This is a genomic window from Pseudomonas sp. TNT2022 ID642, assembly GCF_028656995.1.
Lineage (GTDB): Bacteria > Pseudomonadota > Gammaproteobacteria > Pseudomonadales > Pseudomonadaceae > Aquipseudomonas.
Genome location: NZ_JAMDGW010000007.1, coordinates 57,672 through 519,044, shown reverse-complemented (window position 1 = coordinate 519,044; position 461,373 = coordinate 57,672). Strand labels below are relative to the sequence as shown.

Below are 461,373 nucleotides of genomic sequence, written 5' to 3'. Positions count from 1 at the left end.
TCTCGCGCTGGCGCGCCATGCTGGTGGAAATCCGCGCGGCAAGCGGCACGGACTACGCCATGTATGCCGTGGCCAACCGTGAACTGCTGGACCTGGCGTTGAGCGGGCAAGCGGTAGTGCCTGCGGCTGCTGCGAATGCCGAGCTTGAACTGGCGTAAGTAGTGGTTGAATGAAAAAGCCCCGGTGTCGTGAGATGCCGGGGCTTTTTTCTGTCTGAGGGTTTTGTGTTGTCAGGTCTGGCCCCTTCGCGAGCAGGCTCGCTCCCACAGGGGTAATGCATTTCAAATGTGGGAGCGAGCCTGCTCGCGAAAGGGCCCTTACATTCAATACAACTTCTGACCTTGTTTACCATCCAGCATCGACACTTTATCTGCAGGTCTGGCGACTAAATTGTTGAGCGACTGGTCAAACTTCTGCAACGCCCGAACTTGCACATCCTGCTGCTGATTAATATCCGCCACAATCTCTTCCGACCGCTTGAAGTCCGCCCACACCGGCGTCAATTCTCTCGCCTCGGAGCCTTTCGCCGTACCGATATAGTTCAACCGCGCATCATAAAAATCGGCACTGACATCAGCTTTGATGTCGGAACTGCGCGAAGTAATCAACTGGCTATGAGTATCGACGATTGCCACCACATCCGGCCGGGCCGCACGCATGCTCTGCATGTCCGGATACACCGTCACTGAGCCAAACTGGCGTTGCAGCGAGGCATTGACCCATTCCACCGCCATGTCCGGTTTCGAGCTGGCGACGTAGGCGTCGTGGATTGGTTGCACCAGCAGGCTCTGGCCGAAACCGGTGCCGGCGTTGGCTTGGTAGTCGCGCAGGTATTCGCGGTTGGTCTGGGTGCTTGGGCTGTAGATCACGCCCAAGGACACGCCGGGACCGCTTTTCACTTGCGTGGCGTTGCTGCGGCCGGTGGGATGGGGGAGCAGGGTGTCCAGTGAGGAAACTGCTTGAGGCGCGGTGGGTACCGAACAGGCTGACAGAGCTAAAACCGATATTGCCAGTGCACTGGTGAACGCAAGTTTCATGGTGTTTCTCCCGTGAAACAACATCAGTCGGAAAGTTTGAAATGTCGTCGGTGACGACAGTTAATTCAGACTAAACCCGCCAAGCTGACAATTTGCTGTAATAAAACATAAGCAATAGTTTGATTGGCTTTAACCCGTAGCAGCTAATTACGCAGGGAAATAAAAAGGCGCCAATCGTCGATTTGCGCCCGTTTAGTTATGGCTGTTTAACCAGCCATCAGTTTTTCAGCGGGATCAACACTTGTTCATCCGGGGCCAGGACCATGAAGACCAGCAACTTCGCAGGTTTGCTTTGGCTGGCATTTTTCGACACCAGATGCTCGGAGCCGGCCGGTTCGTACCAGTACTGGCCCTTTTTGTAGGTGATCGGTTGTTCACCTTTGACCTGGGAAATCACTTCACCTTCGAGCACGTAGGCCATCGCGGTGCCGTCGTGTTTGTGGGCAACGGAGGACTGGCCGGGTTTGTAGTCGACCTCGATCATCATGGCTTTTTTGCCCGGGGCGTTTTTCAGCATCTGGTCTTGCAGGACGGTGATTTTTTCCGACGGGTCGTGGGCGAAAGCGGCTGGCGTGCAGAGGCTGAAGGTGAGCGCAGCGGCGAGAAAGGGCAGGGCTTTCATGGCGGGTTACCTGTGATGGCTGGGGGGGCAATCACAGTAGTCCGCAGGGTGGCGCATTCAAATGGCCAATATTCGGGAAGATCAGGTGACCAATTCAGATGCCCCAAAAATCAAAAGATCGCAGCCTTCGGCAGCTCCTACAGGGGGCGGTGTAGGAGCTGCCGAAGGCTGCGATCTTTTGATCTTGCTTTTAAACAATAGGAAAGCTGTTGAAATCCACGCTATTGGCCAGCCGACTATCGATCAGGTCAATAAACCCCTGCGCCTCGGGCCGGTTGAAATGCGCCTGCATCGCCGCTTCCGATTGCCAGCGGGCACTGACCGTCCAGCGGTGGCTGTCCTCGGGGCAGCGGTCGACCAGGTAAGAATCGCAGCCCGGGGTTTCGCGCAGGGTTTCGACGATTTTCTGCAGTTGCCTGCCCAGTTCATCCGAGCGGCCGGCGGCAGCCTGCACCTGCACCGTATTGATCACTTCGTTGGACATTGCTCACACTCCTGAATCAGGCCGGACGAATCCTGCTCATTGAGGGATAACGCCTGTGCAGAATAGGCCTGCACCCCCCGAACACCAATAACCAATCGGCGGTTAAATCTTTAGGCCAATCATTCAGGCAACTTGTTGCAGGATGTCGCGCAAGCGATCCAGGGCGATATCAATGTCCAGTGTTTCGATGGCACCGAAGCCGAAGTACAGACCGTTTTTCGCCGGTTGCTGATGATAAAAACCATTGATCGAGTACAGGCCGACTTCGACCTTTTTTGCCAGTTCGATCACCAGCGGCAGGTCGATCGGCACCTTGCAGAACACCGCCATATGGAAACCGGCGCTCGCCGGCACCGCTTCCAGCCAGGGCGCCAGATCGCTGGCCATGCGCACCAGAATCCGCTCGCGGCGTTGGGCGTAGATCGCGTGGCAGCGGCGGATATGCTTGAGCAGGCAGCCCTCGGCGATGAACTTGGCCAACGCCCATTGCGGCAGGGTCGAGGCGTGCAGATCGGTGAGCTGCTTGGCGCGGATCACCGCCTCAAGGATCGCCGGCGGCAGAATCGCATAGCCCAGACGCAACTCCGGCAGCAGGGTTTTCGAGAACGTGCCGACGTAAGCGACGATGCCGCGCTGGTCGAGATTGAACAGCGAATCGGTAGGCCGGCCTTCGTAGCGAAACTCACTGTCATAGTCGTCCTCGATGATGATCGCGCCCAGCTCATGGGCGCGAGCCAGCAAGGCTTCACGGCGCGCCTGACTCATCGGCATGCCCAGCGGGAACTGGTGTGACGGCGTGACATAAATGAGGCGCGTGCCATCGGGAATGTGTTCGACCTGAATGCCCTCGGCATCCACCGGAATCCCGACCACCTCGGCGCCGTGGGTGCCGAACAGCAGGCGTGCCGGCGGATAACCGGGATCTTCCATCGCCACCAGGCTGCCGGGGCTGATCAGTACGCGAGTGATCAGGTCCAGCGCCTGTTGCGCGCCGTTGCACACGACGATGTCTTCATCCTGACAGTTGATCCCGCGGGAAAACGCGATGTGCCGCGCAATCGCATTGCGCAGCGCCGGCAGGCCTTCGGCGACACTGTAGAAGCCCTTGGACTGGCCCATCTGACGCATCGCATGGGCGACGCAACGGCGCCAGTCATCCTGCGGAAACTGGCCCTTGCTGGTGGCGCCACCGATAAAGTCATAACGCAGCGAGCCTTCCAGCGTCGGATGGCGCAGAAACACCGGCAGATTGCGCCAGCTCTCGATCACTTCGGCGCTCGCCAGTTCGCTGTGGCTTTGCTTGCGCCGGACCTGTGCCGGGCGGGCGTTGACGTAAGTACCTTTGCCGATGACCCCGGTGAGGAAGTTTTCGTAGGTCAATTGCGCGTAGGTGTCGGAAATGGTCTTGCGCGAGATGCCCAGTTGCTCGGCCAGCAGGCGGCTGGGCGGCAACTGCGTGCCAGCGGCCAGACGCCCGGATTCAATGGCGCCGCGCAGTTGCTGGTACAACTGACCGGCAAGATCCTTGCGGCCGTTGATCACGACGTGAAGTTCCATACCGACGAGGCTCCCGAGGCTATTTGGCGTGCCCGCCAGATTACCGCTGTTGCGGGATCGGCAATAGTTGCCTACCCGAAAAACCCGAAATTGGCCCCAATCCCTGTAGGAGCTGCCGAAGGCTGCGATCTTTTGATTGATCGTTCCCACGCTCTGCGTGGTAACGCATCCCGTGACGCTCTGCGTCACAGTGGACGCGGAGCGTCCATGGCTGCATTCCCACGCGGAGCGTGGGAACGATCAGCGCGTAAAGGCAGGGGGCAGTGGTGTAGCGGTTTTCCGTGCAATTGGGGCTGTAATGCATCGCTGTCGGCGTTTACGGTGAACTCATTATTCCGTCTACCGAGAACCGCCATGTCCCCGCGCCTGGATTACTACAACGCTTCGCCCAAAGCGATGAAAGCGATGATTGCCATGGAGGCGCTGACCGCCAACCTCAGTATCGAACAACCGATACTGCAATTGATCCGGATCCGCGCCTCGCAGCTTAATGGCTGTGCGTTCTGCACCGATATGCACTCGGTGGATGCGCGGAGGGCCGGGGAGAGTGATCGGCGTTTGTATGCGATCGCGGTGTGGCGCGACAGCAACTTCTTCAACCCGCGTGAGCGTGCGGCGCTGGCCTGGGCCGAGGCGGTGACGTTGTTAGCCGAGAGTCGTGTGCCTGATGACGTTTATGAGCAGGCGCGCGAGCAATTCAGCGAAGGCGAACTGGTTGACCTGACCATGGCCGTCACGACCATCAACAGCTGGAACCGCCTCGCGGTGAGCTTCCGCCAAACCCCAAGCGATTGAGCTCGCAATGATCGTTCCCACGCTCTGCGTGGGAATGCAGCCCGGGACGCTCCGCGTCCCCTCCAAAGCCGAACGCGGAGCGCCCGTTGAGGCATTCCCACGCGGAGCGTGGGAACGATCGGTGGGGTGTCATTGCGGCGGACGTTGCGGTTTCACCGACGTGCCAAAGGTATTGCCCATCCGCGTGCTGGTTGCGGCTGGGGTCGCGAGGCCAACCTGATTCGGCGGCCGCTTATTCACCGGCACATTCATCGCCTCTTGATTCTTCTGCGCCGCCGCAGCGCCTTCCGGGTTGTTGCCCATCTGCTGGCTCAAACAGTCGTAATTCGGCGCCTTGTAACCGCCGACCGTCACCTCGACACAGCCCAACGGCTGCTCGGCATAAGCGCTCGACAGCGCCATCAACAACAGCCCGCCAAGGCTCAATCGCCACAGTGTGTTCATGCTCGCCTCCTGGCCGGCCCGACGGGGCCGCGCTATGGCTTGAGTCTAGTGCAAGCCTTGCGCAATTCCCGTGATGGTTTTTTTGCACCGCCCGTCACACCAGATTCATAAACAGCCCTCAGGATGACGATTTCCAAGGATTCGTCAGCCGTGCAGCGAGGCAATTCCACGGACGGTTTTCAGCGTTCAACGAGGCTTGTGCGCCGGATGTGTCTGGGGTGGCTGCTTGGCTGTGCGGCGGGCCACGCCATGGCCGACGCGGTGCCGGCGGACTTGCGCATGACGCTGCACATTCCGGCACAGGATCTGGCGCACGCGCTGGACCAGTACAGCCACGCCACGGGCGTTGCGGTGCTGGTCGACAGCCAGTTGAGTCGCGGTCGTCGCTCGCTGGCGGTGGACGGTGAATACACCGCCGCCGATGCCCTGCGTCGCTTGCTCGGCGGTAGTGGGTTGATGGCGCGGTATGCCCGGGACGATGCGTTTACGTTGCAAGTGGCGCAGGTCGAAGACGTGCCGGCGCCGCCGCAAAAACAGACGCCGGAAAGCGTCGCGGTCAACCGCAGTTACGCGACGGCGGTGCAAGCGGCGATCGAGCGCAACCTGTGCCGCTCGCCGCTGACCCGTCCGGGCAGTTATCGCGCGGTGTTGCAGGTCTGGGTTGGCCGTGACGGCTTGGTGCAGCACAACCGGTTGGTCACTTCGACCGGTGATGTACGGCGCGACAACGCGCTGGTGGAAAGCTTTCGCAACCTCAAAATCGATCGGCCGACGCCCAGCGCCTTGCGTCAGCCGGTCACGTTGCTGTTGTTACCGGAGTCGTCAGGGAAACGCATGGAATGCACCAAATGGGAAGGAGTTTCCGGGGGATGAAAGACACCGGACAAGGTTCGATGGTCCAACTGTTCCTGACGTCCTACGAGGACTTTCGGGTGCGCCTGCGCCGGCGTCTCGGCTCGGAAGATCTGGCCAACGACGTGCTGCACGAAACCTACCTGCGCGTTGATCGCATGGAGACGCCGCCGAACGTCCTGCGGCCCAATGCCTATCTCTATCGCATGGCCCTGAACATCGCCGCCGACCGCCGTCAGGCCGACGCGCGCCTGCTTACTGGCGAGGAAGTCGAAGAGCTGCTGCAAATCGGCGACGAAGCGCTGGACCCGGCGCGGGTAGTGGGCGGGCAGAAGGAGATCCAGTCGCTGCTCAGTGCGTTGTACGAGCTGCCTGCACGGCGCCGGAAGATCTTCATCGCGGCGCGTCTGGAAGAGGCGCCGCATCTGGAAATCTCGCAGCGTTTCGGCATTTCCACGCGCATGGTCGAGAAGGAAATCAAAGCCGCGTTGGGCTTCTGCGCCGCGAAACTGGAAAGAAAAGTGTTTCAGCGGTTCGGTCGCGGGGCCGGAAAACCGTCTTCTGAATAGTGCCCGATCAATTCGTTGAGAATCTGCGCGTTTGAACATCTTTCGACTGACACCTGCCGAGCCATCGGCGGCCGACCCTCTGCACAGCGAAGCCCGCGACTGGCTGGTCCTGCTGACCTCCGGCCGCGCCACCGTTGCTGACGCCCGCGCATTGCGCGAATGGTGCGCGCAGAGCGCCGAGCATGCCCGCGCGTTCGAAGAGGCCAAGCGGTTGTGGCAGCAGCTGCAACCGGCCGTGGAGCAAATGCAGGCGCCACGAGGGTTTGGTCGACGTGCTTTTCTCGGTGGGGCGATTGCTGCTTCGGCGGCGTTTTTGCTGGTGCGCGGGACGATTCCTGGTGGCTTCGAAGGGTTGGGCGCTGACTACATCACTGAAGTTGGCCAGCAGCGGCGTTTCGAACCGGTGCAGGGTGTGAGCCTGGAGCTGAATACTCAGACGCGGATCAATCAGCGTGCAGTGTCTGAGGGTGTGCAGGGTTTTGAGCTGGTCAGTGGTGAAGTTGAAGTGCAGACCGCGCGGTTGCCGTTGGCGATGCAGGCTGGGGGAGGGTGGTTGCGTGCCAGTCAGGGGCGTTTCAACTTGCGTAATACCGATCAGCAAGTCTGTGTGACTTGCCTTGATGGTGCGGTTGAAGTGGATGTTGAGGGGCGTAGTCTGCGTCTTGAACCGGGGCAGCAGGTGACCTATGACGCGCGGCAGGTTGGCAGTGTGCAGAGTGTCGACACGGCAGCGGTGATGAATTGGCGTCAGCAAGTGTTGGTGTTTAACGGCGCTACGCTGAGCCAGATGATTGATGAGATCAATCGGTATCGGCCGGGGATGTTGTTGTTGCTCAACCGCGAACTTGGCCAACGCCGCGTCCAAGCGCGCTTCAGCCTCGACCAACTTGCTGGCGTCGCACTGCTGATTCGTGATGCTTACGGCGTCAAATGCACCGAACTCCCTGGCGGAGTAGTCGTTTTGAGCTAGTGGGGTTGATCGTGTACATATCCGTTGCTGCGGTAACGGCGGCTTAGGGTTCCGCCCTTACGGCGGGTCACCTTTTCCAAACGCCGAAAAGGTAACCCAAAAGGCTTGCTCCTACGTGCGGCCCGCTCGCTGGGGCTCGGGGTTCCTTCGCTGCGGGATCGATCCGGGCGCAGCGCCTACGGTTTGCTTCGCTGCACCTCCTCTCGCTGTGTTTGGCTGCGCCAAACGGTCGCTGCGCTCCCACCCCCGGATCAATCCCTCCACTCAGCCTTCCGACGTCGCCCGTGGATCAAGATCAAGATCAAGAGCTGCAGCCGAGCTAACGCTCATCCTGTTGAGTGGGGCGGCTTTGCCGCTTGGGTTGTACGCACATTAAAAACTGTGGGAGCGAGCTTGCTCGCGAAGGCGGCCTGCCAGCCAACCTATCCCCAACTGACTCCACCCATTCCCACTGTGGGAGCGAGCCTGCTCGCGAAGGCGGCCTGCCAACCAACCAATCCCCCACTGACCTCACCCAATCCCTGTAGGAGCGAGCCTGCTCGCGATGACGGCCTAACAGCTAACCAATCCCCAACTGCCTGCCCCGAATACCTGCGGGAGCTGGCTTGCCAGCGATGGCGGCCAGCCAGCCAGCCCATCTCTCTTGGGGGCTGTCGTCATTCAGCGTGATGGACGCGGCCTTCGATAATCTGGTCAGGAGGACAGGTTAGCCCGAAACAGATCTACCAGCTCTCGAAGACCTGGCGGCATTTGTCGACGTCCAGGGTAGTAAATATAAAATGCGGGTTCGATGGGAGCCCAGTCCGGGAGCACAATTTGTAGCTCGCCGCGAGCGAGGTAAGCACTGACACGTTCTTCGAGGCAGTAGGTGATGCCTCGATCGGCTAGTGCCATCTCAATTCCGAAAGTGGTTTCGTTCACGCATAGCTGTCCAGGAACATCGACGGCCTGATGGTCGCCATCCTTTGCAAAATCCCACCGGTAGATGACACCGTTACCCGTTCGAATCTGGATGCAGTTGTGGTTCTTCAAGTCCTCGGGAATCACGATACGAGCATTAGCGTTCAGGTATCTAGGCGAGGCCACCGCTACCCATCGCAACTCTTCGCTAAGTCGCACGGCAATGTAGTCTTCGGGAATCGTGTTGCCGAAACGGATGCCGGCGTCGAAGCCTGCCGAAACGATGTCCACCATCCTGTCGTCAACTGCGACTTCTACTGAGACCTCAGGATAGGCCTCCAGAAATAACGGAAGAAACTTCGTGAACAGTAGGCGTGCGCCGTCAGCCAAGACGTTGAGCCGAAGTCGGCCGGAAGGTCTGTCTCTGTGGCGATCCAGCGCTGCCAGAGCGCCGCTTATCTCGGTAAAACCCACGGTCAATCGCTTTGCAAGCGCGGCTCCTGCGTCGGTTGGAGACACCGTCCTGCTCGTCCGATTCAGCAGCCGAACGCCGAGCCGACTTTCCAGATTGCGGATGGCATGACTCAGCGCTGAGGTCGTGATACCGAGTTCGACCGCCGCATGGGTAAAGCTTCGCATCCTTTCAACGGCGAGAAAGGAATTCAGATCGGCGAGGTCTGCACGAGAAAGCCGTGCGGTAGGCAGTACAGGCATGACGTATCCATGGTTGAGCTGAATTCAAAGGCTGATGCAATCTCGCTAATCAATTGCGCGATTCATCTCGGTTACTATTAATTTCACTCAACGATCGCTTCGTCAACCCTAAGGGTGGTGTCCGTACTGTGTTCCATATCTACCTGACCGTTGCTTACCTCTATGTTCTTTGGCGCTTCATCGTCCCGCTACCTGTCGGTCGTGGTTGGCGTGCGCTGTTGGCGGTAGGGCTGCTCATCATTTCGAAGTACCACCTTATTCTCATCGCCGTTTACGGAACGATGTTTTCCCCTGAGGTGCCTCGTGCAGCGGTCTTGGTTGCAGGCTGGCTGTTCTGTGCGTTTGTACTGGTGATGGTGCTGACGCTGGTCACCGATTTGATCTGTGCAGCCCTTGCGATCAGGCGCACGGTGGTTATGAAAGACGTGTTTGATGGACGACTCCGTTCCGCAATCGCACTAGCAGCGCTGCTGCTTTCAGCCGTGGGTGTTTATCAAGCAGTGCAGGTGCCTGGCGTTCATCGCGTTGAAGTAACGGTGCAGCACCTGCCTCGATCACTGGATGGCTTACGGATCGTCCAGTTGACTGACTTGCACATCAGCCGCCTGTTCCAGGCTGATTGGGTTGAAGGAGTCGTGTCTCGCGCCAATGCACTGAATGCCGATGCCATTCTGATCACCGGTGATCTCATAGACGGCACCGTCGAAGCTCGTAAGAACGACGTCGCACCGCTGAGCAAGCTCACTGCTCCACTGGGTGTAATTGCCATTCCTGGCAACCACGAATACTACTTCGACGCAGACCAATGGATCGCGGAGTTCAAGCGTTTGGGCATGCAGGTTCTGGTGAATGAGCACGTCATCCTGCGTAAAGGCGCAGACCAGTTAATCGTCGCAGGCGTAACTGACGAGGCTGCTCCAGCTTATGGCCATAAAGGCCCGGACTTGGCTGAAGCCCTCGCCGGCGCTCCAAAAGATGTGCCCACGATTCTTCTAAAACATCGCCCCCAAGGTGCACCGGATTCGGCGGCTGCTAGCGTCGGTTTGCAACTGTCCGGACACACCCATGGGGGCATGATCACCGGCTTGGACTTGGTAGCCGGATATGCCAATCAGGGTTTTATCTCCGGCCATTATGACGTCGGCAAGATGAGGCTTTACGTCAGCAATGGCACTGCCTTGTGGAACGGTTTTCCAATCCGCCTCGGTGTGCCTGCCGAAATTACTGAGATTGTCCTGCGGGCCAGTCCGACGCTTAACGAACATCCAGTCAGGAGAACATTCTTGTGAATCATCCAGCCATTCGTAGCGGTGCCGTTGCGGTCATTACCGGGGCTGCAGTTGGCATTGGTTACGCCATTGCGCGGCGGGTTGCCAGCGAGGGAATGAACGTCGTTCTTTTTGATCGCGATGCGTCTGCATTGGACGTTGCGATCAAGACATTACGCAATCAATTTCCTGACGTGAACCTGCTGTTGATCAAGGGCGATGTCACGTCCGAAAGCGATCTTCACCATCTCTACGAAAGGTCATGTGAATTCGGTGAAGTATCCCTACTGGTGAATAACGCAGCCATCAACACGGGGGCGAGGCCATGGGAAGGCCTGGCCCAATGGCGAACGTTGATGGAAATCAATTTCTGGAGTGTGTTGACGCTACAGCAGCTTTTCGTAGATACGATGTTTTCCCAAAGCGGCGCAGCCGCCATCGTCAACCTTGGCTCGAAGGAAGGCATCACTACTCGTCCTGGAAACGCGGCGTACTCGCTTTCAAAAGCTGCGGTCAAAGTCCTTACCGAGCAGTTAGCCCATGAGCTACGCGAGAAGGTGGGTGACCGTGTAACCGCTCACCTTCTGATACCTGGATACACGTTCACACCTATGAATTTCCCAGGTATGACCCGTGATACGAAAAAGCCGGACAGTCCATGGACAGCCGATCAAGTCGCAGATCGCATGGTCGAGAAAATGGCTGAGGGCGACTTCTATATTTTCTGTGAAGACAACGAAGCCAGCTGGGAACTGCATCAGTGCCGCATGCAGTGGGCAGCAGATGACATGATCCAGAACCGTCCAGCGCTTTCTCGCTGGCACGAAGATTACGCAGATGAATTCACCGATTACATCGCGGATATCGTCCACAAGTAGGCCGGCGACTACGACCCGGTAAGCCCATTCTTGGCACCTCATCCAGACAGGTGCCACTGCGTTGCATTTTTAAAGCGTGCCTTCGGTATCGCTTCATCGGAGGCATTGTTCATGACAAGTCAATCCAGTATCGATACGAGCACTTCACAATCCCGTCCGGCCATTGACGTCCCACACGGCACAGGCACGGCCATCGCCATACTTGGCCTCGGCGGCCTATTCATCGGTACGGGTGAGTTTGCGTCCATGAGTTTGCTTCCCGGTCTGGCGTCGAGCACGCACGTTTCCATACCGGTTGCAGGCGGTTACATCACGGCCTACGCCCTTGGCGTTGTGGTCGGCGCGCCGCTCATTGCGATCCTCGCCGCACGCTGCCCTCGCAAGGCTCTATTGATCGCATTACTTGCGCTTTTTGCGATTGGATATGGGGCAAGCGCCGTCGCCTGGAATCATGCAACTTTGCTAGGTGCGCGTTTCCTGGCCGGTCTGCCGCATGGCGCTTACTACGGTGTCGCCTGCCTGGTTGCCGCGACCATGGTCGCTGAAAATCGAAAAGCTCAAGCTGCCGGCTATGTTATGGCGGGATTGGCGGCGGCCAATGTCGTAGGTGTTCCAACTGCCACGTGGATCGGTCAGCTCTTCGGATGGCGGGGCGCGTTTGCGCTGCTCGCTGCGGGTGGAGCCATTGCCATCGTTCTGTTTTGGATATTTATCCCGACCCTCCCCCGCGACGAGTCTGCGAGTCCGAAATCCGAACTCGCTGGTCTCAAAAAGCCTCAGCTTTGGCTAACGCTGGCTACAGCTTCAATCGGTTTCGGCGGGATGTTTTCGGTGTATAGCTACATTACCCCGACCTTGACTGAAGTGACTGGTTTTACATCCGGCCAGGTGCCAATGGTCTTGGCGGTCTGGGGCATAGGCATGATTGTTGGCAACCTGATTGGCGGCTGGCTGGCTGACCGCGCGCTGGTTCCTGCGATCTTCTACATCATGATCTGGAACGCGGTGTTCCTGGCGGGCTTCTCCGTTTTCGCATCCTCTGGGATCGGCACTCTGGCTGTACTGTTTTTAATCGGATGCGGCTTCGCACTGGTACCCGCACTCCAGGTACGTCTGATGAATGTTGCCGGTGAAGCTCAAACACTTGCCGCGGCCCTCAACCACAGCGCATTCAACATATCCAACGCGGTCGGTGCCTCGCTTGGTGGCCTCGCCATTGCCGGCGGACTCGGCTGGGCATCAACGGGCTGGGTTGGCGCAGGCCTGGCCGTTCTCGGCATCATGTTTTTCGCTGTTTCGATTGGTGTTGAAAAGCGTTCCATGGCGACCAGAGCTGCAACATCGTCAACGTGAAGGCCGGATCTTATGCGGTGAGTCCATTGCGTCGAGCCATCGTCCGAACAGGAGATTGATTCACGGTAAAGCCACAGATGACCATTCAACTATCTGACGCACAGCGAACTGGTTTACCAGCGATGGCGGCCTGACAGCCGGGCAGTTTGTCCTGATGAGCACAGACCTCGTTGAAGTTGCCGTAGGCGGAACGGCTCAATTAAGTGGGCCAATCACCTGCCGATATTTCTCCACCCCCTGTGGCGTCTGCCGAGTCAACCGAATCTCCAGCCCTTGTGGATCCTCCTGCCGGTTGCCGCTCAGTTGTCGCCAGCCTTTATCGATTTCCCAAACGCGTACTTGCGCATCGCTGACTTCGTTCAACACCGCCACCCCAGCCGTTGGCGCAGGCAGTGGATATCGACTGCGCGCCGGGGCCACCGCGCGGTACAAGGTGTCGCCCTTGACCCACCACCGCACCCGCTGCAAAGCCCCCGGCTGATCCGCCGCCGTACGAATGATGTCCAGACGAAAACCCTTACTGTCGCTACTGCGCACAGTCAAAGCGGGCGGGGCGGTCGGCGGCTCATCATCCACCCCAACCTTCTTCGGCTCAGTCAACTCAATCCCCGCGCGCATCTCCACATCTCGCTGCAACTGATTCAGCGCCCGCAACAAACCGTCACTCTGCTCACTGCTCGCCTGCAAATGACTGTCCGCCCGCGTCACACTGTCCAGCCCCCGCCAGGCAATTAGACTCACCACCGCCATCAACAAAATCGCGACCATCACCTCAATCAACGTAAACCCTTGCTGGCGCTTCATTGCAGGCTGATCCTTCCACTGCCATCACGCAGCACACTCAAGCGATTCAACCCATCCGACAACGTCAATTGCAGCGGCGGATTGATCCACTCAGCGTTCAGCACAACCCTCTGTTTCGGCTCCACCCGCACCTCCATCTTCGGACTCTGCCAGGCACGCGGCCGCAACTGCGGATCCTGCGCGAAATGATCAAACCCCTTGCCACTGTCACTGCGCCGACTAAACCGAAAGCCCTTGGCATCACTCACCCACACAATCGGCCGGCCATCCGCGCGGGCCTCGGCCTGCGTAACCTGCAGCAACTGCGCCACACGCTCGGCGTCCTTGCGCAGCAACTGCAACGGATCGGGCTTGATACTCAGGCTGATCGCCGCACTGGCGATGCCGATGATCACCAGCACCACCATCAACTCGATCAGCGTAAAACCCTGTTGCCTGTTCATCGCGCGCGCTCCTTTGCGTCCTGCGCCATCGTGCACGGCCAACATGTAAGGCGTGTGAAATAAAACGGAGAGAATCGCCGCGTAGGCTGACAGCAAGGATAAAAAGGAGATTCAACCCATGACCTTCACCGCACGCGTTTCCCCACCCCAAATGGTCCAGGCCCTCGCACTGCTCGCAGCGCTGACCGACCCTGAGTGATGACGACCGCTCGTCGAAAAAGCACTGCTACCTGTCAGATCTGACAGGTGTGCATTTGCGTTTTTCAGCGTTGAATTACTCCGTTCCATTTATCTCACTATCGGAGTGTTCACCATGTCGACATCCCAACCTAATGCAATTGCACCCACTATCACTTCGGTCAAAGGAGCCAACGGCGTTGAAATTGCGAATGGCGCTAAAACCACCGAGACCAGCGTGACACTTGCCGGTAACGCGCAACCAGCGCAGCAAGTTGAAGTGTTTGACGGCGCGATCGTCAAAGGTGCAGCCGCTGTTGATCCAACGGGGAAATGGACCTTTTCCTTGACTGGATTGGCCTTGGGTTCGCACATCATTACAGCCAAAGAATACGGTGCTGGAGACGCGTCCCTGCCCCGCACTTTCACTGTGGTTCCAAACAAGTAGGCTTAAAAAAACTGGCTCCTGGCCTGGTCCTCTTCTTGGACTAGGCTCAGGAGCTTTATGGGCGGCTCAGCAGGGTTCCGAGTGTGGCCAACGGGAGCGCCTCCTGACTACGCTCAAACACATGTACGCCAACCTTGAGAAACCGCCGATTCTCTGCAGCGCCAATAACCCGTTCGTAGCGCAACAACCGCCTAACCTGGCCATGCGGACTCCGCAATCAGGGCCATCGAGCGCTCATTGCTCCTCGTCTCAAACCAGCCCCGGAGATGATCACCCGCACCACCATCAACTCGATCAGCGTAAAACCCTCTTGCCTGTTCATCGCGCGCGCTCCTTTGCGTCCTGCGCCATCCTGCACGGCCAACCTGTAAGGCGTGTGAAATAAAACGGAGAGAATTGCCGCGTAGGCTGACAGCAGGGATAAAAAGGAGATTCAACCCATGACCTTCACCGCACGCGTTTCCCCACCCCAAATGGTCCAGGCCCTCGCGCTGCTCGCCGCGCTGGTCGGCGTGGCGACATGGTCGTCGCTGCTGCTGACCTCCGCCGAATCACACACCCCGGCAGCGGCCCCGCAGTTGCTCGCGGCGCGAAGTGATAGCCCGGCGTTGCAGTGGTTTTCCAATCAAACGGCGCCGATGGATATCAAGGTGAGCGGGGTGATGGCGGGGAGTCGGGGGGCGGTGGCGATATTGAGCCTGAACGATGGGCCGCCAAGGAGTTTTTTGCAGGGGGAGAAGGTTGGGCCTGGGGTGAGGTTGGTGGCGGTGGAGGGGGATGGGGTGGTGATTGAGCAGGGTGGGGAGAGGGTGCGGTTGGGGGTGGAGAGGTTGGGGGAGGGGGTGGTGTTGCCGAGACTTACTCGGCCCTGAATTGCGAAGGAGTGCACTCTTTCTTTCTGATCGGATTGGGCCAATCTCAGTGCATTTCAAATGATAATAGTTATGTCGGGAATGCTCGTGATCTCTTTGAGAGATGGGGCGATTTCAGCCACGTACAGTTCCCGGCCAAATGCTGCTCTTGGCAAGGTAAATTGGCTCGGTCAAACGACCTCGACCATACGAACTGGTTTTTTTGTGTTAATCCGCATTGCAGAGTAAATGATGCTTTTTTGTTGATTTCAAAGTGCTATCGTTGTCGATGTGACCTATGACATTGGGCGAAGACGAGGAAAGGCATTTGCAAGATCATGAGTATTCGGTGATAGGCCACCGTAGGAGCACCATCGGTCGCTACTTAGGCATGTTGGCAACCATTCTGGTTTCCCTACTCCCCGCAGTTGGGATTGGGTTATCTGATCTGATGGCCAAAATTGGGGTTCCGGAGTGGGGCAAGTACTTCATTGTAATTCCTATTACCGCTAGTTTGACGTACACCGCCCTTCACTGGTTTTTCAATAAATACGGCTGGAGGCCCCTAAGCTTTTTCGCTCAAATTCCTAACGTCGCAGGAGAGTGGCTGTGTGTCGGTCAGACAATCAACGATGACGGAAGTGTTGCTCAAGACTGGGAAGGAGAGTTAACAATTTCTCAGACTTGGGAAAAAATTCGTGTCCGACTGGAGACCAAATCGTCCGTATCACACAGTCTTTCGGTAGCACTAATTCCTGAGCCTGATGGTTGCTGGATGCTTATGTATAGCTACGTGAATAAACCTAAGGTCGGTAATATTCATCTCAATTCTCATCAAGGCTACAGCGAGATGAGATTTATCCAAAGCTTGAAAATCGCTCAAGGCGAATATTTCACAGCTAAAGGTCGTGGCACTGCTGGAACTATGACGTTTACTTGGAGGAAAAAAGATGAGTAAGGATGTTAGTAGAAGGTTGACCGATCTAAAATCTCGGCGTCGGGGCAACCAATATACCGCTCAAGATAGTATTTTTGCTAATGCCAGATCAATTTCCGAAAAGTTTGAAACTCGTTCGACTGGTCAATGGGCTAAGTATGCTTTAGGGATCATGCAGGAGGTAGACCCCACCTACACACAGAACTCCGTAGCCGAAGGTGAAAGGGTAAAAAGCCAAATCACAAATCGTATCACCACAGATGTACGCTTCGAATATCAAGGATCTGTGCCACTGAATGTCCATATCCGCGGTGTAAGCGATATTGATATATTGGTACTCTTAGATCGCTACGTGACTATTGACCTAACTGGCTCTCGGGCAAATACGTCAGACTACACCAATTGGGTCGGGCCAAGCGGAGTTGCTCTGCTCGCAACACTCCGTGGTGAGCTGGAAACAGCGCTGAAAGCAGCATATCCTGCGGCCAACGTTGATATTACGGGAGACAAAGCAATTGGGCTGTCGGGTGGGAGTCTGTCGAGAAAAGTCGATGTCGTTCCCTCGCATTGGCATGATTCAGCGCAGTATCAAATTAGCAAAAATAAGAAAGACAGAGAGGTTAAGATTTTTCAAAAGTATACTTTTACAAGCTTTCTGAATCGTCCTTTTCTTCACATTGATAAAATCAACGAAAAAGAAAGGCGTACGGGCGGTGGTGCAAAAAAAATAATCCGTATGCTGAAAAATTTGAAAGCCGATAGTGATAACCCTTCTGCAATTTTAGTAAATAGTTATGAGATCGCAGGGCTTGTATATCACTTTGAGGAACCTACAATTTCTGTGCCGGGATATAACGAACTGGCTTTGGTTGCTGCAACAATCCAACAGCTTTCTCGATTCATCGACAATAAACTTTGGACAATGGGGCTAACCACTCCAGATGGCATACGAAAAATCGTTGACTCTGAAGCGAAGTTCAACAGCCTAAAATTGCTTCGGGACGAAGTTAATGAGCTGGCCAAGAATTTGGCCGTTGAACTTACCTCGCGTTACTGGATCGACGAGCGCGAGACGCTAAAAGCGTTGCAAGAGTCGTATGTGTCAGAGTATTGACATGGATACGGCAAAGTCTACTGTTGAATCGCTCCTAATTTCGCAGGTACGCCGAATGTCCGCTCCTGCTTGAAGCGGACATTCTGAGTTGACTAGGACACGAAGAGCGATTCAGTCATAGTTTTTCGCCTGGCTCAGATTGTCTTAGGTTATTAAGCTGCCTTTTTTCTCCGAGTTTCCAGATCCTCTCTCCATACCTTGAGTAACTCAATATCCGCTTTTAGCTCTGGTTCTTCCGGCGGCTTAGCGGGCATTTCTGTGGATTGGCTGTGCTCATAGCAACTGTACTTCGTCATAAGATCGTCAATTCGATTGAGTTCCTCCCGAGTTATTCCAAGCAATGCTGGCAGCCGGCCGTCGGTTGAAATTCCTCTACGATGGCGAACTACAATCTTTTGAAGCAAGTCATCTTCGACGGAGCGCTCGATGAGTTTGCGAAAGTCACTGCAGATGCCTTGGGCTAGCGCATAATATGTCGCGGCTCCGTTTGCTTCTCCCGCTTTTTTTGCGTCTCTCAGACGATCCAATAGGATATTGTTGGCTGTCTTTGTGGGATTGTTCCACACTGCTTGATCAGCAGGATGGCCTGATACTCCACCGAACGATTCGATACACATAGGTCGATAGTTGGCCTTCTTCCACGCCTCGCCTATTTTCTTAGCGACTTCATCCATTGCCCCATACAAGGATAGCCGATGGGTGAAAATGAGTACTTGGCGCTCTTTAGCCAATTCAGCTAGACGGCAAGCGACATTCCATTCGAAATCATGATCTAGAGAAGATATCGGGTCATCAAAAATGAAGGGGGCAATCCCAGGCTTATCCGTCACGTCTGCCAAAAATGCTGCGAGCGATATTATTCTTCGCTCCCCCTCACTCAGAACCTTTTCAGGTAAGTTATCACCATTCTTGACGCCCTTTAGCTTCAATTGGTGAAGTACTTTCGCACGAGCTGTTCTGGTCTTTACCAGCTCAACTTGAATACGTGTCGCGCCAAGCGCGCGGAGCTCATCATTGAAACGGCCAACATACGCTTCAGTAACGACACTTTCCGATATCTCCGTTGCTTTAGTGGAAATGCGTCGAGAGCTAGCTAAGGTCTTCCATGATTCGAAGGTTTTTATTGTTTTGAGTCGTTGCAACTCTTGACGGACAGCTTCATTTTGCTGGCTAATCCATTGCCTTGCTTCGAACATAAGTTTTTCGGCGTCTGCCTTAGCTCTATCAAATTGAAGTGCGTCCTGTTCGAACTGAGATGCCTCTGATTCAAGCCTATCGCGGTAAGACTCCAATATTGCGAGATTCGCACTGAAATTACTTATTGGGGTGGCCGCAGCCTCTACTTCATGACTCTGTAGGGATGTTCGGATTTGGTCAGCAGTGCTCCAAAAAGTCCAAAGTGCTTCTTTCCAAGCGATATCGGTTAGCCCAGCAGCTGTAGATTGAGTCTGTAATTGAGCTTCTGTTAAAGGTATCGGAAGGTTATGCAATATTTCACTGTAATTTTTCTCGGCTTCTTTAGCATCGGCTTCTAATTTCCCCTGCACAAATCTCTCAAAATCGTTCAATCGTTGCTGAGCTTCGACTGACAGATCTTGTTGGCACAGGACGCAACGTGCCCCTTCAGTTGCGGGAAACGGTACCTGCGGGTAGGGAGTGGAAGAGTATGCCCGCGCTGCCTCCCACAAAGCACGCCATGTTGGGGTGCCGACGCCCTCTAGCAACGCAGACTGGACTCGGACTCCCTCCATAGCAATTCGCCGCTTTTCTACTGCTGTGGCCCGTAAGTCTCGGATAATATCGAGTTGTTGAGCTCCAAATGATGTTACTGCCAGCTTAACGTTTTCAATTATTTGGATTGCTTGGGCTTTCGTAGCCCGCTTCTGTTTGGCGAGAGCTGCGGGGTCTGCAATTTTAAGTCTTTCGCTCAACGTTTCTAAGTTTTGCGCATCTTCTGGGGTCCAGAGCAGCAAATGCTCAACCGCGGGAGCTGTAAGCGAACTGAGCATCCGATAAGATCGGCCGCCAATAGTTTCATGATATGCGGGGGGAATGACAGGTAATGAACTGACAAGCTTATCCTGTGCTAACTGCAAGGACTCTTTTATGCTATCCGTTGCAGCAGCGAGCTTCTCAAAAAGGCCCATTATTGGCGGGCTATAAGTAGCGGTGCTTTCACTTTTTAGATAATGCAGAGCCTCTTCACTATCAAAAATATCGATCTCACGAAGGGACTCAATAGGCCGGTGATTGGTATGCCACTCTATGTCCTGTATCGCGTGATCTAATTCAAACTTGATCGTGCACTGGCTTGTTGCTGGAGCATCTTGAAAAACGTTCGGTCTCAGATCAGTTGCGCGGATTTGTCCGGAAGCCTTTTTGAGAATTCGTGTATAGCACGACTTTCCAGAGCCATTGTGTCCATAAATTACTGTCAGATTACCTGAGCCAAAATCTAACGGTGCTCGAGGTCCGAGGCTTTCTATACCTGTCACTTTTTCAATGCCAAGCAAACGCAGCGTCGATCCTACAGGCGCATGCGTCAGCTCCTCAAAGTTGCGAAACTTGGAAATGGCCTGGCCTTCGGGTGTTTTTATTCGTGCCTCTAACTCAGATATGTCTACCTGAGAGAGCAAGCCTTGCTTGAGTAGTCTATCAGCGGCCTCTTGTAGCCAGTCCTGCTGCTCCAGTAACCATGCGCGAACCTGTCCTTGGACGTCCATAAGCTTCTCTGTCAACTTGGTGAGTGAGCAAAAGCCAGCAAATGCTTTCGGAGGTGAATCGCCCCTAGCTTAGTAGACGTTTCGAATGTCTGCTTTTGGCCGAAAGTAGCCTTTTGCGACCGGCGGCTATTGGCCTAAAGCGGCGGTCACTATTGGTGGTAGAAAGTAGCTCAACGCAGGCAAATGAGGCGCGCTTTGGTGAGTGGCCATCTGCTGCCATACAACCATCTTCCCTCACCAGTTATCCTGCGCGCCCCGCGAATGACAGGAATCAGCCGTTTGGGCACAGCTTTTTAGGCTTTGTCCTACAGCCAGCACTTGGGCTTTTCGATAGCGTCGGACTGTCGGAACCTCAAGTCGGGATTCCCGAAGTGAACAAGGATGATGCATGAGTGAATATGGAAACGTACCAAAGCCCGCACTACCTAACCCGCCAAGAAAACAGGTCTACCGTGGCGTAGAACCGACTGATCTGCACGCCAAGCACTGGGCAGAATACCCTGAGGCTCCCGCAGAGAAACCGGCTGTTGCGAAGCCAGCAGCGGAACCCGGTTTTTACATCGTTCAGCAAGTTATGCCGCGCTCTGCGTTAGAAGCCGCATTGTTCGATAAACCGGATGGTGCAACGCTTGAGAAGTTCACGCGCCTCAACCCTCACGTCACCGGGTACGCCAAGCCCGGGCAGCTCATCGTGTTGAGTGATCCCAACAATCCTCAGTGCACACGTGAAGAAGCGTTGCTCATGGAAGCGGCGCAGAAAGTGGACGCGGCGCTCAAACCCATGACCGACGAAGAAGCGAGCTTCATGGTTCGCTACCAGAGCCAGATAGAGTCCATTCTTTCGCAAGGCTCAACATCAATCGGTGTGGGTGAATCGATCTTCGCCAAGAACCTGGAAGACGTGAAAACTTCGCTGAAGGAAATCGAAACGTTGCACCAGAAAAGTTTTCAGCGAGACGGTCACTTGCGTAGCTCAGAGTTTTTTGATGAGCGTGCACGACTGTTTGCCAAGCTTGATAGACAGCTCACCGGGTTAACCAGAAAGGGCATCGGTTTCCCTGATCACCCAAGTCTGAAATCAGCCCTCGGCATCTCAAGCAAAAGCTTGGTGCATCACTGGACCCTGGCCGGTGCACCGGGGCAGATTCCCGGTTATGCCACTCATTCAGACGGTGTCGCCAGAGCGGCCAAGGTTGTGAAGTATGGTGGCTGGATTGGCACTGCCGTAGGTGGTGGGGCGTCTTACATGAAGGTTCAAGAAGTCTGTGCGGCTGGCAACAAGGATGCCTGCGAAAAGATCAAATATACCGAGGGTGGTAACTTCGTCGGAGGAGTGGCCGGCGGTGCTGCCACCGGTGCGGTTTTGACTGGTTCCACAGCGGGGATTATCTGTGTTGGCTTGGGTGTACCCACAGGCGGCATGGCAACCTTGGCATGTGGTGTCATCGTCGTAGCGGCGGGCTCATACGCTGGTGGAGCTCTTGGTGGGGCTACAGGCGAATGGGCCGGTGAGAAGATCTATGAGGCAAGTAAATGAGTTTGAACGTCGTTGATAAGGTACTTCTGTCCATTGCCATTGTTGATCTGGCAGGGCTAATTCTTTGGATAGGCGTCTGTTTGCACCTGGCCTATACGAAGATGGATTTGATGTTGGAGCACCTGAAGAATTGCTCAGCGATCATGACTCGGGCTCCGCTTCGACATGGTGGGCCTTGGGGAAAGCTTCTGCTCGTAGGTGGTATTTCGGGAATTGTGACCTTTCCTAAGTTTTATTTGAAAAGGGGTGAGCTGAGCTCTGAAGATTTGGCCAGTTTCCCAGCTCCCCTCAAACGGAAGCTAGTAGTGCTGCAATGGAGCGTCATTTCTCTGTTGTTGGTCATGATCTGCTTTGGGATCGCTGTTAAGTCAGGTTTTGTTTAGCGCATTGTGCAATGCGCGGTTCCCACGCTTAAGCACAGCGAAGCTTCGATAAGCGCCGCTGCTCACAAAAAGGGGGCGCCACTAGTGAGCCGGCAGGCGAAACGATTGACGAGGTTATTAAGTGAATTCCGCTGAGCTAATAGTCGGAGGGTTGTGTGGTGTAGTGATTATTTTGATGATCACCTGGATCGGGATAGCCCTCTACATTGCATGCATCAAGATGGACCTGATCCTTGAACACCTCAAAAACAGCTCTGCCGGCACTAGGTTGGCTGCCCTGAAGCACGGAGGTGCTTGGGGCAGATTGCTTTTAGTAGGGGGTGCATCTGGTCTCGTTACGTTTGCGAGTTTCTACGTCAGGCGCGGCACGCTTAGCACCGAAGACGTAAAGAGCTTTCCTTCCTCACTCAAGCGGAAACTTGTATGGATGCAATGGAGCGCAATAGCGTTGCTTTCGGCGATGACTGTCCTGGCGGCGGTGGGTAAATCAGGAATACTCAAATAACCTCGTTATTACTGTGTTCAGCGTCGTTTGAGCGCTTGGAGGGGCTACAGACGAAAGAGCTTCCATCAACGGGGCCGTAAGAATGAAAAAGCTTTTAATCGCGGCAATCCTCGTCGTGGTGGCCATGCTCTATGTCGGCTACTACAAGGCCGTTGAGGATGGCGACATCGAGACGATTGTCTTCATCAAGAAGCACCCCACGTTTCAGATGAAGTTCTACAACATCCACGCCAATGATGGAGAGATCAGGAAGGTAGAGCGCCTGACGGCGGAGGAGCGGGGGTGGATTATTGATTACTGCTGGTACCGGTTGGGCATCGCTACAGACCTGAGCACTCAGGATGACGTCGATATGTGCTGGAAGAAATAGCACTGTTTATATGGCCGAGGTTGTCAGTTACGACTGGCAATCTCGGCCATTTTCTTTCGTCTGTTGGGATAGGGGGACGGATCTGTTGTGGGATCCGAGACGCAATGAAGGTCCCGATAAACGCCAATGTTTAAAAAGACATCTCCAGACACTCTCTCAGGCTACACACCCTTGCGCCTTTGCCTACAGCTACGCCAGAATCCGCCGGCTTGTGCGCTTTGTACCTGGTCTTTATCGTCTACGTGTCGCTGGCAACCCAGCGACCGGGTTTAGCGACCTGACCAGGTATAAGTACAACGACGCTCCAGTTTGTCGCAGACGTTTGCGACGACGATATGGTGGCTGTGCGTGGGAGACCTTCGGGTCTGCCGGGTCTTATACCTCTCGGTTCGCTAACCCGCGTACAGCTGCCACCCTTACTTGTTTAGCGACAGGTGTTGGTGGTTCCACCAGGTATAAATTTGGAGCTTCACCATGATCAAACCAACACCCAACCCGCCCGAAACCGCCTCGGTTTCCCCCTACGAATCCATCGACTCCAAAAAACTCCACGAAGCCGCCGACCGCGCGCTCGATCATTACCTCTGTCCGCCCGGTTCCACGCCGCCGCCACGTAAAAACCGTGGGATGTACGCTGTGACGGCGGACAACAAAACCGAAGAACTGCTGGTCGATGCCAGTGCAACACTCGCTTCGGCCAAAACCATCGCCCAGAACGTCTCCAGCCTGTTGCCGGCATCGCAACGCCATGCGCTGGCGGGGATTGCGCAGTTGATCATGCTCGGGGAGTTGGCGGTGAATCGGGCGTTGGATAACTTGCAGTTGCCGGAGTGATGCGGGTGCCGGGATCACCTGGTGATTGATCGGGTGTTCATTCTGGCGTCTTCGCGAGCAGGCTCGCTCCCACAGGGTTTTATGCTGATTGCAGGTGTTGTGTACGATGCTGAAACCTGTGGGAGCAGTCGATTATTACCGTGTCGTCTTTGCGTGATTATTGAGGTGTTTCAGGACATTCACGTGTCCAACCTGTCACGCTCATGTCATTGAATTGTTCACCGATGGTATCGACGCGTAGGCAACTTCCTTTCTTTGCGTAGTACAAGATGCAGCGCGAGCTATCAAACGAGCAGGTGTCGAGTTCGAAGAACTTGTGCGCAGCCAGTTCCTTCTCCACGCCACTGTATTCATAGCCGTCGTTGGTATGCATCCGCGTCGGCTTCCAGCCTTGTTTGAGTAGCTTGGACTTGGCCGCAGCCAAACGCTCACCGACGACGATGTCTGCTGGCCCTCGCTGGTCGTTTGGCGCCTGTGAGGCATCGGCAAACGCTGCGCTGATACCCGTGCAATAAAGTGCGAAAAATACGAGGGTCGAGGCCTTCAATTACAGTTCCTATAGCCGATTTTAGCTCGACAAAAACTCCGGATCCTCGGTATGAGGTTGCGGAGGATGGTGATTCTTGGTGCCAGCCCTTCGGGACGTGCTGCCTCCCTTGTTGCTGCTTTCGGCCTAGCGCCGAGCCTAGTGAAAGTAACCTGGGTTATTGCCTGCTTTTATTTAGTCGTTCCTGTGATTCTTCTTCCGGTGCAATGAATGGCTGCCACCAAAAAATCCTTGAGCGACCACGCCCAAAGACCCAGAAGCATGCAGATCACCAAAAAAGTGAAATATTGATGAAAGTCCGTACGGGGCACTTTTTGGCTGGTTATTCCAACCAGCCCGAGACTTATCAGGCTGACGCAAAAAAAACTCAGACATCGTAAGGCGAGATAGCAAAGGTCTCTGAAGTTAATCGTGGGTACCCAGCTTTTTGCAGATTCAGAAAATAAAGCCGACCACACCAGATGAAACAGACTTGCGTAGATAAAGCTCAGGCTTAGGCGTTCTGCTACGTCAGCGCCGGAACCGAGGAAAATTTGTGAGTAGAAATGGTCGAGAAAAACACCTACGGGACGCATGAGGTCGAGGAAAGGAAACAGGGCGACCCCACCTGCGAGATAAATGGCTAAAAAAGCGATGATTTTCATCTCGCACTCCGTTGCTTTATTTGCCAGGTCGATTTGATGTCAGATCGGTGTTTTGCGTTCTATGTATCAACCTCGGTATTGGCATTGCCTGACTATTTTTTCAGCTAGGTAAGTCAACAGCATAGTCATCCTGACCACTTACGGTAACTCAGTCGCTGGACGTCAGAAGGGTTGAGGGCCAGACGGCAGAGAAGCACGGTTTTGCGGCGAGCGGGGTTTCGATGGGCTGCGAGGTTGAGCATTTCACTAGGGATGTGGACGGATCTTTTCCGAGAGGTGTTACGGGATTCGTTTCCGATAAACACCAACGTTTAAAAAGACATCTCCAAACACTCTCCCAGGCTACACATCCTTGCGCCATTGCCTACAGCTACGCCAGAATCCGCCGGCTTGTGCGCCTTGGGGGCGGGTTCTATTGTGGTGCGGTCGCTGACGAATCAGTGATCGGATTTGACCGTCCGCCCAATATCAAGGCGCGCCAGTGTTCTGCACGTGTTCAGGCATTGTCTGAAATCATGTCGCGGTGGCTGTGCGTGGGACACCTTCGGGTGTGCCGGATTCCTTGATGTCCGGTCGGTCAACCCGCGTACAGCTGCCACCCAGTTTGTTTGACCGCGAACGGTGGCGGCTCCAGTCATCAAGGAGCTTTACCATGATCAAACCAACACCCAACCCGCCCGAATCCAACTGCACGTCCCCCTACGAATCCATCGATTCCAAAAAACTCCACGAAGCCGCCGACCGCGCGCTCGACCATTACCTCTGTCCGCCCGGTTCCGCGCCGCCGCCACGTAGAATCCGTGGGATGTATGCCGTAACTGCGGACAACAAAAACGAAGAATTGCTGATCGATGCCAGCGAAACACTTGCTTCGGCCAAAACCATTGCCCAGAACTGCGCCAGTCTGTTGCCGGCGTCGCAGCGTCGGGCGTTGTTGGGAATTGCGCAGTTGATCATGCTGGGGGAGTTGGCGGTGAATCGGGCGCTGGATAATTTGCAATTACCGGAGTGATGCGGGTGTCGGGATCACCTGCTAATCGGGTGTTCATTCTGGCGCCTTCGCGAGCAGGCTCGCTCTCACCTTTGAGTGTGTTCCAAGGTGGGAGTGTGCTGGCTCTTCAGCCGCGATAAATGTCGAGAGACCTACGAGTTTCTGTACCTGCGATTGGGGGGCTTTCTTTGCATCAATCGACTGCCAGGTTGTCCCGAGCCCACTGTTCAGCCGTAGTGACCTGAATCGACTGCTGTTCGTTGAACGTCCCCGCTTTCGGCCACGACACGCCTCTGCCTTGGGCAAATACGGCGCGGTATTTTTTGATGTGGTGAGTGGGGTCTTTTTCCAGTTCCTGCATCAGGTACGGAATCGTCCAGACGTTACGCTTGAACGGCCGCCCCAGCACACGTTCAAGCAGGCTCGCCACCTGCCCATACGTCACCGTGTCGCCAGACAGGTACACGATCTCGTTGCGAAAGCGCGGTTCGAAGAAAACGATGTCCGCTGTCAGCTTGCCGATGTCCTCGGGTGTCGTGAGCGTCACGCTGGTTTCCAGGCTGCCCAAGGCGTTGACGGTGTCGCTCTCAAAATCGACGACCTCAAAGACCGGCTCGAACAGAAAACTGGTGAACATGCCGGTCGAGATGATCACCCATTCGGTTTGATCCTGGGCGCGGAGCAACTCGCGTACGTCGAGTTGCGCATCGAACAAATCCTGCGGGCTACCCCGGCCAATCACTTCGAAATCGACGCCAAACTGCCAGGGGAAATAGCGCTTCACGCCGGACCTGAGCGCGGCTGTCGCCAGTTTCATCGGTGTTTCACGCCCCGCGACCATGCCTGCGCAGCCTATGACGGTGTCGAATGCTGCGAACACTTCGGCCAGTTGATCGATGGAATCGTTAACCAGGTCTGCAGCGACTAGCTGGATGCCCAGACTGCGCAGTTCATCGACTTCCAGTTTTTTCTCGGGGGCTTGCGTGTTGATGGTCGAATCCCTGAGCAGAACGCTGATGGTGCTGCCGGGCGAGCGCTCGGCTACCCGCGCAAGATTGCGCAGCACCGGCAGGCCGAGTTCGCCGGCGCCGAGTACGAGAATGGATTGTGGGGAAGGGTGGGTCGCTGCGGTCATGATGTCTCCTGAGATCCGTCGTCTGTATGATTTGGCGATGCTGGCACGATTGCGCAGCGCTCAGAAGAAGGCACACGCGTGATACCAGGGGGACATATGACCGATGAGGAAACCCTTAGCCAGGCAGAAGCGATCTGCCAGACGCTAAGACGAGACGATGATGGCGTGCGGCGCGAAGTCCTGGCGCACGCCGGTAGCCGCTGGTCACTGGGTATCCTGCATGCCCTGGGTGTGTACGGCACGATGCGTCATGCCGAGATCAAACGGCAAATGACGGGCGTGACTCAGCGCATGTTGACCAAGACGCTGCGTGCGCTGGAACGCGATGGTCTGTTGATACGGCGGGAGTTGGATCAAGTGCCGCCCCATGTCGAGTATGAGCTGACGGCGTTGGGTATGGAGTTGTTGGTTCGCATGTCGCCGATTTGGACTTGGGTTGTGGAGCACGTCGATGATTTTCGCGAGGCGCGTCGTGCGTTTGATGGTCAGAGTGGGAAAAAGCCTTCGTGGCAGGTTCCGGTGGTGGGGCTGGTTGATTTGGATGGGGCCGATTGATTGGTTGCTTTGGTTCAGGCCATTGCGCAGAACGTGGCGAGTCTGTTGTCGGGTTTGGGGGCTTGCGATTAGAAGCGGCCCTCACCCCAGCCCTCTCCCGGAGGGAGAGGGGGCCGACCGAGGTGTCTTGCGGGGTACGTCGACCTGGAAGATTTTGGCGATTATGGTTTTGGTGAAAGGGCCTTGGGGATTATGGCTTTGGTGATTCTGGGGTTGCGAGTAGAAGCGGCCCTCACCCCAGCCCTCTCCCGGAGGGAGAGGGGGCCGACCGAGTTGTCTTGCGGGGTACGTCGACCTGGAAGATTTTGGTGATTATGGTTTTGGAGAAGGGCCTTGGGGATTATGGCTTTGGTGATTCTGGGGGTAGCGAGTAGAAGCGGCCCTCACCCCAGCCCTCTCCCGGAGGGAGAGGGGGCCGACCGAGGTGTCTTGCGGGGTACATCGACCTGAAAGATTTTGGCGATTGTGGCTTTGGTGAAAGACTCCAGCGGTGATGCCTTCGGGGAAGGATCTTCGATTTCGTTTGGTGAGCTTTGGCCATTTTGGATTCAATGAAAGACGTTCAAGTCGGTGTAGCTCTCGAATTTCCCCGAATCGGTCCCCTCTACCTCTGGGAGAGGGCTAGGGTGAGGGGCTTTCGGTTCGGGACATCAAAGTTTCCAGCCTGGCCAACGGCGGCGCATCCTGGTTGCGGTCGAATACCTGGATACCAATCTTGAGTAAGCGGCCGTTTTCGGCTGCACTAATCAGCTGTTCACAGCGCAGCAACAACCGCCCCTGATCACATTCCTGCGCTTTCATTCCCATCGGCAACTTGCCTTCCAGCCGCAACTCCGCCATCCGACTCTGCGCCGCAATCATCGCCACCGACCGATCCCTTAAAACCCCGCTGCTCTGCGTCATCAACCCCGCCACCCGCACAGCCGCCGACATCGCCACGGCAATAATCGCCAGCGCCACCAGCACCTCAATCAACGTGAAACCCGCTTCCCGCAAACGCGCACACATAAACGGCCCAAAGCCAAAACCCAGCCCTCGACGCTAACCCCCGTCCTTGACGGCTTGACGACGAAAACACCCGAGGATTTTCAACATCCCTGACATATCTTCTTGCAACACTGCGCGTCGAATCGAATCAAGCCAGGGTATGTCGAGATGGATATCGCACCTTTCAAATCGCTTCAGCAACCGTTGCGCGCGCCGCGTGGGCAGCAGGGTTTTACCCTGATCGAGATCATGGTGGTCGTGGTGATTCTGGGGATTTTGGCGGCGATGGTGGTGCCCAAGGTGCTTGACCGGCCGGATCAGGCGCGGGCGACGGCGGCGAAGCAGGATATTGGTGGGTTGATGCAGGCGTTGAAGTTGTATCGCCTTGATCACGGCACTTACCCGAGCATGAACCAGGGGCTGAAGGTGTTGGTGGAGAGGCCGGCGGATGCGAAGAACAGCAATTGGCGCTCGTACCTGGAGCGCTTGCCGAACGATCCGTGGGGGCGTCCTTATCAGTACCTCAACCCCGGCGCCAATGGCGAGATCGACATCTTTTCCCTCGGTGCCGACGGTCAGCCGGACGGCGACGGCGTGAATGCCGATATCGGTTCCTGGCAGTTGTAAGGCCGGCCATGAACAGCCGCTCGCCTGAGGGGGCGAAGCAACAGGGCATGGCGATTATCAGCGCGTTGTTGATTGCGGCCGTGGTGGCGGTGATTGCGGCGGGCATGTTGACGCGTCAGAGCGTGTCGACCCGTGCGCTGGAGGCGGATCAGCAGCGTGTGCAGGGGCGTTGGCTGGTGCTGGGTGGGTTGGAGATCAGTCGTCAATTGTTGTGGGACGCACGTCAGCGCGATCCGTTGACCCGGCTCGATCAGCCGTGGGCGCAGCGTCTCTCCGCGCAAGGTTTTGAGGGGCGGCTGGAGGATGAGCAGGGCAAGTTCAACCTGCGCAATTTGGTGGCCAATGAGCGGGTGGATGAGGCGCAGGTCGCGGCGTTTCAGCGCTTGTGTGAGTTGATCGGGGTCAGCGCCGGGTTGAGTCAGCGCATCAGTCAGCGGGTGATTGCCTCGTACCCGCGACTGCTGAATCCGCAGATGGCCGAGGCGCCGAAAAGTGGTTTCGACAGTGGTCGCGCGACCTCGCCCAACGCTTCACACAAACCGCAGAAGCCGACGTTGCCGATGCTGCGCAGCATCGATGATTTGCGCAGTGTCGACGGCGTTAATGAGGCGGTGATGAGCAAACTGGCGCCGTATCTGACGGTGATCCCGGCGACGACTTGGCTCAACGGCAACACGGCCACCGCACCGGTTTTAGCCGCTTATGTGCCGGGGTTGTCGCTGGAGCGCGCGAATGCGCTGATCGCCGAGCGTGATGCCGGGCGCTGGTTTATCAACCGTGGCGATTTCGTTAACCGCTTGCGCATGCCGCAACTGGAGCTGACCAGCGTCAAGGTCGGCATCACCAGTGACTGGTTTCGCCTGCGCGGTGAGGCGCGGCGCGATCAGCGGCGGGTCAGTCTTGAGGCGTTGTTGCATCGCAGCCAGGACCGCTTGCCGCAGGTGATCTGGTCGCGGGTGGGCGTATGAGCCAGTTGAAAGTGGCGTTGCCGCCCTTGGCGGAATTGGATCTGCACAGTCAATTGCACTGTGCTTGGCTGGATCGTCAGGGCCAGGTCACGCGGGAAGAACGCCACAGTCTGAGCCAGTTGAGCCAGCAGTCGAAACTGCCGCCGCTGGTGTGTTTTCTGCACCCGGCTGACAGCCTGTTGGCGAGTCTCGATTTGCCGCCGCTGCCTGCGAACAAGATTGTCGCGGCGGTGCAGTGTGCGGCGCAGGCCTTGATGCTGGGCGACAGCAGCGAGATGCACATTGCACACAGTTCGCGGGACGAGGCCGGGCAGGTGCAGATCGCTTGGGCGCCTCGGCAACAGTTGTTGGGTTTTGGTCAGTTGCTGAAAAGTGCAGGGCTGAACCTGCGCGGACTCTACCCGGCGCCGTATCGTTTGCCGGTGTTGCCGGGGACCGTTGCTTGCGTGCAGGACGGGCATTTGTTGCTGCGCGATAGCGTACAAGCGGCGCGGGTGCAGCCGTTGTTCGATGACGGCCTCGACGGTGTTGTGTGGGAACCGGGCAGCACGTTGCACTGGATCGGGGATCAACCACCGTCGGGTGCTGAACTGCCGATGGCGGATGCGCAGCGCTGGACCGGGCCGCTACCGGGGTGGGGACTGCATGGCGCGATCCAGCAGCAAAATACCGAGCATCGCGGTTGGGGCAGGGCGATCGCCCTGTCAGCGTTGGCCGTGGCGGTGTGGGTGATCGGTTTGAACCTGTATGCCGCTCGCGAGGCCGGGCAGGGTCAGCAGCTGAAAAGCCAGATGAACCTGCGGGTAAAGCAGGCCTTCCCTGAGTTGCCGGTAATTCTCAACCCGTTGCAGCAAGCGCGTCAGCAACTGGCGGCGCGGCAGAAAGGTGCGGCGGATGATCCGGCGCAGACTTTTAATCGTCTGGTGTTGCAGGCGGGCAGCGGCATGCCGTCGATGGCCGGCAGTGTCGAGCGGTTGGCGTTTGTCGACGGCGCCTTGCAGCTGAGTCTGCTGAGTGAAGCCCGTCGCGGCGGCAATGATCAGGAGTGGCAAAGCACCTTGGCCCAGGCCGGTATCAGTGTGACGGCAGATGACGAAGGCTGGACCTTGCGTCCGGCCACTGAAGCCACCCCAAGCGAGAGCGATGACAGCGGCGGAGCAGAAGAAGATGAATAAGGCTTCGTTCGCGGTTTACCGCGCCAAGTGGCAACGCTTTAACGCTAAGGTGCAGGCGCGTTGGCAACCGTTGGCCCTGCGTGAAAAACGCATGGTTGCCGGCATGGCCATTGCGCTGATCGGCCTGCTGCTCTGGGTCGCGCTGATCCAGCCACCGTTGAAGAAAATCACCTATTGGCAAACCGAGACGCCAAAGCTGCGCGCCCAGATCGAGGCGCTGGAAGTGCTGCTGCGCGAAGTCAGCGTGCGCCCGGACGGGCAAAGCGTGGCGCAGTCGCTGGAGCAGACCCTGCAGGCCAGCGGCCTGGCGGGGCATTACCAATTACAGGAGGCACAGGGCGCCTGGCAGTTGACCTTCGACGCGGCGCCGGCCGACGCCGTGCTCGACTGGCTGTTGAGCAACCCGGCACAACTTTCTCTGCAAGTGGTCGAGGCCCGTTTGCAACGCGCAGACAACCCCTCGACCGAAGTCACCGCCGGCACTTTGTCAGGCACCGTTCGCATGGATCAGGCGCTGGGCGCTAAGGAAGCTTCATGAAGGGGTCAGGATCCAAACCGGCACGTCTGGCGTTGCCGATGCTGCTGATGGCGTTGAGCGCGTGCAGCAACACCACCACACCACAGAATCAACCGCCGTTGCTGGTCGACAGTGAACTTGGTCGACCGCTGGCCAACACCCAGCGCAGCGGCGACGCGGTGCTCGACCGCGAACGCGCACAGGCTCAGGCGCGACCTGTGCCGAAGCCATTGCACAACATCAGCAAGAGTGCGCGCAGTGGTGCGGCGGCGTCGGGCATTGCGTTGCCGAGTAATCCGTTGGGCGATCAGCCGGTGACGCTGAATTTTGTCGACGCCGATATTCAAGCGGTGGTGCGGGCGCTGTCGCGTTCGACCGGGCAGCAGTTTCTGGTCGACCCTCGGGTGAAGGGCACGTTGACCCTGGTCTCGGAAGGTCAGGTGCCGGCGCGGCAGGCTTACGACATGTTGCTGGCGGCGTTGCGCATGCAGGGTTTCAGTGTGGTCGATGTTGGCGGTGTGGCGCAGGTGGTGCCGGAGGCGGATGCGAAGTTGCTCGGCGGGCCGATTTACAGTGCCGACAAACCGGCGGGCAATGGCATGCTCACGCGCACGTTTCGTTTGCAATATGAGAACGCGGTGAACCTGATTCCGGTGCTGCGGCCGATTGTGTCGCCGAATAACCCGATCAACGCCTATCCGGGCAACAACACCATCGTTATCACCGATTACGCCGAGAACCTGACCCGCGTTGCCCAGTTGATCGCGAGCATTGATTCGCCGAGCGCGATTGACACCGATGTGGTGCAGATTCAGAACGGCATCGCCGCTGACATCGCGCCGATGGTCGCTGATTTGCTCGATGCGCCGGGCAATGATCCGACGCAGAAAATCGCGGTGATTGGTGATCCGCGTTCCAACACCATCATCATTCGCGCTGGTAGCCCAGAGCGCACGGAGCTGGCGCGTAATCTGATCTACAAACTCGACAACGCGCAGAGCAATCCGAGCAATCTGCATGTGGTTTATCTGCGTAACGCGCAAGCGGCGAAACTGGCGCAGGCGTTGCGCGGTTTGCTCACAGGTGAGAGTGATAGCGGCACCAGTGACAGTGCGCGGTCGGTGCTCAGCTCTATGGGTGCTAGCACTGGCGGCAATGCTGGGCAGAGCGGCCAGAGCGGCACGCAAAGCAGCGGCAGCACGTCGACCACTAACAGCAGCGGCAGCACGGGCGGCAGTTACGCGCAGGGCAGCAGTGGCAGCACAACCGGTAGCGGCGGCGCGCAAAGCAGCGAGCAGAACGTCGCCTTCAGTGCCGGCGGCGTGACCATTCAGGCTGACGCGACCACCAACACCTTGCTGATTTCTGCGCCGGAGCCGTTGTACCGCAACCTGCGCGAAGTCATCGATCTGCTCGACCAGCGCCGCGCGCAAGTGGTGATCGAAAGCCTGATCGTCGAAGTCGGCGAGGACGATGCTAGCGAGTTCGGTGTGCAATGGCAGACCGGCAACCTCGGCGGCAACGGCGTGATCGGCGGGGCGAATCTGGGCGGCTCGGGGATCAACACCAACGGCAAAACCAGCATCGACGTACTGCCGCAGGGTTTGAACCTGGGTTACGTCAACGGCACTGTCGACATCCCCGGCATCGGCAAGATTCTCGACCTGAAGGTGCTGGCCCGGGCCTTGAAAAGTAAGGGTGGCACCAACGTGCTGTCGACGCCGAACCTGCTGACCCTCGACAACGAAGCGGCGAGCATTTTTGTCGGCCAGACCATTCCGTTTGTCAGCGGTAGTTATGTGACTGGCGGTGGCGGCACCAGCAATAACCCGTTCCAGACCGTGACTCGCGAAGAGGTGGGTTTGAAGCTCAACGTACGCCCGCAGATTTCCGAGGGCGGCACGGTGAAGCTCGATATCTATCAGGAAGTCAGCAGCATCGACGAACGCGCTTCCAACAGCGCGACATCGACGGGCATCGTCACCAACAAACGTGCAATCGACACCAGTATTTTGCTCGACGACGGCCAGATCATGGTCCTTGGCGGGTTGCTGCAGGACGGTTACAGCCAGAGCAATGACGCGGTGCCGTGGTTGGGCAGCCTGCCGGGGATTGGCGCGCTGTTTCGCAACGAACGCCGGGCGATCACCAAGACCAACCTGATGGTCTTTCTGCGGCCTTACATTATTCGCGACAGCGAAGCGGGGCGCAGCATCACCCTCAACCGCTACGACTTCATGCGTCGCGCGCAGGGTGGTTTGCAGCCGGAACGCAGTTGGGCGATGCCGGACATGCAGGCGCCGCAGTTGCCGACGGCGGCGCAGGGTGTGCCGGCGGTGTTACCTGGGTCGGGTCCGCGCGCAACCATCAAAGCGGTACCGATCCAATGACGCCGACATCGCCCCTTGATCTGGAAAACGGACCTGTAGGAGCTGCCGAAGGCTGCGATCTTTTGATCTTGCTCTTCGACGGACCCAAACGACCAAAGATCAAAAGATCGCAGCCTTCGGCAGCTCCTACAGGGATTGGGGAGGGCTTGAGATGAGCGCGCTGCCTTACGCCTGGGCCAAGGCGCAGCGCATTCTGTTGTGTGATGGCGTGTTGACGGTGTGCCCGTCGACGCCGGGCTGGTCGATCAGCGAGGCGCGGCGGCAGTTCGGCGCGACCACGATTCAGCGGGTGCGCGATGATGAACTCGATGGCTTGCTCGCCGCTGCCTATGCGGATACAGGCAGTGCAGCGGCGGTGGTCGGCGCGGCAGAAAACGAAGTCGACCTTGATCGTCTGATGCAGGACATGCCGGAAATCACCGACCTGCTCGACACCCAGGACGGTGCGCCGGTGATTCGCATGATCAACGCCTTGCTCACGCAAGCGGCGCGCGATGAGGCCAGCGACATTCACATCGAGCCGTTTGAAACCCATTCCGTGGTGCGCTACCGCGTTGACGGCACGCTGCGTGACGTGGTCTCGCCGCGCAAGGCCTTGCACGGTGCGCTGGTGTCGCGGATCAAGATCATGGCCCAGCTCGACATCGCCGAAAAGCGCCTGCCGCAGGACGGTCGTATCGCCTTGCGCGTAGCCGGGCGGCCGATTGATATTCGTGTTTCAACGGTGCCGACCGGGCATGGCGAAAGGGTGGTGATGCGTCTGCTCGACAAACAGGCCGGGCGTCTGCATCTGGAAACCTTGGGCATGGACGCGCAGGTATTGGCCAAACTCGATCACCTGATCCGTCAGCCTCACGGCATCGTGCTGGTCACCGGCCCCACCGGCAGCGGCAAGACCACCAGCCTCTACGCCGCACTGGCGCGGCTCGATGCGAGCACCAGCAACATCCTCACCGTCGAAGACCCGGTGGAATACGACTTGCCGGGGATCAGTCAGATTCAGGTGAATGCCAAAATCGACATGACCTTCGCTTTGGCACTGCGAGCGATCCTGCGGCAAGACCCGGACATCATCATGATCGGCGAGATCCGCGATCTGGAAACCGCGCAAATCGCCGTGCAGGCTTCGTTGACCGGTCACCTGGTGCTGGCAACCTTGCACACCAACGACGCGGTGTCGGCGGTCAACCGCTTGATCGACATGGGCGTCGAGCCGTTTCTGCTGGCGTCGTCAATGCTCGGCGTGCTCGCACAACGCTTGGTGCGGCGCCTGTGCAATCAATGCAAGCAGGAAGACCCGGCAGCCCCCGGCACCTGGCGCCCGGTCGGTTGCGCAAACTGCAATCAAACCGGCTACAGCGGCCGCACCGGCATTCACGAATTGTTCTGCATCGACGACGACATCCGCACGCTGATCCACCAAGGGGCAGGGGAGCAGGCCTTGCGCGCATCAGCCGCGAAAGCCGGGATGTTCAGCCTGCGCGAGGACGGTGAGCGCTGGATCCGCAGTGGCGCCACCGCAACTGAAGAAATCTTGCGTGTGACACGGGACGCCTGATGAATCGCTATCGTTTTGAAGCTGCCGACGCGACCGGCAAGATCGAATCCGGGCACCTTGAGGCGGACAGCCAAAGCGCCGCTTTCACAACATTACGCGGGCGCGGTTTGACCGCGCTGTCGGTGCACAAGGAAAGCAATGTCGCCCAGCATGGTGGCGGTGGACTGTTCAGCGCCAAGCTCTCGGACAACGACCTAGCCTGGGCCACGCGGCAATTGGCGAGTCTGTTGGGCGCGAGTCTACCGTTGGAAGCGGCGCTGAGTGCCACGGTCGAACAGGCCGAAAAAAAGCACATCGCCCATACGCTCAGTGCCGTTCGTGCGGATGTGCGCAGTGGCATGCGTCTGGCGGAATCGCTGGCCGCGCGACCGAGAGACTTTCCCGAGATCTACCGCGCGTTGATTGCGGCGGGGGAGGAGTCCGGCGATCTGGCGCAGGTGATGGAACGGCTGGCCGACTACATCGAGGAGCGCAACAACCTGCGTGGCAAGATTCTCACTGCGTTCATCTATCCGGGCGTGGTTGGTCTGGTGTCGATCGGCATCGTGATTTTCCTGCTCAGTTATGTGGTGCCGCAGGTGGTCAGTGCGTTTTCTCAGGCGCGGCAGGACTTGCCGGGGCTGACGTTGGCGATGCTCAACGCGAGTGATTTCATCCGCAGTTGGGGCTGGCTGTGTGCTGGGATCATGGCCGGGGCGTTTTGGAGCTGGCGCTTGTATCTGCGCAATCCGGCGGCGCGTTTGAGTTGGCATCATCGCGTGCTGAAGTTGCCGTTGTTCGGGCGTTTCATCCTTGGGCTAAACACCGCGCGTTTTGCCTCGACCCTGGCGATTCTCGGCGGCGCCGGGGTGCCGTTGTTGCGCGCGCTGGAGGCGGCGCGGCAGACCTTGTCCAATGATCGTTTGAGTTTGAGCGTCACTGAGGCCACGGCCAAGGTGCGTGAGGGTGTGAACCTGGCGGCGGCGTTGCGGGTGGAGAATGTGTTTCCTCCGGTGCTGATTCACCTGATCGCCAGCGGCGAAAAAACCGGGTCGTTGCCACCGATGCTCGAGCGCGCAGCGCAAACTCTGTCGCGTGACATCGAACGGCGGGCGATGGGCATGACGGCGCTGCTGGAGCCGCTGATGATTGTGGTGATGGGCGGGGTGGTGTTGGTGATTGTGATGGCGGTGTTGTTGCCGATCATTGAGATCAATCAACTGGTCCAGTAGCCGGTTTTGATGGTGTCTGATCGGGCCCCTTCGCGAGCAGGCTCGCTCCCACAGTGTTCTGTGTTGTGAAGTCAATTGCATTCGATCATTGAGAGCACTGAGTTGATCCAGTAGTGGTGTGTCAGATGTTTTTAGGGTGTCTGACCTGGCCCCTTCGCTGGCAAGCCAGCTCCCACAGGTTCTTGTGTTGTGTCGCAGATCGCATTGACAACATGGCTCCTTGTGGGAGCTGGCTTGCCAGCGATGGGGCCAGTCAGGGCAACAAATAATCCAATCTTTTTTCCAGGACTTCAGCATCACCCGACCCTCAAAAGAACCATCCTCGGGTTCTCCTTTCTGTCATCTGCAACCACCCGCCACTGCCTCCAGCCCGATTCCGCCAAACCGCTGATCCAGACCCTGCGCTGCACCCGGCAAACACCCGAGAAAATCCCTTCAGAAACAGCTCGCACCTCCCGAGGTTTTTTCCTTTATCTGTCACCGGAAGCTGCGAATTTCTCAGTGCGACTTAACCAAGGCCAACGCTAGCGAGGGCCCCGGTGAGTCCTCCCAGTGTCATGCAAGTCACCCGAAAACCTGTGTTCCCAAACCTAGTTGAAAAGGAGATTCTTCATGTTCAAGCGCACTCTGATCGCAGCCTCATTGACCGTCGCCGCTCTGGCATCCGCCCAAGCCATGGCCGTAACCGGTGGTGGCGCCTCACTGCCTGCCGCTCTGTACAAAGGTTCTGCCAACAGCATCCTGCCTGCCAACTTCAGCTACGCCGTGACCGGTAGCGGCATCGGCAAAAGTGCTTTCCTGACCAACACCGCCGCACAGTTCAGCACCACTGGCACTGTGCACTTCGCCGGCAGCGACTCGATCCTCAGCGCTTCGGAAATCAGCACCTACAACACCAACTTCGGCGCTTCGTTTGGTCCGCTGATCCAACTGCCATCTGTCGCCACTTCGGTTGCCATCCCTTACAAAAAGGCCGGCAACACCACCCTTAACCTGACCAGCGCTCAACTGTGTGATGCCTTGTCGGGCACCAAGACTACCTGGGGCGCGCTGTTGGGTACCTCCGACACTACCGCGATCCGCGTTGTTTATCGCACCGCTTCGAGCGGCACCACCGAAATCCTCAGCCGTCACCTGAACTCGATCTGCCCGACCAAGTTCGCGGTCAACACCACCTTCACCAACGCACGTCTGCCAGCAGGTTCCGCTGTGCCGTCGAACTGGGTAGGCGTGGCCAATACCGCTGACGTAGCCCCGGCAGTCAACGCGGTTGACGGTTCCATCGGTTATGTCGGTCCGGACGGTGTCAACGCTGCGAGCAACGCTGTTGTTGCGCGTATCAATGGCGTTCAGCCAACCAGCGCCAACGTCAACACGGCTCTGGCTTCGGCTCCACTGCCAACCAACGCGGCCAACCCGGCGCAGTGGTCCCCAGTGGTTGCCAACCCGTCCAGCGGTTATGCAATGGCGGCTTACACCAACTTCATCTTCGGCCAGTGCTACAAGGACGCAGCCGTGGCTGCTGATGTCAAAGCGTTCCTGACCCAGCACTACAGCACTCCGGGCAACGCCGTGGCCACTGCCGCTCACGGTTTCATTCCGGTTCCAACCAACTGGAAAACCGCTGTAACTGCCAACTTCGTCACCAACTCCACCGGCAACAACCTGGACATCAACAACGCCAGCGTCTGCAACGCTGTGGGTCGTCCTTTGTAATACACGCCTCAAGCGTCAGGAAATGGCAGCAGCCTTCGGGTTGCTGCCATTTTTTTTGCTCGATTTACACCTCAATCATGAAGTTTGTGTGACATCCGTTCGGTCGCGCCCCTCGCCAACTGCCTATGTCGTAACAGCAGGTTTTAGCTGGCCTGCAGCTATGTGTGGCAATCAAAAAGGATCTCGTAGTGATGCTCGCTCGCCCATCCCGTCGCAGTACCCGTGCCCCGATGCTCAAGCGTGAGGTCGCCGATCCGGCGCTGTGGCTGCTCAAGCCACTGGCGCACGCGGTGGCGTTGTGTCTGGTGGCGGGGAGTGCGCAGGCGCAAACGGCGTTCAGTTCCAACTGGTTCGCCGCCAAGGGCGCCGCACAACAAGCGGCGGCAGCGCGGCCGAGTGTTGGCGGGTTGCCGGGGATGACGCCACCATTGGCCCAGCAGCAACGAGCCAATCAGCAATTGCAGCGCTCGTTGCAGACGCTCAACAACACCGTGGCGGCAATTGCCGCACAGCAGGCGGCTCAGGCGGCCGGGCGTGCGGTGGCGTTGGGCAGTGTGCAAAACGTGCCGGATGGATTGGGCGAGGGCGGCTTGAAGGTCGATAACAGCCTCACCCAGGGTTGGCTGAACGCCAAGGGGCCGCAGCAGACTCTGGCTGACGGCAAGACCACGGTGAAGATCGAGCAGACCGCCGACAAGGCGATTCTCAACTGGGAAACCTTCAACGTCGGCCGCAACACCACGGTCGAATTCGCTCAGCAATCCAACTGGGCAGTCCTCAACCGGGTCAACGACCCAAGTGCGCGTGCGAGCCAGATCCAAGGCCAGATCAAGGGCGACGGCACGGTGATGCTGATCAACCGCAACGGCATCGTGTTCAGCGGCAGCAGCCAGGTCAATGTACGCAATCTGGTAGCCGCCGCAGCCAACATCACCGATATCCAGTTCCGCGACCGGGGCCTGTACTTCGACAGCACCGCCACCCAGCCGACCTTCACTGACGCAGCCGGCAAGGTGCTGGTGGAGCTTGGCGCCAGTATCCAGACTCATGCGCCCAAGGCGTCGACGGACGCTGGGGGCTACGCCTTGCTGTTGGGCAACGAGGTGCAGAACGATGGCAACATCAGCACCCCCAAAGGCCAGACGCTGCTCGGTGCAGGCGATCGCTTTTACATCCGTAAGGGTTCAGGTACCGATGGCAACGCCGTGTCCACGACCTTCGGCAACGAAGTCACGCCGGGCTTCAAGACCGGCGCCGTGGCCGGCAAGGTCAGCAACAATGGCTTGATCCAGGCCGCCACCGGCGACATCACGCTGACCGGCCATGAGGTGCTGCAAAACGGTGTGTTGCTGGCGAGCACGTCAGTGGCCACGCGCGGCACTGTGCACTTGCTCAACCCGGTGACTGACAACGCTGGCAGCGTCACGCTCGCTCAGGGCAGCGTCACCGCGATCATGCTCGATAGCAGCGATCTCACCGCGCTCGACAGTCAGCGTGAGGCATCGCTACAGGCCGTCAGTGCCAACAACCGCATCCGTGGTGATCAGTCGCGCATCGACATCGGCAGTGGCGGCAGCGTCGAGTTTCAGAACGGTTCGATCAACCTCGCCACCGGTGGCCAGGTCGCTGTATCGGCGGGGCGTCGCAGCCTGGTGCGCGACGGCGCGTTGATTGATGTGTCCGGCGCTGTCGGGGTGAAGGTGGCGATGGAAGCCAATAACATCAAGATCAACGTGCAGGGCAACGAGCAACGCGATGCGCCGGTCAACCGCGAGGGCGGCGCGCTCAACAGCAACGACATCTGGGTCGATGTGCGTGAGTTGGTGTACGTGCCGGCCGGCACCAACGGTTACGCTACAGATCGTTGGTACACGGCCGGAGGTCTGCTGGAAGTCGGTGGCTATCTCGGCACTCAGGGCCACGGCATCGGTGAATGGATGGCGCAGGGCGGTTCCGTGAATTTTGCCGGCAACGATGTGGTCACCGAGAAAGGTTCGCTGATCAACTTGTCGGGCGGCACCCTCGACGTGCAGAGCGGCGAGATCCGGCAGAGCTGGTTGCGAGGCGCCGACGGGCATTTATATGAAGTCTCACGGGCGCCGGGGGATCTGCTTTATACCGGGTTGTACAAAGGCTATGAAGACAGCAGCGAGCGCTGGGGCCAGACGCAGTTTTTCTACAACCCGCTGATTGCACCGGGCTCGCGTCAGGAATCGGGCTACACCGTCGGCCGCGATGCCGGTCAATTGGTGATTGCCACCCGCAACGCGCTGGTCGATGGCCAGATTCTCGGCGAAGTGTTCCAGGGCGAGCGCCAGACACAAGCACCCCGCGCGGTGCTTGATGGCTATGAGCAGAGTCAGATTGCACGGGCTCGCCGGGCGCAATTGATCGTGGGTCAATACGATCCGGCCTGGTCGGCGACCGCCGGTGGCCTGCAGTACCTGCTCGATCCGCGACTGGACCAGGTGCAGATCGGCGGCACTCACGCAGCGGCGCTCACAGCGCCCGGCCTGACGGATGCCGTGGCGCAGGAGCGGGTCGGCAAGTTGTTTCTCGACAGCGATATGCTCAACGGCTTTCAGCTCGGTGCGTTGAAGGTCTCTGCCGCGAAAACCATTGTTGTCGATCAGGCGCTGGCCGTTGATTCCGGTGGTGACATCACCTTGTTCGGCCCACAAGTGCAGGTCAATGCGAACCTGACTGCGCGTGGCGGCAGTTTGACTGTGGGGGATATCCTGACCGGCAACTCCGCGTTGCCGGCACCGGCCGGGACGGCTGTCGGTGTCACGGTGGCCAAAGGCGTGCAGCTCGATGCCCGCGGACTGTGGAGCAATCTGCGTACCGATCCGGACGACGTGAACAGTCTGGCCTACCTCAATGGCGGCGTGGTGTCTGTGCGCAGTACCGGCAGCGTCAATCTGGGCAGTGGCAGTCTGCTTGACGTGTCGTCCGGCGGGGCGCTGTTGGCCAATGGCAAGACGCGCGGCGGCAAGGGCGGCGACATTACGCTGGAGTCGAGTCCGCTGACCCGTTCGGCGTCGTCACAATTGATGCTTGATGGCGACGTGCGTGGCTACGGTGTCACCGGTGGCGGCAGTCTGACGATTCAGTCCGGCAACGTTGTGATCGGTGGAACCGGCGCCGCACACGGCAACAATACGCTGCAACTGGCATCGAGTCTGTTCAGCACAGGTTTTGCCAATTACAGCGTCATCGGCCTGACCGGACTGAAAGTCGCTGATGGTGCGCAGATCGATGTGGTGATGCCGGTCTACCGTTTCGGCGATGCGGCGCTGAACCAGTCCAGCGGCGCCGATCCGCGCACGGCCCTCGAATTGTGGACCCCCACGCTGTTTCAGGAGAACCCGGCCAAAGGCGTTCTGACCCAGCGTGGCGGCGCCAGTCTGGCGCTCCAGGCCGGCTCCAGTGAGTTGGCGCTGATTGACCCGGCGAGCAGTCCGCTGTCCATCGGCCACGGTGCACGTATCAGCGTCGACCCGGGGCAGCGCATCAAACTGCGCGGTGCCGGACAGATTACGGTCGACGGGCAATTGAACGCCTGGGGCGGCACCCTCGATATTCGTCAGCAACAGTTTGGCTCGCTGGACGTGGCGACCATGCCGCAGAACGCCGACCCGCAGGCCCACAACCGTTCAATCTGGATCGGCGAAGACGCGGTGCTGGATGTTGCCGGTCGCGCCTACACTGCCGTGGATGCGTTGGGTCGGGTTTACGGCCAGATCGGCAAAGGCGGCAGCATTATTCTCGGCGGCGAGATTGATTCGAAGAAAATCACCGCGACGTCGGCCGATGCTTACGTGATTGTGCGCCACGGTGCACGCCTGGACGCCTCCGGTACGCACGCGGTTCTGGATGTCGCCGGGAGCGGGCCGACCGACGTCGCCACCGATGGCGGGCGCATTGCCTTGAGTTCTTACAATGGCGTGTTCCTCGACGGTCAGTTGCAGGCTGCAGCGGGTGGCGTCGGCGCGTCGGGTGGACATCTGGAGATTGTTCAGGACGCGCCGCTCTACCAGATGAATCTGGCGAGTAACGAAGTGCGTGCGCCCCGCGAAATGATCATCAGCCAAGGCTCGGATGGCTCGCTGCTGCCGGCGCATCTGCAGGCCGGCGAAGGCGCGGCGCAGTTGCGTTACGGTCAGACCCGCTTGAGCGCGGAGCGTTTGATGTCGGGTGGTTTCGATCACCTGAGCCTGTTGAGTAACGGCTTGCTCACATTCGCCGGCGACGTCGACCTGCGCATGAATCAAAGCCTGAATCTGTACACTGGCTCGATCTCGCTGGCGCAGGCCGCCAGCGACTCGACGCGGATCAATCTGGCCGCGCCATACATGCGCTTGTCGGGGCTGGGGCTCTACGTGCCTTCGGATGTCAGCATGCGTCCACGGGTGCTGGCCAACGCGACCACTGAGCTGTCGAACGCCCGCTTCACCGCCACCGCTGGCCTGCTCGATCTGAGCAACACCTTGTCGTTCGGCACCGAAGGGACGATCGCGCAGCTCGACGCGCCGGCCGCTGCCGTCAGCCGTCGTGGCTTCGATCAGGTCACCCTCGACAGTCGTGGCGACATGCGTTTTCTCGCGCCGAACGATAAAGAACGCAGCTCGCGGTTGTGGACACCCGGTGATCTCGACTTGCGCGCTGCGCAGATTTATCCGGCCACGGGTGTTTCGGCCGATGTCCGTGTCGGTTATCAGGGCTATACGGCTGTCCCGGAACTGGCGCGCACCTTGCGTATCAGCGGCCATGGCGAGGCACCGCAGGCCTTGCCGTATTCCGCGTTCGGCAACTTGCTGCTGGTTGCCGGCAAGATCGAGCAGGGCGGCGTTATCCGCGCCCCATTGGGGTTGATCAGATTGGGCGAGAACTCGCTGGGCAAAACCCAGGAACTGCGCCTGTTGCCCGGCAGTGTCACGTCGGTCAGCGGCGCTGGTCTGGTCATGCCGTATGGCGGTACCACCGACGGTATCGACTATCGCTACGACGGCAAATCCGTGGTGTTGCACGGGATCGCCAGTGCCCTGGATGGCGTGATCCTTACCGGGCAGTATGTCGATGTGCAGGGCGGCGCGTTGATTGACTTGTCGGGCGGCGGCGATCTGCGTGGCGCCGGTTTTGTCTCCGGGCGCGGCGGCTCTACCGATGCCCGATTCAATCCGTTGGTGCGCAACGCTGCCGATGGCACGTTCAGTTTGCCGGGCCTGAGCAGTAACCCGGTGTACGCCATTGTGCCAGGCAACCAGAGCGCCTTTGCACCGGCACTCGCCGAGGCCGGTGCAAGCGATCCGCGCATTGGCCAGCAAATTACCGTCGGCGCCGGTGTTCCTGGCCTAGCCGCCGGCACCTACACCTTGCTGCCTTCAACCTTTGCCTTGTTGCCCGGCGCGTTCCGGGTCGAGGTCAACGGCCAGGCGACGCCGGGCATGACCAGCGGCGCGTTGAAAATGCGCAATGGTTCGTGGTCCAGTGCCGGGCTGATGTCGATTGCCAACAGCGGTGTGCGCGACAGTCTGCCGAGCCAGGTGATCCTGACGTCGGCCGATGTTCTGCGCCGCTATTCGCAGTACAACGAAACCAGCTTCACCCAGTTCATCGAAAGCGATGCGGCCCGTCGAGGTGTGCCACGTGCGTTGGCGCCAATGGATGCGAAATCGCTCAACGTGCAATTGGTGGCCGGGGGCACGCACGACATCGACATGAACTTTCAGGGCCAGGCCCTGTTTGCCCCGAGCAAAGGCGGCGTGGCCGGGAGCGCTGTCGTGTTGGCCCAGGACCTGGAGGTACTCGGTGAAGGCCGTTCGCGCACGCCGGGGTTTAGCGGGATTTCGCTATACGCCGGCAGCCTTGACCGGCTCGAAGCCGGACGGCTGAGCCTTGGCGCCACGCCGACGGTTGAATACGGCTCGGCGGGTAACTTCATTCGCTTTGAGGGTTCGGCTGCCAACATCACTCTGCGTGAAGGCGCAGTGTTATCGGCACCGGAAGTGCTGTTGCGCACTGACAAAGTCGACGGTGGCATCACGCTGGAAGCGGGCGCCGGTATCAACACCCTCGGCCGCGGTGATGCGCCTTATGACTCGACCGACGGCTTCATTTATCAGCCGGGTTCCGCCAGTCTGTTGGTCGTGTCCAACGGTTGGACCAGCACGCTCGCACCGACCGTCGCCACCTATTCGGAAGGCCCGGGCAGCATCCGCATCGGTACGTGCGCTGCGCAGCCATGCGCTCAGCCAACGTTGCTCTATTCCAATGGCAGCATTACCGCTGCCACCGATAACCAGTTCGAACTGAACGAATCCGTGCGCTTCGGCACCCGTCACCTGGCGCTGGCCGTCGGCGCGGTCAATGCCGGTAGCGCCGAGGCGCTGGCCGCGGCAGGTCGCGTACCCAGTGGCCTGACCTTGAACCAGAACGTGCTCGATCGCCTGCTGCGCGGCGATACGCAGTTCGGTGCTCCGGCACTGGAAACCCTGAGTCTGACCACTCGCGACGCGTTCAACTTCTTCGGCAACGTCAGCCTCGATACGCTTGACCCGCAGACCGGCGTCAGTCGCTTGCAGAACCTTTTATTGGCCACGCCCGCCGTCTATGGCTGGGGCGAGGCTGGCGATGTGGCGACCATTCGCACCGCCAACCTGATCTGGAACGGTGCAACCCAGGCGCCGGGCGCGGTGGCCAGTGGTGGCGCCGGGACTGGAAGCGGCACACTGGACATTCAGGCGCAACGCATCGAGTTCGGTTATGGCCCGAACCCGCAACCCAACGGCCTGGATCAGAACAACCGATTGGCGTTGGGTTTCGCCAACGTCAACCTCAACGCCAGCGAGCGCATCACCGCCAACCACAAAGGCAATCTTGCGGTGTATCTGGCGCAAGGGGCTTACGACCCGATTTCCGGCTACGTCTACAGTGGCGGCAACCTCAATCTGCGCACGCCGTTGCTCACTGGTGAAGCGGCCTCGGTCAACCTGTTCAAGGCGGGCGGCAATCTGACGGTGAGTGGCGTTGCGAATGCTGCGGTGGCCGATGCCTTGGGTGCGGAGTTGACGCTTGAAGGGCGCAATGTGCTGCTCGACGGTCGCATTGCACTGGCCAGCGGCAAACTGGTGGTCAAGTCCGAGAACGATCTGACCCTGACCAACGCCGCGCACCTGGACCTGGCCGGGCGTACCTTGCCGTTCAATGACGTCAGCAAATACAGCTGGGGCGGCGAGGTGGCGCTGTACAGCAGCCACGGCAATATCCGCCAGGCAGCCGGTTCACGTATCGATCTGTCGGCGCACAACAACCAGGCCGGCAATCTCAGCGCGATGGCGCTGGCAGCGGATGCCGGGGTGGTCGATCTGCAAGGCGAGATCCTCGGTGCCAGCAGCGGTTACTACGATGCCGGTGGCACGCTGGTGCCGTACAAGGCCGGTGGCGTGGACATTCGCGCACAACGGCTGGGCGACGATTTGAACCAGGACTTCGCTGCGTTGAACCAGCGCTTGAACGCCGGGCAGGTGTTCGGCAGCCGCAGCTTCCAGCTCAAGCAGGGCAGCCTAGTGCTCGGCGACGGGCTCAAGGCCGGTGAAGTCAATGTCTCGGTGGACAACGGCAGTCTGACCGTGGCCGGCCTGATCGACGCCAGTGGTGAGCGGGTCGGCAGCATTCGTCTGTCCGCCAATAACGGTCTGACTCTGACTGGCAATGCCGTGCTCGATGCCCATGGTCGCGTGCTGCGTGTCGACAGCTACGGCAAGATCATCGATGCCCCCAACCGCGCCATGGTCGAACTCGATTCCGGCAATGGTTTGCTGACGCTGGCGTCAGGCGCACGGATCGATTTGCGCCACGGCACCGACGCGCCGCCGGGCAGCGCAGCCGGTCACAACGATGGTCTGCCGCGCGGCACGCTGGAGCTCAATGCACCGCGTATCGGCGGCGGCGACATCGCCATCGATGCCAGCGGTGTGCTGAACATTCAGGGCGCGCGTTCCATCGGCCTGAACGCCATGCGCCGCTACACCGATGCAGTCGACGGCACCGATGCTGCCGTCAGCGGGCGCCCGTATCAGGTGATCGATCAGGCTTATCTGGACGGTATCCATGGCGACAGCACGGCGTTCATCGATGCGGCGCTGGCCAACGGCGATTTGCTGCAACGCAAACTGGCCGGATTGAATAACGCGGCTTATAGCGATGCGTTCCACCTACGCCCGGGCGTCGAGCTCGCCAGCAAAACCGCCGACGGCGATCTGGTGGTGCAGGGCGATCTGGACCTGTCCGCTTACCGTTACGCCAGTCTGAATCCGCACACGCAAAAAACCGCTGTTTATGGTTCGGGCGAATCCGGCAGCCTGCTGATCCGCGCCGGCGGCAATCTGGATATTTACGGCAGCATCAACGACGGCTTCGCGCCGCCGCCGGAAACCGTTGACGACGCCGGGTGGAAACTGGTGCCGGGCATCCAGCCTTTTGGTGGTGACCTGATCGTGCCGGGCGCCGGGGTGACGCTGGCAGAAGGCACCTCGTTCCCGGTCGGCACGACGCTCAATTACGACTTGCCGATACAGAGTGCGACGCTGGCCAGCGGCACGCTGCTGCCAACCCAGGGCATCCTCGCCGGGCCTTACACGCTGACGGCCGGTACAGTCCTGGCCGGTGCGGTGCATGACGCCGCCGGCAACCTGCTGTACGCCGCCGGTACCTTGCTCAGCGACAACGTGACCTTGCCGGCGGGCAGCCGCCTCGGGGCCGGGACGCGGTTGAACGCGGCCACCGACATGCAGGCGATGCTCTGGCCCAAGGGCGTGCCATTGCCTGGCACGTTTGCCGACAACAAAATCGTTGGCGTGAAATTAAGCGGTGCATTGGCGTTGTTGCGCGGCTCGCTGATTCCGTCGATGACCGACGTGGTGCTGGCCGACGGCACAGCGTTCATCGATTTGCGTCCGTTGAACGGCACGCAGCAGGGACGCAACTGGGCCCTGGCGAGCATGCTGCCGTCGGGCAGCACCTCGTGGTCGATGCGCGTAGTGGCGGGGGCGGATCTTGATGCTGCCGACAGTCGCACCGTGAAACCGCTCACCAGCGAAGGTCACTTGCGACTGGCGGATACGCATTACGGCATGGTCGTCACTACGAAAAAACTCGACACCACTTGGGCGGTTGATAATGCGCTGGGGTTCCCGGCCGGAGAGGTCGTAAAGGAAGATGAAATGTTCTGGTGCGATTACATTCCTGGTGTCTGTGTCGCGCCCGCCAAGTTCCTCTGGACGGACGGCAATCCGATGGGCGCACCGGCCGGGTCGCCGGTCAGCGAAGACGATCTGTTCTGGTGTGATATTGACCCTGCTTATTGCGCCGCTAACGTAGGCGGTACCACGGTCTCCACTCATTCGCAGATGTTCAGCGTTTTGCGAACCGGCGCCGCTGATCTGGACGTGATGGCCGCTGGCAATCTGAGCATGGAATCACCTTTCGGGGTGTACACCGCGGGTACCCAATCCAGCGATGTTGACGCGCGTTACAACCAGCCACGCGGTCGTTTGTCGGACGATGGTTCGGTGCTGGGCAGCGCGGGCAGTGATAACGAAAAATGGGTAGATGGTGGTAGCGACAGTCTGTATCAGGCCTGGTATCCGCAACTGGGTGGTAACCTCACGATTGGCGCCGGCGGTTCTGTTTCCGGCGATGTCGTCGGGCGACGTGCGACCAGTATCACGATGGAAACCCGAGAGCAGGTGCCAAGCGTTGCCGTTGGAAACTGGCTGTGGCGTCAGGGTACGGGGAACGACGAAATACCGACCGCCTGGTGGATCAACTTCGGCAGCTATGCCAGTCAGCCGTTGGCGGATTCGAGCAGGAGTACCGCGCCGTATCTGGTGGGTTTTACGGGTTTCGGCACGCTTGGCGGCGGTAACATCAGCCTGCGCGCTGGCGCAGACGGTGGCATGCTTGACCCGGTCGGTGATGGCCGCAGTAATCTTTATCCGCGTGGCCAGGGCCTGATCGTCGCTGTGGGCAGCACCGGGCGAGTGGGCAGCGATGGCAGCCTGCAACTGACCGGTGGTGGCGATATCGACATGCATCTCGGCGGTTCGCTCAACCCCTCGCTGCAAGCCCGGGCGGGAGAAACCGGAACGCAAGCGCCGCGCCATGATCTGCAAGGCGCGGTGATCAACTTGCGTGGCGCTGCGCAAATCAATGCCAGTGCCGTGGGCGGCGTCAATCTGCAGTACGGTGCGTTTTCCCTGGATCAGGATTCGCGCGAAGTCCGTGCATACGATCCGTTCAAATCGACCCTGGGCAGTGCCTCCGGCGGTCTGGTACTGATTCCGGGAGATTCGGGGATGCGCCTGAGCACTCGTGGCGACCTGGTGTTGGGCGGTGCAGCAGATCCGGGACGCGTGCGCTTGCAAAACTCCACAGCCTTTACTGACGCCAGTGGGGTGGGCCATGCAGGCGGTGGATTGACCGGTTTCTCGCTGTGGACCGATCACACTGCGATCGATCTGTTCTCGGCGGGGGGCAACCTCACACCCAGCACGCAGTTGGCCGAATCGGACAATTTGTTGGTTTCCACATCCAATACATCACCCACTGACGGTCGCTTCGTCTATCCGTCGATCCTGCGTGCCGTGGCTGCCAAAGGCTCGATTTACGCGGGATCCTCGGCCGCTTATGGCACGGGCAATGTTCCGCCGGCCGAGGGCTACTCGTTGCTGTTGGCACCGTCTACCTCCGGTCAGCTGGAAATGCTGGCAGGCGATTCGATCTATGCCGGCGGTTATGCGATCAATCAGTCAGGCGCCAGTCCAGCGGCGATTACTTCGCCATTTGCGCCGTCCTTCAATGGGTTCGTCAGCAACAGCGCGGACAGGCCGCTCATGACCAATAACAGCGTTGACGGCGTGGCGACGCAACGCAACGCGCGCTACCCATTATTTGCGTTTGGTGCCAATAGCTATTCCGGGTTGAGTGGCGTGCAAGGGCCCGCACGGTTTTACGCGTTGACCGGAGATCTGGTCGGAGTCCGTAGTGGCGAGACGCTGACATTCTTTAGGTCCGGCGTACAGCAGCGCACCTGGTACGAAGCGGCAGGGCCTGTCTGGATGCTCGCCGGGCGCGACCTCGTCGCCTCGGGCACTTATCTGGGCCAGCCAACAGCCGTACCGAATGAAGTACTGAGCTACAACGGCGACGAGATCAGATCCACCGGCAACCTGTTCATTCACAACCGGCCCAACGATGTGTCGCGGGTGGCGGCCGGGCGCGACATTCTCTACAGCAGCTTCGATATCGCCGGCCCAGGTGTGCTTGACGTCAGCGCAGGGCGCAACCTCCTGATGGAGGACCGTGCCAGCATCACCAGCATCGGGCCGGTGCTGGCAGGCGATAGCCGACCGGGTGCCAGTGTGGTGCTGCAGGCCGGTGTTGGTGCGCAAGGGCTGGATTACTCACGGTTCATCGCGCGCTACCTGAACCCGCAGAACCTTGCTGATTCGCAGGTCTCTCTCAACGGCCAACCGGGCAAAGTGGTCAAGACGTACCTGGACGAACTGCAGAGCTGGCTGACCCTCGGCTATGGCTTCAGCGGCAACGCGGAGCAGGCGCAAGCGTTCTACGCCGCACTGCCGAGTGCCGAGCAGGCGATCTTCGCGCGGCAGGTGTACTTCGCCGAGTTGCGTGCCGGTGGCCTGGAATACAACGATGTCGATGGCCCGCGTACTGGCAGTTATCTGCGCGGTCGCAACGCCATTGCGGCACTGTTCCCGACCACTGATGTGGCGGGCAATCCGATCCGTTACGACGGCGACATCACGCTGTACGGCGGCGCCGGGGTCAAGACCCTGTTCGGCGGCGACATCCAGATGCTCACGCCGGGCGGCGGTCAGGTGTTCGGCATCGAAGGCGCGGCGCCGCCCTCCACGGCGGGGATCATCACCCAGGGTTCGGGCAACATTCAGCTCTATTCGCAGGGCAGTATCTTGCTCGGCCAGAGCCGGATCATGACTACGTTTGGCGGCTCGATTCTCGGCTGGTCCGCCGAGGGCGACATCAACGCCGGTCGCGGCTCGAAAACCACTGTGGTCTACACCCCGCCGAAACGGGTTTACGACACTTGGGGCAACGTGACCCTGTCGCCGTCGGTGCCAAGCACCGGCGCCGGTATCGCCACGCTCAACCCGATTGCCGAAGTGGCGCCGGGCGATATCGACCTGATCGCGCCGCTGGGTACCATCGATGCGGGCGAGGCGGGGATTCGTGTGTCGGGCAACGTCAACATCGCCGCGCTGACGGTGGTCAACGCCGCGAACATCTCGGTGCAGGGCAAGGCGACGGGTGTGCCGGTGGTGTCGGCGGTGAATACCGGGGCGATCACTTCGGCCAGTTCGGCAGCATCGTCGGCCACGCAGGCGGCGGAAGATGTTGCACGTCAGCAGCAAGCGGCTGCGCGGCAGAATCAGGCGTCGGTGTTCACCGTGCAGGTGTTGAGCTTCGGCAACGAACAACTCGCACCTTCACGTGATGGTGCCAGCCGTGCACCGACCCCGGGTTACAACCCGAACAGCCCGGTGCAGGTGTTGGGTGCCGGGGCGCTGGATGAACAGGCGAAACAGCAGTTGACCGAGGAGGAACGTGGGCAACTGACGCTGTAAAAGACTCTCGTGTAGTACGTTTGGGCGGCCTGTTGGTCGCCCTTTTTTTATGTTGATGAAGTTGAAGGGTATTTTTGCCGGGCGTGAAGCACCCCCAGTATTCTGATGCGCCCATTCACTCGATAGACCAGCAGATAGTTCGGATGAATCACCATCTCACGAGTACCAGGCACTCGGCCAGGTCGGTAACCGTAAGGTATTGATGAAAGCCGTTGTGCTGCCGCACCAACCTTGTGTCTTAGCGAAATTGAGGCGTTGGTGTTGTGTTGCTCGATGTATTTGAAGATGTCAGCCAGTTGACGCGAGGACTTGCTGCTCCATTCAAGCAGCAGAGCGGCGCTTCCTGCGCATCTCTTCCAGCATCTGGTCGAGCATCGCCATAGCCTCATCATGGGGAATACCAGGACTAGGATCATCGAGTGCATGCTGTACCTCTCCACGAAACCAGCGATCGTAGCTCTCGGCCTCTTCTTCGGATTCGAAGTCAGAGTAAAACGGGGAAAGTAATATGCTCATAGTGATCTCCGTGATCAATCTCGGCAGTTTAAGGGGGGACATGGCCCATTGTCGTCACTGGCAGACGATGCACCCCATGAGCCCTTGAGGATCCATGGGATAACGGATCCCAGTATCTGCAAGCGCACCCTTTAAATCTGCCAGACGTTTCCCCCCCGTTGTCCGGTAATCTCGACCGCCGCTGTAGGCGTATTCCACCCATGCGTTTTTCGGGTTTTCAGGCTACAAATCCAGGTGCGCTTTCCTACAAATGCACTCAGAACGCATAGGGAATACTCACCTTCGCCCACAACATTTCCCCCTCCGGCCGGTTCTCCACATCAAATTCCTTGGCCCAGCGAATCTCCGCACTGGCGTACTTGAGAAAGGTGAAGTGCAGCGCCGGGCCGATGGCGAACACCTTGCCACGCACGCCGTCATCGACGTCCTGCCCGGCGAACTGCACGGTGTGGCCGAACTGTTTGTCGTCGGTGGTCTGCTTGAGGTAGTAGCCGTTGATGCCGAGCATCAGGTCGTCGGTGATCTTGTAGCTGGCCGAGTAATCGAAGTGGAAGATCTGCCCGGATTTGTAGTCAGTGTCCTTGTTCTTCTCGTTGAAGCTGTAGGTGGTCTTCATCGAGACTTCGGTCTTGTCGGTCGGCAGCCAGGTGAAGGAGAACAGCGGTTTGTAGGTGTAGAAATTGTTGCTGGTGTTGGCCAGCCGATCGACGCTGTATTCGCCGGTCGGCACGGTGATTTCCAGCGCGGCGCCAAGGGTCAGATTCTTGCCCATGTCCCACAGAATGATCGGCGCGATGGTGGTATCGCCCATGCCTTCGCGGGTGTCGCTCAAGCCGAATACCGAGACTTCTTGCTTCAGCCATGGCTGGGCGATGTAACCGGCCAGACGCCCGCCGAACACGCGCACCGGGCTTAAATAATCGAGGCGCGGAATCACCGCAGTCGATTCGATTTCGACCTGCGGCACCTTGCCGCCCAGCGAACTGATGTTGAGTTTTCGCGCCTTGTAATGATTGTAGTAGAGGTTGAACGCGACCATGTTCTCCGGAAGGCTGTCGACTTCCAGCGGCAGCATGAAAAAGCCGTCGGTGCCGGTGCCGATGTTGTCGACCCCGGCTTCGGTGGCCAGCGCCGGTAAGGTCACGCCGCAGCCCAGCAAGGAAAGGGCCAGGCGCAGGGGCAATGTCGCGCGGTTCGGGTGCATATCCGTCCTCATTATTATTGTGTTTTGGGCGCAACGCCGGCACGCAGTACGCCCGGCACTATAGAAATAAGCGCTTGGTGCCCAGCGGGGCAGGGTATTGGCGGACAGTTAGGGGGACTTCTGCGGACAGTCCGCTAACCCTGTGCTAACTTCCATCGACATAACCGGTTACAAAAATAACAATCAAGCGTGATCCGGAATGTCAGCCCCCATGAACGTAAAAGTCCAAGACCCGACCTTTGAATTGGCGCTGGTTTCGCCATTTCTTTTGCAAACCCTCGCCGAAGTTGCGCAGAACAAAGGCATCGATCCCCAGAGCCTGTGCCGTGGGCTGGGTTTTACCCTTGAGGATCTGCAGGATCCGGCGCAGCGGATTTCTTATCGTCAGGCGGTGGCGATGATTCAGCGCGCACTTAAAGTGCTGCCCAATCAGGGGCTGGGGCTGTGGGTTGGTGCGCAGAACGTCCTCGGTACTTTGGGTTTGCTCGGGCATGTGTTGTCGCTGTGCAAGACCTTGCGTGATGCCTTTGCGCTGGGGATTCGTCACCAACACACCTCGGGTGGAATTGTGGTGTCCAGCGTCGATGTGGTTGGCGGGCAGGTGCATCTCGATGCTGAATGTCGTCTGCCATTTGCTGATGTGCAGGTGTTTGCGGTCGAGGAGTTTTTCGCCAGTTTGCTGGTGTATGGCCGCGCGCTGGTCGGGCCTGAGTTCAAGGCGATTGCCGTGGAATTTGTGCATGCCGCGCCGGATTACCTCAGCGAATACCAGCGCCTGCTCGGGCCGGAGGTGCGCTTCGGTTGCCTGCACAATCGCATGCTGATCGATGCGCAGTGGCTGGATGTGAACCTGCCCAATCATCATTCGCTGGCGCTGCGTCAGGCCATTGCATTGCTGGAGCTGGAAGCGGCGCAGGTGCATCAGAAACTTGATTTGATTCAGGCCGTGGAGCGGGCGATTGCCCGGGACCTGAGTCGCGGCAGTCACATCGAAAAGATTGCCGGTGATTTGAACATGAGCAGCCGTACGTTGCGGCGGCGGTTGACTGAGCATGCGTTGACGTTTGAGGCGTTGCTGGAACAGGTGCGTCAGGCGCGGACGATGAGTTTGCTGGCCAATCCCGATATGCCGATCGAGCGGATTACCGAGGAAGTCGGGTACAGCGATGTGCGCAGTTTTCGCCGGGCGTTCAAGCGCTGGACGGGGTTGAGTCCGAGTGCCTGGCGTAACGACGCTAACCCTCACCCCAGCCCTCTCCCGGAGGGAGAGGGGGCCGACCGCAGTGTCTTGCGTCATGCATCGACCTGAAAGATTGTGTCGATTACGGACTTGAGAGAATGATGGCCGACCGCAGTTGTCTTGAGTCATGCACTGACCTGAAATTATGGATTCACTGATGCACGTTCAGGTCGGTGTAGATTTCGAATATCCCCGAATCAGTTCCCTCTCCCCCCGGGAGAGGGCTAGGGTGAGGGGCTTTTGACTTCCATCCAAACCCACACAAATCCTCCGGCCACAGGTAAACTCCCGCGCACTTTCCCAAGGAGTTCACATGAGTTACTACCAGCCGGGCATTCTCGCCACCCCAGTTCCTGCGCAAGCACGTCACCTGTTTTTCGCCCTTGAGTCGGTTGAAGCCCTGCCGCAGGCGATCGACAACCTGATCAATCAGGTGGACGGCAAGTCGGCGGTGGTCGGTTTCGGCGAATCCCTGGCCAAGGCCCTCAACGTGCAAATCGACGGCCTGCGCAGCTTCCCGGCGCTGACCGGTGTCGGCGTCGAGAACCCGTCGACCCAGCACGCGCTGTGGGTCTGGCTGCACGGCGTCGACCGTGGTGAACTGCTCAATCGCTGCAACGCCCTCGAAGCCGCGCTGGCCCCGGCCCTGCGTCTGGTCGATATGCAGGAAGCCTTCCGCCACAAGGACGGCCACGACCTGACCGGCTACGAAGACGGCACCGAAAACCCGCACGACGAAGCCGCCATCGCCGCCGCTCTGCAAAGCGCAGGCACTGACGGCATGGTCGGCGGCAGCTTCGCCGCGATTCAGCAATGGCAGCACGATCTCAAGGGTTTCCACAAACTCTCGGCCGACGACAAAGACAACATCATGGGCCGTCGCCTCAGCGACAACGAAGAGATCGACGACGCGCCAATCTCCGCCCACGTCAAACGCACCGCGCAGGAAAGCTTCGCTCCCGAAGCGTTCGTCGTGCGCCGCTCGATGCCGTGGATCGAAGGCGATCGCGCCGGCCTGATGTTCCTCGCTTTTGGCTTCTCGCTGGATGCCTTCGAAGCGCAACTGCGCCGTATGAGTGGACTGGAAGATGGCATCACCGATGGCTTGTACCGCATCAGTCGGCCGATCACTGGCGGCTACTACTGGTGCCCGCCGCTGAAGGATGGTCACCTCGATCTGCGCGCCTTGCGCATTGGCTAAAGGAAGAGACATGAACGTGGTGCGCTGGGGCATGATCGGTTGTGGCAGCGTCGCTGAACGCAAGAGCGGGCCGGCCTTCTACAAGGCGCCCGGTTCGGCGCTGGTGGCGGTGATGGGCCGACGCCTCGAAGCGGTGACCGACTATGCCGCGCGCCACGGCATCGCCCGCGTTTACACCGACGTCGATGCGCTGATCAACGATCCCGAGGTGGACGCGGTGTACATCGCCACGCCACCCGACAGCCACCATGCCTACAGCCTCAAAGTCGCCGCTGCCGGCAAGCATTGCTGCGTCGAAAAACCGATGGCGCTGAATGCCGGACAAAGTCGTGAGATGCAGCAGGTGTTTGCCGAAGCCGGATTGCACTTGTTTGTGTCCTACTATCGCCGTTCGTTGCCGCGTTTTGCGCAGGTGCGGCAGTGGCTGGAGGAGGGACGCATTGGTGAGGTGCGGCACTTGAGCTGGACGCTGACCAAAGCACCGTCGCCGGTGGATCTGGACGGTCGCGACAATTGGCGCACGGATCCGGCGGTGGCTGGTGGCGGTTACTTTGCCGACCTGGCCAGCCATGGTTTTGATCTGTTCCAGTACCTACTCGGCGACATTGTCGAGGTCGCCGGATTCACCGCGCATCAGGCCGGGTTGTATGCGGCCGAAGACGCGGTCAGCGCCAGTTGGCGGTTCGCCTCCGGGGCGTTGGGCATGGGCTGCTGGAGCTTTGTCGCGGATCGGCGCGAGGATCGCGTCGAGATCATCGGCAGTCTCGGGCGGATCATTTTTTCCGTGTTCGATGAACATCCCGTGCAGTTGCATGCCGATGAAAGTATCAGCTTGGAAATCCCCCATCACGAACACATTCAGTGGCATCACGTGCTGGGCATGAATGCGCATATTCGTGGTGATTCCAGACATCCCGCCGTCGCCGAGCAAGCCCTCAAGACCGATTGGGTCATGGATCAGATCCTCAAACGTTAAGATCAAAAGATCGCAGCCTTCGGCAGCTCCTACAGGGAATCGGGGTCTTATGTAGGAGCTGCCGAAGGCTGCGATCTTTTGATTTTCAACACCGAATCTAAGGTTATGCCCAAACAATATTTCTAACCTTGTCATAACAACTCTAAGATCACGTCATAACTCGTTATAACAAGTGATCCCGCGATGACCGATAACGTTCTCTCCCTTAGCAGCGTCCCGCTGCACACCCAACTGCGCGACGTCCTCCGTGCGCGGATCCTCGACGGTGAATACCCGCAAGACAGCCAGATGCCCTCCGAAAGCGAACTCGGTGCGCTGTTCAAAGTCAGCCGCATCACCGTGCGCCAGGCCTTGGGCGATCTGCAAAAGGAAGGGCTGATCTTCAAGATCCACGGCAAAGGCACTTTCGTCGCCAAGCCGAAAACCTTTCAGAACGTCAGCAGCCTGCAAGGCCTCGCCGAGTCCATGACCGGCCGTGGCTACGAGGTGATCAACCGCCTGCGCAGCTTCAAATTCATCCCGGCTGACAAACGTGTCGCCGAACGTTTGCAGGTCGCCGAGGGCGAGATCGTCGCGCAGATCAAACGCGTGCGACTGATCAACCGTGAGCCGATCTCGCTGGAAATCACCTACCTGCCCAAAGCCGTCGGCGAGCGCCTGGAGAAGGCTGATCTGGTCACCCGCGACATCTTCCTGATCCTCGAAAACGACTGCGGTATCGCCCTCGGCCACGCTGATCTGGCCATCGACGCGGTACTCGCCGACAGCGACCTGACCCAGGCGCTGAACGTCGAGGCCGGCTCACCGATCATGCGCATCGAGCGTCTGACCCACGACGCGCAAGGCCAGCCGCTGGACTTCGAACACCTTTACTACCGTGGCGATGCGTTCCAGTACCGTCTGCGGATCGACCGGCAAAAAGGGGAGCAGGCATGACCCGCAACGTGCTCGAACAGGAATACGACATCGTCGTCATCGGCGGCGGCACCGCCGGGCCGATGGCCGCCATCAAGGCCAAGGAAAACAACCGCGATCTGCGCGTGTTGCTGGTCGACAAGGCCAACGTCAAACGCAGCGGCGCGATCAGCATGGGCATGGACGGCCTGAACAACGCGATCATCCCCGGCCACTCGACGCCCGAGCAGTACACCAAGGAAATCACCATCGCCAACGACGGCATCGTCAATCAGGCCGCCGTTTACGCCTATGCAACGCACAGTTTTGAAACCATCGAGCAGCTTGATCGCTGGGGCGTGAAGTTCGAGAAGGACGAAACCGGCGATTACGCGGTGAAAAAAGTCCACCACATGGGCGCCTACGTGCTGCCGATGCCGGAAGGGCACGACATCAAAAAAGTCCTCTATCGCCAGCTGAAACGTGCGCGGGTGAGCATCACCAATCGTCTCGTCTGCACGCGTTTGCTGACCGACGCGGAGGGCACCGTCAACGGTGTGATGGGATTCGACTGCCGCACCGCCGACTTTCATGTGATCAAGGCCAAAGCGGTGATCCTCGCCTGTGGCGCTGCCGGGCGTCTCGGTCTGCCGTCGTCGGGCTACCTGATGGGCACCTACGAAAACCCGACCAATGCTGGTGACGGCTACGCGATGGCCTATCACGCGGGTGCCGAGCTGGCCAACCTCGAGTGCTTCCAGATCAACCCGCTGATCAAGGATTACAACGGCCCGGCCTGCGCTTATGTCACCGGCCCGCTGGGCGGCTACACCGCCAACAACAAGGGCGAACGCTTCATCGAGTGCGACTACTGGAGCGGGCAGATGATGTGGGAGTTCCACCAGGAACTGGAGAGCGGCAACGGCCCGGTGTTCCTCAAGCTCGATCACTTGGCCGAGGAAACCATCCAGAACATCGAGGAAATCCTGCACAGCAACGAGCGGCCGAGTCGCGGTCAGTTTCACGCCAATCGTGGCACCGATTACCGCACGCAGATGGTCGAAATGCACATCTCCGAAATCGGCTTTTGCAGCGGTCATTCGGCGTCCGGCGTGTGGGTCAACGAACGCGCCGAGACCTCGGTGAAAGGCTTGTACTCGGCGGGTGACATGGCCGCCGTGCCGCACAATTACATGCTCGGTGCCTTCACTTACGGCTGGTTCGCCGGGCACAACGCGGCGGATTTTGTCGCCGGTCGCGAGTTTTCTGCGCTGGATAACGAGCAGATAGAGAAGGAGAAGGCCCGGGTCTACGCACCACTGGATCGCGAACACGGTCTGCCGCCGGCCCAGGTCGAGTACAAGCTGCGGCGCTTCGTCAACGATTACCTGCAACCGCCGAAAGTGACCAAGAAGATGCAGATCGGCCTGCAACGCTTCAGCGATATCGAGCGCGACCTCGATCAGATGAAAGCCAACAACGCCCACGAACTGATGCGCGCGATGGAAACCAGCGTGATTCGCGATTGCGCCGAAATGGCCGCGCGTGCTTCGTTGTTCCGCGCCGAAAGCCGCTGGGGGCTGTACCACTATCGCGTCGACCACCCGCAGCGCAACGACAGCGAATGGTTCTGTCATTGCCACCTGAAGAAGGGCGAGGACGGCCAGATGACCAGTTTCAAGAAAGCCGTCGAGCCTTACATCATCCCGCTCGATGCTGAAGAAATGCAGGCCTACGACCGTTTGCGGGTCGGCGCATTTGCCGCTTGATACATCAATAAATCAAAGAGTCCGAACCATGGCCTATCAAGCTCAGGAAATCTTCTTCCGCTCCAACGCCCCCGTCACTGTGGACGAGGATAAATGCATCGCTGAAAAGGGCTGCACCGTGTGTGTCGACGTCTGCCCGATGGACTTGCTGGCGATCAACCCGGCGACGCAAAAGGCTTATATGGCGTTCGATGAGTGCTGGTACTGCATGCCGTGCGAGAAGGATTGTCCGACGGGTGCCGTCAAAGTCGATATCCCCTATCTCCTGCGTTGAAACGCTTTCCCCTGTAGGAGTGAGCCTGCTCGCGATAGCGGTGGGTCAGATGTAGATGTGTTAGCTGACACACCGCTATCGCGAGCAGGCTCACTCCTACATTTGGAACTGTGACAAACCAAAGCCATCCGGTGAACCCCGGACGCTGGATTCACCGAAAACCCCTCGTTTCCCACCGCGCCCCGATCGCGGCGGAGACGAACTCAAATAAATGATTCGAGGGGAAACACTCATGTTGCGTGCAGCAATCGCCGGTCTGGTACTGGCTTCGTTCACCGTGTCGGCCTCGGCCGAAACCATCCGCATCGCCATCGGCACCCAGGACACCACCATCAACTGCGCCGCCGGCGGCTTGTTGATTCGTGAGCTTGGCCTGCTCGACAAATATTTGCCCCACGACGGCGCCTACAAAGACGCCAAGTACGACGTGCAGTGGAAAAACTTCACCAGCGGCGCACCGCTGACCAACGAGATGGTCGCCGGCAAACTCGACTTCGGCGCCATGGCCGATTTCCCCGGTGCGTTCAACGGTGTCGCCTTCGAAACCGCCGGCAAGCACAGCCTGTTCATCAGCGTGTTGTCGGGGAGCATCAAGGGCAGCGGCAACGGCATCGTCGTGCCGAGTGCATCCGGTGTGCAGTCGCTGAGCGAGCTCAAGGGCAAGACGATTTCCGTGCCGTTCGCCTCCACCGCCCATGGCATGTTGTTGCGTGCGGTGGCGGAGCAGGGCTGGGATCCGCTCAAGGACGTCAACATCATCGCCCAGCCGCCAGAGGTCGCCGGCTCCGCGTTGCAGGCCGGCAAGATCGACGCCCACGCCGATTTCGTGCCGTTCGCCGAGCTGTTCCCGAGCAGGGGGTTCGCCCGCAAGATTTATGACGGCGCACAGGCTAATGCGCCGACGTTTCACGGTGCGCTGGTGGATCAGGCTTACGCGAAGAAGTACCCGGAGATTGTTGTCGCTTATCTGCGAGCGAGCATTGAGGCCAATCAACTGCTCGCCGCCGAGCCTGAGAAGTACAGCGAGCTGATCGCCAAAGTCACCGGCGTCGATGCCGAAGTGAATTACCTGTTCCACGGCCCGCTCGGTGTGCAGACCCGCGACCTCAGCTGGAAGCCTGAATATCGCCAGGCGGTTGGCATGGCCATCGATACGTTGAAGCTGCTGAAGAAGGCTGATCGCGGGCTCGATCTGAATACCTTTGTCGACGATCAGTACATTCGTGCGGCGTTCAAGGCGTCGGGTCTGGATTACACGGCGCAGTTGGCCAATTACGCGCAGACGCCGCTGAAGGCTACGGATGCGGCGACGGGTAAAGCGATTACTGACTTCAGCCACGTTGCGGAAATCTGGGTGCGCGGTGAGGACAAAGTGCGCCGCTATGCCTCCGCCGAGTCCGCTTTCACTGCGTTGGCGGCGTTGAAGCAGGAAGGTAAAAACATCCGTGCGGTGTATGCGCAGGCCAGTGACAGCGGGATCAAGTTGTTGGCTGAGCAGGCGTGGTTTGCCAGTGATGCGAAGGGGCGTCTGAGTGCGTTTTTGCTCAAGGGTCAGGCGCAGCAATATGCCTCGGCGCAGGGTGGCAAGGTTTTCGACTTCACTGATGCCACTACCCAAGCGGTTGCTGCTCGCTGATTGAAGATCAAAAGCCCCTCACCCTAGCCCTCTCCCAGAGGGAGAGGGGATTGACCGAGGTGTTTTGGCAAGGTACGCCGACCTGAAATACCGAGTCGAACTCAGGTTTGAAAGGCATGAAGATCGGCTCCCTTTCCCCCTCGCACCCCAGAGGGAGAAGGGACTGACCGAGGTGTTTTGGCAAGGTACGCCGACCTGAAATACCGAGTCGAACTCAGGCTTGAAAGGCATGAAGATCGGCTCCCTTTCCCCCTCGCACCCCAGAGGGAGAGGGGACTGACCGAGGTGTTTTGGCAAGGTACGCCGACCTGAGATACCGAGTCGAACTCAGGTTTTGAAAAGCATGAAGATCGGTTCTATATCGAGCCGAACCCAGGTTTGAAAACCATGAAGATCAGCTCCCTTTCAAGCTGAACGCAGGTTTTGAAAAGCTCGGAGATCGGCTCCCTTTCCCCCTCGCCCCCCTTGGGGGGAGAGGGCTGGGGTGAGGGGGGTAAATCTCAGCCACAACACAGCTCCACAACCGGAAACCCGATCAATGAATTCACCCACCCTACGCTGGACATCAAGAGCCACATCCTTGCTGCTCTGCCTGCTGTTCTGGCAACTCGCCGCCAGCCACCACTGGAACCTCGGCCTGGTCACCTTCGCCAACGTGCCAACACCCATCGCGGTGATCGAAGCAGCGCTGGGCCTGGGCGATTCCGGCAAGCTTCTACAACACCTGAGCGCCAGCCTCAGCCGCGTGTTCGCCGGTTACCTCGCGGCACTGCTGATCGGCATCGCCCTCGGTCTGGCCATCGGCCGTTCGAAATGGGCCGAAGACCTGCTGCTGCCACCGCTGGAAGTCCTGCGCCCGATCCCCGCCGTCGCATGGATCCCGCTGGCGATCCTGATGTTCCCGTCCTCGGAACTTTCGATGGTCTTCATCACCTTCACCGGCGCACTGTTCCCGATCCTGCTCAATACCGTGCATGGCGTCGAGGGCGTAGACCCACGGCTGATCGCCTCAGCGAAAAGCCTCGGGGCAGGGCGCCGCGCAATCCTGCTTGAAGTGATCCTGCCCGGCGCTGCGCCCAGCATCATCACTGGCCTGGCGATCGGCATGGGTACGTCGTGGTTCTGTCTGGTCACGGCAGAAATGATCTCCGGCCAGTTCGGCATCGGTTACTACACCTGGGAGTCCTACACGATCCAGAACTACGCCGACATCGTCGTCGGCATGCTGCTGATCGGCGTGTTGGGCATGGGCAGCAGTCTGCTGATCAAACGCCTGGGCGGGTTGTTCACGCCTTGGCATCGACCGCGAGGAAAAGCCTGATGAGCGCGATGCAAACCCCGGAAGGGCGGATCGACATCCGCCAGTTGTCCATCGTTCTCGGCGCAGGTCGGGAAGCGTTCGAAGCCGTGCGGGAACTCGATTGCCAGATCGAACCGGGCCAGTTCGTCTGCATTCTCGGCCCGTCCGGTTGCGGCAAGTCGACCCTGCTCGGCGCTCTGGCCGGGCACCTGAGCGCTCATGCCGGCAGCCTGAAAGTCGATGGCGGCGAAGTGTCCGGTCCGTCACCGCAGCGCGGCATGGTGTTCCAGCACCACACCCTGTTTCCGTGGCGCACGGTGCGCGACAACGTCGCTTTTGGCCTGAAGATGCGCGGCATCGGCAAGACTGAGCGTCATCGCGCCGCCGACGATATCCTCAAACTGGTCGGCCTCGAAGGCTTCGCCGAACGCTGGCCCGATCAACTGTCCGGCGGCATGCAGCAACGGGTGGAAATCGCCCGAGTGCTGGTCAACCGTCCGCGTCTGCTGTTGATGGACGAACCGTTCGGCGCGCTGGATGCGCTGACACGGCTGAACATGCAGGAACTGCTGCTGGACATCTGGACGCGCATCCGCACCACGGTGGTGTTCGTCACCCACGACATCGACGAGGCGCTGTTCCTTGCCGACCGCTTGCTGGTGATGAGCGCACGGCCAGGGCGAATCATTGAAGACCTGCGTCTGGATTTCGCCCGACCCCGCACCAGCGAACTGGTCACCAGCCCCGAGTTCTCGCGCCTCAAGCGCCACTGCCTCGACCTGCTGCGCCACGACAACGACCGACCGCTGCCGCGCCTCAATCCGCTCGGCCTGCCGCCCGAAAACCCTTTGCCGCGATTTGCCCTATGACCTCTATATTTGCTGTGACCGATAACGATGAAATCCTCGCCTTGCAACCGCGCCTCACTGCCGAGGACGCCGGCGTGCGCCGTATTGCTCTGATTGATCTGGCGGATCTGGAAGAGCCGGATGGCTTGCTCTGGCTGGTCGACCGCCTCGGCCAAGATCCCGTCGAAGAAGTCCGCGCCGAAGCCGCACGATTGCTGGAGGCCTGGGAGGATGAAGACGTTGTGCAAGCGTTGTGCGAGGCGCTGACCGACCCGTCGCCCGCCGTGCAATCCGCTGCCGCGCAGAGCTTGAGTCTGCTCAAGACTGAAGCGGCGGGGCGGGGGATTTTGCCGTGGACTGATCACGCCGACGTCAGCGTGCGCATCGCCGTGTTTCGCGCCCTGCGAGAACTGCGTTTTGCCGACGCCGCACCGGCTGCCGTCGCGGCATTGAATGATGCCGACGCTAATGTCCGTCGCGAAGCCGTCGGCGTGCTCGGCTGGCTCAAACAACTCGACGCACTGCCAGCCCTGGCGCGATTGGCCAGCGATGATCCGGACACCGAGGTGCGCCGCGCCGCCACCGGTGCTCTCGGTTTGGCCTCCAGTGCTGAAGTCCTGCCAGCCCTGCGCCAGGCCTTGCAGGACCACGCCTGGCAAGTGCGTGAAGAGGCCGCAACGACATTGGGCAAAGTCGGCCACCAAGACGCCGGCCCGGCCTTGGTCGAAGCGCTGAGCGATGACTACTGGCAAGTGCGCCTGCGCGCCACCCGCAGCCTCGGTCGCCTGCGTTTCTCCCCGGCGCTGGACGCCTTGATCGACACCCTCGGCCACCGCATCAGCAACCTGCGCAAGGAAGCCGCGCTGGCCTTGGGCGAACTGAATGATCGCGGCGCCGTGGCCGCCTTGCAGGCCGCGCAGGACGACGGCGACCCGGAAGTGCGCAAAGCCGTGCGCATCGCCTTGAGTCAGTTGCAATGAATCCGCTGTCGGTGGGTAATTCGCAGATCGAACAGATCCTGCGCTTGAGCTGGCCGGACGGCCGCAAGCAGCAACTCAACCACGCCGACCTGCGCCGCCAGTGCCCATGCTCGCAATGCCGCGCGTTTCACCTCAAAGGCCTGACGCCGCTGGTGGATGAGCGCGTGCGCTTGATTGAACTCAACCCCCAGGGCTACGGCGTGCAACTGGTGTTCAGCGATGGCCATCAACGCGGTATTTACCCGTGGGCCTATCTGGCAAACCTCACCCCCTGAGAGCACCATTTACCCTGTGGGAGCTGGCTTGCCAGCGATGGCGGCTTGTCAGTCAACACAGATGCAAGATGTGCCGGCCTTATCGCTGGCAAGCCAGCTCCCACAGGGATCTTCAGTGTTTGGTTAATTCGCTGCCGTCATCGATGGCCGGCACCCATGAAAAATATCCAGCCCCGGCTGATACACCGAGGTCTTCACCTCAAACAACCCCAGCACCGAATGAAACAGGTTGTCGTGGCTCAAGTCCGCCTGCCCGGTCTTGCCTTGCAGACACCCACGATCAATCCCTTCACTCGCCAGCGTGCCGTCGCCAAACCACATCACCATCGGCACATGCGTCTGCGCTTCCGGCGCCAGCGCATAAGGCGCCGCGTGCAGGTACAGCCCGTTTTCGCCCAGCGATTCGCCGTGATCGGAGACGTACAGCATCGAGGTATCCAGGGTGGCTTGATTGCGTTTGAGCAGCTCTATGACCTTGGCGAGGAAATGGTCGGTGTACAAAATCGTGTTGTCGTACACGTTGACCAGTTCATCGCGGCTGCAACTGCCCAACTGGTTGGTGTGGCAGATCGGCTTGAAGCGCTCCATGTCTTTCGGATAGCGCTCGTAATACTCGGGGCCATGACTACCGTCGGCGTGCAGGACGATGATCGCGTGGCCCTTGAGGCTGTCGATGTAGCTTTGCAGATCCGCCAGCAGCGCTTCGTCGAGGCAGTTGTTGCCATCGCAGAACGGCCCCGGCTGATGCTTGGAAATATCGCGATGGGGCACGCGCAGGCAGGTGCCTTTGCAGTCGCTGTTGTTGTCCAGCCACAGCACCTGCACGCCGGCGCGCTGGAGAATGTCGAGCAGGCCCTCGTAGGTTTTGCCTTTCTTGTCGCTGTAATCCTCGCGCGGGAACATCGAGAACATGCACGGCACCGACACCGCCGTCGACGTGCCGCAGGAGTGCACCTGGTTGAAGTTGAGGATATCGAGTTTGCTCAGCTCGGGATTGGTCTCGCGCGCATAACCGTTCAGCGAGAAGTGATCGGCCCGCGCGGTTTCACCGACCACGAATACCATCAGCGATTTCTTCTCGCGGCTGGCCGTCTTGGCGCTCATCACCGCGTCTTCGCCAATGGCCTGCACCACAAAGTGCTTTTTGATGCCCAGGCGTTGCTTGGTGTACTTACCGATCGCGTAGATGTAGTTGGTCGGGTTGATGAAGTGGGTGAGCTTGTCTTCTTCGCGAAAGATCGGCGCGTAGGTCGAATAGAACGCGCCCACCGACGCAGCGATCACCAGCACGCAGGCGATGATCACCAACACCTTGTTGAGCAAGCCGCGAAAGAATGGCCGATAACTCACCGGCCAACGCCAGATCAATGCCGCTGGCAACACACCGAGCAGCAGCACGTAAGCCAGCAGCTTGCCGTTGAACAGCGCGGTGGCTTCGGCGGGGTTGGTTTCGAAGACGTTCTGGATCATCACCGTGTCGATGGTGATGCCGTATTCGTTCATGAAATACGCGGCGCACGCCGAGAGCAGGGCGACCACGGTAAGCAGCGGTTTCAGTGTCCAGCGAAACGACACCAGGGTCAGCAGCAGAGTGATCGCGGCCCAAAGAAACAGCCCGAACGAAGCAAAGAACGCTACTTTGTGCGCGCCTTGCAGGGTGATCAGCGTACCCAACGCCTTCCAGGTCGCCAGGTTGTACAACGCCACCAGCGCCAGGGAAAACAGCAGCACCAGTCGGGTAGGAGTGATGGACGGTAAACGCAGTCCGTTGCCCAAAGCCATTCGCATTTTTCCTCTACTCGAATAGAAAACACACACGGTTGCGCGTGTAACAGTAGAAGAACAATAGTAAAAATTCCGTAAACATCCTGTAACAAGTCGAACGCAAACTCTGTAGGAGCTGCCGCAGGCTGCGATCTTTTGATGTTGTTTTTAAGGGTAAAGATCAAAAGATCGCAGCCTTCGGCAGCTCCTACAGAGGGATTTCGGTGGGTCAGAAGGATTTGCTGACGCTGGCGACGACGGTCGCAGTGCATACGTCTTTGAAACCCCAATTGCTCAGACATTGGGTTTGTGAGAGATCAGTGTCGATGTAGCTCAACCCCAACACCACCCCGGCCAGATTGTGGGTGACTTTGACTTCCCATTCGCGATAACTGTCCTCAGCCTGCCCGGACGCCGAATACAGATGCGGATCCTTGAAATCCATATTGCCGTAACGCAACTTCAAGCCTGAGTCGAACGGCAACTCGGTTTCATAGCTGAGATAGCTGTACAGCGAACTCTGCTTGCTATCGATCCCCGGCGCATCGCTGGAGTAATACGCCGCCAGTTTCACCCCATAAACCCCGAGAATCCCGTAGACCTCGCTCTGGTTGAACTGGCTTTCCTTGGGGTAGGCGTACTTGATGTAGCCCAGATCGAGGCTGACCTCCTCGGTCGCCTGCCAGAGCCAACCGCCGTAGTAATCGACTTCCTGACGGGTTTTCAGGCCGCCGCCGAAATCGACGTTGGAACTCCACGCGCCAAGGTACAGACCGCTGCTATGGCCGAGGGTCAGGCCGGCCTGTACGGCGGGGTCATTCTGGGTTTGCGAGATGCCACGGGTGCGGTAATCGCTGGCTAAAGTGAGATCCACCAACAGCGCAAAATCATCGTTCAAGGGGATCGCAAAGCTGCTCAAGGGCAGCACGCTCAAGAAACTCAGGGCGAACAGGGGCAAGGCTTTCATGTGAAGTCCCGATGTTGTGATTGTTATGGGGGCAGGAGGTAAACCTGTAGGAGCTGCCGAAGGCTGCGATCTTTTGATCTTGGTTTTTTAAAATCAAAGTCAAAAGATCGCAGCCTGCGGCAGCTCCTACAGGGGGAACAGTGTTGTTATTTTGTGGCGGTATAGACCTGACGGCCGCCGAACCAGGTTTGCAGCACCTGGGTGTCATGCAGCGCCTTGTTGTCGACACTGAACACGTCACGATCGAGCACGATAAAGTCAGCCTGCTTGCCCGGCGTCAGCGAGCCGATCTGCTTCTCCAGGCCAATCGTGCGCGCGGCGTTGATCGTGTAGGCATAGAACATCGTGTCGCGGTCCAGACGTTCCTCGGCGTTGAGCACACCCAACGGTCCGACGCGAGTAATCGCCTGCGCCATGGCGTTGAACGGGTTTGGCGAAGACACCGGCCAGTCACTGGCGCCGGCAATCGTCGCGCCTTGTTTCAGCAGCGAATGCGCCGGGTACTGGTAGCGAAAGGCGAGGGCGCTGACGTAGGGCTTGATCATGTCGGTGGTGTAATCGTCGGCGCTGGCCCACAGCAATTGCATCGAGGCGATCACGTTGAGCGGTTTGAAGCGGGCGAACTCTTTCGGGTTGACCATTTGCAGGTGAGTGATCGAGTGGGTCACGCCGCTCTGGCGATCCTTGCGTGCTTGAGCGATGCCGTTCAGCGCTTCACGCACCGCGCGGTCGCCGATCGCGTGGATGTGCACCAGCCAGCCGCGCTGGTCGATGGCGCTGACCAGTTCGCCGAAATGCTGCGGATCGATCAGCAGTTCACCCTGTTTGTGCGAGTTGCTGTACGGGTCGATCATCGCCGCGCTCTGTGCCGGGAATTCGATCACGCCGTCGGCGAAGATCTTGATCCCGGGCAGGGTCAGGTTGGGAATGCCCTGGAATTGCTGGCGCACCTTGTCCAGCGTGTCGAGGTCAGCCGGCACGCTTTTCGGGTTGGCCACCAGCAGCGCCGCGACGTGCACGTTCATGTCGCCGCTTTCCGACAGGGCTTTATAGGCCGGCAGCACGCCGACGGTTTTCTCAGTGGGTTTGAGCGCGAACACCGCTTCGCCCGGTGCAGCGTTAGCGGCCGGGTCCATCCACGCGGTGATGCCGAGGCTGTTGTTGTAGCGCACCGCAGATTTCGCCGCATTCAACATGTCGGCAGGGCTCGGCACTGGCATTTTCGAGGCGACCCGGTCCCAACCGGCGTCGACCACAAAACCGTTTGGCTCACCGTTGGGCAGTTTGCCGATGGTGTCTTTTTCCGCGTCTGGCAGGGTTTTCAGCAGGGCCGAATCAATCCCGGCGCGCTTGAGCATCACATTGTTGGCCCACGCGGTGTGGTGGTCGCTGCCGATGAATACCACCGGCACATTGGCCCATTCGCCGCTGTTGAAGGTGTTGCCCAAGGCCTCGGCCTGCGCCCAATAAACCGAACTCATGCCGGCAATGCTCAGCACATCGCCGTGTTTGGCCTTGCCGTCTGCACGCCAGTCGCGCAGGCGTTTTTGCAGTTCGTCGAGGTCGACGACTTCGTCTTCCATGTTCGCCGAGACCATTTCCAGTCCGCCGAAAATCGCGTGGGAATGGCTGTCGATCAGGCCGGGCATCAGTGCTTTGCCCTTGAGGTTGATCACTTGGGTGCCGGGTTCGATCAAGGCTTTGATCTGCGTGTCGCTGCCGACTTTCAGCACTTTGCCGTTCTCCACGGCCAGTGCTTGCACCTTGGGTTGCGCGCGGTCGGCGGTAAAAATCTTGCCGTTGAGCAGCACCAGATCGGCGGCGGCCATGGCTTCCATCGAGGCAAAACTTACAGCGGCTGCCAACAGACTCGGGATGAATCTTTTCATTGAAGATTTCCTTGTTATTGCGTCTGATGGCCAGATTAGTGGCTGGCAACGGCTGACAGAACGCCTCCCTCACGAAAAACGTTTTTGCCTGAATGGAAAAAGCATGGACAAGTTGGGTGCATTGAAAATGTTCGTGGTCACCGCGCAGCTCGGCAGTTTCAGCCGCGCCGCCGAGCAGTTGGGCAAGACCCCGTCGGCACTGACGAAAGCGGTCAATCATCTGGAATCGGAGCTGGGTGCGCGTCTGTTCGAGCGCAGCACGCGACGGATTCTGCTCACTGAAATCGGCCGGGTGTACCTGGAAACCGCGCGGCTGGTGTTGCAGCGGCTGGACGAGGCCGGCGAAGAAATCGAGCAGTTGCAGCACGGCTTGCGCGGCAGCCTGAAAATCACCGCACCGCTGGCGTATGGGCGGGCGTTTCTCGATCAGGTGTGTGACGGCTTTTTGCAGCAATACCCGCAGATCAGTTTGCAAGTGGATCTGTGCGATGCCTTCGTCAATCTGCTGGAAAGCGGTTATGACCTGGCGTTGCGCGAGGGCCACGATGATTTGCCGGGGCTGATTGCGCGGGTGGTCGGGAGCAATCGTCTGGCGTTGTGCGGCAGCCCGGAATATCTGGCGCGCAAGGGCTTGCCGGTGAATCCGCAAACCCTCGAACAGCATGAATGGTTGCTCTATCAGCACCCGTTACTCAGCCGCGAATTCTGGTGGGCCGAGCGCGACGGGCAGCGTTTGAGTCTGGCGCAACCGACGGCGCCGCTGTTACGCAGTGACAATTATGATTTGTTGCTGGCCAGTGCCCTGGCCGGGCGCGGTTTGCTGCACACGCCGCTGTGGAGCGCCGCGCCGTACATTGCCGACGGGCGACTGGTGCGTGTCATGGCCGACTATGAGATCGACCCGGATACCTTTGGCCCGCATATTCTGGCGGTGTACCCGAGCCATCGGCGGGCCACGGCGAAGGTCGTCGCCTTCATCGATTACATCGCCGAATTCCTCGCCGAACGCGGCCTGAGCTAACACCCCCGCACTGATCGTACTGATCGTTCCCACGCTCTGCGTGGGAATGCCTCTAGGGACGCTCTGCGTCCAGTGACGCGGAGCGTCACGGGCTGCATTCCCACGCGGAGCGTGGGAACGATCAACGTGGGGTGGGCCGACCTGTGGCGCTTGTCAGGAAAATCCTACAGGAGTACAAATGTACTCCATGACGAACCTGACTCCCCGCCGTACCGCCATCCTGACCTTTATCCGCGATCGCATCGCCGAACACGGTCAGCCCCCAAGCCTCGCTGAAATCAGCGAGGCTTTTGGTTTTGCCTCGCGCAGCGTGGCGCGCAAGCACGTGCTCGCGCTCACCGAAGCCGGTTTTATCGAGGTCAATCCGCATCAGGCCCGCGGCATTCGCCTGCTCGGGCAACCGCCGCGCCCGGAGCTGCTCGACATCCCCGTGCTCGGCCGCGTCGCTGCCGGTGCACCGATTGGCGCCGATGCCGACATTCATAGCCGCTTGCTGCTCGACCCGGCGCTGTTCTCGCGCCCACCCGATTATATGCTGCGGGTGCAGGGCGATTCGATGATCGAGGACGGCATCCTCGATGGCGATCTGGTCGGCGTGAAGCGCAATCCCGAGGCGCTCAACGGCCAGATCGTGGTGGCGCGGCTCGACGGTGAAGTCACCATCAAACGTTTCGAACGGCTCGGCGATGAAGTGCGGTTGTTGCCGCGCAACCCGGCGTACCAGCCGATTGTCGTGCGCGACGATCAGGATCTGGCCATCGAAGGCGTGTTCTGTGGTCTGGTGAGGCAAGGCTGATGGGCGCCGTCGTTGCGTTGGACACGCTGTTCAATGGCGGCCAGGTCTGGAAGGGCCGGCCTGCGCCACCCGCTGCCAGCCCGCAACCGACCGGGCACGCTGCGCTGGACGCAGCATTGCCCAGCGGTGGCTGGCCGGAAGCGGCGCTGAGCGAAATCCTGTTGGCCGGCCCCGGTGTCGGCGAGCTGCAACTGGTCTGGCCGACGCTGGCGCGGTTGTCAGCGGCAGGCGAGCGCATTGTGCTGGTGGCGCCACCCTTCGTGCCGTACCCGCAGGCATGGGCAAATGCTGGGGTCGATTTGCGCCAGTTGTCGGTGATTCAGGCCAGCGAGCGCGATGCCTTGTGGGCGGCGGAACAATGCCTGCGTTCAGGCAGCTGCGGCGCGGTGCTGTGCTGGCCGCACAAGGCCGATGACCGTGCGTTGCGGCGTTTGCAGGTGGCGGCGGAAACCGGCCAGACCCTGGCATTTGCATGGCGCCCATTGAGCGAAGCGGTCAACCCGTCGCCAGCCGCATTGCGCATTGCCATCGACGCCAAACCTGCACAACTGCGCGTCCTCAAGTGCCGTGGCGGATTGGCGCGTACGGCGCCGATTGCCTTTGCCGTGGGTCACTGAGGTCGCCATGCGCTGGGTGTGTATTCTGTTCCCGCAATTGGCCCTCGACGCCGTGCTGCGTCAGCGCCCCGATCCCGATGAGCCGTTGGTGCTGCTCAACGGCCCGGCCCAGCGCCGCGTGCTGCAAGCGGTCAACCCGGCGGCACGCAAACTCGGTTTGCGTCCCGGCCAGTCGATGACCGCTGCGCAGGCCATGAGCAAGGGTTTTGCCACCGCCGATTACGAGGCCGCCGAGGTCGAGCACTGGCAGCAGTTTCTCGCCGCGTGGGCCTACCGTTTCAGCGCGCAGGTCAGCGTGCATTACCCGCGCACCGTGGTGTTCGAGATCGAATCCAGCCTGGGTCTGTTCGGTTCGTGGGCGCAGTTTGAAGCACGACTGCGCCAGGAACTGACCGATCTGGGTTTTCGTCATCGCATCGTTGCCGCACCGAACCCGGTGGCGGCGCGGGTGTTGGCTAACGCCTATGACGGCTTGGTGGTGCCGGACGGCGAGGCCTTGCAGCATCACCTCGGTCAGTTACCGGTCGACCGCGTCGGCCTGGAGCCAAGCGTGGCCACGGCGTTGTCGCGCATGGGCCTGCGCAATCTCAGTCAGGTGCAGAGCCTGCCGCGTCAGGCACTGGCCCGACGTTTCGAGGCGCAGATGCTCAAACACCTCGACACTCTGTTCGGTGCGCGGCCATTGGCGCTTGAGTTTTACCTGCCGCCGGATCGTTTCGACGTACGCATCGAACTGAATTTCGACGTGCAATCCCATCAGGCCTTGTTGTTCCCGTTACGGCGTTTGACCGGCGATCTGTCGGCGTTCCTTTGCGGGCGTGACAGCGGCGTGCAGCGTTTCGACCTGCATCTGGAACACGCCGGGCTGCCGGACAGCGTAATCAAAGTCGGTTTGCTCAGCGCCGAACGTGATCCGGCGATGCTGTTTGAACTGGCGCGCGGGCGGCTGGAACAGGTGCAGGTCGAGGCGCCCGTGCGTGGCTTTCGTTTGCGCGCCGAGGACCTGCCGAGCTTCGTGCCGCAGTTTCAGGAGCTGTTCGATGACCGTCCGCAACAGACCTTGCCGTGGGAGCAATTGCGCGAACGCCTGCGTGCACGCTTGGGTGATGACGCCGTGCAGGGGCTGCGTTTTCAGGCCGATCATCGTCCGGAGTGCGCGTGGCAGCATGGCGTCGACAAACAACGCTGCGCAGCTTTGCCCAGCGTGCATCGCCCGGGCTGGTTGCTCGGCGAACCGCAAAGCGTGGCGCAAGGTTCAGCGCGGATTCTCATGGGCCCGGAGCGTATCGAGTCCGGCTGGTGGGACGGTGACGATGTGCGCCGCGATTATTACCTGATCCAGAACCGCGCCGGTCAGCAGGGCTGGGCTTATCGGGCGGTGGGCGAGGGCGGTCCGTTGTGGCTGCAGGGCTGGTTTGCATGAGCGACGGTTATGCCGAACTGCACTGCCTGTCGAACTTCAGTTTTCAGCGCGGTGCGTCCAGTGCGCTGGAGCTGTTTCAACGCGCAAAAAAGCACGGTTATCAGGCACTGGCGATCACCGATGAATGCACGCTGGCCGGGATCGTCCGCGCCTGGCAAGCGGCGAAATCCGTTGAGCTGCCGCTGATCATCGGCAGTGAAGTGCGCATTGAAAATGGCCCGAAACTGGTGCTGCTGGTGGAGAACCTCGCGGGCTATCAGGCGCTGTGCGGCTTGATCACCCGTGCACGACGGCGCACGCAAAAAGGCCAGTATCAGGTGTTGCGCGAGGACTTCGACGAAGCGCTGAACGGGTTGCTGGTGTTGTGGGTGCCGGACTCGCTTGATCAGGTGGAAGAGGGCCGTTGGTTGCAGCAGACCTTCGGCCAACGCCTGTGGCTGGCGGTGCAATTGCATCGTGGGCAGGACGATCAGCAGCGGCTGGCGGCGTTGTTGCGTCTGGCCGCCGAGTTGCAGATTCCGGCGGTGGCCAGTGGCGATGTGCATATGCACGCCCGTGGTCGCCGCGCCTTGCAGGACACCATGACCGCAATCCGTCATCACGTGCCGGTAGCCGAGGCGGGGCTGCGTTTGCACCCCAATGGCGAGCGGCATTTGCGCAGCGTCGAGGTGTTGCGTGAGTTGTATCCGCAGGCCTTGCTGGATGAGTCGGTGAGACTGGCCCGGCGTTGCACGTTTGATCTGGGCGAGTTGCGTTATCAATACCCCAAAGAGTTGGTGCCCGAGGGGCACAGCGCCAGTTCCTGGCTGCGTCATCTGACCGAAGAAGGCATTGCCTGGCGCTGGCCCAAAGGCCCGCAAGCCAAAGTGCTCAAGCAGATCGACGATGAGCTGAAGCTGATCGCCGAACTCGGCTACGAAAGCTACTTCCTCACCGTACACGACGTGGTGCGTTTTGCTCGTGAGCAGAAAATCCTCTGTCAGGGCCGTGGCTCGGCGGCCAACTCGGCGGTGTGTTTTGCCTTGGGCATCACCGAGATCGATCCTGACCGCACCACACTGCTGTTCGAGCGCTTCATGTCCAAAGAGCGTAACGAGCCGCCGGACATCGACGTCGACTTCGAGCACGAACGCCGCGAAGAAGTCCTGCAATATGTGTTTCGCCGTTACGGCCGTGGTCGCGCGGCGCTGACGGCGGTGGTCAGCACCTACCACGCTGCCGGCGCCGTACGCGATGTGGCCAAGGCTCTGGGCCTGCCGCCGGATCAGATCAACGCACTGGCCGATTGTTGCGGCCACTGGAGCGATGAAACGCCGCCGCTCGAGCGCCTGCTCGAAGGCGGCTTCGACCCGGAAAGCCCGGTGTTGCGCCGGGTGCTGAGCCTGACCGGGCAACTGATCGGTTTCCCCCGGCACTTGTCGCAACATCCCGGCGGTTTCGTGATTTCCGAACAGCCGCTGGACACCTTGGTGCCGGTCGAGAACGCTGCCATGGCCGATCGTACGATCATTCAGTGGGACAAGGACGACCTCGACGCGGTCGGCCTGCTCAAGGTGGATATCCTCGCCCTCGGCATGCTCAGTGCAATCCGCCGCTGCTTCGACTTGCTGCGACGTCACCGTAATCTGGACTTGAGTCTGGCGACGATTCCGCCTGAAGACAAACCGACCTACGACATGATCAGCCGCGCCGACACCATCGGCGTGTTTCAGATCGAATCCCGCGCACAGATGTCGATGCTGCCACGTCTGAAACCGGCGAAGTTCTACGATTTGGTGATCGAGGTGGCCATCGTCCGCCCGGGGCCGATTCAGGGCGGGATGGTCCATCCGTATCTGCGCCGGCGCAATAAAGAAGAAGAGGAAACCTATCCGTCACCGGAGCTGGAAGTGGTGCTCAAACGCACCCTCGGCGTGCCGCTGTTTCAGGAACAGGTCATGCAGATCGCCATCGTCGCCGCCGACTACAGCCCCGGCGAGGCCGATCAATTACGTCGTTCGATGGCCGCGTGGAAACGCCACGGTGGATTGGAGCCGCACAAGGCACGCCTCGCCGCCGGCATGAAGAAGAATGGCTACACGCCGGAGTTCGCCGCGCAGATTTTCGAGCAGATCAAAGGTTTCGGCAGCTACGGTTTCCCCGAATCCCACGCCGCCAGTTTTGCCCTGCTGACCTACGCCAGTTGCTGGCTCAAGTGCCACGAACCGGCGGCGTTCGCCTGTGCGCTGATCAACAGTTGGCCGATGGGTTTCTACAGTCCGGACCAGATTCTCCAGGACGCACGCCGGCATCAGTTGCAGATCCGCCCGCTCGACGTGCGCGCCAGTGACTGGGATTGCAGCCTGGAAACCACCACGGTGGCGCAACCGGCGATTCGCATGGGCCTGCGCATGATCAAGGGCTTTCGCGAGGACGATGCCCGGCGCATTGAGGCGGCGCGGGCGCGCGGGGCGTTTACCGATGTCGCCGATCTGGGCGAACGGGCCGCACTCGACAGTCGGGCGCAGGCGTTGCTCGCCGATTCCGGGGCGTTGCGCGGTTTGGCCGGGCACCGGCATCGGGCGCGCTGGGAAGTCGCCGGGGTGCAGAAACAGCTGGGCCTGTTTGCCGGGTTGCCGAGCCAGGAGGAGCCGGAGGTGGAGCTGCCCAAACCCAGCGTTGGCGAGGATCTTCACGCCGATTACAGCACCGTCGGTACCACGTTGGGGCCGCATCCGCTGGCGCTGTTGCGCAGTGAACTCAAAGCGCGGCGTTGCCGCAGTTCGCAGGAGTTACTCGACGTCGAACACGGTCGCCCGGTGAGCGTCGCCGGGTTGGTGACGGGACGGCAACGACCGGGCACCGCCAGCGGTGTGACGTTTGTGACCCTGGAAGACGAGTTCGGCAACGTCAACGTGGTGGTCTGGCGCGATCTGGCCGAGCGTCAGCGGCAAGTGCTGGTCGGTTCGCAATTGCTCAAGGTCGATGGCCGCTGGGAGCGCGAAGGCGAAGTACGCCACCTGATCGCTGGCCGGCTGAGCGACCTCAGCCCGTTGCTTAATGGCATTCGCGTGCAGAGCCGCGATTTCCATTAGCGCGCCCTGATCTGATCGTTCCCACGCTCTGCGTGGTAACGCTTCCCGTGACGCTCCGCGTCACAGCGGACGCGGAGCGTCCGTGGCTGCATTCCCACGCAGAGCGTGGGAATGATCAATTCCGGAACAGCCAATTCACTGGCGTCAAAAAAACCTGTCTTCAGTGATGGCACTTTGTCATAATGCCGCCCCTTTTCAGCTCCCGACCCCATTGCCGTGCCGGGACACCCTCCGTTTTTCAAAAAGGAATACTCAGTGAGAATGATCTCCCGGATGTTGGTCTCAGGCGTCGCGATTGCTGTGCTCGGCACGATTGCCGGCACACTCGCCGGTTGCGCCACTGAAAGCTCCCGTGCATTGCCGGTGGCCAAGGTTGAAAGCGCCACACAAGTCTGGACCGGCGTTCGCGTGCCAATGGCCGTGGGCAAGTTCGACAACCGCTCCAGCTACATGCGCGGGATCTTCTCCGATGGCGTCGACCGTCTCGGCGGCCAAGCCAAGACCATCCTCATCACCCACTTGCAGCAGACCAACCGCTTCAGCGTGCTGGATCGCGACAACATGGGCGAAATCCAGCAGGAAGCGGCGATCAAGGGCCAGGCCCAGCGCTTGAAAGGCGCTGATTACGTGGTCACCGGTGACGTCACCGAGTTCGGCCGCAAAGAGACCGGCGACCACCAGTTGTTCGGCATTCTCGGCCGTGGCAAGACCCAGGTCGCCTACGCCAAGGTCAACCTGAACATCGTCAATATCAGCACCTCCGAAGTGGTCTATTCGACTCAGGGCGCCGGCGAATACGCCTTGTCCAACCGCGAAATCATCGGCTTCGGCGGCACCGCAGCCTACGACTCGACCCTCAACGGCAAAGTCCTCGATCTGGCCATGCGCGAGGCGATCAATCGTCTGGTCGATGGCATGAACGCCGGTGCCTGGAAACCGGGCAACTGATCGACACCCATTGCAAGGAGCAACATCCATGAAACTGACTTTGTCGCGCGCGCTGATGGCGCTGACGCTGGCCGCCAGCGCCTTGCTGGCCGGTTGTGCCCCCGGTCCGCAAACCCTGTACCAATGGGAAGGCTACGAACCCCAGGTTTACGAATACTTCAAAGGCGAAGAGCCGAAAGAAGCCCAGGCCGAAGCACTGGAACGTGACCTGCAGAAAATCCGCTCCACCGGCAAGGCCGTGCCGCCGGGTTACCACGCGCACCTTGGCTTGCTCTATCTGAGCATGGGTAAGGACGATCAGATGGTGCAGCAATTCAACACCGAGAAAACCCTGTTTCCCGAGTCCGGCACCTACATGGATTTCCTGCTTAAAAACGCCAAGAGCGGAGACGCGAAATGATCGCGCGCACCTTGAAACTGCTCGCCGCCGGTTTGGCCCTGACCGTGCTGGGTGGCTGCGTTGCGCCCAAGACCGTGGATTATTCGGCCTACAAACAAGCGCGGCCGAAGACCATTCTGGTGCTGCCACCGCTGAATACTTCGCCGGATGTGAAGGCGTCGTACAGTCTGTTGTCGCAGGTGACATTCCCGTTGGCCGAAGCCGGTTATTACGTGCTGCCGATTACGTTGGTGGACGAGACGTTTCGCCAGAACGGCCTGACCACCCCCGACGACATCCATCAGGCACCGGCAAACAAACTGAGGGACATCTTCGGTGCGGACGCCGCGCTGTACATCACCGTGACCGAATACGGTACGCGTTACATGGTGATCAGCAGCGAAACGGCGGTGACCGCGACGGCGAAACTGGTTGATCTGAAAAGCGGCACCACGCTGTGGACCGGTTCGGCGCGGGCGTCGAGTGAAGAGGGCGGCAACAACGGCGGTGGCGGTCTGATCGGCATGCTGATCACGGCGGCGGTAAAGCAAGTCATCAACAGCGCCACCGATGCCGGCTACCCGATTGCCGGTGTGGCGAGCAATCGTCTGCTCTCGGCCGGACACCGGGCAGGCCTGCTGTACGGCCCACGCTCGCCGAAGTACGGCACGGACTGAGTCCGGGTAATGATCGTTCCCACGCTCTGCGTGGGAACGCATCCCGTGACGCTCCGCGTCACAGTGGACGCAGAGCGTCCATGGTGGCATTCCCACGCAGAGCGTGGGAACGATCAGTCATCAACGCTCTGGCCAAAACCGTTCGCCACCGCCCGGCGCTTCCGTCCACGCTTGCAACGAGCGGGTCGGCAGGTCGAAGTAATCGCGGGTTCGCGCGTAACCATGGCCGCCCATACGGCCGATCGCATCCAGGCCCAATTGATCGATGTACAGCGTCTTCGGATCGATCAGCTCATCGCGCACATGCGCCATCAACACCTCGCCAAAAATGATCTCCCGCGACTGACCAATATTCAGTGCCATCATCCGTCGGCATTCCAGCGCGACCGGCGCTTCGCCAATGCGTGGGCATTTCACCGTGGTGCCGGCAATCGCCGTCAGGCCGGCAGCGGTCAGCTCATCGAAACCCGGCGCGAACGGCACGGCGCAAACGTTCATCGCTTCCACCAGTGCATCGCTGACGATGTTCACGGTGAACTCCTGATTCAACTGGATATTGCGCGTGGTGTCTTTCGGACTCTGGTCACCGTAGTTCTCCACGCCCAGCGCGAGAATCGGCGGGTCGGCCGACAGTGCATTGAAGAAGCTGAACGGCGCAGCATTGACGCGACCTTCGCCATCAATGGTGGTGACCAGTGCGATGGGCCGGGGCACGACGCTGCCGATCAGGATCTTGTATTTTTCCCGTGGGCTGAGCTGGCTGAAATCAAAGCTGTGCATGGCTGAAGTCTCTAAAGAAGTGGATCAATCGCGCTCAACGGCGCATCGGCGCTGTAGTCATCGGCGAACGGAATGGCCGGCTGGAACAGGGTTTTCCAGTCCGGTCGGGCAAAGGCGCGGTCGCTGTGGCTGCGCATCAGTTTTTCGTATTGGCGCTGCGCCTGGCGTTGCAGGGCGGGGTAGTCGACGCCGTTGACCTGACCGTCGTGCATCACGCAACGACCGTCGATATAACTGGCGATGCAGTCGTCGCCGCGCCCGGCCAACAGCAGGTTTTTCAGTGGTTCGAACAGCGGCCCCAGATGCAGGCCGCGCAGGCTGAACACGGTGATGTCGGCCTTGGCGCCGGGCGCCAGACGGCCAAGATCATCACGCCCCAGCGCCTTTGCACCGCCGAGGGTCGCCGCGTTGTACAGGTCGAGGCTGCTGGTCAACGCCGGGCTGCCCTCCATCAGCCGCGCAATGTTCAAACCGTGGCGCATGTTCTCCAGCAGATCCGCCGGCCAGGTGTCGGTGCCCAGCGCAAAGTTGATGCCCTTGGCCCGATAGCGACCGAACGAGTTCAGCGCCTCGCCGTCACGGGCGAACACCAACGGACAATGCACCAGACTGGCGCCGCCATCGATTACCCGCTGCAGATCGTCATCGCCAGCGCTGTAGATGCCGTGTGGCAGCAGGCTGCGCGGCGTGAGCAAGTCCAACTGTTGCAACCAGCCCAACGGCGAAGTCCCGCGCAACTGCTCGACCATCGCCACTTCACTGAGCGCCTGACAGCAATGCAGGCGCATCGGCGCATTCAGTTCGCGGCTCAGCGCCGAGGTGCGTTGCAGCAGCGCCGGGGTGCAGGTCTGAATGCGATCTGGCAGTAAGGCGCCGCGAATCAAACCGTCGTGCGCGCCGTCGAAGTCTCTGAAGAACCGTTCAGCGGCATCAAGCCCAGCCAGCCCGCGATCCTCATCCCAGTGATGGCCGAGGCTGCCGTCGGCGCGCCAGTAACTCATGCCGCTCATGTAGCAGGGGCCGAGGTACGTCCTTAAACCGAGTTCGCCCGCCACACCGGCGACAGCGGCAAATTCGTCGTAGGTTTCCGCCCACTCGCGGTAGTACATCGAGGTGATCGGCATCGCCGTGGTGATGCCGTTGCGGATCAACTGAGTGAAGGCGTAGCGGTATTTGAAGACCTCTTCTTCCGGGCTGTAAGTCTCACGCGGGCCGGCGGCCAGATATTCGGCAGACCACATGCGGCCCATGTTGCGTTCGTCGCCGTTATCCAGGGTCAACACGGTGGAGTCGAGATCGCCCAGTGCATCCAGATCGATGAAGCCGGGGCCGATCAAGGCATTGCCGTAGTCGATCCACTGGTCCACCGGTCCGGCGTAGCCGCGCCCGACAAATTCGATGCGTGAGCCGGCAAACACCACTTCGCCGTCGCGCCACAGCACATGTTGCGTGCCGTCGAAACCGACCACGCAACTGGCTTTCAGACCGAGGCGTTTCACAGACGGCTTTCCAGTAAGCGACCGCCACTGGCGATCAACTCACCAGCGCGATAGACCTGCCGCAATGGCCGCGCAACGACGGCTTCGCCAAGGGTTTCAACCGGCATCAGCAAGAAGTCTGCACGCTGACCCAGCGCGAATCCGTAGTCCTCGATGCCCAGTGCCCGGGCGCCGTTGACCGTGGCCGCATCAAACGCCGCCGCCAGTTCATCGTCCTTGGCCAGATCAAACCGAAACGCCAGCAGCATCGCCCGTTCGAGCATGTCGCCATTGCCCATCGGCGACCACGCATCGCGAATGCCGTCGGAACCCAGGCAGACATTTACGCCGGCCTCACACAACGCCAGAAACGGCGGTACTGCGGTATCGGCCGGCGCCGAACTCATCAGCGAAATCCCCACCGTCGCCAAGCGTTCTGCAACCGGTTTGACCTGACTCCACGGCAACATGCCGAGGCAATAGGCGTGGCTGATCATCACCCGGTTTTGCAGGCCGAAGCGTTCGGTGTAGTCAGCGATCAGCGCGATTTGCCACAGGCCCAGTTCACCTTTGTCATGCAGGTGAATATCCACGCCACGGCCAAACTCAGCCGCCAGTCTGAAGACGAAATCCAGCTGTGCAATCGGGTCGTTGTCGATGCCGCAGGGGTCGAGTCCACCGACGTTTTCCACGCCCAGCGCCATCGCTTCGCGCATCAGTTCGGCGGTGCCGGGGCGGCTGATCAGCCCGGTTTGCGGGAAGACCACCAGTTGCAGGTCGATCAGGTCCTGGTAGCGTTCGCGCAATTGCTGCATGGCTTCGACGTGGCGCAGGCCAAATTCCGGGTCGATGTCGACGTGGCAGCGCATCGTCAGCGAGCCACGGGCGATGCAGTTCTCCAGCAGCGCACCGGCGCGTTCGGCGATGGGGGCTGTTACTTCGCGCAGGATGCGGCGTTCGTTGCTGATGTAGTCCTTGAGCGTCGGGCCGGCGCTGTTCGGGCGCCAGGGTTGGCCGTAGAGGGTTTTGTCGAGGTGGACGTGGCTTTCGACCAAGGCGCTGGTGAGCAGTTGGTTGTGGCCATCAATGTCGCTGGCGGCCAGCGGCGTGTTGGTGGCCGGGCGGCGCTGGGCGAACCGGCCGTTGTCGATCAGCAGGTCTTCGGCGGGGGCGCCGTAGGGGCGTACGTTGCGGAGCCAGTGTGGCTGGGTCATACAAACCTCATGGGTCTTTGAATTTTTTTCCCTCACCCTAGCCCTCTCCCGGAGGGAGAGGGGACCGAATGGGGGATATTGAAGATGTACACCGACCTGAAAGTCTGCCTGTGAATCCAAAGTCGACTGGTTTGAAAGCTCAGCTGTGAATCCATAATCGACTCGGTTCATCAGGTCGGTGTAGATCGCAAGACACCTCGGTCAGTCCCCTCTACCCCTGGGAGAGGGCTAGGGTGAGGGCAGCGGTCTCGGATCAACCCTTGAGCTTCGACCAGATCCGGTCCTGCAGCTCCCGTGCCTTGTTGCTGCATTCCTTCTCCGGGCGCAAACGCGAGGCGTACTCCTCAGGCATGTTGATCGCATCCATCACCTTCCACTTCGGATCCAGCAACGAATCGCTCTGAATCCCGTTGGCATAAGCAATGGCGTTGGACACGGCGGCGGCGTTCTCCGGCTTCATCATCCAGTCGATAAAGATTTTCGCGTTACCCGGATGCGGTGCGCTTTTCGGCACGGCGAAGTTGTCCTGGAACATCGCCACGCCTTCACGCGGATAGACGTATTTGATCGTGCTCTTCTGCAAGGTCGCCCGCGCTGTAGAGCCGTTCCAGTTCTGCATCATGATTACCTCGCCCGAAGCCATACGGTCGACGGTGTTGTCCGAGCTGTACATCTTCAAAAACGGTTTCTGCTTTTGCAGCAATTCCAGAATGCGCTTGGCGTCCTGCGGGTTTTCGCTGCACTCGTCGACGTTCAGATAATGGCTGGCGGCGTTGATCACGCTGCTCGAGGTATCGAGGGCGGCGAGCTGGCCTTGCAGCTCTTTGCGCGGTTCGAAGAACTCTTTCCACGAGTCGTCCAGTTTGCCGCCCGGCACCCGCGCGCTGTCGTAGGAGAAGCCGGTAGTGCCCCACAGGTACGGCGCCGAGAACTTGCGTCCCGGGTCGAAACCCGGATCGCGAAACGGCCCTTTGACGTACTGGAAATTGCTCAGGCTCGGCGCGTCGATTTCCATCAGCAGGTCCTGTTTGATCAGCGTCTGCATGATCGACTGCGACGGCACGATCACGTCATACGCCGCGCCGCCAGCCTGCAATTTGGCGAGCAGGGTTTCGTTGCTGTCGTAACCGTCCATGGTCACCTTGATGCCGGTTTCCTTCTCGAACCTGGCCAGCAGATCGACCGGGTAGTAATCGGTCCAGTTGTAGAAAAACAGCTCTTTGGGCTCTGCGGCATGAGCGCCGAACGCGGTGAAACAACTCAGGGCCAGACCGGATACTGCCAAACGCATATTTTTGATTTTCATAAACGGAGCGCTCCAGATTTATTGTTGTTTACCGCGTTGGCCCAGCCAGAAGGCCAGCACCACCAGGACAATCGAGATCAGCAGCATCAGCGTCGAGATCGCATTGATCTCCGGCGTCACGCCGGCCTTGATCGCCGAGAAGATGTACACCGGCAACGTCGTCGAACCGGGGCCAGCGACGAAGAACGTCATGATGAAATCGTCGAGGCTGACCACGAATGCCAGCACCGCACCGGACAACACCGCCGGCCACAGCAGCGGCAAGGTCACGCGGCGAAACACCTGCCATGGATTGGCGTACAGGTCGTTGGCCGCTTCCAGCAGACTCTTGTCGAGATCGTTGAGCCGCGCACGGATCGGCAGATAAGCGAAAGGAATGCAGAAGCCGATGTGCGCGACGATCACCGTCAGCAAACCGAGCTTGATCCCCAGCGCCATAAACAGCAGCAACGTCGCCACCGCCGTGACAATCTCCGGCAGGATCAGCGGCAGGTTGATTCCGCCCTCGACCATTTTCTGCCCGTAGAACGGCCGGTAAGTCGCCAACGCCGCGAGCAGGGCAATCGCCGTGGCGCAGACCGTGGCAATGGTTGCGACGATTATCGAATTCAGCGCCGCCGTCTGAATCGACGGGTTGGCCAGAATCCGCCCGTACCAGGCGAACGAAAACTCGGTCCACACCGTCGCCGAGCGGTTAGCGTTGAAGCTGTAGGCGATCAACACGAAGATCGGCAGGTACAGATAGGCGAGGATCAGCAGGCTGATTTCGCGCGTCGCCGGGAGTTTTTTCAGGTGCAGGGAAATCATGCTGTCGCCCCCCGATTAATGGTCTTCGCCGCATGGCGGCTGTACAGCGCATAGAGCACCAGCGACACCAGCAGAATCGCCAGCAACAGGAACGACAGCGAACTGCCCAGCGGCCAGTTGCGCGCGGTGCCGAACTGTTGCTGGATCAGGTTGCCGATCATCAGCGTCTTGCCGCCGCCGAGAATCGCCGGGGTAATGAAAGCGCCGAGGCTTGGCACGAACACCAGCAACGCACCGGCAATTACGCCCGGCATCGACAGCGGCAGAATGATCCGGCGCAAGGCGTGCCAGCGATTCGCACCCAGGTCATAGGCAGCCTCAACCAGACGCCAGTCGAGTTTTTCCAGGGTCGAGTAGATCGGCAGAATCATGAACGGCAGAAAGCTGTAGACCAGACCGACACTCACCGCGAAATCGTTGTAGAGCAGGGTGATGCCGCCGGCACTCGGCAACAGCGCGTTAAGGCTTTGCGCGATCCAGCCGTGTTCACGCAGGATGATCAGCCACGCGTAGTTGCGGATCAGCAGGTTGGTCCAGAACGGAATGGTGATCAGCAAGACCATCAGGTTGCGTCGGCGTGGGGTCAGGCTCGACATCCACAACGCCACCGGAAAACCGAACAGAAAGCACAACACGGTGGTGCCGCCGGCCTGCATCACCGAGCGCAACAGCGCCTGGGCATAGACCCAGTTCAGTTCCAGTTCACCGTCGAAACCTTCCTGGAAAAACAGCTGCACGTAGCTGTGCAGTTGCCATTGCGCTTGCCAGTCGACACCGCCATAAGTGTTGCGCGGCAGCAGACTGATGTAGCCCATGATCCCCAGCGGAATGGCGATCAGGGCGAGCAGGGTCAACACCACCGGGCTGAGCAACAGCGCGCGGTTGAGGGCAGGGGAAGTGCTGCTGACGCTCATCTCAGGCCTCCATCAACAGGCAGGCGTGGGGCGGCAGGTGCACGGCGATGCGTTCGCCAACCGCACGGCTCTGGTTCAGGCCTTCGTTGTTTTCGCGCAGCATGACTTTGATGTCGTTGTTCAAACGGCACTGGTACAGGGTTGCGGTGCCGACATAGAGCACCGCTTCGATGACCCCGCGCAGGTGATGCGGCTGGCTGGCATCAACCAGTTGCGAGCGTTCCGGACGAAACGCCAGTTGCACGCTGCTGCCATTGAAAGCCTGCGGCTGGCAGGCAATCTCGACCGGCATGCCGTTGGGCACGAAGAGCTTTTCGTTGTGCTCGCCGTGTTTGAGTTGGCCGGGGAGGAAGTTGATGTCGCCGATAAACTGCGCGACAAAATGATGTTTCGGATGTTCGTAGATATCGGTTGGCGTGCCGATCTGCAGGATCTTGCCGGCCGACATCACGGCAATGCGGTCGGACAAGGTCAGCGCTTCTTCCTGGTCGTGGGTGACGAAAATGAACGTGATGCCGGCTTCTTTCTGCACGCGCTTGAGTTCAACCTGCATTTCCTTGCGCAGCTTGAGATCGAGCGCTGACAGCGGTTCGTCGAGCAGCAGGACTTTCGGTTTCGGCGCCAAGGCCCGGGCCAGAGCCACGCGCTGTTGTTGGCCGCCGGACAATTGCGCCGGTTTGCGCCCGGCCAGGTGCTCCATTTGCACCAGCGCGAGCATTTCGTTGACCCGCTGCGGGATCAACTTGCGCTCAAGACCCTGCATCTCGAGGCCGAAGGCGATATTCTGCGCGACACTCATGTGCGGAAACAGCGCGTAACTCTGGAACACCGTGTTGACCCGACGCTTGAATGGCGGCAAATCGTTGACCGGTTCGCCGGCCAGACGAATCTCGCCTTCACTGACGTGTTCGAAGCCGGCGATGGTGCGCAGCAAGGTGGTTTTGCCGCAGCCAGAGGGGCCGAGCAGCGTGAAGAATTCGTTGTCGGCGATGTTTACCGAAACATTGTCGAGGGCCGGCGCGAGGCCTGGGTCCTCGGAGTACCGCTTGGAGACGTTGCGCACTTCAATTGCTATTGGTTGACCCATAATGGTGCAATCCTCTATTTATTGTATGCAATATCTGAATGCAATTTAGAAATACCCGGATTAATCTGCGTGTGCAACCCCCTTTTTCCATGGCCAGGCATCGCCAGGGGCTGGTTGCCCGACGCTAAAGGAGTGTTCGAATGACCGAGAAGAAACTGGAGACCACGGTCGACCGCGTCTACCAAGGGGTTTACGAGGCGATCAGCAAGCGTTCGTTGCGCCCGGGGATGAAGCTGGGCGAGGCCTCGTTGGCCGAATTATTTAATGTCAGCCGCACGTCGGTGCGTGCGGCATTGAAGCAATTGGAGGCCGATGGACTGGTCACCACCGAGCCCAACAAAGGGGCATCGGTCTCGTTGCCAAGCAATGAAGAGATCCGTTCGCTGTTCGAAACCCGCCGCCTTATCGAGATCGGCATTGTTACCGAACTGTGCCGGCGCAAGGACAGCGCCGCGATGCAGGATCTGCGCGAACACCTGCTGCTGGAAGATCAAGCCCATGCGGCGGGCGATCATGAACGCTTGATTCATCTGCTCGGCGAGTTCCACATCAAACTGGCGCGCAGCCTGAACAACCCGGTGCTGCTCGACTGGTTCCAGAAGCTGATATCCCGTGCCTCGTTGTACGCCGCCGCGCTGGACGACGACAGCCACGAAGCCTGCCGCGATGACGAACATCTGCGTTTGCTCGAGTACATCGAGGCCGGCAATCAAAGCGCTGCCATCGAGTTGACCTGCATGCATTTGAACGGTATCGAGAAGGCCATTCTGGACGTCGCCGCGAAGATGAAAACTGGCTACCATCCGCTCAAGCACCTGATCGGGGTCTAGGCTCCGGGCAGGGATGAAATCGGCTATACCTCTAATGAAACCAATACGACTGCAGACGCTCGAAACAGACGGGCGTCGCGTCGTTCTGGCGTCGCGATTTATCGGGCAACCACCTAAGGGCACTGAGTCAGTCGATGCAGTTTTTATCCGATAGCCATGGTTGTGAGGGCTGGAAAGGCGAAATGGCCGGGCGCATCAGTGCGTTCGACTGGAGCCACACCGAACTCGGCCCGCTGAACAGCTGGCCGGCCAGCCTGTGCAGCGCGGTGCAACTGATGCTGGCCTCGCCGCTGCCGATGGTCATGCTCTGGGGGCGCGCCGGCTACATGATCTACAACGATGCCTATTCGATATTTGCCGGTGGTCGCCATCCGTATCTGCTCGGTTCGCCGGTGGAGTTGGGTTGGCCGGAGGTCGCCGAATTCAACCGGCATGTGGTCGACACCTGCCTGGCCGGTGGCACCTTGTCGTTTCGCAATAAAGAGCTGGTGTTGTTGCGCGATGGCGTCCCCGAAGACGTCTGGATGGATCTGTATTACAGCCCGGTGGCCAATGATGACGGCAAGCCGGCCGGGGTCATGGCGATGGTGGTGGAAACCACCGAGTTCGTGCACTCCGAACGCCGGCGTCAGGCGGCGGAACAAGCCTACCGGGCCGATAATGAGCGGGTCCGTCTGGCGTTGAATGCCGGGGCCTTGCTTGGCTCGTTTGTCTGGGACGTGAAAAACAACACGCTCTCGGCAGACGAGCGTTTCGCCCGCACGTTCTCTTATCCGCCGGATCATGACCTGAGCAATCTGGCCCAGGATATTGCCGAGTCGCGCATCCATCCCGATGACCACGCCTGGGTACAAGAGCGCATCGCCCATTCCGTGCAGACCGGCGAGCCGTATAACGCTGAATACCGCGTCCGGCGCAGCGACGGCAGTTATCTGTGGGTGCTGGCCAGCGGCGGTTGCGAGTTCGACGAGCACGGCAAGCCGTTGCGCTTTCCCGGCGTGCTGATCGACATTCATGAGCGCAAGATTGCCGAAGAATCCCTGCTCAAATTTACCCGCAACCTCGAACAGCGCGTGGGCGAAGAGGTTGAGGCGCGGCTGGCGGCTGAAGAGCAGTTGCGCCAGTCGCAGAAACTCGAAGCGATTGGCGGGCTGACCGGCGGTGTCGCTCACGACTTCAATAATCTGCTGCAAGTGATCGCCGGCAATCTGCATTTGCTCGCGCGCCACGAACCGAACAATGCCAACGTGCAACGCCGGGTCAGTGCCTCGCTGGCGGCGGTCGAGCGCGGCGCCAAGCTGTCCTCGCAATTGCTTGCGTTTGCCCGGCGCCAGCCGTTGTCGCCGGCAGTGTGCAATCCGCGGCAGATCTTCGAAGGTGTCGGCGAATTGCTGCAGCGAGCGCTGGGCGAAACCATTCAGATCGATGTGCAGCTGCCGCAGCAACCGTGGCATATCAACGTCGACCGCAACCAGTTGGAAAACGCCATTCTCAATCTGGCGATCAACGCTCGCGATGCGATGAAGGGCGAGGGCACCATTGCGCTCAGCGCTGCCAACGTGCGCCTCGATCGCGAGTTCTGCGCCGGTAAAGGCATCGTCCCCGGCGAGTTTGTCCGCGTTGCCGTCAGTGACACCGGCGCCGGCATTGCGCCGGGCATTCTCGAGCAAGTGTTCGAACCGTTTTTCACCACCAAGGCCGACGGCCAGGGCACCGGGCTGGGCCTGAGCATGGTGTTCGGTTTCGTCAAACAGAGCGGTGGCCACGTCGAGATCGTCAGTACCGTTGGCGAGGGCACGCGGGTGCAATTGTATTTTCCGCGCAGCTTGCGACCGATCCTTGACGAGTCACCCAATCTGCAACGGCAGCAGAGTGGCGGCCACGAGACGATTCTGGTGGTCGAAGACAACGACGCGGTGCGCGCCTCGTCGGTCGAGTTGTTGCGCGAGGAGGGTTACCGCGTGTTGACCGCCGGCCACGGCGATGCGGCCATGCAAATGCTCCTCGAAGGCGTCGCGGTCGACCTGATCTTCACTGACGTGGTCATGCCCGGGCTGATCAAAAGCTCCGACCTGTTCGCCTGGGCCAAGGTGCAGACGCCACCGGTGGCGGTGCTGTTCACCTCCGGGCACACCCGCGACATCATTTCGCGCAATCACCAGTTAAGCCCCGACACGCACTTGCTTGGCAAACCGTATAGCCCGGAAGCCATGTTGCAGATGATTCGGGTGGTGCTCGGTAGCTGAGCGTTGAACATTCCTTCACCAAGGCAGGTCGATGACTTCCAAACGCACCTCCAAAGCGCCCACCGGCATGGTCCGGGTGCGCGGCGCCCGTGAACATAACCTGAAAAACGTCGATGTCGACATTCCACGCGATGCCTTGGTGGTGTTCACTGGGGTGTCTGGCTCGGGCAAGTCGTCGCTGGCGTTTTCGACCTTGTATGCCGAAGCCCAGCGCCGCTACTTCGAATCGGTGGCGCCCTATGCGCGACGACTGATCGATCAGGTTGGCGTGCCGGATGTCGACTCGATTGAAGGCTTGCCGCCGGCCGTGGCCCTGCAACAGCAGCGTGGCACGCCGAGTACGCGCTCGTCGGTGGGTAGCGTGACGACGTTGTCGAGCCTGATTCGCATGCTTTATTCGCGCGCCGGCAGTTATCCGCCGGGGCAGCCGATGTTGTATGCCGAGGACTTTTCGCCGAACACGCCGCAGGGTGCATGCCCCGAATGCCATGGTCTTGGTCGGGTCTATGAAGTCACCGAAGCACTGATGGTGCCCGATCCCAACCTGACCATCCGCCAGCGCGCCGTGGCGTCCTGGCCGCTGGCGTGGCAGGGGCAGAACCTGCGCGACATCCTCGTGACCATGGGTATCGACGTCGACATCCCGTGGAAAAAACTGCCGAAAAAGCAGCGCGACTGGATTCTCTTCACCGAAGAAACCCCGACCGTGCCCGTGTACGCCGGGCTGTCCCCGGAAGAAACCCGCGTCGCCCTCAAACGCAAAATGGAACCGAGTTATCAGGGCACGTTCACCGGAGCCCGACGCTATATCCTGCACACGTTTACGCATTCGCAAAGTGCGCTGATGAAGAAGCGCGTCTCGCAATTCATGCTCGGCAGCCCGTGCCCGTTGTGTGACGGCAAACGCTTGAAGCGTGAGGCGTTGTCCGTGACGTTTGCCGGGTATGACATTGGCGAGTTGTCGCAGATGCCGTTGCTGCAAGTGGCCGAGGTGTTGCGGCCGGTGGCGGCCGCCAGTTATCTGCAGCAGGCTGAAGAAAACGGCGAGACCTTGAGCCACGCGCAAACCCGCGAGGCCCGCCAGCAGCGCGTGGCCCACGGCGCCAGCGGGCATGGCAGTGCGCCGGATGTACGGCATACGCCGAACCTGTCGCTGGAAAAACGTTTGGCGGCGCAGCGTATTGCCGAGGATCTGCTGGAGCGCGTCAGCACCCTGACCGATCTGGGTCTCGGTTATCTGGCGCTGGAGCGCAGCACGCCAACGCTGTCGTCCGGTGAGTTGCAGCGTTTGCGCCTGGCGACACAATTGGGTTCGCAGTTGTTCGGGGTGATTTACGTGCTCGACGAACCTTCCGCCGGTTTGCATCCGGCCGATGGCGAAGCGTTGTTCGAAGCCTTGCAGCGCTTGAAGGCCGACGGCAACACGCTGTTTGTGGTCGAGCATGACCTGGAAACCATGCGCCGCGCCGACTGGCTGATCGATGTCGGCCCGGCAGCGGGCGAGCAGGGTGGGCAGGTGCTGTACAGCGGCCCGCCGGCAGGTCTGGCCGCGATCGAAGCGTCGCAGACGCGGGCTTATCTGTTTGCCGAGTCGCAGCGCCAGACACGCGTTGCGCGCAAGCCGACGGCGTGGCTGAAACTCGACGGGATCACTCGCAATAACCTGAATAATCTCAGTGCCGAATTCCCGCTGGGCTGCTTCACCTCGGTGACGGGAGTGTCCGGTTCCGGCAAGTCGAGTCTGGTCAGTCAGGCCTTGCTGGAACTGGTCGGCGCGCAGTTGGGGCGTCCGACGGTGGACAGCGAGCCTGAAGAACTCAGCCTCGAAGACGACGCCCCGCAGGTCAGCAGCGGCCAGGTCACGTCGGGGCTGGAGTCGATCAAACGCCTGGTGCAAGTCGACCAGAAGCCCATCGGCCGCACGCCACGCTCGAATCTGGCGACCTACACCGGGCTGTTCGATAACGTGCGCAAGCTCTACGCCGCGACCGACGCTGCTCGGGCCGCAGGTTATGACGCCGGGCAGTTTTCTTTCAACGTTGCCAAGGGCCGTTGCGCGACGTGCGAGGGTGAAGGCTTTGTCAGCGTCGAGTTATTGTTTATGCCCAGCGTTTATGCGCCGTGCCCGACCTGCCATGGCGCGCGCTACAACCCGCAGACCCTGGCGATTCTCTGGGAGGGTTTGAGCATCGCCCAGGTGCTGCAATTGACCGTCGAGGAAGCGGTGGCAGTGTTTGCCGAGCAACCGGGGATCCGCCGTTCGCTGGAGGTTTTGCGCGATATCGGCCTCGGTTATCTACGTCTGGGCCAACCCGCCACGGAGCTGTCCGGTGGCGAAGCGCAGCGGATCAAACTGGCCACCGAATTGCAACGCAGCCAGCGCGGCGCGACCTTGTACGTGCTGGACGAACCGACCACCGGGCTGCATCCGCGCGATGTCGATCGGCTGCTGGAGCAACTGGATACGCTGGTCACGGCGGGGCACACGGTGATCGTGGTCGAACACGAAATGCGCGTGGTAGCGCAGAGTGACTGGGTGATCGACATCGGGCCGGGGGCGGGGGATCAGGGCGGCAGGATTGTCGTGGCGGGCACGCCGCAGAAGGTTGCGGCGAGCAAGAAGAGCAAGACTGCGCCGTTTCTGGCTCGGGCCCTGAATTAATAGATGCGGTGCTGCCACTGGCCTCATCGCTGGCAAGCCAGCTCCCACAGTTTTTTGCGGTGAATTCGAAGTATGGGTCCACCACAAGACCCCTGTGGGAGCGAGCCTGCTCGCGATAGCGGGGTGTCAGCCACAGATGAATTGCCTGACCTGACGCCATCGCGAGCAGGCTCACTCCTACAGGGGATCTGTGTTCGACATCAGTACCTGTGGGTCCTGCAGTCAGGCACCATCGAGGGTGCGGCGAACCTTGTCGAGCAACTCACTGATCTGAAACGGCTTGACCAGCATGTCCATCCCGCTGCCCAGAAACACCTGACGATTGATCGCCGTCTCCGCATACCCGGTCATGAACAGAATCGGCAATCCCTCACGCCAGCCCCGCGCCACATCCGCCAATTCACGACCGCTCATGCGCGGCAGGCCAACGTCGGTCAGCAACAGGTTGATCGACGGATCATTCTGCAACCGCTCCAGCGCCGTTTCGATATCCGCTGCCTGGGTGCAGCGATAACCGGCGTCCTCCAGCACTTCGGTGACAAACATGCGCACCGACGGCATGTCCTCGACAATCAGTACATGCTCACCGCTGCCTTGCGGATCGACCACGGGAGCAGGGATATCGGCACCCGTCGGGTCGGTGCTGGCCGGCAACATGATGGTCACTTCGGTGCCGCGCCGCGCGACGCTACGGATGTGTGCATCGCCACCCGACTGGCGGGCAAAGCCGTAGATCGTCGACAGGCCCAGCCCCGTGCCTTGGCCCAACGGTTTGGTGGTGAAAAACGGATCGAAGACTTTGTCGATGACGTTGTGCTCGATCCCTGTGCCGTCGTCGCGCACCGACAGCGCCACGTAGGCGCCATCGGCCATATTCGGATCACCGTGGGAGTAGGCGGCGTAAGTGTTGACCCAGATATTGCCGCCCGCCGGCAGCGCATCGCGGGCGTTGATTACCAGGTTCAACACCGCGCTTTCCAGCTGCACCGGGTCGACCAGCGCGATCGCCGGTTTGCTGGTCAATTCAAGCTTGAGGGTGATTCGCTCACCGATGGTGCGTCCCAGCAACTCTTCCAGCGAACGGACTTGCTCGTTGATGTCGACCGGCCGTGTATCCAGTGGTTGCTGACGGGCAAACGCCAGCAAACGGTGGGTGAGGGACGCAGCGCTCATCGCTGAGTTCAGCGCCGCTTCGGAATAAAACTGCACCTTGTCCAGACGCCCATCGACCACGCGTTTCTGGATCAGCTCGAGGCTGGTGATGATTCCGGTCAACAGGTTGTTGAAGTCATGGGCGATACCGCCGGTGAGTTTGCCCAGTGCGTCCATCTTCTGCACCTGCAGCAACTGCGCTTCGGCACGCACGCGTTCGGCGACTTCCTTGGCCAGTTGCGTGGTGGTGTCATCCAGACGCGCCAGATGCGAGCGCTCGCGGTGACGGTGCTCGGTAACGTCCTCAACGAAGACCAGACTCAGTTCGGGCGTGCGGTACGGGGAAATCTGCCACTCGGTCTCGCGAATCTCGCCCTGCACACGCATGTTCAGCGTGCCTTTCCAGCGCTCGCCATCGACCAGACGCAAGCGCAGTTCATTGAGGATCGCGCTCTGATCCTCGGCGAAACATTCGCGCAAGGCTTGCGGATCCCGATTGTCGAGAATCAGTTGCGCGAAGGCATGGTTGCACTCATGCACCTTGAGGCTGGCATCGAGCACCGCGATCGGTGCGGAGACGTTGACGAAAATCTCGCGAAACCGCGCTTCACTTTCGCGCAGGGCATTTTCCGTGTCGCGCACTCGCAGCAACGTGCGCAGGGTGGCCAGCAGCACGTCCGGGTCAACCGGGTGAATCAGGTAGGCATCGGCACCAGCGTCGAGGCCGGTGATGATGTCGCCGGTCTGGATCGACGCGGCGGACACATGGATCACCGGCAGCAGTGCAGTGCGCGCATCAGCGCGTAGAATGCGCACGATGTCGAAACCGCTCATGTCCGGCAGATTGACGTCGAGGATCAGTGCGTCGAGCACTTCACTTTCGATCAGCGCCAGCCCCTCGCCGCCGGTGCCGGCCTCCAGCACCTCGTAGCCGTGGCGCTCCAGCCGCCGGCGCAGGGCGTAGCGGGTGGCGACGTTGTCGTCGACGATCAACAGGCGGATGTCACGTTTCATCGACGTTCTCCAGAGCGATCGCCAGCGGAATGATCACGAAGAAGGTCGAGCCGACCCCTGGCGTGCTTTCCAGCCCGACTTCACCGCCGAGCAGGGCGGCGAAGCGTTTACACAGCGACAGGCCCAGTCCGGTGCCGCGCAGACGTTTCTGCAACGGCGAGTCGACCTGGGAAAAGTCTTCGAACAATGCGCCATGCAGCTCGGCAGCGATACCTATTCCGGTGTCACTGACGGCGAAGCGCACCTTGTCCGCCCCTTCGAGCCGCGCGGAAACCCGCACTTCGCCACGGGTGGTGAACTTCAGCGAGTTGGAAATGAAGTTGCGCAGGATCTGCGCGAGTTTCTTGTCGTCGGTGTACAGGCGCGGCAAGCCGACCGGTTCTTCGAAGATCAGATCGACCGCAGTAGCATCGACAATCGGCCGGAACATCCCGCGCAGGGCGGAGAACAGGTCGAACATGTCGAACCACGCCGGGGAAATGCTGATGCGTCCGGCCTCGATCTTCGCCAGATCGAGCAGGTCATCGACCATGTCGCTGAGTTCGCGGGCGGCGGTGCTGACGAAAGCTACCTGTTTGTGTTGCTCGGGACTGAGCGGGCCGTCGAGTTCGTCGGCGAGCAGGCTGTTGATACTCAGGATCGAACCCAGTGGCGTGCGGAACTCATGGCTCATGTACGACAGGAAACGGCTTTTCAAGTCCGAGGCCTGGCGCAATTCCTCAGCCTGTATGTCGAGTTCGGCGTACAGGGCCAGCACGCCTTGGTTGGTTTCATCGAGTTCTTCGCGCAGGGCTGCGGTTTCGCTCTGCAACTGGGCGATCAGCGCGGCCTGTTCGGCACTGCTCAGAATCGGCGACTCAGCCATGGGCGGCCTCCAGGGCAACGACCAGTACCGTTACATCGTCGCGCCCGCGACAGAAATCGCGGTGCAGGACGGCGGCTATCACGGCGGGATGGCGGTGCACCAGACCGGGGTAGTCTTGAAGATTCCAACGGGACTGCAAGCCGTCGCTGTACATGATCAATAGATGTCCGTTCACGTGAGCATAGTCAAAGGGTCGGGCTTTCCGGTATTGCACGCCGACAATGCCCGGGTGCGAGGCCAGTCCGCGGGATTTGTCGGCGTTGATCAGGCTGGCGCCGATGTTACCGACGCCGGCAAAGGTCAGGCTGTCGCGCCGCGCATCGAACCGGGCAAACGCGACAGCGCCGCCGCGAGTACCGATCATGTCGCGGTGCAGGTCTTCCATCAGCATGACCGGTTCGGCAAACGGCGTCAGGGCGAAGGTTTGCGCTCCGGCCCGCCCGGCGCGTTCGGCTTCTTCTCCATGACCGAGGCCGTCGATGATCAGCGCGCTGACGCTGCCGTTGTCATACGCCAGGTGCCAGACATCGCCGCAGGCCGGATCGTTGTGCAGCGAGTGCTGGCTGACTCCAAAATGCATGTCCGGTTCGCGATCCGAGCGTGGATAAAACCGGGCCAGTAACACCGCGCCACGGGCATCCGCGTACACATCAAACACTTCTGCCTGGCGTGATATCGAGCCGAGACCAATGCCTTGGGTGCCTCCGGTGGAGAACCCATCGGCCAGACAGGCCTCCAGATCAAAGCCCTGCGCACGGTCGATGGCGAGCAGTTCAATGCCAAAACCATTGGCGCGCGGCAACACCCGCAGGTGCATTTCACCGTGGCTGGCGTGCTTGAGCACGTTACTCGCCAACTCCGTAGCCACAAGTGCCACGCGTCCGGCATCGCGCTCGTCAAAGCCATGTTGTTCGGCCAGTTGTTGCGCCGTGCGCCGTGCGTGGCCGACCTGGCTGCTGTCCTCGATCAGTAAAACCTGGGTCATCGACCCGCTGATATTCATGTCCATCGGGTAATCGTTATTCGTGTGCCCTTGCCAGGCTCTGTTTCAAGTTCGAACTCTTCGACCAGGCGCTTCGCCCCGGTCAGGCCCAGGCCCATGCCGCTGCCGGAGGTCCAGCCGTCGGTCATCGCCAGTTTCAGGTCGGGAATGCCCGGGCCTTCGTCGCGAAAGGTCAAGCGCAGACCGACCTTGTGATCCTCATCGAGGATCTGCCAGTCCATGTCGCCGCCGCCACCGTAAACCATGGTGTTACGCGCCAGTTCGCTGACCGCCGTGACCATTTTCGTCAGGTCGATCAGGCGCATCCCGCATTCGGTGGCCAGTTTGCGTGCGGTCTGGCGCGCGAGCACGACATCCTGCTCGATGTGGATGGGTTGAGTACCGCTGCTGCGTACGGTCATTGCCTGTCTACTCGTTCCTGCAGCAGCTTCATTCCGCGCTCGACGTTCAATGCCGTGCTGACACCGGGCAGGGTCAGGCCGAGTTCGACCAGGGTGATCGCCACGGCCGGCTGCATGCCGACCAGCATGGTTTCGGCGTCCATGATTTTCGACAGGCCGGAGATCGTGCTGATCATCCGGCCAATGAACGAGTCGACCATGTCCAGTGCCGAGATGTCGATCAGCACACCCCGCGCCGAGGTCTTGCTGATGCGCTCGGACAAGTCGTCCTGCAAGGTGAGGGCGAGCTGGTCATGCATGTCGACCTGAATGGTCACCAGCAGGAACTTGCCCATCTGGAGAATCGGGATTCTTTCCATGGGTTCAGACCGCTTTGCCGATGCTGATGCCCAGACGGGTCAGGGCCAGTTTCAAAGCATCCGCCAGGTTGGCCTTGGTCACCACGCCTTGCAGGTCGAGACCGAGGTGGACGATGGTTTGCGCAATTTGCGGACGCACACCACTGATGATGCAGTCGGCGCCCATCAGGCGGATTGCGGTCACGGTTTTCAGCAGGTGTTGCGCGACCAGGGTGTCGACGGTCGGCACGCCGGTGATGTCGATGATGGCGATTTCCGAACCGGTGTCGACGATGCGTTGCAGCAGCGATTCCATCACCACTTGCGTGCGCTGCGAGTCGAGGGTGCCGATCATTGGCAGCGCCAGCACGCCGTCCCACAGCTTGACCACCGGGGTCGACAGCTCCAGCAGTTCTTCCTGCTGACGCTTGATCACCGCTTCGCGGGATTTTTGAAAGGTGCGGATGGTGTGCATGCCGAATGCATCAAGCAGCTCGGACACTTCCCAGAGTTGTTCGGCGAGCAGCGCCGGTTGGTCTTTGTAATGACTTTGCAGCAGGTTAAACAGCGGGCCTTTGAGAGCGAAGATGAAACTCGCGGTCTGCTGCGAATCCTGGCCGAGCAGGGCGCGGCTGTGGGAAAGCTTTTCGAGGAACTGGCGGGTGGCTTCCCAACCCGGTGCGGCGATGTTGGTGCCGTTGTCGTTCTCGATGCCACTGACCACCAGTTGCAGGAATTCTGTGGTCTGTTGCTGCAGATCGTGATCTTTCAGGTTACGCGTGGCGCCGCTGGCTTGCAGGCCGTTAATCCATTCGCCCAGCAGTTGTGCTTGTTTGTTTTTCATCGCATCGAGTGTGCTGTTCTGCAGTGCTGCCATGTGCCTGTTGCTCCGTCGCGAATTGGGGGGCGATCGTGAAAATGATCGCCGCGAAGTGATCGACATTTGCCGTTCGAAATAGTTGTTCGTTCACGCACGTATATTTTTGATCTGGCGCAAGTAACGTCCCGGTAACTCTAGTCGGCGTGGCCGGGCGCGGCGAAGTTTTGAACGTTGGCGTGGGGCAGGCTTCGAATCTTTAACACCCGGCGGATGTGCGCCGGGGGTGTTTGACCAACGAGGTGGCCATGAACGAGCAAACGAAGCAGAGCCAATCTGGCGAACCGATCAATCGCAATGATCCGGCTATCGACCCGCAGGTGCCGGGGCAGCCGGCGCCGACGCAGCAGCAGGGCGATGGCGGGCAGGCGCAGAGTGCTGATCCGGCGGTGGATCAGAAAAACCAGCACACGGACAATGACAATGAGTTCAGCCCGGGTTTCAAACCGCAGCCGGATCGGGCGAAGCCGGGGGAGGAGACGGATGCTGATATTGATACGGATGGCGGTTGATGTTCGGTGGATATGACAAGGCCGCATCTTATGAATGCGGCCTTTTTTTCGCTTGGATGTGGTGGTGTTGCTGACATCGATCCCCCTCACCCCAGCCCTCTCCCCCAAGGGGGCGAGGGGGAAAGGGAGCCGATTGGGGGATGTTCAAATCCTGCGTTCAACCTAAGACTTTCAGGTCGGTGTAACTCGAACATTCAACCCGCCCGAATCCCTCTCGCTTGCTCAAAGGGAAAGGGAGCCGATCGGGGGCTGTTCATAACCTGAGTTCGACGCAAGACTTTCAGGTCGGCGTAACTCGAACATCCACCTCGGTCGGCTCCCTCTCCCTCCGGGCGGTCCGACGTTTCGGGAGGGCTGGGGTGAGGGTAAGGCTTTTTACTTGCTCGGATGCTTGGCCTGCAGCTCTTTAGCGGCGGCCAGATGTTTTTCCAGCCCCGGCAGCATTTTCAGCGCAAACGCTTTCAGTTCCGTCGCACCTTTGACCTTGTCATCGGTCACGGTATTGGCTTGTTTCTTGAACAGCTCGATGGTCTCTTCGTGCGCCTTCACCTGATTGTTGGCGTACGCCGCGTCGAAAGACTCATCACGCACTTCGAGGATTTTTTCCTTGGCCTGTTTGACCAACGTCGTGGTGTCTGGAACTTCGATGTCGTTGGCCTTGGCAATGGTCGCCAGCTCATCGTTGGCCTTGCCATGGTCGGTGATCATCATGTTGGCGAAGGCCTTGATGTCGGCCGATTGACTCTTTTCCAGCGCCAAGCGGCTGGTTTCGATTTCAGCGATCCCGCCGGCCGCGGCGTTATCGACAAAGTCATTGTCGGTGGCGGCAAACGCGCTGCCCATGCCGCTGCTCAAAGCGACAGCCAAAACCAGATGACGCAGGTTGAATCCGTCCATTGGTGTATCTCCACGCAGTTATTGTTGGTGTTAACCAATGGAGGCAATGCGGCGAATAAAGGTTTGATCGCATTTGCGACAGGGCGACGAACGGGCACCGCTGGTCTGACAGGTGGTCGACAGAACCGTGCAACCAAGGCCATTCTGATAACTGGCCGGCGCAATCGGTCGCGTTGGCCAGCCGATCAACTGACGGAGGTGTTCCATGCCGGTGACCCATGACCTGTTACAGGACTTGCAGCTTACAAAGGAAGAGATCCAGCAAAAACGCACCGCGGATCCACATTTGGACGCACTGATCAACAAGTACTCCCAGGCGGACGCCGAGGTAGTCAAGGCCGAGACTGCCACCTCGGATGCTCCCAGCGACGACACGCTGAAAAAACTCAAAGAAAAGCGCTTGCAGGTCAAAGACAAGATCGTCGAGCAGTTACAGACGCGATCCTGAGGCCAGGTTGATCCGCCGACCTACGGTTGCGGATTGACTGGAACGACACCCACGACCGGCACCTCGAATGTACAGAGTCTTCCATCCGACTCATTGCGAGGTGCCTTATGAACGATCCCAAATTCCCCAGTGAAGAGCAGGGCGCATTCGACCCGGTTCCCACGCATCCTGAACCGAACAGCCCGGCGCATACCACGGCCAACCCCGAAGAGCCGGATGAGGATCTTCCCGAAGACGAAGATCCGGACAAGTTCGATAAATCCAGCAACTGACAGATTGCCATCGCTGGCAAGCCAGCTCCCACAGTGAATTGCGTTGACCACAAATGCCGCGGTCAGCAAAGAACCCTGTGGGAGCTGGCTTGCCAGCGATGGCGTCAGTAGGCTCGATACAGATCCAGCAGGTTCACTTCAGCGCAGCATCCAATGGCATCCGCGCCATATGCGTCGCCTTCAACGAGCCAAAATATAACCACGGCCCATACTCACGCACGGTGGTAATCGGCGAATAATTGCCACTGCTCGCGTCCTGCAGATTGGCAATCACCTTGCCGTCCAGATCCAGCCCCAGGACAAACCCGCGCTTCTCCACCGGCTTAGGCAAAACCTTCAGCGCCCGCACGATCATCTTGCGCACGAAGGGATGCTCTGCGGTGGCGTCCAACAGCTTGTTGCGCGGCGCATACAACGCCACCCAGAACCGGTTACTGCCATTGAACGCGAGGTTGTCCGGCAGCCCCGGCAGGTTGTCGATAAACAGGTCATGAGTGCCGGCTTTCGGCCCGCTCAGCCAGTAACGGCTGATGCGATAAGCCCCCGTTTCGTTGACCAGCACATAGGCATCGTCCGGGCCGAGGGTCACGCCGTTGGCGAACTCCAGTCGGTCCAGCAGCACGCTGGTTTTACCGCTCTGAAAGTCATAGCGCAGCAGACGTCCGTCGCCGCCGTGCTCGATGATCGCCTCGCCGTCGTGGCCGTAGCCCCAGCGGCTGGAGGCATCGCTGAAATAGGCGTAATGCCCTGACTTGTCGATGGCTACGTCATCGATGAAACCGAAGGCCAGACCATTGGCCTCGGTGGTCAATGGAATCAACTGCCCCTGCGCATCAAGGGACAGCAAGCCCTTGACCCCGTCGGCAATCACCAGCAAGCCGTTCGGATGCCGGGCCAATCCCAGCGGGCGGCCACCGGTGTCGGCGAGTACCTTGCGTTGCTGGCCGTCGAGGCTGGTACGGATCAGTCGGCCGTCGTGCAGACCAGTGATCAAAAAGTCACTCTCCAGCAGCAAGGCTTCCGGCCCTTCGATGTCGCTCGGCCCGACCTGCGCTATGCCTTTGAGTTTCTGGTTCTCGGCATACATGCCTTCTGTCAGCGAAGGCGCCGGCGGCGGTGTCCAGGCCACGGGTTCGACTTTGGTGGGCATCAACAACAAGAACGCGATGACGATGAGGATCAGCAGCAACAACAGATGCCGTAGCTTCACGCGCTGGCCCTCGCCGAGGCCAGGTAGCGGGCAGCCATGTCACGCAGTGCCAGCATCGACGCGGCGGATTCGCGCTCGATGCGGCGTTTGAGCAGCAGGTGATTGGCGATGCGCATGGCCAAACCGTCGAAGCGATAATCCAGCGTGCGGACAAACCGCGTGCCGCTGCCCTCGGCGGTACATTCATACGTCAACAGCAGCGATAATCCATGATCACCTTGCGCCCGCGCGCACCAGCGTCGGCCGGGCAAGTACTCGGTGACTTCCCAGCTTAAATGGCCTTCACGTCCACCCGCATGAATGTCCTCTTCAAAGCGCGAGCCGGCATGCAGTGGGCCGTGAGCGCCGTCGATCTTCAGCGACGAGGGGTGCCACTCCGGCCAGCGCCCGACGCTGGCGGCGTAGGCAAGTACGGCAACGGGATCGCCAGCGATATCGATGGTGTGCTGCATGCGGGTCATGGGCATTCTCGCGTAGCTCAAAGGGGCGGTTTCCGGCTCCCAGTACAGGGTGCCGAACAGGTAGTCCATCAGCGGCAGAACGATGTTGAAGTTGCGCTCCTGCATGCGCTCGCGGCGGTGATGCAATTCGTGCAGACGGCGCATCTGGCGGATCCACGGCAGGCGGGTCAGCGGGTTGTGCGGCGGCAGGTGTTCGCAGGCGTGGAATATTTCGTAAGTCAGATAACCCAGCACCATGCAGCCGCCGAACAGTCCGGCGACGTTGGCGTTGGCTTGTGCGATCAGCCACCACAGCGGCAGGGTGATCACCAGCGTGTGCAGTACGATCAGCCAGGCGGGAAACAGAATCACCCGCCAGTCGCGGGCATTGTCGTAGGTCATGTGGCCGGGAGTGAAGAAGCTGTGATGATCGCCGGCATGCCGGGCGTAGAACATTTTCGCGAAGGCTTTTTTGTGGTGGCCGAGATGGCGATGGACCATGTACACGCCGAAATTGAACAACAGCAGGGTCAGCGGCACTGTCAGCCATTCCAGCAAGCTGACCTGCTGCACGCTGCTCCAGAACCCACCGATGGCCAGCACCCCGAACAACAGCACGAAGACGCCGTGCAGCCACGGGTTGTACAGCGGATGAATGGCCGCGCGGTAACGGCTGCGGAATGTCTCGGTGGTCTGCCTCACTGCGTCACCTGCGGGTATTGTTGTTATACCCGGCAGATTAGCCGATCCGGCCGTTTGTGCAGGCCGGACCTCGGTGTCACATGCGCCATGATCCGGTGCAAAGCTGCCGGTTCAGCTCAACGGGTTCCAGCGTTGCGACCAGTCGTCATCGGTGCGGATCACTTCGCGCAACAGGTGGAAGGCTTGCTGCAGGGTCGCCGAATCGCGATCGCGTGAGTAGACGAGGTAAGTCGGATAGCCGAATTCCGGGGCTTTGGTCACCGCTTCCAGGGCACCGCTTTCCAGATACGTGCGGACCACGCGGGTGCGGAAGTAGCCGCTGCCGCCATGTTCGAGAATGTATTGCAGGGCCAACGGGCCGAGGTTGAAACTCAGCGCGGCTTTGGCTTTTTCCGGCAGGGCGGCGTCATGCTGGCGGCGGAAGTCCGGACCCCAGTCGATGTAGACGTAGGGATCGGGACGATCGGGCGCACGCACCAGAATCAGTTTTTCTTCCAGCACTTGCTCGACCTGCAAGCCCGGCCAGTATTCCGGCTGATAGACCAGCGCGGCGTCGAGCACGCCGAGTTCGAGCTGGCGCAGCAGATTTTCGCCGTCGCGGATTTCCATGCGCAGGGCATGTCCCGGAATTTTCTCACGCAGCTCCGCCGCCCAACTGAGCATCAACGGGTTGCACAGGCTGACTTCGCCACCGATGTGCAGCACGTTGTGGTAGCCCTCGGGCAGCGGCAGGTCGCGGCGTGCGGCTTCCCAGGTCTGCACCAGTTGATTGGCGTAGACCACAAAGGCCTCGCCATTGGGCGTCAGTTTCGCCCCGGCGCGGTTGCGCACGAACAGCGTACTGCCTAGCTGGCTTTCGAGTTTCTGCACCCGGGCGGTGATTGCCGTTTGTGTGACGAACAGCTTTTGCGCGGCTGCGGCGAGACTGCCGTGACGGACGATTTCCAGAAAGGTGCGAGCGAGATCGATGTCCATGGGCGGGCCGGTGATTGAGGTGGCGGGCATTGTAAAGGCAAAAGCCCCTCACCCTAACCCTCTCCCAGAGGGAGAGGGGACTGATTGGGGGATATTGAAGCAATGCACTGACTTGAACGATCAGCGTTGAATCCATAATCGACCCGATTTTTCAGGTCGATGCAGGGCGCGAGACACCTCGGTCGGTTCCCTCTCCCTTGGGAGAGGGCTAGGGTGAGGGGAAAGCAGTCACCGCAAAATCAACTGGCCAACTCGGTCAAACGCACCCGCGCCCATTCTTCAATCAACCGCGCCGGCGTGCCACACACCTTGCGCTTGTAGACAAAATTTCGGCACTTCTCGGCGAACTGATTACGGTTGTACAGCATGTCCTCCTGCATTTCCTGCAACTCGGTTTCGCGGCACTGGCGGATCAACACCTGATCAACCCGCGCCTTGCGTTCACGCACCGCCGCATAGGTCGGATCGCTCACCACGCTGTTAGCCCGTTGCAGCAACCACAACGAAAACTCGTCCGGGCAGCGCGGGCCGATTTCCTGAACCATGCCCAGTTGCCACGCCTGAACCGCGCTCACCGGCAGACACGCCTGGGTCAATTGCTCGGCCATTGCCGGGCCGACGGCGCGGGGCAGGCTGTAGGTCCAGTATTCGGAGCCATACAAACCCATGCTTTTGTAATGCGGATTGAGCACGACATCGGCGCGGGCAAACACGATGTCGGCCGCCAGTGCGAGCATCACGCCACCGGCGCCCGCGTTGCCAGTAACGCCGCTGACCACCAGTTGCCGGGCCGTCAGCAGTTCTGCGCAGACGTCATCGATTGCCTGAATATTCGCCCAGGCTTCGGCACCGGGATCCTGCGCAGCTTGAATCACGTTCAGATGCACGCCGTTGGAAAAGCTGCCGCGCCCGCCCTTGATCAGCAACACCTGGGTATCACGGGACTTGGCCCAGCGCAGCGCGGCGACCAGGCGTTGGCATTGCTCGGTGCTCATGGCGCCGTTGTAGAACTCGAAGGTCAGCTCGCCGACGATGCCGGACTCTCGATAACGAATCGGTTGATAGGCTTCGTCGCTGAACGGCTGTGTAGCGATCGACCAGTCCAGCACCGGCACCTCGGCCAATTGCTCGGCCAACAGGTGCCGTGCCGGTTGCTTGAAGGTTTCTTCGCCGGGTTGCGGTTTGCGCCGCAGTGCGCCGATCCACAGGCTTTGATCGCCGGCCGCAACCAACACCGCATCGTCATGCACCGCAAGAATCTCGCCGGGCATGCCGCTGCGCGAATCGAGGTGTGCGTCGTATACGTAATACTGACCGCCGGCCAGACTCGCCAGCACGCCGGGCTGGCCGTCGGCGGCATCGATGCAGCGTTTGATGAAGCGCGCGCAGTCGTGCCAGCTGAAACTGCGGTCGACCTGTTTCATGTTCGGCTGCAAGCGCCCGCGTACTTTTGTATCGGCATAGTCGAGGGCAACCGGTTCAAACCCTTCGACGAACTTCTCCACCACTTCGCGTATGCAACGAATCGCCGCATCACTGACCCGGCCGTTGTACAGCTCGGATTTGCGCAGGCCCGCCGGCAGGTTGAACTCGCAGGTGGCCCACACCGGGCCGGCGTCCATTTCTTCGACCGCTTGCAACGCGGTGACGCCCCAGCTCGGCAACTCGTTGCTAATCGCCCAATCGAGGGCACTGGCGCCGCGATCGCCGACGATGCCCGGATGAATGATCACCACCGGGCGTTCGGCATTGCTCCACAGCGCCTCTGGCACGCGGTCTTTGAGGAACGGGCAGATCACCAGATCCGCGCCGCTGTTCTCGATTTGTTCGCACACGGTTTGTTCATCGGTGAACAGCACCACACTCGGCGAGTGCCCGGCCTCGCGCAGTTCCAGCCAGGCGCGTTGGGTCAGGCCGTTGAACGCTGACGACAGCAGAATGATGTTGAGTGGTCGCATGCTTGCTCTTCCTTGAGTGGGTTAAGCCGTGGGCTCTCGGTGAGCCGTCCCTGGCTTTCGATGGAGCCGCGAGATTAATCAGTGGCCGGCCACGCGCCAGTGATCGAGGTCAACGTTGTGTCAGCCAATGTTTCTGCGGCGACCAAGCGGCTTATGCTCAATGGTTTGCTTGTGCTGATTTTTTATTACTTCAAATGTCTTCGAGGCTATTGCACAGTCGCGCCTGATCAGAGCCGGACGATCCCGGCAGAACGATGGTTTTTCGCAGCGGGTGGGACCCGTTTCAGGGAGCAAGGCATGGCTGGGTACAACCCGCATTACCAGATCATCGGGCAGATGTTCCAAAAGGACTATCGCTGGCTGTGCGCTGCCGTTGGCCGCACGCTCGGGTGCCCGCACAGTGCGCAGGACATCGCTTCGGAAACCTTTCTACGGGTGCTGGCACTGCCGGACCCCACGGCTATTCGCGAGCCACGGGCACTGTTGACCACCATCGCCCGGCGGCTGGTGTACGAAGGCTGGCGGCGCCAGGACCTTGAACGCGCTTATCTGGAAAGTCTGGCGCTGGCGCCGGAGCCGGTGCATCCGTCGCCGGAAGAGCGGGCGCTGGTGATCGAAGCGCTGCTGGCAGTGGATCGCCTGCTTAACGGGCTGTCGGCCAAAGCCAAAGCGGCATTTCTCTACCATCAGCTCGACGGTTTGACCTACAGCGAGATCGGCGAGCGCCTCGGCGTGTCGACCAGTCGCGTGCAGCAATACATGGTCGAAGCGTTCAAGCGTTGCTATCAGGCGATGCAGGCATGAGGCCGGACGAGGCGGTGATTGACGAGGCGGCACAATGGCTGGCGTTGTTGCAATCGGGCGAGGCGGGCATGGCTGAGCGCGCCGCGTTCGAGGCCTGGCGGGGCGCCGATCCACGCCATCAGCAAGTCATCGAGCAAATGGGCGGCGGCCTCAATCTGCTGCGTAATCCAACCTTGCGCAGCGTGCCGCGTAGCAGTTTGTTGCACAGCCTCAATGCACCGTCGAGTCGTCGACGCTTTATCAGCGGCAGTTTGAGTGTGCTGGGTATTGCGCTGTTGGCCGGGTTGCTCGGCCGCCGCTACGGCTGGTTGCCGGAGGCGGGAGAGTTGTCGACCGGGACTGGCGAGCGGCGTGATTTCACCTTGGCGGACGGTAGTGCGCTGACCCTCAATGCGCGCAGTCGTGTGGTGCCGTTATTCGATGAGCGGCAACGTTTGCTCGCGTTGCGTAGTGGTGAGTTGCTGGTCGATGTGGCGAAAGAGCCGGCGCGGCCCTTTGTGGTCGAGACCGAGCACGGTTGTATGCGTGCGCTGGGGACGAAGTTTCTCGTTCAGTACAGCGAGGAGGCGACGCGATTGGTGCTGCTTCATTCACAGGTTGAAGTGGTCACCGCCGGTGGCGCGCGGCAAGTGGTGCAGGCCGGCGAGAGTCTGCTGTTCAACGGCGCCGGGTTACTTTCGCTGGAGCGCAGCAGCGGCCAGGAAAGTGCCTGGGTGCAAGGTCGCCTGGAAGTCCGCGACCGGCCTCTGCGCGAGGTCATCGACAGCCTGCGCCGTTACCGTCGTGGCATCTTGCATCTGAGTCCTGAAGTTGGCGACCTGCGCCTCAGTGGCCTCTATCCCCTCGACGACAGTGATCGCACCCTGCAACTGCTGGAGCGCTCGCTGCCGATCCGCGTCACCTGGCACAACCCGTACTGGGTCAGCATTGACTCCCGCTCAACGGCTAACTCCTCTCTGTAGGAGCTGCCGCAGGCTGCGATCTTTTGATCTTGCCTTTGATTGAGAAACGCCAAAGTCAAAAGATCGCAGCCTGCGGCAGCTCCTACAGGGCCTGGCATTGAATTGGGTGGCAGGGTTTCGGTTATAGGGATATGACTTCTTGGCCTAATCGCCGCCCTATAAAAAGTGCCGGCCCGCTGCTCATTCCCTGCAGATGCCTTCAACAGGGAAACCCTTCGATGTTCTCACTCAAACAACAATTACCTCGATTGACCCTCGCCGCTGCGTTGGCGCTGGGCGTCAGTCCATTGGCGGCGGTGGCCCAGGAATCGGTAGCGGCGGTGTTCACCTTCGACATCGCCAGCGGACCGCTCGATGAAGTGCTGCTGGGCATCTCGCGGCAGAGCGGTGTGCCGATTTCCTTCAGTCAGGAATTGGTACAAGGCAAGCGCAGCGCGGCGGTGCGCGGTGCGTTGGGCGGCCGCCAGGCGGTGGAAAAAGCTTTGCTCGGCAGTGGTCTGCAAGTCGAGCAAAGCACTCAGGGTTTAACGGTTCGCGCAGCCGATGCGCCGGCGAAAGTCACTGCCGTGGCACCGGTCACCAGCGCCGATTACCGCATGGAAAAAGTCACCGTGACTGGTTCGCGCATTGCTCGCGCGCAGAGCGATGGCGCCACGCCGGTCAACGTTATCACCCACGAAGAAATGGAAGCGCGCGGCTACAAAAACGTCTACGACGCTCTGGCGACGCAAACGCAAAACACCGGCATGACCCAAGGCGAAGATTACGGCAACACCTGGCAACCGGCGGCCAGCGCGCTCAACCTGCGCGGCCTCGGCCCGAACCATACGCTGGTGCTGATCAATGGCCGGCGGGTGGCCGACTATCCGACGCCGTACGACGGCAAGGTCAACTTCACCAACCTGGCGAACATTCCGTCAGCGGTTATCGAACGCATCGAAATCCTCAGCAGCGGCGCCTCGGCGATTTACGGCTCGGACGCGATTGCCGGGGTGGTCAACATCATCCTCAAGGACAAGATCAACGGCGTCGACGTCAATCTCAAGGGCGGCACCAGCGAGCGCGGCGGCGGTGACAACCAGCGTTTGCAGATCAGCGGCGGCGGCAGTTGGGGGGATTTTGACGGCTTGTTCGGTCTGGAACTGACTAACCGCGATCCGATCTGGGCCGATGACCGTGGCTTTATGCAAAACGGCCCGTTGGCGGACGTCGGTTACCGCCGCGATCTGAGCAACAGTCGTTATCTGGGACCGGGTTGCGGTGCTTATCAGGGCACCTTCGACAACAAACTGGTCAACAGTGGCGGGCGCTGCCGCACCGATCAGATGTACAACGATTACTGGACCGTGCAGACCCAGAAGGAAAACTACGACGGCTACACCCGTGGCACCTGGCATTTCAGCGACAGCGGTCAGGTCTTCGCCGACCTGATGTACGGCCTCGACCATATCCAGAACAACACACGCGGGCCGACCTTCACCTCGCCGGACTTCATCAACCAGAACAGCGGCAATCTGGAACGCTGGTATCGACGCTTCGGTGAAGAGGAAATCGGTGGCCGCACCAGCAACAACAGCAAGTGGCGCGACACCTCGTGGACCGGCACCCTCGGTCTCTCGGACAAGATTGCCGACACTGGCTGGAGCTACGATCTGGCGGCCAACCGCTCGGAATATCGCAGCGTCAGGACCACGCGCTACACGCCACTGTCATCGATTCAGGATTTCTACCTCGGCCCGCAACTCGGTGTCAGCGGCGGTTATCCGGTGTTCGCCCCGGACGCCTCTAGGCTGGACCGGCCGCTGACGCCGCAGGAATGGCAGCAGTTTCGCGGCAACCTGACCCAGAGCAGCAAGTCGGTGTCGACCAGTTACAACGCTTCGGTCAACGGTGATCTGTTCGATTTGCCGGCCGGCCCGGTGGGTTTCGCCGGTGTGCTGGAGGCGGGCAAGCAGGAGTATCGCGTTGACCCGGACGATGGCCTCAACGACGGCACGTTTTACGGCGTAAGCCCACAGCAAAGCTCCGGTGGCTCGCGCAAGCGTTATGCCGCGGGCGGCGAGTTCAGCATTCCAGTCACCGACACGCTGCTGGCGACCGCCGCCGGGCGCTGGGATCAATACAAATTCAGCGGCCGCACCGAGCAGCAGAAAACCTACAACCTGGGGCTGGAATGGCGCCCGGTGACCAGCCTGTTGCTGCGCGGCAGTTACGGCACCAGTTTCCGTGCGCCGGACCTGAACTACATCTATCAGTCCGACAGCAACGGCTACTACCCGGCGCAAATCGATTACTACGGTTGCAGTCAGGGCGTGGAAGGCGCGTGTGAACGTGGGCGAGTCGATTACACCCAGAGCGGCACGGCGAACCTGGAGTCGGAACGCGGTAAATCGTGGACGTACGGGTTTGTCTGGTCGCCGTCGCGCAACTTCGATTTCTCCACCGATTTCTGGCGCGTCGAGATCGATGATCTGCTGACCACCGTCGATGAAAACCGCTTGCTGCAACAAGAGAATGAATGCCGCAACGGCACGCAGGACATCAACTCGGCCAACTGCCAATCGACCCTGGCGCGCATCGATCGCAACGCAGGCAATGCGGCGGTCGATCCGAACCAGTTGAATCGTGTGCGGGTGAATGCGATCAACGCCGCCAGCGAGCGGGTCAGTGGTCTGGATTTCAAGAGCAATATCCGCTGGGGTGCCGGGCAGTATGGAGCGTTCAGTTCGGCGCTGGGTTACACCCTGGTGCTTTCGCATTACTACAAGGAATCTGAGGAAGCGCCGACGCAAGACTGGCGTACTTCACGCACCAACTACGACTGGCGCAGCAAGGTCAACGCCAGCCTGACCTGGGATTACCAGAAAGCCACGGCGACGCTGATGGGCATTCGCTACGGCTCGGTCACCAATGGCGCGGGAGACGGGCGTCTGTCGCCGTGGACGGTGTTCAACGCCAGTGCGCGTTACAAGCTCAATGACCGGGCGAGTGTCGGGCTGACCGTGAACAACGTGCTGAATCAGGTTAAACACGATGACTCGGCAGGGTGGCCGTATTACCCGACCGGCAACTATGACCCGTACGGGCGGCAATGGTGGCTCGATGTGAGTTATCACTTCGGCGGCTGATGGCACGAATTTCGCGTTGACGTCCTACGGAAAATGGCGGGTTTTGCGGCAAGCAGGGGATATTTCCGACGACTTTTTCAGGTTGGTCGTCGGAAGCGCGATCTATAGCATCGGACCTGACATTGAAGTCGCTGAGCGGCTTGAACGCTCAGGCTCCCAGATAAAGGATCGATTATGCGTACCCCACACATTGAGCATGAAACGCCTGCTTATTCTCATCGGTATTTTTGGCGCGATGATCGCGCCAGGTGCCCTATGGAGGATGTCGCGATGCCCACAGTACAAACACCCCGGCTCACGGGGCTGAAAAAGGCCGACGGAAAACCTGTCGAGTTGCTCGTGAACGGCCAGAACATAGACGACGATGCCTTGCTGATCGTCCACCTGACTGACCAGGGCTTTGAATTGAGCGACGTCGTCAACATGCTTTCAACCTCCGAGCTATATCTGCAAGGCGACATGGTCAAGCGTATCACCGGCAAATCTGTCAGAACCGTGCGCCGTCTCCTGAAGGAGGGCAATCCGGTACGGCTTGACCCGCAGCAGAGTGTCGTCGCCTACCAATACGCATTGGTGCTGGAAATGGCCATTCGGGCATTCGGGGGACAGCCACGGGCGGAGGAGTGGATGCAGAAGCCCACCCCTTACCTGAACGGCCACGTGCCGTTGGAGTTGACCCGACACCCACTGGGTTTCCAGAGGGTGGAGCAACATTTGGGTCGGCTCATTTACGGGGTTACTCCATGAATCCCTTGCCCTGGGATGAACGTTGGTATGCGTGGCGACTGGATCCTGAGGTATACCGATGTACGTGGGACAGCGGGATTGGTTCAGAGGTGAACGGAGGCCGGTGGAATGCACCCGGCCGGCGTGTCGTTTACGCCTCAGTCGATCCGTCCTCTGCCATCCTGGAGGTGGCAGCTAATCGCAGTTTTGATGTGCTGGACAAGGAGCCTTATGTACTGACCTGCTTTGAAGTTATCAGCGACGCAAGGGTCAGAATCGTACAGCCGGAAGAGGTGCCGAATCCTTACTGGCTGAGTCCAGCACCGCCTTCACCCAATCAACAGCGGTTTGCCGACGCTTTGCTGGCTGAGCATCCATTTGTACTGATCCCATCAGCGGCAACCCGGCATTCGTGGAATTTGCTGGTGAGTTGCGATCTGGCAGAGGGGCAGTTCAAGATGATCTCTCAGGAGCGTTTCGGGCTGGATACCCGCTTGTTGAAGGAAGTGGCATCGGCTTGATACGGAGGCATGGCATTCTTTGCATAACCTCAGCACCCAACAGTCTAAGTCGCCCTCTATAAATCCTGATTCGTCATCGCACATCCCTGCATAAACCAAAACGCAGGGATGGCTGTTCATGATTCAGTTTTCACCCGTCAAATCACCTTTGAGCCTGGCCTTGCTGCTGGCAATCAACACGCTGCCGGCCATCGCCGCCGACAGCACGGCAACCGAACCGACCACTCAACTGCAGCGTGTCGAAGTCACGGGGACGGCAATCCGCCGGGTCGATGCAGAAACGGCGGTACCGGTCACTATCCTGCGCGTAGAAGAGTTGCGCGAGCAGGGCGTCACCACCACCGAGGAACTGGTCAGCCGCATTTCCGCCAACCAGTCCTCGGTTGGTTCCGGGCGTTCGGTGGGGTCGAGCAGTGGCGGGGCGTCCTATGCCGATCTGCGCGGCATCGGCCCGAACAAGACCTTGGTGCTGCTCAACGGCCGGCGTCTGAGTAACAACGCCACCAACGCGATCAATGGCTCCGGTGTCGATCTCAACACCATTCCATTCGCCGCCATTGACCGCGTGGAAGTGCTGCGTGATGGCGCCTCGGCGTTGTACGGCACCGATGCGATTGGCGGGGTGATCAACTTCATCACCAAGACCAGCCTGACTGAAGGGCAAATCAGCACCAACTACGACACGCCGACGCATTCGGGTGGCGGTGAAAGCCGCAACTTCAGCGGCAGTTGGGGTTTCGGTGATTTGCAGGATGATCGCTTCAACGTGTTTGGTGTGGTCAGTTACGACAAGCAGCAACGCCTGGCCGCTGAGGATCGCGGCTACACCTACAACTATCAGCCCAACCGCGGACTTGATTACACCTCCGGCACCGCATCGCCGGCCAACTGGAGCCAGGGCAGTAACGCCACCAACCCTTTGGCCGGTTCTGGCTGCAACGCACCGGGTTTGCTGGCGCGCAACGGCATCTGCCGGCAGAGCCTGTGGAATTACCTCGATCTGGTGCCGGAAACGGAGAAGACCTCGGCCTTCGCCAAAGCCACCGGCAAACTGTCCGACGATCACAACGTCAGCCTCGAATACTTCTGGGCGCAAAACGAAAACCGCACGCAAATCGGCCCCGGCACGTTGATGGGTAATCAGGTCAACCCCGGCACGGCGTTCTATCCGGGCAACGGCATCACCCCAGGGCCGAACGATTTTGCCCTCGACCCGACACAACCGGTTGACGTCAACTGGCGCGAAACCGCCGTCGGCGCGCGTCAGCACGAAGACGACAACACCAGTCAGCGCTTGCTGCTGAGTTTCGACGGCACGCTGGTCGGTTGGGATTACAACCTTGGCGCCTCGTACAACCAGAACAAAGTGGTGAACAGCATTCAGGACGGCTACGTCAATGACCGTGCCGTTAGCGCCGGTATTGCCAACGGCGTAATCAACCCGTTCGGCCCGCAGACGGCTGCCGGTTCGGCGCTGTTGGCGGCCAACGCGGTGGACGGCGATTACGCCACGGCGGTCGGGCGGGTGAAGGCCATCGACGGGCGCATCAGCCGTGAAATCGGCGACTGGTTCGGTGCCGGCCCTTCGGCATTGGCGCTCGGCGGCGAGTACCGCAAGGAAGACTTCCATCAGGATTTCGCGCAGTTTGCCGGCGACGTGCAAAGCCTTGGTGTCGATCCGAACGGCAGCGTTGCCGGGGATCGCAGCGTCTCGGCCGAGTACGCCGAGGTCAACGTACCTGTGCTCGACAGCCTGGAACTGTCCGCCGCCGTGCGTCACGACAAGTACAGCGACTTCGGCAGCACCACCAATCCTAAGTACTCGTTCCGCTTCCAGCCATTCAAGGAACTGGTGGTGCGCGGTGCCTACAGCGAAGGGTTCCGAGCGCCGTCGTTGTATGAGCTGTACAACCCGACCTTCACCAGTTTCACCAACGCCAACTACAACGATCCACGCTTGTGCGCTGGCGGCAATCCGAGCAATGGCGGCATCGCCAACCGCGACTGCGCGCAGCAGTTCAATCGCACCAGCGGCGGCAATACCGACCTCAGCCCGGAAACCGCGCGCAACGTCACCCTCGGGTTTGTCTATCAGCCGTTCGAACGTCTGACGGCGGGTCTGGATTTCTGGTGGATCGACATCGCCAACCAGATCGCCGAGTTCCCCGAGTCGGCGGTGTTCGAGAACCCTGAACTGTACCCGGATCGTCTGGTCCGCAAGCCGGATGGCTCCATCGACCACATCGTCACCGGCCTGGCCAACCTCGGCAAGATCAAGACCAATGGCGTCGATGTCAGCTTCGATTACCGACTGCCGAGCACGCCGTACGGCAATTTTGGCATCGGCCTGCAAGGCACTTACGTCACCCGCTATGACTACCAGCAACAACTCAAGGGCGACTACATCGACAAACTGGGTGATTTCCGTGGCGGCGACTTCGCTTCGGCGGGCGCCGTGGCGCGCTGGCGGCACAGCCTGACCGGCAGCTGGAACTACGGCCCGTTCGGCGCCGCGCTGACCAACCGCTACACCAGCGGTTACCACGACTCCGATCGCGACACTCACGATTACGTCGGCTCGTACAACGTCTGGGATCTGGCCGGCACCTACACCTGGCGCAAGACCCTGAGCGTGACCCTCGGCGCGAAAAACCTGTTCGACCGCGAGCCACCGTTCAGCAATCAGACCTACACGTTCCAGAGCGGCTACGACCCGAAATATGGCGATCCGTTTGGACGGACGCTGTACACGCGGGTCAGTTACAAGTTCTGAAACGAGCCGTGTAGGAGCTGCCGAAGGCTGCGATCTTTTGCCGTTGAAAATCAAAAGATCGCAGCCTTGGGCAGCTCCTACAGAACGGGCTTTAGCAGTTGGTGGGGATTTTAGTCACCTATTGATCTAAAGCCCGCCCTATAAAAATCGCCGGCCTGTTGCACATCACAGGTAGGCAGAAGGTGTATTGGCTGTTCTGGCCTCATCGCTGGCAAGCCAGCTCCCCCATGGAATTTGTGAACACCACAGACCCTGTGGGAGCTGGCTTGCCAGCGATGAGGCCATTAGCAGCACCTTGTAAAAGGATCTGCCGATGTTCTCCAGACTCATATTATTCAGCGCTTTTGCGCTTTTAACCCCGCTCGGTTTGGCCGCCCCGCAACCGGCGTTAACGGTTTACGGTGAAGCCCCCAAATACGCCCCCGACTTCCAGCACCTGGCCTACGCCAACCCCGACGCGCCGAAGGGCGGCAGCCTGCGCCGGTCTTCGCTGGAAAGCGGCCCGTTCGATCACCTGATTCCTTACACCGACAAAGGCACTGGCGTGGCCGACATTGATGGCTGGCTCTACGCACCGCTGGCCTATCGCAGCAAGGATGAGCCCTACAGCGTCTACGGTCTGGTGGCGCAGCAGATGGAGCTGGATCCGGATCGCCGCTGGATACGCTTCTACCTGAACCCGAAGGCGCGTTTCGAAGATGGCACGCCGATCACCGCCGAAGACGTGCGTTACACCTTCGAACTGTTTACCACTCAGGGCAGCCTCAAATACCGCCAGCAGTTCCGCGATGTCGCCGAAGTCGTCGTGGAGTCGCCGACGCAAGTGCGCTTCCTCTTCAAGAACAACGACAGCCGCACCTTGCCGCTGGACCTGGCGACACTGCCGGTGCTGCCCGAACATTGGTGGCGGACTCGCGATTTCGCCGAGGGCGGCGGTTTCGAGATTCCGCCGGGCAGCGGCCCATATCGCATCAGCGCGGTAGATGCCGGGCGCAGCGTGAAATTCCAAAGGGTGCAAGACTGGTGGGCCAAGGATCTGCCGATCACTCGCGGGTTGTACAACTTCGATCAGTTAAGCGTGGAGTTTTTCGCCGACACCGACGTGTCACGGCAAGTGCTCAAGGCCGGCGGCTTCGATTACAACCGCGAGTTCTCCGCCACCAGCTTCACCATCGGTTACGCGGGAACCGCGCTGGAGCAAGGCAAATTGCTCCGTGAGCATCTCGCACCCGGTGCCGCTCAAGGTGCGCAGGGCTTTGTGTTCAACCTGCAGAAACCGCCGTTTCAGGATCGTCGCGTGCGCCAGGCAATCGCCATGCTCTGGGATTTCGAATGGAGCAACCGGCAGATGATGCGCAGCATGTACCTGCGTCAGCGCAGCTACTTCTCCCACAGCGCGCTGGCGGCCACCGCGTTGCCGGATGCCGAAGAGCTGAAGATTCTTGAGCCGTTGCGCGGACAGATTCCCGATGAAGTGTTCACCACGGTGTTTGAAGCACCGAAAACCGACGGCAGCGGCAACGTTCGCAGCGAACAGTTGCAGGCACTGAAGCTACTCGAAGCCGCTGGCTGGAAACCCCGTGGCGATCAATTGGTGAACGCCAATGGCGAACCTCTGCATTTCACGTTTCTCAACGGCCAGAAAGGTTTCGAACGGCTGTTATTGCCGTTCAAACGCAACCTCGCGCAGATCGGCATTGGCTTCGATATCCGCCAGGTCGACACCGCGCAATACACCAACCGCGTGCGCAATCGCGATTACGACATGATCGTCGCCGGTTACCCGGTGAGTCAGGCACCAGGGCGCGAGATGTTCAATTACTTCGGCTCCGATAGCGCCGCTGATCCTGGTTCGAACAACTACATGGTCCTGCGCGACCCGGCCGTCGATGCACTGCTCGAAGGGTTGGTGCAGGCTGACAATCGCGAGAGTCTGTTGCGCCATGCCCATGCGCTGGATCGAGTGTTGCAGTGGGGTTATTACTGGGTACCCAACTATTACCCGCCGGGGATTTCCACTGTGTGGTGGAACCGTTTCGGCCGACCGGCGATTGCCCCGCTGTACGACGCCGGCCTCGACACCTGGTGGGAAATCAGCCCGACTGCCCTGACATCAGCGCAGATGCCCAAGGAGTACAGCCATGTGGGGTTATAGCCTGCGGCGTCTGCTGCTGATCGTGCCGACCTTGCTCGCGATCCTGTTGGTCAATTTTGTTATCGTGCAAGCCGCACCCGGTGGCCCGGTCGAGCAGGCCATCGCGCGCTTGCAAGGTATTGGCGTCGGTGCGGCAGTGGGTTCCAGCCATGTCGAAACGGTCGGTGGCGAGTCCCGCGCTACCCGCGGACTGGACCCGAAACTGGTGGCCGATATCGAGCGTCAGTACGGCTTCGACAAACCCGCCAGCGAGCGCTTGTGGCTGATGCTCAAAAGCTATGCGCGACTGGATTTCGGTCAGAGTTTCTTTCGCGGTGCCAGCGTCACGGAACTGATCTGGCAGAAGCTGCCGGTGACCTTGTCGCTGGGCCTGTGGGCGACGTTGATCACCTATGTGGTGTCAATTCCGCTGGGTATTCGCAAGGCTGTGCATAACGGCTCGGCGTTCGATGTCTGGAGCAGCGTGGCGATCATCATCGGCTATGCGTTGCCGGGATTCCTTTTCGCGCTGCTGCTGATCGTGGTGTTTGCCGGTGGCACGGCGCTGGACTGGTTTCCGGTGCGCGGGCTGGTCTCGGACAACTTCGCCGAGCTGTCGCCGTGGGCCAAGGTGGCCGATTATTTCTGGCATTTGGTGTTGCCGGTGATTGCCTTGGTCATCGGCGGTTTCGCCACGTTGACGATCCTGACCAAGAACAGCTTTCTCAACGAGATCTCGCGGCTGTACGTGGTGACCGCGCGCGCCAAAGGGCTGAGTCAAAGGCAGGTGCTGTACGGCCATGTGTTTCGCAACGCGATGCTGCTGGTCGTCGCCGGTTTGCCGCAAGCCTTGGTGACGGTGTTTTTCGGTGGCTCGCTGCTGATTGAAGTGATCTTTTCCCTCGATGGCCTCGGGCGCCTCAGTTACGAAGCGGCAGTGGCGCGCGACTATCCGGTGGTGTTCGGCTCGCTGTTCATCTTCACCCTGTTCGGCCTGCTGATAAAACTGCTCGGCGACCTCTGTTACACGCTGGTTGATCCGCGTATCGACTTCACCGCGAGGGCTGCCTGATGCTGACATTGTCTCCAATCGGCCAGCGTCGCTGGGCGCGCTTCAAGGCGCATCGCCGTGGTTGGTGGTCGTTGTGGCTGTTTCTCGCGCTGTTCGGCCTGAGCCTCGGCGGTGAGCTGGTGGCCAATGACAAGCCGCTATTGGTGACGTATCAGGGCGACTGGTATTTTCCGGCGTTCAAGCGCTACACCGAGCAGGATTTCGGCGGTGAGTTGCCGTTTCAACCGGACTATCGCAGCGCGCAGGTGCGGCAATTGATCGAGGGGCAGGGCGGGCAAATGTGGTTTGCGCCGATTCCGTTCGCGTTCGACACGGTCAATTACGACCTGATGGAGCCAGCGCCGAGTGCGCCCAGTGGCGACAACTGGCTGGGCACCGACGATCAGGCGCGCGACGTGTTGGCGCGGGTGATTTTCGGCACACGCGTGTCGCTGCTGTTTGCCTTGGCGCTGACCGCAGCGAGTGCAGTGATTGGCATCGCTGCCGGCGCGTTGCAGGGTTACTACGGTGGTTGGGTCGACCTGATCGGTCAGCGCGTGCTGGAGGTGTGGTCGGGGCTGCCGGTGTTGTACCTGCTGATCATTCTGTCCGGATTTGTCGAGCCGAATTTCTGGTGGTTGCTGGGGATCATGGCGCTGTTTTCCTGGCTGAGCCTGGTCGATGTGGTGCGGGCCGAGTTCCTGCGCAGTCGCGGTCTTGAGTACGTGAAAGCGGCGCGGGCGCTGGGTGTCGGCGATGCGCAGGTGATCGTTCGGCACATCCTGCCCAATGCCATGAGCGCGACGCTGACCTATCTGCCGTTCATTCTCACCGGGGCGATTGCGACTTTGTCGGCGCTGGATTTTCTCGGTTTTGGCATGCCGGCCGGCAGCGCGTCGCTGGGCGAGTTGATCGGCCAGGGCAAGAGCAATCTGCAAGCGCCGTGGCTCGGTTTGACCGCGTTCTTTGCCTTGGCGCTGATCCTTTCACTGCTGGTATTCATCGGCGAGGCCTGCCGCGATGCGTTTGATCCAAGGACTTGATATGCCGGAACATCTGATTGAAATACGTGACTTGCGCGTCGCCTTCAATGGCCAGGCCGTGGTGCACGGCATCGACCTCGATATCCGCCCCGGCGAGTGCCTGGCGCTGGTCGGGGAATCCGGCTCGGGCAAATCGGTGACGGCGCACAGCATTCTGCAATTGCTTGACCCGGCCATCACGCAGATTGACGGAAGCATCCGCTATGCCGGCGAAGAGTTGCTTGGCGTTCATGAGCGCTACTTGCGGCAATTGCGTGGCAACCGCATCGCAATGATTTTCCAGGAGCCGATGAGTTCGCTGAACCCTTTGCACACGATTGAGCGGCAACTGGGTGAAAGCCTTGCGCTGCACAAAGGGCTGGCCGGGGCGGCGGCGCGTCAGCGAATTGTGCAGTTGCTCGAACTGGTGGGTATTCAGCGCCCGCGCGAACGGCTCAAAGCCTATCCGCATCAACTGTCGGGCGGTCAACGACAACGGGTGATGATCGCCATGGCGCTGGCCTGCGAGCCACAGTTGCTGATTGCCGACGAGCCGACCACGGCGCTGGACGTGACCGTGCAACGCAAGATTTTGTTGCTGCTCAAAGAACTGCAGGAGCGGCTGGGAATGGCGCTGTTGATCATCAGTCATGATCTGAATCTGGTGCGCAATATCGCTCAGCGGGTGGCGGTCATGCGTGGCGGTCTGATCGTCGAACAGGCGCCGTGTGAACAGTTGTTCAGTGCGCCGCAGCATCCTTACAGCATCGAGTTGCTCAACGCTGAACCGGGTGGCGAGGCGTTAAGTCGGGAACCCGCTGAAGATTTGCTGGAGGTGCGTGATCTGAATGTGCGCTTCCGTTTGGGCGGTGGATGGCTGCGGGCGAAGTCATACTTGCACGCGGTCAATGGCATTGATTTGAATCTTCAGCGTGGCAAGACCTTGGGTATCGTCGGCGAATCCGGTTCCGGCAAGTCGACGCTGGGCCAGGCGATTCTGCGTTTGCTCGATGCGCAAGGCAGTATTCGCTTTCAAGGCGAGGCGCTGGAGCACTTGAGCGGCAAACAACTCCGGCCACTGCGCAAACGCCTGCAAGTGGTGTTTCAGGATCCGTTCGGCAGTCTCAGTCCGCGCCTGTGCGTGGAGCAGATCATCGCCGAAGGACTACAGGTGCACAGCGAGTTGAACGCCGGCGAGCGCGAGAGGGCGGTGATCGATGTGCTGCGTGAAGTGGGTCTCGATCCGGCCACCCGTCATCGCTATCCCCACGAATTTTCCGGCGGTCAGCGGCAACGCATCGCCATTGCCCGGGCGCTGGTGCTCAAACCGGATCTGATTTTGCTCGATGAGCCGACCTCGGCACTGGATCGCACGGTGCAAAAGCAGATCGTGACTTTGCTGCGGCGTTTGCAGCAGGAACATGGTCTGACTTACCTATTCATCAGCCACGATCTGGCGGTGGTACGCGCGTTGGCGCATGACCTGATTGTGATGAAGCAGGGTGAAGTGGTGGAGCGTGGTGAGACTGACGAGCTTTTTCGCTCGGCGCGCCATCCGTATACCCGAGAGTTACTGGCGGCATCGCGTACCGGTTGATCAGCCGGTCTGCGACACGCTGGCGATTGTTTCAGAAGTAGCCAATATGGGGTTGTAAGCAGTTTTCAATAATTGCGTGAATCCTTTGATTTTCGAATGTGGAAGCTGATTTGGCCTTTTGCACCAGATGTTGCTTGAGTTCTTTTAGCCATTCTTTTTCGCCGCTAAACTCAGGGCTATAGTTTGTGAATGTATAACGTCGTGAAAATCCACCCAAGATCACATTTTGTTGCCGTGGATGTAACTTCAGTAGTGTATTTGTAAAGTCCATGGCGTCGATTTTTCGTAGGATCTCGGCTGTAATAAGGGATGGATGCTCTACGCTACGCATGGAAATTCGATGGCTGAAATCTTCAGGGTCGTTGCGCATGTCTTGCAGTAAGGACTTTATAATGAGCGGGTAACGGTCCTGTCTGGCTTTCTCGTTGTAAATCAAAAAGGTTTTAAAGAAATGATTGAGCTCTGGAGGGGGTTGCTCGAAGGATAAGTTTGAATAATGTCCGTTGAATTCTGCATAGTCTCTTCCTTGATAGTCCTCAGGATTTACGATAGGGAATTGCTTGCAGGTATAAAGATGATCCAGATATGAGTCGCCCTGTTCTATTACTTGGTCCAAAGGGACACGCAATAATTTCTTTGCAGACAACATTCGGCGTAAGGCAAACGATCGAAAGATTTCTGCGGGTTGAGTGAAGGCATGTCGCTTGTACTCTTCTTCAAATTGGGCGCGTGCTTCCTTGAATTCTGCCTCGTTAAGTTCAAAGAGGTAAGTTAGCTTATAAAGCGCGGGCTCTTCGCGATTGGTTGTGAAGTAGTGACTTTGTTTGATGGTTTCCTGGATTTTTTCGGCATCGATATTCCCGTGAATAACAATGTCGGCGAGCGTTTCATTAGAAAGAACCGGATCTCTTAAGTCGATGCCGGGGTATAACGTTTCTATTTGACAAAAAGCTTTCTCCTGTTCGTTTTTTTCCCCATGCTTTTTGAAGAAGTCGTTCATCTGGCGTGGTCTGGACTGAAGTGTCAGCGGGGTCATTCGGCCGGACTGAACCTCGAAAGAATAGATAAATACCAGTTTTGCGAGAAAGATAACGCCTTCTATATTCTGAAACTGTTCTTCGGTTAACGTAATCAGTGGTCTTTCAATTTCTCGCAGGGCCTGTTGTAAAAATCTGAGGTTTTTGAAGCCTGACTGTTGAAATAGCATGGAGAAAACACCGGAGTTTTCAATCATCAGATTTTTTATAGAGGTATCTTTAATCTGGGCGATAAATTTTTCGGTGGCGTCAATGATCGGGGGTTTAATGCTCAGGGTTTTTCCTATCAGCTTCTCTCGACTTCGGCTGTAGTCTTCTTTATCCTTGATTTCGTCTTCATCGGCGATGATGATTACGGTTTTTTCACCATGCTCTACAAATTGATTTATGTAGCCTAGTGCCTTGGTTATAGGGAATTCACAACGCTCCAAGTCATCAAATATATAAATATTCTTGTGGAATTTCGATATGAAGTTTTTGGCCGTCAACTCGATGTTTATTTTTACATATTTCAAGGCGGATTTAGCTATTCCGCCAATGATCCTACTGGTTTTTAATCCAAGTCCGGGAAAGGCCGAGGCTATGATGCGGTCATTTATTTCTTCTTCTGAAGTAACGCCGTACAGGCTGATGTAAATATATTTTCCTGAGGAGATCTCTTGTGCTCGATTGTCGAGAAAGCGATTAAGTCTGACAAGCTTTAAAAGGTTTGTTATTTTTCTTGTTGTTTTCGTTTTTCTCGACGGAGGATCACTGAGATGGTCTTCCAGAAAGCGCTGTATCATATGTGTTTTACCTGAGCCCCAAGGGCCACTAATCAGGACTGCATAGCGCGGAGCTTTCAGCGAAATATAGTGTTTCAAGTAAGCGATGATATGTTTGTTGTTTGTTGCGTCGTTGCGGGAATCCATACTGAAGCGAAATCCATTTTGAATGTCGGTATCAGTGATGTTAAAGGTTTTTTTCCTCGAAATCATGGCTATCTGCCATTTTTACTGCAATGCTCAAAGCTGACGGACGTTGAATGAAAACAGTTTTGACGCTTCATTTATTTGAATTCTGCTTGCACCGAATTAATGGGAACACGTCTACCGGAGCAACAGTCGTCGCCTGATTTTATTGCGCCAAAAACGCACGAATCCCGCCATCAGGCGGGATTCGTGGTGTATTCCGACAGGTCCCGCGATAGCGGGTCTGCGGTCTTACGACGGGAACAGCTCGGACAGTTTCATCGACAGCATCATGTCGCCTTCAACGCGCAGCTTGCCGCCCATGAAAGCCTGCATGCCGTCGGTGTCGCCGCTGACGATACCTTTCAGGGTTTCGCTGTCCAGCACCAGCGTGCAGTTGGCGTCCGGGTTTTCGCCTTCCTGGATGTCGCAGGTGCCGTCTTTGACGATCAGCGAGTACTGCTTGTCTTCGTCAGTGATGTTGAAACCGAAGACCAGATCCAGACCGGCAGCAGCGGCTGGGTTGAACTTGGCTTGCATTTCTTTTACGGCATCGGCTACGGAGGTCATGGTTCGATCCTTTCTTGGTAATAGGAGCTGGTTGATTACAGCAAGGTTCACAGCTAACCGGACTCAGCGAAAAGTGATGAGTTCCGGAGCCTTCAGCAGCTGCAGATGTGCATGACTGTTGAAGGAGGCCAAAGCCACCTCGCGACCGCGGAACTTCAGCTGGTTGAGCGAGGTGTTGACGATTTGCCAGTTCAATTCAAAGGCCTGTTTCGCAGGCATTTGCGTAATGAGGTGGAGCAGGGCAGTGATGGTGCCGCCGGAGGTGAACACGGCGATTTTCTGATTTTTATCGGCCAGATCGAGTATTCGCTGCAGCCCGGCCTGAACCCTTTCGACGAAACCCAGCCAGCTTTCCAGCCCCGGTGTGTCGTAAGTGCCGGCCAGCCAGCGCTCGATGATCAGGGCGAAAATACGTTGGAATTCACCACGGTTCTGCGCGGCGTTGCGCAAGATGTCGAGGGCTTCCGGCTCGTCCGCCAGCATGTCCGGGAGCAGGGCGCGGATCACCGCGTCGGCATCGAATTCGTTGAACGCCGAGTCGGTTTCCAGCGTCGGTACCGGCAAACCTTTGGCGGCGAATTGCGCCAGCGCGCTGGTGGCCGTGTGCTGCTGACGACGCAGGTCACCGGCAAGGCAGCGATCGAAGCTGACACCCAGTTCGGCAAGGTGCTGACCGAGGATTTCTGCCTGGCGTACACCGGTCGGCGACAAGACGTCATAGTCGTCTGCACCAAAGGAGGCCTGGCCATGTCGAATCAAGTAGATGCTGCCCACGTCCGCGTCATCCCGGTACGTTGAAGGTTGTGGCGAGGTTATGAGGATGACGGGTAGCTGTCAATGAAAAAACATACGCTTGTTTGAAATGCCCGTTACAGGGGTGTTGCCAGAGGTTTCACGGCTGGCCGACAAGCCGGCGCATGGGTATGCTGGAGCCATCTCGCGTGTGCCTCACATCCGCGCATCGTTTAAGGAGTCTCTGTGGAGTTTTTCACCGAATACGCCAGCTTCCTGGCCAAGACAGTCACCCTGGTAGTCGCCATTCTGGTGGTGCTGGCCAGTTTTGCTGCGTTACGCAGTAAGGGCCGGCGCAAATCGGCCGGTCAGTTGCAGGTCAGTAAACTCAATGATTTCTACAAAGGCCTGCGTGAGCGCCTGGAGCAGACCTTGCTCGACAAGGATCAGCTCAAGGCTTTGCGCAAGGGCGAAGCCAAATCCGAGAAAAGCGCGAAAAAGCAGAAGAAACAGCCCGAAGCCAAATCCCGTGTGTTCGTGCTGGATTTCGACGGCGATATCAAGGCTTCGGCCACCGAAAGCCTGCGCCATGAAATCACCGCGCTGCTGACCCTCGCCACACCAAAAGACGAAGTGGTCCTGCGTCTGGAAAGCGGTGGCGGCATGGTCCATAGCTACGGCCTGGCGTCCTCGCAATTGGCGCGTATCCGTGAAGCCGGCGTGCCGTTGACCGTGTGCATCGACAAGGTCGCGGCCAGCGGCGGTTACATGATGGCGTGCATCGGCGAGAAGATCATCAGCGCGCCGTTCGCGATTCTCGGCTCGATCGGCGTGGTTGCACAGTTGCCCAACGTCAACCGCTTGCTCAAGAAGCACGACATCGACTTTGAAGTCCTCACCGCCGGCGAGTACAAACGCACCCTGACCGTGTTTGGCGAAAACACCGAGAAGGGCCGCGAGAAGTTTCAGGAAGACCTGGACATCACCCATCAACTGTTCAAGAACTTCGTGGCCCGCTATCGCCCGCAACTGGCGATTGATGATGTCGCCACCGGTGAAGTCTGGCTCGGCGTCGCGGCGCTGGATATGCAACTGGTCGATGAACTCAAGACCAGCGATGAATACCTCGCAGACCGGGCGAAAAAGGCTGAGGTCTATCACCTGCACTACGCCGAGCGCAAAAGCCTGCAGGAGCGTATTGGCATGGCGGCCAGCGGTTCAGTCGATCGCGTGCTGTTGAGCTGGTGGAGTCGCTTGACCCAGCAGCGCTTTTGGTAAATCGAGCAGGCATAAAAAAACGCCGGTCACATGACCGGCGTTTTTTTGTCCGCGCTAAACCTGAAGACTTAGCGGCGACGGAACAGCGGCAGCGGTTCGTCAGTGGCAGCCTGATAGGTCACCGAAAAGTCCTTGAGACCTTCCAGGGCTTCGTACGGGTCTTTGTCCGCACGCACAGCGAACGCGTCGAAACCACAGCGGTGCATGTAGAACAACTGATCGCGCAGCACATCACCAATCGCCCGCAGTTCACCTTTGAAACCGTAACGGTCACGCAGCAGACGGGCGTTGGAGTAGTTACGGCCGTCGGTGAACGCCGGGAAGTTCAGCGCGATCACCTGGAACTCGGCGACGTCTTCACCGATTTCCTCGGCTTCTTCGTCGGCGTCCAGCCACACACCCAGACCGCCGTCGCGGGCCTTGAGCATGCGGCTGTGTTCACGCCACAGTTGCAGCGGCACGATCAGATCGTCGCAGTTGCTGATCTCGTCGATATTGAAATCCTTGGGCAGCAAGTGCCAGGTTTCGTCGACGACCTCGTTGTTCTTAATGATTCGCTGCATAGACGCGTTCCTTGAAGAGGTCGATGCCAATACGCTGGTAGGTGTCGATGAAGCGCTCGTCTTCGGTACGTTGTTCAACGTACACGTCGATCAGCTTCGAGATCACGTCAGGCATGGCTTCCTGAGCGAAGGACGGGCCGAGGATCTTGCCCAGGCTCGCATCCCGGCTGGCGCTGCCGCCGAGGGATACCTGATAGAACTCTTCGCCTTTCTTGTCGACGCCGAGGATGCCGATGTGGCCGACGTGGTGGTGACCACAGGCGTTCATGCAACCAGAAATGTTCAGGTCCAGCTCACCGATGTCGAACAGGTAGTCGAGGTCGTCGAAGCGACGCTGGATCGACTCGGCAATCGGGATCGACTTGGCGTTGGCCAGCGAGCAGAAATCACCGCCCGGGCAGCAGATGATGTCGGTCAGCAGGCCGATGTTCGGCGTGGCGAAACCGCCTTCACGCAGTTCGCCCCAGAGGGTGAACAGTTGGCTCTGCTCGACGTCGGCCAGAATGATGTTCTGTTCGTGCGAGGTGCGCAGCTGACCGAAGCTGTAGCGGTCGGCCAGATCGGCGACGGCATCGAGCTGCTTGTCGGTGATGTCGCCCGGCGCAACGCCGGTCGGCTTCAGCGACAGGGTCACGGCGACATAGCCCGGCTTCTTGTGCGCCAGGGTGTTGCGGGTGCGCCAGCGGGCGAAACCCGGATGCTCTTTGTCCAGCTCGGCCAGTTGCGCGGTCTGGTTGTCCAGCGCCTTGTAGTCCGGATCGACGAAGTGCTTGGCCACACGTTGCAGTTCGGCGTCGGTCAATGTGGTCTGGCCACCGCGCAGGTGTTCCATTTCCGCATCGACTTTCTGCGCGAACACTTCAGGCGTAAGGGCTTTGACGAGGATCTTGATCCGCGCCTTGTATTTGTTGTCGCGACGGCCGTAGCGGTTGTAGACCCGCAGGATGGCGTCGAGGTAGCTCAACAGGTCCTGCCATGGCAGGAACTCGTTGATGAACGCGCCGACCACCGGGGTACGACCCAGGCCACCGCCGACCAAGACACGGAAGCCCAGTTCGCCAGCGGCGTTGTGCACCGGCTCAAGGCCGATGTCGTGGACTTCAATGGCGGCGCGGTCAGCGGTCGAACCGTTGACGGCGATCTTGAATTTGCGCGGCAGGTAGGCGAATTCCGGGTGGAACGTGGTCCACTGACGAACGATTTCGCACCATGGGCGCGGGTCGATCACTTCATCGGCAGCGACGCCGGCGAACTGGTCAGTGGTGACGTTGCGCAGGCAGTTGCCGCTGGTCTGGATCGCGTGCATCTGCACGGTGGCCAGTTCAGCCAGAATGTCCGGGATGTCTTCCACCGCCGGCCAGTTGAACTGCACGTTCTGCCGCGTACTGATGTGGGCGTAGCCCTTGTCGTAGTCGCGGGCAATCTTGGCCATCATGCGCGTCTGACGCGAAGTCAGTTGGCCGTAAGGCACCGCCACACGCAACATCGGCGCGAAGCGCTGGATGTACAGGCCATTTTGCAGGCGCAGGGGGCGGAACTCTTCTTCGCTCAGCTCACCTGCCAGATAGCGTCGGGTCTGATCACGGAACTGCTTGACGCGGTCCTCGATGATCCGCTGATCGTACTCGTCGTATACGTACATATAAGTCCTGTTCTCAGGCTTGGGCCATTCGGAGTAGCACTGCGTTTTCGCTTGCTGGAGTCCGATTGTGCCTCTGCAATTCTGCGCGCACGGCCGCGCACTCCCTAACGGAGCCGGGGCAATATACCCGTTTGCAGTTATGCGCAAAAGTGATGTTTGAGTATATGTAAAGAACCAAATCGCCTAACGAGAATGGCTGTCAACTAACCCACATTTGTCGTGCGGACAATCATCGTCTTAACTGTGGTCGAGTCTTTCTGCAATCACCGATAAAACCGACAAGAGGCGATGCAATGAGCAATCCGACCAAGGCAAGAAAAAGCGACAGCAGTGTCGATGCATGGGCCATTCTGTTCCTGATCATTCTCGTAGTAGGCACAGCGGTATTCTGGGTCAGCCATCAGTAAACGACCCGTCCGGGCCCGCCTCCGACAGATTGTCGGACAAAAAGCGGGATCAGGCATCAATAGCCGGTGAAACGAGGGCTATAATGCGCGGCCATTTTTCCTTGGGCCCGGATGCTTCATGTTCAAGCTTTTCCATATCAGTCTCCTGTTGTTCGGCGCGCTGTTTCAGAGCGGGGCGCGGGCAGAGTCTGTGCTGTTTTTGAATCCGGGTTCGACACAGGAAGCCTTCTGGGTCAGCTATTCGCAATTCATGCAGGCCGCCGCCCATGATCTGGGTATCGATCTGCAGATTCTCTACTCACAGCGCCAGCCCGAACTGACGCTGGCTCAGGCGCGCCTCGCGTTGCAGGGGCCGAATCGTCCCGAGTATCTGGTGTTCGTCAACGAACAATACGTTGCCCCGCAAATTCTGCGTCTGGCCGAGAACAGCGGCGTGAAGCTGTTTATGGTCAATGCTGCGCTGACGCCTGACCAGCAGGCGCTGCTTGGCGAGCGAGACGATCGCATCGGCAGCCTGGTGCCGAACGACGAGGAGGGCGGTTACCTGATGATGAAGGAACTGATCCGCCTGCACCCGGCGATGCCCGCTGCCGAGCCGATTGAAGTGTTGGCGTTCTCGGGGCTGAAGGTCACCCCTTCGGCGCAATTGCGTGAGCGCGGCATGCAGCGGGCGCTGGCCGAACATCCACAGACACGTCTGCGGCAACTGGTGTACAGCGGCTGGACGCAAGAGCGCGCTTACGAACAGGCCAAACAGCTGTTCGCGCGTTATCCGAAGGTGTCGCTGGTGTGGTCGGCCAATGATGAAATGGCCTTTGGCGCAATGCGTGCGTATGCCGAGACCGGCAAAGTCCCCGGCAAAGATGCCTTGTTCAGCGCGGTCAATACGTCACCCGCAGCGTTGCAGGCATTGGTCGACGGGCGCCTGAGCGCGCTGGTCGGCGGGCATTTCACCTTGGGTGGCTGGGCGTTGGTCGAACTGCATGACGTTGAACAGGGTGTCGAGTTGAATCAATACGGCGGCCGTGACCGGCAGATTCCCCTGTTGCAGTTGATCGATGCAGCGCACGCTCGACGAATGCTGGCCATGGGCAAGTCGCCGAACTACGGGGTGAATTTCCGCAAGCTCTCGGCCAAGGGGCAACCGCCGTCGTATCGCTACCCGTTCACCTTGCAAACCCTGATGCGCTGACCGCGTCAGACCCCGGCGAAGTGCAGCACCAGTTTGACGATGGCAAACAGCGTCAATGCAAACACCGCCGTGAACAGAATGCCCAGCATCACGAAATGGCCGGGCTTGCCATGGGTGAAATCCCTTGCCCGGTTCTTGCCGCTCTGCACCCCGAACGCCGCCGCCATCACGCTGTGCAGCATCTGCCAGAAGGTCGGTGGTTTGTTGTCGACTGGATCGTCCATAAATCCCTCCACGTAAGCCGTGCCCTACAAGCTTAGTCAAAATACGCGGGCCAGCCTGACACAAAGTTACAAATGCGCCTCGTTGCGTTAATTATCTACCGCAAAGGTAATCGCCCGAGATGGTCTGCTGACGCTCCATTCACAGGAGCGATGTATGCCCACCCAGTTCAGCCCCCGCCCGGACCAGAAAACGCCAACCAGACCCTTGGCCACGGACAGCCTTCACGCCGAGTACCTCGAAGGTGCGCTGCCGCAATGGCTTATCGACGCCAGCGCTCAACGGAAGGTCGCGATCAGGCAGGCCGGCGTGCTGCTGCCGCAGTGGTATACACAAGCGTCGGTACCGCAGCGCAATTCACTGGACGACTGTTTCAGGAGCAGTCTCGCCGCGCAGTCTGCATTGGACAAAACGATGTCACCGCTCAAGGACATCGACGCGTTTGCCCGACCGATACTGGCTCGCGCGTTAAAAAAACACTGCAAGGTCGACGTCGATGTCGACAAAACCTTGCTCAGCCTCAGGCGACCTATGGCGGTGGGTATTTTCAGTGTTGAAATCGGCTCTTTCGAAGTCTTGAGTCTGACCCTGCTGCAAGCCGCGCTGCATAATTTCGAACTCAGCGAATGCCTGCCCGGCGCCTTTCATGACAGCTCGGGTTTTGCAGAGGAAACCGCGCCCGGCGCCTACGCGCCGGTGAAGATCAACCTGACCGTCACGAATTTCCTGCGCTTGTGCCGCTCGCTCGATATTGGCGCGCGGTATCAAGCGCATCTCAAGGCATTTTTCCATACCACGAACCCAGTCATGGCAAGCACCTTGCGCGAGCAATTCATCGCCAGCCAGAAAGCGAGCTTGCGCGCGGCGGCTGAACAGGCGTTGCTGACCACGGACATTCGTCCGCAGGATCACGCGATGCTCCTTTCGGTCATCGCCGGTGAAAAACACCCTGTGATGGGCGCAATGCAGGTCTGGTTTGCCGATCTGGGCCTGATGCGCCACCGTCTGGTTGGCTGTATCGCCTTTGTAATCGGACCTAAGCGCCGCGCTGGTGAGGCGGTGATTCTGTATGTGCCCCATGATCCCGAGCATCCGCTGAAGCGCTACACCCGGGCGCAAATGGAGGAAACATTCAAGCGGCTGTTCACCGCCCGCGATGCGCAGTCAGCCAACAGCCCGGTGCCGACGGCCTACCAACGGTTTTTCAGCCAGTTTCTGCCTTACGACAAACGATCCTACTTTTTCAGCCAGTTTGTCCGTGAGTCTGCCGATACCCCGGTCAATTTCTACAGCACGCTTTGGCGTAGAGCCCCGGAGGCTTTGAGTCCGCTTTATCCTTTTATCCATATCAGGGAGTTGCCCCCCGAACATCCGTGGATGGAACCGGAACCTGATCCGTATATCGGCGTCGCGATCATGCCGCACGATGAGCGCGATCCTTGGGCGGAAAACAGCGACTTGTGGGCCCGGCTCTACGAGCAGCATCGCGACAAAGTGCTGGCCGATGCCCGCAGTCATGCGGTGCCGTCCAAAGATATCGACGCCAAGGTACGCGATGCCCGATTAGCGGCGCTGCTACAGGTCGGGCTGCTGACGCTCAACCTGGTGTCGATGTTTGTGCCGGGACTGGGCGAGATCATGATGGTGGTGATGGCCGGGCAGTTGCTGTATGAAACCTTTGAAGGCGCGGTCGAGTGGAGTGAGGGTGACAAGCACGCCGCCAAAGCGCACTTGGTGGATGTGGCGGAAAACCTGGCACTGATCGGTGCGATGAGCGCAGGGGGAGCGCTGATCGGCAAGCTCACCGCGGTCGCGCCGGAGCCGGTGATCGAAGATATGCACCCGGTGACCTTGCCCAACGGTGAGACACGCCTTTGGAAGCCCGACCTGAGTGGCTATGAGCAAGAAATGACATTGCAAGACGCGATCGGGCCGGATGCGCTGGGCCAGTATCGGCTCAACGGCAAAACCTACATCCGTCAGGGTGACAAGGTCTACGAGCAGTTGATCGATCCGTCGACCTCGCAGTGGCGCATCAAACACCCCGGCGAGTCCAACGCTTACCAGCCTGTGCTTGAACACAATGGCCGGGGCGCCTGGCGGCACACGCTGGAACAGCCCATGCGCTGGAGTCGCCTGACGCTGTTGCGGCGCATGGGACATGTTACCGATGGTTTTTCCGATGAGACCCTGCTGACACTGGCCGATATCAGCGGCGTCAGTGAAAGCACCCTGCGCAAGATGCACCTGGATCACGCGCCAGCGCCGCCGGAGTTACGCGATGTCATGCGCTTGTTCAAAGCAGATGCCGAGGCCGCGCAAGTTGTCGAGCAACTGCGCGGTGCGGCACCGATCGATAAGCGTTATCTGTACGCGTTGCCGCAGGTCACCGAAATGCCGCGCTGGCCATACGACCGGGTACTGGAGGTCTTCTCGGAGCCTGACTTGTCGGGGCAGCCCACCCGCTACGGCGCCGAAAAACTCGTGCCCGGGGTCAGCAGTAAACCGTCGATCCAGATCACGCGCGCGCAGGTGCTGAACGGAGAACTGCCGACGCGAATCCTCGCGACGCTGGAAGAAAACGAGATCAACTATCTGCTCGGCAGGGACACCGCGCAGTTTCGCCCGGGCAGACCCGAGGCGTTCGGCCGGCAACTGGCGGATCATGTCGCCACGCGCCAGGCCTCGATGGTTGATGAACTGTATCGCGGCACCGAACCGGGCAATCCGCACGTGCGTATTTTGCAGCGCGAAACGCCGGGGCTGAGCGATGCCGCCGCGCAGGATGTGCTTGATCACGCCACTCCAGCGGAGCTGACACGCCTGCAAAGCGGGGGAAGGGTACCGCTGAAAATGCTCGAAGAGGCGCGCTGGTATGCCCGTCAGGGCCGGCAAGTGCGTTCCTTTGCCGGTTTGCACAGCGAACATCTCTTATCGGCGGATAGCCGCCGGCTTGCACTGCACACGCTGGCAAGGTTGCCGGGCTGGCCGCAGTCGTTGCGCCTGGAAATTCGTGAGGGCAGCCTGACCGGGGCACTGCTCGACAGCCTGGGCGATAGCATTGCGTCCAACAGGAAATATCTGATCAAGGAGGGGCCGTTCTATCGAGCCTTCAATGCGCGAGGGGTACCGCTCAATGGCGCAGCCAGACAGGGTGAGAGCTTTTATCGCGCGATCATGCGTGTTTTGCCTGATGAGGAGGCGTCCGCGCTGGGGTTGAGCGATGGCAGCCAAAGCCACGAGTTACAGCGCAAAGTGATCCAATCCGCCCGCACGCACCGCGACGACTTAGCACAGTTGCTGACGCCGCAGGCCAAGGGCTTTAAAGCGCCGACACGGGTCAGCGCCACGTTGAGCGGCTATTACGCCAGCGGACGAGGCACTGGCCTGCGCCCTTCATTGCTGGTGCGGATCAACGAACTCTACCCAGGCCCGCGACAGGCGGAGGCTTTCCTTAACCAGCACCGTGGCTTGAGCGACCGCCAAATCTACTCACTGCTGGAGGCGCGCCGGCGCGAATGGGAAGGGCTGAACGTTGCGCTTGAACAATGGCAGGCCGGTCCGAGCGGCAGTGAGGCTGCCCAAGGCCGGTTACGAGTTGCCCAAACGCTGCGCGAGGCCTGGCGCAATGCGCCGCTGGCCGAACACAATCCGCAAGCTGCACGCCTGTCACTGGTCTGTGATGAGCCGTTACCAGTGTTGACCACTTCCTTTAGCCATGTGCGCGAACTGTCGGTGGCTGGTAACGGCATGACCGACGGCAACGCGAATGCCTTTCTGGCGCGTTTTCCCGAAGTGACTCATCTGGCGATCGGCAACATGGAGCGCGGTATCGATTACCTGATGTCCAGAACCCGGCCGCTGACCTCTTTGCCGTCGGCGGTCGGCCAGATGCCCCGGCTGGTCAGCCTGCGTTTTTCCACTCACGCGCCAGCACTGGCGGCAGATTTTCCGGCAAGCCTAGGTGCGCTCACTTCGCTGGAAACGCTGCATATTGACTATGCCGGCTTCGACGCCCGGAGCTTGCATGCACTGGATCTTGGCGCTTTGCGTCGCCTGCGCAGCTTGCGCATCGATGCGCCGTACGCGTTATGGGAATGGCCGGCATCCGTCGAACGGCTTGAGCAACTGCAACGCCTGGATCTGAGCCACACCGCCATTCGCGCGCTGCCTGATTCGCTGTACAGCGGACAGGAACGGCTGTGGGCCGGTCTGTCGCTGGACTGGGGGGCATTGGCCCCGGCGCAGTTCATGCGCGCTTACGAGTACGTGCGCAGCTACTCCGGCGAACTCGGCCATCTGGTCGATCTGAACCAAATGGTCAGTCAGTACTGCCGCGCCGAACTGGACTTCATGGCGACCTTGCCGGATCTGCGCGACCCTTTGCCGGCAAGCTTCGATGCCGTGTGGGTGACGCCCGAGGCAAGGATGGCGGCGATTGCCCGGCTCCGAGCTGAGCACGATGCAATCTTTGCGCAGTTTTATCTGCCAGCGAATACCGAGGGGATGCGTTTTGCAGGGCTGCGGTGGCAGTGGGCAACCGGGCGCAACGCCGCAACACTGCGGGCTCTCAAGCGAAGCTGGAATGCTGCCCTGCGCCAGCATTACGGCGTACCCGGCGACGTGGCAACGTTTGAGCTGCCTGAACCGAGCGTCGGTCTGGTTGAGCACGCGGGCACTCAAGATGTCATCGACCTGCCGCGATTGCCGGCCGGCAGCTTTGCGCACATCCGCACGCTGCGTCTGCAGCAACTGGACGTTCCCCCTGCGCAGGCGCGGGCTTTTGTCAGAGGGTTCAGCGCGACCGAAAACCTTATCCTGCCGGGGAACACCTTCGCCGAATTGCCGTTTGCGGCCACTGATCTGCCTTCATTGAGGCAAGTCGATTTGTCGAACAATCGCATCGTAGTCACCCCGGCGGTGCAGGCACAATTCAATGGCCTGCGGCGGCTCGGCAGACTCAACCTGCAAGGCAATCCGCTGGGCCAATTGGATGTGAGCGCCATGCGCCAGCTTCAGGCGTTGAATCTGCGAGCCACTGATTTGCGAGCCTGGCCTGCCGGTGCTGAAAGCCTCGAGCGGTTGTACTGGCTCGATTTGCGTGACAACGCCATCGCGTCGCTTTCGCCACAAGCCCTGGCCGACCCCAACGCGCTGATGAAAGTCAATTTGAGTGGTAACGCTTTCAGTCCTGAAGGCGAGTTAGCACTGAACACTGCGTTACAGCGCATTGAACGGGCCAACGGTCTGTCTGACGGTACGTTGGCGCGATTTGCCGAGGAGCCAGTGCCTGCCGACACGCTGCCGAGGCAGTCAGCCTGGACGATGACGGAGTTGTTATTGGCACTCCCCGAACGCGCTGCCGTTTCGCCGGGGGAGGCCGGAAGAGTGACGCAATTGCAGTGTTTGCACCCGAGCGTGTCCCAAGAGCGCGCCGTGCAGATATTGCAGAGCATGCGTCAAACCGGCCTGACCGATGAGCAGATCGACGCGCAGATCAGCCAGTGGCACCAGCATTGTGAAGGGCTGACCCGTCAGCTGAATGACTGGCTCTACACGCGGGGAGCGCCTGCGGGCGAGCGTCGGGCGTCTGCGCGAAACCGCTCCGGCGCGGCGCTGCGCATTCGCGAAGCATGGTTGGCGGGGCTCAGCCACAACCCCGGTGAGGAGGGGGTGACACTCAATCTCAGCGGGCTGCAAACCGGCGATATGCCGGGCTTGGCGGTGCCGCTTCCCGGAGTGACAATGCTCGATGTCAGTGGCGTCGGAATGACGGGCCCCGGCGCCAGCGGTTTTCTGCAAGGCTTTGCCAACCTCAGGCGACTGGTCATCAGCGGTAACGAGCTGCTGACCGTGCCAGAGTCGGTGCTGCAGATGAATCAGCTTCGGCGATTGGACATGCAGTATTGCGACCTGTCCAGCGCGGCCAGTGTCTATCCCTTGCTCGGCGGTACGCGGTTGCGTTGGCTCGACTTGAGCTATAACAATCTGCGCGCGTTCGACCCGCCAGCATTCGGCGTCATCGACACTCTGGACCTGCGCTTCAACGAGCTGACTGATTGGCCGAGCGGGGTTCTCGACGCGCCGAACCTGCGCACGTTAAACCTCAGTGGCAACGACATCACCGACATTCCCGAAGCGATTTTCGAGGGCAGCCATGCGCAACTCGTCGCCGGCACGGATTTGTCCGAAAACACCGAACTGTCACTTGTCGCACTGCAGCGGCTCAGGTTTTACAGTCGGGTCAATCACTTGCCAGAGGTACTCGGTATCGCCCGTGAAGACATCGAAGGGATGATCGATGCGCAAGTGTTTGGCGTCGAGGAAAGCGGCGTTTCGGACATGGGCAGTGATGGCAACGATGTCGATGAAGGAGCGCAGGTGGTTGATCCGCATGCGCAGGTAGCTCCGGTCGAAGAGGTTTCTGATTCGGCCCGGCATATCTCTCCTGTCGCATTGAATACCTGGCTTGCGGACTCACCCGCGGCATTGGCCGCTGGCCGAAGAATACTCTGGGCGCGGCTGGCGGAAGAACCGAATCATGAGCGCTTTTTTCAGTTGGTGTTCCTGTTGCGTCATACCCTTGACTTCCGCCTTGCACGCGTCGATCTGACCCATCGTTTGTGGCGTGTCATGGAAGCCGCCAGCGAAAACACCGAACTGCGCCAATTGATGTTCCATAACGCCGAAACGCATGGTGCCTGTCCCGATGGTCGGATCCTCACGTTCAGCGAGTTGGAAACTCGCGCGTATGAATATACCGCCCTGCGCGATATTCCCCGTGAGCGCCCGGACCTGCGCGGTCGGGCCTTGCTCGATCTGACGCGACGGCTGTTTCGCCTGGAGCGGGTCGACAGACTGGCAGAGGCTGCCGGGCATTTCCAAGACCGGGCGGAAGTCCGTCTGCACTATCGGATCGGCATGACCCGAGGCTGGCCTGACGGGCTGGAGCTACCCGGTCAACCGGAACACGCGCTGTTCGCCACCCCGATTGCCGGGCAGCGTTTGATCGACGCCCGGGCGGCGGTACTGGCCGATGAAGCGTCAGACCTGTTTCTCGACGATCTGATTTCGCGGGACTATTGGGTCCGGTACATGAAGGATCGCTACCCCGACGCATTCGCGATACTGGAACGCAATGCCACGCGACGCCAGGAAGAAGTCGAGGATGCTCACCCCGATAAACACGTTGATGAGGCGTCCCGCGAGCGCTATCTGGAAGCGATGAACCGGCTTGAGATTGAGTTGGCGCTGGCTCGCGCGGACAGGCTGAAGGCGTTGTCCCGCAATGAATTGGAGGTGTTGGCGAAGGTGGTCCTGGACGCGCCACAACCTGCGCCCTCATCACCCCGACCGGGACCGTCAGGGAGCCAATGAGGGGTGGTGCGGATCCGAGAGCGGGCGCTCCCGGATCCTTGGCGCTTCAGTTGTCGTAACCCAGATTCGGCGCCAGCCAACGCTCGGTCACGCTCAGCTCCTGGCCTTTGCGCGAGGTGTAGCTTTGCACCTGATCCTTGTCGACCTTGCCCACGGCAAAGTACTGCGCCTGCGGATGGGCGAAGTACCAGCCGCTGACGGCGGCGGCCGGGAACATCGCGTAGTGCTCGGTGAGGAACACACCGCTGCGGCCAGCGCGCATTTCTTCAGCCTCCGGATCGAGCAGAGCGAACAGCGCAGCTTTCTCGGTGTGATCCGGGCAGGCCGGGTAACCCGGGGCAGGGCGGATGCCGCTGTATTGCTCTTTGATCAGCGCTTCGTTGTCGAGGGTTTCGTCTTTGGCGTAACCCCAGTGCTCTTTACGCACTTGCTGGTGCAGCCACTCGGCACAGGCCTCGGCCAAGCGGTCGGCCAGCGCTTTGACCATGATCGAGTTGTAATCGTCGCCAGCGTCCTGATAAGCCTTGGCCACTTCTTCGGCGCCGATGCCGGCGGTGGTGATGAAACCGCCGACGTAATCGGTCACTTCGCTGTCCTTCGGTGCCACGAAGTCGGCCAGCGAGAAGTTTGGTTTGCCGTCGGTCTTGATGATCTGCTGGCGCAAGTGATGCAGTTTGGCCAATGGCTTGCCGTCATCGCCGTACAGCTCGATGTCGTCGTCATGCACCTGATTGGCCGGCCAGAAACCGAACACCGCACGGGCGCTGATCAGCTTCTCGTCGATCAGCTTGGCGAGCATTTCCTGCGCGTCCTTGTACAGCGCGGTGGCGGCTTCACCAACCACTTCGTCTTCGAGGATGCGCGGGAACTTGCCGGCCAGATCCCAAGAGATAAAGAACGGCGTCCAGTCGATGTACTCGGCCAAGACTTTGAGGTCGATGTTGTCCAGCACCTTGCTGCCGGTGAAGGTCGGTTTGACCGGCTCATAAGTCGCCCAGTCGAACTGTGGCTTCTTGGCGATGGCTGCGGCGTAGCTCAGGCGCTCGGTGCGGGCGCTGCGGTTGGCGGTACGTTCGCGCACTTCAACGTATTCGGCACGGGTTCTCTCAACAAAACCGGCCTTCAATTCTTTCGACAGCAACTGCGTCGCCACGCCGACCGCGCGGGAAGCGTCGGTCACGTAAACCACGGCATCGTTGCTGTACTTCGGTTCGATCTTCACCGCGGTGTGCGCTTTGGAGGTGGTCGCGCCACCGATCATCAGGGGCAGATGGAAGTCCTGACGCTGCATCTCGCGGGCCACATGGACCATTTCATCCAGCGACGGAGTGATCAGACCAGAGAGACCGATAATGTCGCACTTCTGCTCTTTGGCCACCTGCAGGATCTTCTCTGCCGGCACCATCACGCCGAGGTCGACGATGTCATAGCCGTTGCAACCGAGCACCACGCCGACAATGTTCTTGCCGATGTCATGCACGTCGCCTTTCACGGTTGCCATGAGGATCTTGCCCTTGGCTTCCGGCTTGTCGCCCTTTTCCAGTTCGATGAAAGGGATCAAGTGCGCCACGGCCTGTTTCATCACGCGGGCGGATTTCACCACTTGCGGCAGGAACATTTTGCCGGCACCGAACAGGTCGCCAACGATGTTCATGCCCGACATCAGCGGGCCTTCGATCACTTCGATCGGGCGGGCGAACGACTGACGCGATTCTTCGGTGTCTTCAACAATGTGCGTGGTGATGCCCTTGACCAGCGCATGTTCCAGACGCTTGTTGACGTCCCAGTTGCGCCATTCTTCGGTCTCGGCTTCCTTGACGCTGCCGTCGCCCTTGTACTTGTCGGCGATGGCGAGGAGGGCGTCGGTGCCTTCCGGCGTGCGGTTGAGAATCACGTCTTCAACAGCGTCGCGCAGCTCTTGCGGGATCTGGTCGTAAATCTCCAGCTGACCGGCGTTGACGATGCCCATGGTCAGGCCCGCGCGGATCGCGTACAGCAGGAACACCGAGTGGATCGCCTCGCGCACCGGATTGTTGCCACGGAACGAGAACGACACGTTGGACACGCCGCCCGACGTCAGCGCGTACGGCAGCTCGTCGCGGATGTAGGCGCAGGCGTTGATGAAGTCCACAGCGTAGTTGTTGTGTTCTTCGATGCCGGTGGCGACGGCGAAGATGTTCGGGTCGAAGATGATGTCTTCCGGCGGGAAGCCGACTTCGTTGACCAGAATGTCGTAGGAGCGTTTGCAGATTTCTTTCTTGCGCGCTTCGGTGTCGGCCTGGCCGGCTTCGTCGAACGCCATCACCACCACCGCCGCGCCGTAGCGCTTGCACAGTTTGGCGTGGTGGATGAACTGCTCGACGCCTTCTTTCATGCTGATCGAGTTGACGATGCCCTTGCCCTGAATGCACTTGAGGCCGGCTTCGATCACTTCCCATTTCGACGAGTCGATCATGATCGGCACGCGCGAGATGTCCGGTTCACCGGCGATCAGATTGAGGAAGGTCACCATGGCCTTCTTCGAATCGAGCATGCCTTCGTCCATGTTGATGTCGATCACCTGCGCGCCAGCTTCGACCTGTTGCAAGGCGACTTCCAGCGCTTCGGTGTAGTTGTCTTCACGGATCAGACGGGCGAACTTGGCGGAACCGGTGATGTTGGTGCGCTCGCCGACGTTGACGAACAACGAACTGCGATCGATGGTGAACGGTTCCAGACCCGAGAGGCGGCAAGCCTTGGGAATGTCCGGAATCTGCCGCGGCGCGTAACCGGCGACGGCTTTGGCGATGGCTTCAATGTGCCCCGGCGTGGTGCCGCAGCAGCCGCCGACGATATTGAGGAAGCCGCTCTGGGCGAACTCTTCGATGACCTTGGCAGTTTCCGACGGCAGTTCATCGTACTCGCCGAATTCGTTCGGCAGGCCGGCGTTCGGGTGTGCGGAAACGTGGGTGCTGGCCTTGTTCGACAGCTCCTCCAGGTACGGACGCAGTTCACTGGCGCCGAGCGCGCAGTTGAGGCCGACGGAGATTGGCTTGGCGTGTGCAACGGAGTTCCAGAACGCTTCGGTGGTCTGGCCCGACAGGGTGCGGCCGGAGGCGTCGGTGATGGTCCCGGAAATCATGATCGGTAGTTCGATGTGCAGCTCTTCGAACACGCCTTGCACGGCGAAGATCGCCGCTTTGGCGTTGAGGGTGTCGAAAATGGTTTCGATCAGGATCAGGTCGGCGCCGCCCTCGATCAGGCCTTTGGTGGCTTCGGTGTAGTTTTCCACCAGCTCATCGAAGGTGACGTTGCGGTAGCCGGGGTTGTTGACGTCCGGCGACAGCGAACAGGTGCGGCTGGTCGGGCCGAGCACGCCGGCAACGAAACGCGGCTTGTCCGGGTTCTCGGCGGTCTTGGCGTCGGCAACCTTGCGGGCCAGACGTGCGCCTTCTACGTTTAGCTCGTACGCCAGTTCTTCCATGCCGTAGTCGGCCATGGAAATGCGCGTGGCGTTGAAGGTGTTGGTTTCGAGGATGTCGGCGCCGGCGTCCAGATAAGCTTTCTCGATGCCGCCGATCACGTCGGGACGAGTGATCACCAGCAGGTCGTTGTTGCCCTTGACGTCACTCGGCCAGTCCGCGAAGCGTTTGCCGCGATAATCCTGCTCTTCAAGCTTGTAGCTCTGGATCATCGTGCCCATACCGCCGTCGAGTATCAGGATGCGCTCTTTGAGAGCTTGCTTGAGAGCTTGAAGGCGGACGCTGCGATCGGACATTTGGACTACTCGGAAAGACCATTACGAAGGAGCGGGATCATAGCAAACCTGTGCGCTTTTAGAGCATGTGGGGCTTTTGCATGAATATCGCTCATGTTGGTACGAGCGTCATACTGTAGAATCGCGGCGTTTTTTTACAATCGGGATCAGCAGCATGTCTTACCGCGTCATTGGTTTTGTGTTGTTGTTTCTCAGCTGGGGCGCCGTGGCGCAAGAGCCAGCGACTGCACCGGTCATTTCTCCTTCGATTTCTTACGTCCGCGACATCCAGCCAATCTTCACCGAGAAGTGCGTAGCCTGCCATGCGTGCTACGACTCCGCTTGCCAGTTGAATCTGGGCAGTGGCGAAGGCGCGGCCCGTGGTGCGAGCAAAATGCCGGTCTATGACGGCGAGCGCACTGTCGCGGCGCCGACCACCCGACTGTTTTACGACGCCTTTGGCAAACGTGCCTGGCAGCAGAAAGACTTTTATTCGGTGCTCGACGCGCAGGGCAGTCAGGCGGCGCTGATGGCGCGGATGCTCGAACTGGGGCACAACACGCCGCTGACGCCAAACGCCAAACTGCCGGAAGAGATTGTTCTGGGCCTGAACCGCGAGAACATGTGCGCGCTGCCCGCCGAATTTGAGGGTTATGCCGGCGCTCATCCGAAAGAAGGCATGCCGCTGGCGGTGACCGGGCTGACCGACCAGCAATATCAGACGCTGCAGCGCTGGCTGGCGTCTGGCGCGCCGATTGACGAACAAGGCCTGGCGCCGAGCGCCAAAGAGGCGCTGCAAATCGTCCAGTGGGAAAATCTGCTGAACATGCCTGGCGCACGGCAGAGTCTGGTCGGGCGCTGGTTGTACGAGCACTGGTACCTTGCGCACATCTACTTCAAGGATGGCGAGCCGGGGCATTACTTTCAGTGGGTACGTTCGCGCACGCCCACCGGTCAGCCGATCGACCTGATCGCCACCCGTCGCCCCAACGACGATCCGGGCACCCAGGTGTATTACCGCTTGTGGCCGGTGCAAGGGGTGATCGTGCACAAAACCCACATCACCTACCCGCTGAGCGCGGCGAAGATGGCGCGGGTGAAAAGCCTGTTCTACAGCGGCAACTGGCAGGTCAATGCCTTGCCAGGTTACGGCCCACAGAGCCGCGCCAATCCGTTCGCCACATTTGAAGCGATTCCGGCGCAGGCGCGTTACCAGTTCATGCTCGACAACGCCGAATACTTCGTCCGCACCTTTATTCGCGGCCCGGTGTGCCGTGGGCAGATCGCAACCGACGTGATCCGCGACAACTTCTGGGCACTGTTCCAGGCACCGGAACACGACCTCTATATCACCGACCCGAACTATCGCGGCCAGGCCACGCCGCTGCTGGCCATGCCGGGACAGAACGACGATGTCGGTAGCGTCCTCAGCTTGTGGCGCAACTATCGCGACAAACGTAATGAATACGAGGCCCTGCGCCGTGACAGCTACGCCGATATCCCCGCGCCGAGCTGGTCGACCCTGTGGGCCGGCAACGACAACGCGTTGCTGAGCATTTTCCGCCACTTCGACAGCGCTTCGGTGACCAAAGGCTTGATTGGCGAGGTACCGCAGACGATGTGGCTGTTCGACTATCCCTTGCTCGAACGCACCTATTACCAGTTGGCGGTCAACTTCGACGTGTTCGGCAACGTCTCCCATCAGGCGCAAACCCGCCTGTATTTCGATCTGATCCGCAATGGCGCCGAGCAGAACTTCCTGCGCCTGATGCCCGCCGATTCCCGCGAGGATTACCTCGACGATTGGTATCAGAGCGGTGGCCAGTTCAAGATGTGGCTCGATTACGAGGCGATTGACGACGACAAACCGACTGCGCTGAAACTCGACGAGAAAGACCCGAAATACGACTTCGCCATGCAATTACTCGCGCGTTACGGTGATCTCAATGCGCGCCCGGACCCGATCAACCGCTGCGATGGCGCTTACTGCTCGCGGCCGAATATCGACCCGGCGCTGCAAAATGCCGAACAGGCGTTGAGTCGCCTGACTTCGCGTCCGGCGGCCGGCTTGAAGGTCATCGAGCAACTGCCGGAAGCGACCATGCTGCGGGTTGAAACCGCCAGCGGTAAACGCGAGGTCTACAGCCTGTTGCGCAATCGCGCGCACAGCAACGTGGCGTTCCTGCTCGGTGAGTCGCTGCGCTATCAGCCCGGGCTGGACACACTGACCATTTACCCGGGCGTGCTCAGCAGTTATCCGAACTTCATCTTTAATGTCCCGGCCGATCAGGTGCCTGAGTTTGTCGATGCAATGGAAAACGCCAAAGACGCCAACCGCTTCGAGAAAATCGTCGAACGTTGGGGGATCCGCCGCAGTCATCCACAATTCTGGTTCTATTTCCACGATCTGAGCCAGTACCTGCACGAAACCGACCCGGTGGAAGAGGGCGTGCTGGACATGAACCGCTACGAGAATCTTTGATCGATTCAGATTGGCTTGCTGTCCCAACTTCAAGCAACACCGCAAAACCCTGTAGGAGCTGTCGAGTGAAACGAGGCTGCGATCTTTTGATCTTTAAAATCAAGATCGAAAGATCGCAGCGTGCCGCAGCTCCTACAGGGATTGAGGTGAATTTGAGGGTGTGATCGGGAGCAGGTGATGTTGATTTCAGTGCAAGCCCTGCGTGCGCTTGCCGCGTGGACGGTGGTCTGCCATCACTTCATGCAGATTTTCTTCGACTTCAAGGCACGCGGGCCGATCGGGCAACTGTTCATCGACAAAGGCGCAGTGGGCGTGGATATTTTTTTCGTCATCAGCGGCCTGGTGATTTTCCTCTCGACCGAAAACAAACCGCTGCCGCCCGCGCGTTTTCTGCTTTATCGGCTGTTTCGCATCGTCCCGGCGTATTGGCTGTACACGCTGTTGATGGCGGTGCTGGTGGTATTCGCCCAGCCGTTGCTGCCTGACCAGACCGTGGATTGGGATCATCTGCTGTTGTCGCTGCTGTTCATTCCGACTGAGAACCCTGGCGGTTACGGCATCTATCCGACGTTGAACGTCGGCTGGACGCTCAATTACGAAATACTTTTCTATGTGCTGTTCGCCTGGGCGCTGCTGTTTCGCTTGCAGGTGCGCCTGCTGGTGGTCGCGGCGCTGCTGTTTGCGGTGAGTCAGGCCTGGACCGGGTTTGGCTGGATCAGCGAGTTTTATCGTTCGGACATTGTTTATGAGTTTCTGCTGGGGATCGGCATCGGCATGCTCTATCGCCGGGGCTGGATTGGCCCGGGTTTCTGGCTGCCGCTGACCGCGATTGGCGCTGCGTTGCTGGCGATCTATCACTGGGCACCGGCGCCGAGGCTGCTGAACTGGGGTGTGCCGAGCGCCGTGCTGGTGATGGCGTGTATCTCGCTTGAGCGTTATGTCGAGCGCAGTCGCGTGCTCAAGCTGCTCGGCGATTGCTCGTATTCTGTATACCTGATGCACGTTCTGGTGCTGTCGGCGGGCGGTTATCTGGCCCGGCGCTACGGCATCAACCCGTATGTGATGTTTGTCGTGTGCGCGTTGGCCATCGGCGTCGGCTCATGGTTGAGCTACGAATGGGTGGAAAAGCGCAGCTATCGCTGGCTCAAGGCGCGAATGGACGACGCGCCTGACGAGAATCTTTCCCGACAAAAATACTAGGACTTTGTCCGGCGCAACGATTGGCGTAAACTGCGCCCAAGCCTGCGAGGAGTTTCCATGACCGCTATTACCATTACCGACGCCGCCCACGATTACCTGGCCGATCTGCTCTCCAAGCAGAACACCCCGGGCATCGGCATCCGCGTCTTCATCACCCAGCCTGGCACCCAGTACGCCGAAACCTGCATTGCCTATTGCAAGCCGGGCGAAGAAAAACCTGAAGACACCGCGCTGGGGCTGAAAAGCTTCACCGCTTATATCGATCACTTCAGCGAAGCGTTTCTCGACGACGCCGTTGTCGATTACGCCACCGACCGTATGGGCGGCCAGCTGACCATCAAGGCGCCAAACGCCAAAGTGCCGATGGTCAACGCCGACAGCCCGGTCAACGAGCGCATCAATTATTACCTGCAAACCGAAATCAACCCGGGGCTGGCCAGCCACGGCGGTCAGGTCAGCCTGATCGATGTGGTTGAGGACGGCATCGCTGTTCTGCAGTTCGGAGGCGGTTGCCAGGGCTGCGGCCAGGCGGACGTAACCCTGAAGGAAGGCATTGAGCGCACCTTGCTCGAGCGTATTCCGGAGCTGAAGGGCGTTCGAGACGTGACCGACCACACGCAGAAAGAAAACGCCTACTACTAAGGTGTTCGCTGCGGACATGAAAAACGGCGCCCCGTGAGCGCCGTTTTTTTATGGGTGAGTTTTTTATGGGTGAAATGTACCGACGCCTTCGCGAGCAGGCTCGCTCCCACATTTGATCGCATTCCAAATGTGGGAGCGAGCCTGCTCGCGAAGGGGCCTTTGATCGTTCCCACGCTCTGCGTGGGAATGCAGCCCGGGACGCTCCGCGTTCCAATTCATGGCCTGTAGAGGTGCGCATGCCCGGCGCGATACAGCGACGACTCGCTAAACACCTCACTGCCCAAGACACGACCCACCAGAATCAACGCCGTACGCCGAAACCCTTTGGCCTCGACCTTCCCGGCAATATCCGCCAGCGTCCCCACCACCCAGTCCTGATCCGGCCACGTCGCCCGGTGAATCACCGCAATCGGGCAATCGGCGCCGTAATGCGGCAGCAGTTCCGCCAGAATCTTGTCGAGATGATTGACCCCCAGATGAATCGCCATGGTCGCGCCATGCTGCGCCAGACTGCCGAGCTCTTCGCCTGCCGGCATGGCGGTCTTGTCGGCGTAGCGGGTCAGAATCACGCTTTGTGACACGTCCGGCAGAGTCAGCTCCGCCCCGAGCAACGCTGCACACGCTGCGGTGGCGGTCACGCCAGGGATGATCTCGAACGCAATATTCAGCTCGCGCAGATAACGGATCTGCTCGCCGATCGCGCCATACAGGCTCGGATCGCCAGAATGCACGCGCGCCACATCCTGACCTCTGGCATGTGCGGTCTTGATCAAATCGATGATTTGTTCAAGGTGCAGCTCAGCGCTGTTGACCACCGTCTCGGCGTTATGCCCTTCGAGCACCGCCGCCGGCACTAGCGAGCCTGCGTAGATGATCACCGGGCAACTGCGGATCAGCCGCTGGCCTTTGACGGTGATCAATTCCGGGTCGCCGGGGCCGGCGCCGATGAAGTAGACGGTCATCGTTGAATCCTGAGTAAAAGAGGGCACGACCGCGTTGCAGATGAACAACGCTCATGATCAATAACGGGGATTATCGGGATTTTACGCCGCGCCGGCCAATGCCAACGTTGCCTGTGCGTATTTTTGCCGGGAAATCAGCAGTTTTGCCGGCGCCTGTATCAGCTGTTCGGCGAGAGCCAGAGCGGCACTTTCGGCCACGCCGTAGCAACCGGTGCGTTCGTAGGCGATCTGCGAATGGTGACTGAGTCGTTGCTGGTAACTGGCCAGTTCTTCACTGCTGAAATACAGCAAGGGCAGGGCCAGTTGTGCAGCAAGTTCTTGCAGACCCGGTTCGTCGCGCTTCAAGTCGATGCTGGCCAAGGCCTTGACCGCTTCAAGGTCGATGCGATGGGCCTGCAATGCCTGGTCGAGTAACGCGCGCAGCGTGCTGGCCGGACAGCCGCGCTGGCAGCCCAGGCCGATCACGAAGGTCGGCGCTGCGCTGTCATCGGTCATGCGTGGTATTGACCAGCGCTTTTGCGGCGGAACAACCAGGCGCTGATCAGGCCCAGGGCCAGCCAGAACACTACGTTGGTCAACTGCGAAGCGATTTTGAACTGGGCTTCCAATGCCTCGGGAGCGAGCATCGAATGCACTTGCGGCTGTGGTGCGCCGATCACGTGCGGCACCGCGAGAATGGCGACACCAAGGATCTTCATCAGCCAGTGACGGCTGAACGCGATCAGCGACAGGCCGACAGCGGTCGAAGCGGCAGTGCCGATCCACCAGATTTGTCGCGAGGCCAGATCAGCGGCGGCAGTGCCCGGCAATTCAGGTGGCAGGCCCATCGTCGGTGCCAGGACGAATGTCGCGTAACCGGCCAGACCCCAGAGCAGGCCTTGCGAGGTTTTGGTCGGCGCACGCAGGGTGTAAAGACCCGCGAGCATCAGAGCAAAACCGACAGCCACCACCAGATTGCCACCCGTGGTCGAGACTACGCGCTGCCAGCCGTCTTCCGGCTCCCAGGCTTCGGCATCGTGGGTGTGCGCAGCGGTGCCGGCGGCGTGTTCGTGAACTTCTGCAACCGGTTCGGCTTTCTCGAAGGTCTCTGCCTGAAGAATCAGCGGGGATACCCAGAAGCTTTGCAGCAGGGTGAGGAGCAGGGCGGCCAGCAGGCCGGTGAAACCTGCGGTTTGCGCAATACGCTTGATCATGTCGGCAGGTCTCAGTGGCACGGGAACGCGGCGCTGTGGCGGGTATCGTGGGCGGCGTTGTGCACCGCTTCGATGTGTGAGAAACCGGCGAAGTAGACCAGGCTGGCACCGAGGATCGACGCAAAGATCGCGGCGGTCAGGCGTTGGCTCAGGGTGGTGGTGCTGGAAATTTTGTCCGTGTTGCTGCCGGTGCTGCTGATGATCGACATGGCGCTTCCCTCTGGAGTGTCAGCGGGTGATTTGAGCGCATGAAAACCCCTGCGGGTCGGGCTCGCAGAGGTTCGAACAGCGCCCGCCCACCGCGGGTTTGTTATGTTCAGCGACGCAAAAATGCGGGCTGTGTGTTGCGGGCCGGTCTCCGGGCTCACGAGGGGTTGGCGTCAGGCCGACCTGCAAGCGTCACCTTCCCATGCCTTGCTGACACAGTGGTTTTGACGCTTCGCTCGCTTACCGTTGCGGGGGCAGCACCGGACTGACATGGCTTTGAGTAAAGCACATGATTCACCGGTTTCCCGTTTCACCCTGTGAAGGGCACCCGTAACAAGGTGTGTAGGAGAGCATGGGGGTGGGGTTTTGGTCAATTTTTTGGGGTGGATCCGTTGCTGCGGGTGTTGCTGATTAGGGTTCCGCCCTTACGGCGGGTCACTTTTGGCAAACGCCCCAAAAGTAACCAAAAGGGCTTGCTCCTACGTGCGGCCCGCTCGCTGGGGCTCGGGGTTCCTTCGCTACGCTCGGCCTATTGAGTGGTGAAGAGCGGGGCGTGGTCGGCTTTGGATTTGTGGTGGATTTTCCCTCACCCCAGCCCTCTCCCGGAGGGAGAGGGAGCCGATTTGTGGGCTTTTCAAAATCTGAGTTCAACGCGGTATCGCACGTCGGCGTCCCTCGCCCAAACAACTCGATCAGTCCCCTCTCCCTCCGGGAGAGGGCTAGGGTGAGGGGCTCTTGATCTGGCTTTTGATCTGGCTTTTTTGCCCCTTCGGCAGGCCGAGCGAAGGTGTTCATCCGGGGGTTAGGCGCGCAGCGCCGTGCGGCGAAGCCGCACACATCGAGAGGAGGTGCAGCGAAGCAAACCGTAGGCGATGCCCCCGGATGGACACCGTAGCGAGGGAACACTGAGCCTCAGCGAAGTGCCGTACGCCGGGGCAAAGCCTTTTGGGTTACCTTTTCGGCGTTTGGAAAAGGTGACTCGCTGTAAGAGCGAAACCGCCAGCGGCCCCAGCCGCAGCAACGGATATACCCCCAATCCAAACATTGACCCATAACCACACCATGCGTAGCCTTGCGCTTTCGAGGTTCTTCGGCCCACGCCGAAGCTAAGAAGGGAACGCGGTCAATGCCGCGGCTGCCCCCGCAACTGTGAACGGTGATGTTCGCTGCCACGCCACTGCCAGCTCAACTGATGAGCCAGCGGGAAGGCGCAGCAAACGCCAGGCCCAGCGCCTGAACGCCGTCAGCCAGGAGACCTGCCTCGTCACAGATTCTCACTACAACCGGGCGGGGTGATCCGGTGGCGAACGCTTCCGGCGCGCACGCGCGTTGCCGGTTCTCGTCCCGTATGCCCGCCGCTTGCCAAAGGGCATACCGATGAAAACACTGGCCAAACTCCCCGTCACCATCGTCACCGGCTTCCTCGGCTCGGGCAAGACCACGCTGCTGCGGCACATGCTCGACAACGCACAGGGCCGGCGCATTGCGGTGATCGTCAACGAGTTTGGCGAGCTGGGCATCGACGGTGAAATCCTCAAGCAATGCACCATCGGTTGCACCGAAGAAGAAGCCACGGGCCGCGTTTACGAACTGGCCAACGGCTGCCTGTGCTGCACCGTTCAGGAAGAGTTCTTCCCGGTGATGCGCGAACTGGTTGCGCGTCGCGGCGACCTCGACCACATCCTCATCGAAACCTCGGGCCTGGCCCTGCCAAAACCGCTGGTGCAAGCCTTCCAGTGGCCGGAAATCCGCAGCGCCTGCACCGTTGATGCGGTGATCACCGTGGTCGACAGCCCGGCGGTGGCCGCTGGCACTTTCGCTGCGTTCCCGGATCAGGTCGACGCCCAGCGCAAACTCGACCCGAACCTCGATCACGAATCGCCGCTGCACGAACTGTTCGCCGACCAACTGGCCAGCGCCGATCTCGTCATCCTGAACAAAGCCGACCAAACCAGCCCGGAAGATCTCGCTCGCGTGCGCGCTGAAGTCGCCGAAGAGCTGCCACCGGCGGTGAAAATCATCGAAGCCAGCAACGGCCGTCTGCCACTGGACGTGTTGATCGGCCTCGGCGCCGGTTCCGAAGAACACATCGACAGCCGCCACAGCCATCACGATCACCACCATGGTGAAGGCGATGACGATCACGATGACCACGATCACGACGCCTTCGATTCGATCTCCATCGAACTGCCGCAAGCTGACGAAAGCCTGCTGCTCGACGCCCTGACGCAATTGGTGGTCAAGCACGGCATCCTCCGTGTCAAAGGTTTCGCGGCGATCCCGAACAAGCCGATGCGCCTGTTGATCCAGGGCGTGGGCACGCGTTTCGACAAACATTTCGACCGTCAGTGGGGCGCCGATGAAGCGCGCGTGACACGTCTGGTGCTGATCGGCCAGGAACTCGACGCCGCCCAACTCGAAGCGCAACTGCGCGCCGCGCTCAGCGTTTAAGCCATGCACCTGCTCAGGACCCAGCCCGGCGGTTTCGTCTCGGATGACAACATTGCCGACCTTGGCCAAACTCCCGCCGAGCTGGTAATCCTGTGCAGCGGCGACTCCAGCCTGGCGCTGCTCGCCGAAGCCGCGCAGCAATTGCCCGAGGATTACCCGAGCCTGCGTCTGGCCAATCCCATGCAGGTACAGAATCATGCCTCGGTCGATCTGTACGTCGATGAAGTGCTGCGCCATGCCAAGGTCATTTTGATTTCGCTGCACGGTGGCATCGCCTATTGGCGTTATGGCGTCGAGCGTCTGGTCGAGCTGTCCGAGCGTGGTGTACAGGTGATTCTGGTGCCGGGCGATGACCGTCCCGATCCGGAGCTCAGCGACTTGAGCACCGTCAACGCGGTGGATCGTGATCGACTCTGGCAGTTCCTGCGTCAGGGCGGTCTGGGCAATGCGCTGGATTTTTTCCGTTGTCTGGCCAACCGTTGGCTCGCCCGCGATTACGCCTGGGAAGAACCGCAGACCCTGCCGCGCACGGCGATCTACCACCCGAACAAAACCAGCGCCGCACTGAGTGACTGGCAAGCCGAATGGCGGCCGGAAAACCCGGTGGCGGCGGTGCTGTTTTACCGCTCGCATCTGCAAGCGGCGAACACCGCTTTCATTGATGTTTTCTGCCAGCGTTTGCAGGCGGCCGGGCTTAATCCACTGCCGATCGCCGTGGCCAGTCTGAAAGAACCCGGCTGCCTGGCGGTGGTCGAGGATTGGCTGGACGAAGTCGAGGCGGGGGTGATTCTCAACACCACTGGTTTCGCCCAGTCCAGCCCTGAAGCGCCGCACTTGCGACCGTTTCGCCGCAATATCCCGGTGATTCAGGCGATCTGCGCGCAGGACAACGAACCCGGCTGGCGCGCCAGCGAGCAGGGCCTCGGCCCGCGTGATCTGGCCATGCACATTGCCTTGCCGGAACTCGACGGTCGCATCATCAGCCGACCAATCAGCTTCAAGGATCTGGCCTGGCGCAGCGAGCGCAGTCAGTCCGATGTGGTCTGCTACCGCGCGCAACCCGAGCGCATGGATTTCGTCGCTGAACTGGCGCGGCGCTGGATCGATCTGGCACGGGTGCCGAATGGCGAAAAACGCATTGCGCTGATCCTCGCCAACTATCCGACTCGCGATGGCCGCATTGGTAATGGCGTCGGTCTCGACACGCCGGCGGCGGCGCTGAATATCCTGCGTGCGTTGCAGGCTGAGGGCTATCCGGTCACGGCAGAGTTGCCCAAAACCGGCACCGAGTTGATCCAGCAATTGCTCGGCGGCGTCAGCAACGATCTCGACACCATTGATCTGCGTCCGTGCCAGCAAAGCCTGGCGATGGACGCTTATCTGGCGATGTTCAACGCGCTGCCGGAAGCCAATCGCGCCGCTGTGATTGAACGCTGGGGAGCGCCGCAAAACGATCCGATGTGCCGCGACGGGCGGATGATGATCGCCGGCATTCGCTTCGGTCTGACCTTCGTCGGCATCCAGCCGGCGCGCGGCTATCAAGTTGATCCAAGCGCGGTCTATCACGATCCGGATCTGGTGCCGCCGCACGCTTATCTGGCGTTCTATTTCTGGTTGCGCAACACCTATGGCGCGCACGGTGTGATTCACGTCGGCAAGCACGGCAACCTCGAATGGCTGCCGGGCAAAGGCGTGGGCCTTTCGGAAAATTGCTGGCCGGATGCGTTGCTCGGGCCGCTGCCGAATATCTACCCGTTTATCGTCAACGACCCGGGTGAGGGCGCGCAGGCCAAACGACGCACGCAAGCGGTGATCATCGACCACCTGATGCCGCCGCTGACCCGCGCCGAAACCTACGGCCCATTGCGCAATCTGGAGCTGCTGGCCGACGAGTATTACGAAGCGCAACTGCTCGATCCGCGCCGCGCCCGCGAGTTGCAGCGCGACATTCTGCAATTGGTGCGCGAGACGCAGATCGATCGTGAATTGCAGCTTGATGCCGGGCTGGACAGTGACGCCGATGCGGCGATCTGGTTGCCGCGTCTGGATACGTATTTGTGTGATCTGAAGGAATCGCAGATTCGCGACGGGCTGCACATTTTTGGCGAGTCGCCGAGCGGGCGATTGCGCATCGATACATTGTTGGCGCTTCTGCGTATTCCACGAGGCGACGGCAAAGGCGCGCAATCAAGCCTATTGCGAGCACTCGCCAAAGCGTTCGAACTCGGATTCGATCCACTCGATTGTGCGCTGGCCGATCCATGGACCGGCCCGCGTCCCGAGGCGCTGCAATCGCAAAGCGACGAAGTCTGGCGCACTGCCGGCGACACCCGCGAACGGCTCGAACTGTTTGCAACTGCGTTGATCTGCGAATCCCTGCAAATCCCCTGTGGGAGCGAGCCTGCTCGCGAAGGCGTCGTGTCAGTCGCTAAAGATTTACCTGATCCACCGCTTTCGCGAGCAGGCTCGCTCCCACAGGGGCCGGCGTGGGCTGAAGTCAGTGCAATTATCGAGAATCTGCGCGAAGTCGTCGCCCCACGCCTGGACGCTTGCGGCCCCGCAGAAATGCGCGGTCTGCTCGATGCCCTCAGCGGCCGCTTCGTCCCCGCCGGCCCCAGTGGCGCACCCAGCCGTGGTCGCCTCGACGTCCTGCCCACCGGACGCAATTTCTACTCGGTCGACGTGCGCAACCTGCCCACCACCACCGCGTGGCGCATCGGCTTCCAGTCAGCGACGTTGATTCTGGAGCGACACCTGCAAGACCACGGCGATCACCTGCGCCAGCTCGGATTATCCGTCTGGGGCACCGCGACCATGCGCACCGGCGGTGACGACATCGCCCAGGCCATGGCGTTGATGGGGGTGCGTCCGGTGTGGGCCACTGGCAGTCAGCGTGTCGACGATTTCGAGATTCTGCCGCTGAGTTTGCTAGACCGTCCGCGCGTTGATGTCACGTTGCGGGTTTCCGGTTTTTTCCGCGATGCGTTCGCCAACCTGATTCGCTTGTTCGACGCGGCGGTGCAGGCGGTAGCGGCACTGGACGAGCCGGACGATCTCAATCCGTTGGCCGCCAAAGTGCGTGCCGAGCGCGAGGCACTGCTGCAATCGGGCGTCGATGAGGACACCGCGCGGCGTCAGGCGGGTTGGCGGATCTTCGGTGCCAAACCCGGTGCGTACGGCGCAGGCGTGCAGGGCGCCATCGACGGTCGCTTGTGGCAGACCCGCGACGACCTCGCCGAGGTTTATCTGAACTGGGGCGCTTACGCCTACGGTGGTTCCGACGATGGCACCGCTGCGCGCGAGCAGTTCGTCCAGCGCCTGAGCCAGGTGCAAGCAGTGCTGCAGAATCAGGACAATCGCGAGCACGACCTGCTTGATTCCAACGACTACTACCAATTCCAGGGCGGCATGCTTGCTGCTGTGGAAACCCTGCGTGGCGAGGCGGCGGCCAGTTATCACGGCGATCACAGCCAGCCGGATCTGCCGAAGATTCGTACGCTGAAAGAAGAGCTGAACCGGGTGATCCGCTCGCGGGCGGCCAATCCAAAGTGGATCGACGGGGTCAAGCGCCACGGCTATAAAGGCGCGTTCGAAATGGCGGCGACGGTGGATAACCTGTTTGCGTTTGATGCCACCACGCAGTTGATCGATGACCACCAGTACGCGTTGTTGGCGGATGCTTATTTGCTGGACCCTGCGACTCGGGAATTTGTTCGTGAGCATAATCCGCATGCGTTGCGGGACATGACTGAGCGGATGCTTGAGGCGCAGCAGCGGGGGATGTGGCAGGAGCCGGGGGCTTATAAAGAAGCGCTGGAGAATCTGCTGTTGGATATTGAGGAAGATATGTAGCGTCCTCAGGAAAGTCACCCCCTCACCCCAGCCCTCCCGAAACGTCGGACCGCCCCCAAGGGGGCGAGGGGGAAAGGGAGCCGATTTGTGTGCTGTTCAGAATCGAAGTCAACTCGATAATTCAGGTCGGCGTAACTCGAAAGAGCACCGCAATCAGTTCCCTCTCCCCCAGGGGAGTAAGGGGGGAAGGCAGCAGATTTGTGTTGGCTTGGAGTCTGAGTTCAACTCGATAATTCAGGTCGGCGTACCTCGAGAGAACACCTCGGTCAGTTCCCTCTCCCTCCGGGAGAGGGCTAGGGTGAGGGCCACCCCAGCTGACCCCTCACAACCATCAAGCACACCAAAGACCACGACAGAGAAAAACCCAAATGACCGACACCCCGCATTTCCCCCTCTCCGCTGTGGTCGGCGCCGATGACCTGAAACTCGCCCTGTGCCTCACCGCCATCGACCCTAAAATCGGTGGCGTGCTGATCGAAGGCCCGCGCGGCATGGCCAAATCCACCTTGGCCCGTGGCCTGGCGGATCTGCTCGCCAGCGGTCAATTCGTCACTTTGCCTCTGGGCGCTACCGAAGAACGCCTGGTTGGCACCCTTGATCTCGACGCCGCCCTCAGCGAGGGCCGCGCGCAGTTTTCGCCAGGCGTACTGGCCAAGGCTGACGGCGGCGTGCTCTACGTCGATGAAGTCAATCTGCTGCCCGATCACTTGGTGGATCTGCTGCTCGACGTTGCTGCCAGCGGTACCAACCTGATCGAGCGCGACGGCATTTCCCATCGGCATTCGGCGAAGTTCGTGCTGATCGGCACCATGAACCCGGAAGAGGGCGAGTTGCGTCCGCAATTGCTTGACCGTTTCGGTTTGAACGTTGCCCTCAGTGGTCACACGGTGCCGGCTGAACGCGGACAGATTATTCGTCGGCGACTGGATTTCGACAGCGACCCGCAAGCGTTCTGTGCACAGTGGGAAACCGAGCAACAAACGTTGCGCGAACGTTGCGAAAACGCCCGCGATGCCTTGGCCAGTATTCCCCTGGACGACGCTGCACTGGCGCAGATCACCCAGCGTTGCTTCGCTGCCGGCGTCGACGGCTTGCGTGCCGACCTGGTGTGGTTGCGCGCCGCTCGGGCGCATGCTGCATGGCGCGCTGCTGACGCCATCGACAAAGAGGATATCGACGCCGTCGCAGAATTCGCCTTGCGCCATCGTCGTCGCGAACAGCCTGCATCCAGCCCACAACTACCGCCGGCGCAATCGCCGAGCAAGGCGCAGACCGATCCAAGCGAGGGCCTGGGCCAGTGGGGCGATATGCCGGCGCCCGCGCTTGCCACCGGCGCTCGCCGTGAAGTGCCGAGCTGGCCAAAAAAGCCTTAGGCATTCGTCCCCGCTCCGACGCGGGGGCGAATGCCAGACCCCGCGCCGGACGGCTGGACAACGGACGCCAGGGCAAGCGCCATACCGCGCGCAGCGGTACGGTGAACTGGCCGGGCACGTTGCTCAACGGGCGTCCTCGGACCCGTGAAGATCTGCTGTTCCAACTGCGCACACGCTCCCCGCATGAACTGTGGCTGGTCATCGTCGATGCCTCAGCCTCGACGCGGCGCCATCACGCCTTGAGTGATGCCAAAGGTTTGCTCGCGCAACTGTTCGATGACGCCTATCGCCAGCGCGCGCGCCTCGCATTATTGACGGCCAGTGGCTCGACGCCGAAATGGCAGGTGCAGGGGTTGAAGGCGTCCAGCGGCTTGCGTGTCTGGCTGGAGGCTTTGGGGGCCGGCGGCGGCACACCGTTGCTCGCGGCGCTGGGGCAGGCAGAGCAATGGCTGGCGGTGCGGCGCAAGCGTTTTCCTGCCGAGCAGCAGCGGCTGTTGGTGGTGACCGATGGGCGTTTGAAACAGTGGTCGGGATTACCGGCGCTAGCGTGTCCGGGGTTGTTGATCGATATCGAGCGCGGGCCGATCCGGTTGGGTCGGGCGCGGGATCTGGCTTCAGCGTTGGGATCCGAGTATCGACACATTGATGAGCTGATTTCTCTCTAACCTTTTCGGCGATTGTTCTACCGTCTTCGCGAGCAGGCTCACTCCTACATTTGGAATGAGTTCCCCTGTAGGAGTGAGCCTGCTCGCGATTGCATCGACCCGGTCTAGAACCGAACACTCAAAACCGCATCCCTGCTCTATGCTGCACCCAGCCCCAATCACAAGGAGTGAGCGATGCGCGTACTGGTCAAAAATCCTCAGGACGATTTCCGCGTCAAAGCCTACGCCGGCACCAACGGTGTGCTGCTGGCCATGGATCTGGCCGAACCGCGGCGCAAGGGCCTGCTGGGATTTGCCATCGAAAAGCAGCAAGGCGCCAAACCCTGGTTGTTCCTGTTCAACAGCCTGACATTCCCTGGCAAGGCGCACACGTTTCCCCGGTTCCACGCCACACCGAGCGATATCGCACCACTGCAGAAATTTCGCTGGGCTGATTACGCGGTCAATCCGGGCATGACCCTCCACTATCGCGTGCATCTGGCCTACGGCACAGCCGATGCCGTGCAGTTGGGCGAGTCGCTGGAGCTGACGATCACTTCCGATGACGGTCACCCAAGCAATCAAAGCGTGATGTTCAATCGTGCTGTCGCCGCCAGTCAGGCGTTCCAGCGCAAGTTTCCCGAACTGGACGCACTGATCAGCGCCAACAAGAACATGCCCATCGAAGCCTGGCCCGACGCGCCACGGCAATGGCTGGAAAACGGCTTGCTCGCACGCCTGCTCGGGTTTATCGAGCGTGCGGTCGATAACCAGTGGGCGCTTGATATCGCGATTTACGAGTATCAGTTGCAGGCGATCGTCGACGCGGTGAATGCGGCGTTCGCGCGGGGCGTGCAGGTGCGGGTGCTGTATCACGCCCGGCCGGATGATGAAGACACCACGATCAACGAAGCGAGTCTGGCGGCACTGCCTCCTGCGAGCAAACGCGGGCGAGTGACCCACAACATCTTTCACAATAAATTCATGGTCCTCAGCCGCGTCAAAGCCAGTGGGGAGCAGCAGCCTGAAGCGGTTCTGTGTGGCAGCACCAATTTCACCGCCAACGGGGTTTATCGGCAGGCCAACGTGGTGCATGTGCTGGACGACGAATCGGTTGCTGCCAGTTATCTGGAGACGTTCGAGCAGATCTGGGCGCAGCCGGATGATATCGGCGCAACCCGTGACTGGGTGACCGAACACAACCCGATGAATCCGCTGCAACCGGTGTTCGCCGGGTTCTCACCGCGTACCGGTTGGGCAGATCTGCAGGAGTTTGTGCGGATCATCGGTGCGGCGAAAAAGGACGTGCTGTTCGTCACGGCATTCTCGCTGCCGGACGCGATCCTCAATGCATTGCTGGGTCAGCCCCACGACGACATTTTGCGCTATGGCCTGCAAAACACGGCCAGTCGCATCACTGGCTTCCATGCCGATCGCAGTGCCGAATTCGCCGCCACGGCGTTGCTCAATACCGGGCTGGAAGGCTGGCTGCGCGAAAACATGAAAGGTCAGAAGGGCAATCTGCTGGTGCACACCAAAGCCGTGGTCACCGACTTCACCACGGACACGCCGACGATCATCAGTGGCAGCCACAACCTCAGCGTTTCGGCGAGTAACGGCAATGACGAAAACTACCTGATCATTCGCGGCGACACCGATCTGGCAGACCGCTATGGTCTGGAGCTGCTGCGGTTTTATGAGCATTACCGATTTCGCTATTTCGCGAAAAAACTGGCGTTGAAGCAAGTGAGTCCGTTGGCGGTGGATGACCGTTGGACCAACGATTACTACGTCGAAGGGGATTTGCGCCAGCTCTCGCGGTTGCGCTTCGCCGGCCGCTGACACCGTACTGTAGGAGCTGCCGAAGGCTGCGATCTTTTGATCTTTTTTTTTAAGCGGAGATCAAAAGATCGTCCGATCGCGGCCCGAACCTTCGGCAGCTCCTACAGAGGTATTCGGAGCTGATTACAGATTTTGAAATGATTTGCCGCTGTAGGAAATGTTCCCAAAGCCTGTACGCTCCAAGGCCATTTTTCATTCAGGATTTGCATGAACACCCTCTCGGAGCCTCCCAGTCGCACCTTCCCCTCGCGCCATGGCGCGGTCTTGACGCACTCGCAGCATCCGGTTTTCCGACATCCGACTATCGTAGATAACGCGGCCCCTGAGCCTTTGCGTTGCGCTTTGCCGTGTCCGGCAGCCTGAATTCACCGAGAGAGATAGAGACGTTTTATGGAATGGTTAGCGGATCCCACGGCCTGGTTAGGCTTGTTGACTTTGATCGTGCTGGAACTGGTGCTGGGTATCGACAACCTGGTGTTCATCGCAATTCTGGCGGACAAACTGCCACCGCATCAGCGTGACCGTGCGCGGATCATCGGCCTGTCGCTGGCGCTGATCATGCGCCTTGGCCTGTTGGCGAGCATTTCCTGGCTGGTCACCCTCACGCAGCCGTTGTTCGAGGTGTTCGACAAGAGCTTCTCCGGCCGCGACCTGATCATGCTGTTCGGTGGTGTGTTCCTGCTGTTCAAGGCCACCATGGAATTGCACGAACGCCTTGAAGGCCACATCGGTGAGCGCACGACCAACGCCGCTTATGCCTTGTTCTGGCCGATCGTTGCGCAGATTGTGGTGCTCGATGCAGTGTTCTCCCTCGATGCGGTGATCACCGCCGTGGGCATGGTCGATGAACTGGCGGTGATGATGATCGCGGTGATCATCTCGATCGGCTTGATGATTGTCGCCAGCAAGCCGCTGACGCGCTTCGTCAACGCGCACCCGACGGTGATCATGCTGTGTCTGGGCTTCCTGATGATGATCGGTTTTGCCCTGACGGCCGAAGGTCTGGGCTTCCACATTCCGAAAGGTTATCTGTACGCCGCCATCGGTTTCTCTATTCTGATCGAGGTGTTCAACCAGATCGCCCGGGCTCGCCGCAAGCGCTCGATGCAGGGGCTGCGACCGATACGCGAGCGCACCGCTCATGCGGTGATGCGCCTGCTGGGCGGACGCAAACTGGCGGCGGAAGAGGTTGGCGAGGAGATCTCTGACCTGCTTGACGACGGTGACGCGCCAAGCGCGGAACTGTTCGACCGTCGCGAGCGGGTGATGATCAGCGGCGTATTGCAACTGGCCGAGCGCCCGATTCGCGGGCTGATGACCGTGCGCGCCGATGTCGACACGATTGATCTGGCCGATGATCGCGAGGCGATTCGTACCCGCTTGATGCACTCGTCCTATTCGCGTCTGCCGTTGATTCGCAACGGTGCGGTGGATGAGCCGTTGGGCTTCGTGCACAAGAAGGAACTGCTCAAGGAATATCTGGCCGGCACCGAACCGAATCTGGAGCATTTGGCGCGCAAGACCATCAATTTGCTCGACAGCTATTCGATCCTGAACGCGCTGGAGCAGATGCGCGCTGCGTCGACGCACATTGCTTTTGTGGTCAACGAATTCGGTGATTTTGTCGGCGTGTTGACCATGACCGACATCCTTGAGTCGATTGCCGGTGAGCTGCCGGATGCCAGCGAAATCGAAGGCCCGGACGTGGTCGAGGAGCAGGGCGGGTTTATCGTCAGTGGTGCGTTGAACCTGGCGCGAGTGCGACAACGTACCGGGTTTGGTGCGCAGCCGACCGACGATTATCAGACCATGGCCGGATTGGTGATGAGCCTGCTGGATCGATTGCCGGTGATCGGTGACCGTCTGGAGCTGGAGGGCTGGCAGATGACGGTCAAAGCGGTGGAAGAACGGCGGGTGACGCGGGTGTTGTTGGTGCGTGCTGCCGCGTAACACTCGAGTTCTCTGGCGACTGTACTGGCCACTTCGCGAGCAGGCTCGCTCCCACACTGGAACGCGTTTCAAATGTGGGAGCGAGCCTGCTCGCGAATGCTTGGGTTCAGGCACCGCAGTATTCACTGATGAAAAGTGTAGCGATCCTTCCTGTTCCCACCCAAGTGCGAGAAATATCTGACGGACAACGCAGAAACGTCGTTGGAAATCACGTGGTATCGTCAAATGGATCGAAGTTAAGAACTTCAGGGGTGCTATTTTAGGTGCTGTTAAAAGTACTTCAGGGAGCACCTTAATGGCACACATCGTTCTTTCTCACGTAGTAGCGAGTATTTCCGAATTGAAAAAAAATCCGATGGGCACCGTAGCTGCAGGAGGTGGACGCTCTGTAGCGATTCTCAACCGAAATGAACCAGCGTTTTATTGCGTACCTGCCAAAGAGTACGAGGCAATGATGACGCGTCTTGATGATCTGGAGTTGATCGCGCTTTGCAAGGAGCGAGAAAACGACCCCACCATCAAGGTCACAATAGATGACCTATGAGCTGGAGTTTTCTGAAAAGGCCTGGAAAGAATGGGAGAAGCTGGGCGCAGGTCTACGAGATCAGTTCAAGAAAAAACTAGCGGAGCGGCTGCTTAATCCACATGTACCGGCGGATCGGCTAAAAGGCCTGGGTAACGCATACAAAATAAAGCTGCGAAGCGCCGGATATCGCTTGGTGTATCGCGTCAAGGATGAAGTATTGGTTGTCACGGTGATAGCCGTAGGCAAGCGAGAGCGAAGCCAAATATATACAGAGGCTGCCAAGCGTTGAAATACGTGCTTCGGAACCTTCAGCCTGTTCAGCACTGACTCCGCAAGCGCGCACGTGCAACGGTGCGCAAAGTGCGAAGTGTCTGACGCAGCCAAGACAGATCATGCAAGCGTTTATGCGGAGCTGCGGGCGCTTTGGTCTTGCCGATATGCTCGGCGAAATCCCGTGCAAGGGTTTCTTCGGTGCCGATGCCTTTGAGTTTTTTCACCATTCTGCCGTTCTTGTAAAACAGTACGGTGGGCGTCCCGGTGACCAGCGGATGGCGCGGGGACTCGCTGGTATTGAGCATGTAGATATTGGCGCGATGCCGGTATGGTTCGGCCGTCTGGCGAAAGATCGGCCCGGCCCATTCGCAGGCGGGGCAATGTTCGTTGGCGAAATAAAGGATTACCGGGCGCCAGGTTTTCAGCGCTTTGCGGTAGGTGGGAGGCAAAGTAGCGAGAGGGATATTCGCGCTCATCAGAATCTCCTTTTCAGGTGTGACTGTATCGCTTGACGGTAATCCAGCAAGCACCGTACGCCTACTGTCAGAGTTGACAGGTGCCACGCGCATTGTTTTGTGTCACGCGCCCCGCAATGTGGCGCGAATACCCGGCGTGTGTAGCCAACGGTAGCGAGTCTGCATGGTGTCTTTGGTAACAGCGCCATTGTCTTTTTCTGCATCTCTTTGATTTCGAAAACTTTTAATTCCACTGCAGATTCCCCAACAATCCTGTGGCACACTTTCTGCTGTCTATTCCGTAGTAACAAACCGTGTTCCGGTATAGCGGAATAAACACAATTCTGGAGTGCTTGCCATGCATCGCCGTCCTTCGTTGTTCAAAGCGTGTGTTCTTGTTCTTGCGGCTTCGTCCGCTGTCATGGGTATGGCCCAGGCAGCCGACAGCAAGCTCGACAGTGTTCTGGCCCGTGGCAAGTTGATCGTGGGCACCGGCAGCACCAATGCGCCGTGGCACTTTCAGGGCGCGGACGGCAAGTTGCAGGGCTTCGATATCGACATCGCGCGGATCGTCGCCAAAGGTCTGTTCAACGACCCGAGCAAAGTCGAGTTCGTGGTGCAGTCGTCCGATGCGCGGATTCCCAACCTGCTCACCGACAAGGTCGACATGAGCTGCCAGTTCATCACCGTCACCGCCAGCCGCGCGCAGCAAGTGGCGTTCACCCTGCCGTACTACCGCGAAGGCGTTGGCCTCCTGCTGCCGAACAACAGCAAGTACAAGGAAATCGAAGACCTGCAAGCCGCCGGCGACAGCGTCACCGTGGCCGTGCTGCAAAACGTCTATGCCGAAGAGCTGGTGCATCAGGCGTTGCCAAAAGCTAAGGTCGATCAGTACGACAGTGTCGATCTGATGTACCAGGCGGTGAACTCCGGTCGCGCCGATGCCGCTGCCACGGATCAGTCATCGGTCAAATACCTGATGGTGCAGAACCCTGGCCGCTACCGCAGCCCAAGCTACGCGTGGAGTCCACAAACCTACGCGTGCGCGGTGAAACGCGGCGACCAGGATTGGCTGAACTTCGTTAACACCGCACTGCATGAAGCCATGACCGGCGTTGAATTCCCGACCTACGCGGCGTCATTCAAACAATGGTTCGGTGTAGATCTGCCGTCCCCAGCCATCGGTTTCCCTGTCGAATTCAAATGATCCCGTGAGAGTGGGGCGATTAAAGTCGCCCCGCTCAAGGTACTGCTGACCATGAACTATCAGTTGAACTTTGCCGCCGTGTGGCGCGATTTTGACACCTTGCTGGCGGGGCTCGGTCTGGGTCTTGAGCTGGCCTTGGTGTCGATCGCGATCGGCTGCGTGATCGGCCTGCTGATGGCGTTTGCCTTGCTCTCCAAGCATCGCGCCTTGCGGGTGCTGGCTTCGGTGTACGTCACGGTGGTGCGTAACACGCCGATTCTGGTGTTGATTCTGTTGATCTACTTTGCGTTGCCAAGCCTGGGCATTCGTCTGGACAAGATTCCCTCGTTCATCATTACGCTGTCGTTGTATGCCGGGGCGTACCTGACCGAAGTCTTCCGTGGTGGCTTGCTGAGTATCCCCAAAGGGCAGCGCGAAGCCGGGCTGGCCATCGGTCTCGGCGAGTGGCAGGTCAAGGCCTACGTCACCGTGCCGGTGATGTTGCGCAATGTTTTGCCGGCGCTGTCGAACAACTTCATTTCGCTGTTCAAGGACACCTCGCTGGCCGCCGCGATTGCGGTGCCGGAGCTGACCTATTACGCGCGCAAGATCAACGTCGAGAGCTACCGGGTGATTGAAACCTGGCTGGTGACCACGGCGTTGTATGTCGCGGCCTGTTACCTCATTGCCATGGTGCTGCGTTACCTCGAGCAGCGTCTGGCGATCCGCCGATAGGAGGCTGCGATGTACGAATCGCCCAGTTGGTTACATGAGTTGTGGGTGGCGCGCGAGCCGCTCTGGCAGGGCTTTTTGACCAGTGTGCAAGTGTCGGCGCTGGCGATCCTGCTCGGCACGATGCTCGGCGTGGTCACCGGTCTGGTGCTGACCTACGGCAAGTTCTGGATGCGCGCACCGTTCCGTTTTTACGTTGACCTGATTCGCGGCACACCGGTGTTCGTGCTGGTGCTGGCCTGCTTCTATATGGCGCCGGCACTCGGCTGGCAGATCAGCGCGTTTCAGGCCGGGGCCTTGGGGCTTACGCTGTTCTGCGGTTCCCACGTTGCCGAGATTGTTCGCGGTGCGCTGCAAGCGTTGCCGCGCGGGCAGATGGAAGCGAGCCAGGCCATCGGCCTGACGTTCTATCAATCCCTTGGCTACGTATTGTTGCCACAGGCGCTGCGGCAGATCCTGCCGACCTGGGTCAACTCGTCCACGGAAATCGTCAAGGCTTCGACCTTGCTCTCGGTGATCGGCGTCGCCGAATTGCTGCTCAGCACGCAACAGATCATCGCCCGGAACTTCATGACTCTGGAGTTCTACCTGTTCGCGGGTTTTCTGTTCTTCGTCATCAACTACGGCATCGAATTACTCGGCCGGCACATTGAAAAACGGGTGGCCTTGCCATGACTCAAGCTCAAGTTTCCCCACAGCCTCACGCGTTGCTGGACATCCGTGGCCTGCACAAACAGTACGGCGCGGTCGAAGTGCTCAAGGGTGTCGACCTGAGCATGCAGCGCGGCAACGTGGTCACGCTGATCGGTTCCAGCGGTTCGGGCAAGACCACGCTGCTGCGTTGCGTGAACATGCTCGAAGAATTCCAGGGCGGGCAGATCCTGCTCGACGGCGAATCCATCGGCTATGACGAGGTCAACGGCAAGCGTGTCCGGCATGCGGAAAAAGTCATCGCCCGCCATCGCGCGATGACCGGCATGGCGTTCCAGCAGTTCAACCTGTTCCCGCACCTGACCGCGTTGCAGAACGTTACCCTGGGCCTGCTCAAGGTGAAGAAGATGCACAAGGACGAAGCCGTCGTCCTCGCGGAAAAATGGCTGGAGCGCGTAGGCTTGCTGGAGCGGCGCAATCACTTTCCCGGCCAGTTGTCCGGCGGTCAGCAACAGCGCGTGGCGATTGCTCGGGCGATTGCGATGAACCCGAGCCTGATGCTGTTTGATGAAGTCACTTCGGCCCTAGACCCGGAACTGGTTGGCGAAGTGCTCAACGTGATCAAGGGCCTGGCTGAAGACGGCATGACCATGTTGCTGGTGACCCACGAGATGCGTTTTGCGTTCGAGGTCTCGGACAAAATCGTTTTCATGAATCAGGGGCGGATCGAAGAGCAGGGGCCTCCCAAGGAACTGTTCGAACGCCCGCAATCGCCGCGTCTGGCTGAGTTTCTCAAGAGCACGCGGTTTTAACTTTCGTTTTGAATCAGGAGAAGTACCCATGAGCATTACCCGTTACGGCACTGGCAGCACCGCCGCGGGCGGCCAGCCCCGTCCCTTCGCTCGCGCCGTTGAAGCGGATGGCTGGCTGCATGTGTCCGGCCAGGTACCGGCGGTGGATGGCGAGATTATTGTCGGCGGCATCGTCGAGCAGACTCACCAGACCATGAAGAACCTGATCGCGATTCTCGAAGAGGCTGGGTATGGCCTGGAAGACGTGGTGCGCGCTGGCGTGTGGCTGGATGATCCACGGGATTTCAGCAGTTTCAACAAGGTTTTCGGCGAGTATTTCAAGCCTGAACACGCACCGGCGCGGGCCTGTGTGCAGGCGAGCATGATGGTCGATTGCAAGGTCGAGATCGACTGCATCGCGTACAAGAAGAAGGCCTGAACTACACATCATCGTTCCCACGCTCTGCGTGGGAACGCCTCACGGAACGCTCCGCGTTCCAAGGGACGCAGAGCGTCCCGGGCTGCGTTCCCACGCGGAGCATGGGAACGATCATTAGCGGTAAACTCCCGGCGACTTTGAATGGGAACCACTGAAATGACCGAAGACACCATCAAACGCCGGGCTCGCGGTCTGGACCGGGCGTTCGATATCCTCGATTTCCTCAAGGAGATCGGCCAGCCGCTGCGCCCCAACGACATCGCCAACGGCATCGGCAGCCCGAAATCCACGGTCTACGAACTCGTCGCCTCGCTGCTGGAACGACGGATTCTGGAGCCAGTGGGCAAGGACGGTCACGTCTATCTCGGCCGGCAGTTGTATTTCCTCGGTCAGGCGCATTTACGCCACTTCGACCTCAGCCGCGAGGCCGATCACGCCTTGCAGGAGATCGTCAGCCAGACCCATGAAACCGCGCAGATGTGCCTGCTCAACGGCCGTAAATACACGGTGGCACTGATGAAGGAGGGCGAGCGGCATTTCCGTATTTCCTCCGACATCGGCGAAAACGCACCCATCCCGTGGACCGCTTCCGGGCGCCTGTTGCTCGCGCACTTGAGCGATCAACAGATCATCGACCTGATCGACGAAAACGACTTCATCCTGCCCGATGGCGAACGCCTGCCGCTGGAACGTTTTCTGGCGGAAATCCGTCAGGCCGGCATCGACGGATTCTTCTCCTTCGACAGTGTTGCCGACACCTTTACCCATTGCTTCGCCGCGCCGGTCAAAGATCCGCAAGGCGTGGCCATTTGCACCTTGTGCATCGTCGCCCCTCGGGCCGATGCGAAGAACAATTACAACGACTATCGCCGGGTGCTGATCGAGAGCGCCAACAGCCTCGCCCGGCGCATCAACGAATAACCGCGGCTGCCTGCGGCCGCGAAAGTGAGGAGTTCGACCATGACCACTGCCATCAATACTGCCGGGGAAAAGGGCGACGCCGCCATCGGTGCGCACCTGACGCGTGACGTCAGCCTGCCGGCGCTGGTGCTGCATCGCGAAGCGCTGGAGCACAACATCCGCTGGATGCAGAAGTTCGTCAGCGACAGCGGTGCAGAACTGGCACCCCACGGTAAAACCAGCATGACCCCGGCACTGTTCAAGCGTCAGCTCGACGCCGGTGCCTGGGGCATCACCCTCGCCAGCGCGACCCAGACCCGCGCCGCTTACGCCCATGGTGTGCGCCGGGTGCTGATGGCCAACCAACTGGTCGGCACGCCGAACATGGCATTGATCGCCGATCTGCTGGCCGATCCGTCGTTCGATTTCTATTGCATGGTCGATCACCCGGACAACGTCACCGATCTCGGCGCCTACTTCGCCTCGCGCGGGGTGAAGCTGAACGTGATGATCGAGTACGGCGTGGTCGGCGGCCGTTGCGGTTGCCGCAGCGAGCAGGAAGTCATCGAACTGGCCAAGGCGATCAACGCGCAACCGGCGCTGGCCCTGACCGGCATCGAAGGTTACGAAGGGGTGATTCACGGCGATCACGCGGTCAGCGGCATTCGTGAGTTTGCGGCGTCGCTGGTGCGTCTGGCGGTGCAGTTGCAGGACAGCGGCGCGTTCGCCATCGCCAAGCCGATCATCACTGCCTCGGGTTCAGCGTGGTACGACCTGATTGCTGAATCCTTCGAAGCGCAGAACGCGGCAGGGCGTTTCCTCAGTGTTTTGCGTCCGGGCAGCTACGTGGCCCATGACCATGGCATCTACAAAGAAGCGCAATGCTGCGTACTCGATCGTCGCAGTGATCTGCACGAAGGCTTGCGCCCGGCGCTGGAAGTCTGGGCGCATGTGCAGTCGTTGCCGGAGCCGGGCTTTGCGGTGATCGCGCTGGGCAAACGTGATGTTGCGTTCGATGCCGGTTTACCGGTGCCGTTGCTGCGCTACAAGGCGGGTGTGGTGCCGGCGCTGGGCGATGACGTCGGGGCGTGCAAGGTTACCGCGGTGATGGACCAGCACGCGTTCATGACCGTGGCGCCGGGCGTTGAGTTGCGCGTGGGTGACATCATTTCCTTTGGTACGTCGCACCCGTGCCTGACGTTCGACAAGTGGCGTGTGGGGTTGTTGGTGGATGAGCAGTTGTCGGTGATCGAGAGCATGGAGACCTGTTTCTAAAGCTTGAGACCGAGTTGCGGCCAATCGCTGGCTTGCCAGCGATGAGGCCCGCCCAGACACCCGCGCATCAACAGAGACAGCACAAGATGAACACCCTCAGCCCCTTGGGCCCGAACACCCCGCGCATCGCCCTGATCGGCGAATGCATGATCGAACTGCAGCAACGCGCCGACGGCAGCCTGCAGCAAAGCTTCGGCGGCGACACCCTGAACACCGCGGTGTATCTGTCCCGTGCAATGGGCGACAACGCGCAGGTCGATTACGTCACCGCGCTGGGTGACGACAGCTTCAGCGATGCCATGTGCCAGATCTGGTCCGAGGAAGGTATCGGCCTCGATCTGGTTCAGCGTCTATCCGGACGCTTGCCGGGCCTGTATTGCATTCAGACTGACGCCAACGGTGAGCGCCGTTTTCTCTATTGGCGCAACGAAGCGGCGGTTCGCGACTGTTTCACCACGCCCGAAGCGGCGCCGATGCTGGCCACGTTGCCGGATTACGATGTGCTGTATTTCAGCGGCATAACTCTGGCAGTGCTCGGTGCGCTGGGCCGGGAGAAACTGATCCAGACGCTGATCGAAGCGCGCCAGCGTGATGCGCGCATCGTCTTCGACAACAATTACCGGCCACGTTTGTGGGCGTCTGTAGAAGACGCGCGAGCGGCGTATCGCAGCGTGTTGCCCTACGTTGATCTGGCGTTATTGACGGTAGATGACGAACAGGCGCTGTTCGGTTTTGCCGATTGCGACGCGGTGTTTGCCGCTTACGCGCAGATCGGCACGCCGGAAGTGGTGCTCAAACGCGGCGCTGAAGCCTGTTTGATTTGCTGTGATGGCGAAGCATTTGAAGTGCCGGCGCAGAAGGTCGAGAAGGTGGTGGACACCACGGCGGCGGGGGATTCTTTTAGTGCGGCGTATCTGGCCAGTCGATTGCTGGGCGGAAACCCGGCGGAGGCTGCCGAGGCGGGGCATCTGCTGGCAAGTCGGGTGATTCAGGTGCCAGGAGCACTGATCCCCAGAACCTGAAATGCAATCCCTGTAGGAGCTGCCGAAGGCTGCGATCTTTTGATCTTGTTTTTCAAGATCAAGATCAAGATCAAAAGATCGCAGCCTCGTTTCACTCGACAGCTCCTACACAGCTCCTGTGAGGAAAGTATTAATCGCGGTAAAACACCTGCACCAGGTGATACCCGAACTTGCTCTTGATCGGCCCATGCACGGTGCGCAGCGGCTTTTTGAAAATCACCGCATCAATCGCGCCAACCATCTGCCCCGGCCGCACTTCACCCAGATCACCGCCGCGCTTGCCGGACGGGCAGGTCGAAAATTTCTTCGCCAGCACATCGAACGCTTCACCCTTGGCGATGCGTTGTTTGAGCTGTTCGGCCTCTTCGGCGGTTTTCACCAGAATGTGGCGGGCTTGGGCTTTCATCGTGCGGTACCTGATAACGGGGTGACGGCGGGGCGCGGATTATGCCTCAAGTCACGGGGTTTGGCTGATCATCGTGCGGATCTTGCTGGCCAGCAGCTCGATGGCAAACGGTTTGGCGACCATGTCCATGCCATCCTCGAGAAAACCCTGCCGCTCGGCGGCTTTCTGCGCATAACCGGTCATGAACAGCACTTTGAGACCCGGCCGATGCTGACGGGCGATTTCAGCCAGTTGCCGGCCGTTCATGCCTGGCAGGCCGACGTCGGTGACCAGCAGATCCACGCGCAGATCGGATTCCAGCAGCGGCAGGGCAGTCTTGGCATCTTCGGCTTCGTGGGCTTGATAACCCAACTCCCGGAGCAGATCGAGCACCAGCATGCGCACGGCCGGGTCATCTTCGACGACCACCACGGTTTCGCCAGTCGTCGTCATTGGCACTTGCTCAAGGGGCACGATGGCCGGCCGCTCCGCCTCGACGCCGTGCAAGCGCGGCAGGTACAGACGCACGCAAGTGCCCTGGCCCGGCAGGCTGTCGAGGCTGACGTGGCCACCGGACTGCTGGGCAAACCCATAAATCATCGACAGCCCCAAACCTGTGCCCTGGCCGATCGGTTTGGTGGTGAAGAATGGATCGAATGCCTTGGAACGCACGGAGGGCGTCATGCCGGTGCCGTTGTCGCTGACCGCCAGCATCAAGTAATCGCCGGCCTTGACCGGTTCGAGCGTGGTGATGTCGCTGCCGTCGAGGTAGACGTTGGCCGTTTCGATCAGCAACTCGCCACCCTCGGGCATCGCGTCGCGGGCATTGATGACCAGATTGAGCAGGGCGTTTTCCAATTGGCTGACGTCGGTGCTGACCGGCCAGACATTCTCGGCCAGACGCAGGGTGAGTTCGATCGGATCGCCCTTGGTGCGCCGAATCAAGTCTTCCAGCGAATGCACCAGTTCATTGACGTTGAGGGTCTTGCGATCCAGCGATTGGCGCCGCGAAAACGCCAGCAAACGATGGGTCAGCGCCGCCGCGCGGTTGGCCGACGAAACGGCGGCTTCGGTAAAACGACCGATCTCGTCGGCCCGGCCATTGGCAATGTAGCGCTGCATCAGATCGAGGCTGCCAATGATCCCGGTGAGCATGTTGTTGAAGTCGTGGGCGATACCGCCAGTGAGTTGACCGACAGCTTCCATTTTTTGCGCGTGGCGCAAGGCATCTTCGGCGCGCTCGCGTTCGAACATCTCGTTCTGCAAACGCTGGTTGGCCTGGGCCAATTGCTCGGTGCGGGCGCTGACCCGTTCTTCCAGGGTTTCGTTGAGATTACGCAAGGCTTCTTCGGTTTTCTTGCGCTCGGTCTCGTCGATTACAAAGATATAGAAACCACTGATCGCGCCGTCGGCGGCGTAACGCGGCAGGTAATTCATCAGCGCGTGGCGATTGCTGCCATCGCGGTGCGGGGTGTACAGGCTGAACGAACAGGGTCTGCCGGCCAGCGCCTCGGCAATGTAAGGCAGGCGCAGGAAATAGGCTTCTTCACCGATGACTTCACGAATCGTGCGGCCGTAGAGTTCCTGTGGCGTGAGTCCGTACCAGTCCAGATAGGCCGCGTTGTTCAGGCGAAAGCGCTCTTCACAGTCGACATAGCTGATCAGGATCGGCATGGCGTTGATGATCAGTTGCAGTTCAGTCTGACTCTGGCGTAACGCCTGTTCGGTGTGTTTGCGCTCGGTCAGGTCCAGCGCTGCGCCGAGGAAACGCATGGGCCGGCCATGATGATCCTTGTAGCAGCGCCCGCGAGCGAACACCCAGCGCACCTCGCCGTCAGCCTGCATCAAGCGATATTCCTCAGCGTATTCGGTGCCGTAGGTGATGCAGTGTTTGATGCTGCGCGCGACCATCGCGCGGTCTTCGGGGTGCACGCCTTGCAAGTAATCGCTGATCGGCAACTGGCTGGCAAGACTGGGGTCGATGCCATGCAACTGAGCGAAATGCGCATCGGCGATAAAGCGATCTTCACCAATATCCCAATCCCAGGTGCCGACGGCATCCGTGGCAGCCAGGGCCAGTTGCAGGCGTTCCTCGGTTTCGCGTTGGGCCTTGAGGCTCTCTTCGGAGCGTCGCTGCAGTTCCAGAGCGATGCGTCGGCGTTCGTTGGTTTCGATGGCGGTCACCAGAATCCCGGCGACTTGCGCGGTTTCATCGCGGATCGGACTGTAGGTCAAATCCAGCCAGAAGTCCGACTCTTTGCCTTCGCGCTGCAGGGTGAAGCGTCTTTCACTGTAGGTGCGAACCTGGCCTTGCAGGACGGCGCTGTAAATCGGGTCGGTAAATTCGCGAAGTTCCGGCCAGATCTGGTGCGCAGGCTGTCCGAATGCGTGCGGATGCTTGTGGCCGGCGAGCAGGGCGAAGCCATTGTTGTAGATCTGCGTAAGTTGCGGGCCCCACAACAACAGCATCGGCATCGGCGAGTGAATCACGATGTCCACCGCGGTGCGCAGGCTCTGCGGCCAACTGCCGGCAGCGCCCAGCGGGCCGCGACTCCAGTCGGTGCGGGCGATGAGTGCCTGAGCGTCGTCGGTGTTCGGTACAGCATTCATTACATCAGTCCTGAGCGTGGTTCGGTGAGGCGACGTCTATCATTGTTGCAGTTGAGCTGCGCCAGGCGCACGCCATTGTCTGTTCATTGAATGCTTCGCGGGTGCTTTTTGCCATGGAAATCGATGCACTGTTGTCAGTTTTGTCCAATAAAAACGGTTCGGATCTGTTCCTGTCAACGGGAGCACCCCCCAGTGCGCGTATCGACGGCGTGCTCACGGCGTTGAGCGAACGACCTTTCAAAAACGCTGAAACCGCCGCCATCGCTGCCTCCCTGATGGACGCCGAGCAACGACGGGAGTTCGACCGGGATCTGGAAATGAATCTGGCGATTTCACGAGCGGGCATCGGCCGCTTTCGCGTGAATATCTTCAAACAGCGCAACGATGTATCGATCGTCATACGCAACGTCAAACTCGACATTCCGCGTTTCGCTGATCTGAAATTGCCGACGGTACTGCTCGAAACCGTCATGCTCAAACAAGGGCTGATCCTCTTTGTTGGCGCCACCGATTCCGGTAAATCAACCTCGCTCGCCGCGCTGATCGATCACCGCAACCGCCACAGCTCGGGGCATATCATCACCATCGAGGATCCAATCGAGTACATCCATCGCCACCAGCGTTCGATCATCAATCAACGGGAAGTCGGGGTTGATACGCGCAGCTTCCACTCTGCGTTGAAAAACACTCTGCGTCAGGCCCCGGATGTGGTGCTGATCGGCGAAATCCGTGACCGCGAAACCATGGAGCATGCGTTGGCATTTGCCGATACCGGGCATTTGGTGCTCTCGACGTTGCACGCCATCAATGCCAATCAGGCACTGGACCGGATCATCAATATGTTCCCGCAGGAGCGGCGACCGCAGTTGTTGCAAACGTTGGGCAATAATCTTAAAGCCTGTGTTTCCCAACGACTGGTGCGCACGGTTGACGGGCAGAGACGGGCAGCGGTGGAAGTCATGCTGGGAACGCCGACTATCAGAGATCTGATACATCGTAATGAATTGGGCGAACTTAAAACGATCATGGAAAAATCCGTGGCGCAGGGTATGCAGACGTTTGATCAATCATTGTTCGATTTGTTTGAGAGCCATGTTGTTAACGAAGAGGAGGTGATGAAACATGCCGACTCCGGAACCAATCTAAAGCTGAAAATCAAGCTGAAAGTTGAGGGGGGGAGTGGCGCGGGCGGCGGGAGTGATGGATGGGGCTTGTTGGAGTAGTTGTTGTTTTTTTTGCATTGTTTACATATGAGCTTATAAATGTTTGATGGCGTCTCTGGTGATGAGTGGGGTTAACTTTACTTGCTCAGCTAGAGCGTATCTATATTTATAAGGAAGCCGTGATGTTGTCTGAAAGTTCAGGGAAGTTATTCAAGTCTTACAGCGTTGCCCATCAAGAGCAGCAGCGCCGACAAGCGATTGACGCTGAAGAGCGAGAGGCCGTACTTGCTCAGTTGTACGATGCAGTCAAAGAGCAGGGCGTTGATCCGGCTTATAGCTGGCAGGGCTACGCCGTTGATGTGCAGGCGGGATCGTCTTTTCATGAGGTTTTTAATCCTGGACGCGTGCTCTGGAGCAAATTGCTCGACAACGACCGAATTATGAGTGAGCTACGTCGCCATCGTGCGCTTAATACTGTCTTGGTCAGAATAAATGAAAACGGTGGGGTCGAAGTCTTTCGAAAGGAAACCGGGAAATGGCATGAAGTTGATCTCGACAATATCCCCCATCGTACCCGCCTTTATCAAAATGTTCTGCTGGTCGGTGATATCGCCAGGCAGGCTTGTGGATATATCTACGACGCCGATGACGTCAACATTGATCAATGGCTTAAGTTTCACAATTTACCCGTCCCGCAAACCTTGGCGCAAACCAAGAATCTGATCGGTTACTTTGAATTCAATCCGCAGGTCGATTCGCTCGGCAATTTCTGGGAATTGCTGGATGCAGAAGATCATTCGCTGGTTGTGCTGTCCGCCGAACAATGCCGCGCGATACGTTCGGTAACAACGCAACTGGTGGGAGCCGGCCAAAAGCTGTTGGACGTTCTGCACCGTAATACCGGACAAACATCCGTCACCGAAGAGAATGCTGACGGGTGGATTATCCGTGTACTTAGCCATAACTACGCGCGTGATCTGGCCACGGCTTATCTGCAAAAACTGCAGTGGCTGGGTTCGCAGCCGGGAGAGATACCATCAAGTCGTGGTCTCGCTAAGTTATTGGTAACTGCCCTGTTGCTGGATATCGACCCATCGATTGGAGGTAACTCCGTTCGCAAGTCCATCGCAGGCCTGCAGCTTTATGCACCGAGCAATGTCGGCCGCCAGGCCACAGTTATTTGCCAGGAGCTACGGGCCTTTTTGGTAGCCAAACAAATGGCATCGGCCGGTTTGGCAGCGGTCGCTGCGCACTTGTTGCTGACGGGCATTGCTCCGGAGTTTATGGTCAAGGGTATTCCGTCTTCGCTACTGATGGGGTCGGTGGAATGGATGAGTTATTGCCGCGCCGTCGTCTTGGCCGAGTCTGTGCGAAAGGGCGCTGCGCGGGTGATGAGCTATGCGCAAATAGTTGCCTATGGCGAACTGGAGCCACTGGGTGAGGCGCAGCTGCACCTGCGTGATATGGCAATGATCGGCCCGATGATCGATTGGGCATTGATCAATGATGTGGTGACGTCGTCTGAATTGGCGAATCAGGAAAAGGCAACCACAGAGCGTGCGCTGTCTGCATTCCAGGAGTATGCAGACAACTTCGTTCCGCGCTTCGGGCGGCTGCCGGACAGGCGCCTCATCGCAAAGGAAGCGCTGGAAGATGCCGCGCCGCTGTGTGACTTTCTGGACGAAAAAGTACTTCACCAGCATCCGGGCCTCGGCGCGTCTCCGACGGCCGCCTGCATGATCGATTTGCATATGTCCGGCGATCTGTCTGGAGGGGCTTGGGATCGGCCGGAAATCTTCCCGGATAACGTCTACTCCAATATTCCTTCCTTGCATGGTGGTGTGACCAACTACGAACGGGCCAAACGTCACGACCCTTCGGTTGCGAGTATCCACGAAGAATTTCCACGGCTACGTCGCCTGCGCCCGAATGACCAAGAGTTTCATCGCCAGTTGCGGGTCTATCTGGAAAACCTTAATCGCTCGTTGGTTGCCACGGTGAAACTGGCGCTTTCCAACATGCCTCATAGGGATCTGCAGGCCTTTCTGAAAGGCACTGTCACCTTCTTTACCTTCCGCGACCGTGCGATTGAAACTTCGTCGTTTCGAATTGCCGGACCTTTTACCTATGAGGTGGACTACGAAACACGGCAAGGCAAGGATGCTGCCACCGGGCGTTTCGGACTATTGATGTGCGTGACAAATGGTGCGGAGCTGACTGCCTATGAGCTGTTTACGTTGCGGGGCGAACTGGTAAAGAATAATCAGCTTGGTAATGAACTGGTCAGGAGAGGCTTGTTCCAGAAACCCGCCAGACTGGATTTTGATGGTGATCTGAAGAAGCAAGATGACCCCATCGCTAAAACGTCTTTCAATATTGATTTCTCCAAGTACTTATATGGCGATTCTCCAGACTTCATTTCCGGATCTGGTCAGGCCATTGCTGAAAAACTCGGCGTGCTGAGCGCTGCTGCGAACCCGATCCAGCTGCAGAAGAGTGTTTACAAGAACTTCAGCAATCCACAACTTGTGCGCCTTGCCGACTTCATCATCAATCATCATCCTGTCATCAGGTTTGAAGAACTGGTAGCGGCGGCCACGGAGCCAACGGAGCTCGAAGCAGAGCGGGCAAAAGGCGAGAAAATCGCCACTTACTTCGTTGATCTGGCCGTGCCTTTCAAAAAATGTATCGAGGACATATCAACGGGTGAGCACAATCGAGTCGTAGACGGGATCTACGGTTGCCTCATGGATGCCATTGCTTTGGGAGGCGCATTCTATGGCGCCGGTGTCAAAGCCTTGAGCATTTCCGCCAAGGCAATCTCTGCGGCCAGCAAAGCCGCGCGCGTGACCAAACTAGTGGTGGCAACCTCGGTATCTGCTTTCAATCCGGTGGATGGCGTACCCACGGCGGTGTACGGCGTCGGTAAACTCGTTCACAAGGGATTACTGCGATTCAGCAAGCCTACGCTGGAACTGCTGGGACTGGCCAAATCTCAATTGACCACGTTGCACGGCAGTAATAAAGGCAAGAACCTGATCCGCTCAGCGGATAATGCTTCAACCGCGCATGGTACATGGCGGCCGAATGCTTCAGCTTCGGACACGCTCACGGTGCTGGCGGCGCGCAATAACTACAAGTGGTATGCACTGGATCGTTTGGGCAAGCCCTGGGGGCCGGCTTTGGGGCATTTCAACTTTATTGCCTCACCTCGGTTACCGCGTGCCAATCACACCTTGCCCGTCAGTTATACACGACTGTTCATCGAGCAAAGCTTGCCGCGGGCACGGGCAAAAATAGAAAGTGCACTCAGTGTGTTGACCAACCATGACTATCGGGCTGAGCGCGATGCTCTGATAAAAATATTGATGGGTCAGACTTCCAGCGATGCGGCGAATCGTGTGTTGAATTATCTGCGGTTGGTCAGAGCGGATTTTGCCGGCGTTTCCATGAGCAACTTCGTTCTCGATCCGCTCAAGGAGACGAACGACATCGCTGAGTTTGATCTGCAGGCCTACCAGCAATGGAAGCGCGCCGGTGGGCAGAGCCCGATTCCGTTCATCCAGATCAATACACCCAATATCAATCGACAGTTCATCGATAAGGGCATGAACCATGACGTCGTAGCGGATGATGTGATTCACGAGTTATTTCATGGGGTCGTACAGAACAATGATGTCGGTTATGCCCTGGATGTCGATGGCGTTACCAAGGGTGGGCAACAGCTGGACGTGGCTGCACTGCTGAATCTTGCCTTGGGGCGACTGGCTGTTGCAGATTCCAGCAACGTCTTTCACCCAAGTACCAAAGCCTTTGAAAACGCCGATTCTCTGGCAGTGCTCACCTCGCTCCTCAGCCAGATGAGCACCGATAAAGTGACGTTCGAAAGCAATCTGCGAGTGCTTCGCGCAGCCGTTGACAACAATGTCGATGGCACGATTATCGGACCCGTATTGATCAAACTGAACGCCACATCTACACACGATCTGACTGATCCGCCCCTGGCAGATGGCTGGATCAGACCGGTGTAGTCATCTGGCGCAAATCTCTTGTACTAGATCTCCAGCTCCGGCCGATCCCGAAACTGCTCCAGCGCTTCGGGATTGGCCAGCGCATCGGTGTTTTTCACCGGCCGTCCATGCACCACTTCACGCACGGCCAGTTCGACAATCTTGCCGCTGATGGTGCGCGGAATGTCTGTCACTGCAACGATCTTCGCCGGTACATGCCTTGGGGTGGTACTGGCGCGGATCACCTGGCGGATGCGCTGCTCCAGCGCCTCATCCAGTGTCAGCCCTTCACGCAACCTCACAAACAGCACAACCCGCACGTCATCCAGCCACTGCTGACCGATGGCGACGCTGTCCAGCACTTCTGTCACTTTCTCGACCTGACGATAGATCTCTGCCGTGCCAATGCGTACACCTCCCGGATTGAGTACCGCGTCGGAGCGGCCATGGATCAGCATTCCGCCGTGCGGCCGTTGTTCCGCGTAATCGCCTTGTGCCCAGACACCGGGAAACAGGCTGAAATACGATTGCCGCAGTTTTGCTCCGTCCGGATCATTCCACAGGCCGATCGGCATGGCCGGGAAATGTCGGGTGCAGACCAGTTCGCCTTTTTCACCAATCACCGGCTGACCGGCATCGTTCCAGACTTGCACCGCCATGCCCAGGCTCTTGCCCATGATCTCGCCGCGCCGCACTGAGGTCAGCGGATTGGCATTGACGAAGCACGAAACGATATCGGTGCCACCCGACATCGACGCCAGACACACATCCGGTTTGAAGTCGCGATAGACAAAGTCGTAGCTTTGCGGCGACAGCGCCGAGCCGGTGCACAGCAGCGTTTTCAGGCTGCGCAGATCATGGCTTTCGCGAGGCTTGGCGCCGCTGCTTTCCAGGGTGGCGAGAAACTTGGGGCTGGTGCCGAACACACTGATGCGTTCGTCGTCGATCAAGTCGAGCAAACGCTGGTTGTCCGGGTGAAACGGCGAGCCGTCGTAGAGCACCACGGCACTGCCGACCGCGAGCGCCGAGACGAGCCAGTTCCACATCATCCAGCCGCACGTCGTGTAGTAAAACAGGCGATCCCCGGGGCCGAGATCGCAATGCAGGCCGTGCTCCTTGACGTGTTGCAGCAGTACGCCGCCGGTGCTGTGGACGATGCATTTCGGCACGCCGGTGGTGCCGCTGGAATACAACACGTACAGCGGATGATTGAACGGCACCGGGACAAAATCCGCTTCGCCGCCCGCCTGATAGAAGTCATCCCACAAGGTCACTTCGGCGCGAGTCCGGTAAGCCTCGACGTGGGCGTGCGGCTGGGCATAAGGCACGATGATCAACTGCCGTAACGTGGGCAGTTGCTCGAGTATTCCGTTGATTTTGTCGGTCTGGTCGATGTCTTTGCCGGCATAGTGATAAGCGGCGCAGGTGATCAACACCTTCGGTTCGATCTGGCCAAAGCGGTCGATCACGCCATGGGTGCCGAAGTCCGGCGAGGAGCACGACCAGATTGCGCCGAGGCTGGTGGTGGCCAACATTGCCACCAGTGTCTGCCAGGTATTCGGCATGCACGCTGCGACGCGATCGCCGAGGCCAACGCCGGCGGCTTGCAGGCTCGCTTGAAACCCGGCGACGTGCTCGGCGAGTTCAGCCCAGGTCAACTGCTCGCGCTGGCCGTTCTCCGCCACGCTGATCACCGCCAAAGCATCGTCACGACGACGCAGCAAATGTTCGGCGAAGTTCAACGTAGCACCGGGAAACCACTCGGCGTCCGGCATTTGCGCGCCTTCGCGCAGCACGGCATCAGGCTGCGTGTGGAAGCGGATATCGAAGAAATCGACAATCGCCTGCCAGAACTCCGGGCGCTGCTCGATGCTCCATTGGTGCAGGGCAGGGTAGTCGTCGAGTTTCAGGTGATGGCGTTGATTGACCGCACGACGGAAAGCGTCCATGCGTGATTTGGCGATACGGTTGGCATCGGGTTGCCAGAGGATGTCGGACATTGGTTGCCTCTTGTTTTATTCATGCACAAGGTCGAGCGCACACCTAACACCTGTGGGAGCGAGCCTGCTCGCGAAGACGTCCGCACATTCAACGACTTCATTGGCGGACCCACCGCTTTCGCGAGCAGGCTCGCTCTCACAGAGGGGGATGGCTGTGCTATTGGGCGAGCCAGCCACCATCAATATTCCACGCCGCCCCACGCACCTGACTGCCAGCTTCGCTGCACAGGAACAGCACCAGTTCGCCAAGATGCTGCGGCGTGACGAACTCGAGCGACGGCTGTTTCTCGGCCAGCAAATCATGCTGTGCCTGCTGCGGATCGACCCCCTTGGCCGCTCGGTCATCGATCTGCTTCTGCACCAACGGCGTCAACACCCAGCCCGGGCAGATCGCGTTGCACGTAACGTTACTGGTCGCGGTTTCCAGGCCGACCACTTTGGTCAAACCGATCACGCCGTGCTTGGCGGCCACATAAGCCGCCTTGCCGGTGGAGCCGACCTGACCGTGCACGGAGGCGATATTGATGATCCGCCCCCAACCTTTGGCGCGCATCCCCGGCAGGCTCAGGCGCGTGCTGTGAAACACCGAAGACAGGTTGATCGCGATGATCGAATCCCAGCGCTCGACGGGGAACTCTTCCACGGCGGCGACATGCTGGATGCCGGCGTTGTTGACCAGAATGTCGACACCGCCGAACTCGCGCTCGGCGTAAGTGATCATGTCGGCGATCTGCGCCGGGTCACTGACATCGGCCGGGTGATGGCCGACCTTGCCGCCGAACCGGGCAACTTCGGCGATGACTTTCGATGCATCGCCAAAACCGTTGAGAATCAGATTGGCGCCAGCCTTGGCCAGGCTCAGTGCGATGCCCAGACCGATGCCGCTGGTGGAGCCGGTCACTAGTGCGGTCTTGCCGGAAAGAGTCGTCATGAATACCTCACACAATGCCAGTGGCGTAGAAAGTGCCGATCACTACGAAAACCGCCAGGGTCTTGATCAGCGTAATACAGAAAATGTCTTTATAGGCTTCGCGGTGGGTCAGGCCCGTCACCGCGAGCAAGGTGATGACCGCGCCGTTGTGCGGCAGGGTGTCCATGCCCCCGCTGGCCATCGCGGCCACGCGGTGCAGCACTTCCAGCGGAATGTTCGCCGCGTGTGCCGCACTGATGAACTGCTCGGACATCGCCGCCAGCGCAATGCTCATGCCGCCCGATGCGGAACCGGTGATGCCCGCGAGCAGGGTCACGGTGATGGCTTCGTTGACCAGCGGATTGGGGATTTGCTTGAGCCAGTCCGCCAGCACCAGAAAGCCCGGCAGCGACGCGATCACCGCGCCGAAGCCGTATTCCGACGCGGTGTTCATCGCCGCCAGCAATGCACCGCTGACCGCGCTTTTGCTGCCTTCGGCGAGCTTGCTGCGAATCGCCTGAAAGCCGAACGCGAGGACCATCAGAATCCCTACCAGCAACGCCGCCTGCACCGCCCAGATCGCGGTGAGTTTGGCGATTTCGGTGGTGACTGGCGTGGTCATGCCCGGCAGCGCGAGGCTGTGTGTCTTGCCGTACCACTGCGGAATCCACTGGGTGAACAGCAGGTTCATGATGCCCACCGCCAACAACGGCGACAGAGCAATCCATGGGTTTGGCAATTTCAGGTCTTCAGCGGTTTCCGGCTCATTACGCAGTTCGCTACCGTAACCTTCACCGGCGCGCTGCGCCTTGTTACGTTGACGCTGAAGAAACAGCATGCCGGCGCAGAACACGAAAATCGTGCCGATCACGCCCAGCCACGGCGCCGCCCACGCGGTGGTATTGAAGAATGTACTGGGGATGATGTTCTGGATCTGCGGCGTGCCGGGCAGGGCGTCCATGGTGAACGAAAACGCACCGAGGGCGATGGTTGCCGGGATCAGCCGCTTGGGAATATCGCTCTGGCGGAACATCTCGGCAGCAAACGGATAAACCGCGAAGACCACCACGAACAGCGACACGCCGCCGTAGGTGAGCAGGGCGCAGACCAGTACGATCACCAGCATTGCCTGTTTGGTACCGAGCAAGCGAATGGCGGCGGCAACGATCGAGCGGGAGAACCCAGACAGTTCGATCAACTTGCCGAACACGGCACCGAGCAGGAAAACCGGGAAATACAGTTTGATGAAACCGACCATTTTCTCCATGAACACCCCGGTGAACGCAGGGGCGACGGCGGAAGGATCGGTGAGCAGGACAGCACCGAGGGCGGCAATCGGCGCGAAGAGGATAACGCTGTAGCCACGGTAGGCAGCCAGCATCAGCAGCGTAAGAGCTGCCAAGGCAATGATCACACTCATGGTGTGTCTCTCCAGAATTGTTATTTTTGTGGGTGGAACGGGTGTGGAGAGGCGTTAGCGAGAACTGTGCCAGATATTTAAGTTATTGAAATATATGGATATTATTGGTTTCGGTTAAAGGTTTTCAACGGACTTGTCTCGTTTTAGAGACTGAGTTAAACCGAAAAGATCGCAGCCTTCGGCAGCTCCTACAGTGCGAGCGCGAATTTCCCCTGTAGGAGCTGCCGAAGACGGCGATCTTTGGATCTTCAAACAATCCATCTACAGAAAGAGATTATTGTCTCTATTTAGAGACTCAGGCAATCCCCAACGCCACCATCTTCTTGTACAGCGTCGACCGCCCCAGCCCCAGTCGAGCCGCTGCCTCCGGTACGTTACCCGCACATTGCGCAAGGGCTACCTCAATCAATTGCCGATCAAATCGCTCCCGCGCCTGAGCAAATGTCTCGCCAGCCAGCGTTTCCACGGTACCCGTCGACGCACGCTCAACCGGCGCCAGTGTGCCAATCGCCGCACGAATATCCTGCTCGGTCAGCATCAAGTCATCACTGAGCAACGCCGCCCGTTCGAGCACATTGCGCAGTTCGCGAATGTTCCCCGGCCAAGCGTGTTGCCCGAGCAGTTCGAGAGCATCCCGGTGAAGCTCGTGTTGACTGCGCAGTTCTTCAAGGATCGCTTCGCTGAGCGCCGGCAGATCATCAAGACGTTCACGCAATGGCGGCACCTGAATCGGCAACACATTGAGTCGGTAGTACAAATCGGCGCGGAACTCCCCGCGTTTGATCGCTGCTTGCAGATCGGTCGAAGTCGCGGCAATCACGCGCACGTCACTTTGGATCACCTCGTTGGAGCCGACCGGTTCGAACTCCTTTTCCTGCAACACGCGCAGCAGTTTGCTTTGCAGCGGCAACGGCATGTCGCCGATCTCGTCGAGAAACAGCGTGCCGCCTTGGGCGATCTGCAACTTGCCGGTGCGGCCCTTACGGTCGGCGCCGGTGAACGCGCCCGGTGCCGTGCCGAAAAATTCTGCCTCCAGCAGTGCTTCGGGAATCGCCGCGCTGTTGATGCTGACGAATGCTTTGTGTGCCCGTGGCGAAGCACTGTGAATCGCTTGGGCGAGCAGCTCTTTGCCGGTGCCGGTCTCACCGAGCAACAATACCGGCGACTCGGCGCTGGCACTGCGCCGCGCCCGCCGTTTGACTTCGAGGCTGGCGGCGCTGGTGCCAATGAAATGGGCGAAGTTGTATTTGGTCTGTCGGGCGCGCAGCAGAGAACGGGTCGAGGCCAATTCTTCCTGCATGCTCAAGTAGCGTTTGAGCATCGGCGACAGGGTGCGCAATTCGTCGAACAGGGCAAAACCGATCGCGCCGATTACCGTGCCGGCGTCATCGTGAATCGGCAGACGCATCACCACCAAAGGCTCTTTCGGCGTGTCCTGCATATCCAGAAGAATAGGGCGACCGGTGCGCACGACTTCCCGCAACAAGCTGCCGGGGATCACGCTTTCACAGGGTTTGCCGATCGCGCCCGCAGCCGATTCGAGACCGAAACGCCGGGCGTAGCGTTCGTTCATCCAGACGATGTTCGCATCACGATCGACAATCACCGTGCCCTCGCTGGATTGCTCGATGATCTCGAACAGCGAGCGGATCGCCAGGGTGCGAACCCGTTGGTAGTCCTTGAGGCTTTCGGTGGTGTTCATCTGACGGCTGATCCGGAATTTGGGTTGTTGATGCGGGCCTCTTCGCTGGCAAGCCAGCTCCCACAGGGTTCTGGGTCGTTCACACTTGTTGTGTACACCGCAGCCCCCTGTGGGAGCTGGCTTGCCAGCGATGGCCGCAACTCGATTTCAAGTCGATCGGAAATTATGCCTACCCCGAATGCGCCGCCGCCAACAGCTCTTTGGTATACGGATGCTGCGGCGCGTCAAACACCTCATGACTGGCGCCACGCTCGACCACTTTGCCGTCCTTGATCACGATCATATCGTGGGCCAGCGCGCGCACCACCGCCAGGTCATGGCTGATGAACAGATAGGTCAGACCGTGTTTTTCCTGAAGCTGGCGGAGCAGGGCGACCACTTGTTTTTGCACCGTACGGTCAAGTGCCGAAGTCGGTTCGTCGAGCAGAATCAGCGCCGGTTTCAGTACCAGTGCCCGCGCGATGGCGATGCGCTGTCGCTGGCCACCGGAGAATTCGTGGGGATATCGATGGCGACTTTGCGGGTCGAGGCCGACCTCTTTAAGCACGCGGATCACTTGCTCATCGCACTCGTCAGCGCTCGACTCGCAGTGCACTTCCAGACCTTCGCTGATGATCTGCGCGACCGACATGCGTGGGCTGAGGCTGCCGAACGGATCCTGAAACACCACCTGCATCTGTCGGCGCCACGGACGCATCTGTTTCTGATTGAGACCGTCGAGCGCCTCGCCCTGAAAGCGGATACTGCCTTCGGAGTCGAGCAGGCGCAGGATCGCCTGACCCAGCGTCGACTTGCCGGAACCGGACTCGCCGACGATGCCCAACGTCTTGCCACGCTGGATGCTCAGGCTGATGCCATCCACCGCCCGCAGGTATTGCTTGCGCTGGAACAGGCCGCCGCCGACGACAAACTCAACCTTCAGATCATCGACCTCCAGCACGTTTTCGCGTTCATCCCGGGGCAGGGCTTCGCCTTCGGGTTCGGCGTTGAGCAGCACGCAGCTGTAAGGATGTTTCGGCTCGGTAAACAGGGTTTCGCAGGGTGCCTGCTCGACGATTTCCCCGGCCTTCATCACGCACACGCGCTGGGCAATGCTGCGCACCAGATTGAGGTCGTGGCTGATCAGCAGCAGCGACATGCCCAGGCGTTGTTGCAGGGATTTGAGCAGCAGCAGGATCTTGCGCTGCACGGTCACATCGAGCGCGGTGGTCGGTTCGTCGGCGATCAACAGCTCCGGTTCGCAGGCCAGGGCCATGGCGATCATCACCCGTTGCCGTTGCCCGCCGGAGAGTTGATGCGGGTAAGCCTTAAGGCGTTCCTTGGGCTTCTGGATACCCACCAGTCCGAGCAGCTCGAGGATCCGCGCCTGCGCCGCTTTGCCGCCGAGACCACGGTGCAGCAGCAGGGTTTCGCCAATCTGTTTTTCAATGGTGTGCAGCGGATTCAGCGAGGTCATCGGCTCCTGAAAAATCATCGCGATGCGGTTGCCACGCAGTTCGCGCAATACCTTGGGATCGGCACCGATCAATTCCTGTCCGCGATAGCGAATGCTGCCAGTGGTTTGCGCTTCGCTTTCCGGCAGCAATTGCAGAATCGAATGGGCGGTCACCGATTTGCCCGAGCCCGACTCGCCAACCAGGGCCAGGCACTCGCCGGGGCGGATGTCCAGGCACAGGTCGCGGACCACGCTCTGGCCATGGAAGGCAACGTTGAGGTTACGGATTTCAATCAGGTTGTCAGTCATGGCCACGCTTCAGGATCGAGGGTCGAAGGCGTCACGTAACGCTTCGCCGATGAACACCAATAAAGAAAGGATCAGCGCCAGGGTGAAAAATGCCGTCAACCCAAGCCACGGTGCTTGCAGATTCTGTTTGCCCTGACCGATCAACTCACCCAGCGAGGCGCTGCCGGCGGGCATGCCGAAACCGAGGAAATCCAGTGCGGTGAGGGTGGAAATCGCCCCGGTCAGAATGAACGGCAAGTAGCTCAATGTTGCGTTCATGGCGTTGGGCAGAATGTGCCGGAAGATCACTTTGCGATCGCTCAGGCCCAGCGCGCGGGCGGCTTTGACGTACTCCAGATTACGTCCGCGCAGAAACTCGGCGCGCACCACATCCACCAGCGCCAGCCATGAAAACAGCGCCATGATCCCCAGCAGCCACCAGAAATTCGGCTCGACGAAACCAGAGAGGATGATCAGCAGGTACAACACCGGCAGCCCCGACCAGACTTCCAGCACACGTTGCCCGAGCAGATCGACCCAGCCACCGTAGTAGCCCTGCAATGCACCGGCGGCGATGCCGATCAGCGCGCTGACAAAGGTCAGCATCAAGGCAAACAGAATCGATACCCGTGCGCCGAAAATCACCCGTGCGAGCACATCCCGCGATTGATCGTCCGTGCCTAACCAGTTGACCGACGTCGGCGGGCTCGGCGCCGGTTTGGTGAGGTCGTAGTTCGGTGTGTCGTCACTGAACGGAATCGGCGGGAACAGCAGCCAGCCGCCGTCCTTGCGAATCAGGTTTTGCACATAGTCGCTGCGATAGTCGGCCTGAAACGGCAGTTGCCCGCCGAACTCCTGCTCGGTGTGGCGCTTGAATACCGGGAAGTACCATTGGTCCTGATAGCTGACGACCAGAGGCTTGTCGTTGGCGATCAACTCACCGCCCAGTGTCAGCACAAACAGGCCGATAAACAGCCATAACGACCACCAGCCACGGCGGTTTTTCTTGAAACGCTCGAAGCGCCGACGCCCTAGAGGGGAGAGCTTGAACATCAGGCGTTCCTCGCGGCGAAGTCGATGCGCGGGTCGACCAGCGTGTAGCACAGGTCACCCACCAGTTTTATCAGCAGGCCGAAGAGGGTAAAGATGAACAGCGAACCGAACACCACCGGGTAATCCCGCGAAACCGCGGCTTCGTAGCTCATGCGCCCGAGGCCGTCGAGGGAGAAGATGACTTCGATCAGCAACGAACCGGCGAAGAACACACTGATGAACGCCTGCGGGATACCGGAAACCACCAGCAGCATCGCATTGCGGAACACATGGCCGTACAGCACACGGCGTTCGCTCAGGCCTTTGGCGCGGGCGGTTACCACGTACTGGCGAGTGATTTCATTGAGGAACGAGTTTTTGGTCAGGATCGTCAGCGTGGCGAAACCACCGATCACCAGTGCCGTCACCGGCAGCACCAGGTGCCAGAAGTAGTCGGCAATCTTGCCGAGGGTCGACAGTGAATCGAAGTTGTCCGACACCAGCCCGCGCACCGGAAACCAGTTCAGCGACGTACCGCCGGCAAACACCACGATCAGGAACATCGCAAACAGAAACGCCGGCATCGCGTAGCCGATGATGATCGCTGTGCTGCTCCAGATATCGAAATGACTGCCATGGTGCACGGCCTTGCGGATCCCCAGCGGGATCGACACCAGATAGGTGATCAGCGTCGCCCACAGCCCGAGGGAAATGGTTACCGGCATTTTTTCCAGGATCAGGTCGGTGACTGTCGCGCCACGGAAGAAGCTTTTGCCGAAATCCAGTTGCGCGTAGTTCTTCAGCATCAACCACAGGCGTTCGTGGGCCGGTTTGTCGAAGCCGTACTGTTTTTCGATGTCCTTGATCAATTGCGGATCGAGGCCGCGACTGGCGCGTGAGGTGCCGCTCGTGGTTTCGCTGGCGCCGCCACCGACACTCGCGCCACCGATCCCTTGCAGGTGGGCGATGGCCTGTTCTACCGGACCGCCGGGTGCGGCTTGAATGATCACGAAATTGACCAGCAGAATGATCACCAGTGTCGGAATGATCAGCAGCAGACGCCGCAGTATGTAACCCCACATCAGTGCGGCCCTCCGGGTCTGCCACGGGCAATTTTTTCCGCGGTCATCTGCTGATTGGTCAGCGGTGTGCTGCTGATTTCCCACCAGCTCTCGATGGCTTCGTCATTGCTGGCTTGCACCGACGGTATGCCGAAACGGTTCCACCACACGGTCGAGGTGCCCGGCGGATAGTAGTTGGGAATCCAGTAGTAATTCCATTGCAGCACCCGGTCCAGGGCATGGGCGTAATGCAGCATGTCGGACTGCGTGGATGCGCGGATCAGCCCATTGATCAACGTATCCACCGCCGGGTTTTTCAACACCATGTAGTTGTTCGCGCCCGGGTCGTTGGCCGACGCGGAGGCGAAGTAATTGAGCAACTCGCCCCCCGGCGAAGTGCTGACCGGATAACCGGTGACGATCATGTCGTAGTCGCGGCTCATCAGGCGATTGACGTATTGCGAGGAGTCGATACGGCGAATATTCAGGTCGATGCCGATCTGTTTCAGCGTGCGCTTGTACGGCAGCAACAAGCGATCCATGCCGTTCTGGCTGACCAGGAAGGTGAAGCTCAGCGGCTCGCCTTGCGCATTCACAAGTTGATCGCCATCGGGTTTCCAGCCGGCCTGTTCGAGCAGTTCGAGTGCTTGTAACTGTTTGTCACGGATAACGCCGCTGCCGTCGGTTTTCGGCGCTTCGAACACCTGGGTGAAAACCTCGTCGGGAACCTGGCCGCGTAGCGGTTCGAGGATTTTCAACTCTTGGGCATCGGGCAGTTCGCTTGCCGCCAGTTGCGTGTTGGAAAAGTAGCTCTGCTGGCGGATATACATACCGCGCATCATCTGCCGGTTGCTCCACTCGAAGTCCCACAGCATGGCCAGTGCCTGGCGTACGCGGCGATCGGCGAACATCGGTTTCTGCAGATTGAACACAAAGCCTTGGGCCGACTGGGGCGCCTCGATGGCCAGATGCGCCTTTTGCAAACGCCCATCGCTCAGCGCCGGGCTGTCGTAGCCGATTGAATAGCCGGTGGCCGAGAACTCGCGGTTGTAGTCATAAGCGCCACCGCGCAGCACTTGGCGGGCGACGTCGGTATCACCGAAGTACTCGATGCTGAAGTGATCGAAATTGTACAGGCCGCGACTGACTGGCAGGTCTTTGCCCCACCAGTCGGCGTTGCGTTCAAAGGTGATGCTGCGTCCAGAATCGACTTTGCCGACTCGATAGGGGCCGCTGCCCAGTGGTGCTTCGTAACCCCCACCACCGGCGAAGTCGCGGCTCTTCCACCAATGTTCGGGGAATACCGGCAGGGTCGCGACGTCCAGGGGCAGGGTGCGGTTTTCATTGCTCTTGAAGTCGAAACGCACGATCAGCGGTGCTTCGACTTCGACGCCTTTGACATCGGCAAACTGGGTGCGATAACGCAGGCTGCCCTGGGTCATCAATAAATCGTAGGTGTAGCGCACGTCTTCAGCGGTGATCGCTTTGCCGTCGGCGAAACGTGCCTTGGGATTGATGAAGAACCGCAGCGACAGACCATCGTCCGAGCGCTCCATCTTTTGCGCGACCAGGCCGTAGACCGTGTAAGGCTCGTCCAGCGAGCGTTGGGCCAGCGGCGAATAGAGCAAGCCATCGATCTGTGTGACGCCGATGCCTTTGTCTATATAGGGAAGGACATGGTCGAAATGGCCGATCTCGATGGCCGAACGGCGCATGGTCCCGCCCTTGGGTGCTTGCAGGTTGGTGTAGTCGAAATGACTGAAGCCGGCAGGATACTTGGCAGGCTCGCCATAAACGGTCAACGCGTGTTGCGGTGCAGCGTTTGCGCCGGTGGCGCTCGTCAACAGGGCGAGGGCGGTGAGCATCAATGTGGGGAAAACCAGTCGCATTGTCAGCCTTGGAACCGGGAAATCGATATGCGCAAGTTGTACGCGAGAGGCGCGCCAGTCGCCAGCCGTATATGTAACTGAAACACAACGGCCCACCAGAAGGCGGGCCGTTGCGAGCAATCAGGCGACGGATCAGTCCTGACGGCTGGTGACTTCCAGCAGGTGATAACCAAACTGAGTCTTCACCGGACCTTGCACGACATTGATTGGCGCGCTGAAGACCACGGTGTCGAATTCCTTGACCATCTGGCCAGGACCGAACGAACCCAGATCACCGCCCTGACGGCTGGACGGGCAGGTGGAGTTGGCCTTGGCGACTTCGGCGAAATCGGCGCCGCCTTCGATCTGAGCCTTGAGTTCGTTGCACTTGTCTTCGCTGGAAACCAGGATGTGGCGGGCAGTGGCTTTAGCCATGGGGAAACTCTCCAATCTATTTCAGTAAAGTGTGGAGCCTACCGGATTCAGTGGGCGAATTCTCGGCAAAGTTCCGTTCGGTTGTCCGCGACCTTGCTCAGAGATTCGCGGCCCGCAGACGTGCGGCATGTTCAACGTACAGTTCAATCGGATCGGGCAGGGTAGTGGCTGAGCCGGGCGAGCGGCGCAGGCTGTTCAGATGATCCAGCGGATAGTCGGAGCGGATTACTTGCCCCAGGTGAGAGCTGAACCGGCCGACGAAACCATCATTCTGTTCGGTCTCGGTCATGAAGTATTGCGATAGCGCATGGCAAACGCTTCGTGTCGGATCGAGTGTCGGTGGATTGTCGGCGGACAGGACGCCGCTCCAGGAGTAATAGTGCACACCATTGACCCGTTCCGCGCCCTGGCCGCCCCAGGTATCGGGTAATCCTTGCGGAAACTTGTCGTTGAAATCGCCCACACCTTCAGTCGTCAGAGCATTGAGTGCAGCCAGCGCGTTCTGTGGCAACGTCGCACTGCCACTGAGCAACGAAAGAAAATTGCCAAACAGTGTCGCCACATTCTGGGCGACCGCCTCCGGCAGTCGCCCAGGCACCAGTGCCTTGCGCAGAAAATCGGCCAGCTCCGAACCGTGGTTCGGACCACTGACGGAAGTCACCGAAGCTACGGCGTGTGGCGCAAGCGCCGCAGCGTATCGGGCAGCCAATGCCCCCTGGCTGTGTCCGATGAGGTTGACTTTGTCGGCACCTGTGCCTCGCAGAACACGATCAATCTGTGCAAGCAGTTGTTCACCCCTTGTTTCGTTTTTATGAGTGGCAGAAAGGTGTGGAACAAACACTCGGCTGCCGGCCGTTTTCAGCGCGTCCTTTACATCATGGAACAGCTCGAAATGACCGATGCGCTCGAATCCGAACAGGCCGTGTACCAACAGGACGGGATAGCGAGTTGAAGCATTCCGTTGCATGTTCTTACCTTTTTCACAGAAGTTCATCGGGGAATCCGGTGGCCACTCTAAAACACTCATCTCGTTGAAGAAGTAAGAAGAGGCTTCTCTTGACCGTTGAATCTGGACTAGGGTCTGTACGAATTTTCAGATACTTGTGAGATCCGAATCGGAAGTTGCCGCCATCTTTCGCTTGGCTGGTGCCGATTTTGTGCACTTTGCCTACCTACACCGAGGCGTTTGCTGTGTGTCTGCAGCGGATCGGGCTGACATCGAAAATGTGCAGGATCACGTTCAATGTTGGCTGTCGACGCCGTCCATGAAGCGGCGTTTTTTCCAAGGAATGGAGCCACTAATGCACACGCACGAAGTCGAGTTTTGCTACCGTATGCGCCACCCCGTCAGTCCCTGTGTGTCGAACGAATTGCTGCCAGCGGCGATCCTCGATTCCCTGGAGGGGAGCGCGCTTGATCCTTCGCTGGGCAAGGTCGTTGTCCGTATCGCCCCTTATGCAAACATGGCCTGCGGCGACCAGTTGCTGTTGAGTTGGGACGGTCTGGATATAGAGGGCTTTGCATACCAGCATGAAATGGTTCGCTATGTCAGCGAGGCACAGGTCGGCAAGGATGTCGTTTTCGTTGTTAAAGGCATGCATGTCGCGGCCCTGGATGGCGGTTCGCTTGAGGTCTACTGGAAGCTGCTCAGTGCGGGCTCGTCCGGCCCCGTGCTATCTGCGCGTGTGCAGTTGTCTGTGGGGGATACCCGACCGCAGTTGCTTGCGCCGATTGTCGAGGGAGCGATCGGCGGGACGCTGGATCCGGCGCGAGTACAGGAAGGCACGCTTGTCGTGCTCCAGCCTTACGCCCGAATGGCAGCTGGCGACCTGGTTACGTTGATATGGGGTACAGGCAAATTGCCTACAACGTTCTGCGATACCCTGAAAGTCGAGCACTTTGCCGTCGCCGACGTCCTGTCATTCTGGGTTGACGCAGCGCACATTGCGGCGCATCTCGGTGGCGAGGTTAAGGTGTGCTACCGAGTCGAGCAGTCCGGAGGCGCGGTTCGCGAATCCGAGCCTGCAAGACTTGTTATCGCCCCGTTCCAGCGGGGTGAGTTGGACGCTCCCGATGTGCTTGAAGCTGAAGATGGCGTGCTGTTGAACGATGATTCGATCGATGGCGTCACCATCGTGATCGGGAATGCCCAGACGCAGGAAGGCGAGCTGGTGTATCTCAAGTGCGACGGGGATCTTTTCAATCACCGGGATGACCGCGAAATCACTCGGGAGACGGCGGGGAAGCCGCTGATCTTCATTGTGCCGCACCGATTCTGGCGTGAGCACCATGGCACGACCGTGCGCGTTGCCTACACGGTTGAGCGTCTGGACGATGTCAGTCAGGAGTCGGCAGTGACGCAAGTGCGAGTGGAGGCGTAACAGCTATGTGGTCCCTCCGGTTCGCGATAAAACCGGAGGGCACGTCTGGCAATCAGCCTTTGGCGTGTGCGGCGAGGCGCTGCGAGGCTTCGAGCAGCAAGCGTTCGGTTGCGCTGAAACCGAGGCAGCCGTCGGTAATCGACACCCCGTAGCGCAAGGATTCGCTCAGCGGCTGGCAGCCTTCGAACAGGTGAGACTCAATCATCATGCCGATCAGAGAACGGTCACCTTGCAAGCGTTGCTCAAGCACTTCGTTGAATACGCCGGGCTGGCGCAAGGGATCCTTGCCGCTGTTGGCGTGGCTGCAATCGACCATGATCCGGCTCGGAATCTTCAGGCGAGCCAGGTCGGCGTGGATTTTGGCCACGCTCTCGCGATCATGGTTTGGCCCTTTATGGCCCCCGCGCAGTACCAGGTGGGTGTCGGGGTTGCCTGGCGTTTGAATGACGGCCGGATGACCTTGGCTATCGACGCCGAAATGTCGGTGCGGATGGGCTGCCGAACGCATCGCGTCAACGGCAATGGCGGCGCCGCCGTCGGTGCCGTTCTTGAAGCCTACCGGCATGCTCAAACCACTGGCCATTTCCCGGTGAATCTGCGATTCAGTGGTACGGGCGCCAATGGCCACCCAGCTCAGCAGGTCATCGAAGTAGCCGGCAGCCATGGGTTGCAGCAGCTCAGTGGCCACCGGTAAACCGAGGCGGATCATTTCCAGCATCAGCTCGCGTGACAGGGTCAGGCCGCCAGCCATGTCATCACTGCCATCCAGGTGTGGGTCGTAGGCCAGACCTTTCCAGCCAACCGTGGTGCGCGGTTTTTCGACGTAGGCGCGCATCACCAAGAGCATTTCGCCGCTGACTTCTTCAGCCAGTCGAACGAGTTTGCTGGCGTATTCGAGTGCCGATTGTGGGTCGTGGATGGAGCAGGGGCCAACGATAACCAGCAGTCGCGGATCCTGGCCATTGAGAATGGCACGAACTGCCTGGCGGTGGTTGGTGACTTGCAGGCTTAAGGCATTGCTCAGAGGCAATTGCTGTTTGAGTTGCAACGAGCTGGGCAGACGCAGGGTCAATGCTTCGTTGGCAGAGTTCAGCGTGGACAGTGGCAGAGCAGAAACGGACGAGTTCATATTCGGTCTTCCTGGGCTGGCGGCGGGTTCGTCCCGCGCGCTCGGCCCTATTGGGGTGTTCGACAGTTGGCCGTATTGGCTATATGTGTGTGTTTGCCACCTGTAGGTGACCGATCGGAGGCGGCAGGCTGTCCCGAGCGGAAGCTGGTAAATCGCCAGGCGCTAAAGCTGTCGTAACGGTAATAAGTGGCGTAGTTCATTTCGTGAATCCTCAAAGTGTCTGGTGTGTTGCTGAAAAATTCAGGGCTGAAAAACAAAACCCCCGGTCGGGAGGCCGACCGGGGGTTGAGAAATCTCTGGTAGGCGACCCGTTGTTATGGGCGCCGTTTGGGTATCAGGCGCGCCAGTGGCTAAACCAATACCCAAAATAAAAGCTGACCGGAGCGCAAACGTCATTCACCCGGGCAGCCGCAACCGAGCGCAGGGCGCTGGCGGTACGAAGCTGTGAAAGGGTGCTGAACATGTTCTGTCTCCGATGAATGGGCCGAGCTTACTAGAGGCCGATATGCCTCAGCAATCAGAAATTGCTATCGCGTTATCAACAAAATGCCTATTGCCTGATTTGGGCAAGAGTAGTGAAACTCGGCGTTTCACTTGATTGCCAAGGATGAACCGTGTCGACATTGACCATTGCCGCTGCCCAAAGCTTCTCCCTTGCCGGGGACATTCTCGGAAACATTGTCCGACATGGCCGTTTCATTGAGGCAGCAGCGGAGCAGGGCGTTGAGTTGCTGGTTTTTCCCGAGTTGTCGCTGACTGGCTATGAAGGACCGGACGCGGCGGCATTGGCGATTGACCCGCAAGACGCAGTGCTGCAACCCCTGAGAGATTTGGCCCGAGAGCTTGGGGTGACTGCCGTTGTCGGTATGCCCATTCGGTTGGAGGGCAGCGTTTCGGCGTTGATCGGCGCTCTGGTTCTGGGCGCTGACGGCTCTCTCGGCGTTTACAGCAAGCAGCATTTGCACACGGGCGAGGAGCGTTTTTTTGCTCCTGGTTTCGGCGGGCCGACCCTGAGGATCGGCGGGGAAGTGGTCGCGTTGGCGGTGTGCGCGGATTTCACGCATGCCAGCCATGCCGCAGCGGCCGCAGATCAGGGCGCCAACCTGTACGCAGCCGGTGTATTGATCAGCGACAAAGGTTACGCAGTCGATACGGCAATACTGCAGGGCTATGCCCGGCAACACTCGATGGCTGTGCTGATGGCCAATCACGGCGGGCTGACCGGCGGTTGGCAATCCGCGGGGCGCAGTAGCATCTGGTCCGAAGACGGTTCGCTGATCGTTGCAGCTCCCGGGACGGGCGACCTGCTGGTCGTCGCCCAGCGTAATGACGGTGCGTGGCAGGGACGGGTTGTTCCTGTTACGCAAGCCCGATGACATTCCACTTACGTCTTGCGACTCCAGAAGACCTGGCATTTGCCCGCGATCTCACCTGTCAGAACATGCTGCGCTATTACATTGACCATGACCTGTTATGGCAGGACGAAGCATTTGACGTAGGGTGGTCGGGGCGACAGAGCTGGCTGATAGTGCGAGGTGATCTGGCGGTGGGTTTTCTCAGCCTCAGCCGGGATCTGCGTGCGCTCTATATCCGTGAATTGCAGATTGCTGAAGCTTTTCAGGGGCAGGGCGCTGGTTCTTGGGCGATTGATCAGGTTATCGACATGGCCCGCAAAGAAAGACGCCCGGCTGTGCGACTGACCGTATTCGAGAATAATCCGGCGAGAAACTTGTATGAAAGAAAAGGCCTACAGGTTCAGGGCGCGGACGAGTGTTTTCTGCGAATGCAGCTTGATATCAGTACACCTGTGCTCTGAAACCCGCAGCCGGCAAGCCTTCAATGATGAATTGAAACTTTTTAAATGACGCTTTCCGCTAGGTCTGTGTGGCACTTTTTGCTAAGGTGTCCGGCATCCCAATATGACCATATCGCGAGGTGTCTGCTTGATTAGGGTGCTAGTGGTCGATGACCATGATCTCGTTCGTACAGGCATTACACGTATGCTGGCCGATATCGATGGCTTGCAAGTGGTTGGCCAGGCCGAATCCGGGGAAGAGTCCCTGATCAAGGCCCGAGAGTTGAAGCCCGATGTGGTGTTGATGGACGTCAAGATGCCTGGCATCGGCGGCCTCGAAGCCACGCGCAAACTGTTGCGCAGTCATCCGGATATCAAAGTGGTCGCGGTTACCGTGTGTGAAGAGGATCCTTTCCCGACACGCTTGCTGCAGGCGGGTGCAGCGGGTTATCTGACCAAGGGCGCGGGTTTGCCGGAAATGGTCCAGGCCATTCGCCTGGTGTTTGCCGGCCAACGCTATATCAGTCCGCAGATTGCCCAGCAATTGGCGATCAAATCCTTTCAGCCGTCCAACGATTCTCCTTTCGATGCCTTGTCCGAACGCGAAATTCAAATCGCGTTGATGATTGTCGGCTGTCAGAAAGTACAGATCATTTCCGACAAGTTGTGCCTGTCGCCGAAAACCGTGAACACCTATCGCTACCGTATTTTCGAGAAGCTTTCGATCAGCAGCGACGTCGAGTTGACACTGTTGGCGGTTCGTCACGGCATGGTTGATGCCAGCCTCTGACCATGACTGACACATTCGATTCCGGCGCGTTTCTGTCGACAGTCAGCGGCCGCCCGGGCGTCTATCGCATGTTCGACAGCGATGCACGCCTTTTGTACGTGGGCAAGGCCAAAAATCTGAAAAAACGCCTGGCCAGCTACTTTCGCAAAACCGGTCTGGCGCCTAAAACCGCAGCGTTGGTGGGGCGCATTGCGCAGGTCGAAACGACCATCACCGCCAACGAAACCGAAGCGCTGCTACTTGAACAAACGCTGATCAAAGAGTGGCGGCCGCCGTACAACATCCTGTTGCGCGACGACAAGTCCTATCCCTACGTGTTTCTGTCCGACGGGCAGTTTCCGCGCCTGAGCATTCATCGCGGGGCCAAAAAAGCCAAGGGCAAGTATTTCGGTCCTTATCCGAGCGCCGGCGCCATACGCGAAAGCCTGAGTCTGCTGCAAAAGACCTTCTTCGTTCGCCAGTGTGAAGACAGCTACTACAAGAACCGTACCCGGCCATGTCTGCAATATCAGATCAAACGCTGCAAAGCACCTTGCGTCGGGCTGGTCGAGCCTGAGGTTTATGCCGAAGACGTGCGTCACTCGGTCATGTTTCTTGAGGGGCGTAGTCACGCGCTGACCAACGAACTGTCGACGGCGATGGAAGAGGCGGCGATCAACCTGGAGTTCGAGCGAGCTGCCGAACTGCGCGATCAGATCGCGCTGTTGCGCAGGGTCCAGGATCAACAAAGCATGGAAGGCGGCACGGGGGATATCGATGTCATTGCGGCTTTCGTCAACCCGGGTGGTGCCTGCGTGCATTTGATCAGCGTCCGTGGCGGACGCGTGTTGGGCAGCAAGAATTTCTTTCCGCAAGTCGGTATCGAAGAGGACGTGTCGGAGGTCATGGCCGCGTTTCTCGGCCAGTACTTCATCAGCAGCCCCGAGCGGGATTTGCCGAGCGAACTGATCGTCAATGTGGTTCACGAAGATTTTCCGACGTTGATCGAGGCGATCCATGAGTTGCGTGGCCGAGAGCTGGCCATCAGTCATCGGGTGCGTGGTACGCGTGCACGCTGGCAGCAACTGGCCGTGACCAACGCAGAGCAGGCATTGGGCGCACGCCTGGCCAACCGTCAACATACGGCGGCGCGGTTTGAAGCCCTGGCCGAAGTGTTGAACCTGGATGAGCCGCCGCAGCGTCTGGAATGCTATGACATCAGTCATTCCAGTGGTGAGGCAACAGTTGCTTCCTGCGTGGTGTTTGGACCGGAAGGCGCGATCAAGTCCGACTACCGGCGCTACAACATCGAAGGGGTCACGGCGGGTGACGACTACGCCGCCATGCATCAGGCCCTTACACGACGCTTCAGCAAACTCAAGGAAGGCGAGGGCAAGTTGCCGGACATCTTGCTGGTCGACGGAGGCAAGGGCCAGTTGTCGATGGCCAGAGATGTTCTCAACGAGTTGGCCGTGCCGGATCTGATCCTGCTCGGTGTCGCCAAGGGCGCCACGCGCAAGGCCGGCTTCGAAACGTTGTATCTGAATGATGCAGCGCATGAGTTCACCTTGCGTGGCGATTCGCCGGCGCTGCACCTGATTCAACAGATCCGCGATGAGGCCCACCGCTTCGCGATTACAGGACACCGCGCACGCCGTGGCAAAACCCGCCGTACGTCAACGCTGGAAGGCGTTGCGGGCGTCGGGCCGACCCGGCGTCGCGATTTGTTGAAACATTTTGGTGGATTGCAGGAGCTGTCTCGTGCAAGCATCGAAGAGATCGCCAAAGCCCCGGGGATCAGTAAAAAGCTCGCAGAGTCGATTTATGCGAACCTGCATAGCGAGTAGAATGCCCCTTCACCTCGTAGCCAGTTGTGCCGATGAATATCCCTAATCTGATTACCGTTCTACGCGTCCTGCTCATTCCGATCTTCATTTTGCTGTTCTATCTGCCTTATCAGTGGAGTTACATGGCCTCCGCTTCGGTGTTTGCCTTTGCGGCAGCAACGGACTGGCTGGATGGTTATCTGGCCCGTCGTCTGGAGCAAAGCACTCCGTTCGGGGCATTTCTCGATCCGGTAGCCGACAAACTCATGGTTGCAGTGGCACTGGTGCTGCTGGTGCAAGAACACGGCAATCTCTGGCTCACTCTGCCGGCTGCTGTCATCATCGGTCGCGAGATTGTGGTGTCGGCCTTGCGTGAGTGGATGGCCGAACTCGGTGCCCGTGCCCATGTAGCCGTTTCGAATCTCGGTAAATGGAAAACCGCCGCGCAGATGCTCGCACTGGTGATCCTGCTGGCCAATCCAAAGGACTTCAGTTTCTGGGTTATCCTGGGTTACGCCTTGCTGATGGTCTCTGCCGGCCTGACGTTGTGGTCGATGGTTCAATACCTTCGCGCTGCCTGGCCGCACCTGAAGACCGATGTCGAAAAGAAATAAAACTTTTTTGAATCAAGGGGTTGACGGAGCTTCTTAATTCTATAGAATGCGCATCACCAAGCGGGAATAGCTCAGTTGGTAGAGCACGACCTTGCCAAGGTCGGGGTCGCGAGTTCGAGTCTCGTTTCCCGCTCCAAGTTTAAAACACATTTGTTGTTGTGCTACTGATAACAAATGTTCTGAGGCCGAGTAGCAAAATGGTTATGCAGTGGATTGCAAATCCACCTACGCCGGTTCGATTCCGACCTCGGCCTCCACTATAAACAAGCTCCGTAGATCCATGATTTACGGAGCTTTTTTATTTGCACTGCGCTGCAAGATTTAGTCTTGAAATACGGTCATTGCAAACTTGCTTCGCCGGGAAGTGATGTATATATTTCCCGCTCTGCTGTTCAAGGTTGGATCCTGTCAGGATCGCGACTGCGCAGCAGAAAGCAGCAACACCGCGCTACCGCCCGAATGGCGAAACTGGTAGACGCATGGGACTTAAAATCCCCCGCTCGTAAGGGCGTGCCGGTTCGATTCCGGCTTCGGGCACCATGAATACCAAAGGCCTGCATGAGTTTTCTCATGCAGGCCTTTTTTTTTGCCTTTTTTATGCAGGGCTACACGAAAGTCTGCCCGCTAAAACCCCGAGGCAAGCGCTGAAGTCCGGCCATTGCTGTCAGCCGCTCGACCCATTCTGTGCGCCAGTTTGCTTCGCCATGCGTGGTTTTGGCCTGGCGGGCCATTCTGCGGGCTGCGTTGCGCTGGTCTTTTCGTGCCTGTTTGAAGGCATCGGTATTGCGGCAACTGCGGCATTTCACTCGATTGAGCTCTCTGCTTGCCGACAGTTGTTTGCCTTTATGGCCACAGGCCAGATGCCCGTCAACGTTGAAATGGATAACCATGAACTGTCTCCTTTGCGACGTGTATTGCATTTGACAACTTGCCTTCTGTGCCGTTCGGCAATGGGGCGCAGGCAAAAAAACACCCGCATGCGGGCGGGTGAGAGGGGTGTTTTGCAAAGGAGTGATTTCACTGTAGACGCGCAGATGTGATCGTTATGTGAAAACGCAATCGCGGGGGAGAATAAACATTTCGGACGGGCAAATGCGCGGTGACCGGGGTGTCACCGCTTGTGAGGTAAATTCCTGGGACCTTGGCGAGGTCGCTGTCATCTGAACCGAGGTAGTGGCCGATCGACAGGCTTGAGCGCCGACAGCGTATTGCGAATCAGCGGAGCATCCTTTTCTATATCGTTCAGCCGGTCACGGATGCGCAGGGCGGTCGGGTGTCCGCCTTGGTGGTCGACCCAGTCGGCGATCTCTTTGCAGGCGGCCGCGAGGCGCGCTTGTCGAGCGTCGAGCAAGGTGAGGAGGGTGGTGATGGACTCTTTTTCGGACATGAAACACCTCCGTTAAATGAAACCTGAGCTGCAGCAAAAAGCCCGCGTGTTGCGAGCCTTCTGCCGTGGGGCGCTGCTCCTTCAGCTGGTTTCAGTATAGACCCGCTTATGATCGGCATCAGACTGAAGACTGGCGGGCCGGTGATAGGGAACTGGCTGCGTTGAGGCGCCTGCATTCACGTCCTGCGTCCTCTTGCGCGTCGTAGCCATCACCGATGAAGCCGCCAGTACGCGTATCGCAGATGCGAAACCAGCTATGCGCTTCGGCTGGATCATGCTGACTGTCTCCGGCGCGTCGACCGTGAATAATGATCTTGTTGCAACGCTTCACGACGAAAATGTCTTCCATGGCGTCACCGCAGCTGATTCGTGTCAGATCAACTATAGAAGCCTCCGGCAATCGTGCAAAAAATAGGCACCTCAGCTCGTCGGTTGCCAGCGCCAGCCTTCCGGGTACCAGATCAAGTGATGGCTTGGATTCAACGCCCGTAGAAATGCCTGATCGTGGGAAACCACGACAATGGCTCCGGGAAAGGTCTGCAAGGCTTGTTCGAAAGCTTGCACCGATGTCAGGTCCAGGTGATTGGTTGGCTCATCCAGCAGCAGTAATTGTGCGGGCGTGTGGCGCCACAATGCCAACGCGAGGGCGGCTTTCAGGCGTTCACCGCCACTCAGTGAGGCGCAGGGCCGGGTAACGCGTTGCGCGTCCAGTTGCAGATGAGCGAGGACATTACGCAACTCAGCTTCGCTCAAAGGCGTTTGCTGTGCCTGCAACTGTTCGACAATGGATGAATGCTCATCCAGTAATTCGAGCTGTTGGTCGAGAAAGGCAAAAGGCACATGCGTGATGCACTCGCCAGTCACCGGCGCTAACTCGCCAGCCAGCATTTTCAACAGCGTCGATTTACCACAACCGTTAGGACCGCTGACAGCGATGCGCATCGGTCCTTGAATGGCGAGGTCAATCCGAGAGCTGGGCGTATCTGCGGACAACCAGGGCAAACAAGCGTTTCTCAGCGTGCACACCCGACGATGGTCAGGAACCACGCTGCCCGGCAAATTGATCAGTACGCCATCGTCCGGCAGGACATTTTCGTACGCCTCGCGGACGCGCTCATCCAGCTGCGACTTACGTGTCTGGTGGCCGATTTTGACCTGCCCCATGATTTCCCGCGCAGCCGCTTTCAAAGCTGCCCGCTCGAAGCCCGAAACGTTGGCACTTTGTGCGTGGCGACGGCTCCCGGCCGCATGGCGCTGGATTGTGTCGTGCTCGCGTTGCAGTCGCGTACGTTCGCGCTGACGCTCGGTTCGAGCCTGAGCGAGTTGTGTCTGCGCTGCCTGCTGTTTTATTCGGCGTTGCCCGATGAAATCCGCAAACCTGCCACTGAAAACCGTTGCCCCCAACGACGTTAGTTCGACAATTCGCTGCATCTGCTCCAACAGCTGCCGGTCGTGACTGACGACGATCAATCCGCCACGCCAGCGCTCAAGCAAACACATCAGCCATTGTCGACCGACGCTGTCGAGGTGATTGGTGGGTTCGTCGAGTACCAGCAATGGCGCCTGACTCAACAGCGCACCGATCAGGGCAATTCTTGCCTGCTGGCCACCGCTGAGGTGCTCCGTCAGATCCGACGCAGTGATGTCGGCCAGCCCAGCCTCATCGAGCATCTGGCGCAAACGATCCGCGAGATCCCAGCGTTCGTCGATGAAGTCGAAGTCGTCGGCAGTGGCACAACCCAGCTCAAGCCGTTCCAGTGCGCTGAGCACCGAGGCCGTCCCGGTTGCGTCGGCGACGGTTTGTCCGGGTGTGGTGATGAACGTTTGTGCGACGTAATGTACGCAGATCGAGCGTGCGACGCTGCCGGTGGTGGGCAGCAAATGCCCGGCAATCAAGCGTGCAAGGACGCTTTTGCCGACACCGTTGCGCCCGACGATAGCGGTCGGTTGATGATCGAAATTCAGATTCAGGTCTTCAAACAGTGTTGCGCCATTGGCGAACTGAAAACCCAGTTGATTCAGGGTAACGAGTGCGGGCGTACGCGAGACGTGAGTCATCGGCACCTCCAAAAAATGTCGTGAAAACTGACAAGCGCCGATCACGGCGTGTCGCGATTGCATTTTTAGAAGGCGGGGTTGTTCACTTTTGCGGTCGTCCGGAGGTGGGGAAGGTCGCTAGCCTAGATGACGCAGTGCAGCGGATCAAGGTGCGTCGGTCATTTCGCTCATGCGCTCGAGAAACATCGCCAGCGCCACTTCCTCGGCACGCAGGCCTTTGCGCACACGCGGACGAGGCAGTTCGGCGAGGGCGCCGAGCATGAATTTTTCCACCACCGCAGGGTGGATGTAACACTTGCGGCAAACTGCCGGCGTGTTGCCCAGCTGTTTGGCAACGCCTTTGACCATCTCCACCACATGCCGTTTGGCCTCGGTCTCGGATGCCCACTGCAATTCACGCAAGACCGACAGGGCCAAGGCGCTACCGGCCCAGGTGCGGTAATCCTTGGCGGTGAAATCGGCGCCGGTCAGGGTTTGCAGGTACGCATTGACGTCGGAAGAACTGACGGTGTGCCGCTCACCGTTTTCATCCAGATACTGAAACAGGTTCTGCCCGGGAATCTCCAGGCAACGCTTGATGATGCGCGCCAAACGTCGATCCTTGACGGTGATCTGATGTTCGATGCCGCTCTTGCCGCGAAACTGAAACAGGATCGCGCTGCCGTTAACTTCGACATGTCGGCTGCGCAGGGTGGTCAGGCCGTAGGAGCGGTTGTCGCGGGCGTATTGGGTATTGCCGACCCGAATCAGTGTGGCGTCGAGCAGGGTGATCACCGTGGCCATGACCTTGTCACGGCTGAAACCGGGCGCGGCCAACAGCGCTTCCAGTTGCTTGCGCAGTTTGGGCAACGCCAGACCGAACTCGCGCAGCCGCGAATATTTATCGGCATCGCGCACTTCGCGCCAGCGAGCGTGATAACGATACTGCTTGCGTCCACGGGCATCACGGCCGGTGGCTTGCAGATGACCACGCGGGTCCAGGCAGATCCATACGTCGGTATAGGCCGGCGGCACGGCGAGGGCATTGATGCGTTTGATTTCGTCGGTGTCGGTGATGCGCTGGCCTGACGGTTCGAAGTAGCAGAATTTGCCGCGCAACTTCTTGCGGGTGATACCGGGCTGGGTGTCGTCGACGTAATGCAGGTCGGATGGCAGGTCGGCAGTCAGCACGGTGTCGGGCATGGCAGTTTCCTTTAATGGCGCGGCGGTCTGTAAAGCGATTGACCGCACGCCGATGCCGTGGTGCCGAATGATTTAGGCGAGGACTGCGACCGCTTTGATCTGCGCCCACAAATGCTGGCCCGGGTGCACGCCCAATTGGTCCCGGGAGTAGCGAGTGATGCGCGCGACTAACGGGGTGCCGCCCGCATCGAGACGAATCAGCACGTGGGCAGCGTTGTCGGCCGATTGCTCGCTGACCACGGTGACCGGCAGTCGATTGAGTATGCTGCTGAATTCGCTGTTCTCCAGGCTCAGGCTGATGTCCCGGGCGTGCACTTTGCAGCGTAGGGTCTGGCCTACTTGCATCGGTGCATGCGTGACCCGAATGCTCATCTCGGTGGCCGGCAATTGCAGGCTCAGTAATTGGTAGTCCGCGTCGTAAGCGCTGACCTGGCCTTCAATGATCACGCCAGCGTCATCGCCCATGGCCATCGGCAGATCCAGGCGCGCAAGGGTTTCGCCGATAGGGCCGCTGGCCAGCGCTTTGCCTTCGCTGAGCAACACCAGGTGATCGGCCAGCCGTGCGACTTCGTCCTGCGCATGGCTGACGTACAACAACGGAATTTCCAGTTCGTCATGCAGGCGTTGCAGGTACGGCAGGATTTCACGTTTGCGCTGACTGTCGAGCGCCGCCAGCGGTTCGTCCATCAGCAGCAGTTTCGGGCTGGTCAACAGGGCTCGAGCGATGCCGACGCGCTGGCGCTCGCCACCCGACAAATGCTGCGGGTGACGTTCGAGCAGATGCCCGATGCCCAAGAGTTCAGTGGCCTGCGCCATGTCGACACGACGCAGGGACCGGGCGATACGCTTGAGGCCGAATTGCAGGTTGGCCAGCACCGACAGGTGGGGAAACAGGCTGGCCTCTTGAAACACATAACCGAGCGCACGTTTGTGTGGCGGGACGAAAATACCGTTGTCGCTGTCCTGCCAGACTTCATCGTTGATCTGGATGAAGCCATGTTCAGCCCGTTCAAGCCCGGCGATACAGCGCAGGCAGGTGGTTTTGCCCGAGCCGGAATGCCCATAAAGCGCAGTCACGCCACGGCCGGGCAAGTTCAGGTCGACATCGAGGCTGAAGCCCGCATAGGCCCGTTTCAGACGTACATCAATCATCGATCAGCTCCAGCCTGCGCGGGTTTTGCGGCTGGAGTACAGCGCCAGCAACACCAGAAACGAGAACACCAGCATCGCCCCGGCCAGCCAGTGGGCCTGCGCGTATTCCATCGCTTCGACGTGGTCATAGATTTGCACGGAAACCACGCGGGTCTTGTCGGGAATGTTGCCGCCGATCATCAGCACCACGCCGAACTCACCGACGGTATGTGCGAAGCCGAGGATCGCCGCAGTGATAAAACCAGGACGCGCCAGCGGCAGGATCACACTGAAAAATGTGTCCCACGGATTCGCGCGCAAGGTAGCGGCGACTTCCAGTGGGCGGGTGCCGATCGCCGAAAACGCGTTTTGCAACGGCTGCACCACGAACGGCATTGAATAGATCACCGAGCCAATCACCAGTCCGGTGAAGCTGAAGGTCAGGGTGCCCAGCCCCAGCCATTGAGTGAATTGGCCGAGAAAACCGTGCGGCCCCATCATCAGTAGCAGATAGAAACCAATCACGGTCGGTGGCAGCACGAGGGGCAGGGCGACAATTGCCCCGATCGGGCCGCGCAGCCACGAGCGGGTACGCGACAACCACAGGGCAATCGGAGTGCCGACAACCAGCAGAATCGCGGTGGTCAGGGACGCCAGTTTCAGGGTCAGCCAGATCGCCGCGAAATCGGCACTCGTCAGCGACATTTACAGCTGGTATCCGTAGGACTTGATCACCGCAGCGGCTTTCGGGCCTTTGAGGTATTCAACCAGCGCCTTGGCGGCGGCATTGTCTTTGCCTTTGTTGAGAATCACGGCGTCTTGTTTGATCGGGTCGTGCATGCTGGCAGGGACGATCCATGCCGAACCGCTGCTGACTTTGCCGTCCTTGTAGATTTGCGACAGGGCGACAAAACCCAGTTCTGCGTTGCCGGTCGAGACGAATTGGTAAGCCTGAGTGATGTTCTGGCCTTCGACGATCTTGGCTTTGGTGGCTTCGGTCAGTTTGAGTTTTTCCAGCACTTGCGTGGCGGCCAGGCCGTAGGGTGCGGCTTTTGGATTGGCGATGGACAGGTGCTGATATTCGTTGTTTTTCAGCACCTCACCTTTGGCATCGACATAACCTTCTTTCGCCGACCACAGCGCCAGGGTGCCGATGGCGTAGGTGAAGCGCGAACCTTTGACGGTGTCGCCTTCTTTTTCGAGTTTTTCCGGGGTGGTGTCGTCAGCGGAGAGGAACACTTCGAACGGCGCGCCGTTTTTGATCTGGGTGTAGAACTGGCCAGTGGCGCCGTAAGCTGCAACCAGTTTGTGCCCGGTGTCTTTTTCAAAATCGGCGGCGATGGCCTGGATCGGCGCGGTGAAGTTGGCTGCAACCGCCACTTGCACTTCATCAGCCTGAACTGCGCTGACGGCGAAGACCGCGAGCAAAGAGGCCAGGCAGGCAGGGGCAAAGCGTGAGGCACGAATGGTCATGTAACAGCTCCGTTGTTGGCGGGTGCAGAGGGCAGTTACTGTTGGAGGTGGACTGCGCCAATGCGAGGGTGGATTCGCTATATAGAGAAATATATAGCGAAATGCCGCCAAACAGGAAGTGTTGGTTAAAACCAGAGTGAGGATGCCTGAATCCTCACTCTGTCTGGCGTCACTGACGAGTGAGTTTTGCCAATGCATCTTCGGCTAATTGCCGGGTCAGTTCAGCGCTGCCGATGTCTTTGCCGAGAGTGAATGCCTGACCGGCCCAGAGGTTGGCAAACTCTGCCTCGTTGATTGCTCGCAATGGCATCAGTGCCCCACCGGCCAAGGGAAACGCCGGTGCTTTCGGCGACATCGGCCCCAGCTCACGCATGACGCGGTTGAGAATGCCCCGCGCCGGCCGCCCGGTAAAAATATTGGTGACCGCCGTTTCGCTCTCTTTGGCGGTGCGCAGCGCTTTTTGGTGAGCGGCGCTGACTTTGGCTTCCGGCGTGAACAGGTAGGCGGTGCCGACCTGTACCGCTGATGCGCCCAATACGAATGCTGCCGCGACGCCGCGAGCATCGGCAATCGCCCCGGCGGCAATCACTGGTACGTTCACCGCATCGACCACTTGAGGCGCCAAGGCAAACGTGCCGACCTGACTGCTCAGGTCATCACTGAGAAACATGCCGCGATGGCCGCCGGCCTCATAGCCCATGGCGATAATCGCATCGCAGCCGTTCTGCTCCAGCCAGATCGCTTCTTCGACCGTGGTGGCCGAGGAAAGAATTTTCGCCCCGGTTGCCTTGACCCGATCCAACAGGGATTTCTCCGGCAGACCGAAGTGGAAGCTCACGACTTCAGGTCGAAACTCCTCCAGCACTTCGCAGGCCGCCGCATCGAACGGTGCTCGGTTGGACACCGGTGTCGGGGCAGTGAAATCCACGCCCAGTTCGCGGTAATACGGTTCCAGCAAATGCTTCCAGTCATGGGCACGTTGCTCATCGGCTGCCGGTGGCTGGTGGCAGAAGAAGTTCACGTTGAAGGGGTTTTTGGTGTGTTGGCGAATGGTTTTCAGCTCTTCGCGCAATTGCTCGATGCTCAGCATGGCTGCCGGCATCGATCCCAATCCACCGGCGTTGCATACGGCGATGACCATGGACGAATTCGTCGCACCGGCCATCGGGCCCTGGATGATCGGTAATTCAATGCCGAGCAGGTCAAGTAGGCGAGTGTCTGGCCATTGGCTCATGAGGGTGGCTCTCCAAACGGTGTAGCGGGCAGGGGGCGAAACCGGTTTTTAGCAGCAAAACCGGATTCGGGGCCAGTTCGAAATTCAGAACAACCCGTGCAGTTTTTCAGCGTCGATGAAATCCGCCGTTCTTTCGGCTTCCATAAAGAGCGATGAAAATTGGCGGTTCGCCGGTGGTCGCGGCAATGGCGGCCTCTTTAGCAATTTCGGCGAAACCACGACCGTCGAAAAAGCATAGCCGCCCACCTTGGAAATAACCGGCGGATTCGCCGATTGGCGCAAAGTCGAATGTGGCAGGGTGTTGCGATGTGGTATTTCAAGGCACGACATTCTGAAAACAGTCATGCGAGGCAGTCATGTTCAACGCCATTGTGATCGACAAAGACGACAGCGGTTATCGCGCCAACCTGCAGCAGGTCAACGAAGAGCAATTGCCCGAGGGCGACGTTACCGTGGCCGTCGCGTACAGCACGCTGAACTTCAAGGACGGTCTGGCGATTACCGGCAGCAGTCCGGTGGTGCGCAAGTTTCCGATGGTGCCGGGGATCGACCTGGCGGGCAGCGTAGAAGCCAGTTCGCACCCCGACTATAAAGTGGGGGATCAGGTGCTGCTCAATGGCTGGGGTGTCGGCGAAAATCACTGGGGTGGTCTGGCGCAGAAGGCGCGGCTCAATGGCGACTGGCTGATTCCTTTGCCCAAAGCCTTTACCGCGGCGCAAGCCATGGCCATCGGTACGGCTGGGTACACGGCGATGCTGTGCATTCTGGCGCTCGAGCGCAATGGTGTGACGCCGGATCAGGGCGAAGTGCTGGTGACGGGCGCCAATGGCGGCGTCGGCAGTTTTGCCATCGCCCTGCTGAGCAAGCTCGGCTATCGCGTCGTCGCGTCCACCGGCCGTGTCTCCGAGCATGAGTATCTGAAGCAGTTGGGCGCCGGTGAAATCATCGACCGCGCAACGTTGTCAGCGCCAGGCAAACCGTTGGCTAAAGAGCGCTGGGCGGCAGTGATCGATTCGGTCGGTAGTCATACGTTGGCCAATGCCTGCGCCAGCACCCGCTCCGAAGGCACCGTTGCCGCTTGTGGTCTGGCGCAAGGCATGGACTTCCCGGCTTCGGTGGCGCCGTTCATTTTGCGCGGCGTGACCCTCGCCGGTATCAACAGCGTGACCCAGCCCAAGGCGCGCCGCCTGGAAGCGTGGGGTCGTCTGGCCAAGGATCTGGATTTTTCCTTGCTGGCCTTGATCAGCCATGAAATCGGCCTGAGTGAAGCCATCGAGGCGGCGCCAGAATTACTCGCCGGGCAACTTCGCGGACGGGTTGTGGTGGACGTCAATCGTTAAGCCTGCGTCTCGCGCTCGAGCAACTGACGCTTGCGCTCGACACCCCAGCGGTAGCCCGAGAGATTGCCATCGCTACGCACCACGCGGTGGCACGGGATGGCCACCGCCAAACGGTTGGCCCCGCAAGCCTGCGCTACCGCGCGCATGGAAGTCGGTGCACCGATACGTTGGGCAATCTCGGCGTAACTGGCCGTATGCCCCGCCGGGATTTCCCGCAGCGCTTGCCACACGCGCTCCTGAAACGCAGTGCCGCGAACGTCCAGCGGCAGATCCAGGCCAAGCGCCGGGGCTTCGATAAAACCCACGACCTTGGCGATCAGTTGTTCGAACCCGGCATCGGCGCCGATCAGGTTGGCTTTACGAAACTGATCCTGCAGATCGCACACCAGTTGATGCGGATCGTCACCCAACAGAATCGCGCACACGCCACGCTCGCTTTGCGCCACCAGAATCGCCCCGAGTGAGCACTGGCCGACGGCGAAACGAATGTCGTTGTTCTTTCCCGCAGCGCGATAGTCGCCGGGTTTCATCCCAAGCAAGTGATCCGCTGATTCATAGAAACGGCTGTTGGAGTTGAAGCCTGCGTCGTACAGCGCATCCGTCACCGAGCCGCCATCTGCCAGGCGCTCACGGACTTTGCGCGAGCGATGGGCCGACGCGTAACCCTTGGGTGTCAACCCGGTCGCGGCTTTGAACACGCGATGGAAGTGAAACGGACTGAGGCCGGCGGTTGCGGCCAGTTCGTTGAGCGCCGGCAATGTTTCGGCGGATTCGATATGTCGGCAGGCAATCGCGACAGTCGCGGCATGCTGCGCAGCCACATCACTCTGATCTTTGCTGGCACGCTTGCTCGGCCGATAGCCGGCGGCTTCGGCCTGTTCAGCGGTATCGAAAAACACCACGTTCTGCGGTTTCGGCAAGCGGGAGAGGCTGCTCGGGCGGCAGTAGATGCCGGTGGTTTTCACCGCGTAGACAAATTGCCCGTCCGCCTGTGGATCTCGCGCTATCACGGCGGCCCAGCGTGGATCGTTTTCGGTCTTGATGGGGGGCGAAAGCGTTTTCATGATGGTTAGTCCGTTGACCTGTTTGATTCAGGTTAACCAGCGTCGCAGGGCGCAGCACTCCGAGCCTTGCGGTCAAACTTTTGCAGGTTATCCGGCCACGCGAAAGGTCAGATTGATCCGCTGTTCACCCAGGCGTGGATGCCGCCCCTGCTTGATCGGCAACACACGGTGATAACGCAAGCGATCAACGCCACCCCAGACCACCATGTCGCCATGCAGCAAGGCAATGCGCTGGCTCTTGTCGCTGCGACTGAAACCGCCAAAAAGGAACATGGCCGGTAACCCGAGTGACAACGAAACGATGGGTGCGCTGTAGGCTTTTTCGTCTTTGTCCTGGTGCAATGACATCTTGGCGCCTGGGACATAGCGATTGATCAGGCAGGAATCGGCGTTGAAGTCAGCGAATCCGGCTTGCGCCGCTGCCGACTGCGCCAGCGTCGAGAATACTTCCGGCATCGCTGGCCATGGCAAATCACTGAGCGGGTCGACGCTTGAATAACGATAACCGCGGCGATCGGTGATCCAGCCCAAAGGCCCGCAACTGCTGGTGCCCACTGACATGCTGAAGCCGCCCGGCGTGACCATGTGGCGCAACGGCGCTGCGACAAGAATTGCATCCAGCGCCGGCATGATCTGCTCGATCAATGGCAGGGCGAACCCATGCAGCACCCACGATTGCTCGCCAATCTGCTCGGCGCGAGGGCGTTGTTCGGGGTCATGATCGGCGAACAGATCGAAAGTGTTCGGTTGCATGGTGGTCAGGTGGCGTCGTCAAAGATGATGCCTAGGGTATGCCTTTTTCCACTGTGCAGGCGACTGACGCCGTGACGCAGGGTCACTCCTTGACTCATGGTCGAAGCAGTCAGTCTGGATCAGTCCTCGCGACAGAACACTCCGCCGCGTGCGGTCGAATTCGCTGCCGCGTCTTACAGTGCTTTGCTGACTGCGATTTCGCTGATCACGTCTTTCTGGTCGTGAAGCTTGTCCAGTTCAGCCTTGGCTTCTTCTTCAGTGCCGTTTACCAACTGCGCGAACTCGAAGCGGCGTTCACCGTTGAGTTTGTACTTGATGACGTATTTGGTCGTTTGGGCCACGGTCATGCATTCCTTTCTGGTTGAGCGACGTCTCTCAGCTGAGTTTGGTGCTGGAGCGACGGATGATCTTGATCGAGTGGGTCAGCGTCGGCTTGCGGGTCACGCTGATCGCACGGCGGTTGACGGTATCGATGGTGATGTTCCAGAAACCGGTGCTCGGCGCGGTGATACGGGCCGGGAAGGTGTCGAAGGCGCCGCCGTGATAGGTGTGACGGCCGCCATTCTTGAAGCTGCGGAAATTGGCGTCGTTCATCAGACGGATGTTGCACATTTGCGAGCATTGGATGACGACGATGTCGTCTTCATTGAGGTGTTCGCGCTGGTGAATGAATTTCATGGGCGCCTCCAGAAGGGCTTTTTCTACAAAATCAAAACGATAGCTTGTAATTGCGCGCAGTTTATCAGCCCGCACGGGTTATTATCTGGCCGTCGGGCGTTGGTTTGACAATTTTGAACAGATATTCGCAATCGGATGCGGGTTAAATGCAGAAGGCCCCGGAGAAAAACGGCATTTGTGCTGTCGGACGGTCTTTAACGGAGGTTTTGTATGAAGTGGGGTGTGGTGTGTCTGCCGTTGGTTTTGGCTGTGGGTGGTTGTGCGAGTGTTTCCGAAATCAATGAAACGCTGCCGACCATGAGCGTGATCTCCGGCAAGAAACCCCATGAATATGCCCAGTGTCTGGCCGAGAAACTGGCAGATAGCCGTGGCGCGCTGCAGGTGCAGCCGCACAAGGACGGAGTTCGGATCATCGTGCCGGGGAAACTTTCCACCGGCGCGGCAGCGGTGTTTGATATCGAGGATCGCTCCGGCGGTAGCAGCATCAAATTGCATGAACGCATGTCGAATGTGCCGGTTCGCCCGCGTGACGTGCAAAAGGCCGCCAATGCGTGTATTTCCGGCTGATAGACTGAAAGTCATCAGCACCGATGCCGTCGCAGTCATGCTGTGACGGCATTTTCATTTCTGGAGTCGCGATGAAGCGAGAGCAAGTACGGGAGCGCCACGTAGAGGGCCTGATCTCTGCCACCCATGTCATCCAGAACCCGGCGAATCCGGGGGAGTGGATCGTGTTTTTCAAGAAAAGCGCCGGACGCAGTTACTTTCTGGTGGACGATAACGACGAAGTCGAATCCTTCAACCGTCTCGACGATCTGATCGAAGTCGTGCGCGGACTCGGGATCAAATTCGCCGAAATTCATATGTAAGGTCTATTTGCAGACCACGACAACGCTGCGGTTTTTGTAATTGCCGACATCGACGCCCAGGGTTTTGTCGCTTTCCTTGGGCTGGGGCGTGCCGTCAGTGCCAACGATGCGATAACCGGTGCCCGCGCAGGACGCATCGGCTTTTTCATAGCAGGTCGCCCAGGAATTGGCTTCGCCGGAGCAATCGATCGACAGCCCCTGTTCGCCGTTGTTCAGGTACGTGGGTTGAGAGGTGGCACAGCCGGCCAGTGCCAATACCGCAATCAGTGGCAGGAATTTTTTCAGGGTCATGTTCGTGGTCTTCAGCGAGAGGGACTTGACGCTCTGACAGCGCCGGTGTGAAAAGGTTATAGCGTTTGGCCACTTGTTTGCACGTGGGTACAAAAAAGCCCTGCTCAAGGGCAGGGCTGGGGCATATCGCAGCAGATCAGTCCTGATCTTTGCCACGGCGCTTGGCCGATGCCGGAGTGTCCGTGAATACGGAAGCAACATCGGTCGCCATTTGCTCGCTGTCGAAAGGCCCGGCGATGTGCTCGCCATTGGTGGTGGTCAGCGTCCACTTGCCGTCTTTCTTGTCGATTACATACCCATTGATGATTTTTACCGCGGCCATCTATCTGTCTCGTTCGCTGGTTCAAAGTCGCCATGATACCGGCAAATGCTCGCATTGGGGGGCGATGAGCGTATGGTGATTCAGTTTGCTGGCAGCTTTGAGCTACGCTGATCTGGCTGCGCCCGGATGTCGATGGAACTATCGGCGAGAATATTTCTCTATGTTGGCATCGGTTAGCCAGTGCGGGGCATTGTAAGGTGCACGCCGCCTGATTAGACTGCGCCGAAACTCGTACACACAGCCCTTTCAAGGACTTATATGATCAAGAAATGCTTGTTCCCAGCAGCCGGTTACGGTACTCGCTTCCTGCCAGCGACTAAAGCCATGCCTAAAGAAATGCTGCCGGTGGTAAACAAGCCACTGATCCAGTACGGCGTTGAAGAAGCTCTGGACGCTGGCCTGACGGAAATCTCCATCGTGACCGGTCGTGGCAAGCGTGCTCTGGAAGACCACTTCGACATCAGCTACGAGCTGGAAAACCAGATCAAAGGCACCGACAAAGAAAAATACCTGGTCGGCATCCGCAAACTGCTCGACGAGTGCTCGTTCTCCTACACCCGTCAGACCGAAATGAAAGGTCTGGGCCACGCGATCCTCACCGGTCGCCCGCTGATCGGTGACGAACCGTTCGCCGTGGTACTGGCGGACGACCTGTGCGTCAACCTCGAAGGCGACGGCGTACTGACCCAGATGGTCAAGCTGTACAAGCAGTTCCGCTGCTCGATCATCGCCATCCAGGAAGTCGATCCGCAGGAAACCAGCAAGTACGGCGTGATTGCCGGCGAGATGATCCGCGACGACATCTACCGCGTGCACAGCATGGTCGAGAAGCCAAAGCCGGAAGACGCACCGTCGAACCTGGCCATCATCGGCCGTTACATCCTGACCCCGGACATCTTCGACCTGATCGAGCAAACCGAGCCAGGCAAGGGCGGCGAAATCCAGATCACCGACGCCCTGATGAAACAAGCCCAGAACGGCTGCGTGATGGCCTACAAGTTCAAAGGCAAGCGTTTCGACTGCGGTGGCGCTGAAGGCTACATCGAAGCGACCAACTTCTGCTTCGAGAACTTCTACAAGACTGGCAAGGCTTACTAAGAGCGCTTGATTGGTTTGCAAGAAAAACCCGCTTCGGCGGGTTTTTTCATTTTACGCCCCCATATGACTGGCAGTGCTTGCCCAATGGGTGTCTGCAGGTATGCTGATCCCCTGCCGAGGAGATAGAAATGGCCTACGATTTTGACCTTTATGTAATTGGTGCCGGTTCCGGCGGTGTGCGCGCTGCGCGTTTTGCGGCCGGTTTCGGTGCGAAAGTGGCGGTGGCGGAGAGCCGTTATCTGGGCGGGACCTGTGTCAACGTTGGCTGCGTGCCGAAAAAATTGCTGGTGTACGGCGCGCATTTCGCCGAAGACTTTGAGCAGGCGTCCGGTTTCGGCTGGAGCCTGGGTGAGGCGAATTTCGATTGGGCGACGCTGATCGCCAACAAGGATCGCGAGATCAATCGCCTCAACGGCATTTACCGCAATCTGCTGGTCAACAGCGGCGTGACCTTGCATGAGGCGCACGCGAAGATCGTTGGCCCCCACGAGGTTGAGGTGAATGGCGAGCGCTTTACTGCGAAAAATATTCTGATCGCCACCGGTGGCTGGCCGCAGATTCCGGAAATTCCGGGGCGCGAGCACGCGATCGGTTCCAATGAGGCGTTCTTCCTCAAAGAGCTGCCAAAGCGTGTGCTGGTGGTGGGCGGCGGTTACATCGCGGTCGAGTTTGCCGGGATTTTCCACGGCCTCGGTGCGAACACCACGCTGCTGTATCGCGGTGATCTATTCCTGCGCGGTTTCGATGGTTCGGTGCGCAAGCATTTGCAGGAAGAACTGACCAAGCGTGGTCTGGATCTGCAATTCAACGCCGACATCGCGCGTATCGACAGGCAGGCTGACGGCAGTTTGAAAGCCACGCTTAAAGATGGTCGTGAGCTGGAGGCGGATTGCATTTTCTACGCCACTGGCCGGCGCCCGATGCTCGACAATCTGGGCCTGGAAAACACCGATGTGCAGCTCACCGACAAAGGCTTTATCAAAGTCGACGAGCAGTACCAGACTAGCGAGCCGTCAATTCTGGCGCTTGGCGATGTCATTGGTCGTGTGCAGCTGACGCCCGTGGCGTTGGCCGAAGGCATGGCCGTGGCGCGGCGTCTGTTCAAGCCTGAGCAGTACCGTCCGGTGGATTACAAGATGATCCCGACGGCGGTGTTCAGCCTGCCGAACATTGGCACGGTCGGTTTGACCGAGGAAGAAGCGCGCGAGGCGGGTCATGATGTGGTGATCTTCGAAAGCCGTTTCCGGCCGATGAAACTGACCCTGACCGAGTGTCAGGAAAAAACCCTGATGAAGCTGGTAGTCGACGGCAAGACCGACAAAGTCCTCGGCTGCCACATGGTTGGCCCGGACGCCGGCGAGATCGTTCAGGGTCTGGCGATTGCGTTGAAGGCTGGCGCGACCAAGCGTGACTTCGACGACACGATCGGGGTACACCCGACGGCCGCCGAAGAGTTCGTCACCATGCGTACGCCGGTCGGCGCTTAAGCGTCTTTCGGCTTGGCTGAGTCTGGCGCTGCCGCAACGGCAGCCGCCAGACGCTGGCTTTCTTCCAGACTTGCTTGAGCCTTGTTCAATTCCTTTTCCAGTGACTGGTTGAGCAGCGTCTGCTCCTCGACGCTCTGTTTGAGTGTCTGGCTTTCCAGTGTGGCTACGCGCAAGCGTTCCTGGAGGAGGGTGCGCTCGCTGTCGGCGCGGGTCGCTTGTTCGAGCAGTTGATCCTGACGCTGATTGCTCTGCTTGAGCTGGTCCTGCATCAGGCTCAGTTCGCGCTGCGTGCCACGGTTCTCCGTGAGCAGGCGTTCGTTGTCGCGGTGCAGTTGCGTGATCTCGTCCTGACGGACCAGTGCGCTTTGCTGCGCCTGACGCAGTTCGGCCTGAATCTGCTGCACTTGCGCTTCGTGACGGCTCTGTTCCTGTTCGCGCTGCTCTTTGCTGGCGTTGCGGTAGTGCTCCAGCGCGTCACGGGCGTGCAGGTGTTTTTCTTCCAGCGAGCGGATCTGCTCGTCCTTGTCCTGCAGGCGCAATTCAAAGTCGGCCAATGCCTGATTCAGACCGGCGTTGCGGGTTTGCTCGGTTTGCAGCATCGATCGGGTGTTGTTCAGGGCTTCGGACTCGCGCTCCAGCGCTGCGCCTTGAATGTCGTGCTCCTGTTCGAGCTTTTCCAGCGCCTGGCGAGTTTGTTTCAGTTCCGACTCCAGTGCTTCGCGCTGCTCCTCGAACTGCTCGCGGGCCTGCTCGATAGGCTCTTGCGCCTGTTCTTTGAGGCGCTGAGCGAGGCGCGAGACGAGGGCGGTCAACTCGTCATCGATAGGCTCTGCCGAGGCTTCAATGGGCTGCGCGCCGTCATCCAGTTCTTTCAGATAACGATGGATCGTGGTTTTCGAGCCGGTGTTGCCCATTTCAATGCGTACTGCATCGATGCTCGGGTGTTCGCCACGAGCGAGGATCGCTGTGCGCGCGATCTGCACCAAGGCTTTGGTAATGCCGCCACGGGCCATGTGAACTCCTACGGTTACGTACTGTGGTACATGCCACTAAAGTACGCAGTGTACCATTCAGAAAATAAAGGTAAACCTTTGATAATAAAGACACGGGATATACTGGTATTACCCAGTGTCAGGCGGCAAAATGCGCTTTCGCAATTCCACATCAGTACGCCAGCGAGAAAACAGCCCATGAGCGATCTGGATCGCTATCTGCAAGCCGCCACCCGTGACAACACTCGCCGCAGCTATCGCGCGGCCATCGAGCATTTCGAAGTGAAGTGGGGCGGGTTCTTGCCGGCGACGGCCGACAGCGTCGCGCGGTATCTGGTGGCGCACGCCGAGGAGCTGTCGATCAATACGTTGAAACTGCGTCTGTCGGCGCTGGCGCAATGGCACAACAGCCAAGGGTTTGCTGATCCGACCAAGGCGCCAGTGGTGCGCAAGGTCTTCAAAGGGATTCGCGCGTTGCACCCGGCGCAGGAGAAACAGGCCGAACCGTTACAGTTGCAGGATCTACAGCGAGTGATTGACTGGCTTGAACATGAAGTACAAACCGCTAGAGAGCAGCAGGACCGGCCACTACTCCTCAAGGCTTACCGCGATCGTGCCTTGGTTCTGCTGGGATTCTGGCGCGGCTTCCGCAGCGATGAGTTGTGTCGCTTGCAGATCGAGCACGTGCAGGCGCACGCCGGCAAAGGCATCACCTTGTATCTGCCACGCAGCAAGGGAGATCGAGAAAACCTAGGGCAGACTTATCAAGCCCCGGCGCTACTCAAGCTCTGCCCGGTGCAGGCCTATATCGACTGGATCACCGAAGCGGCACTGGTGCGTGGCCCGGTTTTTCGCAGTATCGACCGCTGGGGCAATCTGAACGAGGAGGGGCTGCATGCCAACAGCATCATTCCTCTACTGCGTCAGGCATTGCAGCGCGCCGGCATTGCCGCCGAAAACTACACCAGCCATTCATTGCGTCGAGGCTTCGCAACCTGGGCCCATCAAAGCGGCTGGGATCTAAAATCCCTGATGAGTTACGTCGGCTGGAAGGATATGAAGTCCGCCATGCGCTATGTTGAAGCCAGCCCATTCCAAGGGATGGCTCGGATTACGGATAAACCGGCTACGTCGTAGAGATCGTTTTCTTCTATTAATACAGTCAGCTAATAGCGAAAACAAATCAGCAGCATCAGGTTTGCCAATGAGCCATCCGTCGAGTGAGTGGGTAGGATTCACCCATCAACTTCATAACCCCTGACGGAGAGTCATCAATGCCTATCATCAACAGCCAAGTAAAACCGTTCAAAGCTACCGCGTTCAAAAACGGCGACTTCGTTCAAGTCTCGGACGCTGACCTGAAAGGCAAGTGGTCGGTCGTGTTCTTCTACCCAGCCGACTTCACCTTCGTTTGCCCAACCGAGCTGGAAGACCTGGCTGACAACTACGCTGCCTTCCAGAAACTCGGCGTAGAGATCTACAGCGTTTCCACCGACACCCACTTTGCTCACGCTGCCTGGCACAACACTTCGCCAGCCATCGGCAAAATCGAATACACCATGATCGGCGACCCGACCCACGCCATCTCCCGCAACTTCGACGTGCTGATCGAAGAAGTTGGCCTGGCTGACCGTGGCACCTTCGTGATCAACCCTGAAGGTCAGATCAAAATCGTTGAACTGAACGATGGCGGCGTTGGCCGTGACGCTTCCGAGCTGCTGCGCAAGATCAAGGCTGCTCAGTACGTCGCTGCTCACCCAGGCGAAGTTTGCCCAGCCAAGTGGAAAGAAGGCGAGGCCACTCTGGCGCCGTCCCTGGACCTGGTCGGCAAGATCTAAGTCTGTGACACGCAACTCGGGGCGGATCTCCGCACCTGCTTAAGTTAGCTGCACCGCCCCATAAAAATGCCCGGGCGAGATTCGCTCGGGCTTTTTTTCGCCTCAAATAAAGGAAATCGCCCGTATGTTGGACGCCAATCTTAAAGCCCAGTTGAAATCGTACCTGGAACGGGTCACCCAGCCGATCGAGATCGTTGCATCCCTCGACGACGGTGCGAAATCCCGTGAAATGCTGGAACTGCTGAAAGACGTTGCCAGTCTTTCGAGCCAAATTACTTTGATCGACAGCGGTGACGATGCGCGCAAGCCATCGTTCTCGATCAATCGCCCGGGCGCTGACATCAGTCTGCGTTTCGCCGGCATCCCGATGGGCCACGAGTTCACTTCGCTGGTGCTGGCCTTGCTGCAAGTCGGCGGCCACCCATCGAAAGCCAGTGTTGAAGTGATCGAGCAGATTCGCTCGCTCAAAGGCCAGTTCAGCTTCGAGACTTACTTCTCGCTGTCCTGCCAGAACTGCCCGGACGTGGTCCAGGCGCTGAACCTGATGGCCGTGCTCAACCCGAACATTCGCCACGTCGCCATCGACGGCGCGTTGTTCCAGGACGAAGTCAACGATCGCAAGATCATGGCCGTGCCGAGCATCTATTTGAACGGTGAGAACTTCGGTCAGGGCCGCATGGGCCTGGAAGAGATTCTCGCCAAACTCGACACCGGCGCCATCGAGCGCCAGGCCGAGAAGATCAGCGCTAAAGAAGCATTCGACGTGTTGGTTGTCGGCGGTGGCCCGGCCGGTGCTTCGGCAGCAATCTACGCTGCACGTAAAGGCATCCGCACCGGCGTTGCGGCTGAACGCTTCGGCGGTCAGGTGCTCGACACCATGGCCATCGAGAACTTTATTTCCGTACAGGAAACCGAGGGGCCGAAACTGGCCACGGCGCTGGAAGAACACGTCAAGCAATACGACGTCGACATCATGAACCTGCAACGCGCCGACAAGCTGATCCCGGGCAAGAACGGCGAGTTGCACGAAGTTCACTTCGCCAGCGGCGCCACCCTCAAAGCCAAGAGCGTGATCCTGGCGACGGGTGCGCGGTGGCGTGAAATGAACGTGCCGGGCGAGCAGGAATACCGCAACAAAGGCGTGGCGTACTGCCCGCACTGCGACGGTCCGCTGTTCAAAGGCAAGCGTGTGGCGGTGATCGGCGGCGGTAACTCCGGCGTTGAAGCGGCCATCGACCTGGCGGGTATTGTGTCGCACGTAACGCTGCTGGAGTTCGACGTACAACTGCGTGCTGACGCCGTATTGCAACGCAAGCTGCACAGCCTGCCGAACGTTACCGTGATCACCAGTGCGCAAACCACTGAAGTCACCGGTAATGGCGAAAAGGTCAACGGCCTGCGTTACAAGGATCGCAATACTGACGAGCTGCGCACTGTCGAGCTGGAAGGGATCTTCGTGCAGATCGGGTTGCTGCCGAACACCGACTGGCTGAAGGGCACCATTGAACTGTCGCCGCGTGGCGAGATCATTGTCGATAACCGTGGTGAGACTTCGATCCCGGGGATCTTCGCTGCCGGTGATGTGACGACTGTGCCGTACAAGCAGATCGTGATTGCGGTGGGCGAGGGCGCCAAGGCTTCGCTGAGCGCTTTTGATCACTTGATCCGCACTTCGGCTCCGGCATAACTGTCAGGCCAGAAATGAAAAAACCCGTGAGCGATCACGGGTTTTTTATTGCGCGCGAAAAGCTGCCCCTCACCCCAGCCCTCTCCCGAAGGAGAGGGAGCCGACCGAGGTGTCTGGCGCTGTCCATCGACCTGAACGATCTAGTCGATTATGGATTCAATGCCAATCGTTCAAGTCGGCGTAATTCTCCAATATTCCCCAATCAGTCCCCTCTCCCTCTGGGAGAGGGTTAGGGTGAGGGGCTTTTGCTTTTACAGCGGCGCAGGCTGAATAATCTCGACCCAGTAACCATCCGGATCCTTGATGAACGCCAGGCTTTTCATGCGGCCATCGGTCAGGCGCTTCTGGAAGTCGCAGCCCAGCTCTTCAAAGCGTGCACATGCCGCGACAATATCCGGCACCGAAATGCAGATATGGCCAAAACCACGCGGATCGGTATTGCCGTTGTGATAGGCGAAATCGGCGTCGTTCTCGGTGCCGTGGTTGTGAGTCAGTTCCAGAATGCCAGGAATCGACTTCATCCACTCGGTGCGCGCAGCGGCGTCAGCCGGGATCTGTGCCTTGTCGACCAGCGCGAGGAAATACAGGCTGAATTCCGCTTCCGGGAAATCACGCTTCTCAACCAGCGAGAAACCCAACACGCGGGTGTAGAAGTCCAGAGATTTGCTGATGTCTTTCACACGCAACATGGTGTGGTTGAAAACGAAGTTTCGGGTTGCGCTGTCTGGCGTAGCGGTAACGCCGGGGAAAGTGTTGAGTTCGTGCAGGCTCATGGGCCCTCCAATAACTATGGGCGAGTGAATGGGCGCAATGATACGCATGCCTGCCGGCATCGCCAAATGAAAGGGCAGACTTGCCCTGCGTGCGGGCGAGCCTCAGACTTTACCGCTCAATCTGCGAGTGCGTCCGGCAATGATCCGACTGTTCAAATCCCTGTGTGTTTTTTCTGTGTTGACGCTTGTCGCTGTTGACGTGTCAGCGGACGAGCCGAGCATTACCTGGCCGGCCGGTTGGCAAGTCGAGGCGCTGCCTGAGGCATCTCCACAGGTTTCCCGTCAGCGGGCGGTCAAAAACGACGCCGATGGCAATCAGGTGATGGTGATGGAATTGACCATGACTCAGGTTGAGGAGGGGCATCAGGTCAATCTGCAAGGCGTGCTGCTGGAAATGCGCAAGTCGATACAGAAGGACTTCTTCCAGGGTGGCTACCAAAGTGTCTGCAACAAAGTGCATCCGGCCACGCTGGGCACTTTGTCGGCACTGGAAACCACTTGCACGATCACCGAAAACGGTCGACATGTGTTGTCGCAAACCTTGGTGGCGGCGGTCGAGGCGGACAAGGCTTATGTTCTTTCCTACGCCGGACAGGCGCAGGTTTATAAGGCGAGCGCAGACGAGATAGTGGCGGTGAGAAACAGCTTGAAACTTTAAGTCGCTGTACTCTTCACGGCTTGATTAGATACCCGAAGGGATTAAGCACAAAGTTTAACGTTTGGCTGCGATCGCAACATTACGCAGCAAAATGTTTAGCACCCTGACTCAGGCGCGTTACAGAAAATGCAAAATTGTTAGATGAAATTCATTTCATTTGTTAGATATTGTCAATAAAAAAGCCCTGCATCATGCAGGGCTTTTTTGTTGGCGTGGGATTAACCGCGCAACCAGGAATCAACGGTGGCTGCACCGTATTGTTCCTTCCAGGCTTTCAGGCCGCGGTGGTTGCCGCCCTTGGTTTCGATCAGTTCACCGGTGTGCGGGTTGTGATAAACCTTGACCACGCGAGCGCGGCGGGTTTTAGGTGCTGCAGAGGTCTGCAGGCCGGATTTTGCCGGGTTCGGATCGAGAATGGCGATGATCTCTTTCAGGCCTTTGCCGTAGTGTTTCATCAGCCCCTGGAGCTTTTCTTCGAATTCGATTTCTTTCTTGAGCCCGGCATCGTTCTTCAGCGATTCCAGCTGCTTGAGCTGTTCCTGAAGGGCCTTTTCAGCTGCACGAAATTCAGCGAGTCTGGACAATATCTTTACTCCAATAGTGTGTTTGGCTGATACCAACCGCAAACAAAGCTATAAGCCAAGAGCCTTGAAGCGACTCGGTGATAAATGGCTCACCTGCCAATCTTGCTCAGGTTGAAAAAATTGTAGTAGTTAATGCGCCAAGAGTAAATCCTGATGTTGTCTTCATGTAACAACAACGGTCTTTTGTATCAATTTGGTGCGCCTGATCGGCACGCTCGTCTTAATCCGGCTTAGTTAATGGTGAGTTAATGCGCTGATGAAATCCGCAGCCGGCATCGGTTTGCCGAACAGGTAGCCTTGCAGGAAGTTGACGTGATGCGCGGTCAGATAATCGGCTTGCGCCTGAGTTTCGACACCTTCGGCAACAATGCCCAAATCAAGCTTGGCCGACAGTTCGATAATGGTGTCGAGAATGTGTCGGGACAGTGCATCGATGCCGATCATGGCGACGAAACTCTGATCGATCTTGAGGAAGTCCACATTGAATTTGCGCAAGTAGTCCAGGCTCGAGTGGCCGGTGCCGAAGTCGTCAATCGCGATCTTCACGCCCAGCGCGTGCAGTTGCTCGAACAGTTGCCGGGAGATGTCGGTTGGCTCGATCAATTCGCGCTCGGTCAGCTCCAGCACCAGGCTGATGCTGTCCGGCGCGAACGCGGCGAGGAACGTGCGGCAGTCCGCCACCAGTTCCAGATCATTGCAGTGGCTGGCGGTGATATTGATGCCGATATGAAACGGCGGGGTGAACGTTGCTGACAACGGCCCCAGCAGCGCCGCGGTTTGTTGCATAAGTGCGCGAGTCATCGGCACGATCAGACCCGAATGTTCGGCGAACGGAATAAACAGATCCGGACGCACCAACCCCTCTTTGGGGTGAGTCCAGCGCATCAATACTTCGGCCCCCGACCATGCCTTGCTGTCACCATGCACCACGGGCTGAAAGTAAGGAATGAACTCGCCGGCCTCGAGCGCCCGAAGCATCTCGTGGCTCGGAGACGTAGAGCGCTTCTGCAAGACATGACCGATGGCCCCCGACACCACGCCAAAAAAGATCAACAGACTGAACAGCGGCGGATACTCATCGGCCATGTAGCGCCAGATTTCGCCCTCGGGAAACCCCGCAGAAACGCTGAACGCATAACGCGAAGAATCCAGTGTGTGTTGTGCTATTGGCAACGCGGGGAGGGCGCCAGTGTGTACTTTGCCGTCGGCCGACAGCCAGTTGTCGCCCACTTGCAGCACCAGCAACATGTGCCGGCCGATCAGACGCAACATGTTGCTTAGATGGTAGCCGTCGAGTGTCGTCAGTGCGCCGCCGCGACCCTCGCTGAGCCGATAGACCAACAGAGCGGTGTTGGGTGTCACCGGGTTGCCATTCATCAACCACAACTTGCCCTGGTTGTAGTCGCCTGCGTTGACGGCTTCTTTATAGTCGCCAAACAACGAGCTGCAATAGAGGTTGTCGTCCCACACCAGATTGGTCGAGCGCACGAACGGGCGGCGGGTCACTTGCTCGCGCAAGGCGAGTTTGACGTTCTCACACGTCTGGCCGGCCAAAGGCAGCAATTCATGGGCGGCCTGGGCGGTGTTGTCGAGCATCAATTCGAATTGGCGCAACGCCTCTTCGGCAGTCTGACGTGAACCTTGCTCCAGCGTGCGTTCGGCCTGGATATAAAGAATCGCGCTGCCCAGCAGCACTGGAAGCAAACCGCTGAGCAGTGTGAAAACGATGCGGGTGCTGCGCTTGCGGCGGGGTCTGACGGTCAACGGCATGGGCGCATCCTGTCGCGGTGGAGTGGGACTTTCGAATGCAGGCCGGGAACGGCGCGCTGCTGAAAAAAACATCAGCCAGAGGGGAGAATAGAAGGCGGAAGGCGCTTGCGCCGCTTATCAGTACTTCATCCGCGTCGCCAACTCGATAAAGGCCAGGGTGGCAGGGGACGACTGGCGCTGATCGAGGACGGCAAGCCCGATCTGACGCTGTACAACGGGCAGCAATGGCTTCTTCACGTAGCGAGGTGAGGCTTCGTCCGGCAATGACCCTTCGGCGACAATCGTGATGGCATCGCCACGGCTGACCGTGTCGAGGGTGCTGAGCAGTTGCGAGCAGCGATAGCGAATGTTCGGTTGCAAACGCGCGGCCATGAACAGCCGCGAGACGAGTTCCGAAGAACCGGCCTCGGTCAGCACGAATGGGGCGTCGCACAATTCCTTGAGGCTCAATCCGGAGCGCGCTGCCAGGGGATGATCCACTGGGAGCAGGGCAACCATCTGGTCTTCGATCAAAGCGAATGTGTCGAAGCGCTCTTCGGGCAGCACCACGAAACCGATGTCGATCCGGCGCTCTTCCAGCCATTGAGTCACTTGACGGTCCGGGCCTTCATCGATATGCACCTCGATGCCCGGATGCGCCTCTCGATAACGCCGCAAAATATTGGGCAACAGTTTGATCGACGAAGTTGGCCCGAACGAGCCGATGCGCAAGGTGCCGCTTTTCATACCGCGCGCATCGGCGGCTTCCTGACGCAAGGTGTTGGCCAGACCGAGCATGGCGCGGGCGCGCAGCAACAGTTGCTCGCCGATATCGCTGAGCTCCACTGACGATTGATGTCGACGCAGCAGCTCGACCCCCAGTTCCTGCTCCAGCGCCTTCATCGCATGGGACACCGCCGACTGCGAAATCCCCAGCCGATGCGCGGCGAGGGTAAAACCGCGCAGTTCGGCGACCAGCGAGAAGATTTCCAGTTGGGTGAGGGTCATGAGTATTTGCTCATTTTACGATGACAGGTAATGAGGTGGATGATACGGCATTCCTCGCATTCCCGGGTCTGGAGCGTCATGCGCAACGTCGAACAACTGCACACAACATCATCCGAAATACCCGTTTACCTGACTCTGGCGGTGGTCACCATGATCTGGGGCGGGACCTTCGTCGCCGGACGCTTTCTGGCCGGCAGCCTGAGTCCGATGTTCGCGGCCAGCCTGCGTTTCTGCCTGGCCAGTGCAGCGTTGCTCGGTTTTTTGTGGCTGGCGCGGATCCCCTTGGCGCGGCCGACCCCACGGCAGTGGCTGCAACTGATGCTGTTGGGATTCTTCGGGATTTTCTTCTACAACCTGTGCTTCTTTTACGGTCTGCAATACATCAACGCCTCGCGCGCCTCGTTGATTGTCGCGTTGAACCCGGCGGTGATCGGTCTCGCCTCGTGGTGGTTGTTCAAAGAACGCCTGGGCCGGATGAAAGTCGCCGGCATCGCCACCTGCATTGTCGGCGCCGGTCTGGTGATCGTCAGTCGCAATCCGCAATTACTGGCGGCAGCACCTGATGCATGGATCGGCGATCTATTGATTCTCGGCTGTGTGCTGGGCTGGGGTGTTTACTCGTTGTTTTCCCGTGAATTGAATCAGACGCTGGGACCGGTGCAGACCGTGACGTTCTCGATCCTGATCGGCACGGTCATGTTGTGGATTGTCGCGGTTGTACGCGGCGAGGTGAGCTGGCAGGCGCTGAATAACCTCGGCCTGCCGCAATGGCTGAGTCTGATCTACCTCGGCGTCCTCGGCTCGGCCCTGGCCTACATCGGCTACTACGATGGCCTGCGTAAAATCGGCGCGACGCGCAGCGGCGTGTTTATCGCGCTCAACCCGTTAACGGCGGTCATCCTTGGCGCGTTGCTGTTGGGCGAACAACTGACGCCGGCCATGTGCCTCGGTGGTGCGCTGATCCTGGGCGGCATCTACCTGTGCAACAAAGCCCTTGCAGCGGGCGCAAAAAAGCGGATTTTATAGAGAGAGCAGACAAGCCTATTTACGCTGTGTAGAATCGGGTTACGCATACAATAATAATCGTCTTCTGGCAGCAGAAGCCTCGCCCGCAAGAGCCTTGGGTCGACAATGAAGATATTCGGGTTTCAACTGATCTACGGTGACTTCCTCGCCCGCAGTGTGCGTGGCATCTCCTGCGCGCCACCCACCGACCTCGCATGACTGACAAATAACCCTGGTTAATTGATAAGAAATGATGAGGCGCCACCATGGCAGATTTATACGAAAACCCAATGGGCCTGATGGGCTTTGAATTCATCGAGCTCGCATCGCCGGTGCCGGGCACCCTGGAGCCGATCTTCGAGATCATGGGCTTCACCAAAGTCGCCACCCACCGTTCCAAGAACGTGCACTTGTACCGTCAGGGCGCGATCAATCTGATCCTCAACAACGAACCTAACAGCGTCGCTTCATACTTCGCGGCTGAGCACGGCCCTTCGGTTTGCGGCATGGCGTTCCGCGTCAAGGATTCGCAAAAAGCTTACAACCGCGCACTGGAACTCGGCGCTCAGCCGATCCACATCGAAACCGGCCCGATGGAGCTGAACCTGCCGGCGATCAAAGGCATTGGCGGCGCGCCGTTGTACCTGATCGATCGTTTCGGCGAAGGCAGCTCGATCTACGACATCGATTTCGTGTTTATCGAAGGCGTTGATCGCAACCCGGTCGGTGCCGGCCTGAAGATCATCGACCACCTGACCCACAACGTGTATCGCGGTCGCATGGCCTACTGGGCGAACTTCTACGAGAAGCTGTTCAACTTCCGCGAGATCCGTTACTTCGACATCAAGGGCGAATACACCGGCCTGACCTCCAAAGCGATGACCGCACCGGACGGCATGATCCGCATCCCGCTGAACGAAGAGTCGTCGAAGGGCGCGGGCCAGATCGAAGAGTTCCTGATGCAGTTCAACGGTGAGGGCATCCAGCACGTTGCGTTCCTCACCGACGACCTGATCAAAACCTGGGATCAGTTGAAGAAGATCGGCATGCGCTTCATGACCGCGCCGCCAGACACTTACTACGAAATGCTCGAAGGTCGTCTGCCGAATCACGGCGAACCGGTTGATCAGCTGCAATCGCGCGGCATTCTCCTCGACGGCGCCTCGGAGCAGGGCGACAAGCGCCTGCTGCTGCAGATTTTCTCGGAAACCCTGATGGGCCCGGTGTTCTTCGAGTTCATCCAGCGTAAAGGCGATGATGGTTTCGGCGAAGGCAACTTCAAGGCCTTGTTCGAATCGATCGAGCGTGACCAGGTGCGTCGCGGTGTGCTTGCCACCGAGTAATCGGCCACTGAAATGAAAAAATCCCGGCCTGCAGAGATGCAGTGCCGGGATTTTTTTCAAGATCAAAAGATCGTCCGCTCGCGGCCCGAGCCTGCGGCAGCTCCTACAGGAAAAACGCATTCCAAATGTAGGAGCTGCCGCAGGCTGTGATCTTTTGCTTTCAAGGACGGCGTTGGCGCATCAGGTGTTTGAAGCCTTCGAAGACCAGCACCAAAACCGCCAGCCAGATCGGAATATACGTCAGCCACTCCCCGGACTTGATGCTCTCACCGAGCAACAACGCCACGCCGAGCAACAGCACCGGCTCAACATAACTCAACAAACCAAACAGACTGAACGGCAGCAAGCGACTGGCAATGATGTACACCACCAGCGCCGATGCACTGATCAACCCCAGCAACGGAATCAGCCACAGCAACCCCGGGTACTGATCGAACACGCCGAAACCTTGCTCGCCACCCTGCACAAACCACCAGGCGACGGGCAGCATCAGGGTCATGTCGACCCACAATCCGCCCAGATTGTCAGTCTTCAGGTATTTGCGCAGCACGAAGTACAACGGGTAGCCAACCACAACCACCAGTGTCGCCCAGGAAAATCCACCCACCTGATACAGCTCATTGAGCACGCCCAGGCTGGCGAAAAACACGGCGATTTTTTGCAGGTACGACAGGCTCTCGCCGTAGGCAATCCGCCCGGTCAGCACCATCGCCAGCGGCAGCAGGAAATAGCCCAGCGAGACGTCGAGGCTGTAGCCGTTGAGCGGCGCCCACATGAACAGCCACAGTTGCACACCGAGCAGGGCCGCCGAAACGATCAGGCCAGCGATCAATTTCGGTTTTGCCGCCATCAACCGAACCAGCTCCAGCACCCGCCGCCATTCCCCGGACACCAGCATGAACATGGTCATGCACGGTACGGTCAGCAGCATTCGCCAGCCAAAGATCTCCACGCCGCTCAACGGCGTGAGCAACGAAGTGTAGTAATACATGACGGCAAACAGCACCGAGGCTGAAACCGATAGAGCGATACCTTTAGACAAACTGTCCTCGCGGGTTGATGGTCAAACGGGGGGGGGCGAAGGATACGTGGTTTTTGTGCTGAATATTGGCCGGATGCTCATTATTTCCAACACATCATTGATGTGTGGAATGGCGATCGCTGGCAAGCCAGCTCCCACAGGTTCCTTGTTGAACGATAGCTTGCGTTTCAATACAAAACATTGTGGGAGCTGGCTTGCCAGCGATGCTTTCAGGCCTGACGCGGTTTACGCCCCGACACAAAATGACTCACATCGTTGAACCCCGGCGTCGATGAGTGCCCCGGTGTCACCAGCGAATCGATAAACGCCTCATCCTCCGGCGTGATCTTCACCGCCTGCGCTTTGCTGTAGGCATCCCACTGCGCCTCAGTGCGCGGCCCGACAATCGCCGACGTCACGGCACTGTTGTTCAACACCCAGGCAATCGCAAACTCGACCATGCCGACCCCGCGTTGCTCGGTGTACTGCTGAATCTGCTGGGCAATGCGCAGCGACTCCACGCGCCACTCGGTTTCCAGAATGCGCTTGTCCTGACGCCCCGCGCGGCTGTTGGCGTCCGGTTGAACGTCCGGCGCGTATTTGCCACTGAGTACGCCACGGGCCAGCGGGCTGTAAGGCACCACGCCAAGGCCATAGGTTTGCGCGGCCGTGATCTGTTCGGTCTCGGCCTGACGGTTGACGATGTTGTACAACGGCTGGCTGATCACCGGGCGATCAACGCCAAGGTTGTCGGCAATGCGAATCACCTCGGCAATCCGCCAGCCGCGGTAGTTCGACAAGCCCCAATAACGAATCTTGCCCTGACGAATCAGATCGCCAATTGCCGACACGCTCACTTCCAGCGGTGTGTTGTGGTCTTCGCGGTGCAGGTAATAGATGTCGAGATAGTCAGTGCCGAGCCGGGTCAGGCTGGCATCGATGCCATTGAAGATGTGTTTGCGACTCAAACCGCTGCGATTCGGCACACCGTCCACCGGGCCGAAACCGACCTTGGTCGCCAGCACCCATTCATGCCGATGCCGGGCAATCGCTTCACCGACGATCTCTTCGGAACGGCCGTTGGTGTAGACGTCGGCAGTGTCGATGAAATTGATTCCCTGATCCCAGGCCTTGTCGATGATGCGCAGCGAATCCTCGGCGCTGGTCTGCTCGCCAAACATCATCGTGCCGAGGGTGAGGGTGGACACCTGCAACCCTGAGTGACCGAGTGTGCGAAAGCTCATGCCGAAATCCTTTTGTCGGTGGGAAAGGGTTAATCAAATACCAGAAGCGTGCGATGCGGCAAAGTGAATTATTGGCTCAATCCTGCGCACCGCTTTTGCAAAAACACCTGCAACACCCTGACTCGTTCCGACACCTGCACCCGATGCGGACACAGCAAATTGAACGGCGCAGTTTCCCCGTCCCAATCTTCAAACAACGTCACCAACCGTCCGGCTTGCACGTCTTCGGCGATATCGAGCCAAGCCTTGTAAGCAATACCATGCCCGGCCAGCGCCCAGCGGCGGGCGACTTCGCCGTCGTCGCTTAAGTAGTCGCCGTGGACTCCCACTTCCAGCGTTTCATCGCCGCGGCTGAAACGCCAGCTGTTGTAGGGGCGGCCATTGCGTAGATAGAGCAGGGCGCTGTGCTCGCTTAATTCACCGGGATGTTGCGGGGTGCCATGGCGTGCCAGATAGTCAGGGCTGGCGCAGGCGACGCGGCGGTGTTGCGGCAGAATCGGCAACGCTACCAGCGTCGAGTCGCTCGGTACGCCAAAGCGCAGCGCTACATCGACGGTCTCGCGAAACAGATCGGCATGCCGGTCGTTAAGCAATAATTGCAGTTGAATGTTCGGATGTTCACGCTTGAAATCGTCGAGCCATGGCAACAACACGTTGCGCCCGAAGTCCGACGGCGCGGCCAGTTGCAACACGCCGCTCAGGCCTTCGTTTTGCTGCTTGATTGCCTGTTCGCCCTCGGCCAGCGCCGCCAGTGCCAGGCGCACGCTTTCAAGATAACGCCGACCTTCTTCAGTCAGACGAATACTGCGGGTGGAGCGTGCGAACAAACGGATACCGAGGCGGGTTTCCAGGCGTTTCAACGCGATACTGGCGGCGGCTGGCGTCAGCTCCAGCGCGCGAGCAGCGGCGGAAATGCTGCCGGCATCGGCGACACGGACGAAGATCTCCAGATCGAGAATTGAGCTCATTGCTAAAAATCCTTTAAAGATCTTTGCGTTTTTGCGGGATTTTTCAGCGATTGGCAAGGGCAGATACTGCAATCAATCAACAATCGCAGGAGAGGCGCATGACCTGGACATTCGATCACCTGGCCTTCAATACCGCTGACGGCCAGGCTTTGCAGGACGACTTCGCCAAGTTGCTCGGGCTGAAGCCGGGCCGGCGACCGCCGTTTCCGTTTCCCGGGCGGTGGCTGTATCAGGATGAACACGCCGTGGTGCATGTGATTGAGCGGCCGTTGCCGGATGACACGGAATTGAGCCACATCGCTTTTCGTACCGATGAGCCGGCGGAAACGGTGTTGCGGCGGGTGCGTGACAGTGGATTGCCGTATCAACTGGCGCAGGTGCCGGGTGAGGGGATTGCGCAGATTTTTGTGCAGATGCCGGGTGGACTGGTGATTGAGCTGGACGCATTAGAAGCCCCTCACCCTAACCCTCCCGAAACGTCGGACCGCCCGAAGGGAGAGGGGACTGACCGCGGTGTTTGAGCGAGGTACACCGACGTGCAATACCGAGTCGAACTCAAATCTTGAAAGCACCAAAATCGGCTCCCTTTCCCCCTCGCCCCCCCAGGGGGAGAGGGCTGGGGTGAGGGGGAAAAGATCTCCAGAACACCACAAAACCCAAGCCGAACCCCCAATAAAAAACGGCCCTGAAAAAAGGGCCGTTCTTCCGTGCATCAAAACCTCAAGCCCGCAACGTCCGCGTCATGCGCAACGCCAGCAGACTCCCGCCAACAATCACCCCCGCCAGCAAATACAACGCCGCATCGGTCGACCCCGTGCTGTCCTTGACCCAACCCACCAGATAAGGGCTCAGGAACCCAGCCATCTGCCCCATCGAGTTGATCAACGCCAGACCACCGGCCGCAGCCCCGGCGCTCAACATGGCCGTCGGCACTGGCCAGAACATCGGCAGGCCGGTCAGCGCGCCCATGGTGGCAATGGTCAAACCCAGAATCGCAATGGCCGGGTTGGCCGCGAAATTCACCGCAATCACCAGACCGATCGCGCCCATCAGCATCGGCACCACCAAGTGCCAGCGACGTTCCTTGCGCAAGTCCGCCGAACGCCCGACCACCAGCATGAACACCGCCGCCAGCAGATACGGAATCGCACTCAACCAACCGATCACCAGGTTATCGCTGAAGCCAAGGTTCTTGATGATCGACGGCAGCCAGAAGTTGATCGCGTACACGCCGCTCTGGATGCAGAAGTAGATCAGGCCAAACGCCCAGATCGCCGGGTTCTTGAACACCGCCAGCAGCGAGTCGGACGTGGTTTTCGGTTTGTTCGCCAAATCTTCGGCCTGATCCGCCTCAAGCACCGCACGCTCATGCGGGCTCAGCCACTTGGCGTTGGCGAAGCTGTCGCTCAGCAGGAAATAGGCGAGGGCGCCGAGGATCACCGTCGGAATGCCTTGCAGCAGAAACATCCACTGCCAGCCGGCCAACCCACCTTGCCCTGCGGCGAAGTGATTGAGAATCCAGCCAGAGAACGGGCTGCCCAGCAATCCGGACACCGGGATCGCCGACATGAACAACGCCATGATCCGGCCACGGCGGAAGGTCGGGAACCACTGCGAGAGGTACAAAACAACGCCCGGGAAGAACCCGGCTTCAGCCGCACCGGTGAACAGCCGCAGGGTGTAGAACTCGGTCGGGGTGGTGACGAACAACAGGCAGGTCGACAGCGTGCCCCAAGTGATCATCATCACCGCGATCCAGCGCCGTGGGCCGAATCGGGTCAGCGCCAGATTGCTCGGCACGCCGCACAGCACGTAGCCGATGAAGAAGATACCGGCACCGAGGCCGTACACGGTTTCGCTGAATTTCAGCGCGTCGAGCATCTGCAGTTTGGCAAATCCAACGTTGACCCGGTCGAGGTAGTTGAACAAGTAGCAGATGAAGATGAAGGGAATCAAACGCAGGGTGATGCGTTTGTAGACGGCATTTTTATCGTCAACGATGGTCTGGGTAGCTGCGGCGCTCTGCGACATAGCGGCTCTCTCTTTATTATGATTTTTTGCGATGCAAAGGGTAACGTTGATCGCCCCGAGAGTCTCGGTCACCTTTGGCCGGATTGTCTTTGTGCCTGAGCACAGGGTTTGCCGCCAGACCCTGTGCGGGTGAACAACCGCCAGTGCCAGAAATTGAGGATTGCCGCTGCTATGTTCGAACTCGATCACGACCTCGCCCAGGATATCGTCGACCGGGCCATGGCCATTTTGCCCTACAACGTCAATGTCATGGACAGCCAGGGGCTGATCCTCGGCAGCGGTGAACCGGAGCGCATCAACACCCGTCACGAAGGCGCGCAACTGGTGCTGGCCAACGGTCGCGTGGTCGAGATCGACGCGCAAACGGCGGTGCATTTGAAAGGCGTGCAGCCCGGGATCAATCTGCCGCTGTTGCTCGATCAGCGCTTGATCGGTGTGCTCGGCATCACCGGTGAGCCGGAGCAGTTGCGCACGTACGCCGAACTGGTACGCATGACCGCCGAAATGCTCGTCGGCCAGCGCAATCAACAGGCCGAGCAGCAATGGCGGCGCCAGCGCTGTGATGATCTGCTGGCGTTGCTGTTGAGCGAGGCGGGGGACTCGCCGCGTCTGGTCGATGAAGCGCAGCAGCTTGGACTCAAACCGCAATTGACGCGGGTGCCGTACCTGTTCGAGCTGGGCCTTGAACATGGGCCGGGGCAAACCGTCGAGGCGCTGAGTGCCTGGCTGACTTCGCGTTATCCCGATAGCTGGTGCGTGAGTTCGGCGAAGTCATCGCTGCTGTGGTGCCGGCCGGCGAGTCAAAACGTCGAGCATGATCGCCTGCTGGAGAAGCTCGATGGCCTGGGCTGGAAGATTCTGCGTATTGCCGTGGGCGGGCAGGCGGATGGACTCGCCGGGTTGCGCCGTTGTTATCGACGGGTCGGCGACTTGCTTGCCTATGGTCGGGAAGTGTTGCCGCACTCGCGTTTGTTGACGCTGAACCGCTATCGATTGCCGGTGATGTTGTGGCGCCATCGCAATGACGACGCGCTGGACGAATTGCTCAAACCACTGCGTAAAGTGATCGCCAAGGACGGCAACGGCCAGTTGCTGGCGACGTTGCGCAGTTGGTGTGAACACGACGGGCAGAGTCAGGCCTGTGCGGATGCGTTGGGGATTCATCGCAACAGTTTGCGTTATCGGATGGAGCGGATTGCTGAACTGAGTGGGGTTGATCCGTTGCGGCTGGACGGGATGTTGGCGCTGTATCTTGGGGTGCAGCTATTACCCCAGACAGATCTGTCAGCATGAGGTGATTTTGAGGCCGCCAGCGATGGCGGCCGAACATTCACCGCCACTTTCCCTGTCTTTGTGAAAATGAACAATAAACGCCCCCGCCACTTGTGCAGCGGACAGGCGTCAATGCGCAGGCCGACTGGCAGCATGAGGGGCATTGCAACCGGAGAATTCCCATGAAGATCGTCATCGCCCCCGATTCGTTCAAGGACAGCCTCAGTGCCCAAGGCGTCGCTGAAGCCATTGCCCTCGGCCTCGCTCAGGTCTGGCCGCGCGCGACCTTGGTCAAATGCCCAATGGCTGACGGCGGCGAAGGCACGGTCGAATCGATCCTCGCCGCCTGCGAAGGTGAACTGCGCCGCACCCGTGTGCGCGGCCCTTTGGGCACTCCCGTCGACGCCGCGTGGGGCTGGTTGCCGCACAACCACACGGCAATTATCGAAATGGCTGAAGCCAGTGGCCTGCAATTGGTACCGCTGGGGCAACGCGATGCTTGCATCAGCAGCACCTTCGGCACCGGCGAATTGATTCGCGCCGCGCTGGATGCCGGCGCGCAACGGGTGATTCTGGCGATTGGCGGCAGTGCGACCAACGATGGTGGCGCCGGGGCGATGCAGGCGTTGGGCGTGAAATTGCTCGATGCGCAACATCAGTCGCTGGTGCCCGGCGGCTTAGCCCTAGCGCAACTGGCACGCTTGGACCTGAGCGAACTCGACCCGCGTCTGGCGCAGGTGCGCTTCGATATCGCCGCTGACGTGAACAACCCGCTGTGCGGCCCGCACGGTGCCTCGGCGATTTTCGGCCCGCAGAAAGGCGCCTCGCCGGCGCAGGTGCAGCAACTCGATCAGGCGTTGGGCCACTTCGCCGAGCTGTGCGCGCAGGCTCTGGGCAAAGACGTTCGTGACGAGCCGGGCAGTGGCGCGGCGGGCGGTTTGGGTTTTGCCGCCAAAGCGTTTCTCGGGGCGCAATTTCAGGCCGGGGTGGAAGTGGTTGCCGAACTGGTCGGCCTCGCCGAAGCGGTCAAAGGTGCCGATCTGGTGATCACCGGGGAAGGGCGCTTCGATGCGCAGACCTTGCGCGGCAAGACGCCGTTCGGTGTCGCACGGATTGCCAAGCAACACGCCGTGCCAGTGATTGTCATCGCCGGGACATTGGGCGAGGGTTATCAAGCGCTTTACGATCACGGCATCGATGCGGCATTCGCTGTGACCAGCGGCCCGATGTCCCTGGAACAGGCCTGCGCCGAAGCGCCGCGCCTGCTGCGTGAACGCGCGACGGACATCGCCCGCGTCTGGCAGCTCGCTATCAAACGCTGAGCCTGATCAGTTGCCGAAGGCTGTGATCTTTTGATGCTGCTTTTAAACGTCAAAAGATCGCAGCCTCGTTCCACTCGACAGCTCCTACACAAAACAAAAACTGTGTTTCATTGCTGTAACACTCTGAAAAATAGTTGCTCTTGACCCGCAATCTTCCTAAAGCCTGGCCGATACAGCTAACAGGCGCGCACATAACTTCCTAAAACAGTGACGCCGGACTGGACCCGCCCCCCCTCGGGCCAGTGATGACGCATGGACGCTCGTAGTTTCTATCTTCCGAGAGCTCAACTATGTCCCTGCGTAACCTGAATATCGCGCCCCGTGCCTTCCTCGGTTTTGCCTTTATCGCCTTGCTGGTGATCGTGCTCGGCGTGTTCGCTGTCAACCGCATGTCGATCATCCGGCAGGCCTCCGTCGAGATGGATTCGACGCAACTTCCCAGCGTGACGCAACTTGCCGTAGTGACAGAAAACGTCCTGCGTCTGCGAATTCTGTCGTTCCGCGTGCTGGTCAATCGCGAAGCGGCCGGGTTGCAGGAAGCGCAGACCCGCATCGGCGTTCTGGTCGACAAGGTTCGCGCCGCTCAGGCCCGTTACGCCGCATTGCCGGCCGGCCCGGAAGAACGGGCGTTGTACCAGACCTTTGCGACCACGCTGGACAACTACCTGCAAGCGCAGAATCAGATGATGGAGCTGTCGCGCCAGGACAAACTCGACGAGATGCGCGCCCTGATCAACACGCGGATCAAGGACGGCACCGACCAGATGGGCGAACAGCTCAACAAGCTGATCGCGATCAACGCCGCTGACGCTAAAGCTGCGTCGATCCAGGCCGGTGAACACTACGACAGCGCCATCACCGGGATCATTATTGTTGCCGTGGTGGCGGCGCTGGCCACCGTGCTACTGGCCTGGCTGCTGACCCGCAGCATCGTCACGCCGCTGAACCGTGCCGTGCAGGCCGCGCAAACCATTGCTGACGGCAACCTCACCAAAGTCATCGAAGTCGATGGCAAAGACGAACCGGCCCGCCTGCTCGAAGCGCTCGCAGCGATGCAGAGCAACTTGCGCAAAACCATCGAGCAGATCGCCGGCTCTGCCACGCAACTGGGCGCTGCTGCCGAAGAACTCAGCGCGGTAACCGAAGAAGCTTCCCGTGGCCTGCAGCAGCAGAACAACGAAATCGAGCAAGCCGCCACCGCCGTCAACGAGATGACCGCCGCCGTCGAAGAAGTCGCGCGCAACGCTGTGTCGACCTCGGAAGCCTCGAACCAGTCGACCCACGCCGCTCGCGAAGGTCGCGATCAAGTGGTGAAAACCGTCGACGCGATCCAGACCATGACCCACGACGTGCAGAACACCGCGCACATGATCGAAGGCCTAGCCGCACAGGGCCGCGACATCGGCAAAGTGCTCGACGTGATCCGCGCCATCGCCGAACAGACCAACCTGCTGGCACTCAACGCGGCCATCGAAGCGGCGCGCGCCGGTGAGGCCGGGCGCGGTTTTGCCGTGGTCGCAGACGAGGTGCGGGCATTGGCCCATCGCACCGCGCAGTCGACCCAGGAAATCGAAAAAATGGTCGCCGGCATCCAGAACGGTACCGGCGAAGCGGTTTCGTCGATGCAGCAAAGCAACCAGCGCACCCAGACCACCCTGGAAATGGCCCGCGCCGCCGGTGTGGCGCTGGAGCAGATCACCCAGTCGATCCATCAGATCAACGAGCGCAACCTGGTCATCGCCAGTGCTTCGGAAGAGCAGGCGCAAGTCTCGCGCGAGGTCGACCGCAACCTGGTCAACATCCGCGACCTGGCCACGCAATCCGCCGCTGGGGCCAATCAGACCAGCGCCGCGACCCACGAACTGTCGCGTCTGGCGGTGGATTTGAACGCCATGGTGGCGCGTTTCGTGATTTGAGATACGGTGAAGGCTGGAGACCGCGCAATCAGGAGACGTACATGCGCTATTCAGCCTTGACCCAACGAATCGCCGGCGAAGGAGCAGCCGCCTGGCAGATTCACGACCGAGCGCTGGAGTTGCGCGCCGAGGGTGTCGATATCCTGCTGCTGAGCGTGGGCGATCCGGATTTCGATACACCGCTGCCAATTGTCCACGGCGCGATCGACAGTTTGTTGGCCGGCGATACCCATTATTCCGAAGTGCGAGGTCGTTTGGCGCTGCGCAAGCTGATTGCCGAACGCCATCGTCGGCGCAGCGGGCAAGCGGTGGATGCCGACCACGTGATCGTCATGCCTGGCGCGCAATGCGCGGTGTATTCGGTGGCGCAATGTCTGCTGGATCCGGGCGATGAAGTGATCGTCGCCGAACCGATGTATGTCACCTACGAAGGCGTGTTTGGCGCGTGCGGCGCGACGGTGGTGCCGGTTCCGGTGCGCCCGGAAAACGGTTTTCGTGTCGACCCGGTCGATGTCGCTGCGCGCATCACGCCGAAAACCCGCGCCATGCTGCTCAACAGTCCGAACAACCCCAGCGGCGCCAGCCTGTCACTGTTGATTTGGCAGGAACTGGCGGCGCTGTGCATCCGCCATGATTTGTGGCTGATCAGCGACGAGGTCTACAGCGATTTGCTTTATGAAGGTCAGCACGTCAGCCCGGCCAGTTTGCCGGGTATGGCCGAACGCACGGCGACGATCAACAGCCTGTCGAAATCCCACGCCATGACCGGCTGGCGCATCGGCTGGATGATCGGGCCGAAATCGCTGGCCGAGCATTTGGTCAATTTGTCGTTGAGCATGTTGTTCGGGTTGCCGGATTTTGTGCAGAAAGCGGCAGAGATTGCGTTGCAGTCAGACCTGCCGGAAGTGACGCAAATGCGTGAGGAATATCGCCTGCGCCGGGATCTGGTCTGCGAGCGTTTGCACGGATGTCCGGGGTTGTACCCGATTCGCCCGGATGGCGGCATGTTTGTAATGGTTGATGTGCGCCAGACCGGTCTCGGCGCCCAGGCGTTTGCTGAGCAGCTGCTGGAGGGTTATGGCGTGTCGGTGCTGGCCGGCGAGGCGTTCGGGCCGAGTGCGGCGGGGCACATCCGTATTGGTCTGGTGCTGGATCGGGTGAAACTGGCGGTTGCCTGTGCGCGGATTGCGCTGTGTGCGGCGCAGCTGTTACAGGCGCGCAGTGCCTGATGGTTTTGTGTTGCCCGCACTGGCCCCATCGCTGGCAAGCCCGCTCCCACAGTGATTTGAGGTGGACATGATATTTGTGTCCGCTCGAGAAACCTGTGGGAGCTGGCTTGCCAGCGATGAGGCCAGATCAGGCAATGAGGATCTCAGCCCTGCCAGGCTGATGGGTTTACCAGATTCGCCGGCTTCTCTCCCTTCAGCGCCGCCAACAGATTCTCCACCGCACACCGCGCCATCGCCTCGCGCGTTTCATGCGTTGCCGAGCCCATGTGCGGCGTCGCCACCACATTATTCAGCTGCAACAGCGGCGAATCATGATTCAACGGCTCACGCTCAAACACATCCAGCCCCGCCGCACGAATCCGCTGATGACGCAGCGCATCGATCATCGCGGCCTCATCAACCACTTTGCCCCGCGAAATATTGATGAAGATGCTTTCCGGACGCATCAGCGCGAACTGCTCGGCGCCGATCAAGCCTTCGGTCTGCGCCGTCAGCGGCAAGGTCAGGCAAATGAAATCGGCCTGCTTGAGCAGATCTTCGAGGCTGCGATATTGCGCATCGAATCGCGCCTCGACCGCCGGTTTGCGCGACTGGCTGTGATAGATCACCGGCATGCCGAAACCGAAATGTCCACGCTGCGCCAACGCCTCGCCGATACGGCCCATGCCGATAATTCCCAACGTCTTGCCATGCACATCAGTGCCGAAATGCGCCGGACCGATATTGCGGTTCCACTGGCCGCTGCGCACCATGTTCGCCAGTTCCACCACACGCCGCGCGGCGGCGAGGATCAGGGCGAAGCCGGTGTCGGCGGTGGTTTCGGTAAGTACGTCCGGGGTGTTGCTCAGCAGGATCTTGCGCCGGGTCAGGTAATCGATGTCGTAGTTATCGACGCCCACCGAAACGCTGGCAATCGCCTCCAGTTGCGGCGCGAGATCAAGCAACGCCGCATCGAGTTTCAGGCTGGCGCCGAGCAAACCGTGGGCGCGGGGCAGGGCATCGCGCAGTTGCATCAGACCGTCGGCGTCGAGGCTGTTGATCAGCGTCACTTCGCACTGTTCTTGCAAGCGCGCCATCAGCGCGGGCGAAAGTTTCTTGTACAACACGACCTGTTTTTTCATGGCAAAAGTCTCTTCAGGAATGCGCCGGCACGGCACGCGTGGCGACGGCTTTGGCGACGACGCGATCACTGGCGCCGGGCTTGAGAAAAATTGTCAGGACCACCGACAGCAGCAACGCGCCGCTCATCAGCAGGTACGAAGCGCCGGGCGAGCCGGTGGAGCTGTTCAGGTAACCGACCAGGTACGAGCCGCCGAACGAGCCGAGTGCGCCCATGCTGTTGATCAACGCCATCGCGCCGCCGGCGACGTTGGCCGGAAGAATCTCCGGGACGATGGCAAAGAACGGCCCGTAAGGTGCGTACATGCACGCGCCGGCAATCACCAGCAGCGTGTACGACCACCAGAAGTGTTCGGCACCCAGTGCGTAGGAGCCGTAAAACGCGATGGACGCGATCAGCAGCGGCGGCCAGACGAAGCGTTTGCGCTTCTGCAACTTGTCCGAGCCCCACGACACCACAAGCATGCCGATCACCGCCGCCAGATACGGCAGCGCCGACAGCCAGCCGGCCTCGATCATGTCCATTTGCGCGCCAGCCTTGAGGATCGACGGCAGCCACAGCACAAAGCCGTAAACGCCGATGCTCCAGCAGAAAAACTGCAGCGCGAGAATGATCACCTTCGGCGAACGGAAGGCCTCGGCGTAATTCTTCACCGCTTTGATCCCGACCTGTTCGGCCGCCAGTGCGCTTTCCAGATCCTGCTTTTCCTGGTCGTTTAGCCACTTGGCCTCGGACGGACGATCATCGGCCAGACGCCACCAGATAAACGCCCAGAGCACCGCCGGCAAACCTTCGATGATGAACATCCAGCGCCAGCTGAAATGCTGCACCAGATAACCCGAAACCACTGACATCCACAGCATGGTCACCGGGTTGCCGAGGATCAGAAACGTGTTGGCCCGCGAGCGTTCGGCACGGGTGAACCAGTGGCACAGATACACCAGCATGGCTGGCATGACAGCGGCTTCGACCACGCCGAGCATGAAGCGGATGACGATCAGCCAATAGGCGTTGGAGACCACTCCGGTCAACGTCGCGAGGCCGCCCCAGAGGATCAGGCTGACGAAAATCAGTTTCTTCACGCTGTGTTTTTGCGCGTAGATCGCACCGGGTACCTGGAAGAAAAAATAACCGAGGAAGAACAGCGCACCGAGCAGCGACGACAGGCCTGGGGTGATCATCAGGTCTTCGGCCATGCCCGACGCGGCGGCGAAACCGTAGTTGGCGCGATCGAGATACGCCAGGCTGTAGGTGATGAACACGATCGGCATGATGTACCACCAGCGGCGGGTGGCGAGGGTTGCGGTTTTCATGGTGTTGCTCCTGAGCTTGTTGTTTTTGTCGCAGCAGGTTCAATGAATCGGTTGCCTGTCAGGGCCTCATCGCTGGCAAGCCAGCTCCCACAGGGATCTCGGGTATGTCAAAGATTGCATTGCCAACATCAACCCTTGTGGGAGCTGGCTTGCCAGCGATGGCGGCCTCAAATTCGCTGAAGAGTTCAGCCCGGGTCGGAAGGCCTTCCATATCCCCCCGACTCTGCACCGCGCGACTGCCAATCCAGTTCGCACGCTGCACCGCCTCGGCAAAACCCTGATGCTCCAGCAGGGCACTGATCATCCCCACCGCAAAGCCGTCACCGGCACCGACCGTGTCGACGACATTGGCCACCGGCACACCGGCGACAAATCCAGACGCCAGATGCGTTCGGTAATAAGCACCCTCCGGCCCAAGCTTGATCGCCACGGCTTCGGCACCCTGATCGAGATAAAACGCCGCAATGTCTGCCGGATCATCAAAACCAGTCAGCAAACGACCTTCGCTCAACCCCGGCAGCACCCAATGGGCGAGGGCGGCGAGGCGGTTGATCTCGGTGATCATTTCGCGCTCGCTGGCCCACAGGCTCGGGCGCAGATTGGGGTCGAAGGATACGCTGCGCCCGGCATTGCGCATGCGTGTCATCAGTTCAAAGGACATCTCCCGCGTCGAGGCCGAGAGCGCCGGAGGAATGCCAGTCGCATGCAGATGGCGAGCGCTCAGCAGATGGGTCGTAATCGACTGCGGCGACAAATGACTGGCCGCCGAACCGCGCCGGAAATACTCGACCTGCGGGTCGCTACCATCGTCGTTGCGCGATTTGAACTGGAAACCGGTCGGGTGCTGTTTATCGACGTCGACGTGGCTGCAATCCAGACCTTCCTTGATCAAGGTCTCGACTACAAAACGCCCGAGCGAATCATTGCCGACCCGACTCAGCCACGCGACGTTGAAACCCAGGCGAGACAGCCCGATTGCCACGTTGCTGTCGGCCCCGGCGATGCGCTTGTGAAAGTGCTCGACGGCCGCCAGATCACCGGTCTGCTCGGCGACCAGCATCGCCATGGTTTCGCCGAACGAGAGAATATCGATCTCAGACATGAGCAGGCTCCAGACGGGATTGGCCGAGGCGGGCGAGGGCGGCGACGTGCTCGGTGGTCAACTGCACCAGATCATCGCCCTGCAACGGGTATTCGGCCGCGCGCATAACGCCTTGGGCCATGTGCCGCAGCAGTTGTTCCCACAGATGCAGGTCACTGACCGCCGGCGGCACCGCCACCAGTTTGCCGTCGGCGCGACGGGCCACGGCTTTGCAATGTACATATCCGACATGCCGGCCGAGTAAACGCGCGGCGCTGGCGGCGGACTGGTCCTGCCACTGCCAGTTGCCGATGTCGAAAGTCATCCTGATCGGCAGGTTGTGCTGCTCGACGGCAGCGAAGAAGCGCTGAAACGGTTCGATGCGTCCGCCGTGCAAGGTCTGGTCGTTTTCCACCAGCAACTGCACCGGGCTGTGCTTCAAACGTTCGGCCAGGGCTTGCAGGTCGTTGGTGTCGGTAAAGTAGCCGAGGGAGACTTTCAGCCATTTCGAACCGAACGCTTCGGCCTGTTGCAGCGCGGTGATCAACTCGGGGTTGGGCTGTGCCTGACCGGCCAGCCACAGTTCGGTGGGCGAGGAATAGATGCTTTGCAGGCCCTGCGCCTGAGTGGCCTCGGCCAGTTGCGCAGGGTCTTCTCGCGTCAGCAATTCTTCACGCCACTCGATGCGATTGGCACCGGCCGCAGCCAGAACATCGATAAAAGAAGCTTGCCCGCGCTGGCGCACAAGCTCGGCGCCGTAGCTGGAAAGACTGATGGAAACGGCGGGTTTATTCATTGTTATTGACCTCTGAAACCGGTTTCATTTTTGTTCAAAAAAATATCAGGTGGTTCTGTGTTGTCCTTTTGGGCCTCATCGCTGGCAAGCCAGCTCCCACAGTGTTCGGGTCGTACACAAGGCTTGGTACACCTCTAAACCTGTGGGAGCTGGCTTGCCAGCGATAGCGTCATATCAGACGCCGCCAACCTCACGGGTCGACCCACGCTCAATCAGCACCGGCGCAAAATCCACCACCCGCGCCACCTCATCATCCCCACGCAAGCGCTTGAGCAGACACTCAAACGCCCGCGCACCAATCTCTGCCGTCGGCTGAGCCAGCGCGGTAATCCCGCTGCCCACCAACGGATACCAATCCAGATCATCCAGGGCAATCAGCCCGACATCCTCGAACAACCGCGAGCCCATCGCTCGCAACGCCGTCGTGGCAGCCAACGCCGCCACGCCATTGGCGCAAAACAGCGCTTTCGGGCCATTACCGGGGGTGTTCAGAAAGGTTTGAAGTTGCGCGCCCAGACCATCGCCGGTTTCCAGCACCGCCCCGGTCAGGGCCGAACGCTGGGCAATCTGCGCTTGAAAACTGCTGACCCGCTCGATCCGCGAACTGGTGCCGTCATACGGTTCTGTCACCAGCACCAGATCCCGATAGCCTCGTTGCTGCAGATGCGTAAGCGCCATCTCCACGGCTTGCGGGTTGTTCAGCCCGACCATGTCGCTGTCGAGCCCGGCGACCTTGCGATCCACCAGCACCAGCGGCATCTCGCGGCGCAACTCATGCAACTCGTCACGATGATGGCCCAGCGTGTTCACGATCAGCCCTTCGATGTTGTACGAGCGCAGCAGCGCCAGATGTTGACGTTCCTGCTCGTCATCGCGGTCGGTGTTGCACACCACCAAGCTGTAGCCGTGCGCACGGCAGGCGGTTTCCACCCCGTGCATCACGGCAATCGAATAAGGGTTACGGATATCGGCCACCAGCATGCCGATCAGGCGTGTGCGACCGCGTTTCAGGCCGCGAGCCATCTGGTTTGGGCGGTAGCCGAGTTCGCCAATTGCCTGCTCGATACGCAGGGCAATGGCATCGGAGAGCAGGGCGCGGTCATCGCCGATGAAGCGCGAGACGCTGGCTTTGGATACGCCAGCGCGTTCGGCGACATCAAGCATGGTCACGCGGCTGCGCTGGGCGGCGGAGAAGTCGTTCACGGTCTGAAACCTTGTTATTGGATTTATAGGTTCAATGTCTGCAAGCAGCGCTGAAACCGGTTTCAGGAAACACCAAAAACAAATCTTCCGTCAAGTAAATGATCACCTGCCATCAACGGGCTGCCGACGGGCGGGGCTCCGTCAGCCGAACAAACCGGCAGCGATGTTGATCGAAAATCCCAGAATTGCGGTGTTGAACACGAATCCGATCAACGATTGCGCCAAGACGATTTTGCGGATATCGCGGGTGGCCACGCCGACATCTGCAGTCTGTACGGCCACGCCGATGGTGAAGGAGAAGTACAAGAAGTCCCAATAGTTGGGGGTGGTCAGTCCTTCGGCGAAGCGCAGCGCCGGCTCTTTGCCATTCCAGGTGTAATACAACCTGGCGTAGTGCACGCAGAAAATCACCCCGATCAGCAGCCACGAACCAATCACCGTCAGCGCGGTGAAACCGTAGTGCAGCAGTTTGCGCGTGGTTTCCAGGTCCTTGCTGCCAGCCAGTTCGAAGGTGATGGTCGCCAGACTCGCCAGCGCGGCGATGCACACCACGAACAGCACCAGACCGGCATTTTCGTCTTCGACTTCAGCGATGCGTTTGACGTCCGGAGCCTTGGCGCGCACGGTCAGCCAGAACATCAGGATCAGGTAAGTCCAGACGCCAGCGTTCCAGCCGATGAGGATTTTGCTGACGATGGAATCGGCGGGGACCAGGAGACCGGTGGCAAGGCCGAGCAGGGCGGCGGCAGACAGGCGAGGGTGGGTGCGGGCGAGGAAGCGCATGGGGACTCACGTTGGTGAACTATCTCTGCACCATAGCGTACGCAACCCTGCTTTTGTAGGAGCTGCCGCAGGCTGCGATCTTTTGATCTTCTAAAAGCAAAGTCAAAAGATCGCAGCCTGCGGCAGCTCCTACAGTTGGATCAGTGGGGTTTGGTGAATCGTTGTACGAGTTTCATGACGACGACGAAGAACACCGGGACGAAGATGACTGCCAGCGTCGCGGTGATCATCCCGCCGATCACGCCAGTGCCGATTGCTTGCTGACTCGCCGAACTGGCGCCGGTGGCAATGGCCAGTGGCACCACACCGAGAATGAATGCCAGCGAGGTCATTACAATCGGCCGCAGACGCAGGCGTGCTGCCTGCAACGTCGCATCGATCAGATCGTGACCTTCGTCGTACAGGCTCTTGGCGAACTCAATGATCAGGATCGCGTTCTTCGCCGACAGACCGATGATGGTGATCAGGCCAACCTTGAAGAACACATCGTTGGGCATGCCGCGCAACGTCACCGCCAACACCGCGCCGAGTACGCCCAGGGGCACCACCAGCAACACCGAAGTCGGAATCGACCAGCTCTCGTACAGCGCCGCCAGACACAAGAACACCACCAGCAGCGACAGACCGAGCAGGATCGGCGCCTGATTGCCGGACAAGCGTTCCTGCAACGACAGACCGGTCCATTCCTGGCCCAGGCCTTTCGGCCCCTGCGCCACCAGACGTTCGATTTCCGCCATGGCCTCACCGGTACTGTGCCCTGCTGACGGTTCACCGGAAATCGCGATCGCCGGATAGCCGTTGTAACGGGTCAACTGCGCCGGGCCCTGAATCCAGTTGGCCTGCACGAACGCTGACAGCGGCACCATATGCCCGGCGTTGTTGCGCACATGCATTTTCAACAGATCGGCCACCTGGCTGCGCTGATCACCTTCGGCTTGCACGACCACGCGCTGCATGCGCCCCTGATTGGGAAAGTCGTTGATGTAGCTGGAGCCCACAGCGGTGGACAGCACGTTACCGATGTCGGCAAACGAGACGCCCAAGGCATTCGCCTGCTTGCGGTCGACCACCAATTGCACCTGCGGCGCTTCGGCCAGCGCGCTTTCGCGCACGTTCATCAGCACCGGACTTTTTTCGGCTGCCGCGAGCAATTCGGTGCGCGCCTGCATCAAGGTCGCATGGCCGAGGCCGCCGCGATCCTGCAAACGGAACTCGAAACCGCTCGACGTGCCGAGGCCATCCACGGGCGGTGGCAGTACCGAGAACGCCATGGCGTCCTTGATCTCACTCAGGGCGATATTGGCGCGATCGGCAATCGAGCTGGCGGAGTCATCACTGCCGCGCTGCGACCAGTCCTTCAGTGTCGAGAACGTCAGTGCCGCGTTCTGGCCGCTACCGGAGAAGCTGAATCCGAGAATCACCACCGTGTCACTGATCCCAGGCTCGCCGGCGTTATGCGCCTCAAGCTGTTCAGCCACGGCCACCGTACGATTCTTGGTCGCACCGGGCGGCAGTTGAATGTCAGTGATGGTGTAGCCCTGATCTTCCACCGGCAGGAACGAGGAGGGCAGACGCGCGAAGCACAGCCCCAGTCCTACCAACAGCACAACGTAAATCAGCAGGTAACGGCCGCTGCGTTTCAACGCATAGCCGACCCAGCCCTGATAACGATCGGTCAGGCGCTCGAAGCGGCGGTTGAACCAGCCGAAGAACCCGGATTTCTCGTGATGCTCGCCTTTGGCAATCGGCTTGAGCAGTGTCGCGCACAGTGCCGGCGTCAGGGTCAGGGCGAGGAACGCCGAGAACAGAATCGACGTCGCCATCGACAGCGAGAACTGCTGGTAAATCACCCCGACCGAACCTTGCATGAACGCCATCGGAATGAACACCGCGACCAGCACCAGGGTGATGCCGATGATTGCGCCGGTGATCTGCGTCATGGCCTTGCGTGTGGCTTCCTTGGGCGACAGACCCTCGGTGGCCATGATCCGCTCGACGTTCTCGACCACGACAATCGCGTCGTCGACCAGAATGCCGATGGCCAGCACCATGCCGAACATGGTCAGCACGTTGATCGAGAAACCCAGCGCGAGCATGGTTGCGAATGTGCCCATCAAAGCCACCGGCACCACCAGTGTCGGGATCAGCGTGTAGCGCACGTTCTGCAGGAACAGGAACATCACCGCGAACACCAGCAGCATCGCTTCGCCCAAGGTGTAAATCACTTTGGTGATCGAGACTTTGACGAATGGCGAAGTATCGTAAGGAATCTTGTATTCCACGCCCGCCGGGAAGTAACGCGACAGCTCATCCATCTTCGCCCGCACCAGGGTCGCGGTGTTCAGCGCGTTGGCGCCCGGCGACAACTGCACGCCGACAGCGGTCGACGGTTTGCCGTTGAGGCGCGTGCCGAACTGATATTCCTGACTGCCGATCTCGACCCGAGCGACATCACCGATGCGCACAGTGGAGCCGTCGCGATTGGCCTTGAGCACAATGTCGGCGAACTCTTGCGGCGTCGACAACTGACCTTTTACCAGAATGGTGGCGGTGATTTCCTGGCTGGATGGATTGGGCAGATCGCCGATGCTGCCGGCGGAGACCTGAGCGTTCTGCGCGACGATGGCTTCATTGACGTCAGCCGGTGTCAGGTTGAACGCGATCAGCTTCTGCGGATCAATCCAGATGCGCATGGCCCGCTCGGCGCCATACAACTGCGCCTTGCCGACGCCCTCCAGACGTTTGATCTCGTTCATCACGTTGCGCGCCAGATAATCACTGAGCGCCACGTCATCGAGCTTGCCGTCGCTGGACGTCAGGGTGATCAGCAAGAGGAAACCGGACGAGACTTTTTCGACCTGCAAACCTTGCTGATTGACCGCTTGCGGCAGGCGCGACTCGACCACCTTGAGGCGGTTCTGCACGTCGACCTGCGCCAGCTCCGGGTTGGTGCCCGGCTGGAACGTGGCTTTGATCGTCGCGCTGCCAAGGCTGCTTTGCGATTCGAAGTACAGCAAGTGATCGGCGCCGTTGAGCTCTTCCTCGATCAGGCTGACCACGCTTTCATCGACGGTCTGCGCCGAGGCGCCGGGATACACGGCGTAGATTTCGATCTGCGGCGGGGCGACGTCGGGGTATTGCGCCACCGGCAACTGCGGGATTGCCAGCGCACCGGCCAACAGGATGAACAATGCGACGACCCAGGCAAACACCGGGCGGTCGATAAAGAACTGCGGCATAGAAAAGCGTCCTGCTTACTGACCAGAGGTCTGGGCAAGTGGAAGAGGGGTGTCGTCGATCTGCACGGTTTCGCCGGGACGGGCGTGTTGCAGGCCTTCGATGACGATGCGGTCGCCGGGCTTGAGGCCGCCGGTGACGATCCAGCGATTGTTCTGCACCGCGCCGAGTTGTACCGGTTGTTCGGCGACACGCATCTGCTCATCGACGGTCAGCACCTGAGCAATGCCGGCGCTGTCGCGCTGCACGGCACGCTGCGGCACGGTGATGCCGTTCTGGATGGTGGCCTGCTCCAGACGCACGCGGATGAAACTGCCCGGTAGCAAGTCGAGATCCGGGTTGGGGAATTCGCTGCGCAGGATGATCTGGCCAGTGCCCGGGTCGACCGTGATGTCGCTGAACAGTAATTTGCCCGGCAGCGGATAAAGGCTGCCGTCATCCTGAATCAGCGTGGCTTTGACCTGATCCTGACCGACTTCCTGCAGTTGCCCGGAGCGGAATGCGCGGCGCAACTCGTTGAGTTCACGGGTCGACTGGGTGAGGTCGGCGTGAATCGGGTTGAGCTGCTGGATCAGCGCCAGCGGTGTGGTTTCGTTCTGCCCGACCAGTGCGCCTTCGGTGACCAGTGCACGACCGACACGCCCGGAAATCGGCGCGGTGACGGTGGCGTAACCGAGGTTCAGTTTGGCGCGTTCGACGGCAGCCTTGTTGGCCGCAACGTCAGCGGCGGTTTGCCGGGCATTGGCGCGGGCGTTGTCGTAGTCCTGGCCGCTAATGGCTTGGTCATCGATCAACTGGGCGTAGCGCTGCTCTTGCAGTTTGGCCTGGAACGCATTGGCTTCGGCCTTGCGCAGCGCGGCTTCGGCGCTGTCGAGGTCAGCCTTGAACGGCGCCGGATCGATGCGGAACAGTACGTCACCCTTTTTCACGTCGCTGCCTTCGCGGAAGGTGCGCTGCAAGACCACGCCGGCCACCCGTGCCCGTACTTCGGCAATCCGTGGCGCGGCGATGCGGCCGCTGAGTTCGCTGCTGATCGTCAGGGGATGCGCTTCGATTGTCTCGATGCGCACCGTGGCCGGTGGCGTCTGATCCTCTGCCTTCGAGGACGAATCACAGGCGCTCAGCGTCAGCGCCATCGCGATCAGGCCGAGCCCGGCCAGCAGTTTGTTCGACATGTACAACCCCCAATATTGATGTCCGCATCCTACGGGCAGACGCCGAGATTAGCGGTGAAGCTTTGTAGGCGCTGTGTGAAATTGTGTAAGGGTTTTACTCAGGGATGGGCGAGGGCGTATATCCTTCAGGTCTTGAAATTTATTGCGACAGATAGATAGCTTTCGCGAGCAGGCTCGCTCCCACAAGGAATCGCATTCCCAGTATGGGAGCGAGCCTGCTCGCGAATGGGCCGTATCGGTCGCCACAGCACTTTCTGGATCACCCCATGCCCAACATCCTCCTGGTCGAAGACGACACCGCCCTCGCCGAACTGATTTCCAGCTACCTGGAGCGCAACGGTTATTCCGTCAGCGTGATCGGCCGTGGCGACCACGTGCGTGAGCGAGCGCGGGTCAATCCGCCCGATCTGGTGATCCTCGACCTGATGCTGCCGGGCCTCGACGGCCTGCAGGTCTGCCGTTTGTTGCGTGCCGATTCGGCGACGTTGCCGATCCTGATGCTGACGGCTCGAGACGACAGCCACGATCAGGTGCTGGGCCTGGAAATGGGCGCCGACGATTACGTCACCAAACCTTGCGAACCGCGCGTGTTGCTTGCACGGGTACGCACCTTGTTGCGCCGCAGCAGCCTCGGCGAACCGTTGACCGCCAATGACCGCATCCTCATGGGCAATCTGTGCATCGACCTGTCCGAGCGCACCGTCACCTGGCGCGACCAACCGGTCGAGTTGTCCAGTGGCGAGTACAACTTGCTCGTGGTGCTGGCCCGACATGCCGGCGAAGTGTTGAGCCGCGACCAGATCCTGCAGCGTCTGCGCGGGATCGAATTCAACGGCACCGACCGCTCGGTGGACGTGGCGATCTCCAAGTTGCGCCGCAAGTTCGACGACCACGCCGGCGAGGCGCGCAAGATCAAGACCGTGTGGGGCAAGGGCTATCTGTTCAGCCGCTCCGAGTGGGAATGCTGAGCTGATGTTTCGCATCCTGTTTCGCCTGTATCTGGTGACGATCATCTCGTACAGCGCGGCGATCTATTTGGTGCCTGACCTGATCGTCATGCTGTTCAAGGATCGCTTCGTTACTTACAACCTCGATTATTCGCGCGGTCTGCAATCGCTGATCACCCGCCAGTTTCATGCCGTGCCGCAAGAGCAGTGGCCGGCGCTGGCGGCGTCGATGGACAAGGATTTCCAGCCGCTGCACATCGTCCTGGCGCGGATCGACGATGCCGAGTTCACCGCCATCGAGCAGGAGCGCCTGCGTCGTGGTGAAAACGTCGTGCGTATCGGCGATTGGGGCTGGCGCACGCTGGCGGTGACGCCGCTGGATGACATCTCGGCCGTGCAAATGGTCGTGCCGCCGGACCCGATGGACGTCAATCTGTTGTACTGGAGCATTAACGTACTGATCGGCGCGAGCCTGCTCGCCTGCCTGCTGATGTGGCTGCGCCCGCACTGGCGTGATCTGGAACGGCTCAAAGGCACCGCCGAACGCTTCGGAAAGGGTCATTTGAGCGAACGCACGGAAATCGCCCCGAGTTCCAATATCGGCAGCCTCGCCAATGTCTTCGACACCATGGCCGGTGATATCGAAAACCTGCTCAATCAACAACGTGATCTGCTCAACGCCGTGTCCCACGAACTGCGTACGCCGCTGACGCGTCTGGATTTCGGCCTGGCTTTGGCCCTGTCCGATGACTTGCCGAGTGCCAGCCGCGAGCGCTTGCTGGGACTGGTCGCGCACATTCGTGAGCTGGATGAGTTGGTGCTGGAGTTGCTTTCCTACAGCCGCTTGCAGAATCCGGCGCAACTGCCGGAGCAGGTCGAGGTGTCGCTGGACGAGTTTATCGACAGCATTCTGGGTAGTGTCGATGAAGAACTGGAGTCGCCGGAGATCGTTATCGACGTATTGCTGCACGGTCAGCTCGAACGCTTCTCGCTCGATCCACGCCTGACCGCACGGGCGATCCAGAATCTGCTGCGCAACGCCATGCGCTATTGCGAAAAGCGCATTCAGATTGGTGTGCAGGTCAATGCCGAGGGCTGTGAGATCTGGGTCGATGATGACGGCATCGGTATTCCCGATGACGAGCGGGAGCGAATTTTCGAGCCGTTCTATCGACTGGATCGCAGTCGTGATCGGGCTACCGGTGGGTTTGGATTGGGGCTGGCGATCAGCCGTCGCGCATTGGAAGCACAGGGTGGCACGTTGACCGTAGAGTCCTCGCCGCTGGGCGGGGCACGATTCCGGTTGTGGTTGCCCACCACCGTCTAACCTGCGAAGAACTCCATGTAGGAGTGAGCCTTCTCGCGATGGCGATGTGTCAGTCAAACTTGCTTGACCTGACACACCGCCATCGCGAGCAGGCTCACTCCTACAGTGGTTTTTGGGGCGCACATAGAATCTATGAACACCCGAAGCCTCTGTGGGAGCGGGCTTGCCCGCGAAAGCGCTGGATCAGTCGCCATCTTCAGCGCTGGTTGTCCGTGATTTAGAGACGGCGAAGGCCTACTGCGTTCTTACACTTTCAGCCGTTGTGAACGCAGCAGCCCCGCATGTTGCTCAAGTTCTGCCGCCGAGTTACGGCCGATCAACATCCACGCATGCTCGCGCTCGGTCCAATACACCACATTCATCTCATGCCGACGCTCGTGCGCCAGCGGCTGACTGCCGCTGTTCGAACGGGTCACGCACAGCGCCAATGGCCCATGTTTGGCATCCAGATAAACGATCTGCGCAATGGGCACGCCGTCGTACTCAAGCATTTGTGCCCGTTTGAACTCGGCACCCGGCAGCTTCAAAGTCGCTGGCGAAAGGTTCAGGCCCAGGCGCGCATCAATCGTGCGCAGTTGCGCGCGTTGGGAGGCGTCGTCGCTGGGCAGATGATCGAGCGTCTGCGGCACATACAGGGCCATGTAATCGCCTACCAAGGCGCGCCAGTTGTTCGATTGCGCGGCATGCCAGCCGAGAAATAACCGGTCGGCCAAAGCACCTCCGGCCAACAGCGCAGCGGCGGCACCACCGATAAACCAGCGTCGGTTGAAGCCCGGACGCTGCGGCGCTGGAATGGCATCCAGCCGCGCTTGCAGGCGATCGAGCGGCGCCTGTTGCGCCAGTTCGTCATAGGCTTTCCTGTACGGCAGATTGCTGCGGCCGAGCCATTGCACGCGCAGACTCAGCAGCGAGTTTTCGGCAATCGCATTGTCGAGTTGATCGCGATATTCACCGTCGAGTTCGCCGTCCAGGTAGGCGACCAGTTGCTCATCCGAAGGTGTGTTCATGATCGGTCTCCTTCGGTGGGTTTCGGCACTGCCTGCAACGGTGGGTATTCGGCGAGTTTGAGGCGGGCGGTAGCCAGACGACTCATCACCGTGCCGATCGGCACTTGCAGGATTTCAGCGACTTCGCGGTAGGACAGGCCTTCGACATACGCCAGATACACGGTTTCGCGCTGGGTCTCGGGCAGCGCGTCGACGCGGCGGATCACTTGCGCGGCCATCACATGCGTCTGCGCGGCATACTCACCGTCGAACGCCAGTTGGCCATCGGCATCCACCTGACCCGCGCCCTGACGCACGCGACGAGCGCGCACTTCATTGACCCAGATCGAATGCAGAATACTCAGCAACCAGCGATCCATGCGCGTGCCGGCGATGTACTGATTGGCGCGTTCCAGTGCCCGCACACACGTTGCCTGCACCAGGTCCTCGGCCACGTGCCGATTGCGCGACAGCAGCAAACCGTAGCGCCACAATCGCGCCAGATGCTGTCCGAGTTCTGCTCTGAATGCCTGATCGTTGAAGATGATGGCGGCCCTTATAAGTGCTCAGGTTTTCGATGAATCGTTGATGGCTTCGGCCAGGTCCTGGTATTCCTCGCAGGCCGTGCCGCAAATCGATTGGATCTGCTGCAACTGCTCCTGCGCCAGGTCGACGCGACCTTTGATCACATAGGCCTCGCCGAGGTATTCGCGTACTTGCGCGTACTGCGGATCGAGCTTCACCGATTGCAGGTAATAACCGATGCCTTCGTCAGTGCGCCCCAGTTTGCGCGTGGCGTAACCGCGATAGTTGAGGGCCTTGGCGGTGTTCGGTTGTTTCAGTGTATCGAGCAGTGCCAGGGCTTCTTCGTAGCGACCGGCCTTGGCCAGGCGATAGGCGTAATCGGTACGGTCAGCGTCCGGTAACAGGCTGCTGGTTTGCAGCACGCACTTCTGCGTTTTGCTGTCCCAGACCTGGCCTTTCGGGCATTCGGGCTTCTGCACCGGCGCGTCTTCATCGCCATTGGCCAAGGCCAAATGGCTGGCCATCGCCGCGACCAGCAGCAACGGGGCGGCGAACATAACGGAACGGATAGTCATGGGCAAGGCTCCACAGGGGGTTATGGTTCACTTTGAACACCACAGCGTGAATTTTTATTCATTGCTTTATCAGTGACTGTTCAAGTTCAGCGTAAATTCAAGCGCTATGCTCGTCAGCGTCTGCCGTCGATCCGATGTTTTGCCGTAAGGAGCGTTGCCATGACCGACCACGTCCACCACTCAGCCGCTGCCGGCTTTAAAACCGCTGCCGACACCTACGTCAAAGGGCGGCCGGACTATCCGCCGCAAGTCAGTCAATGGTTGACCGCGACGCTGGGCCTGAATGGACACAAGACCGTGATCGATCTGGGCGCCGGCACCGGCAAGTTCACCGGGCGGCTGGTGGCCACCGGCGCTCAGGTGATCGCCGTGGAACCGGTGGCGCAGATGCTGGAAAAACTCTCTGACGCCTGGCCCGATGTGCTGGCCGTGAGCGGCACCGCGACCGACCTGCCGTTGCCGGATGCTTCAGTGGATGTGGTGATTTGCGCGCAAGCGTTTCACTGGTTCGCCAGTACCGAAGCGCTGACGGAAATCGCTCGGGTGCTCAAGCCCGGTGGCAAGTTGGGGCTGATCTGGAACCTGCGCGACACCCAGGTCAGTTGGGTGCCGAAACTGGACGCCATCGTCAACGCGCTGGAGGGCGACACGCCGCGTTACTACACCGGCGCCTGGCGCGAGGCCTTTCCGCACCCGGCGTTCGCGCCATTGCAGGTTGAACGGTTTCACCACGGCCATACTGGCTCGCCGGAAGACGTGATCTTCAACCGCGTGCGCTCGACCAGTTTCATCGCCGCGCTGCCGGAGGCGCAGCGGGCGAAGGTTGATGAGCAGATTCGCGCATTGATTGCCGCAGAGCCGGAGTTGCGTGGCAGAGATGTGCTGACGGTGCCGTATGAAACGGCTGCGTATGTCGCGGTGAGGCAGGGGTGAGGAAGCCGCGCTGTGAGAGGCGTTCGGCTGCCCGAATGCGTTATGTGTTGTCCGGGGTTCCGGACAGGCGAGTTGTCAAACCGCTGAATTTGAACACGCCTTTCTTAACGTCAACGGTCTTCTCTCCCGATTCGGTTTTACCGACAAACTCGATAGTCCCTTCCAGTCGGGGATCATCGACTGACGGGACAACCGTTAGAGTCATCTTGCCTGTCGTTGAAAAGTACGATGTCAAATCAACCTGGTCACCAAACGCATAGCTCGCTCGATAATCACGCTCGTCCACCTTAAGAATATGATCGCCAGTGCTGGCGTTTACAGGGACGTAGACACTCAGCCATGCATATTGAAGGCGAGGGGATTCAGAGATGACCTGCTCACCAAGGCCTTGCCAATAAGGCCCCTGATCAGGGAAGTAACCTTCGGTCAGACGCACCTTGCTCGCGTTGAACAGCGGGCGCCCACCTGCTTCCGTCTCCGCAGTAAATTCCCCTGTAGTGTTTTTCTCGAAATCACTCATCGCCAATGCTCCTGATGTCTGAACTCAGTGGGAGCAAGCTCCCGGTGAGGACTCAAGTTACTGCATCAGGATGTGCCGCATAACTGTCAGAGTTGACAGTTGACATCGAGGTTGATGAGGCATTCTTGAACGAGCTACACCTAGCCCTTACTGACACCGCCCCCTGTGGGAGCGAGCCTGCTCGCGAAGTCAATCTCCCCGGCATCCGATAACCCGGATCAACCCACCCGAGCCAGATCCACCGCTTTCCTGTTGCGCTCGCGAACCCCACGCACGACCAGATACAACAACGGCCCGACCGACACAAACACCGCCGTCAGCAACAAATACGGCAGCACCGACCAGACCGACTGCCCACGCGACCGGGCATCTTTGACCATCCATACGCCGGCCAGAGTCGCCAGCAGATACAGATCAATCACCACCTGCGCGGTGTCGGGGCGCGACATCAGGCTGATGCCAAAGTCGATCAACGACTGTTCAGCCTGGAGCATCACCGAAACGGTATAACCGCTAAACGCGAGCAAAGCTGTGAGGGGCAGGGCGATAGACATCATGCAATCCTTCCTTGGTGTGATGAGAGAGTCGCCAGACTAACGCCGCCGTGCAAAATTGGCCATTGACTTGCCAGCACCGCGCAGGCTAATTTCCAGCCCATGACTTCGACTGTATCGCGTTGCCAGCCAATTATTATTACCGCCATTCCTCATTTGGCGGGCTAGCTCACGACTGCAGCACCCAACCCGCCCTAGAGGCGGGTTTTTACTTTCTGTCTCCGGGGTTTTTGAAATGTGGCTCATGTAGGAGCTGCCGGAGGCTGCGATCTTTTGATCTTGTTTTTGATTTAGAAAAACCAAAGTCAAAAGATCGCAGCCTCCGGCAGCTCCTACAGGGACCGTGTGAATTCTGCCAAGGAGATGTTCATGAGTTACACATACGATCAGCAAACCCTGCTTGAGCACTACGTAAAAAAGATCCTCGCCGCGCCAGTGTACGACCTCGCGGTGCGCACGCCTTTGCAAGCGGCACCGGCGCTGTCGGAGGCGTTGGGCAACCGGATTCTGCTCAAGCGCGAAGACCTGCAACCGACGTTCTCCTTCAAGATCCGTGGCGCCTACAACAAACTGGTGCAACTCAGTGACGAGCAAAAGGCGCGCGGAGTAATCACCGCATCGGCCGGTAATCACGCGCAAGGTGTGGCGTTGGCAGCGCGCGAACTCGGGATTGCGGCGACCATCGTCATGCCAGCGACAACGCCGGAACTGAAAGTGCTGGGTGTGCGCAGTCGCGGCGCTGAAGCGTTGCTGCACGGCGAAAGTTTTCCGTTCGCACTGGCCCACGCGCTGCAACTGGCGGAACAGACCGGGCGCACCTTCGTGTCTCCATTCGATGACCCGGAAGTGATCGCCGGCCAGGGCACCGTGGCAATGGAAATTCTTCGTCAGCATCAAGGTGCGCTGGATGCGATTTTTATCCCGGTGGGCGGCGGTGGTCTGATCGCCGGCATCGCGGCCTATGTCAAATACCTGCGCCCGGAAGTGCGGATCATCGGCGTTGAATCGGAACATTCAGCGTGCCTGAAGGCCGCGCTGGAAGCCGATCAGCGCGTCGTGCTGCCCAATGTCGGCACCTTCGCCGATGGCGTGGCGGTAGCGCAGATCGGCGCGTTCGGATTTGAGGTCTGCCGCTTTTGCGTCGACGAGGTGATCACCGTCAGCAACGACGACCTCTGCGCAGCGATCAAGAATATCTACGACGATACCCGCTCGATCACCGAACCTTCCGGTGCCTTGGCCGTGGCCGGGATCAAGCAATACGTAGCGAGAACCGGGGCGAAAGAGCAGACATTTGTGGCGATCGACTCGGGCGCCAATATCAACTTCGACAGCCTGCGCCATGTCGCCGAGCGCGCCGCGTTGTGCGGCGTCTCGGCGTGAAGCGGCTTACGGCAGCAGAGGGCGCAGAAAGCTGCGCTCATAGCTGACGATGAACTTCTTCTCGACCAGGCTGGCCACCAGTGCGGTGCTTTCCGGATCGGTCATCGCGATGTGCCGATAGCTTTCGTAATCCGCCAGTGACGGAAAACTGAACAGGCAATAAGCGATGTTGCTCGCGCCTTCGGATGGCAAAAAGTAGCCGTGATGCGTGCCGCCCAAGCGCTCGACGATGCCGAGCCAGGCCTTGGCGTAGGCCTCGAACTCAGGCAGTTGGTACGGATCAATGACGTATCGGACGTGGCAGGTAATCAAGCAACGCACTCCTTGTTCGGGTTATTCCTGCAGGGCTGTACCGACTTTGTCCGACGCCGACCAGATGCGATAACGCACCTCGACGTCCGACGGCGCATACACCACGACCGGCAACTTGCTGTTGTACCGCAGCATGAAACCGTCACCGACGACCGGCACGAACGCGCGCTTCTTCTGGCTGCCGGGCGGGCAGGCCATCATCGTGCTCATCGGCCCGATGACTTTTTCCAGTCGATAGAACGGATAACCCCAGCCTTCAAGATTCTTCTCATCGAGAACACCGCCCAAACGCTGACGATTGCAGTCCACTTCAAGAGTTTTGCCAGCGAGGATTTCCACCTGGAAGTTCTCTTCCTGTTCTTGCTTGGGCAAGTGAATAACCTGGCGGGTGAACCCGGCTTCAGCCTTCGGGAACGGCGCGACGTCTTCAAGTTTGGCGGCGTGGGCGAGGGTGGACAGGCTGGCGATGAACAGCCCGGTGGTCGCGTAGACGCGGAAAGAACCCATGGAAGCCTCCGTGCGGGTGTAGGGTGGATAACGGGCATTCTTACCGTCATGGGCCGTGATTGCAAACCAGCGTCGAGTTGCAAATTGCAGTACCCGCCGAGGCCATTCTTGCAATTTGCAAGTAGCCAAATACTGGCACCGCCGCCAAGTGCTTGATTTCATGAGGGTGAAAATGAACCGATGAAAGGCACGCTTTATGCGTCTTTTCAGTGCGGCGCACCGGCCTTGGGCGCCTACACTCCAATGGGCATTTCGCAGTACCACCGCTTGTCGCACCAGGGAAACAGCGGGGACACACCCGTGCAGGGGCAGCAACGGTCAGCGTGAATACTTGATTGGCATCTCACAGTAAGGAGAGGGTTTCGCCATGTTTCTGTCTGCCTTGGAACTACGCAATATCATTGAAAGCAGTTTTTTGCCGAAACGCTGCCAGTGCACGCTGTCGCCGGACTTGTCGATGACCGTCAAGGTCTTCGGCGATCACCAGACCGATCAAGTCGATCTGCTGGTCAGTGGCATCGACGCCAGCCACCTCAATGGCTGTCGTGAAATCAACGAACTGATCGCCGGGCTGCGCTCGGATCTGAACCAGCAAACTGTGCAACATCACTACAGCCCACGCTCCAGAGTCGTCTAACGCACCGTTTCACCCAGTTCGACCGTCACGCGCCGGGCCTGCACAAAACCAAGGCCCAGCGCGAACTCGACCAGCACCGCGAGCAAAATCCCGGGGCCGGCATGACCGTTCAGCCATTCCGCAAACCCCAACACCGCCAAACCAAAACAACCGACGATAAACCCGTTGCTCAGCGCATTGCGCCCCAGCGACGGCGGCGCATTGCGCACCAGATAAAACATCACCCCCAACGCCGCAAACAGCACCGCACTGCGCCGCGCGACAAACCCGGCAGCGTCGGAATACTCGATGCTCCAGATCGCCAGCAGCCTCTCCGGGAAAACGCCCCAGGCCAGCGCCAGCAAAAAACACAACGAACACGTGAAGCCCGACAACGTGCGAAACGACAACTGCATGGCGAATCCTTGCGGCAGTGAGGAGGGCTCCGAGCATAACCGCCGAAACTCCCCACGCCTACCGCAAACCCGCAAATCAGACGTTTCTGTCAGTTCTGGAAGTTGCACGCGTCAGACAATTTCCGGTAGCTGATTTCTTCAGGCTTACCGGCATTGTCGATGTACTTCATGTTGGCCGTGACCACTTTGCACAGTTGCGTTGGTGGCTCGGTCAACGACACCACTTTGGCCACATGCAGCGGCATGCCGTACTGATACGGCACGGCTTTGGACGTGGCAGAAGTGTCGTTGGCCTGGGCCAGCCCGGCAAACGCGGTGCAGGCGAGGGCGGCGGTGAGCAATAAAGGACGAATGTTCATGAAAGGACTCCCGAGTGACGGTTCTAGCGTTCGGCGTGATTCACCCGAACCTGCCGCACTGGGCAACAGCCAGAATGGCTGAGGGCGTGCGGTTCAGTAGAGTTTTTGACCACGGCGTTAAGGGATGGTTAACCGAGCTGAACGCCGGCTGTCAGGGAGTGCGGCGGTTTTCTCAGGAAGGTTTGGCGAATTCCTACAAAGGCTGGTGCCTTGTCTGCTTTCGGCGGCTGGAGCGGGGCGGTTATTGTCGGTTGCCGCTGCAAAATCAGTGGTTCGGGTTTGGTCACCCGGGAATAATCGATTGCATATGTGCCATCATTTGCACCGCGGAGTTCTTTGACCGTGAAGTGCATAGCTGTGGCGGCCGTGTGCAGGACGCCTTCGGGCGAGCTGAGTTGATTGTTCTCGGTTGACCAAGCCTGTACACGGTCCGCCTCCCATCGTTTGGTCACGGTGTCGGCGGTTACTTTTGAAACAATCGAGTAATCAATATGCCAATAATCAAACTGCTACAAAACCGCTATCTCCCCCTCAGCAGCAACGTCACCGAAACGCCGACACTGCTCATCGACACCCAAGCCAACCCGAAAGACATCCTCGAAGCCGCCGTCCAGCGCATCCGCGCCGCCGCCGACCTGCTCGAAACCCTGCATTGCCTGTGCTTCAAGCACGCCGACGTGCAAGACATTCCACACATTACCCATGCGCTTTACCTGCTGACGCAGGATGGCAATGATTTGCTGCAGGTCGCACAGCAGCAGATGTTGAACTGGAAAGCGCCTGCTTGAGTTCACCCCTCAAAAAGCCTGCCGTCGAAAGAGGGCAGGCTGAGTGGTGGGTGTGGCGGATGCACAAGCTCATTGCGATTGCTGGGTGCGAGCGTATTCGACCAGATCTTTGGGGTAGACCATGTGATCGATTTTGCTGTCGTCAATGTCATACAGAAAGGCAGCAGCGCCTGCTTCAAAGGCCCAATACCCTACGTAAGTTCCTTCCTCTCCTTGAAGATGGGAGTCGTGCCAAGGTGCTTTCTTGAAAGCTCGATACCATTGCTGGCAGTATTTTTTAAGAAGTTTAGGCGGCTCGTCTTTGTTGTCGCTGTAGATCGCTTGGATAAGTAGTGTGTAGATGTCGTGATACCACTCATCTATGTCGTACCGATGTGGCAAAGCTTTATTTAACAAGGCCTCATAAAGGGTGTCTTCACCTGCATACCCTGCGTCGTCAATAAGTTTCACAAAGCGTAGGAGCAGGTCAGCCCGGTGTAAAAGTATGCAAAGACTGATGACTTGAACGGCTTCTTCGTACTGATTGGGCCAGTCATCGATTGCCAGAGGCGAAATGTTCGGCACGCCTAAATACTCGGCCAAAGTCTTTTGGCGAATTTCATATTTATCTATCAGTTCTTCAAGCATAGGAATAAGTTTTTCTATATGCTCAGCCGCTGTATAGGTGGCGAATAGCTTTTCCAAAGCGAGCGTCTGGAAATATCTGGCGCGCTGAGATGCTTCCTCTAACGCAGAGTCTGATTTGAATTTGTTTGTTGAGAACAAATTTAGAAGCTCATCATATTCCCTGAGGAAATTTTCATAGCGTGCGGCGCTAAAGAGTGTCTGTCGTATGTTCATGAGTATTCTGCTCCAATCGAATGGCCACATTTCTGGCGTATTCGACCAAGTCCTTTGGATAAATCATGTCATCTATTTTGCTATCGTCTATCCCATATAAAAATGCGATAGCTCCTGCTTCTATAGCCCAGTACCCTACGTAATTGCCATCTTCGCCCTGTAAGTGCGAATCGTGCCATGGAGCTTGCTTAAAAGCGGGGTACCATTGACTACAGTATTTTCTCAGAAGTCTCGATGCTTTCTTTTCGCTGTCTGCGTAGATAGCCTGTACTAAAGGCGAATAGACGTCGTGATACCACTGATCTATATCGTGTCTGCCAGGTAAAATCTTGCAAAGCAAATCTTCATAGAGTGTATCTGTGCCTTCGTAGCCGGCATTATCGATCAAAGTTACAAAACGCTTAAGCAGATCTGTGCGATGTAATAGGGTGCAAAACCCTATGACCTGAACGCATTCTTCATATTGATAGGGGTAATCACTAATTGCTAATGGTGATATGTCAGGGTTCTTTTCGTATTGTGCTAGTTTGACTTGCCATTCTTCATACTTGGACACTAAATCTTCAAGTATCGGAATGAGCGAGGGGACTGCTTCTCCTGCTGTGTAAGTCGCTAAAAGCTTATCCAGAGAGAGTCTTTGAAAAAATCTAGAGCGAAGCATTTCTTCTTCTTCGGAAGAATCAGATTTAAATGTTCTAGTGCGGTAAAAATCTATAGCATCGTCAGATGCCTTCAGAAAGATATTGTAATGATTTTCGCTATAAAAATTCTGTCTTTTCATTATGGTTAGTTCGAAGGGGGATCGGTTTGATCGAACCGTGCATACCAACGAATTGTGCTTTCTTCTCCAAAACAGTTTTCATGCTGAGAATATGTATGCAGTTGACTAGGTGTTGGTATGCGCAACGGTTTAAAAACGCGATTTACCGCTACATACACTGCCGGTAATGGTTCATCGATGGGGCCTAGATCCGGTAGTTCGCCGGCACGAATCACCAAGCCGTGTTGGTATTTCAGCATTTCTACATCGTTGCGACCGCTAAACGATTGACTTATAGCATCTATGCCGCCCAGTCGTTCCGTGAATCGATTGCCGATAACGGTATACCAATTGATTCCTTTAATATGGTCGAGAAGCTCTCGTTTGAAATTGGTCACTAAGGAGTCAACTTCGAGCCCCGTGTAACGCTGAGCTAGTTGGAATTTCATGGGCATATAGTTATCAAAATCGAAGGGCAAAATACTCGAAAGCCCGCCATATCCATGTTCCGCTTTAACTTGGTCGGCCAAGTAACCTATCCAGTCTCGATAACGGGTAGCCCCATCGGGTTCTTTCAAGATGCTCCATGGCAGCGTCATCTTCAGAAATGAGCGTTTTTTATCACCATGTACTTCAAATGAATTTAACGCAGATAAACTATATTCGCCGGCCTCATTGGCTGTAGCGGCACTGCTGATATGCCACTCGTGTTGTTCGTTTGAGGACGTCTTGAGGATTTTTGAAGTTTTTTTATCGGAACTCGCATCAGTTAGTTTTTTGTAGCGGTGATCAAACTGTCCTTTCAGGTGCTGACCAAATTCTTCCTTGAAACGTGCGAAACACTGCATGACAGCCTGCTTGCACTGCAACGTGTAACCGTCCTTGAAGTACAAGGTAACGATCAAGCCGAGTCTTACCACCGAGGTTCCATCCGATAACTCGAACGAAAAATCTGGCGCATTTTCTGAAAGCTTCTCGAGTCTATTCATTTTCTGAGCGCAGTTGATAATTTCTTGCGTATTCGACCAAGTCCTTTGGATAAACCATGTGATCGATTTTGCTGTCGTCTATCCCATATAAAAATGCGATAGCTCCTGCCTCGAACGCCCAGTATCCAACATAGCTTCCTTCGTCACCCTGCAGATGAGAGTCGTGCCAAGGCGCTTTTTTAAATGCCGGGTACCATTCTTTGCAATATTCCGCCAACAGATCAGATGCTTCATCTTTTTCATCTGCGTAGATGGCCTGGAGAAGAGGCGTATAAACTTCGTGGTACCAGTCGTAAATGTCTTCTCTGTCGGGGAGTACTTTGCATAGAAGATCCTCATACAAAGCATCTTGACCATTGTAGCCTGCTTTATCAAAGAGTTCGACGAATCGCTTTAGTAGATCTGTGCGGCGCAGCAGTATGCATAAGCTAATTACTTGAATACGCTCTTCGTACTCATCTAGCCAGTCGTCAATGGCAAGAGGGGATATATCTACTATATTTTCAGATAGAGATAGTTTTTTCTGGCGGTTCTCATAGTGTGTAATGAGCTCTTCGAGAAGCGGGACTAACGAGGTTATTTCTAATCCGGCGGTGTACGAGATGAACAGTTTCTTTAAGGCTACGTTTTTGAAGTGCGTAACTCTTAATGAGGCTTCTTGCTCTGGAGTGTCTGACTCGAATGTGTTGTTCGCCCAGAACTCTTTGGTTTCGTCGCTGTAAGCGAGAAAGTCGTTATATCTGACCTCGGTTAAAAATTCTTGTCTTCTGCTCATAACAGAGTTTTTACTCAAGGGCGAGGATGGTAGTGACAGTATTTTTGGTAAAACGCTTTTTGGTTTAATTGTAGATGGTTTGACTTGGTTTTTGTGAGGGGGTTGAGTAGTTCTGAAAGTAGGTCAAGTATATTACTTCCCGTTCTTGCACGCTTCGCTCAGCGCTCAGAGTACAAACCCGAATGAATGGTTGTTACTTTAGATCGAAAACCTCAAAACCTTTTCGACCGGGCAGTGTGTTGACACCTTTCGGTTCCTCTGGCTGCCCTTTGATTGCGACGTAGTCATAGACAAGGAATTTTGATGGGTCTTCATAACCCTCATTCGGTATCACCAAGCGCATTTGTTGTGCATTCAAGTACAACAGGCTCGGAAGCGCTTTTTCGGCGAAATCGATTCGCTCCAGGGTTTTGGTCTCTGGATTTTTGCGTACAACGGCTCCTTTCAAGTAGGGGGAGCCATAGTTCAGAGCGTAAACCAGACTGGATCCTGAGCATTTTGCTAATACGATGTTGCCAACGAAGTTTGTATCTGGCATGTCCGGAAAAGCGGTATCGACATTATCGCCAATCTTCACGAATAGCTGTTGTCCATCCTCACTTGAGCTGGCGAGCAAGGCCGCACTGGTTCCGTCGGCAATCGGGCAGTCCAGAACGACTTTTTTAGGATCAGCTAAAAGCGGACGACAAAAAATGGCAAAAACTAAAACAATCCACAAGTTTTTCATTGTAATGCCGTCCGCAAAACGTCCATCGAGTCAGGATTCGCCGCAAGTTTTTTGGCGCACTCACTTATTTTTTTGTAATAGACTCCATTGGTTTTGCCCCGGTATTTTTTATACGCCTCTTCCGTTGAACTGGAAATATCCAGCCAGTACTGCATGTACTCTGTTCCCAGTTGAATATTCTGAGCTTCGTCCCATATGGATTGGGATGCGTAAAAGGCTGCCCCAGCCGCAAAGGCTTCTTCAGTCTGAGCATCGCTCGGAGAACGTCCCAATTGTTTTTTCTTTCGGTATTTATAGACTTGTTTGACCGCAGGCTCTTGCATCTGCATAAGGCCTCGGGCTGAATGTTTACCTAAACCCGCATTCGCGTCAAAGCGTGACTCCATATAAATCTGGCAAATCACCGTATTGGTATCGATGGTGGATTTGTTATTGGCTTCCACGAGTTTTCTGATTTCTTTCAAGCGTTGACTATCGTTCACGGCAATTTTTGCTGGAGCGGTATCGGCTTTCGGCGTGAGTGGTTTCTTGGCTGTTGCTAGTGGTTTGTTTTTAGACATCTGAGTCGTCCCAACCCGGGTTGATAGGCGGAATATCGTCATAAACTTCAATAACGGCCGTTTCTGCTTCCGTACTCGAAATTTTTGCAGTTCTTCCATCTGCATTGGTTCGACCTACAATTTGTTTACCAGATGAGGTCTTAATCATATACGGGAAGTTTTTTAGCGGTAATCCAGTATCTTGACTGGTTATAAGGAAATCCAAATCATGTGGGGTTTTCTCAAGCACTTTTTTGCGTTCAAGCAAGTGTCCGACACTACCTACGGCAGCAAGAGTGGGAATCAACGGCACCAAAATCCCGATCCCGGTGCCAACCCCAGGCGCGCCGCCGGTATTGACCTTCACTTCTGCGCCGCTGATGGTCACGCCGCCGGCGTCGACCTTGACGAAACTGCCGCCAGCCTTGGCGGTGAGTTCCATGCCGGCGTCTACCACGACCTTGTCGCCGGCGTGGTAGTGGATTTCGCTGCCGGCTTCGACGAATTGAGCGGTGCCGATTTTTACGTGCTGGGTCACGCCGACGGTCAGGTGCTCGTCGGCGCGCATCTCGCTGATGCGGTCCAGATGGGTGATGCGGTGTTCTTCAACCTTGAACTCGCTCAGCGTGTTGGCTTCGACGGTGTCGTGCCGTTCGTTGCCGACGCGGATTTTCTGGTCGTGCTCGATGTTTTCGTCCCAGTCGCGCTGGGCGTGGATGTAGATCTGCTCGACGCCTTTCTTGTCTTCGATGCGGAACTCGTTGTAGCCCTTGCCGCCCGGTGAACTCAGGGTTTTGAAGGTGCTGCGGGTTTTGTTCGCCGGCAGGTCGTAGGGGACGACGTTTTCCTTGTGGTACAGGCAGCCGGTGACCAGTGGCTGATCGGGGTCGCCTTCGAGGAAGGTGACGAGGACTTCCATGCCGATGCGCGGGATGGCGATGCCGCCGTACGCTGCGCCGGCCCAGCCGCTGGCGACGCGCATCCAGCAGGTGGTTTTGTCGTTGGACTGACCGTCGCGGTCCCAGTGGAATTGCACTTTGATGCGGCCGTACTGGTCGCAGTGGATTTCTTCGCCCGCCGGGCCGGTGACGACAGCGGTCTGGCTGCCGAGGACTTTTGGTTTCGGGTGTTCAAGGGCAGGGCGGTAGTGTGCGTCCCACGGGGTGGCGAGGAAGCTGTTGCGGTAGCCCTGGTGGAAATCGCTTTTGTTGTCGGTGACGTCGCTGGTGACGTTTTCGCCGAGGACTTGCGGTTGTTTGCCTTCGTGGAAGACTTCCAGCAGCAGCCACAGGTCGTTCCATTCGGCGCGCGGGTGTTCGGCGAGCGTGAGGAAGTGGCCACTGGTCAGCGTCGGTTCGTCACCTTTGCCTTCGGCGAGTTTGTAGTCGCTGCGATGGCGTTCGAGGGCGCGGGTGGCAAGGAACTTGCCGCGCTCGCGGGTGGTGAAGCGGCCGGGGTAGTCGTAGTCCTCGAGGTCCGGGGCAAAGGTGCTTTTCGCCGTGCCTTCGGGGAGGATCTGCGGTTTTTCGAAGTCGTAGTCGCGGCGGCTGACGCTCGTAGTGCGGGTTTCCAGACGCAGGTTGAAGCGTTTGATCACCGGTTTGTCGGCGGCCATGCCGGAGTCTTGCTGGTAGCTCACCGGTTTCAGCTTACGGAACACGGTCTGGTCGTCGCCGAACACCAGTTTGTGGCCGCTGCTGCTGTGCTGGAAGTGGAAGTGAATGCCTTCTTCTTCGCACAGGCGCTGGATGAAGTGCAGGTCGGATTCGTCGTACTGCACGCAGTAGTCGCGTTCCGGGTATTCGGCGTTGAGCTGGAAGCTGTAGGCGTCGGCAAGAATGCCGCGATCTTCCAGCACCTGAGCGATGATCTTCGGTACGGTCAGTTGCTGGAAAATCTGCTGATCGTGGTTGTGCCGCAGGTAGGCCAGTTGTGGCACCAGGCTGAGGCTGTAACGGGTCAGGGTCTTGCCGGAGTCGCCTTGCTCGATGCGATAGACCAGACCGTGGATCTTGCCTTCGCCGGTCGGGCCGAAAGTCAAGACGCCGGGCTTGTGCAACAGCTCTTCGAGTTTGAGGTCGGGGCGCGCGCTGACGAGTTCGAGGTCGAAACGGAACGGTTGGTTGAGGGCTTCGCGACCGGTGAAGCTGAGGACTTGCAGGTCGGCGTTGGCGCCTTCAAGCGTGAGGGTAATGTGGGTTGCGTTGGCGTCCAGCATGCCTTGAATTCCGTCCGTTGAATAAGCAGGTGACGGATGATGGAGGATTCGGCGGCACCGTTCAAGGCACAAAAGCCGTAGGTCTGGCAGGTTTGCGGTATAGGGAAAACCCTTAGATGGGGTGTTTCGCCCAGTGAAACCGGGCGTTTCGTGCGAATTGGCGTCGATTGCCAGCAACTTTTCCCACGACCCGGGGTTGAAGAATCCTCAGTCAGATTCAGACTAAAGTCGCCTGTAGCACGTCAAAGCCATCTGCCATCATTGCCGCTCACCCCTGCGTGTTCACTTTCTCCTGGTTCAATTCGACCCGGGACGGGAGCTATTTTTCTGGCTTGTTGCGCGCTTGCGCAAACGCTGCATTGTTGGAGTTTTTCATGCGTCCCCCATTTCCCCTCATCACCCCGCGCCAGTCATTTGGCTTCGGAGCCTTTGTGCTGTGCGCAGGTTTTACCGCACAGGTTCAGGCCAGCGGATTTTTTGAAGACACCACGGCGAAAATCGAATCGCGCACGGTGTACTTCAACCGCGATTTCCGTGATGGGCACACCACGAACGATCAGGGCGCGTCCAAGCGTGAAGAGTCGGCACAGGGCTTTATCCTCAACCTGCAATCGGGCTACACCGAAGGTACCGTGGGTTTTGGTATTGATGCGCTGGGCATGCTCGGCTTTCAACTCGATTCCAGCCCGGACCGCAGCAACAGCGGCTTGCTGCCCTCGAGCGGCAACGACCCGCGCGGCTCGAAAGGTCAGTACGCGAAAATGGGCCTGACCGCCAAGGTAAAGGTTTCGGACACGGTGCTGAAGTATGGCGCGCTGCTGCCGGATCTACCGTTGCTGAAATACAACGACGGTCGTTTGCTGCCGACCATGTTCAACGGCGCCATGTTGACCTCTAAAGAGGTGAAAGACCTGACCTTCATGGCCGCGCGTCTGGACAAGTACACCGCGCGCGATTCCACCGATTCGCAAGACATCCGCGTGCACTGCAAGAACAAGCGCTACGCCTGCAACACCACCGCCGACCATTTCGACATGTACGGCTTCGACTACAAGATCAATGATCGCCTGACCGCGCAGTATCACTACGCCGAACTGGAAGACATTTATCGTCAGCACTTTGTCGGGTTGCTGGGTAATCAACCGTTAGCTGGCGGTGTGCTTAAAGCGGATCTGCGTGTGCTGAAAAGTGCCGACAGCGGTGATGCCAAGGCCGGTTCCATCGATAACCGCGCGTTGAGCGGCATGTTGTCGTATGCGCACAGCGGTCACACGTTCAGCGCCGGTTGGCAGCGCATGAACGGCGATAACTCGATGCCGTACCTCGATGGCAGCAATCCGTATCTGGTCAACTACGTGCAGGTCAACGACTTCGCCGCCGCGCAGGAACGCTCGTGGCAGTTGCGTTATGACTATGACTTTAAAACTATTGGCATTAATGGTTTGAGTTTCCTGACGCGTTATGTGAACGGTGATCACATCAAGGTGTTGGGCAGTGATCAGGAAGGCAAGGAGTGGGAGCGCGACAGCGAGTTGAAGTATGTGGTTCAGACGGGCACGTTCAAGGATGTGAGTCTGCGATTGAGGAATGCGACTTACCGGACCAACTATGAGAAGTTTGCCCGGGACGTGGATGAGACACGGTTGATTGTGAGTTATAGCTTTTCGGTGTTGTAAAAGGGCCAGAGGCGATGCTGCCCTGGCCCATTATCAGGTCAGGGCAGTGTGCTTATGAAGGCTCTGATTTTCGAGCCTGCCTGAAACGAGCCGACCGCTTCCAATGCCGAGCTTGATATTGCTTCTCCTACGTATTCGTCAGTTCCCGCGGCAGGTTGAATAGTGTTCAAGCCACCATGCGGGCTCCAGGTAAAGACAGTATTGGGTATGGAGAGGTGCTCGGAGGCGCAAGTCATGAGTGCTGTATCAACACTCACGGCCAAGGCGTCAACACGGCAGTTATTGAAGTTTTGCGGCGTTGGCAGCGGGTCTGCATCGTCTGTTGAAGTGCGCCAGAAGGCCGGGATTTCTTGGTTCTGTGCTGGGAGGACTTTAACGATGGCGGAGCCGTTGTTATTGAAATGTACGACTTCCACCGGATAGTTTTGGGTGGACACCAGTGTTTTCGCCTCTGCATCAGGTCCTGACCAGTAGGTTGCAGCGGTAAAGTTGTTGGCGTAATGGCAAGTGCCTGCAGCCTGACTCTGGCTATTGATGCCCACCACTTCGCAATACGTCGCCGCTGGGGGGAGTTTCAGCGCTTTCATGACGTACTTTGTGCCGTTGAACGTGGCGATTGTGGCCTTCGGGTTTCCCAACAGGTGTGGACAATTGAGTGCCACGAGCGTGGAGCTATCGACATTGGAATCAATAATAGCGGCGACCCGACAATTGTCATTTCGGACTGAGACCTGGACCGGTTCACCTCTTTTTTCAAAGGGCCACACCACGGCGGTGTTACCCAAAAGGGTAATACTTTGGCCCGCCACATTGCCAAAGAGCGTCGCGGCGCGTAGTTCTGCTCCGGTATCAAGCGGCAAGGGTTGCAGACGTTTGGGCTCCTCGTTGGGAAAGGCAACGGGCCAGAACACTGGTACCTTGCCCAAGACAGGTCCCAGAAGCTGATCACAGGTTCCTGTCATGATGTTCTGTGTCAGAAAGCTACTGTCGCAGGACCGATTGGCCTGCAAAGGTTTGAGGTTAATCAGCTTGGTCGGATTTGCATTTCTGAACCAGGCCTTTTTCACTCCGTTTTCGACGCAAAAGCCCAAAGCTCGGGTTGTTTCCAACGCGCCAGACGCCCGGCACTCTCCTGTGTCAGGACCAACAGGTACCGGTTGGCTGGCCTGTACGTTGTTTATCAAGGTGAACATGGGTAGCAATGAGGCGACGGCGATAAGTGGTTTCACGAACGCGTTCATAAGATTTTCTTCCATGAGTAATGAAGGAGCGCCAGCGCTCTCCTGAATCCAGTAGACAAACAAAAAACTCCCCTGCCTAGCTGTCAGAGTTGACAGCTAGGCAGGGGAGTTTTTTTCGTATAGAGAGCCACCAATGTCGTCGATGCAGGAGGTACCGAAGGCTGCGATCTTTGGAGCTTGCACCAAGATCAGAATCAAAAGATCGCAGCCTTCGGCAGCTCCTACACTGGAACCCGGAACTACTACAACCAATGCCAGAACCGGCTCCAGAACCCGCGATTCAAATCCTCCTTGCACCCGGCATATTGCCGCGCATACACATCCGAACGGTTCTGCACTTTGCGCGCCGTTGGCATGAGCCAGGCTTTGCTCGCGTAAGTCTTGTTGCGAAACCCGCCCCAGCCTTCGTGGTAATTGAGGTATTGGTTGTAGGCGTCGTACTTGTAGACGCCGTTGATCGAATAGGTCTTGTCCATGTACCAGCCGACAAAGTCGATGGCGTCGTCGAAGTCTTCGCGATCGGCTCCGCTGCGGCCGGTGCTTTTCTGGTAGTCGGCCCACACTCCATCTTTGGCTTGCGCATAACCCGAGGCGGTCGAGACGCGGCCCCACGGGATCACCCACAGCAGGTATTTGCGCGGGGTCTTGGCGTCGTAACGGTAGCCGGATTCCTGATACATGATCGCGAAGGGCACCTGAATCGGTACGCCCCAGCGCTTTTGCGTGACTTGCGCAGCGTCGTACCAGTCGCTTTTTTCGCGGAAGATTTCGCAGATGTCTTCCGGCGAGCGGGGCGGCGAGGTGCCGCACCCGCTCAGTAGCGTTGCCAGTGTCAGTAGTCCAAGCGTCTGCCTGTAATTCAAAAGCCGTTATCCCGTCGTGCGCAAAAAGGCCGACAGTCTACGCGCTCAGCTCAATTGATGACGATAGGGCAGATCCGGGCCGGTCTTGCTGCAGGTCAGCGCGGCGGCTTGCACGGCGAACCTGAGCATGGCGTCGACCTGCTCGCGAGCGAGTTGCTGCACGCCTTCGACCGAGTCCAGACCGTGCTCGGTCAGCCAGGTGATCAGCGCGGCCTGAAAGGTGTCGCCGGCGCCAACGGTGTCGGCAATCTTTATCGAGGCTGCCGGGACTGACCATGTGCCGTGTTGGCGGCTGAACACAGTAGCGCCATCGCCGCCACGGGTGAGGAAGACGATCTGGCAGCGATGTTCGAGCCAGCCTTCGATCACGCGTTGCGGGTCTTGTTCGGGGTAGAGCAGGCTCAGGTCTTCGTCGCTGACCTTGATCAGATCGGCCAGTGGCACCAGCGTCGCGATGCGCTCACGCCACAGGTCGATGTTCGGCTCGGGATTGAGGCGTACGTTCGGGTCGAGGGTGATCAGGCGTTTGCCGCTTTCGCGCTGTACCAGGGTCAGCAAGGTATCGCCAATCGGCTGCACCACCAGCGAGAACGAGCCAATGTGCAAGCCGCGCACTTCAGGACCCAGCGCCGGCAGATGCGCCAGACTCAGTTGCCGGTCGGCGCAGCCTTCACCGCGAAAGCTGTAGTGCGGCGAGCCATTGGCACCGACGGCGACCATGGCCAGCGTGGTCGGTGCGGCGAAGTCCACCAAATAGTCCGGACGCACACCTTCATCCTGCAGCACTCGCTGCAAGCGGCGGCCGAGGTAGTCGGTGGACAGCCCGCCAAACAAGGCCGAGTCCACGCCCAAACGGCGCAAACCGACGGCGACGTTGAGCGGCGAGCCGCCGGCAATCGCCTTGAAATTCACTTTCGAGGCCAGACCGCTGGCGTCGTCTTCACTGAAAAAATCAAACAGGGCTTCGCCACACACCAAATACATAATTGTTTGCTCTTTATAGGGTTGCGACATGCTGTTGATAGCGTTCATAGGCCTGCTGGAACGCCGCGACGTTGGCGGCAATCGGCAGGGTTTCACTGCTGGAGTCGAGTTTCACGCAGCGCTGGCACAGGTCGGCGAGGCTGTCTTCGTGGCCGTTCGACCAGGATTTGCACCACGTCGCTTGAATCGCTGCGCCGAGGGCGGCGGCTTCGCTTTGTTCGGTGCAGATCACCGGGGTGTTCATGATGTCGGCGACGATCTGCCGCCACACCGCGCTTTTCGAACCGCCGCCGATCAGGCAAATGCTGCGGCTTTGTAAACCATTGTGGCGGAGCAAATCCAGTCCGTAACGCAAACCGAAGGTGGTGCCTTCGACGGCGGCGCGGCACAGGTTGGCCTGGGTCAGGTTATCCAGCGTCAAACCGTGCAGGCTGCCGGTGGCGTGGGGCAGGGCGGGAACACGCTCGCCGTTGAGGAACGGCAGCATGCTCACGCCGTCGGCGCCGATGGGGGCCGCGGCGACGAGGTGGTTGAACTGCTCAAGATCGAGGTCGAACAGCTCGCGAATCGCGCCGGTGGCGTTGGTCAGGTTCATGGTGCAGATCAGCGGCAACCAACCGCCGCTGGACGAGCAGAAGGTCGCTACCGAAGCGTCCGGGCTGACTTTTGGTACTTCGGAATAGGCGTACACCGTGCCGGAGGAGCCGAGGCTCATGGTGATCGCGCCGGGCTGGATATTGCCGGTGCCGATGGCGCCCATCATGTTGTCACCGCCGCCGCTGGAGACCAGCGCATTGGGGTTGATGCCGAGGTGTTCGGCGATGGCCGGGAGGATGGTGCCGACAGATTGATGTGCATCGATCAGCTCTGGCAGCGCGGCTTGCAGGCGTCCGCTGGCGTCGATGTCGCGCAGCAATTGTAAGTCCCACTGGCGGGTGCGCACGTTGAAATATCCGGTGCCGGAGGCGTCGCCGTATTCGCTGCAGGCGCGACCGGTGAGCCAGAAGTTCAGGTAGTCGTGGGGCAATAGAATGCGCGCGATGCGCGCGAACACCACGGGGTGTTGTTCTTTGGTCCAGAGCAGTTTCGACACGGTGTAGCCCGGTGCGATGACCACGCCGAGGCGTTCCAGCGAGCCTTTTTCACCGCCCAGATGAGTGAGCAGACGGTCGTTTTGTGCGCTGGTTTCGGTGTCGCACCAGAGCTTGGCCGGGCGCAGGACTTCACCTTGATCATCGAGCAGGACCAGGCCGTGTTGCTGACCGGAGACGCCGATGCCGAGGATCGACTGGCCGTCGACATTCGCCGCCAGTAATGCGCGGCGGGTGGCGAGGGTGAAGGCTTCCAGCCATTGCTGGGTGTCTTGTTCGCGGCGGCCGTTGGCGCCGCTGATCATCGTGTGCGCGGCGGCGCCTTGGCCGAGGACTTGACCGCTGATGGCGTCAAGGATGATGGCTTTGGTGCCTTGGGTGCCGCAGTCGATGCCTAGGAACAGTTGTTTTGATGTCATGTGTGAACCACTCGGGTGTGGTGAAGATCAAGAGCTTACCCCCTCACCCCAGCCCTCTCCCCCAAGGGGGCGAGGGGGAAAGGGAGCCGATCGGGGGCTGTTCAAAAGCTGAGTTCAACTCCGGTTTTCTCAACCGGGGCTGTTCAAAAGCTGAGTTCGACTCCGGTTTTCTCAATCAGGTGCTGTTCAAAACCTGAGTTCAACTCCGGACTTTCAGGTCGATGTAACTTGCACAAACCACTCGGTCAGTTCCCTCTCCCTCCGGGAGAGGGCTAGGGTGAGGGGCTTTTCAATCCAGAATCCGCTGCAAAGTCCGCGTCACACCATCCTCGCGCAAGCTGTTACAGCACCACTCAAACGCCGCCACAAACTCCGCCGAACGCGGAATCACCGTGCCAAAAATCTCCTCGACCGCCAACAACCGCTGCGTAATTAAAGCATCGTCCGCCACCAACGCCTGACAAAACGCCGCGCGCGGATCAGGAATCGAATAGGTATCACCATTCTCATCCACCCCCTTCAAATACAACGCCCAAGCCGCCACCACCAACGCCGCGCGCTTGGTCTCCTGCCCATCAGCAATCAACCGGTTGATCGTCGGAATGGTGAACTTGGGAAACTTCGACGAGCCGTCCGAACACACCCGCTCCAGTTGATCGGCAATCGCCTGATTGGAGAAGCGCGCCACCAGCGTGTTCTTATAGTCCGTCAGGTCAATGCCCGGCACCGGCGCCAGTTGCGGCGTCACGTCCAAATCCATATAGGCGCGCATATAACGCACGAACAGCGGGTCGTTCATGGTCTCGTGAACAAACCGATAACCCTTCAAAAAGCCCAGATACGTCAGCGCCAAATGGCTGCCATTGAGCAACTTGATTTTCATCTCTTCGTAGGGCGAAACATCATCGGTGAACTGCACGCCGACCTTTTCCCAGGCCGGGCGACCATTGACGAATTTGTCCTCCAGCACCCATTGCACAAACGGTTCGCAGACCACCGGCCAGGCATCGTCGACGCCGTGTTTGTCGGCCAATTGCAGGCGATGCGCGGTGCTGGTCATCGGCGTGATGCGATCGACCATGGCGTTGGGAAAACTGACGTTGGCGTCGATCCAGCTGCACAGATTGCTGTTACGCAGAGTGGCAAATGCCAGCAGCGCCTTGCGGGTCACTGCGCCGTTGTGCGGCAGGTTATCGCAAGACATCACGGTAAACGCCGGGATGCCCGCCGCGCGGCGTTTTTCCAGGGCTGCACACAAGAAACCGAACACGGTTTTCGGCGCATCCGGGTTAGCCAGATCATGTTGGATCTGCGGCAGATGCGCCATGAATTCGCCGTTGCTGTCGTCGATGCAGTAACCGCCCTCAGTGATGGTCAGCGAGACGATGCGAATCTGCGGGTCGGCGAGTTTGTCGATCAACGCCTGAGCGCCGTCCTCGGCCAGCAGCATGTCGCGAATCGCACCGATCACGCGCACTTCGGTGTCGTCGCTGTCACCGAGTTCGAACAGGGTGAACAGGTAATCCTGTTCCTTGAGGTCGTCGCGAGCACGGCGGTCTTCGGCGCGCAGGCCGACGCCGCAAATCGCCCAGTCGAGGGCTTCGCCGGTGTTCATCAAGGCATCGGTGTAATACGCCTGATGCGCGCGGTGAAAGCCTCCGACGCCAATGTGCGCGATGCCTTGGCGCGTGTCGCTGAGGCTGTACGCCGGTAGTTGCACTTCGGCGGCCAGACGATGGAGGTTCTGTTGGTTGAGTTTCATCGGGAGTTCTCGAAATCAGGCCGCAGCGCGCAGCGGACGGGTCAACGCGACACCTTCGGCATCGAATAAATGGCAGTGCGACGGGTCGAGGTGCAGGCTCAGCTGTTCGCCGTAGCGGCTGGCCAGATCACCGCGCACGCGCATGGTCAGGGCTTCGCCGGCGTTGGTGGTGACGTGGCAGAAGGTGTCGCTGCCCAGGCGTTCACTGACGTCGGCGGTGACTTGCAGCGTGCAGTCGCCCGGTTGCGCCAGTTCCAGATGTTCCGGGCGAATGCCCAACGTCACGGCGCTGCCGACACTCAGATTGCCGGCGTTGAACGGCAGGGTGATGCGCGTACCGGCGTCCAGCGAGATTTCGCAGCTCTGGCCGTCGACGCGGGCAATCTTGCCTTTGAGGAAACCCATTTTCGGCGTGCCGAGGAACCCGGCGACGAAGAGGTTCGCCGGGTTGTGATACAGGTCCAGCGGCGAGCCGACCTGTTCGATCTTGCCGCCGTTGAGCACCACGACTTTGTCGGCCATGGTCATCGCTTCGACCTGATCGTGGGTCACATAGATCATCGTCGCTTGCAGGTCTTTGTGCAGGCGCAGCAGCTCCAGACGCATCTGCACGCGCAGCGCGGCGTCGAGGTTGGACAGCGGTTCGTCGAAGAGGAATATTTTCGGATTGCGCACGATGGCGCGACCGATCGCCACCCGCTGGCGCTGGCCACCGGAGAGCTGTTTCGGCTTGCGTTCAAGCATCGGCCCGAGTTCGAGAATGCGCGCCGCTTCGCCGACTTTCTTCTCGACTTCGGCTTTCGGTACACCCGCCAGATCGAGGGCGAACGACATGTTTTTCTTCACGGTCATGTGCGGGTACAGCGCGTAGGTCTGGAACACCATCGCCAGATCGCGCTTGGCCGGGCTGACTTCGGTGATGTCGCGGCCATCCAGTTCGATGGTGCCGTCGCTGACTTCTTCGAGGCCGGCGATCAGCCGTAGGAGGGTGGATTTGCCGCAGCCCGACGGGCCGACGAAGACCACGAATTCCTTGTCGTTCACTTCCAGGTCGATGCCTTTGATGATGGAGAAGCCTTCGAAGCCTTTTTGCAGATTCTTGATTTTCAGGTTGGCCATGATGATGGGCCTCCGCAATGTTGTTTTTTTAAGATCAAAAGATCGCAGCCTGCGGCAGCTCCTACAGGGGGACGGCATGCTTTATGTAGGAGCTGCCGAAGGCTGCGATCTTTTGCTTTTCAATGTTCATTTCACGGCGCCGAACGAGAGGCCGCGCACCAGTTGTTTCTGGCTGATCCAGCCGAAGATCAGAATCGGCGCACACGCCAGGGTCGACACCGCCGACAATTTGGCCCAGAACAAACCTTCCGGACTTGAATACGAGGCGATCAACGCCGTCAGTGGCGCGGCTTTCGACGAGGTCAGGTTCAGCGACCAGAACGCCTCGTTCCAGCACAGGATCAGCGATAGCAGCACGGTCGAGGCGAGGCCGCCCTTGGCGATCGGCAGCAGCACGCGGACCATTTCCTGCCACAGCGTGGCGCCGTCGAGACGGGCGGCTTCGAGGATGTCTTTGGGGATGTCCTTGAAGTAGGTGTAAACCATCCAGACCACGATCGGCAGGTTGATCAACGTGTAGATCACGATCAGCGCGATGCGTGTGTCGAGCAGGCCGAAACTCTTCGCCAGCAGGTAGATCGGCATGAGCACGCCCACCGGCGGCAGCATCTTGGTCGAGAGCATCCACAGCAGCGTGCCTTTGGTGCGCTGGGTTTCGTAGAACGCCATCGAGTACGCTGCCGGCACCGCGATCAACAGGCACAGAGCGGTGGCGCTGAAGGAGATCACCACCGAGTTCCAGGCGAAACTGAAGTAATCGCTGCGCTCATTGATGTGCAGGTAGTTCTCCAGCGTCGGCGTGAAGATGAACTGCGGCGGCGTGGCGAACGCGTCGATTTCGGATTTGAAACTGGTCATCACCATCCACAAGATCGGGAAGAAAATCACGATCGCGATGGCCCAGGCCAGGGTGCCGAGCAGCAGGCTTTGCAGCCGGCGGGATTGTTGAAGAGTCATGGCAGGCCTCAGGCTTTGTCAGTCAGGTTTTTGCCGATCATCCGCACCAGAATGATCGCGGCGATGTTGGCGATGACCACGGCAATCAAGCCGCCCGCCGAGGCCATGCCGACGTCGAACTGCACCAGCGCCTGGTTGTAGATCAGGTAGGCGAGGTTGGTCGAGGCGTAGCCGGGGCCGCCGTTGGTGGTGGTGAAAATCTCGGCGAACACCGACAGCAGGAAGATCGTTTCAATCATCACCACCACGGCAATTGGTCGCGCCAGATGCGGCAGGGTCAGGTGCCAGAAGATTGCGATCGGGCCTGCACCGTCGAGGCGCGCGGCTTCTTTCTGCTCCTGATCGAGGGACTGCATCGCGGTCATCAGAATCAGGATGGCGAAGGGCAGCCATTGCCACGAAACAATGATGATGATCGACAGCAGCGGGTAGTGCGCGAGCCAGTCCACCGGTTGCGCGCCGAACAACTTCCAGATGTAGGCGAGGATCCCCGAGACCGGATGGAAAATCAGGTTCTTCCAGATCAACGCACCGACCGTGGGCATGATGAAGAACGGCGAAATCAGCATGACCCGCACGATGCCGCGACCGAGGAATTCGCTGGCCTCCAGCAACGCACTGATCAGTACGCCCAACACCACGCTGATCAGCAACACGCTACCGACCAGCAACAGCGTGTTGGTCGCGCCGGGCATGAAGCCCGAGTCGGTCAGAAAGTAGGTGAAGTTCTCAAGCCCGACGAACTCGTTCTCACCGGGGTAGAGCAGGTTGTAGCGGATCATCGAGAAGTAGATGGTCATGCCCAGCGGCACGATCATCCACAGCAGCAACAGGGCCACCGAAGGGCTGACCAGAAACCAGCCGGGATTGCGTACGCGGACCTTGCGCGCAGGTTGCGACAGGTCGAGGTGGGCTTTGGCAGTTGAAGTATTCATGGTGATCACAACCGAGTCATACAGACCTATGGAGATCCCATGTGGGAGCGAACTTGCTCGCGAAAGCGCTGGATCAGTGCCATGTGTTTTGGCTGGCACGACGCCTTCGCGAGCAGGCTCGCTCCCACAGGAGGCAGGAGCAAGTCGTTCAGCGGTTACTTGGGATAACCGGCGCGCTTCATCTCGCGTTCAGTGGTTTGCTGCGCGGCAGTCAAGGCCTGATCCACCGTGGTCTGACCGATCAGCGCCGCTGAGAACAGCTTGCCGACCTGCGTCCCCACCGCCTGGAACTCAGGAATGGTCACCAGTTGAATACCGATATACGGCACCGGTTTCAGCGTCGGTTTGCTCGGATCGGCCGCTTTCAGCGATTCCAGCGTGACCTTGGCGAACGGCGCGTCGTTCATGTAAGCGTCGCTGTAGGTCGAGGCGCGAGTGCCTGGCGGCACGTTGGCAATGCCGTCAGTCTTGGCCACCAGTTCGCCGTACTCTTTGGACGTCGCCCAGGCGCTGAATTCTTTGGCGGCATCTTTGGCTTTGGAGCTGGTCGGGATTGCCAGCGCCCAGGAGTACAGCCAGGCCGAGCCTTTGTCGGTCACTTGATGCGGCGCGAAGGTAAAGCCAACGTGATCAGCAACCTTGCTCTGGGATTTGTCGGTGACGAACGAACCGGCGACGCTGGCATCGACCCACATCGCGCATTTGCCACTGTTGAACAGCGCGAGGTTCTCGTTGAAACCGTTGCTGGAGGCGCCCGGCGGGCCGGATTTCTTCATGGTGTCGACGTAGAAGTTCAGCGCGTTTTTCCACTCCGGCCCGGTGAATTCCGGCTTCCACTGCTCATCGAACCAGCGCGCGCCGTAGGCGTTGGCAACCGTGGTGATCAGCGCCATGTTCTCGCCCCAACCGGCCTTGCCGCGCAGGCAGATGCCGTACTGCTCTTTGTCTTTGTGGGTGAGTTTTTCGGCGAAACCAGCGATCTGCTCCCAGGTCGGACGCTCCGGCATGGTCAGGCCGGCATCCTTGAACAGGTCGGTGCGGTAATAGGTGATCGAGCTTTCCGCGTAAAACGGCAGGGCGTACAGCGAACCCTTGACCGACAGGCCCTCACGCACCGACGGGAACACATCGTCGAGGGCGTAACTGGCCGGCAGATCCTTCATCGGTTCCAGCCAGCCTTTGGCGCCCCACAGTGCCGCTTCGTACATGCCGATGGTCAACACGTCGAACTGACCGCCCTGAGTGGCGATGTCGGTGGTCAGGCGTTGGCGCAGGACGTTTTCTTCGAGCACGACCCAATTGAGCTTGATGTCCGGATGCTCGGTCTCGAAGGTTTTCGAGAGCTTTTGCATGCGGATCATGTCGCTGTTGTTGACGGTGGCGATGGTCAGGGTCTGGGCGCCAAGGCTGACGCTGCTGAGGGTCATGCAGGTGAGGGCAAGCAGAGCTTTTGCAGTGGGTTGCATCGTGCACTCCTTTTCTGCACCCGGAGGGTTACAGAAGGACAGTTATTGTTTTTGTGTCTTCCGACGACAGGAAGAATGTGCGCTGATTACAGCCTTCAATCGCCGGGCTGACAAATCATCCCTAGCACTTTTATTGATACTTTTTTGCACTGCGCTTTTGTGTGGTGAACGCAGGGAAGGGGTTTGTAGCGATCAGGCGCTATCGAATGCGTACAGGTTTCTGAGCATTACGATGAAATTTGTGGGAGCGAGCCTGCTCGCGAATGCGGTGTGTCAGCGACAGATTTGCCAACTGATCCCCCGCCTTCGCGAGCAGGCTTGCTCCCACAGGGGGAATTGCGTTGTCAGTGGTGGTTCTGTTCAGTCAGGCGCTGCACCGCGAGCCGCCGGTAGTGCGACGGCGTCATACCCTTGAGCTGCTGAAAGCGCCGATTGAAATTTGAAATATTGTTGAAGCCGGATTCAAAGCACACCTCGGTCACCGGTTTGTCGCCGTCGGCCAGCAGCTCGCAGGATTTGCTGATACGCAGGCGATTGACGAACTCGATGAAATTGCGCCCGGTGGCCTGTTTGAACACCCGGCTGAAATAGGTCGGCGTCATGCCCAGATGCTCGGCGACTTCCTCAAGCGAAATGTCGCGGGCGTAGTGGCTGAAGATGTAATCGACCGCGCGGTTGGTGCGATCGATGTTGTGCTCATCGGCCAGTTGCGGTGTGGTGGCGCCGGACAATAACTGGAAGTCATCGCTCGCCGCGAGCAGCTCCATCAGAATGAAAAAATGCCCGAGACGGGTGATGCCTTTGCTGTCGGCGATGCGCTGCATCAGCGTCATGGCCTGGCGGATGGTGCGCTTGCAACGGAACTCGATGCCGTACTGCGCACGCTCCAGCAGCGGCGCCAGGGTTTTCAGTTCGGCAAACACCTGGTGGCCGCTTTCGAACAGTTCGTCAGTGAAGTTGACCAGCATGTCGCGCTTTTCCACGACCTCGTCTTCGGCCACCTGGCTGATCCAGTTGTGCGGCAAATTGGGGCCCGTGAGGAACAGGGTTTCGGGATAGAAATTGCCGATGTAGTCGCCGATGAATACCTTGCCGGAACTGGCCACGATCAGGTGCAGTTCGTATTCCTTGTGAAAATGCCAGCGCACCAGCGGGCACGGAAAGCCATGCTGGCGGTAGATGATGGACAACCCGTTATGGTCATCCATCAACTCGTACGAGGGGTCGGTCACGCGAGCTGTTCGGGTCATGGCGAGCTACTTTTTTATTATCGCCTGCCGATCATGCCTCGTTTTTCGAGGCTTGCGCCAGCTTCACTCAAACGGCCTGCTCGCGGACAGTGCTTCGCGACTTCTCGATGGCTTTTTCCAGATTGACCTTTTGGCAGAAAAGCACAATGTTCGAATTTTTAATAAAGTCGAAATTGATGATGTTGCACTTTTTTGCCCAGTCCGATCTGGCCGGGTCAAACCAGTAGTCGAGATCATCCAGAATTCGCTGAGGGCCGCCAATCGAAAAACTGGTTGCCGACAGCGACCAAGGGCGAAGTGTGCTGTTGGGTGTGCTCAATACTTGATTGATGTAACCCTGCAGATCGAGCGAACTGACAAGCTGCTTTCCGATCCACTTGTGCTGGATTTTTCCATAAATACGGTAGTCCTCGGTGTCCCAGGTCATGGGGGCTGCCACCATGATTCGCTGCAACGGGCTGATCGCTTTGAGCTGGCCAAGTGTCTGCTGCAGATTGCGGGTCGGGATCATTCGTTCGCCCAAGTGTTCCAGTATCAACGCTTGAAACTCCGAATGATCGAATGCGTCCTTGCCGGTCCCCAATTCATGAAAGTCCAGAATAATGAATTCATTGATGTTTCTTTCATAAAAAGCTTTTACGTCACGCACAAGATCTTCAAGCGTACGGGAAGAAAGGTATCCGTTGTGGTGAAAGCGGAACTTTGCCAGTCCTTGCGCTTTGCTATCGTAAGTCAGGCGTACGTCGAGGGCTCGAGCACCACGATTCAATTGCGAATAAAACGATACATCCTGGCAGGCGAGCCAGTTTTTACCGGGTATCAGTGCATACCTCGCTTCCCAGTCACAGCCAGCGTTATGGGCGCCCGGCAAACTCAGTTCGAAAAGCGACAAGTTGTCGATTTGCGGTGAGTCAGCCATCCATTGGTAAGTTTGGAAGTTGTCAAGAGTGTTCATGTTGTACATCCTGCGTTTGAAAATTAAAGTTATTGGAGTTGCGCGCAGGATGTTTATAGCGGGTGCCGGGTTTTCCGCAAAGTTGGCTTTTAATGCAAGTCGTGTGGAACGGTTTGGTTATATGTCCGGTACTTGCTGGGTGCTTCGATTTTTAACTTCGATCCATTGAGCCATGTATTGAGTGCTCTTGTGCGAATGATGGCGAAGCATACTGCCAATGAAGTTTTTGGCTCTGAGGTTATGTAAGTCTTGTTGGCAATAACGCAGTTTTTCTATCAATGCCAAACCATGTACTGACTGTGAGTAGCGTTGACTCAGCAGCGTATATCCCGCCAGACGGGCCTCCTGCCAACGCGTCTCCTCCTGGTAGAGCGCAACGGCATTGTTGGCGAACTCGACTGCGCTGCTCGTCACAAAGCCCGGCCAGGTCTGATCGCCGTGCATGCCCTCGGCGCCAACCGGTGTGGTGACGCTGGGGGTGCCGCACAGCATGGCATCGACCAGTTTCCCCTTGATCCCGGCACCAAAGCGCAAAGGTGCCAGGCACACCCTCGCGGCAGACATGACCTGCAACGCATCTTCGGCCCAGTTCATGATGTGAAAACCTTCGCTGGCGTTATGCAGCGCAGTGGCTTTCGGCGGCGTGTAGGCGCCGTAGATGTGCAGTTGTGCCCGGGGCAATTGTTGGCGAATCAGCGGCCAGATCGTGGTTTTCATCCACAGCACGGCATCCCAGTTGGGCGCATGACGGAAGTTGCCGATGCTCAAGAAGTTCGCCCTGTCTGCAAATGAGGCAGGTGCGGCCGCAGGCGGATCGATCATTAACGGACACCAGTGCAGCAACTGCTGAGGCAGGCCGAACTGTTCGATCAACAATTGGATTTCCACTTCGGAGATCATCAGGTTCAGATCGCAACGGTACAGCGCAGCGATTTCACGTTTGGCCAGATCGGTCTCGGCCATCAGCCCGAACTCGTCGCGCAGGTCTGGAGCAAAAACATCACTGAAATCATTCAGGTCTGAATTGACCTTGAGACGAGACTTGAGCCGTTGGTGACGCGCATGCCGCAGACTTTGCAAGTCCGATGTTTCCAGCACTCGCAGCGCCTGAGGGCAGTATTTTTCAACTCGCCAGCCGAACTGTTCTTCCATCATGAATTGGTCGAACAGCACGATGTCCGGTGCCAGTTCGCTGATGAACGCATCGAAGCTGCTGTTGTTGAGTTCGATCGGTACTTCTCGAATGCCGAGTGCGGCAAGATCTGCCTTGTGCTCGCCGGGGCCGGCCGGGCTGCTGAAGGTGATGTCCCAGCCTTGTTGCAGAAAGGTTTCGAGGATCTGCATCACATGACCGCTGGCCGCCGAAGAGCGCGGCTCGGGCCAGACGTAGCCGATGACCAGGACTTTGGTGTTATCGGGTTGGGTCATGGGTGCAGATCCTTTAGAACAGGTGAGAAAAAAGGGCGCAATTAAACCACAGCCATAAAGCTCGGGTGCGCCCTCCATCCGGTAAAGGATCAGGGGTAAGGGGTCGCCTTGGAAAGGCTGAGTAAAACTGGCCCGTTTATGAATGTGCCGGGGGCGGTGAGTTTCAATGCGTGCTCGATGGTTTTCACATTGGAACTCAATATGGCCGGACGGGTCTCGTGCTGATCAAGTAGCGAAACAGCCAGTAGATAGGACTCAGCGTTCGCAAGCGCGGGGTGGTCCTGAATCAGCTTGGGCAGACTGGCCTTGATTTGTGCAAATTCAATGAAGCCCGGGCGGTGGGCAAGTGTGTGATGTGGGTTGATCAAGTTGTCAGGGTGAGCCTTGCGCGCATCTCGGGCCAGCTCCAGTAATCCGACGGCATCGAACTCAGCGTGATAGAGCTCGGGATAGATTTTTCCGTAATACAGATCAAGCGTGTCCGGTGCGCCATGGGCCAATTCATGCACAAGTACGTCCCCCACACTGGCATCGTCATACCTGGATAACTTGTAGAACTCGTCGAGATTTTCCGGATAGATCGCCAGAAATCTTGTCGCTGACTTCTCCAGTTCAACGCCTGTATCGAGCCCGGTTCTCCAGCGTTTGTAAGCCGAAGGCAGTAATGCGGCAACGGTGCCGGGTTCATAGGGACGAAAGTCAATGTTGGGAAAGGTGAGGGACTCAAGGTCCCGGCGCATCGCGCGCAAGTTGCCTGTGAGGTGATCGACGGCTTCGGCGGAATCAGTTCCGAACACATGCCGGAGTACTGCCCCTATGTCGTCGTTTTGATTGATTTCCAACAGCGCGTTGAGCGAGTTGTCGAGTTTGTTTTTGGCATGTGGAATGGCTTTCTTCAAGTACCAACGGGTGTAACTCAAGCGTTTGAAGAGACCCAGCAATCTTTTCAAGGGTGGCAGTTTACCCAGGTCGAGGATCTTCAGCCTTGGCCCCCAGGCACCGTCAACCTTGAGGCTGATGGCATGCCATGCTTGATTGCGTTCGAGTACAGCAAGGTCAACGGCCTGACCGGCCCCGTCTGCCCCGCGCCATGTCGCCTGGCGCATATCGGTCAGCCTTTCGGCCTTGATCAAGTCATAGGCATTCGCGCCACTGATGAGTTTGCGCAGCTGCGCATTGGCGGTTCTCGCCGTACTCAAAGCGTTTTCACCCACAAGCACGATGCCACGACCCGCGAGTCGCACACCTTTGCGTGCGAGGGTCGGCAAGCCATCCAGCGGATTGATCAATGACAGCGCTGCACGGGCCACGGCTCTGGAAATTTTCAACACCTTGAGCGTGGTTGACCCGGTTTTGGCGGCGATACTTGCCGCCGTTGCCCCCAGGCCAATCAACAAGCCGAGGATCGACAGGCCATCCAGCACACAACCGCCGACGCCCTCGGAAACCCGATCAGTGCGGCCCGAACGGATATCTTCAATGCACTGTTTGAACGGAACGATCACGTTGATCGCCAGGCGCTCAATGGTTTCTTTTGTAGTGCGCCATTCTTCGAGTTCCGTCTTTACATTCAGCGAGGCGTACAACTCAGCGCGGCTGGCCACGGGATGGTCGGTCAGTACGCATTCGGCAATGTCATTGACCTGGCGGGAAAAGAACAGGGAAACCGGCCGGAAGTCCGTGGCATCCAGATTCAGCTGCCAGAGCTTTTCCACCACCACGCGAGAGCTCACGCCACTTCGGGGCTCGCTGCCCTCGCTGTAAGCCGCGAAATCGAGAGGCCAGTCCCGGGCTTTGTTCTTTGCCTGGAAATCGTACCGGCTTCCGGTATACGAGAGTGTCGGGCGAGCATCGATGATCCGGGAGCTTTGCAATAACGCCACCAATTCTGCGCGTTCGCGACACAACCCGCGCAAGCTGAACAATTCATAGGTACGCAGTGCATCACCATTTTTGCAGCACAGAATAATGCCGTAGCGGCCTTTCGCTTGATCACGTGCGAACTGCGTTTCTTCTTTTGGATTAAGTGGGTTGACTTCCTTTCTGACGGTATAAAGCGTCAGGTTGCCGTAGGTCAGCGCACGGCGATCGTGCTCGGACATGTTCGATATGGCCATTTTTATGACCGAAGACATTCCCTCGCGCACGCCCTGGTAATAGTTATCGAAGGCTTGATCGAACAACACATCCGGTGATTCGAGTTCGGATAAGCGGTCAAACGCGTTAGCGGGTGGCTTGAAACTGCTTTGTCGCTGGAACCTGCTTGTTAATTTGCCCTTTTCGATCAGGTCGCCGGACAGGTAGAGATCCAGTATCGAAAAGCGCAAGCGCAGCAGATTGTTTATCGCGTACTCGCTGTTATTGGTCACGCTGAGCAACAGATCATAAACCTCGCTGAGAATCCCGGCCGGATGTGCAGCCTTGACGCTCTCAAGCCAACTGCGGTCTTTGAAGCTGCTCAGGTATTTGATGGAAAACACTTTCTTTTCAAGGTAGCTGCCTTCGGGCATCACCTTGTTCAATGCCGCAAGGGCGATTTTTCTGCGGTCGGGCGGCGTTTTTGACAAGCCTGTTTCCGATTGGCTGAGCGCTTCCATATAACGCTCGAAATACGAGGTCGCTTTGACCAGTGCGGCTTTGTCGTAATCCTTTTTTGCCCGGTAATCGATAACACCATTGAGTACCGCCCAATTGATCGTAGGGGGTAATCCGGCCGCGTCGTGCTGCTCTATTTGCTCGGGAGAGAGCGGGGCCAGATCTGCAAAAGCCTTGATTTGCGCGTAAGTCATTAAGCGGGAAGATCCCGGTGAGGCCTGTTCGATCAACGCGACTGCTTGAGTGATGACGACCCAGCCAGGCTTTTCCAGGGTCAGATCGGTCGGAATGTCAGGTATCAGAAACTCAGCGGCGGTGCCGGCCAATATCAAGTGTGCCGCCAGTAGCGCGCAGTCCGGTTCAATCAAGCCTTCGGCAACGAGATGTTGCTCCAGGCTTTCACGCACTTGTGCAACATGGCGCGTGGCATTCGCGGGTTGATACAGGTCATAACCGGTGAGGATTGGCCGGTTGGTCCGTGATTCCAGATCGATGACCAGCGCGGCCTGCAGCATTTCTCGCAGCTGATTGGCGCGCACGTGCTGATCGTCCGCTTCCAGATGCCAATCCAGGCGCTCATGGAGCTTTCGGCCCAGGTCACTGGCAAAGTTCTGCTTCAAACAGTCGGTAATGATGTCGTCTACGTGCCTACGTTTAGTGGCAATGGGAATCTGCTTGAAATCGGCGAGGGACAGTTTTTTCAGAAGGGTAGTCTTGCCTTCAGTTGCCTCCTGAATGACTTGCTTGATGATTTCGCGAGTGGCACGGGATAAATAAAACGGTGAATCTGCGTCACTGTTCAGTAATTCGTGGTAATCGCCGGAAGCGGGAGGGGCGGGCAGTTCGAAGTTCAAATAAGCGATCAATTGTCTGATGTCGCCAATGGTCTGCGGTAGATTCAAACCCTCAAAGGCAAGCCATTGTTCTATGCCAATGACGTATCCCGAATAAATGTAACCACCGGTTATCTTCGCAAACTCTGCCAACCTGACCGTTTCGTCATCTCCGGCAATAGGCAGGTCGTGTTTGACCTGGTCAACAATTCCAAAAAGATTGGCTTTGTCGTCGATACCGATGCGAGCGCTGGCGGAAAAACCATGGGTCTTGCAAAGAAGTAAAAAATCTTCTGTTTCAATCATCGTTTGCAACGCCTTACGTGCCGGCGCATACACGTCATCAAAGGTGCTGCCGGCAACGTAACGGATAAACAGATTCTTCAGGCTGAGTCTGGCTGTGTCCGGCAAAGACGCGCTTGAGCTAAGCCGTCCAGCGCTGACGACGGGGGCGGAACGCAGAATGAAGGCATTCAGCTCCCGGGCGATTGCGGCTCTTTCCTGTTTGTCGAAAGAACAACGATCGACGAATGGGGTGTTATTGATTACGGCGGGGCGCATGCCTTCTATCCTGAGTCGAGGGAGTATCAAGTGCCTTAGTGATAGCGCTGAATTATCAGCCGCCAGAGACTAAAGAGTTGACTCAGGATAGAACTGCGGTGATGCGTGATTACAGCGTGGGTACGTTGCAAATTGTGCTTGGATATAACAAGTTGCTTCGGTCGTTAGTTCGGCAGTTAACCGTTCAATATGCCTGTTACCTTGTCGCGCAACTGATCAATTGAAAACGGTTTGCCGATTACATGCATGCCTGCGGGTACATCAATGGATTCGGCATAACCGCTGGCAAACAGAATCGGCAGGGCGGGGCGCAGTTTGCGTGCTTCGGTCGCCAGTTCGCGGCCATCCATGCCGGGCAGACCGACGTCGGTCATCATCAGGTCGATGTGCTGACTCGAATCTTTAAGCATTGCCAGTGCCTGTTCGCTGCCGTCTGCTTCAAGCACCTTGAACTCCAGCTCCTCCAGCACATCGACAATCAGCATGCGCACGATGTCGTCATCTTCTACGACAAGGATGGTGGAGACGTTGGCAGACATAATAAGGCTCTCGAAAGTCAGTTCAGGGTCGCCGGTCGATCAAAAGTGCCGGGCTCTTGCATCAGTAAGTGGCGCAGTGCCACAAGTTCCCTGCCTGCAACAAAAAAAGCATAGCTGCAGACGGGGGCGCAAGGATAACTGTTCAAGGCTGTAAACGTGCTGATGTACGTAGGAATTTGCGGCGAAAGGTGTGAGAAAAATGGATCCATACCGTCGTTTTGGGGCAAACTCCCTGTTTTTCAACAGTTCGACAAGGCTGCCCATGTCCTCTCCGTCTACGGTTGATGAGCAACGGTTTCGCAAACTCCTGAGCCGCAACATCAGTCTGCCCTTGGGCGTCGGTGTGCTCAGTGCCGTGTTCTTCGTGTCGCTGATCACTTATCTGCTGTCGGTTATCCAGTGGGTGGAGCACACCGACCGGGTGATCAATAACGCCAACGAAGCGGTGAAGCTGACTGTGGATCTGGAAACCGGCATGCGTGGTTTCCTGCTCAGCGGTGACGAGCACTTCCTCGATCCGTATGAGACGGCTAAGCCGCGCATCACCGTTGCGCTCAATACGCTGCTTGAGCTGACGGCCGACAACCCGGTGCAGACCGATCGTCTGCGCCGCCTGCAGGCCTTGCAGACCGAGTGGGCGAACTACGCGCAATCGATGATCGATCTGCAGCGCTCCAGCGGCGATTACCGGGGCGCGGTCAAGGCCGGGCGTGGCAAGCGCCTGACGGACGAAATCCGCAAGCAATTCGAAGACGTTATCGAGACCGAACAGGTCTTGCGCACCACGCGCAATGAAGAAGTGCGCCGCACTACGATCTGGAGCATCAGCCTCTACCTCATATTCATCGCCGGTATCAGTGGTTTGCTGGCCTATATCGGCCGACGTGATCTGGTCAATCTGTCCACCAACTACGGCGCCAACCTGGCCGCACAGCAAGCCAGTGCCGAGCGTCTGGAACAGCAGGCGTGGTTGCGCAATGGTCAGACCGAACTGGCCGAGCAGGTGCTGGGACAACTGACGCTGAATCTGTTGGGACGCAACATTCTGCAATTCTGTGCGCAATACCTCGGCACTGCCGTAGCCGCGCTGTATGTGCGTGAAGAGCACGGCGGCCTCAAGCGTGTGGCGACTTATGGCTTCTCCCGTGAGCAGGAAGAGCAGGAACAGTCGATCTACAGCGGCGAAGGCATCGTTGGACAAGTCGCGCAACAGGCGCGGCTGATTCGTCTCGATTCGGTACCGTCCGACTACTTCAAAGTCAGCTCCGGGCTGGGTGAAGGCTTGCCGCACAGTGTGCTGGTGGTGCCGACCAGTGATGACGACCGCGTCAACGGCGTGATCGAACTGGGTTTCCTGCGGCCGCTCAATGATCGCGATATCGAATTGCTGGAGCTGATTGCCGCCAACATCGGTACGTCCATCGAAGCCGCACGCTATCGCCAGCGCTTGCAGGAAGTGCTGGCCGAAACCCAGCAGCTCAACGAAGAGTTGCAGGTGCAGCAGGAAGAGCTGAAAACCGCCAACGAAGAGCTGGAAGAACAATCGCGGATTCTTAAGGAATCCCAGGCGCATCTGGAAACCCAGCAAGTCGAACTGGAGCAGACCAACGAGCAGCTTGCCGAGCAGGCGCAGACTTTGGCCGAGCAGCGCGACGCCATGGACCTGAAGAACACCGAACTCAATCAGGCTCAGGTGCAACTCGAAGAGCGCGCCGAAGAGTTGCAGCGCTCGAGCAAGTACAAGTCCGAATTCCTCGCCAACATGTCCCACGAACTGCGCACACCGCTGAACAGTTCGTTGATTCTGGCCAAGTTGCTGGCGGAGAACCCGCAAGACAACCTCAGCGCCGAACAGGTCAAGTTTGCCGAGTCGATCTACTCCGCCGGCAACGATCTGCTCAACCTGATCAACGACATTCTGGACATCTCCAAGGTAGAGGCGGGCAAGCTCGAAGTGATTCCGGAGAACGCCAGCGTGGCGCGTCTGGCCGATGGCCTGCGCAGCGTGTTCGAACCTTTGGCGGCAGACAAACAGCTGACCTTCAGCGTCGATGTGCAACCTGGCGCACCGGGCATGCTGTACACCGACCGTCAGCGTCTGGAGCAAGTGATCAAGAACCTGCTGTCCAACGCGGTGAAATTCACCGAGAAAGGCACCGTCAGCCTGACCATCGCCGGCCAGCCCGACGATCGCATTGCGTTCATCGTGCGCGATTCCGGTATCGGTATTGCCGCCGACCAGCAGGAGAGCATTTTCGAAGCCTTCCGCCAGGCCGACGGCACCACCAACCGCAAATACGGCGGCACCGGTCTGGGTCTGTCGATTTCGCGGGATCTGGCGAACTTGCTCGGTGGTTCGATCAGCGTCAGCAGCGCGCCGGGGCAGGGCAGTGTGTTCACGTTGGTGTTGCCACAGCAGTTCGACGAGTCCAGCGACGTACCGTTTGCGCCGTTGAGCTTTACCCCGCCAGCCACGATGGTCAGCGCGCCACTGGCGCCGGTGGTTTCGCCGTTGGCGCCGGTGCACATTCCGCGCTTCGCCGACGACCGCGACAAGGCACCATTCGCCACGCGCTGCATTCTGGTGGTGGAGGATGAGCCGAACTTTGCGCACATCCTCTACGATCTGGCGCACGAACTCGGCTATCAGTGTCTGGTGGCCCATGGCGCGGACGAGGGCTACGACCTGGCCAAAGAATTCGTCCCGGATGCCATCCTGCTCGACATGCGTCTGCCGGATCACTCTGGCCTCACCGTGCTGCAACGCCTGAAAGAGCACGCCGGAACCCGCCACATCCCGGTGCATGTGATTTCCGTCGAAGACCGTGTCGAAGCGGCCATGCACATGGGCGCCATCGGTTACGCGGTCAAGCCGACCACCCGCGAAGAGCTCAAGGACGTGTTCGCCCGCCTCGAAGCCAAGCTGACCCAGAAGGTCAAACGCGTGCTGTTGGTTGAAGATGACGACTTGCAGCGCGAAAGCATTGCCCGACTGATCGGCGACGAAGACATCGAAATCACCGCCGTCGGTCTTGCGCAGGACGCTTTGGAGCTGTTGCGCACGACGATCTACGACTGCATGGTCATCGACTTGAAACTGCCGGACATGCTCGGCAATGACCTGCTCAAGCGCATGTCGACCGAAGACATCTGCTCGTTCCCGCCGGTCATCGTCTACACCGGACGCAACCTGACCCGCGATGAAGAGGCCGAACTGCGCAAGTATTCGCGCTCGATCATCATCAAGGGCGCACGTTCGCCGGAACGTCTGCTCGACGAGGTGACACTCTTTCTGCACAAAGTCGAATCGCAGTTGTCCCATGAACGGCAGAAGATGCTCAAGACCGCGCGCAGCCGCGACAAGGTCTTCGAGGGTCGCAAGGTGCTGCTGGTGGACGACGATGTGCGTAACATTTTCGCCCTCACCAGCGCCCTGGAGACCAAAGGCGCAGTCGTGGTCATCGGCCGGAACGGGCGTGAGGCGATTGAAAGACTCAATGAAGTCGAGGACATCGATCTGGTGTTGATGGACGTGATGATGCCGGAAATGGACGGTTTCGAAGCCACCATTGAAATCCGCAAGGATCCGCGCTGGCGCAAACTGCCGATCATCGCGGTGACGGCCAAGGCCATGAAGGACGATCAGGAGCGCTGCCTGCAGGCAGGCGCCAATGATTACCTGGCCAAGCCCATCGACCTGGATCGCCTGTTCTCGTTGATTCGCGTGTGGTTACCGAAGATGGAACGCATTTAGTGGAACGCAGTACGCCAGCCGAACGAAACAGTGAAATCGAATTGCGCTTGTTGATCGAGGCGATTTACCTCAAGTACAGCTACGATTTTCGCGATTACTCCGGCGCTTCGATCAAGCGCCGGGTGCAGCACGCGTTGAGCCAGTTCGAGTGCGCGACCATTTCGGCTTTGCAGGAAAAGGTCCTGCATGACCCGACAGCGTTCATGCAGTTGCTGCAGTTGCTGACGATTCCGGTCAGCGAGATGTTTCGTGACCCGTCGCACTTCCTCGCGATCCGCCGGGAAGTGGTGCCGCTGCTGCGCACTTATCCGTCGATCAAGATCTGGATCGCCGGGTGCAGCACGGGCGAGGAGGTCTATTCGATGGCGATTCTGCTGCGCGAAGAGGGCCTGCTCGATCGCACGATCATTTATGCCACCGACATCAACCCACGCTCGCTGGACAAGGCCAAGCAGGGGATTTTCTCGATGGAGAATGTTCGCGCGTACACCGCCAACTATCAGCAGGCCGGTGGTCAGCGTTCGTTTGCCGACTACTACACGGCAGCGTACGGTTACGCGATTTTCGACAAGAGCCTGTGCGAGAACGTGACCTTCGCCGACCACAGTCTGGCGACCGACAGCGTATTTTCCGAAACCCAATTGATTTCCTGCCGTAACGTTTTGATCTACTTCAACAAGAAGCTGCAGGATCGAGCGTTCGGTCTGTTCCATGAATCGCTTTGCCATCGCGGCTTTCTGGTGCTGGGCAGCAAAGAGACGCTGGATTTTTCCAGCTACGCAAACCAGTTCGAAGCGCTGGTGAAACAAGAACGGATCTACCGCAAAAAATGAACGAGGCCGTGGATTTACCTCGCGTCGAGGCGATTGTGGTCGGTGCTTCCGCCGGTGGCGTTGAGGCTTTGCTCGCGCTGCTCGGGCCGCTGCGCCAAGGCTTCGTGCTGCCGATCATCGTCGTGCTGCACCTGCCCGAAGAGCGCCGCAGTCAATTGGCTGAGGTGTTTGCCCGGCGCCTGATGCTGCCGGTGGAAGAGGCGACGGACAAGCAGGACATCGCTCCCGGCACGGTTTATTTCGCCACACCGGGTTATCACCTGTCGGTGGAGCAGGATCGCAGCCTGTCGCTGAGCCTTGAAGAGCGCGTGCATTATTCCCGGCCATCGATCGACTATCTGTTTGAATCGGCGGCTGACGCCTACGGGGAATCACTGGCCGCTGTTTTGCTCACCGGTGCCAACCACGATGGCGCGCGCGGCTTGGCACAAGTCAAACGCCGCGGTGGTCTGACCATCGTTCAGGACCCCGAAGAGGCGCAAGTCGCTACCATGCCCTTGGCTGCACTGAAGATTCAGCAGCCGGATCATGTCCTACCCATTCACGGCATCGGCCGTCTGCTTGTCGAGCTGGAACGAATCGCATGTTGAGTAATATCCAAGCCAAACTGCTGATCGTCGATGATCTGCCGGAGAACCTGCTGGCACTCGAAGCGCTGATCAAGCGTGAAGATCGTACCGTCTACAAAGCGTTGTCGGCGGATGAGGCGCTGTCGTTGCTGCTGCAGCACGAGTTCGCCATGGCCATCCTCGACGTGCAGATGCCGGGCATGAACGGCTTCGAGCTCGCCGAGTTGATGCGCGGCACCGAGAAAACCAAGAACATCCCGATCATTTTCGTCAGCGCTGCCGGCCGTGAACTGAATTACGCGTTCAAGGGGTACGAGAGCGGGGCAGTGGACTTCCTGCACAAACCGCTGGATATCCATGCGGTGAAGAGCAAGGTCAACGTCTTCGTCGATCTGTACCGCCAGAGCAAGGCGATGAAGCAACAGCTCGAAGCGCTGGAGCAGGCCCGTCGCGAGCAGGAAGCGCTGTTGCAGCAACTGCAAAGCACCCAGTTGGAGCTGGAGCAGGCGGTGCGTATGCGCGATGACTTCATGTCCATCGTCGCCCACGAAGTGCGCACGCCGCTCAATGGTCTGATTCTGGAAACCCAACTGCGCAAGATGCACCTGGCACGCGACAACGCCGCGGCGTTCACCCTCGACAAGATGCACGCCATGGTCGACCGCGATGAACGGCAGATCAAAAGCCTGATCCGCTTGATCGAAGACATGCTCGACGTGTCGCGCATTCGCACCGGCAAGTTGTCGATCCGGCCGAGCCGTTTCGATCTGGTGCAACTGGTGAGCAATCTGCTGCAAAACTTCGGGCCACAGATCGAGGCAGCGGAAACCGAAGTGTCGTTTACCGCGCCAGCACCGGTGGAAGGCAATTGGGATGAGTTCCGCATCGAGCAGGTGGTCACCAACTTGCTGACCAACGCCCTGCGCTACGGCGGTCGAAGCCCGATTCAGGTGCGTGTTTACCGCGAGGACGATGAGGCGCGGGTCGAGGTGCAGGACCGTGGTATCGGTATCAGCCAAGAGAACCAGAAACGTATTTTCCAGCAGTTCGAACGGGTTTCCGCCAAGACGGTAGTGGCCGGGCTCGGGCTGGGTCTGTTCATTTCCGAGCAGATCGTCGCCGCCCATGGCGGCTCCATCGTCGTCGAGAGTGAAATCAACGAAGGCGCCCAGTTTCGCGTTTGTCTGCCAATTCAGGAAAACGGCACATCCGACGCAACCTCTGATTGACCGTACGGTCGTATCAGCAGCTATTGACCGAACAAAGGCTTCCCATGAGCGTAGATGCACAAGATGTAGTACTCGTCGTCGAGGACGAACCGGTTATCTTGATGGTCCTGACGGATTACTTGTCAGGGCAGGGGTATCGCGTGTTGCAGGCCGAAAGTGGCGAGCAGGCGTTCGAGATTCTGGCGAGCAAGCCGCATCTGGACGTATTGATCACCGATTTCCGCTTGCCGGGCGGTATCTCCGGCGTGCAGATTGCTGAACCGGCGGTCAAATTGCGTCCGGACCTGAAGGTGATTTTCATCAGCGGTTATCCGCAGGAAATCCGCGAAACCGGCAGCCCGATCACGCGCAAGGCGCCGATCCTGGAAAAGCCGTTCGACCTGGATGTGTTGCAGGAAAAGATTCAGGAATTGCTCGCGTAAAGCCCTGTAGGAGCTGCCGAAGGCTCGGGCCGCGATCGGACGATCTTTTGATCTTGTTCTTGATCATCAACATCAAAAGATCGCAGCCTTCGGCAGCTCCTACAGTTTCAGCGTTTCAGCGTTTCAGCGTTTCAGCGGTTTCAGCTCTTGATCATCTCCCGCACCTTGGCGGTCAACAGATCGAAAGTGAACGGTTTGGTGATCATCTGCATCCCTGAATCGAGGAAGCCGCCGCGCACCGCCGCGTGCTCGGCGTAGCCGGTGATAAACAGCACCTTCAAGCCTGGCCGATACTGTCGGCCAACTTCCGCCAGTTGCCGGCCGTTCATGCCCGGCAGGCCGACATCGCTGATCAGCAGATCAATGCGCTGCGTCGAGTTCAGAATCGGCACGGCGCTGTCGGCATCCCAGGCTTCAACAAAGGAATAACCCAGCTCACCGAGCACCGCGCAGACCAGCACGCGCACGGCCGGGTCATCTTCGACGATCAGCACGGTTTCGCCGTCCAGCGCATCCGGTGCCTGTTGAATGTCGGCGTCGAGACTTTCCAGTTCTTCACCGCGAAAACGCGGCAGGTACAGCCTGACCGTGGTGCCCTCATCGATTTCGCTGTCGATCGAGACGTGGCCTCGAGACTGCTTGCTGAAACCGTAGATCATCGACAGGCCCAGCCCGGTGCCCTGGCCAATCGGTTTGGTGGTGAAAAATGGATCGAACGCGCGACTGACAACACTCTGCGGCATGCCGCTGCCGTTGTCGGTGACACTGAGCATCACGTAATCACCGGGTTCGAGGTTGCTGTAGGCTTCGGTGAAGTCGCGTTTGAGCACCTGATTGCTGGTCTCGACCACCAGTTTGCCGCCGTCCGGCATGGCATCGCGAGCATTGATCACCAGGTTGAGCAGCGCGCTTTCCAGTTGATTCGGATCGGCCTCGGCCACCCACAACTTGTCGTTGAGGCGCATGTCCAGTTGAATGCTCTCGTTGAGGCTGCGTTGCAGCAGCTCACCCATTGACAGCACCAGCGTGTTCATCTGCACGGCTTTGGAGTCGAGCGACTGCCGCCGGGAAAACGCCAGCAGACGGTGGGTCAGACCGGCGGCGCGATTGGCCGAGGTCACGCCCAGATCGATCAGGCTATCGAGGTCATCCGTGCGCCCACGGGCCAGACGCCGACGCAGCAACTCGAGGCTGCCGATGATGCCGGTGAGCATGTTGTTGAAGTCGTGGGCAATGCCGCCGGTGAGTTGGCCGACCGCTTCCATCTTCTGCGACTGGCGCAGCGCTTCTTCATTGTGACGCAGTTGCGCGGTGCGCTCTTCGACCTGTTGCTCAAGGGTTTCCAGGGTCGATTGCAGGCGCCGTTCGCTCTCACTCAAGTCGATCAGCCGATCGCGGGCTTCGTATTGTCGTCGTCGGCCGCGCAACGCGGCCGAGACCATACTGACCAGTGTCGCGGGATGAAACGGTCGTTCAAGGAATGTCACGTTGCCCAGCAGATCGCTCAGGCGCGAGGAGGGGCCTTGTTCCTGACCGCCGTGATGGGTCAACAGCACAATCGGCAGATCCGACCAGGCCGGTTGCTGTTCCAGGTGCAGGAACAATGCCTCCAGTTCCGGCCCGCGCAACGCTTCAGCAGCGACCAGCACCAGACCGGCACCCAGTTCCAGTTCCGTACACAGCGATCCCAGGCCGGGGGTGACCAGCCCTTCGTAACCGGCCTCGTTGAGGATCATCAGCGCAATCTGGCTGTCGCGACCCACGGGCGCCAGAATCAGCGCCCGTTCGGCCAGCGGCACTTGAACCGTCACAAGTGCTCTTCCTGCAACAGCGGGTTACTCGCGCCGAGGTAGGTAGGGACGCCACGCAGTACGCCCTGAAAGGCTTCCAGCGGTTCACCGATGGTCATGCCTTGGGTGGAAATGCGGTATTCACGAATGGTCGATTCGTGGCTGCCAGTGCGTTTCTTGATGATCGAGATCGCGCGGCGGACCTTGCCCAGTGCTTCGAAGTAGCGCAACAGAATCACCGTGTCAGCCAGATAAGTAATGTCGACCGGCGCTTGCATGTCGCCAACCAGACCATGTTGGGCGACGGTCATGAACGTCGCCGCACCTTTGCGGTTCAGGTACAGCAACAACTCGTGCATGTGCAGCACCAGCGCGTTTTCTTCCGGCATGGCGGCCTGATAGCCGTTGATGCTGTCGATGACCACGGTTTTGATTTGACCTTCATCGACGCAGCGTCGCACACGGTGGGAGAACTCGCCCGGCGACAGCTCGGCGGCGTCGACTTGTTCGATCAACAGATTGCCGGTGGCTTGCAGTGCCTTGAGGTCGATGCCGATGTTTTTCATCCGTTCGAACAGCAGGCCGAGTTCTTCATCGAAGATAAACAGCGCGGCTTTTTCACCCCGGACAACGGCAGCGGCGGCGAAGATCATCGAGATCAGCGATTTGCCGGTACCGGCAGGGCCGAGAATCAGCGTACTGGAGCCGGTTTCGATGCCGCCGCCGAGCAGGGCGTCCAATTCCGGGATGCCACTGGACAGTTGCAGACGCGCGTATTCGCCGCGATGTTCAGCTGCCACCAGCCGTGGGAACACATGCACGCCGTCGCCCATGATGGTGAAATCGTGAAAACCACCGCGATACTTCTGGCCCCGGTACTTGACCACCCGAACGCGACGGCGCTCGGCACCGTAATTGGGCGTCAGCTCTTCGAGGCGAATCACCCCGTGAGCCACGCTGTGCACGGTTTTGTCGAGGGATTCGGTGGTCAGGTCATCGAGCAGCAGCACCGTGGCGTTGTAGCGCACGAAGTAATGCTTGATGGCCAGAATCTGCCGGCGATAACGCAAAGAACTCTGCGCCAGCAAACGGATCTCCGACAAACTGTCGAGCACTACACGCGTGGGCTTGAAGCGTTCGACCGCTTCGAAAATCTGCTTGGTGGCTTCGCCCAGTTCCAGGTCGGAGGAATACAGCAGGCTCTGCTGGTGTTCAGCATTGAGCAGGCTTTCCGGGGGCGTCAGCTCGAAGATCTTGATGTTGTCATCCAGCGTCCAGCCGTGGGACAAAGCCCCTTGCCTTAGTTCGCGCTCGGTTTCCGAGAGCGTGATGTACAACGAGCGTTCACCGGCTTTCGCGCCGGCCAGGAGAAAATGCAAAGCGGCCGTGGTTTTGCCGGTTCCGGGCTCACCCTCCAGCAGGAAAACATGACCGCGAGACAATCCACCGGCGAGGATGTCGTCCAGACCCACAATGCCGGTAGCGGCTTTCGCACTGATCAACTCGTTAGAAGTAGACAAAAAATGCCCTCTCATGACTAAGGGAAGCGAGGCCGCCAACTAATCGAGCGGCCTGAATAACTTGACCTTGCGCCGTGATGGCAGTTCCGAAATTCCTTGCCGGATGTGTCGAACACACTGTCGAAAGTGGCTCAGAGACCCTGCTGCAAGGCCGGATCATCCGGGTTGAGCTGCTCCAGTTGCGCCAACAGAATCTGCACGTTCTGCAGTTGCCCGCTTTCTTTCCAGTAGTTGATCAGCAAGACCCGCGCCTTGCGGTCAGCAGGGTGGCGCTGAACGATTTCCTGCAACTGCTTTTGCGCGGCTTCCAGTTCTTCGGCGCTGTGCAGGGTGGTGGCGAGGTCGTAGCGGTAATCCTTGTTGTCGGGTTCCAGCTCGACGGCTTTGGACAAACCGAGCAGGGCGTATTCGCGCTGATCGTGGTGTAACAACCAAAGACCGAGAGCATGTTGCAGGTAAGCAGAATCGGGTTGCGCTTTGAGTTGTTGCCCCAGCAATTGCCGGGCGGCGTCGGTCTGGCCCTGGCGATCGAGGACATCGATCTGCATCACCAGCGCCTGCAGATTGCCGGGCTCCAGGCGCAGGGTATTATCGAGCGCGACCTGCGCCTCCTTGAGTTCGGCGTTGTGTAGATGCAGCCGGGCGATTTGCGCGTAGTTGGCGGCGCTTTCCGGTTGTGCCTTGAGCGTTTGTTCCCAGCCGTCGATTGCTTGTTGCAGCGGTGCGAAGTACAGACCCAGTTCATCCGGGGTCAAGCCGAGCAGGGCGTTGATCGCGGCAAAGCGCACGGTTTGATCTTCATCATCGAGCATCGGCCCGAGCAACAGGCTGCGTTGCCCGCCCGGCACCAGTCCCACCACGCTTTTGATCGCCGCCAGTCGCACGGCGGGGGCTTCGTTTTGCAGGTCGGTGTCGGCCAGTTTCAACGCTTGTGGGCTTGGGTAATTGGGCAGCTCACCGTGCAGCCACACGCGACGCTTGACCGAAATGTCCGGCCGGCCCAGTTGCTGATACAACTGACGCGCCGCGCCCGGTTGCCCCTTGCGGGCAGCATCCAGCGCTTCGCTATAACCGTGCTTGATCGCATCGGGTATGACCGGGACGGTGCTGCGCACCGACAACCAGGCCACGACGACGATAAGCACAAGGCCCAGGCTGATAAGCAGGTAGCGGCGAGACTGAGGCATGCAGGTTTCCGAAACAGGCGTACTTGAGCAGAGCGGCAAGCTTCGGTCAGCTCGGGCCACGAGTCAAACCCTGTGCATGCGAATCGCCCTACAAGTTGCGTCGACTCAGTTACCCGTCAGGTTTTTGATGCAGTGTCTACGCTTGCAGAAGTCGTTTCGTTGAGTGTGCCCATGCAAGCCCTGTTCATTTACTTCAAGGCGGTGATTCATCCGGGTCAGGCCGTTCTGCTGTTTGCCCTGCGAACCATTGCGGCGGGATTGTTGACGCTGTATCTGGCCTTTCTGTTCGATCTTGATCAGCCCAAGTGGTCGATCATGGCGGTGGTGATTGTCAGCCAGCCATTGGCCGGGATGGCGCTGGCGCGCAGTTTTGGCCAGGTGATCGGTACGACTCTCGGGGCGGCGGTGGCGGTGTTGATCATGGCGATCTTTCCTCAGGCACCACTGCCATTCATCACTACCCTGGCACTGTGGCTGGCGCTGTGTACGGCAGGCGGCACGTTGTTGCGTTACACCAGCTCGCAAGCGTTTGTGCTCAGTGGTTACACCGCTGTGGTCGTGGCGTTATTGGCGATTCCGGATCAGGACGGTACGTTTTTACTGGCGGTTACCCGCGTTACCGAAACCCTGTTGGCCGTAGCCTGCGTATGCGTGGTCAGTCTGTTGACGGCACGCCCGCAAGCGGTGGCCAAGGGCTATTTCGCCAAGGTTGATCAAGTCATCAAACTGGCCGCCAGTCACGCTGCGGCGGTCCTTCGCACGGAAGAAAGCGAGGCCGATTTCCAGCGCCGTCAAATGCAATTGCTCGGTGAGATCAGTGCCCTTGAAGGCCTGCGACGGCACTTGTATTTCGATGCGCCACGGTTGCGCAGCGCCAACCATCTGGTACTGCTGTTGGGCAACCAGCTGATGTTGTTGACCTCGCGATTGACCGCGCTGCGCCATCAGCGCGAACTGCTCACCGAGCGCTGGGAGGGTGATCTGCCGTTGGACATTCAGCGCTTGCGTGCAGACGAACTGGCGCTTCTCGATCAGTTGGCGGAGCAGGGGCGATCGCTGCCCGAGCCCACACGTCACAGGTTTATCACGCTGCAGCAACAGTTCGAGGCGCTGGCTTATCAGGCCGAACAACTGACTGAAGATATGAGCGCCACACTGCGTTCACTGGCCTGGGCGTTGCGCTGGGAGCAAGCGCGACTGTTGCAGCAACTGGAGCAGATCCTCGAACTGAGCGATGCCATTCAAGAAGGGCGCGAGGCCAGTTGCCTCTATCGCGGTCAGGTCAGCCCGCTGCATCTGGATTTCACCCTGGCGTCGATGAATGCGATCCGCGCCTTCACCGCGCTACTGGTGGCCGGATTGATCTGGATCGAAACGGCGTGGGATGGCGCGCGGGGCGGGATGATTCTGGTGGGCATCCTCTGTTCGCTGATGGCCACATTTCCGCGTCCGCTGATGGCCGCGCAGAGTTACGCCCGCGGCTTGGGGTTGGCGCTGGTGGTGTCGGCGTTCTATCAGTTCATGCTGGTGCCGGCGATCAGTGATTTCGAACTGTTGGCATTGGTGTTGGCGCCGCTGCTGTATGTGATCGCAATCGGCCTGGCCAGCCCGGCCACGGCGGGAATCGGCATGGGCCTGGGATTGTCGAGCTTTCTCATGCTTGGCCCACAGAATGTCGGTACCGGGCAGAACACGGCGATTCAATGGTTCGAATTCGCCGGCGCCTACGTCAGTGCAGCCATGCTTGCCCTGATCGTTTACGCGTGGATTTTCCCGTTTCGCCCGGCGTGGCGCCTTCGCCGTTTGTATAACGAAGCGCGCGAGCAGGTGCATGCACTGAGCAAAACCCCGGCGACCGATGAACAACAGTTTGCCTTTGAAAGCCGTATGGTCGATCGCCTGACCAGCATGCTCGGCCTGCTGCCAGCGGTGAACAACCGGGCCGTGCAGCAACTCTATGAAATCAGTCTGGCGTGCGTGGCACTGGGTGTGGCAATGCATCAGCTAAGGCAGCAGGCGCACAACAATGCGCTGCTGACAGATGACTTCACCCAGCGTCTGGCTTCGGCCGTGCGCAAGACCGGGCGCTTTGTCGCCGGGCGCCAGGATGTGCAACTGGCGCCGTTGTTGACCACGCTGCATACATTGGGCGATGAGCTGGATGAGCTGCACGTCGCCAGCCATGAGCATGTCTGGTCGCTGTTTCGTATGCGTGTGGCGCTGTTGATCGTCGTGTCATTTCTGCAGCGCCACGGTGAGGCCATCCAGCGTTCCGTCCCGGAAGGAGAAGCAGCCCTTGCCCATTGATTTCGAGATCGGCGGCGTCTACCTGCCGCCTATTGCCCAGGCGTTACTGTTGGCCGTACCGATCTTCATGGTGCTGGACTGGGGATTGCGGCGCCTGGGCGTGCTGCGTCTGGTCTGGCATGAAGCGCTGTTCGAAGGCGCGCTATATGCCTGCGTCTGTGCCACGTTGATTTTGCTGATGGGAGCCTGATGCCTTGAAAGTGTTATTCACGCGATTGATCACGTTGGCGGTGGTGCTGTTGGCTATCGTGCTCGGCTGGTTTGCCTGGGAGCATTACACCCGCGCGCCGTGGACTCGCGATGCCCGGGTCAGGGCCGATGTGGTGACGCTATCGGCGGATGTCTCGGGGCGCATTGTCAGTCTGGCGGTGCAGGACAACCAGCATGTCGACAAGGGGCAACTGTTGATGGAGATCGACCCGGCGCGCTATCGCCTCGCGGTGGAGCACTCGCGGCGTTCGGTGGAAGTGGCGAAGGCAACGCTGGGCCAGTCGCAAGCGGCAATTGTAGCCAGTGAGGCCTTGCTCAAGCAGCGGCAAAGCGAAGAGCGCCGGCGGCGTACGCTCAAGCAGGGTTTTGCGATTTCCGGGGAAGAGTGGGAAAAATCCAGTACCGATGTGGCGGTGGCCCAGGCCGACCTGCTGCGCAATCAGGCCAATCTCGGTCTGGCTGAGGCCAACGTGCAGCTGGCGATTGCCGCACTGACTCAGGCCGAACTGGACTTGCAGCGCACCCGCGTCGAGTCGCCAGTCAGCGGTTACGTGACCAATCTCCTGACCCGGGAGGGTGACTACGCGGTAAGCGGCGGCGCTTTGATGGCGCTGGTCGACAGTGATTCGTTCTACATCAGTGGTTACTTCGAAGAAACCAAACTGCCGCGAATCGGCGAGGGCGATCGGGTGCGGGTGCAATTGATGAGCGGGGAGACCTTCGGTGGCACGGTGCAGAGCATTGCCTTCGCCATTGCCGACCGCGAAAACGCGCCGGGCAGTCGGCTGCTGGCCAACATCAACCCGAGTTACACCTGGGTGAAACTGGCGCAGCGGGTGCCGGTACGGATCGAAATCGATGGCGACTACGGCGGCAAAAACCGCTTGCGTGCGGGCACAACAGCGACCGTCACCGTGCTGGAAAACTGATCCCTGTAGGAGCTGCCCCAGGCTGCGATCTTTTGATCTGCTCTTTTAAAAGCAAAGTCAAAAGATCGCAGCCTGCGGCAGCTCCTACAGAAGAGGGTGTGATTTTCGAGGCATAAAAAAACCCCGCGACCGAATGATACGCGGGGCAAAAAATTTGGTTGGTTGCGGCCAACCAAAGGAGCTCTTTAACAATCGATTACTTGCTGGCAACAGTCTCCGGTTGCCAGCCGCCGCCAAGGGCCTTGTAGATCGCGACAATGCCGCGATACAGGTCGACTTCAGCCTGGGCCTGGCTGTCTTCGGCGTTCAGCCGTTCACGCTGCGCGTCGAGCAGCACGAGGAAGTCAGTTGTGCCTTCGCGATAGCGGATTTCAGCCAGGTCGGCAGCCTTGCGGCTCGATTCGCTCTGACGGATCAGCGAGATCAGGCGTTGCTGGCGTTTGCCGTAATCGCTGAAAGCGTTTTCCGACTCTTCCAGCGCCAGCAGCACTTGTTGCTCGTAAGTCGCCAGTGCGCCTTCGGCTTCAGCATCGGCGCCACGCAAACGGGCGCGCACGCTGCCAAGGTCGAACGCCGCCCAGGTGATGCTCGGGCCGAGTGCCCAGGCGTTGGCCGCCGAGGAACCGATCTGCGAACCACGCCCGGCCGTCCAGCCTAGGAAGCCGCTAAGGCTGACCCGTGGGAACAGATCGGCTTTCGCGACGCCGATGCGCGCTGTTGCCGAAGCCAGGTTGCGTTCCGCGCTGAGGATGTCCGGACGACGTTGCAGCAGTTCGCCCGGGTCACCGATCGGCAAGGCTTTGGCAATCGCTGGCAAGTCTTTTGGACTCAGATCGACGGTCAGCTTGTCCGGACGCTCACCGAGCAGGGTGGCGATGCGGTTTTTCTGCCGAACCTGTTCCGCCTGCAACTGCGGCACGGTGGCTTCAACGTTGGCCAGACGCGCATCGGCGCGCTCGACATCGAGCTGATCACCGACACCGGCGTCTCGCAGGCTGATGGTGATCTTGCGCGACTCTTCCTGGTTTTTCAGGTTGGCCACGGCGATTTTTTCGCGCAGCTGGGCACCACGCAGTTGACCGTAAGCGTCTACCAGTTCGGCAATCATGGTGACTTGCAGTTGGTACAGATCGGCTTCGGCCGCTTGCTGGTCGGCGTCGCTGGCTTCCAGATTGCGCTGGATGCGGCCAAACAGGTCCAGCTCCCAGGCCATGTCCAGACCGAGGTCATAGCGTTCGCTATTGACCCGGTCGGTGGTCTGGCCAGGGATTTGCCCCTTGGCCAGATCACTGCTGGCGCGGCTGGTGATGGTCGGCATCGCATCGTTGCTGGCATCGTCGCGGATCGCCCGGGCGGCTTTCCAGCGGGCGAACGCCACGCGCAGTTCACGGTTGCCTTGCAGCGATTGGGTCACCAACTGGTTGAGGGTCGGATCGTCGAATTGCTGCCACCAGATGCCTTCGAATTTCGAACGGTCGAAGTTCTTTTGCCCGGCCGCGCCGTCGGTGACGGCCGTGATATTGGCCGCCTCCGTGGCTGGGGTCTTGTAGTCGGGGCCGACGGCGCAGGCACTGAGGGCCAGCACCAGCAGACTCGGCAGGAAGACTTTCAGACTCATTGTTGCGCCTCCAGTTTCAGAGCTTTGGCCGCTTTGCGGGCTTCGCCGCGTTCGACAAAGTTACGGATCAGTACGTAGAACACTGGCGTCAGCAACAAGCCGAAGAAGGTCACCCCGAGCATCCCGGAGAACACCGCCACACCCATGGCGTGACGCATCTCGGCACCGGCACCGCTGGAGAACACCAGTGGCACCACACCCATGATGAACGCGAAGGAGGTCATCAGGATCGGCCGCAGACGCAGACGGCAGGCTTCCAGTACCGCAGCGAGCGGGTCGAGGCCTTCTTCCTGTTTGTCCTTGGCGAACTCGACGATCAGAATCGCGTTCTTACAGGCGAGTCCCACCAGTACGATCAGGCCGATCTGGGTAAAGATGTTGTTGTCACCGCCCGAGATGATCACACCGGTGATGGCCGACAGCAGGGTCATCGGTACGATCAGGATCACCGCCAGTGGCAGGCTCCAGCTTTCGTATTGGGCGGCGAGCACCAGGAACGCCAGCAGTACGCAAAGCGGGAACACGAACAGCGCGGTGTTGCCGGACAGAATCTGCTGGTAGGTCAGGTCGGTCCACTCGTAGGTCATGCCGTTCGGCAGTTCATCTTTCAGCAGTTTCTCGATGGCTTTTTCCGCCTGGCCGGAGCTGTAGCCCGGGGCAGCCGCGCCGTTGATTTCTGCGGTGATGAAACCGTTGTAGTGCATCACGCGATCCGGGCCCGAGGTGTCGCTGACCTTGATGAAGGTCGCCAGCGGGATCATTTCGCCTTTGTTGTTGCGGACTTTCAGCTGACCGATCTGGTCGGATTCGAGGCGGAACTGCTGCTCGGCCTGAACGTTGACCTGATAGGTGCGCCCGAAGCGGTTGAAGTCGTTGGCATACAGCGAACCCAGGTAGATCTGCAGGGTGTCGAAGATGTCGCTGACGGCCACGCCGTGGGTCTTGGCTTTTTCACGGTCGATGGCGGCATCGACTTGTGGCACGTTCACGGTGTAACTGGTGAACAGCCCGGCCAGTTCCGGCACGCTGTGGCTCTTGTTGATGATGTTCATGGTTTCTTTGTACAGCTCGTCGTAGCCCAGGTTGCCCCGGTCTTCGATTTGCAGGCGGAAACCACCAATGGTGCCCAGACCTTGTACCGGCGGTGGCGGGAAGATCGCCATGTACGCCTCTTGAATGTTTGCGTACTGGCCGTTCAAGGCGCCGGCAATTGCACCGGCGGACATGCTCGGGTCTTTACGCTCGTCGAACGGTTTCAGCGTCACGAAGACGATGCCGGCGTTCGGGCTGTTGGTGAAGCCGTTGATCGACAGCCCCGGGAACGCTACGGCGCTTTCCACGCCTGGCTGTTTCAGCGCCATGTCGGACATGCGCTTGATGACTTCTTCGGTGCGATCCAGGCTCGAAGCATCGGGCAGTTGCGCGAAGGCCACCAGGTATTGCTTGTCCTGGCCCGGTACGAAGCCGGTCGGCGTGCTGGAGAAACCGAAGAAGGTCAGCACCATCAGGCCTGCGTACAACAGCAGGGCGATGCCGCTGCTACGGATAACCCGGCGCACGGTGCCGACGTAGCCATGGCTGGCACGATCGAAGAAGCGGTTGAACGGACGGAACAGCCAGCCACCGAAGATCTTGTCGAGCACCTTGGAGAAGCGGTCTTTCGGTGCGTCATGGCTTTTCAGCAATACAGCGGCCAGCGCTGGCGACAGGGTCAGCGAGTTGAACGCCGAGATCACCGTGGAAATGGCGATGGTTAGTGCGAATTGCTTATAGAACTGCCCGGTGAGACCGGAGATGAACGCTGCCGGAATGAACACCGCACACAGCACCAGCGCCGTGGCAACGATCGGGCCGGTCACTTCACGCATCGCCCGTTTGGTGGCTTCGACCGGTGTCAGTCCGAGTTCAATGTTCCGTTCGACGTTCTCCACCACCACGATGGCGTCGTCGACCACGATACCGATGGCCAGCACCAATCCGAACAAGGACAGCGCGTTGAGCGAGAAGCCGAACAGATGCATTACCGCAAACGTACCGATCAACGATACCGGCACCGCCACCAACGGAATGATCGAGGCGCGCCAGGTTTGCAGGAACAGGATCACCACCAGTACCACGAGGATCAGTGCTTCGAAGAGGGTGTGAACCACCGCCTCGATCGAACCGCGCACGAAGATCGTCGGGTCATAGACGATGCTGTAGTCCATGCCTTGCGGGAAGTTTTTCTTCAGCTCGTCCATCTTGCCGCGAACTTCGTTCGAGATGTCGATGGCATTGGAGCCAGGGCGCTGGAAGATCGGGATGGCCACCGCCGGTTGGTTGTCCAGCAACGAGCGCAGGGCGTATTGACTGGAACCGAGTTCAACGCGAGCGATGTCTTTGAGACGAGTGATCTCACCATTGTCGCCTGCGCGAATGATGATGTTCTCGAACTCTTCCTCGCTGACCAGACGGCCCTGCGTGTTGACCGACAGCTGGAAGCTCTGGGCATTCGGGGCAGGGGGCGCCCCCAATTGACCGGCCGCGACCTGACGGTTCTGCTCACGAATCGCGGTGACCACATCGGTTGCAGTCAGATTGCGCGAAGCAGTCTTGTTCGGATCGAGCCACACCCGCAGCGAGTAGTCGCCCATACCGAACAGCTGCACGTCACCGACACCGTTCAGACGAGCGAGCTCATCCTTGATGTTGAGGATTGCGTAGTTGGACAGGTAGAGCATGTCGTAGCGCTTGTCCGGCGAGGTCAAGTGCACAACCATGGTCAGGTCGGGCGAAGCCTTGTCGACGGTGATACCGATGCGCGTCACTTCCTCGGGAAGCTTCGGTTCGGTACGGGTCACCCGGTTTTGCACCTGCACCTGCGCATTGTCCAGGTCAGTGCCCAGGGCGAAGGTGATGGTCAGGGTGATTTTGCCGTCGGCGGTCGACTGCGAGGACATGTACAGCATGTTCTCGACGCCGGTGATGGCTTGCTCCAGCGGAGCGGCCACGGTTTCACCGATGACTTTAGGGTTGGCGCCCGGGAAGTTGGCACGCACCACCACGGTCGGTGGCACGACTTCCGGGTATTCGCTGATCGGTAGCTGGAACAGCGAGATCGCACCGGCGATCAGGATCAGCAGCGAAAGCACCGCTGCGAAGATCGGCCGTGAAATGAAGAATTGGGAAAAATTCATCGGAGTTGTCGTCCCTTAACCGCGTGGGGTCGTAGCAGCCAGCTTCACAACCGCACCGGACGCGCCTTTGGCAGGGGCGACTTTGGGCAGGTTGCTGGCTTCCAGCGCTTGACGTTGTTGAGCGAGTGCCGCGATGGTCTGTTCGCTGGCCATCGGCACCACTTCAGGGGTGACCGGTGAGCCAGGACGAACCCGTTGCAGGCCCTTGACGATGATCGTGTCGTCCTTGTTCAGGCCGGTACGGACGATGCGCAGGCCTTCGATTTTCGGACCCAGTTCGACGGCGCGGTACGCGGTTTTGTTGTCCGCATCCATCACCAGCACGAACTTCTTGCCGAGGTCGGTACCGACCGCTTCGTCGTTGATCAGCATGGCGTTGTAGGTGCCGCTGCCGACCAGTTTCAGGCGTGCGTACAGGCCCGGGGTGTAAGTGCCGTCGCGGTTGTCGAACACCGCACGACCACGGATGGTGCCGGTTTTCGGGTTGACCTGGTTGTCGACGAAATTCATCTGGCCGAGGTGCGGGTTGCCGTCTTCGTTGGACAGGCCCATGTACACCGGCGTGGTGGCACCGCGCTGACCGTTACGGGCGAGTTGGGTGTACTTGAGGAACACACGCTCGTCGGCGTCGAAGTAGGCGTAAACGCGGTCGGTGGACACCACACTGGTCAGCGGAGTGGTATCGGCGGTCACCAGGTTACCGGCAGTGATTTCGGCACGGCTGACGCGGCCGCTGATCGGTGCGGTCACGCGGGTGAAGCTGAGGTTCAGTTTGGCCAGATCCAGTTGCGCTTGCAGGGCGCCGACGGCGGCGCGGGCTTCTTGTGCAGCGCTGGTGCGCGAGTCGGCTAGTTCGGCGGAAATGGCATTGCTGGCGCGCAGACGTTCACCACGACCGGCTTCGTTTTCACTGCGGGTGGCGTTGGCGCGGGACTGGGCGACCAGTGCTTCGAGGCGGCGCACCTCAGCCTGGAACGGACGCGGGTCGATCTGGAACAGCAGGTCGCCTTTCTTGACCAGTGCGCCCTCAGTGAAAGCGACGTCATCAATCTGGCCGGAGACCCGAGGACGGATTTCAACGGTTTCCGGCGCTTCGAGGCGCCCGGTGAATTCGTCCCACTCGTTGACCGGTTGTTCCAGCACCTTGGCCACGCTGACTTTCGCTGCGGGCAGGGTGGCGGCAGTCTCCGGAGCCTTGCCGCAGGCGCTCATCACCAGTACGGCCAACATGGCCAACGGGAAGCGCAAATGTTTGAGTGACTGTTCCATGGATGCATCCGCCAATGTATTGAAGATGGGCGGATGATGCTCGGCGGGGTGTGATGGCACGAATCGAATGAAGCAAAGGTAACTATCATTCGGAATGATATAAGACCCGAACGAGCCCTCTAGCATGCACCTTTCGTTAGGTGGCTATCAATCTCTCTCAGGGCAATTCTGTGTTGCCCGCTGTGCAAAAGTCAGGAGCGAGGCTGCGTGGCGGGGATTATGCGGCGATTAAAAATGCCGAACCCGCCATGGCGGCGGGTTCGGCGACACGGTCAGAGTTTAGGCAACTGGCCGATGCGGCCGATCATTTCGGTCACGATCTGCAGATCCAGCTGGAATTGCTCCACAGTCTTGAATTCGCCATCGGTGTGACCGGTGTACTTCACGTTCGGCATGGCCAGACCGAATTGCACGCCGTTCGGCAATTCGTGCACCGAAGTGGCGCCGGCGGAGGTGCCGAACTCGTGTTCCATGCCGAGGTTTTCAGTCGAGACCGCCAACAGCGCCTTGACCCACTCACCCTCAGGATTGCGGTACATCGGCTCGGCGATCGAGTAATCGAAGGCAACGGCTACATGGCTTTTCTTGCTCCATGCAGCCAGTTTCTCAGCGATTTCAGCCTTGAGTTTCTCCGGTGACTTACCCTTCGGTACGCGCAGGTTGACCGCGAGTTTGAAGGCTTTTTCGTCCATGCCGACGTAGGTCAGCGACGTGGTCAGCGGCCCCATGAAGGAATCCGAGAAACCGACCCCCAGCTTGTTACCGAGGTAATCCAGACCCCAGTTGTCGGCGGCGTAACGCGCGGCATCGGTGATGTGGTTGTGCTTGAACGCGACTTTGCCATCAAGGCTATTGATAAAGACCAGCATCCGCGCGACCGGGTTGACCCCGGATTCCGGCTCGGAGGAGTGCGCGGACACACCGGTCACGGTCAGTTTGACGTCTTTGCCGTCAACCTTGGCGTTCACTTGGAAATCGCCACCATTGCGCTTGGCAAACTCGTCACCGGCCTTTTGCAGGCTGGCAGCCAGTTCGGCAGGTTTATCGGTGACCAGCGTAGCGACCGACGCCGACGGAATCTGGTTGGTGGCCAGGCCACCGGTCATCGAGATGATTTCCGCACCTTTGCCTTCACCTTTGCGCTTGGCAAAGTTGGCCATGACGGTGCCGTAGCCTTTCTCGGCAATCACCACCGGGTAGCCGCCATCCAGCGCGAGGTTGTAGTTCGGCGTCGGGTTACGTTCGAAGTAGTACGGAATCGCGTCGCCGGTGGTTTCTTCGGTGGTGTCGACCAACAGCTTGAAGTTGCGCACCAGCGGCAGCTTTTCTTCCTTGATGACTTTCATGGCATACAGCGTGACCACGATGCCGTTCTTGTCATCCTCGGTGCCGCGACCATACATGCGATCGCCGATCAGGGTGATCTTGAACGGGTCGAGGCGGGTGCCATCCTTGAGCACCCAGTTTTCCGGCGTCACCGGAACCACGTCGGCGTGCGCATTAATGCCAACCACTTCATCGCCGCTACCGTCGAGGGAAATCTCGTAGACGCGGTTGTCGATGTTACGGAATTTCAGATTGAACGACTCGGCCAGGCTCTGAATCTTCGCCGCGATCTTGGTGAATTCCGGGTTGTCGTGCTGTTCGACGCCGTCTTTGCGATAGGTCGGGATCTCCACCAGTTCGCGCAGGGTTTCGGTGGCGGCGGCGCTGTATTTCACGCGGGTGTAGATGCCCAGCAGACGATAGATTTCGTTCTGCTGCTCGGCCGTCAGGCTCTTGTTATCGAGATAAGCGCCAATGGCCGAGCCGATGTCGGCGGTTTTCGCCAGATCGCTCTTGCCCAGGCTGCCAAGGAACTGGCGGAAGTCTGTGGCTTTGGCTGCGCTGTAAGTCTTGAGAATTTCAGCGCTCTGCTGCGGGGTGATGTTGGCTTGCGCCGGCGCCGTGAACGCGGCGAGGCCGGCCAGCATCAATGTAGTGGCAGCCAGTTTTTTGAAAGGGACATTCATTACGAAGGGCATTCCTTTGCAGGGCAGTGAGTTAGGCGTGTCTCAACACTGAGACACATACACTTACAAACTAACACCGTGCCAGAGCCTTGCGGGAGTCCTGAAAGGGGATGTGTCGCACAAAAATGCAAAAGAGGCGCACGAATGAAAAACTATTTCGAGGTGATCTATCCGTGCCAGTACGAGTGATGGCACCATGCAATCAATTCAAAGGATGGGATGGCAATACGTGGCATCTAACTATTTTACCCGCGACCAGTTCGACTGTTTGAGTGCATGGCACGAGAAGGTCTTTGACAAGACCGACGATTCACATAAGCAAGCGTACCGTCAATTGTATGAGGCTTATGGAATTACCAGGCAGTGGGCGTATGCACTGCAACGGCGTGTATTCCCGAACAGCATTGACCCGCAAGTGTTTCGCCGGCCCATAAGTCAGTGGCAGAAGAAGTTTTTGGGCTACAACTGGGCACAAATCTATCCTCGTGCGGACGCTCCTCAAGGCTTGGCTTATACCGTCGGTATCGATGCCACTTGGGGCTTTGTCGTCAAACTTGATCTGGTCGATAAAAAGATCACAGATTCCACATTGCGTGGGCGCTATGAAAAGTTGCGCGGGCCTTATCAGGCTTCACCTATTGTTGCGACCTTGCCGGCCGAACAGGGCTTGGCGCTCGGCTTCCAGGGACTTGTCGACTGGAGTGCCGCGGCCATTACAAAATTTGAAATTGGATACGACGACATGACTGAACAGCTTGGCTTGAACACTGACGCCGATGGTGCGGCACTATTGTCACACTTTCGGGTAAGCAAGGACTTCAGAGAGCGGCAGCCGAACTGGGGTCACGGCACAACACATTTATTTGCCCGATTAGCCATTGCGATTCACGAACTGGGTTTTGATTGGTGGTCTACAAAGGCCACTAATTCACAACTGGTATTCGGTGGAAAGGAAAAAAGCGCGGAAAGAGGCTCATCGGCGGGGGTGTTGTTTGTGCGAAAGGACCGTGTGCAGGTCCTATGGGTAACATTCGCGGGCTTGAACCCGATTCCGCAATACTTGGATCTGAGTGAAGAGATCGTTGCGTCAGTCGAAGCGGCGAATGCCCAAAAAAACGCTTTGGGACCCAAGCGTGGTCAACGCTCCCTCCGAACCGGTTACTGGCCTGACGACTACAGCGGTGAAGAGGAGGCAGGCATGGAAGGCGAACAGCCAACTAGCGTGAAGTTGCCAACAGGTGTTATCGGCCCACGCAATCAAATCTATTTTGGCCCTCCAGGCACCGGCAAGACGCGTATGTTGCAGGAGCTGCTGCGAAGTGACTACGCGTCAAATGACGAGGTGAAACGCTACGAATTTGTAACCTTTCACCAATCCTATGGATACGAAGAGTTCGTCGAAGGTCTGCGTCCGGTGCTGGTCGATCCTGAAAACCTGGCTTCTGAAAAGCCACAAGCAGAATCTTCAAGAGATGTCCGTTACGAGATCAAGAAGGGCGCCTTCCTGAGGCTCTGCGAAGAAGCAGAAAAGCATCCGGATCAGCAATACGCGATGGTTATTGATGAAATCAATCGCGGCAACATCAGCAAGATTTTCGGCGAGTTGATCACGTTGATTGAAGGCGACAAGCGCAAGGGCGGCAAATATGAGGTGACGCTGACGCTGCCCTACTCAGGAAAGCCCTTCAGCGTTCCCTCAAATGTCAATGTTATCGGGACGATGAATACAGCCGACCGCTCATTGGCATCGGTGGATACAGCGCTGCGCCGTCGCTTTGAGTTCTTCGAGTTAATGCCTGATCCAGATGTATTGAAAGCAATCGTGGTGTCCAGAGGGCAGTATGAAATCCGCCTTGATCGATTACTGACGGCCATCAATAGACGCATTGAGGCATTGTATGACCGCGAGCACACCATTGGGCATGCGTATTTCACTCCTCTGGAAAACGTTGCAGACGAGCAGCGTTTTCAGGCGCTCGCTGCCATTTTCCGTACCCGTATCATTCCGCTGCTGGAAGAGTACTTTTTCGAGGATTGGCAGAAAATCCGATTGGTATTGGGCGATAACCAAAAAAAGCTAACCGCGCTTCAATTTGTCCAGGAGGAGGGTAACGACGGTGATTTGCAAGGACTGTTCGGCTCCAGTCAGGATCTGGATGAGTACTCGTTGCGACCTCGCTACCGCTTGAATAAGGATGCATTTGATGATCCTCAAGCCTATGTCGACACTTACGCGACGCTCCCTGAATGACGCCTATGCAGATTTTCGAGTTCGACACGGTAGTCGATTCGGCTGACGGTCTTGATGGTCAGTCCGTCCCCCCGCTTGTATTCAAGTGGCTGGAAGAGCAATGCCTGACACCCGATGAACGCGCACCGGTCTGGTTGAAACTGACCAGTCGAAAGGGCCGGCGCGCCATTCAGTTCACCCACTACGTGGGAGTGCTGCGTGCGCCTTGTGGATTCCAGATCGAGATTCTGCCCAAGATCGGCCGACATTCGTCCAGGGACCAGGCACGCAAAAAATTGATCGAGATGCTCATCTGCCTGCGAGGCTTTCGTCATATCAAAACATCGAATGCCGATCTTCAAACGGAGCACATGCCGTTGCTGGAAGTGTTTCTGCGACAGTTTCTTGAAGCCGCAGGACAGGTCGTAAAACGGGGAGTGCGCAGCGACTACAGTGCTCGGCAGGCGAATCTTTCCAGTCTGCGCGGCAAACTGTTGATGGCGCCTCACCTGTCGCAGAATCTGGTACGCCGTGACCGGTTCTTTTCTGAGTACGACGAGTACATCCAGGATCGTGCGGAAAACAGGCTTATCCATACCGCCCTGCGCAAAACGCTGGGTATGTGCAAAGCGCCCGGCAATCAGCGCCTGGCGCGAGAGTTGTGTTTTGTTTTTGCCGATGTGCCGACATGTACCGATATCGTCCTGGATTTCAAACGCGTCCGGCTTGATCGGGGCATGGCTTATTATGAACCCGCGCTCGAGTGGGCACGGTTGATCTTGCAGGGCGACAGTCCGGTGACGGGTGCAGGCAAGCACCACGCACCTTCGTTGTTGTTTCCCATGGAAGCGGTGTTCGAAGCCTATGTGGCGAAGCACTTGAGGGCTCAGGTCCAGCAGGGCTCCACTCTGCGGTCCCAGACCAGCAAGCACCATCTTGTGAGCCACCAGCAACAGGACTGGTTTCGTCTCAAACCTGATCTGCTGATCGAGAAGGGTAGGCAAACTTGCGTGGTCCTCGATACGAAATGGAAACTACTGGACAGTGTGAAAGGCAACAGTCGTGAGAAATATCTGCTCAGCCAGGCCGATTTTTACCAACTGCACGCCTATGCACATCTCTATCTCAAAGACTCAGGGAACGTCGTCTTGATCTACCCGTTGACAGATTCCTTTACCAAACCTTTGCCGGTGTTCGATTTCAACAGTTCGGAAGGATTGAAACTGTGGGTTGTTCCTTTTTGTTTTGAAAGCTGCAGATTGCTGCTGCCCGAGGAATCTTCCCTCGATGAATACCTCTTTTACGAACAGCAACACTCGTGAAGTGGCGAATGTCTATGCGACACAGGTGAACTTGACAGGCGTGATGGCAAAATGCAATTTGTGGGGCTGAATTGGATCCAGCAGAAAGATAACAGGGAATGATATGAGTAAAGCGCAAGATTTCTCCAGGCTTTATGCACGCGTAGCCAGCGACATTGCCACGGCGCTGGAGGATGTCTCCAGGCTTGATGTGAGTAATGACAAGGGCAATGCTCACCTTGCCAGCGTCAAGGAAAAACTCGGCGAAATGAAATCGCGTTTTGACGGCGAGATTTCTTATCTGGAAAAGCACGCCGAGTGGGACAACTTCACCATTGCTTTCTTCGGCGAAACCAACGCCGGCAAGAGCACCATCATCGAGAGCTTGCGGGTACTCTTCGAAGAGAAGAAGCGCCAGGCCCTTATTCAGCGTAATCAGGCGACTGCCGCCGACATCCAGACCGTGTTTTCGCATAAAAGCGATGAGCTTATCGAGGAACTCAGCACTCGTTATGTGAGCTTCTGCGAGGACGTTGCTGCGCTTGGTGACGACATCGGCGCGCTGGTCAACCAGACCCAGCGTGATTTGCAGAGTACTCGCCAGCAGCTCGAACACACCCAGCAGGATTACGCCTACTGCAAAGAGCGCCTGAGTCTTGCGGTAAGTGATCTCGATAGCAGTCGCCAGGCATTACAGGACACCGAAGCACGACTGACCGATAGCAAGAGAGACCTCGCCAAGACCCAGGGCGAACTCCATGAGGCTGGTCTGCAGCTACAGGGCGTGCGGAGTGATTTGCAACGTTTCGAGCAACAGCTGACGGAGAAGGACGGTCAGTTACAAGCCTCCCAGGCGCAATTGAGCGAATGTCAGCGCCAAAGCGATGCCGCACGCATTGCGCTAGAGCAGCGGGCAAAAATGAAACTGGTATTCGGACTGGTAGGGGGCGTGGTGATCGGTGTCATCGCAGGTGCCCTGGGGTACGCGCAGTGGCTGTGAGCCCAGACATCGATGGCTCTGCACTTACCTTCCTTTCGTAGAATCCGGACGCACCTATGCACGAACAACACTCCTTGAGCGAGCTGGTCAGCGACAGACTGCCAACGCTTCTCAAACAACAAAAAGAACTCGAGCGTCTGCAGCGTTGCGCAGGCCAGGTCGACGGCGAGATCGTCGGCACCGGCCAGGCAGACTTTACCCAGGACAACGTGATCTACCAGTTCACCCACCAGGGCAAGAATTTTCACCTGATCGACGTACCCGGTATCGAGGGTAACGAGTCAAAGTACGAAAGCATGGTTCAGGCGGCCATCGCCAAAGCCCACTTGGTGTTTTATGTAAACGGCACCAACAAGAAACCAGAGGCTGAGACAGCTCGGAAGATCAAGCATTACCTCAACCGTGATGCCAAGGTGTATGCCATCTGCAACCTGCGCGGCAAGGCGGACTCTTACGAGTTTGACAGTGATCGCGAATCTCTTGAGCGTACGCATAAAGATGCCGTCGCGACCCGCGAACAGACCCGTGAAGTGCTGGAAGACATATTGGGTGCGGAGCTGGTCAGCGGCTGCCAAAGCCTGCAAGGGCTCCTCGGTTTTACGGGGGTTGCATTCGACGAACGTGGCCTGACCAGTATTCATCCTGATCGCACCGACCTGCTCAAGTCGCAGCGTGCCTACAAACAAGACTTCGTTAGCCAACAGGCGATGCGCAGCTTCAGTCAGTTGGATCAGTTGCACCAGGTCATCGGCAATGGCTGCGCCAATTTTGAGGTCGACATCGTCGAAAGCAACAAGCGCAAAGTACTGCGCCTGCTGCAAGACACCATTGCGGATCTGCAAAGACAACGAGACGAGCATCAGGCGGTCTGCGCCAGGATCGGCTTGGAAGTTCTGGAGTGCCAGGAGGTCATTCGCAAGAGCTTTCAGGAGCAGGCGAGCAGTTTCACCTCCAAGCGCAACAGCGCATTGGACCGTTTTTTCAATGATCTGACGTCGGCGGCTCGCGAGGCTGTCGAAGTGCACTTCAGTGACAAGGACGATGTCGAACGTGTCATTCAGCGACACGTCAGTGACGGACAGGCGAAACTGTCCGAAAGGCTGGAGGAGATCCAAGAACAGTTGCTTGAAGACCTGTCTCAGACTATTGAGCGAGCAGTCAAACGCCTGCACGAAAACGCTGAGCGGGTGAGCTTTCAGCAGCGTTTAAGCGACGCGGCGAACAGTTCAATTTCACTGTCCAGCGCCATGGACTCCATCAGTTTCAACTTCTCCGACATGGGCAGCTTCCTGCTAAGTGTCGGCGGCTATGCCCTGAGTGGATTTGGCATCGGTACGGTGTTTCCCGGGATAGGCAATATCGTCGGCGCGATCGTGGGTGGCCTTTTCGGTCTGTTTGCTGCGGGGCTGAGTTACCTGTTCGGTGGTCGCGGCAAAAAGATTGCCGAGGCGCAAGAGCAAGTCGCCAAAGCTATCAAAGCCGAGCGTGAGAACGTCACGAAGACCTTCAAGCGTGATACCGAAGAGATGCTGGCGAAAATCAAGGACAAAATCGAAGGCTCGGTATTGAGCCAACTAACGGACGAACGACGCAAAATGGCCGACGTGACCCGTTTGTTCGATGAAAAGATTGCTTCAATTCAAGCGCTGAAAGACGAAGTGGGAGATAGACCCTATGGAACAATTTAAACAGTTCAACGCCAGCAAGAGTGAGGTGATCAAGTCGCTCGACAACCTCCAGAAACTGGTGGGCGCGCTTGAAGCGCTTGGGCTGGACGTCTCTCAGGACATCGAAAAAATCAAGAAGGCGATTGGCGACGTGCAGTCCGATGCCTTGCGTATTGCTTTGCTCGGCGCGTTTTCCGACGGCAAGACCAGCGTCGTTGCCGGCTGGCTGGGTCAGGTCATGAAAGACATGAAGATCGACACCAATGAGTCCTCGGACGCATTGGCGATCTATCGCCCTGACAACCTTCAGGACCGTTGTGAGATTGTCGACACCCCCGGCCTGTTCGGTGACAAGGAAAAGGCAGCCGAAAATGGCGCTCTGGTGCAATACGGCGATATCACCAAGAACTACATTTCCGAAGCGCACCTGATCTTCTACGTGGTCGATGCCACCAACCCGCTCAAGGAAAGCCACCAGGACATCGTCCGTTGGGTTCTGCGCGATCTCAACAAATTGAGCTCGACCATCTTCGTCATCAATAAAATGGATGAAGTAGCCGATCTGCGCGATGCCGAAGAATTCGAGCAGCAAAGCACAATCAAAAAGAACAACCTACTGGATAAATTGCAGCGTTTTGTCGACCTCTCTGCGGCCGAGCGTGAAGCGATCAACGTGGTTTGCGTCGCCTCCAACCCAAATAGCCGCGGTCTTGAGTTCTGGCTGGAGCAAAAAGACCTGTATGACCAGCGTTCGCGGATCAGCGAACTCAAACAGGTTACGCAACAGGTACTCGACGGCAGTGGTCGAGAAACCCTGATCAAGAAAACCGGCATCGATGTCGTGCGCGATGTGCTGGGCAAGAAAATCGCCCTCGCTCAAGATGAGTTGATCAAATTCAAGTTGTTGGCGGATAACCAGCGACGTGATTCGGCACGCATCCAGGAAGACATTGCCGAGGGCAAGCGTAAAGTTCTCGTGACTGTCGGCAATCTGTATGAGGAGCTGAACAACCTCGAGACCGATTTGCTTAACAGCATTCGTACGCTGCCTCGAGACCAGGTTCACGTCTTCCTTGAAACGCATATTGGCTTCTCGAACAACGATATCGGCGAAAAACTGCGCTTTCGCATCGACCACCTGTTCAGCACCGCTTTCAACCAGTCTTCAAGCATCATGAGCGGTATCAGCGCCAAGATCGAACATCAACTCGACAGCTCGTCAGACTTTGCTGACAGTATCACTGCATCGGCTTTGTCGGCCTCTAGCCGAGCGTTGACTGCAGTGTCGAAAATCCCAGTGGAAAGCATCAAGAACGGCGTGTTCCTGGCCCGTGAGACCTTGAAGAACCTCACCGGCTATGTCTACAAGTTCAAGCCATGGGAAGCGACCAAGCTGGCCGCCAACATCAGCCGTTGGGCGGGGCCACTCGGTGCAGGTATTCAGGTGTTGACCGATGTCATAAGCGTTGCCCAGCAGCAGCGTGCGGAGGCTGAACTCAAACAGCTTCAGAGCGATTTGGCTGAAGTGGTCAAAAGTCACTTTGCCGAGCCTATGAAGCTGCTCAAGGATCCCGACAAAGTGATGGATATTTTCGCCCCACAGATCAAAACGTTTGAAAAAATCCTGGTCGATCAGGAAGCAAGCCTTGACGACCTGCGCAACCGCCAGGCTCAACTGGCAGAGCTTGAGACACACTTGAATCAGGCGTTTGGTTCGCAAAGCGTCATTGAAGGCGAGTACGGGGTGGTTTGATCCGGTAGCCTGGCCAGCAACGGTTGGCCAGGCTTTATCACGATGTCAGAGCAATCCTTCGTTGTTCAAATGCAGGCGCGCGTAGAAAAGAATGGCGACTGCTGGAATCAACGCAGAGTAGCCTGGCTTGATCGCGCTTTTCAGATTGGTCACCGCGGCCTTGATGCGTTCGGTGGAGACAAGATCGCTGAGCGATGGCATTAACGATGTAGAGGCGAGCACCAATTCTTTGGTATCACTCGCCAATGTCGAATCACTCGTTCGATATGCAGGGGCAGGTGCTTGCGGGGTCGAGAAATACGAAGAAACGGTCAGGCTCGCTGCCAGGGCATCCACCTGCTCGTAGTACCCCTTCTCGGACAGGTCACGTACCCGTTGAACAATATCCTGAGTCGATGCGAGCACATGCTTTTCACCGAATGAAGAGTGGAAGCACTTACTGATCAGCAGCGCCTCCATTTCAATCACCTGTGCACAGTCGTGCAACTCACTGACCAAACCGTAATGTTCGGCCAGCATCAGCAGGATCTGAACGTACTTGAGACCTTTGCCACGCGCCAGGTTGACCAAGCAGTGGCCGCCCAGTAGTTGGAATTCCTTGGTCAGCAAATATACCGATTGCTCCGTTTCCAGTTTTGTCCAACTGCTGCTGCGCAGGTGCTTGACGACCTGGCTGCGAATTCTGTCGCTGGTCAGTTCGAGCAGGTCGTAGAGAAGGTGGTCGGTCACGACCGGATCGGGATTCTTGATGATCAATGCGGGTTGCATTGCACGGGGCAGGCCACTTTTGTACCCATGGAAGCCTGATGCCCGCATCACACGTTCCAGACTTGGCCAATAGTCTGTATGGCCAAACCCGGCCATTGGCACGTCCTCGCAATGGTCAACCTTCTGACGACCAGCACTACTTTCCCCCAGATTTAACAGCAGGACATTGTCGTCGCTCGACCAGGCATTGTAGAGCTTGCCATCAATGCGTGCGCCAATGGCTTGCGCGTCGTCCCCCGACAGCTTGCTAGCGGCAGCCATCAGAAGAACATCGCCTATTGCCAGGTTGTCATCGACAGGTTTATCCAGCAAATCGAGCATTGCACTGATGACAACGCGCCCGCCGAGAGAATGTCCGACCAGATTGACTTTCGAAACGTAGGGATGGTTTTTCAACAGATAGATTTCGAGTTCCGAGAGCAGCGTCTTGCCCATGGCGGTGGCACGGTTGCGACTGCCGTTGAAGTGGAGCGCACGATCAGCCATTGCGAGCCCTGCGCCCGCCAGAACACTCAAACGGCTAGCCGCAAGGATCCCTTTGCTCGACAAATCATCGAACTGGGCCCAATGACCTGATGGCCAGAAAGCGAAGATGTTGATGCAGTTGTGCAGAGAGGACGGTATGTGCTTGCGTAGGGCGCATCGGTCTTCCATGTCGTGGCCAGCTGAATAGCCGTGTATAAAGACATTCGCGACCTCTCCGGAACGGTGGGGAAGGGTCAGGAATTTGAACTTGTGGCTCACGCAACGTCCTTGTTGAGGCTATGGATGCGCGCAATGATGGCAGTTGGCTAGTTATTTGTAAATTCAAGCGCAGGTAGGATCCTGCGCTGGAACAATTTGCGGTTTGGTTTTTTCTTTGCTTCGATCAAAGACTATCCGGATCCCCAAAAAACATCTGAATCCGCGACCGCAACCACCGCTCACCCGGGTCATTATCCTGCGACCCACGCCACGCCATATGCAACTCAAACGTACGCGTAGGCAACGGCGGATCTTCCGCGCGAACGCCGCCAGCCGCCGTCAGCGCCTCCGCCGTGTAATCCGGCACGGTCGCCACGATGTCAGTGCCGGCCAACAACGTACTCAAACCATTGAACTGCGGCACAGCCAGTACTACATGTCGTTTGCGCCCCAGCTTCTCCAGCTCTTCATCAATAAAGCCACTGAGGTCACCGGCAAACGACACCAGTGCATGCGGACGCGCGCAGTAGTCATCCAGGCTCAGCGGCCCCGGCACGGTGTCGGCGCGCAGCAGTTTTGGTGCGCTGCGGCGCAGGACCTTGCGCTTGGCGTTGGCTGGCAGGTCTGTGGTGTAGCTGACGCCAATGGAGATCTCGCCGGAAGCCAGCAGGCCCGGCATCAATATGTAGTTGACGCGACGGATCACCAGCACGATTCCCGGCGATTCGGCGCGCAGGCGTTTGAGCAGCATGGGCAGCAGGGCGAATTCGACGTCATCCGATAAACCGATACGGAATACCGAGGTGCTGGTCGCCGGGTCGAATTCGGCCGCGCGGCTGACGGCGGTCGAAATCGAATCGAGGGCCGGCGAGAGCAGGGCGAAGATTTCCACCGCGCGGGCGGACGGTTCCATGCTGCGCCCGGTGCGCACGAATAGCGGGTCATCGAACAGGCTGCGCAGGCGCGAAAGCGCCGCACTGATCGCCGGTTGACCGAGAAACAGCTTTTCTGCCGCCCGGGTCACACTGCGTTCGTGCATCAATGTTTCGAATACGATCAACAGGTTCAGGTCGACACGACGCAGGTCATTACGATTCATCTGGAGTCCTGGCAGAGTCATCAAGCTTGACGAGAGCAGCCATATGAGAACAATGGCCGGCATGAATCTTACGGGGAAAGGCTGGTACTCTGCACCGGAAAATTCAGCTTAACTGAGACGGTGGCAGCAGTTTTTTCATGGATTTTGCCAATGCCGCCCCTGTTGCGGAATCAATGACAGGCATGTCGACTATTAATAGCCACTGATAGTCTTGGGTCAAAAGCCCAGATAGAGTTCATGGCATTAGAGGTTACTTTGACGAGGTTTGCGATGTCCCGCACGATCCGTTTTCACAAGTTTGGTCCGGCCGAGGTGCTCAAATGCGAAGAGCATGCGGCCGCTCAGCCAGGTCCTGGCGAAGTGCAGGTGCGTGTCGAGGCAATCGGCATCAGCTGGTACGACACCCTCTGGCGTCAGAATCTGGCCTCGTCTCAGGCGCGACTGCCTGCAGGTCTTGGTCACGAGATGGCCGGTGTGATCACCGCTGTCGGCGACGGTGTCGATGATCTTGCAGTGGGTGACAAGGTCGCCAGCTTTCCGGCCGAGAGTGCGAACGACTACCCGGTCTACGGCGAATCGATCGTGCTGCCGCGTACCGCGCTGACCCGTTATCCGGACGTGCTCAGCCCGATCGAAGCCAGCGTGCATTACACGCCGTTGCTGATCGCCTACTTTGCCTACGCCGATCTGGCGCGGGTCAAACCGGGGCAGTTCGCGCTGGTCACTGATGCCAGTCATTGCGCCGGTCCTTCGTTTGTCCAACTGGGCAAGGCGATGGGTGTACGGGTGATTGCCGCCACCAAAGAGGCGGAGGAGCGCGAGTACCTGCTGTCCCTTGGCGCAGAAAAGGTCATCGTTACCGAAGAGGAAGATCTGTTGATGCGAATCAACAAGATCACCGACAACCGCGGTGTCGACGTGGTGTTCGACGGTCTTGGCGGCCCGCAGATGTCGCTGCTTGGCGATGTGCTGGCGCCGCGTGGCAGCCTGGTGTTGTACGGCTTGCAGGGCGGCAACCAGACGCCGTTCCCGGCTTGCGCAGCGTTCCAGAAGAACATTCAGTTCTTCGTGCACTGCATCGGCAACTTCACCGGCAAGCCTGAACTGGGCATTACTCAGGATCACGTCGCTTTGCAGCGTGCCTTGCGTGACATCAACCAGTTGACCGCTGACCGCGTGTTGCTGCCGCTGAAGACGCGTGTATTTCCGTTCAACGAGTTCGTCGAAGCGCATCGCTACATGGACGAGTGCCCATGCCGCGAACGGGTCGCCCTGCAAGTCGAACCGGCGTAAGCCCTGTCATCAGAGTCCGTGGCCCCACGGACTCTTCTGCGTTTAGCCTCCCTCCTGAAAAAACAGAGCTTCCTGATGCTGCACCGGGAACCGTTTCAGCAACTGAACTGGTTTTTGCTCTCGATCTGTATCTTCTAATCACAATGTAAGCCCTGATAATTGAATGATTACTTTCATCTCAAGGAATGAGTCATGGCTGTGCATTCATTTTGTCCTGCGCGATATCAAACGAATAAGTCGATTGATCAAGGCAACTTTTGTTTAATTGTTGTAGGGCTATTCGGAAACCGCTTCTCTTTTTCTTGTACTCACTTGCCGTGGGACCTTGTGGGAAGTTTCCTAGGACTGCGTCCCGAAAAAAATACCCCAGTAATTACAGTGGCTTGAGGCTGTCTCTCGGCGGCGCGAGGGGTTTTGTCAGTTCAAGTGTTTCAAATAACTACAAACTTGTAAGTGTTAGCATTCGAACGTCTATTACTTATTGATGAATTGCTGCTGGCTGATATCTCAGTGCGCGCGGCATGAAACTTTCGATACCGGGTAAATACCGATGAGCACGATCCATGATCAGGCAATGAACTATGTCTACCAGCAAGTATTGCAACGTTTGCTGAGTTTCTTCTCCCGCGCAGAACGCACGGCGCTGCAGTTGCTGATCCAGCGACTGGCAGTGGCCGCTGGCGGTATGGAGAACATCGGTCATTTCAAGGTGCTGGTGAACCAGTCAGGGTCTCGCGACAGTTGTTACACGCTGGCATTGCTGCGGGCGGCGCAGCTGACCATCGCGGGTCGGTCACCGGCGACCTTCCAGTTGCGGGTGGCCAACTTGCGCTGGAACGGCAGCAGCCAGGCGTCGCTGCAAAACATGCACCGTAGCTACAGCGCATTGTTTCTGTATGACGACCCCCGTGTGGAACTGGTGATGGTCAATCACCGCGAGGTTTTACCGTTTGATCATCAGGCACCCATTGGCGAGGCCGGTCGTGAGGCCAGCCGCATCAACCTGCTGCTGATCGGGCATCGTCGCACCTGGAATGAGCCGCTGGAACTATGGGATGACGCTTATCTGGCCACCGCCGAGTTCTACGGGCAGGTGGCCCGCTGGAACAATGGCGTCGATGCCATGATCGGCAGTGAGTCCGCGCGTCGGCAAAACCACTTCCTCGACGGTCTGGGGCGTGCAGTGCAGAAAGCTGCGATTGCCGGGCCGCAGGCGGCTTCTGTCGGCTTTGAAATGCTGTTCCCGCTGCTCGACGGCTTGGGCGGTGATTATTACCGCGAGTTTTACCCCGAAGAGGAGCGGGTAAGCTGGCGGCCAGAAGGTCAGTTTGAAGCCTGTCGGCGTACCAGCTTTATCAGTATCAACGACATGATTGTCGGCAAACTCGAAGAGCGCTGGCCTTTGCTGAGTGACTTTCTGGGTTTTCAGGCTGATGACCTGACGCTTTATCAAGGCGATGATGAACACGTTGAGCCTGTGGTGGCTGCACACTTGCAAGGCTTGCAGGCGCAATTCATCGAAGGTCGGACCTATGAGGCCGGTGTCGCTGATTACCTGAAAAGCAGCCTGATCACGATGCGGCAAAAGCAGGTCCCCGAACCTGTTTGCGAGCAGTTGCTGGCGAGCTTCGGCAATCTGCAGGAACCCGAACATCTGCGTATCCAGGCAGAAAGCGCCCTGTTGGCCAATTTCGACCTGAATGAAATCCAGCTGACGTGCCTGCTGTTTGCTCCGTTCATCAACGGTGGCGCCGGGCTTGAGCGGTTTTTGCGTAATTGTCACCCTGGCATGTTGGTGGCGTTGCCGGAGCTGCACCGGGCCATGCAGGGCCTGCATGCGCCGGAGCAGGTCATGAAATGGATGACAGATGTCAGTGGTCTGCCCGTCAGGTTGATTGTGCGGCTGTACAAAATGGGCCCGATTCGTATGCCTGCCGCTAGCGACGCGGCTTCAAAAAACGAAAACGAGGACAACGCGAGCGCCGAATCGACAGTCGACCGCTCGGCAGAAGGTTGACCGTGAGCCACTTGCAGGGAGACAAACCCATGCCCACGGATGCGGGCTCGTGAAAGCGTCGAGGGAGAACGACTTCGTTTATCAGGCGGTGTATCGATATCTGACGTTGCTGATAGACGAGGCGGGGAGTAGTGCGGCGGTGCGCTTGCCCTCTCTGCGTCAACTGGCTGATCGACTCAATGTGTCGATCTCGACTGTCCAATACGCCTATTCGCTGCTGGAAAAGGAAGGTCGGGTGTATTCGATCGCCAAGTCCGGCTATTACGCGCAAGCGTTGCACGTGGTGGATGCGCCGGAAAGTGGCAGTGATTTGCTGGAAACCGTTTATGTCAACGCAAGACGGCCGGGCATGTGCGTGCTCAGCGCGGATGATCCGGCCTCATTGCAACCGCTCGACAGTCCGTTGTTAATGCTGGAACGGGAGCTGCTGCGCCAGTATCCGCGTCAGCCACAAGCGCTGGTGCAACCCTGCGGCGAGCTGGAGTTGCGTACGGTACTCGCCGCACGTTACACCTCGTCAACCGCCAACTATTGGCGTGCGGATGACGTTTATATTGGCGCAGACCTGCGCGGGGTTCTGGAAATACTGATTTCAGTGCTTGAGTTGCGTCGGGCCACCGTCATCGTGGAATCGCCCTGTGACTGGGTGATTTTGCGCTTGCTGGCCGCCGCAGAAGTACGCGTCATCGAGTTGCCTCTGCTTGCTGGCGGCGTGATTGATCCACAGCGGCTGGAGTCGCTGCTCAAGAGCGAGGCGGTGCGGCTGATTCTGTTGTCGTCGGCGTTGAGCATGCCCCGGGGAAGCCTGATACCGCTGAGCAACCAGCAGGCAATTGCACATTTGCTCGGGTGTCATGGCACCTGGGTGCTGGAAAACGATTGTTACAGCGAACTTCACGAAGGCGGGGATCCCCAGCGGTTGCGTGACTGGCTGGATCCTGACCGTTTGCTGGTGTTTTCCACGTTCGAGAAATTCATTGGCGCCGAGGCACCTTTCGGCTTTCTGCTGTCACGGCATTGGCGCAATGAGTTGCAGCGACATTTCCTGTTGCGCGCGTTTCGCTTGTCGCCGATTCGCCAGAAGGCCATTGCCAGGCTATTGGGAGGCGGCCGGCTGGATCAGCATTTGTTGGTGCTGCGGCGAATGCTCAAGGAGCGTCGTACGCAATTGATCGAGTTGTTGCGCGAGCGACTTGGCGATGCGTTGCAGATTGTCGAACCCAAGGGTGGGGCGACCGTCTGGGTGCGCTCGTTGCGTCCGGTGAATATGGGGCATGTGTTTCAGCACCTGCTCAGGCAGCAGATCATTGTTGCGCCGGGCGAGCTGTTCAGCCTGCAAGGCCTGCATGCGCAGCATGTGCGATTGAGTCCGTTGAGTCATGGCGAACATGATCTGGCCAGCGTGGTCGGGCTGCTCGGTGACGCCTTGCGCCTTGCGCCCGGTGACTAACGTTAAAAAACATCGGGAGAGTGCCGGATAGATCCCATCGCACTGCGGTCAAACTGCCAGTAAACTGCGCTCTATTCCTGAACCACTCTATTTCAGAGGTTTTGCATGACACTCAGTCCTTTTGCGGGCAAACCGGCACCGGCAGAATTGTTGGTCGATATCCCGCGACTGGTAACGGCCTACTACACGGGACAGCCCGACGCCTCGATTTCCACTCAGCGTGTCGCGTTCGGTACATCCGGACACCGGGGCAGCTCGTTCGACTTGAGTTTCAACGAGTGGCACGTTCTGGCCATCAGCCAAGCGATCTGTCTGTACCGCGAAGCCCAAGGGATCACCGGACCGCTGTTTGTCGGCATCGACACCCACGCACTGTCGACACCGGCCGGGGCCAGCGCGCTGGAAGTACTGGCGGCCAACGGTGTGACCGTGATGATCGCCGAAGGTGATGAATACACGCCGACTCCCGCTATTTCCCACGCCATTCTCTGTTACAACCGTGGCCGCACTTCGGGCCTGGCGGACGGCATCGTCATCACGCCGTCGCACAACCCGCCACAAAGCGGTGGTTACAAGTACAACCCAACCAACGGCGGGCCGGCCGACACCCACATCACCAAATGGATCGAAGCCAAGGCCAATGAACTGCTGGCCGCCAAACTCGCCGGTGTGAAGCGCATCAGCTACGAGCAGGCGCTGAAAGCCAGCACGACCCATCGTCACGACTATGTGAACACCTACGTTGCCGACCTGATCAACGTGATCGATTTCGACGCTATTCGTGACGCCAAGCTGCGTCTGGGCGTTGATCCGCTGGGCGGAGCAGGGGTGCGCTACTGGTCGGCGATTGCCGAGCATTACCGCCTCGATCTGCAAGTGGTCAACAAGGAAGTCGACGCGACCTTCCGTTTCATGACCGTCGATTGGGATGGCCAGATTCGCATGGATCCGTCGTCGAGCCACGCGATGCAGGGCCTGATCGGCCTGAAAGAGCGCTTCGACGTGGCTTTTGCCTGTGATCCCGATCACGATCGCCACGGCATCGTGACACCGTCCGGTGGTTTGCTCGCGCCGAACAACTATCTCGCCGTTTCGATTGATTACCTGTTCCAGAACCGTCCGCAATGGCGCGCGGACGCTGGCGTGGGTAAAACCGTGGTCAGCAGCGGCTTGATCGATCGCGTGGCCAAGCGCCTGGGCCGTCGTCTGTACGAAGTTCCGGTCGGTTTCAAATGGTTCGCCGATGGCCTGTTCGATGGCTCGCTCGGTTTCGGTGGCGAAGAGAGTGCGGGGGCATCGTTCCTGCGCAAGGACGGTGGCGTGTGGAGCACGGATAAGGACGGTTTGATCCCGGCCTTGCTCGCCGCCGAAATGACCGCGCGCACCGGTCGCGATCCGAGCCAGGCCTACAAGGCATTGACCGATGAGCTGGGCGAACCGTTTTCGGTGCGCGTCGATGCCAAGGCCAATCCGGAGCAGAAAGCACTGCTTAGCAAGCTGTCACCTGCGCAAGTGACTTCGACCGAACTGGCCGGCGAGAAAATCCAGAGCATTCTCAGCCATGCACCGGGCAACGATCAGGCGATCGGCGGTCTGAAAGTGATGACGGAAAACGGCTGGTTCGCCGCGCGTCCGTCGGGCACTGAAGACATCTACAAGATCTACGCTGAAAGCTTCATCAGCGACGACCACCTGAAGCAATTGGTCGTCGAAGCACAAACGCTGGTAGATGGTGCCATCTCCGGCTGATGATGTTGGCAAGCGCATGAAAAAAGGGGCAACCGTGATGGTTGCCCCTTTTTTTGCCTGCCATTTACGCCATCAAGCCAGATCCACCAGGACGATCTCGCTGTCCTCGATGGCCGTAACGCTCAACACTCGCTCATGCGCCACTGCCACACCGTCTCGGGCTTGTGCAAGCAAACCGTTGACTTCAATCACGCCGGTGGCCGGCACCAGATACGCGCGACGGCCTTCATCCAGATGATATTCCGCGGTTTCGCCCGCTTTGAGATTGGCCGCGACCAATCTTGCATCAGCGCGAATCCGCAAGCTCTGGTCATCGCCGTCCTTGCCGCTGGCCAAGGTGACAAAGCCTTCACGCTGGCCTTTCGGAAATGGTTTCGCACCCCACGATGGCGGGGCGCCGGTTTCCGTCGGCAGAATCCAGATCTGGAAGATCTTGGTGTCTTTCGCTTCCAGGTTGTATTCGCTGTGAGCGATGCCGGTGCCGGCACTCATCACCTGAACATCGCCAGCCTCGGTACGGCCCTTGTTGCCCAGATTATCCTGGTGAGTAATTGCGCCTTCACGGACATAGGTGATGATTTCCATGTCGCGATGCGGGTGCTGCGGGAAGCCAGTGCCCGCCGCGATCACGTCATCGTTCCACACCCGCAGGTTGCCCCAGTTCATGCGCTGAGGGTCGTAGTACTCGGCGAACGAAAAGTGATGATGGGCATCCAACCAGCCGTGATGGGCGCCGCCCAGCGAGCTGAAAGGTCTGAGTTCAAGCATGATCGTCTCCTCAAAGGGTTCGTCATAGGGTGTGAATGGTTGACACCCAACGCGACACCGGTGGTTTATGACGGCCATCATCTATCAGTTAATAATCGATAAAAAGCGTAAAAAATGCGGCGTTATGATCGAAATTACAGATAAGAAAGCAGCTCGAAAGTGTCTCATCCCACCTTCAGTTCATCGCCTAAACCAATGACCTGTAAGCTTTTCGCTAGAACTGAACGGCAAATACAGACACCATAGCCGCAACAGCCTCACACACTGGAGCCCGTCAGCGTGGCGCAACACACCCCCGATCTTCCTCCCGAACTTCGCCCCCTGGCCGAGATGCCTTGGTTCAAACGCCTGGCGGCACGCTTCTTCGGCCACGGCTTGACCCGCTTGCGCGCGCAGCACCGTGCATCGTGGTTGCACGGTCAGGCGGACGGTTTCCGCAGCGGGCATACCGCTGGCGTCGAATATGGCTTTAAGGAAGGCAAGCTTGAGGGGCTTGAAGAAGGCCGTCAGGTGCTGCTGATCCGTGACAGTCGTAACACTGAACATCGACCGCCCAACGTCGATAACCATCTGTTTGACGATTGGCGTCTGCCGCTGACGGCCGAGCTGAAAAAGCGCATGAAGGCCGATGTCGCCCGTTTGCTGCCGGAGCACGCTCAGCCGAGCGCCGCACAATGGAAGATGATTTTCAGCGAAACCCCGTCAACCTCAGTGGTTGCTGGCGCGGGCGCGGGCAAATCCACCACGCTGGTGCTGCGTATCCTCTTGCTCAACCACTATCTGGGTTTTGAGCTGGATTCGATGACCGTGGTGACCTTCACCCGCGAGTCGCGCAAGGATTTCATCAACAAATTGATTGAGCTGTTCGCGCTCTGGGGGCAAGCGCTGAACCTGCGCCAGGCACGCGACCTGGTGCGCACCTTCCACTCGCGCATTTTGCCGATGGTGCGCAGCTTGCCGGGTTTCGAACGTCTGCAGGCCTTTGAAAACCTCAGCCACCGCGTACAAGGTGATGAGCAGGAGGTCGACAGTAACCCGTTCGACCTGCGTATCAACGATGCACAACGCCAGCAACTCAACGCCTGTTATCACCGCTTGTTCAATGACGACGAGCGTTTCCGTCAGTTGATTCAGCCGTTGTCGCGCGCTGGTTTACAGCTCAAGGAACTGGAGCGTGATCACCCCGACGTGCAGAAGCGCGTAGCGGTAACGGAGCTGGCGTCGCGGCGCGACGAAGAGCTGTGCGATGCCATCGAAGATCTGTGGTTCCGCGCTGGCGCGTGGCCGATCAAGGGCATTGAGCCGAACCGGCAGAGTTTCGATATCAACGGGGCAAAATTTCATTGCCATGGTTACATTCCGAGCCTGGATGCCTGGGTGGTGCTCGGCTTCGATCCGCGGGAAAACCCGCAAACCAGCCGGCCAAATGCCAAGCTCAGCGTGCGCGCAGAGTGGGCAGTCAAGCGCACCCTGTTTCAAGCTTTCTGCCGTAAGCCATTGATTTGGCTTGATAGTTACGAGTCATCAAAACGTGTACTGGCAACATTGGCCGGTGATGCCAGTGCCGGGCCGGGCTTTGAATACAAGGTCAAGGGTGAGCTGGCCTCCGCGCCGTTGCTCGACTGCTTCGTGGCAGCGGCAGGCTTCATCGAGAACCTCGGCCTGGACGTGCCTGACGCGGTCGGTCGTATGAGCTTTGCCAAAGATGATCCAGATCGGTTTTTCTTCGAGGCGTTGAGTCTGTTCTGGCGGGCCTTTGAAGATCATCTGCTGGACCAGAAGCCGCCGATCATGACCTACAACCGCATGTTCGCGCTGTTCAGCGAGCACTCGCCGGAGAACCTCAAGCTGTTGAGCGATGAGTTACTCAGGCCGTTGTCGCACTTGATGATTGACGAGTTTCAGGACGTATCGCCGCAGATCGTTTCGTGGATTCGCGCCAGCCTCACGGAAATCCGCAGCCGTGGTCCAGCCATGCATGTCGGGCGGGGTGCGCAGCGTTCATCGTTGCTGTGTGTCGGCGATGACTGGCAGTCGATTTATGGTTGGCGTGGCAGTTCGCCGAGTTACTTCATGGCGTTCGACAAGGAGTTCCCGTCGCCGAGCGCCACGCGGGTGATGCTCAGTGACAACTACCGCAGCCACCAGCACATCATCGATGCCGCTGAACATATCGTCCGCGCTGCGCCAGCGATCCCCGGCAAAAAAGCCAAGGCCAGCGGTGCGCCCAAGCCGCTGCAGCCAGTCAATGTGCTGGAGCGCGACGATCAGGCCTTGGGGCAACGCCTCGCCGAGCACTACCGCCAGGGTCATTCAATCTTGATGCTTTATCGAAAAAGCAGCGATAAGTCATTGATTGAAGAGCATATTCAGTCTGTAGTTAATGTGGATTCGAGCTTGCCATACGAAGCGCGGCGCCTGAAACAACTGACCTACCACAGCGCCAAAGGCTTGCAGGCGGATGCGGTGTTTTTGCTCGGTGACTGTCAGCACCTGACCAGTTCGCCCTACAAGAACCAGGTCTACCGCATGGCAGGTTTGGGCAAGTCGGGCGACAGCGAGCCGTATGACAGCGCGCAAAAGGACGAGATCCTGCGCCTGGCTTATGTCGGCATCACCCGTGCGGTCAGCCATTGCTACTGGTATGTCGAACCGCAGGAGGCACAAGCGGTGAACATGCCCCGGGCGTCCGACCGAGTGGCCAAGGGCAAGCCGTTTTTCGTTGATCATCGAACGGCCAAGCAAAGCGCATAAGCCACAAAAAAGCCCACATTTCTGTGGGATTTTTTGTTTTAAATCATAAGCTTATGCATAACTCCTGAGAGACTCCGGAGGTACGAAGGCTTCAAGCTCATCCTCCACAGCCTCGATAATTCGTTCGACATCCGCTGCATTCATCACCGTCGCACACGGGATGCCAGCGATGGCGATCATGGTTTCGCCACTGGCGCGATCGAACAGACGGGCGATCATGCTGCCCGGCGCATCCATCGTCGCCTCGAAACCCATGGGATGAAAATGCCAGCGCATCAACTGGCATGCGTTGGGAAAGGTGACTTTGCTTGACCCTTTATTCATATGTTGCCCGCCTTCTTCATCGAGCGCTTCCGTTTGCTCATGTTAGGTGGGAAGAGCCTTCATTGGCTCAACCGGTGACTGACGTTAAAAGTAGCATCCGGATGTGAAATTCCTGTGAGATTTTTCAGTTCATTTTGCGATTGCTTCGCATTTTTTGATGTAAGTCACGGCCTACGCAATCATCGCCAAAGGGCCACTACGGATTAGCCATTGAAGCCCGCGCCGAACTTCGGCAAGCTCGCTTCTTTTGCGCCGAGCCCTTTATGCACGCCGACGACGACGGCCCAGAACAGACCCAGGCCACGGCGGCCACGGTCATGCGCTATCACCTGAGCTGGAAGCACCGCGACCTCGACAGCGTCATGGCGCTGTACCACCCGGACATCCAGTACAACGATTTCTTCCAGAACCGGGTGCTCGGTCTCGATGAGTTGCGTGAATACGTGCGCGTGAGCATGCCGCGCGAATCCGACGAAGCGCTCGAGCATTGCGACCGCATTCGCGTCGATGGCAACACCGCGTTCATCCAATATGAAGTGACGCTGCGCGGTGGTGAAGGGTTGGTGTCGTTTCGTTCCAGCGAAGCGATCACGGTCAGGGACGGGCTGATCTGGCGCGTCAATGAATACGCTTCATTGGTGCGCGCGCAGTCCGCCAGCAAAACGGTACCCAGTCAGCGTCCAGCGGCCAGCCGTCTGGGCCTGTCGCCGCGCCAGTTGAGCTTCATGGCCGAAGACCTGCAGCAGTACTTCGAAAAACAGCAACCGTACCTCGATCCAGAACTTGATTTGCAGCGGGTGGCGAAGGAGTGCGGGTACAGCCGCAATCAGATTTCCTATCTGCTCAATCAGGTGCTCGGGCAAAGCTTCTATCGCTACGTCAATCAGGCGCGCCTGCAACATCTGCTGCGCTCGCTCGACAACGCCACGCCACCGCTGCGCATTGATGAGCTGGCGTTCGCCGCCGGTTTCAATTCGTTGTCGGCGTTCTATAGCTGTTTCCGCCAGCACACCGGCCAGTCGCCCAAGGCTTACGCGAAACAAATTTCTTTGCGGGCACGCGCGCAAGACATCGACTGAGCACAGCCACTAGGATCGACGCCATCGAAGGTTTTCAGTGGCGGAGTCTTGCATGCCGGCGTGGCGCACTATCAGTTTGTGGATGGATCAACTCGATGAGCCGCTGACCGCGCGGCCCGAGCTTGAGCGAGATCTGGACGTCGACGTGGCGATCATCGGCGCGGGATACACCGGGCTGTGGACCGCGTACTACCTGAAGAAACTGGCACCGGGCCTCGACATTGCGATTGTCGAAGCACAGACCGCCGGTTTCGGTGCTTCCGGGCGCAATGGCGGCTGGCTGATGGGCAACCTGCTCGGCGAGGATCGCTTGCTGGCCGGGCTGTCGCCAGAGCAGCGCCGCGCTTCTTTCGATCTGCTGCACAGCATTCCCGATGAAGTGGAAATCGTCCTCGAGCGTGAAGGCATCGATTGCGATTACCGCAAGGGCGGCGTGCTGTATTGCGCGGCGCGCTATCCAGAGCAGGAAGCCACGCTGCGTGAATATCTGGCCAAGCTGCACGCCCAGGGCCTGACCGACGACGATTACCGCTGGCTCAGCCCCGAGCAACTGGCGCAGCAGATCCGTGTGGCCAAGCCTTATGGCGGGATTTACGCGCCACACGTGGCAACCATCCACCCGGCGAAACTGGTGCGCGGTCTGGCGCGCACCGTGCAAAGCATGGGCGTGAAGATCTACGAAAACAGCCCGGTCACCCATTGGCAGTCGGGCAGCTTGCGCACCGCCAAAGCCAGCGTGCGCAGTCGCTGGATTGTGCCGGCCGTCGAAGGTTACTCGGTGACCTTGCCACCGCTGGGCCGCTATCAGCTGCCGGTGCAAAGCCTGATTGTCGCCACCGAGCCGTTGTCGGCGGCGACCTGGGACGAAATCGGCCTCAGCCGTGGCCAGGCATTCAGCGAGTTCAGTCGTCAGGTCACCTACGGCCAGCGCAGTGCCGACAACCGCCTGATCTTCGGTGCCCGCGGCGGTTATCAGTTTGCCGGCAAGTTGCGCCATAACTTCGATCTGACCCGCGATGAGGTCGAGCTGCGCCGTTATCTGTTCGGCGAACTGTTCCCGCAACTGAAAAACGTGCAGATCACCCACGCCTGGGGCGGCAACCTCGGCATGTCCCGGCACTTCAAACCGCACATGCTTTGCGATCGCGCCAATGGCATCGCGCTGTCCGGCGGTTATGGCGGGGAGGGCGTCGGTGCGAGCAATCTCGGCGGGCGCACCCTGGCCGATCTGATTCTTGAGCGCGACACCGAACTGGTTCGTCAGCCATGGGTGCTGCCGGACGGCGGCATTCATGCACTGCGCGCCTGGGAGCCGGAGCCGTGTCGCTGGCTCGGTTACAACGCGATCATCAAAAGTTTCGTCCACGAAGACCAGACCCTGGCCAACCCGGCGACCGCGCCATGGCGGCGCAAACTCGCCAGCCAGGTCGCGGGCTTCATGGAAGGTTTCATGCATTGAGCGTCGATTTAATTCAAGCAAGCCCAAAGACAGGTCAGACCATGAGCATTACCCAGTTCAAAAACACCGCAACCCTGCCACTCGATGAATCCAGCCCGGTGGCCGTCCCCCTCGGCGAACCGGTGGCGATTGCTTCGACCAACAGCGTCGAGCGCGATGACGGCGTCGAAACCGGCGTCTGGGAATGCACTCCGGGCCGCTGGCGCCGGCAGATCACCGCGCAAGAGTTCTGCCATTTCATTTCCGGGCGTTGCACGTTCACCCCCGACGGTGGCGGCGAAACCCTGCACATACAAGGTGGCGACGCACTGATGTTGCCGGCCAACACGCTCGGTATCTGGGATATCCAGGAAACCGTGCGCAAGAGCTACGTGCTGATTTTCTGATTGTTTGATCCTTTGATTGCCTGCCAACAAAAAAGAAAACCCACACAGGAATCGATCCATGATCCGCAAGACCCTCGCTCTGGCACCGCTGATGCTCGCCGTTTCCCTTGCTCAGGCAGCGGAAACGGTCAAGGTTTACAACTGGTCCGACTACATCGCACCGGACACCACAAAAAATTTCCAGAAAGAGACGGGCGTGGGTGTCACCTATGACGTCTACGACAGCAACGAAACCCTCGACGGCAAGTTGATGACCGGCAAATCCGGTTACGACGTGGTGTTTCCGTCCAACCACTTCATGGCTCGGCAGATTCAGGGCGGGGCGCTGAAGAAACTCGACAAGAGTCAGCTGCCGAACTGGAAGAACCTCAATCCGGTGCTGCTCAAAGCCCTGCAGACCAACGACCCGAATAATGAACACGGCTTTCCGTACCTGTGGGGCAGCACCGGCATCGGCTACAACATCGCCAAGGTCAAAGCCGTGCTGGGTGACAATGCGCCCGTGGACTCCTGGGATCTGATCTTCAAGCCCGAATACATGGAAAAGCTGCAGAAGTGCGGCGTAGCGATCCTCGACAACGGCCCGGAATTGCTGCCGGCCGCGCTCAACTACCTGGGCCTGCCGCACCACAGCAAAAATCCCGAGGACTATAAAAAGGCCGAAGCGCTGCTGATGAAAGTCCGGCCATACGTCAGCTACTTCCACTCCTCGAAATACACCAGCGACCTGGCCAACGGCGACATCTGTGTGGCGGTCGGCTTCTCCGGCGACATCCTGCAAGCCGAGAACCGCGCCAAGGAAGCAAAAAACGGCGTCGACATCGGTTATGCGATTCCCAAGGAAGGCGCAGCCATCTGGTTCGACATGGTCGCCATGCCCGTGGATGCACCGGATGAAAAGGCCGGTTATGCGTTCATGAACTACCTGCTGCGCCCGGACGTGATGGCCGGCATCAGTAACTACGTGCACTACGCCAATGGCAATGAGCAGGCGGACAGCCTGATCGACCCGGCCATCAAGAACGACACCAAGGTTTATCCGAGCCCGGAGATGATGGGCAAGCTGTTTGCGCTGGAGGCGATGCCGTTGAACATTGACCGGATCCGCACGCGGGTGTGGAACAAGATTCGCACGGGTAGCTGACCCGCTTTTCCCCTGTAGGAGCTGCCGCAGGCTGCGATCTTTTGATCTTGCTTTTGAAAGGCAAAGTCAAAAGATCGCAGCCTCGTTTCACTCGTCAGCTCCTACAGTTTGGGTGAGCAATCTGGTTGATATCAATACACTGGCGTCGCACTAATAAAGTGCAGAAAAGTGAGACGCGCCTAACAAAAAACAACTTACCCATATTTAATATTTAAATAGAAAATCGTCAGACAATTAGGCAAAAGCTTCGCAACTAAAACATTCTTCCACCTCCGCACGCTTTGTTTACGGCAGTTTTACGAAACAGCCCGATTTGATCTCAAAAAAATCCTTTACGGCAGATTTCAAATTGTGTCAGGTTTCTTACGCCTTCATTGGGCGAGTGATAGGACGATCTCGCCAGAGAGAGTCCTATCGGACAAAAACTGTTCCATTGCTAAACAAGGAAGTGTGTTTATGTCGAAAGTTAAAACGAATGCTATTGATACCGCCGAACAGGCTTTCCAGCTGGCAGCCTTCAGCTCGGCGTACAACCAGATCAATAGCTTCAGCCATCAATACGATCGTGGCGGCAACCTCACGGTCAATGGCAAACCCTCCTTCTCCGTCGACCAGGCCGCAACCCAGTTGCTGCGCGACGGCGCTGCCTACCAGGACAAGGACGGCAGCGGCAAGATCGAACTCACCTATACGTTCCTGACTTCGGCATCGTCCAGCACGATGAACAAGCACGGGATCACTGGGTTCAGTCAGTTCAGTGCGCAACAACAAACCCAGGCCAAGCTCGCCATGCAATCCTGGGCTGACGTGGCCAACGTGACCTTCACCGAGAAAGCCTCGGGCGGTGACGGCCACATGACCTTCGGTAACTACAGCGGTGGCCAGGATGGTGCTGCAGCGTTCGCTTATCTGCCAGGCACCGGCGCCGGTTATGACGGCACCTCGTGGTACCTGATCAACAGTGGCTACACGCAGAACAAGAATCCGGATCTGAACAACTACGGTCGTCAGACCCTGACTCACGAAATCGGCCACAGCCTGGGTCTCGCTCACCCTGGCGATTACAACGCCGGCAATGGCAACCCGACCTACAACGACGCGTCCTACGGGCAAGACACCCGCGGCTACAGCGTCATGAGCTACTGGAGCGAAAGCAACACCAATCAGAACTTCAGCAAGGGCGGTGTCGAAGCGTATTCGTCCGGCCCGCTGATGGACGATATCGCTGCCATCCAGAAACTCTACGGTGCCAACACCACCACCCGTACCGGTGACACCACCTACGGCTTCAACTCCAACACCGGTCGCGACTTCCTCAGCGCTTCGTCGTCGAGTGACAAGGTGGTGTTCTCGGTGTGGGACGCGGGCGGCAAGGACACTCTGGACTTCTCGGGCTTCACCCAGAACCAGAAGATCAACCTCAAAGACGCCTCGTTCTCCGACGTTGGCGGCATGGTGGGCAACGTGTCCATCGCCAAAGGCGCGATCATCGAAAACGCCATTGGCGGTTCGGGTAACGATCTGCTGATCGGCAACAGCGTGGCCAACGAGCTCAAGGGCGGTGCCGGCAACGACATCCTCTGGGGTGGCGGTGGTGCTGACAAGCTGTGGGGCGGTGCCGGTTCGGACACGTTTGTGTTCGCTGCCAGCTCTGACTCCAAGCCAGGTGCGATCGATCAGATTCTCGATTTCGTCAGCGGTCTGGACAAAATCGACCTGACCGGTATCACCAACGGCGCAGGCCTGCACTTCGTCAGCAGCTTCACCGGTGCCGCCGGTGACGCAATCCTGACGTCGTCGGGTGGTAACAGCTTGCTGTCGGTGGACTTCTCCGGGCACGGCGTGGCGGACTTCCAGGTCAGCACCGTTGGCCAGGCAGTCAGCAGCGACATCGTGGCGTGATGTAGCAGTGGAAAGCGGCGTGTGATGCGCCGCTTTCTCCACTTGCATCGTGTTGCTCTGTAAGCAAGGCTACACGCCGGAGCGAATATTCCTATGATCTGTAAAGCTTTTACCTACAAGGCAATGGCGTGGCTCTCGGCGACGCTCATCATGATTTCAGGAGAAACCAGTATGGCAAGCAGCCTCAGACTCGAAGAACCCTCGGCGTTTGCCGGTCACTGGCAGGCAACTTTGTCGACTCAAGGCGAAGATCCAAAAGCGCAAAAGCAGCAGGACAAGCCTTCGAACACTTGCCTCTTGGATCTGGCTAAAAACCAAACCCTGGGCCAAGGCGCCGACTGCCTGGGTGCCTGGCTTGAAGCAACCCCGATCGGCTGGTTTCCCGACCCTGACGGTCTGTCGATCACCGGCAAGGAAGGTTCAAGAATCCAGTTTTTCAGTCGACAACGTGACGGGTTTTATCAGACGACTTTGAAGTCTGGCTTGGTGATTACCCTTGAGCGCGTGGCGCAACAACCTTGATTATCCAGAACGCGACAAAGTTTTAATATAAAGCGCCACGCTATGGTTATAAGAAGCGCGAACTGACAACTGCGCCGCAATTAATTACGCAAGTTGTTATGAAAGTGTAAGCGGGTACTTGCAAGTCATCTTTCGCAGGTAAGCGGAACATTAATTGAAGCCTCGCCCAAGTGCGGCGGGACCCATCATTTCAGGAAGAATCGATGAAGATGGCGAAGGCCCCAGCCACCGCTCCCTTATTCAAGGCATTGGCTGACTATAAAAGTATTCTGATCAGCGTCGGCTGCTTTACCGCACTGATTAACGTGCTGATGCTGGTGCCCTCCATCTACATGCTCCAGGTCTATGACCGGGTGCTGTCGTCGCAGAACGAAACGACCCTGGCGATGCTCTCGCTGATGGTGGTCGGCTTCTTCGCCTTTATTGGCCTGCTGGAAGTGGTGCGCAGCTTTATCGTGATCCGCATCGGCAGCCAGTTGGAGCGCCGCTTCAACCTGCGGGTTTACCAAGCGGCGTTCGAGCGCAACCTGTTCAAGGGCGAGGGCAACGCCGGGCAGTCACTGGGCGATCTGACGCACATTCGCCAATTCGTCACCGGCCCGGCGCTGTTTGCGTTCTTCGATGCGCCGTGGTTCCCGGTCTATCTGTTCGTGATCTACCTGTTCAACGTCTGGCTCGGCGTACTCGCCACGGCGGGCGCATTGCTGCTGATCGGCCTGGCGTGCCTGAACGAATACATGACCAAAAAGCCGCTGGGCGAAGCCGCCGGTTATTCGCAACAGTCCAGCCAGTTGGCCACCAGCCATTTGCACAACGCCGAAACCATTCAGGCGATGGGCATGCTCGGTTCCCTGCGCAAGCGCTGGTTCCAGGTGCACTCGCGCTTCCTCGGCCTGCAAAACCAGGCGAGTGACACCGGTGCGGTGATCAGTTCTGTGAGTAAAACCCTGCGCCTGTGCCTGCAATCGTTGGTGTTGGGTCTGGGTGCGTTGCTGGTGATCAAGGGTGATATGACCGCCGGGATGATGATCGCCGGTTCGATTCTGATGGGGCGTGTACTGAGCCCGATCGATCAGTTGATTGCCGTGTGGAAGCAGTGGAGCGGGGCGAAACTGGCCTACCGCCGTCTCGATGCGCTGCTGCAAGCGTTCCCGCCCAGCGACGACGCCATGGCGCTGCCGCCGCCAAAAGGCCAGATCACCTTCGAACAGGTCAGTGCCGGCCCACCGGGGCAACGTGCGGCGACCCTGCAAATGGTCAATTTCAATCTGAATGCCGGCGAAGTGCTCGGTGTGCTGGGTGCTTCCGGTTCCGGCAAATCGACCCTGGCCCGAGTGCTGGTCGGTGTCTGGCCGACCCTTGGCGGCACCGTGCGTCTTGATGGCGCGGATATTCATCGCTGGAACCGCGACCAGCTCGGCCCGTACATCGGTTATCTGCCGCAAGACATCGAGCTGTTCAGCGGCAGCATCGCCGAGAACATTGCGCGTTTCAGCGAGGCCGATCCGCAGAAAGTCGTCGCCGCCGCGCAACAGGCCGGTGTGCACGAAATGATCCTGCGTCTGCCGCAAGGCTACGACACGCAACTGGGCGAGGACGGCAGCGGTTTGTCCGGCGGCCAGAAACAGCGTGTGGCCCTGGCGCGGTCGATGTACGGAACGCCGAGCCTGGTGGTGCTGGATGAACCGAACTCCAACCTCGACACCGTCGGTGAAGCCGCTCTGGCCAGCGCCATCGCAGCGCTTAAAGCGCAAGGCACCACGGTGGTGCTGGTGACGCACCGTTCTTCGGTGCTGGCCCAGGCCGACAAGCTGCTGGTTCTCAATGACGGGCGTCTGCAAGCTTTCGGCCAGAGTCAGGATGTGCTCAAAGCGCTTTCCGGCCAGCAAGAACAACAACGGGAAAAAGCTGCACAGGCACCGGGCGGGCTCAGCATGAGCCGTCAGTATCAGCCCTCGACAAGGAATTCGGGTGTATGAGCAGCGCAAGCATGAACACTGAAAACGAAGCGACGATGGAACACGCCTACATCACTGAACGCCCGGAACGCGATGCGAAGTTCTTCGCGCGCATGGGCTGGATTCTGGCGATCGTTGGCGCCGGCAGCTTTTTCACCTGGGCGGCGTTGGCGCCGCTGGACCAAGGCATTCCGGTGCAGGGCACGGTGGTGGTGTCGGGCAAACGTAAAGCCGTGCAGTCGATGAGCAGCGGCGTGGTCAGCCGGATTCTGGTGCGCGAAGGCGAAATCGTGAAGCAGGGCCAGCCGCTGTTCCGCCTCGATCAGACCCAGGTTGCGGCTGACGTGCAGTCGCTGCAAGCGCAATACCGCATGGCCTGGGCCAGCCTCGCGCGCTGGCAGGCTGAGCGCGACAATCTCAAGCAAGTGACCTTTCCGGCAGAACTGAGCAGCGACCCGGATCCGCGTCTGGCATTGGTGCTGGAAGGTCAGCGCCAACTGTTCAGCAGCCGTCGCGAGGCCTACTACCGCGAACAGGCCGGACTGCGTGCGAGCATCGAAGGCGCCACCGCGCAACTGGCCGGCATGCGCCGCGCCCGTACCGATCTGAATGCCCAGGCCGACTCGCTGCAACAACAGTTGAGCAACCTGCAACCGCTGGCCGACAACGGCTACATCCCGCGCAACCGTTTGATGGAGTACCAGCGTCAACTGTCGCAAGTGCAGCAGCAACTGGCGGAAAACACCGGTGAAAGCGGCCGGGTCGAGCAGGGCATCCTCGAGTCGCGCCTGAAGCTGCAACAGCACGGCGAGGAATACCAGAAGGAGGTCCGCACGCAACTGGCCGACGCGCAACTGAAAAGCGTGACCCTGTCGGAGCAACTGACTTCGGCCGGTTTCGACCTGCAACACAGCGAAATCATCGCCACCGCTGACGGTGTGGCAGTCAACCTCGGCGTGCACACCGAGGGCGCCGTGGTGCGTCAGGGTGAAACCCTGCTGGAAATTGTCCCGCAAGGCACCCGGCTGGAAGTGGAAGGGCACTTGCCGATCAACCTGATCGACAAGGTTGGCGCGCACTTGCCGGTGGACATTCTGTTTACCGCGTTCAACCAGAGCAAAACTCCGCGCGTTCCGGGTGAGGTCAGTCTGATTTCCGCCGACCAGATGGTCGATGAGAAAACCGGCGTGCCGTACTACGTGTTGCGCAGCAGCGTCAGCGATCAGGCCATGGAGAAACTCAACGGTCTGGTGATCAAGCCCGGCATGCCGGCAGAAATGTTCGTGCGCACCGGCGAACGTTCACTCCTCAACTATCTGTTCAAACCGCTGCTCGACCGGGCCGGCTCCGCGTTGACCGAGGAATAAGGATGTTCGGCTGTATGAATAAGCTTTCCATGCTTGGGGCGGCAATGATGCTGCTCGCGAGTCACTCAGCAGTAGCGGCCATGGGGCCGTTCGAGATCTACGAACAGGCGTTGCGCAATGACCCGGTGTTCCTCGGGGCGATCAAGGAGCGTGATGCAGGTCTGGAGAACCGGGCGATTGGCCGCGCCGGCCTGCTGCCGCGCATCGGTTACACCTACAACAAGGGCCGTAACTCGTCGAAAGCCACTTCTCTCGATGAGCGCGCGCGTAATCGTACCGATGATCGCAATTACAGCAGTTACGGCTCGGCCCTGACCCTGCAACAACCGCTGCTCGACTACGAGGCCTATGCCGCCTATCGCAAAGGCGTCGCGCAGTCGTTGTTCGCTGACGAGAACTTTCGCGGCAAGAGTCAGGAGTTGCTGGTTCGCGTGCTGGACAACTACACCAAGGCACTGTTCGCGCAGGATCAGATCGACATCGCGCAGGCGAAGAAGAAGGCGTACGAGCAGCAGTTCCAGCAGAACGAGCACATGTTCAAGCAGGGTGAGGGCACGCGCACCGATATTCTTGAGGCGGAGTCGCGCTATGAGCTGGCGACTGCCGAGGAGATCGAGGCGCGTAATGAGCAGGACGCCGCGTTGCGTGAGCTGGGAGCACTGGTCGGCACTCCGGCGGTGGATATTAGTGATCTGGCGCCGCTGGATCAGAATTTCCAGACCTTCGCGCTGATGCCGACCAATTACGACACTTGGCATGAAATGGCGATCAGCAATAACCCGAATCTGGCTTCGCAACGCCAGGCCGTGGAAGTTGCGCGTTATGAGGTGGAGCGCAATCGCGCCGGGCATCTGCCGAAAATCAATGCCTACGCCTCGATGCGCCAGAACGAATCGGAAAGCGGCAACACCTACAACCAGCGCTACGAAACCAACACCATCGGTTTTGAAGTCAGCGTGCCGTTGTATGCCGGTGGCGGGGTGTCGGCCTCGACGCGTCAGGCCAGCCGCACCATGGAACAGGCGGAGTACGAGCTTGATGGCAAGACGCGTGAAACGCTGATTGAACTGCGGCGGCAGTTCAGCGCTTGCCTGTCCGGGGTGAGCAAACTGCGCGCTTATCAGAAAGCGCTGAGCTCGGCGGAAGCGTTGGTGGTGTCGACCAAGCAGAGCATTCTCGGTGGCGAACGGACCAACCTCGACGCGTTGAACGCCGAGCAGCAACTGTTTACCACCCGCCGCGATCTGGCGCAGGCGCGGTACGACTATTTGATGGCCTGGACCAAGTTGCATTACTACGCCGGGACCTTGAACGAGCAGGATCTGGCGCGGGTGGATGAGGCTTTTGTGGTCGCTCACCAGCCCTCACCCTAACCCTCCCGAAACGTCGGACCGCCCAAAGGGAGAGGGGACCGATCCGGGGATATTGCAGAAGTACACCGACCTGACCGAGCGTCACCGAATCCAACATCGACGCGGTTTTCCAGGTCGATGCATGACGCAAGACACCTCGGTCGGCTCCCTCTCCCTCAGGGAGAGGGCTGGGGTGAGGGAATGGGCTTTACCGAATCCACAATCGACGCATTTTTCCAGGTCGATGCATGACGCAAGCCCCCGCGGTCGGCTCCCTCTCCTGGGGGAGAGGGCTGGGGTGAGGGGAACAGGCAACACCGCAGAAGACCCTGCATAAAACAATAAAAGTGAGTGGTGAACATGGAAGTAAGTATCAAGCCAATTTCGGTCGGTACCCTGCTGCTTGTGATTTCCGCAACCCAGGTTCAAGCGCAATACCTCGAAACCGGCCAGCCCGGCGATGCCGCCAGTTGGCGCAGCGCCGAATTCCTCCGCGACTGGGGCCTGAGCCGCATGCAGGCCGAACAAGCCTACGCCGCCGGCATCACCGGCCAAGGCGTAAAAATCGGTGCCCTCGACTCCGGTTTCGATGCCGCCCACCCGGAGTTCGCCACTGACCGTTATCACGCGGTACTCGCCAGCGGCAGCTACATCGACGGCGCACTGTTCAACGTCGACGGCACCCTCAACCCCAACAACGACTCCCACGGCACCCACGTCGTCGGCACCATGGGCGCCTCGCGCGATGGCAGCGGCATGCACGGCGTGGCGTACAACGCACAAATCTACGTCGGCAACACCAACAAAAACGACAGCTTCCTGTTTGGCCCCAATCCCGATCCGCGCTATTTCAAAGCGGTGTATGACGCCTTGGCCGATGCCGGCGTGCGCGCGATCAACAACAGCTGGGGCAGCCAGCCGCCGGATGTCAGCTACCGCACCCTGGCCGATCTGCACGCCGCTTACGCCCAGCACTGGAACAAAGGCACCTGGCTCGATGCCGCTGCGGATGTGTCCCGGCGCGGCGTGATCAACGTGTTCAGCGCCGGCAACAGCGGCTATCCGAATGCCAGCGTGCGTTCCGCGTTGCCGTATTTTCAGCCGGATCTGGAAGGTCACTGGCTGGCCGTGTCGGGCCTCGATCAGAGCAATCAGCAGAAGTACAACCAGTGCGGTCTCGCCAAATACTGGTGCATCACCACGCCGGGGGCGAAGATCGACAGCACCATTCCCGGTGGCGGTTACGCGATCAAGTCCGGCACCTCGATGTCGGCGCCCCATGCAACCGGGGCACTGGCGCTGGTGATGGAACGCTACCCGTACATGAACAATCAGCAGGCCCTCGAAGTGCTGCTGACCACCGCCACGCAACTGGATGGCTCGGTCACCGATGCGCCGACTGAGCGAGTCGGTTGGGGCGTGGCCAATCTGAATCGGGCGATGCGCGGGCCGGGGCAGTTGCTTGGTGCGTTTGACGCCAGCCTGGGGGCAGGGCAGCGCGATGTCTGGAGCAATGACATCTCCGACAAGGCGCTGATCCAGCGTCAGGCCGAAGACCTCGCCGAGCACAGTGCCTGGCAACAAACCCTGCAAGACAAAGGCTGGCAGAACGGCGTTGCTGCCGGCGCCAGTCAGCAGGATCAGACCGATTACGCAGTCGGCAGCGCCCGTGACGCAGCGGCGGCAAGCCGGGTGTATCAAGGCAGCCTGATCAAATCCGGTGGCGGGCAGTTGATCCTCACCGGCGCCAACACTTATCGCGGTGCGACCACGGTCAATGGCGGCTTGCTCACGGTCAACGGTTCGCTGACTTCCGCCGTGACGGTCAACGACAGCGGCACCCTCGGCGGTTCCGGGCGAATCGCCTCACTGCTCGCCAACAGCGGCGCTCGCGTGGCGCCGGGCAACTCCATCGGCACCTTGAACGTGGCCGGTGATGTGACCTTCGCGCCGGGTTCGACCTACGCCGTCGAGCTGTCGCCGACCAGCAGCGATCGCATCGTTGCCGGCGGCACGGCCAGCATCAGCGGCGCCACTGTCAGCCTGTCGCTGGAAAACAGTCCGACGCTGCTCAGCACCCGCGAAGCGCAAAGCCTGCTCGGTCGCCAGTACGACATCCTGCAAGCGGCCGGCGGCATTCAGGGGCAATTTGGCGCGGTATTGCCGAATTACCTGTTTATCGGCGGCAGCCTCGACTACGCCGCCAACACTATTCAACTGAACGTCGAACGTAACGCCACAACCTTCGCCAGCGTCGGGCAGACACCGAATCAACGCTCGGTGGCGGCTGCCGTCGAAGGCTTGGGCGCCGGCAATTCGGTCTACGAAAGCCTGTTGCGCTCACCCGATGCGGGCTCCGCGCAACAAGCCTTCCAGCAACTGAGTGGCGAAATCTACCCGGCGTTGAGTTCGATGCTGATCAATGACAGCCGCCAATTGCGCGATGCCGTGGGCGAGCGTCTGCACGACACCAACGCCGCACAAAGCAACGGCTGGATCAAAGCCCTCGGGGCTTGGGGCAAGACCGATTCAAGCCATGACACGGCCGGCTATAACACTTCGATCGGCGGTCTGCTCGCCGGTGTCGACGGCGCGCTGGACGAGCAGACCCGCATCGGTCTGGTCACCGGTTACAGCGATAGCTCATTGAGCATGGGCTCGGGCACGCATTCCTCGGCCAAGGTCGACAGCTATCACTTGGGCGCATACGCCGGTCGTGACATTGGCGCCTGGCGCTTGAGCACCGGCGCGGCCTACAGCTGGCATCGCGCCGATGTGAAGCGCGACCTGCAATACGGCGACGTCAGTGGCAAACAGAAGGCCAAGGTTGATGCGGCAACCACGCAAGTGTTCGGCGAAGCGGCTTATCGCTTGCACCTGCAACCATTGGCGCTGGAGCCGTTCGCCAACCTCGCCTACGTGCATCTGGACACGGAAGGTCTGACCGAGAAGGGCGACGCCGCCGCGCTGAAAAGCTCGGGTGATCAACGTGACGCGGTGCTGAGCACCCTCGGCGTGCGGGCGATCAAGACCTTCAATCTTTCGCCTGCGCAATCACTCGACGTGAGTGGCCATCTCGGCTGGCAGCACAGCCTGAGCGACATTGACTCCGAACAGCATCTGCGCTTTGCCAGTGGCGGTACGCCGTACGCGGTGGAGAGTTCAGCGCTGGTGCGTGATGCCGCGCTGGTCGGCGTACAGGCCAGCCTCGCGCTGAGCCGCGATGTACGGGTCAACCTGGATTACAACGGACAATTGGCCAATCGCGAAAAGCTGCATGGCGTTGGCTTGAGCCTGAACTGGCAGTTCTAACCCCACGCTCTGCGTCCGATCGTTCCCACGCTCTGCGTGGGAATGCCTCTAGGGACGCTCTGCGTCCAGTGACGCGGAGCGTCACGGGCTGCATTCCCACGCGGAGCGTGGGAACGATCAACGACGATCATCGCCCTCACTGGCAACGATCAGGATTTTTCGCAACATCACTAAGGAAGGTCGCTGGATGAATAACAACAATACCCCCGCGCAAACGGGGGGCCGCTTTGCCCTGAAAACCCTCACGCTCGCCGTACTCTGTGCCATCGGCACCGCCCATGCCGCGCCCTATGTGGAAAGCGGTCGCACGGGCGATCCATCGAGTTGGCGCAGCGCCGAATTTCAGGCCGATTGGGGCCTGGGTGCGATCGGTGCCGATCACGCCTACGCCGCCGGGTATACCGGCAAAGGCGTGAAATTGGGGATCTTCGATCAGCCGGTGTACGCCGCGCACCCGGAGTTTTCCGGCAGCAATAAAGTCGTCACCCTGGTCACCAGCGGCATCCGCGAATACACCGACCCGTACATCCCGGTCAAAGCCGGCGATGCGTTCCGCTATGACGGTTCGCCCTCGGTTGGCTCCGACGGCAAACTCGGCGCCCACGGCACCCACGTCGGCGGTATCGCCGCAGGCAGTCGTGATGGTGGGCCGATGCACGGCGTGGCGTTCGGTGCGCAGATCATCAGCGCCGACAACGGTGACCCGGGCCCGGAAGACGGCATCGTTCGCGGTAACGACGGCGCGGTGTACAAGGCCGGTTGGGATGCGCTGATCGCCAGCGGCGCGCGGATCATCAACAACAGTTGGGGCATCGGCATCACTGACCGTTTCGACCTCGGTGGCCGCGATCCGGCGTACCCGCATTTCACCGTCAACGACGCGCAATTGCAGTTCAACGAGATCCGCACGCTGCTCGGCACCAAGCCCGGTGGCGCCTACGACGGCGCGATTGCTGCCGCACGCAGCGGCATCGTAACGATCTTCGCCGCTGGCAACGACTACAACCTCAACAACCCGGACGCCATCGCCGGCCTTGGCTATTTCGTCCCGGACATTGCGCCGAACTGGATCACCGTTGCCGCGTTGCAGAAAAACCCGGACCTGGCCAGCGCCAACCCGTACATCATGAGTACGTTCTCCTCGCGTTGCGGCTACACCGCGAGTTTCTGCGTCTCGGCGCCGGGCACGAAGATCTTCAGCGCGATCATCGAAGGCACCAACGCCGACAACCTCACCACCGGCTACAAAAATTACAACGGCACCTCGATGGCCGCGCCACACGTGGCCGGTTCCATGGCGGTGCTGATGGAGCGCTTCCCGTACATGACCGGCGATCAAGTCGCCACGGTCTTGCGCACCACCGCCACCGACCTTGGCGCGCCGGGCATCGACGCCTTGTACGGCTGGGGCATGATCAACCTGCGCAAAGGCATCGACGGCCCGTCGATGTTCGTCACCGAGCAGGACATTCCAGCGGAATTCCGCATCGACGGCGCTTACGGCTCCGGCCAGTTTGTCGCGGATCTGCCGGGTATCGGCGCGATCATCGATCAGGGCAAACCGACCGAACGCGTGTGCACCGATATCACCTGCGGCCTCGATACCTGGCGCAACGACATTTCCGGTCACGGCGGTTTGACCAAGCAAGGTATCGGCACGCTGGTGCTGACCGGCAACAACACTTACAGCGGCCCGACCCTGGTCAATCAGGGGCGTCTGGCCATTAACGGTTCGCTGCAATCGGCGGTGACGGTGAATGACGGCGGCATCCTCGGCGGCAATGGCCACATCGGCGCGCTGTCGGTGAACAGCGGCGGTACGGTCGCACCGGGTAACTCCATCGGCACCCTCAACGTGGCCGGTGACGTGACATTTGCACCGGGTTCGACCTACGCCGTAGAGCTGTCGCCGACCAGCAGCGATCAGATTATCGCTACCGGCAAAGCCGTGATTGAAGGTGCCACGGTGAGCATGTCGCTGGAAAACAGCCCGACGTTGCTGACCACCAACGAGGTGCAAAGCCTGCTCGGCACGCGCTACAACATCCTGCAAGCAGCGGGTGGAATTGAAGGGCGTTTCGGTCAGGTGTTGCCTGACTACGCGTTCCTCGGCGGCACCCTGGCGTATTCGGCCGATGGTATCCAGTTGGCGGTCGGTCGTAACGACGCCTCGTTCGCCAGCGTCGGCCTGACGCCAAACCAACGCGCCGTCGGTGCGGCGGCTGAGCGTTTGGGCGCCGGCAATGCGCTGTTCGAAACCCTGTTGCTGTCGCCGAATGCGGCGTCGGCGCAGCAAGCCTTCCAGCAACTGTCCGGCGAGATCCATCCGGCCATTGGCACGATGCTGATCAACGACAGCCGTTACCTGCGTGAAGCGGTGGGCGAGCGTCTGCGTGAGCGTGATCTGTTCAACGCTGGCGCACCGACCGACGATCGCAGCAACGCCTGGGTCAAGGTCTTGGGTTCGTGGGGCAAGAGTGATGGCGGGCATGACAATGCCGACTCCAACAGCTCCATCGGCGGCTTGCTCGCCGGTGTCGACGGCTTGATCGCTGAAGATACCCGTCTGGGTTTCGTTACCGGTTATAGCGACAGCTCGTTGAGCATGGGCAGCGGCACGCATTCGTCGGCGTCGGTCGACAGCTACCACTTGGGTGCGTACCTGGGGCATCAGATCGATGCGCTGCGGCTGACCGTCGGTGGCGCTTACAGCTGGCACCGTGTCGACGTCAAACGTGACCTGCAGTTCGGGGACGTCAGCAGTAAACAAAAGACCAAGCACGATGCCGCCACCACTCAAGTGTTCACCGAGGCCGCTTATGATCTGGGCCTGCAACCGATGAACCTGGAACCGTTCGCCAATCTGGCTTACGTGCACCTCAATACCGAAAGCTTCACTGAGAAGGGTGACGCTGCGGCATTGAAGGGCGGTGAGGACAATCGTGACGTGGTGCTGTCGACCCTCGGCGTGCGCGCCAAGCGTTCGTTTGCCTTGTCGGACCAGCATCAGCTGGAACTGGGCGCAAGCCTGGGCTGGCAGCACAACCTGAACAACGTCGATGCCGACAGCCATCTGGCCTTTGCCAACGGCAACAGCGCGTTCACCGTGCAGGGCGTGTCGATGGATCGCGATGCGGCGGTGGTCGGTGTGCGGGCAGGCCTGGCGCTTAATCGCGATGTGCGGGTGAACCTCGATTACAACGGACTGATCGGCTCGAATGAGAAGGACCACGGTGTGGGCCTCACCCTCGACTGGCAGTTCTAAAGCGTACCGGCAGCTCTGCACAGAGCTGCCGGTTTCTGAAGGAAGAGAGAGCACAACATGGGACTGTTCGATTATAAAAATGCCGATGGCAAAGCGTTGTACAGCGACGCCATCGCACTGACGCTGTATGCCTACACGCCGACTGGCAAACCGTTGCCGGCCACCGCTTGGTCGCCGCTCACAGCGACGGCGCTGGGTTATCAAGGCAAAGTCGGGCCACAAGGCACGTTCTTCGGCGAGAAGGACGGCTTCACCAGCGCCGAGGCCGAAGTGCTTGGCAAGTATGACGCTGCCGGCAAGTTGATCGGCATCGGCGTGGCCTTTCGTGGCACCGGCGGGCTCGGTTACAGCGACACCTTCGGCGACTTGAAAAACAACCTGCTCGCCGCCATCGGGCCGTCGGATTACGCGAGCAACTACGCGAAAAACGCCTTCGACAATCTGCTCAAGGCTGTCGCCGCGTTCGCCATTGCCAACGGCATCGGTGCCAAGGACGTGCTGCTCAGCGGCCACAGCCTCGGCGGGCTTGGGGTCAACAGCGTGGCCGAGCTGAGCGCGAGCAACTGGGGCGGCTTCTTCAAGGATGCCAACTACATCACCTTCGCCTCGCCAACCCAGAGCAGCACCGGCAATAACGTGCTGAACATCGGGTTCGAGAACGACCCGGTGTTCCGCGTACTCGATGGCACCACGTTCAGCACTGCTTCGATGGGCAAGCACGACAAGCCCCACGATTCGACCACCGACAACATCGTCAACTTCAACGACAACTACGCGTCCACCGCGCAGAACCTGGTGCCGTTCAGCATCGTCAATCCGCTGAACTGGTCGGCCCACAGCTCACTGGGGTATGCCGATGGCTTGAATCGGGTGATCGATTCGACGTTCTACAACCTGACGCATAAAGACTCGACGATCATCGTCTCCAACCTGGAAGAAGCGTCCCGGGGCAAGACCTGGGTTGAAGATCTCGGCCGCAGCGGCGAGCCGCACACCGGCAGCACCTTCATCATCGGCACCCAGAGCAACGACTGGCTCAAGGGCGGCGCGGGCAACGACTTCCTTGAAGGCCTCGGCGGCGATGACCGTTTCCGTGATGACGGCGGCTACAACATCCTGCTCGGTGGCCAGGGTCACAACACCTTCGAACTGCAGAAACCGTTGCAGAATTTCAGCTTCGCCAACGACGGTGACGGCACGCTGTACGTGCGCGACGCCTACGGCGGGATCAGCATGACCCGCGACATTGGCGCGCTGGTGAGCAAGGAGTCGGGTTCGTGGTGGGGCAGCAAGGAAATCACCTGGGGCGTCACGGCCAAAGGTTTGACCAATGGCAACGAGCTGACTCAGTACAACCACTCACTCAGCGGCGACGGTTACGGCAATGCGCTGCACGCCACGGCTGACGGCGACTGGCTGTTCGGCCTCGGTGGCGATGACAAGTTGATCAGCGACAAGGGCCATGTGACCTTCGTCGGTGGCGCCGGTAACGACGTGATGACCGCCGTGGGTGGCAACAACACCTTCCTGTTCAGCGGTGCGTTCGGTTTTGATGCCATCAACGGTTATCAGGGCAGCGACAAACTGGTGTTCATGGGCGTCGAAGGCGCGGGGCAGGGCTACGACTACAAGCAACACACGTCGCAGGCCGGCAACGATACCGTGCTGAAGATTGGCGACTTTGCCGTGACCCTGATCGGGGTGGGAGTGGCTAACCTGTCGGACTCGGCGTTCGTGTTCGCCTAAACAGTAATCCTGTAGGAGCTGTCGAGTGAAACGAGGCTGCGATCTTTTGATCTTGCTTTTAAGAGCCAAGTCAAAAGATCGCAGCCTTCGGCAGCTCCTACAAATGTCGCGTTAAAGAAGTGTTGTATCGAAATGCTCCGGGGCGTCCCCGTGGGGCGCTCTGGCTGTGAGCTATCTCTAACAATTCCAACAAGAGAGAGGCAATGGCAATGGGTGTGTATGACTACAAGAACTTCGGCACAGCCGATTCCAAGGCGTTGTTCAGCGATGCCATGGCGATCACGCTGTATTCCTATCACAACCTCGATAACGGCTTTGCCGCCGGTTATCAGCACAACGGTTTTGGCCTCGGCCTGCCCGCCACGCTGGTCACGGCACTGCTCGGCGGCACCGATTCCCAGGGGGTGATCCCCGGCATTCCGTGGAATCCCGACTCGGAAAAACTCGCCCTCGACGCGGTGAAGAAGGCCGGCTGGACGCCGATCACGGCCTCGCAACTGGGCTACGACGGCAAGACCGACGCGCGGGGAACTTTCTTCGGCGAGAAGGCCGGTTACACCACCGCCCAAGTGGAAATCCTCGGCAAGTACGACGCCCAGGGCCATCTCACCGAGCTCGGCATAGCCTTTCGTGGCACCAGCGGCCCGCGGGAAAAACTGATCCTCGACTCGATTGGCGACGTGATCAACGACCTGCTCGCGGCGTTCGGTCCCAAGGATTACGCCAAGAACTACGTTGGCGAAGCCTTCGGCAATCTGCTCAATGATGTGGTGGCGTTCGCCAAGGCCAACGGCCTCAGCGGCAAGGACGTGCTGGTCAGCGGCCACAGCCTTGGCGGCCTGGCGGTCAACAGCATGGCCGACTTGAGCGGTGGCAAGTGGGGCGGTTTTTTTGCCGACTCCAACTACATCGCCTATGCCTCGCCAACCCAGAGCAGCACGGACAAAGTGCTCAACATCGGCTACGAAAACGACCCGGTGTTCCGCGCCCTCGACGGCTCGACCTTCACCGGCGCCTCCGTCGGCGTGCACGATGCGCCCAAGGTCTCGGCCACCGACAACATCGTCAGCTTCAACGATCACTACGCCTCGACCGCGTGGAATCTGCTGCCGTACTCGATCCTCAACATTCCCACCTGGATCTCGCACTTGCCGACCGCGTATGGCGACGGCATGAACCGGGTGATCGACTCGAAATTCTACGACCTCACCAGCCGCGACTCGACGATCATTGTCGCCAACCTCTCGGACCCGGCGCGGGCCAACACCTGGGTGCAGGACCTCAACCGCAACGCCGAAACCCACAAGGGCAGCACGTTTATCATCGGCAGTGACGCCAATGACCTGATCCAGGGCGGCAGCGGCAACGATTACCTGGAAGGTCGCGCCGGCAACGACACCTTCCGCGACAGCGGCGGCTACAACGTCATTCTTGGCGGGCAGGGCAGCAACACCCTCGATCTGCAAAGCGCGGTGAAGAACTTCGACTTCGCCAACGACGGCGCCGGGAATCTCTATGTGCGCGATGCCAATGGCGGGATCAGCATCACCCGTGACATCGGCAGCATCGTCACCAAAGAACCGGGGTTTCTCTGGGGCCTGTTCAAGGACGACGTAACTCACAGCGTCACGGCCAGCGGCTTGAAGGTTGGCAGTAACGTCACCGCGTACGAGTCCAGCGTCAAAGGCACCGCTGGCGCCGACACGCTGAAGGCACATGCCGGCGGCGACTGGTTGTTCGGTCTCGATGGCAACGATCACCTGATTGGCGGCGCCGGCAATGACGTGTTTGTTGGCGGTGCCGGTAACGACCTGATGGAATCGGGGGGCGGGGCGGATACGTTTCTGTTCAACGGTGCGTTTGGGCAGGATCGGGTGGTGGGTTACACGTCGAACGACAAACTGGTGTTTCTCGGTGTGCAGGGTGTGTTGCCGGCGGAGGACTTCCGTGCTCATGCCGCGACCGTTGGGCAGGATACGGTGCTGACGTTTGGCAACGATTCGGTGACGCTGGTCGGGGTGTCGCTCAACAGCTTGAGTGCTGACGGCGTTGTGATCGCCTGAGGTTGATGGGGCGCCGGTAAGGGCCTCTTCGCCAGCAGGCTGGCTCCCACACTGGATCTGTGTCGTTTATAAATCCCCTGTGGGAGCGAGCCTGCTCGCGAAGAACGATAACTCGGTTTCAAAAGTGACTCGACAGCCACTCCCTGACTCAAACCCCTGCGAAAACAGGAAATGCGGCCTAAAGCCAGCACGTGCGTACACGTTCTATAGCTAGCCGCCATTGAGTACAGGAGATTCAAACGTGAAAGGTTTCAAGGGGTATGTCGGTTTCGTCGCACTGGCGCTGTGTTCGGCCAATGTCTACGCCGATCTGCCTCAAAGTTCGATTCTGAGCCGTTACGGCGTCACCACCGATCAACTGCCGAGCCCGCCGAAAAGCGAGACGGTGGAACCGGTCGAAGAGAAAAGCCGCTTTCAGATTCAGCCCGAACAGCCGTTCGTAACTCTGCGCCTGGGTGACGGCAAACAGCCGCAAACCACCGGCAATCTGAGCATCGATCGCATGGCGCAACAGGATCTGGAACGTTGCCGGCGTTTGCAGGGTGAAGTGGTCAAGCGGGGCGGCACGTACATGCCTTGCGATGGCAGCATTCCGGGCATGCCGACCTTCGAATAATACAAATATCCCTGTAGGAGCTGCCGCAGGCTGCGATCTTCTGCTTTTGATTTTCAGATCCGGATCAAAAGATCGCAGCCTGCGGCAGCTTCTACGCGTATCGCGGGGCGTCAGTCTTCTTCGCGCACGGTCGCGACTTCATCGGCGCGAACCTTCACCTTGGACCCGGAAATATCCTCGAACTCATAGAAGCCATCCTTGGTTTTGGTCTTCGGCATGTCCTTGGTCAGATATTGGGTGCCGTTCTGCAGAGTGACCACCGTCGGGGTCGAGCAGCCGGCCAGTGCCAGCGCGGCGACGACGGCGAAAGGGATGCCCAGCGACTTGATTTTCATACCCACCTGTAAATCCTCATTCGATGTGATGCCGAGCATTGTCGGCCTTCTAACGCGGTTGGTGCCATCCCCGGGACAAAAGTTCGATGGCCCGGCAAAAAAATGCCACTGATCATTTTCCGTTTGCACCGGGCGGGTCACAGCTGTTATCTGTACGCATAACCAGTATTCGCTCGCCATGGCCCAGAATTCCCGTGACTGCCAATCCCCTCGACGATCCGTTCTATTACCTTAACAACTTCCGGCAAGTGCTTGATTGGCTTGAGTTTCGTTATACCGATGTAATGAGTGAAACGGAGCACTCGTTCATCCGCGACTTCAAGACCTTGCCCCGTGCATCGCAGGGGTTGCTGGTGCGCATGGTGATGCGCAAGGGCGTGCATTTTCGCGCCGGCAAACTCAATTACGTTGAAATCGGTGATACCGCCGACGCCGCGCAATCCTTGCTGGAGCGTGGCTGGATCGCCGAACACGCGCCGCTGGCCCTCGCCGAGTTGTTCGACGTGTTGCTCAAGGCCGAGCTTGTGCAAGCCTTTGGCGCTGCCATCGAACAGCCCAAGGGACGCAAGGATGACTGGCTGCCGCAATTGGCCGAGCAGTTCAGCGAATTACGCAGCCTGCGCGACTGGGCGCCGTTGCTCGATGACCGCTTGTTCAGCCTGACCATCATGGACCTGTGCGACCGCTTGCGGCTGATGTTCTTCGGCAACCTGTATCAGGACTGGTCGGAATTCGTCCTCGCTGACCTTGGCATCTTCACCTACGAAAAAGTCGAATTCTGCGCGGACTCGCGAGGCCTGCGCAGCCGCGCGGACGTCGACGCCTGCCTGTTCCTGCACCACTGTCAATTGCGTTTCGAGGCCGGTGAGCCGCTGGACACCATCGTCGAGCAGGTCAATGCCTTGCACTTCGACAACCCGTGGCTGCAACGCCGGCGTGGCAAGGTGTTGTTCCAGATCGGCCAGTACTGCGAGCGCATCGGCGAATTTGCCCTGGCCCTGAGCATTTACCGCGACTGCGCCTATCCCGGCGCCCGCTTGCGCATGATCCGGGTGCTGGAGCGCAGTGGTGAATACCCGCTGGCGCTGGAACTCGCCACACTGGCGGAACAGGCGCCGGAAAGTGCCGCCGAGCAACAGGGCCTGCAACGCATATTGCCAAGGGTGCGGCGCAAGCTCGGCGGCCCGCCGCTCAAACGTGCAACCGCCAGGCCGGTCGAGCGTCTGGACCTGCACTTGCCGCGCAGTGATCCCGCGTTGTCCGTGGAGTATTACGTGCAGGCGCATCTGCACGATGATGACGGCCCGGTGCATTACGTGGAAAACAGCCTGATCAACTCGTTGTTCGGCCTGTTGTGCTGGCCGGCGATCTTCGCTCCCCTGCCGGGTGCTTTCTTTCACCCGTTCCAGCGTGGCCCGGTGGACCTGCTCAACGAAGACTTCCAGCAACGCCGCGCCGAGCTGTTTCAGGCGTGCCTGAGTGAACTCGACGACGGCCGCTATGCCGCGACCATCCGCCAGCGCTTTGTCGAAAAATGGGGCATTCAGTCGCCGTTCGTGTTCTGGGGCGCCTTGAATGAACAACTGCTGGAGCAGGCCCTGGCCTGTTTGCCGGCCGAGCACCTCAAGCACTGGTTCAACCGCTTGCTGCTCGATATCAAGGCCAACCGCGCCGGCATGCCCGACCTGATCCAGTTCTGGCCGCAGCACAAAACCTACCGGATGATTGAGGTCAAAGGCCCCGGCGATCGCCTGCAGGACAATCAATTGCGCTGGCTGGAGTTCTGCCATCAACACCAGATGCCAGTAGCGGTGTGTTACGTGCAATGGGCGGAGCAGAGCGCTTGAGCTACAGCATTGCCGTGCGCGCATTGTGCGAGTTCACCGCCAAGACCGGCGACCTCGACCTGCGCTTCACACCATCACCCACGGCGCTGGAAGGCATCGCTGGCCATCGCACCGTAGCCTCGCGGCGCAGCGAGAAATACCAAAGCGAAGTGGCGCTGGAAGGCGAATTTCTGCAATTGAAGGTCAAGGGCAGGGCGGACGGCTACGATCCCGCGCAAAACTGCCTGGAAGAAGTCAAAACCTACCGTGGCGACCTGAGCAAGCAACCGGCCAACCACCGCCAGTTGCACTGGGCACAGGCGAAGATCTACGGCTGGTTGATGTGCCGCAAGCTCGAACTTGAGCAGATCAATCTGGCGCTGGTGTATTTCGATATCGTCAGCGAAAAAGAAACCTGTCTGGTCGAGGCGTTCAGTGCTGATGCGTTGAACGCTTTTTTCGAGCAGCAGTGCCGACTGTTCCTGCAATGGGCCGAACAGGAAATGGCCCATCGCGAGGCGCGCAATCTGGCCGCGCAGCAACTGACGTTTCCCCATGCCGATTTTCGCCCCGGTCAGCGGCATTTGGCCGAGTCGGTGTTCAAGGCTGTCAGCACCGGGCGCTGCCTGATGGCCCAGGCGCCGACCGGTATCGGCAAAACCCTCGGCACGCTGTTCCCGATGCTCAAGGCTCTGGCGCCGCAGCAACTGGACAAGGTGTTCTTCCTCACCGCCAAGACGCCGGGACGCAAATTGGCACTGGATGCCAGTCAGGTGTTGTTCGATCAGTCGCCAGCCTTGCCTTTGCGGGTGCTGGAAATGGTCGCCCGCGACAAGGCCTGCGAACACCCGGACAAAGCCTGCCACGGCGAATCCTGCCCGTTGGCCCAAGGTTTTTATGATCGCCTGCCGGCCGCGCGGGAAGCGGCCAGTCGAATCCGCTTGCTCGATCAAGCGGCCATGCGCGAGGTCGCCGCGCAACACTCGGTGTGCCCGTATTACCTGAGTCAGGAGATGGCCCGCTGGGTAGATGTGGTGATCGCCGACTACAACTATTACTTCGACTTCAGCGCCATGCTGTTCGGTCTCGCCCAGCTCAATCAGTGGAAAGTCGCGGTGCTGGCGGACGAAGCGCATAACCTCGTCGAACGTGGCCGTCAGATGTACAGCGCCAGTCTCGATCAGTTCACCTTGGGCAGCGTGCGCAAAACTGCGCCCCCGGCGCTGAAAAACTCCCTGCAACGGATCAACCGTGAATGGAACGCTTTGCATGCGCCACAGGTGGCGGCGTATCAGGCTTACGACAAGGCCCCGGAAAAACTCCTGCAAGCGATCTCGCTGTGTTGCGCCGCCATTGGCGATTACCTCAATGACCATCCGCAGGGCCTCGACAGCGCCTTGCAGAATTTCTACTTCGACTTGCTGCAGTTCGCCCGGGTGGCGGAGCTGTACGACGAGCATTACCTGTTCGACATCAGCAAGCGCGACCTCGACCGTAAAAAGCCGCTGTCGCAGTTGTGCCTGCGCAACGTGGTGCCGGCCGCGTTCATCGGCCCGCGCCTGAAAGCGGCGCGCAGCAGCGTGCTGTTCTCCGCGACCCTCAGCCCGCGCCACTATTACGCTGACTTGCTCGGTACGCCCGCCGACACTGTGTGGATCGACGTCGAGTCGCCATTTTGCGCCGAGCAGTTACAGGTGCAGATCGTCAGCCGCATCTCGACGCGTTTCAACCATCGTCAGGCCTCGCTGGAGCCGATTGTTGAATTGATCGCGCGACAGTTCAGCGAACGTCCGGGCAACTACCTGGCGTTTTTCAGCAGCTTCGATTATCTGCAACAAGTGGCGTCGTTATTGGCTGAACGTTATCCGCACATCACCCTTTGGCAGCAATCGCGGGGCATGCTCGAAGGGGCGCGACAGGCGTTTCTCGATCAGTTCACCACCCATAGCCAAGGCATTGGTTTTGCCGTGTTGGGCGGTGCGTTCGGTGAAGGCATCGATTTGCCCGGTGCGCGGCTGATCGGCGCGTTTATTGCCACGCTGGGGTTGGCGCAGTTCAATCCGGTCAACGAACAACTCAAGTACCGCATGGCCGCCATCTTCGGCGCCGGTTACGACTACACCTATCTGTACCCCGGCGTGCAGAAAGTGGTGCAAGCCGCCGGGCGGGTCATCCGTACCCGCGAGGATCGCGGCGTGGTGATGCTGATTGACGATCGCTTTGCCGAAAGCCGGATCAAGCAGCTGCTACCGCGCTGGTGGGCGATCAATCATGAGACGGCCGCTTCCCAATTCGCCGGATTGCCGCATACTTCTGCTCATGACAATGGCTGGTGAGTGTGATGAGCGAGAAAAACAAGACCGCGGCGATCGAAGAGATGCGTTTTCGTCTGCTGATCGATGCGGTGGTCGACTATGCGATCTACATGATCGATCCCGACGGCATCATCACCAGTTGGAACTCCGGCGCCAAACGCTTCAAGGGCTACGAAGAAGCGGAAATCCTCGGCGAACATTTCTCCCGCTTTTATACCGCTGAGGATCGCGCCGCCGGTCTGCCGCAACGTGCGCTCGATACGGCGATCCGTGAAGGGCGCTTCGAAGGCGAGGGCTGGCGGGTGCGCAAGGACGGCACCAATTTCTGGTCGCACGTGGTGATCGATCCGATCATTGATCCCAACGGCAAATTGCTCGGTTTCGCCAAGATCACCCGCGACCTGACCGACCGCAAAATGGCCGAGGAAACCCTCAAGCAAAGCGAGCAGCAGTTCCGCTTGCTGGTGCAAGGCGTCACTGACTACGCCATCTACATGCTCAGCCCCGAAGGCCGGGTCAGCAACTGGAACCAGGGCGCCCAGCGCATCAAGGGTTATCTGCCGGAAGAAATCATCGGCCAGCACTTTTCGATTTTCTATACCCCCGAAGACCGCGAACTCGGCGAACCGCAACGGGCGCTGGAAATCGCCACCCGCGAGGGCCGCTTCGAGAACAAGAGCTGGCGCATGCGCAAGGACGGCACGCGGTTTCTTGCTCATGTAGTGGTTGATGCGATTCGTGGCGATACCGGCACGTTGCTCGGTTTTGCCAAGATCACCCGCGATATCACCGAGACCCACCAGGCACAGCAAGCGCTGGAGAAAACCCGGGAAGCGCTGTTCCAGGCGCAGAAGATGCAGGCTATCGGGCAACTCAGCGGCGGCATCGCCCATGACTTCAATAATCTGCTGACGGTGATCCTCGGTAACCTCGAGATCGTGCACAAACGCGTGGGCGACGATCCGAAAATCAGCCGCCTGCTGGAAAACGCCACCCAAGGCGCGTTGCGCGGCGTGTCGCTGACCCAGCGTATGCTGGCCTTCGCTCGCCGCCAGGAACTGAAGACCGAGTCGGTCGATATTGCGCAACTGGTTCAGGGCATTACCGGGTTGCTGCGCAGTTCGCTGGGGCCGGGCATTCGCATCGATACGCGCTTTCCCGAGGATCTGGCGCCCGTGCTGGCGGACACCAATCAGTTGGAACTGGCGTTGCTCAACCTGGCAACCAACGCCCGCGACGCCATGCCCGACGGCGGTACGGTAAGCATCACTGCTGAACCGCAAGTGGTGCTCGAACTCAGTCATTCGGATCTGCCGGCAGGTCGTTACGTTTGCCTCAGCGTGATCGACAGCGGGGAGGGCATGGATGAGCACACACTGGCCTCGGCCAGAGATCCGTTCTTCACCACCAAAGGCTTGGGCAAGGGCACCGGACTGGGATTGTCGATGGTCCACGGCTTCATTGAACAGCTCGGTGGCCGCTTCATTCTCAAGAGCGAAAAGGCCCAGGGCACCACGGCTGAGTTGTGGATTCCAGTGGCGGTCGAGGGCACGGCCAGCAAGCCGCTGTTGCCAAACGCCGAACCGGTGGTGGTGCCAAGGCTCAGCGTGCTGGTGGTGGATGACGACTCGCTGGTGTTGACCAGCACCAGCCTGTTGCTCGAAGACCTTGGCCATCGGGTGGTCAGTGCGACGTCCGGTGCGCAGGCGCTGGCGTTGTTTGATCAGGGCGAGGTCATCGACCTGATGATTACCGACATGGCCATGCCGCAGATGAGCGGCGCGCAACTGGCCCACGCGGTGCGGCTGCTCAAGCCGGATCTACCGATCATCCTGGCCACCGGTTACGCCGAGCGTCTGGAAGGTTTTGCTGCGCAACTGCCACGTTTGCCCAAGCCGTTCACGCAAATGAATCTGGTGGCGATCATTGCCCAATCGATGAAGTGAGGCGCTGGTCAATCGTTCTGAACTTGCGCGCCGGTGGGGACTTCTAACTGTTTCACCCACCCCGGAGCGTGCATCTTTTGTCTCGCATACTGACAGAGCCCACCGCTGAAGAAACCCTGACTGAACATGACGCCAAGATGTTCGGCTCACCCAAGGAGCGGCTGGATTTCTATCGGCGCGAGATTCAGTACGAAACCAGCATCCTCGCCAACCGCACCGATGCCTATCTGGCGGCGCAGTCGTTCCTGGTGATTGCTTTCGCCTCGTGTATGGCCAATCTCAACCCGGAGTGGGGCAAGTTGTTCACGCTGGTGGTGCCACCGTTTCTGGCACTGCTCGGGTTGCTCAGTTCGCTGAATGCCTGGCCGGGGATTCGGGCGGCGTACGACATCATCGATCACTGGCATTTCAAGCAAAGCCACTTGCTGCACAGCGAGCCGCTGATGGGCTTGGCGTATGACGAGTCGCCGCTGTTCAGCGAGATGGAATCGAGCCACAAGGGGTATCGCAAATCGCTGCTGTTTTCGGTGCGCACGCCGTGGATTTTTGCGACGTTCTGGGTGTTGCTGGGGAGTTATGCGGTGTTTATTCAGGTGACCAATCCGGGCGGGTGACTGGCAGGTAGGGAAAAGCCCGGTTCTTTTAGCCGGGCTTTTTCATTCGCGTGGATTTTGTGGTGCTCTTTAGATCGATCCCCCTCACCCCAGCCCTCTCCCCCAATGGGGGCGAGGGGGAAGGGAGCAGATCTTCGTGCAGTTCAAAATCTGCGTTCGACTCGGTATCTCAGGCCAAAGTCTGCGATCGACTCGGTATCTCAGGTCGACGTATCCCGACCATTCACCTCGGTCAGTTCCCTCTCCCTCTGGGAGAGGGCCAGGGTGAGGGGCTGTCAGGGTTCACATGTCAGATAGCCAATCCTTGCGCTGCTCAGAATCTGCGATCGACTCGGTATCTCAGGTCGGCATATCCCGACCATTCACCTCGGTCAGTTCCCTCTCCCTCTGGGAGAGGGTTAGGGTGAGGGGCTTTTCTGCCTCACTCCACGGTCTCAAGCTCTCGACGCAGCGCCATCGAGTTTTGCGACGACATCGGAATCGGCGGGAAGTCTTCGTTCAAGACGCACAAATGGTCGATGGCATCTTCAAACATCAAATCGGCTTTCTTGCGCAGCGCTCGGTAGTGTTCAAATTGTTCGATATCCAGGTGTTCAACTTCAAGCAGCGCATTGGCCGCGCGGTTGAGGGTGTGGGCGTTATCGAACAGTTGACGATTGCGTTCCAGAGCCAGTGCTCTGCAAGCCTTGATTTGCACCGGAGTCGAGCATTCTTTCATGACCGTAACCTTATTCTTCAAGGATTCCTTTAACAGGCTTAAACGCCGCAGTGGAACCGAACCTGCCGGGCCCCGCCGGATACATCTGGCGAGGGGTTATGCTTGTGACTGCCAGCAATTACCCCGCGATCCATTTTTTTACAGAAAGAAGTTCGATCGATTGCCTGATAAAAACCACTACCAATAATCAGATTTTTTGTTTCTTGTGCTGTTCGTAGCGCGCCAGGATCGGTTGCGTGCTGATGCCGTGAAGCAAAATGCTCAGCGCCACCACCGACAAGGTCAGGTCGGTGCACACGCTGGCCACGCTATCGGTCAGCCCATGATTCAGGGCATAAAACAGATAGAACAGGCTGCCGATCCCGCGAATGCCGAACCAGCCGATCAATAGCCGTTGCCGTCCCTCCATCAGTTCACCCCACGGCATCAGTGCGACGCAGATCGGGCGGATCAGGCAGAACAGCACGCCGCCCACCAGCAACGCCCGCCAGTCCCAGTGCGCCACCAGCACGACGCCTAGCAGGGTCACCAGAAACACTTCCATGGCGCGCTCGACCAGACTGCCGAACGACAACATATCGCCCATCATGATCCCGGCGGCGACCTGGCTGCTTTCCAGCCGTTCGGTGTCACCGTGCACCGCATGCTGCGGTTCGACGTTCTGATGGCCGACCACCGGTTGCACCAGATGCTCGGCGGGTGTCTGGCTGGCGCCGGTGGATTTCACTTCAACCTGACGCAAACCCAGCCCGGCCGCAAACACCGACAGGAAGCCGTAACCGCCGATGGCTTCGGCAATGACATAGGCCAGGGCAATCAACGACAACGCCAGATAATCATTGGGGCTGAGCGTGCTGTCGTCATTGTGGATTCGCAACGAAAGGGTCACGCGCCCGATACCGCGGCCCATCCAGTAACCGGTGAGCAAGCCGGCAGGCACCGCCCACAATACGTTGCGCAACACCCAGCCCTGCCATTCGGCGGCGCTGCCGTCGCCGTGCATCAACAACAGACCGAGAATCACAAACGGGAAGGCAATCCCGTCGTTCAACCCGGCTTCGCCAGAGAGGCCGAAACGCACACTGTCGACATCCCGCGCATCGTTGACCTGCACCAGCGCCGCCAGCACCGGGTCGGTCGGCGCCAGAATCGCAGCAATCAACAGCGACGGCCCCCACGGCAAGTGCAAGGCAAGATGCAGCAGCAGACAAACACCGATTATGGTCAGCACCATCACCGGCCCGGCCAGACCAAAAGCGATGCGCCAACGCTTGTCGCGCAGGGGCAGCCGCAGCTTCAGGCCACAGACGAACAGGGAAAACAGCACCGCAACCTCGGTCAGGTGCTCCATCCACAACGAGGCGTCTTCCAGTGGCAGTTTCAGCAGGTCGAGGCCGCTGGGGCCGATGCCGATTCCCAGCAGCAAACAAACAGCCGAGGTGGTGACCGGCATCCAGCGCAGATATGACGAGGTCAGTGCCAGGGTCAACAGCACGGCTCCGAGCACCGTCACCCACACGATAAAACTCATGATCTGCCGCCCTCAGTGATTAATGACGGCCGCCTGCAGAGACCCTTTCGCTTCTGACGCCGCCCCTGTAGGAGCTGCCGCAGGCTGCGATCCTTTGACCTTGTTTTTAACATCCAAATCAAAAGATCGCAGCCTTCGGCAGCTCCTACAGTGCGTTTACTCACAGCATCGGCTTTCCACCGGTCACGCCATAGCGCTGGCCGGTGATGTAACTGGCTTCGTCCGAGGCCAGCAGCACATAAATCGGTGCTACTTCCACCGGTTGTCCGGGGCGGCCGAGCGGGGTATTACCGCCGAAGTTCTGCACTTCTTCATCGGGCATGGTCGCGACGATCAGCGGCGTCCAGATCGGCCCCGGTGCGACGCAGTTCACGCGGATTTCCTTGGGCCCGAGCATCTGCGCCAGACCGCCGGTGAAATTGGCAATTGCGCCTTTGGTGGTGGCGTAGGCGAGCAGGGTGGGTTTGGGCATGTCCGAGTTGACCGAGCTGGTGTTGATGATCGACGAGCCGGCACCCATGTGTTTGATCGCCGCCTGACATAGACGGAAGATCGCGGTGATGTTGACGTCGAAGGTCATTACCCATTCTTCGTCGGGGATTTCTTCGAAGGTTTCGTGGGTCATCTGGAATGCGGCGTTGTTGACCAGCACATCGATGCGGCCGAAGCGTTCGACGGTGTTGTCGACCAAGGCCTGGCAATGGGCCTTTTGCGCGATATCGCCCGGCAGCAGCAGGCATTGACGCCCGGCCTGCTCGACCCAGCGCGCGGTTTCCTTGGCGTCTTCGTGCTCATTCAGATAGGCGACCGCCACGTCGGCGCCTTCACGGGCGAAAGCAATGGCCACGGCGCGGCCGATACCGCTGTCGGCGCCGGTGATCAGGGCAATCTTGCCGGCCAGTCGCCCGGAACCGACATAGCTTTGCTCGCCGCAATCGGGATAGGGTTCCATTTTGCGCTGCGAACCGGGAACGGTCTGGGCTTGTGCGGGGAAGGGTGGTTTTGGATAGTCGGTCATCGCGGGTCTCCGAGGTCTCATGGCTGGTATGGGCGGTTGACCCGGGGTGTTTGCCGTGAGTTCGATCGGATTTACACGTAACGCAAATTCCCTGTAGGAGCTGCCGAAGGCTGCGATCTTTTGATTTTGATCTTTTAAAAAGCAAGATCAAAAGATCGCAGCCTTCGGCAGCTCCTACAGGGGGATGTGGTGGTTTCAGGTATTGCGTGTAGTCAGGGCGCGCTCCATACGGGCGATCCCTTCTTCGAGCAACGATCGCGGGCAGCCGAAGTTCAGGCGCACGAACTGCTGGTGTTGATCGCCGAAGTCCAGACCGGGGCTGAGCCCCACTTTGCCCTGCTCAAGGAAGAACTGCTGCGGGTTGTCCAGGTCCAGCGCCGAGCAATCCAGCCACGCCAGATAAGTGCCCTGCGGCACATTGATGGTCACACCCGGCAAGCGGCTGCGTACCGCTTCCACCAGCCAGTCGCGGTTGGCTTGCAGATAGGTTTTCAACTCGGCCAGCCATGGCGCACCTTCGCTGTAGGCGACGCGGGTGGCTTCCATGCCCAGCGGGTTGACGCTGTCGACCATGCCGCAACGGGCGTGATTGACGCGTTCGCGCAGGGCGGCGTTCTGGATGATCATGAACGAGGTCTTCAGGCCGGCGATGTTGTACGCCTTGCTCGCCGACATCAGGGTGATGGTGCGCTCGGCGATCTCCGTGCTCAGCGACGCGGTCGGAATGTGCACGCGACCGTCGAAGCACAGTTCGGCGTGGATTTCGTCGGAGATGATCCAGGCGTCCTGCGCCGCACAGATGTTGGCCACGGCTTGCAGCTCGTCACGGCCAAATACCTTGCCGATCGGGTTGTGCGGGTTGCTCAGCAACAGCGCGCCGCCACCGTTCAGCGACTCACGCAGTGCGTCCAGCGGCGTTGAGTAAGTGCCGTCAGCCTGCGCGACGAACTCCAGCTCCACCTTGTTCAAATCCCAATGCCCCGGCGCGTGACGCAGCGGCGGGTAATTCGGCACTTGCACCACGACGTTCTGCTGCGGCTGCACCAGCGCTTTCAGAGCCATGTTGAAACCGGACTCGACGCCCGGCAGGAAAATCAGCTCTTGCGGTTTGACCTTCCAGGCGAACTTGGCCCAGAGGTCGGCGACGATGGCTTCACGCAAGTTGTCCTGCGCCACGCTGTAGCCCACCAGCGGATGCAGAAGGCGTTGCTGTAGCGCCTCGATCACCACCGGTGGCGCGGCGAAATCCATATCAGCGACCCACATCGGCAACACATCGGCCGAATAGCGGCTCCACTTGGTGCTGCCGGTGTTGTGGCGGTCGAATACCTGATCAAAATCGAAAGTCATGCGCGGTCTCGTGAAGGCGGGAATGGTCCTGCGGGCATGATAAACCTACAACCCCTGTAGGAGCTGCCGAAGGCTGCGATCTTTTGATTTTGTTTTTAAAGAGCAACATCAAAAGATCGCAGCCTTCGGCAGCTCCTACACAGATTTGTGTATTGCCTGACAAACGGCCGACGGTCGGTTTTCACACAGATCGTGTGGTCATTGTCTACAGTGAAAAAGTCGGCAGACGTTTGCCGCAACCGTGATTGTCCAGATAAAACCCGGCACCAGTACCGGGTTCCACCTGATCAGGAGTGCACGATGGATCTCAGCCGTCGTCAGTTCTTCAAGGTCGCCGGTATCGGCCTTGCAGGCTCGAGCCTGGGCGCGTTGGGCATGGCCCCGACGCCAGCCTTCGCCGAGCAGGTGCGCCACTTCAAGCTTGCCCACACCCATGAAACCCGCAACACCTGCCCGTATTGCTCGGTCGGTTGCGGGTTGATCATGTACAGCCAGGGCGATACCGCGAAGAACGTAGCGCAAAGCATCATTCACATTGAGGGCGACGCCGACCACCCGGTCAACCGCGGCACCCTCTGCCCGAAAGGCGCAGGCCTGCTCGACTTCATTCACAGCCCCGGCCGTTTGCTCTACCCACAAACGCGCAAACCGGGCAGCAGTGAATGGACGCGAATCAGTTGGGACGAAGCGCTCGACCGCATCGTCGACCTGATGAAAGCCGACCGCGACGCCAACTTCATCGAGAAAAATGCCAACGGGCAAACGGTGAATCGCTGGCTGACCACCGGTTTCCTCGCCGCATCGGCCGCGTCCAACGAAGCCGGTTACATCACCCAGAAGGTGATTCGCAGTCTTGGCATGCTGGGGTTCGATAACCAGGCGCGTGTCTGACACGGCCCGACGGTGGCAAGTCTTGCCCCGACGTACGGCCGTGGTGCCATGACCAATACCTGGACCGATATCGCCAACGCGAATCTGATCCTGGTGATGGGCGGCAACGCAGCAGAAGCGCATCCGTGCGGCTTCAAATGGGTGACCGAGGCCAAGGCGCACAACGCTGCGCGGCTGATCGTGGTCGATCCGCGTTTTACCCGGACCGCGTCCGTGGCCGACTATTACGCGCCGATCCGCACCGGCACCGACATCGCCTTCATGGGCGGGCTGATCAATTACCTGCTGACCGAGGACAAGATTCAGCACGAATACGTGCGCAACTACACCGACGTGTCGTTCATCGTCAAAGCAGGCTACGGCTTCGAAGACGGCATCTTCAGTGGTTACGACGTCGCCAAGCGCAGCTACACCGACAAGTCCGGCTGGGGTTACGAACTGGGCGAGGACGGTTTCGTCAGAGTCGACCCGACCCTGCAAGACCCGCGCTGCGTTTATCAATTGATGAAGCAGCATTACAGCCGCTACAACATCGACCTTGCCAGTCAGATCTGCGGCATGCCGGTCGACGCCATGCAGAAAATCTGGGAAGAGATCGCCACCTGCTCGATCCCGGGCAAGACCATGACGATTCTCTACGCCCTCGGCTGGACCCAGCACTCGATCGGCGCGCAGATCATCCGCAGCGCGGCGATGGTGCAACTGTTGTTGGGCAACGTCGGCATGCCCGGTGGCGGGGTCAACGCCTTGCGCGGTCACTCGAACATTCAGGGGCTGACTGACCTTGGCTTGCTCTCCAATGCGCTGCCGGGCTATCTGACGCTGGGCAGCGACACCGAGCAGGATTACGCCCAGTTCATTCACAAACGTACGCAAGTGCCGCTGCGGCCGGGGCAATTGTCCTATTGGCAGAACTACAGCAAATTCCACGTCAGCCTGATGAAGTCGTGGTACGGCGCAAACGCCACCGTCGAGAACAATTGGTGCTACGACCATTTGCCGAAGCTCGACATCCCCAACTACGACGTCCTGAAGATGTTCGACCTGATGAGCCAAGGCAAGGTCAACGGCTACTTCTGCCAAGGCTTCAACCCGATCGCCGCGCTGCCGGACAAAAACCGCGTAATGGGCGCACTGGCCAAGCTGAAATGGCTGGTGGTGATGGATCCGCTGGCCACTGAAACCTCGGAGTTCTGGCACAACGTCGGGCCGTACAACGATGTGAAAAGCGCCGAGATCCAGACCGAAGTCATTCGCCTGCCCACCACTTGTTTTGCCGAAGAGGACGGCTCGCTGGTCAACAGCAGTCGCTGGCTGCAATGGCACTGGAAAGGTGCCGATGGCCCGGGCGAGGCGCAGACCGACATTCGCATCATGAGCGAACTGTTCCTGCGGTTGCGCAAGCGCTATCAGGCCGAAGGCGGCAAATTCCCCGATCCGCTGCTGAAACTGACGTGGCCGTACAAGATCCCCGACGAGCCTTCGCCGGAAGAACTGGCCAAGGAAATCAACGGCAGTGCCGTGGCCGATTTCACCAACGCCACGGGTGCCGCGGTCAAGGCCGGTTCGCAACTGGCCGGGTTTGGCTTGCTCAAGGATGACGGCAGCACGGCTTCTGGCTGCTGGATCTTCGCCGGCAGCTGGACCGAGGCCGGCAACCAGATGGCCCGCCGCGACAACGCCGATCCGTTCGGCATGCATCAGCATCTCGGCTGGGCGTGGGCCTGGCCAGCCAACCGGCGGATTCTCTACAACCGTGCTTCAGCGGACGTCGCCGGCAAACCGTGGGATCCGAAAAAGCGCTTGGTGTGGTGGAACGGCAAGGCCTGGGGCGGCACCGACGTGCCGGACTACAAGGCCGACGTGCCGCCGGAAGCCGGGATGAACCCGTTCATCATGAACCCCGAAGGCGTCGCGCGGTTCTTCGCCGTCGACAAGATGAACGAGGGGCCATTCCCTGAGCACTACGAGCCGTTCGAAACGCCGATCGGCATCAACCCGCTGCACCCGCAAAACAAGAAAGCCACCAGCAACCCGGCGGCGCGGATCTTCGATTCGGTCTGGGAAACCCTCGGCGAGGCCAAGGACTTCCCGTACGCCGGCACCAGTTACCGGCTCACCGAGCATTTCCACTTCTGGAGCAAACACTGCAAGTTGAACGCGATTGCCCAGCCTGAGCAGTTTGTGGAAATCGGCGAAGTGCTGGCGAAAGAGAAGGGCATCGCTGCCGGTGATCGCGTCCGGGTCAGTTGCAAACGCGGCTTTATCGAAGCGGTGGCGGTGGTGACGAAAAGGATCCGGCCGTTGCAGGTCAACGGCCAGGTTGTGCATCAGATCGGCATCCCGCTGCACTGGGGATTCACCGGCCTGACGCGTCACGGTTACCTGACCAACACCCTGGTGCCGTTCCTCGGCGATGGCAATACACAGACCCCGGAATCCAAGTCATTCCTGGTCAACGTGGAGAAACTATAAATGGCCAGCCAAGACATCATTGCCCGCTCGGCCACCACGACCGTGCCGCCGTCGGTGAGGAATCAGGAGGCGGTGGCCAAGCTGATCGACACCACCAAATGCATCGGCTGCAAGGCCTGTCAGGTCGCCTGCTCGGAATGGAACGAGCTGCGCGACGAGGTCGGCCACAACCACGGCACCTACGACAACCCGCAGGATCTGAGCGCAGAAACCTGGACGTTGATGCGCTTCACCGAGCACGAAACCGACGCCGGCAACCTCGAGTGGCTGATTCGCAAGGATGGCTGCATGCACTGCGCCGAACCGGGTTGTCTGGCGGCGTGCCCGAGTCCCGGCGCGATCATCAAACATGCCAATGGCATCGTTGATTTCGATCAGGATCATTGCATCGGCTGCGGTTATTGCATCACCGGTTGCCCGTTCAACATTCCGCGCATTTCGCAGAAAGATCACAAGGCCTACAAATGCACCTTGTGTTCGGACCGCGTGGCGGTAGGGCTGGAACCGGCCTGCGTGAAAACCTGCCCGACCGGCGCCATCGTTTTCGGCACCAAGGAAGACATGAAGGAACACGCCGCCGAACGCATCGTCGACCTGAAGAGCCGTGGCTTTGAAAACGCCGGTCTGTATGACCCGGCAGGCGTTGGCGGCACGCACGTGATGTACGTGCTGCACCACGCCGACACGCCGACGATCTACGCCAACCTGCCGCAAGATCCGGCAATCAGTCCGTTGGTGGGCTTGTGGAAAGGCATCAGCAAACCGCTGGGCCTGTTGGCCATGGGCGCGGCGGTGCTGGCCGGGTTCTTCCATTACGTGCGTATCGGCCCGAATCGGGTGGAAGAGGATGAACACCCGACACCAGCTGACACCTCGGTGCACGTCGTCGATCCGGCGGTGCACACCTTCGATCCACGCGGGGAGGACCGGCCATGAGCAACAAGACGATCCTGCGTTACACCGCCAACCAGCGCACCAATCACTGGCTGGTGGCGATCCTGTTTTTCATGGCTGGGCTGTCCGGGCTGGCGTTGTTTCATCCGTCGCTGTTCTGGTTGAGCAACCTGTTCGGTGGCGGGCCGTGGACGCGGATTCTGCATCCATACATGGGCATCGCCATGTTCGTGTTTTTCCTCGGTCTGGTGCTGAGTTTCTGGCGCGCCAACTTCTTCATCAGCAACGACGGCAAGTGGATGCGCCGCATTGATCGGGTGCTGGTCAACGATGAAGAAAGCGTGCCGCCAGTGGGCAAATACAACGCCGGGCAAAAGCTGCTGTTCTGGACTTTACTGCTATGCATGCTGGGGTTGCTGTTCACCGGGCTGGTGATCTGGCGCGCCTGGTTCAGTGCGTATTTCGGCATCACCGTGATTCGCTGGGCGATGCTGCTGCATGCGCTGGCCGGGTTTATTCTGGTGCTGAGCATCATCATTCACATCTACGCCGGGCTGTGGATCAAAGGCTCGGTGGACGCGATGCTGCACGGCTGGGTGAGCCGCGCCTGGGCGAAGAAACACCATGAACTCTGGTATCGCGAGGTGACCCGCGATGACCGCCAACCGGACGTGCCGGAGCGACCGATCACCAAAAAGGGCTGACCTTTGCCAACCATTCTTGAACCTGGGGAAATCGAAGCGGCGGCGAGTTCGCCGCCGTTTTTGCATCTGCCGCCGCACAATCTGTTTGCGCTGCGGGCTGATCGACTGGAGCAACTGGCCGAGGGGCATGCGCTGGCTGAGTATCTGCGGCTGATTGCCGGGTTGTGCCGGGTGCAGCAGCAGGTGTTTGATGACCCGCCGCTGACGGCGCCGTTTGATCAGCAACGGATTGAAGCCTGTCAGCAGCATGGTTTGCCGCCGTTTGCGGCGGACACGTTGGTGCGCGAAGACGCATGGCAGGTGTATCTCGATGCGCTACTGCAGCGCTATATGCCTGATGAACAGCCCGCCGTCATTGATGCGCTGACGACATTGCGGGTTGCCAGCCCCGGCCAGTTACGGTCGTGGGCTGTGGCCTTGATCAGTGGTCAATATTCGCTGGTGCCGGCGGCGTTGGTGCCGTTCCTCGGCGCGGCGCTGCAAGTGGCGTGGAGTCACTGGCTGCTCAGCGCGGCGAATCTGCAACTGAAACCCGGCGACAGCCTCAGCCAATGCCCGGCCTGCGGTTCACCGGCGATGGCGGGTGTGATTCGCCATCGCGGCAAGCACAACGGTTTGCGTTATCTGGTGTGTTCGCTGTGTGCCTGCGAATGGCATGTGGTGCGGGTGAAGTGCGTGTATTGCGAGTCGAGCAAGGGTCTGGATTATCTGAGCCTTGAGGACGATCGCCATGCCGCGAATCAGGCGCCGTTAAGGGCGGAAGTCTGTCCGGGCTGTAACAGTTATCTGAAACTGGTGTATCTGGAGAACGATGCCGATGCCGAGGCGTTGTCAGCGGATCTCAGCAGTTTGCTGCTCGATATGCGTCTGGCCCAGGACGGTTATCAACGTCTGGCGCCGAATCTGTTGCTGGCTCCGGGAGACGAATGACATCAAGGTCTACACTCTTGTTTTTCACTGCGTGGCCCAGTGATCTGTTTCCAGGAGTGGCTGATGTCCCTGCGGTTACCTTCCATTGATGGTGTGTTGCGTCACCCGGCGTGTGGACCTTTGCTTGAGCGTCACGGGCGTGAGTCGCTGCTGACGGGCTTGCGTCAGTTGCTCGATGAGTTGCGCCCCGGTGTGTTGAACGGGCAATTGTCGGCCGTGGAAATCAGCCCCGAAGTGCTCGCTGGCCGCGTCAGTGAACGCCTGGCCCAGCAACAACGCAGCCATGTGCGCCGGGTGTTCAACCTCACCGGCACGGTGCTGCACACCAACCTTGGTCGCGCCTTGTTGCCCGAAGAAGCCATCGAAGCGGTGCAAATGGCCGCGCGTTATCCGCTCAATCTGGAATTCGATCTGGCCAGCGGCAAGCGCGGTGATCGTGATGATCTGATTGAAGGCCTGATCCGCGAACTGACCGGCGCCGAAGCCGTCACCGTGGTCAATAACAACGCCGCCGCCGTGCTGCTGACACTCAACAGTCTCGGCGCGCGCAAGGAAGGCATCATTTCCCGTGGCGAGCTGATCGAAATCGGCGGCGCCTTCCGCATCCCCGACATCATGGCCCGCGCCGGCGTGCGCCTGCACGAAGTCGGCACGACCAATCGCACCCATGCCCGCGACTACGAAGCGGCGATCAGCCCACGCAGTGGTTTGATCATGCGCGTGCATGCGAGCAACTACAGCATCGAAGGTTTTACCGCCCGCGTGCCGACGGCTGAGCTGGCCGAGTTGGCCCACCGACACGGTTTGCCGCTACTGGAAGATCTGGGCAGTGGCAGCCTTTTGGATTTGACCCGTTGGGGATTGCCGGCGGAACCGACGGTGCGGCAAGCGCTGCTGGATGGCGCGGATATCGTCACCTTCAGTGGCGACAAGTTGCTCGGCGGCCCGCAGGCCGGGTTGATCGTTGGGCGCAAAGAACTGATCGCGAAGATCAAGAAAAACCCACTGAAACGCGCGCTGCGGGTGGACAAGTTGACCTTGGCGGCGCTGGAGGCGGTGCTGGGTTTGTATCGCGATCCGGATCGTCTCGCTGAACGGCTGCCGAGTTTGCGCCTGCTGACCCGCCCGCAAGCTGACATCTTCGCCCAGGCCTTACGTTTGCAGCCCTTGATGGCTGACTTGTTAGGTGAGCGCTGGCAGGTCAGTGCAGTCGAGGCCTTGGGCATGATCGGCAGCGGTAGCCAACCGGTGGCGCGTTTACCGAGTGCGGCATTGTGTATGCGCCCGCAAGTCTCCAAGCGTTTGCGCGGGCGTTGTCTGCTGAATCTGGAAGCGGCGTTGCGGGCCTTGCCGATCCCGGTGCTCGGGCGCATCGACGACGATGCGCTGTGGCTGGATTTGCGTCAGCTCGACGATGAGCCGGCGTGGCTCGGGCAATTGCCGCGCCTGCAGGTCGACCCGTGATCGTCGGCACGGCGGGGCACATCGACCACGGCAAGACCTCGCTGTTGCAAGCGCTGACCGGACAAACCGGCGACCGCCGCCCGCAGGAGCGCGAGCGTGGCATGACCATCGACCTGGGTTATCTCTACGCTGAACTCGAGCCGGGCGCGGGGCTGACCGGGTTTATCGACGTCCCCGGCCACGAGAAATTCACCCACAACATGCTCGCCGGCGCGCAAGGCATCGACTTGGTGTTGCTGGTGGTCGCCGCCGATGACGGCGTGATGCCGCAGACCCGCGAGCATCTGGCAATTGTCGAACTGCTCGGCATCCCGCGCGCTGTGGTGGCGATCACCAAATGTGACCGCGCAGAGTCGGGCAGGGTGGAAGAGGTACAGCGCCAAGTGCTGGATCTGCTCGCCCCGGGACCGTTCGCCGACGCGCCGATCCTGACCATATCGAGCCTGAGCGGGCAGGGCATTGAGGCACTGCGCGAGGTGTTGCTGCAGACGCAAAGCGAAGTGCATGAACGCAGTCGTGACGGTGGTTTTCGCTTGGCCATCGACCGCGCGTTCAGCGTCGCCGGCGCGGGGATTGTGGTCACGGGGACGGCGTTGTCCGGCGCGGTGGCCATCGGCGACAAACTCACCCTCGGGCCAGCCGGGAAAACCGTGCGAGTGCGCGGCCTGCATGCGCAGAATCAACCCGCCGAGCAAGCCTTCGCTGGTCAGCGGGTGGCGTTGAACCTGACGGGTGAACGCCTTGAACTGGCGCAGATCCATCGCGGCCAGTGGCTGCTGAGCGAATGGCTGCATGCGCCGACACAACGAATCGATATTGAATTTCAACTGCTGCCCGGCGAACGCACCTTCGAACACTTTCACCCGGTGCACGTGCATCTCGGCACGCAGGATGTCATCGCCCGGGTGGCCTTGCTCGAAGGTCCGCGCTTGAGTCCCGGCGAGCGCATGTTCGCGCAACTGCTGATCAATGCGCCGGTGCACGCGGTGAAGGGCGATCGCCTGATCCTGCGTGATCAGAGCGCGCAACGCACCTTGGGTGGCGGCCAGGTCCTCGACCCATTCGCCCCGGCGCGACAACGTCGTAGCCCGGAACGTCTTGAGCAACTGCGCGCCTTGGTCTCGGGCGACGAGTTCGAACAGGTCTTGCCCGTACTGCTCAACTACAGCGCGGGTGGCCTCGACCCGTTGCGGCTGGAACGCCAATTCAATCGCCCGCGCTCGACTTGGGCATTAGCGGAAAACGTCCGCTTCATCGACACACGTCAAGGCCCGCTGCTGTTCAACGTGCAGCGCTGGGCACAGCTGAAGTTCACCCTGTTGGAGCAACTGGCGCAGTTCCACGAACTGGAACCCGACCAGATGGGCCCCGATCGCGATCGCTTGCGGCGCTTCAGTGGTCTGGCGCTGGAGCGTTCGACGTTTGTCAGTTTGCTGGATGAATTGCTGGCGGCCGGATCGATTCAGGCAAGTGGGCCGTGGCTGCACCTGCCGGATCATCAGGTGCGCCTGAATGCCGAGGACGAAAGCCTCTGGCAGGCATTACAACCGCTGTTCGAAAACGCCGGATTTGACCCACCGTGGGTACGCGACATCGCGAAAATGCTCGGTCACGACGATGCCGTCGTACGTCTGCTGCTGCGCAAACTGGCGCGACTCGGTCTGACGCACCAAGTCGTGCGCGACCTGTTCTTGAGTGACGTGCAACTGCGCCAAATGGCCGACGTGCTGCTCAAACTCGCCAAGGAAAATCCGCAGATCCAGGTGACAACCTTCCGCGATGCGCTAGGCTTGGGACGCAAACGCTGTATTCAGTACCTCGAATACTTCGACCGCGTCGGCCTGACCCGACGCCTCGGCGAATCCCGCCAGATCCGCCCCGACAACGCGCTGGCCCACGCCGACGCCCAATGAGTTCAAGGAAGGCAATCGCGCCCGGTGGCGCGGCCGGGCTTCAAACCCGGTTGGGGACGGCATCCGTTCCCGGGCAGGTTCGACTCCGGCTGCCTTCCGCCAGTTTTTCCTCCGGGCCTCCCCGATCCAGTGTTGATCGTTCCCACGCTCCGCGTGGGAATGCAGCCCGGGACGCTCTGCGTCCCATCCAGAGCCGAACGCGGAGCGTCCGTTGAGGCATTCCCACGCAGAGCGTGGGAACGATCTGTATCCCCGCTACTACGGCAACTCCAGATTATCCATCACCCGATTCACCGCCAGTTCGCCGAGCATGATCAACTGCGCGATACCCAACAGCGTCCTGCGCTGCGACGCGGGGATGAGGTGGGCGAAGTCATGAGCGATGGTTCTGGCGCAAGCGAGTGTTTCGCAGGCATCGGCAAGCAGTTCTTCGTTTTTGAAGTCGGCGGTAACGGCGTACATCCGGCGGGTTTTACGCGGTGGTGGGGTGGAGCCGGGTGGGCAGAGGTAGTGATCAAGCGCGCGTTCGGCGGCGTCGTTGAGCTTTTTTGAATCGAGGGATTCGTAGGGCGAGGCGAGATCGGTTTCGGGTGGGTTGGGTGTTGGTTTGATCATGGTGTAGCTCCTTGAGATATGGAGCCGTCATCCATCGCTGCTAAACGGATAGGGTGGCGGCTGTACGCGGGTTAGCAGACCAGGCTCAAGGATCCCGGCGCACCGAAGTGCCCCACGCAAAGCCGCCATAACGTATTGGCGAAACTCGCGTGCCTTGAAATTAGCCGAGCTGCTAAACCCGATCGCTGATTCGTCAGCGACCGCACCACAATAGAACCCGCCCCCAAGGCGCACAAGCCGGCGGATTCTGGCGTAGCTGTAGGCAATGGCGCAAGAATTTGTAGCCTTGAAGGCGTGTCTGGAGTTGTCTTTTAAACACTGAAGTTTAAAAGACGAAAAGTCGGGCAAAGGTCTGGGGGCAAACGGGGTTTGTCCCTGATATCTGATAACGCGTTCCGCCAGTTTGCCAAAAGCCAAAGATCGCAGCCTTCGGCAGATCCGACACCGATCTATGTAGGAGCTGCCGAAGGCTGCGATCTTTTGATCTTGCCGGTGTTGATCGTTCCCACGCTCTGCGTGGGAATGTAGCCCGGAACGCTCTGCGTCCCATCCAGAGCCGAACGCGAAGCGTCCGTTGAGGCATTCCCACCCAGAGCGTGGGAACGATCTGTACCCGAACTAATTCGGCAATTCCAGATTATCCATCACCCTATTCACCGCCAGCTCCCCCAGCATGATCAGCTGCGCGATCCCCAAAAGCGTCCTGCGCTGTGACGCGGGTACGAGGTGGGCGAAGTCATGAGCGATGGTTCTGGCGGAGGCGAGTGTTTCGCTGGCGTCGGCCAGCAACTCCTCGTTTTTGAAATCTGCGTTAACGGCGTACATCCGGCGGGTTTTACGTGGTGGTGGGGTGGAGCCGGGTGGGCAGAGATAGTGATCGAGCGCGCGTTCAGCGGCGTCGTTGAGCTTTTTTGAATCTAAGGACTCGTAGGGGGAGGCGAGGTCGATTTCGGGCGGGTTGGGTGTTGGTTTGATCATGGGTAAAGCTCCTTGATTACTGAAGCCGCCACATTTCGCTGCGAAACGAAGAGAGGTGGCAGCTGTACGCAGGTTCGCAGACCGGGAATCAAGGTACCCGGCATACCCGAAGGTATCCCGCGCACAGCCGCCATGAAGCACCGTTGCATAAATCTTGATAGCAACGATTGGGTGCGCTGTGCGCCTTGATTGATCCGGGCTGCGAAACCCGATCGCTGATTTGTCAGCGACCGCACCACAATAGAACCCGCCCCCAAGGCGCACAAGCCGGCGGATTCTGGCGTAGCTGTAGGTAATGGCGCAAGAATTTGTAGCCTGAAAGGCGTGTCTGAAGGTGTCTTTTAAACGCCTGAGTTTAAAAGGCGATTTGCGCTGACTTCACTGGCCCCTTCGCGAGCAAGCTCGCTCCCACAGGTTCGGCGGTGTAAACACAGCCTGGTGATCGCCGCAGAAACCTGTAGGGGTGAGCCTGCTCGCGATAACGGTGTATCAGTCAGCATGAATGTTGCTGAAAAGACGCTATCGCGAGCAGGCTCACTCCTACAGGGGATAGCGTTTCAAATCGGGATGGGCGGTGGGTTAGAAACCCAACGGGTACTGGATCACCACATAGATGCGGTCAATGTCATCGCCGGCCTGCGCCTCATTAGCCCGGTGCGAGACATGCGACACCTGCACCGACAAATCCTTCGCCGCGCCCGATTGCACGACGTATTTCAAATCGATATCGCGCTCCCAGTGCTTGCCGCCGTCACCTTGCTGCGGCTGGTAACTGTCGCTTTGCGCGTCGAACGGATTGTAGGCACCGCCCTTGGGCGCGTGGGTGCCGTCGATGTGGCTGCCGCTGACGTAGCGGGTCATGAAGGTCAGGCCGGGGATGCCGACGGCGCCGAGGTCGAGGTCGTAGCGCGCCTGCCATGAGCGTTCGTTGGCGCCGTTGAAATCGGCGTATTTGATCGAGTTGGCGAGGTAGATCGAGTCGCCGCCGACGAAATCGAACGGCGTGTCGCCATTGATCCGTTGCCAGCCAAGCATCACCGCGTGCGGGCCCAAGGTGTATTTGCCGGAGAGGCTGAACGCGCTGTTGTCGATGGCGCCGGCCAGCGCTCTGCCGGTGTCGCGGGTGTGGTAGAGGTTGGCGTCGAGCAGCACGCCGGACTGCTTGAAGTGCAGATTGCCGTAGTACTGATGCCAGGTGTCTGTGAGTTCCGAGGCGTACAACGCGCCGCCGACGGGGCTGCCGGTGAACAGGTCGGCGCCGAGAAAACTGATGCCGCCGGCCTCGGTATTGGCGCCGTAACCGTAGAAGTCGCCTTTGCCGGATGAGCTGTCCTGATTCTTGAACGCTGTGAAATGCCCGGCGACCAGATTGAGGTGATCGAACTCGGCGCTGTTGAGCAGAAAACCGGTGGCGTACTCCGGTTGCAGGCGTTTGTCGGAGGTGTCGAATACCGGGGTTTCCACGGTCATTTCTCCGAAGGCGAGGGTGGTGCGCGACGCCTTAAATTTGAGCGCGCCGCCGGCACTGGAGTAGTCGGTTTCGCTGCGGCCATCGCTGTCGACTGGCAGCAAACCAGTGCCGGAATGGCCCTTGCCGCCGTCCAGTTTCAGTCCGGCGAATGCGTGAGCATCAATGCCGAATCCGACCGTGCCGGGTGTGAAACCGGATGAGAAGGTGCCGATAAAGCCTTGAGCCCATTCTTGTTTGTAGTTTTTTCCGGAGGGTGAGGGCGAGCGGTAATCGTTGCTCAGGTAAAAGTTGCGGCTGAGCACTTCGCTTTTGGCATCGTCGAAGAAACCGCTGGCGTGGGCGGTGGTGGTCAGACCGCAGAGCAGCGCGAGCAGGGTGAGGCGCGAAGGGGTGCTGTCGATCATGGTCAGTGGCCAGCGGCAATTAAGGTGGCCGGGATGATCGAGTGTTTGCAGGGCAGGGGATTGAGCGGATGTGCTGAATTATTGTGGCTGTCAGGTCATGAGGTTGGGAATGCGCTGACGCCATCGCTGGCAAGCCAGCTCCCACAGGGGCCTATGGTGTCCCCACCGATCTTGGCATCACACAAAAAACTGTGGCTCCCACAGGGGATTTGGGTTGAATGAGGATTTTGGGACTGGAGCTGAAACCTGTGGGAGCTGGCTTGCCAGCGATGGCGGTGTGTCAGTCAAGTTTATCCAAGCTGACACATCGCCATCGCGAGCAGGCTCACTCCTACAGTTTTAAGCGCGTTACGCCAGCGGCGGCGTACGTGGCGGGATCTGGCGTTTGCTGCCGGTCGATTCAAACGCGGCGGCCAGGCGCAGCAGGTTCGAGTCGTCGTAAGCGCGGCCGGCGAAGGTCAGGCCCACTGGCATGCCAATGTCGGCCATCACACCCATCGGCACGGTAACGGTCGGTACGCCGAGGTGGCGGATCGCGAGGTTGCCGTTGGCTACCCAGATGCCGTTGCTCCAAGCGATGTCGGCCGACTCCGGGTTGACGTCCGCATCCGCTGGTCCAACGTCGGCCACTGTCGGGAACAGCACGGCGTCGAGGCCCAACTGATCCATCCAGTCTTCGAGGTCGATGCGTCGGGTCTGCTCCAGGCCACGCAGGCCGTCGGGCACGGTGGAAATTTCATTCCACGGCGTGATTCCGCGCTCGGCCATGCGCACGTATTCGTCCATGCCGGCGACCAGATCGCCCTCACGGTTAGGCAGAGTGCCCGGTTCGTGCGGGAAGATTTTCGGCCCGTCGACGTCGACCAGACGATTGAGTTTCGGGTCGCCGTTGGCTTGCAGGAAGTCGTCGAACGCCCATGCTGTCAGGTCCCACAGCTCATGGTGAAGGAACTCTTTGGAGACCAGGCCCCGGGTGAACACGGTCGGCGCGCCGGGGCGGTCGCCTTCGCAGTTGGAGACCAGCGGAAAGTCGGTTTCGATGACTTCGGCACCGGCGGCTTCGAGGGCCTGACGCGCCTGCTTCCACAAGTCGATCACGGACGCGCGGGTGTTGATGCGCTGGCCGGTCGGGCCACCGATGCCCGGCGCTTCGCTGGTACCGGCTTCAGGGTCGGCATTGATGAACATGCGCGGCACGGCGAAACGCTTGCCGGCCAGCGCTTTAGCGTCGGCAGCCAGGTCGGCGTATGCGGCGGGGCGCACCTCGGTGACGCTCGGGATCGGCACCCAAGGTTGCAGGCGCCAGAGGTCGCCACGGGTGTCCGGGTCTTCGGCGACGACGATGTCGAGGACTTCAAGCAGGTCAGCCATGGTCCGCGCGTAAGGCACGACCACGTCCATGGTCGGCGTCAACGGCCAGTTGCCACGCACCGAAATCACGCCGCGCGACGGGGTGTAAGCGCACAGGCCGTTGTTCGACGCCGGGCCACGCCCGCTCGACCAGGTTTCTTCAGCCAGACCGAATGCAGCGAAACTCGCAGCAGTGGCGGTGCCGGCACCGTTCGACGAGCCAGAGGCAAACGGCGCGGTCAGGTAATCGGCGTTGTAAGGACTTTCAGCGCGACCGTAGACGCCGCGTTGCATGCCGCCGTTGGCCATCGGCGGCATGTTGGTCTTGCCCAGGCAGATCGCCCCGGCCGCGCGCAGGCGTTCGATGGTAAAGGCGTCGCGATAAGCGACCAGATCAGCGAAAGCCGGGCTGCCGGACGCAGCGGTCAGGCCTTTGACCAGATAACTGTCTTTGGCGGTGTAGGGAATGCCGTCGAGCGGGCCGAGGGTTTTGCCTTCGGCACGACGGGCATCGGACGCCCGAGCTTCGTTCAATGCTTCAGGGTTGCGCACGACCACGGCGTTCAGCGCGGTGGGCGTGTCGGCGCCGTCGTAGGCATCGATGCGTGCGAGATAGGCTTGCACCAGTTCGACTGCGGTGGTCTTGCCCGATTCCAGCGCGGCGCGCAGTTGGGCAATGGAAACTTCGGTGACTTCGATCATGCGCTCACCGCTGTTTGAATTCGGGTGCTTTTCTTGGAATGGGTGTTCATATCGGTTCTCGTTGCACAGCTATAAGCGACAAGGTTAAGACTGGCGCCTATTTAACACCAAGCGGCGCATGGAGTAATCGGCGGGAACGATCTACCACCGATTTTCTACCTCAATGGCCCCCATCGCGAGCAGGCTCAATCCTACAGGGGGCTGCGGGGTATGCAGAATTCGTGTCCGCTGTAGATCCATGTGGGAGCTGGCTTGCCAGCGATGGGGCCAGCCCATTCGATAATGAAGTGTCTGAACTATCGCCATCGCTGGCAAGCCAGCTCCCACAGGGATTTGTTGCGTTCCCAGAAGACAGGTACGTCCTCAGACGATCACAGCACCCCGTACTCCCGCGCCGTCCGATCCACCGCAATCCGCGTCTTGTCGATCAACTCATCCAGCTCCGTGCGCGTGGCGACCAACGCCGGCGCCATGATCATCCGCCCCAGTGTCGAACGAATGATCAGCCCTTCTTCAAAGCCAATCGTGCGGCAACGCCAGGCAATATCGTTTTCATTGGCAAAGCGCTTGCGCGTGGCCTTGTCTTCAGCGAACTGCAGCGCCGCCACCAGGCCAACCCCCTGAATCTCACCCACCAACGGGTGATTGCCAAACACCTCGCGCAGGCAGTTTTGCAGGTACGGGCCGGTGTCGGTTTTCACCTGTGTGACCACGCCCTCATCACGCAAGGCCTTGAGGTTGGCAATCGCCACGGCCGCCGCCACCGGGTGCCCGGAATAAGTCAGGCCGTGGGCAAACACGCCGCCTTTCTCCACCAGCGCCTCGGCCATGCGCCGCGACAGAACCAAACCGCCCATAGGGATGTAACCCGAGGTCAGGCCTTTGGCGATCGACAGGGTGTCGGGTTCAAAACCGAATGCCTGATGGGCAAACCATTCACCGGTGCGACCGAAACCGCCAATCACTTCATCCGCACACAGCAGCACATCGTATTGGCGGCAGATACGCTGGATTTCCGGCCAATAAGTGGCCGGCGGAATGATCATTCCCCCCGCGCCCTGAAACGGTTCGGCGACGAACGCGGCGACCTTGTCGGCGCCCAGTTCGAGAATCTTGTCTTCCAGTTGTCGCGCCGCTTGCAGGCCGAATTCTTCCGGGCTGAGGTTGCCTTCGTGGGCGAACCAGTACGGTTCATCGATGTGCGCCACATCAGGAATGGTGCCGCCCATCTCGTGCATGAACTTCATCCCGCCCAGCGCCGTCGCGGCCAGAGTCGAGCCGTGGTAGCCGTTCCAGCGGCCGATCATGATTTTCTTCTCGGGTTTGCCCATCACTTGCCAGAACTTGCGCACGGTGCGGATCAGCACTTCGTTGGCTTCGGAACCGGAGTTGGTGTAGATCGCGTGGCTGTAGTGCTTGGGCAGCAGGCTGAACAGCAGTTCGGACAGCTCGATCACCGCCGGGTGAGTGGTGTGGAAGAACATGTTGTAGTAGGGCAGTTGTTCCAGCTGCGCAGTCGCAGCAGCGGCGAGATCCTTGCGCCCGTAACCAAGGTTGGTGCACCACAGACCGGACATGCCGTCCAGGTAACGATTGCCGTCGTTGTCCCACAGTGCCAAGCGATCGCCGCTGACCATCACCCGCGGGCCTTCCTCGTTGAGGGCTTTTTGATCGACGAACGCGTGGATGTGGTGAGCAGCGTCAGAGGCTTGGTAATCGCGGGTACTGCGGGTCGAATCGAATTCGGCGGACATGGCGGATCTCCAGAGCAAAGGGCAAGTGAGTGCGTTCGTCACAGCGCTGCACGGATAAAGTTTTGTCATCTAAAAATATTTTTGTAAAGAAAATATTTGTCGATGAAAAAAGATCTCCGTAGGCTGAGGGCCATTGGCAAGGAACATCAGAGGCAACATGAGCGGACTCAGAGAGCGGCAGAAGGAACAGCGCCGGCAGGTGATTGCCGAGGCGGCGCTCGAGTTGTTCAAGCGCAACGGCTTTGCGGCCACCACGCTGGACCAGATCGCCGTGCAGGCGGGCGTTTCCGCGCCAACGGTGGTGAATTATTTCGGCGGCAAGCAGGAGATTCTGCTGGCCTTGCTCAAGCAACCCGACGAGCAAGCCATGCGCGAGGCGCGGGCGAATCTGGACGAGGACAGCGATCCGCTGGAGGCGTTGTGCGAGTTCGAAGGGTTGATGACCGATTACCAGCTACAGGCGATGCCGGCTTCGTTGTGGCGCGAATTGGCGCCGTTTCTGCTGACCGGAGAATTGGCCGAGGCGATGAGTCCATGGAACGCGGCCGTGATCGAAGAAACCAAAGCGCTGCTCCTGCATTTCCAGCAAGCGGGAAAGGTGCGTGAATCGATCGATATCGACGTGGTTGCCACGCTGTTCAACCAATACGCGAACATGGCGTTCATTCGACTGGCAACCCAGGAAAATCCGGACCGCACCGCGCACGCCTTGCACATGCGCGGGGTTCTGAATCTGTTGTGTCACGGCATGCTTGCGCGCTGATCGGTTCGATCAAAACCGCCATGTCACGCCACCGCCAACAATGTGCAGCGCGCTATTGGGATAACTCCCCGACAGCGTCTGCCCATTGCGCTTGGTCTGCTGAACGTCCATGTCACCCAGCCAGACCAGCGTGTAATTGAGGTTGAGGTCGGTGTCTTCAGCCAGTTTGTAGCTCAGCCCGGTCGCCAGCCGCCAGGTCTCGTTCATCGGGTTGTCGACGGTGCGATCCTTGTCCTTCACAGCAGAACTGTCGTAGCCCACGCCCATGTTCCAGCGCAGTTTCGGGCTGATCTGGTTTTGCGCACCGATCGACAGGTGCCAGGTGTCCTGATACTTGCGAACCACCGAACGTGAAACGTCGCCGGCGGCGCTGTCCACCGACACGCCGATGTCGGCAAAATCGCTCCAGTCCTGCCAGTTCACCGAACTCAGCAGGGTCCACTGTTCGTTCAACTGATGGGCAATGCTCAGGGTCGCCGTCTGCGGAATGTTCATGTCGATTTCCAGCTCGTCGACATCCAGCCTCGACAGCGCGAAATTGAGCAGCGGATTGCGCACACCATGCACGGAAGGTGAGTCCTTGAACTCCAGTTTGACTTTGCTGGTGTAGGCCAGACCGACGGTGGTGCGCTCGTTCAACTGGTAGCGCAGGCCGAGGTTGATCCCGGTGCCGATGTCCGTGTCCTTGTACTGCAACTTGCCATCCTCCTGAAACGGCGTGCCGGGCAGGAAGGCGTTATTGTCGATGGCCATTTTTGTGTAGTAGTAGCCGTAGACCAGACGCGGGCCGATGCCCATCGAAAGATCGTCGGTGATCTTGTAAGCGAAAGTCGGCTGCATCGAAATGCCGATCAATGTCGATTCCTGGCTGAAGTAGCGCCCGGCCCAGTCATCGTCGTATTTCACGCTCAGACCGAAGTTGCCATACATGCCGAAGCCGATACTGGCGCGATCATTGAGCTCATGGCTGATAAAGAAACTGGTACCCGGGAGGATCGGCAGGGGATTGCCGCCCTCGTTGCCGGAGAAGTCATTGTCGCTGTCGCGATCAAAACCCAGACCGCCGAATATGGCCTGACCGGTCAGGCTGATTTGCGTGCCCTTGAGTGCAGCAATGCCGGCCGGGTTACTCATCAACACGCTCGGGTCAGTGGCCAGCGCCGCCGAGCCGGCATTGGCCAGCCCCGCGCCTTCCTGACCCGCTTCATATAGATCAATACCGCCCGCCAGTACCTGACCGCCAGTGCCTGCCAGCGCAAGAATGATCAGTGAGTGCGTCGACTTCATCGCGAATTCCTTATCAATGCAGATCAGCCTTCAGGTTTAGTCGCGAATTGGCGTGCGCACCAGTCGAGACGATGTACCGGATGTGAACTAGGCTCACAGCGGTTCATCGATGGCCCAATCAGGAGCGCCGACATGGAAGAAAAACCGCTGATCACCTTTCACAGTTCCAGAGCACTGCTGGACGTACTGATACGCGCGGGTCTGATCACCATTCTGGTGTTGTTCTGCTACGACATCTTTCATCCGTTTCTGAATGTCATGCTGTGGGCGCTGATCCTCGCGATCACCCTGTATCCACTCAATCAGAAGCTCGGCGCAAAGCTTGGCAACCGCTACGGTTGGGCGGCGATCTTGCTGGTGCTGCTGGGGTTGTTGATTCTGATGGTGCCGCTGAGCCTGCTCGGGGCTTCCGTTGCCGATTCGGTGAAAGTCGGCATGCACACGATGGAGGCAGGCCAGTTCGAGATCCCGCCACCACCGGCCAGCGTCGAGAACTGGCCGCTGATTGGCGCGCCGGTTTACGGCATCTGGCAACACGCCTCGCAAGACTTGAGCTGGGCGTTCAAGGAGCTGGCACCGCACCTGTCCAACTGGGGCAAAGTGTTATTGCATCAAGCCGCTGGCGTCGGTGCCGGGATCGTGGTGTTTGTGATTGCGCTGATCATCGCCGGTTTGGTCATGACCCACGGCGAGCGCGGGCATCGCACGGCAGTGGCCATCACCACACGCATTTCCGGTCCGGTGCGTGGCCCGCAAATCGCCGAACTGTGCACGGCAACCATCCGCGCCGTGGCGCAGGGCGTGGTCGGTATCGCCTTTATTCAGATGTTGCTGGTCGGGGTTGCGTTGGTGGTCATGGGTGTCCCTGCCGCCGGGATTATCGCGTTGATGGTGTTGCTGCTGGGCATCACGCAATTGCCGGTATTGCTGATCACGCTGCCCGTGGTGATTTACGTCTTCGCGCAGGACGGGGTCAGCGCCAGCACGATTATTTTTGCGGCGTGGATGGCGATTGCCGGGCTTTCCGACAATGTGCTCAAGCCGATGTTGCTGGGACGCGGCGTCGCGGTGCCGATGCCGGTGGTACTGATCGGTGCGCTCGGAGGCATGGTTACCAGCGGCATTATTGGTCTGTTCATCGGCCCGGTGATTCTGGCGGTCGGTTATGAGTTGTTCATCGGCTGGGTGTATCAACCGGCCGATGTCACCGAGCTTCTGGAGAGCCAGCGCAAAGAAAATCTGCCGTGACACTTATCGGTGCGCGGGAATCTGACAACCGTTCATCGCTCAACTACGCTGCCTTACGTATCCCTCTCTGACACTTGGGCGTAAGGAAACAGGCGCATGCGAAGCAGGCTGCTGGCGGTTTGGATAGTGGTGTTTGCGGCGCTCTGGTGTGGGCTCGGCTGGGCGGCTGATGAGGCAACAAAACCGGCCGACGAGGCGGTTGAGCTGAAGGTCGCCAACCGCAGCATCATGCTGTTTCGCGCCACCATCCTCGGCGAAGCGCCGGCCTCGCGGGTCAAACGGGCGAAAATGGTCATCAGTGAGGCGCTGGATGAAGGCGAGGACCTCAACGTCAGCATTGATCCGATCCAGAACAGCTATCTGGTGCTGATCGGTTCTAAACGCGCCTTCATCGTCGCGCCCAAGGACATCGACACGCTGGCCTATTCATCGGTGCAACAGGCTGCCGAGGGCGCGGCGGAAAAACTCCGCCAAGTGGTCAATGAAACCCGCGAAGCGCGCAGTCTCGACTTGATTCTGCGTTCGTTGGCACTGGCTGCGGTCGCCACGCTGATTTACCTCGCGCTGCTTTGGGGCCTGGCGTATTTGCGCCGCAAATTGCTGGCAAAACTTCCCGAACTGATGGATCGCCACACCCAAGCGCTGAAGGTCGGACGGGTGCAACTGATCGACTCGAATTTCCTCTATCCGCTGGTCAGCCGTCTGCTGTTGCTGCTGCGCTGGCTGCTGATTTTGCTGCTGACCTATGAATGGCTGGGCTTTGTCCTGTCGCGCTTTCCCTACACGCGTCCATGGGGCGAAAGCCTCAATAACTATCTGTTCGAGCTGGCCGGTTATCTGTTGCAAGGCATCGTCGATGCGATTCCCGGACTGGGCGTGGCCCTGGCGATTTTCTTTATCGCCCGTGGCGTCACTGCGTTCACCCGACGCATCCTGCGCCGCATGGCTACACCGGGGACATTCAGCTGGCTCAACCACGAAACCCTGCAACCGACCCAACGCCTGACGGCGCTGGCGGTCTGGTTGTTTGCTCTGGCGATGGCCTATCCGTATCTGCCCGGCGCCGGCACCGATGCCTTCAAGGGTTTGTCGGTGCTGATCGGCCTGATGATTTCCCTCGGCGCGACCAGCGTAGTGGGGCAGGCCGCCGCTGGGTTGATCCTCACCTACACGCGCACCTTACGCCCCGGCGAGTTCGTGAAAATCGGCGAGTACGAAGGCACGGTTACCGAACTGGGCATGTTCACTACGCGCATTCGTACCGGACTGGGGGAAGTGCTGACGCTGCCCAATTCGATGATCACTGGCACGGTCACCAAAAACTACTCGCGCACCGTGCAAGGCCCCGGTTATGTGGTGGATACGGTTGTGACCATTGGCTACGACACACCATGGCGTCAGGTCGAGGCGATGTTGCTGGAAGCGGCGAAGCGTACGCCTGGGATTCTCGAAGACCCGCCGGCGCAGGTGTTCCAGACCGCGTTGTCGGATTTCTACCCGGAATACCGGCTGGTCGCACAAGCGATCCCGAGCCAGCCGCGCCCGCGTGCGGTGCTGCTGAGCATGCTCCACGCCAATATCCAGGACGTGTTCAACGAATACGGCGTGCAGATCATGTCGCCGCACTATCTGGGCGATCCGCAGAGCGAAAAGTGGGTGCCGCGAGAAAAGTGGTACACCGCACCCGCGCAAGAACCGAAGGATCAGTGACCGCCGCTCAAAGGAGTTCGCCCCATGCTCGAATTCATCCTGCACGCCTTGCGCACCGACCCGGAAATCGCGGTGTTCCTGGCGATTGCCCTGGGCGTGTTTATCGGCCGGATTCACATCGGCAGCTTCCACCTCGGCTCGGTGGCCGGTGCACTGCTGATGGGTTTGCTGATCGGGCAGATCGGTCTGGAAGTGCCGGCGGGCCTGAAGTCAGTGTTTTTCGTGATGTTCATCTACGCCGTCGGGTTCAAGAGTGGCCCGGAGTTTTTCGGCAGCCTCAATCGCGGCACACTGAAACTGGTGCTGCTCTCGGTGGTGCTGTGCGCCACTGCGCTGGGGGCGATTCTATTGATGTACTCGGTGTTCGATTTCGACGCCGGGTTCACCGCAGGCCTAGGTGCCGGGGCGCTGACCGACACGGCGATCATGGGCACCGCGACCAGCGCGATCAATCAACTGACGATTGATTCCGCAGCCAAGGCGCAACTCAACAGCCACATGGCGATTGCTTACGCGATTACCTACTTGTTCGGCACCATCGGTTTGATTGTGTTTGTCGGCAGCATTGCGCCGAAACTGCTTGGGGTGAATCTGCGCGAATCGGCGCGTGAACTGGAGCTGGAACTGGGCATCGCCAAGGAAGAAGAGGCGATCACCGTGCCCTACACGCGCATCGTCGTGCGGGCTCACCAAGTGGCGAGCAATGGCCAGGCGGATGGCCAGCGCATCATCGATTTTGAAAAGCTGCATGACTCATTGACGGTCGAGCGTGTGGTGCGGGCCGGGCAAATCATCGAGCGCGATGAACTCTTCGTGCTGATGGCCGGCGATGTGGTGGGCGTGTATGCCTTGCGCGACGCAGTGGGCACGTTGAGTCACTGGGTCGGGCCGGAGATCGATCATCCCGAGTCCTTGTCATTCCCGACGCGCGAAGTGGATATTGTGCTGACCTCGGCGGAGTTTGCCGGCACAACCATTCATGAAGCGAAAACCCGATTGGCCAGCGATGGGCGCCTGGGGTGCTTCGTCAACACCATCTCCCGGCAGGGCTACGAACTGCCCTTGCTGCCGAACACGGTGTTACGCCGTGGCGACGTGCTGACATTGACCGGGCGCACGGCCAGTGTCGAAGCCATCGCCAAACGCCTGGGGCGGATCCGCAAGAACAACTACAAAAGTGACATCGCCATGCACACCCTGGGCATGGTACTGGGCTCACTGTTGGGACTGCTCTCGACCCATGTCGGCATGATCCCGGTGGAACTGGGCATCGGCGGCGGGGTGTTGGTCGCCGCGCTGGTGATTGGCTGGTACAACTCGCGCCACCCGGAAATCGGCGCGCTGCCGCCCGCGGCGCAATGGGCGTTTTCCGAGTTTGGCCTGACCGCGTTCGGCGCCGTGGTCGGCTTGCTCGCCGGGCCGGCGGCGTTTGCCGCAATGAAAGAGCAGGGGCTGGCATTGCTGCTGTCCGGCGCAGTGGTGACGATTTTGCCGCCACTGGTGGCGTTGTATTTCGGTCGCTATGTGCTGCGCTTGCACCCGATGATTCTGTTTGGCGCGTTGGCCGGTGCGCAGACGGAAGCGGCATCGATGAACAAGATCATCGAGCAGTCGGGGAGTAATACTCCAGTGATCGGTTTCACCGTGTGCTATGCGATTTCCAATGTGCTGCTGGCGGTGTGCGGGCCGATTATCATCTTCGTGGTTGCTGGCTAGAGCGGATTGTCAGAAACCACTTTCGCGCATCAGTACCGCCAGCACATGAGTCGCGCCGTCGGCGAGCAAACTTCTCCGCTCACCCTCAATCTTCAGATGCCCGCGGGTCTCGCGCAGGCTCGGCAACGGTTCATCCAGCTGAATCAACACCTGAAACAACGCATTGCTCGGGATCAGCGCATGTTCGGCATTGGTCGTCGGCACCGGACCGCCAAAGCGTGACGACAACATGCGGTGCGACAGCTGACTGGCGCGGGTGCTGCCGATTTGCACGACCCGGCCGGACAGCGGCGTGGTCTGGCCATCGGCATAGAAACGCACGTGATCCCCAGTGGCCATGCGATGCACCTGATCCTGCGCGACATAAGCATCGACCTGCCAACTGCGCGGATCAATCAGCATACCCAATGCCTCCTGACGGCCGACCCATTGCCCGGCTTTCCAGTCGGGATTGACGTCGAGCCATACCCCGGCAAACGGCGTTTGCAGGTTGAGCCGGGCGATTTCCGAGCGGGCCGCGCGAGCCTCTTCGAACTGCACGTTGAGGCGCTGGCGGGTCACGGCATCCTCGGCCAGACCAGCGGGATCGGCGATCAGCCCCGACAACCGCGCTTCATAGCTGCGCGCATTGGCTTCGCTGGATTGCAGGCGCGAGGCGATGTCCGGCTCGTCCAGGGTAACCAGGGTTTCCCCAGCCTTGACCGGGCCGTGCGGGTGAATCGATTGCAGGCGCGCCGGGTAGGGCGCATACACGCGCAACTGGTGTTCGGCACGGGCCACGCCGACCGCATCGATCTGCGTGCGCCATGGCATCGCCAAACCCAGCAGAATCAACAGCAGCATCGCGTAAAACGCCACTTTGCGCCGGCTCGGAATCGCCGCGCGGTTTTTCCACCAATGGCCCAGCTCGCGCATCACGGGCAGGGCGATAAACCACGACAGTTCGACCATGAACAAAAAGATCCCCAAGACCTTGAAGAAAAACAGATAGACCGCCAGCGCGATCCCCAGAAACAGCACCAGCCGATAGATCCAAGTGATGATCGCGAAGGTCACCAGCAAACGCCGCTGACCGCTTGGAAACGTTTCTGGCCAGTCTTCCTGCAAGCCCAGCAGATTGCGCCGCAGGGTGACGCGCGCCAGCGCCGAAGCGCGTTCATGCAGGTTGGGAAAGTCGAGCAAATCGGAAAGGATGAAGTAGCCGTCAAAGCGCATGAACGGACTGGCGTTCAGCGCCAGTGATAACAGCCAACTGGTGGTGGCCAGATAGAGCAGGGCATTGCGCAACGCGCCCGGATCACACAACGCCCAGCCCAGCGTCGACAGTCCGGCCAGCGACAACTCGGTCACGATCCCCGCTGAAGCGATGGCCAGCCGCTGCCGAGAACGGCTGAGTTTCCAGCTCTCACCGGTGTCGGTGTAGAGCATCGGCCACATCACCACAAACGCAATGCCCATGTGCCCGACGCGCAAGCCGAGCCGGGTCGCGACCAAGGCATGGCCGAGTTCATGCAGGGTTTTCGCGACGATCAGCGCCAGGGCAAAACTGAACAGGCCCTCGGTGGAAAACGACTCGACCACCGCGCTGGTGAACACATCCCATTGCTGCAAGACCAGAATGATCCCGAGCAGGCTCAGGCTCAGCACGATAATCCCGGTGAGCGGATGAAACAGCCAACCCAGCGCTCGCGCCAGGTATTGCAACGGCTGTTGCGGACGCAGCAACGGAATGCGGAAAAACAGGTAATGGTGCAGCCACCAGCGCCACGTCAGCCAACTGCCTTCTGCGCTTTTGTTCTTGAGTCGTTCAAGCGCAGCGGGGCCGGCACGCAGTAACTGGTGTTGCTCCAGAAACTGGCGGAAATCGAGGACTTGCTCGACATCCGGTTTCAACGCCGTGCCTTCGGCGATCTGCTCGCTGATCTGGCGCGGCGACTGGCCCCAGCGCAGCAGACACTCGAATTCCAGCCAGCCTATGCGGTAGAAACGGTTGATCACCGTGTCCTGAATCACCCACGCCGGTTCGCCGTTGCTGCCGTTGGCTGCTTCGCTCAGGCGCAAGTCTTCGCGCAGCGGCGGCACCGGCAGATCGGCCGGGTCGAGCATTACCAGCCGCTCCAGGCACGCAGCGTCGCCATGGGCCGGCGCAGCAGGTAATAACCGAGCATGACTCGCCCACCGTAGAGCTTCGCCGTGCCGTGCAGGCCGAGGCGTGCGTGCTCCGAGGCGCCCTCAATGCTGGCGAGCAAGCGGTAGGCGACCACACCCTCATCGCTGGGCCGCGCCTGATAACTGGTTTCCAGAATCTGCCCCTTGAGGGGCGTTAGCGGATAAGCGGTGAGAAACAGCGTGACCTCGGCGCCCGGTTCCAGCGCGATGGCATCGGCCACGGCCAGTTGAATCAGCATGGCCGGTTGCGTCGGGTCAGCCACTTGCAGGATGCGCTCGCCGGTCACCACCGGTTTGCCCAGCCAGTCATTGGGGTCGCTGAACACCGCGACGCCGCCCCGTGGCGACAGCACTTGTGTACGTTTCAGTTGCGCCTGCACCGCTGCCAACTCAGCCCGGCGTTGCTGCGCGCGACCGGCGAGCAAGGTCAGTTCGCTTTTGCTCTGCGGGTTATCGAAGGCCCGTTGGCTGGCTGCCTGCAACTCGGCATCTGCCACCGCGACCTCTTTGCCGAGCACTTCAGCGCTGCTGCGCAGGGTGGTTTCGTCCAGCGCAAACAGGGGTGTGCCAGCCTCCACCGGTTGATTGGGTCGAACCTGAATCTTTTCGATCACGCCATCAATCGGTGAGCTGATGATCTGCGCCTGCCGCGAAACGATTTCAGTCGGCGCCAAGGCCGTTTGCCGCACCGGCAACAGCAGCAGGGCCGCGAGCACGATCAACACCAGCAGCAGTTGTTTGCGATTGGGCCGCCAGCGCCGCAAGCCCTTGCGCCGGGTCAGCGCTGACCAGCAATAGGCCCAGGTGCTGACCAGCCCCTTGAGGTGGTGCCACAACAGCGCCGGTGGTTCCTGTTCCAGCAACAGCAGCAACAGGCCCAGCCGTTGCTGGTCGCGATCCTGCACCGGCACGCACCACAGCCCCGACGGCCACCATTCGTTCCAGCCTTCGGCGATGTCCTGTGGTGGGCTGGCGGTTTCTTGTGACAGCCACACCGGCTCTGCACCGGGTACTTGCGCCGCGACCCAGCGACTGGCGCGACGCAGCCACACCAGATAGGGCGAGTCTTCGCTGGGCCGTGACAGCCCCGAGACGTTCAACAGCTCCAGCGATGACTCACGCTGGGCGAACACCAGCGCCTGATGAAAGGGCAGCAGCGGGTACAGGTCGTTGGCCATGCTGAACGCCAGGCTGTTCAGCGAGTCAGCGGCCATCGCTTTGTCCCGCAGCGCATCGAGTTCGAGCAGCAGGTGAGGGTGAGGCAACGGCTCGTTCATGGTCATGGGCGCGCGTCTTGCTCGAACTGCGCGGTGCCGCTCATGCCGGCCATCAAGTCGGGGTACTTGTTGTCGAGCTTCGCTTCCAGTTCAACGGTTTGCGCTACTGCATCGACGCGTGAGTTGATGCCGCTGACATGCGCCGGATAGGTCTTGCCGGTTTCATGGATGCTGACCTGCAGCGGCAGGCCGGGCTTGAGGGTTTTCAGCAGGTTGGACGGTACGTTCAGGCGCACCTTCAGTGCACCGTCACTGACCAGATCGAACAGCGGCGTGCCGGCCGAAACGGTTTGGTAAGGCTTGACGTAAACCTTGGCCACTCGCCCGGAAAACGGTGCGAGCACCTGGCAGTAACTGCTTTGCGCCGCGCCCATGGCTCGCGCGCCGTCGGCCTTTTGCACTTCGGTGTTGGCCATCGACACTTCGATATCGCCCACCGCGTTGAGCTGGCGCAGTTGTTGTTTGGCCTGCAGGTTCTGTTTGGCCATGGCCAGCTCCGCCGCCGCGACTTTCGCGCGCGCTTCGGCTTCATTGCAGTTGAAGCGGGCGAGCAATTCGGCCTTGGCGACCTGTTCGCCGAATCCGGCTTTCAGTTCACCGAGGGTGCCGGCCATCTGGCTGGAGAGGGTGGTTTCCAGTTCGGCGGCGAGCAACACACGAATCGCACTGGCACTTTCCAGAGCTGTGGCCGACGGGCTGTCTTCGGCGTGGACGGGCAGGATCAGACTGGCCAACAACAGGGCCCCGAAACGGGACTCAAGGGCGATTTTGCGCATTCGGCGTTCCTTGCGAAGTGGCAGCGAGCAGGCGTTGTTGTTCTTGTTCGTTCAAGGTGCGCTGAATCTCCCGGGCCAGGGTCTTGATGTCGTGTTGCGAGATTTCCTTGGGCAGCACGTCCAGCCCGACCGAGTTGTACATCCGCCCCCATGCGGCCTGCGCACTGGAGAACGCCGCTTCACGCTGATAACGCGAGAGCAGATAACGTCCTTCGGAACGGATCACTTCTAGCTCGGAACCCAGCGCGCCGGTTTTCGCCGCTTGGGCGTAGTCGAGCAGGCTGCGATCAACGCGCAGACTGTCTTCGGCAAACTCCACTTCCTGCCGCGCCAGTTGATAGCGCAGGGTGCCGACCCGCACTTGCGTGAGAATCGCCATCGACAGCGCCACGCGCCGGGTGTCGTCGGTTTCGCTCTGGGATTTTTCCGCCGCGTTCAGTGACGGCAGTTGCAGCAAGCGAATCAGGTTCATCGACACTTGCAGACCGGTGCTCATCCAGTCGTTGTTGTAGAGGTATTTGTTGGAGTCGTACTTGTAGCCAAAATCGACGCTGACGTTCGGCCATAGCTGCGCCTTGGCGATCTCCAGATCCTTTTGATTGACGCGTTTGCGGTACCACTCTTCCATGATTTCCGGGCGATTTTCCAACGACAGCTGTTCCAGTCGCGCCATGCTCTGGCGCACTTCCGGCAGCGGCGGGTCAGGCATGTCGGCGAGGATCATTTTCGAACCCGGCGGCAGCGACATCAGCGCTGACAGTTCGGCCTGAGCGAACTCCAGATCCTGGCGGCGCACGGTCAGCAGGTAGATCGAATCGAGCAGCGCGCGCTGATAGGCGAGGATTTCCTGACGCGGCAGCAGGCCACGGGTTTCCGCCTGGCGGGCCGAGGTCAGCGCGGTGTGGGTGCGCATCAGCAGCTTGTCGACTTCCGGCATCAAACGCTGAGCGCCGAGCGCCCGCCAATAGGCATTGCGCACGTCCTGCAGCACGTTCTGCGCGACTTTGCGCCGGCGCTCTTCGGCCATGAGAATCTGGTCGGATTTCTGCTGCGTGCGGTAATACGCGACGCCGAAATCCAGCAGGCTCCAGCTCAGGCCCAGGCCATAGACTTCGCGATAGCGTTCTTCGGAGGTCGATGGACGCAAGCTGACCTGGCGGTCTTCGATGCCGATCGAGGTGCCGCCGGAATCATTGTCACGCCCGGCATACCCGGCCGAGGCGACCAGACGCGGGAGCATTTCATGGCTGGAAACATCGCGCAGGTCCGAGGCCAGCGCGCTTTCCATCAGTTTGAGGCGGTAGTCGAGGTTGTATTTCAGCGCCCGTGCGGCGGCTTCGTAAAAGGTGATCGGCGCGGTGACCGGCTCCTGACCGGAATACATGCGTGACTGGTCGGCAATGATCCGTTGACGGTTTTCTTCATCGGTGGAGGGTTTCGGCTCCGTTGATGAGCAAGCACTGAGCAACAGTGCAGAAGCGATGGCGGTACTGAGAAGCCGGTTCGCGTGTAGGCGCATGTTCATTCCTTTGCATTCTTCGAATTTTTCTGCAGGTCGACCGCTTTATCGGGGTGTGCGCCGCTGCACTGCATCGCGCAATTGCGCGCTGAAGCCCTTGGCCCGTGGTTTTTCATGAGGCTTTTCTACGTGAGCCGGGCTGTGCGTCAGGTCGGCCGGGTTCAAGGTGAACAGCGACGGGTCGCTCAACAAGCCATCGGCGCTCAAACCGGTGCGGCCCTGACGCCCCTGAATCCATAGCAGGTCCAGTTCGCTTTCGAGGCGGCTGGTGCGCACCGCTTGCGCGACGAATTGCCCCGGCACCAGGCCCAGACCGTTGCCCACTGATTCGCTGGTGAACTCGCCGACCGCCGCCAGTCGCAGGTTGCTGCCATCGACGCCCCAGGCCGAGAGTTCGGAGATTTCAGCGGCGCGCTCGACCACCGGGGTGACGAAGATTGCCGGCTGTGGATCAGGAATCAGGAAGTTGCGGTTCAAAGTGTTCGGATCACGCTCGAAGTTGTTGCCGCCGGGTGCCGGTATGAACGGCGTGGCGATGTCGAGGGTGATCACCAGTTCGGCCTGATCGCTGGCGCCGGCACGGTCGTTGATGGTGTAGGTGAACACGTCGCGCAGAATCTGCCCGAGGCCGGCGGCGGCGAGTACGGAAGGGTTGTTCTGGTCGATGGTGTAGGTGTAACTGCCGTCGGCGTTCAGCACCAGAGTGCCGTAGAGACCGATGATCGGCTGGCCGATTACTCCGGCCGTGCCGCCATCGGCTTCGGCACCGGTGCGTACGCCGACCACCACCAGGCTGTCGTTGCCGTCGACGTCGCCATCGTTGGGCAGCACGTTGCCGGTGGTTTGCGGGGCAGGGGACTGATCGCTGGCAAACCCGCTGTCGTTTTGTGCGATCGGAGCATCGTTCGCACCCTGAATGACCACGGTCAAACGCGCATCCGAGGTCGCGCCCGCCGCGTCGAGCATGCGGTAGGTGAAGGTTTCGCTGAGGGTTTCGCCCGCAGTGCGCAAGGCCTGCACCACGGGATTGTTGTTGTCGATGACGTAGGTATAACTGCCATCGGCGTTCAGCGTCAGTTGCCCGTAGAGACCGATCAACACTTGTCCGGCACCGGTTGACTGGCCGGCCTGATTGCTGACGCTTTGCACCTGTTTGCCTTCGCCATTGGCGACGCTGTCGACGTCCTTATCGTTGTCCAGCACGTTGCCCGTGGCGTTGCTGCCCGGCGTGCCGTTATTGACGCCGCCAGCCTCGATCGCCGTGGCGCTGTCATCGGCGGCGACCGGCGTATCGTTGCGGCCATCGACGGTGATGCGCAATTCGGCGGTGCTGGTGTCGCCCCAGCGGTCGACGATGGTGTAGGTGAACACTTCATTCAGGGTCTGGCCGCTCTGACGCAAGGCCTGTACGGCAGCAAGGTTGTTGTCGACGGTGTAGGTGTAGCTGCCGTCGGCATTGATCAGCAAGTCGCCATACAACCCGCGCAACGAGGTGCCGATGCTGCCGACCGTGCCGATTGCGTTGACGGTGCCGGTGTGAATGCCGATCACCGACAGCGGATCGCTTTCGGCGTCGGTGTCGTTGTCCAGCACATTGCCGCCGGGGTTGAGACCGGGTTGATCGTTATTGCTGCCACCGGCCTCGATCGCCGTCGCTGTGTCGGTGTTGGCCACCGGCGCAATGTTGCGCCCGCGAATGATGATGTGGATTTCCGCCAGATCGTTCTGCCCGCCACGGTCGCTGACCTGATAGGTAAAGCGCTCATTGAGAAATTGCAGCGGCCCCAAAGCCAGCACCGCCGCATTGTTCGAATCGAGGTTGTAGGTGAAGCTGCCATCGGCGCCGATGATCAACTGCCCGTAGAGTCCGTTGATCAGCGTGCCGTTGCTGTCGTCGGTGCCAGCCGTGACCCCGGCCAGACTGCCGCCGGCGTCTTCCGTGCCGAAACGAATGCCAGTGACGGTCTTGCTGTCACCCTGGTCGACGTCGGTGTCATTGGGCAGCACGTTGCCGCTCGGGTTGACGCCGTTGCCGTTGCCGTTGTCGGCCACGGCCAGTGCGGTGTCGTTGGCCGCGACCGGCGCATCCCAGGCGCCGTCGATACGAATGCTCAGTTGCGCAGTGTCGGTGGCCCCGGCGATGTCGCGCAGGCGGTAGGTGAAGGTTTCCACCAGCGAATCACCGAGTTTCAGCGCCTGCACGGCGGCGAGGTTGTTGTTGACCACGTAGCTGTAAGTGCCGTCGGTATTGAGGGTCAGGGTGCCGTACAAACCGTTGAAGGTTTGCGCGCCGACAACGCTGGTGAAGGCACCGCCGGCCGCTTCGCTGCCCGTGCGGATACCGGTGACCAGTTTGGCGTCGTTGGCATCGACATCGTTGTCGTTGTTCAGCACATTGCCGCTTGGGTTGACCCCGGGCGTGCCGTTGAAGGTTCCGCCGGCCTCGACCGCCACGGCACTGTCGTCGCTGGCGATCGGATTGTCGTTGGCCCCGCGCACGGTGATGGTCAGCGTCGCGCTGCTGGTGGCGCCGGCCAGGTCGCGGATCTGATAGGTAAAGGTTTCCGTGAGGGTGTCGGCATTGTTGCGCAGCGCCTGGACCTGCGGATTGAGGTTGTCGACCACGTAGCTGTAACTGCCATCGGCATTCAGGGTGAGAACGCCGTAGGTGCCATTGAACCCGCTGCCGATCAGGCCCACCGACGAGCCTTGATTGACGCCGATGACACTCAGCACTTCGCCGTTGCCGTCGACATCGCTGTCATTGCTCAGCACGTTACCGCTCGGATTGGTCCCTGGCGTGGCGTTGTTCAAGCCGCCGGCCTCAACGGCGGTGTTGCTGTCGTTCTGCGCGATCGGGGTGTCGTTGCGTCCCTGAATCGTGATGTTCAACGTCGCACGATCGCTGGCGCCGGCGGCGTCGATCACCTCGTAGCTGAACGCGTCGAGCAACGTATTGCCAGCGCGCAAGGCCTGCACGGCGGCCATGCTGTTGTCGAGACGATAGCTGTAGCTGCCGTCGGCATTCAGGGTCAGCCAGCCGTAAGTGCCGCGCAGTTCCGTGCCCAATGTGCCCGCCGTCCCGGTGCCAGCCTCTGAGCCGGTGCGTACCGAGGACACCGCGCGGGTCTCGCCATAGTCGTAATTGGGCAGGTCGCCGGGGACTTCACCGCCGTCGACATCGCTGTCGTTATCCAGCACGTTGCCGGTGGGATCCTGACCGGGCTGGCTGTTGTTCAGGCCACCGGCCTCGATGGCCACGCCGGCATCATCATTGGCAATCGGATTGTCGTTCTGCCCGCGAATCAACACGATGATTTCCGCGGTGTCGGTTTGCGGTGTAGCACCGACGCCATCGCTGACGGTGTAGGTGAAACGTTCCGAGAGCAGATCGGCGCTACGGCGCAGGGCCTGCACGTCGGGGTTGCTGTTGTCGACTTCGTAGACGTAGCTGCCGTCGGGGAAAATCGTCAGCGTGCCGTACAGCCCGGCAATCACCGTGCCGCCGAGATTGACCGCAATCGGCGTGCCCGGGTCGCCGGTCGCACCGGACTTGATCAGCGTGACCGTCAACGGGTCGCCATCGGGGTCGGTATCGTTGGCCGTGACGTCGCCCGAAGGGTTGACGCCCGGCGTCAGGTTGTTGATCCCGCCGGCTTCGGTGGCGACGGCGATGACGTTTTGCGCCACGGGTGGATCGTTGACGCCGTGCACGGTAATCACCAGTTGCGCGGTGTCGGTGAGGCCGGTGGTGTCGGTCACGCGGTAGGTGAAGAACTCGGTCAATGTCTGCCCAGGCGCCAAGGCCTGGACCGCTGCATTGGTGCTGTCGACGTCATAGAAAAACGAGCCATCGGCGCCGATGCGCAAGGTGCCGTAAAGGCCTGCGACCAAGGTGCCGTTGGCTGAGGTGGTGCCGGTGGCCACACCGCTCAGCACGTCAACGGCCGGGTTGTAACTGGCTTCGCTTTTGTTGATCACGCCATTGACCAGCAACTGGCTGCTCGGCTGGTCATTGGCATCGACGTCCTGATCGACGCCGTTGCCACCCGGTTGAGTGATCGGCCCGGGGCGGCTGGGGAACTGAATCACGTTGCCGCTCGGATTGCTTTCCGAGGCTGTGCCATTGCTCGACGCGGCTTGTGCCGACGCCGCATCATCGCTGGCCACCGGATTGTCGTTGGCGCCCTGAATGACGATGCGCAGTTGCGCGACATCGTCCAGTCCGCCGGTATCGGTCAGCCGATAGCTGAAGAACTCGACCAGTTGTTGACCGGCGCTGAGCCGCTGAACCGTGGCGTTGCTGTTGTTGACCACATAGCTGTAAGTGCCGTCGGGATTGATGGTCAACGTACCGTAGAGCCCGGCAATCGCCGTAGCGCCGCTGACCGCGGTGAAATTGCCGGTGCCGGCCTCAGCCACCGGGCGGATGCCGGTCACGGTGCGGGTTTCGCCATTGGCGGCGCTGTCGACGTCCTGATCATTGGTCAACACATTACCGGTGGCATCGCTGCCCGGTGTGCCGTTGTTGACACCGCCGGCCTCGATGGCCACGCCGTCATCGTCAATGCCCTGCGGCGTGTCGTTGGCGCCTTGAAGGGTAACGGTCAGCGTGGCCGTCGAGGTCTCTCCGGCAAGGTCAGCGAGGACGTAATTGAAGTTGTCCTGCAAGGTCTGGCCCGACACGCGCAAGGCCTGCACGGCCGCATTGTTGTTATCGACGACATATTGGTACGAACCGTTGCTGCCAATCACCAACTGACCGTACAGGCCATTGATCACGGTGACACCGAGCACCGGCGTCTGAATGCCGGCGCCGGGACCGACCGAAACCACGTGCAGTTGGTCGGCGTTGGTGGCGATGTCGACGTCGGTGTCATTGCTCAGCACATTGCCGCGCGGGTCGATACCGGCGGAGGCGTTGTTGCTGCCGCCAGCCTCCAGTGCCGTGGCGCTGTCGTTGACGCCGACCGGGTTGTCATTCACGGCGGCGAGGATGATTTGCAGGGTGTCGGTGTCGGTCAGCGCATCGGCGGCCGTGCCGGGAATACCGTCGCCATCGGCATCGCCGTAGTTGCCACGATCGTTGCTCAATACAGTCAGGGTGTCGGTGCCATTGAAGTTGGCGTTGCCCAGATATCGCAGGCTGGCCAGCGCGGTGTTGATATCGGCGAGGTTGCCGGTCAGGGTCATGCTCGCAGTATTGGCCCCGCTGACCGTGACGCCCGGCACTGTCGCGCCGAGGAACAGTGTCCCGTGAGTGACCGTGAGAATGACGCTGATGGCGCGGTCGTTGACGTTCGGATCGCGGTCGGCATCGACATCGGCGACGCGGATGCCGCCGATATTCAGCACCACGTCTTCCAGGCCGTTTTGCGTGCCGGGGAGGGTGTTGACCGGCGCGTCGTTCTGTTCGACATAGCCGGCGTTGGCGCTTTGCGTGTCGGCATCGCCCAAGGTGATGGTGATCTGGCCGAGGGTGCCGGCGTCGCTGTCGACGCGCACGCGCAGATCGCCCAGCGGTTGCGGATAACTGACCAGACCCGCCGGCACATCGATACGGAACACGCCCAGTGGCAACACGCCGAAGCGGTACTGGCCGTTGGCGTCGGTGACGGTGGTGAACTGCAGGTTGTCGGCGGTGGTATCGAGGCGCCCGTCGGCGCCGGCCCAGGTCAGGGTCACGGTTTGCCCGGCCAGGCCGGCGCCGTCCGGTGTGGCGCTGGCGGTCGGGCTGGCGGTGTCGTTCCACAGGGTGCCGGTGATCACGCCAAGCCCGGCGGTGTCGCGCAAAATGTACTGGTTCGGGCCGACGGCGCTGCCGTCGCGCTCGCCGGTGGCGGTGCCATCAACCCCGACGCTGTTGCCGCCCCAACTGGTGAAGTCTTCGGGCAGGCTGCTCCAGGTCAGCGTTGCGTTGCTGCTGGCGACAATCGTCGAGTTCGGCAAGTCGACCGAGTAGCGCACCTGAATCTGCGCGCCGACATCCAGTTGATCGAAGTTGACGCTCAAACCGCCGCTGGTGCTGAAGCTGATGCCCGCCGGCAGGTTGCCCGGGCCGTAACTCACGCCATTGATACTGACGCTAAGCAGGGTGTAATTGCTGCCGCCGGCAAAGCTGTCGCTGACGCGCGCATCGAACGCCGGCAGGCCGCCGTTCTGGGTGAAGCTCAGTTGCACCGTGGCGTTGCCGGTGCTGCCGCTCGGGTTCGGGTTGAAGGTGACGATCTGCTTGTCGAGGCCGCTGAAGCTCGGCTCGACGACGCGTTCAAACACCGTGTCACTGACCGCACGCCCGGCACCGTTGACGATTTCCTGCGCGGTCACCGCCAGTTGCGCGCCGGCAATGTTGGCGGCGATGTTGGTCACGCGCACGTTGAACTCGATCGAGATGCCTTCCAGATCGTCGTCGTTGCCATTGCCGTTGACCACGTTGCCGAGGTTGAACGTCACCACCTGGCTGCCATCGGGGTTGGTGACGACGGTCAGCCGGCTCGGGTCGAAGATGCCTTGCGGCGCCAGGCCGGACAGGTCGGCGGTGATCGGCAGGGCCTCGGGGCTGTTTTCGTTGCCGTCGATATTCAGCGTGCCACCGACGATCAGGTTGGCGTCGCTGGTCAGCCCGCCGTTGGAAATGAACGCGATGCGCAGGGCATTGACCAGCGCATCCGGGGAGATGAACTGCAAGCCGTTGGCCAGGGTGATCTGCACCTGATAGTTGGGGTTGTTGCCTTCGGGCACCAGCACCACCACGCGGTAGCGAATCACTTCGCCGACGGTCACTTGTTCGACGGTTGCGGATGTCGGGTTCGGCGCCGCCGTGTCTGGCAGGCCACCGACACGGGAGATCTCGATGGCCTGAGCCACAGGAATCAACAAAGTCGACAGGTTGCGGTAATCGTTGAGGGTGCCGCCATTGAGCACGCCGTCAACGCCGGTTCGTTCGCCGGCATTGCCGCCGTCGAGGCTGGTCCATTGCACACTGGCAACGTTGGCGATGTTAGATAACGCTGCGGCGCTGGCGTTGACGATACCGCTGAGCTGCAAGACGATGCTGCCGCCCTTGGCAATGTCGATATTGGCGCCGCTGGCGGTGCGCAACTGGCCGCCGACGATTTCGAAGGCAATCCCGCCGTTGTTGGTCGCGCCGTTCTGATACAGCACGCCGACCAGCGTGACGTTGCTGAGTTGGGTCGGCAGGGTGTCGAGGAAACTGATGTCGAACGCACTGAAATCGGTGCTGCCATTGCCGTTAGTGATGGTGATATTGAAAGTCACCGTGTCGCCCTGGTCATAGCCGCCCAGGCCGGAGGTGGAGGTGATCACCTGATTGATCTGCAGGGTCGGCTCGCGCACGGTCACCGTCGGCTGGCCACCGCTCAAGGCAACGTTGCGATCCAGCGCCACCGCGCCGTTCGGCGTGTCGCCATCCGGGTCGTTGTAAACCAACTGCGCATTGTTCTGCAGCGAGACGTTGGCCTGGTTGGCAATGACGTTGTTGGCCACCAGTTGCAGACGAATCACGAAGGTGTTGTTGCCGGTCTGGTTGTCCGCCGACACGCTGGAGACGCTGAAAGTCCAGCGTCCATCGACACCGTCGCCCCCCAGTGCGCCGCCAACTCCGGCAAAACCACCGACCAGCACGCTGCCGGCGAAATCGGCGCCAAGCGCGCCACTGCCGGCGCGGGTGGTGATGATCTGGTAGCCGAGGCCACCGTTGAAACTGGTGTCCAGGCGCATGCCCGGTGGAATCAGGTCTTCGATGCGCAGGTTTTGCGTGGTGCCTTCGGGCAGGGTGATGACAATGTCGTAGCGCATGCTTTCGCCGACCACCAGATCGCTGCCATTGGTGTGGCTGGCGCTGGAGTCGCCATTGTCCAGTGTGCCGTCGGCAAAGACTTTGCTGATGACCGGCGCGGCAATCTGCTGGCTGGCCAAGTCGGTGAGGTCGGTCGGGGTGAAGTCGGTGCCGCCGTTGACGCTGGCGTAATTGCTCAGGGTCGCGGTGGATTGCAGGCTGCGACTGGCCTCGATGGTCGCGCTGACCTCGACGTCATAGCTGATCACCACGACGTTGGCACCGCTGGTATCGGCCGCCGTGCCGCTGCGCCCGGCCAACAGACTGGCCTGGCCGCCGGCGTCGAGGAAGGTGATCTGGTTGCCGCTGACGCTGTAGTCGGTGCCCAACACCAGCAGCGTGCCGTCGCCGCGATAAATCTGCAGGTTGGCCGCCGCCAGGCTGCCGCCGACAAAGCTCAAGCCAGAGGGCAGAGTGATGCTGGTGCTGACGTCAAACGCGCCGCCGCCACCGCTGTTTTCGATCGCCGTGACCAGGCGCAAACGGTCGGCGCCGTCGATGTTGCTGATGTTGCCGTCGACCGCCGACAGGTCGGTGACGTTGCCATTGAACGGCTTGCCCGTGCTGCCCGGCGGATTCCAACTGCCGCTGGTGCCAGTCACCGTGCCGTTGGAGCCGGACACCACGCCGTGCTTGATATTGAGCACCGGCTCGGCGACCGACACGATCGCGACTACGTCGGAGGAAATCAGCGTGCGGTCGGTGAGGGTGGTCTGCTGGCTCGATTGTGCGAGGACGTCGAGCGAGCGCTGGTCGGCAAATGGCTGATCGCCGACCCGGACCGTGAAGCGAATGACGATGCGGCTGCCGGTGGTGGTGTTGGTGGCAAAGCTGCCGAAGTCGAACACCACCGAGTTGCCGTCGGCGCTGGTGACGCTGATCACACCGCCGGCATTGGTATTGCCCGCCCCCAGCGCCCACTGGCCGACATCATTGCCCGAGCCCCAGGTAATCCCGCTGACATTGAACAGCGGCAGCGGCAGGTACGCGGTGAGTTTGAATTGCTCGTAATCGCCGGTGACCAGGTCGTAACTCAGCTCGAAGGTCACTTCATCGCCGGGGCGCAGTTCACCGTTGCCCGGCGGTGCGCCGTTATTGACCTCGACCAGATTGATATCGACGTTGCTGGTGGGGATCACGCTGGTGGTGGTGGAACCGTCGGTCTCGCTCTCGCCCGTCAGGTTGAAGCGATCGACCAACAGCGTGCCGTCCACCGTGGCGGTGTTGCCCAGTTCGTCACCTTCGTTGATGTCCGGATGCGGGTTGCCTGAAGGTGGTTTGTAGGTCTGGCCGACAATGGCCGAATAGCTCAACACCGCGACCACGGCGCCCTGCAACGTGTCGTCGAAGGCCAGGTCGCCATTGAGCCAGCCGCGAATGTTGTTGAACGCATTGCGCAGCGACTGGGCGATGTCGAACACCATCGAGGTGCTGCCGTCGGCGTTGTTCACCACGCTGGTGACCAGGGTGATGGTCTGCGCGACGCCGTCGATCGTCACTGTCAGGGTCGGCGTGCCACTGAGGGTCTGGCCATCGCTGAGTTGGTCGCGGATGACCAGTTGGCCTTCGTTGAAGAAGTCCTTGCCGAAGGCAAAGTGGTCGGAAATCGCCAGGTTGAGGGTGTATTGCAGGGTGTCGCCGGGGCTGATGCCGCTGTGGCCGATGTCGTTCTGCATCGTTGCGGTTTTCAGCAGCGTGATCGATTTGGCGATGAACTGCGTGCTCTGGCCGGTGCCGCTGAAATCGATAGTGGTGTTCGGTGCGGTGACGTCGCGAGGATCGAGCGGCACCCATTGCCCGGAAGCGGTTGGCGGGCCCAGGGTCACGGTCACCGCGTCGCCGGTGACCGGGTTGATCACCGGCTGGCCGTTGGCGTCGACTTCCGGCACGTAGAACGCGACCACGCTGTCGGTCTTGCCGGTAAGGCTGTCGTAGGCGACGGTGAATGAATTGATATAGACGTCATTGGCCGCGATCAGCACAGCGATTTCTGCAGCATTGGTGACCACCGTGCCGTCGTGCAAGGTGATCGAGGTCAGCCGGCCGCCAGCGCCGGGGGTGATCGAGTTGACCTGGATATTGTCTGGCAGGGGCTGGGTGATGACGACGTTGGTCAGCGTCTGGCCCGGCGCGGGTGTCGCCGACAGGGTCAGCGTGCGCACGTAGTTGGGGCCGGTGGCGGTTTCGCCTTCCGGGGTATTGATCGTTTCGCTGACGGTGATCACCGTCGGGTGCACGATGAAGGCCGCAGTGCCGGCCTGGATCAGGCTCGGATCGTTGGTCGGGTTGTCCAGTGCATCATTGCCGAACTCGAAACCACCGCTGGCGCGGATGGTCAGGTCGGGCGTGCCGTTGGAAAACGCCGTGTCGGCCAGATTGCTCAGGCTGGCGGTGATCTGCACGCCGATCACCGGCTGCTGATTGGTGACGCTGGCGAAGGGCAACTCGATCACCACCAGTTTGTCGCCGGCGCGCATACCGTAGGTGGCGGCGTTGATGATCAGGAAGTTGCCGTTGGCGTCTTTGGCCAAGGGATGTGTGGCGTTGCCGTTGGCATCGAAGGTCACCACGTGGCTGATCAGGTTTTGCCCAAGGTAGGTGGCCGAAATGAAATTGACGCCGTCGTCGCCATCCTTGCCGGTGACCGGCATCGCCAGGTTGATGAATGGCGCGTAACCCACCTGGGTCGAGGTGTTGCTGAAGTTCACGGTAAACGTGAAACGGTCGCCAAGCAGCACATCGCTGCCGCCGTTAGACACCGTCGCGGTCGGCGCTGCATCGGCCAGCAATCCGTCGAAATGCGCCATGGCGAGGCTGCTGATGGCGATGCTCTTGTCGAGGTCACCGACCCGCGTTTCCAGGGTCCAGTCGCCGCCGACCTTGCTGCTGCCGGTGTCGTTGCTGGAAGCGCCGACATCGGCGCCGGTCCAGCGTGCCAGTTCGCTGACCAGGGTTTGCCCGGCCGCACCGGCGCCGACATCGCAACCGTAGAGCTGAATGTCCGCGCCCTGGGTCAGGTTGTTGCGCCATTGTTCGAGTGTCTTGCCCAGCGAGTCGATGTTGTCCGAACTGACCGTGCGGTTGCCCAGGGTGAATTGCCCCGAGGCGCCATGGGACATGATCTGGATAGAATCGACCTTGCCCAGTTGCGCCAACGCCGCAGAGATAGCCGCCAGACCGTCTTCGCCGACATTCACCACAATCGCGGTGACATTGCCCGGCAACTGCGCGACCAGTTGATCGCGGTTTTCGATGCGGCTGTCGATGACCAGCAGGCTGCGCGCAGCAGACGGTGCAGGCTCGGTGGCCCGGCCTTCGGTGGGCGTAGTGTGAGGGACCTGGGCGTCCACGGCGGCCGGCGGTGCGGCAGGATCGCTGTGATGTTGATCGGCAGCCGCCGAAGCGGCGGCGCCGTCGAACAGAATTCTCGGTTCCAGCGCCAGTGACTGACGTTGCGGGCGCCAATGTGCGCCGGACAATCCATTGCGTGAATCTTGCATGATCGGCCTCTTACTGCCTGCTGAATCCTTCCAATGAGTGCCGACGCCGGGCGACGGACAAATTCAGCGTAGGACGTTTCTTACGCTTTTCCAGCGAACTTCAGGGACTTGCAACGAGGCGCGATAACAGCCTATGGCCATCAATGCGCGGTGTGTCTGTGCGCATTGGCGCACAGCAAGGGTGGGGTCTAGGCTGGTCAGTCAGTCGCCCATGCGGCGCAACGCCCACGCAGGGACAGGAGCGGAATCGATGAAAGCCCCAGCCAGTATTGTCTGCCTGATGTTCACGCTGGTGCTCGCGCCGGGAGCCCACGCTGAAGACCCGCCGCCTGCGCCCGCTGCCGAAGCCACGGACGATGCGCCGTTGATCAACCCGCAAGTGGTCGACAAGCTCATCGACATGGGCAATTACCTGCGCAGCCTGCCGAAATTCCAGGTCGATGCCCAAGTCTCGCGCGACACGGTTCTGGAATCCGGGCAGAAGATCAAGACCGAGTCCGCCAACACCCTGAAAGTGGTCAGCCATGATCGCCTGTATGCGAAAAGCGAAGGCGATGTGCGCACCCGCGAGTTCTTCTATAACGGCAAGAAGCTCACCCAGTATTCGCCGTACCTGAAGTACTACACCACCGTCGATGCACCGGCCACCGTGGCGGAAACCCTGCACAAGGTCGAGAACTTCTACGGTGTGCAGGTACCGATGGAGGACCTGTTTCTGTTCGGCAGTGACCAGGCGCAGATCGATGCCTTGAAAGCCGCGCTGTACGTGGGCCCGTCGGTCATCAAGGGCCAGCTCTGCGACCATTTGGCGTTTCGCCAGGAGGGCATTGACTGGCAGTTGTGGCTGACCCGCTCCGACAAACCCTTGCCGTGCAAACTGGTGATCACCACCACCGACGATAAGAGCTTTCCCGAGTACAGCGCGGTGTATCAGTGGAACCTCAAGCCGACTATCCCGGACACGCAGTTCACCTTCAAACCGGGCAAAGGCGATGTGGCGATTGCGTTTAAACAAGCCAGCGATCAGGGAGGGCAGTGACATGAACAAGTCGATAACGTGGAGTCTGTTGTTGTCGCTGGCCGCCGCCACGCTGCTGACCGCCGGTTATGTCGCCGAAGCCGATGCTCGGGGGCAACGCGCTCAGGGACATGCCCGCGCCAACGTCAACCGCGCGCCGGCGCCGAACGCGCAACGGGCGCAGCGGATCAATGCGCCGCAGCGTACCAACAACGTCAGTGCCGGCAATCGGGCCAATTCGGGCAATCGGGTCAATGCCGGCAACAACGTCGGCAACCGTACGTACGTCAACAACAGCAATCGCAACGTCAACCGTAACGTCAATATCGACAACCACCGTGATGTCGATATCGATGTCGACGGCCATGGCCGTTACGGCTACGACGATCACTATCATCCAGTGGCAACCGCGGCGGCAGTGACGGCAACTGTCGCGGTCACGGCGGCGGTGGTGGGGGCGATCTTCACTCCGGCACAAATGCCCAGCAGTTGCGTGCAGGTGATTCGCTACAACGTCGCCTATATGCAGTGCGGCTCGACCTGGTACCAGCCGCAGTATCAGGGCAGTGATGTGACGTATGTGGTGGTCAATGCGCCGTGATCAGGCTTTCGGCACCCAGGGTTGCATCTGCGTGAGCATGCCACGGCCGCCACGGCGCAACCCGGTGGCCAGGGTCAGCCACGACAGTTCGGTGACGATGACATGTGCGGCCGGGACCAGCCGCACTTCACCGGCGGTACCGCCGGCCGGTCCTCCGTCGGGCATGAAAATCGTCAGCCAGTCATCCACGCTCTCAACGATCAGGCACAACCGAAAGCCTTCGCCCTCGGCAATCAGGCCGACCTTGGAACCGTCCTCGTTTTCCAGCCCGGCAAAGCGTGCCGTGGTGTCCTTGAACAACTGGTAACCCGGCAAGTTGCTGAGCAGCTTGTTTTCCGTGGCTTCCATCGCCCGCGCTGCCGCTGAGGTGCGTGCCAGCAGCCCGGCGAGAAAACACAGCACGATCAGACCCAACAATGTCGCCACACTCACCAGTGTCACGCCCGCGACGTCATAGCCCTTGAACATCGGCAACAACTTCTCGACCGGCCCGCGCAACAAGTGGATGGCTTTTTCGATCAGCACGACAATCAGCACCAGCGGCAGGATGAACAACAGCCCGCCGATCACGGTGGTCTTGATGAACTTGAACATAACGGCTCCTTGAATGACGTGCGATCCGATTCAAGGCTAGCTGATAAAAATCTTGAGCCGGGTGGTGAAAGCGGTTCGAATGGCGCACTCCCGTTATCCATCAATAGAACAACGAGCCTGAGACATGACGACAGCCCGGCCGCTGGTGCCCGATCAAGAGCAATGGCAACCCTGGACACCTGACGAATTGGCCCGACGTCTGAGCGCGGTAAACCGCCCGTGGTGCGTGGTCGGCGGCTGGGCGCTGGACCTGTGGCACGGGCGGCAAACCCGGGCTCACAGCGATCTCGAGTTCACGGTGTTGCGGGGGGATTTCGCCTGTTTTCGCCAAGCGCTGAGTGATCTCGACTTCTACGCGGTGAAGGACGGTACGTTCCAGTTTCTGTCAGCGAATTGCTTGCCCGCCGCAGACATTTTTCAGGTCTGGGGATACGACCGCGCCGCACAGGCGTGGCGCGTGGATGTGATGATCGAACCAGGCACGCCGGACACCTGGGTTTATAAACGCGATCTTTCGATTACCTGCCCACGCGCCGAAATGGTTCTGCGCAGCACGGCGGGCATTCCGCATCTGCGACCTGCTGCTGTTCTTTTGTTCAAGGCCAAACACACGCGCTCTAAAGACCGCAGCGATTTCGCCAGGGCTTTACCGGACTTGTCTGCGCAGGAGCGCGTGTGGTTGCTTCGACATTTGACGCGATTGCACCCAGAGCACGAGTGGCTGAGCTGCGTTTAGGCGGCTCGCCACCCGGTCAGAGTCGATGTGCGATCAGTTAATTCGCGGATGCTGCTGTACCAGTTCCTTGCGCTTGGCTTCCAGCGCGGCGATTTCGGCGTCGATGTCTTCGATCTTCTGCTCGATGTTGTCGTGGTGCTCTTGCAGCAGTTCCTTGGCTTCTTCGAGGTCAGAGGCCGCTGGCGCTGCGCCACGCAACGGCTTGTTGGCGGTTTCCTTCATCGTCACGCCGGTGGCCAGACCGACCACGGCAATCACCATCAGGTAATACGCCGGCATGTACAGATTGTTGGTGCTCTCGACCAGCCAGGCCACCACGGTCGGAGTCAGGCCGGCGATCAGTACCGAGACGTTGAAGGCGGCGGCCAGCGCGCTGTAGCGAATGTGCGTGGGGAACATCGCCGGCAGGGTGGACGCCATGACGCCGATAAAGAAGTTCAGCAGCACGGCCAGCATCAGCAGGCCGGCGAAGATCAAGCCGATCTTGCCGCTGTTGATCAGCATGAAGGCCGGGATCGCCAGAATGAACAAACCGATGCTGCCGACGACGATGAAGGGTTTGCGGCCAATCTTGTCGCTGATAAAACCAATCGCCGGCTGCACGAAGAGCATGCCGACCATGATCGCGATGATGATCAGCACGCCACGGTTTTCGCTGTAGTGCAGGTTGTGCGACAGGTAACTCGGCATGTAGGTGAGCAGCATGTAGTAGGTAACGTTGGTCACCGCCACCACGCCGATGCAGGTCATCAGGCTGCGCCAGTGTTTGGTCGCGACCTCCTTGAACGAGACTTTCGGGCCGCCGGCGAGGCCTTCGCGATCGCCTTGCTCAAGCTTTTCGACGTGCTGCTGGAACGCCGGGGTTTCTTCCAGGGCGTGACGCAAGTAGAGGCCGATCATGCCCAATGGCAAGGCGAGGAAGAACGGCAGGCGCCAGCCCCACTCCTCGAACTTGGCTTCGCCGAGCGTCGTCGAGATCAACACCACTACACCGGCACCGAGGACGAAACCGGCAATCGAGCCGAAATCCAGCCAGCTGCCGAGGAAGCCGCGTTTGCGGTCTGGTGCATATTCAGCGACGAAGATTGAGGCGCCGGTGTATTCGCCACCGACCGAGAAGCCCTGAGCCATTTTCGCCAGCAACAGCAGGATCGGTGCCCAGATGCCAATCGAGGCATAGGACGGAATCAGGCCGATGGCAAAGGTGCTCAGCGACATGATCACGATGGTCGCGGCGAGGACTTTCTGCCGTCCGTACTTGTCGCCCAAGGCGCCGAAGAACAAGCCACCCAGCGGGCGGATCAGGAAGGGCACCGAGAAGGTCGCCAGCGCGGCGATCATCTGCGTGCCCGGGTCAGCGCCGGGGAAGAACACTTTGCCCAAGACATAGGCGACAAAGCCGTAGACACCAAAGTCGAACCATTCCATGGCATTGCCCAGTGCGGCGGCGGTGATCGCCTTGCGCATCTTGGCGTCGTCGACAATGGTGATGTCGTTCAGGCCGATCGGCTTGACGGTTTTTTTGCGTGATTTCATCCGGGTCTTCTCTTTGCTGATCCATCGTGCCGCGTAGATGCCATCTTTTTGATGGCGCGTACTCTTTGGCTCAGATACATGAGGACACGAAATAATTCACTGCTCGGCGCTTTTTTTCCTTGCGCACCTGTGTAGGAGCTGCCGAAGGCTGCGATTGATCGTTCCCACGCTCTGCGTGGGAATGCAGCCGGGGACGCTCCGCGTCCCAACAAGATCGCAGCCTTCGGCAGCTCCTACAGGGGAATGTGGTTACCGGCGCAGGGTTGCGTAGGATTTACCGAGGTCGCTGGCCCAGCCATCCAGCACCACCTTGACGTCATCGGCAGTCAGCACCTGTTTGTCGTTCTCCAGCGGCACACCGGTGCCTTTACGCACCACTTCGGCAATCACTTCACCGGTCGAACCGTCCTCGAACGACACCTCGGTGGCCACTTCACTGTCCTGATCGCGGATACCCGTGGCCGTGCTCACACCGGCCGCGACGAGGGTGACCGGCAGCCATTCATAAAAGCGCAAACCCTGAGTGCTGGTGGCCACTTGGGTGATGGCGGGGCGCACCACCAACGTGTTCGGTCCCGGTTGATTGACCAGATGCAGCACTTTGCTCAATTCCAGCCGCAGCGCGGCGTCGTAGTAGTCAGTGACGCCGGACAGCGTGCTTAGCGGAATCCGCTGCGTCGGCGCGGCACTCGGGTAAAACTGACTTGGCGCCAGATAAACCTGGGTGTATCGCCCCCGGGCAAGTGCCGGGCTGACCCACGCCAGCACCGGTTGACCGGACGGCGACTGACGTTCAGTCAACACACTGTAGTCATGCAGAAAACCGCTGTGTTCGACCTTGTTACTGCTGCAGGCGGACAGGCTCAGGGTGGCCGCAAGGGTCAGCGACAGCGAACGAATGCAGGTCATCAACGGGTTTCCTTGTGCTGTTGCGTGGCGATGCTGTCGGAACATTCGATGTGCAACTGGCCGTGGCTCATGATCCATTGGATCAGGTCGGCGGCGGCAATGCTGTGGACGTACTCCACCCAGTGCGCATTGGTTGGGCTGAACTGCTCGAAGTAGCGCCGCAGGACGATCCGGCTCTGATCGCTGGACACGCTCAGGCACGACTCCTGAAACACAATCGGTGTGTCAGGGCCGAGTGCGGCGGTGCGCTGGCTGAGGATCAAGGGACGATTGCTGTTGTGCCCCTCGGCGCAATGGTTGTCGTTCAATAGCTTCATGCGAACCCCCTGGATTGGAATGGCCTCAGAATGCCCGCGCGGTTTTGCCAGAGAATGTCCGCTTGATGTCTGCTGCGTAGAAATGTTGCTCGATTGAAATAAATGACCCGGGCGGCGAAATGGCTTTAGATTGGCTTTTTTCGGTGCATGGATTCTGTAACTGTGAGCAGACTGCTGTTCGTCGACGACGACGTGGAAATTCTCGCGCTGCTGAAGAAGTTCTTCGTGCAGCACGCCTATGAAGTCGACGTGGCGCCGCACGGCGAGGCTATGTGGGCGGCGATCGCACTGAACCGTCCGGACACGATCATTCTTGATGTGATGATGCCCGGCGAAAGTGGCCTGAGCCTGTGCCAGAAGGTGCGCGCGCAGCTGGGCATTCCGATCATCATGCTCACGGCCATGGCCGAGTTGAGTGATCGCATTGTCGGCCTGGAGTTGGGCGCGGACGATTACCTGACCAAACCGTTCGCCCCGCAGGAATTGCTCGCTCGCATACGTGCCTTGCAGCGCCGCGCTGGCGAACAGCGCATCCCGGTCGAGCCTTCACGCCCTGTGATCGGCTTCGCCGGTTGGCATCTGGACATCACCTGTCGCGAATTGCGCTCGCCGGAAAACGTGATGATTCCGTTATCCGGTGGCGAGTTCGATTTGCTGGTGGTGTTCCTCGATCACCCGCAGCGCATCCTCACCCGCGAGCAATTGATCGACCTGACTCACGGCCACGGCCATGACGCTTTCGACCGCAGCATCGATGTGCAAGTCAGCCGCCTGCGCCGCAAGATCGAACCGGACAGCAAGCGCCCGGACCTGATCCGTACGGTGCGCAACGGCGGTTATCTGTTCACCGCCAAGGTCACACGCTAATGATCCGCCGACTGTTGCGCGCCGATACACTGCGCCGGCACATCGCCCTGACCATCGTGGCGGCGATGGTCGCTTCACTGGCGTTGAATGCGCTGTTCGTGCAAGTCGCCGGCATCTGGGCGCGGCCACCGATTGAACGCACCGGCCTGCTCGAGCAGATTGCCGCGACCTCGCGGGTGATCGAGGCGGCCCCGGCCAACCTGCGCCCGCAACTGGCCGCAGCGGCGAGCAGCGCCATGCTGCAGGTCTCGTGGAAAGCACAGCGCGCGGACTTCGACCTGCCCAATGACGGCCTTCGACTGCCAGCGAGCAGGGTGCCGGTGCTGCAGCAACTGCTGGGCAATGATCGAAAAATCGAGGTGTTCAGCCCAGGCGATTGGCCGAACGGCAGTCCCCAGGCGCATTACGCCGCTGTCGTGCAATTGGTCGATGGCAGCTGGTTGTCATTTATCCCGCCGGAGCGCAGTTGGGGTCTGGAGTTTGGCGTGCGTATCGCGATCGTCATTGCCTTGGGACTGATTGCCACGTTGCTGGTCGCCTGGGTCGCCACCCGGCAACTGGCCAACCCGTTGCAGCGTTTCACGCGTGCCGCCAGACGTTTCGGCACCGACCTGCGCGCGCCACCGATCAAGATCGAAGGCCCCGACGAAATCCGCCAGGCGATCATCGCCTTCAACACCATGCAGGCGCAGATCCAGCACTTCATCGCCGAGCGCACGCACATGCTCGCGTCAATCTCCCACGATTTACGCGCACCGCTGACACGCATGCGTTTGCGCAGTGAATTCATGGAAGACCTCGATCATCAAGGCAAACTGATTCGCGACGTTGAAGAGATGCAGTCGATGATCAACGCCGCGCTGGCGTTCTTCCGCGAGGACACCCATCGCGAGCAAACCACCGCGTTCGATCTGTCGGAACTGCTGCAGACCATCGTCGATGACTACCGCGACCAACACCTGCACGTTGATTTCGATGGCCCGGCGCATCTGGTGTACGACGGCCGGCCGCTGGGGATCAAACGGGTGATCGTCAACCTGCTGGAGAATGCGCTGAAGTATGCGCAGCGTCCGGTCATTGCGTTGACGCGTGACGAGTATTCAATTCGTATCGAGGTCAGCGACGAAGGCCCCGGTATTCCCGAAGCGGCGTTGGAGCAGGTGTTCGATCCGTTCTTCCGTCTGGAAGCTTCACGCAATCGCGACACCGGTGGTGTTGGCCTGGGGCTTTCAGCGGCGCGGGCGATTGTGCGAGAGCAGGGCGGAGAACTGACGTTGAGCAACCGTGGTGGCCAAGGATTGCTGGCGCGGGTTGAGTTGCCGCGTAACGGATAGTTGCTGGCGTGAAATTTATTCTGTAGATTTTCATGAAATTATAAAAAGATAATTTCATGAGGTCGCGAATGTTCCTGCAATCCAGCCAGCACGTCGACAGCTATTACGCCCACAGTTGCGCCGATTTTTTGCGCAACCGCCCGCTGCTGCAGGGCGAACATGATGCCGACGTGGTGATCATCGGCGCCGGTTTCAGTGGCCTGCACACGGCGTTGCGTCTGGCCTTGGCGGGTAAACGCGTGATCGTGCTGGAGGCCAGTCGCGTGGCGTGGGCGGCCTCGGGGCGCAATGGCGGGCAGGCGATTCTCGGCTGGTCGTGCGATATGCCGCCGCTGGAAGCTGCGCTGGGTCAGGAGCGGGCGAAACGCTTGTGGGACGGCATGCGTTGGGCCGCTGGGGAATTGCGTGAATTGCCGGGTCGTCACGGCTTCGACATCGACTATCGTCCCGGGCATTTGTGGACATCGGTGATGCCACGGCGGGTCAGTCTGCTCAGCGAATGGCAACACGAAGCCAGCCACAAATGGGGCCACGATGTGTTGCAGTTCATTCCTCGGGAACAACTGCCGGAATGGGTGGCCACCGATCGCTATCAAGCCGGGCTTTACGACCCTGAGGGCGCGCACCTCAATCCACTGAAACTGGCGCTGGGCCTGGCGGATGCCATCGAGCGAGCCGGCGGGCGTATCCACGAGCAAAGCAAAGCGTTGAGTTATCAGGAGGAGGGCGACGGTTTCCGGGTCAACACCGAGCGCGGCTCGGTGCGCGCCGATGTGCTGGTGCTGGCGTGCAACGCTTATCTCGATGAACTCGACCCGCAACTGTCCGGTTGCATTCTGCCGGTGGGCACTTACCAGGTTGCCACCGCAGCGCTGTCGCCCGAGCAGGCCAGCGCACTGTTGCCGCGCAACGTGTGCGTGACCGACAACCAGTTCGTCCTCGATTACTTCCGTCGCACGCCGGATAACCGTTTGTTGTTCGGCGGCGGCTGCACCTATCTCGGTGGCATGCCCAAGGACATCGCGGCGGCAACACGGCCATTTCTTGAGCGGGTGTTCCCGCAGCTCAAAGGTGTCGACATCGATTTTGCCTGGGGCGGGCATATAGACCTGACGATGAATCGCACACCCGATGTCGGCGGCGCGGACAACCGTTATTGGCTGCAAGGCTATTCGGGCCACGGCGTTCTGCCGACATTGGCCGCCGCGCGTGCGGTGTCCGCTGCGATTCTTGGCGACACTGATGAATTGGCGTTGTACCAGGGCTTGAGCAATGGCCGTTTCCCCGGTGGCAAACATTTCGCGGCACCGCTGGAAGCCATCGGCAAAGCCTGGTATCGACTGCGCGACAGCATTTAATGAGACTTTTTTCGGAATCGGCGACCATGAACAAGCAAGAAGAAATCGCCGCACTGGCGATCCTCATCCACGACCTGCGCAAGCACAAGAAGTGGACCCTGAAGGAACTCGCCGACAAGATCGGCCGTTCGGTCGGCTTCCTGTCGCAGGTCGAGCGCGGACTGTCGCGGCCCACCGTGGCGGACCTGACCGTAATCAGCGAAACCTTCGGCGTGCCAACCACCTATTTCTACAGCCTGCCCAAGCCTAAAGAACTGCCGTGGGTCACGCGTCCGGACGAGCGTCGCACGCTGTATTACGCCAACGGCATCACCGACATTCTGGTGTCGCCGCAGATCCGTGCCTCGTTCTCCATGCTCGAAAGTCATCTCGAAGCCGGTGCTAGCAGCGGTGATCGCCATCTGACCGACAGCTCGGAGCAGGGCGGTTACGTCCTCGAAGGCGAATTGACGCTGTGGCTGGGCGACGACGAAGAACCAACCACGCTGAAGGCCGGCGACAGCTTCCAGTTCGACAGTCACACCCGCTGCCGTTACGGCAACCTCACCGAGCAGTTGACCCGCGTGCTCTGGGTCTACACCTGATTACAACAAGGATAAATACGATGGACGCTGTCTGCGCTGACCTGCTCGCCGAAGTGCGTGCCTTTCGCCAACGCTACCCCGAGGTGCGTTATGTTGACCTGATTTGCCTGGACATTCCCGGGCACTTCTATGGCAAGCGTTATCCAATCGACATGCTCGAAAAAGTCGCCGCCGGCAGCGTACTGAAGCTGCCGCAGAACTGCGTACTGTTGGGCGTGCAGGGTGGTTTGTTCCCGATTGGCGATTACTGCTTCAACGACGGCGACCCGGATGCCGTGCGCCGTCTGGTGCCGAGCACACTGAAACCGGTGACCTGGGAAGCGCAGCCGCTGGGGCAGATGCTGATCACCTCGGACGGCACCGAAAAGCCGATCGAGTTCGAACCCCGTGAAGTCCTCGCGCAGGTGCTTAAGCGTCTGGCGCGCAAAGGCATTCATCCGGTGGTGGCCTTTGAGCTGGAATTCTATCTGTTCGATAAAAAGCTGCGCGACGGTCTGCCGCAATTCCCCCGCGACGACCTGACTGACGACGCCGATGATCAACCGAACCTGCACATCGAACGCCTTTCACGCTTCGCGCCGGTGCTGGATGACATGGTCGAAGCCACCCGGGCGCAAGGTATCGACGCCACGGTGATCACCGCAGAACTCGGCCCCGGTCAGTTTGAAATCAACTTCGGCCATCTCGACGACGGTTTGCGTGCGGCGGATTGGGCGGCGTTGTTCTGCCGCAGCACGCGCGGTGTGGCGCTTAAACACGGCTATCGCGCCAGTTTTATGGCCAAGCCCTACTTGCAACATCCGGGCAGCGGTATGCATGTGCATGTCAGTCTCTACGATTCGGCGGGCAATAATCTGCTAGCCGCGAATCAGCAACAGGCGTTGCGCCACGCGGTGGCCGGGTGCCTGGAGTTACTGCCGCACAGCATGCCGATCTTCGCGCCGAACCAGAATTCGATGCGCCGCTTGGGCGGTACGGTGAACACCGCGACCAAAGCCAGTTGGGGCTTTGAGGATCGCGATGCTTGTCTGCGGATTCCAGAGTCGGACGTGAAGAACCTGCGGGTTGAATATCGCTTGGCGGGCGCGGACGCCAATCCGTATCTGGTGCTGGCGGCGATTCTGGTGGGGCTGGAGCATGGGCTGGAGTCCGGCAAAGAACCGATCGCACCGCTGAACGAAGACCGAAGCAGCGGGATTGATTTCCCCAAGGAGATGTTCGAGGCCGTGCGCGCGATGCAGCATCAGCCGCAGTTGCGTGAGGGGCTGGGTGCGGAGTTTGTCGATGTGTATTGCGAGAATAAACGCCAGGATCATTTGGCGTTTATGCAGGAGATCAGTGCGCGAGAATATCGCTGGTATTTGTGAGTGACGGGATCGTCACGAGGGCGTCAACAGTGGTGACGTTTGCAGCGAAACCCCCAGACATTCACCAGTTTGCGCTCCAGCGCCTTCCAGTCGGCATCAGAAAAGTCGCCTAATTCAATCATCAGATGGCCATTTGCGGCTTGGAAGGTATTCATGGATTGGCGCCCGGGCGTGGAATATTGGATGGGGAGCACACAGTGATACAGGCCACTGACGTGCTTGTCAGCACTCTTGGGGCGTAGCGAGCCAAAGCGGGAAGTGTTCCAATTACGCAATTTCCCGACACTGACAGACAGGTAATCAGCAATGACCGATACGACCGATGATGCATTCTACGATCGCGCCGATGCGCATATAAACCTGTCGAACGAGCAGCTGAAAGTATTCGAAAACCTTGGCAAAGTCAGCGCGTCGATGATGTTCGGCACCACTCGATTCAACGCCTGGGTGAGCGCCCGCGGTTTCAAGTCGGGCGAAGAAATGGCACAGGCTCGCGAAGCGATGCTGAAGTATTTCTGTGAGCAGTACCGGATGATGCTCGAGGATAACCTTGACGACCACATCAACAATTTCAGCCAGTACATGACCGAGAAAAACGTTTGACGGGTAGGGCGGGTCCTCAATCGATGAGGCACAGTCTGATCTCAATGATCCTGATCGAAGGAGCGTTTGCAGTGAGCTGTCAAACCGGTGATATCGTGCCCGTCCACTGTTTGCACTCCAATCACTGATTGCGCCCCACCCGCACGCTTGGTTTTTCAAACGCCAACTGGTAGCGTGCGCCACCTCGCTGTATTACCCGATCCTTGTCGTCATTTTGCCGGTCACTGGCAGACGTAAACGAGTCCCCGCTGCCCACTCGAGGGCGCCGACGCAGGATGCATCGGGCGATGCACAGTCATTCGCAAATGGAGTTCACAATGACGCAAAACAGTACCGTGCTGTCCGGCATCCAGCTGGATCAATTGATGGATCGTCTTGAGGTCGAGCATGAGGAACACGGTGCCGACTATCTGCTGGACCAGTTGCGCGCCCAGCCGCTCAGGGCGGCCTCGCTGGAGTCGATTGGCCGTCTGCACGGGCTGTGGGTCAACGCCGGTGATGCTGACAGGGCCAAAGCGGTATTGGCCGACGACGGACAGGCACTGATCGAGATTACGCCTGACGACGCGCGCAACGAGCTCAAGGTCAATCTGCTGATTTACCAGCTGCGACTGGGCAACTACCTCAAAGACGAGCAGGGCCTGTTGCTGACGCTCGACACCCTCCAGCAATTGACCCACGAGCCCCTGCCGTTCGATATCGAGCAGTACCGGCGCTACCGCATTTTCGATGATCTGCAGCACGCCACCGTCGACGTCGCCCTCAAGGCTATCGAGGTGCGTCACACCTTGGCCCAGGTCAACCCGGCCCGTCACGCCCTGCGGGCCTGGGACGATGCTGATCAGTACCGGCGCCGGGCGCGGGTGCTGGCCAACCATGAACGTGAAGAAGAGGCGCGCGAAGCCGCGCTGGCGGCAATTGCCGCATTGCGCACCGCCGGCGAAGAGCAGGACGTCGACGCTAACGACTGGCTGTGGCTGGGCAATGCGCTGATCGAAATCGTGCCATTGCGTCTGGCGATGTTCGAGCAACCGGTGGTGCGCTTGATCGCCGAATTGTCGCTGCCCCAGCGCCGGGAATGGGAAGTGCGTCTGGCGCGTCTGGCCGCGCGCTCCCTGCAGGCTCAGGGCAACCTGGCCGGCGCATTGGCAATCTGTGAAGTGGCAACCCTGAGCCTGGAATCCAGCGGCGGTGACAACTTCGTTGATTTCCATCTGCCCTGGCTGCTGGAAAACGGCCAGATCGAAGAGGCCGGGCAACGTGCGTTCATGGAAATCTATGAAATGCGCGGCGAATTGTGGCCGGGCACGGCCTATTGGGTCCACGATCGCCTGCTCGATGCCGAGGATCAGTCCGCGTGGTGGCCGTTGTGCGTGATGCGTGCCTGTGACGATCAAACGGTGCTGGAGCAGTTCCTTTCCGGCCTGCCGTGGCGTGACGAGTCGACACCGTCGCTGGGCCCGTTGCTCGATGCTCTGCATGCTGCGCGCAATGACCTTGAACAAATCGACAACGTATTCGACCAAGCGCTGGCAGAGGCCGAGCGCCGCTCGCCGAACCACCCATGGATTACCCGCCTGATGGCGGTGCGCGAACATCAGGCCGGGCGCATCGACGCCAACACTCAACTGACGATGCTGCGCGAGGCCGTCTCGGCCGGCGCTATGCAGGACAACCGCAGCGTCTTCAGCCTGTTCAGTGCCCACGCCGATGTGCACGGCATTGCCGATGCCCTGCGCCAGCCTTTGCCGCCCATGGCCGCTGGCATGTACTACTACCAGTTCGCGAATGCCCTCGAGGACCTGGTCGAAACGCATGTCGAGGATCTCACGAGCGAGGAGGCCGAGCCGACCTGGTGGCGGCTGCGCGAAGTCCAAAAGCTTGCCTATGAACTCGGCCAGGCCCGTATGGAGCAATGCTTCGCCAGCGGCCGCGGACATCGCTTCGATGCCTGCGCGCACCTGTACTCGATGCTGTGCAACAACCTCGCGATCAATTACCGCTGCTACAACGAACAACTCGTTGAGCAGGCCCTTGAGTTGCATACCCGCGGCATCGCCGCCAGCTCGTTCGCCGAACATTATCAGGGCATCCTGCGCAACCGCATCGAGCTGAAGGATAACCAGGGCATCGCCGACGCCGCCGAACAGCTTTGGCACTACGCGGCCGACTACGGCTATAGCCGCCACGATCCAGAAGAATACATACAGGACGTCACCCGCGCCCTGTACTGGCTGGACCGCGAACGCGAGATTCCGGTCTGGCTGGAGCGCATTCTCAAATGGCAGGAAGAGCGCGAAATCAGCGACAAAGAGCTGGAGTATTCGCCGCTGTTCGCACGGATGAAAATTGCCTTTTACCTGTCGTACTGCCTGCCGGAGGCGGCCACCAGCCTGTGGTTGCGTTACGCGCAGCTCATCAACGAAGGCGACGAACCAACCCTGCTGGGCTGTGCCGGTGATGTGCTCAAGGGACTCGGGCGCAAAGAAGAGGCCGTGGCCTATTACCAGCGCGCGATCCTGCGCAGTGATCCGAACAGCCAGGTGGATCAGGGCAACAATGAAAAGTTTCGCCAGTTCATCGCCGAACTGCAGGCGCCGGCAAAATCGGCCGGCAAGGCCTGGTGGCAGATATGGAAGTGACACCTGCGCAGCGCCAGTCCGGTTACGCCCCGCGCAACGCACTCAATGCCGATCAACTCAAGCGCGGCATTGCCGAGCGCAGTAAGGCTCGCGGAGATGCGCCAGAGGTGAGCAAATGGTTGCTCAACCATTTCTATCGTCATCTGGTCGGTAACTTCGAACCTGCGCGGCGCATCCTGACGTTGGAGCAGGCTGTCGAGGCATTGGGCGCCGAGCCGCCGTCCTGGGTGGCCAAACATTTAAGCGACGCCGGCAAAGCTTCGCAGCAGGCGTTCGCGCCGCTGGTCTGGGTCGATCCGCAGCAAGCGCCGCTGCTGGCCGAGGAGACCTTGCTGGTGGAGTTCCTGACCTCGCGTCAGGGCACCGCGCTGGCCGGCAAGCTTGACCGGATCAACTGCCCGCAGGCACTGGCGCTGTGGCAAAAGGAGCATGCGCAGATGGCTGCGCGGGTCGAGCAGGGCTGGTGTCAGAGCCAGCCTGAGGCGTTGCTCACGCGAGTGACCACCGCTGAGCACGTATTGCAGGAGCTGCGGCCCGAGAGTGATTTGCTGCGTGCGGAAATGGCCTTTGAAAGTTACGTGATGCGCCACTGCCTGGGCCAGTTTGCCGATCGCCGCGCCTTGACCGGCGGCTACGGTGAACGCTACGCCGAAGCAGTGGAAGAGCAGCGCATGCGCGTGTTCAGTCTGCGCGACGGCCAAGGCCAGCCGCACATTACTATCAGCCTGATCGTCCAGGACGACGGTACGTTGACTGTCGAGCAGGTCAAGGGCAAGCAGAACCGGCCGCCGGTCGAGCGTTATTACCCGGACCTGCTGCAGTGTCTGAATGCCCTGGACACCGACGAGCAGACGCCCGCCGACTGCATCGCCATCGGCATTGTGCGCACCGACGCGGGCTGGCTGCGCATCGAAGAGGTCAACGACCCGACCGCCCAGACTCGGCTGGTGGCCCGCTATCCGCAATTGTACGAGCGCCTCGATGCGCCTTCGGCCATGGTCGAATGGCTGGTGGCCGGGCGTCAGCCGCAGCAGTTCTTGCAGGTGGCCCCGCAAGCGGTATCGGTCAGGTACGCCACCCGGCATGTTTTCAGCAAGCGCATTGAGCATCAGCCGAATGACCCGCAGTACCTGACCGAAGGTGTGCCGTGGCCGGACATGTCCTCGCCGCTGGTGGAAGAAATCCAGGCCTGGCAGGCGCGGGCAAGGTAAGGAAACCGACATGTTTTTGCTTATCACAGTGGTTGTTTCAGGCTGGTTGTTGTGGCGAGCGTTCAGACCTCGCGGCGCCTCATTGTTCAGCCAGCGCAAACACTGGTCGCTGCTGCTGGCCCAGCCCATGGTCGATGCGATGGCCGTCGAGGGTTTCTACTCGCCAGCGTGCGATCACTTCACCGAGCAATCGCAGACGATCCTGCGGGCAGCGTTGCTGCACCAGGCCGGGATCCGCAGCAACAGCAATGACGAGGCGGTGCGGGCGCACTTCAGTGCGACGCTCGATCAGCAGTGGTTTGGCCTCGATTTGCAGGCGCTGACAGCCACCGATGACCCGCGTGCGGCCATGGCTTTTGCCTGCGTGCGGGTGACGTTTCTGGTCCGGTGTGCGCTGCTGATGCGTTGGCTCGAGCCTGACCTCGCCTGGCGCGTGCTGCTGCTCAATGCGCAGCGGGCGCAGGACTGTTTCGACAGTTGGGAAGATTTCGGCAAGGCCTATCAGTCGGGGCGCAAGCAATGGGTCGCGACGTTTCGCGTCGACTCGCTGGGCGAAGCGTTTGACGAGCCGCAACTGCGTCAGTTGCTGGCGCCCGGCGGTGGGGCTTGGGCTGACGTAACCTGGCGAACGCCAGCAGCGTTGAACCCGGTTCTGGCGAGGTAGCCCCGACTACTCCTTCAATGACATCGGCCTGTCCCCGCCCGGCGGCAGGCCAAACAGCTTGCGCACGCCGTTAAGAAACGCCCCATAAGGTCGCCCCAGCACCAGCATCATCACCGCCGCGCCAAGCGTTACGGCACCTCAATTCTCCTTTCATGGCTTCAGCTTTCCTCAGCTAAACGCCGGCGCTTCTTCGTGCTGTGACAGCGGCGGCACCGCGAGGTGCGGAGATTCGCCGAAGTACTCGATCAGCAGTTCGGTGAGCACGCGGATCTTGCGCGCGGGATGCGGGCCTGGTGCGCGGAGGAGGTAGGCGCCGGCGGGGGGCGGTGGATGGTTGGTCATGATCGGCACGAGTGCACCCGAGGCGATGTGTTCGTGGGTGAGGCAATCGGGCAAGTAGGCGACGCCGAGGCCGGCGGTCGCGGCTGCGGCGAGGGCAGTGCCGTTGTCAGCCTTGAAGCGTCCTTGCGGGCGAACCGTGATGACCTTGTCAGCCGCCATGAATTGCCAGGCTTCGGTGCCTTGCATGAGTGCCTGATGGGCGTGCAGTTCGTCCGGGGTTTCGGGGGCGCCGTGCGCTTTGATGTAGTCCGGGCTTGCGACGAGCTTGGTGTAGACCGGGCCGATACGCCTTGCGATCAAGTTGGAGTCCTGCAGATATCCCACGCGAATGGCGCAATCGTAGCCCTCGGTAATGAGGTCAACGAAGCGATCGCTGTAGCAGGTTTGCATGTGCAATTGCGGGTGACGGCGTGCCATTTCCGCCAGCACCGGGGCGAAGTGCGTCGGCCCGAACGACAATGGCACTGCTACTCGCAGGCGGCCACGCAGGGCGCCAGCGGGCAGGATGGTTTCCCTGGCGATATCGATTTCGCTGCAGACTCGGGCGGCGTAATCGCGGAACGTCGCGCCGGCCTCGGTAAGCGATGCCCCACGAGTGGAGCGTGCCAGCAGTTGCACGCCGAGTTCTGCTTCAAGCCGGGCCAGCCGGCGGCTGACGATTGATTTCGAGACCCCGAGCCGCAATGCCGCTTGTGAAATGCCCCCGGCATCCGCTACGTCCACGAAGGTTTGCAGTTCTTCGATATCCATTTTCGCGTTCCCCTTGGCGCGACACAGTTCGCCTCGGGATGCTACTACTGCCGCGGATAGGGGAACAGCACAATGGGTTTTCCAGGCACGGCGTCACTCGCCGGTGCTTTGGAACCCATCAGCCGCACGGGCCACGGCCGCTGCACCGACGTGCGTTACCCATACAAAAGGACCTGCAAATGGCAAGCGAAGCAATCCGCAACCCCCACACCGATCAACTGCTGACGCCCGAGAATTCAGCATTGATCGTCATCGACTATCAACCGGTTCAGGTGTCCTCGATCCGCTCGATGCCACGCGATGAACTGGTCTTCAACATCACCAGCGTTGCGAAAGCGGCGGTCAACTACAACCTGCCGATCATCCACTCGACCGTGAATGTCGCGACGGGCCGCAACAAACCACCGATTCAAGAGTTGCAAGCGGTGCTTGGTCATCTGCCGACCTATGACCGCACGTCGATCAACAGTTGGGAGGACACCGAGTTCAAGTAGGCAGTCAAAGCGCTCGGGCGCAAGAAACTGATCATGACCGCGCTGTGGACTGAAGCCTGTCTGACCTTCCCGGTGCTCGACGCGATTCAGGAAGGCTATGAGGTTTATGTGCCGATCGATGCGGTGGGCGGCACGTCGCTCGCCGCGCATGAGGCAGCGTTGCGCCGAATGGAACAGGCGGGTGCGAAGCTCATCAGCCGCGTGCAGATGTACTGCGAACTGCAGCGCGACTGGGCGCGGGACGTGACCGTGCCGGGCTTTATGGGCGTGTTCGAAAACTACGACGGTTTCAATGCTGAAAAGGCGCTGCAAGCGGCGGGCAACAAGGCCTGATTAACCGGCCGTCGCTGAAGGTGGCGCTGGGGGGCAATCGGCGCTGCCTTCATTTGGCCTGTCTCGACGCCTGAAAATAATCTGAACGGCCTTGGAACCTGCTCGCCTAATGATTAGCTTGTGGTCAATCGCACAGGCCCCGTGTCAATAACGGCACACTCCGAGAGGTGGTCAACGTGGCTAAAGACGAAAAGAAAAGCAAAGACAAAGGCGACGCTTCGAAAGCCAGCAAGGACTTGAAAGACAAAAAGTCATCACCCGAGAAGAAATCAGCGGCAGCCTCGGCGCTTTCAAAGTCCTCCGACAAGGACAAGAAAGACAAGAAGAAAGACGCCGAGCCCAAGAAGTCGACGAAAAAAGCGGACAGCAAGCCTGAGAAGGCCAAGGATTCGAAGAAGGCTGATAAGTCGGCTAAAAAGAAAAAGTGATCTTGAAGACAATAAAAAACCCGGCATTCGAACCGGGTTTTTTATTGCCTGCTATTTAGAGATCAGAGCGCCGCTTTCACCTGCAAACCAAACACCAACGCATTGTCGATGTCCTGCCCGGAAAACGCCCCTGGCTCGATGATGTACTGCACATTCGGGCGCAGGGTCAGCCAAGGCGTGGCCTGATAACCGTAGCCGAGTTCGATCAATTGCTCGGCGCTGTCCAGGTTCGGGAACGCCGTGCCGTTGTTCAATGCGGCGTCCTGCAGCACGTCACGGCTGCGCGGGTTGGGCACGGCGCGGCCATAACCCAAAGCGACGGTGTCACGCGGGCGACCTTCGAACGGTTTGTACAAAACCACGCCGGTGCCGTACCACTTGCTGAACGGCGAAGCTGCTTCGCTGGCCGCCGAGTATTGGCCGAAGGCATGCAGGCTGCGGCCTTCGGAAGTTGGCGAGTTCCAGACCGCCTGATCGATCAGCAGGTAATGCCCGCCGCGACCGGACACTTCTTTGTCACTGCCGATGCGTTTTACGTCGGAGCTGTCGTAGTAGTAACCGAGCTTGTATTCGCCGGGCAATTCACCCGCGTGCTTGTACACCAACTCGATCGGCACCACGGTGCCAGTGGTGTGTTTCGGGCCAAGATGCCAGGCGCGGCTGGAGTTGCCGTTGCTTTCCGGATCGACGTTGAACGCGGCCACGCGCAGTTGCCACGAGGACGACAGGTCGTATTTCACCCGCACGCCCAAATGCGCATTGGGATAGTTGGTCCAGCCACTGCCGCCGGACATGTTCAGCGGATGGCCGCAGAAACCGGCGTTCATGAAGTTGCACAGAATGCCGCTGTCGAGGCCGCCGAGGTCATTACCCATGGCCATGTAACCGAGCTTCACGTTGAGCGCCGGGGTAAACAGGCTGCGCTCGTAACTCAGTTCGGTCAGGCGCGTGTACAGGCCACCGTAGTTTTCCTGAATCGGCAGACGGTTGCCGACGAGGTCTTCCGAGGCACTGTTGCCGCGGCGGTCGTTGATGGTCAGTTGGACCTTGCCGGCATTGTCGACGCCGTACAGTTTGCTCAGGTCGAACTGCACGCCGAGCTTGATGTTCTGCGAGTAGCGCGCCGAGCGATGCAAACCGCCGTCGGCGTTGTATGCCATTTCACCGCTGTAATCGCCGGTGAACTTGATGCCTTGTTCATCCATCTGGTGACGCAAGCCACCCCAGTCACCGGTGAGGGTGCTGCGGCTCAACAGATCGGAATCGTTGTCGGCCAGCGCGGGGAGGGTAGTGGTGCACGCGACGCCCAGCAACAGGCCTTTGAACAGGTCGGAACGGGAAAAACCAACAGCCGATAGCATGTAAATCTTCCTGCAGAAAACTTGAGCAATAGGGGGAAAGCAGCGCGGCACCCGAAGGTGCCGCGCTCAAAGCAAGCGTCCGCGTTTAACGTGGACGCAGTGGTTTACGGCAAGGCGTAAGCCATCACGTAGTCGCCGCGATCGGTCGACTGACGCGCACCACCGGCGGTGATGACGATGTATTGCTTGCCGGTTTTCGGCGAAACATACGTCATCGGGCCGCCCTGACTGCCGACCGGCAGACGTGCTTTCCAGACTTCTTCACCGTTGCCGCTGTTGAACGCGCGCAGGTAGAAGTCCTGGGTGCCGGCGATGAAGATCAAACCACCTTGGGTCGACAGAGTGCCGCCGAGGGTTGGCAGACCGATCTTGATCGGCAAGTGCATGCGGATGCCCAGTGGACCGGTGTCTTCAACGGTACCGACCGGAACCTGCCAGGCGATTTTCTGGGTCTTCATGTCAATCGCCGTCAGCGTACCGAACGGTGGAGCCTGGCAAGGAATGCCGGCCACCGACAGGAAGCGGTTCTTGTTCACGGCGTACGGCGTGCCTTTCAGCGGTACGGCGCCCATGCCGGTGTTCAGCGCTTCGCCACCGCCAGCCGCCTGGCCTTTGTTCTGCGAAGGAATCATCTGAATCCACAGACCCAGGCGCATGTCGTTGACGAAGATGAAGCCGTGCACCGGGTCAGTGGAGATGCTGCCCCAGTTCATGCCGCCCAGCGAACCCGGGAAGCTCAGCGATTTGTCAGTGCCCGGCGCGGTGTACAAGCCGTCGTAGCGCATGCCTTTAAAGTCGATGCGGCAGAGCAGCTGATCGTACGGAGTGGCGCCCCACATGTCCGATTCAGTCAGGTGCTGAGCACCGATTTCTGGCATGCCCACCGATTTCGGCTGGGTAGGGGAGTACGGTTCGTTCGGGATGTTTGCCGCTTTGACCGGCACTTCTTTCACGTCGGTCAGCGGTTTGCCGGTTGCACGGTCGAGCACGTAGATCTGCCCGGCCTTGGTGCCGATGACCAGTGCCGGAATGCTTTTGCCGTCCTTGGTGAAGTCGATCAGGCTCGGCTGCATTGGCAGGTCGAAGTCCCAGAGATCGTTGTGCACGGTCTGGAATACCCAACGCTCGTCACCGCTGGTGGCGTCCAGCGCAAGGATCGAAGCACCGTAGGTGTGATCGAGTTTGCTGCGCTCGACACCATAGATATCGGTCGACGAACTGCCCATCGGCAGGAAAACGGTGTTGGTCGCCGGGTCATAGGACATCGGCGCCCAGCTGTTCGGCGTGCTGCGCACGTAGGTGCTGCCGTCGGCCGGAGCCTTTTTATCCTGCGGGTTGCCCGGGTCGAATGCCCAGCGCATGGCGCCAGTCATCACATCGAAACCACGGATTACGCCGCCGGGCATGTCGGTTTGCACGTTGTCAGCTACGCGACCGCCAACTACCACGGTGGTGCCGGCCATCAGTGGAGCGGAGGACAACTGGTAGTAGCTGTCCGGCACGTTACCCAGACCAGCCTTCAGATCAACCTGGCCGTTGTTGCCGAAACCCTGGCAGAACTCGCCGGTGTCCGCATCGACTGCGATCAGACGGGCATCAATGGTGTTGGTCAGCAGACGACGCTGGCAATTGGCGGCCGGTGCAGGCTTGGCTTCGATGATCGACGAGTTGCTCGGCTGAGCAATCGCTTTGGTGGCGTCGAAATAGGCCATGCCACGGCAGCGCTGCCAGACTTTCGACTGAGCGTTGATCGCGTTCTTCCACAGCTCTTTACCGGTGTCGGCATCGAGGGCGATCAGGTTGTTGTGCGGGGTGCAGATGAACACCTTGTTGCCAACCTGCAGCGGGGTGAGCTGGTCTTCAGCACCGTTGCCATCGCTCTCGGCGACGTCACCGGTGTGGTAGGTCCACGCGACTTTCAGCTTGTCGACGTTGGTGCGGTTGATCTGGTCCAGCGCAGCGAAGCGGCTGCCACCTTCGGTATTACCGTAGTGCGCCCAGTCTTTCTGCGCCTTGTCCGGCTCGACCGGGGTCAGGCCCGGGCCAGTGCCGGTGGCAGCAACGGTCGGGTGGGCGACAAACATATTGCCGGCCGCCACAACCACGCCGACCGCCAGCACTGCCGCCACAGCGTAAGCGCCGCGACCGGCAACGCCACCGTTGGCACGCTTGAGCAGCGGATAAACCAGCGCCACGACCAGGCCGATCACGCTGAACATGAACAGGCGCGAGAACACCGGCCAGAACACCAGCCCGGCATCGCTCACCGCCCAGATCGCGGTGCCCACCAGAAACGCGGCGAACAGCCACGCACCGGCCAGCTTGAAGCGCGCGATCAGCAAACCGGAAACGGCCATGACCAAGCCACCCACCAGGAAGTACCACGAGCCTCCCAGGCTGACCAACTTCACGCCGCCCGCAGCCAGCGCCAAGCCGAGCAGGGCGATGACGACGCCCAGCCCGATCAGAATGAATTTTGATATGCCCGAGAGGCGTTGACTCTGCTTCACGTTGAATGTCCCGTTGAAATGAGGAGGGCATTATATAGTTAGGTAACTACCTAGTTAAATCACTAATTCAGTAATAAAGCGTTATTGGATTTTTGATAATCCGTTTGGGCCGCAAATGGCGCTCTGACAGGCTTCAACAGAGCTTTTGAAAACCTGCAAAAGACGCCGTTTTGTCAGAAAAAATCATGGTTATGACAGTATTTCTATTTTGCTGTTTTCACTCAGCCAACAACGTTCAACTGACGCACGGCCGTAACACCAGCTTAGCGGGTACGCGACAAATGGGGCGGCCCCCGCTCGTTACCAGTTGATGTGCGTGGTTCGACTCATACGGGCGTAGTGAGCGAAAAGGGAATGCGCAGCTCTTCGACAGGCCCTGTATCGCGCCCGCACATTTCGTCGTGCACGCATTGCTGCACCAGCACGCAGGGAAAGGCCGGCACGGTCTGCAGCAAGTCACGCAGGTGGGTGATCGAGCGCAGGTGCATCGGCTTGGCTGCGTCATCCAGCAGGGTGAACTGGCCGTGATCCAGACGGATCCGCGCCAGATAAAAACCACCTTCGAGTGACAGCAGCTCCAGTTCACGTATTTCACTGTTGGCCGCACGTTCGGTGAGGGCTTGCAGGTTCATGCTTCACTCCTTGCCTACCAGGGTAGGCGTTCTCCATCGTAGGCAAAGAAATGGCCGCTGTCGGCCGACGTCAACTGGTCTATCAAGGTCAGTAACTGTTCAGCGGCAACGTCTGCCGGACGGGCGCTGGAGGCGCCGCGAAAAGGTTGCGACAACCCCGACACCACCGTGCCCGGGTGCAGACTGAGCAAGCGACTCTGCGGGCGCGTGCGTGCCAGTTCGATGGCGGCGGTCTTGATCAGCATGTTCAACGCAGCCTTGGAGGCGCGGTAGGCGTACCAGCCGCCCAAACGGTTGTCGCCAATGCTCCCGACCTTGGCCGAAAGCATCGCCATCGCTCCCCGAGGATCGAGCAGTGGCAGGAAATGACGCAACACCAATGCCGGTCCCAGCGTGTTCACTTGAAACACGGTTTGCAGCGCCTCCGGCTCGATTGCGCTGAAGCTTTTTTCCGGTTTGATCCCTTCGCGATGGAGCAGACCGGCCGCGTGGATGATCAGTTGATACGGCGCTTCGCCTGCCAGTTCGGTGGCGGCACTGGCAATCGTTTCGGGCCGTTCAAGGTCGAGCGCGGGGAGGGTACGGCGCCCCAGCGCACGAACGTCGGCACAGCGCGGATCCTGTTTCAGCAGTTGGCAAAAGGCTGTGCCGAGGGCGCCACTGGCGCCGATCACCAGCGCGCGATAACCGTCGCCGAGCGAGGCCAGGGTCAATGCGCGGTTCATTCGCTGACTCCGGCACCCTGGCGACGGAAGAACAATGTCACCTGTCCGACCTCTACGCCGAATTTGGACATGCTGGTGCGGTTGATCAACGTGTCCTCGTCCATCAAGTACATCCAGTCGTCCATGCTCATTTCGTAAGTCGAGTCATCGACCGGCAGGTTCAGGCGATAACGCCAGTGCAACGTGTTGCCCGCGACCTGGCCCTCGGCGACACCCACCACGTCAGCCGCGCGACCGCTCCAACGCCCCTGGCCTTCGGGCGTGAGAGTCCAGACGCGACGTTGGCGGGTGCCGTCGCTGTACAGGAAGCGCTCGTCGAGAATCAGGTTGTTGCCCTCACGCCGGCTGACGATGTTGACCTCAAAACGCTTGGCCACCTCACCGTTGCGCTTCTGAAACATCCCCCAGGCTTTGACGGGCTGGCTGAAAAAACGCTGCAGGTCCAGGGCCGGTTGTTGCTCGGCATAACGGGCAACATCTACGCTGCCGCAGCTTGCGACGCTGAGGACCAGTGCCAGTAACAGCAGAAATCGGGTCATCGCCTAACTCCCTGAAACACACAAGTGAAGAGGGTGAGATTCGAACTATCGGCTTGTACAGTGACTGTCCCCTGTATAGCTTTATCGACGTCCGATCAGTTGCAGGAACTCCTGCCGTGTCGTCGAACTATCCCGGAAAGCCCCCAGCATCACGGAGGAGGTCATGACCGAATTCTGCTTCTCAACGCCGCGCATCATCATGCACATGTGCCGCGCTTCAATGACCACTGCCACACCGGCGGCATCGGTGATCTGCTGGATGGCGTCGGCAATCTGCCGTGTAAGGTTTTCCTGGATCTGCAGGCGACGCGCGAACATGTCTACCACCCGCGCGACCTTCGACAGCCCCAGGACCCGGCCGGTGGGGATGTACGCGACATGTGCCTTGCCGATAAAGGGCAGCATGTGGTGCTCGCACAAGGAATACAGCTCGATGTCGCTGACGATCACCATTTCATCGCTCTGCGACTCGAACAAGGCACCGTTGGTGACGTCTTCCAGGCTCATGGTGTAGCCGTTGCACAGGTACTGCATCGCTTTGGCGGCGCGCTTGGGTGTGTCCAACAGTCCTTCGCGCTCGGGGTTTTCACCGACGCCGACGAGAATTTCACGGTAATGGCTGGCTAATAGTGGGTTCATTCAAGGTGCTCGCGGCAGTGCTGTGCGTGAGGCCAATCCATAGCGAAAGAGTTGTACGCAATGAAGTGCTTTGTATAGGTTTTATTGAAGATAGGCTGAAAAAAATCACCTGACAATGAATCGGCAATCTTTTTTATGCAGATGCGAAAACCTCACATCGCAAAATGTGAGACCGCGAGGAGCGGGAAGCAGAGGGGGATGACAGTGAGCGCTCCGGGAGATGTGTGAGCGCGGTGCGATAACAAGCGATGTTGTGCGGCGTTCTGATTGATTTGGAAACCGTCAGACGTCCTGACGGTTACCGATTGCTGCACCTCAAGCGTTCTCTTCAAGCCGACGCACATCCCCCAAGGAATCACGCTGCATCGACTGCAGGTTTTTCTCGATGGTTTCGCACAGCGCTTCCATCTGAATCTGGTGTTCGCTGTGGCGAAACGGGCTTTGCAGATCGGTGCCGATGCGTTCGATGGCCAGCAGCATAAAGCCCACCACGGTCGAGGCCAGCGGCGTGAACCAGCCCAGGGATTCCACTAGCCCGATCGGCACGATCAGGCAGAACAGCGAAATAAACAGCCGTGGGAAATACACATAAGGGTAGGGCAGCGGCGTATTGGCAATCCGCTCCATGCCACCCTGACTGTTGGACAGATCCACCAATGTCGATTCCAGCCGCGCCAGGCGAATGCTGTCCAGGCGCCCAGCCTTGTATTCTCGTGCAAGTAAAGTCGCCGATCCGGTGAGGATATCGTTGGCAAAGTTATTGGTCGTGCCACTGCGGGCGAATTCATTGGCGGGAATAAACGCGCGGACTTCCTCAGGGCAAGGCTGGCCTTGCAGATGCGCCGCGAGGCAATTCACATAGGCGACGTGGCGGCGCAACAGGGTCGACTTGACCGGATTGACCTCGCCGTCGGGATCATCCAGCAACGTCAGCACCTGCCGGGCGAAGCTGCGCGAATTGTTGATCATCGACCCCCACAGCGTGCGTGCTTCCCACCAACGGTTGTAAGCGCTGCTGTTGCGGAAACTGATCAGCACGATCAATGCCGAACCCAATAAAGTCAGGGGCATCAGCGGCAAGTTCAGCTTGGCGTTGAGGAACAGCATGAAGTCGACGGTGACGGCGATGTCCCAGAGCAGCAGCCAGAACAACGCCCAGCCGACATAGCCTAGAGTCTTGATGATCAAACGGTATTTTCTGACGATGGCTGCTTTCAAACGGAAACCTCGTGGTGAGCGGTAAGCGATAACGCCTTAGCTCGGACGCTGGTTTCGCGGGAAAGGTTCGGTCAATAGTCTGGCAATCGGCGTCTGGACTTTTCCGGGGTGATCATCGCCAAAGGGTTATACCCTACGTTCTCGCTACGCCCGGCACATCCATATTGATCTTGCGCCAGAAAGCTTCCGCCAGACTGTAAACCGAGAAGGCAATCAGCCCCAACGCCATCACCATCAAAATCAGCCAGCCAGCGGGTAGATTTTGCAGTGCATCGAGCGCTTCCTTCATACCCGGTGGATCCATGGCTTGATAGGTGGAACCGCTGACTGCCAGCAGCAATGCAATCTCGATAAACACCACGCCGCGCGCTATCAGGCCAAACCGCGAGACCGGGCGGACGTAGCGCATGACATCCTCGTCGGCCTCGAAATACTTCTCGAACGTCGCTTTCCAGCCCTTGAAGATGTGAGCGATGCCGACCCCAAGCGGAATGAGGGCGATCAGGTACACCAGCCAGTTCGAGTGTTCCCAGGACAGCAGATGCGCCAACCAGTCTTTGGTCTGTCCTGCGGAATCGCCCGAGCTTTTAATCCCGCTGATGAGCAGGCCCAATGCAAAGAACGCCAGAGCAGCGTTGACCAAGCCTCCCACCAACAGCCCTGTGCGAATCACCAGGCCTTTGAATTTTGTGCCGTGATGATCGACATCGCGCGTGGCCTGCAGGACACGCCAAGCGGCAAATGCGAGCAGCCCCGCCACGACAAGTCCAACCAGAAAATAGCCGAATGGCTGGCCCAGCAAGGCTTCCAGACTCTTGTGACTGTCCTTCGGCTTGGTTGAATCCTGGGCTGCCAGCAACGCAAAGATACCAATGATCAGATACAGCATTCCTCGGGCGGCGTAGCCTCCCCGAGCGAGGATGACAAGGTTGCGTTGCGCGGACATGGGACGTATTCCTGAGAGGTCATAGGAGAGCAGACCCTTCTTGCCGGAAGGGGTTCTATGACCTGTCGAGGAACACAGTGTCTTCTGCAGGACATCGGCGCCGAGGCCGTTCACACCACGTCGTTTCGTTGCCGGCCGATGGCGCCGACGCAGAGTAACCGCACGGCTCATTCTGCGAGCGCTTTGGCCCTGGCAATTGAAAACGCTTTCGGCAGACTCGCGCCATTCTTCGCCGCAAGAATCTCCGCCATCACACTGACGGCGATTTCCGCAGGCGTCTTGCTGCCAATGTACAGGCCTATCGGCCCGTGCAAGCGCTCAAGCGACGCTTCGGTTTCACCAAAATGCTCGATCAGGCGTTCGCGGCGCAGTTGGCTGTTGCGCCGCGAGCCGATCGCACCGATGTAGAACGCCGGGCCGTGCAGCGCTTCGAGCAGGGCCAGATCGTCGAGTTTGGGGTCATGACTCAAGGCGACGATGCAGGTGCGCAGATCGACTGCGAAGTCGCGCACCACGTCGTCCGGCATGCCGACAATCCGCTCGACACCGTCTACTGCCCACGTCTCGATGTACTCGGGACGCGGATCGCACACCGCCACTTTGAAACCGTTGAACAACGCCATGGTGGCCAGATATTCGGCCAGCGCGCCGGCACCGATCATCAGCATCCGATAACCCGGCCCCAAGGTGTTGAGCATCTGCGCGCCATCGAAGCTGAACTGTTCCGGCGTCGCTGTGGGTTCGAGCTTGACCTGACCCGACTCCAACGCCAGACGACGGCGAACCAGTTGCCCGGCGTCCAGCTGCCCCAACAACGCGTCAAGCGACTGCCACCCCGGGTTGAACTCAAGGATCAGTTCCAGCGTGCCGCCGCAGGGCAGGCCGAAGCGATGTGCCTCATCGGCGCTGACGCCATAGCGCACCACTTGCGGTGCGCTGTCGCTAAAAGCGCTGCCGCCATGAGCCGTGGTGTAGCGATGGATCAGATCATCCTCAATGCAGCCGCCGGACACGCTGCCCACCACGCGACCGTCGTCACGCAAAGCCATCATCGATCCCGTCGGCCGTGGTGACGAACCCCAAGTGCGCGCCACTGTAGCGAGCAACACACGTTCGCCAGCGGCCAGCCAGTCCCGCGCCGTGCGCAGGACCAGCAAGTCGATGCTTTCCATCAGTCTCTCTCCTCTAGCGCATTTGCAGGATGATCGGGCTGCTGCTGGCCGGATCGGTGTGTTCCCGCAGTTTGCCCACCGTCTGCGCATCAACCGCTGTGCTCTGATTGCCCCAGGTGCTGCGCATGAATGTCAGCACTTCGGCGATCTGCTGATCCGACAGCTGTTCACGGAAGGCCGGCATGCGATAGGCATCCGGCACGCCAGCCGCGACGACACGCTGCGAGCCATTGAGGGTGATGTTGATCGCCGAGGCGCTTTCCTTGGCCAGTGCCGAGGTGGCGCCGGCCAGCGGCGGCATCCATTCAGGTTGCCCCTTGCCGTCGAGGCCATGGCAGGAAGCACAGCGCGCCACGTAGGTATGCGCACCGGGCGAGTCCAGACGTTGTGCTGCCGAAACCGCTTGATACTGCCACGGCGCGCCGTCCCGTTCGCGATCCCCGGGAAGTGACTTCAGGTAGTGGGCAATCGCGGTCAGATCGTCATCGCTCATGAACTGCGTGGAGTTGTTGAACGCCTCAGTCATCGAGCCGTAGACCACCGCGTGCTGGTTGCGACCGGTCTTGAGGAACTGCACGATCTCTTGCTCGCTCCAGCGGCCCAGCCCGGTGTTGTGATCATCGCGCAGGCTCGGCGCGTACCAGCCATCGAGCAAGGCGCCGGCGAGGTACGGTTTACCGGATTCATCCAGTGCCTTCTCGTTGAACGCCAGGCCGCGCGGCGTGTGGCAACTGCCGCAGTGCCCGGCGCCCTGAACGAGGTAAGCGCCACGGTTCCATTGTTCGTCTTGCGACGGTTTGGCCACGTAGGGCTCGGCGTCGACAAACACGCCATTCCACAGTGCGATCGGCCAGCGCAGGTTCAGCGGAAAAGGAATCGCGCTCGCGATGTTCGCCTGCTTCACCGGTGCCACGCCTTTCATGAAGAACGCATACAGCGCACGCACATCATCGTCACTGAGCTTGGCGTAGGACGGGTAGGGCATCGCCGGGTACAACCGGCGACTGTCGGGCGCCACGCCGTGGCGTACCGCCCGGTCGAAGTCCGCCAGGCTGTAGTGGCCAATGCCGGTTTCCGTGTCCGGGGTGATATTGGTCGCATGGATTGAGCCCAGCGGTGTGGCCATTTCCAGGCCGCCAGCGAACGGCGCACCGCCCGGCACGCTGTGGCAGGCCACGCAATCGCTGAGCCGGGCGACGTATTCGCCACGGGCGACCAGTGCCGGATCGATGTCAGCAACGGCGATCTGATGGGTTTCAAGGCGCGAGACAGGCTCGCGAGTGACATACCAGGCCAGCAGGCCTGCCGCGACCAGGCACGGCACTGCCAGCCAGCCAGCGGTTCTTGCGAATCGGCTGTTATTCATGGACGCTCCGGCGCTGATCAAGTGAAGGTGTGTCGGCTCATGGGCAGGCTGCGCACCCGCTGACCGGTTAGCCTTGCCACCGCGTTAGCGACGGCGGGCGCGACCGCAGGCAGCGGCGGTTCACCGATGCCACCCATTTTTTCGCCACTCTCGACCACACGCACATGGACCCGAGCCATCCGCGCAGGCGGCAGGATCGGATACAAGTCGTAGTTGCGCGCCCGGGGTTTGCCATCAATCCACACGGCTTCTTCCACCAGGGTTTGCGACAGCCCCAGCGCCACGGCGCCATTGACCTGAGCCTCGACGATCGCTGGGTTGACGATGCTGCCCGGGTCAATTGCCTGCCAGATGTCGTGCACTTTGACCTGACCGTTCTCGATGGACACCTCGGCGATCACCGCCGTCTCTGTACCGAACGGCGAAGCCATGGCCACGCCGCGTGCACGTTTGCTGCCGTCTTCGGCGGTAAACGGCCCGCGCTTCCAGCCTCCGGATAGCTCGCCCACCGCTTGCAGCAGGGTGGTCAGTCGTTTGTTGTCGCGCAGCAAATGCAGGCGCAGGTCAAACGGGTCCTTGCCGCCATTGTCGGCCAGTTCATCAAGGAACGATTCATAGAAGAAGTCATTGAGCGAATTGCCCACCGAACGCCAGTAACCGAGCATCGCCGGGCCTTTGACGTAGATCTGCGCGATGCGTTTGTTGGGGATCGCGTAGGACTTGCCCGACAAGCCTTCAAGCGCCGTCGGGTCAAGCTTCTCACCCTGCTTGCCGGCGAGGGCTTCGGTCGGGCCTTCGGTGGCACTGATCGCTTCGATTGCCAGCGGCCAGCCTTCGGCGTCCAGAGCACCACGGAAATTCACCGCAGCAACGGGGCGGAGCACGTCACGCAGGAACTCTTCTTCGCGGCTCCAGATCAGTTTGACCGGACGACCAACCGCTTTCGCCAGCGCGATCGCCTGAGGGTAGGGACTGGCCGAGTCGTAGAGGAAATGCCGCCCGAAGAAGCCACCCAGCAGCGGCGAATGCAAGGTGATGCGCGAAAGATCGAGGCCCGTGCGTTTAGCGATGTCGGCACGGAACATGTCCGGCGCCTGATTCGGCAACCAGACCTCCAGCGAATCGTCCGGATTGAATCGGGCCAGTGCTGAAGGCGGTTCCAGTTGACCGTGGTTCAAATACTGGTTGTGGTAAGTGGCATCGATCAGGGTTTTGCTTCCCTTGAACATCGCAGCCACGTCGCCTTGGTTTTCATCATCTTTGGCCGGGCCTTTGTCTTCAGCGAGGCGCTTGAACCAAGCATCGCTGGAAAAGTCCGCGGGCATCGGCCGCACTTTGCTATCGGCCGTTGGCTCTTGCCAGTCGACCTGGATCGCCTCGACCGCACGTTTGGCGTGCCACCAGCGCTCGGCGACTACCGCCACGGCACCCGGCAGACGATGCACGGAATGCACGCCTTTCATGGCCTTGACCTGCTCTTCGTTGCGCAGGTTGCCCACGGTCATGCCCAGACGCGGGGCGTGTTGCACGGCAGCGTGGAGCATGTTGTCGACCTTCAGGTCGATGCTGTACAGCGCCTTGCCCGTGGACTTGTCGTAGGCATCGAGGCGCTTCACCGGTTTGCCGATCCAGCGGAACTGGCTCGGATCACGCAGTTGCACCGAAGCCGGATCAGGAACCGGCAGATCCATCGCCCGCTCAGCCAGTTCACCGTAGGCCAGCGAGCGGCCCGACTTGGCATGCACGACTTTGCCAGGCTCGGTGGTCAATTCACTCACCGGCACGCCAAGTTGCTGCGCGCCCGCCTGCAGCAGCATGGCGCGGGCGAGGGCGCCGAGGCGACGCATGACCGGGTAGCTCATGCGCACCGACATGCTGCCGCCGGTGATGCGCATGCCGTTTTCCAACACCACATAGGCTTCGCCGGGCGGTGCGGCTTCGACCAGAAAGGTCGACGGATCGGCATCGAGTTCTTCACCGACGATTTGTGCCATCGCCGTGAACGTGCCTTGTCCGCCTTCCATGAACGGGCAGAGCAGACGCACGCGGTTGTCCGGGCGGATCTCGAGAAACGCCGGCACCTGCGTGCCGCGTTCGGCCGTCGCCGCTGCAACGGCAGCTTGCACGCGTGTCGCACCGAGCGGCAGACCGAAGCCGAGGACCAGTGCGCCGACGGCGGTGCCGGTGAGAAAACGCCTGCGGGATACATTGATCGGTTCGTGCAGATCCAGTGCTGAGGCTTGCAGTGAAGGGTCGATTCGCACGTTCATCACGCGTCTCCCTTGCCGGCCAGCTCATGCATGGCGGCATGAATCGCGTTGTAAGTGCCGCAGCGGCACAGATTGACCATCGCCGCCTCGATCTGCGCATCACTCGGCTTGGGGTTCTGTTTGAGCAACGCGGTGGCGGCCATCACTTGCCCGGACTGGCAGTAACCGCACTGCGCGACTTGCAGATCGACCCAAGTCGACACCACCCGTTTGCCCACGTCATCGCTTTCGATGGCCTCAATGGTGGTGACCTCGCGGCCGACCACACCGGCCACCGGCGTGACGCACGAGCGCACCACATTGCCGTCCACCAGCACCGAACAGGCGCCGCATTGCGCCAGGCCGCAGCCGTACTTGGTCCCGGTCATGCCCAGATCATCGCGAATCACCCACAACAAGGGTGTATCGGCGTCGGCATCGACCTGATAGGTCTTCTGGTTGATTCGTAGTTCCATGATTCACCCGCTGATCATCGGTTGACGTGCATTGTTATGAGCGGTGACACGCGGCGAGGCGCATCACCGTTTTTCGTTCAATTCGCTACTGTGCCGAGGGCTTCTGCCTCGAATGGCTGACCGCGCAGCAGGGCGATGTCACGACTCGGCGCGGTGCCGAACAGCCGGCCATACTCGCGGCTGAACTGCGAAGGACTTTCATAGCCGACCGCAAACGCCGCCCGCGAAACGTCGAGGCGCTCGACCAGCATCAGCCGCCGCGCTTCGTTGAGCCGCAGCCATTTCTGGTACTGCAGCGGACTCATGCCAGTGAGCTGACGGAAATGATGGTGAAAGGTCGGCGCGCTCATCTGCACCCGCGCGGCGAGATCGTCGATGCGCAGGGCATCGGTGTAGTTGACCTTGAGCCAGTCAATCGCTTTGGCGATGCGATAACCCTGACCATCGACGGCCGTGATCTGCCGCAGCCGTGCGCCTTGGTCGGTGTGCAGCAGCCGATAGTGGATTTCGCGCAGAATCAGCGGCGCCAGCACCGGGATCGCCTCGGGTTCATCGAGCAATGCCAGCAGGCGATCAAGCGCGCCCTCCAGCGCCGACGACAGGCTGCCAATCGCGGCGCCCGTGCCTGTTGCTGGCTGCCGCTTGGCCGGCAAGCCGCTCTTGGTGATGACCTCGGCGAGCATGCTGACATCCAGTTTCAGCACGAGGCCGACACAGGGCTGCTGGGGACTGGCAAGCATCACTTCGGAGTTGGCGGGCAGATCCAGAGAGGTCACCAGAAACCGTGACGGGTCATAGCTGTAACCCTCACCACCGACCCACAAGCGCTTTTCGCCGCGACCGACGAGAATCAGACTCGGTTCGATCATGCACACAACAGGGGGCGCCGGCTGGTCGCGACGAAACAGCGACAAGCCGGGGATGGCCGTGGCGAAGTCACCGGGCGCACTCACGCGCGGGTCAATGTGCAACGCCAAAGGCGAGTCCTGGGGCAGAGGGGTAGGGATCATGTCGGGTCACTCCTGTTGACCGAACTCTAATCCGCGCGCGAGACGTTTCCTATCCATCACCCTGCATCGCCAGAGGATCAGGCAAGCATTCAAGAGGAATGCGCTAGGGAAGGGCCGGATTGACCGGGAGAATGTGTCTATCTGTTACAGGGGCAGTGCCCGAATGGGTTTCAAGCTGCTTGCCCCTGCGCATCACATCCACAGGTTTTTCGCACCACAGGTAGTTCCCATGACGTTTCCTTCTACAGATCCTTCTAAAACAACAGGCGGCTGGAGCGCCGTGCTGGCCATGTCGTTGGCCGCATTCGCTTTGGTCGCTTCAGAGTTCATGCCGGTCAGCCTGCTGACACCGATTGCAGCCGACCTGCACATCACCGAAGGCCAGGCCGGGCAGGGTATTTCTGTGTCCGGTGCCTTTGCACTGATCACCAGCCTGCTGATTGCCTCGGTCGCCGCTCGCGTCGAACGCAAGAAATTGTTGCTGGGCCTGACCTTGCTGATGATCGTCTCCGGTACGATCGTCGCGGTCGCGCCGGGTTACCCGTCATTCATGTTCGGACGTGCGTTGATCGGGATCGCGATTGGTGGTTTCTGGTCGCTGTCGGCGGCGACTGCAATACGTCTGGTGAAGCCTGAACAGGTTTCGCGAGCGCTGGCCATCGTCAATGGTGGTAACGCCTTGGCCACGGTCATCGCCGCTCCGGCAGGGAGCTTTCTTGGCTCGCTGATCGGCTGGCGCGGCGCATTCTTCTGTGTGGTTCCGGTCGCCGTGCTGGCCGCTGTCTGGCTGCTGATCAGCCTGCCGTCCTTCAAGGCCGAACGCCAGGCAAATAGCGGCAACGTTCTGCGGCTGATGAAGCAATTGCCCGTCGCCTTGGGCATGGTCGCTGTCAGCGTATTTTTCATGGGCCAGTTCATGCTGTTCACCTACCTGCGGCCCTTTCTTGAGGGCGTGACCGGCGTCAGCGTCTCAACCTTGTCCTTGATGCTGCTGGGGCTGGGATTGGCCGGTTTTATCGGCACCTTTCTGATCGAACGGTTTATGGGCCGCGGCCTCTACCGCACGTTGACCGTCATCCCGCTGATCATGGCGGCCATCGCGCTGGCGTTGGTCAGCTTCGGCAAATCACCGGTGCTCACCGCCGTATTGCTCGGACTGTGGGGACTGGTCGCCACGGCCGCGCCGGTCGGCTGGTGGACATGGCTGGCGCAAACACTGCCGGATGATGCGGAAGCCGGAGGCGGCTTGCTCGTGGCCATTGTGCAACTGGCGATCGCCGGAGGCGCAATCATTGGCGGTCTGGCTTTTGACCTGAGCGGATACAAAGCCACATTCGAGCTCAGTGCGGCGGTGCTGGTCGCTGCGTCTGTGCTGGCCTGGCTGGCGGGTCGCAATGCCACTGAAGTTCATCTGGTCGAACCGGCAGCTCATTCGGCCGCTGTTTCCGGCGAAGCTGGGTCCCGATTTGTCTGATCAAGCAGGAAGCTGCTCAGTGCGCCAATGACGGCTGGGTAGCGACCGAGACAGTGAAGACCACGACAAACAGCACGACCAATCCCCAGAACATCACCATGACTGTGCGCATGACGACCTTAAGGCCTTGATAAAGCCTGCGCAGCCAATGGCCTTCGGGTTTTGCGTCTGCGCGGGTTCTGAGTACGCCTTTCAAATAAAAGCCGAGCAGCGCAAGCAGTGCGCCATCTATCGCCAGCGCAGGCAGGCCAGCCAGGGGGAAAATGCTTTCCCAGCGATAGAAAGAAGACCGGCTCAGAAAGACCACATAACAAGTCAGGCTGCCGTAGGGCAGGGCTCTCCACCATTTTCCCGCCAGCGCGCCGACCATCAGGCACATGATCACCATGAACGGGCTGAGGAGAATATGGAGCATCCACTCCAGTACGTTGGGCAAGTAGTCCGGGGAATGGATGCTGCGCCAGAGGTGTTCCAACATTGTTTGGGTTCCTTCCTTCTAGGGAGTCAGTGCTGCGGTGCTTCCGTGCTGCTGGACGGTATCGGCGTGTTTTTGGGTTACATAAGGGGTGTTGTGTGAATTGGGGAATGTATGAAGCGGCGCCGAGAGGGGAACAGGCAGTTTGCGTAGAGAACCGCAGTCGTGGTGCGGCAGCTTTCGGCCAGAAGCAGACATCCGTGACGGGTTGCATTCAGCTCGAAGTAGCCTCCCGCACGGTAGTTACGTCAGCTTTTCAATCAAAATCGAGGTAGCTGTGATCGTTATATCTCCAAAATCACCTTCAAGGGATAGAACATTATCAACAATGTTTATCCCTTCAAGCTCTCCGAGTTCGCTGGAGTTTTGAACGTTAAGAGCGCCAAGCCTGATAGTTAGGTCAGTGCCGTCCGCGTTCCATGCCATCAGCTTATTTCTGGTCCCGTCATCCAGTCTGACAATCATCTCGAAATAGCTATGGGCTTGGTCCACTGTGATCGATAAGACACTGCTTTCTTCAAGTGCGTGAACATCCATGATGAAGCTTCTTTTGTTCAAATCCGCATCCTACTACAGGCCACTATAGGCGAATGCATGCGTCTGAAATGAAGGTCCGCTTCTGGCCGTTAGCGACCCCTAACAAGCGACCGCTACCGGCTAATAGCCGCCCTTTACAAGAAGCTGCTTTCGTCCCAATGCTGCCGGTTGGATCCCCATGGGTTTCGGGCAAATAGCCCAAACGCCTACGGCCTTCCCATGTCGGTATTTGAGAGGGTACCCTGAACACCTTTTAATCTGTGTGGCACCCATATGGGCATCAATTTACTGACCGAATCCATGCTTGGCCACTGGCGTGTTCCATCGGGTGTCTGGCAATGCGAATACCAATTCGGCAGCCGATTGATTTACGTCCAACATCGCAATGACGAGCCACCTCGCGCCAGGGTCGCCGCCGCGCAACGCGCGGTCAACGCCGCGTGGGATGATTTACCCCAAGTACTGAAGTTCGCCGAACAGCACTGTAAAGCACAGATGCCCGAACTGATGCGTTTGTACGAAACCTACATGCCGGGGGAATCTCCGTTTTTCGTTTACTCGATCCACTTCGAACTCGACAAACCTTACCCTAGTTATGCCATTTCCACGAACCCTGACTTCGATTGGGATCGTATCCTGATCGACGAAGATGAACTGCGCCAGGTTCACAGGGTTTGCATGGAGCAGTATGAGCCAAGACATGACTTTTGGGTTTACGTCAGGCGTGTAGGGTTTCAGCAATTTGAGCTTGGGGATTAGCTTGGCCTCAACTCAACTCAACTCCTACCCTGAATCTCCGCTGATAAAGTCAATACTCGGAAGCGTCCGCTTCTGGCTGGTAGCAGCCCGTAACGAATGGCTGCTTTCGGCCAAAAGCGGCCCTTGGACAACCTGATTGCGAAACAGTAGCTTATGTAGCGAGACTGACGAAAAATACTCGGCGGTGGGGTTCCTTACCATACCGTGATTCACCTTGGACGATATCAAGAAATGGGACCTAAAACCGAAGAGCTGATCTGCGTTCTTGATCAGCTTGCAGCAATGCTTGAGAGCGATGGAGATACTCACTGGAGCCTGTGGATGCGTAAGGCAAGAGCGCGCTTAATGGATTCTGATTACTCCGGAATTGAGTACCTACAGTCAGCCTATGGTGGAATGGGCTCATTCAATGATCTCGTTCTTGGTCAAAGTGATGAGAATGGCGTCCTTTGCTGGAAGCCGGGTCATGTTGAGCTAAACGAAAGATTCGATGAATTGCGCAATGAAGCCGCGAAGCTCGTCGAGCTCATAAAGCGAACTACATAAAGGGGCGCAGTTATCAAACTACGGTATTCAAAGGGGTCAGGCCTGCCACCGACGCATCTCACTTTGATCAGCTCCGTCGACTCCGTTTCCGGCAGCCTGGTGTTTGCCTACACAGAAGTCGGGGATTACAGAGTGCATTACACATCACGTGCCGAGTTGTTGTGCATTCTCAACAGCCTTTTGCATCAGCGCGTGCCCATTGCTGTCGGAGGCATGCTCCCGGGACCTGCCGACGAAGTCGACATGTTAATAGCGAACAAAGTACTTGAAGGCCCCTACATAGAACTGTCCTGGTCCGGCCCCCAGCAATGGACTCTGCGCGAAATCGACTCCACCACTACTGAATGGCAACCAGTACCCGACATTCGAAGTATGGCCAATGTGTCATTCGATCCGAAGTCCCTGAAATGCTCTGGCTGAACTGGCTAAGAAATTAATACAAGTTCAGGCGGTTCTTCGTATCTAGCACCAATCACCTACGGTCGCGACCAGCAGCAATCGGCCAAATAGCAGTCATCTTGGCTTGGCATTATCTGGAATGACTTAGGTTTCGATATCAAATCTGCCCAATAGCGCGGCGCCCTCAGTGACACCTAAAATTTGATCGATCGCAGCGATTTTTTGGGATGCGCCATCGAGCGCAAAGTCAGCATTGGTGTAAACAGCCTCCGCCTCGTTATGAAGTGCATAGGCAATATGCGCCGCCACGCGAACATTCGTCGGGGCGTCTACACCGCTACCCAGATAATCAACAAGTAAAGTCTTGATCTCTAGCAATGCGAGGGCGAGTAGTCTGTTTTGGTCAGTCTGCATATCGGGAACCTGGATATTGCAATGCGGGGTACGAAACGAATTTCCCGAGGTTATACAAAACGTTGGATAGGCAAAAGCAAATGACCGCTCCAACCAGATCTAGTGTCACTAGACTTCCCTGATTCATTTCTCTGGCAGGCTTCATCAACAAGGCGCCCTCATGGTTCGTCGTCCCAATAATCAAGCGTAGTCCCGGGCCGCTGCACAGCGGTGAACGCGCGCGCTCCATTGATTGTGACCATCGCCTGATATTTGCCGGAGTCCGGGTATTGGCAGACTTCGGGGGTTTCTCGGGTGCCAATGGACAGGTACTTCAGCGGCGCATCCGAGGTGTTGATGATCTGATGCGGATATTCGGGGCCGGCCGGAATGAAGATGACGTCGCCGCTTCGGATCGGCAACATTTCACCCGCCACGCGCAGGGTGCCAAACCCTTCCAGGATGACGAACATCTCTTCCTGAGCATAATGAAAGTGGTAGGGGCAAGAACGCTTGCCTGGCGCGACGATGTCCACCGACGCACCGAGTTTCTGCGCGACGGTGTCAGTGCCGAGGCGCGCGCCATGGCTCTCGTAAAGAGGGTCGCGGCGCTCGTATTGCAGCGGCACATCATTGAAATTGCGAATCATGCGCGCAGCTAAAGCACAGGGGTCATTGCTCATTAATCACTCCCGAAAGTATCTGTACGGGCATCCCGCCTGTCGCCCAAACGAACGGTATTACTGTTGGCGCGGACATAATAATTATCAAATTCACCGCTTTCGATAAATACGAAACCATGGCGGATATAAAAGCGATTTGAAGCGCTTTCTTTGAGAGCGCCAACTTTAATAGGGCGTCCGATCTCATCCGCCTCTCTGAAAATCCGAGTGAGAACTTCGGTGCCTATCCCTGCTCCTTGAGCGCTAGGTATCACATACAAGTGGTCGAGCAGGAGCTCGCTCTGATGATCTTTGAGAACGACAAAACCGACCATATCGCCTGATACTTCTATGCGGCGCGTGCTGCTAGCGTCGAAACCACTATGAAACCGTTCGCGCGCGCGATCAGGATCAAATCGCCCAAGCCGCTCTAGGCTTTCGCGCATGGCCTCAATCCGAATGGCTATCAGATCTTCTAGATCGCAGTTTGAAGCACGGCGTAAAACGACAGCAGATTTTTGATCAGGGGAAGGTGACATAACAAGCGCTCCAGGCATGGCCGGTGACTCATTATAGAGACCGTGAGTGGCATAACCAGTCACGCCGGCCCATGCCCGCAACCAGAACGTACTGTCTCAGCCATACATGTACAAAAGGTCGTCGATCAGCCCTAGGTCCTGCTGCGTGTACTGGACCTTGTTGTAGCGTCTCATGCCCTCAAGCACACCCCTGATCGGAACTTGCCGCGAAGGATCCTGAACAATTTCGATCAGACGGTCGTAATCGGGATCTCTTCCCTTGAGGTATTTTTCAATCAGTTCTTTAAGCGCTACGCGCGCCTCTGGATCGGATAGCACTGTCACTTCTCCCGCAAGATCGTGAATTCATCTTCCAACTCAGCGCAGACATCGCACAGGATGGTGTTGGATTATATCCAGACGTCGTTCAAAGCCGTTCTTTCGCCATCTTCATGCCCGGTGTTCAAAATACCTCGTGGCTCGATCATCATCAGTTTTGTTTCACCTTCAGCAGCCGTCCGATGTTCAACGCCGCGGGGTACTACATACAGTTCACCCGGGCTCACATAGACACAGCCATCCGGCAGGTCGATGCGCAAGGTGCCCTCCAGGACAAAAAATGCTTCGTCGGTCTCAGGATGTGAGTGCCAGATGAATTCGCCTTCGATTCGCACAACCTTGAACTGGTAGTCATTCATCTCTGCAACAACCCTGGGACTCCATTGCTGTTCGATGAGCGACGCTTTACGTGCCAGGTTTACAGGAACTGATGATTGTTGATGACGGAGCTTTGACATGACGGATCCTCTGTGGTCGAAGTCGCCATCCTATAAAGCATGGAGCAGGGCGCTCTTGTACGATCCTGCAAGTCAGCGTGCGGCCCGCAATCGTTCCAGCCAGCGCATTGGCGGAACTCCGTAACAGCGGCTGAAGTGTCGCGTCATATGACTTTGATCATGGAAACCCGCGACGAGGGCGGCATCCACCAAGGTGAAACCTTCAAGCACCAATGCGCGGAACCGATCCAGACGACGCAGGGTGACAAATCGGTAAGGGCTCGTACCGTAGAGTGTTCTGAAGTCGCGTGACAGGCTCCAGCGTTCGCGCCCACTGGCATGTTCCAGCATCTCCAGCGAAATGCAGGTGTGCAGATGCTCCAGGATGAATGCTCTGGCGCGCTCGGCTGCGCGGTAATCCAGACGCTTGCGCCCACGCGGCTTGCCCGCGACGGCACGCAACGCCATCGCCAAGTCATACAGCGCGTCCTGTTCCTCCAGTGTTTCCAGTGGATAATCCACCGCTTGCACGAATGCTTCACTGGCATGGAACAGGCGCGGATCGCTCGACAGTCCCCCTGCGATAAAGGGCAAGGGTTCCCCACCCAGAACATTCTGGATTAATGCCGGATCCACGTAGGCCATTCGATAACGAAAGCCTGCGTCGGTGCCGGCCATGCCATCATGGAGTTCGTCTGGGTGAAGTATGAGCGTATTGCCGGGGAGACCGTGGCGCAACGAGCCCACGTAGTGAAAGCTCTGGACGCCCGCCAACGTACGTCCGATCGAGTAGGTGTCGTGTCGATGAGGATCGTAGCCGTGGCTGCCGAACCACGCTTCGATACGCTCGATGCCTCCAGGTTGAACACTGCGGATGACCCAGTCGGCGTTGGCACGTTGGCCATTTTTCTGATCCATGAATGTACCTCTCCAATATGGGTGATCGCGTCGTCCCGGCATCTCGGGCACATTCTCAGGAGACATTTCATCGACTCATGGCTGCCGCCAGTTTCGGATGGTTTTTTGCGTAATACAGCTCTGACTCAGCGTCATCTTCCAGGAAGTGCCATATCTTTTTTGATCGCATGGAATATATGACGATAACCAGAAATACCCCGAGATAAAGCCACATCAAACTGGTTGCGCCGGATTCGGACATGATGGCGCCCGTCATCATGAATGACACCGAGCCGCCTAGCTGACTGATCACTAATGTGGATGCAATCAGTCGCACGCGTACGCCGGAGGGGATCGACATGAGCCTCTTGTCCATTCCGACCATCGTAATGCAAGCACTCGCCGCCCCGGCGAAAAACAGGCAAGTACTCAACTGCCAGATTTCGTCGGCTTGTGTCGCTGCACAGAGTGCAAACGTTAATAGGGCCCAACATCCAAGATACTTGTTGCGCTGATTTTCCTTTTTGCTAATCAGCGGGCTTAAAAAGAACAAGCCTGCAACGGCTCCACCCGCGAATACCGCATTTAACAGGCCAACGCTACCTTCAGCCAGACCCCGAGTGTGTATGAGCGCTGGCACCAGCATCGGTATGGTCGCGGTAACGGCCAGACCAAGCAGTAATCCGGAAAAGGTCAAAAATTGTTCTGGCGGTAGAGCGCATTTGAGTTTAAGCCCCAAAAGCATGTCATTAACAAGATCGGCTGATGATTTTTTGGGTTGCAGGGCAGGGGCTGCACTCACCGGTAACACCATGCCTAAAACCACAATGACGAATCCTACTATCGACACAAATAGCAGCGAGACTTCCAGTGAGGAAACCGTAATCACCATACCCGCCAACAAAGGCCCAGCAACCCGGCCAACAGTAACAACGATGCGTCGGACGCGAAATGCAGCGTCCGTCCGATGTTTATCAACGGTTTCCGCAGGATAGATACCCAACAGAGGCTGGATCATTCCAAATGCTGATGCAGCGATTACATCGATCACTATCAGCGCATCAAGCGAATACCAGTTTGCGGCAAAAAAATATCGCAATACGCTGGCCATCAAGATCGCAAAACAGCCCACCTTGAGCGCCGTACTGCGGCGCATCGACTCAACACGCGGCGCCAGGCACAACATCGAAATGATCGCCGCGAGTGCGAGCGCTGTTTCGTAGGCGGCCAGCTCCAGCAGGCTTCCTCGCTGCACGATGATCAGCGGTAGCGTGGTATTCCAGCAACCGAGGTAGATCCAAAGTAACAAGTCCAGGCAAAGATACTTTCGAAATGTACTCAAGGGGTGACTTCCTTGCTCCGCACCTTGTTGTTTGGGATGTCATTCGCACGCGCCGAATTATCCGCAATGCGGCTGCGCTAATATCAGCTTATACCTGCGCTGACATCCGGTGATTCTCCAGCAAGAAGTCCACGAACAACCGCACCCGCGCCGGCATCGCCGCGCCACCGACGAACACCGCATGAATCGGTTCCTGATCCCCCGGGTTCCAGTCTTGCAGCAGCGCAATCAGGTCGCCGCGCTGCAGATCCTCGCTCACGCTGAACTCCCCGATACGGGCAATGCCGGCACCCACTCGCGCGAATTGTGCCAACGCTTCACCGCTGCTGCATTCGATGTTGCCGCTGACCTTCAGGGAAAACGCTTTGCCATCGCGAATGAACGGCCAGTTGGGTTCGGCACGCCGGAAGTTGAAGCGCAGGCAGTTGTGCTGGAGCAGGTCTTCCGGTTCCTGCGGGACGCCGTGGCGCTGCAGATACTCGGGCGACGCCACCACGACTTGGCCGGTGGTGCCGATCCTGCGTGCGCTCAGCGGGCTGTCGGGCAGGTGGCCGAAGCGCACTGCGATGTCGGCTTGTCCGGCGAGAATATCGACCACTTCATCGCCAAGGGTGAGGTCGACGACGATGTTCGGATAACGGGCGCTGAAGGCTGCGACCAACGGAACAATGGCCAGGCGTCCATGACCAAGGGCGGCACTGACCCGCAATCTTCCTCTGGGCACGCCCTGGTCGGCGATGGCTTCTTCGACCTCGTCCATGTCGGCGAGGATGCGTCGGGCGCCGCGCAGGAACGCTTCGCCCTCGGCGGTGAAGGTGATCGCTCGGGTGGTGCGCAATAGCAGGCGGGTGCCAAGCCGTTGCTCGGTGCGCGCGATGATCCGGCTGACTGCCGAGGGTGTCAGGCCCAGCGCACGCGCGGCGGCCGACAGACTGCCTTCCTGCGCCACGGTGGTGAACACGCTCATTTCACCTGACCTGCCGTTGAAATCCACTTGTGCCTCCTACGCAAAGGTGATTGCCAAAAATGCTATCTACCGCCTGAAAAGACGGGATCGTAGCATTGGCGGCATAGATGAGGAGCTTTCCATGCGTATCAATCCACCACTTGTTGCACTCGCCATCGGTGCCTTCGGCATCGGCGTTACAGAATTCGCCCCCATGGGCATGTTGCCGGGGATCGCTGCGGATTTGGGCGTTTCCATTCCCGCTGCCGGTTTGCTGGTCAGTGCTTATGCGCTGGGCGTATTGCTCGGCGCACCCCTGATGACCCTGACCACCGGCAAGATTCCCCGGCGCTCTCTGCTGATCGGGCTCATGGCGATTTTCACCCTCGGTAATCTGATGTCAGCGTTGGCCACCGATTACTACAGCCTCATGATCGCCAGGGTCGTAACCTCACTGAACCACGGTGCCTTCTTTGGCGTTGGCTCCGTCGTCGCCGCTACCCTGGTCGCCCCGGAGAAACGTGCCGGTGCGGTTGCGGCGATGTTCATGGGCCTGACCCTGGCGACCATCGGCGGTGTGCCGCTGGCCGCCTGGTTTGGCGAACTGTTCGGTTGGCGCACCGCGTTCTGGGGCATTACCGGCCTCGGCGTGGTGACCATGGCCGCGTTGTGGTTCGCCTTGCCCAACGTGCGGGCGCCGCAAAGCGTCGGTGTCATGGCGGAAATCCGGGTATTGGGGCGCGGCCCGGTTTTGGCCGCGCTGGTCCTGACCGTCGTCGGCTCGAGCGCCATGTTCACCGTCTTCACCTACATCGCGCCGATCCTCAGCAGCGAGACCCATGCGTCGACCGCTTACATCACCGCCATGCTGATGCTTTACGGTGTCGGTTTGACGCTGGGCAACATGTGGGGCGGCAAGGCTGCTGACCGCTCGATCGATCGCACCCTGATCGTCTCGCTGAGCGTGCTGATTCTGGTCTTGCTGGCGTTCACCGTACTGATGCGCTGGCCGCTGCCGGCCGCCGTGGCCATCCTGATCTGGGGTATCGCTAGCTTTGCTTTGGTGCCGCCGCTACAGATGCGCGTCATGGAAGCGGCCAAGGACGCGCCCAATCTGGCCTCGGCGGTGAACATCGGCGCCTTCAACTTCGGCAATGCGATTGGCGCAGCGCTGGGCGGTGCGGTGATCAGCAGCGGGCTGGGTTATCCGGCGATCTCCCTGGCTGGCGCGGCAATGGCGGGCCTGGGGCTGCTGATGGTGTTGGGGTTTGCGTGGCGTTCCAGAACGATTGAAGCGGCAACGGTGTGACAAGCTCCGGTCAGCCTGAAACAGCCGAGCTGGCGTAGTTACAAAAGCCCTTGATCGAGGCCCGCTTTGGCGGGCCTCTTTTCACCGCCGTGAACAGCCTAATCAAAGCGTCGTGATCTGCCCATTGCGATCCAGCTCATACACCTTGTTGCCCTGCAATTTCTCCTTCAACCAACGTTCGGCTTTACCCAGCGGCCGTTGCCGCGCCCAGAGCAAATCCACACCAATCTGCCAGTCGGTATGCGGATATGCCGAGAGCTGTAGCTCCACCAGTTCCCCCTTGGCCAGTTCACGCTGCACAAGTTGACGGGGCAGGGTGGCCCAACCGAGCCCGGCGCGGACCATTTCCAGTAACGCCAGATAGCTTTCCGCTTGCCACAACTGGGTCGAGCGCAGGTATTCGCTGCTCGGCAGTTTGCTCGCGTGGGCGCTGAAGGCCAGGCGCCGATGGACGTGCAGGTCGTCGAACGTGACGTTATCGAGTTGCGCCAATGGGTGCTCGGGGTGGCAGACGTGCAGCATGATCAGTTTGCCCAGTTGCTGGAACGCCAGCTCCTTGGGATAGCCGGGCTGTGAGAACGCCACACCGAGTACCGCTTCGCCGCTGCTGACCAGTTCGCTAACGTCGCCGTAAACCGGATGGCGGATGATCAGGTCGACAAAGGGGAACGCGGCTTCGAAGGCTTTGAGCACCGGCATGATCGGCCCGTACGGCGTTTCAATCGCCAGTGTCAGGCTGGTTTCGACGTTGTCCGAAAGGCAGTCAGCGTGGGCTTCGAAGGTCATGCAGCGTTCGAGCACGGCTTCGGCCTGCACCAGCAATTTGTGGCCGCTGGCGGTGAGGGCAGGGCTGCGGTTGCTGCGGTCGAACAGGTCGACGCCAAGGTCGGTTTCGAGGTTGGCAATCGCCGCGCTGATGGTCGATTGGGTCTTGCCCAGTTGGCGCCCGGCGGCGGAAAACGATCCGCTTTTGACCACTTGGACGAACATCAACAGTTGATCGAGTGAGAAGCGCAAGCGGTGAACTCCCGGGTCGAAAATGAAGGTTTGCAGCGGCTAACGAATGCCTGATTGTGCCATCGAAAAAAGCGATGGTTGCTAATTTGTTTCATCGCAATAAACGTTCAAATATGCCCTCGCGTCAAACGATCTCCGGGGCGGATCTGACTTTCAAGCGCCCCTGAGCATGCCCGCGATCTCAACAGATGCCGCACCTTCAGGAGCGTGTGAAATGACCACACAACGCATTCATCCGGTGGACGAGGTTTTACCACTGCGACAGTTGTTCACGTTTGGCTTGCAGCATGTTTTGGTGATGTACGCGGGAGCGGTGGCGGTGCCGCTGATTCTTGGCAGCGCAATGGGACTGACTTCGGCGCAGGTTGTGCTGCTGATCAACGCCAACCTGTTGACCTCGGGTGTGGCAACGTTGATTCAAACCCTCGGCTTCTGGAAATTCGGCGCGCGGCTGCCGCTGATTCAGGGCTGCTCGTTCATAGCCTTGGCGCCGATGATCATGATCGGTAAAGAGTTCGGCCTCAGTCAGATCTTCGGGGCGGTGATCGCCGCAGGCTTCATCACTATTGCGTTGGCACCGGTGTTCAGCCGCTTGCTGCGGTTTTTCCCGCCGGTGGTGATCGGCAGTCTGATCACCATTATCGGCATCTCGCTGATGCCTGCGGCGGCGATCTGGCTGGGCGGCGGCAATCCCGACTCGGCGGATTTCGGCAATCCGGCGAACTTGTTGCTGGGCTTGGCCACGGTCAGCGTGACGTTGGTGATCTACGCCAAATGCAAGGGCTTCCTCGGCAACCTCAGCGTACTCATCGGCTTGTTTGTCGGCAGTCTGATCGCAGCGGCTTGCGGCATGACTCACTTCAATCGGGTCAGCGAAGCGGCGTGGTTTGAGCTGAGCGCGCCGATGGCATTCGGCGCGCCGGAATTCGCGCCGGTGCCGATTCTGATCATGACTCTGGCGATGCTGGTGATCATGGCCGAGACCACCGGCAACTGCCTGGCGATCGGCAAACTGACCGGCAAACCGACCACGCAACAAACCCTCGGCAATGCGTTTCGCGCCGATGGGTTGTCGACCATGCTCGGCGGCTTGTTCAACAGCTTTCCCTACAACGCCCTCACCCAGAACACCGGTTTGATCGCGCTTTCCAACGTGAAAAGCCGCTTCGTCGTGGCCGCGGCCGGGGCAATCATGGTGCTGATGGGCCTGTTCCCGAAACTCGGCGCGTTGATTGCCGCAGTGCCGACGCCTGTGCTCGGTGGCTGCGCGATCGTCATGTTCGGCATGACCACGGTGGCGGGGATTCAGGAACTGTCGCGGGTGCAATTCGAGGGCACTCGCAACGGCATCATCGTCGCCGTATCGGTAAGTGTCGGCGTGCTGCCGATGTCCTTTCCGGCGCTGTTCGAACACGTTGGGCCAACGCTGAAACTGGTGCTCGATAGCGGGATTTTCCTCGGCGCGATCACCGCCATTGTCCTCAACATCCTGCTCAACAACGAAAAAAAATCCGCAACCATCGGCGCTGAACTGGCCGACTGACCTTGTGTTTTCCACTGCCCAGGAGTTACCCATGAATCAATACACGCAGCTCATTCCCGCCGGCGTCAGCGAGCTTGATCTGACCTTGCTGCGCCAGACCATCGCCTTGTCCGAGGCATCGAAACAGCGCGGTCGCCATCCATTCGCGGCATTGGTGGCCGACCGCAACGGCAAGGTGATTGTCGAAGCGGGGAACAACTCGATGCCGCCCGAAGGCGATCCGACTCAGCATGCGGAGTTGGTGGCGGCAGCGGCGGCGGCAAAATTGCTGTCACCGCAAGAGCTGGAATTGTGCACGCTGTATACCAGCGCCGAACCTTGCTGCATGTGCGCCGGCGCGGTGTACTGGACGGGGATCGGGCGGGTGGTTTATGCCTTGTCGGAGCATGCGTTGCTGGGGTTGACGGGGGATCATCCGGAGAACCCGACGTTCTCGTTGCCGTGCCGCGAGGTGTTCGCCAAGGGGCAGCGCAAGGTCAGTGTTTTCGGGCCGATGCTGGAGGGGGAGGCGGCTGAGCCGCATAAAGGGTTCTGGTCGTAAACTGCTGTCCGCTTAACAACGTCCAGCGAAGCGGAAGCCGTAAAAGGGATTGAATGCCGCGCATCCTCGGATGCGCGGCAATTCTCACGAAACTATCGCCAGACGAACCTCACTTCTACAATGCAAACGTAGTCCCCCGAGTATTCACAAACAGCGAGTAGATCGAGTGACTACTGGCCATGAACAACCGGTTCCCTTCACGTCCCCCAAAGCACAAATTCGGGCAACGCTCTGGCAGGGAAATGTGCCCGATGGCCTTGCCCTGCGGATTGAACACGCGCACGCCGTCGAGTTTTTCCAGGTCGGCCTTGGGGTCACCATTGCCGCCCCAGCCGCACCACAGGTTGCCGGCTTCGTCGCATTTGATGCCGTCGATGGCGGCATATTCCAGCCCTTCGATGTGCTTTTGGCGTTCGCCGAGTGTGCCGTCGTCCTTCACGGTAATCGCCCAGATCAGGCGATTGGGCTTGGCGCGTCCTTCGACGACGTACAGTGTTTTCTCATCCGGAGAAAAGCACAGACCGTTGGGGCCGTTTAGATCGTCGATGACCCGCGTGAGTTTTTTGCTCTCGCCGTCGATGCGGTACACGGCGTGGGGTTGGCTCGGGATGATTTTGTGACCTTCGTAGTTGTTGCTGGTCTGGAAGGGCGGGTCGGTGAACCAGATCGATCCGTCACTTTTGCAGACGATGTCGTTGGGCGAGTTGAAGGGCTTGCCGTCGAAGCTGTCGGCCAGCACGGTGATCGTGCCGTTGGCTTCGGTGCGCGTGATGCGCCGGCCTTCGCTGGTGGTGGTAGAGCCTTCACAGACGATCAAACGCCCTTGGCGATCCCGGCACATGCCGTTGGAGAAGTTGGAGTGTTCGCGGTAAACGGAGAAGGTATCGGTGATTTCGTCCCAGCGCATGATGCGATTATTGGGGATGTCGCTGACCAGCAAATAGCGGCCATCACCGAACCAAACCGGTCCTTCAGCCCAGCGCATGCCGGTGGCAAGTTTTTCAACACTGGCGTTGAAAATACGCAGCTCAAGGAAGCTGTCGTCAAGGATGTGTATCAGCGGATCAGGGTAGCGCTGACTCAAGGGTTCGGCGGCCTCGGCGATCCGCGTCAGAGCGGTGCTGCCGACGGTGGCGAGCGTGGCGGAAACGGCAAGAGACTTTTTCAGGAAGCTGCGGCGGGTGTTGCCTTGCGCTCGGTCAAGGTTTTCAGGTCGAGCGGACAGGGATGAGTCCATGTAGCGATCTCCGTGGTTTTATTTTTTTTGTGGGAGACGTAGTAATACCTTGTGATAGGACATCGTACAAGTTGTTCGTTGCGCACGGGCCATAGGGCGTATGTAGCAATGGAGGCGAATAAGCATCACCTCCACCATAAGTATTGGCATGCGATAACTCCGTGCCCTGCGGGCACGAACAGATCCTAGCCAACCATGACTTCATCCAATGCCTGCTCCAACATGCTGACGGTGCGCTCGATATTCTGCAGCTTCTCCAGTCCGAACAGCCCGAGGCGAAAAGTCTGGAAGTCGGCCGGCTCATCGCATTGCAGTGGCACGCCGGCAGCGATCTGCAGGCCGTGATTGGCAAATTTCTTGCCGCTTTTGATATCGGCATCATCGGTGTAGCTCACTACAACACCAGGGGCCTGAAAGCCCGCAGCGGCCACACTTTTGATGCCTTTGCCGGTCAACAGCGCACGGACCCGATCGCCCAGCGCCTGTTGGTCGTCGCGGATCTTGTCGAAGCCGTACGCTTGCGTCTCTTTCATCACGTCGTTGAACCGTGCGAGGGAATCGCTGGGCATGGTCGCGTGATAGGCATGTCCGCCCTGTTCGTAGGCCTGCATGATCTGCAGCCACTTTTTCAGGTCGCAGGCGAAGCTGCTGCTTTGCGTCTGTTCGATTCGCTCAAGCGCCGCAGCACTGAACATCACCAGGGCGCAGCAAGGGGAGGCGCTCCAGCCTTTCTGGGGGGCGCTGATCAGCAGGTCGACGGCGCATTTGTGCATATCCACCCAAATGGTGCCGGAGGCGATGCAGTCCAGCACAAACAGACCACCCACTGCATGCACAGCGTCACCGACCGCCCGCATATAGTCGTCGGGCAGGAGGATCCCGGATGAAGTTTCAACGTGGGGCGCGAAGACGACTTTCGGTTTCTGCGCCGCGATGGCGGCCAGCACCTCGTCCAACGGCGGCGGGGCGTAGGCTGCCTGGCGACCCGTCTCGATCGGCCGGGCTTTTAACACCGTGGTGGCCGCCGGGATATTGCCCATCTCCAGAATCTGGCTCCAGCGATAACTGAACCAGCCGTTGCGTATCACCAGACATTGCTGGCCGGAGGCGAACTGTCGCGCGACCGCTTCCATGCCGAATGTACCGCTGCCCGGAACCACCGCCACCGCTTCGGCGTGGTAGACCTGTTTCAGGGTCGTGGAGATGTTCTTCATCACGCCTTGAAAGGACTGTGACATGTGGTTCAGCGAGCGGTCGGTGTAGACCACTGAGTACTCGACCAATCCCTCGGGATCGATGCTCGGATAGAGCTTTGACATGGTGACTCCTTTGGCAGAGGGGTAAACATCATTGGCAAGCAAGTGTAGGCAAAGGGCAGGGATCAGCTCATCGAAATGCGCAAATGAGGTTAGAGTGCTCCGCAATGTCCTTATCGCTGCGTGAACCATGAAGCTGCCGCTGTTTATTTCTCTGGATGGGCCCAAGGGCACCGGCAAAACCACACTGCTGGAGGCCGTGACCGCCGCACTGCGGGCAAACAACCAGAAAGTCATTCGGCTGTGCGAGAGAAAAAGTGATCCGTACCGCGGCGAAACCATGGCCCTCATCAACCAACTCGCCAGACATCCCTCGCGGGATCTGGAGTGGGCGGTGTGTCAGCGCCTTGCGGATAGCCGTCGCTGGATTTCTGAGCGGGTGCTGCCCAAACAGCCATTGAACAGCATCATCCTGATCGATCGCTGGTATCCGTCGGATGCCGCATTTCGCCATAGCGTGCCGTTTGCCGAGATTCTGCAGTTGAACATCGAGCGAGGCGTGCGCGTGCCGGACCTGCATGTCGGCGTTGTAACTGCGCCGGATATTTCATGGGCGAGGGCGACGGCACGATCGCGTGGACTAGGCGGCACGGTGATCCAGAAACACACCGAGCACGTCGTGTGTAGCGAGATGTTCGAGCAGGCGGTTGTCGATAACGGCTGGGTGTTGTGCCGTAACGAAGGAACCATCGAAGCCGCAACGACTCAGGTAGTGGCAGAGATCTATAAAGTGCTTGGCTGATTGTCGAATCAGCGCCGCCTGATCTAGTTTGAATGTCAGGTTTCTCTGACATGAACTCACCGTACTGACGGATCACACGCCCCCCATGCTCACAAACCTCTGGTATGTCGTTCTCCCATCGTCGCAGTTGACTGATGGATTGATGCCGGTTCAATTGCTCGGACAACCGTTCGTGGCGTTCCGCGATGACGCGGGTGTCGCTCATGTGCTGTCGGATATCTGTGTGCATCGCGGCGGCTCACTGTCGGCCGGCAGCAAGGTCGGCAACAGCGTGCAGTGTCCCTATCACGGCTGGCGGTTTGGCGGTGATGGCGTCTGCACGCAGATACCGGCGCAGCCCGACCTGCGGATTCCTGCAAAGGCCCGCGTCGATGCGTACCCGACGCTGGAGCGATACGGTTGGATCTGGGCGTTTTTAGGTGATCTGCCGGAGTCTGAGCGTCCACCCTTGCCCGCGCTCGACTGGGTCGACGACCCCGCCATCCGCGTGGTCTCGGGTCACTTTGACTGGCAGGCCAGTTGGGACCGGATTATTGAAAACGGTCTGGACTTCGCGCACGCGCCGTTTGTCCATGGCTCAACCTTCGGTGATCCGGATCATCCCGAGATTGAATCGTTCGAGGTCGACAGCGATGCGTGGAGCGGCAGCGCGCAAATGCTTATGCGCAGGCCGGCACGCAAAGGGCTGCTGCGGCGTAAATCCTCCACTGAGTTTGTCAGCGTGGTCACCGTTCCAGGTTTCCATTTGTCCGGCCCATGCACAACGCTGGAACTTGAATTACCGAACGGCTGGCGGATCTACATCGTCTCGGCGCATGTTCCGATTGACGCTAACCGCACGCGCACTTGGTGGATGATGGGTAGAACGTTCCTGCGCTCACGGCTGCTGGATCGCAGGTTCATTGCGAGCAATATCCGTATCTTCGACCAAGATCATGCCGTATTGAAAAACGTCCGGCCCGAGCGTGTGCCGGACTCTTTTCAGCAGGAGGTTTCGCTGAAATCCGATGCGCTGCAGATTGCCTTTCGCCGAGACGTGCAGGCACTGGAACAGCGCGGCTGGCGCATCGATGAAGAGCGTCTTGCGCGAACGTTCACTGGACGCAAGGCTTGCGCGATACCCAGCCCTGAACGTCGTCAGATTCGCGCTTGGGCGATCGAGCCGATTCCGCTCGTGGATATCACCCACGAACCTGAATAGTGGTGCGAGCCAGCCTGCGCTTGACGCAGACTGGCGCAAGCCTTAGCGCGTCTCACACTGCGGCGAAGGCTCGCCGCTCAAAGCATCGACCATCGGCGGATGCTCCTGCACCGCTTGACGCAAGTCCTCGGTCACCCGCAGCTCCGCACCTGTCGGCGAGAACGTCGCGGCCGCCGCAAAAGGTGCGGGATTGGCCGGAACCGGGCGTTTGCCGCGTCGCCACAGGAAGAAGGTGACCATGCACAGATTGACCAGCGCAAACACCCAGAACAGACCATTGGCACCGAACGAATTCATCACCGGCGAGATCATCATCGGGCTGATCGCCGAGCCCAGCGAGTTGATCAGCAGCAAGCCCTGAATCATCGGCACCAAGGCTTCGGCAGGCGCGCGGTCGGCGGCGTGGCTGACGGCAACCGGGTACAGCGCGAATACGCCGCCACCGAGCAGAAACAACATCACCGCGAGCATTGTCGAGGACAACGGCACCAGCACGATCACCAGCGATAGCACGGTGCACGCCACTGTCAGGATCGTCAGCACCTGCAAGCGATCCTTGCGATCAGACCAACGCCCGACCGGGTATTGCAGGAGCATCGCACCGAGGATCGTCCAGGCCATCATGCTGCCGACTTCACCGACATTCAGACCACTGCGCTGCAGATACAGCGGCAGCAAGGTGTAAATCGCCGCGATGGTCACACCCGAGCCGAAACAGCCGACCAGCCCGGTCGGCGTCACGCCCAATAGTTGCCGAGGCTTGAGCGGTTCAACCTGATCCAGCAGCGGCGAAACGCGTGGCAGGATCACGATCGGCAACACCGACAACGAGGCGAGCATGCCGGCGACCATGAACGGTGCGCTGTCGCTGAGCCCGGTGATTTTTCCCAGCGTTGCCTGACCCAGAACACCGGCGCCATACAGGACGATCATGTACAACGCGAGCAAGCGTCCGCGAATCTTCGCGTCGCCCGCCAGCAGCAGCCAGCTTTCGATCACCAGAAACACACCGACCGTGGCCCAGCCGTTGATCAGGCGCAGGGCGAACCAGCCCCACGTGTCATAAAACAATCCCTGCAGCAGGATTGTCACGGCGATCAGCGAAGCAAAGCTGCCGTAGGCGCGGATATGGCCGATGCGCAGAATCAAGCGGTCATTGAACACCGCACCCAGTGTCAGGCCGATGAAGTAGGCCGAGGAAACGATGCCGATCATCGTGGTCGATGCACCGGCAGCGTCCAGTCGAAGGGTGGTCAGCGACGACATGAAACCGTTGCCCAGCGCAACAATGAACAGCCCGAGCAGGGGCGCCAGCGCCATGGCCAGCAAACGCGGAGACATAAAAACCTCTAGAGGACGAACAGCGCAACGTGCGCCGCTGCGCATGCGATTGCCAAGCCGAAAAAATGTGTGGTGCGAATGCCCGCCGAACGGGCAGGGCGGTTGAGTCGGACACACGTCAACGAGGTGTGGCCAGCCATTCAGGTACGCGTTTTTGTGACCGTGATGCAGGCAGCCACCGATGGGGGCTGCAAGAGAGCGCGGGATTCTAAGGCTTGTGCAGGATTTGCCAAGAGCTGTTTGCTGCGACGTTAGGACGCAGGTGTTGCCATTTATGCTGGTCGTGAGTGGCCGGAGAAAAAACAGCTTTTTGCCATCACCTAAGTGCTAAATTGCCTCGCGTACGGTCAGTGTTCAGCAATCACGCAAGTTTCTGGAGATCAACAGCATGGAAGCCACCCCGATAGGCCGAACAGCCGCAACACGTTACCTCGCAGCCTTTGGTCTATCGCTGCTGTTCAATCCTTCAACCCCGGCCTTCGCCTTCAACCCCGACCTGCATTCGGTTTACGCACTGAAAGCGGCTCACGCTTATCAGCGCTGCGCGGGGGTGAAGTTGCCCGAGCATTTGGCCGAGGCATTGGCGATTGGCACTGACGCAGAGGATTCAAATCTGCTGACGCTCCCTCAGCGCGCTACCAATTGGCACTTCTATAACCGCAACAAAAAACTTGAGCCATTCTGGTTCGCCAACCGTAGCCTGGACGTGATCTTTTCAAAACGTATTGAAAAGCTGAACGCGCTGCTGGCGGAACCTGATGCCGATCCCGTTGCTGTATACGAGCAGGCAGGAAGGGTCTTGCATTACATACAAGACATGAGCGTACCCGGCCATGTAGTCCCGGCTTACCACGCCAAGTTGCCGGGCAATCATTCCGATCCGTTTGATGAGTTCGAGAGCATTGAAGCGCTGCCTGTTTTCGACTTGTCTGACGCACAGTGTCAGGCGCTTCGTGATGAGGCAGGCAAAGCCGACGCCACCCCTAAGGGTTTTTTGGACGCCGCCGCCACAGCCACCTTGCAGGCGATAGAACAGATAGACGCAGCCGGCAAACCTGTCGTCGACGGTGCATGGAAAGCGTATTGGGTGTATCCCGCCCGAGATACCGATGAGGCTCGCAAAGGCTGGGGCCAATACGGTGACTGTGAATTTTCCAAGGGCGAAGTCAACGCTGGCTGCAAGGGTGAGCAAGAGCTTGTGGCGTTGTTTGAGCAGCAATCTCGGCAGGCTCAGGAAAATTCGGTATTGATGCTTTTTTATGTACAAAAGAAGCTCGCCGAAGCAGGCCAAACTCGACCGTGAAGAACCGCTGGCGAGAAACCCTCACGCACTGGCTTTAACCTCAGCCTTGACCACTGATTTTCGATAAGTCAGCAAAACGATGCCAGTGACCACGATCACTCCGCCGAGAATCTGTCCGTTGCTGAGCATCTGGTCCAGCACAATCCAGCCCATCAGCAGCGTTGCCAATGGCTCGATGTTCATGACCGGCGCATTGCGCGGCATGTCCAGTCGAGGTACCGAAATGAACAGGACGATAAAACCTGTGCCGTACAGCACCACCAAAGTGGCGAGGGCCAGCCATCCGGTCGAGCTGGCGGGCAGGTTCAGTCCGCCTGGGAGGGCGCCCGTCAGCCCCGCCAGATTGACGCTGCTGAAGACGATGAAAATGGTCAGCAGACTGCGCACCGAGCCGCGTACCTGAGACAGTTTGTGGTCGGTGATCCACAGTGCGCAGGCGAACACGCTGGCGGCGCAGAACGCGAGCGCGACGCCCGTCACCCATTGCGCACTGACGTCTGTCGTGGTCGAGAGCCGCCCGGGGACGTCCAGCACAAACACCAGGCCCAATAGAATCAAGCCCATTAACGTCGCAGTGCGTGCGCTCGGTCGCTGACCACCCAGCGCCCAGGTGAGCAATGCCAGCAGAATAGGGAATACGTTCGCCACCAGCAGGGCCAGCGCCACTGGCACCCGCGCGACAGCGGAATACAGACACAGACTCTGCGCAGTGATCAGCAATCCCAGCAACAGCTGCCAGCGCCAGGCACCCGCCGGCAAGCGCGGGCTTTGTCTTTGCCACAGCACCAGGATGGCGAGCACCAGCAAGGTCCCGCCGGAACGCATCAAAATCGCCAGCAGCACACCCGCGCCATCATCAAAGGCGACCCGCGCCGCCACATGATTGCCGGCAAACGCACAGCCCATGCACAGCAGAATGATCACCGCCAGAGAACGGGGGTAGGGTGGCGGCACGGTTTGCGTAACGGTAGGGCGAGGCATGGCAGATCTCAGGATTGTTAGCCGTTCGAACGACTTGGTTTTTTATTTGGTTGTCGTACAACTAGCCCGTTTTATCGCATTCGGCGACGTCGGGCAATAGACCTAAAAGCTCACAGCTACGCAGGTGTTCAGTGTTTCGGTAGGGTTTTCATGTCTGCAACTTAACTGCAGAGATCGTATGACCTGATAGAATAGGGGCGCATCGGCCCCTGCTTCCAAGGATTTACACATTCATGAGATGCGGGTGGTCTGCTTCTGCTCAGGCATGAAATGGATAATCGATGTAGCCACGCTGATCCCCGCCAAAGAAGCTGCTCGGATCCGGCGCGTTGAGCACCAAGCCATCGTGCAGCCTACGCGGCAAGTCAGGGTTGGCCAGGAATGGCCGGCCAAACGCGATGATGTCGGCACGATTGGCAATCAGTGCCTGTTCGGCAGATTGCGCATCGTAGCCGCCCGCCAGGATCAGCACGCCGTTCCACGTTTTGCGCAACTGGGCAATGATCGCATCCCAGCGCGGGTCGAAGTTCTCATCTTTGACTGTGCCGACCATCGCTGGCTCGACCAGATGCAGGTAGGCCAGATTCCATTGGTTGAGCGCCTCGACGAGGTGGCCGAAGGTCGCCTCCGGAGTGTCATCACCCATGCCCATGAAGCGCCCCATCGGCGTCAGGCGTACGCCGACCCGTTCGGCGCCGACTTCTTCAGCCACGGCCGCGACCACTTCCAGCAGAAACCGCGCGCGATTTTCCACGCTGCCACCATAGGCATCGTCACGCTGGTTGCTGTTGCTATTAAGAAACTGATCGAGCAGGTAACCGTTGCCGGCATGGATTTCCACACCGTCCATGCCTGCCTGCAATGCGTTGCGCGCGGCCACGCGGTAGTCCTCGACGATGCCGGCGATTTCCGCGGTTTCCAGCGCGCGCGGCACCGGCACATCACCCCAGACACCGTTACCGTTTTCGTCGACGATAAACGTCTTGCCCGGCACCGGCAGCGCGCTGGGCGCAACGGGCAGGCCGGCATCGGGTTGAAAGCTCGGATGGGAAACCCGGCCGACGTGCCACAGTTGCATGAAGATCAATCCGCCGGCTTCATGCACCGCCGCGCTGACGTCACGCCACGCCTCAACTTGCTCAGGGCTGTAGATGCCCGGCGTCCAGGCGTAACCCTGAGCTTGCCGGGAGATTTGCGTGGCCTCGGTGATGATCAGCGCGGCACTGGCCCGCTGGCGGTAGTACTCGGCGTTCATCGGCGTCGGCACGTCGCCCGGTTGGCCGGCGCGTGAGCGCGTCAACGGCGCCATTGCCACACGGTGGGCGAGGGTGTAAGGACCGAGTGCGAGGGGTTGGAACAGGCGACGGGTCATGGGTAGCTCCAGATTTCAATAAAGGAAATTCAAGCGCGGCAGCGGGGCCGCGAACCAGTGCCGCTAACTTAACCGCGCTCAGCGAGGCTGATAATCGGTGACCGGCGCTACGCTGTTTTGCGCGCAACGCAACGGCGCCCGTGCTTATCAGCGATGAACACGGGCGTGGCTCAGGCGGGTTGGTTGGAACGGGTCAGCGGCAGGTTCAGCCAGCGCCGGCCGGTGGCGTTGGCGACGGCGTTGCCAAGCGCTGCGGCCATCGGCCCCTGAACGATTTCAGCGGCACCGAGGAAGGGTTCTCCCGGTTGGTCGAGCAAATGCACATCGACTTTTTTCGGCAGTTGTGTGAAACGCAGAATCGGATAACCGCTCCAGTCGTAGCTGCGAATGCCCCCCGCGTCGTAGGCGACTTTTTCGTACAGGGTCCAGCTCGCGGACTGCACAATGCCGCCCTCGACCTGATTGCGCAGGCCATCGGGGCTGACGATCTGTCCGACGTCCACCGCCGTCACCACGTGATCGATGCGGATCTCGCCGGTCTGCGGATGCACGCGAAGTTTCACCGCGATAGCGCAGTAACCCATGATGTTTTTGTAGCGGGCAAAGGCGAAACCGATACCGGCGCCGGGCTCGCTGCTCTTTTGCGGCCAACCGATCTCATCACGCACACGTTCTACCACCGCGCGAGCTCGCGGGTCGCTGAGATGGGCCAGACGCAACGCCACCGCGTCGATACCGGCCCTGATTGCCAGCTCGTCGATACTCGCCTCGATGGCGAAGATGTTGATGTGCGCACCCAGCGAACGCATCGCCGAGGTGCGAAAAGGCATTTCGGTGACAAAGGTCATGTTGATGCGCGTCGAGTTGAGGTCGTACAGCGGCACCGCGTTGCGATCTCCATCGCCTTCGGGTTGGGCGATCGGCACGGAGGGCGCCGAGGCGAAGGGCCGCGCGAGCAAGCGTGCCGGCAACAGGCGCCCGGCGTTGACGATGCGTTCGTTGTGCGGTGTGGTCCAGAGTTCGTAGGCCCAGTCCTGCAGGCGGCCGTGGCTTAGGCCGGCGTCGACTTCGGTGACCATCGCCGAGCTATACGGCTCCCAAAGATTTTCCTGTTCGCGCATCCATTGCACGCGCACCGGCGTCCCGGGCACACGCAGGGCAATCAATGCCGCATCGGCGGCGGCATCATCGGCGCCGTTATGCCCGTAGCACCCTGAGCCTTCGGTATGAATACAGCGCACCCGCTCAGGCGGCAGACCGAGCATTTCGGCAATGCCGGCGCGCAGCGGGTAAACGCCTTGGGTGTGGGTCCACACGGTGAGAGCGCCGTCCTTGAACCAGGCCACCGCGCAAGACGGGCCGATCGAGCCATGCATCAGATATTGCTTGGTGACCCGCGCCTGAAAACGCGTGTCAGCCGCGCCGCTTGGCGTGCCGTTGTTGCTGATCGGATAGCGCCGTGAGGGCAGGCGTTTGAGCAGGGCATGAATCTCGTCTGCTTCGGGAATCGCTTCGCCCTCGCTCCATTGCGTCACCTCGCTGGCACGGCGCATGGCTTTGATCGCTTGCCACTCATCACGGGCGAGCACCGCCAGATAGTTGCCGTCGCGGATCACCTTGACCACGCCAGCCAACGCCTCGATGGACGCCGCATCGAATGCCTGCAACGTGCAGCCCGGACGGGGCGGGCGGATCACCCGCGCATGCAGCATGCCCGGCAGGCGCATGTCCTGGACGAATGCTGCGCCACCGCTGACCTTCGCCGGAATGTCGAGGCGCGGCAACGAATGGCCGATCAGTTGGAAGTCAGCGGCGGCCATCGCCGGTGACTGAGCCTTGGCGTATTGGTGCACATCGACATGTTTGACCGCGTCGGCATAACTCATCCGCTGAGCGGCCGGGCCTTCGATCACCCCGTTGCGGGTGCTTAGCCGCGCTGCATCGACCTGCCAACTGCGTGCGGCGGCATCGACGAGCATTTCGCGCACCTGCGCGGCGGCGTTATACAACGCGGTACCGCTGTCGAAAATGCTGTGGCTGCCGGCGGTGTAGCCTTCGTTGGGTGTCAGCGCGGTGTCGGCGGTGAGTAGGTTGATCGCGGATGCCGGTACCTGCAAACGCTCGGCGGCGATTTGCAGCAATGCGGTTTTCACCCCGGTGCCCAGTTCGACTTTGCCGGTGTAGACAGTAATGCCGTCGGCGCCGATGCGGATCCAGGCGTCGAGAAACGGATTGGTGCGCAGGCTGCCGGGCAGGTCGGGCGCGAGGACCACGGTGCCGAGCGTATCGACTTCGGTGTCGGCCAGTGCTCGGCGCGCCACCGGCATCAAGGTAAACGCCATGAGCAACGCACCACCGCGCAGGAACGCGCGTCGGCTCGGGTTCAATTCATTCGACTCGCTCATGTCAGGCCTCCATTGTCCCCGGCCACCTGTTTGATCGCCTCGATAATGCGCAAGTGCGTACCGCAGCGGCACAGGTTGCCGGCCATGTGCTCGCGAATGGTTGCCTCATCCGGGTGTCGATTACGCTCAAGCAACGCCTGCGCGCGCATCAGCATGCCGGCAATGCAGTAGCCGCATTGCGCGGCCTGTTTCTCGATGAACGCCGCTTGCAGAGGGCCAGGTTTTTCCGCGCTGCCGAGGCTTTCCACGGTGCGGATTGTTTTGCCTTCGAGACCGGCGCAGGGCGTCAGGCAGGCGAACACCGGTTGATCATCGACGATCACCGTGCAGGCACCGCATTGCCCGAGACCGCAGCCGTATTTGGCGCCGTTGAGGTTCAAGTGATTGCGCAGCGCATACAGCAGCGGCATGTCCGGCTCCAGCTCAAGCGCTTGCGCGGCTCCGTTGACGTTGAGAGTGATCTGGCTCATTTCGTCTCCTGACGTAACGCTTCAATAGTGGAAGAGAGGTCGGCCCACGGCTGATCGGGGCTGGCTTGCTGACGCAGATACGCGGCCAGTGCGCCGAGTTGCGCGTTGTCCAGGCTGGCGGCGAACGCAGGCATCAGCGGGCCGGGCGATCCGGTTGCGGCGGGCAAGCCTTCAAGTACGGTTTTGAGGAAGTTGCGCGAACTGGCCGCTTGCAGCGCCGAGGTGTTTTGCAACCCCGGGCGACCATCGAGGGTGCGCATCGGCGCCGCCGGGCCATGGCAGCCGGCGCAGGCGCTGCTGAAGAGCAGGGCGCCGCTCGAGTGGTCTGCCGCTTCACTGGCAGGCGTCTTCGCCGTCGTCTCTGTCACCGAAGGCGGGTTTTCGAGGCTGAGCAAATACTCGGCAATCGCCTCGGCTTCACTGGCGGGCAAGCGGGCCAGACTCAAGCTGACCGGCCGCATCGCCCCGGCGGGTGTGCCGTGGCCATCGACGATCTCGGCGCGCAGATAGCTCACCAGTTGCGCGCGACTCCACGGGTTGGCGCGTTGCCCCATTCCGACCAGCGCGGGCGCTTGCCAGCCATCGACGCTGCCGCCCTGCAAGTATTCCGAGGATTTTTCCGCGCCGATCAGGTTCAGCGGCGAATGGCAGCCGGCGCAATGGCCCGGCCCGTCGACCAGATAGCGTCCGCGATTCCACGCCTCGCTGCGCTGTGCCAGCGGCGTCAATGGCTCACCGTGCAGGAACAGCAGGTTCCAGAACGCCACCAACGGACGAATGTTCATCGGGAAATTCATCTGGTTCTGCTCGGCCGGCGCGTGCACGGCGGGGCCGCTCATTAAGTAGGCGTAGGCGTCGGCGA

Annotated in this window: 376 protein-coding genes, 4 tRNA genes, 3 pseudogenes and 2 riboswitches (2 of these 385 running past the window's edge); of the genes and pseudogenes, 190 read left to right on the top strand and 193 right to left on the bottom strand. The window is 59.3% G+C overall.

Annotated elements, in window-relative coordinates:
• Positions 1-158 carry the 3' portion of an NAD-glutamate dehydrogenase gene (locus M5G26_RS08150; RefSeq protein WP_134173633.1) on the top strand. Its footprint begins 4,738 nt before the window's first position, so only the last 158 of its 4,896 coding nucleotides appear in the window; its start codon lies off the left edge, out of view; the stop codon is at positions 156-158.
• Between the two features lie 165 nt (positions 159-323).
• Here M5G26_RS08150 and M5G26_RS08145 read toward each other — a convergent pair whose 3' ends face one another.
• The 4 genes from M5G26_RS08145 to pdxR form a co-directional block, all read right to left on the bottom strand.
• Positions 324-1,037: an ATPase gene (locus M5G26_RS08145; protein WP_273914965.1), complete on the bottom strand. Its 714-nt coding sequence runs from the start codon at positions 1,035-1,037 to the stop codon at positions 324-326.
• A 217-nt stretch (positions 1,038-1,254) separates the two neighbouring features.
• A complete protein-coding gene (locus tag M5G26_RS08140; protein WP_273914964.1) occupies positions 1,255-1,659 on the bottom strand; it encodes a cupin domain-containing protein in 405 nt (134 codons plus the stop codon).
• A gap of 190 nt (positions 1,660-1,849) precedes the next feature.
• On the bottom strand, positions 1,850-2,143 hold the full coding sequence (locus tag M5G26_RS08135) for a putative quinol monooxygenase (RefSeq protein WP_016984406.1): 294 nt from the start codon (positions 2,141-2,143) through the stop codon (positions 1,850-1,852).
• A gap of 123 nt (positions 2,144-2,266) precedes the next feature.
• Entirely contained in the window at positions 2,267-3,700 is a 1,434-nt protein-coding gene (gene pdxR / locus M5G26_RS08130; protein ID WP_273914963.1) for a MocR-like pyridoxine biosynthesis transcription factor PdxR, read from the bottom strand.
• Positions 3,701-4,054: 354 nt separating this feature from the next.
• Here pdxR and M5G26_RS08125 point away from each other — a divergent pair, with 354 nt between their 5' ends.
• On the top strand, positions 4,055-4,495 hold the full coding sequence (locus M5G26_RS08125; RefSeq protein ID WP_273914962.1) for a carboxymuconolactone decarboxylase family protein: 441 nt from the start codon (positions 4,055-4,057) through the stop codon (positions 4,493-4,495).
• 129 nt (positions 4,496-4,624) lie between these two features.
• Here M5G26_RS08125 and M5G26_RS08120 read toward each other — a convergent pair whose 3' ends face one another.
• Positions 4,625-4,939 (bottom strand): hypothetical protein, encoded by a 315-nt coding sequence (locus tag M5G26_RS08120; protein WP_095050124.1) that lies wholly within the window; start codon positions 4,937-4,939, stop codon positions 4,625-4,627.
• Positions 4,940-5,146: 207 nt separating this feature from the next.
• On the opposite strand from M5G26_RS08120, the gene M5G26_RS08115 reads away from it, so the two are divergent.
• The 3 genes from M5G26_RS08115 to M5G26_RS08105 are packed head-to-tail and all read left to right on the top strand — an operon-like array spanning position 5,147 to position 7,330.
• Positions 5,147-5,812, top strand: coding sequence for a secretin and TonB N-terminal domain-containing protein (locus M5G26_RS08115; protein WP_095122850.1), 666 nt, complete (start codon positions 5,147-5,149; stop codon positions 5,810-5,812).
• Positions 5,809-6,360 (top strand): RNA polymerase sigma factor, encoded by a 552-nt coding sequence (locus tag M5G26_RS08110; protein WP_007913935.1) that lies wholly within the window; start codon positions 5,809-5,811, stop codon positions 6,358-6,360. The genes M5G26_RS08115 and M5G26_RS08110 overlap by 4 nt, the downstream gene beginning before the upstream one ends.
• A gap of 31 nt (positions 6,361-6,391) precedes the next feature.
• Positions 6,392-7,330, top strand: a complete 939-nt coding sequence (locus tag M5G26_RS08105) for a FecR family protein (protein ID WP_273914961.1) — start codon at positions 6,392-6,394, stop codon at positions 7,328-7,330.
• A 693-nt stretch (positions 7,331-8,023) separates the two neighbouring features.
• Here the strand turns inward: M5G26_RS08105 and M5G26_RS08100 are convergent.
• Complete coding sequence (locus tag M5G26_RS08100) at positions 8,024-8,944, bottom strand: LysR family transcriptional regulator (RefSeq protein ID WP_122599517.1); 921 nt, start codon at positions 8,942-8,944, stop codon at positions 8,024-8,026.
• Between the two features lie 128 nt (positions 8,945-9,072).
• Between M5G26_RS08100 and M5G26_RS08095 the strand changes: the two genes are divergently transcribed.
• From M5G26_RS08095 to M5G26_RS08085, 3 genes are all read left to right on the top strand, one after another.
• Positions 9,073-10,233 (top strand): metallophosphoesterase, encoded by a 1,161-nt coding sequence (locus tag M5G26_RS08095; RefSeq protein ID WP_064392944.1) that lies wholly within the window; start codon positions 9,073-9,075, stop codon positions 10,231-10,233.
• On the top strand, positions 10,230-11,090 hold the full coding sequence (locus M5G26_RS08090; protein ID WP_273914960.1) for an SDR family NAD(P)-dependent oxidoreductase: 861 nt from the start codon (positions 10,230-10,232) through the stop codon (positions 11,088-11,090). The genes M5G26_RS08095 and M5G26_RS08090 overlap by 4 nt, the downstream gene beginning before the upstream one ends.
• A gap of 111 nt (positions 11,091-11,201) precedes the next feature.
• Positions 11,202-12,443: an MFS transporter gene (locus M5G26_RS08085; protein WP_205936303.1), complete on the top strand. Its 1,242-nt coding sequence runs from the start codon at positions 11,202-11,204 to the stop codon at positions 12,441-12,443.
• A gap of 195 nt (positions 12,444-12,638) precedes the next feature.
• On the opposite strand, the gene M5G26_RS08080 is transcribed toward M5G26_RS08085, so the two are convergent.
• Positions 12,639-13,247 (bottom strand): prepilin-type N-terminal cleavage/methylation domain-containing protein, encoded by a 609-nt coding sequence (locus M5G26_RS08080; RefSeq protein WP_273914959.1) that lies wholly within the window; start codon positions 13,245-13,247, stop codon positions 12,639-12,641.
• Positions 13,244-13,690, bottom strand: a complete 447-nt coding sequence (locus M5G26_RS08075; RefSeq protein WP_273914958.1) for a GspH/FimT family pseudopilin — start codon at positions 13,688-13,690, stop codon at positions 13,244-13,246. Before M5G26_RS08075 ends, M5G26_RS08080 begins: the two co-directional genes overlap by 4 nt.
• A gap of 313 nt (positions 13,691-14,003) precedes the next feature.
• On the opposite strand from M5G26_RS08075, the gene M5G26_RS08070 reads away from it, so the two are divergent.
• The gene (locus M5G26_RS08070; protein ID WP_273914957.1) at positions 14,004-14,315 is read left to right on the top strand and encodes a hypothetical protein; all 312 of its coding nucleotides are present in this window, start codon (positions 14,004-14,006) and stop codon (positions 14,313-14,315) included.
• A gap of 217 nt (positions 14,316-14,532) precedes the next feature.
• Here M5G26_RS08070 and M5G26_RS08065 read toward each other — a convergent pair whose 3' ends face one another.
• On the bottom strand, positions 14,533-14,637 hold the full coding sequence (locus tag M5G26_RS08065; RefSeq protein WP_273914956.1) for a prepilin-type N-terminal cleavage/methylation domain-containing protein: 105 nt from the start codon (positions 14,635-14,637) through the stop codon (positions 14,533-14,535).
• A 118-nt stretch (positions 14,638-14,755) separates the two neighbouring features.
• Between M5G26_RS08065 and M5G26_RS08060 the strand changes: the two genes are divergently transcribed.
• The 3 genes from M5G26_RS08060 (at position 14,756) to M5G26_RS08050 (ending at position 17,217) form a co-directional block, all read left to right on the top strand.
• The gene (locus M5G26_RS08060) at positions 14,756-15,187 is read left to right on the top strand and encodes a type II secretion system protein N (protein WP_273914955.1); all 432 of its coding nucleotides are present in this window, start codon (positions 14,756-14,758) and stop codon (positions 15,185-15,187) included.
• Positions 15,188-15,464: 277 nt separating this feature from the next.
• Complete coding sequence (locus M5G26_RS08055; protein ID WP_273914954.1) at positions 15,465-16,124, top strand: hypothetical protein; 660 nt, start codon at positions 15,465-15,467, stop codon at positions 16,122-16,124.
• The gene (locus tag M5G26_RS08050; protein WP_273914953.1) at positions 16,117-17,217 is read left to right on the top strand and encodes a hypothetical protein; all 1,101 of its coding nucleotides are present in this window, start codon (positions 16,117-16,119) and stop codon (positions 17,215-17,217) included. Before M5G26_RS08055 ends, M5G26_RS08050 begins: the two co-directional genes overlap by 8 nt.
• A 152-nt stretch (positions 17,218-17,369) precedes the next feature.
• On the opposite strand, the gene M5G26_RS08045 is transcribed toward M5G26_RS08050, so the two are convergent.
• Positions 17,370-19,940 carry an AAA family ATPase gene (locus M5G26_RS08045; RefSeq protein ID WP_273914952.1) on the bottom strand — a complete coding sequence of 857 codons (2,571 nt, stop codon included), beginning with the start codon at positions 19,938-19,940 and terminating at the stop codon, positions 17,370-17,372.
• A gap of 388 nt (positions 19,941-20,328) precedes the next feature.
• On the opposite strand from M5G26_RS08045, the gene M5G26_RS08040 reads away from it, so the two are divergent.
• The 5 genes from M5G26_RS08040 (at position 20,329) to M5G26_RS08020 (ending at position 23,569) form a co-directional block, all read left to right on the top strand.
• On the top strand, positions 20,329-21,477 hold the full coding sequence (locus M5G26_RS08040; protein ID WP_273914951.1) for a hypothetical protein: 1,149 nt from the start codon (positions 20,329-20,331) through the stop codon (positions 21,475-21,477).
• On the top strand, positions 21,474-21,860 hold the full coding sequence (locus M5G26_RS08035) for a hypothetical protein (RefSeq protein WP_273914950.1): 387 nt from the start codon (positions 21,474-21,476) through the stop codon (positions 21,858-21,860). Before M5G26_RS08040 ends, M5G26_RS08035 begins: the two co-directional genes overlap by 4 nt.
• Before the next feature lie 175 nt (positions 21,861-22,035).
• The gene (locus M5G26_RS08030) at positions 22,036-22,365 is read left to right on the top strand and encodes a hypothetical protein (protein WP_273914949.1); all 330 of its coding nucleotides are present in this window, start codon (positions 22,036-22,038) and stop codon (positions 22,363-22,365) included.
• Between the two features lie 82 nt (positions 22,366-22,447).
• Entirely contained in the window at positions 22,448-22,735 is a 288-nt protein-coding gene (locus M5G26_RS08025; RefSeq protein ID WP_273914948.1) for a hypothetical protein, read from the top strand.
• A gap of 474 nt (positions 22,736-23,209) precedes the next feature.
• The gene (locus tag M5G26_RS08020) at positions 23,210-23,569 is read left to right on the top strand and encodes a DUF6124 family protein (protein WP_008087957.1); all 360 of its coding nucleotides are present in this window, start codon (positions 23,210-23,212) and stop codon (positions 23,567-23,569) included.
• Positions 23,570-23,726: 157 nt separating this feature from the next.
• Here M5G26_RS08020 and M5G26_RS08015 read toward each other — a convergent pair whose 3' ends face one another.
• Both M5G26_RS08015 and M5G26_RS08010 read right to left on the bottom strand, forming a co-directional pair.
• On the bottom strand, positions 23,727-24,116 hold the full coding sequence (locus M5G26_RS08015) for a hypothetical protein (protein ID WP_273914946.1): 390 nt from the start codon (positions 24,114-24,116) through the stop codon (positions 23,727-23,729).
• A 170-nt stretch (positions 24,117-24,286) separates the two neighbouring features.
• On the bottom strand, positions 24,287-24,760 hold the full coding sequence (locus M5G26_RS08010; protein ID WP_273914945.1) for a hypothetical protein: 474 nt from the start codon (positions 24,758-24,760) through the stop codon (positions 24,287-24,289).
• A 652-nt stretch (positions 24,761-25,412) separates the two neighbouring features.
• Between M5G26_RS08010 and M5G26_RS08005 the strand changes: the two genes are divergently transcribed.
• Positions 25,413-25,772, top strand: coding sequence for a DUF6124 family protein (locus tag M5G26_RS08005; RefSeq protein WP_273914944.1), 360 nt, complete (start codon positions 25,413-25,415; stop codon positions 25,770-25,772).
• Between the two features lie 172 nt (positions 25,773-25,944).
• On the opposite strand, the gene M5G26_RS08000 is transcribed toward M5G26_RS08005, so the two are convergent.
• Complete coding sequence (locus tag M5G26_RS08000) at positions 25,945-26,886, bottom strand: aromatic alcohol reductase (protein WP_273914943.1); 942 nt, start codon at positions 26,884-26,886, stop codon at positions 25,945-25,947.
• Between the two features lie 96 nt (positions 26,887-26,982).
• On the opposite strand from M5G26_RS08000, the gene M5G26_RS07995 reads away from it, so the two are divergent.
• Positions 26,983-27,441: a winged helix-turn-helix transcriptional regulator gene (locus tag M5G26_RS07995; protein ID WP_127926975.1), complete on the top strand. Its 459-nt coding sequence runs from the start codon at positions 26,983-26,985 to the stop codon at positions 27,439-27,441.
• Positions 27,442-28,062: 621 nt separating this feature from the next.
• Here M5G26_RS07995 and gspI read toward each other — a convergent pair.
• Complete coding sequence (gspI, locus tag M5G26_RS07990) at positions 28,063-28,449, bottom strand: type II secretion system minor pseudopilin GspI (protein WP_273914942.1); 387 nt, start codon at positions 28,447-28,449, stop codon at positions 28,063-28,065.
• 147 nt (positions 28,450-28,596) lie between these two features.
• Here gspI and gspG point away from each other — a divergent pair, with 147 nt between their 5' ends.
• From gspG to M5G26_RS07945, 9 genes are all read left to right on the top strand, one after another.
• Positions 28,597-29,055: a type II secretion system major pseudopilin GspG gene (gspG, locus tag M5G26_RS07985; protein WP_273914941.1), complete on the top strand. Its 459-nt coding sequence runs from the start codon at positions 28,597-28,599 to the stop codon at positions 29,053-29,055.
• An 8-nt stretch (positions 29,056-29,063) separates the two neighbouring features.
• The gene (gene gspK, locus M5G26_RS07980; RefSeq protein ID WP_273914940.1) at positions 29,064-30,023 is read left to right on the top strand and encodes a type II secretion system minor pseudopilin GspK; all 960 of its coding nucleotides are present in this window, start codon (positions 29,064-29,066) and stop codon (positions 30,021-30,023) included.
• Positions 30,020-31,198, top strand: a complete 1,179-nt coding sequence (gene gspL, locus M5G26_RS07975) for a type II secretion system protein GspL (RefSeq protein WP_273914939.1) — start codon at positions 30,020-30,022, stop codon at positions 31,196-31,198. The genes gspK and gspL overlap by 4 nt, the downstream gene beginning before the upstream one ends.
• Positions 31,191-31,736 carry a type II secretion system protein GspM gene (gene gspM / locus M5G26_RS07970; protein ID WP_273914938.1) on the top strand — a complete coding sequence of 182 codons (546 nt, stop codon included), beginning with the start codon at positions 31,191-31,193 and terminating at the stop codon, positions 31,734-31,736. The genes gspL and gspM overlap by 8 nt, the downstream gene beginning before the upstream one ends.
• Entirely contained in the window at positions 31,733-34,105 is a 2,373-nt protein-coding gene (gspD, locus tag M5G26_RS07965; RefSeq protein WP_273914937.1) for a type II secretion system secretin GspD, read from the top strand. Before gspM ends, gspD begins: the two co-directional genes overlap by 4 nt.
• 151 nt (positions 34,106-34,256) lie before the next feature.
• Complete coding sequence (gene gspE / locus M5G26_RS07960) at positions 34,257-35,663, top strand: type II secretion system ATPase GspE (RefSeq protein WP_273914936.1); 1,407 nt, start codon at positions 34,257-34,259, stop codon at positions 35,661-35,663.
• Positions 35,663-36,874, top strand: a complete 1,212-nt coding sequence (gspF, locus tag M5G26_RS07955) for a type II secretion system inner membrane protein GspF (protein WP_134173573.1) — start codon at positions 35,663-35,665, stop codon at positions 36,872-36,874. The genes gspE and gspF overlap by 1 nt, the downstream gene beginning before the upstream one ends.
• Positions 36,875-37,486: 612 nt before the next feature.
• Entirely contained in the window at positions 37,487-38,590 is a 1,104-nt protein-coding gene (locus M5G26_RS07950; RefSeq protein WP_034155650.1) for a substrate-binding domain-containing protein, read from the top strand.
• Between the two features lie 191 nt (positions 38,591-38,781).
• A complete protein-coding gene (locus M5G26_RS07945; RefSeq protein WP_273914934.1) occupies positions 38,782-51,258 on the top strand; it encodes a filamentous haemagglutinin family protein in 12,477 nt (4,158 codons plus the stop codon).
• A 47-nt stretch (positions 51,259-51,305) separates the two neighbouring features.
• Here M5G26_RS07945 and M5G26_RS07940 read toward each other — a convergent pair whose 3' ends face one another.
• From M5G26_RS07940 to M5G26_RS07930, 3 genes are all read right to left on the bottom strand, one after another.
• Positions 51,306-51,647, bottom strand: a complete 342-nt coding sequence (locus tag M5G26_RS07940; RefSeq protein WP_122600330.1) for a type II toxin-antitoxin system RelE/ParE family toxin — start codon at positions 51,645-51,647, stop codon at positions 51,306-51,308.
• A complete protein-coding gene (gene relB / locus M5G26_RS07935; protein ID WP_273914933.1) occupies positions 51,580-51,774 on the bottom strand; it encodes a type II toxin-antitoxin system RelB family antitoxin in 195 nt (64 codons plus the stop codon). The genes M5G26_RS07940 and relB overlap by 68 nt, the downstream gene beginning before the upstream one ends.
• A 256-nt stretch (positions 51,775-52,030) precedes the next feature.
• Positions 52,031-52,978 (bottom strand): SphA family protein, encoded by a 948-nt coding sequence (locus M5G26_RS07930; protein ID WP_273914932.1) that lies wholly within the window; start codon positions 52,976-52,978, stop codon positions 52,031-52,033.
• A gap of 211 nt (positions 52,979-53,189) precedes the next feature.
• Here M5G26_RS07930 and M5G26_RS07925 point away from each other — a divergent pair, with 211 nt between their 5' ends.
• From M5G26_RS07925 to M5G26_RS07875, 11 genes are all read left to right on the top strand, one after another.
• Positions 53,190-54,287, top strand: a complete 1,098-nt coding sequence (locus M5G26_RS07925; RefSeq protein WP_273914931.1) for an AraC family transcriptional regulator — start codon at positions 53,190-53,192, stop codon at positions 54,285-54,287.
• Between the two features lie 244 nt (positions 54,288-54,531).
• On the top strand, positions 54,532-55,419 hold the full coding sequence (locus M5G26_RS07920) for a Dyp-type peroxidase (protein WP_273914930.1): 888 nt from the start codon (positions 54,532-54,534) through the stop codon (positions 55,417-55,419).
• Positions 55,420-55,429: 10 nt separating this feature from the next.
• Positions 55,430-56,395 carry a Gfo/Idh/MocA family protein gene (locus tag M5G26_RS07915; protein WP_273914929.1) on the top strand — a complete coding sequence of 322 codons (966 nt, stop codon included), beginning with the start codon at positions 55,430-55,432 and terminating at the stop codon, positions 56,393-56,395.
• 183 nt (positions 56,396-56,578) lie between these two features.
• Positions 56,579-57,331 (top strand): GntR family transcriptional regulator, encoded by a 753-nt coding sequence (locus M5G26_RS07910; RefSeq protein WP_016774450.1) that lies wholly within the window; start codon positions 56,579-56,581, stop codon positions 57,329-57,331.
• Positions 57,328-59,058 carry a fumarate reductase/succinate dehydrogenase flavoprotein subunit gene (locus tag M5G26_RS07905; protein ID WP_134173555.1) on the top strand — a complete coding sequence of 577 codons (1,731 nt, stop codon included), beginning with the start codon at positions 57,328-57,330 and terminating at the stop codon, positions 59,056-59,058. The genes M5G26_RS07910 and M5G26_RS07905 overlap by 4 nt, the downstream gene beginning before the upstream one ends.
• Before the next feature lie 28 nt (positions 59,059-59,086).
• Complete coding sequence (locus M5G26_RS07900; protein WP_003225615.1) at positions 59,087-59,332, top strand: 4Fe-4S dicluster domain-containing protein; 246 nt, start codon at positions 59,087-59,089, stop codon at positions 59,330-59,332.
• 211 nt (positions 59,333-59,543) lie between these two features.
• Positions 59,544-60,968, top strand: a complete 1,425-nt coding sequence (locus tag M5G26_RS07895) for an ABC transporter substrate-binding protein (RefSeq protein ID WP_273914928.1) — start codon at positions 59,544-59,546, stop codon at positions 60,966-60,968.
• 538 nt (positions 60,969-61,506) lie between these two features.
• Positions 61,507-62,289 (top strand): ABC transporter permease, encoded by a 783-nt coding sequence (locus M5G26_RS07890; protein WP_273914927.1) that lies wholly within the window; start codon positions 61,507-61,509, stop codon positions 62,287-62,289.
• Positions 62,289-63,137, top strand: a complete 849-nt coding sequence (locus M5G26_RS07885) for an ABC transporter ATP-binding protein (RefSeq protein WP_150692230.1) — start codon at positions 62,289-62,291, stop codon at positions 63,135-63,137. Before M5G26_RS07890 ends, M5G26_RS07885 begins: the two co-directional genes overlap by 1 nt.
• Positions 63,134-64,096, top strand: a complete 963-nt coding sequence (locus M5G26_RS07880) for a HEAT repeat domain-containing protein (RefSeq protein WP_273914926.1) — start codon at positions 63,134-63,136, stop codon at positions 64,094-64,096. The genes M5G26_RS07885 and M5G26_RS07880 overlap by 4 nt, the downstream gene beginning before the upstream one ends.
• A complete protein-coding gene (locus M5G26_RS07875; RefSeq protein ID WP_273914925.1) occupies positions 64,093-64,371 on the top strand; it encodes a DUF971 domain-containing protein in 279 nt (92 codons plus the stop codon). The genes M5G26_RS07880 and M5G26_RS07875 overlap by 4 nt, the downstream gene beginning before the upstream one ends.
• Before the next feature lie 123 nt (positions 64,372-64,494).
• Here the strand turns inward: M5G26_RS07875 and M5G26_RS07870 are convergent, their stop codons facing one another.
• The 3 genes from M5G26_RS07870 to M5G26_RS07860 all read right to left on the bottom strand — a co-directional run bounded on the left by M5G26_RS07870 (position 64,495) and on the right by M5G26_RS07860 (position 68,991).
• Entirely contained in the window at positions 64,495-66,153 is a 1,659-nt protein-coding gene (locus M5G26_RS07870; protein ID WP_273914924.1) for a phosphoethanolamine transferase, read from the bottom strand.
• Between the two features lie 211 nt (positions 66,154-66,364).
• Positions 66,365-67,102, bottom strand: a complete 738-nt coding sequence (locus M5G26_RS07865; protein WP_273914923.1) for a TorF family putative porin — start codon at positions 67,100-67,102, stop codon at positions 66,365-66,367.
• Positions 67,103-67,248: 146 nt separating this feature from the next.
• Positions 67,249-68,991: an amidohydrolase gene (locus M5G26_RS07860; RefSeq protein ID WP_273914922.1), complete on the bottom strand. Its 1,743-nt coding sequence runs from the start codon at positions 68,989-68,991 to the stop codon at positions 67,249-67,251.
• Between the two features lie 103 nt (positions 68,992-69,094).
• Here M5G26_RS07860 and M5G26_RS07855 point away from each other — a divergent pair, with 103 nt between their 5' ends.
• The 8 genes from M5G26_RS07855 (at position 69,095) to M5G26_RS07820 (ending at position 77,926) form a co-directional block, all read left to right on the top strand.
• Positions 69,095-70,012, top strand: a complete 918-nt coding sequence (locus tag M5G26_RS07855) for a LysR family transcriptional regulator (RefSeq protein WP_273914921.1) — start codon at positions 69,095-69,097, stop codon at positions 70,010-70,012.
• A gap of 178 nt (positions 70,013-70,190) precedes the next feature.
• On the top strand, positions 70,191-70,808 hold the full coding sequence (gene lexA, locus M5G26_RS07850) for a transcriptional repressor LexA (protein ID WP_273914920.1): 618 nt from the start codon (positions 70,191-70,193) through the stop codon (positions 70,806-70,808).
• Positions 70,808-71,425: a translesion DNA synthesis-associated protein ImuA gene (gene imuA / locus M5G26_RS07845; protein ID WP_122600346.1), complete on the top strand. Its 618-nt coding sequence runs from the start codon at positions 70,808-70,810 to the stop codon at positions 71,423-71,425. The genes lexA and imuA overlap by 1 nt, the downstream gene beginning before the upstream one ends.
• A gap of 7 nt (positions 71,426-71,432) precedes the next feature.
• Positions 71,433-72,848, top strand: coding sequence for a Y-family DNA polymerase (locus M5G26_RS07840; protein WP_273914919.1), 1,416 nt, complete (start codon positions 71,433-71,435; stop codon positions 72,846-72,848).
• Positions 72,824-75,922 (top strand): error-prone DNA polymerase, encoded by a 3,099-nt coding sequence (locus tag M5G26_RS07835; RefSeq protein WP_273914918.1) that lies wholly within the window; start codon positions 72,824-72,826, stop codon positions 75,920-75,922. The genes M5G26_RS07840 and M5G26_RS07835 overlap by 25 nt, the downstream gene beginning before the upstream one ends.
• 261 nt (positions 75,923-76,183) lie before the next feature.
• The gene (locus M5G26_RS07830) at positions 76,184-76,870 is read left to right on the top strand and encodes a CsgG/HfaB family protein (protein WP_161986630.1); all 687 of its coding nucleotides are present in this window, start codon (positions 76,184-76,186) and stop codon (positions 76,868-76,870) included.
• 28 nt (positions 76,871-76,898) lie between these two features.
• Entirely contained in the window at positions 76,899-77,270 is a 372-nt protein-coding gene (locus tag M5G26_RS07825; protein WP_134177559.1) for a DUF4810 domain-containing protein, read from the top strand.
• Complete coding sequence (locus M5G26_RS07820; RefSeq protein ID WP_038368878.1) at positions 77,267-77,926, top strand: DUF799 domain-containing protein; 660 nt, start codon at positions 77,267-77,269, stop codon at positions 77,924-77,926. Before M5G26_RS07825 ends, M5G26_RS07820 begins: the two co-directional genes overlap by 4 nt.
• A gap of 120 nt (positions 77,927-78,046) precedes the next feature.
• Here M5G26_RS07820 and M5G26_RS07815 read toward each other — a convergent pair whose 3' ends face one another.
• The 7 genes from M5G26_RS07815 to M5G26_RS07785 form a co-directional block, all read right to left on the bottom strand.
• Entirely contained in the window at positions 78,047-78,706 is a 660-nt protein-coding gene (locus M5G26_RS07815) for a flavin reductase family protein (RefSeq protein WP_038368881.1), read from the bottom strand.
• An 11-nt stretch (positions 78,707-78,717) separates the two neighbouring features.
• Positions 78,718-80,205 carry an amidohydrolase family protein gene (locus M5G26_RS07810; RefSeq protein ID WP_273914917.1) on the bottom strand — a complete coding sequence of 496 codons (1,488 nt, stop codon included), beginning with the start codon at positions 80,203-80,205 and terminating at the stop codon, positions 78,718-78,720.
• Positions 80,202-81,398 carry an amidohydrolase family protein gene (locus M5G26_RS07805; protein ID WP_273914916.1) on the bottom strand — a complete coding sequence of 399 codons (1,197 nt, stop codon included), beginning with the start codon at positions 81,396-81,398 and terminating at the stop codon, positions 80,202-80,204. Before M5G26_RS07805 ends, M5G26_RS07810 begins: the two co-directional genes overlap by 4 nt.
• Positions 81,399-81,651: 253 nt before the next feature.
• The gene (locus tag M5G26_RS07800; RefSeq protein ID WP_273914915.1) at positions 81,652-82,704 is read right to left on the bottom strand and encodes an extracellular solute-binding protein; all 1,053 of its coding nucleotides are present in this window, start codon (positions 82,702-82,704) and stop codon (positions 81,652-81,654) included.
• Between the two features lie 18 nt (positions 82,705-82,722).
• Positions 82,723-83,511, bottom strand: coding sequence for an ABC transporter permease (locus M5G26_RS07795; RefSeq protein ID WP_038368894.1), 789 nt, complete (start codon positions 83,509-83,511; stop codon positions 82,723-82,725).
• A complete protein-coding gene (locus M5G26_RS07790; RefSeq protein WP_273914914.1) occupies positions 83,508-84,425 on the bottom strand; it encodes an ABC transporter permease in 918 nt (305 codons plus the stop codon). Before M5G26_RS07790 ends, M5G26_RS07795 begins: the two co-directional genes overlap by 4 nt.
• Position 84,426: 1 nt before the next feature.
• Complete coding sequence (locus tag M5G26_RS07785) at positions 84,427-85,512, bottom strand: ABC transporter ATP-binding protein (protein WP_134177553.1); 1,086 nt, start codon at positions 85,510-85,512, stop codon at positions 84,427-84,429.
• Positions 85,513-85,652: 140 nt separating this feature from the next.
• Between M5G26_RS07785 and M5G26_RS07780 the strand changes: the two genes are divergently transcribed.
• The 3 genes from M5G26_RS07780 to M5G26_RS07770 all read left to right on the top strand — a co-directional run bounded on the left by M5G26_RS07780 (position 85,653) and on the right by M5G26_RS07770 (position 91,250).
• A complete protein-coding gene (locus M5G26_RS07780) occupies positions 85,653-86,342 on the top strand; it encodes a GntR family transcriptional regulator (RefSeq protein WP_134177552.1) in 690 nt (229 codons plus the stop codon).
• Between the two features lie 134 nt (positions 86,343-86,476).
• Positions 86,477-88,588 (top strand): hybrid sensor histidine kinase/response regulator, encoded by a 2,112-nt coding sequence (locus tag M5G26_RS07775; RefSeq protein ID WP_273914913.1) that lies wholly within the window; start codon positions 86,477-86,479, stop codon positions 88,586-88,588.
• A gap of 31 nt (positions 88,589-88,619) precedes the next feature.
• Entirely contained in the window at positions 88,620-91,250 is a 2,631-nt protein-coding gene (locus tag M5G26_RS07770; protein WP_273914912.1) for an excinuclease ABC subunit UvrA, read from the top strand.
• A gap of 222 nt (positions 91,251-91,472) precedes the next feature.
• Here M5G26_RS07770 and M5G26_RS07765 read toward each other — a convergent pair whose 3' ends face one another.
• Genes M5G26_RS07765 through M5G26_RS07740 form a run of 6 tightly spaced genes read right to left on the bottom strand, consistent with a single transcriptional unit; the run spans position 91,473 to position 96,900 of the window.
• Positions 91,473-93,416, bottom strand: a complete 1,944-nt coding sequence (locus M5G26_RS07765; protein ID WP_273914911.1) for a response regulator — start codon at positions 93,414-93,416, stop codon at positions 91,473-91,475.
• Positions 93,406-94,281 (bottom strand): sensor histidine kinase, encoded by an 876-nt coding sequence (locus M5G26_RS07760; RefSeq protein WP_273914909.1) that lies wholly within the window; start codon positions 94,279-94,281, stop codon positions 93,406-93,408. The genes M5G26_RS07765 and M5G26_RS07760 overlap by 11 nt, the downstream gene beginning before the upstream one ends.
• Complete coding sequence (locus M5G26_RS07755; protein ID WP_273915167.1) at positions 94,274-95,284, bottom strand: ATP-binding protein; 1,011 nt, start codon at positions 95,282-95,284, stop codon at positions 94,274-94,276. The genes M5G26_RS07760 and M5G26_RS07755 overlap by 8 nt, the downstream gene beginning before the upstream one ends.
• The gene (locus tag M5G26_RS07750; protein WP_077573175.1) at positions 95,281-95,685 is read right to left on the bottom strand and encodes an anti-sigma regulatory factor; all 405 of its coding nucleotides are present in this window, start codon (positions 95,683-95,685) and stop codon (positions 95,281-95,283) included. Before M5G26_RS07750 ends, M5G26_RS07755 begins: the two co-directional genes overlap by 4 nt.
• The gene (locus tag M5G26_RS07745; protein WP_007912539.1) at positions 95,682-96,044 is read right to left on the bottom strand and encodes an STAS domain-containing protein; all 363 of its coding nucleotides are present in this window, start codon (positions 96,042-96,044) and stop codon (positions 95,682-95,684) included. The genes M5G26_RS07750 and M5G26_RS07745 overlap by 4 nt, the downstream gene beginning before the upstream one ends.
• 4 nt (positions 96,045-96,048) lie before the next feature.
• Positions 96,049-96,900 carry an STAS domain-containing protein gene (locus tag M5G26_RS07740; protein WP_095120999.1) on the bottom strand — a complete coding sequence of 284 codons (852 nt, stop codon included), beginning with the start codon at positions 96,898-96,900 and terminating at the stop codon, positions 96,049-96,051.
• 248 nt (positions 96,901-97,148) lie between these two features.
• Here M5G26_RS07740 and M5G26_RS07735 point away from each other — a divergent pair, with 248 nt between their 5' ends.
• Positions 97,149-97,412 (top strand): hypothetical protein, encoded by a 264-nt coding sequence (locus M5G26_RS07735; protein WP_122605203.1) that lies wholly within the window; start codon positions 97,149-97,151, stop codon positions 97,410-97,412.
• A gap of 375 nt (positions 97,413-97,787) precedes the next feature.
• On the opposite strand, the gene M5G26_RS07730 is transcribed toward M5G26_RS07735, so the two are convergent.
• Both M5G26_RS07730 and M5G26_RS07725 read right to left on the bottom strand, forming a co-directional pair.
• Positions 97,788-98,309 (bottom strand): DUF4142 domain-containing protein, encoded by a 522-nt coding sequence (locus tag M5G26_RS07730; RefSeq protein WP_150692247.1) that lies wholly within the window; start codon positions 98,307-98,309, stop codon positions 97,788-97,790.
• Positions 98,310-98,339: 30 nt separating this feature from the next.
• Positions 98,340-98,516: a hypothetical protein gene (locus M5G26_RS07725; protein ID WP_273914907.1), complete on the bottom strand. Its 177-nt coding sequence runs from the start codon at positions 98,514-98,516 to the stop codon at positions 98,340-98,342.
• Here M5G26_RS07725 and M5G26_RS07720 point away from each other — a divergent pair.
• Together M5G26_RS07720 and M5G26_RS07715 are read left to right on the top strand one after the other, a co-directional pair.
• A complete protein-coding gene (locus tag M5G26_RS07720; RefSeq protein WP_273914906.1) occupies positions 98,515-98,757 on the top strand; it encodes a YdcH family protein in 243 nt (80 codons plus the stop codon). The genes M5G26_RS07725 and M5G26_RS07720 overlap by 2 nt on opposite strands.
• Positions 98,758-98,864: 107 nt before the next feature.
• A complete protein-coding gene (locus tag M5G26_RS07715) occupies positions 98,865-99,029 on the top strand; it encodes a hypothetical protein (RefSeq protein WP_007912545.1) in 165 nt (54 codons plus the stop codon).
• Positions 99,030-99,162: 133 nt separating this feature from the next.
• Here M5G26_RS07715 and M5G26_RS07710 read toward each other — a convergent pair whose 3' ends face one another.
• The 4 genes from M5G26_RS07710 to M5G26_RS07695 all read right to left on the bottom strand — a co-directional run bounded on the left by M5G26_RS07710 (position 99,163) and on the right by M5G26_RS07695 (position 104,314).
• Complete coding sequence (locus M5G26_RS07710) at positions 99,163-100,239, bottom strand: SMP-30/gluconolactonase/LRE family protein (RefSeq protein ID WP_273914905.1); 1,077 nt, start codon at positions 100,237-100,239, stop codon at positions 99,163-99,165.
• Positions 100,236-101,381, bottom strand: coding sequence for a sterol desaturase/SRPBCC family protein (locus M5G26_RS07705; RefSeq protein ID WP_273914904.1), 1,146 nt, complete (start codon positions 101,379-101,381; stop codon positions 100,236-100,238). Before M5G26_RS07705 ends, M5G26_RS07710 begins: the two co-directional genes overlap by 4 nt.
• Positions 101,382-101,492: 111 nt before the next feature.
• Complete coding sequence (locus tag M5G26_RS07700; protein WP_007912548.1) at positions 101,493-102,356, bottom strand: LysR family transcriptional regulator; 864 nt, start codon at positions 102,354-102,356, stop codon at positions 101,493-101,495.
• Positions 102,357-102,595: 239 nt separating this feature from the next.
• Positions 102,596-104,314: a hydrogenase maturation protein gene (locus tag M5G26_RS07695; protein WP_273914903.1), complete on the bottom strand. Its 1,719-nt coding sequence runs from the start codon at positions 104,312-104,314 to the stop codon at positions 102,596-102,598.
• Between the two features lie 297 nt (positions 104,315-104,611).
• Between M5G26_RS07695 and M5G26_RS07690 the strand changes: the two genes are divergently transcribed.
• The 10 genes from M5G26_RS07690 (at position 104,612) to M5G26_RS07645 (ending at position 119,032) form a co-directional block, all read left to right on the top strand.
• The gene (locus tag M5G26_RS07690; RefSeq protein WP_116029034.1) at positions 104,612-105,118 is read left to right on the top strand and encodes a sigma-70 family RNA polymerase sigma factor; all 507 of its coding nucleotides are present in this window, start codon (positions 104,612-104,614) and stop codon (positions 105,116-105,118) included.
• Complete coding sequence (locus M5G26_RS07685; protein WP_273914902.1) at positions 105,115-106,080, top strand: FecR domain-containing protein; 966 nt, start codon at positions 105,115-105,117, stop codon at positions 106,078-106,080. Before M5G26_RS07690 ends, M5G26_RS07685 begins: the two co-directional genes overlap by 4 nt.
• A gap of 218 nt (positions 106,081-106,298) precedes the next feature.
• Positions 106,299-109,208, top strand: coding sequence for a TonB-dependent receptor (locus tag M5G26_RS07680; protein ID WP_273914901.1), 2,910 nt, complete (start codon positions 106,299-106,301; stop codon positions 109,206-109,208).
• 270 nt (positions 109,209-109,478) lie between these two features.
• Positions 109,479-109,955 carry an antitoxin Xre/MbcA/ParS toxin-binding domain-containing protein gene (locus M5G26_RS07675; RefSeq protein WP_007912557.1) on the top strand — a complete coding sequence of 159 codons (477 nt, stop codon included), beginning with the start codon at positions 109,479-109,481 and terminating at the stop codon, positions 109,953-109,955.
• The gene (locus tag M5G26_RS07670; protein ID WP_273914900.1) at positions 109,952-110,455 is read left to right on the top strand and encodes an RES family NAD+ phosphorylase; all 504 of its coding nucleotides are present in this window, start codon (positions 109,952-109,954) and stop codon (positions 110,453-110,455) included. Before M5G26_RS07675 ends, M5G26_RS07670 begins: the two co-directional genes overlap by 4 nt.
• Positions 110,456-110,573: 118 nt before the next feature.
• On the top strand, positions 110,574-113,228 hold the full coding sequence (locus M5G26_RS07665; protein ID WP_273914899.1) for a TonB-dependent receptor: 2,655 nt from the start codon (positions 110,574-110,576) through the stop codon (positions 113,226-113,228).
• Positions 113,229-113,541: 313 nt separating this feature from the next.
• Entirely contained in the window at positions 113,542-115,383 is a 1,842-nt protein-coding gene (locus M5G26_RS07660) for an extracellular solute-binding protein (protein WP_273914898.1), read from the top strand.
• Complete coding sequence (locus M5G26_RS07655; protein WP_273914897.1) at positions 115,370-116,434, top strand: microcin C ABC transporter permease YejB; 1,065 nt, start codon at positions 115,370-115,372, stop codon at positions 116,432-116,434. Before M5G26_RS07660 ends, M5G26_RS07655 begins: the two co-directional genes overlap by 14 nt.
• Positions 116,434-117,456, top strand: coding sequence for an ABC transporter permease (locus M5G26_RS07650; protein ID WP_273914896.1), 1,023 nt, complete (start codon positions 116,434-116,436; stop codon positions 117,454-117,456). The genes M5G26_RS07655 and M5G26_RS07650 overlap by 1 nt, the downstream gene beginning before the upstream one ends.
• Position 117,457: 1 nt before the next feature.
• A complete protein-coding gene (locus M5G26_RS07645) occupies positions 117,458-119,032 on the top strand; it encodes an ABC transporter ATP-binding protein (RefSeq protein ID WP_273914895.1) in 1,575 nt (524 codons plus the stop codon).
• 31 nt (positions 119,033-119,063) lie between these two features.
• Here M5G26_RS07645 and M5G26_RS07640 read toward each other — a convergent pair whose 3' ends face one another.
• From M5G26_RS07640 to M5G26_RS07630, 3 genes are all read right to left on the bottom strand, one after another.
• On the bottom strand, positions 119,064-121,046 hold the full coding sequence (locus tag M5G26_RS07640; protein ID WP_273914894.1) for a P-loop NTPase fold protein: 1,983 nt from the start codon (positions 121,044-121,046) through the stop codon (positions 119,064-119,066).
• A gap of 225 nt (positions 121,047-121,271) precedes the next feature.
• Positions 121,272-121,589, bottom strand: a complete 318-nt coding sequence (locus tag M5G26_RS07635; RefSeq protein ID WP_273914893.1) for an SCP2 sterol-binding domain-containing protein — start codon at positions 121,587-121,589, stop codon at positions 121,272-121,274.
• 63 nt (positions 121,590-121,652) lie between these two features.
• Entirely contained in the window at positions 121,653-122,363 is a 711-nt protein-coding gene (locus M5G26_RS07630) for a histidine phosphatase family protein (protein ID WP_150692260.1), read from the bottom strand.
• Between the two features lie 204 nt (positions 122,364-122,567).
• On the opposite strand from M5G26_RS07630, the gene sohB reads away from it, so the two are divergent.
• Positions 122,568-123,599 carry a protease SohB gene (sohB, locus tag M5G26_RS07625; RefSeq protein WP_273914892.1) on the top strand — a complete coding sequence of 344 codons (1,032 nt, stop codon included), beginning with the start codon at positions 122,568-122,570 and terminating at the stop codon, positions 123,597-123,599.
• Positions 123,600-123,667: 68 nt separating this feature from the next.
• Here the strand turns inward: sohB and M5G26_RS07620 are convergent, their stop codons facing one another.
• On the bottom strand, positions 123,668-124,162 hold the full coding sequence (locus tag M5G26_RS07620) for a DUF934 domain-containing protein (RefSeq protein ID WP_007912572.1): 495 nt from the start codon (positions 124,160-124,162) through the stop codon (positions 123,668-123,670).
• Positions 124,146-125,804 carry a nitrite/sulfite reductase gene (locus tag M5G26_RS07615; protein ID WP_007912574.1) on the bottom strand — a complete coding sequence of 553 codons (1,659 nt, stop codon included), beginning with the start codon at positions 125,802-125,804 and terminating at the stop codon, positions 124,146-124,148. The genes M5G26_RS07620 and M5G26_RS07615 overlap by 17 nt, the downstream gene beginning before the upstream one ends.
• Positions 125,805-126,329: 525 nt before the next feature.
• Between M5G26_RS07615 and M5G26_RS07610 the strand changes: the two genes are divergently transcribed.
• On the top strand, positions 126,330-127,403 hold the full coding sequence (locus tag M5G26_RS07610; protein ID WP_273914891.1) for an ABC transporter substrate-binding protein: 1,074 nt from the start codon (positions 126,330-126,332) through the stop codon (positions 127,401-127,403).
• 5 nt (positions 127,404-127,408) lie between these two features.
• On the opposite strand, the gene M5G26_RS07605 is transcribed toward M5G26_RS07610, so the two are convergent.
• Complete coding sequence (locus M5G26_RS07605) at positions 127,409-127,627, bottom strand: DUF2970 domain-containing protein (RefSeq protein WP_134177529.1); 219 nt, start codon at positions 127,625-127,627, stop codon at positions 127,409-127,411.
• Positions 127,628-127,781: 154 nt separating this feature from the next.
• Here M5G26_RS07605 and M5G26_RS07600 point away from each other — a divergent pair, with 154 nt between their 5' ends.
• On the top strand, positions 127,782-135,002 hold the full coding sequence (locus tag M5G26_RS07600; protein ID WP_273914890.1) for a dermonecrotic toxin domain-containing protein: 7,221 nt from the start codon (positions 127,782-127,784) through the stop codon (positions 135,000-135,002).
• Positions 135,003-135,048: 46 nt separating this feature from the next.
• Here the strand turns inward: M5G26_RS07600 and metH are convergent, their stop codons facing one another.
• On the bottom strand, positions 135,049-138,759 hold the full coding sequence (metH, locus tag M5G26_RS07595; protein ID WP_134177527.1) for a methionine synthase: 3,711 nt from the start codon (positions 138,757-138,759) through the stop codon (positions 135,049-135,051).
• Between the two features lie 154 nt (positions 138,760-138,913).
• On the opposite strand from metH, the gene M5G26_RS07590 reads away from it, so the two are divergent.
• From M5G26_RS07590 to nfuA, 3 genes are all read left to right on the top strand, one after another.
• On the top strand, positions 138,914-141,220 hold the full coding sequence (locus tag M5G26_RS07590) for a fatty acid cis/trans isomerase (RefSeq protein WP_273914889.1): 2,307 nt from the start codon (positions 138,914-138,916) through the stop codon (positions 141,218-141,220).
• Between the two features lie 177 nt (positions 141,221-141,397).
• Positions 141,398-142,420, top strand: a complete 1,023-nt coding sequence (locus tag M5G26_RS07585; RefSeq protein ID WP_273914888.1) for an acyltransferase family protein — start codon at positions 141,398-141,400, stop codon at positions 142,418-142,420.
• Positions 142,421-142,477: 57 nt separating this feature from the next.
• Positions 142,478-143,062, top strand: a complete 585-nt coding sequence (gene nfuA, locus M5G26_RS07580; protein WP_007912592.1) for a Fe-S biogenesis protein NfuA — start codon at positions 142,478-142,480, stop codon at positions 143,060-143,062.
• Positions 143,063-143,277: 215 nt separating this feature from the next.
• On the opposite strand, the gene cobM is transcribed toward nfuA, so the two are convergent.
• From cobM to M5G26_RS07560, 4 genes are all read right to left on the bottom strand, one after another.
• Positions 143,278-144,024 carry a precorrin-4 C(11)-methyltransferase gene (cobM, locus tag M5G26_RS07575; protein WP_134177524.1) on the bottom strand — a complete coding sequence of 249 codons (747 nt, stop codon included), beginning with the start codon at positions 144,022-144,024 and terminating at the stop codon, positions 143,278-143,280.
• Positions 144,025-144,105: 81 nt separating this feature from the next.
• The gene (locus M5G26_RS07570) at positions 144,106-144,519 is read right to left on the bottom strand and encodes a cobalamin biosynthesis protein (protein WP_273914887.1); all 414 of its coding nucleotides are present in this window, start codon (positions 144,517-144,519) and stop codon (positions 144,106-144,108) included.
• On the bottom strand, positions 144,516-145,217 hold the full coding sequence (locus M5G26_RS07565; RefSeq protein ID WP_273914886.1) for a CbtA family protein: 702 nt from the start codon (positions 145,215-145,217) through the stop codon (positions 144,516-144,518). The genes M5G26_RS07570 and M5G26_RS07565 overlap by 4 nt, the downstream gene beginning before the upstream one ends.
• An 11-nt stretch (positions 145,218-145,228) precedes the next feature.
• Positions 145,229-145,426, bottom strand: coding sequence for a CbtB domain-containing protein (locus tag M5G26_RS07560; protein WP_016983301.1), 198 nt, complete (start codon positions 145,424-145,426; stop codon positions 145,229-145,231).
• A 123-nt stretch (positions 145,427-145,549) separates the two neighbouring features.
• Positions 145,550-145,771: riboswitch (cobalamin riboswitch) on the bottom strand.
• Positions 145,772-146,490: 719 nt separating this feature from the next.
• Positions 146,491-146,702, top strand: a riboswitch (cobalamin riboswitch).
• A gap of 99 nt (positions 146,703-146,801) precedes the next feature.
• Here M5G26_RS07560 and cobW point away from each other — a divergent pair.
• The 8 genes from cobW to M5G26_RS07520 all read left to right on the top strand — a co-directional run bounded on the left by cobW (position 146,802) and on the right by M5G26_RS07520 (position 158,351).
• Complete coding sequence (gene cobW, locus M5G26_RS07555) at positions 146,802-147,875, top strand: cobalamin biosynthesis protein CobW (protein WP_034154301.1); 1,074 nt, start codon at positions 146,802-146,804, stop codon at positions 147,873-147,875.
• Between the two features lie 3 nt (positions 147,876-147,878).
• Positions 147,879-151,727, top strand: a complete 3,849-nt coding sequence (cobN, locus tag M5G26_RS07550) for a cobaltochelatase subunit CobN (protein ID WP_273914885.1) — start codon at positions 147,879-147,881, stop codon at positions 151,725-151,727.
• 368 nt (positions 151,728-152,095) lie between these two features.
• Positions 152,096-153,100, top strand: coding sequence for an ATP-binding protein (locus M5G26_RS07545; RefSeq protein ID WP_273914884.1), 1,005 nt, complete (start codon positions 152,096-152,098; stop codon positions 153,098-153,100).
• A gap of 2 nt (positions 153,101-153,102) precedes the next feature.
• Positions 153,103-153,765, top strand: coding sequence for a vWA domain-containing protein (locus tag M5G26_RS07540; RefSeq protein WP_443218379.1), 663 nt, complete (start codon positions 153,103-153,105; stop codon positions 153,763-153,765).
• A 174-nt stretch (positions 153,766-153,939) separates the two neighbouring features.
• The gene (locus M5G26_RS07535; RefSeq protein ID WP_273914883.1) at positions 153,940-155,586 is read left to right on the top strand and encodes a phospholipase D-like domain-containing protein; all 1,647 of its coding nucleotides are present in this window, start codon (positions 153,940-153,942) and stop codon (positions 155,584-155,586) included.
• A gap of 390 nt (positions 155,587-155,976) precedes the next feature.
• Positions 155,977-157,536 carry a TerC family protein gene (locus M5G26_RS07530; RefSeq protein WP_273914882.1) on the top strand — a complete coding sequence of 520 codons (1,560 nt, stop codon included), beginning with the start codon at positions 155,977-155,979 and terminating at the stop codon, positions 157,534-157,536.
• A 295-nt stretch (positions 157,537-157,831) separates the two neighbouring features.
• Positions 157,832-158,080 (top strand): type II toxin-antitoxin system Phd/YefM family antitoxin, encoded by a 249-nt coding sequence (locus M5G26_RS07525; protein ID WP_150692274.1) that lies wholly within the window; start codon positions 157,832-157,834, stop codon positions 158,078-158,080.
• Positions 158,070-158,351, top strand: coding sequence for a type II toxin-antitoxin system RelE family toxin (locus M5G26_RS07520; RefSeq protein ID WP_150692275.1), 282 nt, complete (start codon positions 158,070-158,072; stop codon positions 158,349-158,351). Before M5G26_RS07525 ends, M5G26_RS07520 begins: the two co-directional genes overlap by 11 nt.
• A gap of 28 nt (positions 158,352-158,379) precedes the next feature.
• Here the strand turns inward: M5G26_RS07520 and M5G26_RS07515 are convergent, their stop codons facing one another.
• Positions 158,380-158,811, bottom strand: coding sequence for a thioredoxin family protein (locus tag M5G26_RS07515; protein ID WP_273914881.1), 432 nt, complete (start codon positions 158,809-158,811; stop codon positions 158,380-158,382).
• 337 nt (positions 158,812-159,148) lie between these two features.
• Here M5G26_RS07515 and M5G26_RS07510 point away from each other — a divergent pair, with 337 nt between their 5' ends.
• The 8 genes from M5G26_RS07510 to M5G26_RS07475 all read left to right on the top strand — a co-directional run bounded on the left by M5G26_RS07510 (position 159,149) and on the right by M5G26_RS07475 (position 165,786).
• Positions 159,149-159,997, top strand: coding sequence for a transporter substrate-binding domain-containing protein (locus M5G26_RS07510; RefSeq protein ID WP_134177514.1), 849 nt, complete (start codon positions 159,149-159,151; stop codon positions 159,995-159,997).
• A 51-nt stretch (positions 159,998-160,048) separates the two neighbouring features.
• Positions 160,049-160,711 (top strand): amino acid ABC transporter permease, encoded by a 663-nt coding sequence (locus M5G26_RS07505; protein WP_273914880.1) that lies wholly within the window; start codon positions 160,049-160,051, stop codon positions 160,709-160,711.
• Positions 160,712-160,720: 9 nt separating this feature from the next.
• Complete coding sequence (locus M5G26_RS07500) at positions 160,721-161,383, top strand: amino acid ABC transporter permease (RefSeq protein WP_122590829.1); 663 nt, start codon at positions 160,721-160,723, stop codon at positions 161,381-161,383.
• Positions 161,380-162,171, top strand: a complete 792-nt coding sequence (locus tag M5G26_RS07495; RefSeq protein ID WP_134177512.1) for an amino acid ABC transporter ATP-binding protein — start codon at positions 161,380-161,382, stop codon at positions 162,169-162,171. The genes M5G26_RS07500 and M5G26_RS07495 overlap by 4 nt, the downstream gene beginning before the upstream one ends.
• 28 nt (positions 162,172-162,199) lie before the next feature.
• Positions 162,200-162,589 carry a RidA family protein gene (locus M5G26_RS07490; RefSeq protein ID WP_007912330.1) on the top strand — a complete coding sequence of 130 codons (390 nt, stop codon included), beginning with the start codon at positions 162,200-162,202 and terminating at the stop codon, positions 162,587-162,589.
• A gap of 156 nt (positions 162,590-162,745) precedes the next feature.
• Complete coding sequence (locus tag M5G26_RS07485; RefSeq protein WP_273915165.1) at positions 162,746-163,510, top strand: IclR family transcriptional regulator; 765 nt, start codon at positions 162,746-162,748, stop codon at positions 163,508-163,510.
• 39 nt (positions 163,511-163,549) lie between these two features.
• Positions 163,550-164,764, top strand: a complete 1,215-nt coding sequence (locus M5G26_RS07480) for an amino acid deaminase (protein ID WP_273914879.1) — start codon at positions 163,550-163,552, stop codon at positions 164,762-164,764.
• A gap of 86 nt (positions 164,765-164,850) precedes the next feature.
• Positions 164,851-165,786, top strand: coding sequence for a sugar kinase (locus M5G26_RS07475; protein WP_273914878.1), 936 nt, complete (start codon positions 164,851-164,853; stop codon positions 165,784-165,786).
• A 130-nt stretch (positions 165,787-165,916) separates the two neighbouring features.
• On the opposite strand, the gene M5G26_RS07470 is transcribed toward M5G26_RS07475, so the two are convergent.
• Positions 165,917-166,192, bottom strand: a complete 276-nt coding sequence (locus tag M5G26_RS07470; protein WP_007912322.1) for a peptidylprolyl isomerase — start codon at positions 166,190-166,192, stop codon at positions 165,917-165,919.
• A 51-nt stretch (positions 166,193-166,243) separates the two neighbouring features.
• The gene (locus tag M5G26_RS07465; protein WP_150692281.1) at positions 166,244-168,781 is read right to left on the bottom strand and encodes a PAS domain-containing hybrid sensor histidine kinase/response regulator; all 2,538 of its coding nucleotides are present in this window, start codon (positions 168,779-168,781) and stop codon (positions 166,244-166,246) included.
• A gap of 113 nt (positions 168,782-168,894) precedes the next feature.
• Between M5G26_RS07465 and M5G26_RS07460 the strand changes: the two genes are divergently transcribed.
• Positions 168,895-170,004: a PilT/PilU family type 4a pilus ATPase gene (locus M5G26_RS07460; RefSeq protein WP_273914877.1), complete on the top strand. Its 1,110-nt coding sequence runs from the start codon at positions 168,895-168,897 to the stop codon at positions 170,002-170,004.
• 122 nt (positions 170,005-170,126) lie between these two features.
• The gene (locus M5G26_RS07455; RefSeq protein WP_273914876.1) at positions 170,127-173,975 is read left to right on the top strand and encodes a hypothetical protein; all 3,849 of its coding nucleotides are present in this window, start codon (positions 170,127-170,129) and stop codon (positions 173,973-173,975) included.
• A gap of 23 nt (positions 173,976-173,998) precedes the next feature.
• Here M5G26_RS07455 and M5G26_RS07450 read toward each other — a convergent pair whose 3' ends face one another.
• The 10 genes from M5G26_RS07450 to M5G26_RS07405 form a co-directional block, all read right to left on the bottom strand.
• The gene (locus tag M5G26_RS07450; protein ID WP_273914875.1) at positions 173,999-175,954 is read right to left on the bottom strand and encodes an acetoacetate--CoA ligase; all 1,956 of its coding nucleotides are present in this window, start codon (positions 175,952-175,954) and stop codon (positions 173,999-174,001) included.
• A gap of 157 nt (positions 175,955-176,111) precedes the next feature.
• Complete coding sequence (hbdH, locus tag M5G26_RS07445) at positions 176,112-176,885, bottom strand: 3-hydroxybutyrate dehydrogenase (protein ID WP_150692285.1); 774 nt, start codon at positions 176,883-176,885, stop codon at positions 176,112-176,114.
• Positions 176,886-176,892: 7 nt separating this feature from the next.
• Positions 176,893-178,284 (bottom strand): GntP family permease, encoded by a 1,392-nt coding sequence (locus tag M5G26_RS07440; RefSeq protein WP_134177503.1) that lies wholly within the window; start codon positions 178,282-178,284, stop codon positions 176,893-176,895.
• A 295-nt stretch (positions 178,285-178,579) separates the two neighbouring features.
• Complete coding sequence (locus M5G26_RS07435) at positions 178,580-179,986, bottom strand: sigma-54 interaction domain-containing protein (RefSeq protein WP_273914874.1); 1,407 nt, start codon at positions 179,984-179,986, stop codon at positions 178,580-178,582.
• A 169-nt stretch (positions 179,987-180,155) separates the two neighbouring features.
• Positions 180,156-181,730: an ABC transporter ATP-binding protein gene (locus M5G26_RS07430; protein WP_134177501.1), complete on the bottom strand. Its 1,575-nt coding sequence runs from the start codon at positions 181,728-181,730 to the stop codon at positions 180,156-180,158.
• Positions 181,731-181,739: 9 nt separating this feature from the next.
• On the bottom strand, positions 181,740-182,762 hold the full coding sequence (locus M5G26_RS07425; protein WP_095047801.1) for an ABC transporter permease: 1,023 nt from the start codon (positions 182,760-182,762) through the stop codon (positions 181,740-181,742).
• Positions 182,762-183,823 (bottom strand): microcin C ABC transporter permease YejB, encoded by a 1,062-nt coding sequence (locus M5G26_RS07420; RefSeq protein WP_134177499.1) that lies wholly within the window; start codon positions 183,821-183,823, stop codon positions 182,762-182,764. The genes M5G26_RS07425 and M5G26_RS07420 overlap by 1 nt, the downstream gene beginning before the upstream one ends.
• Complete coding sequence (locus tag M5G26_RS07415; RefSeq protein WP_273914873.1) at positions 183,823-185,691, bottom strand: extracellular solute-binding protein; 1,869 nt, start codon at positions 185,689-185,691, stop codon at positions 183,823-183,825. Before M5G26_RS07415 ends, M5G26_RS07420 begins: the two co-directional genes overlap by 1 nt.
• Before the next feature lie 132 nt (positions 185,692-185,823).
• Positions 185,824-186,105 carry a peptidylprolyl isomerase gene (locus tag M5G26_RS07410; RefSeq protein ID WP_007912303.1) on the bottom strand — a complete coding sequence of 94 codons (282 nt, stop codon included), beginning with the start codon at positions 186,103-186,105 and terminating at the stop codon, positions 185,824-185,826.
• A 97-nt stretch (positions 186,106-186,202) separates the two neighbouring features.
• A complete protein-coding gene (locus tag M5G26_RS07405; protein ID WP_273915164.1) occupies positions 186,203-187,072 on the bottom strand; it encodes a lipase family alpha/beta hydrolase in 870 nt (289 codons plus the stop codon).
• A 334-nt stretch (positions 187,073-187,406) separates the two neighbouring features.
• Between M5G26_RS07405 and M5G26_RS07400 the strand changes: the two genes are divergently transcribed.
• On the top strand, positions 187,407-188,486 hold the full coding sequence (locus M5G26_RS07400) for a hypothetical protein (RefSeq protein ID WP_273914872.1): 1,080 nt from the start codon (positions 187,407-187,409) through the stop codon (positions 188,484-188,486).
• 52 nt (positions 188,487-188,538) lie between these two features.
• On the opposite strand, the gene M5G26_RS07395 is transcribed toward M5G26_RS07400, so the two are convergent.
• Positions 188,539-189,615: a 3-deoxy-7-phosphoheptulonate synthase gene (locus M5G26_RS07395; protein ID WP_273914871.1), complete on the bottom strand. Its 1,077-nt coding sequence runs from the start codon at positions 189,613-189,615 to the stop codon at positions 188,539-188,541.
• Positions 189,616-190,229: 614 nt separating this feature from the next.
• Between M5G26_RS07395 and M5G26_RS07390 the strand changes: the two genes are divergently transcribed.
• The 8 genes from M5G26_RS07390 (at position 190,230) to M5G26_RS07355 (ending at position 195,159) form a co-directional block, all read left to right on the top strand.
• Entirely contained in the window at positions 190,230-190,991 is a 762-nt protein-coding gene (locus M5G26_RS07390; protein ID WP_273914870.1) for a carbon-nitrogen hydrolase family protein, read from the top strand.
• Positions 190,988-191,431, top strand: a complete 444-nt coding sequence (locus M5G26_RS07385) for a GNAT family N-acetyltransferase (RefSeq protein WP_150692293.1) — start codon at positions 190,988-190,990, stop codon at positions 191,429-191,431. The genes M5G26_RS07390 and M5G26_RS07385 overlap by 4 nt, the downstream gene beginning before the upstream one ends.
• Before the next feature lie 127 nt (positions 191,432-191,558).
• Positions 191,559-192,200: a response regulator transcription factor GacA gene (gacA, locus tag M5G26_RS07380; RefSeq protein WP_016984198.1), complete on the top strand. Its 642-nt coding sequence runs from the start codon at positions 191,559-191,561 to the stop codon at positions 192,198-192,200.
• 2 nt (positions 192,201-192,202) lie between these two features.
• Positions 192,203-194,026: an excinuclease ABC subunit UvrC gene (uvrC, locus tag M5G26_RS07375; protein WP_038368253.1), complete on the top strand. Its 1,824-nt coding sequence runs from the start codon at positions 192,203-192,205 to the stop codon at positions 194,024-194,026.
• 32 nt (positions 194,027-194,058) lie between these two features.
• A complete protein-coding gene (gene pgsA / locus M5G26_RS07370; protein ID WP_007950102.1) occupies positions 194,059-194,619 on the top strand; it encodes a CDP-diacylglycerol--glycerol-3-phosphate 3-phosphatidyltransferase in 561 nt (186 codons plus the stop codon).
• A 60-nt stretch (positions 194,620-194,679) separates the two neighbouring features.
• A tRNA-Gly gene (locus M5G26_RS07365) sits at positions 194,680-194,755 on the top strand.
• 47 nt (positions 194,756-194,802) lie between these two features.
• Positions 194,803-194,876: transfer RNA gene (locus M5G26_RS07360), tRNA-Cys, on the top strand.
• A gap of 196 nt (positions 194,877-195,072) precedes the next feature.
• Positions 195,073-195,159, top strand: a tRNA-Leu gene (locus M5G26_RS07355).
• Positions 195,160-195,224: 65 nt separating this feature from the next.
• Here the strand turns inward: M5G26_RS07355 and M5G26_RS07350 are convergent.
• The 10 genes from M5G26_RS07350 to M5G26_RS07305 form a co-directional block, all read right to left on the bottom strand.
• On the bottom strand, positions 195,225-195,509 hold the full coding sequence (locus tag M5G26_RS07350; protein ID WP_122844804.1) for a hypothetical protein: 285 nt from the start codon (positions 195,507-195,509) through the stop codon (positions 195,225-195,227).
• A gap of 266 nt (positions 195,510-195,775) precedes the next feature.
• Complete coding sequence (locus tag M5G26_RS07345; RefSeq protein WP_008082703.1) at positions 195,776-196,006, bottom strand: hypothetical protein; 231 nt, start codon at positions 196,004-196,006, stop codon at positions 195,776-195,778.
• 118 nt (positions 196,007-196,124) lie between these two features.
• On the bottom strand, positions 196,125-196,355 hold the full coding sequence (locus M5G26_RS07340) for a hypothetical protein (RefSeq protein ID WP_150692314.1): 231 nt from the start codon (positions 196,353-196,355) through the stop codon (positions 196,125-196,127).
• Positions 196,356-196,426: 71 nt separating this feature from the next.
• Entirely contained in the window at positions 196,427-198,064 is a 1,638-nt protein-coding gene (locus tag M5G26_RS07335; RefSeq protein WP_273914868.1) for an ATP-binding cassette domain-containing protein, read from the bottom strand.
• A 144-nt stretch (positions 198,065-198,208) separates the two neighbouring features.
• Positions 198,209-199,246, bottom strand: coding sequence for a DNA topoisomerase IB (locus M5G26_RS07330; RefSeq protein WP_273914867.1), 1,038 nt, complete (start codon positions 199,244-199,246; stop codon positions 198,209-198,211).
• A gap of 72 nt (positions 199,247-199,318) precedes the next feature.
• Positions 199,319-200,398 carry a molybdenum ABC transporter ATP-binding protein gene (modC, locus tag M5G26_RS07325; protein WP_273914866.1) on the bottom strand — a complete coding sequence of 360 codons (1,080 nt, stop codon included), beginning with the start codon at positions 200,396-200,398 and terminating at the stop codon, positions 199,319-199,321.
• A gap of 3 nt (positions 200,399-200,401) precedes the next feature.
• Positions 200,402-201,082 (bottom strand): molybdate ABC transporter permease subunit, encoded by a 681-nt coding sequence (gene modB / locus M5G26_RS07320; RefSeq protein WP_103307181.1) that lies wholly within the window; start codon positions 201,080-201,082, stop codon positions 200,402-200,404.
• On the bottom strand, positions 201,083-201,850 hold the full coding sequence (gene modA / locus M5G26_RS07315) for a molybdate ABC transporter substrate-binding protein (protein WP_273914865.1): 768 nt from the start codon (positions 201,848-201,850) through the stop codon (positions 201,083-201,085).
• 169 nt (positions 201,851-202,019) lie between these two features.
• Positions 202,020-203,084 (bottom strand): NAD(P)H-dependent flavin oxidoreductase, encoded by a 1,065-nt coding sequence (locus M5G26_RS07310; protein WP_273914864.1) that lies wholly within the window; start codon positions 203,082-203,084, stop codon positions 202,020-202,022.
• A gap of 84 nt (positions 203,085-203,168) precedes the next feature.
• Complete coding sequence (locus tag M5G26_RS07305; RefSeq protein WP_273914863.1) at positions 203,169-203,429, bottom strand: hypothetical protein; 261 nt, start codon at positions 203,427-203,429, stop codon at positions 203,169-203,171.
• An 11-nt stretch (positions 203,430-203,440) separates the two neighbouring features.
• Here M5G26_RS07305 and acuI point away from each other — a divergent pair, with 11 nt between their 5' ends.
• Positions 203,441-204,424, top strand: coding sequence for an acrylyl-CoA reductase (NADPH) (acuI, locus tag M5G26_RS07300; RefSeq protein ID WP_273914861.1), 984 nt, complete (start codon positions 203,441-203,443; stop codon positions 204,422-204,424).
• Here acuI and ada read toward each other — a convergent pair.
• The 5 genes and pseudogenes from ada to M5G26_RS07275 all read right to left on the bottom strand — a co-directional run bounded on the left by ada (position 204,421) and on the right by M5G26_RS07275 (position 206,919).
• Entirely contained in the window at positions 204,421-205,488 is a 1,068-nt protein-coding gene (gene ada, locus M5G26_RS07295; protein WP_273914860.1) for a bifunctional DNA-binding transcriptional regulator/O6-methylguanine-DNA methyltransferase Ada, read from the bottom strand. The genes acuI and ada overlap by 4 nt on opposite strands.
• 87 nt (positions 205,489-205,575) lie before the next feature.
• Positions 205,576-206,241: a DNA oxidative demethylase AlkB gene (alkB, locus tag M5G26_RS07290; protein WP_273914859.1), complete on the bottom strand. Its 666-nt coding sequence runs from the start codon at positions 206,239-206,241 to the stop codon at positions 205,576-205,578.
• Positions 206,242-206,246: 5 nt separating this feature from the next.
• Positions 206,247-206,327: pseudogene (locus M5G26_RS07285) on the bottom strand (2OG-Fe(II) oxygenase); the annotation flags it as partial.
• A gap of 87 nt (positions 206,328-206,414) precedes the next feature.
• Entirely contained in the window at positions 206,415-206,588 is a 174-nt protein-coding gene (locus M5G26_RS07280; RefSeq protein ID WP_166674993.1) for a hypothetical protein, read from the bottom strand.
• A 28-nt stretch (positions 206,589-206,616) separates the two neighbouring features.
• Complete coding sequence (locus tag M5G26_RS07275; RefSeq protein ID WP_007912251.1) at positions 206,617-206,919, bottom strand: DUF1883 domain-containing protein; 303 nt, start codon at positions 206,917-206,919, stop codon at positions 206,617-206,619.
• Between the two features lie 210 nt (positions 206,920-207,129).
• Between M5G26_RS07275 and M5G26_RS07270 the strand changes: the two genes are divergently transcribed.
• Both M5G26_RS07270 and M5G26_RS07265 read left to right on the top strand, forming a co-directional pair.
• Positions 207,130-207,486: a hypothetical protein gene (locus M5G26_RS07270; protein ID WP_273914858.1), complete on the top strand. Its 357-nt coding sequence runs from the start codon at positions 207,130-207,132 to the stop codon at positions 207,484-207,486.
• A gap of 71 nt (positions 207,487-207,557) precedes the next feature.
• Entirely contained in the window at positions 207,558-207,788 is a 231-nt protein-coding gene (locus M5G26_RS07265; protein ID WP_008082673.1) for a hypothetical protein, read from the top strand.
• A gap of 3 nt (positions 207,789-207,791) precedes the next feature.
• Here the strand turns inward: M5G26_RS07265 and M5G26_RS07260 are convergent, their stop codons facing one another.
• Both M5G26_RS07260 and M5G26_RS07255 read right to left on the bottom strand, forming a co-directional pair.
• Positions 207,792-208,079: a hypothetical protein gene (locus M5G26_RS07260; RefSeq protein WP_064117930.1), complete on the bottom strand. Its 288-nt coding sequence runs from the start codon at positions 208,077-208,079 to the stop codon at positions 207,792-207,794.
• 136 nt (positions 208,080-208,215) lie between these two features.
• Positions 208,216-208,401, bottom strand: coding sequence for a hypothetical protein (locus tag M5G26_RS07255; RefSeq protein ID WP_007912238.1), 186 nt, complete (start codon positions 208,399-208,401; stop codon positions 208,216-208,218).
• A 258-nt stretch (positions 208,402-208,659) separates the two neighbouring features.
• Between M5G26_RS07255 and galU the strand changes: the two genes are divergently transcribed.
• Complete coding sequence (galU, locus tag M5G26_RS07250) at positions 208,660-209,499, top strand: UTP--glucose-1-phosphate uridylyltransferase GalU (RefSeq protein WP_007912230.1); 840 nt, start codon at positions 208,660-208,662, stop codon at positions 209,497-209,499.
• A gap of 128 nt (positions 209,500-209,627) precedes the next feature.
• Positions 209,628-210,986, top strand: a complete 1,359-nt coding sequence (gene gorA, locus M5G26_RS07245; protein ID WP_273914857.1) for a glutathione-disulfide reductase — start codon at positions 209,628-209,630, stop codon at positions 210,984-210,986.
• Here the strand turns inward: gorA and M5G26_RS07240 are convergent.
• Positions 210,983-211,999: a DNA-binding protein gene (locus M5G26_RS07240; protein WP_273914856.1), complete on the bottom strand. Its 1,017-nt coding sequence runs from the start codon at positions 211,997-211,999 to the stop codon at positions 210,983-210,985. The genes gorA and M5G26_RS07240 overlap by 4 nt on opposite strands.
• Positions 212,000-212,176: 177 nt before the next feature.
• On the opposite strand from M5G26_RS07240, the gene M5G26_RS07235 reads away from it, so the two are divergent.
• From M5G26_RS07235 to ahpF, 3 genes are all read left to right on the top strand, one after another.
• On the top strand, positions 212,177-213,115 hold the full coding sequence (locus M5G26_RS07235) for a site-specific integrase (protein WP_273914855.1): 939 nt from the start codon (positions 212,177-212,179) through the stop codon (positions 213,113-213,115).
• Positions 213,116-213,252: 137 nt separating this feature from the next.
• Positions 213,253-213,816: an alkyl hydroperoxide reductase subunit C gene (gene ahpC, locus M5G26_RS07230; RefSeq protein WP_007912224.1), complete on the top strand. Its 564-nt coding sequence runs from the start codon at positions 213,253-213,255 to the stop codon at positions 213,814-213,816.
• 124 nt (positions 213,817-213,940) lie between these two features.
• The gene (ahpF, locus tag M5G26_RS07225) at positions 213,941-215,503 is read left to right on the top strand and encodes an alkyl hydroperoxide reductase subunit F (protein ID WP_095120931.1); all 1,563 of its coding nucleotides are present in this window, start codon (positions 213,941-213,943) and stop codon (positions 215,501-215,503) included.
• 251 nt (positions 215,504-215,754) lie between these two features.
• Here ahpF and gloA read toward each other — a convergent pair whose 3' ends face one another.
• Positions 215,755-216,276 carry a lactoylglutathione lyase gene (gene gloA, locus M5G26_RS07220; RefSeq protein ID WP_038368197.1) on the bottom strand — a complete coding sequence of 174 codons (522 nt, stop codon included), beginning with the start codon at positions 216,274-216,276 and terminating at the stop codon, positions 215,755-215,757.
• 139 nt (positions 216,277-216,415) lie between these two features.
• Here gloA and M5G26_RS07215 point away from each other — a divergent pair, with 139 nt between their 5' ends.
• Positions 216,416-216,934 (top strand): DUF4946 domain-containing protein, encoded by a 519-nt coding sequence (locus tag M5G26_RS07215; protein WP_273914854.1) that lies wholly within the window; start codon positions 216,416-216,418, stop codon positions 216,932-216,934.
• 218 nt (positions 216,935-217,152) lie between these two features.
• Here M5G26_RS07215 and M5G26_RS07210 read toward each other — a convergent pair whose 3' ends face one another.
• The 3 genes from M5G26_RS07210 to M5G26_RS07200 all read right to left on the bottom strand — a co-directional run bounded on the left by M5G26_RS07210 (position 217,153) and on the right by M5G26_RS07200 (position 220,275).
• The gene (locus M5G26_RS07210) at positions 217,153-217,518 is read right to left on the bottom strand and encodes a histone-like nucleoid-structuring protein, MvaT/MvaU family (RefSeq protein WP_134177478.1); all 366 of its coding nucleotides are present in this window, start codon (positions 217,516-217,518) and stop codon (positions 217,153-217,155) included.
• A gap of 234 nt (positions 217,519-217,752) precedes the next feature.
• Positions 217,753-219,288: a cyclic diguanylate phosphodiesterase gene (locus M5G26_RS07205; RefSeq protein ID WP_273914853.1), complete on the bottom strand. Its 1,536-nt coding sequence runs from the start codon at positions 219,286-219,288 to the stop codon at positions 217,753-217,755.
• Positions 219,289-219,405: 117 nt separating this feature from the next.
• Positions 219,406-220,275, bottom strand: a complete 870-nt coding sequence (locus M5G26_RS07200) for a LysR family transcriptional regulator (protein ID WP_273914852.1) — start codon at positions 220,273-220,275, stop codon at positions 219,406-219,408.
• Positions 220,276-220,353: 78 nt separating this feature from the next.
• Here M5G26_RS07200 and M5G26_RS07195 point away from each other — a divergent pair, with 78 nt between their 5' ends.
• Both M5G26_RS07195 and hppD read left to right on the top strand, forming a co-directional pair.
• Positions 220,354-221,301, top strand: a complete 948-nt coding sequence (locus tag M5G26_RS07195) for a DMT family transporter (protein ID WP_273914851.1) — start codon at positions 220,354-220,356, stop codon at positions 221,299-221,301.
• 245 nt (positions 221,302-221,546) lie between these two features.
• Positions 221,547-222,623 (top strand): 4-hydroxyphenylpyruvate dioxygenase, encoded by a 1,077-nt coding sequence (hppD, locus tag M5G26_RS07190; RefSeq protein WP_007912211.1) that lies wholly within the window; start codon positions 221,547-221,549, stop codon positions 222,621-222,623.
• A gap of 160 nt (positions 222,624-222,783) precedes the next feature.
• Here the strand turns inward: hppD and rarD are convergent, their stop codons facing one another.
• The 3 genes from rarD to M5G26_RS07175 all read right to left on the bottom strand — a co-directional run bounded on the left by rarD (position 222,784) and on the right by M5G26_RS07175 (position 225,856).
• The gene (rarD, locus tag M5G26_RS07185; protein WP_273914850.1) at positions 222,784-223,665 is read right to left on the bottom strand and encodes an EamA family transporter RarD; all 882 of its coding nucleotides are present in this window, start codon (positions 223,663-223,665) and stop codon (positions 222,784-222,786) included.
• 209 nt (positions 223,666-223,874) lie between these two features.
• Positions 223,875-224,888, bottom strand: coding sequence for an aldo/keto reductase (locus M5G26_RS07180; protein WP_122599926.1), 1,014 nt, complete (start codon positions 224,886-224,888; stop codon positions 223,875-223,877).
• 68 nt (positions 224,889-224,956) lie between these two features.
• Positions 224,957-225,856 carry a LysR family transcriptional regulator gene (locus tag M5G26_RS07175; RefSeq protein WP_273914849.1) on the bottom strand — a complete coding sequence of 300 codons (900 nt, stop codon included), beginning with the start codon at positions 225,854-225,856 and terminating at the stop codon, positions 224,957-224,959.
• Positions 225,857-225,954: 98 nt separating this feature from the next.
• Here M5G26_RS07175 and M5G26_RS07170 point away from each other — a divergent pair, with 98 nt between their 5' ends.
• Positions 225,955-226,377 (top strand): hypothetical protein, encoded by a 423-nt coding sequence (locus M5G26_RS07170; RefSeq protein WP_273914848.1) that lies wholly within the window; start codon positions 225,955-225,957, stop codon positions 226,375-226,377.
• Positions 226,378-226,576: 199 nt separating this feature from the next.
• Here M5G26_RS07170 and M5G26_RS07165 read toward each other — a convergent pair whose 3' ends face one another.
• Positions 226,577-227,887, bottom strand: a complete 1,311-nt coding sequence (locus M5G26_RS07165; RefSeq protein WP_134177374.1) for an MFS transporter — start codon at positions 227,885-227,887, stop codon at positions 226,577-226,579.
• Between the two features lie 171 nt (positions 227,888-228,058).
• Between M5G26_RS07165 and M5G26_RS07160 the strand changes: the two genes are divergently transcribed.
• The 4 genes from M5G26_RS07160 to M5G26_RS07145 all read left to right on the top strand — a co-directional run bounded on the left by M5G26_RS07160 (position 228,059) and on the right by M5G26_RS07145 (position 233,626).
• The gene (locus M5G26_RS07160; protein WP_095050898.1) at positions 228,059-229,180 is read left to right on the top strand and encodes a sugar diacid recognition domain-containing protein; all 1,122 of its coding nucleotides are present in this window, start codon (positions 228,059-228,061) and stop codon (positions 229,178-229,180) included.
• A 161-nt stretch (positions 229,181-229,341) separates the two neighbouring features.
• Positions 229,342-230,481, top strand: coding sequence for a glycerate kinase (locus tag M5G26_RS07155; protein ID WP_273914847.1), 1,140 nt, complete (start codon positions 229,342-229,344; stop codon positions 230,479-230,481).
• Between the two features lie 290 nt (positions 230,482-230,771).
• On the top strand, positions 230,772-232,397 hold the full coding sequence (locus tag M5G26_RS07150; RefSeq protein WP_273914846.1) for a methyl-accepting chemotaxis protein: 1,626 nt from the start codon (positions 230,772-230,774) through the stop codon (positions 232,395-232,397).
• A 41-nt stretch (positions 232,398-232,438) separates the two neighbouring features.
• Positions 232,439-233,626, top strand: coding sequence for a pyridoxal phosphate-dependent aminotransferase (locus M5G26_RS07145; RefSeq protein ID WP_273914845.1), 1,188 nt, complete (start codon positions 232,439-232,441; stop codon positions 233,624-233,626).
• A 143-nt stretch (positions 233,627-233,769) separates the two neighbouring features.
• Here M5G26_RS07145 and M5G26_RS07140 read toward each other — a convergent pair whose 3' ends face one another.
• From M5G26_RS07140 to M5G26_RS07105, 8 genes are all read right to left on the bottom strand, one after another.
• Positions 233,770-234,747, bottom strand: a complete 978-nt coding sequence (locus M5G26_RS07140) for a 2-hydroxyacid dehydrogenase (RefSeq protein WP_273914844.1) — start codon at positions 234,745-234,747, stop codon at positions 233,770-233,772.
• A gap of 13 nt (positions 234,748-234,760) precedes the next feature.
• A complete protein-coding gene (locus M5G26_RS07135) occupies positions 234,761-236,059 on the bottom strand; it encodes an MFS transporter (protein WP_095120916.1) in 1,299 nt (432 codons plus the stop codon).
• A gap of 58 nt (positions 236,060-236,117) precedes the next feature.
• Positions 236,118-237,161, bottom strand: coding sequence for a sugar kinase (locus M5G26_RS07130; protein WP_273914843.1), 1,044 nt, complete (start codon positions 237,159-237,161; stop codon positions 236,118-236,120).
• Positions 237,154-237,936 (bottom strand): sugar phosphate isomerase/epimerase family protein, encoded by a 783-nt coding sequence (locus M5G26_RS07125; RefSeq protein ID WP_273914842.1) that lies wholly within the window; start codon positions 237,934-237,936, stop codon positions 237,154-237,156. The genes M5G26_RS07130 and M5G26_RS07125 overlap by 8 nt, the downstream gene beginning before the upstream one ends.
• 174 nt (positions 237,937-238,110) lie before the next feature.
• Positions 238,111-239,139, bottom strand: coding sequence for a LacI family DNA-binding transcriptional regulator (locus M5G26_RS07120; RefSeq protein ID WP_273914841.1), 1,029 nt, complete (start codon positions 239,137-239,139; stop codon positions 238,111-238,113).
• Between the two features lie 141 nt (positions 239,140-239,280).
• On the bottom strand, positions 239,281-239,922 hold the full coding sequence (locus M5G26_RS07115) for a DUF1345 domain-containing protein (RefSeq protein WP_007912177.1): 642 nt from the start codon (positions 239,920-239,922) through the stop codon (positions 239,281-239,283).
• Positions 239,923-240,062: 140 nt separating this feature from the next.
• On the bottom strand, positions 240,063-243,161 hold the full coding sequence (locus M5G26_RS07110) for an efflux RND transporter permease subunit (RefSeq protein WP_273914840.1): 3,099 nt from the start codon (positions 243,159-243,161) through the stop codon (positions 240,063-240,065).
• 15 nt (positions 243,162-243,176) lie between these two features.
• Entirely contained in the window at positions 243,177-244,334 is a 1,158-nt protein-coding gene (locus M5G26_RS07105; protein WP_134177385.1) for an efflux RND transporter periplasmic adaptor subunit, read from the bottom strand.
• Between the two features lie 266 nt (positions 244,335-244,600).
• Here M5G26_RS07105 and M5G26_RS07100 point away from each other — a divergent pair, with 266 nt between their 5' ends.
• Positions 244,601-245,302 carry a response regulator transcription factor gene (locus tag M5G26_RS07100; protein ID WP_007912171.1) on the top strand — a complete coding sequence of 234 codons (702 nt, stop codon included), beginning with the start codon at positions 244,601-244,603 and terminating at the stop codon, positions 245,300-245,302.
• Positions 245,303-245,306: 4 nt separating this feature from the next.
• Complete coding sequence (locus tag M5G26_RS07095) at positions 245,307-246,608, top strand: ATP-binding protein (RefSeq protein ID WP_134177386.1); 1,302 nt, start codon at positions 245,307-245,309, stop codon at positions 246,606-246,608.
• Between the two features lie 245 nt (positions 246,609-246,853).
• On the opposite strand, the gene M5G26_RS07090 is transcribed toward M5G26_RS07095, so the two are convergent.
• From M5G26_RS07090 to M5G26_RS07080, 3 genes are all read right to left on the bottom strand, one after another.
• The gene (locus M5G26_RS07090; protein WP_273914839.1) at positions 246,854-247,615 is read right to left on the bottom strand and encodes a transcriptional regulator; all 762 of its coding nucleotides are present in this window, start codon (positions 247,613-247,615) and stop codon (positions 246,854-246,856) included.
• Positions 247,612-248,097: a sigma-70 family RNA polymerase sigma factor gene (locus M5G26_RS07085; RefSeq protein WP_401042478.1), complete on the bottom strand. Its 486-nt coding sequence runs from the start codon at positions 248,095-248,097 to the stop codon at positions 247,612-247,614. Before M5G26_RS07085 ends, M5G26_RS07090 begins: the two co-directional genes overlap by 4 nt.
• 63 nt (positions 248,098-248,160) lie before the next feature.
• Positions 248,161-248,694: a tetratricopeptide repeat protein gene (locus M5G26_RS07080; protein WP_150692351.1), complete on the bottom strand. Its 534-nt coding sequence runs from the start codon at positions 248,692-248,694 to the stop codon at positions 248,161-248,163.
• Positions 248,695-248,853: 159 nt separating this feature from the next.
• On the opposite strand from M5G26_RS07080, the gene M5G26_RS07075 reads away from it, so the two are divergent.
• The gene (locus tag M5G26_RS07075) at positions 248,854-249,627 is read left to right on the top strand and encodes a class I SAM-dependent methyltransferase (protein WP_273914837.1); all 774 of its coding nucleotides are present in this window, start codon (positions 248,854-248,856) and stop codon (positions 249,625-249,627) included.
• Between the two features lie 40 nt (positions 249,628-249,667).
• On the opposite strand, the gene M5G26_RS07070 is transcribed toward M5G26_RS07075, so the two are convergent.
• Complete coding sequence (locus tag M5G26_RS07070) at positions 249,668-250,147, bottom strand: hypothetical protein (RefSeq protein WP_134177391.1); 480 nt, start codon at positions 250,145-250,147, stop codon at positions 249,668-249,670.
• A 218-nt stretch (positions 250,148-250,365) separates the two neighbouring features.
• Positions 250,366-250,704 carry a DUF2834 domain-containing protein gene (locus M5G26_RS07065; protein WP_273914836.1) on the bottom strand — a complete coding sequence of 113 codons (339 nt, stop codon included), beginning with the start codon at positions 250,702-250,704 and terminating at the stop codon, positions 250,366-250,368.
• A 360-nt stretch (positions 250,705-251,064) separates the two neighbouring features.
• Between M5G26_RS07065 and ilvA the strand changes: the two are divergent.
• Positions 251,065-252,066: pseudogene (gene ilvA, locus M5G26_RS07060) on the top strand (threonine ammonia-lyase, biosynthetic); the annotation flags it as partial.
• A 24-nt stretch (positions 252,067-252,090) separates the two neighbouring features.
• On the opposite strand, the gene M5G26_RS07055 reads toward ilvA, so the two are convergent.
• Positions 252,091-252,396 (bottom strand): NIPSNAP family protein, encoded by a 306-nt coding sequence (locus M5G26_RS07055; RefSeq protein WP_064362707.1) that lies wholly within the window; start codon positions 252,394-252,396, stop codon positions 252,091-252,093.
• A gap of 21 nt (positions 252,397-252,417) precedes the next feature.
• Complete coding sequence (gene eco, locus M5G26_RS07050; RefSeq protein WP_122599955.1) at positions 252,418-252,903, bottom strand: serine protease inhibitor ecotin; 486 nt, start codon at positions 252,901-252,903, stop codon at positions 252,418-252,420.
• Positions 252,904-253,270: 367 nt separating this feature from the next.
• Between eco and M5G26_RS07045 the strand changes: the two genes are divergently transcribed.
• Positions 253,271-253,540, top strand: coding sequence for a DUF1652 domain-containing protein (locus M5G26_RS07045; protein ID WP_007912157.1), 270 nt, complete (start codon positions 253,271-253,273; stop codon positions 253,538-253,540).
• Here M5G26_RS07045 and M5G26_RS07040 read toward each other — a convergent pair.
• Both M5G26_RS07040 and M5G26_RS07035 read right to left on the bottom strand, forming a co-directional pair.
• Positions 253,537-253,935, bottom strand: a complete 399-nt coding sequence (locus M5G26_RS07040; RefSeq protein WP_026000451.1) for a hypothetical protein — start codon at positions 253,933-253,935, stop codon at positions 253,537-253,539. The two genes, M5G26_RS07045 and M5G26_RS07040, sit on opposite strands and share 4 nt — an antisense overlap.
• A gap of 89 nt (positions 253,936-254,024) precedes the next feature.
• Positions 254,025-254,294 (bottom strand): DUF2790 domain-containing protein, encoded by a 270-nt coding sequence (locus tag M5G26_RS07035; RefSeq protein WP_273914835.1) that lies wholly within the window; start codon positions 254,292-254,294, stop codon positions 254,025-254,027.
• A gap of 14 nt (positions 254,295-254,308) precedes the next feature.
• On the opposite strand from M5G26_RS07035, the gene M5G26_RS07030 reads away from it, so the two are divergent.
• Together M5G26_RS07030 and M5G26_RS07025 are read left to right on the top strand one after the other, a co-directional pair.
• Positions 254,309-254,707: a hypothetical protein gene (locus M5G26_RS07030; RefSeq protein WP_273914834.1), complete on the top strand. Its 399-nt coding sequence runs from the start codon at positions 254,309-254,311 to the stop codon at positions 254,705-254,707.
• Positions 254,708-254,785: 78 nt separating this feature from the next.
• The gene (locus M5G26_RS07025) at positions 254,786-255,082 is read left to right on the top strand and encodes a hypothetical protein (protein WP_038368500.1); all 297 of its coding nucleotides are present in this window, start codon (positions 254,786-254,788) and stop codon (positions 255,080-255,082) included.
• A 69-nt stretch (positions 255,083-255,151) separates the two neighbouring features.
• Here the strand turns inward: M5G26_RS07025 and M5G26_RS07020 are convergent, their stop codons facing one another.
• The 7 genes from M5G26_RS07020 to tssI form a co-directional block, all read right to left on the bottom strand.
• Positions 255,152-255,922, bottom strand: coding sequence for a PoNe immunity protein domain-containing protein (locus M5G26_RS07020; protein WP_273914832.1), 771 nt, complete (start codon positions 255,920-255,922; stop codon positions 255,152-255,154).
• Positions 255,897-256,703: a PoNe immunity protein domain-containing protein gene (locus M5G26_RS07015; protein ID WP_443218375.1), complete on the bottom strand. Its 807-nt coding sequence runs from the start codon at positions 256,701-256,703 to the stop codon at positions 255,897-255,899. Before M5G26_RS07015 ends, M5G26_RS07020 begins: the two co-directional genes overlap by 26 nt.
• Before the next feature lie 5 nt (positions 256,704-256,708).
• A complete protein-coding gene (locus M5G26_RS07010; protein ID WP_273914831.1) occupies positions 256,709-257,671 on the bottom strand; it encodes a type VI immunity family protein in 963 nt (320 codons plus the stop codon).
• Entirely contained in the window at positions 257,664-258,446 is a 783-nt protein-coding gene (locus M5G26_RS07005; RefSeq protein ID WP_273914830.1) for a PoNe immunity protein domain-containing protein, read from the bottom strand. The genes M5G26_RS07010 and M5G26_RS07005 overlap by 8 nt, the downstream gene beginning before the upstream one ends.
• A 193-nt stretch (positions 258,447-258,639) precedes the next feature.
• On the bottom strand, positions 258,640-259,173 hold the full coding sequence (locus tag M5G26_RS07000; RefSeq protein ID WP_273914829.1) for a hypothetical protein: 534 nt from the start codon (positions 259,171-259,173) through the stop codon (positions 258,640-258,642).
• Positions 259,170-259,733 (bottom strand): lytic transglycosylase domain-containing protein, encoded by a 564-nt coding sequence (locus tag M5G26_RS06995; protein ID WP_273914828.1) that lies wholly within the window; start codon positions 259,731-259,733, stop codon positions 259,170-259,172. Before M5G26_RS06995 ends, M5G26_RS07000 begins: the two co-directional genes overlap by 4 nt.
• Positions 259,726-261,930 carry a type VI secretion system Vgr family protein gene (gene tssI / locus M5G26_RS06990; protein WP_273914827.1) on the bottom strand — a complete coding sequence of 735 codons (2,205 nt, stop codon included), beginning with the start codon at positions 261,928-261,930 and terminating at the stop codon, positions 259,726-259,728. Before tssI ends, M5G26_RS06995 begins: the two co-directional genes overlap by 8 nt.
• Before the next feature lie 374 nt (positions 261,931-262,304).
• On the opposite strand from tssI, the gene M5G26_RS06985 reads away from it, so the two are divergent.
• Entirely contained in the window at positions 262,305-263,606 is a 1,302-nt protein-coding gene (locus tag M5G26_RS06985) for an OprD family porin (protein WP_273914826.1), read from the top strand.
• Between the two features lie 38 nt (positions 263,607-263,644).
• Here M5G26_RS06985 and M5G26_RS06980 read toward each other — a convergent pair whose 3' ends face one another.
• The 14 genes from M5G26_RS06980 to M5G26_RS06915 all read right to left on the bottom strand — a co-directional run bounded on the left by M5G26_RS06980 (position 263,645) and on the right by M5G26_RS06915 (position 282,604).
• A complete protein-coding gene (locus M5G26_RS06980) occupies positions 263,645-264,847 on the bottom strand; it encodes a hypothetical protein (RefSeq protein WP_273914825.1) in 1,203 nt (400 codons plus the stop codon).
• A 242-nt stretch (positions 264,848-265,089) separates the two neighbouring features.
• On the bottom strand, positions 265,090-265,710 hold the full coding sequence (locus tag M5G26_RS06975; protein WP_273914824.1) for a transglycosylase SLT domain-containing protein: 621 nt from the start codon (positions 265,708-265,710) through the stop codon (positions 265,090-265,092).
• 45 nt (positions 265,711-265,755) lie between these two features.
• On the bottom strand, positions 265,756-266,694 hold the full coding sequence (locus tag M5G26_RS06970) for a carbohydrate kinase family protein (RefSeq protein ID WP_273914823.1): 939 nt from the start codon (positions 266,692-266,694) through the stop codon (positions 265,756-265,758).
• A gap of 13 nt (positions 266,695-266,707) precedes the next feature.
• A complete protein-coding gene (gene xylB / locus M5G26_RS06965) occupies positions 266,708-268,204 on the bottom strand; it encodes a xylulokinase (protein ID WP_273914822.1) in 1,497 nt (498 codons plus the stop codon).
• A gap of 289 nt (positions 268,205-268,493) precedes the next feature.
• Positions 268,494-269,966 carry a mannitol dehydrogenase family protein gene (locus M5G26_RS06960; protein WP_273914821.1) on the bottom strand — a complete coding sequence of 491 codons (1,473 nt, stop codon included), beginning with the start codon at positions 269,964-269,966 and terminating at the stop codon, positions 268,494-268,496.
• Between the two features lie 15 nt (positions 269,967-269,981).
• Positions 269,982-271,085, bottom strand: coding sequence for an ABC transporter ATP-binding protein (locus M5G26_RS06955; RefSeq protein ID WP_273914820.1), 1,104 nt, complete (start codon positions 271,083-271,085; stop codon positions 269,982-269,984).
• Positions 271,086-271,211: 126 nt separating this feature from the next.
• Positions 271,212-272,042: a carbohydrate ABC transporter permease gene (locus tag M5G26_RS06950; protein WP_134177408.1), complete on the bottom strand. Its 831-nt coding sequence runs from the start codon at positions 272,040-272,042 to the stop codon at positions 271,212-271,214.
• A gap of 8 nt (positions 272,043-272,050) precedes the next feature.
• Entirely contained in the window at positions 272,051-272,977 is a 927-nt protein-coding gene (locus M5G26_RS06945) for a carbohydrate ABC transporter permease (RefSeq protein ID WP_038367588.1), read from the bottom strand.
• A gap of 155 nt (positions 272,978-273,132) precedes the next feature.
• On the bottom strand, positions 273,133-274,443 hold the full coding sequence (locus tag M5G26_RS06940) for an ABC transporter substrate-binding protein (RefSeq protein ID WP_273914819.1): 1,311 nt from the start codon (positions 274,441-274,443) through the stop codon (positions 273,133-273,135).
• 344 nt (positions 274,444-274,787) lie between these two features.
• Positions 274,788-275,693: an AraC family transcriptional regulator gene (locus M5G26_RS06935; RefSeq protein ID WP_077573033.1), complete on the bottom strand. Its 906-nt coding sequence runs from the start codon at positions 275,691-275,693 to the stop codon at positions 274,788-274,790.
• Positions 275,694-275,760: 67 nt separating this feature from the next.
• Positions 275,761-276,648 (bottom strand): phospholipase, encoded by an 888-nt coding sequence (locus M5G26_RS06930; RefSeq protein WP_273914818.1) that lies wholly within the window; start codon positions 276,646-276,648, stop codon positions 275,761-275,763.
• 117 nt (positions 276,649-276,765) lie between these two features.
• Positions 276,766-278,076, bottom strand: coding sequence for a glycosyltransferase (locus M5G26_RS06925; protein WP_273915162.1), 1,311 nt, complete (start codon positions 278,074-278,076; stop codon positions 276,766-276,768).
• Positions 278,077-278,165: 89 nt separating this feature from the next.
• Positions 278,166-282,065 (bottom strand): hypothetical protein, encoded by a 3,900-nt coding sequence (locus tag M5G26_RS06920; protein WP_273914817.1) that lies wholly within the window; start codon positions 282,063-282,065, stop codon positions 278,166-278,168.
• Between the two features lie 176 nt (positions 282,066-282,241).
• On the bottom strand, positions 282,242-282,604 hold the full coding sequence (locus tag M5G26_RS06915; RefSeq protein WP_273914816.1) for a response regulator: 363 nt from the start codon (positions 282,602-282,604) through the stop codon (positions 282,242-282,244).
• A 262-nt stretch (positions 282,605-282,866) separates the two neighbouring features.
• Here M5G26_RS06915 and M5G26_RS06910 point away from each other — a divergent pair, with 262 nt between their 5' ends.
• The 5 genes from M5G26_RS06910 to M5G26_RS06890 are packed head-to-tail and all read left to right on the top strand — an operon-like array spanning position 282,867 to position 289,411.
• Positions 282,867-286,358: a response regulator gene (locus tag M5G26_RS06910; RefSeq protein ID WP_273914815.1), complete on the top strand. Its 3,492-nt coding sequence runs from the start codon at positions 282,867-282,869 to the stop codon at positions 286,356-286,358.
• Entirely contained in the window at positions 286,358-287,191 is an 834-nt protein-coding gene (locus M5G26_RS06905) for a CheR family methyltransferase (RefSeq protein WP_134177415.1), read from the top strand. Before M5G26_RS06910 ends, M5G26_RS06905 begins: the two co-directional genes overlap by 1 nt.
• Complete coding sequence (locus M5G26_RS06900) at positions 287,188-287,781, top strand: chemotaxis protein CheB (RefSeq protein WP_150692375.1); 594 nt, start codon at positions 287,188-287,190, stop codon at positions 287,779-287,781. Before M5G26_RS06905 ends, M5G26_RS06900 begins: the two co-directional genes overlap by 4 nt.
• On the top strand, positions 287,775-288,989 hold the full coding sequence (locus M5G26_RS06895) for a hybrid sensor histidine kinase/response regulator (protein ID WP_273914814.1): 1,215 nt from the start codon (positions 287,775-287,777) through the stop codon (positions 288,987-288,989). Before M5G26_RS06900 ends, M5G26_RS06895 begins: the two co-directional genes overlap by 7 nt.
• A gap of 44 nt (positions 288,990-289,033) precedes the next feature.
• Entirely contained in the window at positions 289,034-289,411 is a 378-nt protein-coding gene (locus M5G26_RS06890) for a response regulator (protein ID WP_053119909.1), read from the top strand.
• Positions 289,412-289,551: 140 nt separating this feature from the next.
• Here the strand turns inward: M5G26_RS06890 and M5G26_RS06885 are convergent, their stop codons facing one another.
• The 3 genes from M5G26_RS06885 to M5G26_RS06875 form a co-directional block, all read right to left on the bottom strand.
• Positions 289,552-291,222 (bottom strand): ATP-binding protein, encoded by a 1,671-nt coding sequence (locus M5G26_RS06885; protein WP_273914813.1) that lies wholly within the window; start codon positions 291,220-291,222, stop codon positions 289,552-289,554.
• The gene (locus M5G26_RS06880) at positions 291,219-292,721 is read right to left on the bottom strand and encodes an ATPase domain-containing protein (RefSeq protein WP_273914812.1); all 1,503 of its coding nucleotides are present in this window, start codon (positions 292,719-292,721) and stop codon (positions 291,219-291,221) included. The genes M5G26_RS06885 and M5G26_RS06880 overlap by 4 nt, the downstream gene beginning before the upstream one ends.
• 131 nt (positions 292,722-292,852) lie before the next feature.
• On the bottom strand, positions 292,853-293,908 hold the full coding sequence (locus M5G26_RS06875) for a tetratricopeptide repeat protein (protein WP_134177418.1): 1,056 nt from the start codon (positions 293,906-293,908) through the stop codon (positions 292,853-292,855).
• Positions 293,909-294,079: 171 nt separating this feature from the next.
• Between M5G26_RS06875 and M5G26_RS06870 the strand changes: the two genes are divergently transcribed.
• Genes M5G26_RS06870 through M5G26_RS06860 form a run of 3 tightly spaced genes read left to right on the top strand, consistent with a single transcriptional unit; the run spans position 294,080 to position 297,354 of the window.
• The gene (locus M5G26_RS06870) at positions 294,080-296,215 is read left to right on the top strand and encodes an FUSC family protein (protein WP_273914811.1); all 2,136 of its coding nucleotides are present in this window, start codon (positions 294,080-294,082) and stop codon (positions 296,213-296,215) included.
• Positions 296,205-296,405, top strand: coding sequence for a DUF1656 domain-containing protein (locus tag M5G26_RS06865; protein WP_134177420.1), 201 nt, complete (start codon positions 296,205-296,207; stop codon positions 296,403-296,405). Before M5G26_RS06870 ends, M5G26_RS06865 begins: the two co-directional genes overlap by 11 nt.
• Positions 296,406-296,409: 4 nt before the next feature.
• Entirely contained in the window at positions 296,410-297,354 is a 945-nt protein-coding gene (locus M5G26_RS06860) for an HlyD family efflux transporter periplasmic adaptor subunit (protein ID WP_273914810.1), read from the top strand.
• 196 nt (positions 297,355-297,550) lie between these two features.
• On the opposite strand, the gene M5G26_RS06855 is transcribed toward M5G26_RS06860, so the two are convergent.
• The 4 genes from M5G26_RS06855 to M5G26_RS06840 all read right to left on the bottom strand — a co-directional run bounded on the left by M5G26_RS06855 (position 297,551) and on the right by M5G26_RS06840 (position 305,429).
• Positions 297,551-298,972 carry an efflux transporter outer membrane subunit gene (locus M5G26_RS06855; protein ID WP_038367645.1) on the bottom strand — a complete coding sequence of 474 codons (1,422 nt, stop codon included), beginning with the start codon at positions 298,970-298,972 and terminating at the stop codon, positions 297,551-297,553.
• Entirely contained in the window at positions 298,969-302,148 is a 3,180-nt protein-coding gene (locus tag M5G26_RS06850; protein WP_150692379.1) for an efflux RND transporter permease subunit, read from the bottom strand. Before M5G26_RS06850 ends, M5G26_RS06855 begins: the two co-directional genes overlap by 4 nt.
• Positions 302,149-302,163: 15 nt before the next feature.
• Positions 302,164-303,417, bottom strand: a complete 1,254-nt coding sequence (gene mexE / locus M5G26_RS06845) for a multidrug efflux RND transporter periplasmic adaptor subunit MexE (RefSeq protein WP_273914809.1) — start codon at positions 303,415-303,417, stop codon at positions 302,164-302,166.
• Between the two features lie 272 nt (positions 303,418-303,689).
• Entirely contained in the window at positions 303,690-305,429 is a 1,740-nt protein-coding gene (locus M5G26_RS06840; protein WP_273914808.1) for a dipeptidase, read from the bottom strand.
• A 196-nt stretch (positions 305,430-305,625) separates the two neighbouring features.
• On the opposite strand from M5G26_RS06840, the gene M5G26_RS06835 reads away from it, so the two are divergent.
• The 5 genes from M5G26_RS06835 (at position 305,626) to M5G26_RS06815 (ending at position 313,380) form a co-directional block, all read left to right on the top strand.
• Positions 305,626-307,680: an McrB family protein gene (locus M5G26_RS06835; RefSeq protein ID WP_273914807.1), complete on the top strand. Its 2,055-nt coding sequence runs from the start codon at positions 305,626-305,628 to the stop codon at positions 307,678-307,680.
• 5 nt (positions 307,681-307,685) lie between these two features.
• A complete protein-coding gene (locus M5G26_RS06830; protein WP_273914806.1) occupies positions 307,686-308,981 on the top strand; it encodes an McrC family protein in 1,296 nt (431 codons plus the stop codon).
• 103 nt (positions 308,982-309,084) lie between these two features.
• Complete coding sequence (locus tag M5G26_RS06825; RefSeq protein WP_273914805.1) at positions 309,085-309,960, top strand: hypothetical protein; 876 nt, start codon at positions 309,085-309,087, stop codon at positions 309,958-309,960.
• A 56-nt stretch (positions 309,961-310,016) separates the two neighbouring features.
• Positions 310,017-311,648: a GTPase gene (locus tag M5G26_RS06820; RefSeq protein ID WP_273914804.1), complete on the top strand. Its 1,632-nt coding sequence runs from the start codon at positions 310,017-310,019 to the stop codon at positions 311,646-311,648.
• Positions 311,635-313,380, top strand: a complete 1,746-nt coding sequence (locus M5G26_RS06815; protein WP_273914803.1) for a LeoA/HP0731 family dynamin-like GTPase — start codon at positions 311,635-311,637, stop codon at positions 313,378-313,380. Before M5G26_RS06820 ends, M5G26_RS06815 begins: the two co-directional genes overlap by 14 nt.
• A 45-nt stretch (positions 313,381-313,425) precedes the next feature.
• On the opposite strand, the gene M5G26_RS06810 is transcribed toward M5G26_RS06815, so the two are convergent.
• Complete coding sequence (locus M5G26_RS06810) at positions 313,426-314,892, bottom strand: DUF726 domain-containing protein (RefSeq protein ID WP_273914802.1); 1,467 nt, start codon at positions 314,890-314,892, stop codon at positions 313,426-313,428.
• Positions 314,893-315,016: 124 nt separating this feature from the next.
• Positions 315,017-315,931: a LysR family transcriptional regulator gene (locus tag M5G26_RS06805; protein ID WP_007914920.1), complete on the bottom strand. Its 915-nt coding sequence runs from the start codon at positions 315,929-315,931 to the stop codon at positions 315,017-315,019.
• A gap of 270 nt (positions 315,932-316,201) precedes the next feature.
• On the opposite strand from M5G26_RS06805, the gene M5G26_RS06800 reads away from it, so the two are divergent.
• The 4 genes from M5G26_RS06800 to pgm all read left to right on the top strand — a co-directional run bounded on the left by M5G26_RS06800 (position 316,202) and on the right by pgm (position 322,440).
• Positions 316,202-317,224 (top strand): zinc-dependent alcohol dehydrogenase family protein, encoded by a 1,023-nt coding sequence (locus M5G26_RS06800; RefSeq protein WP_016983050.1) that lies wholly within the window; start codon positions 316,202-316,204, stop codon positions 317,222-317,224.
• 550 nt (positions 317,225-317,774) lie between these two features.
• Positions 317,775-319,241: a hypothetical protein gene (locus tag M5G26_RS06795; protein WP_273914801.1), complete on the top strand. Its 1,467-nt coding sequence runs from the start codon at positions 317,775-317,777 to the stop codon at positions 319,239-319,241.
• A gap of 49 nt (positions 319,242-319,290) precedes the next feature.
• Complete coding sequence (locus tag M5G26_RS06790) at positions 319,291-320,691, top strand: aminotransferase-like domain-containing protein (RefSeq protein ID WP_150692385.1); 1,401 nt, start codon at positions 319,291-319,293, stop codon at positions 320,689-320,691.
• Positions 320,692-320,796: 105 nt separating this feature from the next.
• Positions 320,797-322,440, top strand: coding sequence for a phosphoglucomutase (alpha-D-glucose-1,6-bisphosphate-dependent) (pgm, locus tag M5G26_RS06785; protein WP_007914911.1), 1,644 nt, complete (start codon positions 320,797-320,799; stop codon positions 322,438-322,440).
• Between the two features lie 72 nt (positions 322,441-322,512).
• On the opposite strand, the gene M5G26_RS06780 is transcribed toward pgm, so the two are convergent.
• Positions 322,513-323,208, bottom strand: coding sequence for a pirin family protein (locus M5G26_RS06780; protein WP_150692386.1), 696 nt, complete (start codon positions 323,206-323,208; stop codon positions 322,513-322,515).
• A 279-nt stretch (positions 323,209-323,487) separates the two neighbouring features.
• On the opposite strand from M5G26_RS06780, the gene M5G26_RS06775 reads away from it, so the two are divergent.
• Positions 323,488-325,962: a UvrD-helicase domain-containing protein gene (locus tag M5G26_RS06775; protein WP_273914800.1), complete on the top strand. Its 2,475-nt coding sequence runs from the start codon at positions 323,488-323,490 to the stop codon at positions 325,960-325,962.
• Between the two features lie 51 nt (positions 325,963-326,013).
• On the opposite strand, the gene M5G26_RS06770 is transcribed toward M5G26_RS06775, so the two are convergent.
• Positions 326,014-326,286, bottom strand: coding sequence for a DUF1652 domain-containing protein (locus tag M5G26_RS06770; RefSeq protein ID WP_038367758.1), 273 nt, complete (start codon positions 326,284-326,286; stop codon positions 326,014-326,016).
• Between the two features lie 263 nt (positions 326,287-326,549).
• Between M5G26_RS06770 and M5G26_RS06765 the strand changes: the two genes are divergently transcribed.
• The 14 genes from M5G26_RS06765 (at position 326,550) to M5G26_RS06700 (ending at position 348,457) form a co-directional block, all read left to right on the top strand.
• Positions 326,550-327,365: a helix-turn-helix domain-containing protein gene (locus M5G26_RS06765; protein WP_273914799.1), complete on the top strand. Its 816-nt coding sequence runs from the start codon at positions 326,550-326,552 to the stop codon at positions 327,363-327,365.
• Positions 327,366-327,417: 52 nt separating this feature from the next.
• Entirely contained in the window at positions 327,418-328,824 is a 1,407-nt protein-coding gene (locus tag M5G26_RS06760) for an NAD(P)/FAD-dependent oxidoreductase (protein ID WP_273914798.1), read from the top strand.
• Between the two features lie 41 nt (positions 328,825-328,865).
• On the top strand, positions 328,866-329,210 hold the full coding sequence (locus M5G26_RS06755; RefSeq protein WP_273914797.1) for a cupin domain-containing protein: 345 nt from the start codon (positions 328,866-328,868) through the stop codon (positions 329,208-329,210).
• Between the two features lie 58 nt (positions 329,211-329,268).
• The gene (locus tag M5G26_RS06750; RefSeq protein WP_122600468.1) at positions 329,269-330,354 is read left to right on the top strand and encodes a polyamine ABC transporter substrate-binding protein; all 1,086 of its coding nucleotides are present in this window, start codon (positions 329,269-329,271) and stop codon (positions 330,352-330,354) included.
• A 456-nt stretch (positions 330,355-330,810) separates the two neighbouring features.
• On the top strand, positions 330,811-332,256 hold the full coding sequence (locus M5G26_RS06745; RefSeq protein ID WP_273914796.1) for a serralysin family metalloprotease: 1,446 nt from the start codon (positions 330,811-330,813) through the stop codon (positions 332,254-332,256).
• A gap of 93 nt (positions 332,257-332,349) precedes the next feature.
• Positions 332,350-332,778, top strand: a complete 429-nt coding sequence (locus tag M5G26_RS06740; protein WP_166674990.1) for an AprI/Inh family metalloprotease inhibitor — start codon at positions 332,350-332,352, stop codon at positions 332,776-332,778.
• A gap of 203 nt (positions 332,779-332,981) precedes the next feature.
• Positions 332,982-334,757: a type I secretion system permease/ATPase gene (locus M5G26_RS06735; RefSeq protein ID WP_273914795.1), complete on the top strand. Its 1,776-nt coding sequence runs from the start codon at positions 332,982-332,984 to the stop codon at positions 334,755-334,757.
• Positions 334,754-336,103: an HlyD family type I secretion periplasmic adaptor subunit gene (locus M5G26_RS06730; RefSeq protein ID WP_134177450.1), complete on the top strand. Its 1,350-nt coding sequence runs from the start codon at positions 334,754-334,756 to the stop codon at positions 336,101-336,103. Before M5G26_RS06735 ends, M5G26_RS06730 begins: the two co-directional genes overlap by 4 nt.
• A 2-nt stretch (positions 336,104-336,105) precedes the next feature.
• Entirely contained in the window at positions 336,106-337,476 is a 1,371-nt protein-coding gene (locus M5G26_RS06725; protein WP_273914794.1) for a TolC family outer membrane protein, read from the top strand.
• 339 nt (positions 337,477-337,815) lie between these two features.
• The gene (eprS, locus tag M5G26_RS06720) at positions 337,816-340,767 is read left to right on the top strand and encodes an autotransporter serine peptidase EprS (protein WP_273914793.1); all 2,952 of its coding nucleotides are present in this window, start codon (positions 337,816-337,818) and stop codon (positions 340,765-340,767) included.
• A 187-nt stretch (positions 340,768-340,954) separates the two neighbouring features.
• Positions 340,955-344,032 carry an autotransporter serine protease gene (locus tag M5G26_RS06715; RefSeq protein WP_273914792.1) on the top strand — a complete coding sequence of 1,026 codons (3,078 nt, stop codon included), beginning with the start codon at positions 340,955-340,957 and terminating at the stop codon, positions 344,030-344,032.
• Positions 344,033-344,089: 57 nt separating this feature from the next.
• Complete coding sequence (locus M5G26_RS06710) at positions 344,090-345,778, top strand: polyurethane esterase (protein ID WP_273914791.1); 1,689 nt, start codon at positions 344,090-344,092, stop codon at positions 345,776-345,778.
• Between the two features lie 209 nt (positions 345,779-345,987).
• Positions 345,988-347,841, top strand: coding sequence for a polyurethane esterase (locus M5G26_RS06705; RefSeq protein ID WP_273915160.1), 1,854 nt, complete (start codon positions 345,988-345,990; stop codon positions 347,839-347,841).
• A gap of 241 nt (positions 347,842-348,082) precedes the next feature.
• Positions 348,083-348,457, top strand: a complete 375-nt coding sequence (locus tag M5G26_RS06700) for a hypothetical protein (protein WP_273914790.1) — start codon at positions 348,083-348,085, stop codon at positions 348,455-348,457.
• Between the two features lie 110 nt (positions 348,458-348,567).
• On the opposite strand, the gene M5G26_RS06695 is transcribed toward M5G26_RS06700, so the two are convergent.
• Entirely contained in the window at positions 348,568-348,792 is a 225-nt protein-coding gene (locus M5G26_RS06695; RefSeq protein ID WP_095120841.1) for a YgdI/YgdR family lipoprotein, read from the bottom strand.
• Between the two features lie 194 nt (positions 348,793-348,986).
• Here M5G26_RS06695 and M5G26_RS06690 point away from each other — a divergent pair, with 194 nt between their 5' ends.
• From M5G26_RS06690 to M5G26_RS06675, 4 genes are all read left to right on the top strand, one after another.
• Positions 348,987-350,639, top strand: coding sequence for a VRR-NUC domain-containing protein (locus M5G26_RS06690; RefSeq protein ID WP_273914789.1), 1,653 nt, complete (start codon positions 348,987-348,989; stop codon positions 350,637-350,639).
• Positions 350,636-352,954: an ATP-dependent DNA helicase gene (locus M5G26_RS06685; RefSeq protein ID WP_273914788.1), complete on the top strand. Its 2,319-nt coding sequence runs from the start codon at positions 350,636-350,638 to the stop codon at positions 352,952-352,954. The genes M5G26_RS06690 and M5G26_RS06685 overlap by 4 nt, the downstream gene beginning before the upstream one ends.
• A 5-nt stretch (positions 352,955-352,959) precedes the next feature.
• A complete protein-coding gene (locus tag M5G26_RS06680) occupies positions 352,960-354,879 on the top strand; it encodes a hybrid sensor histidine kinase/response regulator (RefSeq protein WP_273914787.1) in 1,920 nt (639 codons plus the stop codon).
• A gap of 77 nt (positions 354,880-354,956) precedes the next feature.
• On the top strand, positions 354,957-355,493 hold the full coding sequence (locus M5G26_RS06675; RefSeq protein ID WP_016983364.1) for a hypothetical protein: 537 nt from the start codon (positions 354,957-354,959) through the stop codon (positions 355,491-355,493).
• Between the two features lie 421 nt (positions 355,494-355,914).
• Here M5G26_RS06675 and M5G26_RS06670 read toward each other — a convergent pair whose 3' ends face one another.
• The 4 genes from M5G26_RS06670 to M5G26_RS06655 form a co-directional block, all read right to left on the bottom strand.
• Positions 355,915-356,211, bottom strand: a complete 297-nt coding sequence (locus tag M5G26_RS06670; RefSeq protein ID WP_273914786.1) for a hypothetical protein — start codon at positions 356,209-356,211, stop codon at positions 355,915-355,917.
• 187 nt (positions 356,212-356,398) lie between these two features.
• Positions 356,399-357,742 (bottom strand): cation:proton antiporter, encoded by a 1,344-nt coding sequence (locus M5G26_RS06665; protein WP_273914785.1) that lies wholly within the window; start codon positions 357,740-357,742, stop codon positions 356,399-356,401.
• Between the two features lie 160 nt (positions 357,743-357,902).
• Positions 357,903-358,760: a glucose 1-dehydrogenase gene (locus M5G26_RS06660; RefSeq protein ID WP_273914784.1), complete on the bottom strand. Its 858-nt coding sequence runs from the start codon at positions 358,758-358,760 to the stop codon at positions 357,903-357,905.
• Positions 358,761-358,955: 195 nt separating this feature from the next.
• Entirely contained in the window at positions 358,956-360,110 is a 1,155-nt protein-coding gene (locus M5G26_RS06655; RefSeq protein ID WP_273914783.1) for a MalY/PatB family protein, read from the bottom strand.
• Positions 360,111-360,410: 300 nt separating this feature from the next.
• Here M5G26_RS06655 and fdnG point away from each other — a divergent pair, with 300 nt between their 5' ends.
• From fdnG to M5G26_RS06620, 7 genes are all read left to right on the top strand, one after another.
• The gene (gene fdnG, locus M5G26_RS06650) at positions 360,411-363,476 is read left to right on the top strand and encodes a formate dehydrogenase-N subunit alpha (RefSeq protein ID WP_273914782.1); all 3,066 of its coding nucleotides are present in this window, start codon (positions 360,411-360,413) and stop codon (positions 363,474-363,476) included.
• Positions 363,477-364,412 (top strand): formate dehydrogenase subunit beta, encoded by a 936-nt coding sequence (fdxH, locus tag M5G26_RS06645; RefSeq protein ID WP_064389913.1) that lies wholly within the window; start codon positions 363,477-363,479, stop codon positions 364,410-364,412.
• Positions 364,409-365,074, top strand: a complete 666-nt coding sequence (locus M5G26_RS06640) for a formate dehydrogenase subunit gamma (protein ID WP_273914781.1) — start codon at positions 364,409-364,411, stop codon at positions 365,072-365,074. Before fdxH ends, M5G26_RS06640 begins: the two co-directional genes overlap by 4 nt.
• Positions 365,075-365,077: 3 nt before the next feature.
• Positions 365,078-366,004, top strand: coding sequence for a formate dehydrogenase accessory protein FdhE (gene fdhE, locus M5G26_RS06635; RefSeq protein WP_273914780.1), 927 nt, complete (start codon positions 365,078-365,080; stop codon positions 366,002-366,004).
• A gap of 60 nt (positions 366,005-366,064) precedes the next feature.
• The gene (gene selA / locus M5G26_RS06630; RefSeq protein ID WP_273915159.1) at positions 366,065-367,468 is read left to right on the top strand and encodes an L-seryl-tRNA(Sec) selenium transferase; all 1,404 of its coding nucleotides are present in this window, start codon (positions 366,065-366,067) and stop codon (positions 367,466-367,468) included.
• Positions 367,465-369,381, top strand: a complete 1,917-nt coding sequence (gene selB, locus M5G26_RS06625) for a selenocysteine-specific translation elongation factor (protein ID WP_273915158.1) — start codon at positions 367,465-367,467, stop codon at positions 369,379-369,381. The genes selA and selB overlap by 4 nt, the downstream gene beginning before the upstream one ends.
• A gap of 6 nt (positions 369,382-369,387) precedes the next feature.
• A tRNA-Sec gene (locus M5G26_RS06620) sits at positions 369,388-369,483 on the top strand.
• Between the two features lie 156 nt (positions 369,484-369,639).
• Here M5G26_RS06620 and M5G26_RS06615 read toward each other — a convergent pair.
• The 5 genes from M5G26_RS06615 to M5G26_RS06595 form a co-directional block, all read right to left on the bottom strand.
• Positions 369,640-369,996: a DUF6124 family protein gene (locus tag M5G26_RS06615; protein ID WP_273914779.1), complete on the bottom strand. Its 357-nt coding sequence runs from the start codon at positions 369,994-369,996 to the stop codon at positions 369,640-369,642.
• Between the two features lie 618 nt (positions 369,997-370,614).
• Positions 370,615-370,974 carry a DUF6124 family protein gene (locus M5G26_RS06610; protein WP_273914778.1) on the bottom strand — a complete coding sequence of 120 codons (360 nt, stop codon included), beginning with the start codon at positions 370,972-370,974 and terminating at the stop codon, positions 370,615-370,617.
• Positions 370,975-371,553: 579 nt separating this feature from the next.
• A complete protein-coding gene (locus M5G26_RS06605; RefSeq protein WP_273914777.1) occupies positions 371,554-372,849 on the bottom strand; it encodes an OprD family porin in 1,296 nt (431 codons plus the stop codon).
• A gap of 348 nt (positions 372,850-373,197) precedes the next feature.
• Positions 373,198-374,901, bottom strand: coding sequence for an amidase (locus tag M5G26_RS06600; RefSeq protein WP_273914776.1), 1,704 nt, complete (start codon positions 374,899-374,901; stop codon positions 373,198-373,200).
• Positions 374,902-375,272: 371 nt separating this feature from the next.
• Positions 375,273-376,655 (bottom strand): aspartate aminotransferase family protein, encoded by a 1,383-nt coding sequence (locus tag M5G26_RS06595; RefSeq protein WP_273914775.1) that lies wholly within the window; start codon positions 376,653-376,655, stop codon positions 375,273-375,275.
• Between the two features lie 157 nt (positions 376,656-376,812).
• On the opposite strand from M5G26_RS06595, the gene M5G26_RS06590 reads away from it, so the two are divergent.
• Positions 376,813-377,418, top strand: a complete 606-nt coding sequence (locus tag M5G26_RS06590) for a TetR/AcrR family transcriptional regulator (protein ID WP_038361583.1) — start codon at positions 376,813-376,815, stop codon at positions 377,416-377,418.
• Between the two features lie 9 nt (positions 377,419-377,427).
• Here the strand turns inward: M5G26_RS06590 and M5G26_RS06585 are convergent, their stop codons facing one another.
• A complete protein-coding gene (locus M5G26_RS06585; RefSeq protein ID WP_273914774.1) occupies positions 377,428-378,705 on the bottom strand; it encodes an OmpP1/FadL family transporter in 1,278 nt (425 codons plus the stop codon).
• Positions 378,706-378,837: 132 nt separating this feature from the next.
• Here M5G26_RS06585 and M5G26_RS06580 point away from each other — a divergent pair, with 132 nt between their 5' ends.
• The 3 genes from M5G26_RS06580 (at position 378,838) to aspT (ending at position 383,379) form a co-directional block, all read left to right on the top strand.
• The gene (locus M5G26_RS06580) at positions 378,838-379,953 is read left to right on the top strand and encodes an AI-2E family transporter (RefSeq protein ID WP_273914773.1); all 1,116 of its coding nucleotides are present in this window, start codon (positions 378,838-378,840) and stop codon (positions 379,951-379,953) included.
• A 96-nt stretch (positions 379,954-380,049) separates the two neighbouring features.
• Positions 380,050-381,663, top strand: coding sequence for a mechanosensitive ion channel family protein (locus M5G26_RS06575; protein ID WP_273914772.1), 1,614 nt, complete (start codon positions 380,050-380,052; stop codon positions 381,661-381,663).
• Between the two features lie 24 nt (positions 381,664-381,687).
• The gene (gene aspT, locus M5G26_RS06570; RefSeq protein WP_273914771.1) at positions 381,688-383,379 is read left to right on the top strand and encodes an aspartate-alanine antiporter; all 1,692 of its coding nucleotides are present in this window, start codon (positions 381,688-381,690) and stop codon (positions 383,377-383,379) included.
• 9 nt (positions 383,380-383,388) lie between these two features.
• Here the strand turns inward: aspT and M5G26_RS06565 are convergent, their stop codons facing one another.
• From M5G26_RS06565 to M5G26_RS06545, 5 genes are read right to left on the bottom strand one after another with little or no spacing between them, the layout of a single operon-like run.
• Complete coding sequence (locus tag M5G26_RS06565; RefSeq protein ID WP_273914770.1) at positions 383,389-385,485, bottom strand: HlyD family efflux transporter periplasmic adaptor subunit; 2,097 nt, start codon at positions 385,483-385,485, stop codon at positions 383,389-383,391.
• Positions 385,485-386,831, bottom strand: a complete 1,347-nt coding sequence (locus M5G26_RS06560) for an efflux RND transporter periplasmic adaptor subunit (protein ID WP_273914769.1) — start codon at positions 386,829-386,831, stop codon at positions 385,485-385,487. The genes M5G26_RS06565 and M5G26_RS06560 overlap by 1 nt, the downstream gene beginning before the upstream one ends.
• Entirely contained in the window at positions 386,828-387,601 is a 774-nt protein-coding gene (locus tag M5G26_RS06555; RefSeq protein WP_122598393.1) for an efflux RND transporter periplasmic adaptor subunit, read from the bottom strand. Before M5G26_RS06555 ends, M5G26_RS06560 begins: the two co-directional genes overlap by 4 nt.
• A complete protein-coding gene (locus tag M5G26_RS06550; RefSeq protein WP_038361564.1) occupies positions 387,582-389,120 on the bottom strand; it encodes a TolC family protein in 1,539 nt (512 codons plus the stop codon). Before M5G26_RS06550 ends, M5G26_RS06555 begins: the two co-directional genes overlap by 20 nt.
• Positions 389,121-389,165: 45 nt before the next feature.
• Positions 389,166-400,478, bottom strand: coding sequence for a VCBS domain-containing protein (locus M5G26_RS06545; protein ID WP_273914768.1), 11,313 nt, complete (start codon positions 400,476-400,478; stop codon positions 389,166-389,168).
• A 250-nt stretch (positions 400,479-400,728) separates the two neighbouring features.
• Between M5G26_RS06545 and M5G26_RS06540 the strand changes: the two genes are divergently transcribed.
• Entirely contained in the window at positions 400,729-401,517 is a 789-nt protein-coding gene (locus M5G26_RS06540; RefSeq protein WP_273914767.1) for a DUF2092 domain-containing protein, read from the top strand.
• A gap of 1 nt (position 401,518) precedes the next feature.
• Complete coding sequence (locus M5G26_RS06535; RefSeq protein WP_273914766.1) at positions 401,519-402,097, top strand: hypothetical protein; 579 nt, start codon at positions 401,519-401,521, stop codon at positions 402,095-402,097.
• Here the strand turns inward: M5G26_RS06535 and M5G26_RS06530 are convergent, their stop codons facing one another.
• Positions 402,098-402,691, bottom strand: a complete 594-nt coding sequence (locus M5G26_RS06530) for a hypothetical protein (RefSeq protein WP_273914765.1) — start codon at positions 402,689-402,691, stop codon at positions 402,098-402,100.
• Between the two features lie 124 nt (positions 402,692-402,815).
• Here M5G26_RS06530 and M5G26_RS06525 point away from each other — a divergent pair, with 124 nt between their 5' ends.
• Complete coding sequence (locus tag M5G26_RS06525) at positions 402,816-403,427, top strand: nucleotidyltransferase domain-containing protein (RefSeq protein ID WP_273914764.1); 612 nt, start codon at positions 402,816-402,818, stop codon at positions 403,425-403,427.
• Between the two features lie 33 nt (positions 403,428-403,460).
• Here M5G26_RS06525 and proP read toward each other — a convergent pair whose 3' ends face one another.
• The 3 genes from proP to M5G26_RS06510 form a co-directional block, all read right to left on the bottom strand.
• Positions 403,461-404,963, bottom strand: coding sequence for a glycine betaine/L-proline transporter ProP (gene proP / locus M5G26_RS06520; protein WP_134175614.1), 1,503 nt, complete (start codon positions 404,961-404,963; stop codon positions 403,461-403,463).
• 249 nt (positions 404,964-405,212) lie between these two features.
• Positions 405,213-405,872, bottom strand: coding sequence for a DUF3313 domain-containing protein (locus M5G26_RS06515; RefSeq protein WP_273914763.1), 660 nt, complete (start codon positions 405,870-405,872; stop codon positions 405,213-405,215).
• The gene (locus M5G26_RS06510; protein WP_134175610.1) at positions 405,872-406,189 is read right to left on the bottom strand and encodes a hypothetical protein; all 318 of its coding nucleotides are present in this window, start codon (positions 406,187-406,189) and stop codon (positions 405,872-405,874) included. Before M5G26_RS06510 ends, M5G26_RS06515 begins: the two co-directional genes overlap by 1 nt.
• A 147-nt stretch (positions 406,190-406,336) precedes the next feature.
• On the opposite strand from M5G26_RS06510, the gene M5G26_RS06505 reads away from it, so the two are divergent.
• The 5 genes from M5G26_RS06505 to M5G26_RS06485 all read left to right on the top strand — a co-directional run bounded on the left by M5G26_RS06505 (position 406,337) and on the right by M5G26_RS06485 (position 411,699).
• Positions 406,337-407,056 carry a response regulator gene (locus tag M5G26_RS06505; RefSeq protein ID WP_273914762.1) on the top strand — a complete coding sequence of 240 codons (720 nt, stop codon included), beginning with the start codon at positions 406,337-406,339 and terminating at the stop codon, positions 407,054-407,056.
• Entirely contained in the window at positions 407,056-408,390 is a 1,335-nt protein-coding gene (locus M5G26_RS06500; protein ID WP_273914761.1) for an ATP-binding protein, read from the top strand. The genes M5G26_RS06505 and M5G26_RS06500 overlap by 1 nt, the downstream gene beginning before the upstream one ends.
• 68 nt (positions 408,391-408,458) lie before the next feature.
• Positions 408,459-409,748: an NAD(P)/FAD-dependent oxidoreductase gene (locus M5G26_RS06495; RefSeq protein ID WP_273914760.1), complete on the top strand. Its 1,290-nt coding sequence runs from the start codon at positions 408,459-408,461 to the stop codon at positions 409,746-409,748.
• Positions 409,749-409,774: 26 nt separating this feature from the next.
• Positions 409,775-410,332 (top strand): helix-turn-helix domain-containing protein, encoded by a 558-nt coding sequence (locus M5G26_RS06490; protein WP_273914759.1) that lies wholly within the window; start codon positions 409,775-409,777, stop codon positions 410,330-410,332.
• 20 nt (positions 410,333-410,352) lie between these two features.
• Positions 410,353-411,699 (top strand): glutamine synthetase family protein, encoded by a 1,347-nt coding sequence (locus tag M5G26_RS06485; RefSeq protein WP_273914758.1) that lies wholly within the window; start codon positions 410,353-410,355, stop codon positions 411,697-411,699.
• A 23-nt stretch (positions 411,700-411,722) separates the two neighbouring features.
• Here the strand turns inward: M5G26_RS06485 and M5G26_RS06480 are convergent, their stop codons facing one another.
• Positions 411,723-411,854 (bottom strand): hypothetical protein, encoded by a 132-nt coding sequence (locus M5G26_RS06480; RefSeq protein ID WP_273914757.1) that lies wholly within the window; start codon positions 411,852-411,854, stop codon positions 411,723-411,725.
• A 151-nt stretch (positions 411,855-412,005) separates the two neighbouring features.
• On the opposite strand from M5G26_RS06480, the gene M5G26_RS06475 reads away from it, so the two are divergent.
• The 4 genes from M5G26_RS06475 to M5G26_RS06460 all read left to right on the top strand — a co-directional run bounded on the left by M5G26_RS06475 (position 412,006) and on the right by M5G26_RS06460 (position 416,819).
• Entirely contained in the window at positions 412,006-412,302 is a 297-nt protein-coding gene (locus tag M5G26_RS06475) for a DUF3144 domain-containing protein (RefSeq protein WP_273914756.1), read from the top strand.
• Positions 412,303-412,619: 317 nt separating this feature from the next.
• The gene (locus M5G26_RS06470) at positions 412,620-414,944 is read left to right on the top strand and encodes a hypothetical protein (RefSeq protein ID WP_038361521.1); all 2,325 of its coding nucleotides are present in this window, start codon (positions 412,620-412,622) and stop codon (positions 414,942-414,944) included.
• Complete coding sequence (locus M5G26_RS06465; RefSeq protein WP_273914755.1) at positions 414,935-416,155, top strand: hypothetical protein; 1,221 nt, start codon at positions 414,935-414,937, stop codon at positions 416,153-416,155. Before M5G26_RS06470 ends, M5G26_RS06465 begins: the two co-directional genes overlap by 10 nt.
• A 10-nt stretch (positions 416,156-416,165) precedes the next feature.
• Entirely contained in the window at positions 416,166-416,819 is a 654-nt protein-coding gene (locus M5G26_RS06460) for a DUF1266 domain-containing protein (RefSeq protein WP_273914754.1), read from the top strand.
• 168 nt (positions 416,820-416,987) lie between these two features.
• Here the strand turns inward: M5G26_RS06460 and M5G26_RS06455 are convergent, their stop codons facing one another.
• The gene (locus M5G26_RS06455) at positions 416,988-417,911 is read right to left on the bottom strand and encodes a LysR family transcriptional regulator (RefSeq protein ID WP_273914753.1); all 924 of its coding nucleotides are present in this window, start codon (positions 417,909-417,911) and stop codon (positions 416,988-416,990) included.
• Positions 417,912-418,090: 179 nt separating this feature from the next.
• Here M5G26_RS06455 and M5G26_RS06450 point away from each other — a divergent pair.
• Positions 418,091-418,738: pseudogene (locus tag M5G26_RS06450) on the top strand (hydrolase).
• 167 nt (positions 418,739-418,905) lie between these two features.
• Positions 418,906-419,166, top strand: coding sequence for a hypothetical protein (locus tag M5G26_RS06445; RefSeq protein ID WP_273914752.1), 261 nt, complete (start codon positions 418,906-418,908; stop codon positions 419,164-419,166).
• Positions 419,167-419,228: 62 nt separating this feature from the next.
• Here M5G26_RS06445 and M5G26_RS06440 read toward each other — a convergent pair whose 3' ends face one another.
• From M5G26_RS06440 to M5G26_RS06380, 13 genes are all read right to left on the bottom strand, one after another.
• Positions 419,229-420,527 (bottom strand): carbohydrate porin, encoded by a 1,299-nt coding sequence (locus M5G26_RS06440; protein WP_273914751.1) that lies wholly within the window; start codon positions 420,525-420,527, stop codon positions 419,229-419,231.
• A gap of 104 nt (positions 420,528-420,631) precedes the next feature.
• Entirely contained in the window at positions 420,632-423,037 is a 2,406-nt protein-coding gene (locus M5G26_RS06435; RefSeq protein ID WP_273914750.1) for a glucose/quinate/shikimate family membrane-bound PQQ-dependent dehydrogenase, read from the bottom strand.
• Between the two features lie 326 nt (positions 423,038-423,363).
• Positions 423,364-423,669, bottom strand: a complete 306-nt coding sequence (locus M5G26_RS06430; RefSeq protein ID WP_077572938.1) for a DUF6482 family protein — start codon at positions 423,667-423,669, stop codon at positions 423,364-423,366.
• A gap of 14 nt (positions 423,670-423,683) precedes the next feature.
• Positions 423,684-424,394: an SDR family NAD(P)-dependent oxidoreductase gene (locus M5G26_RS06425; protein ID WP_273914749.1), complete on the bottom strand. Its 711-nt coding sequence runs from the start codon at positions 424,392-424,394 to the stop codon at positions 423,684-423,686.
• Entirely contained in the window at positions 424,391-424,933 is a 543-nt protein-coding gene (locus M5G26_RS06420) for a DUF3833 domain-containing protein (protein ID WP_077572936.1), read from the bottom strand. The genes M5G26_RS06425 and M5G26_RS06420 overlap by 4 nt, the downstream gene beginning before the upstream one ends.
• Positions 424,934-425,014: 81 nt before the next feature.
• Positions 425,015-425,572 (bottom strand): GTP cyclohydrolase I FolE, encoded by a 558-nt coding sequence (folE, locus tag M5G26_RS06415; protein ID WP_077572935.1) that lies wholly within the window; start codon positions 425,570-425,572, stop codon positions 425,015-425,017.
• A 315-nt stretch (positions 425,573-425,887) separates the two neighbouring features.
• Positions 425,888-426,790 (bottom strand): bestrophin family protein, encoded by a 903-nt coding sequence (locus M5G26_RS06410; RefSeq protein ID WP_273914748.1) that lies wholly within the window; start codon positions 426,788-426,790, stop codon positions 425,888-425,890.
• Between the two features lie 133 nt (positions 426,791-426,923).
• Complete coding sequence (locus M5G26_RS06405; RefSeq protein WP_150692444.1) at positions 426,924-427,736, bottom strand: DUF1206 domain-containing protein; 813 nt, start codon at positions 427,734-427,736, stop codon at positions 426,924-426,926.
• A 167-nt stretch (positions 427,737-427,903) separates the two neighbouring features.
• On the bottom strand, positions 427,904-428,908 hold the full coding sequence (locus M5G26_RS06400) for an XdhC family protein (protein ID WP_273914747.1): 1,005 nt from the start codon (positions 428,906-428,908) through the stop codon (positions 427,904-427,906).
• A 13-nt stretch (positions 428,909-428,921) separates the two neighbouring features.
• Positions 428,922-430,274, bottom strand: a complete 1,353-nt coding sequence (locus M5G26_RS06395; protein WP_273914746.1) for a c-type cytochrome — start codon at positions 430,272-430,274, stop codon at positions 428,922-428,924.
• Positions 430,275-430,291: 17 nt separating this feature from the next.
• Entirely contained in the window at positions 430,292-432,544 is a 2,253-nt protein-coding gene (locus M5G26_RS06390) for a xanthine dehydrogenase family protein molybdopterin-binding subunit (RefSeq protein WP_273914745.1), read from the bottom strand.
• Entirely contained in the window at positions 432,544-432,999 is a 456-nt protein-coding gene (locus M5G26_RS06385) for a (2Fe-2S)-binding protein (protein ID WP_038361490.1), read from the bottom strand. Before M5G26_RS06385 ends, M5G26_RS06390 begins: the two co-directional genes overlap by 1 nt.
• Before the next feature lie 77 nt (positions 433,000-433,076).
• Positions 433,077-434,009 (bottom strand): AraC family transcriptional regulator, encoded by a 933-nt coding sequence (locus M5G26_RS06380; RefSeq protein ID WP_134175519.1) that lies wholly within the window; start codon positions 434,007-434,009, stop codon positions 433,077-433,079.
• A gap of 229 nt (positions 434,010-434,238) precedes the next feature.
• Here M5G26_RS06380 and M5G26_RS06375 point away from each other — a divergent pair, with 229 nt between their 5' ends.
• On the top strand, positions 434,239-435,483 hold the full coding sequence (locus M5G26_RS06375) for an MFS transporter (protein ID WP_273914744.1): 1,245 nt from the start codon (positions 434,239-434,241) through the stop codon (positions 435,481-435,483).
• 16 nt (positions 435,484-435,499) lie between these two features.
• Here the strand turns inward: M5G26_RS06375 and M5G26_RS06370 are convergent, their stop codons facing one another.
• A complete protein-coding gene (locus tag M5G26_RS06370; RefSeq protein ID WP_273914743.1) occupies positions 435,500-435,961 on the bottom strand; it encodes a hypothetical protein in 462 nt (153 codons plus the stop codon).
• A gap of 240 nt (positions 435,962-436,201) precedes the next feature.
• A complete protein-coding gene (locus M5G26_RS06365; RefSeq protein WP_122692069.1) occupies positions 436,202-436,495 on the bottom strand; it encodes a hypothetical protein in 294 nt (97 codons plus the stop codon).
• 273 nt (positions 436,496-436,768) lie between these two features.
• Between M5G26_RS06365 and M5G26_RS06360 the strand changes: the two genes are divergently transcribed.
• Both M5G26_RS06360 and M5G26_RS06355 read left to right on the top strand, forming a co-directional pair.
• Positions 436,769-437,254, top strand: a complete 486-nt coding sequence (locus M5G26_RS06360; protein ID WP_273914742.1) for a hypothetical protein — start codon at positions 436,769-436,771, stop codon at positions 437,252-437,254.
• A gap of 231 nt (positions 437,255-437,485) precedes the next feature.
• On the top strand, positions 437,486-437,800 hold the full coding sequence (locus tag M5G26_RS06355; RefSeq protein ID WP_273914741.1) for a DUF6966 domain-containing protein: 315 nt from the start codon (positions 437,486-437,488) through the stop codon (positions 437,798-437,800).
• A gap of 543 nt (positions 437,801-438,343) precedes the next feature.
• Here M5G26_RS06355 and M5G26_RS06350 read toward each other — a convergent pair.
• The 8 genes from M5G26_RS06350 to M5G26_RS06315 form a co-directional block, all read right to left on the bottom strand.
• On the bottom strand, positions 438,344-438,613 hold the full coding sequence (locus M5G26_RS06350; RefSeq protein ID WP_273914740.1) for a hypothetical protein: 270 nt from the start codon (positions 438,611-438,613) through the stop codon (positions 438,344-438,346).
• 158 nt (positions 438,614-438,771) lie between these two features.
• On the bottom strand, positions 438,772-439,275 hold the full coding sequence (locus M5G26_RS06345) for a cupin domain-containing protein (RefSeq protein ID WP_134175494.1): 504 nt from the start codon (positions 439,273-439,275) through the stop codon (positions 438,772-438,774).
• Positions 439,275-439,793, bottom strand: coding sequence for a GNAT family N-acetyltransferase (locus M5G26_RS06340; protein WP_273914739.1), 519 nt, complete (start codon positions 439,791-439,793; stop codon positions 439,275-439,277). Before M5G26_RS06340 ends, M5G26_RS06345 begins: the two co-directional genes overlap by 1 nt.
• Before the next feature lie 96 nt (positions 439,794-439,889).
• A complete protein-coding gene (locus M5G26_RS06335) occupies positions 439,890-440,111 on the bottom strand; it encodes a hypothetical protein (RefSeq protein WP_273914738.1) in 222 nt (73 codons plus the stop codon).
• Between the two features lie 71 nt (positions 440,112-440,182).
• Positions 440,183-440,569, bottom strand: a complete 387-nt coding sequence (locus M5G26_RS06330; protein ID WP_273914737.1) for a cupin domain-containing protein — start codon at positions 440,567-440,569, stop codon at positions 440,183-440,185.
• Between the two features lie 72 nt (positions 440,570-440,641).
• A complete protein-coding gene (locus M5G26_RS06325; protein ID WP_273914736.1) occupies positions 440,642-441,466 on the bottom strand; it encodes an AraC family transcriptional regulator in 825 nt (274 codons plus the stop codon).
• A 67-nt stretch (positions 441,467-441,533) separates the two neighbouring features.
• Positions 441,534-442,787 (bottom strand): MFS transporter, encoded by a 1,254-nt coding sequence (locus tag M5G26_RS06320; protein ID WP_273914734.1) that lies wholly within the window; start codon positions 442,785-442,787, stop codon positions 441,534-441,536.
• Between the two features lie 88 nt (positions 442,788-442,875).
• Positions 442,876-443,781 carry a LysR family transcriptional regulator gene (locus M5G26_RS06315; RefSeq protein WP_273914733.1) on the bottom strand — a complete coding sequence of 302 codons (906 nt, stop codon included), beginning with the start codon at positions 443,779-443,781 and terminating at the stop codon, positions 442,876-442,878.
• 94 nt (positions 443,782-443,875) lie between these two features.
• On the opposite strand from M5G26_RS06315, the gene M5G26_RS06310 reads away from it, so the two are divergent.
• A complete protein-coding gene (locus M5G26_RS06310; protein WP_273914732.1) occupies positions 443,876-445,042 on the top strand; it encodes an MFS transporter in 1,167 nt (388 codons plus the stop codon).
• A 102-nt stretch (positions 445,043-445,144) separates the two neighbouring features.
• On the opposite strand, the gene M5G26_RS06305 is transcribed toward M5G26_RS06310, so the two are convergent.
• A complete protein-coding gene (locus M5G26_RS06305; protein WP_093431546.1) occupies positions 445,145-446,059 on the bottom strand; it encodes a LysR family transcriptional regulator in 915 nt (304 codons plus the stop codon).
• A 214-nt stretch (positions 446,060-446,273) separates the two neighbouring features.
• Here M5G26_RS06305 and M5G26_RS06300 point away from each other — a divergent pair, with 214 nt between their 5' ends.
• Together M5G26_RS06300 and M5G26_RS06295 are read left to right on the top strand one after the other, a co-directional pair.
• Positions 446,274-447,602 carry a nucleobase:cation symporter-2 family protein gene (locus M5G26_RS06300; RefSeq protein ID WP_273914730.1) on the top strand — a complete coding sequence of 443 codons (1,329 nt, stop codon included), beginning with the start codon at positions 446,274-446,276 and terminating at the stop codon, positions 447,600-447,602.
• Between the two features lie 31 nt (positions 447,603-447,633).
• Positions 447,634-448,143, top strand: a complete 510-nt coding sequence (locus M5G26_RS06295) for a nucleoside deaminase (RefSeq protein ID WP_273914729.1) — start codon at positions 447,634-447,636, stop codon at positions 448,141-448,143.
• 115 nt (positions 448,144-448,258) lie between these two features.
• On the opposite strand, the gene M5G26_RS06290 is transcribed toward M5G26_RS06295, so the two are convergent.
• Together M5G26_RS06290 and M5G26_RS06285 are read right to left on the bottom strand one after the other, a co-directional pair.
• Positions 448,259-449,380: an SMP-30/gluconolactonase/LRE family protein gene (locus M5G26_RS06290; protein WP_273914728.1), complete on the bottom strand. Its 1,122-nt coding sequence runs from the start codon at positions 449,378-449,380 to the stop codon at positions 448,259-448,261.
• Positions 449,381-449,565: 185 nt separating this feature from the next.
• Positions 449,566-450,699: an aminotransferase class V-fold PLP-dependent enzyme gene (locus M5G26_RS06285; RefSeq protein WP_273914727.1), complete on the bottom strand. Its 1,134-nt coding sequence runs from the start codon at positions 450,697-450,699 to the stop codon at positions 449,566-449,568.
• 127 nt (positions 450,700-450,826) lie between these two features.
• Here M5G26_RS06285 and M5G26_RS06280 point away from each other — a divergent pair, with 127 nt between their 5' ends.
• Together M5G26_RS06280 and M5G26_RS06275 are read left to right on the top strand one after the other, a co-directional pair.
• A complete protein-coding gene (locus tag M5G26_RS06280; protein WP_273914726.1) occupies positions 450,827-451,438 on the top strand; it encodes a dTMP kinase in 612 nt (203 codons plus the stop codon).
• 85 nt (positions 451,439-451,523) lie between these two features.
• Positions 451,524-452,639 (top strand): aromatic ring-hydroxylating dioxygenase subunit alpha, encoded by a 1,116-nt coding sequence (locus M5G26_RS06275; RefSeq protein ID WP_273914725.1) that lies wholly within the window; start codon positions 451,524-451,526, stop codon positions 452,637-452,639.
• 42 nt (positions 452,640-452,681) lie between these two features.
• On the opposite strand, the gene M5G26_RS06270 is transcribed toward M5G26_RS06275, so the two are convergent.
• Positions 452,682-454,025 (bottom strand): MFS transporter, encoded by a 1,344-nt coding sequence (locus tag M5G26_RS06270; RefSeq protein ID WP_337993664.1) that lies wholly within the window; start codon positions 454,023-454,025, stop codon positions 452,682-452,684.
• 343 nt (positions 454,026-454,368) lie between these two features.
• On the opposite strand from M5G26_RS06270, the gene M5G26_RS06265 reads away from it, so the two are divergent.
• Positions 454,369-455,283: a hypothetical protein gene (locus M5G26_RS06265; RefSeq protein WP_134175467.1), complete on the top strand. Its 915-nt coding sequence runs from the start codon at positions 454,369-454,371 to the stop codon at positions 455,281-455,283.
• 21 nt (positions 455,284-455,304) lie between these two features.
• Here M5G26_RS06265 and M5G26_RS06260 read toward each other — a convergent pair whose 3' ends face one another.
• From M5G26_RS06260 to M5G26_RS06240, 5 genes are all read right to left on the bottom strand, one after another.
• On the bottom strand, positions 455,305-456,264 hold the full coding sequence (locus M5G26_RS06260) for an EamA family transporter (RefSeq protein WP_273914724.1): 960 nt from the start codon (positions 456,262-456,264) through the stop codon (positions 455,305-455,307).
• A 259-nt stretch (positions 456,265-456,523) separates the two neighbouring features.
• Positions 456,524-457,636, bottom strand: coding sequence for an alkene reductase (locus M5G26_RS06255; RefSeq protein WP_273914723.1), 1,113 nt, complete (start codon positions 457,634-457,636; stop codon positions 456,524-456,526).
• A gap of 170 nt (positions 457,637-457,806) precedes the next feature.
• Positions 457,807-460,041: a xanthine dehydrogenase family protein molybdopterin-binding subunit gene (locus M5G26_RS06250; RefSeq protein ID WP_273914722.1), complete on the bottom strand. Its 2,235-nt coding sequence runs from the start codon at positions 460,039-460,041 to the stop codon at positions 457,807-457,809.
• The gene (locus M5G26_RS06245) at positions 460,038-460,511 is read right to left on the bottom strand and encodes a (2Fe-2S)-binding protein (protein WP_273914721.1); all 474 of its coding nucleotides are present in this window, start codon (positions 460,509-460,511) and stop codon (positions 460,038-460,040) included. Before M5G26_RS06245 ends, M5G26_RS06250 begins: the two co-directional genes overlap by 4 nt.
• A protein-coding gene (locus tag M5G26_RS06240; RefSeq protein ID WP_443218374.1) for a c-type cytochrome crosses the window boundary here: on the bottom strand, positions 460,508-461,373 show its 3' portion. 373 nt of this gene lie beyond the right edge of the window; only the last 866 of its 1,239 coding nucleotides appear in the window; its start codon lies beyond the right edge, outside the window — the gene reads right to left on this strand; the stop codon is at positions 460,508-460,510. The genes M5G26_RS06245 and M5G26_RS06240 overlap by 4 nt, the downstream gene beginning before the upstream one ends.

What these genes read in the sequence shown, in the direction of transcription:
- M5G26_RS06890 (WP_053119909.1), top strand. Translation starts at nt 289,034, where the DNA reads ATGAGCGTAGATGCACAAGATGTAGTACTCGTCGTCGAGGACGAACCG.
- M5G26_RS06710 (WP_273914791.1), top strand. Translation starts at nt 344,090, where the DNA reads ATGGGACTGTTCGATTATAAAAATGCCGATGGCAAAGCGTTGTACAGC.
- M5G26_RS06385 (WP_038361490.1), bottom strand. Translation starts at nt 432,999, where the DNA reads ATGGAACTACGAATCAACCAGAAGACCTATCAGGTCGATGCCGACGCC.
- M5G26_RS07800 (WP_273914915.1), bottom strand. Translation starts at nt 82,704, where the DNA reads ATGAAAATCAAAAATATGCGTTTGGCAGTATCCGGTCTGGCCCTGAGT.
- M5G26_RS07335 (WP_273914868.1), bottom strand. Translation starts at nt 198,064, where the DNA reads ATGACTCACGTCTCGCGTACGCCCGCACTCGTTACCCTGAATCAACTG.
- M5G26_RS08055 (WP_273914954.1), top strand. Translation starts at nt 15,465, where the DNA reads ATGACATTGGGCGAAGACGAGGAAAGGCATTTGCAAGATCATGAGTAT.
- M5G26_RS06365 (WP_122692069.1), bottom strand. Translation starts at nt 436,495, where the DNA reads ATGGATGTTCACGCACTTGAAGAAAGCAGTGTCTTATCGATCACAGTG.
- M5G26_RS06855 (WP_038367645.1), bottom strand. Translation starts at nt 298,972, where the DNA reads ATGAGTCTGAAAGTCTTCCTGCCGAGTCTGCTGGTGCTGGCCCTCAGT.
- M5G26_RS07020 (WP_273914832.1), bottom strand. Translation starts at nt 255,922, where the DNA reads ATGAACATACGACAGACACTCTTTAGCGCCGCACGCTATGAAAATTTC.
- M5G26_RS06820 (WP_273914804.1), top strand. Translation starts at nt 310,017, where the DNA reads ATGCACGAACAACACTCCTTGAGCGAGCTGGTCAGCGACAGACTGCCA.
- M5G26_RS06505 (WP_273914762.1), top strand. Translation starts at nt 406,337, where the DNA reads ATGGATTCTGTAACTGTGAGCAGACTGCTGTTCGTCGACGACGACGTG.
- M5G26_RS06910 (WP_273914815.1), top strand. Translation starts at nt 282,867, where the DNA reads ATGTCCTCTCCGTCTACGGTTGATGAGCAACGGTTTCGCAAACTCCTG.
- M5G26_RS08085 (WP_205936303.1), top strand. Translation starts at nt 11,202, where the DNA reads ATGACAAGTCAATCCAGTATCGATACGAGCACTTCACAATCCCGTCCG.
- lexA (WP_273914920.1), top strand. Translation starts at nt 70,191, where the DNA reads ATGTACTCCATGACGAACCTGACTCCCCGCCGTACCGCCATCCTGACC.
- M5G26_RS06840 (WP_273914808.1), bottom strand. Translation starts at nt 305,429, where the DNA reads ATGAATGTCCCTTTCAAAAAACTGGCTGCCACTACATTGATGCTGGCC.
- fdxH (WP_064389913.1), top strand. Translation starts at nt 363,477, where the DNA reads ATGGCCAGCCAAGACATCATTGCCCGCTCGGCCACCACGACCGTGCCG.
- M5G26_RS06750 (WP_122600468.1), top strand. Translation starts at nt 329,269, where the DNA reads ATGATCCGCAAGACCCTCGCTCTGGCACCGCTGATGCTCGCCGTTTCC.
- M5G26_RS07135 (WP_095120916.1), bottom strand. Translation starts at nt 236,059, where the DNA reads ATGAAAACCGCAACCCTCGCCACCCGCCGCTGGTGGTACATCATGCCG.
- M5G26_RS06915 (WP_273914816.1), bottom strand. Translation starts at nt 282,604, where the DNA reads ATGTCTGCCAACGTCTCCACCATCCTTGTCGTAGAAGATGACGACATC.
- M5G26_RS07255 (WP_007912238.1), bottom strand. Translation starts at nt 208,401, where the DNA reads ATGGCCGCGGTAAAAATCATCAATGGGTATGTAATCGACAAGAAAGAC.
- M5G26_RS07000 (WP_273914829.1), bottom strand. Translation starts at nt 259,173, where the DNA reads ATGAAAAACTTGTGGATTGTTTTAGTTTTTGCCATTTTTTGTCGTCCG.
- M5G26_RS07655 (WP_273914897.1), top strand. Translation starts at nt 115,370, where the DNA reads ATGTGGGGTTATAGCCTGCGGCGTCTGCTGCTGATCGTGCCGACCTTG.
- M5G26_RS07465 (WP_150692281.1), bottom strand. Translation starts at nt 168,781, where the DNA reads ATGAATGCTGTACCGAACACCGACGACGCTCAGGCACTCATCGCCCGC.
- M5G26_RS07635 (WP_273914893.1), bottom strand. Translation starts at nt 121,589, where the DNA reads ATGACCTCCGTAGCCGATGCCGTAAAAGAAATGCAAGCCAAGTTCAAC.
- M5G26_RS07200 (WP_273914852.1), bottom strand. Translation starts at nt 220,275, where the DNA reads ATGACCCTCACCCAACTGGAAATCTTCTCGCTGGTCGCCGAACTGCGC.
- M5G26_RS07665 (WP_273914899.1), top strand. Translation starts at nt 110,574, where the DNA reads ATGATTCAGTTTTCACCCGTCAAATCACCTTTGAGCCTGGCCTTGCTG.
- M5G26_RS07405 (WP_273915164.1), bottom strand. Translation starts at nt 187,072, where the DNA reads ATGCAACGGAATGCTTCAACTCGCTATCCCGTCCTGTTGGTACACGGC.
- M5G26_RS06985 (WP_273914826.1), top strand. Translation starts at nt 262,305, where the DNA reads ATGCGTCCCCCATTTCCCCTCATCACCCCGCGCCAGTCATTTGGCTTC.
- M5G26_RS07925 (WP_273914931.1), top strand. Translation starts at nt 53,190, where the DNA reads ATGAACGTAAAAGTCCAAGACCCGACCTTTGAATTGGCGCTGGTTTCG.
- M5G26_RS06770 (WP_038367758.1), bottom strand. Translation starts at nt 326,286, where the DNA reads ATGAATAAAGGGTCAAGCAAAGTCACCTTTCCCAACGCATGCCAGTTG.
- gspI (WP_273914942.1), bottom strand. Translation starts at nt 28,449, where the DNA reads ATGTGTGCGCGTTTGCGGGAAGCGGGTTTCACGTTGATTGAGGTGCTG.
- M5G26_RS07660 (WP_273914898.1), top strand. Translation starts at nt 113,542, where the DNA reads ATGTTCTCCAGACTCATATTATTCAGCGCTTTTGCGCTTTTAACCCCG.
- M5G26_RS06400 (WP_273914747.1), bottom strand. Translation starts at nt 428,908, where the DNA reads ATGGAAAGCATCGACTTGCTGGTCCTGCGCACGGCGCGGGACTGGCTG.
- M5G26_RS07930 (WP_273914932.1), bottom strand. Translation starts at nt 52,978, where the DNA reads ATGCACCCGAACCGCGCGACATTGCCCCTGCGCCTGGCCCTTTCCTTG.
- M5G26_RS07140 (WP_273914844.1), bottom strand. Translation starts at nt 234,747, where the DNA reads ATGAAAAAACAGGTCGTGTTGTACAAGAAACTTTCGCCCGCGCTGATG.
- M5G26_RS07590 (WP_273914889.1), top strand. Translation starts at nt 138,914, where the DNA reads ATGTCTTACCGCGTCATTGGTTTTGTGTTGTTGTTTCTCAGCTGGGGC.
- M5G26_RS07585 (WP_273914888.1), top strand. Translation starts at nt 141,398, where the DNA reads ATGTTGATTTCAGTGCAAGCCCTGCGTGCGCTTGCCGCGTGGACGGTG.
- M5G26_RS07650 (WP_273914896.1), top strand. Translation starts at nt 116,434, where the DNA reads ATGCTGACATTGTCTCCAATCGGCCAGCGTCGCTGGGCGCGCTTCAAG.
- M5G26_RS06940 (WP_273914819.1), bottom strand. Translation starts at nt 274,443, where the DNA reads ATGCAACCCACTGCAAAAGCTCTGCTTGCCCTCACCTGCATGACCCTC.
- M5G26_RS07735 (WP_122605203.1), top strand. Translation starts at nt 97,149, where the DNA reads ATGAACGAGCAAACGAAGCAGAGCCAATCTGGCGAACCGATCAATCGC.
- M5G26_RS07305 (WP_273914863.1), bottom strand. Translation starts at nt 203,429, where the DNA reads ATGACTGTTTTCAGAATGTCGTGCCTTGAAATACCACATCGCAACACC.
- M5G26_RS07415 (WP_273914873.1), bottom strand. Translation starts at nt 185,691, where the DNA reads ATGCGACTGGTTTTCCCCACATTGATGCTCACCGCCCTCGCCCTGTTG.
- cobW (WP_034154301.1), top strand. Translation starts at nt 146,802, where the DNA reads ATGAAAACACTGGCCAAACTCCCCGTCACCATCGTCACCGGCTTCCTC.
- M5G26_RS07145 (WP_273914845.1), top strand. Translation starts at nt 232,439, where the DNA reads ATGCGCTATTCAGCCTTGACCCAACGAATCGCCGGCGAAGGAGCAGCC.
- M5G26_RS06345 (WP_134175494.1), bottom strand. Translation starts at nt 439,275, where the DNA reads ATGAGCAATGACCCCTGTGCTTTAGCTGCGCGCATGATTCGCAATTTC.
- M5G26_RS06695 (WP_095120841.1), bottom strand. Translation starts at nt 348,792, where the DNA reads ATGAAAATCAAGTCGCTGGGCATCCCTTTCGCCGTCGTCGCCGCGCTG.
- M5G26_RS06280 (WP_273914726.1), top strand. Translation starts at nt 450,827, where the DNA reads ATGAAGCTGCCGCTGTTTATTTCTCTGGATGGGCCCAAGGGCACCGGC.
- M5G26_RS07440 (WP_134177503.1), bottom strand. Translation starts at nt 178,284, where the DNA reads ATGAGTGTGATCATTGCCTTGGCAGCTCTTACGCTGCTGATGCTGGCT.
- M5G26_RS06425 (WP_273914749.1), bottom strand. Translation starts at nt 424,394, where the DNA reads ATGAACCGCGCATTGACCCTGGCCTCGCTCGGCGACGGTTATCGCGCG.
- M5G26_RS08080 (WP_273914959.1), bottom strand. Translation starts at nt 13,247, where the DNA reads ATGAAGCGCCAGCAAGGGTTTACGTTGATTGAGGTGATGGTCGCGATT.
- M5G26_RS07275 (WP_007912251.1), bottom strand. Translation starts at nt 206,919, where the DNA reads ATGAAATTCATTCACCAGCGCGAACACCTCAATGAAGACGACATCGTC.
- M5G26_RS07950 (WP_034155650.1), top strand. Translation starts at nt 37,487, where the DNA reads ATGTTCAAGCGCACTCTGATCGCAGCCTCATTGACCGTCGCCGCTCTG.
- M5G26_RS07890 (WP_273914927.1), top strand. Translation starts at nt 61,507, where the DNA reads ATGAATTCACCCACCCTACGCTGGACATCAAGAGCCACATCCTTGCTG.
- M5G26_RS07770 (WP_273914912.1), top strand. Translation starts at nt 88,620, where the DNA reads ATGACTTCCAAACGCACCTCCAAAGCGCCCACCGGCATGGTCCGGGTG.
- M5G26_RS07870 (WP_273914924.1), bottom strand. Translation starts at nt 66,153, where the DNA reads ATGGCTTTGGGCAACGGACTGCGTTTACCGTCCATCACTCCTACCCGA.
- M5G26_RS06475 (WP_273914756.1), top strand. Translation starts at nt 412,006, where the DNA reads ATGACCGATACGACCGATGATGCATTCTACGATCGCGCCGATGCGCAT.
- M5G26_RS07500 (WP_122590829.1), top strand. Translation starts at nt 160,721, where the DNA reads ATGTACGAATCGCCCAGTTGGTTACATGAGTTGTGGGTGGCGCGCGAG.
- M5G26_RS06795 (WP_273914801.1), top strand. Translation starts at nt 317,775, where the DNA reads ATGAGCACGATCCATGATCAGGCAATGAACTATGTCTACCAGCAAGTA.
- M5G26_RS07125 (WP_273914842.1), bottom strand. Translation starts at nt 237,936, where the DNA reads ATGAATAAACCCGCCGTTTCCATCAGTCTTTCCAGCTACGGCGCCGAG.
- M5G26_RS06740 (WP_166674990.1), top strand. Translation starts at nt 332,350, where the DNA reads ATGATCTGTAAAGCTTTTACCTACAAGGCAATGGCGTGGCTCTCGGCG.
- M5G26_RS07995 (WP_127926975.1), top strand. Translation starts at nt 26,983, where the DNA reads ATGACCGATGAGGAAACCCTTAGCCAGGCAGAAGCGATCTGCCAGACG.
- M5G26_RS06515 (WP_273914763.1), bottom strand. Translation starts at nt 405,872, where the DNA reads ATGACCTGCATTCGTTCGCTGTCGCTGACCCTTGCGGCCACCCTGAGC.
- M5G26_RS07005 (WP_273914830.1), bottom strand. Translation starts at nt 258,446, where the DNA reads ATGAGCAGAAGACAAGAATTTTTAACCGAGGTCAGATATAACGACTTT.
- gorA (WP_273914857.1), top strand. Translation starts at nt 209,628, where the DNA reads ATGGCCTACGATTTTGACCTTTATGTAATTGGTGCCGGTTCCGGCGGT.
- M5G26_RS07545 (WP_273914884.1), top strand. Translation starts at nt 152,096, where the DNA reads ATGACCGACACCCCGCATTTCCCCCTCTCCGCTGTGGTCGGCGCCGAT.
- M5G26_RS07715 (WP_007912545.1), top strand. Translation starts at nt 98,865, where the DNA reads ATGAACGATCCCAAATTCCCCAGTGAAGAGCAGGGCGCATTCGACCCG.
- M5G26_RS07075 (WP_273914837.1), top strand. Translation starts at nt 248,854, where the DNA reads ATGACCGACCACGTCCACCACTCAGCCGCTGCCGGCTTTAAAACCGCT.
- ahpC (WP_007912224.1), top strand. Translation starts at nt 213,253, where the DNA reads ATGCCTATCATCAACAGCCAAGTAAAACCGTTCAAAGCTACCGCGTTC.
- M5G26_RS07905 (WP_134173555.1), top strand. Translation starts at nt 57,328, where the DNA reads ATGACCCGCAACGTGCTCGAACAGGAATACGACATCGTCGTCATCGGC.
- M5G26_RS07475 (WP_273914878.1), top strand. Translation starts at nt 164,851, where the DNA reads ATGAACACCCTCAGCCCCTTGGGCCCGAACACCCCGCGCATCGCCCTG.
- M5G26_RS06270 (WP_337993664.1), bottom strand. Translation starts at nt 454,025, where the DNA reads ATGCGCAGCGGCGCACGTTGCGCTGTTCGTCCTCTAGAGGTTTTTATG.
- gspL (WP_273914939.1), top strand. Translation starts at nt 30,020, where the DNA reads ATGAGCCAGTTGAAAGTGGCGTTGCCGCCCTTGGCGGAATTGGATCTG.
- M5G26_RS06325 (WP_273914736.1), bottom strand. Translation starts at nt 441,466, where the DNA reads ATGGATCAGAAAAATGGCCAACGTGCCAACGCCGACTGGGTCATCCGC.
- M5G26_RS06500 (WP_273914761.1), top strand. Translation starts at nt 407,056, where the DNA reads ATGATCCGCCGACTGTTGCGCGCCGATACACTGCGCCGGCACATCGCC.
- M5G26_RS06295 (WP_273914729.1), top strand. Translation starts at nt 447,634, where the DNA reads ATGAATCAATACACGCAGCTCATTCCCGCCGGCGTCAGCGAGCTTGAT.
- M5G26_RS07345 (WP_008082703.1), bottom strand. Translation starts at nt 196,006, where the DNA reads ATGTCCGAAAAAGAGTCCATCACCACCCTCCTCACCTTGCTCGACGCT.
- M5G26_RS06735 (WP_273914795.1), top strand. Translation starts at nt 332,982, where the DNA reads ATGAAGATGGCGAAGGCCCCAGCCACCGCTCCCTTATTCAAGGCATTG.
- M5G26_RS07690 (WP_116029034.1), top strand. Translation starts at nt 104,612, where the DNA reads ATGGCTGGGTACAACCCGCATTACCAGATCATCGGGCAGATGTTCCAA.
- M5G26_RS07695 (WP_273914903.1), bottom strand. Translation starts at nt 104,314, where the DNA reads ATGCGACCACTCAACATCATTCTGCTGTCGTCAGCGTTCAACGGCCTG.
- M5G26_RS08065 (WP_273914956.1), bottom strand. Translation starts at nt 14,637, where the DNA reads ATGAACAGGCAAGAGGGTTTTACGCTGATCGAGTTGATGGTGGTGCGG.
- M5G26_RS07130 (WP_273914843.1), bottom strand. Translation starts at nt 237,161, where the DNA reads ATGTCTGAGATCGATATTCTCTCGTTCGGCGAAACCATGGCGATGCTG.
- M5G26_RS07675 (WP_007912557.1), top strand. Translation starts at nt 109,479, where the DNA reads ATGCCCACAGTACAAACACCCCGGCTCACGGGGCTGAAAAAGGCCGAC.
- M5G26_RS07815 (WP_038368881.1), bottom strand. Translation starts at nt 78,706, where the DNA reads ATGCACAGCTTTGATTTCAGCCAGCTCAGCCCACGGGAAAAATACAAG.
- M5G26_RS06610 (WP_273914778.1), bottom strand. Translation starts at nt 370,974, where the DNA reads ATGATCAAACCAACACCCAACCCGCCCGAAATCGACCTCGCCTCCCCC.
- M5G26_RS06815 (WP_273914803.1), top strand. Translation starts at nt 311,635, where the DNA reads ATGGAACAATTTAAACAGTTCAACGCCAGCAAGAGTGAGGTGATCAAG.
- M5G26_RS07385 (WP_150692293.1), top strand. Translation starts at nt 190,988, where the DNA reads ATGACATTCCACTTACGTCTTGCGACTCCAGAAGACCTGGCATTTGCC.
- M5G26_RS06590 (WP_038361583.1), top strand. Translation starts at nt 376,813, where the DNA reads ATGAGCGGACTCAGAGAGCGGCAGAAGGAACAGCGCCGGCAGGTGATT.
- M5G26_RS07895 (WP_273914928.1), top strand. Translation starts at nt 59,544, where the DNA reads ATGATTCGAGGGGAAACACTCATGTTGCGTGCAGCAATCGCCGGTCTG.
- xylB (WP_273914822.1), bottom strand. Translation starts at nt 268,204, where the DNA reads ATGACATCAAAACAACTGTTCCTAGGCATCGACTGCGGCACCCAAGGC.
- M5G26_RS07065 (WP_273914836.1), bottom strand. Translation starts at nt 250,704, where the DNA reads ATGATGTCTATCGCCCTGCCCCTCACAGCTTTGCTCGCGTTTAGCGGT.
- M5G26_RS07410 (WP_007912303.1), bottom strand. Translation starts at nt 186,105, where the DNA reads ATGGCTAAAGCCACTGCCCGCCACATCCTGGTTTCCAGCGAAGACAAG.
- M5G26_RS07885 (WP_150692230.1), top strand. Translation starts at nt 62,289, where the DNA reads ATGAGCGCGATGCAAACCCCGGAAGGGCGGATCGACATCCGCCAGTTG.
- M5G26_RS06495 (WP_273914760.1), top strand. Translation starts at nt 408,459, where the DNA reads ATGTTCCTGCAATCCAGCCAGCACGTCGACAGCTATTACGCCCACAGT.
- M5G26_RS07115 (WP_007912177.1), bottom strand. Translation starts at nt 239,922, where the DNA reads ATGCGCTTCCTCGCCCGCACCCACCCTCGCCTGTCTGCCGCCGCCCTG.
- M5G26_RS06920 (WP_273914817.1), bottom strand. Translation starts at nt 282,065, where the DNA reads ATGCGCCCCGCCGTAATCAATAACACCCCATTCGTCGATCGTTGTTCT.
- ada (WP_273914860.1), bottom strand. Translation starts at nt 205,488, where the DNA reads ATGAAAACGCTTTCGCCCCCCATCAAGACCGAAAACGATCCACGCTGG.
- M5G26_RS06605 (WP_273914777.1), bottom strand. Translation starts at nt 372,849, where the DNA reads ATGATCGACAGCACCCCTTCGCGCCTCACCCTGCTCGCGCTGCTCTGC.
- M5G26_RS06310 (WP_273914732.1), top strand. Translation starts at nt 443,876, where the DNA reads ATGCGTATCAATCCACCACTTGTTGCACTCGCCATCGGTGCCTTCGGC.
- M5G26_RS08125 (WP_273914962.1), top strand. Translation starts at nt 4,055, where the DNA reads ATGTCCCCGCGCCTGGATTACTACAACGCTTCGCCCAAAGCGATGAAA.
- M5G26_RS06420 (WP_077572936.1), bottom strand. Translation starts at nt 424,933, where the DNA reads ATGACCCGATTTCTGCTGTTACTGGCACTGGTCCTCAGCGTCGCAAGC.
- M5G26_RS06950 (WP_134177408.1), bottom strand. Translation starts at nt 272,042, where the DNA reads ATGACTCTTCAACAATCCCGCCGGCTGCAAAGCCTGCTGCTCGGCACC.
- M5G26_RS06580 (WP_273914773.1), top strand. Translation starts at nt 378,838, where the DNA reads ATGGAAGAAAAACCGCTGATCACCTTTCACAGTTCCAGAGCACTGCTG.
- modB (WP_103307181.1), bottom strand. Translation starts at nt 201,082, where the DNA reads ATGTCGCTGACGAGTGCCGATTTCGCGGCGATCTGGCTGACCCTGAAA.
- M5G26_RS08000 (WP_273914943.1), bottom strand. Translation starts at nt 26,886, where the DNA reads ATGACCGCAGCGACCCACCCTTCCCCACAATCCATTCTCGTACTCGGC.
- hppD (WP_007912211.1), top strand. Translation starts at nt 221,547, where the DNA reads ATGGCAGATTTATACGAAAACCCAATGGGCCTGATGGGCTTTGAATTC.
- M5G26_RS07480 (WP_273914879.1), top strand. Translation starts at nt 163,550, where the DNA reads ATGACCACTGCCATCAATACTGCCGGGGAAAAGGGCGACGCCGCCATC.
- M5G26_RS06730 (WP_134177450.1), top strand. Translation starts at nt 334,754, where the DNA reads ATGAGCAGCGCAAGCATGAACACTGAAAACGAAGCGACGATGGAACAC.
- eprS (WP_273914793.1), top strand. Translation starts at nt 337,816, where the DNA reads ATGGAAGTAAGTATCAAGCCAATTTCGGTCGGTACCCTGCTGCTTGTG.
- M5G26_RS06955 (WP_273914820.1), bottom strand. Translation starts at nt 271,085, where the DNA reads ATGGCCAACCTGAAAATCAAGAATCTGCAAAAAGGCTTCGAAGGCTTC.
- M5G26_RS08135 (WP_016984406.1), bottom strand. Translation starts at nt 2,143, where the DNA reads ATGTCCAACGAAGTGATCAATACGGTGCAGGTGCAGGCTGCCGCCGGC.
- M5G26_RS06510 (WP_134175610.1), bottom strand. Translation starts at nt 406,189, where the DNA reads ATGAAGCTATTGAACGACAACCATTGCGCCGAGGGGCACAACAGCAAT.
- M5G26_RS07940 (WP_122600330.1), bottom strand. Translation starts at nt 51,647, where the DNA reads ATGAGGCTATGGCGATGCTCGACCAGATGCTGGAAGAGATGCGCAGGA.
- M5G26_RS08035 (WP_273914950.1), top strand. Translation starts at nt 21,474, where the DNA reads ATGAGTTTGAACGTCGTTGATAAGGTACTTCTGTCCATTGCCATTGTT.
- M5G26_RS07860 (WP_273914922.1), bottom strand. Translation starts at nt 68,991, where the DNA reads ATGAAAAGATTCATCCCGAGTCTGTTGGCAGCCGCTGTAAGTTTTGCC.
- M5G26_RS06355 (WP_273914741.1), top strand. Translation starts at nt 437,486, where the DNA reads ATGGGACCTAAAACCGAAGAGCTGATCTGCGTTCTTGATCAGCTTGCA.
- proP (WP_134175614.1), bottom strand. Translation starts at nt 404,963, where the DNA reads ATGAAATCACGCAAAAAAACCGTCAAGCCGATCGGCCTGAACGACATC.
- M5G26_RS07515 (WP_273914881.1), bottom strand. Translation starts at nt 158,811, where the DNA reads ATGAGCGCGAATATCCCTCTCGCTACTTTGCCTCCCACCTACCGCAAA.
- M5G26_RS06850 (WP_150692379.1), bottom strand. Translation starts at nt 302,148, where the DNA reads ATGAATTTTTCCCAATTCTTCATTTCACGGCCGATCTTCGCAGCGGTG.
- M5G26_RS06250 (WP_273914722.1), bottom strand. Translation starts at nt 460,041, where the DNA reads ATGAGCGAGTCGAATGAATTGAACCCGAGCCGACGCGCGTTCCTGCGC.
- M5G26_RS06805 (WP_007914920.1), bottom strand. Translation starts at nt 315,931, where the DNA reads ATGAATCGTAATGACCTGCGTCGTGTCGACCTGAACCTGTTGATCGTA.
- M5G26_RS06680 (WP_273914787.1), top strand. Translation starts at nt 352,960, where the DNA reads ATGAGCGAGAAAAACAAGACCGCGGCGATCGAAGAGATGCGTTTTCGT.
- acuI (WP_273914861.1), top strand. Translation starts at nt 203,441, where the DNA reads ATGTTCAACGCCATTGTGATCGACAAAGACGACAGCGGTTATCGCGCC.
- M5G26_RS07235 (WP_273914855.1), top strand. Translation starts at nt 212,177, where the DNA reads ATGAGCGATCTGGATCGCTATCTGCAAGCCGCCACCCGTGACAACACT.
- M5G26_RS06615 (WP_273914779.1), bottom strand. Translation starts at nt 369,996, where the DNA reads ATGATCAAACCAACACCCAACCCACCCGAAACCGATCTCGCCTCGCCC.
- M5G26_RS06830 (WP_273914806.1), top strand. Translation starts at nt 307,686, where the DNA reads ATGCAGATTTTCGAGTTCGACACGGTAGTCGATTCGGCTGACGGTCTT.
- M5G26_RS06405 (WP_150692444.1), bottom strand. Translation starts at nt 427,736, where the DNA reads ATGTCCGCGCAACGCAACCTTGTCATCCTCGCTCGGGGAGGCTACGCC.
- M5G26_RS06600 (WP_273914776.1), bottom strand. Translation starts at nt 374,901, where the DNA reads ATGATCGAAGTCACCGAAGTTTCCATTGCCCAACTGCGCGCCGCGCTG.
- M5G26_RS06895 (WP_273914814.1), top strand. Translation starts at nt 287,775, where the DNA reads ATGTTGAGTAATATCCAAGCCAAACTGCTGATCGTCGATGATCTGCCG.
- M5G26_RS08070 (WP_273914957.1), top strand. Translation starts at nt 14,004, where the DNA reads ATGTCGACATCCCAACCTAATGCAATTGCACCCACTATCACTTCGGTC.
- M5G26_RS07070 (WP_134177391.1), bottom strand. Translation starts at nt 250,147, where the DNA reads ATGAGTGATTTCGAGAAAAACACTACAGGGGAATTTACTGCGGAGACG.
- M5G26_RS07785 (WP_134177553.1), bottom strand. Translation starts at nt 85,512, where the DNA reads ATGGGTCAACCAATAGCAATTGAAGTGCGCAACGTCTCCAAGCGGTAC.
- M5G26_RS06835 (WP_273914807.1), top strand. Translation starts at nt 305,626, where the DNA reads ATGCAATCAATTCAAAGGATGGGATGGCAATACGTGGCATCTAACTAT.
- M5G26_RS08075 (WP_273914958.1), bottom strand. Translation starts at nt 13,690, where the DNA reads ATGAACAGGCAACAGGGTTTTACGCTGATCGAGTTGATGGTGGTGCTG.
- relB (WP_273914933.1), bottom strand. Translation starts at nt 51,774, where the DNA reads ATGAGCATATTACTTTCCCCGTTTTACTCTGACTTCGAATCCGAAGAA.
- M5G26_RS08010 (WP_273914945.1), bottom strand. Translation starts at nt 24,760, where the DNA reads ATGAAAATCATCGCTTTTTTAGCCATTTATCTCGCAGGTGGGGTCGCC.
- eco (WP_122599955.1), bottom strand. Translation starts at nt 252,903, where the DNA reads ATGGGTTCTTTCCGCGTCTACGCGACCACCGGGCTGTTCATCGCCAGC.
- M5G26_RS07740 (WP_095120999.1), bottom strand. Translation starts at nt 96,900, where the DNA reads ATGGCAGCACTGCAGAACAGCACACTCGATGCGATGAAAAACAAACAA.
- M5G26_RS06550 (WP_038361564.1), bottom strand. Translation starts at nt 389,120, where the DNA reads ATGCGCCTACACGCGAACCGGCTTCTCAGTACCGCCATCGCTTCTGCA.
- M5G26_RS07455 (WP_273914876.1), top strand. Translation starts at nt 170,127, where the DNA reads ATGTTGTCTGAAAGTTCAGGGAAGTTATTCAAGTCTTACAGCGTTGCC.
- M5G26_RS07760 (WP_273914909.1), bottom strand. Translation starts at nt 94,281, where the DNA reads ATGGCTGAGTCGCCGATTCTGAGCAGTGCCGAACAGGCCGCGCTGATC.
- M5G26_RS07795 (WP_038368894.1), bottom strand. Translation starts at nt 83,511, where the DNA reads ATGATTTCCCTGCACCTGAAAAAACTCCCGGCGACGCGCGAAATCAGC.
- M5G26_RS07350 (WP_122844804.1), bottom strand. Translation starts at nt 195,509, where the DNA reads ATGGTTATCCATTTCAACGTTGACGGGCATCTGGCCTGTGGCCATAAA.
- M5G26_RS06875 (WP_134177418.1), bottom strand. Translation starts at nt 293,908, where the DNA reads ATGCCTCAGTCTCGCCGCTACCTGCTTATCAGCCTGGGCCTTGTGCTT.
- galU (WP_007912230.1), top strand. Translation starts at nt 208,660, where the DNA reads ATGATCAAGAAATGCTTGTTCCCAGCAGCCGGTTACGGTACTCGCTTC.
- imuA (WP_122600346.1), top strand. Translation starts at nt 70,808, where the DNA reads ATGGGCGCCGTCGTTGCGTTGGACACGCTGTTCAATGGCGGCCAGGTC.
- M5G26_RS07730 (WP_150692247.1), bottom strand. Translation starts at nt 98,309, where the DNA reads ATGGACGGATTCAACCTGCGTCATCTGGTTTTGGCTGTCGCTTTGAGC.
- M5G26_RS07605 (WP_134177529.1), bottom strand. Translation starts at nt 127,627, where the DNA reads ATGGACGATCCAGTCGACAACAAACCACCGACCTTCTGGCAGATGCTG.
- M5G26_RS06935 (WP_077573033.1), bottom strand. Translation starts at nt 275,693, where the DNA reads ATGACCCGAACAGCTCGCGTGACCGACCCCTCGTACGAGTTGATGGAT.
- M5G26_RS06575 (WP_273914772.1), top strand. Translation starts at nt 380,050, where the DNA reads ATGCGAAGCAGGCTGCTGGCGGTTTGGATAGTGGTGTTTGCGGCGCTC.
- M5G26_RS06255 (WP_273914723.1), bottom strand. Translation starts at nt 457,636, where the DNA reads ATGACCCGTCGCCTGTTCCAACCCCTCGCACTCGGTCCTTACACCCTC.
- M5G26_RS07425 (WP_095047801.1), bottom strand. Translation starts at nt 182,762, where the DNA reads ATGTTCAAGCTCTCCCCTCTAGGGCGTCGGCGCTTCGAGCGTTTCAAG.
- cobM (WP_134177524.1), bottom strand. Translation starts at nt 144,024, where the DNA reads ATGACCGTCTACTTCATCGGCGCCGGCCCCGGCGACCCGGAATTGATC.
- M5G26_RS07720 (WP_273914906.1), top strand. Translation starts at nt 98,515, where the DNA reads ATGCCGGTGACCCATGACCTGTTACAGGACTTGCAGCTTACAAAGGAA.
- M5G26_RS07025 (WP_038368500.1), top strand. Translation starts at nt 254,786, where the DNA reads ATGCCAATAATCAAACTGCTACAAAACCGCTATCTCCCCCTCAGCAGC.
- pgm (WP_007914911.1), top strand. Translation starts at nt 320,797, where the DNA reads ATGACACTCAGTCCTTTTGCGGGCAAACCGGCACCGGCAGAATTGTTG.
- M5G26_RS07460 (WP_273914877.1), top strand. Translation starts at nt 168,895, where the DNA reads ATGGAAATCGATGCACTGTTGTCAGTTTTGTCCAATAAAAACGGTTCG.
- M5G26_RS06480 (WP_273914757.1), bottom strand. Translation starts at nt 411,854, where the DNA reads ATGAATACCTTCCAAGCCGCAAATGGCCATCTGATGATTGAATTAGGC.
- M5G26_RS06595 (WP_273914775.1), bottom strand. Translation starts at nt 376,655, where the DNA reads ATGTCCGCCGAATTCGATTCGACCCGCAGTACCCGCGATTACCAAGCC.
- mexE (WP_273914809.1), bottom strand. Translation starts at nt 303,417, where the DNA reads ATGGAACAGTCACTCAAACATTTGCGCTTCCCGTTGGCCATGTTGGCC.
- ahpF (WP_095120931.1), top strand. Translation starts at nt 213,941, where the DNA reads ATGTTGGACGCCAATCTTAAAGCCCAGTTGAAATCGTACCTGGAACGG.
- M5G26_RS06925 (WP_273915162.1), bottom strand. Translation starts at nt 278,076, where the DNA reads ATGACCCAACCCGATAACACCAAAGTCCTGGTCATCGGCTACGTCTGG.
- nfuA (WP_007912592.1), top strand. Translation starts at nt 142,478, where the DNA reads ATGACCGCTATTACCATTACCGACGCCGCCCACGATTACCTGGCCGAT.
- M5G26_RS07645 (WP_273914895.1), top strand. Translation starts at nt 117,458, where the DNA reads ATGCCGGAACATCTGATTGAAATACGTGACTTGCGCGTCGCCTTCAAT.
- M5G26_RS07670 (WP_273914900.1), top strand. Translation starts at nt 109,952, where the DNA reads ATGAATCCCTTGCCCTGGGATGAACGTTGGTATGCGTGGCGACTGGAT.
- M5G26_RS07610 (WP_273914891.1), top strand. Translation starts at nt 126,330, where the DNA reads ATGTTCAAGCTTTTCCATATCAGTCTCCTGTTGTTCGGCGCGCTGTTT.
- M5G26_RS06360 (WP_273914742.1), top strand. Translation starts at nt 436,769, where the DNA reads ATGGGCATCAATTTACTGACCGAATCCATGCTTGGCCACTGGCGTGTT.
- M5G26_RS07600 (WP_273914890.1), top strand. Translation starts at nt 127,782, where the DNA reads ATGCCCACCCAGTTCAGCCCCCGCCCGGACCAGAAAACGCCAACCAGA.
- M5G26_RS07395 (WP_273914871.1), bottom strand. Translation starts at nt 189,615, where the DNA reads ATGAACTCGTCCGTTTCTGCTCTGCCACTGTCCACGCTGAACTCTGCC.
- M5G26_RS06470 (WP_038361521.1), top strand. Translation starts at nt 412,620, where the DNA reads ATGACGCAAAACAGTACCGTGCTGTCCGGCATCCAGCTGGATCAATTG.
- M5G26_RS08045 (WP_273914952.1), bottom strand. Translation starts at nt 19,940, where the DNA reads ATGGACGTCCAAGGACAGGTTCGCGCATGGTTACTGGAGCAGCAGGAC.
- M5G26_RS07825 (WP_134177559.1), top strand. Translation starts at nt 76,899, where the DNA reads ATGAAACTGACTTTGTCGCGCGCGCTGATGGCGCTGACGCTGGCCGCC.
- M5G26_RS06980 (WP_273914825.1), bottom strand. Translation starts at nt 264,847, where the DNA reads ATGAACGCGTTCGTGAAACCACTTATCGCCGTCGCCTCATTGCTACCC.
- M5G26_RS06390 (WP_273914745.1), bottom strand. Translation starts at nt 432,544, where the DNA reads ATGAACGTGCGAATCGACCCTTCACTGCAAGCCTCAGCACTGGATCTG.
- aspT (WP_273914771.1), top strand. Translation starts at nt 381,688, where the DNA reads ATGCTCGAATTCATCCTGCACGCCTTGCGCACCGACCCGGAAATCGCG.
- M5G26_RS06545 (WP_273914768.1), bottom strand. Translation starts at nt 400,478, where the DNA reads ATGCAAGATTCACGCAATGGATTGTCCGGCGCACATTGGCGCCCGCAA.
- M5G26_RS06395 (WP_273914746.1), bottom strand. Translation starts at nt 430,274, where the DNA reads ATGAATAACAGCCGATTCGCAAGAACCGCTGGCTGGCTGGCAGTGCCG.
- hbdH (WP_150692285.1), bottom strand. Translation starts at nt 176,885, where the DNA reads ATGACGACTCTTTCCGGCAAGACCGCACTAGTGACCGGCTCCACCAGC.
- M5G26_RS08020 (WP_008087957.1), top strand. Translation starts at nt 23,210, where the DNA reads ATGATCAAACCAACACCCAACCCGCCCGAAACCGCCTCGGTTTCCCCC.
- gloA (WP_038368197.1), bottom strand. Translation starts at nt 216,276, where the DNA reads ATGAGCCTGCACGAACTCAACACTTTCCCCGGCGTTACCGCTACGCCA.
- M5G26_RS07560 (WP_016983301.1), bottom strand. Translation starts at nt 145,426, where the DNA reads ATGTCGATCATCAGCAGCACCGGCAGCAACACGGACAAAATTTCCAGC.
- M5G26_RS06800 (WP_016983050.1), top strand. Translation starts at nt 316,202, where the DNA reads ATGTCCCGCACGATCCGTTTTCACAAGTTTGGTCCGGCCGAGGTGCTC.
- M5G26_RS07180 (WP_122599926.1), bottom strand. Translation starts at nt 224,888, where the DNA reads ATGAGCTTTCGCACACTCGGTCACTCAGGGTTGCAGGTGTCCACCCTC.
- modA (WP_273914865.1), bottom strand. Translation starts at nt 201,850, where the DNA reads ATGACCATTCGTGCCTCACGCTTTGCCCCTGCCTGCCTGGCCTCTTTG.
- M5G26_RS07160 (WP_095050898.1), top strand. Translation starts at nt 228,059, where the DNA reads ATGTTCGAACTCGATCACGACCTCGCCCAGGATATCGTCGACCGGGCC.
- M5G26_RS08140 (WP_273914964.1), bottom strand. Translation starts at nt 1,659, where the DNA reads ATGAAAGCCCTGCCCTTTCTCGCCGCTGCGCTCACCTTCAGCCTCTGC.
- M5G26_RS07775 (WP_273914913.1), top strand. Translation starts at nt 86,477, where the DNA reads ATGCAGTTTTTATCCGATAGCCATGGTTGTGAGGGCTGGAAAGGCGAA.
- M5G26_RS07535 (WP_273914883.1), top strand. Translation starts at nt 153,940, where the DNA reads ATGCGCGTACTGGTCAAAAATCCTCAGGACGATTTCCGCGTCAAAGCC.
- M5G26_RS07165 (WP_134177374.1), bottom strand. Translation starts at nt 227,887, where the DNA reads ATGTCGCAGAGCGCCGCAGCTACCCAGACCATCGTTGACGATAAAAAT.
- M5G26_RS07915 (WP_273914929.1), top strand. Translation starts at nt 55,430, where the DNA reads ATGAACGTGGTGCGCTGGGGCATGATCGGTTGTGGCAGCGTCGCTGAA.
- M5G26_RS07310 (WP_273914864.1), bottom strand. Translation starts at nt 203,084, where the DNA reads ATGAGCCAATGGCCAGACACTCGCCTACTTGACCTGCTCGGCATTGAA.
- M5G26_RS06535 (WP_273914766.1), top strand. Translation starts at nt 401,519, where the DNA reads ATGAACAAGTCGATAACGTGGAGTCTGTTGTTGTCGCTGGCCGCCGCC.
- M5G26_RS06825 (WP_273914805.1), top strand. Translation starts at nt 309,085, where the DNA reads ATGAGTAAAGCGCAAGATTTCTCCAGGCTTTATGCACGCGTAGCCAGC.
- gspK (WP_273914940.1), top strand. Translation starts at nt 29,064, where the DNA reads ATGAACAGCCGCTCGCCTGAGGGGGCGAAGCAACAGGGCATGGCGATT.
- M5G26_RS06265 (WP_134175467.1), top strand. Translation starts at nt 454,369, where the DNA reads ATGGAAGCCACCCCGATAGGCCGAACAGCCGCAACACGTTACCTCGCA.
- M5G26_RS07010 (WP_273914831.1), bottom strand. Translation starts at nt 257,671, where the DNA reads ATGAATAGACTCGAGAAGCTTTCAGAAAATGCGCCAGATTTTTCGTTC.
- M5G26_RS06350 (WP_273914740.1), bottom strand. Translation starts at nt 438,613, where the DNA reads ATGCAGACTGACCAAAACAGACTACTCGCCCTCGCATTGCTAGAGATC.
- M5G26_RS07620 (WP_007912572.1), bottom strand. Translation starts at nt 124,162, where the DNA reads ATGCAGCGAATCATTAAGAACAACGAGGTCGTCGACGAAACCTGGCAC.
- M5G26_RS07570 (WP_273914887.1), bottom strand. Translation starts at nt 144,519, where the DNA reads ATGACCGATGACAGCGCAGCGCCGACCTTCGTGATCGGCCTGGGCTGC.
- M5G26_RS06375 (WP_273914744.1), top strand. Translation starts at nt 434,239, where the DNA reads ATGACGTTTCCTTCTACAGATCCTTCTAAAACAACAGGCGGCTGGAGC.
- M5G26_RS06330 (WP_273914737.1), bottom strand. Translation starts at nt 440,569, where the DNA reads ATGTCAAAGCTCCGTCATCAACAATCATCAGTTCCTGTAAACCTGGCA.
- pdxR (WP_273914963.1), bottom strand. Translation starts at nt 3,700, where the DNA reads ATGGAACTTCACGTCGTGATCAACGGCCGCAAGGATCTTGCCGGTCAG.
- M5G26_RS08100 (WP_122599517.1), bottom strand. Translation starts at nt 8,944, where the DNA reads ATGCCTGTACTGCCTACCGCACGGCTTTCTCGTGCAGACCTCGCCGAT.
- M5G26_RS07155 (WP_273914847.1), top strand. Translation starts at nt 229,342, where the DNA reads ATGAAGATCGTCATCGCCCCCGATTCGTTCAAGGACAGCCTCAGTGCC.
- M5G26_RS07900 (WP_003225615.1), top strand. Translation starts at nt 59,087, where the DNA reads ATGGCCTATCAAGCTCAGGAAATCTTCTTCCGCTCCAACGCCCCCGTC.
- M5G26_RS06465 (WP_273914755.1), top strand. Translation starts at nt 414,935, where the DNA reads ATGGAAGTGACACCTGCGCAGCGCCAGTCCGGTTACGCCCCGCGCAAC.
- M5G26_RS07920 (WP_273914930.1), top strand. Translation starts at nt 54,532, where the DNA reads ATGAGTTACTACCAGCCGGGCATTCTCGCCACCCCAGTTCCTGCGCAA.
- M5G26_RS06670 (WP_273914786.1), bottom strand. Translation starts at nt 356,211, where the DNA reads ATGAAAGAATGCTCGACTCCGGTGCAAATCAAGGCTTGCAGAGCACTG.
- M5G26_RS08110 (WP_007913935.1), top strand. Translation starts at nt 5,809, where the DNA reads ATGAAAGACACCGGACAAGGTTCGATGGTCCAACTGTTCCTGACGTCC.
- M5G26_RS07080 (WP_150692351.1), bottom strand. Translation starts at nt 248,694, where the DNA reads ATGACTATCCGTTCCGTTATGTTCGCCGCCCCGTTGCTGCTGGTCGCG.
- metH (WP_134177527.1), bottom strand. Translation starts at nt 138,759, where the DNA reads ATGTCCGATCGCAGCGTCCGCCTTCAAGCTCTCAAGCAAGCTCTCAAA.
- M5G26_RS06665 (WP_273914785.1), bottom strand. Translation starts at nt 357,742, where the DNA reads ATGAGTTTTATCGTGTGGGTGACGGTGCTCGGAGCCGTGCTGTTGACC.
- M5G26_RS06490 (WP_273914759.1), top strand. Translation starts at nt 409,775, where the DNA reads ATGAACAAGCAAGAAGAAATCGCCGCACTGGCGATCCTCATCCACGAC.
- M5G26_RS06440 (WP_273914751.1), bottom strand. Translation starts at nt 420,527, where the DNA reads ATGCTATCGGCTGTTGGTTTTTCCCGTTCCGACCTGTTCAAAGGCCTG.
- M5G26_RS07280 (WP_166674993.1), bottom strand. Translation starts at nt 206,588, where the DNA reads ATGACCGTGGCCCAAACGACCAAATACGTCATCAAGTACAAACTCAAC.
- M5G26_RS08040 (WP_273914951.1), top strand. Translation starts at nt 20,329, where the DNA reads ATGAGTGAATATGGAAACGTACCAAAGCCCGCACTACCTAACCCGCCA.
- M5G26_RS06970 (WP_273914823.1), bottom strand. Translation starts at nt 266,694, where the DNA reads ATGTATTTGGTGTGTGGCGAAGCCCTGTTTGATTTTTTCAGTGAAGAC.
- M5G26_RS07215 (WP_273914854.1), top strand. Translation starts at nt 216,416, where the DNA reads ATGATCCGACTGTTCAAATCCCTGTGTGTTTTTTCTGTGTTGACGCTT.
- M5G26_RS06780 (WP_150692386.1), bottom strand. Translation starts at nt 323,208, where the DNA reads ATGCTTGAACTCAGACCTTTCAGCTCGCTGGGCGGCGCCCATCACGGC.
- M5G26_RS06960 (WP_273914821.1), bottom strand. Translation starts at nt 269,966, where the DNA reads ATGAAACTCAACCAACAGAACCTCCATCGTCTGGCCGCCGAAGTGCAA.
- M5G26_RS06945 (WP_038367588.1), bottom strand. Translation starts at nt 272,977, where the DNA reads ATGAATACTTCAACTGCCAAAGCCCACCTCGACCTGTCGCAACCTGCG.
- M5G26_RS07840 (WP_273914919.1), top strand. Translation starts at nt 71,433, where the DNA reads ATGCGCTGGGTGTGTATTCTGTTCCCGCAATTGGCCCTCGACGCCGTG.
- M5G26_RS07195 (WP_273914851.1), top strand. Translation starts at nt 220,354, where the DNA reads ATGCGCAACGTCGAACAACTGCACACAACATCATCCGAAATACCCGTT.
- M5G26_RS07510 (WP_134177514.1), top strand. Translation starts at nt 159,149, where the DNA reads ATGCATCGCCGTCCTTCGTTGTTCAAAGCGTGTGTTCTTGTTCTTGCG.
- M5G26_RS07435 (WP_273914874.1), bottom strand. Translation starts at nt 179,986, where the DNA reads ATGAACACCACCGAAAGCCTCAAGGACTACCAACGGGTTCGCACCCTG.
- M5G26_RS06755 (WP_273914797.1), top strand. Translation starts at nt 328,866, where the DNA reads ATGAGCATTACCCAGTTCAAAAACACCGCAACCCTGCCACTCGATGAA.
- M5G26_RS06560 (WP_273914769.1), bottom strand. Translation starts at nt 386,831, where the DNA reads ATGACCATGAACGAGCCGTTGCCTCACCCTCACCTGCTGCTCGAACTC.
- M5G26_RS07420 (WP_134177499.1), bottom strand. Translation starts at nt 183,823, where the DNA reads ATGTGGGGTTACATACTGCGGCGTCTGCTGCTGATCATTCCGACACTG.
- M5G26_RS06565 (WP_273914770.1), bottom strand. Translation starts at nt 385,485, where the DNA reads ATGCTCGACCCGGCCGATCTGCCGGTGCCGCCGCTGCGCGAAGACTTG.
- M5G26_RS07265 (WP_008082673.1), top strand. Translation starts at nt 207,558, where the DNA reads ATGAAGCGAGAGCAAGTACGGGAGCGCCACGTAGAGGGCCTGATCTCT.
- tssI (WP_273914827.1), bottom strand. Translation starts at nt 261,930, where the DNA reads ATGCTGGACGCCAACGCAACCCACATTACCCTCACGCTTGAAGGCGCC.
- M5G26_RS07685 (WP_273914902.1), top strand. Translation starts at nt 105,115, where the DNA reads ATGAGGCCGGACGAGGCGGTGATTGACGAGGCGGCACAATGGCTGGCG.
- M5G26_RS07520 (WP_150692275.1), top strand. Translation starts at nt 158,070, where the DNA reads ATGACCTATGAGCTGGAGTTTTCTGAAAAGGCCTGGAAAGAATGGGAG.
- M5G26_RS07780 (WP_134177552.1), top strand. Translation starts at nt 85,653, where the DNA reads ATGACCGAGAAGAAACTGGAGACCACGGTCGACCGCGTCTACCAAGGG.
- M5G26_RS08115 (WP_095122850.1), top strand. Translation starts at nt 5,147, where the DNA reads ATGTGTCTGGGGTGGCTGCTTGGCTGTGCGGCGGGCCACGCCATGGCC.
- modC (WP_273914866.1), bottom strand. Translation starts at nt 200,398, where the DNA reads ATGATTGATGTACGTCTGAAACGGGCCTATGCGGGCTTCAGCCTCGAT.
- M5G26_RS06760 (WP_273914798.1), top strand. Translation starts at nt 327,418, where the DNA reads ATGCCGGCGTGGCGCACTATCAGTTTGTGGATGGATCAACTCGATGAG.
- M5G26_RS07110 (WP_273914840.1), bottom strand. Translation starts at nt 243,161, where the DNA reads ATGCCGCAGTTCTTTATCGACCGCCCGGTGTTTGCCTGGGTCGTCGCA.
- M5G26_RS07470 (WP_007912322.1), bottom strand. Translation starts at nt 166,192, where the DNA reads ATGAAAGCCCAAGCCCGCCACATTCTGGTGAAAACCGCCGAAGAGGCC.
- M5G26_RS06870 (WP_273914811.1), top strand. Translation starts at nt 294,080, where the DNA reads ATGCAAGCCCTGTTCATTTACTTCAAGGCGGTGATTCATCCGGGTCAG.
- M5G26_RS07530 (WP_273914882.1), top strand. Translation starts at nt 155,977, where the DNA reads ATGGAATGGTTAGCGGATCCCACGGCCTGGTTAGGCTTGTTGACTTTG.
- M5G26_RS06290 (WP_273914728.1), bottom strand. Translation starts at nt 449,380, where the DNA reads ATGGACTCATCCCTGTCCGCTCGACCTGAAAACCTTGACCGAGCGCAA.
- M5G26_RS07680 (WP_273914901.1), top strand. Translation starts at nt 106,299, where the DNA reads ATGTTCTCACTCAAACAACAATTACCTCGATTGACCCTCGCCGCTGCG.
- M5G26_RS06525 (WP_273914764.1), top strand. Translation starts at nt 402,816, where the DNA reads ATGACGACAGCCCGGCCGCTGGTGCCCGATCAAGAGCAATGGCAACCC.
- M5G26_RS07035 (WP_273914835.1), bottom strand. Translation starts at nt 254,294, where the DNA reads ATGAACATTCGTCCTTTATTGCTCACCGCCGCCCTCGCCTGCACCGCG.
- M5G26_RS07045 (WP_007912157.1), top strand. Translation starts at nt 253,271, where the DNA reads ATGTTTCTGTCTGCCTTGGAACTACGCAATATCATTGAAAGCAGTTTT.
- M5G26_RS06285 (WP_273914727.1), bottom strand. Translation starts at nt 450,699, where the DNA reads ATGTCAAAGCTCTATCCGAGCATCGATCCCGAGGGATTGGTCGAGTAC.
- M5G26_RS07170 (WP_273914848.1), top strand. Translation starts at nt 225,955, where the DNA reads ATGACCTGGACATTCGATCACCTGGCCTTCAATACCGCTGACGGCCAG.
- M5G26_RS07105 (WP_134177385.1), bottom strand. Translation starts at nt 244,334, where the DNA reads ATGTCGAACAAACTGCTGGCCGGGCTCGGCCTGATCGCGATGGCGCTG.
- M5G26_RS07830 (WP_161986630.1), top strand. Translation starts at nt 76,184, where the DNA reads ATGATCTCCCGGATGTTGGTCTCAGGCGTCGCGATTGCTGTGCTCGGC.
- M5G26_RS07820 (WP_038368878.1), top strand. Translation starts at nt 77,267, where the DNA reads ATGATCGCGCGCACCTTGAAACTGCTCGCCGCCGGTTTGGCCCTGACC.
- M5G26_RS07150 (WP_273914846.1), top strand. Translation starts at nt 230,772, where the DNA reads ATGTCCCTGCGTAACCTGAATATCGCGCCCCGTGCCTTCCTCGGTTTT.
- M5G26_RS07755 (WP_273915167.1), bottom strand. Translation starts at nt 95,284, where the DNA reads ATGAATATCAGCGGGTCGATGACCCAGGTTTTACTGATCGAGGACAGC.
- M5G26_RS07745 (WP_007912539.1), bottom strand. Translation starts at nt 96,044, where the DNA reads ATGGAAAGAATCCCGATTCTCCAGATGGGCAAGTTCCTGCTGGTGACC.
- M5G26_RS08005 (WP_273914944.1), top strand. Translation starts at nt 25,413, where the DNA reads ATGATCAAACCAACACCCAACCCGCCCGAATCCAACTGCACGTCCCCC.
- M5G26_RS06540 (WP_273914767.1), top strand. Translation starts at nt 400,729, where the DNA reads ATGAAAGCCCCAGCCAGTATTGTCTGCCTGATGTTCACGCTGGTGCTC.
- folE (WP_077572935.1), bottom strand. Translation starts at nt 425,572, where the DNA reads ATGAACCCACTATTAGCCAGCCATTACCGTGAAATTCTCGTCGGCGTC.
- M5G26_RS06430 (WP_077572938.1), bottom strand. Translation starts at nt 423,669, where the DNA reads ATGAACCTGCAAGCCCTCACCGAACGTGCGGCCAACAGTGAAATACGT.
- M5G26_RS07400 (WP_273914872.1), top strand. Translation starts at nt 187,407, where the DNA reads ATGCACACGCACGAAGTCGAGTTTTGCTACCGTATGCGCCACCCCGTC.
- M5G26_RS07100 (WP_007912171.1), top strand. Translation starts at nt 244,601, where the DNA reads ATGCCCAACATCCTCCTGGTCGAAGACGACACCGCCCTCGCCGAACTG.
- M5G26_RS07205 (WP_273914853.1), bottom strand. Translation starts at nt 219,288, where the DNA reads ATGCCGTTGACCGTCAGACCCCGCCGCAAGCGCAGCACCCGCATCGTT.
- M5G26_RS06660 (WP_273914784.1), bottom strand. Translation starts at nt 358,760, where the DNA reads ATGACCGACTATCCAAAACCACCCTTCCCCGCACAAGCCCAGACCGTT.
- M5G26_RS07330 (WP_273914867.1), bottom strand. Translation starts at nt 199,246, where the DNA reads ATGCCCGACACCGTGCTGACTGCCGACCTGCCATCCGACCTGCATTAC.
- M5G26_RS07240 (WP_273914856.1), bottom strand. Translation starts at nt 211,999, where the DNA reads ATGGCCCGTGGCGGCATTACCAAAGCCTTGGTGCAGATCGCGCGCACA.
- M5G26_RS06900 (WP_150692375.1), top strand. Translation starts at nt 287,188, where the DNA reads ATGAACGAGGCCGTGGATTTACCTCGCGTCGAGGCGATTGTGGTCGGT.
- M5G26_RS06300 (WP_273914730.1), top strand. Translation starts at nt 446,274, where the DNA reads ATGACCACACAACGCATTCATCCGGTGGACGAGGTTTTACCACTGCGA.
- M5G26_RS06725 (WP_273914794.1), top strand. Translation starts at nt 336,106, where the DNA reads ATGTTCGGCTGTATGAATAAGCTTTCCATGCTTGGGGCGGCAATGATG.
- gspF (WP_134173573.1), top strand. Translation starts at nt 35,663, where the DNA reads ATGAATCGCTATCGTTTTGAAGCTGCCGACGCGACCGGCAAGATCGAA.
- M5G26_RS07750 (WP_077573175.1), bottom strand. Translation starts at nt 95,685, where the DNA reads ATGACCGTACGCAGCAGCGGTACTCAACCCATCCACATCGAGCAGGAT.
- M5G26_RS07450 (WP_273914875.1), bottom strand. Translation starts at nt 175,954, where the DNA reads ATGTCCGACATCCTCTGGCAACCCGATGCCAACCGTATCGCCAAATCA.
- M5G26_RS07175 (WP_273914849.1), bottom strand. Translation starts at nt 225,856, where the DNA reads ATGAGCTCAATTCTCGATCTGGAGATCTTCGTCCGTGTCGCCGATGCC.
- M5G26_RS08060 (WP_273914955.1), top strand. Translation starts at nt 14,756, where the DNA reads ATGACCTTCACCGCACGCGTTTCCCCACCCCAAATGGTCCAGGCCCTC.
- M5G26_RS06530 (WP_273914765.1), bottom strand. Translation starts at nt 402,691, where the DNA reads ATGTTCAAGTTCATCAAGACCACCGTGATCGGCGGGCTGTTGTTCATC.
- M5G26_RS06380 (WP_134175519.1), bottom strand. Translation starts at nt 434,009, where the DNA reads ATGATCCCTACCCCTCTGCCCCAGGACTCGCCTTTGGCGTTGCACATT.
- M5G26_RS07725 (WP_273914907.1), bottom strand. Translation starts at nt 98,516, where the DNA reads ATGGAACACCTCCGTCAGTTGATCGGCTGGCCAACGCGACCGATTGCG.
- M5G26_RS07485 (WP_273915165.1), top strand. Translation starts at nt 162,746, where the DNA reads ATGACCGAAGACACCATCAAACGCCGGGCTCGCGGTCTGGACCGGGCG.
- M5G26_RS06455 (WP_273914753.1), bottom strand. Translation starts at nt 417,911, where the DNA reads ATGGATATCGAAGAACTGCAAACCTTCGTGGACGTAGCGGATGCCGGG.
- M5G26_RS07880 (WP_273914926.1), top strand. Translation starts at nt 63,134, where the DNA reads ATGACCTCTATATTTGCTGTGACCGATAACGATGAAATCCTCGCCTTG.
- M5G26_RS07910 (WP_016774450.1), top strand. Translation starts at nt 56,579, where the DNA reads ATGACCGATAACGTTCTCTCCCTTAGCAGCGTCCCGCTGCACACCCAA.
- M5G26_RS06655 (WP_273914783.1), bottom strand. Translation starts at nt 360,110, where the DNA reads ATGACTTTCGATTTTGATCAGGTATTCGACCGCCACAACACCGGCAGC.
- M5G26_RS07565 (WP_273914886.1), bottom strand. Translation starts at nt 145,217, where the DNA reads ATGATCAAGCGTATTGCGCAAACCGCAGGTTTCACCGGCCTGCTGGCC.
- M5G26_RS06765 (WP_273914799.1), top strand. Translation starts at nt 326,550, where the DNA reads ATGCACGCCGACGACGACGGCCCAGAACAGACCCAGGCCACGGCGGCC.
- M5G26_RS06460 (WP_273914754.1), top strand. Translation starts at nt 416,166, where the DNA reads ATGTTTTTGCTTATCACAGTGGTTGTTTCAGGCTGGTTGTTGTGGCGA.
- M5G26_RS06995 (WP_273914828.1), bottom strand. Translation starts at nt 259,733, where the DNA reads ATGTCTAAAAACAAACCACTAGCAACAGCCAAGAAACCACTCACGCCG.
- M5G26_RS06585 (WP_273914774.1), bottom strand. Translation starts at nt 378,705, where the DNA reads ATGAAGTCGACGCACTCACTGATCATTCTTGCGCTGGCAGGCACTGGC.
- M5G26_RS06275 (WP_273914725.1), top strand. Translation starts at nt 451,524, where the DNA reads ATGCTCACAAACCTCTGGTATGTCGTTCTCCCATCGTCGCAGTTGACT.
- M5G26_RS07790 (WP_273914914.1), bottom strand. Translation starts at nt 84,425, where the DNA reads ATGAGCGTCAGCAGCACTTCCCCTGCCCTCAACCGCGCGCTGTTGCTC.
- M5G26_RS08050 (WP_273914953.1), top strand. Translation starts at nt 16,117, where the DNA reads ATGAGTAAGGATGTTAGTAGAAGGTTGACCGATCTAAAATCTCGGCGT.
- cobN (WP_273914885.1), top strand. Translation starts at nt 147,879, where the DNA reads ATGCACCTGCTCAGGACCCAGCCCGGCGGTTTCGTCTCGGATGACAAC.
- alkB (WP_273914859.1), bottom strand. Translation starts at nt 206,241, where the DNA reads ATGCAACCGAACACTTTCGATCTGTTCGCCGATCATGACCCCGAACAA.
- M5G26_RS07040 (WP_026000451.1), bottom strand. Translation starts at nt 253,935, where the DNA reads ATGCAGTTGTCGTTTCGCACGTTGTCGGGCTTCACGTGTTCGTTGTGT.
- pgsA (WP_007950102.1), top strand. Translation starts at nt 194,059, where the DNA reads ATGAATATCCCTAATCTGATTACCGTTCTACGCGTCCTGCTCATTCCG.
- M5G26_RS06485 (WP_273914758.1), top strand. Translation starts at nt 410,353, where the DNA reads ATGGACGCTGTCTGCGCTGACCTGCTCGCCGAAGTGCGTGCCTTTCGC.
- M5G26_RS07090 (WP_273914839.1), bottom strand. Translation starts at nt 247,615, where the DNA reads ATGAACACACCTTCGGATGAGCAACTGGTCGCCTACCTGGACGGCGAA.
- M5G26_RS07495 (WP_134177512.1), top strand. Translation starts at nt 161,380, where the DNA reads ATGACTCAAGCTCAAGTTTCCCCACAGCCTCACGCGTTGCTGGACATC.
- M5G26_RS07525 (WP_150692274.1), top strand. Translation starts at nt 157,832, where the DNA reads ATGGCACACATCGTTCTTTCTCACGTAGTAGCGAGTATTTCCGAATTG.
- M5G26_RS06340 (WP_273914739.1), bottom strand. Translation starts at nt 439,793, where the DNA reads ATGTCACCTTCCCCTGATCAAAAATCTGCTGTCGTTTTACGCCGTGCT.
- M5G26_RS08030 (WP_273914949.1), top strand. Translation starts at nt 22,036, where the DNA reads ATGATCACCTGGATCGGGATAGCCCTCTACATTGCATGCATCAAGATG.
- M5G26_RS07855 (WP_273914921.1), top strand. Translation starts at nt 69,095, where the DNA reads ATGGACAAGTTGGGTGCATTGAAAATGTTCGTGGTCACCGCGCAGCTC.
- gspE (WP_273914936.1), top strand. Translation starts at nt 34,257, where the DNA reads ATGAGCGCGCTGCCTTACGCCTGGGCCAAGGCGCAGCGCATTCTGTTG.
- M5G26_RS07260 (WP_064117930.1), bottom strand. Translation starts at nt 208,079, where the DNA reads ATGACCCTGAAAAAATTCCTGCCACTGATTGCGGTATTGGCACTGGCC.
- M5G26_RS07490 (WP_007912330.1), top strand. Translation starts at nt 162,200, where the DNA reads ATGAGCATTACCCGTTACGGCACTGGCAGCACCGCCGCGGGCGGCCAG.
- M5G26_RS06640 (WP_273914781.1), top strand. Translation starts at nt 364,409, where the DNA reads ATGAGCAACAAGACGATCCTGCGTTACACCGCCAACCAGCGCACCAAT.
- M5G26_RS06715 (WP_273914792.1), top strand. Translation starts at nt 340,955, where the DNA reads ATGAATAACAACAATACCCCCGCGCAAACGGGGGGCCGCTTTGCCCTG.
- uvrC (WP_038368253.1), top strand. Translation starts at nt 192,203, where the DNA reads ATGACTGACACATTCGATTCCGGCGCGTTTCTGTCGACAGTCAGCGGC.
- M5G26_RS07945 (WP_273914934.1), top strand. Translation starts at nt 38,782, where the DNA reads ATGCTCGCTCGCCCATCCCGTCGCAGTACCCGTGCCCCGATGCTCAAG.
- M5G26_RS08025 (WP_273914948.1), top strand. Translation starts at nt 22,448, where the DNA reads ATGAAAAAGCTTTTAATCGCGGCAATCCTCGTCGTGGTGGCCATGCTC.
- M5G26_RS07875 (WP_273914925.1), top strand. Translation starts at nt 64,093, where the DNA reads ATGAATCCGCTGTCGGTGGGTAATTCGCAGATCGAACAGATCCTGCGC.
- M5G26_RS08120 (WP_095050124.1), bottom strand. Translation starts at nt 4,939, where the DNA reads ATGAACACACTGTGGCGATTGAGCCTTGGCGGGCTGTTGTTGATGGCG.
- M5G26_RS07805 (WP_273914916.1), bottom strand. Translation starts at nt 81,398, where the DNA reads ATGACCCAGCCACACTGGCTCCGCAACGTACGCCCCTACGGCGCCCCC.
- M5G26_RS07865 (WP_273914923.1), bottom strand. Translation starts at nt 67,102, where the DNA reads ATGAAAGCCTTGCCCCTGTTCGCCCTGAGTTTCTTGAGCGTGCTGCCC.
- M5G26_RS07640 (WP_273914894.1), bottom strand. Translation starts at nt 121,046, where the DNA reads ATGATTTCGAGGAAAAAAACCTTTAACATCACTGATACCGACATTCAA.
- M5G26_RS07270 (WP_273914858.1), top strand. Translation starts at nt 207,130, where the DNA reads ATGAAGTGGGGTGTGGTGTGTCTGCCGTTGGTTTTGGCTGTGGGTGGT.
- M5G26_RS06745 (WP_273914796.1), top strand. Translation starts at nt 330,811, where the DNA reads ATGTCGAAAGTTAAAACGAATGCTATTGATACCGCCGAACAGGCTTTC.
- gspG (WP_273914941.1), top strand. Translation starts at nt 28,597, where the DNA reads ATGGATATCGCACCTTTCAAATCGCTTCAGCAACCGTTGCGCGCGCCG.
- gspM (WP_273914938.1), top strand. Translation starts at nt 31,191, where the DNA reads ATGAATAAGGCTTCGTTCGCGGTTTACCGCGCCAAGTGGCAACGCTTT.
- M5G26_RS06370 (WP_273914743.1), bottom strand. Translation starts at nt 435,961, where the DNA reads ATGTTGGAACACCTCTGGCGCAGCATCCATTCCCCGGACTACTTGCCC.
- gspD (WP_273914937.1), top strand. Translation starts at nt 31,733, where the DNA reads ATGAAGGGGTCAGGATCCAAACCGGCACGTCTGGCGTTGCCGATGCTG.
- M5G26_RS07505 (WP_273914880.1), top strand. Translation starts at nt 160,049, where the DNA reads ATGAACTATCAGTTGAACTTTGCCGCCGTGTGGCGCGATTTTGACACC.
- M5G26_RS08145 (WP_273914965.1), bottom strand. Translation starts at nt 1,037, where the DNA reads ATGAAACTTGCGTTCACCAGTGCACTGGCAATATCGGTTTTAGCTCTG.
- M5G26_RS07700 (WP_007912548.1), bottom strand. Translation starts at nt 102,356, where the DNA reads ATGGACATCGATCTCGCTCGCACCTTTCTGGAAATCGTCCGTCACGGC.
- M5G26_RS06555 (WP_122598393.1), bottom strand. Translation starts at nt 387,601, where the DNA reads ATGCGCAAAATCGCCCTTGAGTCCCGTTTCGGGGCCCTGTTGTTGGCC.
- M5G26_RS06245 (WP_273914721.1), bottom strand. Translation starts at nt 460,511, where the DNA reads ATGAGCCAGATCACTCTCAACGTCAACGGAGCCGCGCAAGCGCTTGAG.
- M5G26_RS07765 (WP_273914911.1), bottom strand. Translation starts at nt 93,416, where the DNA reads ATGAAACGTGACATCCGCCTGTTGATCGTCGACGACAACGTCGCCACC.
- M5G26_RS06930 (WP_273914818.1), bottom strand. Translation starts at nt 276,648, where the DNA reads ATGAACACTCTTGACAACTTCCAAACTTACCAATGGATGGCTGACTCA.
- M5G26_RS07015 (WP_443218375.1), bottom strand. Translation starts at nt 256,703, where the DNA reads ATGAAAAGACAGAATTTTTATAGCGAAAATCATTACAATATCTTTCTG.
- M5G26_RS07615 (WP_007912574.1), bottom strand. Translation starts at nt 125,804, where the DNA reads ATGTACGTATACGACGAGTACGATCAGCGGATCATCGAGGACCGCGTC.
- M5G26_RS06705 (WP_273915160.1), top strand. Translation starts at nt 345,988, where the DNA reads ATGGGTGTGTATGACTACAAGAACTTCGGCACAGCCGATTCCAAGGCG.
- M5G26_RS07430 (WP_134177501.1), bottom strand. Translation starts at nt 181,730, where the DNA reads ATGACTGACAACCTGATTGAAATCCGTAACCTCAACGTTGCCTTCCAT.
- M5G26_RS07340 (WP_150692314.1), bottom strand. Translation starts at nt 196,355, where the DNA reads ATGGAAGACATTTTCGTCGTGAAGCGTTGCAACAAGATCATTATTCAC.
- M5G26_RS07095 (WP_134177386.1), top strand. Translation starts at nt 245,307, where the DNA reads ATGTTTCGCATCCTGTTTCGCCTGTATCTGGTGACGATCATCTCGTAC.
- M5G26_RS06260 (WP_273914724.1), bottom strand. Translation starts at nt 456,264, where the DNA reads ATGCCTCGCCCTACCGTTACGCAAACCGTGCCGCCACCCTACCCCCGT.